The following is a 461373-nucleotide window of genomic DNA, read 5'->3' as shown; positions in this document are numbered from 1 at the left end:
TAATTAAGCACATCAATGGTTACATTAGAAGTTGGCACGACCGCAAAGTTAACGTTATACCACATAGGGTTTGCCACTAAGTTTTGAGCAGGTGATGTTTGCGGCGTCCACGATAAATTATTATTTGGTGCTTGGAATTGCGGACTTGTAAACGATGAATACGTATTGACGATATTGCCATTTGGGTCTTCTACATAACCATACATATGACTTGTATCTAAAGTACCAGCTGGAAATCGTAAAGTATAATTACCGTTTGCATCTGTTTCACCATAAACCGTTGCAGAAATATATTCTGGATGTGCTTCCAATAAAGATTTCGCCGCAGCTGAACGTTGGTCTTGCGGTAAGCTGTTGACTTTAGCATCATAATCTTTTGCACCATCTTTAGTTAATGAAGACATCACAACTCTGTAACCTGCAGCCACTTTATCTCCTAAAGCAAGGTTTTTATTAGGTCCAGTGCCTGAGTTAGCTTGGTCACCAGCGCCAGTTTCTAACCATACATTACCGCTTACAGAATTTTTAGCAGCTAAGTTAACACTCGGAGCATTTATTGGTCCAAGTGTATCATGAATTTGCTCTGCATCCGGTTTTGTCATATAGCCTGAAGTAGGTTTTACTGCCATATAAATGCCAGTACGCTGCATATTCGTTCCAGCTAATGGGAATTGTCCTAAGTTTGAACTTGTTGCAGAGCCAACGTACGAACCTGGGAAGAATCCGCCAGCTTGACGCAGCATTGTTGCTGTATTTCCGTTTTCTGTTTGATAATCATTAATCCATAAACGATAATCTTGGCTTCCTATAGCTGAATAGGTATGTGTTTTACCGTTTAAGTCAGTCCATCCTTGACGTAAATCGAATGCATATGCACCAGGGCCGACTTGACTGCCATCACTACTGCCCAATTTATTTGTAGTTTTCGCAGTATAAACTGGTGATACTGCGCCATCAGTGTCTATCCATTGCATGTAAACATTCGTACCTTCTGGAACAGGAGTTAATCCATTGGACATTGTAGCTGGAGTACCATGATCAACTACCCATGCACGTCCAGAAAGTGTATGTGCAGCGTTAGTCGCATCTGTAGTAGATTTGATATAACCGTCTGCTAAAGCATCCGCTACAATCGGAGTTGTATTAGCTTGTGCTGGAGATGAAAATGTTTGAACTTGCGCTGCTGCATTTCCTGTTGGTTGCGATGATGTTGAATTTGTATTTGTATTCGATGTCGTTGATTCTGGTGTAACCATAGCACGCATCATTCTGCGTGTAGTTGCACCTTGTGGAGCAGTCGCTTGAATTGTATTTGCATCTTTATTATTAGAAGATTGCTGTAACATTTTAGCCATAGCAACTTCAGGAGAATCTGTAGCTTGAACGCCTGCTTCATCAGCCAATTTTTGAACTTGTTGGTTATTAGCTAAACCGCCAGCGTCGGCATTTGTCGAAGCAGTACCATCTGTTGAAACCGAATCAGGATTCACAGTATTAGATGAAGTGTTATCAACAGCTTCTAATGTCTGAGTCTGCGGTGTATTACTATTTTCTATATTTGACTCAGGTTGAGGTAAACTTGTTTGATCAGATTTTGATTGTGGTTCTGTATTTTGCAGTGTTTGACCTGTCGGTTGTTCAGTTGGTTTTGTTATATTACTTTCAGCAGCCGCTTCTTTTGTATTTGTAGTTGTTTGTTTTGTTTGAAGATTAACTTGTTGTGATTCTGCTGTTTGAGTATCAGTTGCTTTAGATTGATCAGTTTGCGGCACTGATTGTGGTTGATCCACTTGTTTAGCAGTTTCTTGTTGTGGTGTATTTTGAGTCTCTTGTTTAACTTGGTTTGTTCCTGAATCTGGTGTTGATGCATCTTCTTTATTTACAGTACTGTCTTCTTTCTGATTAGTTTCAGATGTTGAATTACTATCTTTCACCGTTTCTTTATCAGCTGATGTAGTGGATTCTGGTGTTTGAGTTTCATTGCTAGCACTATCTGCAGATTGTTGTGGTGGTTGAGTATTTTCTGACGTTGATGTATCTTCTTTATTCTGTGATGGTGCAGTTGCGCTTTGTTCTGGTTATTGTTCTGCAGTTGCACTATCACTTTGATCAGATTGTTGTGCTAGTGTATTTGTTTGTTGCCCATCATTTGTTGTTGATGTAGTTGTGTTGTCGGGAGCTTGTTGACTTGCTTCTCCAGTTTGATTACCGTCTTCTGATTGACCATTATTTGAAGAGCCATTCTGGGACGAATTATTAACTTCTGCTGCTCGTGCCTCTCCTCCAATACCAAATACTAAAGTTGCACCTACAATGATAGATGCAGTTCCTAATGTGAATTTTCTTATGGAATATCTGTTACTACGTCTTGCGTCTGCCATAAATGCACTACGTTTCTTTTTCATGTATTGCATTTCCCCTTTCTTTTTCAGGTACATTAATAAATAAGATGTATGTTTTTTATAACATAGTAATCTATAATTTTTAATTAAACGCTATATAATAGCTAGACTTACGATATTTATTTTTTTAAATAATGCACCTTAGTGTTATTATGTCCTTTCTAAAATATATGAAACACGTGGCGTAACATTATTTGAAAACGAATACATTTTATAAATGCACAGAAAAAGAGACGCGCCCTATAAGGACGCGCCTCTCGATAACTTATTCAATATTTATTATTTTTAAAAATTAGTTATCTTTTTTCTCTTGACGACGTTTTCTGAACAATAGGATTGAACCTAATGCTGCAAATAATCCGCCGAATAATGTTGCGCTGCCAGTGTTATTTGTACCAGTTTCTGGTAATTCTTTATCACCTTTAGCTTGTTCAGCAGGTGCTTCAGAGTTGTTCGCAGCTTCTGCTGGAACACCATTTTCTGTTACAACTTGGCCATTGTCAGATGCTTCCATTCCTGGAACAGCTACTTGACCATTATTAGCGTTGTCGTCAGTTCCTACAGCTGTATTTGGTAATTCAGATGCATTATCAGTAGCAGTATTATTATCTGTACCTTGGTTGCTTGGAGCAGGTGCTTCAGAGTTGTCACCTGTGCTTCCAGTATTTCCTTGGTTACCGTTGTTGTCTACTGATCCGTTTGTACCTGGTTCAGAAGTTTCACCATTATCTCCTGGAGTAGTGTTGTTACCTGGAGTTGTATTATCTCCATTGTTTCCAGTGTCACCTTTATCTCCATCAGTACCTTGATTTGGTTCTTCTCCAGTTACTGTTACAGTTGCTTCTTCAGAAACATTGCCTGCTTCGTCAGTAATTGTTGCAGTGATTTTATCACCTTTTTTAACTGTAGTACCTTCTGGTACGTTTACAGTCCAATTGCCATCTTCATCAACTTTACCTGTACTTGTCGACCCGTCTGGGAATGTTACTGTTACTGTGCCGTTCGGTTCGCCAGTACCTGAAACTGTTTTGTCTCCTTCGTCAACTGGATTGATGACTGGTTTATCAGGAGCTACAGTATCTTTTCCTGTGACTGTTACAGTTGCTTCTTCAGAAACATTGCCTGCTTCGTCAGTAATTGTTGCAGTGATTTTATCACCTTTTTTAACTGTAGTACCTTCTGGTACGTTTACAGTCCAATTGCCATCTTCATCAACTTTACCTGTACTTGTCGACCCGTCTGGGAATGTTACTGTTACTGTGCCGTTCGGTTCGCCAGTACCTGAAACTGTTTTGTCTCCTTCGTCAACTGGATTGATGACTGGTTTATCAGGAGCTACAGTATCTTTTCCTGTGACTGTTACAGTTGCTTCTTCAGAAACATTGCCTGCTTCGTCTGTAATTGTTGCAGTGATTTTATCACCTTTTTTAACTGTAGTACCTTCTGGTACGTTTACAGTCCAATTGCCATCTTCATCAACTTTACCTGTACTTGTCGACCCGTCTGGGAATGTTACTGTTACTGTGCCGTTCGGTTCGCCAGTACCTGAAACTGTTTTGTCTCCTTCGTCAACTGGATTGATGACTGGTTTATCAGGAGCTACAGTATCTTTTTCAGTTACTGTTACAGTTGCTTCTTCAGAAACATTGCCTGCTTCGTCTGTTACTGTTGCTGTAACTTTATCGCCCGGTTTCAACTCAGTGCCTTCTGGTACGTTTACAGTCCAGTTACCATCTTCATCAACTTTACCTGTACTTGTTGATCCGTCTGGGAATGTTACTGTTACTGTACCATTTGGTTCGCCAGTACCTGAAACCGTTTTGTCTCCTTCATTAACTGGGTTGATAACCGGAGCATCTGGTGCAGTTTTATCTTCAACTGTGATTGTGAAGTGCTCCTCAGTTTTGTTACCAGCTTCATCTGTTACTGTTACTGTTACTGGATATTCACCTGGTGTCGTCGGTGTTCCTTCGATTTGACCTGTTTCTGGATTGTAAGTGACACCTTCCGGCAAGCCTGTTACATCTACAGTTGCAGTTTTATCATCCGTTACAACTGGAATCGGTATAATTGGTTGATCTTCTGGCACTTTCACATCATCGATTGGATTTACTACTGGAGGCGTTGTATCTTTAACTGTGATTGTGAAGTCTTCAGAAGTTTGGTTACCAGCTTCATCTGTTACTGTTACTGTCACTGGGTATGTTCCTGGTGTTGTCGGCGTTCCTTCGATTTGGCCTGTTTCTGGATTGTAAGTGACACCTTCCGGCAAGCCTTCTACATCTACAGTCGCAGTTTCATCATCAGTTACAACTGGAATTGGTATGATTGCTTGATCTTCTGGTACTGTCACATCATCGATTGGATTTACAACTGGTGGCGTTGTATCTTCAACTGTGATTGTGAATTTCACTTCTTGTGAATTACCTTTTTCATCTTTTACAGTCACTGTGATTGGATATTCACCAGGTGTTGCAGGTGTTCCTTCGATTTGACCTGTTGTTGGATTATACGATAATCCTTCTGGAAGACCTTCAACTAATACTTCTGATTTACTATCATCAGTATACTTAACTGGGATAGGTGTAATTTCTTGATCTTCCGGTACTGTTACATCATCAATTGGTTCTACAATTGGTGGTGTTGTATCTACCACTGTGTATGTGAACGTTTCTTCAGATGAGTTGCCCGCTTTATCAGTAGCAGTTACTGTCACTTCATAAGTGCCAGGGACTGTTGCCGTGCCTTCGATTTGTTTTGTATCAGGGTTATAAACTAAACCTTCTGGCAATCCTGTTACGTCTACAGTAGCCTCTGGGTCATCTACTACTACTGGAATCGGATCGATTTCAGCACCTTGTAGCGAAGAATTATCTGCAATCGGTTCAATAACTGGCGCTGTTGCGTCTGTTACTGTGATTGTGAAGTCTTCAGAAGTTTGGTTACCAGCTTCATCTGTTACTGTTACTGTTACTTGATATTCACCTGGTGTAGACGGTGTTCCTTCGATTTGACCAGTTTCCGGGTTGTAAATGACATCGTCAGGTAAATCTTTTACATCTACAGTTGCATTTTCATCATCAGTTACTACTGGAATCGGTGTGATTGCTTGATCTTCTGGTACTGTCACATCATCGATTGGTTGAATAGTTGGTGGAGTCGTATCTGGTGTCGATACTGTTACGTGTACATCAACTGTATCTGTTGAACCATCCGGATATGTTACTTTCACTGGTACTGTGATGACATCTCCAGGTGTCGCACCTTCTGGTACTACTACGCTCAATGATCCGTTCGGATTTACTGTTACACCTTCCGGTGCGTTGTCGCCTGCTTCGAATTTTGTATTTTCTGGTACTTCAACTGATTCGCCTGTTGTCGGATTTGTGAATGTCGGTGCACCAATTTCTACTGTGCTGCCCGGCAATCCTGCACCGTCTTTATATTCTGGCTCATTCAAATCTGTTTGCGGTGTTGATACTGTTACGTGTACATCAACTGTATCTGTTGAACCATCCGGATATGTTACTTTCACTGGTACTGTGATGACATCTCCTGGTGCTGCACCTTCTGGTACTACTACGCTCAATGATCCGTTCGGATTTACTGTTACATCTTCCGGTGCGTTGTCGCCTGCTTCGAATTTTGTATTTTCTGGTACTTCAACTGATTCGCCTGTTGTCGGATTTGTGAATGTCGGTGCACCAATTTCTACTGTGCTGCCCGGCAATCCTGCGCCGTCTTTATATTCAGGCTCATTTAAATCTGCAATTACAAAAGGTTCAGCTGAGATTGAGTCAAGCGCTAATGCTGTACCTGTAGAAGTAGTACTTACTCCTTGTGAGAATACTCCCGAAGTATAAATTGCTTTGGTATTTAAATCTGTTGGTACTGTCAATGGCACTGATTTTACTGTTCCATCTGCTGCTGCAGTTACTGTCACTGGAGAACCTACTGCAACGCCATCTTTAAACCACTGAATTTGATACTCTGTTCCTGGGAATAAACCATCAGTTTTTGAAACTAATACATCTCCTGGTTTAGCTACTTCAGCATCTGAACCTTCAACTGAAATATCATGCATTGGATTAGTAGTTACAAAAGCGAAGTCTTGACTTGATCCATTATACGATGAAAGCATCTTAGCATCATTAATATCTCTTGAAACATCTGCTGTAGTAAACATATTGTTATAATAGTTGTTACTAAAAGTAGGCGTATTTTCAATGATTGGCACAATATACATATAATCAGAGTTGATATGACGATGTTTTTGACCAATAGTTCCGTTCCATGCCATTAAATTACTGTGACTTATATCTGCATCTTTAACTAATGTTCCAAATTCTGCATCAGAAATTGTTTTTGAAATAGGCGCTCCACTATATTGTTGATACGGACTGATACCATATAAACCTCTAAACGGAATATAGTAATCTCCGTTTTTATCAACTGTACCGACAACGCTTTCAGCAATATGTGAACCTACTCCATTAGTTGCTTGGTAATCATTTACAATTTGTTGTTGCGCACTTCTGAAATCTTCAATAGTAGCATTTGGATTAGCTTTTTTCCAATTATCAAATAAAATTGCAACTTGATCATTTACATATGATGCTACTACTTTTACTCCCGTAGCATTTACATCAGAAGTATCTTTCATTATCCAACGTGCATCTGAGCCATATGGAGCAGTTAAATCATACCAGACAGAACCTGATACTTTACCATAATCACCTGTGTTAGCCCAAATACCATCTGAAGTTCCAGATGTTTCCCATTGTGCTTCTGGTTTAATAAGCCAATCATTTTGCAATGGTTTTTCTTCTAAGATTACTTGGCTAGTAACAACTCTATTTATACCAGCTGTGAAATCCCAAGATTCATTTACACGTTGAAGCCTATTATGGAAACCTCGTATAGAATCTCCTTCTTTTACTACATTTAATGTAGGGTCTGGACTTTCTGCCCATGTTCTAAGCGCAATTTGCGGATCTGCTGCTAAATTGAAAGTATGTTGTTTTCCTGAAGCATCTGTTTGAGCTTTTGATAAGTCAAAAACATATCTTCCATCTTCTCCAGAAATAGTATAGTATACTGGCGAAACATATCCTGTTTTGTCTGTCCATTGTAAATAAACTTTCACTCCAGCGATAGGTTCTTGATTAGAAGTATTATTATATTTACTACCTTCTCGCATAACAACTGCATTACCTTGGTACCCATATGTTTGCATCCAAGTTCCCGGTGAATAGATTGCACTTGCTTCCAACTCTTCTTTCACTGATGGAGGTGCAGCTGCAAATGCTTTAGCAAGAGCCAAAGTATTTGTCTGTGGTGCTGAAACGTTATTTTGTGCTACTTGTTTCGTTGAACTTGGAGCTACTGCAAAACTATTGAAAGTCAATTGGCGTGTAGCAGGTGCTGATTCAGCAGTCGCTTGAATAGTACTAGCATCTTTTTGTTGAGATGATTCTTGGATAGCTTTGTATACTGCTGGGTCAGAAACATCAACTTTTGCTGAATCAATTTGACCATCGTTTGCTAAAGCTTGACCATTTACTGGAGCTGCAGCTACTTTACCTGTCGCAGCGGGTTGATCTACTGCAGTTAGCTTTTGATTTTGAGCTCCGCTAGTAGTATCATTAGTAGTAACTGAATCATTATTTAATTGCTGTTTTAAAGGTGTCGCTGTACCACTTTCAGCAGTAGTAGTTTGTGGCTTCTGATCTGCAGAAAGTGAAGTTGATCCTTTTTCAGTTGGAACTTGTTGATTGTCAGTCGCTTGAGTTCCTTTATTTGGTGTTTCAGTAGTACCTTTTTCTTCAACAACTGTGCTGTTGTCAGCAGCTGGTTTAGCCGAAGAATCTTGTACTGAACTTGTTGGTGCGTCAGCTTGAACTGGTTTGCTATTGTCAGTAGCAGTATCAGCTTGAGCTGGCGTTTTTTGTTGTTCTGTTTGAACTGGTGCTTGTGTTGCTTCCCCTTTTGGTGCTTGAACTTGTTCTGCTTGTGGCGCTTCAACGTTTTGAGACTTTTCAATTACTGGTGCGTCTTGAACTTTCGGTGCCTCAACATTTTGTGGTTGTTCAATTACTGGTGCATCTTGAACTTTCGGTGCTTCAGGTTTAACTTCTGTTGCTGCAGGCGGTTGTTCAGCATTTGTTTCCTGTGCTTTAACAGGTTGTTCTGCTTTAACATCCGGTGCCGGCGTTTCTGCTGGCGCTGCAACGGCAACATCTTCAGTTCCACTCGCAGTTTTATCAATCGTTTGGTCAGCTGCTGGTGCTTCTAAACTACCTTCTCCAGCTGCTGGCGTTTCTCCCGACTGGCCAGTAGTGTTACCTGTTTCTTGTGTCGAAGGTGCTTCTGATTCAGCAGCTTTTGCTTCATTACCTAATCCGAAAAGTAATGTTGCTCCTACAATAATAGAAGCCGTCCCTACTGTGAATCTACGAATGGAATACTTGTTTTGACGTCTCGCGTCAAAACCACGAGAATGTGAGTTATTTCTCATAAAGATGTAATCCCCTTTCAAAATATAAAATTGTAATTTTTACCGTGTGCTTGCTTAAATTGTCAAAAAATTATTACATCTCTATCTTACCATCAATTGTGTGCTTTTCGCATATAAAATTATCTATTTATTTTAAAATTTAGTTGAACTAAATTTATTGGTTAGCCTCTCTAATCTTAAATCATTTTTTAATTATTACAATTTTATTTTAATCAATAATTTTGTTAACGATAAATGTCTAACTATCCTCTTTGTATCAACTTATTACCAGTAGGTAGATAAACGAAAGGATTTTATTATTTATTTTGTTTATAGCCATATAATCACTTAAATTTTAATTTTACAGACAAACATAAATTTTGATTTTTCCTTTTTTTGATATTTTTCACCTCAAAACAACTATATAGTTAACATTAAATTTACAAAAGACACACTTTAGACACATTTATATCTCATATATCAAACTAAAAAATTAAAAAACGACTCCCCAAAAATGAAGAGTCGTCTCAGTACTATATTTATCTAAATAGCCAAAATTTATTCTTTTTCGGCATGCTCGGTACATTTTTTACAACATTTTGATCAGCAATTAATTTTTCTGCATTAAAAATGCATTGATTCATTTCGTCTTCAACACGATTTAATTTCTTATTATTAAAAAGCGATTGCATTATAAAGGGTCTTTCTTCAGTATTATGTGCATCAGAAGAAATAAAATGTGTTAAATTATTTTCCAGCAACTGTATAGAAAAGCTTTGTAATTTTTTCCCTAACACACCTGTCAATGATGTAGATGTGATCTGGCTTAATGCACCTGCATTAATTAAATCATAAAGTATTTCCACATCTTGAATAATCGCTTTATTACGTTCAGGATGTGCAATAACCGGAATAAAACCTTTACTTTGGATCTCAAAAAATAATTGCTTTGTATAATGAGGAACTTCATTAGAAGGGAATTCGATGAGCAGATATTTAGAGTGGTTCAACCCCTTAATCGTCCCCACTTCAATCCCCGTGATAATCTGGTCTGTTATTCTTATTTCTTGTCCTGGATAAATATTAACATCTAGCGCTTTTATCTCTTCATGTTGATTAAGTTCCTCAATACTTTTGATGACTTCATCAAAATCATTTGAATATCTTGTATGCAAATGATGCGGTGTTGCAATAATACCTGTCACACCTTCTTTTTTAGCTTGTTTAAGCAGCATAATTGTTTCTATATCGATTTTAGGTCCATCATCAACACCAGGAATTATATGATTATGAATATCAATCACTTATCTTCACTTCCATAATAAGCATAATAACTAGATGACTTATCTTTTGGAGTCCTATTTAAAACAACACCCAATATTTTTGAATCTACTCTATCTAAAAGAGATTTAGCTTTAGTAATTTCAGTTCTGTTGTTCTTTTCAGCATCTATTACTAAAATTGAATGCGTAATATATTTTGAGTATATCTGTGCATCCGTTACTGTATTAACTGGCGGTGTATCTAAAACAATAAAATTATAACGGTCCTTTAGTGTCGAGATAATTTCATTGAAATTAGATGAACCAATTAATTCCGATGGGTTAGGCGGAATTGGTCCAGACGTCAAAATATCTAAGTTTTCTATCTCTGTTTCTTCTATTGAATCCTCTAACTTTATATTATTAATAATAGTTGATGATAACCCATGATTGTTCATTTTATTAAATATATAATGTAATGTAGGTTTTCTCATATCTCCATCAATAATCAAAGTTTTATATCCAGCTTGAGCATAAGTGATAGCTAAATTAGATGCGATTGTAGATTTCCCAGCTGACGGTTTTTCTGCTGTAACAACTATTCCTTTTATCGTTTCATCAGCTGAAGAAAATAAAAGATTCGATCTGATGCCTCGAAATTTTTCACTTATAACAGATTTAGGTTCATGCAAAGTGATAAGTTGATGCTTTTGATTGTCTTTTTGTTTCATCATTTTTCCCCTTTTAGAATTTATTAATTGCTCCTAATACTGGTAAGTCAAGAACTCTTTCAACGTCCTCTTCATTTTTAATTCGTTTATCAAACAATTCTCTTAATACAGCAATGAAAATTGCTATTACTAATCCGATAAGTGCACCAAGTAATGTGTTTGTAACGGGCTTCGGATATATTTTCACTCCGTTTTCTGCTTTCGACAATACAGATACATTATCAACTTTCATAATGTTATCGATTTCTTTTTTAAAGGTATCTGCTACTTCATTCGCAATAATTTTTGAATCCTTCTCATTATGAGTAACTACCTTTATTTTCAATATTTGAGATTGTGCTGTACTTTCAACATTAGTCATACTTGAAAGCTGACTTCCTGAATATTTATTCTTTAAACCTTCTGATACTTCATCCATAATTCTCGGACTCTTAATAATTTCCGAATATGTATTCACCAGTTGTAAGTCAGATTGAAGTTGTTGAGCCATCATTTGGTCATCTTTTTCTTTTTGATTAACTATAATTTGCGTTGAAGATTCATACTTAGGTTTAATCAAAAAATGAGTAGCTGCAAAAACTAATATTGCTGCTATTAAGGGTAAAGCGATTAATAACCATAAATTCTTTTTGATGGTAGCTAATACTTGTTTATAATCAAGCCGTGTTTCCATTTCTTACTATCTCCCTTGCTAATAATCAATTTATTTAAATTATTTAGAATCAATATTGTATTAAAACTCATTTCTTCAATAAAACAAAATTCTCAACAATTTATATTTTATTATAGTTAATATCCCCCGATAAGTTAACACGTATAACCAATTGTTAATGATAATTTTACATTATCTTTACGTTTCTTAAAGTTTCTTTTTACAATTGTTTTATAACTCCTTGCGTAATCCCCTTAATAAATGTAAACTTTTTATTGTTATTAGTTAACATACTTTGTGAGTAAAGGGGATTTAAAAAATGGATATAGCACACAAAATTATTAACGGCTACGCATTAACAAAAGAAGAAGCTTTTGATTTGTACACAGATGAAACGATTGATACTTTCACGTTATTAGATGAAGCATACGCTGTACGTAAACATTATTATGGAAAGAAAGTAAAATTAAATATGATTTTGAATGCGAAAAGCGGGATTTGTCCAGAGGATTGTGGGTACTGTGGTCAATCTAGAGATATGAAGCGCAAAGATCGTTACGCTTTAATTCCAGAAAATGATATTATCGCAGGTGCAGATGCTGCGGCTGATAATCAAATCGGTACATACTGTATTGTGATGAGCGGAAGAGGACCAAGCGATAAAGAAGTCGATCATATTACGGAGTCAGTTCGTCAAATTAAAGAAAACCATCCTCAATTAAAAATTTGTGCATGTTTAGGTTTAGCTAATGAAGACCAAGCTTCTCGTTTAAAAGAAGCAGGTGTAGATCGATATAACCATAACTTGAATACAAGTGAAAATTATCATGACACTGTCGTAACAACACATACATATGAAGACCGTGTCAAAACAGTAGAAATCATGAAAGAAAATAACATTTCACCATGTTCAGGTGTCATTTGCGGTATGGGTGAAACTGCACATGATAGAATCGATATGGCATTTGCATTAAAAGAATTAGATGCAGATAGTATTCCAATTAACTTCTTACATCCTATTCAAGGTACTAAATTTGGTGATATGGATGAATTAACACCAATGAAATGTTTGCGCATTATTGCCATTTTCCGTTTAGTTAACCCAACAAAAGAAATTCGTATCGCAGGCGGACGTGAAGTCAATTTACAATCACTTCAACCATTTGCATTATTAGCTGCAAATTCAATCTTTGTCGGAGATTATTTAATCACAGGCGGCCAACCTAATACAATGGATTATCGTATGATACAAGATTTAGGATTTGAAATTGATTGCAGCAATTTACCTGAAGATACTGCAGAAAAAATCACTGAGACTTTAGAAGCCTAAAACTTCAAAAACCGCTTAGCACCTATATCGGCTAAGCGGTTTTTCTTATGCTACTCTTTCAGCAACAAAAATTGTTCTTTTTTCCCATACATTTGTTTGAGGATTATAATCATCACAAGTAATCAAAGTCAGTTGATCTTTTTTATTTTTATGTTCATCTAAAACACTGACCTCATCTGGATTCACATCTTTAATAGAAGTCATTTTATACTTACGCGTTTCATCTCCAACTTTAAATGTGACTTTAGCACCCTTTTTCACTTTATGAAGGTTTGTAAATTGATAATCGCCAGATGTATTTGTATGACCCGCTATTGATATGTTTTGCTGGTCTAATGATTCATCGTCTTCTGCTAAACTTACTCCGCGATTAAGTTGTTCTGGTGTTGCAGCTCCCGGGTAAACCGGTTCTTTAATATGCACACTAGGAATGTCTATGTACCCTACTAACTGTGATTTGTCTTTTGGAACTTGCGGCGCTTTTTTATGTTTTTCTTTATTATCTGCTTGCTTTTTATCATATTGTTCTATTTTCTCTTCATTTTGTTTACCTGTAATAAAATGATCTATTTGAGGTTTAAATACGAAATAGATACCTACTAAGATAAGTAAAACTCCTATAATCGTAAATAAACGAGATCGCCATTTCTTCATACTACGCCTCCTAATTTAATTCATGGTGTTAGTTGCTAAAATTATATCACGCTTTCCCTATTACATATAGCCTTTATCACATTCTGGTAATCTGAATAAAAATATTATATAATAATTTTTAAGACCTACTTTATTCCAAGGAGAAAGATAATGTGGAAATTAATTAAAGGACTATTGGTAGCATTAGCACTTGTGGGTGTTTATAAGCTGTGGCAAGATGACCGATTGTTCAGTGTCATTCCGCAAATGTATCATCAACTTGTTGATGGACAATTCGCAGATCAAGTAAATCAATGGACAAACGAATATCCATTTTTACAAAAGCTTGAAAGCTTTACAGAACATCTTCCTTCTTTATATGACTTAAGACATATCGAAATTTCAAATTTCATTCAACATAATGAGGCAAAGCAGTAATTCAATCAAACTCTTTCAGACAAAGATTGAATTACTGCTTTGCTTTTTTATTTATCATGTTTTAATTTTAAAGATTCTTTATAAGCTGCTTCTGCAGTTTGAAAATGTTTACTACGTGGTAACACATGGTTTTCCACTGCATTTTCATACGCAGCTAACTTTGCGCCTTCTTTTTTCTTCGGATCATTAAATACAGCTTTTAATTGTGCTTCAGTAGTAATACCTTTCATTTTCAACTTTTGTGCAGCAACCGCACTGGCATCACGACGTATTTCTGATTTAATCATAAAATAACCAGAACCCATAATAAGCATTATAAGCATGACACCGATTAATAAATTCTTCATGCCAATATACACCTCAATTTAATAAATTCAACTGTATTATACGCTCATATTGTCAATGTCATAGTGATTTGTGATATTGTTCACGAAATTTCCTCATTTTTGTTTTTCCGCTTAAATTTAAAAAAGTGTAAAATAGACACTTTGCATATAATTTATGTACCAAGTATAATAAATATATCTAATAAACAGAGATGAAAGAAGGATATATAATGTCACAAGTTATTTATATTACTGCACACCCACTTGACGAAATGGTTTCTAATTCAATGGCAGTCGGCAAAGCATTTATAGAAAGTTATCAAGAATCTCACCCGGATGACGAAGTGATTCATATTGATTTATTCAAAGATGAAGTACCTGAAATTGATGCCGATGTATTCTCTGGATGGGGCAAGTTGCAAAATGGTGAAACTTTAACTGAAGTTGAACAACATAAAGTAAGTCGTTTAACAGAAATCGTTGATCAATTTGTAGCTGCTGATAAATATGTTATTGCTACACCAATGTGGAACTTATCATTCCCGCCTGCAGTGAAACGTTATTTCGATGCTGTTTCAGTTGCTGGTAAATCATTCAAATACACTTCTGAAGGACCACAAGGTTTGCTTACTGATAAAACTGCATTGCATATTCAATCACGCGGCGGTTTTTATAGCGAAGGTCCTACGGCTGAAATGGAAATGGGAGACCGTTATATCCGTACTATCCTCAATTTCTTGGGTGTTCCTAAATATAAATTAATCGCAGTTGAAGGTCATAATAAAGTACCTGAAAAAGCTGAAGAAATTAAATTAAATGCGATTCAACAAGCTGAATCTTTTGCTAAAGAATTTTAATGATTAACCGAAAAAAGTCCGAAGTGCTGTTAATAGCACATCGGACTTTTTTATTGCTCAAATTGTTCAAAATAAATTTCATCTAAATGATTTAAATCTAAATGTTCTATTTGCAGTGTTGTATGATGGAGACCATACTTGCTTTTTAACAAATGCTCAAGTTGATTGATGATTTGGTAAGCATCTTGACTGCTCTTGCTATCTAAAACAACATGCGCAGATAAAGAATATTGGTCAGAAGTTACACTCCAAAGATGGAATTCATGAACATCGATTACTTGGTCAGCTTGTTTCATATCAGCAATAATTTGATCGACATCAAGCTCTTCAGGTACAGAAGCCATTAGAATCAGCCAAGCATTTTTTAAAATTTTATAACCGCCATTCAATAAAATTGCTGAAATCACAATACTTAATATCGGGTCAATCAGTTGGATTCCTGTAAGTTTAATCAAAACAACTGCTACGATAACTCCGACTGAGTTTAATAAGTCTCCGAAAAAATGCCATAATGCACTTTGAATATTGATATTGTCTTCTGATTTCAATGAATTATAAAGCAGCCATGTTAATACAATATTGACAATTAAACCAATAACCGCAACAACAAGCATAATACCGTCTTCAATTGGTTTCGGGTAAATTATACGCATAATTGCTTCATAAAAAATCCACAATGAAATAACAACTAAAGCAAGTCCATTTAAAAATGCGGCGATGACTTCTAAACGAAGATAACCGTATGTAAAGCGATTGGTAGGAGCTTTACTAGCAAAATAAATGGCTAACATCGATAATCCTAGTGCTAAGACATCACTCAACATATGGAATGAGTCAGACAGTAATGCTAAAGAATTCGAAACTAGACCGCCGACGAATTCTACAATGGTAAATATCAATGTAATAATTAAAGATGCCCACAATGTCCGCTTCGAACTCTGCTGAACTTTACGGTGTTCAACATGATGAAAATAATAATTCCGTGAATAATTTCTTACCATCTTTCTCTCTCCCTTTCGCATCTCTCCATAAAACTGAAGGGTGTACGCGCCTCTTCCAATGCACGTAGACACTTTTTAAACACACTTAATCGTGATTAACACCCCACAGGGCAGTTTCACATGTTTTAATAATTCGCTTCAACACCGCAATTCGTGCTGATTTCTTGTGATCAGCCGGTACGATATACCAAGGCGCATGAGACGTATTTGTTTTTTGTATCATATCAGCACTCGCTTCTAAATATAAATCCCATTTATCGCGGTTACGCCAATCCTCATCTGTAATCTTCCATTGCTTATCTGGATTATCTTCTCTAGCTTTAAAACGTTCAAGTTGAATATCTTTATCCAAGCTTAAGAAGAATTTTATAATAATGGCACCTTCATCTGTCCACATTTTTTCGAAATCATTGATTTCACCATATGCACGCTGCCATTCATCTATTGTTGCAAAACCTTCAACACGTTCAACTAAAACTCGGCCATACCAACTGCGGTCAAACATTTCAATATGACCCGTTCTCGGCATATCACGCGCAAACCGCCATAAATATTGATGCGCTAACTCCACATCTGTAGGTGCACTGATTGCATTTACTTCATAACCCGTCGGATCTAATTTTTCACGAATACGTTTGATGTTACCGCCTTTACCCGCAGCATCCATACCTTCAAAGACAAGAATTAACGGGATTTTTCTTTCATATAATGCAAATTGAATTTCTAACATACGCTGCTGTAATTTTTCAATTTGGTCATTATATTCACTTTTTTTCACTTTAGTTAAATGGTTCTCAAATAAATCTGTTTGGTAATTCTTAGAAAATAAACCATCACGCTTATCTGTACGTTCATGATGTGCTTTAATCGCTTTATTTAAGCGTTTAATAATATGTTCATACATATGAATTGTTGCTTGTTCACGTTCTGTGTAGTCAATGACTTTCCAATCTTTCTGCTTCGGATCATTTAATATTTTATGCATTTCTTCTAAATAGATGTCATCAGGTATTACATTTTCATACTCTTGCGCTTTCCAACGTGTTAGTGGATTTTCTTTCGTTTGACGAATATGATCTTGGCGTTTCTTTTCATCAATTTCAATATAGAATTTAATGATTTCATAATGATCATTTTCAAGCATACTTTCAAAACCATCAATTTGATCACGCAAGACATGATAATCCTTATACTGCAAGTGTTTAATACCATTGACTTTGTAATCGATATAATGTGCATACCAGCTGCGGAAGTAAATATTGATACCGCCTTTTGCAGGTAATGTATTCCAATACTTTTGCAAGAACTGATAACGCAGGTTCTCTTGTGTTGGTGACGCTGTAGCAATAAAGCTAGAATACTTTGCATCTAACGTTAATAAGAGTTCATTAGACAATCGTGTCTTGCCAGCAGCAGGCACGCCTTCGAATACTATCATAACTGGAATCCCTAATTTATGTGTTTCTCTTGTTAATCGTGATGCTTCTAACTCTAAGTCTTTTATCTTAGTTGACATATTCTCACCCCATTTTTTAACTTATATCTAAATTAACACTTTTTTATGAAAAAATGCGTGAATGAGTAAAATTCTACTTTAGATATATTTTCAAGACTAATTCATCCCACAAAAAAACTTCCGTCGCAACGGAAGTTTTACCTTAATGAGCCTATAATTATTTTTGTTTTGCATCTGCTAATATTTTATCCATTGAAGTTTCAACACTACTTTCATACATTGAACCAAACTTCACTAAATGTACCAGCAACAAATACAATTTATAGAATTCAATACGACGTTCTGCCCCATCTGCTAATGGATATGCTTTATCATATGCTTCATAAAATTCTGGAGAAAAACCTCCGAAGACACGTGTTGCACCTAAATCAAATTCACGGTCTCCATATAACGGCATTGGGTCAAACAACGCAGGGTCTCCATTTTTTAAGAACATATAGTTGCCGCCCCATAAATCACCATGCAAGAGCGATGGTTTACTTTTATGATTATCCAATGCTTCAACAATTACTTCACGCACATCGTCGAATTTATTCAATTGGTCTACATCCCATAAATTCTTTTCTACGATTTTTTCACGTAAGTGATCTAAACGGCGATGCACAAAGATTTCTTTCCAAGAATCTGTCCAACTATTATCAAAAGCAATGTCTGGCCCATTATCCGAATAATCAAAGCCGAATTTTTTATCTGGATTATGAAAATCATGCAATTTGGCCACTAACTTGCCGAGTGCTTCCTGACTGCCCGTTGTGCCTTCATCAAGCCAAGTTAGAATCATATAAGCATCGCCTGAAATTTCTCCTTTAGATACAACACGCGGTGCAGTGACATCTGCATATTCGAAATCATTCAAGCCTTCTGCTTCGGCTGAATAAAAATCATACGAGCTGTTAGGTTGTACTAATAGGAAATATTGATCATCTTCTGTATCTATACGATACGCATCATTTACATCCCCGCCTGAAATCGGAACAATATCTTTAATACCGGAGATAGGTAGATTTTGTTGCCATAATTTATCCATGTCTTTGTCCCCCGTTCATTATTTTCTTTACTCTATTCATATACCACTTTCAAAGCATCTCTAACTTACAAGCAAGAAAGTCTTCAGAAGAGATACAACACAAAGCATCTTCTATTTTCAAGATTTTCCTTTTCAAATAAACAGCTATTCAAAAAATTTAAGTAATTTAAGAATCGTTCTATGCTATACTTATGGCAAATAACTGGAGGTCTTAACTAATTCATTATGAAAAAATTATTACATCGTTGGTTTATTCAAGGTTTAAGTTATATGACATTAGGGCTCTTCGGCTCTTTAATTATCGGTTTAATTATGCAGACAATCGGTAAACAAACACTGATTCCTGCTTTAAATTTACATTTCTTAGCTGAAATCGGCACTGTCGCCATGGGTTTGACAGGTGCTGCTATCGGTGGTGCAATCGCCTATGGATTAGGTGCACAACCATTAGTTGTATTTTCTTGTATTATCGTCGGTTCGCTTGGATATGATAAGTTCGGCGGCGGTGCAGTCGGTGCATTCGTTGCAACTTTAATCGCAACAGAACTCAGTCGTTTCTATGCAGCAAAGACAAAAATAGATATTATTATTTCTCCTTTGCTGACTTTAATAATCGGTGGTGCGGTTGCGAAATTTATCGGACCATTCTTAAATGATTTTATGGTGTCATTAGGTAAAATGATTATGTTAGCAACAGATCAACGTCCATTGATTATGGGGATTTTAGTTGCTGTTATTTTCGGTTTAGCTTTAACTGCACCCATTTCAAGTGCAGCCTTAGCATTAATGCTTGATTTATCCGGCCTAGCTGCCGGCGCAGCAACAATCGGCTGTTGTGCACAAATGGTCGGTTTTGCGGTGACAAGTTATAAAGATAATGGTGTCGGCGGTTTGATTTCTGTAGGTATCGGTACAAGTATGCTGCAAGTACCTAATATTTTAATGAATCCTGCTATCTTAATTCCGCCTACTGTTGCCAGTGCAATTATTGCACCGATTATGACCACATTATTCCCGATGACTAATAATGCAGCAGGTGCTGGAATGGGAACAAGCGGTTTTATCGGACAAATTATGACGATTAATACAATGGGAGCATCAGCTAAAACTTGGATACTCATCGCAGTCTTCCAAATTATCTTGCCGGCAGTAGTCAGCTATCTGCTTTATCGAGTATGTAAAAATGCAGGTTGGATAAAAGACGGCGATCAAAAAATCAATATCGGCAATAAAAAAGTTGCTGATTAAATGACACATGAAACAGGCCATGTTGGTCTGTTTCTTTAAATATAAAAACACCTGAGCTTTCCTAACCCAGGTGTTTTTAACTTTCAAGTATCTCTCCTACTTGATATTTTATTTTTCAACATTCATTTCTGATAAGAAGCTGCGGCCATATTCTGGTAATGGCACATCAAAATTATCAGCAATTGTTGCGCCGATTGAACTGAATGTTGTATCACCGCTCAATTCATGCGCTTTATTTTTAAGTTTAGGACTATACAGCAAGACTGGAATATACTCACGCGTATGGTCAGTTCCAGGTGCAATCGGATCGTTACCGTGATCAGCAGTAATAATCACTAAGTCGTCTTCTTGCAAGTTGTCAATCAACTCAGGTAAACGTTCATCAAAGTCTTTGATAGCTTGTGCATAACCTTCTTTATCGCGACGGTGACCATATAAAGCATCAAAGTCGACTAAGTTCAAGAAGCTGATACCTGTGAAGTCATGTTTAACGACATCAATTAATTTATCCATACCATCCATATTATTTTTCGTACGAATGGCTTCAGTCACGCCTTCACCATCATAAATATCATTAATTTTACCGATAGCGATAACATCATAATCATTGTCTTTTAATTCATTCATCACTGTGCGGCCGAATGGTTTTAAAGCATAGTCATGACGATTAGATGTACGAGTGAAATTACCAGGCTCTCCGACATATGGGCGTGCAATAATACGACCGATCAAGTATTTAGGATCTTTTGTCAGTTCACGGACTTTTTCACAGATATCATATAATTCTTCTAATGGAATCACATCTTCGTGAGCAGCAATTTGTAAAACAGGGTCTGCTGATGTATAGACAATCAAATCACCTGTTTTCATTTGATGTTCGCCCCACTCATCGATGATTTGTGTACCTGAAGCAGGACGGTTTGCAACAACTTTGCGTCCTGTCATATCTTCAATTTCTTTAACCAACTCATCAGGGAAACCATCAGGATAAACTTTGAACGGCTGCATAATATTCAAGCCCATAATTTCCCAGTGCCCTGTCATTGTATCTTTACCTACAGAAGCTTCACTCAATTTAGTATAGAAAGCCTCAGGTTGTTCTACTTCATCTACTACAGGTAATGGCGCAATATTTCCTAGGCCAAGTCGTTCTAAGTTTGGAAGTTCTTGTTCAAAACCTTCCAAAGTATGTTTTAAAGTATGGCTGCCTTCATCATTAAATGCTGCAGCATCCGGTCCCTCACCGATACCTACTGAATCCATTACAATTAAATGTATACGTTTAAAGGGAGTTGCCATAATCATTCTCTCCTATCTCTTTCTAATTTAAAAATTATTTATTCTGTAATCACAGTGTGAATCAAAGTCGGTGCTTCGCCTGATGCTGAAATCGTGATGTTGTCATAAATTTTTGCTTTAACATCTTCGATATCTTCAGTATTGCTGTAAATCGTCATCAAGCTTTCGCCTTCTTCAATTTTATCTCCGACTTTCTTATGCAATACTAAACCGACACTCAAATCAATATCATCTTCTTTAGTTTGACGCCCTGCACCAAGCATCATTGAAGCGATACCCATTTCATTAGCTACAATTTCAGTCACAACACCGCTTTCTTTAGCAGGCAATTCAACTTGATATTGTGCTTGCGGTAATAATTCAGGATGATCCACTACTTCTGGATTACCCCCTTGATTGCTTAAGAATGTGCGGAATTTATCTAAAGCTGCACCGCTGTCAATCGCTTCTTGCAATAAATTGCGCGCTTCATCTAAGCTTTCTGCTTTTCCGCCAAGTACAACCATTTGGGAACCTAATGTCATTACAAGTTCTGTTAAATCTTCAGGGCCCTCTCCGCGCAATGTATCCATCGCTTCTTTTAATTCCAATGCATTCCCGATAGCATATCCTAATGGCTGGCTCATATCTGAAATGATTGCCATTGTTTGACGGCCGACATTATTGCCGATTTTAACCATCGCATGCGCTAATGCTTCAGCATCTGCTAATGTTTTCATAAATGCTCCGTTGCCTGTTTTTACATCTAAAACAATCGCATCTGCACCTGCTGCGATTTTCTTACTCATAATAGAAGATGCAATTAATGGAATAGAATTTACTGTACCTGTAACATCACGCAAAGCATATAATTTTTTATCAGCTGGCGTTAAGTTACCTGATTGTCCAATAACTGCTAATTTATCCTCATTAACTAAGCGGATAAAGTCATCTTCAGAAATTTCCACATGGAAGCCATCTACTGATTCTAATTTATCAATCGTACCGCCGGTATGTCCTAAACCGCGGCCGCTCATCTTCGCAACCGGTACGCCGACTGCTGCCACTAATGGCGCTAATACTAAAGTGGTTGTATCACCGACACCGCCTGTTGAATGTTTATCTACTTTAGTCCCTTCAATCGCAGATAAATCAATTTCATCACCCGAATGTACCATAGCCATTGTTAACTCAGCACGTTCATCATTATTCATGTCTTGGAAATAAATTGCCATTGCCATACTCGACATTTGATAGTCTGGAATATTCCCGTTTGTATATTCTGCTATCATCCATTTGATTTCTTCTGCTGATAGTGATTCACCATCACGTTTTTTATCAATCAAATCCACCATTCTCATGCCAATCACTCCTTAATGTATTCTCTATAGACTGTCCAATGTGACTGTAGTTCACTATTATTTTACCATGCGAACACTAGTTTACCGCAACCTTTAACACTTCTTATATGTCAAAAATTAAAACGTTTTACATGTTGTAGTTAAAGTATTTTGTTTTCCGAACATTTCTTGTAATGCACGCAAAATTAGAGGATTAATTTATAAATGTTGTGGGAATGTAAGTATATAATTATAGAAATGAATATTAGGAAGTGTTGCAATGGAAGCTGTTAGAATTCATAAATATGGAAAAAAGATTCAACCTCGTTTAGAAGAAGTATCAATTCCAGAAATTGATGAGAATGAAGTATTAGTTAAAATACATGCAGCTAGTGTTAATCCTATTGATTTCAAAGCTGCACAAGGCGGAATTATGCGCCTCTTTTTTAATGAAAAAACACCCTATACTATGGGCCATGATTTTGCGGGTGAAGTTGTTAAAATCGGCAAATGTGTAACAGCGTTTCGTGTAGGTGATGCAGTATATGGTATGAAACTCGGAGCATTTTCAGAATATATCGCAGTAACCGAAAATCAAATGGCAACGATGCCGAAGCACTTGAGCTATGAAGAAGCTGCCGCATTACCTATGGTTGGGTTAACCTCTTATCAAGCACTGCATGACTATATGCATTTAAGCCAAGGTCAAAAAGTATTGATTCAAGCAGGATCAGGCGGAGTAGGGTCATTCGCGATTCAATTGGCTAAGGTATACGGAGCCTATGTTGCTACCACTACCAGCAATAAAAATCGTGAGTTCGTTGAGAAATTAGGAGCTGATAAAGTGATTGACTATCATCAAACGCACTTTGATGAGGTCCTGCATGATTATGATGGCGTCTTTGATACTCTAGGCGGAGAAGAATTAATGAAAGCCTTTAAAATAGTAAAACCGCATGGTACTGTCGTTTCAATCAACGGTATCCCAGACCAGCGTACTGCTTCAGAACTCGGTGTTCCTTTATGGAAAAAATATTTGATGACATTTGCGGCTCGTAAAATTAATAAAGCAGCAGAAGAACATCGTGTTTACTATCGTTTTATTTTCACACGTGATAGTCGCCAAGAATTAAACAAAATTCGCAAAATGGTCGAAGCAAATAAAATCCATCCTGAAATTGACAAAATATTTGATTTAGCCGATACAAAAGAAGCTTTAGATTATATACACAAAGGGCATGCACGAGGCAAAGTGGTTATTAAAGTCACTGAACCTGAGTTTTAAAAACCATAAAAAAACACCGTATATTCCTATCCACAGCGCTTCACCCCAACTTGCGCGGTGCTTATAGGTACATGCGGTGTTTTTTATTAAATTTCAATTATTGAATACGGATTTCTTCTTCATCTTCTGAATCTTTACCGTCTCCAATAGTAATATGTGTGCGTAACACTAAAGCGTTAGTTGTTTTATCTAAATCGAAATTAGCTAAACGGAACTCGAATGGTTTTTCCACTGATTGTGCTTTTTCAACCACTTGTTCACTTTTAATCTCATACATTTGCAATACTTTATCAGATTCGCCGAAATCTGTATTTTCGCTAGAACCTTCTTTAGGTTCAAGCAATGTTAATCTGATTCTAGAAACTTCCTCATCTTCATTGCCGCCTTTTAAGATGACTTTCCCAGAAACTGTTTCGTCTGCTTTAAAATCTGCTTTTTCTAAGCGTGTATCTACTGTTAGCTCCCCAACTTTTATAGATGTCAAAATTTTATCTAACATAATATGCCCTCCTTAAATTCTCAATCGCTCGAATGTATCATGAATCAAATATAATTTTAAATCCATTTTAATACCACAAATAGTTTAATGAAAATTTCACATAAATGTCAAATATAGTTGGTTATGGTTTTGTTGCATGTGCTAAAAAGAGTGATGCATCTTGGTTCATAAATAATTTTTCGCCTTGATAAAACGTGTGTATCGAAGGCTTATTAAATCCTGCTTTTTCCATCTTTTCTTTCACTGTTTCATGTGTAAAACCTGAATGAATTAACGGATGGCTGACTTTGTCATTTTGATTGAAATCCGCAATTAAGATTTGTCCTCCTGGTTGGAGCAATTTAAATAACTGATTGAGCAATGCTTGTGTATCTGAAACATGCAGCATCACAAGCGACATAATAATAGTATCTACTTGGATATCCGGTAATGAATCTTCCACCACATTGAGCTGCATCGTTTCAGCATTTTTCAAATCCAAAGATGTTATTTTTTGCTGTACAATTTTTAACATTTCATTTTCTGCATCTGCCAAAATAAGTTGATCAACATCATCAGCAAATTGTAATCCTACTAACCCTGTTCCACATCCGTAATCCAATAAACGATGTGCAGGCGTCATAAATGCACGTATCTCTTCTGCAATTTTTTCAGTAAGTTGAATTTGTGCGTCGCTGTCATATTGATGTGCGATACGATGAAATATCCGTTCTTCCATTGTTCCACCAACCTCTCTTTTTGTTAATTCAATCTTAACAAAACAGACGCCTGAATGTAGATTCAAGCGTCTGCTGGGAAATGGATGATTTTATTGAATGGTAAGTGGTGTTGCACCTTGGAAGTTGACGAGCTCATATGCGCGTGCCACATCATCTTCACTTGGTTCTTGCACGCCTTCTAAAGGATATGTTTGACCGAGTGCTTCATACTTGTGCACTCCTAATTGATGATATGGCAAGATTTCAAAACGTTCGACATTATCTAAAGTTGAGATAAATTGTCCGAGCCGGATCAAATCCGCTTCATCATCTGTATAACCTGGCACTAAGACATGTCGAATCCAAACTGGCTGCTTGCGTTCTGATAACATTTGCGCAAAGCGTAGAATATGATTGTTAGGTTTCCCTGTAAGTGCTAAGTGTTTTTCGTTATCTATATGTTTGATATCAAGCAGCATTAAATCAGTATATTGAAGCAGATTATCTAAGTGTTTTAGAAATGTCGGTGTTTCATTAACACAACCTGCAGAAGTGTCAATACAAGTATGAATATCTTCAGCTTTCAACTGTTTGAAAAGCTGCTCTAAAAAAGGCATTTGCAGCAGCGGTTCTCCACCGCTAACAGTAACACCTCCGCCAGAAGCACTGAAATAAGGACGGTACGGCACAATCTCTTCAACAAGTTCTTCTGCAGTCGCTTTTCTTGGCGCATCAGTCAAACTCCAAGTATCTGGATTATGACAATAAAGGCATCTTAATAAACAACCTTGTGTAAATATAATATAGCGTAAACCTGGACCATCAACTGTCCCTAAACTTTCTACAGAGTGAATTCGTCCTTCCATTGTTCGGTACCTCCTATAAGACATACTTCGTCATTTTCATGTCTTTCTCTTTACTGAATAAAGCTTACATTCTTTCGTGGAATGTTCTAGAGATAACATCTAATTGTTGTTCACGAGTCAATTTAATAAAGTTAACTGCATAACCTGATACACGAATTGTTAATTGCGGATATTCTTCTGGATGTTCCATTGCATCAATTAATGTCTCACGGTTAAAGACGTTGATATTTAAATGATGACCTTGCTGCATTGCATAACCATCTAACACAGATACTAAGTTATGATTTTGTTCCATATCCGTTTTACCAAGTGATTTCGGTACAATACTGAACGTGTTAGAAATACCGTCTTTGCAATATTCATAAGGAATTTTTGCTACAGATGATAATGAAGCTAACGCACCATGTTCATCACGGCCATGCATTGGGTTTGCACCAGGCGCAAATGGCTCGCCAGCTTTACGTCCATCTGGTGTATTACCTGTTTTCTTACCATAAACTACATTAGACGTAATAGTTAATACGCTCATTGTATGTTCAGAATCGCGATATGTTTTATGTTTGCGCAATTTTTTCATGAATGATTTTACTAACTCAATCGCAATGTCATCTACACGTGAATCATTATTGCCGTATTTAGGGAAGTCGCCTGTTGTATCAAAATCAACAACTAATCCTTCTTCATTACGGATTGTTTTCACTTGCCCATATTTAATCGCAGATAAAGAATCCGCAGCTACAGATAAACCAGCGATACCTGTTGCCATTGTGCGGTGCACATCTGTATCATGCAATGCCATTTCAATACGTTCATAGCTGTATTTATCATGCATATAGTGAATGATATTCAATGAGTTGATATAAACGCCAGCCAACCATTCCATCATTTGATCAAATTTTGCATAAACTTCATCATAATCAAGAATTTCAGAATCAATCGGTACGAATTCAGGACCTACTTGCATGCCGGATTTTTCATCTTTACCGCCATTAATCGCATATAATAATGTTTTTGCTAAGTTTGCACGTGCACCGAAGAATTGCATTTGTTTACCAATGCGCATTGCTGATACACAACAAGCAATACCATAATCATCGCCATAACTTTCACGCATTAAATCGTCATTTTCATATTGGATAGAGCTTGATTTAATACTCATTTCAGCACAATATGCTTTAAAGTTTTCTGGTAAACGCTGTGACCATAATACAGTTAAGTTTGGTTCAGGAGCAGGTCCTAAGTTATCTAAAGTGTGTAAGAAGCGGAAAGAGTTCTTAGTAACCATTGCACGACCATCTAAACCTACACCTCCGATAGATTCAGTTACCCAAGTCGGGTCTCCTGAGAACAACTCATTATAATCAGGTGTACGTGCGAATTTAACCAAACGTAATTTCATAATGAAGTGATCCACAATTTCTTGTACTTCACGTTCTGTTAAGATACCTTCTTGCAAATCACGTTCTGCATAAATATCTAAGAATGTAGACGTACGTCCTAAACTCATCGCTGCACCATTTTGTTCTTTAATTGCAGCAAGGTAAGCTAGATACAACCATTGAACCGCTTCTTTAAAGTTTTCAGCTGGACGGCTGAGATCAAATCCATAACGTTCACCTAAAACTTTTAATTCTTTTAACGCACGGTATTGTTCAGAAAGTTCCTCACGCAAACGAATTGTACCTTCATCCATCACAGTCGACATATTGTTATAGTCGTTCAATTTTTCTTCCATTAAGAAATCAATACCGTATAATGCAACACGACGGTAATCTCCGATAATACGTCCACGTCCATATGCATCCGGCAATCCTGTGATAATACCCGCTTTACGGCATGCCAGCATTTCTTTTGAATAGGCATCGAACACACCTTGGTTATGTGTTTTACGTAAATCAGTGAAAATACGTTCTGTTTCCTTATCTAATTCATAACCATATGCTTCACAAGCAGCTTTTGCCATACGAATACCGCCGAAAGGCTGCATAGAACGTTTAAATGGTTTTTCTGTTTGAACACCTACAATTTGTTCTAATTCTTCATTCAAATAACCTGCATCATGCGATAGGATTGTGGAAGCAACTTTTGTATCCATATCCCACATACCGCCGCGTTCACGTTCTTCACGTGTTAACTCCATCACTTGGTCCCATAAATCACTTGTAGCTCGTGTAGGTGATTCAAGGAACGATGAATCTCCGTTATACAACGTATAATTCAACTGAATAAAGTTTCTGACATCCACTTCTGAAGACCATTTACCTTTTTTAAAGCTTGCCCATGGTGATTTTCTTTCTTTGATCGTTTCAACCATAATAATCCCTCCGTTGGATTTAATGTGATGTTTTTATAAAGCATGTTACCGTTTTCACAATGAGTATACTTAATCTTGTGAAAAAAATCACTTAATTTCCGAAGGATTTTATATAGTTGTGTCTACCTTGTGAAACTGTATTATATATTTGTACTATATGATACATAGTGTATTAGAACAGTTATTATTCTATTACATAAAAAATAAGTTAGATGACAGTATAGACATCTAACTTCTAAAATTTGTTAATTGATAATGATAGCTATTTTATTATTTATAACCTTGTTCTTTTAAATATTCTTTCAACACAACTGCTTGGTTATGTTCTTCATCTTTAGCAGAATATAATAAGATAACATCTTTACGTGCATCATCAATAATACCTTCTAATACTTTCAACTCGTCATGCTGTTCTTTATTATTTTTCAACTCATCAATATATTTCTTTTTAAAATCATCGAACTTGTCTGGATCATGACCAAACCATTTACGTAATTCTGTACTTGGACCGATATTTTTCATCCATTCATCTAAATTCGCATTTTCTTTTGAAATACCACGAGGCCACACACGATCAACAAGCACGCGTACACCATCATTTTTTGCTTTATCTTCATAAATTCGTTCTACTTTAATAACCATAGCTCTTCCTCACTTTCTTTTTTTAAAGTTTAATGCTCTTTAATATTCAAATACCCTTGCTTTATCGGCACAAACAAAACTACTTCAATGTTCAATATACGCCTCTCGCTAAGTGTTGAGCAGCATCACTGTGGTAGAACAGAAAATTTCAATTGTTACAGCCAATTAAACAGGTTCACAATAATGTCACAGGTGCAAAAAATTTTAGTTCATATTTAGTGATTTTCCTCACATTCTTTGTTAGAGTTATATGTGAAATAGATAACAAAGTTGTTGTAAGCGGATTTGCTGTTCAAGAGAGCGTAGAGATATGAACAGATGATAGATATGCGCTTTTAGCAACGCTATCTATTCAGTTATTACATCCAGCGAAGATTAGAGATTCAATGAGTTTTCTAATCTAAACGCTAATCAGTGAACGAGTTCATCTTAGATTCTGCACCTTAGAAATCATCAAGAAACAGAAATACTGTGGTAGGAATTTCTGTTTCGCAGTACTTCATCTAACACTACGTTACCCCGCGTATTGATGAGTCTGCAGCAAGTATATTTCAGGAGGTGACTTTCGTTTTCCAGGTGATATTGACGATAGGTTAATCCCCCGTTAATACATCGTTATCTGACAATTTTATAAACAAGCAATGAATCAAATGTGAGTTTCCCCAAGCTCCAAGCATTCAGCCTTATATTATACATTCATTCATTGAAACCGGCTCCCCAACCGATTTCAACCAACTCCCAATAATCCCTAGAATGTAAATATTATCGGCAATAAAGTCTTGTGATAAATTGTTAATATCTGCTGATATCGAAACATTTGTATATGTTAAATTATTAATGCTTAATTCAAATGAAGACAGTTCGAATGATAGAGGATTCGACATCGGATTCACTGAATTAAGACATGATTACCCCTTATAATTGTAGGCAAAGCAAGTAATCAAAACATTAAAAACAATCTTATTAAATGTAGCTCCTATTAAATATACAAAAAGAATCGAAGTAATGAATACCTCCCCTTTAGGTTTCATTACTGTAACTCCTTAAAAATTGATATTGTTAAAATGTGAGAGAAGGTTCCCCCAAACCTTCTCTCTTTTTTGTTATTTATTGGTTTAATTTTTTATTGATCATATCTACTAAAGCTTTGTTTTTAAAATAATTCACTATCCATATAATGGCATATACAAAGATAAAAATACCTGTAAAGAATAAGATGTCAGCTAAAGTTAACGGGAACCATCCTGCCAAAATTGCTAGGGGCAGAAATCCTATATAGCAAATGACAATATGCAGCACTGTCTTTTTTAATAAACTCCAATCCGAAGCGTCGTAAATCATACTACCTAAACCAAATAGCACACCAATTATTCCCCATATAACAGCAGCAATCAACATAATCAGAGGTTCAGACAAATGTGCTTCGTAAATGCGTCCCATCAATGAGACAGGTGATACTGGCGAGTATTGCCCTTGTCCAAAAATGCTGGAAAATATAACCGATATTACTGTGCCAATAACAACACCTGTACAAAAATCATTCATGAGCGGCTTCATTATTCTTTTCATAATTTTAACCTCGCCTTCAATTTTTTTAAATAACGTCTTGAGGAATACGTCGCTTCACCATGTTTTAACGTAATATGAATCATCCCATTCGCACCTACGCTCAAATATTTAATATTACGGATATTCAATATTTCTGATTTTGAAATTCTGATGAAATAATGCGGGAGTATTTCTTCTAATTCATATAAAGGATTTGAAATAATTAAGCATTGCGTATAAGTCCATGCATATACTTTCTTATTTTCTGCTTTAATCTGTAATACTTCTTCAATCGGCACTTGAAAAATGCGTTGATATTGGTTTTTACCAGTTAAAGTTGTGAGTGTCTCATCTTGTTTAACACATGCGATAATTTCTTTAATTTTTTGCGTAGCATCCTGTGCATAAATTTCTACACGTTCATCTTCTTCATCTTGATTGAAATAACATTTTACTTTCATGAGCCATCCTCCTTCCTTAACTTTATTAAATCAAAAAGCCTTTCTAATAAAAATATTTTTAAGATAAGCGGTCAGAGGTATAAGACAAACGGTTCAATTAAATCATGTTTTTTCGTTATGTTCAGTAAAAAAGCAGCACGCCTTTTACTGACGTACTGCTTTTACTTCATCTGTTATTTTGTTTCTACTGTATCTAAAAATTCTTTGGCTGCTTTATTCACTTCTTTAAAGTCAATCCCTTGTGCTTGTGCTGCAAATACACAGCCGCAATAACATTGACGATAAATATTATAGTCTTTGCACATCTCTAATGAACGTTCGTACCCTTTATTTTTCTTAAAGTCGCTTGGCAGGTAATTAACATCATAAAGTTTTTGAACTTCAGCGCCGAGTTCATTAATCATTTGTGCATTCTTTTTAGGTGAAAGCGTTAATGCACTGCCGAAATAATCATAGCCGTATTCAACAGCCGCTTCAGCGACCATATCTAAGCGCATTTCAAAACATGCACGACATCTCAATCCGCCTTCAGGTTCATCTGTTAAACCACGCTCTTTAGCCATCTTCATGAACTCGTGCGGCTTATAAGGCGCTTCGATATAACGTACGTTTGTGCCGTTTTCTTGATTAAATTTTTCTATAAAATCTTTTTGAACCCATGCTCTTCGTTCATATTCTTTTTTTGGATGAATATTAGGATTCGCAAAATAAATAGCTAAGTCTGCATATTCAGAGAGAAACTCTAAGACATACGTACTGCATGGTGCACAACAACTATGCAGCATTATTTTCGGACGTTCTTCTGAACGTTCCCATTGTTGAATCATTTTCTTTAATACGCGATCATAATTGATTTTCTGATTTTTCATTTTGGCAACGATGCCATCCATTTCTATCATTGCTGTCGCCCTTTCTGTCATTGGAATCTAAGTTGTCTAATCTGCACGATTAAATATAGTATATATGATTTAACAATTGTATGCTATTCATCTTTGTCAGTGTGCATATTCGGCGGCATATGCATCGGTACAGTACAATGATCGACTTTCGGCCAATCTAAATGTTGCGCAAAGATATCAAAGCCGCTTTCAAATACAGCATTAATAGTATCTAATTCTCTTACATCTCCACGTTGCAGTTCATACACAAATTCAGTCAATGTCGGGTCAAATCTTGCGCCCTCAGGAAGTGATTTATCAAATGTAAAGTTTTTGTCTACAAAAGGATAAGGTAAGACGAAGTATGTCGGACCTTCAAAATCTCCACCGCCGAACCAGAAACCAAACTCAATCATCTCTTCATCAAATGCACCGTATTCAATGACTTGGTCAGGTTTAAATTCTTGATAAAACTTACTGTAAACGACAATCGCAGAAACATCGAATGTTCCCCAGAAGAATGCAGGCCCTGCTGTTCTTGCGCGTAACGGACCAATAAAACGTTTTAGCGAACGTTCTGCATATTGCATTAATTCTAACGCTTTGACTGCAATATCATGGTCATAGTGATGATGTGTTGTATCTTCGTCTAAAGGAATTTTGTTTTCCATTTCTTGAGGGTTAGTATTGAGTTTGACAGTAATGCCATAATTATTCAGTGTGTCTTCTATTTGTTTGTAGTAGTCTTGTATCGTTTTGCCGTTTTCTAAAGTGAATGCGGTCTTTTCATTATTGACACGTACTTCGATTAGGTCATCTAATATATTGACATCTATTGAAAAATGGTTGTCATCTACATATAACAGTCCTGTTGTAAAACCTTCGCTTGTGATGTCTAATGTGACATGTTCCCATTGTGGTTCTTGATAAGCACATTCTACTTTGTATTTACCTAAAATTTGTGCAATGAGGTGTAATGTGAGCTGTTCGTCTTTCCAATCGTCAAACTTTAAAATTTCCATAATCTATTCCTCCTCTTTGCCTGTTATTTACCCATTTTTCATCTATAAATGACAAGTATATTATTTCTTTAAAAATAAAAAAACCGCCGAAGCGGTTTTGATCATATCTATTTAACAATAAGCACAGGCGTATGCGCACGTTTAGCCACTTTATGAGTGACATGTCCTAAAACGTGTTTTAATTCTACACGAGAACGTTTATTACTCATGACTACAATATCGTAATCATTTGCTTCTAATTCAGATAAAATTTCTATTGTCGCAGAACCCACTGTGAATACAATTTCATATTGAAGATTAAGATCTTCAAGTTTCTTAATAAAGGGCTGCATATCTTCTTCTTTTTCTTTAGTTACTTCTTCAAAATGTTTATTTTGATAACGTACATAGTTCGCTAAATCTGTTTCAGAAATTACGTTGAACACAGTAATTTGAGCATCTTCTGAACCACCTGTAAGTTTTTGCAATTGTTCAGGCACATTATTAAAAGCATTACCAAAATCGAATGGTACTAAGATATTTTTATACATATACATCACTCTTTCTTGAAAAAGTTGTTTAATAATTTATTCATTATTAATATACCCTAAACTATTAATTAATAACGAACTTCAAGAAATTTTCACAATCATAAAAAAGAAGATGCTCTCCGACAAGACAACACCTTCTGATTAAAAGCTATAGATTTAAGTTTTTAATATACGCTTCAATTTCATCTTTCATTTCATCATCTTTTAATGCATAAGCAATTGTTGTTTTAACAAAGCCGGTTTTTTCACCTACATCATAACGATGGCCCTCAAAATCATAAGCATATACTTGATCATCTTGATTTAAACGTTCAATGGCATCCGTTAATTGAATTTCACCGCCGCTGCCTTTATCTTGTGTAGATAAATAATCAAAGATTTCAGGTTTCAAAACATAACGTCCCATAATCGCTAAATTAGATGGAGCAGTCCCTGGCGCTGGTTTTTCTACGAATTTTTCAACTTCATATAAACGTCCATCTTGTTTTTCAGGTTTAACAATACCATAGCGATGTGTTTCACTTTCCGGAACAGTTTGTACACCAATCACAGATTTATCTGTTTCATCATAAACATCCATTAATTGTTTAATAGCTGGATTATCTGATTCAACAATGTCATCGCCCAATAACACTGCAAATGGTTCATTACCGATAAATTGACGTGCTGTCCAAATCGCATGTCCTAATCCTTTTTGTTCACGTTGACGTACGTAGAAAATATTTGCGAGTTGAGTAGAATGTTGAACTTTTTCAAGCAATTCATCTTTTCCTTTTTCACGCAAATTATTTTCAAGTTCCATTTGATTATCAAAATGGTCTTCAATGGCACGTTTATGTTTACCTGTCACAATAATGATATCTTCGATACCTGCACGTGCAGCCTCTTCAACAATGTATTGAATTGTCGGCTTGTCTAGAATCGGCAACATTTCCTTAGGCATTGCTTTGGTTGCAGGTAAAAAACGTGTACCTAAACCTGCTGCTGGTATAACTGCTTTTTTGATTTTCGACATTTAAATTCTCCTTTGTAAAAAGGTGGCAGAAGCAGCTGCTAAGCCCTTCTCACATTGAAATCGCTCTTAAATCCACGCGTACTTTTCGTCTCTATGTAAAGAACTTGCTGCTTAAGCCCCGTAGAATGTGGTCAGATTGCCCACTCTCTAAACATTTCCATTATAATCAATACTATGTTTTTCCTACTCATTAGTCAATCAAGAACCACAAGAAAGACAACACGATTCAATTAATATTATAAACTTCATACATACGTTACATCTCTATTCATGATCGATGAAACCTTCATTTGAAAGTAAAAAAGCACCTGCGTTAACAGGTGCTTAAGATTAATTAATTAATTAATTACACGAAAGGGCGGTATGTCATCGTTTCCCTCATCTTTACTATCAATTTTTCCATTTTTATCTTCATAGCGATGGTTGGCTAAATCAATTAATTTTTGTTTATAATCTTTGCTATGAATAATTTCATCAAGAATACGTAATACATCATCATTTTTCATCGTTTCTACTTTACCACGATAGATTTTTTCATATACTTGTTCTGGGTGAATTTCATCTTCATCCAATAACTCTTCATACAGCTTTTCGCCAGGTCGTAAGCCAGTGAATTTAATCTCAATATCACCATCTTTATAACCGCTTAAGCGAATTAAGTTTTTGGCTAAATCTACTATTTTAACTGGTTCACCCATATCTAATACGAAGATTTCTCCGCCTTCAGCAATCGCACCTGCTTGCAGTACCAAACGTGCTGCTTCAGGAATCGTCATAAAGTAACGTGTGATGTCAGGGTGTGTAACGGTAATAGGTCCGCCTGCTTCAATTTGTTTTTTGAACAATGGAATAACAGAACCGCGTGAACCAAGTACATTACCAAAACGTACAGCTACAAAGTCTGTTTTACAATCTTCTTCATTCATACTTTGCACAATCATTTCAGCAGCACGTTTAGAAGCCCCCATCACATTCGGAGGATTCACGGCTTTGTCTGTTGAAATCATAACAAATTTGCTGACTCTAGCGTGACGTGCAGCCTCTGCTGTATTTTTAGTACCCATCACATTGTTCTTAATCGCTTCACTTGGGTTATATTCCATCATCGGTACATGTTTATGTGCAGCTGCATGGTAAACAACATACGGTTGATAATGATCTAAAATTTTAAACATCCGTGAGCGGTCTTGAATATCTGCGATTACAGGAACAATATCAATTTGATCGCCATATTGTTTTTGTAGTTCTTGGTGAATTAAGTAGATACTATTCTCACCGTGTCCGAGTAAGATAATTCTAGCAGGTGCAAAACGGCAAACTTGACGACAGATTTCTGAACCGATAGAACCGCCTGCACCAGTAACCATAATCGTTTGATGTGTTAATTCTTTAGAAATCAACTGCATATCTAACTCTACTGGGTCGCGTCCAAGCAAATCTTCCACTTCAACTTTTTTCAGTTGGTTAACTTCAAGCTCACCAGACATGACTTCTTCAATATTCGGCATTTTCAATACAGTGACGCCTAAATTTTCACAAACTTCATTAATTTCACGTAATCGTTTTTGGGATAATGTTGGAATTGCAATAATAATCTTTTTAATACGATATTTACGTACTAAGTCAGGTACGTCTTCAATTTTACCTTGAACTTTGACACCTTCTGTAATCGTCAATTTTTGTTTATTAGGATCATCATCTACAGCAAGTACAGGTTCCATACCCATTCCAGGTCGTTTCAACATTTGTTGAACCAGCATTGAACCACCTGCACCTGCACCGATAACTAAAGTGTTTTTTGATTTTCTTCCTCGACGATTAACCGTTCTATTGAAGATTCTCCAAGATAATCTTGAACCGCCGATTAACAGAATATGCATCATCCATGTAATAAAATACAATCTTAAAAATGGACCTTCATGTGTGAAGAACGGTACGACAAGCACAGTCAAAGCCATTGAACAGGTTACAGCTTTAACAATAACAAACATCTCATTAATACTGGCATATTCCCATGCACGATGGTATAAATTGAAAACACTCGCAAAAATATGATGCGAACATAGTAAAACTAATGAAGATAATATTAGTAGTGTTAATGAATAGCCACGAAAATATGGTTCTAAAATTGAATAACTTAAGAAGACAGAGAATGCGACGATAAGCGAATCTATAATTAGAAAGAATATCAGACGCTGCTGTCTAACAGGTATTTTGGACACTTTCTTTCACCCCAATTTAAAATGCTCTCTTTGTCTTTAATGCAAGTGATATGTACGTTAAAAAAAGTAAGAGGTTGGAATCCTAATCAAATCCCAACCTTCTTGTTATAGGAGAAGTTTATTGACGCTGATGATTGATGTCATCAACTTCGCCACTCTCAGCATGTTTTTCTAAGTGCTCTTGAGTTAAACCTTCTCTTTTTGTTCTTCTACGATGATGTTGTTGAGTCTCTTGCGTCTCATGATGAGTCGCTTTGTTTTTCTTCGAATTTCTGATCAATTCTAAAATACAAATTAAAATGACAGCTAAAATAAGTCCTGCGATAAATCCGACTGCAGCATTTTTGCCCATGCTTACCGGAGTAGACTTCACATTATCAGCAGATTTAGATAACACGTCGATTTCACCTTTATCTGCAAGTTGGCTAATTTCTTTTTTAAAAATTTCAGCTGATTGATCTGCCATTTCTTCAGCTTGTTTTTTATCTTGATCTGTCGCAGTAAAGTTCAGAACTTGTGAATTCGGCTCGTTGCTGATTTCTACTTTTTCTGAAATTGAATTAGCCGTTTCCCCTTTACCGACTTTATCTGCTACTTTACCTAGCACACGAGGGCTCTTTGCGATATCAGTGTATGTAGCGACGATTTGCGAATCTGCTTGGAATTTCTCAGCCATTGTCAAATCACCTTTATCGCTTTTATTGATGATAACTTGTGAGGTTGCTTGGTATTTAGGATGTACTGCAACAGCTGTAACCAGCACACTCAGTAATAGACATACAATCGGCAGAATTATCAACCACTTCAAATTGCGTTTGATAATCTCCCATAACTTTGAAAAATCATAACCTTTGTTCTCTTCCATATTGCTTCGTTACCTCCGTAATGCGGAAAATTGAATGCTACATGTCAGAAGCGTTGATGGTGCTTAGCTTTCACGACTAATCCGACCGCTTGTGATTCATTATAAGGGAAAAAAACTCAGTTTTTTTGATATTAATTGAATCCTTGCATACTTTTTACATCTAATTTACAAACTTTATCCTGTTTTAAAATGAACTTGTTTAAAGACTTATATAACCTTAAAAATCCCTTTGTATCTGCTCAATATTGCTTACATATTTAACTTTTATGAATTTTTAAGAAGAAAGTATTTATTTTTATATTTCAAATATTTTCTACATAAAATGTTTGTGACTTTTTTTCGACATTTATCACTGAGGTGTAATATCCTAAAATCCCTATTAACACTGAGTTCCTATTCTCTAGCAATCATTTTAGAAATATTACACTTCTATTACTTTTTTAGTTTTAGCTAATATTATTCAAAAAAAGATTGTAGCCCTTTCAATATGGGTGTAAAATATCAATGATAATAATAATCAATTACAATTATTTTTTTGAGAGGTGGCACTCGGAATGGTTCACGCAGCTAACGCCGAAAAAGGCTTAACATATAAAATTACAGGTATTAACTTTGAAAACACAATGCTTGCACACCGACTTAGCGCACTTGGTTTTACAATCGGAAGCAAAATTAAAGTTCGTCAAAAATTTTTTATGAAAGGTCCATGTACTTTAGAGATGGATGGACAATGTATTGGTATTCGTCATTGCGATGCTTGCAAAATAATGTTGGAGCAAGCTGATGCATAACACATATTGTATTGTCGGCAATCCGAATGTCGGCAAGACGACGCTTTTCAACGCACTGACTGGTTCTTACGAATATGTAGGTAACTGGAGCGGTGTCACTGTTGAGAAGAAAGTGGGTATGTTAAAAGATAAGCAAGGCGAATTGGTCGACTTGCCGGGTATTTATGATTTACTGCCGATTTCTAAAGATGAAACGGTAGTTACTGATTATTTGCTGCATGACAATTTTTCAAAAGTCATTAACATCGTAGATGCAGTACAGTTAAAACGTAACTTGTTATTAACGACACAGTTAATGGAATTCGGTTCACCTATTTTACTTTGTTTAAATATGGGAGATGTCGCTTCTAAACGCGGTATTGAGATTAACCGTAATTTATTGATGCGATGATTGAAGATGCCGATATTGCCGATTGTGGCGAGAAGCGGCCAAGGTGTCGACAGTATTTTAGATTTATTGAAAGATGATGACCTATCTACTGCACAACCTTTGAAAATTCCATATAATCATCACGTTGAATCTGCACTATCAGAGTTGCAGCATTACTTCAAAGCACAACTAGAACTGCCAAGTAAACGTCATCGTTTTATTGCAGTTCAATATTTATTAGGTAATCCTGCGATTGAACAGTTTATCGGTGCGCATCATCATCCTGAATTAAGAACAATCCGAGAAAACTTAGCCAAGCAATTAGACGTATCAATAGTCGACAGTATGCGCCGTTCTCGAACTGAATATATTGATGAACTCTTAGAAGATGTTATTACTTATCCTAATAAGAAAAAACAATATCTTACTGATCGTGTGGATAAAATACTTACTAATAAATTTGTAGGTATTCCTATTTTCTTAGTAATAATGTGGTTGATTTTCCAAGCTACCTTCTCGTGGATTGGTACCCCGCTATCAGATAAGTTAGATGAGTTTATAGGCGGCCCTTTTACTGATTGGGTTAATCAAGGAATGGATGCAATCGGTTTATTCCCATTCTTAAAAGATTTGATTACAGATGGCATCATTGCTGGTGTGGGTGCAGTTATAGTATTCGTACCGCAAATTATGATTTTGTTCTTCTTTATTTCTTTGCTTGAAGACTCAGGATATATGGCGCGTATTGCGCTTATTATGGACAAGGTAATGGAAGGTTTAGGATTGAATGGTAAATCTTTTATTCCTATGATTATTGGTTTTGGATGTAACGTTCCTGGTGTCATGGCAACAAGAAGTATTGAACAAGAAAAAGAACGATTAACAACAATTTTAATCACACCATTTATGTCTTGTTCAGCCCGACTCCCTGTTTATGCATTATTTGCAGGTGTCTTCTTTAAAGAAAATCAAGCTTTAGTCGTTTTAAGTTTGTATGTCATCGGTATCGTAGTTGCACTTGTTGTCAGTTTTGTTATGACTAAAACAATTTTGAAAAAGAAAACTCTGTATTTGTTATCGAATTACCGCCATATCGTATGCCATCAGCTAAAACTTTATGGCGCAGTACGTGGGAAAAAGCAAAAGGTTTTGTTAAAAAAGCAGGAACATTTATCTTTGGTGGTTCAGTAGTTATCTGGATGTTGAATTATGCAGGACCAACTGGTTTCGGAGTAAATGTCGATCACAGTTTCTTGCAAATTATCGGAGCATGTATTGCCCCATTGCTTATACCGCTTGGGTTTGGAACATGGCAAGCAGGCGCAACTTTAATTCCAGGCTTCTTGGCTAAAGAAGTAGTGGTAAGCGCTATGGCTATTATTTATGCAACTGACAGTCACGGATTAACAAGAATGATTTCAACACACTTCACACCAGCATCTGCTTATGCATTCATGTTATTCATCTTGTTATATATCCCATGCTTATCTACAGTCGCAGCAATACGTAAAGAAACAGTTTCTTGGAAATGGACAATCATTGCAACACTTTATCCTGTTGTAATCGCCTATGTTTTAACATTCATTGTTTATCAAGGAAGCCAACTTTTTGGTTAAGGAGGAATCTGAATGACTATTTTAATTAACGCTGTCATTATATTACTGATTTTCGGATATGCCGCATATACTTTAATCCGCTTCTTCAAAAAGTCCAAACAAGGGAAATGCGCCGCATGCGATATCAACCAAGGTTGCGGACACGCAATGCCTAAAGAAATGAAAAAACATCAAAAACATGTATCATAATATAAATTTTAAGCTCACTTCTTTTCATTAGGAAGTGAGCTTATTTTTTATCTCCACTCTATTAAAATATGGTTTAAAGCTACTAACATTATAAAGATATGTCCCACTATCTTTTATCGTAAGATAGTTGACAAACCTTTTCTAATCAACTAACTTATATTATAAGATAGTTAGTTCACCGCTATCTTAACGAGGTGAAAAGATGACAGTTTCCAATCAATTAATGAAAGGTCTACTCGATGGCGCTATCCTAGGTTTAATTGCGCACGGAGAGACCTATGGATATGAAATATTAGAAAAACTAAAAGCACAACAATTCCCTGAAATCAGCGATGGCAGTATATATCCTGTATTGCTCCGACTAAGTAAAAAAGGGTATATTCAAAGTGAAATGCGCAAATCAGACAACGGTGGTCCAAAGCGAAAATATTACACAATCACAGAATCAGGCCGTATAGAATTGCAAACTTTTACTGAAAAATGGCAAGCACTAAATCACGGCATGAATAATATATTAAGGAGAGACAAAGATGCTTAGTAAAAAATCAGAAGAATTTCTCTGGCTTTTACGTACTACCTTGATGGAGCGCGGTAAGGAAGACTCGACTATCAATGAAATTGAAGATGAATTACGAGATCATTTGATGGAAGCTGAAAAACGAGGCGATAATATTGATAATATTACTGGTGGATCAGTAAAATCCTATATCAACAAAATATCTGATGAAATGCCGTTAGATTCTACTTATCATAAATTCATATTAGGTATCATAGGCTTTTTATTCATTATCTTGTTGTTGCCAGATTTTTTCCAAGGACCTTTCACTTTTACCATTGGAAAATTAATTCAATTCATAATCGTCATTTTAACAGGCATTCTTTTTTGGAAAGTTATAAAATACATCGTCATTCATTATGGCAGTCAAATCGATCGTGAAAATAAAATACCGCTTAAAGTTTATACAATATGTTTAATTTTAGGAATAATCGCCATGGCTGCATTTATCGGTGGTGCTTACATTGCTAAAAAATGGCCTATTTATACTTTATTCACTTTATCTTCTATATCAAGTATGATAATTGGATTTATAATAGCTATATTGATGTTAGCTATTACATCCTGGTTTAAATATTGGCCACTTTTTGCTGCAATCATCATCCTTATCTTACCTGAACTAATCACGCTTATCATATTCCAAGGCAATGTACAAAGCCTACAGGCTGAAATTACAAGTTCTTTCATTTTACTAGGATTAGTTGGTATTAGTATTATAGCTAGTTTCATTTACATGAGAAAAAATACAGACTAAAAAAACAGAGACCCTGAAGCTGCTAATTACAATCTTTAGGGTCTCTTATTTTATCCAAAACTATATTCATATACTTTTTTCGCATGTTCAACTTCAATTGCACATACGTGCTGGTGGGTTAGATCTACAAGCGATAAATGCTTGCCATGACCTGCACCTGTATCAACATCAATAGTACGTCCTTTGATATGAATTTTATTCTTTTTAGCACCGTATCGGCGTGTCGGCACATGTCCATGTACTAGCCACTTACCTTTAATTTCACGCGCCAATTCAACATTTGATTCAAAGCCTGATACTTCGGATAATTTTTGTTCACCTAATGATTTTGAAGGATTGACGCCTGCATGTACAAACAAATAATTATCAATTTTAGCCATACTATCAAAACCTTGCAGGACAGCACGCCATTTGCGCTTCCGCTTTTCTTTTGATTTCATCCAACGTACATCATGATTGCCTAATAATACAATTGCACCTTCACTATGTAATTTCTTAACCATTTTCAAAGTTCCTGTTGAATCTGGTCCGTTATTGACATAATCCCCTAACAGTACTAATTGATCTTTTTTAGGATTATAATCCACATATTTTAAGAGTTTGGCCAAGGCTGCCCCATGACCATGAATATCTGACGAAACTAGAATTCTCCCTTTCATGATGTCGAACTTAACCTCCTGACTTTCTTACTACCTTTTCGAAAATTACTTAATTATAGTATACATAATTTTCAGTCTTATGTTTTTAAATATTTTGTAAAAAATTAAATCATATATTCAACGGCGGCAAATTATTCAAAGTTTTAGCATAAACTAAATGATCTGCCCACTCCTCATTTTCAAAAATAAATTTTTCACGCGTACATTCATATTTGAAACCTGCTTTCTCCAACAACTTCGATGAAGGTTGGTTGCCAACATTTACATGTGCTTCAATGCGATGATATTTTAAACGTTTATCTGCAATTTTCAGCATTGCTGTTAAAGCTTCAAAAGCATATCCATTACGCCAGAACTGGTTATGAATTGTATAGCCGCACTCTGCCCATTGAAAATGGCTGCGTGATAATGTCACAATATCTAAATTACCCACATGTACACCATCTGTTTTACGAAAAATACCGAATATATAAATTTCGTCCTTTTTTATAAATTGGTGATGCTTCTCTACTAATTGTTCATACCATCCTTGTGTACAAATCGACATATCTAATCGGCCTTCATCATATGGAGATTGAGATTCAAGCCGTCCGCAAAAACCAATAAGCCATTGTTGATAATCAGAATGTTGCAAGGGGCGTATTATTAAACGATCTGTTTCTTCAGTGAGATATTCAAATTCCATATACGTTAACTTCCTCTCTTTATTGGCTTCAGTATAGCAATATCATACCAATTTTTTGACATCCATGATATATTATAGATGAATACTAATAAGAAATAATAAATTGCTAGGAGGGAATATTATGTCATTTAAAGAATATGTTGGAGACATGGTTGAAACGATTAAGCACATGCGTTTCGGCTCTAAAAATGGTCTTATCATGATTGCTTCTATTGTGGTACTAAGTGCAATCACTACACCTATCATCGGCGTTCCAGCAGGTGCGTGGATTGGTTACTATTTAGAGAAAAACGGTAAATAATCTGTAATTTGAAATAACCCCCTGACTTACCAAGTGAGAGGGTTTATTTTTTTAATCTTTTTGAAGTTCCAGTAAGTCTTTTGTCATACGTCTTGTAGCATTATAGGCTTGTTGATAAATTCGGAAATAACTTTCATATGTTTTATGTCGCTTCAAATCTGGTTTGAATGTTTCTGTAAAATGAATAAATTGTTCTGCACACTCAGAGAGACTTGGATACCATCCTAATCCGTAAGCTGCAAGCATTGCTGCACCCATACTTGGTCCTTCTTCATGTTTCAATTTATAAATTTCAGCATTAAAAACATCTGCTTGTAACTGCAGCCAAAAATCACTTTTTGCGCCCCCGCCAGTCGATACTATTTTAGTTACATTTTTACCGACACTGCGTAAATAAATTAAAGAGTCGTATAAAGAATATGTAATACCTTCCACAACTGCACGCGCAAAATCACCACGTATATTTGAACCGCTTATTCCAATAAAACTGCCGCGAATCGAAGCATCTCCATGTGGCGTACGTTCGCCTGCTAAGTAAGGTGTAAAAATCAAACCATGACCACCGATGCCAGCTTCTGCTGCTTCTTCCAGTAATTTTTCAAAGTTATCATCAGGGTAAAATTCTCGTTTAAACCAACTTAAACTATAACCAGCGCTTAAGGTAACGCCCATTAAATAATTAACATCTGTCACTGCATGGTTCATCAGATGTATTTTATGACCGTAACCATCAGCGCCTCCTATAGGCTCACAAATTAATAACACACCAGATGTACCAATACTGCAAATTGCATCATTAGGACGAATTACCCCAGATCCTAAAGCGCCGCAAGCATTATCAGCACCGCCTGCAAATACTGGAATATTAGTATCTAATCCTAACTCAGCTGCTAATGCAGCATTAAAAATACCTGCCTCATCGTGTGATTGAATGATATCTGGATAAATATCAGGAATACCGAATTCTTCACCTAATATTTTATCCCATGCTTTTGTTTGTGGATTCAACAACATAGTCGCTGCTGCATCTGAGTATTCTGTGTAGATTTCTCCTGTTAAACAATAGCGAAGGTAATCTTTAGGTAATAAAAATGTTTCTGCCTTTTTCCATAATTCAGGTTCATTTTCTTTCACCCACAACAACTTAGTTAAAGTAAATCCTTCCACCACTGGGTTGCCGAGTACTTGTTCACCTTTTTTATCTTTAATAGCCTCACATTGCGGTGTAGTACGTGTATCATTCCATAAAACAGCATTCCTTAGTGGTCTTCCTGCCTTATCCAATAAAACTAATCCATGCATTTGACCAGAAAATGACACACCCTTAATTTCTACTTCTTTCAATTGCGGTTGCATCAATAAATTTTTCAAACCTTGTTGCATGGCTGCATTCCACTCATCCGGATTTTGTTCAGAGTATCCTGGATAATCTTGATAAAGTTTGAGCGGTTCACTTTGAGTGCTGAGTACATTACCTTCGCGATCGACCGCAATTAGTTTAATCGCACTTGTACCTAGGTCAATACCGATTACTGCTTCTTTTACCATTCATTTCACCCTTCTCTCTTAAGCAGTCTTTATTTATGCGCTTACATTACTGTTATTATAACGTTTATCTGACAGAATATACATCCTGCGTTCAATTATCTTAGATTTATAAAATTATTGAGAATATGTACAAAAAAGCACGAGCAATATTGCCCGTGCCTTTGATTTTAATTTACTTATGAACTCCAAAGTTCTGCAAGACCTTGGAATGAGAAGATACCTGTAATAATGGTAACAACAACTGCGATGATACCAAATACTAACATCCAAGTTGGATGTTTATAATCTCCGACAATCGATTTTTTCTTACTAGCGACAAGAATCGTACCTAATGTAATTGGTAAGATTAAGCCGTTCAAAGCACCAGCAATAATCAATAATTTGATTGGTTTACCGATGAATAAGAAGATTAAAGTAGAAACAACGATGAATGTGATAACGATTAAGTTACTGCGTTTCATCAATGATTTACTCAATGTTTTTAAGAATGTTGCACTTGTATAAGCAGAGCCAATTACTGAAGATAATGCAGCTGCAAATAATACAACACCAAAAATATTTTTACCAATAGGTCCTAAAGCATGTTGGAATACAGATGCAGGTGGGTTTTCAGGGTCTAATGTAACCCCTGTTACAACTACACCTAATACTGCTAAGAATAAAAGACCACGCATTACACCAGTAGTTAAGATACCAGAAATAGCTGATTGGTTAACAAATGGTAAATATTCTTTACCTTTAATACCAGAGTCTAAAATTCTGTGTGCACCTGCGAAAGTAATGTAACCACCTACTGTACCGCCGACCAGTGTAATAATCGGTAATACTAATGCTGCAGGATTTTCTGGTAATACCATTCTATGTGCTGCTTCTAAATATGGAGGATTTGAAACCACCATTACATACGCAACAATTAAAATCATGAGTACCCCTAAAACCATTGTTACGACGTCCATAACTTTTTGACCGCTTTTACTTACGAATACACCGATTGCTAAAACGGCCGTAATCGCTGCGCCCCATTTTACATCAATACCAAAGATTGCATTTAAACCGAGCCCAGCACCGGCAATATTACCAATGTTAAATGCTAAACCACCGATTGCTATCAGAATGGAGATAAAAGTCCCTAGTCCTTTTACCATCTCATTCGCGATTTCTTGTCCGCGTAGACCTGTTACTACTAACACACGCCAAATATTGATTTGTGCACCAATATCAATAATAATTGATAGCAAAATCGCAAATGCGAAGCTTGCTGCAAATTGTGCTGTAAATACAGCAGTTTGTGTTAAGAATGCTGGTCCGATTGCTGATGTTGCCATCAAGAAAACTGACCCGAGTAACAGGCGTTTATGCTCCTTTGTGAACTCGAAATCCGTCTTTGTTTGGTTCTTTTCTCCCATATATTAACCCCCTAGTTTCGTAATCGAAATACCTTCTTTCGTTAATCTTTCTCTGATTTTTGATACAAATTCTAATGCATGTGCACCATCGCCATGCACACAAATTGTATCTGCTTGAATATCTATTTCAGTTCCATCTTTTGCTGTAACTTTGTTGTCTTTAACCATCTTAACCACTTGATCAATTGCTGCTTCTGTATCTGTGATGACAGCGTCACTTTCTTTACGGCTGACTAATTGGCCGTTTGATTCATAACGTCTATCTGCAAATACCTCAGATGCTGTTTTTAAGCCGACAGCTTCAGCTTCTGAAATAAGCAATGTATTAGATAATCCGACTAAGATGAGTGATGGGTCCACGTCATATACCGCTTGTGCGATTGCGTGTGCAATATCTTTGTCACGCGCACCCATGTTATATAAAGCACCGTGTGGTTTCACATGATTAATTTTCACATCATGAATTCGGCTGAATGCAGATAATGCACCTAATTGATATGCTACTAATGTATAAATTTCATCAAGAGCCATATCAATATTACGACGGCCAAATCCTTGTAAATCATGGAACCCAGGATGTGCTCCAATACCTACTCTGTGTTCTTTAGCTAATTTAACTGTTTCGTTCATAACATTTTCATCACCTGCATGAAAACCACATGCAATATTCGCTGAAGTAATCAATGGAATAATTTGGTGATCTCCGCCAAATGAATAATTACCGAATGCTTCGCCTAAATCACAATTTAAATCTACTTGCATTTTAAGAAGCCCCCTTAATAATATGATGACGGTCTAAGAATTTAATATCTACATCGCTAGCATCGCCATTTGCATATGCAGGATATGACAATACAGCATATAGGAAATCAGCAGTTGTAGAGAAACCGTCAATAACCATTTCATCTAATGTCGCTTTCAATTTATCAATCGCATGTGTACGGTCGCTGCCTTTAACAATCACTTTAGCAACAAGTGAGTCATAGTAAGGCGATACAACGTAATTAGGATATAATAATGAATCTACACGTACATTAAATCCTTGCGGTAAATGCAATGCTTTTACTTTACCTGGTGATGGTTGGAATTTACGTTCTGGATTTTCAGCATTAATACGTGCTTCAATTACATGACCTGTAAAGTGAATATCTTCTTGCGTAAATGGCAACTCATCATGTTTCATTAAGTATAATTGCGCTTGCAATAAATCACGGTCAGCGCGCATTTCAGTTACAGTATGTTCAACTTGAATACGTGCGTTCATTTCAATGAAATAATAAGCATCTTCAGTTACTAAGAATTCAATAGTACCTGCACTGCGGTAGTTAGAAGCTTTCGCTACTTTAACAGCGTCTTCGCAAATAGCGCGACGTCTTTCATCTGTAAGTGCGGCACAAGGTGATTCTTCAATTAGTTTTTGGTTTTTACGTTGTACAGAACAATCACGTTCACCTAAATGAACATAATTTTCTTTACCGTCTCCGATTACTTGAACCTCAACGTGTTTAGCTACTGGAATAAAGGCTTCAACATAAATACGATCATCATTAAAGTATTTTTTACCTTCACTTTGTGCTTCTTTAAATGATTTTGCTAAATCTTCCGGTTCTTTAACGATACGGATACCTTTACCGCCACCGCCGCTTGCAGCTTTAAGTACGACTGGATAACCGATTTCTTTTGCAATTTCTTTAATCTCTTCTACTGAATGTACTGCACCTGTTGAACCTGGGATAATTGGAACTCCAGCACTGTCAACGGTTTGTCGTGCAGTGATTTTATCACCCATCATTTCCATCGTACGTCTTGTTGGTCCGATGAAGTAGATATCATTCTCTTCTACTTTTTGTGCGAAAGTTGGGCTCTCTGATAGGAAACCATATCCTGGATGAATGGCATTTGCGCCTGTTATTTCTGCTGCTGCAATAATACGTTCAATATTTAAATAGCTATCTAAAGGATTGGCTTCTCCGATACAGATGGCTTCGTCTGCCAAACTAACATGCAGACTTTTTTCATCTCCCTTCGCATATACAGCAACCGTCTTAACGCCTGATTCGCGACAAGCACGGATAATACGTACAGCGATTTCTCCTCTGTTTGCAATTAAACAACGATCCATGAATTTGACACCCCTTTATTTAACTTCAATCAATGCTTGATCATATTCGACATTTGTTCCGTGGTCGACTAAAATCGCTGCTACTTCTCCATCCTCATCACTCGTTACTTCGTTCATCACTTTCATTGCTTCGATATAGCCGATAACGTCACCTTTGCTGACTTTGTCGCCAACTTTAACAAGTGGTTCTGTTAATTCTTTTGTATCTTGCAAGAAGAAAGTACCTACCATCGGTGCATTTATTGTTTTACCTGCTGGTGCTTCATCAGCTGCTGAAGCATTGTTGCTTTCAGGCGTTGCATTTGAAGTCGCTTGTGTTTGAATTTGAGCTGCAGGTTGTGATTGTTGCGGTGTTGAAAAATCTAATTCAATTTCACGTTCTTCATCTTTATATTTAAATTTGTTTACTTCATTTTCTTTTACTAAGTTTATTAAATCTTTAATTTCTTCTAATTTCATTATTGTTCCCCCTCTAGTAATTCGCAAATACGATTAGACGTAATTCTTAATTCCCGTAAATCAAATAATGGTTCAGTTTCTACATCTTTCAATATATCTTCGAAACCATTGTTATATTCTTCTAAATCTTTAATCGCATCTTCAATTGAAACCCATTCAAAATTGATTTTTTCTCCAGGTTTCTTTTGTGCTAACACACTTAAGTCTAATTGTGTTACAGTTGCTATTTTTGTATAACCGCCGACAGTTTGCTTATCATTCATTAGAATAATAGGATTACCGTCATTCGGTACTTGAATGCTGCCTAAAGCAACAGGTTCTGAAATTATATCTGCACTTTCTTTTGGTGGAACAGATGGGCCTTTCAAACGGAATCCCATACGGTCTGATTGTTCAGAAATCTCAAATGGTTCCGATACTAAACCTTCATGGCTTTCATCTGAAAAACTATCGTATTGAGGTCCTTCTACAATACGAATTGTATCTGTTGTTTCATGGATTAAATCCAATTCACTCGTAAAGCCTACATGCTTACGATATTGTTCATTCAATTTTTGATGAATAAAGTCATCTTTTTTAAGCGGTCTTCCTTCATGTCCGCCCATTTTTGTACGTGTATGCGTTGAAAAACTTCCAGCTACTTCAGGCACATCTATTGGATGACCGAAGAATAAATAACCGCGTGCACCTTTAATTGCCGCATTCATTGCAAGTTCATCGCCTTTATAGACTTGAACAACAGTTTGATGCGGCACCGGTTCTCCATTTAATTCAGCTTTAAATTCTGCACCTGTAACTACTATCGTATCATCTTCTAAAAAAGTTAGTGTCGGTCCGATGATTGTAGCTTCGATAGCTGGTCCATCATTGCCAATCAATGTTTGACCTAAACAGTAACTATAAATATCTAAGGCACCTGCACCAGAAAATCCGTCTTTTTGATAGCCGATGCGCCCTTCATCTTGAATTGTAGAAAAAAGTCCTGGCTTTTGTATTCTAATACTCATCTTGAATGTTCACCCATCTTTCCATATCAAAATCCGGTTGATGCTTTGTTTCTAAAATCTCATCAAAATCAGCTTCGCTGATTTCATAAAATTGAATATTGTCACCTGCGGCATAAAGTGTCATCGGTTCACGATTTAAGTCAAAAACATCTAATGGTGTGCGTCCGATAATTTGCCAGCCGCCTGGTGAATCTTGCGGATATAAACCTGTTTGATTATTCGCAATGCCCACAGAACCAGCATCAATACGAACTCTTGGTTCATCTCTTCTTGGGGTATACAGACGCTCATCTAACCCTCCGAGATAAGGGAACCCAGGCATAAATCCTAGCATATAAATTAAATAAGTTGGTTCTGTATGTAATTTTATCACTTCATCAGTTGATAACTGATTGTGTTCGGCTACTGTTTCAAGATCCGGTCCGTATTCTCCCCCATATACGACTGGAATGCGTACTACCTTAGAACTTTCAGATGTTTCAATATTATCTAAATCTAAATGATCTAGATTCAATGTATCTATAAGTTCCTTTGCATTAATTTTTGTTTGATCAAAATGAATCATCACCGCTCTGTATGAAGGAACAATTTCAGTAATTGCTTCAACATTTTGTTGTCCTAAATACTTAACAATCTGCTGAACCTTTTTAAAAGTTTCAGGATCAATTTGCGGTTCAAATTTAATCATAATCGATTGCTCATTTATGATTTGATAATCCATCTTATAGCCCCCTTTGTTTAAAATTGCTGCGATTCGGTTAGATGTTAAAAACTAAAAAATACTATCCCGAAATCACGCTATTTTTTATCCATTGTGTTTAGATTTTTATTTATACAGAAAAATCCAACAATATCCATTATAACATTTTTAAATACTCTGTTTCGATCAAGAAGAATATTATTTCTTTGTAAACTAAATTATTACTTAGTTTTAATTTTTTTAATTCTTATTAATCAACACTCAGCCCATATTCGTGTAATTATTCTGATAACTTTACATGTAAGCCTTTACATTCGTATTGTTATACTATAATACATCTTTTACCGAAGTAAAAGACTTTTTTTGTACAAATTTTACACCCTTTCTTCCTATTTAATAGTTCCAGCTAAATACATAACTATCTCAAATTAGTTTTGCGCCTTTATTTTAATACTTAAACTTAATTTTTATCATCCATAAATAAAGAACAGACAACAGATAACTCGATAAGTTTTTTTAATACATTCATACTTTCTCTGCATACTTTGAAACGTATCAAGATTATCTGTCTGTTCTTTATTTTCAATCTATCCTAAGAAATTATAGATGTCTTTTTTATAGATTTTAAGTACACGCATGTATATGAATTGTGTAACAAATGCAACGATAAATGGTACAACAAAGAAAGCAATAGCAACAAGTATGATTTTCATCATAAAGTTGTCACCCTCTAAGAATCTAAATGCATTGATAGGACCAACTAAACCAATGATACCGAACCCTGCAGATTCTTTTGTTCCGCCTATCCCAATAAAACTTGCCACAAACCCTGAAATTGCAGCTGTTGTTGTAATCGGTAATAACATAATCGGATAACGTACCATATTCGGTAACATCATTTTTACACCACCTAAAAAGATAGTAAGCGGCACACCGAGACGATTGACTCCCCATGTTCCAAATACTAATACTGCTTCAGCAGACGTAATACCTATAGAAGCTGAACCTGCTGCGAGACCGCTGATACCGATAGCCATTGAGGTAGCAACCGTTGAGATTGGTGAAATAATGATAATACTATAAACGAGTGAGATTAATACACACATTAAAATAGGTTGCATTTCTGTAAAAGTATTAATCATTTGGCCAATACCTGTTGTCACGAGTTTAACGTAAGGCAAAGTATGTAAAGTAACAAAACCTGTAAACACCGCTACAAATGTCGGTAAAATAATTAAATTCAAACTACCGAAACGTTCTCCGATAAGCAAAATAAGTAACGAAGCCAGTGCTGCTGCAAGCATTGTATTAATCAAATCACCGATACCTGTAACTACCCATGTTCCATTTTTGAACACGGCTGCCCCACTTCCTATAAAAGAAGATCCTGCTACGACCGAAATTCCTAAAGGAGAGAAATTAAATCGATGTGCAACAAGCGCACCTACTAATAACGGCACTCCAAATTGAATTGATGTTGTAATCAATAACAATTCTCCGAAAATAGGATGATGTGGTTTTAAAGCTTTCAAAATTTCACCTAAAATTGCATTCGGAATCAATCCAGCAATAATCGCAATAGCCACTCCATTCAATACGTTGAATAAAAATGTCTTTGGTGTAACTTTAGTTCCTGGTTTAGTAAGTGTGTTTGACATAATAATTTCGCCTCCTAAGTTGTATTATAAATTTTGTACGAATTTATTTTTGTAATATTCTGATAATAGATTGAATTGATTATAAAGTCAATATCAAATTCGAGTTAAATAGTAGGAAATGTGCAATTTTAGTATTTTTATGAAAAAGAAGGCTAGATTTTTCTTCGCATTCCTAGAATTACTATTTTTAAAAGTCAAAACACATAAAATATAACGACCACTTAATATCAATTCCAAATTGTCACACTACCGACATAAAATTTTCAAAATATGACGATTAATTGTCCTTTTATTTATTTGTAAATCTGTAATAATAAAATGTAGCATTTACACAAATCGTAATGGTTCCTATATAAATAGATAAGAGGTAACAATACATGAAAAATATATTTAATCCGCTTCAAAGACTACACTTCTATGCGGCCATCTTCATAACGCCGCTTCTCATCACTCTCACATTATCCGGAATCGCATATCTCTTCTTTCCAGAAGTTGAGAATCATCTTTATAAACACGAATTCTACGGACAAAGTGAGCACAAACAACAACAATCATTAAATGATGCAATCAAGCAAATAGAAAAAGATCACCCTGGATATATGATTAACAAAGTCAGTATGATGGAAGCACCTTACAATAACCGAATTACAATCGGCGATATGGATGGTAATTCGTACTATATCTTCTTAGATAATCATAATCAGATTGTTGCACAACAAAACGCTAAATATACTTACTCAAATATGACAAGAAGTATACATAGCTCTTTATCTACAGAAAACACAGTTATCAATTACCTTGATGAACTGACTGCCTGTTGGACAGTATTTATGATACTTTCAGGTATTTATATGATGTTCCGCAAACGTTTGTTAACACAAAACAGTCGTAACTTGCGTTTCCAGAAATGGCATTCAATCGTAGGTATTATCATTGCTGTTCCAATGTTGGTTCTTGTTTTTACAGGACTGCCTTGGTCAGGATTTATGGGGGATAAAATCAATAAAATCGCAACTGCTTATCCTGCTTTAGGACAAACACAAATTGCTGCTAATCCTCCTAAATCAGAAGAAAATGAAATCCCTTGGGCAATGAAAAAGAAACAAGCCCCTGATTCAAGCGGCGGCGGACATCACGGCGGTATGGCAATGCCGATGACCCACTCACCTGGACAATTGTCATTAGATAAAGTAGTAGCTGATGCGCAAAAAGAAGGTTTAAAACGACCTTACGCTATCGTTTATCCAACAAGCGCAGATGGCTCATTCACATTATCACGCGCAAGCAACAGCGGTGTTACTGGCTTTGATGTATCACCTTATAAAGAAACAACAATGTATATGGATCAATATACAGGCAAAAAGTTAGGACAAGTCAATTACCAAGATTACGGCATTTTAGCTAAGTGGTTGACTTGGGGGATACCGCTTCACGAAGGACATCTATTCGGTATCGCAAACAAAATCATTAATCTATTAGTATGTATTGCCTTCTTAGGCGGTATTATCTTTGGATTTATATCTTGGTTCAAACGTTTAGGACGTATGAAAACACCTCAACCTTTACCAAGACGTATTAAAAGACCGATGTCTATCGGCTTGATCATCACACTTGTCATTTTAGGTATTTTAATGCCGCTATTCGGCTTCTCCCTTATTATTGTCTTTATCATAGAAGCATTGCTTTATTGGAAAGATAGACGAAAAGCAAAACTGAATTAAATTTTAAGGCTGATACAGTTTGCATTTAACATGCACTGTACCAGCCTTTTTTCATTTATAATTTCTCCAAAACGTTGTAGTTTCAGCTTTATCTTTTAAATTATATTCAATGATATCTTTCAATAATTCATAATCTACTTCGTCAGACCATTTAATTCTGAATAAATTTTCCGTATACGTATAACCGTCTTCTTCAAAACGATCAACAAATGGTTTCATCCCAGCCGCTTCAGGATTCACTGACATATGTGCTTTAGCTTTACTAAAACCGATAATATAAGTTCCATGGTGCGTATACATTGGTTGATTCCATTTGATAACTTTTTCTAACTCTGGAAATGTTATGTCTATCCAATCAAAGATATGTTCCATCTTCTGCCTATGTTCTGGTTGTTCAATTGTATTTAAGTACTCATTAAAATAACCCATTATTTTCACCCCTTCAGTTTCTTACTTTAAGTATATCCGAAGTATTAAAAGTGAAGCTATTATTTTTATATGCATTTCAATCAAGAAATAAAGATGCAACATTTCTAATCATTAGTTCTCAATCATTTTAAAATGTACTAAGCTAAATCATCTTCTACTTCACCATGTGATGAAGCTAAACCAAAGATATAAAATAAAATTCCCATTACTATAAGTGCTATAATGCCTGAAACCCATCCTCCTGTTACGTCATGCAACACTCCGACAAAGAAAGGTCCAATTGCTGCCACAAAATAGCCTACAGACTGCCCAAAGCCTGATAATGCAATACTTCCATCACTTGTTCTTGCACGAATAGAAAAGAATGTCATACATAAACTAAAACCAGAACCCATACCGAATCCTGCTAAAATCATTCCGATGATTAATAATGTGAATGACTGTGTAAAGAATAATGCGAATCCAATAATGAAAAGCGCAGAGACAATCGTAATTAATAATTTTTGATTCTTCATTTTAGAAGCAAGAATCGGGAATAAGAAAGTCATCGGTACTTGAGCAAATTGATTCAGCATCAATAAATAACCGGCATTTGACTGGTCAACCCCTCTGTCTACCAAAATCGAAGGCACCCAAGCTACAAATGTATAGAAAATCATAGACTGAAATCCCATCATCAAAGCAATCGACCAAGCTAGTTTCGAACGTGAAACATGATATTTCTTACGTTCTTTCTGCTCTATATCTTCAAGCATTTCTTTTTCAGCTTTAAAACCGCTTTTCATCTGCGGCAGCCAAAGTATTAAGGCAACCATTCCAAAAATCACCCAAAAAGCAAGCGATAAGCGAAAACCGCCTATTTCAGATAGAGGGAAACTCATACCTCCTCCTAAGCCGGCTGTAAAATTCATTGTTCCGCTATATAGTCCTGTCATAACTCCGACTTGCAATGGAAATTTCCATTTCACATAACTCGGCAATACTACATTGTTAAGCGCAATACCAATACCTAATAAAATAGTGCCGGCTATAAAAACGTTGAAGCCTCCTAAAATTCGAACAATCAATGCGATTAAAATAATAATAATTGCCATAAAAACAGTACGTGACATTGTTAATTTAGCAGTAATCTTCGAAACTATCGGCGATATGATACCGAAAATAATCAACGGAATCGTAGTTAGAATACCTGCTACACTATTCGAAATATGAAGCGCTTCTTTAATTTGATCAATAACTGGCCCTACTGCTGTCAATGGTGCACGCAAAGTGGATGCAACTAAAACAATTGCAATAACTAGAACCCAGCTATCTTTTATGCGTCTAGGTTGAAACGGTGTATTCGATGACATTTAAATGCTTCCTTTCCACATCATTTTGTTTTCAAAAAAGTTGAGAGGCATGCAAACCGGATATATCAGTCTGCAGCCTCTACTTAACATTAATTCAATTTTAAGGGGGCAATCATATTATTTCAAGATAGTTCTCTGTCAATTTCATTAATTTTCAGTATTTTTGAAGAACTAAACATTTTTTGTATGGTAAAATAGATGTAAACGATAACATAATAAATACTAGTCGATTCTCTAAAAAATGGAAAGTGTGCGTACATTTTCCATATTATTTTTTAAACAAGGGGGATATTATGAATATAAATACAGTCATGCATCACTTAGATATTTTCAACAATTACGGTTATGATGAAGAAACTGGAGGGATTAACCGTATAGCATTCCGCCACGCAGAAAGACTTGCTGCATTAAAATTTTCAATGTTGTGCCAAGAAGCAGGTCTAGAAGTACACTTTGATTACTTCGGCAACGTGATTGCACGTCGTAAAGGAAAGGACAACTCACTCCCGCCTGTAATGTTAGGTTCTCATATCGACACTGTTAAAGATGGCGGACGCTACGATGGGTTATTAGGTGTAGTTGCAGCTCTTCAAGTCGTACAACATTTAAACGAACATCAAATTGAAACAGACCACCCTATTGAAATCGTCGCATTTACATGTGAAGAATCATCACGTTTTAATAAATCAACACTCGGCAGTAAGTATTTAATCGGTGATCTTACTAAAGATGATATGAAAAAATTAACAGATGATAGAGGTAAAACACTTTTTCATTTAGTAGATACTTTAAAACAAAGTATGCCGTCAGATTCCGACATTTATCATAAAGGTGATTTAAAAGCATACCTTGAACTGCATATTGAACAAGGTCCGATACTGCAAAACAAGCATAAAGATATCGGTATCGTAACGCACATTGCTGCTCCTCACCGTTATAAATTAAAATTAATCGGTGAAACAAGTCATTCTGGTTCTACACCTATGCCGATGAGAAAAGACGCTTTAACTGCAGCATCAGAAATCGCATTGAAAGTCGAAAGCATTGCACAAGCACATCATCAAGAAGGTATTGTCGCAACTGTAGGTTATATCCAACCCTTCCCTAACATGATGAATGCCATTCCAGGTGAAGTAAAAATGTTGATTGATGTACGCGGAAAAGAATCTGACTCAAGAGAAAAAGTCGCTTCTGAAATTGAAAAAGCGATTGAAACAATTACAGAACGTCGAGATATCAAAGTTGAATTAGAAGACTTAGGTTCAGACACACCTGTGAACCTCAATCCAGAAATCGCTGATATTACAGAAGATGTTTGCGAAGGACTTGGATATTCATATCGGTTTATGTTCAGCGGCGCAGGTCATGATGCGATGAATATGGCACTCATTTGTCCTACAAGTATGATCTTCATTCCTTGTAAAGACGGTATCAGCCACTCGCCGAAAGAATCTGTCGAGGTTTCTGAAATAGAAAAAGGTGTCAATACTTTAATCGGAACTACTATAGAACTTGCTAAAAAAGATACAGCTTTATAATTAAAAGGTCTGCCTCAATTATCAAGGCAGACCTTTTGCTATTGGCTATAATTGTTCAAGTTCATTCAAATTTTCATTGTCTAAAACCTCTACACAATAATGCGTTTCACCACAATTCGGGCACTTAAATTTACGTGTTTTAAATGTATGGTTTGCTAACATCACTTGAGTGAAAGTTGGTTTAAAAGTATGTTGGCAATTTGGACATACATAGCTGACATTTTTATAATATATCCAACTTACCCCTGCTGCATAAGCCAATAAAAACGGAGCAGTAATACCAATCGGTTTAAAGTCATGTTTGATGATTGAAGCTGCAATACTGCCATATTGTACGATACCTACGAAGCCTGCTGAAATCATAATATTACGTCTGAAGTGTCTCATTTCAATCATTCCTTCTGAAATATCATTGAATTTGAGGACGTTAGAAAGCGGTTCTTCACTTTTTTGACCGATTACATGATTCAAGTTTTGAATCTGTTTGAGCTTTTCCTGTTGCTTTGCCAATTGTATCTCCAAGGATTCTTCTTTTTGTTTAAGCAAAAACTTCAACGTTTTTATGGAATCCGCTTCTTCCAAAAGAACTTTAATCTCTTTTAAAGAACAATCCATTTCTTTCAACACGTTAATGATTTCTAACCTTATCTTAGCCTTGTCACTAAAATATCGTCGGTTATTTTCAACGCTGTCTGGTTTCAACAAACCCTTTTGATCATAATATTGAACTGTCCTCACAGAAACATTGCACATTTTAGCTAACTCACCTGTTGTATATACCATATTTTCAACCCACCTCAATTCTCTTTAAATTTGCTTATTATCATTGAATCACTTTCTTCCTCAATTTCACATTACAATATGACCCCGCGTCACAAGCAAACAGTATTTAAATCTTTTTTTACTTTTAAGACCCCGCGCAGTCTGAGCCTTTTAACTATTCTACTTACTTCTTAATATTATCTTAATAATCTTATCAAAATAATAACTTTTATAAACCTAGCTATAATGCTAAACTTTATTCAAATACATATTTTTCAGATAATAATTCATAAAGGATGGTTACTTATATGAAAGTATTGATTACAGGGGGTTCCGGTTTTATAGGCTCTCATATTGCCGAAAAGTGTCATAATGAAGGGCACGAAGTGTTTATTATAGACAACTTATCTACCGGAAAAAGAGAGAATATTCCTTTCATAGATGAAACTCATTTTTATCATGAGAATGTTAAAAACTTCGAATTGATAACAGAATTAGTTAAAACACATCAATTTGATTACGTGTTCCATATGGCTGCGATGGTCAGTGTCGTTGAAACGGTTGAAAAACCTGTAGAATCAAATGCGGATAACATTGATTCTACAATCCACTTATTAGAAGCCAACCGTCAATATAATGATCATTTAAAAAAATTCTTCTTTGCTTCATCAGCTGCAATTTATGGAGATTTGCCAGATTTGCCGAAGTCAGTGGAAGGTTCAAATGTCAATCCTTTATCACCTTATGCAGTCCAAAAATTTGCAGGTGAACAATATTCAAAAATTTATCATTCCTTATACGGACTTCCGACTGTCGCACTACGTTTCTTTAATGTATATGGTCCGCGTCAAAACCCAGAATCAGATTACTCTGGCGTATTATCTATAATAAATCAAAAATTCTTAAATAAAGCACCTTTTACCTTCTTCGGAGATGGAAAACAAACACGCGATTTTATTTATATCAAAGATTTATTACAAGCCATCTGGATTGTGATTCAAGATGAAGAGACAAATGGAAAAGTCTATAATGCCGGAACAGGTAATCAAACTGACCTAATTACTGTTTTCAATGCATTCGCAGATTACTTCGGATACGAAGTACCATATAGTTTCAAAGAAGCACGTGCAGGAGATATAAAACATTCTTATTCAGATGTTACGCCACTAAAAGACTTAGGCTTCACTCCTGAATATGATGTGATGAAAGGTATTGCGGAATATCTGAAATACAATCAAGACTGAAGACACAGAAAAACCCAGGCTTAGAACCTGGGTTTTCGCATTTTAATTTTACTTCTTTTGACTTCCATACTGCTTCACTAGATGTTGCATTGTTTCATCCGCTGATTCATCTTCACTTAAGCTGAAAGCATGATCTGGTTTCAAATTAGGATCTTTATCATTGTGGTCTTTAGGCGCAAAACCTGACGATAAAGTTACTTTTTCATCCGGTTTAAAAGTATACTCATAAACATTACCGTCATCTGCAAATAAATATTTCGTAACAGGTTGATTCAAATCTGCTACATTTTGATAACTTTCAATATTCGTTAAGTCCTTAGCTTTAGAATCAAATCCAGTTGTGCCATCTTTTGATTTATACATCACAACACCCACTAAATTATGACGGTCAAATGCTTTAGGTCCAGGTGATCCTTGATTACTGACTTGCATCTCACCTTTTGGTGTCATCGCATACCAATCTCCGTTAGAAATCTCTCCCGCTCCGAAATAGCGGTTTGAAACTGCTAATCCTTTTTGTTTTGCACGCTTATCTGCCCAATCTAATACTTCTTTTTTCATATTTTCACGTTCTTGATCAGATAATTTTTCTTTATTGATTTTAATGTCTTTTGAAGTTGAGGCTTCTTTTGAATGTTGCTGTTCTGTCTGTGCATGTGCATCGCTTGTTTTCTTACCTTCATTACTGCTGCATCCTGTTAAAAGCAAACTCAAACTTGCGACTGCTGCTGAATATGTTAAGAATCGTTTCACGCTATTGCCTCCTATGTATAAAGAATCAGAACTCGTCACTTTCAATCGACGAGTTCCTTTTCTTTGTTAAACCTGCTTATTTTTTATTTCCATCTTTTTTATTGTCATCTTTTGTAATACCGAATTGGTCAATCAATTTAACAGATCTTGGTTCACCTTTGCTGATATCTCCGCGTAGTTGATAAATCTTCACAATCAATTTGTTGCCTTTAACTTCGTATACTGAGAAGTTTTGATCTGAAGAATCACGATTGTTTTCATGACTGTCGTTAAACGCTGCTGTTTTTTGAGGTTGTTCACCTATTGCAAATAAATTGTTGTATTCTTTACGTTGTTCTTCAGTTAACCATTTTAAATCTGGTTGAATTTTCTTAATGTGATCTAATGAACGGCTGTAAATATCATCATATGCTTTTGTACCGCCTGTGTTCGGTAATACGTATACTGAACCTTTAGGGTTGTCATAATATTTAACGCCATCTTTACCTGTCACTTGTTTCGCATCTTCAATCTTCGCATTTACAAAGCTGTTCTTAGTAGAAGTATGTTGTAATACTTTAGTACGTGCTAATACGTGGTCATGACCTTGTAATACTAAATCAACATCTAAATCATCAATTTCTTTTGTTAATTCTTTACGCACTTTTTTAATATCTTCATCAGTCAATGCATGGTAAGACTTAGAGTACATTGGTTTATGCAAGTTTAAAATAATCCATTTAGAACCATTTTTACGTGCTTTTTTAATGTCCTCTTTAATCCATTTCATTTGTTCTTTACCGATTGCTTTTTCATCTGGGTTATCTTTACTTTTCTTATTGTCGTTTGTATTAGCAACTACCATATGTGCATTATTGTAATCAAATGAATAGTATGAACCGCCATTGACTGCATTGTTTGCTTTAGGCACATTAACGTGGCGGTTGAATCGATCTAATAGCTTTTTGTCATCTTCATTGAATGGATACTCATCGTGGTTACCTGCTGCAGCTGCAATAGGTAAAGACATAAATGATGGACGAGATTTATCGTAAATATCATTCCATTCATCTTCCGTTTGTGAATTCTCTACAAAGTCCCCTGTATGCAATGCAAAGTCTGGATTACCTGCTGTTTTAATTGCTTCTGCAATTGTATTTGCACCAAATTGTGCTTCATTTCTCACGTGTTCGTTCCAGTAAGCATTTTGTGTATCCGTATATTGTACGAATTTAAATGGATCTTTTTCGCTGCCGCCTGTTTTAAATTGTCCCACTTGGCTTTGTTCACCATTTTTGCTTCCTACTTTATAGTAGTATTGTGTATTAGGTTTTAAGTCTTTAGCTTGTGCTTTGTAAACATATTCTTTTTCATTTTTCAAAGAAGCTTTACCGTGCTGATCTCCACTTGTCCATTCAGGACCACTTACATTTTCATCCGTATAATAACCATTGATTTTTTCTTTACCATTCTTATCTTTAACAGGTTCACCTTCATCATTTTTCTCTACATCTGCAAAAATAAAGTGTCCTGTTTTGTCTCTTTCTATGTATTGAGAGTCCACTTGTTTTGCTTTGGCTTCAAAAGTCTTAGCATCTTTCATATCTTTAGAAGTTGAAACCCATACTTGAGGTTTTTCTGCTTTATCAGTCGTATACCAGTTGAATCCCATTTCTTTTTGAGGATTACCGTTGAAGTTTGTAATGATTCTATTAGGTGTGTTCTTTTTAGGAATCGGTGCAACTTCAGGTTTTTCTTTCATCAATTTGATACCATCTTTATTTGTTGCTTGTTGTGATTGATCATTTTGCTGTGTTTGTTGGGATGCAGCTTGATTATTTGTATCCGCTTCTGCATTTTGCGGTGTCCCTGCTGCTAATAACAACATTAAACTTGCCATACTGCCCGCTACAATTTTAGTCATCTTGATATTCTTCAATGCCCTACCTCCAAAATAGATATGATTTAATAAGGGAAGCATTCAACCTTAAAAATAGAAACCTTAAAACAGTTAATTATGGTCGTTGACTCCCTTTCACCTAAATTGTAGCAACCAAGTTTTAAGAAATTATTAATTTAATGTTAGGACTGTAAGAATTATTCATGAGAATCATATAAACCAACAATAATTATATTGTTTTGTTTAATCAACGTAATAAAATACTATACATAGTATTTTAAGGATTACATGAACCCAAAATAAAAACTCCCGTATTTTAACAATACGAGAGCTATTGGCACTTCATTTATTCAAATGCATGAATCGTGCCATTTTTAATTGTTGTTGAGACATTAATATTATCATCGACAATAACTAAATCAGCATCTTTACCAACTTGAATACTGCCTTTTTTATTATCAATATCTAAAGCAATCGCTTGATTTAAACTTGTCGCACGCCATACTTCTTCTAAAGATGACTCTGTGAATGCTATTAAATTACGCACGCCATCGTTCATTTTTAAAATACTGCCTGCAAGTGCGCCAGAAGCTAAACGTGCTTCTGATCCTTTAACAGTAACATTTTGTCCGCCTAAATCATACTCTCCATCTGGCATTCCTTTAGCACGCATTGCATCTGTAATCAAGTAGAAATGCTGATTGCCTTTCATTCTGAACGCTGTCTTAATTGCAGCAGGATGTGAATGTATACCATCTACAATTGCTTCTGCATTAATCTCATCATTCGTCCATACTGCACCAAAAACGCCCGGCGCACGATGTTCAAACGGTGTTCCTGCATTATATAAATGTGTTGCATGTTTAGCACCATGTGCGACAGCTTCATTCACTTCATCATATGTCGCAACAGTATGCCCGATTGAAAAAATAATATTATCACTGAGTGCTTCTAAAGCTTCTTTTGCACCTTCTACTTCTGGCGCAAAAGTCATGACTTTAATATTACCTTGTGCAACTGCTTGGAAATGTTGAATCGCATCGATAGTAGGTCTTTGTACATATTTTGGATTTTGTGCACCTACTTTATGTTCTGAAATAAAAGGCCCTTCTAAATGAACCCCCGCTACCTCAGCAGCATTTTCTTTGTCTTGAAACTTCATATATTCCACAACATTTTCCAAAGCACGGTCAATGTTTTCCACAGATTGTGTCATTGTGGTCGCTAAATATGTTGTTGTCCCTTCAGATAATAATGACTCAGATAAATGTTTCATCCCGTCAAAAGATGCATCCATCGCATCTTCTCCATAACCGCCATGAATATGAATATCAATAAAACCAGGCAAAATATTTTTACCCTCAGCATCAATAACTTGTAAGTCACCGTTATAATCCCCTGAACCTACTTCAGCAATTTTTCCATTCGCAACTCTGATGTACCCTTGATCTATTACTCCATCTTCTGTATAAATATGGCCATTAGCCACTACAAATTCTGTCATTGTTTTCCCTCTTTTGCGTAATGTATAGTCATCCGTATTTTACCATATATTTTATAAAGATTTTTTAAAAGACAACTTATGTAATGATAATAATGAAAAAACAGAAGCATTTTCAGCCCCTGCTCATCTCATTTGTTATTTTAATCTTTAACCAATATACCTTTTTATTTTCTGCTCAGCTACCAACAATGCTTATTTAATCAATAAATATTGCACTATACCTATCACTGTCGAAAAAATTCCAGTAAAACCTACTGCTATAGAGAGCATCAAAGTTAAGTCTCTTCTCAAATCCTTGAAGCTGTCTTTTACGTCATTGACACTTTCTTTTACATCATTAACACTTTCTTTTACATCATCTATACATTTGAATATCATTTGATGTTCTTTGCTGTTTAATGCTTTAAACTCATCGATACGCTCGTGTATCATTTGATGTTCCTTAGAGTTTGTTTCCTTGAATTCATCTATTGTTTTATATATTTGCTGATGCTCTTTGCTGTTAGCTTCCTTGAATTCATCTATCGTTTTATATATCTGTTGATGCTCTTTGCTGTTTGTTTCTTTGAATCCATCAATACTTTGATTTAACATACAAACATTGTTTTCTCTAGCCTCTTTAAAATTTTGAAAATCTGTTTCCAATCGATCTAATCTTTTAATAATGATTGAATGTTGCGTGTTACTTTGTTGATTGTTTGGGTGTGTGTTCATGTTGTTTCCTTCTTTCTTAATGTCATTGTGAACGTTAAGCATTTTACCTACAGTTGAGTATGCGATTTTGCCTTTACATTAAGATAAGAAATGTTGGACTACGTTAATGAGAGCTATAGTAGCTGTCACGATAGTAGCACCTAAACCTAATTCCCACTTCAAGTCTTTCTTAAATTCATCAAATTTATTGTTTATTTTCGATTCAAGATTATCTATTTTTTTGTTCATTTTCGATTCTAGATTATCAATCTTTGAATCTAGACTTTCTATTTTATTGTCTATCTTTGCATCTAATTTCTCTATTTTTTCGTCAATAGCATCTATTTTTTCATGCAGACGTTTGTGTTCTTTTTCATTTTCTTTTTCAAAACTGTTAATTTTTGTACTCAAAAGACGATAATTCGTATCCTTATTTTCTTCCAAATGTGTCATTCTTAATTCTAAATGATCTAATCTTGTGATGATTGCTGAATTTTGCGCGCTGCTTTGATGACTATTTTGTTGTGCACTCATGTTGTTTCCTTCTTTCTTAAGGTGTTTTATACTTTGTGAAGTGCCTGCAAAATTAGGATGGTTAAAATACTAAGAAGGTATCACGCAATTCATATTCAATTTTAAAATCAACTTACGTTCTACCTTACTCATCGTTTTTCAACCACCTTTCATCATCTTTCACTTACCACAATCTTTTTATCTTTTACAATAAAATTAAAATAATAATATTATACAAAATTCACAGAGAAATTGCGAGCAAAATCTCACCTTATTTCTGATTTATTTTTCCATTCTCAGACGCTGCTAAAATGCTGTAGATGGTTTCTAAATAAGGTGTATAAAGATCCAAAGATTGTCCTGTCCGATATATAAATCCTTGAATTGCATCCACCTCTAAAGGCGCACCATTGATAATGTCATAATACATACTCGTTCCCATATCATCTGGATACCCTGCATATATTTTCATAATATCTTCTACAATTGTTTCTGGTAACACAATACCTACTGCTTCTGCTATTCTTTGTCCTTCTTCTAATAAATTACGACATAAATTGCGGATTTCTGGCACTTTTAAAACCGAAGCAGTTTGTCTTCCCGCTGCAGTTACTGAATTAATACCAAGGTTGACGAGCAGCTTATACCAAATATACGTTTCGATATATGATTGAAGTTGAAACTCCAAACGCGTATCTGCTAATTGCTCAACGAGTTCAGCAGTATATTCATCTTCTTGCAGCTGCAAAATGCGATCTCTGAAATGTACAACACCCTCATCTGTTTTTTGCCCGCTGATATAAACAACCGCTTGATATACATGAGGATGGTCAATTTTTTCAATTTGACCATGACCGTTTTGTGCCAAAATAATCACGGTATCATCATCAATCACATGTTCCATTTGTTCAATTACACGATCCAATTGATGTGTTTTAACCGCTATAAAGAGTACGTCTAATGTGTCATTGAATCGTGCTAATGTTTCAGTCTCAATAACTGCTTCTTCTTTTGTATCACGTTGTTGATAAAGGACTTCCCCCTCTTTTCTCCCAAACAGATGTACTTGATTTGAATTGAAATTACGCAAAAGTTCATAAGCAATTGTAGTACCGACTGCGCCTGGTCCAATAATTCCATATTGTAGATCCACTTAAATCACCTCGAAATTTCCTTATTTGTGTTATTATATCGTTATATTAAATAAAGGATATGATGAAATGAAACAATTAAGCAATTTATTTGATATGAAGAAGAATAACGAAAAAATAACAATGGTGACAGCATACGATTATCCAAGTGCTAAACAAGCAGAAGCTGCTGAAATTGATACTATTTTAGTAGGCGACTCTTTAGGTATGACCGTACTTGGTTATGATAGTACTGTACAAGTCACTTTAAACGATATGATTCATCATGGAAAAGCAGTACGTCGCGGTGCTCCAAATACCTTCGTAGTCGTCGATTTACCGATTGGTACTGTGGGTATCAGCGATGAAAAAGACTTAGAAAATGCGCTGCGTTTATATCAAGAAACAAAAGCTAATGCAGTTAAAGCTGAAGGTGCACATTTAATCAGTTTTATTACGAAAGCAGCAGCAATGGGTATTCCTGTTGTGTCTCATTTAGGCTTAACACCTCAAAGTGTCGGCATTATGGGATATAAGATGCAAGGTTCTACAAAAGAAGCAGCAAAACAGTTGATTTCAGATGCTGAAGCAGTCCAAGAAGCGGGTGCTGTGATGTTGGTATTAGAAGCGGTACCGAGTGATTTAGCTGCGTTAATTTCTGAACGCTTAGATATTCCTGTTATCGGAATCGGTGCAGGCAAAGATACAGACGGACAAGTATTGGTCTATCATGATATGTTGAATTACGGTCAAGAACATCGTGCGAAGTTTGTGAAGCAATATGGTGATTTTTCAAATGGTGTTGAGGCTTTACATCAATATCATAAAGAAGTACGTGAAGGTATCTTCCCTTCAGAAGCTTATACGTATAAGAAACAAATCTTGGAGGAATTAGATTAATGACTGAGGTAATTACAAGTATTCAAGATATGCAGCGTCTTGCTCGTGATTTTAAATATGACGGCAAATCTATCGGGTTTGTTCCTACTATGGGTGCATTGCATGATGGCCACTTAACAATGATGCGTCGTTCGGTTAAAGAGAATGATGTGACTGTGGCGAGTGTATTTGTAAACCCGCTTCAATTCGCACCTGGCGAAGATTATGATGCTTATCCGCGTGATATTGAAAAAGATACAAAAGCCGCTGAATCTGCTGGTGTCGATTATGTCTTTCATCCAAGCGTAGAAGCGATGTACCCTGATGAAATCGGAGTAGCATTAAAAGTCGGCAGATTGGCTGAAGTTTTAGAAGGAGCGCAACGCCCTATTCATTTCAATGGTGTTGTCACTGTTGTAAATAAGCTTTTTAATATCGTACAGCCTGACCGTGCTTACTTTGGTAAAAAAGATGCCCAGCAACTTGCGATTGTCGAAAAAATGGTTCAAGATTTCAATCATCCTATTGCGATTGTGGGTCAAGATATTGTACGTGAAGACGATGGTTTAGCTAAAAGTTCGCGCAATGTGTATTTGACAGAGCAAGAACGCCAAGAAGCACCTGCTTTGCAAAAAAGTTTGAAACTGGCTGAAAAACTCTATCGTGAAGGCGAAAGAGAGAGTAAAATAATTGTGGAAGCGGTCACTGCTTATTTAGAATCGCATACAAGCGGTCATGTTGATGAAGTTGCCGTTTACAGTTATCCTGAATTAGTCGAGCAGCATCACATCAAAGGTCGTATTTTCATCTCGCTCGCAGTTAAATTTTCTAAAGCACGCTTGATAGATAATCTTATAATCGGAGATGAAGAAATTGATTAGAACAATGATGAATGCTAAGATTCACCGCGCACGTGTGACTGAATCAAACTTGAATTACGTGGGCAGTATTACAATAGATGCAGATATTTTGGATGCGGTAGATATTTTACCGAATGAAAAAGTAGCGATTGTTAATAACAATAATGGTGCACGTTTTGAGACGTATGTGATTAAAGGAGAACGCGGAAGCGGTAAAATTTGTTTGAATGGTGCTGCTTCACGCCTTGTTGAAGTGGATGATGTTGTCATCATTATGACATATGCACAATTAAATGAAACTGAAATTGCAAATCATGCACCTAAAGTAGCTGTAATGAATGAGAAGAATGAAATCGTTGAAATGATTCACGAAAAGGAAAATACAGTTGTGTTGTAATTAAGGATGACCATTTTATATTATCTATAGTTATATTTATGTACTTGTGCATTGAAGAAGGTAAGTAAAATATAATAAATACAACAACATTATGGCATACCAAACCCCTTACTATTGGCGTAGTAAGGGGTTCTTTTTGGTATTATTGGTGGTTATCGTCGTCTTTGCTGCGATGGTTCAACCAATATGCAAACCGCACAACGATGCAGCTTCTATCGTCGAAACGATAAAAGTATATATCGTTTCTAACAAAAAGCCTTTGCTATAGATTTTCAGCAAAGGCTTTTTTGAATTCTATTATTTAATATGTGTACGAACGAAGTTGCCTGTGGCACCATTCATTGCTTCGCCGCCAGCCATTTCTGCTTTGGCGTAATTTGTTGTTGAATTTGCCCATATGTTGTAGCCATACGTACGTAAACCGAAGATTTGATAATTGCCGTTGACCATTGGTGAACCTGACGCACCTGCACGGAATTTATCTTTCGTTTGTAATTCAGTACCGTTTGAAGATTTTTGGATGAAGCGGTAACTGCTCCAATGCGTCTTTGTATTGTCGCCATTTTGCCAAGGATAACCTACAGAATATAACTTCGTGTTATATTTCAGACCATTAATCTGTGAATTTGAAGCTAATTTTAATGGTGTTGCATATTTAGACATTTTTTCTTTCGTATACACCAAAGCGACATCTGCATTTGGTACTTTCACGACTTTTGTAGCATGAAAAGTATAAGGACGTTTAGATCCATCTCTTGCCATATCGAATGAAATATATTTTGGATTAGCTGCAGAACCTTTCGCATTATCAATTACATGTGCATTAGTAACGAAAGTATAGTTGCCGATGACTGTGCCCGTTCCCATACTGTCTTTTCCTAAACCTTTCCAACCATCTTTATTACTTACTCTTCCAACTGCTTTATATTTCGTATTCATTGTATTTGAAATATGATGAATGTCTAAGACACTATTTGAGATTTTTTTAGCTTTCGGATAAGCTGTTGCCTCATTATTACTTGCCATTCCATTATAGTAATAGTCCCCAGCCGCATGTGCTTCTTCTCCGCTCATACCTGAAAAAGAAAAGCCTACAATAGCACAAACTGCTGCCATTCCTACTTTAAAACTTTTAACTTTCATCTTTAATTTGCCCCTTATTATTAATTTAATAATGAATTGTGTTGCATTGAATGCTAAATACATTTTACTTTTAAAAGAAAGATAATACAATCTATTTCTGAATTTAAATTATACTGATAAACTCTCTTTACTTTACCTGTTGCTTTTTCGCCCTACTTCCTTTATGATGATTTTGTAAAGTAATGGTGATGCGGTTTAAGATTATGAAAATATTGCATTAATACCTCGCTACACGATTTGTTAGTGCACTTTCTCGCATTGCTTAACAAAGAAAAATAACAATAAGTCCACTGGAAGTGCCTGTTCATACAGGCTGAGATTCTCATAGGGATGAGAAAATTCTTGGAACCTGATCCAGTTTATACTGGCGTAGGAAAGTGGCGTATTGCACTTTTTGATGCGCTGTTTTCCTATATGGAAGCAGCGCTTTTTTTGTGGCTAAATCGAAGAAGGTATTTAATATGTATGTTGCGATAACGCCATATCGCGTATTAACCCAACAAGATTTAATACACTATATAGAAATTGAATCAGTGATTGATACATTAATTTTCAGAACACCTATGGAACCAAAAGAATTAATAAATCTCATAAAAAATTTAATGCAAGCAGGTTTTCCTAAAGACAAAATTACAATCCATACTGATACCGACACTCTACAAAAACTAGATTTGAATGCCATTCATTTTCGTGAAGGAGATGAACGTGCGTACAACTTTAAAACAGCAAACCCTGATATTTGCGTCAGTATGTCGACACATAACAGCCAAAGTGCGCAAGCAGCTGAGGCGCACAACTTGGACTATATCTTGTTCGGTCACCTTTTCCAAACAAAATCTAAACCAGGAAAAACACCAAGGACAAACTCTGAAATCGAGTCAGTATTAAATGTCAATATTCCAGTTGTTGCATTAGGTGGCATAAATGCAGACACATTAAGTCTTGTGCCAAAAGGATTTTCAGGCATTGCTGCGATTTCGTATTTCAGAGAACAGGATTTAGAGACCATTCGTTCAGCAAAGGAGGCTGAGTAAAAATGTTTGATTTAATTATAGTTGGTGCAGGCGTAATTGGAATGTCGATAGCTCGTCATTTAAAAGATAGCGGTATGCAAATTGCATTAATCGATCGTGATATTGAAGGACAGCATGCTTCTTATAAAGCAGGAGGTATGTTGGGTGCACAGAATGAATTTAAAGAAGACAGTCCTTTATTCCGACTTGCTCTAAAATCACGAGAAAAATTCAACGCTTTAAGTATAACTTTAAAAAAAGAAACTGGTATCGATATCCAGTACCAACAAAATGGACTTATCAAGATTGCGACAAATGAGAGAGACGTAGACGATTTGCATCAACAATACGAATTTTTGCATCAACATGATAACGATGTTCAATGTTTAAATAATACAGACTTAGGCGAATTGACACATTACCTGGTTAAAAGTTCTGAAGCAATGATGTATGTGCCTCATGATCATCAAATTAATGCGAATCATTATACAAAAGCCTTGCACACTTCACTGACATCAGATGATTCAGTAACGCGCTTTAATCATACAAATGTAGAAAATATAGAACGAGAAAATCATCATTATATTGTATCAATTAAAAATAAAAACAAAACGACTGAATTAAAAGCAGAAAAAGTAGTTGTAGCTGCAGGAGCTTGGGCAGGATTTTTAGCGCATGATTCTGAAATACAAGAAAGAGTCAGTGGTGTCAAAGGCGAAGTCTTATTAGTAGAAAATGACGATTTAGATTTAAAACAAACACTGTTTATGACTAACGGGTGCTATATCGTACCAAAACCGCCAAACCGTTTTTTAATCGGTGCTACTAGTTACTTTGATGATTATTCTGTTGGTGTCAGTGTTGAAGGCAAAGAGTGGTTATTGCGAGAAGCGATTGAACGTGTTCCAGAACTTGCGAGCAGCCGCGAATTAAAATATTGGTCAGGCGTACGCCCCTGGACACAAGGCGAACAACCAATTATGGATGAAACAAAACCTGGTCTTTGGGTAATCACGGGTCATTATCGTAATGGCATTTTACTGTCACCGATTATCGGAGAACTGATGGCAGAATGGTTGAAAACAGGTGAGCGACCAGAAGAATTAGCACCTTTTAAATTGGGGAGGGAATCTTATGAAGTGCATCATTAATGGCGATCCATTTACGTTTGATGAAGAACTCAGTATCCAAAACATTTTGGAATCATTAGAGTTAGATCCAAAACGTGTCATAGCAGAACATAATCAAAATTTAATTCAACGTGACGATTTCAAAGACCAAATCGTACGCGAAGATGATCGACTAGAACTATTAGAATTTGTTGGAGGCGGATAAGATGTTAAAAATAGGACCATATGAAATGGAATCAAGATTATTATTAGGAACTGGTAAATTTGATAATGAAGAAATTCAAACAAAAGCGATTGAAGCTTCTGGTACAGATGTCTTAACTTTCGCAGTACGACGCATGAATTTATATGATAAAAATTTACCGAACCCATTAGCAAACGTGAATTTAAAAGATTTTGTAACATTCCCTAACACTGCTGGTGCAAAAACAGTAGATGAAGCAATCCGTATTGCTGAAATTGCAAAGCATGCAGGTGTATGCGATATGATTAAAGTTGAAATTATTGGCGATGATGAAACGTTACTACCTGATCCAATCGCAACATACGAAGCTTGTGAAATCTTATTAGAACGTGGCTATATCGTTTGTCCATATATTGCTGAAGATGTTGTTTTAGCAAAACGTTTAGAAGAATTAGGTGTACATGCTGTGATGCCTTTAGCTTCTCCGATTGGAACTGGACGCGGTATTAATAACCCATTGAACCTTAGTTATATTGTCAAAAACGCAAATGTCCCAATCATAGTAGATGCGGGAATCGGTTCTGCAAAAGATGCTGCTGAAGCAATGGAACTCGGTGCAGACGCGGTATTATTAAATTCTGCAGTATCACGTGCAAAAGATCCGGTTAAAATGGCTGAAGCGATGAAATTAGGTATCGAAGCTGGAAGATTAAGTTATGAAGCTGGTCGTATACCAGTGAAATATACTGCACAAGCTTCTAGCCCTAGTGAAGGACTTGGCTTCCTATGATAGATAACACGCATCATTCTGAGAAAGATTCCAATCATAACATACACTCAGATGAGCGCTTCAGTCGCCAAACTCGTTATACTCCTTTCGGCAACGAGGGACAAAAAGCTCTAGAAAATGCACATATCATGGTGATGGGTGCTGGTGCGTTAGGCAGTCATTTAGCAGAACAATTAGTGCGCATGGGTGTTGGAAAATTAACCATTGTAGATATGGATATCGTAGAAATATCTAATCTACATCGTCAAGCACTCTATGATGAAAATGACGCAATGGAAATGCATCCGAAAGTTTATGCACTTGCAGAAAAACTAACGCAGATTAATTCAAGTGTTGAAATCCATCCTCTTTATCAAGAAATCACACCTACGAATATTGAAGATATGATAAAAGAAGCTTCACCCGATATCCTTCTAGATGGAATGGATTACTTTGCAATACGCTTCTTATTTAACGAAGTGTGTCATAAACTCAATTTGCCATGGGTCTACGGTGCTGCTGTCGGAGGCAAAGGCTCAATTTATGCAATAGATTTCACAGGCCCTTGTTTACGTTGTTTAATGCAGGAAACACCTGAAACTGCAGAAAGTTGCGCAATTAATGGTGTCATACCTCCTGTTATCATGCAAGTTGTGAGTTATCAAATTGCTGAAGTCATGCGGTATTTATCAGGCAAAGGATTTTCAGGGAAATTGATAACGGTTGAGCCTTTTAATATAAAACAACAAAGTATCAATGTCAGTCATCTACGAAACGCTAATTGTCCCGTATGCGGTAACGGGGAATATGAACGTCTTGGCATTGCGCAACCTAAATGGGTAGAAGGCAGTTGCGGTGATACTTATGTGTTTCGTTTCAAACCTCAATATTTTGAAAATGCAGCTCTTTTCCCTGGGAACATTTTAAAATCCAATGCCTTTGTAAAATTGATGAATATTGAGGGACATTCAGCGACGTTGTTTAAAGACGGGCGTATGAATATACATGGAATAGAGAGTGACACTTATGCAGAAAACTTATATCAACAATTATCAAAATCCATGAAATAGGAATTAATAAGATTGATGATAACAAAAATTTCCTTTTTTCTTTTATTTAAATATACCAAATTAATCTAAAACCATTTGAACAAAGCTCCCTATAAAGCAATCACTTTCTCAATGTCTGCTTTATAGGGAGCTTATCTTCTGACTTGTACCATTTTATATGAATATATTAAAAATTGTCGTAATTAGAATATCCTTCTTTAAATCCAGCTATTACTGCATCAATATTTTGAATAAACGATATGCCAATTGTAATCAATACAACAATTGCCCCTATTGTAGCCATACGTTTAAACCATTGCGTCTTTGTCGTTTTTCCATGTTTCGTCATGCGTTCTTCTAAAATAAGCGCAATAATTGTAACGATCATAATTTCCATGAATATAATCATCTTGATGCACCCCCTATGATGTATTTAATTATATTATTCATATCATTCTATCATAATTATTGCGTTTTATATATATTAACTTTATTTTTAAGTGGTTTAGCAATATCTAATAATACATGCCGCTTACACATATATACAATACAAATAAAAAGTGTATTTATCCTAAGTGGGAGCTGCAGTTTAACAACTCCTTTTACTCTATAGCATTTTTATCCAAAGTATTAAAATTTCAAAAATATGGATACTTACGATTGAGTTCAGTCAACTTATAGAATACAATAATAATGTATAATTATAAATTTAAGGGATGACGGTATGGAGAAAGAAAAGCGTCTTGAATTAATTAAATTATTGCTAAAAAATAATAAAATTTCGACTGTTCGTGAGTTATCAGAAATTTTGGAGGCACAATATAATTTGATTTTCAGTATGACAACTGTAGCAAAAGACTTACAGTATCTTAATGTCACGAAAGTCCCAAATGGTGCGGATCAATCATATTATGTATTGCCAGAAAAAAATTCTGCGAAAAGCTATCGCGAAGCGTTCAAAAAATATCGCCAGGACAGTGTTAATTCAATTATTGTCAAAGATAGTTATATCTTAATTAAAACAGAACCTGGCTTTGCACGTACAATCAACTATTGTATCGATCAAATGCAATTACCGCATGTATTAGGTACAGTAAGCGGTAATGATGTCATAATGGTGTTATTAAAATCACCAGAAGAAGCTGAATATGTAAAATATCTTTTATTAGAAAATTGATGAAAAAGAGCAGCTGCCCAGAAGATAAGGCAGCTGCTCTTTTTTATAGTGATTTGCTGATAGTCCAAGTCTGATAATTTTTTAACACGAGGTTTTTATTGCTTAAATCTTTGATAACATGACTGGCTTTTTCTCTGGATACACCTGCCAAACTACTCAATAATGTCACTGTCATCACTTTATCTATTTCATAATATGCACCTTGATCCGTGCCAATTGTATCGCAAAGTGTGCGTAAAGTATTAATAACTTTTTGTTCAGCATTACGTCCCATCAATGCCATATTGCGATTCATACATACTTGTTCTTCGCTTCTCAATAATTTGAATATCTTAACAAAAGTGTCTTCGTTATTCTTACTCAAATATTCAATTAGATTTTTGGGTATGCGTACAATCAATGCGTCGGTCAGCGCTATGCAAGTTTCCTCATAATGATTTTGTTCGAAAAGATGGTTGATCGGAAAGAGTGTACTGTCACGATTCAACATTAAGTAATTATCACCATTTTCATTTAACTGTTCACGAGAAATATATCCTTCAATTAATAAATAAATACTATCTGCTTCAGAACCTTGATAATAAATGACTTGGCCCTTCTCATAATTCCGAACATAAATTTCAGAAAGATGAGGAACGAGCAGTCCTGATGGTACTTCTAAAATTTTAGATAATGTTTGAATAGAAGACTGGTAAGTCTCTGTTACCTTGCTCATACACATTCACCTCATCTCTCTGTCTTTTTGTAAATGGATGTGTGTTCCTGCAACTTAAATTCGTTTTTTTAATTCAACAATCCCATTGTATCATAATCAGTAGTTAACTTAGGAATTGTATCACTACAGACTACTTACATCCCTTTCAAAAAGTTCTTTATATAAGAATATGATTGCTTCAAAACATTATTTCCATTTTGAAATCAATGCCTTTCCACAATCATATTAAATAATTTATATTCTAGAATTAATCATATAAACCAAGTTAAGTACTAAAATACACTAACTGCACCTGTTGCCAATCGGATAATACCTATAATTGCGAAAAGTACAATGAAGCCCATTAATACATAATCACGTGTAATTAATTTTTGACCTTTATTTTTCTGAACAGTGTAGTATACGAAAAGACCTGGTATATAAAGCAGCATTGTAAGCAATAAGTAATCTACACCTGCTGCGTAAATGAGCCATATTGCATAAATTGATGAAATGATACCAATAATTAATTGAACGTGACTCTTACGATCTTCTTGAATTGTATATTTAAATTGGTAGAAAGCACTGAATGCATATGGAATTAATATGGCACTTGATGCGAGTGAAAACGCGAATTGATAAGCACTTTCTGTAAATAACATACTGATTAAGAAGAGTTGCACTAATATATTTGTGATTAATAATGAGTTTACTGGTGCGCCGTTACTATTTTGTTTTGCAAACCATTTAGGGAACATTTTATCTTTTGCTACTACGAATGGTAGCTCTCCAGCTAGGAGTGTCCAACCTAACCATGCTCCGAGCACTGAGATAATCAATCCGATATTAACAACTGTTGAACCCCATGGTCCCACGATGTGTGCAAGTAATGAAGCCATCGATGGTTGATCTAGTTGTGAAATGTGTCCTTGTTCAATTACACCTTGTGCAAGTACTGTTAACAAGAAGTAAATAATTAATACAAGTAAAAGTCCGATAACTGTTGCTGTACCCACATCTTTTTTAGTTTTGGCACGACCTGAGAATACAACAGCTCCTTCAATACCTGTGAATACCCATACAGTGATCAACATAGTACTTTTTACTTGTTCCATGATATTTGAAAAGTTAAGCGGTAACGTAATATTGCCTTTCATTCCTGCAAAACCTGCCATAAAAGTGTCAAAATGGAATGCTACCAACATACATACGATAGCTAGGAATATTGGGATTAATTTCGCAACTGTTACTATACTATTAATTAATGCTGCTGTTTCAACACCGCGTAATATTAAGAAATGCACACCCCAAAGTAAGATAGAGGCCACAATAATACTTGGTAGTGTATTTCCACCTTTAAATATCGGGAAGAAGTTGCCGACTGCTGACATCAGCAATGTCGCGTAAGCAACGTTTCCTAAGAATGCCGCAAACCAGTATCCCCATGCACTAGAGAAACCAACGAAGTCGCCGAAACCTGCACGTGCATAGCTGTATATTCCACCGTCTAAATCCGGCCGTTTATTTGTTAAGTTTTGGAAGACAAATGCAAGTGAAATCATACCGATTGCAGTAATAATCCAGCCAATAATAATCGCTAATCCGCCGGCATTGCTGCCCATATCTGAGATGATGTTGAAGGCACCGCCGCCAATCATCGAACCAATGACCAAACCGATTAAAGCTGTTTTACTGAGTTTATTCTGTTCTAATTGTTCGCTCATTTTCAAAACTCCTTTAACACTTGCAGCTATACAAAAGCAAAAATCAAACTTTCTTTGCTGCTAAGTATGTGTTGTCAATTTATTAAGTTTTTGACGCATACTGCTTTAACAGTTTTTCGTGCGGTCTTCATAAGTACGCGGGCTATTTGTCGACTGCCGCCGTTTTAGATTTGTTTTCAAAGCAGTATTATTAATTGGAAGCAAGGCTTTAAACAAAGACTTCGAATCACTTCTATTGATGCAATCCATTTCATTTAAAGCCAAGCTATCACTTTGAAATTAGATATCTTCACGGTATAGCGGTTGACTCATGCAACGAGGGCCCCCTCTACCGCGAACCAATTCACTACCAGTAATTTCAATTACTTTGATTCCGTTATCACGTAATAATTGGTTAGAAACATAGTTACGGTCATATGTGACTACAACACCTGGACGAATTGTTAATGTATTAGAACCGTCATTCCATTGTTCACGCGGACCAACAATAGGATCTCCATCTCCAGTTGGGATAAATGTAATTTCATCTAAACCTAAAGCATCTTTTAATGTTTCTTTTAAGTTAGATGATTTTGTGATTTTAATATCTTTGCCATCATCGCTTGGTTCGATAGTGAAAATATTCATATCGTCACCTTTTTTCTCGATAGCAGAATGAATTGTGAATTTATCGTAATCAATCATTGTAAACACTGTGTCGAGGTGCATGAAAGCTCTTGTATTCGCAATTTCAATTGCAACGATTTTTTTGATTTTAGATTCAGGGTTAGCGAAAATATGTCTTGCTAATCTTTCAATTGCTTGTGCTGATGTTCTTTCTGAGATACCCACTGCTACAACTTCTTCAGATAATACTAATTCATCTCCGCCTTCAATATTGTATGGTGAATTACGGTCTAACCATACTGGCACATCTGCATCTTTGAAACGTGGATGATATTTTAAAATATAAGTGAAGAAAATAGATTCTCTTCGACGAGCTGGCCAATACATACGGTTGATTGTCATACCATTTCCGATAGATGCTTGCGGGTCACGAGTGAAGTATAAGTTTGGCATCGGATTCATATAAAATGGATAAGAATCATCTAAGTATTCTACAAGGTGTTCTTTTTCTAAAGGAATTTCTTCTTTACGTACACCTGCCATTACTTTTTCCACTAATTCTTTATTGTCTAAGTCTTCGAACAATGCTCTAATCGCATCTTCGTGCCCTAATAAAGTTTCTTCAGATTCTGCTAAAACATCTTCAACAAACTGTTTGCGCACTTCTGGATCTTCAATCGCTTCTGCTGCCAAGTCTTCAAGATAAACAACTTCTATGCCTTCATCACGAAGCGTTTGTGCGAATTTATCGTGTTCTTCTTGAGCTACTTTCAAGTACGGGATATCATCAAATAATAATTCACCAAGATACTCAGGTACTAAATTTTCTAATTCTTTTCCTGGACGTTTAAGCAATACCGTTTTCAATTTTCCGATCTCACTATTTACTTTAATTGGATGTTCATTCATTTGTGAAACCTCCTTGTTCTATTTGTCTACATTGTAAGCCCTTGCAAACACTGTATATGTGATTTAAATCACATAATGGATGTTGTATTTTTCACACTCTTAAATTTATTCATTGCATAAATTTGTATAAATACTACATTATCCCGTCTTTTTTATGCATATTCCATTGTTTCTGCAGCACTTTTCTAGTTTGAATTTCTTTAAAAAGTATTTTATTCATTATTTAGAGAATATATTCATAATATGTGAATACACATTGAAATGTGACCGTGTTAACACGTGTTTTGACATTTATAAAGTGAATATTAATTTATTTTGCATATAACTCATTATGCTTTATTGATAATAAATTATAGACTTCATTAAATTAACGATTATTTTGTTCTTAAACACAAAAACTGCCACCTTGTTTTAGGTGACAGTAATTTTTTAAATATCTTCTCTATATATGGGTTGGCTCATACAACGTGGACCTCCACGTCCACGAACTAATTCGCTTCCTTTAATTTCAAGTACTTTGATTCCCTTATCACGTAGTAACTGGTTAGACACAAAATTACGATCATAAGTTACTACTACACCTGGTCTGATAGTCAGTGTGTTGGAACCATCATTCCATTGTTCACGCGGTCCAATAATTGGATCGCCGTCTCCTGTGGGAATCAGTTCAACTTCTTGAACATGCAATGCATCTTCGAGTGTTTTTTTTAATGAATCTGATTTCTCGATTTTAATGTCATCTCCATCTGGCTCGATAATAAAGATGCTGAATTGATCACTCATCTCTTGAATTGCAGAATGAATAGTAAATTTATCATAATCAATCATTGTAAACACTGTATCGAGATGCATGAATGCACGCGTATTTGGAATTTCAATTGCGATAACTTTTTTAAATGTCGAATCGGGTTGTGCGAAAATCTTGCGTGCAATCTCTTCAACAGCAGGTGCAGAAGTACGTTCTGAAATACCGATTGCTAATACTTCTTTTGAAAGTACTAATTGATCGCCGCCTTCCATTTGATACGGCATATGACGGTCATACCAAATAGGAATATCTGCATCAGCAAATCTTGGATGATGTTTCAAGATATAATCAATAAATAGCGTTTCACGACGTCTCGCTGGCCAATGCATTTGATTCACAGATACACCATTACCTATAAAAGCTTGTGGGTCTCTTGTGAAATAAAGATTTGGTAAAGGATCCATATAAAAAGGATATGGATGACGCATATATTCTGTTAAATGCGGTGTTTTAAGTTGTATGTCTTCTCTTCGTACGCCAGCCATTACTTTTTCTACAAGTGCTTGGTCTGTGAGTGCGTTAAATAAGTCGCGAATTTCCTCTTCATGACCTTGGATTGTCTTTTTTGATTCTTTAAGTACATCTTCTATGAATTGTGCTCTTACCATCGGATCTGCAATACTTTCAGCAGTTAAATCTTCAAGGTAAAGCACTTCTACCCCTTCATCTCTTAACAATTGCGCAAATTGGTCATGTTCTGCTTGAGCTTCTTTTAAAAATGGAATATCATCAAACAACAAACGTTGTAAATAATTCGGTACTAGATTCTCTAATTCTTTTCCTGGACGTTTCAGTAAAACCGTCTTTAACCTGCCGATTTCACTATTTACATTAATTGGTTGCTTTGTCATATGTAAAACCTCCCCTTTGAACTTATACCCCAATATTGCATATTTATTTTTACAATACTTAAAGTTCAAGTGTAATGTGTGAAGCTAACTTTCTATATACTTAACATCTAAAATATATCTCTACTACACACATGTAATTACCATGCATTTTTCCCCATATTGATTAAAAACACTCATGGTCAAAACATCTTCTGCAATGTTGGATTCACAATATATTTGGTCTTCTCGATACATTGGATGGATAAACTTCAATTCGATAGATTGATAATCATGGATAATCTCGTTTGCTTTTATCTCATTACGTCTATTTACGTTGCTCCAATGTTGAATAATCTGCATCGCAACATAGTCTCCTGGGATAACACCTGACTGCGAATGTACAGGATTATCATCTTCCACTTTTGCTAAGTATTTTAAGACATTTGTCCAGTCTACAGTAAATGTTAACTTCTTATCTTTACTCAATTTTTCTTTTGAAATTTCACTTAAATTCGGATGCGATTTTACTTCACGCACTTTTGTTAGATTAAATTTTTCAACATTATTAGTTATCACTACAAAATCACTTAATATTTCTATTGCTATTCCTTGTTCATCCGTTACCGTTAATTGGTATCGGTAATATATCATACTACGTACTTCGCGTTTACTTTTGCATTCTAATGCAGCTTGATATGATTGCCCTTTATGCAATGTACGGTTTTTTAAGATTTTCTTTTTTCTCAGAAGTATATTCAGATTATCAAATTGTTTAAATTCTGGAAATTGATTCCAAATCTTAGTTAAGAAAAAAGGAGCAAACAACTCATTGCTTTCATTCCATTTAAATATCAAAGTTTCCATTTAGGTCACACTTCCAAACAAGCTGGCTATCCCCATACCGCCTCCGATACCGATTGCAGCCATTAATTTATTTCCTGGGTGATATTTTTGAATTGTAACTAAGCGTGCAATAAGATTTGCTCCGCTTGCACCATACGGATGTCCTTCTGCTAATGCGCCTCCATAAGGATTCACTTTTGCTTCTTGCAAACTCAATAAGTCGATAGATGCGAGTACTTGAGAGCTAAAGGCTTCGTTGAATGCAGTCCAGTCTAAATCTGATACCGACCAACCCTGTCGCTCTAAAGCATGTTCAGCAGCCGGAACAGGTCCGATACCTAATACTTTAGGATTCACTCCAGCTACTTCACTATCTACAAAACGTAATGTTGGTACTAATCCTAATTCTTTTGCTTTTGTTTTTGACATTACTAAAGCAAGTGCCGCACCGTCACTCTTAGGACATGCATTACCTACAGTTACAGTACCATTGGGGAATATAGTTTTAAGCCGTCCTAAACGTTCTGCAGTTATGTTTTGTTTTGGCGATTCATCTGTTTCTTACATCTCTCCATGTACTTTTAACGGTGTAATTTCACGACCTATCTCAGTCTGGTGTTGATGATATAAGTGCTGACTGCGTGCAGCCCAATTATCTTGTCTTTCACGAGAGATTTGATACATCTGAGCTACATTTTCTGCTGCCTCTAACATACTTGGATCACCATATTCCGCAGGTGTAAATGGAGCACGTTCATATATTTCTGGTGGTTGTTTTTCGTATAGGGACTGTGGTTTTTGTACTTTCCAAGGTGCACGACTTACAGATTCTACGCCTCCAGCAAGATAAATATTTCCAGCTCCGCTTTGAATTAAACGACATGCTATGTTAATAGCTTCTAATCCAGAACCGCATTGACGATCCACTGTCATCCCTGGAATCTGTTGTGGCAAACCAGCATGCAATAAAGACTTTCGTGCAATATTACCGCCGTTACCAACTGTATTGCCGATAATGACATCATCTATATGTAATGGGATATCCGCATGTAAATCGATTAATTCTTGAATCAAAGGTTTCAATAAATCTTCAGGCTCAAGATGTTTTAAAACCCCTCCGTATCTTCCAATCGGTGTTCGCTTGGCTTCAATAATCACAGCTTCATACATAACGGCTCATCCTTTCCTTACATTTCTTCGTCCGAATTCTTCTTTCATTGCTCGACGCGCTATTTTTCCACTTGACGTCCATATCATATGAGGCACTTTAATCCATCGCATAGGTATTTTGTATCGTTCAAGATGTTTTCTCAATTCCTTTTTTACATCAGGTATTGCAAGTGTTTCTTTACTTTCATAATAAGCAATCAATACTTCTCCTAATTCATAATGAGGCATTGCATCTACCATGACATGGTTAACTGGAATATGCTGCATAATGACACGCTCTACTTCTTCAGGATAGACATTCATCCCTCCGATAATACATTTATTATTTACGCGTCCTTCTAATATCAAGTCACCATTTTCTGTCATTCGTGCATAATCTCTTGTAGCAATGTCATCTTGTGCAGAAATATGCATGCCATCTACATAACCAGAAAACACCATATCACTTTGCACATGAAGCTGCCCTGTAGATGTAAGTTTCGGCAGTTCTTGACCAAAATCGTCACTTAATTTTATTGTCACACCCTTAAATAGCTGACCTACATTATGCGGCTGATAGTCATGAACACGATGATAGGAAATGAAGCTTGCTTCACTCGTTCCAAAAAATTCAATCACTTCAGAGTGAGGTAACTTTTCTTGAAATCTTGCAATAGTATGCGGTTCTAATTTAGCACCAGAAGTTAAAAAAGTGACTTTAATATCGGAAAGTTTTTCGGTCTCAAATTGCAATAATTGCTCCAGTATCGACGGCACTAAAAATACAGCTGCTCCTGAATGGTCCTGTAATTGTTGTAACAATTGTTTCGGGTGATAATGTGTTTGCATGTAACATGGCACACTATGATGGTGAGCATACATCAATGCATAAAGTGTTAATGAGTGTGCTAATGGGCCTGGTGCAATGATAGAGGAAGGAACCCCATTTAAAATAGCATCATTAGCATCATAACTTACCAACCATGAAAAGCGATTACGATAATATGCTTTTGGCATTCCTGTTGTTCCAGAGGTAAAACCAATATGCAACATGTCCTCAGGCGACTTCTGAATTTTTGATAACTTTACTTCATTATTTTGATATTCCTCAAAAGATTCTAAAGTTAATTGTTGTATATGATCGATATCTTTCTTTTTATCAGTAATCAAATATGTGATTTCATAATGCTTTAAAATTTCTTTAAATTGTTCACTTGTCCATTTAGGATCTAATACTACCGGTAATTTCCCAGCTATTTGTACTGCACGGTACACAGTGAGAAAATGAGCTGGATCTGCAATACTGATACCAATTCTCTGATTCGAATATTGCGGCTGTGTATTCGACCACTCTTCTATGTATGCTGCCTTTTTTTCTAAGTTTCTTTCAAAAATATTGCGCATTAATACCGAATTTTCAGTTTGTACCATCACTTTTGATTTGTTTTTCATATGCTCACCTACTTTATAAAATCGCTATTTATTCACTTTATTTTATCACATTTGAATTTTCGAACTAAATTTTGCTATTTTGTATTGTGTTATATCTTTTAACGATGGTTTGTAATATAATATTCATTAAATGCATAACATTATGTTCTAGATTCATTTAATAGCTGCTATAAACATTAATACCTATAATCATCTTGATTTCATCATCTTTAGAGTTAGGAGACGGTTTATACATTATGGAACAATCTCATCGTATACTTAGTATTTATACACGTTTAATTCAACAAAAAGTTGTAAATAAAGAAAAACTTTCTCAAGAGTGGAACGTATCTCCTCGTACTATCCAAAGAGATATTGATAATATTCGTAATTTCTTATATGATACCGACGAGTGGCACGGTTATAGAAATGAAATCATTTATAATCACCGTTCTGCTTCATACATTATGAATAATACTAACGAAGATAACGCTACTTCTATCTACTTTCTCATTACATTGTTACAAACAGTAACACCAGTCGTTGATCAACAAGTTTACAATTATCTCAATTTATTAATCAAAACTTTTCATAGTAAACATGAAAATGAATTGCTGCTTCAATTAGAAAAATTAAAGGTTGGTAATCGATATCAAGCATTACATAATTTAACCGTAGCCAACCGCGCTATTAATCAACAACAAAAATTATATTTGCGTGATGGTCAAGAAATCACTCCTTTATACATCAGATATCAAGGGTTTACTTTCAACTTGGTTTATCATTATAATCAAAAAGCAAAGATAACAAATTTAAGAAAAACTGACATCACATTTAGCCCAGAACATTTCGCACCTCATCATTCCCAAAAGCATTACCAACAGATTACTTTTGAAATGCAGACTTCATTATATGAATCGATGCAGTATTTCTATGAGAACAGAATCGTTAAAACCTCTAAAGACAGTTACTGTATCGCACAATTTAAAATGTGTGCTGAAGACGCTGTAAATCTCTGCTTTTCTTGTCGGAAGCAAATTAGAATTTTAAAACCAGACAATGTTCGACGCGAAGTCTTACATCAACTATTAAAACTGCAAGAAACATATATGATTAATCATGAACCATCCGATTATTAATCACATAAAATCCTAGACAACTTTTTTCATTTCATAAGAGGTTGTCTTTTTTAATGCCTTCATTGATGTGATACGATAAAAGCAAGTAATCATGTGAGGTGAAATACTATGTATAAAGTAATTGTATTTGATGCTTATGGAACATTATTTGATACATCATCTGTAAAAGAAAAATTAGATGAGTATGCAGGAAATAAGAGTGAAGCTGTATCTAAATTGTGGCGAAATACTCAGCTTAAACATACTTTCTTACGCCAAGTAATGGGACGTTATATCACATTTGACGACATCACTAAACAAGCTTTAGAATATGCGCTCGAACAAAACAAAGTACCTTACAACCACCAAGATATTAATACAATTTTTGATGAATATTTGAAGCTGGATTTATTTAAAGAAGTTCCTAATGCACTTAAATCCTTATTGGACTTACAGAAAAAACTATCTGTTTTTTCAAATGGCAGTATGGATATGCTAGACCCTGTGATTGAAAATGCTGGCATTTCAGATAAATTAGATTCTATCATTAGTGCAAACGATATTAAACAATATAAGCCAAGCCAAGCTAGCTATGCACTTGTTTTAAAATATTATCCTGTAAAACGTGACGAAGTCCTTTTCGTTTCGTCTAACACTTGGGATATTTCTGGTGCAGCAAATTTTGGATTCGATACTGCTTGGGTGAATCGCAATCAAAACATTTTTGATAAAAATGGACCATTGCCAAAAATTACAGTTCAAGATTTAGATGAATTAGTTCATTGGTTGAAACTCAATTAAAAATGCATGCATTGCACATTTCTTCCTATTAAATATAACAATTTAGAGAACGAGCAACTTTTCATTAATTATTTTTAGAAGAAAAAAGGCTAAAGTGTGTAATAAATCACAGTTTCTGCAAGTAATGACACATTATGACATTACTTGTGGATAACTATGATTTTTTATTGCGAAAATTTTCTGATAATTTTTAAAAAGTGCAAAAATGTGTCTATCCCTATTGTGTAAAATAGAGACATAACTTAAATATACTCACTAGCAGTATATATTTATGTCTATCACATTATTATAAACAGCCACATTAGGAGGATTTCACATCATGAAGAAAAAACAACTTTTCTCTTTAAGAAAATTATCAGTAGGTATCGCCTCAGTATCATTAGGAACATTAGTATTTTTAGGTGGAGCTCAAGCTGCAAATGCTGAAACTACACAAGCTGAAAAAGACGCTCAAGCAGTTAATGCTCAAGTTGAACTTGCTAAAAAAGCTGGTGCTGAACTAGAAGCTAAAGAAAATACTCAAAAACAAGTCGAAACTGCTCAAAACGTTTCAAAAGAACAAGTAGAAAAAGGTCAAGCTGAAGTAAATGCTTTAAATGGTATTTCTAAAGAAACTAAAGATATTTACAACAAAAAAATCGCTGATGCTGCTACAGCTGACATCCCTGGTATCTTACAAGACGCTAAAGCTGTAAACGCTCAAGTAGAATTGGCTCAAAAAGCTGCGAAAGAACAAGAGGCTAAAGCGAAAGCTGCGAAAGAGTTAAACACGATTACTCAAGTTGCTTATAATACAGTTAACAACTTACACAACTTAACTGACCAACAAAAAGATGCGTTTATTAACCAAATCTTACATGATAGCGGAAATAACAATGGTCAAAACATTAATGCTATTGTTGAAAATGCTAAACAATTAGATACTAACAACGGCAATGAAAAACACGCAAGAGAAGCTGGCGCTAATACTGTTGAAAAGAAAGAAGCTAAAGAATTAGAAACTTTAACTACAGTTGCAATTGACCAAGTAAACGGTCTTCACAACTTAACTGATCAACAAAAAGAAGCTTTTGTTAAACAAATCAAAAATGACAGTGCTAACAACAAAGGCCAAAACTTGAAAGGTATCGTTACTAACGCTAGACAATTAGATACTAACAACGGCAATGAAAAACATGCAAGAGAAGCTGGCGCTAATACTGGTCTTTCTCAAGATGTAGCTGAAAAAGTTAAAAAAGCACATAATGAAGTAGACGCTTTGAAAAACTTAACACCTGAACAAAAAGCTGCTGCACACAGCAAACTTAATGACGATGCACATAATAACGTGAAAAACATTGATAAAGTTGTGAAAGATGCTAAAGCTTTAGATGCTACACAAGCACCTAAAAAAGATAAAGATCCTAAAGAACCAAACGTAAAACCTGAAAAAAGACAAAAAGCTGAACAAACACCTAAGAAAGATAATAAATCTGATAAAGACGATAAAAAAGTTAAATCAGATAAAGGTACTAAACAAGGTTCAGCAGTAACTACTGGTAGTGATAAAGTAGCTCAACCTGGTAAAGATCAAACTGCTAAAGTTACAACTGAACAAAAAACAGATCAAAACTTAGCACAAGCAAAAGTTACTAAAAACGAAGCTAAAGCACAACAAAAAGCTGAAGCTGCTAAAAAACAATTACCAGAAACTGGTGAACAAGATCAAGTATTATTCGGAATGCTTGCAGGTACATTGTTCGCAAGTGCTGGAACATTATTCTTAGTACAAGCACGTCGTAAAGAAAACGAATAATAAAAATTTATTCTAACCAAATGTAATCACCTATACAAAATCCCGGCAAGATAGAGAAAATTCCTTCTCTTGCCGGGATTCTTTATTATTCAAACAAACTGTAAAATTGGTTTAAAGCATTTGCATTGTATGACTCAATATTATATTTTTCATATGAAGGATTGTCACCTTCTAAGAAAGATTTCATTCCTTCTGCAAGTGATTTAGCATCGTTATTTTTTAACATTCCATATCTGCCATTATCTAAAATTTCTCTAGTAACCTCTAAATCTGCCGATAATATATTTTTATTTAACGCTAAGCATTCTAATAATACTAATCCTTGACCTTCGTAATGCGAAGATAAAACAAATAAATCAGATTTATTAATTAAACTGAAAGGATTTGATTGATGCCCTAATAAATACACTCTTTCGCTTAAACCTAAATTATGAATTAAAGTTTCTAAGATTGTACGTTCTTTACCTTCTCCAAGAATATATAGCATCGCGTTTGGATATTCATTTGCAATTTCAGAAAAGCCTTCAATCAGATTGTCAAATCCCTTTTCTGGAGATAATCTACCACAAGCGAATATATTAAACTTAGATTCATCGAAATTGATTATTTCTACTCCAGTTGGAGAATTAGCAATTATCATCGATTTGTTTTCTTCATTTGTTTTTATTATATTTTCCTGTTTTTTAGCACTTTCAAATAAGCCCTTTAAATCTAAAGAATTACTGACTGTTACAAACTTATTTCCAGGTTTAAAGCGTTTTAATTTTTTCTCATTTATTTTATGAATATTTTCAGATACATTTACCAACTTATCAAATTTAGGATACAAAGTCATAAGACCCTTTAAGTTAATAATATGTGGTCGTTTATTCCCTACTACTTTAACTAAATCTTCATTCATATCACTATGTAGATATACAAATTTCTTTTTTGAATCAGTTGCTAATAATAGATTGGACCAAAACATAGAGTAACCACTAAAATCTATTACATAATCAAATTTACTATTACCAAACAACCTTCTAAACTCTCTCTTATAAGCTTTTTTAGGATAAACTCTTTCTTCGATTTTAGAAACCATTCCTCTTTTACGAACAAAATTATTTCTGTAATTTTCATTAAAAGTAGCAAAAAAACCTCCACTTCTCAAAATAATTTTAACATTTTTATTGATGCTATTAAGATTGTCAAGAACAATTTTATTTGTTTTTCTTTGCATAAAAATAATAACTTCAAAACGATTATAATCAATATTTTCAAGCAAATTAAGAAGAGAGCTTGTTATTCCATTATTCATTAATCCACCGGCATATATTAAAACTCTTTCTTTATTACTTTTTTTAATTTTATTAGGGGTTAACTTAAAGATTCTATTTACTAATCTTTCAGTTACTTTTCCATCATCATAAGGAGTGAATCTTTCTTTAAACTCATTATATTTTGATTTATATTTTTGTTGATTGAAACTTTCATTTTTTATAGAAAAAATCAATTCTTCAACAGAAGTTACAGTTGGTCCTGGAAGTTGATCAACATCTATATATAATCCTCTCTCATTTTTATATTTTTCATAATCTGAAGTATAAAATATAATAGGCTTATCTGTAACTAAAAAATCGAAAAAAATACTTGAATAATCAGTTATCAATAAATCAGCTATGCTCAAAATTTCATTAGGATCATAAGTATCCTTTATTAAAAATTTCTTCAATCGGTCATCTTCTACAACATTATCATATAAGAACGGGTGAACTTTTAATAAAATATTATAGTCTGTATTACGTTCTAATTGATTTATTACCTCAACTAATTGTTCTATATCGTCCGAAGGTTCCATAAAATGACCACGATATGTAGGTGCAAACAGTAAATTCTTTTTTCGGGTAAATTTCACACCATCTTTTTTCAAAATCATTTCTAATTTTTTTCTGGAAGTGTTTAAAGTCAGGTCTGTTCTCGGATATCCATCTTCAATAAATTCACCGTCATATAAACCATCCAATTGATACGCTCTTTTAAATATGTCAGTTGTATGCCTATTTTGTGTAACCATATAGCTGGTATTAAAAAAATTTCTCATTAAATTTTGAATGGCTAATAAGCTATTTTCTAAATCAAGACCCATATATTTAAGGGGGGTGCCATGCCAAGTATTTATATAAACTTGCTCAGGTTTTGCTGTGAAATAAATTGAGAATGATGAATTATTTATCAGATATTTACAAATTGATAGTTCTTTTAAGTATTCTTTTCCATGAATAACCACAAATTCAACATTTTTTAAATGTTTATATCTTTTTTTATAATATTTTCTGACTTCATTTGATTCACAAGCCCAAATATGGATATAATCATTAAACTCACTAGATTCCATTAAATACTTAAAAATTGCATATGGTGAATCCGACATACTTTTACCATCCCTTGATTGATAAAGTATTCTATTTTTTTGCACCTCTAATTTTTCAAAGCATTTAGCATAATCCATTATTAAACTAATATTATTCATACCATAATATGATTTTATAGGTCCCATTAAAAAATTAATCTTTCTATCTGCTTGAACAACTAATTTGCCTTTTAAATTCAGTTCTTCGTAACTTATTGACATATGTTTATAACCCTTTCTAACAACCATTTCCTATAAAGTGTAACATTGTTCTTTAAATAATATTTATATCAAATTCATACGTAGTTTCAACCAAAAATAAGAATTGCAGTAAAAACTTTTATTACAACTCGTCCTCTTATATATTGATAACTAGCGAATTTAACCACACATTCTTTACAAATAATTAACAAAAATAATTATAACACAATCCAGACTAGTTATAATAAACTTTTTTATTTAATATTATGACGTATTTCATTTTCCACCATGTGTATTTATATTTAAAAATAAGGAATTCTGTATAAGAAAATGTCCCTTATATTTTAAGTTTGATAACCTTTTCCTACGGCTCCCCCTATTTTTTCTATATATAAGCGAAATTAATTCTTTCTTTTGCTAAAATTTGTTTTTTGTAGGTTGTAATTATATTAATTAGCTAACATTTCATCTTAAGATAACAATAACTTTTAAAATAAAAAGACAAGACTTCTGATTTTACAGAAGCCTTGTCTTTTAGATAAGTATTTTTGTTAAGATATTATCTTGTCAGTTGTAAATCTTTCTATTTCAGTTAGATTATTAAGTTATGTAACCACCTCAAAATATAAATACACTACCATTTACAAATAAAGATGTATCAATTAGGTAATATTTAATTCTTCATGCAACCTCGGATAATTCATTAGAGTATGTCATAACGATAGCTTTGTCATATAATCCCAAATAGATTGAATAATATAATGAGCTGATATTCAAACTGTCTTGCTCCAAGTTTTATTGTTATTTAATCCAAATAGACTCCGGCACTTCGTTCTATCGATAAACCTGTTTCAAATTTCTTAATATACTTACGAAAAGTTTCTACATCTTCTTTTTTCGGTTCGATGACTAAAGCGTCAGAATTCCCAAAAGCTTTTTCTTGTAAGTAGTCTGCGAGCGTTTTACCTTCTTTTGCATCTATCAAGTAACGCGCTAAAACTGCAATCCCCCATGCACCTCCTTCACTGGCTGTCTGCATTACACTTACAGGACTCTCTAAAGCTGCTGCTAAGAAACTTTGTGCGACACGTTCTGTTTTAAAGATACCGCCATGACCTACCATACTATCAATTTCCATCGCTTCATTTTGTTTTAATAAATCAATGCCAATTTTTAACGTACTGAAAGCACTGAAAATATGTGTTTTCATCAGATTTGCTAATGTAAACTTACTATCAACATCTCTAATCAACATTGGGAATCCTTTGGGTACATCAGTTATAAATTCACCTGAAACATATCCATAAGATAATAAGCGACCTAGGTCAGTATCACCATCCAATGCTGATTCAAACATTCGAGTGAATAATTCATCTTTAGAATAATCCACTCCCATTGCGTCTAACACTTCTGCAAAGACATCCATCCAAGCATTAATATCAGATGTACAATTATTAGCATGAATCATAGCTACCTCATGACCTGCTGGTGTTGCGACTAAGTCAACTTCTGGATAAACACGCTTTAATGGATGATCTAATACAATCATCGAGAAAATACTTGTGCCAGCTGAAATATTACCAGTGCGCGGTGCAACACTATTTGTAGCAACCATTCCAGTTGCTGCATCACCTTCAGGTGCACACAATGGCACTCCTGCTTCTAATTCTCTCTCAGAATCAATTAATCGTGCGCCTTCTGCAGTTAAATAACCTGCATTCTCTCCCGCACTCAATACGCGCGGTAATAATTCACGTACATCTTGTTTGAATCCTTTTTTATGAAAAAGCATATTAAACTGTTCTAATAGATCTTCTCGAAACATGCCTGTTTTCTGATCAATTGGAAACATCCCTGATGCGTCTCCAACACCTAGCACACGTTCCCCGGTTAAATACCAGTGAACAAATCCTGATAATGTTGTCATATAACTTACCTTTGAAGTATGTGCTGCACCTTCCAAAGCTGATTGATATAATTGTGCAATACTCCAACGTTCAGGAATATTTACTCCAAATATTTTACTTAAAATTCCTGCTGCTTCATTTGCATTATTATTCCGCCACGTTCTGAAAGGAACTAGCAAATCATCTTTATCGTCAAAAGCAAGATATCCATGCATCATGCCACTGATACCTATAGATTTCACACGTTGAATTGCAACCCCGAATTCACGTCTTACATAGTCCGCCATTTCACGATAACTCTTTTGCAGTCCGATCCACACATCATTAATTGAATATGTCCAATAACCATTTAAAAATTGGTTCTCCCATTCAAACGATCCCGTTGCAACGGTCGTACAATTTTCATCCACAGCTACTGTCTTAATACGCGTTGAACCAAATTCAATACCAATTGACAAGCCGCCATCTTCAATCATCTGTTTTATTGTTTCAATATTATTCGACATAGTATTTCCTTCCATTTCAAATTTACGAATTTCTTAATTTTTCATTTTATATGTATGTTTGTATGATGCTAAGTAATTGTTTATAAAAACATTAGAATATAACGAAAGCGCTGTCAATGAATCGAATACAATTTGATGAGTAAATCGTTATTCTTATATTCTGTTTGCTTTAAATTCTAAAAACATCCCTATACTCAGTAAATTTTTATAATAGAATAACTGTTAATAATATAAATATCTTTCAACATTTAAAACAGTACTTAGAATCCTATAAAAAAAGCGGACCGAAGTCCGCTTTCAATCCTAAATCTAAACTTTTCGATAGCGTTTCAACCCTACAATATTCAAAATTGTAAACACTATAATGAACAATAATAAAATACAAACATCCAACCAGAAATATCCAATTCCTTCTGCCTTTACCATTACCTTCGTCAAAGCATCTCCTGCATAACGCAACGGGAATAAATAACCGATACTTGCTATCCAGCGGTTCACATTATCCAATGGAATAATACCTGAGAATAAAACCTGAGGAACGACAACAACCGGAATAAATTGCAACATCTGGAACTCTGAATTAGCAAAAGTTGAAATAAATAATCCCATTGCTAATGCAGCAAAAGCAACTAAAATATTAATCAACAATACCCAACCAAGATTACCTGCCATTTCTACTTTCAATAAATAGATTGAAAATAAAACGATTATCATTGTTTGTATAACTGCAAAGATACCGTAACCTACTAAGTATCCAAAAACAATTTCACTTCGTTTAATAGATGTTGCTAAAACACGTTCTAACGTTCCTGATGTCCGCTCTCGCAACAATGCAATTCCAGAAATCAAAAATACAAATAAGAACACGAAGAATCCCATTAAAATCGGGAACATTTTATCGAAATAAGTACTATCTGAATCTCCATATAAATAATGAGATTTCATTGATAAACTATTATCTAATTTTCCTGTTTCGGCATTTTTGTCATTTCCAGGCATTTTATTCATTTGAGCTTTCATCGTATTCACTTGTTTCATAACGCCCTGCATTTTATTCTTCTGTATTGCACCACCGAGCATCTGCTTTACAGCATTCGTTTTACTTGGATCTTCATTTGTGTATGTGACCTCTAATTTATCACCTTTTTTCTTCACAAATGCATCAAGGTTATGTTTCTCAATCAGCGATTTTACAGAATCCACATTTTTATATGTAGAGGTGTCTGTTTTATCATTAGGTAAAGCTTTCACAAAACTATTAGGTACGTCGTTTGAAAATCCTACTTTCAAATGTTCATCCGTATCACTATTAAATAAAAAATACATAATTGTTAAAATCAGCAAAGGAACAATAAACATTAATGCTAGTGTACGTTTATCCCTGAATAAATCAGTAATAACACGTACTAAAATCGCTTTAAACCTCATTATTCTTCACCTCCTCTGCTTTTAAGAAAACTTCTTCAATGCTATCGGCATCGAACCTTTCCTTCAACTCATCAGGTGTTCCTAAAGCAAAAATATGACCATCGACTAATAAACCCACCTTATCACAACGTTCTGCCTCATCCATAACGTGTGTGGTCATCAAAATTGTTTGACCTTCTTCAGATAAATGTCGCAACTCTCGCCATATTGATTGTCTTAAACTCGGATCAATCCCAACTGTAGGTTCATCCAAGATTAATAAGTCCGGATGTGCTAATAAAGTAATTGCCAAAGATAAACGACGTTTCATCCCACCAGAAAATGTATTTACAATATCTTTCAATTTTCCTTCTAAATTTACTAATTTCATATAACGTTCAATTTCTGAATTCAACTTGTTACCAGATAACCCTTTTAAATTGCCGAAAAATGTTAAATTTTCTTTTGCGCTTAGGTTTTCATATAGTGCTAAAGTTTGACCCATGTACCCAATTCGATTTAACACCTTGCGATTTGGCATCTTTTCATCATAAATCAATGCCTTGCCTCCATCTAACTTTTCCATTCCAAGCAGACACTTAATCGCAGTCGTTTTACCAGAACCGCTAGGTCCAATCAATCCAAGAATTTGGCCTTTCTCTAGCTCAATAGTAATGTCTTCTAAAACTACTTGCTTGCCGAATACTTTACGGGCCTGTTCTAACTCTGCTACTATCTCAGCCATCTAACCCCTCACCTTCATTCTTTGCTTAGCTTTATTATGCGTCTTACCGTATAACATTGCAATTTAGTATAAAAGAACTTGATATATTGAGCATATAGACATATAAAAAAGCGCGAAGATAGTCAATCTATCTACGCGCCTAATCAGCCTTATAATTCTATTCCTCTATTTTAACTTTATCTAAATCTTCATAGTTCGTGTCAAAGTTATTTTTCTTATACCATTCAACAATAGCTGGAAAATCGATTTCTTTTTCATTATGCGCTTCGATTTCAAAACGCAATTCTTCAATAGTAGTCTTTGATAAGGCATTTTTCAATTCATCGATTGCCTCCTGCAAATGAATCGTTAGTAATTCTCGGATAGATCCACCAACAGGACATACACCAGATAAAGTCTCTGGGAATTTAAAGATTTCATCTATTTGATCAGTTTCAACAGCTTTGTATATATCCCATAATGTAATTTCACTAGCAGAACGCGTTAACTTGGTTGTACCAACGCCACGTTGGATAATCAATAAATCTGCGTCTTTCAACTTTTTATATACATTTCTTATAATCACAGGATTTTTACCAACACTCTCTGCAACCATATCACTCGTGACACGTATTTTAGGAAAATAGGCAATCATGAGTAATGCATGAACAGCAATGGGAAATTGAGTACTTACACGCATATTACTCACTCCTCTCTCTTTAAATTGTAGCAACAAATATTACAAACTACAATTTGTGAAGACCATTAAAAGAAAGATTCCTATGATTTTAGAATTGTATATTTAAGACTTCTTTATATGATTTTCAATGAAATAAAATCAATGTACTGAATCTACTTTTATTATGCTCTCCAAGCTTTAGTTGTGCGATCGATTAATTGTTCAGCGACAACTTCTACACTTACAGGAGGCATTTCATCATAGTCTCCTGCTTTAACACCTTTACCTATTTCATCATTACGATTTTCACTCCAAATGACAGTTGCATCATAATTTGCAACACGTACTGAACCTTCTTGCAATGTTTTCAGCTCATCTTTTTTCATGCTTACAAAATCAGCCATTTCTGGGATACCAAAATCTTGAATACCAACATTTCCAATAGCTTTCAAGTTGTGTTTTTCTGCAAAATCACGAACTGTTTTTACAGCATCTTGACTTCCATAAGTTAAAGTGATGATGTAATCTACTTCATCACCATGTAAAGCATTCTCAAAGTTTTGTGCATCATTTACATCAACTTGCACATGATGTAAGTGTGCACCTTGAATTTCTTTTCTATCGCCACGGCTTGTAATATAAATTTCAGCTTCTGGAAATCTGTTTGCCCATTGCATTGTTATTTCTCTACCTACGAATCCATTTCCGCCTACAATAATTACGTTATTACTCATATCTAATTCCTCCAATTTCAATTTGTAATAATTAATGTTACAAATAAAGTATATTCTCTATCGTCTGTAATTTCAAATATTCAAACTCTATATGAATTTAATTTTGACAATTCTATCAACATTTTTAGTATTCCCCTCTCAACTGAATAAAACCTATTTTTCGTGGTAAATAAATGGATGTAAAGAGACATTTAAAAAGTTTCTATTTCAAAAACTTTTCAAAATATATAAAGATGAGAAGTATTATCCTCATCCTAAGGAGGAAATAAATCATTATGAAATATGTAGTAGTCGGAACATCACATGCAGGTTATGCTGCAATTCAAACATTATTAATTTCAGACCCAGAAGCGCAAATTGAAGTCTTCGAAAGTGCATCATCACCATCATTCTTATCTTGCGGTATTCAAAGTTATTTAGAAGATGTTGCACCTTCGTTACATTCATTGCATTATGCAGATGCTGAGTCGCTTAAAAGCCAAGGTGTGAACTTGCATCTAGAAACAACTGTTACAGATTTAGATACCAAAAATAAAACAGTGACTGTGGAAAAAGATGGCAGTCAATCCGAAGTTTCTTATGACAAGTTATTCTTAAGCCCAGGCGGCGTGCCAAATGAACCTCCAATCGACGGCATAAATGATTATAATAACGTTTTATTTATGCGCGGTGAAGAGTGGGCCGGCAAAATTAAAGAACGTATGCAAAATGCGAAGAAAGCCATTGTAGTTGGCGGCGGTTATATCGGCATTGAAGCTGCTGAAGCATTTACTAAAGCTGGTATTTATACAACTATCATGGATGACGGCGACCGCCTTATCAAAACTTATCTAGATAAAGAATTCACTGATATCTTAGAAAAAAATTCAGCTGAACACGGATTAAAATTCAAAGGTAATGAAAACGTAAAAGCGTTAAAAGCAGATAATAATAATAACGTTACTGCAGTAGTGACTGATAATGGTGAATACGAAGCCGATACAGTGCTATTCGCGGTTGGTGTTAATCCTGCTACAGATTGGTTAGAAGGCAAAGTGGATTTAGGCAAGAAAGGTATTATCAAAATTAATGAACGTTTAGAAACATCAGAAAAAGATGTTTACGCAAGCGGAGATGCTACTTTAATTCCTTATGCACCAATCCATGAAGAACGTTATATTGCGCTTGCAACTAACTCTCGTCGTCAAGGTTATGTAGCAGCACGCAATATGGCTGGTAAGGATATGAAAATGCCACGTGTCTCAGGTACATCTGGCCTAGCATTATTCGACTATAAATTTGGACAAACTGGTGTACATGAAACAGAAGCAGACAGTTATGACGGCAATTTAGGTGCCAAATATATCGAAGTGCCAGTTCGTCCTAAATTCAGACAAGATGATACAAAAGTGCACCTTAAAATTATTTACGATGAAGACTCTCATCGTATTTTAGGCGGACAAATTATGAGTACTGAAGACTTAGTGGAATCTATCAATACGATTTCAGTGGCAGTCAATGCTGGATGGACATTAGAAGATCTTGCATTAGTTGATTTCTTCTTCCAACCTGATTTTGATCGTCCTTGGAATTATCTGAACGTACTTGCTCAAAGCGCATTAGGCAACGATGTTTTCCCTGAAGACAAACAATTATTCTAATAATAATTATTAATTCAACTCATTATCTAAAAGGTTAATATAACGAATAAAGAGGCGATACGCATCATGCGTATCGCCTTCTTCTATCTATAAATTCATTTCTTTTATTCGACGTGCTTGATTAGCCTTTTCTTCTTTTTCTAATTCTTCTCGGTCGTTACGATTTGCATGGTAAGAAACCTGTTCATCAGGTTTAGATATCGCATGATGCAACGGCTCTACCTTACGGTTATCTCTATAGTCTCGATTTGAGGATTTAATACTTGCTACTTTTCTACTGTCGCTATCTTCTTCATTTAAATTCGTTTCTTGCTTAAGATATTTAGGTCTGTTTTTCACTTCATAGTAAATACGGCCAATATATTCTCCGATAACACCTATCGAAATCAGTTGAATACTTCCTAAGAAAAGCACCGCAAAAATTGTTGAAAAGTAACCCGGCGAGTCGATACCGTTTACAAGAATCATAATAAAGTTCACAAGAAGGTAGACAATACTAATTCCAAAAATACCCATGCCAAAATACATAATTGTACGAAGTGGCTTATTATTAAATGAAATTACACCATCAACACCATAATCTAATAATTTAAAGAAAGACCATTTTGAATCTCCTGCCACACGTTCTTGATTCGTATATTCAATTGTTTCTGTAGGATAACCTACCCATGAAAAAAGTCCTTTAGAAAAACGTTGTGCTTCATCCAATTCAGCTAACGAGCGTACAACACGCTGGCTTAACAATCTGAAGTCTCCGACCCCGTCTTCGATTGGAACATCGACAAAACGGTTAATCAATTTATAATAGCATTTGGTCATAAATTTACGTGATGCTTTTTCTCCTTCACGATTACGTTTTGCGATAACTTGGTCTGTACCATCTTCTAAATATTTCTCAATCATTTGCGGAATCAATTCAGGCGGATGTTGTAAATCGCCATCTAAAATAATAACTGCATCCACATCCTGACTATTTTCTAAACCTGCAAACATGGCTGCCTCTTTGCCAAAATTACGACTAAAAGATATATATTTTACCTTCTCATCTTGTTCACTATAATCTTTTATCATATCTATTGTTCGATCCTTGCTGCCATCATCAATAAACAGCAAGTCGTAGTCATAATGATGGAGTTCAGAGTCTTTTGCTAATACTTTTGTCAATTCTTTATACGTGTAATTAATTACATCTTCTTCATTGAAACATGGGATTATCATTCTTACTTTACTCATTCTATTACTCCATCCTTTTTAAAAGTTAAGAATTCCATTAATATATACAAGGTCTCGTATTTTGTATACCCGATTTTACATTAGTAAATTATTTTTACTTTTCTATTTTTTCTTTTAGGATACTTGGCCACTATTATAAGAAAAATTTTTGTGCGATTCGAATAATTATATGCTTCTTTACAGAAACTAAATATTTTTGAAATATAGTAAGATTATCAAATTTGTTATTACTGTCATTATCACTAAAAACTATAAACCTAATGTTAATTTTATGTATATTTTCATTCTTTTTTCCTCTATCAACTCAGAATTGTATTATACTACGCTTAAAAATATTGATATGAGGAAACTACATGAAAATTTCAACTTTACTTTCTTCGAAATCTATTTTAAAAAATTTCGGACTTTATACTATTATTTTATTTTTTGCCATACTAAGTGCTATTATCCCACTTTCATTAGATGACTATGCATGGAAATCAAAAGTAGGTATTAATCGAATGCATCATTGGTTCCATGATTATAATGGTCGTTATCTCAGCAACTTATTAGAACTTGCTGCTGTTCGATCTTCTATTGCCCAAATTTTGATAATGACAATTTTTTCTAGCTTATTAATCATAATGTTACGTCAATTGACTTTCAGAAATACGAAAAGTATCTCTTACATATTGATTTTATTAATCGTTATGATGTTGCCTATACCTTTGTTTGCTGAAACTTTTGGCTGGGTTGCTGGTTATGTAAACTACGTTACATCCGCTTCACTTCTGTTATATATACTTAAAGTTTATTTCGAACAATATAACAGAAATGGGTTTCATCCACTACAACAAGCATGGTATTTTGTTATAGGTATCACCACAACTTTATTAGTGGAACATGTAACACTGTATTTAATCATACTTGCATTATGTGCGAATATTTTTTATTTCTACAAAAGAAGGAAAATAAAGTTAGTTTATTTCAATTTCTTAATCGCACATTGTATTGGGGCAAGTATTATGTTTTCAAATTCGGCATACCGACAAGTCACTGCTGGAAAAGATCCTTACCGAAGTGTAGAAAAGCATACAAGTATATTAGACAGTATTAATCACCTATATCTTTATAACATCACGCCTTATTTTTTTACTACAAATACATTATTACTTGCTCTTCTATTAGTTGTTGTGAGCATCATTATGTATGTTCATAAAGGAAAAGCGCTCTATATTAATTTAATTTTTGTCAGTGTCGTGTTCGTAAGTTTATTATTTACAATGATTAACCGCACTAATTTAAACCGTGTTATTTTTAATGAAGCATTAATAATGATTTCAGGCACCTTGTTCTTTGTATTAATTACTACCTTTCCTATTTTTATATGGCAGAATTTAGAATGGTCACGCCTTAGTCAACGTATATTTTTATATTATGGAAGTGCAATTTTTTTAACTTTACCGTTCTTAGTAATTACACCTTTTAGCGCTCGTTGTACATTCGCGAGCCATATTTTTATCATTTTAATTCTCCTAGAATTGATTAAATATATAATGAAGAATGTCCGTTTTAGATGGAATCCTAGATGGAATAATTACTTGGCCACAGTAGTGATGTCTACGCTCATACTAAGTTATATTGCGCCGATATCTGTAAATAAATATATCGATTATAGCCGTTCAGAAAAGTTATTGAATATGAAGCATTTCCCAAAAAGCGTGACTTTGCAGAAAGTTCCATTTGAAGAATTTCATAAAATCATCAACTTCCAAGAAAATGATTGGATGGTCCCTGCTTATAAAGAAGTGCACAAAGTGCCAAAAGAAACAGAGGTTAAAATTAAACCACAACAATAAAAACGACCCGCTCTTTCACGAATCAATCTGAGAAAAAGCGGGTCTTAATTTATACTTCTTTATATCTGATTATCAGCAATCAAAAGATTATTTTGTATCATATAATCCTTTTGTTTGGTTGCTAGTATCAATAAAGATATTTTTAACTTGTTGATAGTTTCTTAAAGCGCCTTTATAAGTTTCTCTGCCGATACCTGATTTTTTATAACCGCCGAATGGTGCACCTTCTGGTACTTGGTCATAAGTGTTGACCCACATACGTCCAGTTCTCACTGCACGAGCAATAGTTAATGCACGGTTGATATTTTCTGTGAATACACCACCAGCTAAACCATAATCAGAGTTGTTAGCAACTTTAATAGCTTCATCATCATCTTTGACTTTAATGATTGTTAATACAGGGCCGAAAATTTCTTCTTGTGCCAATTTGTCATCACTACTATCAACAGCAATAAGTGTAGGTTCAAAGAAATGACCTTTACCTAAATCGCCTTCAGTAAGACGATGGCCACCTGTTAAAATTTCAGCGCCTGATTCTTTAGCATAATCTACATAACTTTGAATTTTATCAATTTGTGCTTGTCCTGTTTGAGAACCCATTTGGGTATTTTCATCTGTAGGATCTCCAACTTTAACACTTTCAAATGCATTTTTCAGACGTGAAATCAGTTCATCATAAATATCTTCTTGAACAACTAATCTTGATCCTGCACTGCAGACTTCACCTTGGTTGAATAAGATACCCATTTGAATACCTTCTACAGCTAGATCTAAGTTAGCATCGTCTAAAATAATATTCGCTGATTTACCACCAAGTTCTAAAGTAGCAGGTACAATGCGTTTGGCTGCAGCTTCTGCAACTTTGTAACCTACATCAGTAGAACCAGTGAATGATAATTTATCTACACCTTCATGATTGAAAATAGCATTACCTGATTCAGAACCTTTACCTGTAACAACGTTTACCACGCCATCTCGTAATACTTCTTGGAAAATTTTAGCCATTTCAATCATACTTAATGGTGTTGATGATGATGGTTGAAGTACAACTGTATCACCAGCAGCTAAAGCCGGTGCAACTTTCCAAGTAGCTAATAACATTGGGAAGTTCCAAGCAACTACTGCACCTACAACCCCTACTGCTTCGTGACGGATGATACTCATGATATCCTCACTCATATCATTCACAGTACCTTCATCTGTATCAATTACGCTTGCAAAGTATTGATAATGACGTGCTGCAAGCGGAATATCAGTTGTTGAAGTTTCACGAATTGGCTTACCATTGTCTAATGTTTCTACCATTGCAAAATGATCTTTACGTTCTAATAATTTATCGCCAATTTCACGCAACATACGTACGCGTTCTTCTTTCGGTGTTTTACTCCAACTTTCAAAAGCTGTCTGTACTGCTTCAACTGCTTTATCTACATCTTTTTCAGTTGCTCTTGCTATTTTTGTTAATACCTCTCCGTTTGATGGATTTGTTACTTCTAATGTTTCTCCTGATTCACTCGGTACAAACTCACCATTAATAAATAAATCATAACTATCTTGGATATAATCTCTTGCATTTACACTCATGCTTCAATTTCCTCCTTTAAGTTTTTGATTTATATATAGAAAGATAGCTGTCGAATACACTAATCAATTTTTAAATATGCTGTCGAGACTGAAATTCTCCTTCTACAAAATCAATTTGTATATACACGATAGTAGTTTTTCTATAACGTGTTCAAAAGTACTATATACCAAAGAGAATTGTCTAAAACATTACAAATCACATTTTTTATATTTAATTAATTTAAAGTTTACACACAATATAATTTTACATAAAACTTATAAAAAAACCCGCTTTAACTCAAATCTAACTTGAGAGAGCGGATTTTCATTTATTCAAAAATTAAAATTTATGATCATCATGATCTAGAACATCACTTTGTCCTGATTCATATAATCCTTTTGGTTTATTGCTAGTATCAATAAAGATATTTTTAACTTGTTGATAGTTTCTTAAAGCACCTTTATAAGTTTCTCTGCCGATACCTGATTTTTTATAACCGCCGAACGGTGCACCTTCTGGCACTTGGTTATAAGTGTTGATCCAAACTCGTCCAGTTCTGATTGCACGTGCAATATTTAAAGCGCGGTTAATATTTTGAGAGAATACACCACCAGCTAAACCGTATTCAGAATCATTAGCAATACGGATTGCTTCATCATCGTCTCTGACTTTGATAACTGTTAATACAGGTCCGAAAATTTCTTCTTGAGCTAGTTTATTATCGTTGTTATCTACAGCAATAATTGTAGGTTGGAAGAAGTATCCTTTGCTTAATTCGCCATCTGTAATGCGATGTCCTCCAGTTAGAATTTCAGCACCTGAATCTTTAGCAAAGTCTAAATAGCCTTGGATTTTTTCCATTTGTGCTTCGCCTGTTTGAGAACCCATTTGAACATTTTCATCTGTTGGGTCTCCAACTTTAAGATGACTAAATACATCTTTCAAACGTTTCATTAATTCATCATAGATATCCTCTTGTACTAATAATCTTGAACCTGCACTGCAGACTTCACCTTGATTGAATAAGATACCTAATTGAATACCTTCAACAGCCACATCTAAGTTAGCGTCGTCTAAAATAATATTGGCTGATTTACCGCCAAGTTCTAAAGTAGCAGGTACAATGCGTTTAGCTGCAGCTTCTGCAACTTGATAACCTACATCAGTAGATCCTGTGAATGATAATTTATCTACACCATCATGATTGAAAATAGCATTACCTGATTCAGAACCTTTACCAGTTAGGATATTCACAACACCATCTGGCAATACTTCTTGGAAAATTTTAGCTAATTCAATTAATGATAACGGCGTAGAAGATGAAGGTTGGATGACGATTGTATTACCAGCAGCTAAAGCAGGTGCTAATTTCCAAGCTGCTAATAATAGTGGGAAGTTCCAAGCAACTACTGCTCCTACAACACCGATAGGCTCATGACGAATGATACTCATAACATCTTCGCTCATATCATTGACTGTACCTTCATCTGTATCAATTACACTTGCAAAGTATTGGAAATGACGTGCAGCAAGCGGAACATCAATAGTTGAAGTTTCGCGAATAGGTTTACCATTATTCAATGTTTCAATCATTGCAATACGATCTTTTTGTTCTAATATTTTGTCGCCGATTTCACGAAGTAACTTCACACGTTCTTCTTTCGGCGTTTTACCCCAGCTGTTAAATGCAGTTTGTGCAGCTTTAACTGCTTTATCTACATCTTTTTCTCCTGCTTTAGCAACTTTTGTTAATACCTCACCATTTGCAGGGTTTGTAACTTCAAGTGTTTCACCAGATTCACTTGGTACAAACTCACCATTAATAAATAAATCATAATTATCTTGGATATAATCTCTTGCATTTACACTCATGCTTCAATTTCCTCCTTTAAGCTTTTGATTTATATTAGAGAGGCTCATCAAACTGTTGTAGCCTCTCAACTACTAATTTCTTTTTTAAAGCTGTCAAAAGTAAAACGTTTACATTTCTGATTATTATTATCACACATCATTATAATTACGTCATTTAATGTGCTTGTGAATTATTTATCTAAAAAGCTCCGATTTAAACGGAGCTTAACCATCTATCATATTATTCTTGTACAAATTTTAATTCCAAATGATGGACTAAATGTTTTAGCATTGTGTTATTTGGCGTAGGTATTTTTAACGCCTTGCCATAAGCTTCGATTTGACCATTTAAATAATCCACTTCAGTTAAACGACCAGAATATAAATCTTGATGCATTGAAGGATGATGTAAACCTTGTGCTTCTATCGGATACGTATTTTCAATCTTATTCACAATTGTATCGAAATTCAAATCCACACCTCTTGCTGTGCCGACATCTACAATTTCTTCTATTATCGGAACAATCATTTCATGCGCTTGATCATATTCAGCAAATTCTGCAATTGTTTTATCTAAAATTGTACATAAAGGATTGATAACACTGTTCAATGCTGCTTTATTCCACACAGAAACCATTACATTATCGCTGATTGTGGCATTTAATCCAGCTTCTTCAAACACCTTTTGAATCTCATAAGTTCTTTCTGTAACTTTGCCGTCTACACGTTGAAATTCAATTGCACCTGTTCCCTCTAACAACAATTGTCCTGGGCCTCTGAGTCCTGCTGTCCATACTGTAACTGCTAAATATACTTGTTCCTCTGGAATAATTTTAACAAAACGTTCATCATGACCTAATCCATTCATCAACGTTAAAACAGAAGTGTTTTCATTGATAGCGCCATACTGCTTCAAATCACGAAGCATTTCTTCTGAACGCATTGCTTTTGTTAAAATGATGACTAAATCATACGGCTCTGTTACATCACTTGGGTAAATCATTGTCGCAGTGACATTATAAGTTTCTGTTTCGGTTTGAATTTCAAATCCCTTTTCTTTTACAGCTTGAACATGTTCTTTCCAGTAATCAATAAATGTTACGTCATATCCTGCTTGTTGTATTTGTGTACCGACACGGCCACCCATGGCTCCAGCACCTGCTACTGCTATTTTCATATGTATCTGGCTCCTTATAAAGAAATTTCGGTTTGTATCATACCAGTATATATTTATTATTGTACGCTAGAAACTTGTTTGAGGTCTAGAATGAATTTAGAATTTTTAGATAATTGTACTTTTGAAAAAGAGTCGGATGTTTTCCGACTCTATAAGATTTATTTTACACCTTCACGTTCTTCTTGTTTCTTTTTGTAATAATAAATTGGAATACCTAATAACGTAATAATGATACCTATCACTGCAAGTAATGTTTGCGTAAACAGTGTATTAATTAATACGAAAACACCTGCAATCAAAGCAATAAGTGGAATAATCGGATATAAAGGTACTTTATAAGGACGTTCCATATCCGGTTCTCTTTTACGTAAAATCATGACGGCTAAGAATGACATTGAGTAGAATGTCCAAATCACAAATACTAACATATTTGTTATTGTATCGAACGCACCTAATGACATCATAACGTAAGCAATAATTTGTTGTACCAAACCAGCTGCCCATGGCGCTTGTCCTGGTGTTAGTTTTAAGAAGAATTTACGGAATGGCAAACGGTTACGTTCCGCCATTGCATATGGTACACGCATACCTGTCATTAAATAACCATTTAATGCACCATATACTGATACCATGATGCCGATTGTAACAATTTTACCTCCGCCATCTCCGAAGATTCTAACTGAAGCTTCACTTGCTGCATTTAAATTACCGCTGATTTCTGAAATTGGTAATGTCATTAAGAATGCAGCGTTGATTAGTAAATAAACAACCATGACAGCACCTAAACCAATTGTAATTGCTCCTGGTAAGTCTCGTTTAGGATTTTTTAATTCTCCTGCGATTGTACCAACATGCATCCAACCATCATATGCGAACATTGTCGCAAGCAATCCTGCACCTAATGCAGTAAAGAAACCATGATTTTCCCCTGCTTGAAGTGGAAGCAATGAGAAATCCACATTACTGTCTTGGAATAAACCGACAACTACAATCAAAATAATGGGAATCAGTTTGATAACCAATGTGATTGATTGCAACATACCGCCTGCTTTAGATCCTAAGCAGTTAATAAAATAAATAGAGAGTGCTGTTAATATTGCAATTGGAACAATCCATCCTGCTTTCAGATGGAACAAATTAATTAACTGCGTAGCAAATACAATTGCTAAAGCAGCAATATTGGCTGGGAAGTAAATAAATGCTTGTGCCCAACCTGAAAGGTAACCCCAAAAGCTACCATAAGTATATTCAATATATGTGATTAAACCACCTGTTTCAGGGATTGCTGCTGCAAGTTCAGCTGCAGTCAATCCAGCACAGATAGTAACAAGTCCGCCTAATAACCAAACAAACATCGCCATACTTGTAGAGCCGGTAACTTCAACTACACTGGATACTTTGAAGAAAACACCTGCTCCAATGACCGTTCCCATTACAATGGAAATGGCTGAGAAGAATCCGAGATTACGTTTCAACTCATTTTGATTACTCATTCTATCTATCCTCCATTCACTTATACAAGATAAGCAACTAGAGAGATCTGACAGTATTATTCAGTTTTCAGCAAAATAAAAAGACTGAGACTGCAATTCATAAAATTTCGATATACGTTTGTATCGATTTTATAAATTGCGGATCCACAGTCGCTTTTCATTAAACTAACCCCAATAAATTCACTGCAATACTGAAAAATAACATTCTTTTTCTCTCAGTTACTTTTACCCCTAAAATTCTCTGAATCTTAGCATTCTTATACAGTTTAACGCACAGCAGTGTAATGAGCAACAAAGATTGTGTAAAGCTTCTAAAGAAAAAGTACACTCATATTAAAACAACTGAGTGTACTTAAATAGTTTTTATTTTTCATTACCATATAATTCTTTTTTAATTTGAGTAGTAGAGATGCCTTCTGTACGTTTAAGATAGATGACTTCACATTGATCTTTAAGAAAATCAAATTCACCTTCCCAATCATGTCCCATAACAAAAGTATCTACTTCATATCTATCGACATCTTTTGTTTTTTGTCCCCAATCATTTTCGGGGATAACTAAATCAACGTAGCGAATAGATTCTAACATCATTTTACGTTGTTCATAACTATAATAAGATTTCTTGTTTTTAATTTTATTAAATTCGTCACTGGACAAAGCAACTATCAAATAATCTCCCATTTCTCTTGCTCTGCGAAGGAGTTCAATATGTCCATAATGTAGTAAATCATAAGTTCCGTAAGTAATAACTCTTTTCATTATTGCAATCTCACTTTCATTTCATTAATTTTTTTTACTTTCAACATCTTGATGAATCAATTCTCCTATATATTCAGAAGCTTTACCGTTTTCAATAGAGCAAAAACGGTCGTAAAACTCATTAATATTAGATTTGTATTCATTGCTGACTTGATCAATTTGTTTTAATCCACCTGCTAATTCAAAGGGATCCGTATAAATCGGACCAGGCAAATCATTTTTGTAATTCATATAAAATCCACGCAAGCCTTTGTCATACTTATCAATATCATAAGCAAAGAAGAATTGCGGACGTTTTAAAATACCGAAATCAAACATCACAGAAGAATAATCTGTAATTAATGTATCGGATATTAAGTAAAGCTCGGAAATGTCATCATAATTTGATACATCTATCGCAAAATCTTCATATCCTTCAAGGTTAAGTGCATTAGCAATTAAATAATGCATACGTAATAAAATAACATATTCATCACCTAATTCTTTCTGCATGTTTTCTAAATTGATACGCAAATCAAATAGGTATTGCCCTTTTTTGATAAATTCATCATCTCTCCAAGTAGGTGCGTACAGGATAACTTTTTTATCATTTGGAATATTAAGCATTTCTCGAATATGATTTTTAAATTCATTATCATCAGCTCGGTTAACTAAAATATCATTCCTTGGATAGCCAACTTCTAAAATACGTTCTCTATCCATCCAAAATGCCGATTCAAATATTTCTGTAGAATAACGGTTTGGAGAAATCAGATAACCCCATCTTGATGTCTCTTCATGAAAGTTACGTTTATAAGTTGGAGTAGTAGTACCAGGCATTCTAACAACTTTCATATCATTAGCTAATCTTTTTAGAGGTGTACCATGCCATGTTTGAATATATGTTTGATTATCCTTTTTACTCAAATATAAAGGCGTTCGTGCATTGGTAACCCAATAGTGCGCATCTGAATATGCTTCATAGTATGCTTTAGAACCTTTTTCAACCTTTTTTGCATTTCCAGGAATTATATTTTCATCAGGATTTTTAAAAACCCAAATATAATTATATTCTGGATATCTTTTGATCATATATTCATAAATATATTTAGGACTGTCACTATAATTCTTACCTCCGAATGTTTCAAAAAGGATTGTAGTATTTGAAACATTCTCAGGTTTATCCTTAAGTTTATACATAGATCTATTTTTATTTTTTGAATTAGTCACGATATTTTTTGCGTGCCTCAAAGCTGCGCGTCCTTTATTCAATGAGAAAGCTGCTTTTGGCTTATCTAACATTAAAAGACCCATCTCTGCTTTAAATAATCCGTATCCTTCTTTTAATAATGGTCTTTTCAAATGATGTGCTAGTTTTCTTAATGTTTGTTCATGTCTGCTGTATCTTTGTTTGATATCACGGCGTTCCGGGTCGAAATCTCTTTTGATTTTAGCTAACATTTTATGATCTAAAAAATCCCGAATTTTTTTATTATCAGTTTGTGCTACTTGCTTCAAATAGCTTTCAACATATTCCTCAAACAAAACATCAAAGTCTTGTTCTGATAATGTTTCAGTTTCAAACGGATGATATACTTCTCCTCTGTAATAAAACGGGAAGTTGAAAATACGCACAAATCGATTAACGTAACGAACGTAATCTATTAAAAATGAACGATCGATGTATGTTTTCAATGTTTCATCGAATTTAATGTGATGCGCATTTACTATACTTGTTTTGAAAATTATATTACATGCTGTGTTTTTTCTTAAAAATGAATTAGGGTTACTTTTTCCATTGAGATATTCAACTCTCACTTTGTTTCGATCTACATATTGGGGTTGTTTCAGCGTGAATTTATAAATAGGACCTATCAACCCATCTAATCCATTAAGTTTCTTTAAATAAAAATTAACAGCATAAGAAGCAAGTTGGTCATCTGAATCTAAAAACATAAAATAAGGCGTTTCTACATGTTGAATTCCTATATTCCTTGCATATGCATGACCATAATTTTTATCTAGATTAACGATATCTATTTCTTTATCGTAATTTTTTAGCGCTTCATATAGCAGCTCTTCTGAATCATCTTTAGATCCATCATTAACAATAACTACATTAAAATTTTGATTTCTTTGTTTTTTAAGACTATTGATACATTCTGTAATATATTCTTCTGAGTTGTAATATGTGATTACAATAGTTAAGTCGTTCATAAACATATCTCCTCTGAAATTATCTCGTTTATGTCATTCATGAAGAATTCAGTTCAACCTAAGCTAAACCTTATTAATTTTTGTATCATTTTTAAGTGATAATCATTTAATTTGAAGTATCTATATCTTTAAATAATTGTTTAAAGTTTTTTACAGCTTCTTTTTCTGTTAATGTTTTTTTAGTTTTAACATGCTTAAGAGGATGCTCAATAATATTAACCATAGCGTCAGCAATACCTTGTATGTCATTCTCTTTCACAATATAACCATTTTTACCATCTTCAATAATTTCTCTAGGACCATATCTTACATCATAAGCAATGGCTGGGCATCCTTCATTAATACTTTCCATTACAGTGAGCCCAAATCCTTCAATTCTGCTTGTTAACAGAGAAGCTTTTGATTCTCTAAATTCCTTCAATGGATTTTCAGTAAATGCTTCTATCGTCACATCGCTTTCAAGATGGTATTCTTCAATCATCTTCTCAATAGCTTGACGTTCTTCTCCAATACCCGCTCCAAATAAAACCAACTTTGTATTATAGCCTTTATCTTTGAAAATTTTATAAGCTTCTATAATGTGTGGAATTTGTTTTTCAGGTGCAAAACGTCCCATATAAATAAAGCGATCTTTTTTCTCACTTTTCGCTTTTGATTTTTCTATAAAATGCGGAATGACTGCAAACTTATCATCAGGAATATCTAGTTTTCTTTGAATATCCTCTTTTTGATGATTTGTAAGTACCATATATTTGAATACTTTATCTGAATTAAGCAAGGCTGTGCGATATGATCCTTTTAGTTCATCTCCATTGAAATGGGTGCTGTGAAAAACCATTATTGGTTTTATCTTTTTATTACAATTTAATAATGCTTTATCTAGTAATCTTGCATCATCAAAAACAGTATCCCCATCTTTGAAAATATGGTTAAAGAAGTAAGTAAATAAATCTTTTTCATTACTGAAACCTTTTTCCACACGTCCTTGTTTATAAATCAAAATCGAATTAATCCGATTGTTTTCATCTGCATTAAAAAATCTTCGACAATATAAATTACCATCTAAATCATAAAATTGGTCTTCTATTTTTTTATTCATTTTACGAGAAAAGTTGCTGATTCTATGCAAATAACCGTACATATTAAATTCATGACGTTCAATTTTATGTCTCACACCATCTACAAAATAGTCCTCAAATTTAATAATGTTAGACTCTGGAAAGAATTGTCGATACATAAGATATTTACCAGTATCTTTGTCATAATATCTAATGGCGTTACGTTTCTTATCTTCTTTTTCAACATAATTAGAAATTCTAATTGGCTGAGGCTTATATATCTTTTGCTTTTTAAATTTTGTTTTATGAATGTTATAAACATTAAAGTCAGATAACCACTCGTAAATATTTATGATTGGAATACTACTTTTCAATATCTTTCTTTCTTCAAACGATTGATAAACATTTCTATAATTGGGATCATAGTTTGTCGTTAAAATCGTTTGTTTTATTTTCAATTTATCTTGTATAAAATCTATACGCTTTAAAAGCGATTTCGTTCTTCCCCCATGAACCTTCGGTAATGTAGAAGTAATAGTATATATCATATTTAATCCCCTTCTAATAATTACAAATCTTAGTTTTTTATTCTATATCTATGTAATTATTTAACGTAAACATACACAACAAAACTATATTTGTGTAATTTATGTCTATCACGTTTACAAAATTATAACATTTCGTTGAGAACATTTATATTATTAAGGGAACTGTACTTGCGTTAAAGCATAAAAAGCTGAAGTAACTTTACATTACTCCAGCTATATTTATGTTGATTAAATGAATAATTTACACTGTTTTTCGGTTTAGTTTAATTCATCTAATAATTCTAACCATAATTTATTTATTTTCTTTTCATGCTGGCGTTTTGTAATTTCTAATGCATTTTTTTGCATCTTTTCATACTCATGCTCTGGCATCTGTAATATTCGGATTACTTTTTCAGCGGTTTTTTTTATTCTATCTTTGCTCAACTTATCAATTACAAAGCCATCTTGACCATCTCTTACAATTTCGCCTGGGCCGTATTTCGTATTATAAGTTACAGCTGGTACACCACAAGCTAAAGATTCAGTTAGAGATAAGCCAAAACCTTCATAATTGGAAGTAGATAAATACAATTTAGCTTTTTTAAGTTTAGCAACTGTATCTGTTATATGTCCTCTTAGAAAAATATTTTTTTCTAACCCGTATTCATTAATCTGGTTTTGAAGTTTTTCTTTATCAGGGCCATAACCATATATTTCATATTTTACATTAGGAACTTTTTTTACAACTTCTTTTACAATTTCAATAGCTTCAGGTAAATTTTTAGCATTATGGTATCTTGCTAAAGAAATAATTAACGGACTTTTTTTCTTTGGCAATTTTTCCATAAACTTCAATAACTTAGGTTGATGATGAGAAATAACTTTTATTCTGTCCTCAATGTGTTTTATCTGATTAATATCATTTTGTTGTTCTTTAGTCAAAACAACTAATTTATCTATTTTATTTTTTTCTATACTTTCAAATAAATCGTCAACAGATGAAGAAAACTTTTGAATATCTGTAAATGGTGCATCTAAATGATTATTATGAAGTATATAAATCTTTTTTATATTAGTCCCTTTTATCCTATTAAACGGCTTCACATGATCCCTTTTATCAATAAATAATACTGGATTAGGTACATTTTTGATAAATTCTTTTAAGATGTCTACTCCCATAGTCGCTTCATCGGAATATTGGCGCTCATTTAAATGACAGAAGTAATTTACAGGTTTAAAATTGTCTTTATTCAATGAGGAGGATACTATCGGTTTTCCTTCATTTGAATTCAATACTATAAATGAAGGTTTATTTCTGTCATCCATATATATTGCTTTTCTTACTTCACCATTGCTACCATATATTTCTTTTAAATACCGTTTCCAAGGTGTAGTAAAAATATCCTTAAAATTAACCGTTCCATCTTCATGCAACCTTAAATAATAATTATATCTACCTTTTTCATCAAATACTCTATATGTGTTTTTTTGCTTACTATCAGCAAAATAAGTAAAAGAAGAGTTTTTCTCATATTTCTTCATAGTTGAAGCAATATTATTATTTTCATATAGATTGTATATTTCAACATTCCTCGCTATATTCCCAACTTCTTTATGATACTCACATAGTTCTTGAAATTCAGGATCAAAACCATAAGTAAATATAATAGCTCGTTTATATTTCTTAGCTAGTGTGTTTATACGATGATACGCAGCTCTATGCAATCCTCCGTTGACTTTCTTGATGTTGTGTAAAAAAACTATAGGTACTAACTTTTTCATGAAATACTTCCCCTAAAAATTTATTTAAAAATAATTAATTACTGATTTTACTGTAAAACATTTGAATTGCTGCTTTGTTATAATCATTTATATTAAACTCGTGATTATCTTTGACAAGGTTTTGTGCATATTTTTCTAATCCTTCCACTAATCCACTGGTTGAGTTTTCCACAAGCAATCCATTTGTACCGTCTAATACACTTCTGTTACCCGTAATATCTGTAGCAATAATAGGCTTCCCAATAGAAAGTGCTTCTAATAAAACCATAGGCTGCCCTTCATGATTTGAAGATAGAACAAAACAATCACATCGTTCTAAATATTGATAAGGATTGTTTACTTGTCCTAGTAAATAAACACTGTTTTGCAAACCTAAATCTACAATAAGTTCTTGCAGCTCAGAATATAATACTCCAGAACCTAAAACTTCAAGTTGGATACTTATCCCTGGATTTTTATCTTTAAATTTTTTTACAGCACGAAATAATTTTTCATGATCTTTTTCCGGTGATAATCGGCCAATTGTTACCAATTTAATTCCTTCATATTGTTTATTTTCAATTTCTACAATTGATACATCTTTCATTTGCTTTAAAAGATAAATATCTTCTTCAGAATTAGATATAATAAGTTCCCTATCCTTATTACTTAATTTTGACAATATATCATTAAAATTAATGATATTGTTAACAAAATCAAATTGATTATAATTTGCATATTTCTTCAAATTTTTTGCATTAAGTTCTTTAAGAGGTTCGGAAACTGAAAGGACTTTATCATAAAATTTATACAACGAAAAAACTCTAGGCAGAATATACTTATGTTTATATTGTCCTTGTATCTTCTTTTGTGTTTCAGCTAATAAATCATTATGTTGGTACACAACTTTTTTATTTATGTCGGCAAAAGCAAATATAGATGTCCAAAATGGTACATACCCACTAAAATCAACTGCAACATCTAAATTTATATTACCTAACAACCTTTTAAGCTCCCTATTCGAAAAATTTTTAAAATCTCTTTTTCCTAGAAATTCTCTATAACCCCTTCTTTGTGTAATAAACTGATTTTTACGGTATTCGTTAAACGTTGTATTACTTTGTCCAATTCTGAAAACTAGGTTAGCCTTAGTATTAATTCTTTCCATATTATATTTCATCACATCATTTATTTGACCTTTTTCAACGATTATCAAATTATATTTATCATAATTTATAGAATGTGATAAATTTATTGCAGATGAAGTAATCCCATTGGGCAAGAATCCACCACAGTACATAATAATATTAATTTTCCCATTACTTACCTTAAAAAAATTTTCTTCTTTTTTATTTATAATGTTAAAAATTATATCGAAGTTCGGTTGGAATAAACGTTTATCTGTTTGCATAAAATATAGCTCATTTTCTTCATCTATATGATAATAGATATTTTCTTTTCCTATAAAATCTGTTTCTTTATCGGACATTATAATAGATTCATCAAAGTTTAAAGTTTCATTTGGATTATCTTGTGATACTAAAAGATACTTCAATTCCTCTATTTCAGAATAATATTCATACACCTCAGGATGAGCTACAATATAATAATCTGACAAAGCCTCGTCAGCCTTACTTAGTATCTTACTAATTTGAGAATTTGAATAAATATTATTAAGCAAAATAAAACTTTGATATATTTTGCTATTTTTTTGTTTAATGTAAAAATTAGCATCACTATATACATGACCTTCAAATATACCTTTAAGATTGAATAGTGGGAGATATTTATCAACTTCATTCTCTGTTTTGAATAATAAATGCGATGCTTGGAATAATGAATGCTGAATACGAATTTTTTCCCTGTCGAATTGGTATTCTTGATCAAATTCTTTAGTAATACAATCAGAGGTCTGTATCAAAATTTGTCTATCATCTCTAATATAAAAGGTTGGCAATATTGTATTTGAAATAATATATTTACTCGTCGCTAATAAATTCAGAAAAGCACTGTCACTAAATTTCACAATATTTAATTCTTTAAATCCATCACCTATTTCAACGTCATCTTTTATTGCAATGTAAACCTTCTTATTTGAATATTTTTGTTGCAATTCTCTTATAAGAACCAACTCTTGGTTATTCGGCAAAGAATTGATGGCTACAACAATTTGATTTTTCTTTAGTGATTTATTATTAAAAAGAGTAGCAAAATCAACTGCATTTTTAAAGTTTTCTTCTTGTTTGTATTTAACTATAGGCTTTTCTAGTTCTTGTTTTTGTTTAAGTAAAATTTTCTTCAATGTGTTTAGCTTAGACATCCAGTTTCCCCACTCTTTCATTCAATCCTTTTATGATGTTTCTAGAACTTGGTAACTCGTATTTATTGAAAAATGGTAAAAAAACTTCCCAGTTAGGTATATATTCAATGCCTAGCTTTGTTTTCTCATTGATAAAACTTTCATCGCACACTTTTACATTGATACCATTTTCAGTCAAATAGGCTATTTTGCTGTATGCGTTTTTTAAATCATCTAAAACAAAATAATATTCTGCTTTTTGAATAAGTTGATAAAAATCCGCTTTTTCTTTTAATTTAGGAAAAACCAAATCTTTTTCTTTCATTTCTTGGTTAAGCATTTCCAAATGAATATAGTCTACATTAACTATAATTATTCTTTCTTCCCTAGAAAGAATCCCTTGCGTTAATGCATCGTAAAAATTCATAATATCTTTAAATGATTTGTTTTCTGCATCTACTAATATAAATCTTTCATCCAAAATCTTTTGATAAATCATTATAAATTGGTCATTGATTGCATTTGTTAAAATAGGGATGAAGTACCGATTATCTCTTGATTTTATTGTGTTTTTAGATGTCCATTCTTTATCTTGATAATATATAAATTGTATATCTTTATTCTCATTACTGATAGTTAATGCACTAGCTTCAAATGAAATAAAATGATTAAAATTTTTATTTTCAATCTTGTTAAAGAAAAAATCATCTTCTTTGATTAATTCAATATCATCCTTATTTAAATATTGATGCTTCAGTTCTTTAAATATCGGGAAATTACCAAGAATATTTTTCCAAAATTTATCGCTACTCAAATTATATATCTTATTTATATCAATATATCCAAGCAATCTATTGATTTCGTTTAATGAAACTTGTTCTAAATTTTTTTCAGATAAATGTGGATTTTCTTGTTTCATCGAAAGCATGTAATCAATCCATAATTTTTTATTCACATTTAACTTTCCGAATCTAAAAAACAATTTTATATTTTTAAGTTTTTTCAGTGCTTCTTCTTCTTCATATTTCAAATTGCTTTTCGTCAAAACAATAATATTGCTATCCTTTTTAGACATACTATTAACAAATGCTATTTTATTTTCTATATCTTTATCATTAAATTCATCTATAAAAACAAGTATATTTTCTTTTTTATTATCAATTTTTTTAGCATAATTAACATTTGTCTTACCATTAAATAAGACATCAATAACTTTTTCTGTTGAAGAACCATCTTGCCATTCAATGAACTTTTTAATAGAGCATCCTTCTAAAGCGTCCGGATCTCCAATCAATTGATTTAATTCTTTTTGATTATTGGCTATATGACAGCCTAGTTCATTAAAGTCTAAATATGTGCCGCGCTCTCTCAAATAATCTTCTTTATCATACGTATATAAAATAATAGGTTTATTTTTAACATAAAAATCAAAGAAAACACTTGAATAATCTGTAATTAATAAGTCAACGATTGATAAAATTTCACACATATCTATAAAGTCTGGTATGAAAATATCTCCTAATTCACTATCATTTTTAAAAAATTTATATAGTAACGGGTGTACTTTCAAAACTAATTGATAGCTTTCATCTAAGCTATCTTTCATATTTTTGATAATATCTTTAATTTCTTTTTTTATATCTTTTTCTTCACCTACATTTCCTCTCCATGTAGGGGCATATAATGCAATTTTTTTATTTTTATCTAATTTAATATAATTTTCTAATTTAGTTAAAATCTCTTTTTCTTTAGTTTCAGTTATCAAATCTATTCTAGGATATCCCGTTTCTAAAACTTCACCATTATAAATACCAACTAGATTATGAGAACTCGTTAATTTTTCAGTTGTAAACTTATTAGGAGATAAAATATAATCTGCTTGGATAAAATTTCTTTGAAGATTTTTTAGTTGTTCAAGAGGTCCTTTCATGTCTTTACCTAAAGTTTTTAATGGTGTCCCATGCCATGTATTCAAATACACTTGTTCCTTCCTTTTCAAAAAGTATGGAGGAAAAGACGTGTTATTTATTAGATATTTGGAAGTTGCTAAACAATATAAATATTCATTTGAATTCACACTTACAAATTTAACATTTTTGATTTTCTTATATTCCTCATATGGTTCATCATCATTAATTACCCAAATATGTTGATAATCACTAAATTTTTTATTTATGATTAAGTTTTTAAATATAGCATAAGGGTTATCCGTTAAGCTCTTACCGTGAAAAGTTTCATATAAAATTGTTTTTGGTTTTATTGCTTCGGCTTTATAATTATTGTAAATTTCTATCCTTTTTTGTCCTATATTGTTTTCTAAAATATGTTCATATTTATTTTCATAGTGGTGAAAAAGATCAAATTGTGCTTCATTTAGTATATTCTCTTGAGGCAATTATATTCACTTCTTTCCCTTTTCGAAAAATCGAATTTTTATTTATCTATAATTTCTTTAATGTATTCTTTGATTTCATCTTTCATTTCTTCGTTATTTAATGCAAAATCAATTGTTGTTTTAATAAAACCTACTTTTTCTCCAACATCATATCGCAGGCCGTCGAACTCATAAGCATATACATTGTCGACACTATTCATACGTTCTATTGCATCTGTTAATTGAATTTCTCCTCCGGCTCCACTTTCTTGATTTTCCAAATATTTAAAAATATTTGGAGATAGCACGTAACGGCCCATTATTGCTAAATTTGATGGTGCTTTTCCAAAAGCAGGTTTTTCAACAAATTGTTTCACTTCATACAATCTATCGTTTTTCGACATTGGATTCACGATTCCATACCTATGAGTTTGATTGTCAGGCACTGATTGTACACCAACTACTGATTTTCCAGTTTTTTCATATTGCTCCATCAACTGTTTTATAGCCGGTTTGTCAGATTGAACAATATCATCACCTAATAAAACTGCAAAAGGTTCATCACCTATAAACTGTTTTGCACAGAGAATTGCATCTCCCAGCCCTTTTTGCTCTTTTTGTCGAACATAAAATAAATTAACTAATTTTGTCGGGTATTGCGTCTTGCTTAATTCTTCAATTTTCCCTTTCATTTCAAGATTCATTTCTAATTCTTTTTGATTATCAAAATGATCTTCTATAGCTCTTTTATGTTTCCCTGTTATGATTATCACATCTTCTATACCTGCTTTTGATGTTTCTTCTACTATATATTGAATTGTAGGTTTGTCTAATATTGGTAACATTTCTTTTGGCATAGCTTTAGTTGCCGGTAAAAATCTAGTTCCTAAACCTGCAGCAGGAATAATTGCTTTTTTTATCATGTAGTTCCCTCCAAGTTATGGTAATTCTGTTGTTTTTAGATTTATTTGTAGCACCTCTAGTTATTTCTTAATTATCATCTTTTTGGAAAGACATTAAGTTTTGTTTTCTAGATGGTCAAAACCTTATAATTAATATACTACATTAACTTTTTAAATTAAAGATTTACTTTCTTACTCGAGGTAAATCGATTACATAGAAAAATTTATAATATTTTATATTAAAAATCCGAAACCTATTTGATTGCTGATTGCAAATAATATTAAATGATTGTAATTAAAAAACGCACTCACTAAAAAGTAAGTACGTTTCTCTTAATATATTATTCTTATCTATATTCACTTTCGACCGCTTCAACCACTTCCCCATAGTCTTTCCCAGTCGATATATTAACACTCGCTAAAAAGCTGCCTTCCACAATCGGTGCTTCTATCTTTTCCACTCTATAATCACCATCATACATTTCAATGGCCATATCTAAATTCATCTCTGCTGAACCTAAATCATAAAAGCATATAGCGTCATCTTTCAAACCTTCAATCGCTTGTTGAATCGGTTCAAATGAAGTACCGATAGTGCCATCACTGCCGCCAACCGCAATAACTTCTACACCTTCAGTCATTTGAGCAATCAACTTTTGTATACCATATGCAATTTCTTCACTATGACTGACTACGATAATCGACGTCATCTTTAATCATCTCCTATCAAAGCATTCAAAATATAAACACTACTTTGTGCGCCTGGATCAGTATGACCGCGAGACTCTTCTTTATAGTAAGCAGCACGTCCTTTAGTTGCGACCATATGATACGTTTCATCAGCAAGTTGCTGCAAATATGAAATATCAACACTTTCACCCGCTTCGACAGCAGCTCTCGCAGGTTCGATGACATCATACATCGTCTTTTCATTCAACTCCACTTTACCGCGTTGTGCCACTGCATCTGAAAAAGCTTGGAGCAGCTTCGGCAAATTTTCATCCGTAATTTCATCTTCAGCAACTTGTGCCATCTTCACAAAACCGAAACCATACAATGGCCCTGAAGCACCGCCTACTTTAGACATCAATGTCATACCTGTTGTTTTTAATACATCCGGTACTGTTTCAACATTTTCCAATGCTGCTTTCAGCGCTTTAAAACCGCGTACCATATTCACACCGTGATCACCATCACCAATATCTCGGTCTAATTCTGTTAATGTATCTTCTCTTTCCTCAAATGTTTCCTGTAAATTTAACAAACGTTTTTTCAATGTTGCGCCATCCATCAAAATATCCCCCTTGTGTCTATCCAAAATACTTACTTGCTGTTGGTGCTTCAAGTGCCTTTAGAACTTCTTCATGATTTGGCACAAGTGTTAATGAAAATCCTTGCATATCTAAGGAAGTCATATAGTCACCGACAAACCAGCGTACTACAGCAATATCATGATCAGCTAATGTTTTATTGATATATTTTGCTGCAATATTCAACTCAGAAAGCGGCGTGCCTCCCATACCATTCACCATAACAATCACTTCAGATGATGATACTTCTTTTTGCAAAGTCTGTACCAATTCTTCTGCGATTTTAGCTACAGGTTTAATCACTTCACGTTTCAAACCACGTTCACCATGTATACCAATACCGACTTCAATTTCATCGCCTGCTAAATCAAAGCCCAACTGTCCTGTAGAAGGAACAAGCGGCGGAGTTAAAGCCATACCGATTGTACGCATTCCTTCTAGTAATTGTTCAACCTTTTCTACAATCGTATCCAGGTCATCCCCTTGCTCTGCTAAATACCCTGCATATTTATGGACAAAGACAGTACCTGCAACCCCGCGTCGCATATCTTCATCTTCTACAGCAATATCATCACGCACAATTACTTTAGCAACTTTTATATCTTCCATTTCTGCCATCTCTTGCGCCATTTCAAAATTCATGACATCTCCAGCATAATTTTTAATAATTAAGAGCACGCCGTCTCCTGTATCTACTGCTTTAATGGCTTCAAGAATTTTATCAGGTGTAGGAGATGTGAAAATTTCACCGCAGACTGCCGCATCAAGCATACCTTGTGCTACATAACCTGCATGTGCTGGTTCATGTCCGCTTCCACCGCCTGAAACAAGTGATACACCTTTTTCTTTTTTCTCTTTTCGCACGACTACTGAATCTGCTATCACTTCATTTTCTGGATTCGATAACACAAAACCATCTAACATATCTGATAATATCGTCGTCTTTTCTTGTATCAATTTCTTCATTATTCTCACCCTTTATATGGAGTTATTTTGAATACTGCTGAAATATTACTTGGTTATTCTTTACAATATTATTATATCTTTTATGTTCGCTTAATTCATGTGATATCCAAGAAAACACTGTATTTCCTTTTTGATAAATTATATTCATAGTTATAAGAGCAATAAGATTCATAATTATTTAACAATTTTATATGATATACTTACGGTAAGATATAAACTCTTTGAATGCGGAGGTGTTTAAATGATGAATCGACAATTAAAACATCCACGTCTTAAATTATTGTGCGATATTATCGGAATCTTATGTGTTATCAGTGTTCTAACTATCTTAGCATTGAACTTTTATACAAACTTCCAAAGTGCTGGTAAATTTGAACTCGTTTTTCATATTGAAAATACACCTCAAGTCATCACAATCACAGTATTGATTGTGACTTGTATCCTTGCAGATATTACAAGTTATTTTTTGAAAAAACAAAAGAAATCTATGATATAAAAATAACCTCTCACGCCAACAAGTGAGAGGTTTAAGTTTACTTTATTTTCTTGACATAAATAGATTTCAAACCGATTTGTCCAAAACCTGGAATCTTACAATCAATATCATGTCCATCTTCTGGATCAACTAAGCGAATACCTTTAACTTTCGTACCTTGCTTAATCACTGATGATGCACCTTTTACTTTCAAGTCTTTAATTACAGTTACTGTATCGCCATTTACTAATTCTTGACCATTTGCATCACGTACTTTTAATGCTTCTTCTGCTTCTTCTACTGAATCTTGTGTCCATTCATGTGCACACATCGGGCATACAAATAATGCACCATCCAAATAAGTATATTCCGAACCGCAGCTCGGACAATTAGGTAAAGTTTGTTCCATTGTCTCCTCCTGATGCTTAATAACCTACTTAATTTACCATGCTTTGATTGAAAAAGAAAGCTCAAAAAAATTTAAAATTGTGTCAGTGATTTTACTTTTTTAAAGCTTCATCTACTTATTTAAACTCTCCCCTGTATGTGTTTGAAGATGAAACTAAACCTTACAATATAGTCTACTTAGAATCATTAAATGTCTCTCCGTCTGAAACCAATTATTCCAACAACCATACATATTATAAATATGAGCAGCATCCATAATAATGGAGGCCAGTTCATATCGGCTACAGGGAGTCTTGGAACATGACCAAACGGCGTCATTTCTTTCAACCATTTTTTTACATCCAGCAATTGGCCAAGATAGACGACCAAGAAACAATATGCCAAATAGAGATAAACGAGAATACTCATTTTTTCAAGCCATCCCACTACCATAACAGCAAGACCTGCAAATACTAAGATAGCAGGAATATAAACCGCACCTGCAATGATGATTTTTTCAAATGCAATCGGATTTTTCATACTGCTTGCTTCGCCTGCATACATACCTAACGCAGCAAATATTATCATCATTACGCTATTCAGCAAACCAATCCATACAAAGCTCATTAAATAACGTATACGGCTAACAGGATGTGAAAGTATTAATTCTTCACGGTGAAAAGACATCTCTTTACGTATTTTGAATATAGCCATGAGTACCGGAATTGTCGCAACCATCCCCATGATTGCCATGAGTATAGGTACAAATTGCTCTGCATAATTTGTACCATCACCTGTCAACATACGCTTCAACATCGGGTTATTTTTAAAGAATGCATCTAAATCTCCAAATACAGAACCATAAGATAAACCAAGTACAAACATACCGATTCCCCAAGCGATAAGCCCTGTACGTTGCAATCTGAATTGCATCCCTAAGGTCGATTTCAATAACCATCCTGCCTCAGCATGCCCTGAAAACGTCGGTAATAATCCTGCTTCTGCATCACGTCTGCTATTTAAGATAAAGGCGATGATGAGTAAGACTGCAGATGAGGCTATAAGTGTAATGATCGGCCACCAATGATTGTTACTATAAACTTCAGTATGCGGTATCCATCCGAGCGGCATCCAATTTGATAAGCCTTCTGCAGAAACATCACCTATCGCACGTAATAAGTACATAATAAGCAATAAGCTGATACTGATACCTACTGTCTGACTTCTTGTAGCAGATAATTGAGCGACCACCAGCGTCAGCATTCCAAACAGCAAACCTGAAGCAGCTAAGCTCGCCCCATACAAAAAGCTGCCTTCAACTGTAAAATGCGGAATATTAATGAGAGATAAACCGATTCCTATAGCAAGTACCAACACGCTATTGACAATCACTTGTTGAATAACTGCACTTGTGAGTACTGCATCACGTCCAATTGGTAAGGCGCTCATCATTTCTAGACGCCCGTCTTCTTCTTCGCCGCGTGTATCTTTGGCTACAAATAAAATATTCATAATGGCTACAAGAATGATTGTAAATAGTTGCATTTCATAAGCGAACATTGTCGCAAGATTTGCTTGAGATAAATGTGCTTTTCCAAGCATCGCTTCCATTGCCGGACTTTTGAACATTTCAAAAACTGGAATTAATTCTTTATTATCAGGATAAATATTTTTAAATGCAGGCGGTATAATAAGCGTGAGTAATACCAGACCTGCTAACCAAAAGAACATTTTCCATTTATTTCGTTTTAGGTAAAATAACGTTATTTTGGAAGTGTGATATAAATTTTGTTTCATTTTAATCACCTTCTTTAATTTTTTCGCCATAATGACGTAAAAACAGGTCTTCTAAAGTTGGAGGTTGGCTTTCTAATTTTTTCACGTTGAAACGACTTAAGTATTGAATCACTTCGCCAACTTGATCAGTATCTACTTGGAAACGATAAACACCAATTTGTTCTGTTAAATCATGAATTCCCGGTTGTTTGTCTACATCTGTCAGCGGTGTGGATGTTTCCACTGTAAAGCGCATGCGTGTCAAATGCCGCATTTCATCTAATGTACCTACCTCTACCATCTTACCTTTTCGGATAATACCTACACGATCACATAGCTGTTCTACCTCAGATAATATATGACTTGAAAGCAGAACAGTTTTGCCGCGTGCTTTACAATCTCGTACGTAATCTTGAAATACTTTTTCCATCAATGGATCTAATCCTGAAGTGGGCTCATCAAAGATATAAAATTCTGCATCCATGCTTAACGCTGTGACTAGAGCGACTTTTTGACGATTTCCTTTTGAATAAGCTCCGCATTTTTTACGAATATCCAATTCAAAACGTTTAATTAATTCTTGCTTCCGCTTATGATTTACATTTTTTTGCAGGCTTAATAAGAAATCAATGACCTCACCGCCCGTTAAATTCGGCCATAGATTTACATCACCTGGAACATAAGCGATATGTTGATGAATGCTGACTGGATGCTTAAAAGCATCTTGACCGAATAATTTAACGCTACCATTAGTTGGTTTCAACAACCCTAGTATTGTTTTTATTGTGGTTGATTTTCCTGCACCATTCGGACCGATGTATCCAAATATTTCTCCTTCTTCAACTGTTAAATTCAAATGAGATAAAGCCTCGAATTTTCCGAATCGTTTGGTTAAATCATGAACTTCTAACACGTTTGTCATAGCAACCACCTGCTTTACTTTTATTATAGAAAACGCTTTCTTTAACTTGATTTCATTATACACCTATCCTCTTAGATAATATAAAAAAACAGCAATCCTTATGAAAAGCATTGCTGTCCTTTGTCAATTCAGTTGTTGATTGTCTTTATTTTTTAAAAGCACGTGTTTGAATGTCTTTTTCTTTGAGCCAATCTTCAATCACTTTTTGTTGTTTACCATTTACCGCATCATTTTTTATATCTAAATCCTCTAATTCTTTCAACGTAAGCTTTCCTTTTCCAGCACGATCCATTGCAGTATCGATTTTTTCTTCTAAATCTTTTAAATATTGATTTGATGTCATGATATATCGGCTGATTTTGTGAGCGTATTTGTCATAACCTTTCGGTAATTTATTTTGATTGATATAGTTAGAAAAGTTATTATCATTTTCATCTGTCAGCTTACTTGCATGTTTAATTTGTGAGGCTTCTTTTTTAGTTAACTTTTCATCTGAATACATTTTGTCTTCGTAGTTTTCAGTGATTCTTGTCAAATCATGATCTGCATTTAAATATTGTTGGATGTCACGTTTCATTTCTGCTTCACTGATTGTTTTATTCTTATCTTGTTTTTTAAAAATCTCAGGATTCAAATTAATTTTAGCAGTATCTTTTTCAGTAGGTTGTTTTTGCGTTGCTTTTTTCTGCGGTTCTTTTTCTTTATCTGTTTCTTCATTGGATCCTGAACATGCAGATAATATTAATGTACATGCCATTAACGTTGCCAGTTTTTGTTTCACGATAGATTCGCCATCCTTTTCTTTCTGTTCTGAATGGTGTATTTATTTCATTTCATACCCTTAAAGTTTATCACAAATAATCATTTTGAATATTTTTCAAAAATCCTCCAAATATTGTCTTGTTTATATATAAAACGCTTTCATTTTCTTAGAATTTTGAAAATTTAAAAATTTGACTTTCTTTTCAATATTTTTAGTGTATAATATTTCCATACATAAACTCTATTCCGTGCAATACAAAAAAATTGGATGAGATGCAGCGATGATTTCGCAGTGTGCACACCATTCTTTTTTCACAAACTTCAAAGAGGTGCAACTTTATGGAAAACAACGATTTAAAACGTAGTATGAGTAATAGGCATATTCAATTGATTGCTATCGGGGGTGCAATCGGGACTGGTCTCTTCTTAGGCGCAGGTAAAAGTATTGCGTTAGCCGGCCCTTCCATTTTACTTGCCTACATCATTATTGGTTTCTTCTTATTCATTATGATGCGCGCACTAGGTGAATTATTGCTTTCTAACAGCAACTACAATTCATTTATTGATATCGCTGATGATTATCTTGGCCACATGGCCGGCTTCTTTACAGGATGGACTTATTGGTTCTGTTGGGTAGCAACTGGTATCGCAGATATTACCGCTGTAACAAAGTATATTAATTTCTGGTGGCCGAACTTCCCGCCTTATCTGACAGCTATTATCACAGTGTTTGTGCTATTAGCTCTGAATTTAATGACTGTAAAAGCTTATGGTGAAATCGAATTTTGGTTTGCGATTATTAAAGTAATTGCTATTTTATTCTTGATTGCCATTGGATTATGGATGATTTTTACTGGTTTCACATCTGCGAATCATATTAAAAGCGGATTCAGCAACCTTTATTCTCATGGCGGTTTCTTCCCTAATGGGGTTATGGGCTTCTTACTGGCCTTTCAAATGGCAGTCTTCAGTTTTGTCGGGATTGAACTTGTCGGTGTTACTGCACGTGAAACAAAAAATCCTGAGAAAAACTTACCGAAAGCTATCAATAGTGTCGGTATCCGTATCATTATTTTCTATGTGTTAAGTTTGATGGTTATTATGAGTATTACGCCTTGGAATCGACTTGATCCAAAAGAAAGCCCATTTGTTAACTTATTTGTACTTGCTGGTATTCCAGCGGCTGCCGGTATTGTTAACTTTGTCGTATTGACTTCAGCTGCAAGTGCTGCAAACAGCGGTTTATTCAGTAACAGCAGAATGGTTTACGGTTTATCTGTTTCTGAAAGTGCACCGAAATCTTTAGGTAAAGCCAATCGTCATGGTGTGCCATACAATGCCTTGATTTTCTCAGGTGTCGTTTTATTCTTAGCCGCACTTTTGAATTACATCATTCCAGATACAGTCTTTACTGTCGTAACAACAGTCGCGACAATATTCTTTATTTTCATTTGGACAATCATTTTAGTTTGTTATATCAAGTATCGTAAACTGCACCCAGAACTGCATGCACAATCAAAATTCAAAAACTTCTTCGGTGTAGTTGGTTCATATAGTACACTCGTGTTCTTTGCAGTTGTGATTGTGATACTTTTCTTGGCTGAAGATACACGTGTTGCACTTTACTTCTCACCTTTCTGGTTATTGTTGCTTTTTGCAGCATACAAACTGGGTGGTTTTAAAAATCGTCTTTCAAAAAATAAATAGTTGAATATCACAAACAGCGATCACCTTATTAAAGATGACCGCTGTTTTTTTAATGTAAAACATCTTAAATTAAAAAACCGGAACAACAAGGCTGTTCCGGCATCTATTATATATAACTTCGACTCAACAAATTTAGTTCAAACGTGTCGGTGTATCACCAGTATTAATCACGTTCAATGCAGCATTTAAGCCGCCTTCAACTAAGTTACGTACCGCTTCATCTGAGAAGAATGCGATATGCGGTGTCAATTGAATTCTTTCATTTTCGATTAAACGTTTGAAAGTATCATCTTCTAATTCTTTGCCTGACCAATCAAATGTGAAGTAAGGCATTTCGAATTCATACGTATCTACTGCAGCGCCTAATAATTTACCGCTGTCTACAGCGTCAATCATTGCTTCTGTATCTACCATTGCTCCACGCGCTGCGTTGACTAATACAGCACCATCTTTGAATTTATCAAACATTTCCTTATTGAATGCATGATGATTTTCTTTAGTAGCCGGCATGTGTAATGATACGATATCTGCGTCTTTAACTGCTTCTTCAATAGAATCTTTATATTCTAAGAAATCTAATGAATCATTAGGATATAAGTCGTAACCTACAACTTTAGCACCGAAACCTGCAAATAATTCACCAGTTAATGCACCGATACGTCCTGTACCGATAATCGCAACTGTCATGTTTTTCACTGGTTTAGCCATAATTGGTGCTTCCCATGTGAAGTTATAATCTTGAACGCGTTTTTCAATTTGTGGGAAATGACGCACAAGGTTCAACGCAGCTGCTACTGAGTATTCAGCAATTGTTTCTGGAGAGTAGCTAGGAACGTTTGACACGATAATGCCATGTTTTTTAGCTAATTCTAAGTCGTACATGTCAAATCCTGCAGTACGTTGTGCGATTTGTTTAATACCCATTTCTTCCAATTTAGGGTAAGCTTCAGGCTCAAGTTTACCAAATTGCATTGTCGTTACACCATCAAATCCTTCAAGTTGATCTAATGTGTCATAACTTAAAAAGTCTTCAGAAAATGAAACTTCAACGTCATTTTCTTTAGCCCAGTTTAAAGCCATATCTTTTTCATAATCGCGTGTACCAAAAAATTTAATTCTTGTCATAATTACTCCCTCGATTCTAAAAAATTAATGTAATTGAATAATTCTTATCTCACTTATTATTTTATGTGAATATATTCACATAGTCAAGAGACTAAGCATTATTCTGAATTATCTGTTATTTCATTATACCTTTTTCATATGTGTTTTACTATAAAATTATCTTGTATTTTTATATTCTCTCCATATCTCGTTAATAAAATAGTATAAAATTAATCAGTACAATACGGTATTTCTTCCTCATTAATGAAATGCCGAAAAGAAAAACACATCTGAATTCATAGGATTACAATGCACTTTGCTCATAAAAAAACTCTTTTGAAACAATGCTTCTTCAGCATCAATTTCAAAAGAGTCTTTGATGATTTTTTTATTGCAAGAACCAATAGTCTTCCTTCTCACCTTTAAGATAAGTATATGGTTCAGGTTCTTTACCGTGACTACGGATATTATAATTCATCTCATCTCGAACATCCCAGACGAGATGAATAAAGTTTTGTAATTAACTGCCGAACCTTGGTGCTTTCATTTCTAAAACATGATTAATATCTTCAACTGAAACATCTAAAGCATCTGCTAAGTCCGTTTTACTCAAAGATGATTTTTCAAAATGTGCTTGTAATTCATCGCGTGTAATAGCGCGTTGTTCTTTATTTAATGACACTGAACTTCATCCCTTTTCTCCTTGTATTTTACTGTAATATAAAAGAATGATTTCTTTTATTTTTTCTTGTGATACGGTTTATAACTGATTGTCGGCTCTCTTTCACCTTTTCTGAAAGCTTCTGTAATTTCTTTTCTTCTGGCTGCACGCAACTTACGGTTCTTAAGTGCCTCTTTACGATTATAGGAAATGTTCAAAGAGGTACCTTTTCTTTGCGAATCTTTCATATACATGTAAGATCCAATGTTATAAGCTGTACGTACAATCATCTGGCCTGCTACAGGTGAAGTCAGGTATAAAAACAAAATCGTTAATAATGTTCTCACACTGAAATAGTCTCGCATCATTAAGAAGTATATAAAAACACCGATTAAAGATAGTAATACGGATAAAGTTGAACTCTTAGTCGCCGCATGTGCACGCAAGAAGACATCTTTGAATTTAACAATACCAATTGCACTGATCAAAGCTACGATAGAACCTAATAATATCAAGACAGCTGCAAATAAACTAACGATTTCGTTTAGATTCAAAGATACGCCCTCCTTCCACAAAGCGTGAAATTCCGATAGTACTTAAAAATGCTAAGATTGCAATAATCAAACTAGCATCTAAGAAGCTTAGCGTATCAAGTACGATGCTGAGTATGCCCACGATTGAAATTACCATTGCACCTATCGAGTCAAATGCAACTACACGATTAGGCGTGGTTGGTCCTTTAACGATACGATATAAAGAGATGATGACCGCAATACCGTAAATTACAAGTGCAGTATGAATAATCCACATTATTATTGTCTCAATCATTTAAGCACCTCCCAAATTAAGCGTTCATATTTTTTAATTTGCTTAGTTAATATCGCTTTATCCTTTTCAGATACATCAATCGCATGAATAAAGAACCGACTGCCATCAGGCGATATTCTCAATACTAACGAGCCTGGTGTCAACATAATCAACAAAGTCAATAAAGTAATCGCCCAATCTCTTTTAAGCGACGTTTCATAAATTAACAATCCTGGATTCATATCATGTGATTTGAAAAGGATGTAATTGATAGTTGAAAAACTAGAAATAAATAACTGAACATTATACACGATGATAAATTTAAAAATGACCCACACTTTCTTCAAATAGAACACACGTTTAAAGAAGAAGCGATGAATTAAATACACAATCGCGATACCTATTAAATAACCTGTAATGAAAGTGGACAAATGAAATTTATCTTCATCTTGGAACAAAGTCCATAAAAATGCGATTAAAATATTTAACGTTAATTGCGCTAACATTAGTCCACCTCCACTTTCACATCAGGAATAACTGATTTAATATACTCACTCGGGTGCAAATTAAATTCAGCTGCTTGGCGTGCAAAATCTAAGAACCATTCTCCGCAGACACCCATGAAAATAGTTGCAGCAGTTAAAAACATCATTGCGACAATTTTATGCATGGCTAAAGGTGTATTTTTCACTTGAGGTACATTTTCTTGTCCAAAGTACATCACAAAGAAGATACGCAGCAAACTGTACATCGCAATAATACTTGTAATCACTAAAACAATAACACCTGTCACATAACCTTTTTCCATTGCGCCTTGAATAATAAGAACTTTACCCGGGAAGCCGCTGAATGGCGGTACGCCTCCAATTGACAATGTCAGTATAAAAAAGATGATACCTAAACTTGGATGTACATGAATCAAACCGCCCATGTTTTTATAACTTCGAGATCCGCATTGAACAACGAAGACACCTAAAACTAAAAATAGTAACGTTTTGATAATCATGTCATGCCCAGCATAAAAGATAGCGCCCGTTACACCTGTTTCATTCAAAGCACTTAATCCTAATACTGAAAATCCTATAGATAAGATGACTTGATAAGCAGCAATTTTCTTCACGTCTTCGTAGCCTAATACACCAACCGCTCCAATAATCATAGTGATGACAGCCATATAATACATGAGCTGATGTGTAATATCTGGTTGCTGGTCAAAAAGCAATGTCATCACTCGAATCAAAGCATAAATACCTACTTTAGTCATTAAACCTGCGAACAATGCTGCTAGTTCAGTATTCAAAGCAGCATAAGCTTTAGGCAACCACATAAACATGACTAAGGCTGCTTTGCCTCCAAAGACAAAAATCATTATAATTGCGACCATTGTCATTGCAGGTGTTTGATTGCTTTCAGCAATACGCATTGCTAAATGTCCGAAATTCAACGTGCCGAGTGTTCCATATAAATAAGCAATTCCGATTAAGAAAAACCAAGAACTGACCACATTCATCACAACATAAATGACACTAGCACGCAGCTGTTCAACAGTTTGTCCGAGTGTAAGCAGAACAAAAGATGAGATTAGCATAATTTCAAACATGACATATAAGTTGAAAATATCTGCTGTTAAGAAACTGCCATTCACACCTGTTAACATAAATAGAATGAAAGAAGGTAAGAAATAACGATTGGCAAGATGTTCTTTTTTACCGAAACCGAAATAGATAATAACAGTCACGACAAAGTTTGCGATAGTTGTAAAAATGAGTCCTAGCGTATCGCCTACAAATTGAATACCGAACGGCGGCTGCCAGTTACCAAAGTTAATTACTAATGTTTGATGATTAAATACATGAACCAACAAATACACAGAAACTGCAGTTGTAATCACCAACATTGTAATTGCGATACGACGTGTGACCATTAAACGTTCTTTAAAGAAGAAAAGTACCAGACCAGTGACAAGTGGGACGAGTAATGGTATTAATAATAAATTATTCATCTACATCATCATCCTCACCGCGCAAGGCCTCTATTCTATTTACACGCGTCACTTTATAGGTTCTATAAACTAACACAAGCAAGAAAGCAGTCACAGCAAAACCGATTACAATCGCAGTTAAAATTAATGCTTGCGGTAACGGATCTACGTAATTCTTTCCTTCTCCATTTATAATCGGCACATTTTTCCCGTTAAAACCGCTCATTGCTAAAATTACTAAATTCGCAACATGTGTGTAAATTGCAGTACCAAGGACAATACGAATCAGGTTTTTAGATAAAATCATATACGTTCCTGCAAAAGTTAAAATTCCTATAATTATAATGAGTATCGTATTCAACTTTTATCACCACTTATCGCGAGCATTATTGTTGTGACTGCGCCTACTACTGTTAATAAAATACCAAATTCAAAAATAGTGACACTTGATAGATGTATTTTTTCTAATAAAGGTACTGTCACATAAACATCTTCATGAGAAAGTAATGGGTGCCCAAAAAATATCGGTGTCACTGCAGTTGCAATAGAAAGCAAACAACCTGATATCGTCACAGCACGAAAGTCAATCGGAAGCGACTTTACTACTTTTTGTACATCAAAGGCTAAAAACATCAGTATGAATGCAGAACTGAAAACAAGTCCGCCGATAAAGCCGCCGCCTGGATTATCATGACCTGCTAAAAATATATAAGCACCGAATGTCAAAATGATAAACACAGCTACTTTCGATATGGTTTCCAGAACAATATCATTTTCTTTCATTGGACTCATCCTTTCTGATTTTGAATTTAACTAAAGCAAAGATACCAAGACCGACAATCATAATCACAATACCTTCTAGCATCGTATCGAGTGCACGGAAATCTCCTAAAATGGCATTAACAATATTTTTTGAACCGGCTAAATCGTAACTATCTTCATAAAATCTTGAAATTTTCTGGAATGGAGGATCTTGCAATGCAATCACTACAAAAGTCATTACGAAAAGCGCCATTAAGAATGCAATAATGAGTTTAACCGCTTCTCTCCCCCAAAGAACTTTATCTCTTTGGACATTTGGTAAATGATGGAACACCAGTAAAAATAAAATTGTCGTAATTGTTTCTATCACCAATTGTGTCATGGCTAAATCAGGTGCTTTCATCAAGATAAAGACAATCGCAATAGAATAACCGATGACACCATTTAAAATAACCATCGCCATTCGTTCTCGAATATAAAGTAAAGCTGCTGAAAGAATAATGATGTTTACCAATACTAGAATTTCAAACCACGTAAATGGCGTTATTTCAAATCCTTTTATCGGAATCCAACCTACTTTAATAAATCCATATGCCAGCATTCCAAAAAACATCAGATAAATAACATGTAAATATTGATTTAGTTTATTATTCATCATTGTTTGCATATTACGTCGGCTGAAACCTTCACTCCACTTCAACATTGCATTATAAAGTGAATTAATTGAAAGAATTGAAGGAATTCGGTTATATACTTTCATCCAGCGCGAACGCCATAATAACAAAATGCCTATCGTATAAATAATGAGTGTTATACCTAGTTCAGCCGTAAATCCATGCCATGCTGCTACATGAGGGACATATTTCTCTACAACTGCAGTATGGTTGATATCTCGCAGAGCTGGAGTAATAAGATATTTACCCAAAACATTCGGTATGATGAAAAATAACGGTAAGCCGCACACGATAATAACCGGTGCAATATACATACTGATAGGCTCATGGCCAGGTATATGCGGCAACTTTTCTTTATTTAATGGTCCGAAGAAGGTATCTTTTATCATGCGCAAGCTATAAACAAACGTCAGTACACTTGCACCGATTGCAACAACTAACATAATACTCATAAATATTTGGTCATCAATCGGTAATTTTCGTCCATTCACTAAAGTTGTAAAGAACATTTCTTTGGATAAAAAACCATTGAAGAAAGGCAATCCTGCCATAGCCATTGCACTGATTGTCATAATTGTTGCAGTAACAGGCAATAACTTGCGTAATCCGCCTAGCTTTGCCAAGTTGCGTGTACCAGTCTCATGATCAATAATCCCGACTCCCATAAATAATACACTCTTAAATAAAGCATGGTTGATAAGATGGAAAAGTCCTGCAAAGAGACTGATTACGAAAAATTCTACAAATGAATGATGAAGACTATAAGTCAACATTCCAAACCCAACCATAGACATAATCATACCAAGCTGACTAATCGTTGAATAAGCTAATAATGCTTTTAAATCTCGTTGACCAACAGCAACAAATGAGCCCACTGCCAGCGTTATAATCCCTACTGTAATCACGATATAACCAACCCAAGGGGCGTAACTTAAGATAGGAGTAAATCGAAATAAAAGATATAATCCTGCTTTCACCATTGTGGCTGAATGCAGATAAGCACTGACTGGTGTAGGGGCTTCCATCGCATCAGGAAGCCAAATATGAAACGGAAATTGAGCTGATTTTGTAAATGCGCCGATCAATATACAAACTACAGCAAATGGAAACCATGGTGAGGCACTTAAAGTATCTGTCTGTGTTACTAACTCAGAAATTGTATTTGTTTTAGCGATACTATAAATAATAATGAAACCAATTAGCATGAACATGCCGCCGAATACAGTAATCAAGAAAGACTTCAGCGCACCATTTTGACTAGCTTTTCGGTTATACCAATAAGAAATAAGCAAGAATGAGGCGATACTTGTCAATTCCCAAAATACGTACAGCAATATTGTATTATCTGCTAACACAACACCGAGCATGGCGAACATAAATAAAATTAAATAAAAATAGAATCTTGGTAAGTCGTCATGTTCCTTTGATAAATAAGCATTGGCATATAATACAACACCTGTACCTATTAAAGTGATTAACAGTGCAAATATCATCGATAAACCGTCAAGTCGGAATGCGAAATCTAAATCAATAACTGGCATCCATGGTAATGAAATCGAGGTGATTTTACTTTCAGCGGTTTGATTAATCTTAAAGACAAAATATATTGCGCTGACAACAGGGGCAATGAGAGCAATCCAACCTGAGAAACGGGCAAAAGGTTTGATAGATTTTTGTGTAGAAGTTTCTACTGTATTCTCAGATTGAACATCAGTCTGTAAGGTGCTGAATTTTTTTGTTTTTATATTCGTTGCCAAAATCACTGACATGATGGCGACAACAAAAATGAGCAGCCATATAAGACTCATAATGAAGTTAACTCCTTTCTATATATTGACTTGTAATGCTAAAAGTGAAAAATGCAATAACGATAACGCTGCGAGGTTGCTATTAAAAAATGAGATTAAATATCTAAGTGGATTTCAATGGTTTTAGCCACACTTGGTATATCGATAAACCTAATCGTTTCAGCTAACGACTGATGACCAAGATACTTTTGAATCACTGTAATCGGTGTTCCTGCTTTATAGGCATGATAAGCAAATGTTTTACGTAAAGACTGCAAACCGATATGTGAAAGTTCAATTTCTTCCGCTGCTTGATGAATGATTCGATATGCTTGTTGTCGTGATAACTGTTTCTTTGTTCTGCTCGATTGAAAAAGAAAATCTTGAACCATGTATTCATTATCCAAGATATAATCAGTCAAAGCTTTGCGTAAAGCATCAGAAAGCGGTACGACAATTTCAGGAAATTGTGAGTTCGTCCAAGACTTAATAATCATCTTCGGTGTTATGTTTTGAAATGTTTGATTTTTGTTTTCTTTATACTCCGAATTCAAAATGTCAACTACGCGGAGGTTAAGCAATGTACTTAATTTAACACCCGTATGTATCGCGAAATTCAATAATAAATAGTCACGCTGGCTATGTTGTTTTAAAACACGATACATTGCTTCAATATGCATTTTGTCTTTTATCGGCAATACACATTCCATATTTCTTCATTCCTTTTTCTCATCTTTTAACGTACCCTTTGTGAGCAAAATTAAATTATGTTACATATTAATGATAATATATATTTGAGTAACATAAAAGTGGTTTGTTCAAATTTTTCAAATTATTTTAAGTCTAAATAATCTCAAAAGAAATTTTTCATTAAAAAGAAACAAACAACAGTCATAATAAAATAACACTTTTTGTTGTTTAACAAAAAAAGAAATGAACCTCTGTCCATTTCTTTCCATCTATTATTCATCTATACGTTTTGGCTTTAAAAACTCATTATTACCTAGAGTGATTTTATTCATTACTTGATTAATCTCTGCTTGGTTAGTAATATTTTGTTTTAAATCTTGAACTCTGAATTGTTGGGAAGTCCCGCTGTTGAGCGCCTCCTCGTAATTGTTAATAGCACTTTGCGTAGCTATGATACATACATATTCTCTACTCACGCCTACTATCGTTGCAAAAGATCCGCTTGGAGGACTGGCCTCAAAATAACGCATTCCTTCTGGTCCACCATAAATTGGCGGCATCGATCTCCCATCAGACAATCTGTATTCATTCGCTTCAAGAATCACTTCATACGGTTTGCCTTGTTCTACTCCCCAAGTTCCAGGATATTGTCCTTCCAATAATTGTCGTCCATTAATGAATTGCTTTTTCAATTGCGGACTTAGCAACATCATCGCAACTTCTTTTTTAATTTCTTCATCAGACAGAGGTGTATTCTTTTGTGTTTCTTGTTTTTGATCTTCAGTACTATCTTGATTATCTTGCTTTTGATTTTCTTTTTGTTTGGAAGCTTCTGAAGATTGTTTTTCTGAATCTGTTTCCTTATTTGTTTTTGTTTTTTGATGCACTTCTGTTTCTTTTTTTGAATGATTTTCTTTCTCTTGGTCATCTGTTTTTCCACAACTTGCTAATATTACTATAAATCCTAATACCAGTGATATGAATTGATGTTTTTTCATGATGAAATCCCCTTACTTTGTTGGCACTCATTGTATTTATTTAATATTTTACACAACTTATATTTTACACTCAACCTCATTTTCTACGAGGTTTTTAAATAACTAACATGGGGAATTTAAATGCATATGATATTTGACTTGTATTCAAATTAAATTTAAATTATAAGTCGTGAATTTTCCATTAATATAGAAAGGAGGTTGCGAAATGGCGTCTTTTAAAGTAGGTATTATAGCCGCACCTGGATTTCCAGAACGCTTATCAAATAAAGTTGTTGAATCATTACCGACCATTTTGAATCAAGAATTAGATACCGATGCTGAATGGCATTTTCATGTCACTACCGATCCTTTGATTGGTTCAGCTGAAGATGTTAATAAAAGTTTAGATGCGGCGCAAAATGTAAAACAAGAACACAACTGGGATTACGGAATTGTAGTTACTGATCTTCCAATCGTCTCAAATCGTCGTATTATCGTCGGTAATTTGGATGAAACACATTCAACTGCGATAATATCTTTGCCTGCTTTAGGTTGGATGAACTTACGTAAAAAGTTAAAGCAATGCTTACTTTATTTTTCAGAAAGTATTTATCGTTCGCAACATCAAGACGAAGGGCAGCAACAACACAAATTGAATTTATCTTGGATTACACGTATCAAACCTGAAGCAGCACCTTTAGATCAAAAACAAGATAACGATATGGAAACCTCTTCGGAGCAAAAAGATGGCGATGAAACCTCAGAATCCAATACAACTACACGTTTTATACTTAAACCGTTAATTATCAGTTGGATATTTTTACTTTTTGGTATGACGCGTGCTAATGAACCATGGAAAGAGATACCGAATTTCAAAAAAATCATTTCTCTGTCTTTTGCGACAGCTACGTACCTCACAATCTTTTCTACTCCATGGCAAATGAGTATCGAATTCTCTAATTTACGCTTTATACTGATGACAATTTTAGCAGTTGGCGGTATGTCGCTTTGGATAATGTATGCGCATGGACTATGGGAAACTTCTACTTCACTTACTACACGCACATATCGCACTGTTTATAACATTACAACTGTACTGACTTTGCTTATAATCATCGCAATTAGTTACATGATTTTGTTTGCGCTCTTGATGATAAGTGTCGCACTTTTTGTACCGAATGATTTATATAATATGATGACTTCTAATCAAGGTATAAGAAGTTGGAGTCAGTTCTTATATCTCACTTGGTTCCTTACTTCTCTCGGCTTCTTAGCTGGAGCCTTAGGTGCTTCCGTAGAGAATGAAGATAAAATAAGAGATATGACTTATTCTTATCGTCAACGTGTCCGTTATGAAGAAGCTAAAGAATGGGAGTCAACGAAATACTACTCTTCTGATTCAGAACAAAATAAAAATACACAGAAAGGAGGCTAAAATTTGGAACAATTAGTGGTTGGAATTGTAGCAGCTCCTGGCATAGCCAATAAATTATCACATAAAATGGTCTATGACTTGCCGGATTTATTATCAAAATATATTTCATCTCAATATAAATGGAAAATTGAAGTTGTGGTAGATGCTTTGACTGGGTCAGCAGAAGATGCTGAAAAAGCTTATCAAAAAACAGAAGATTATTTAGATCGTTATAATTGGAATTATATTATCAGTTTAACTGATTTACCGTTATTTCATGATAATGAATCTGTCATCGCGGTTGATATCAACGAAGAGAATGGTGCAAGTATGATATCTATTCCTGCTTATGGTTGGCGTCCTTTAACTAAACGTTTAGAGAAAACAATCGTGACAGTCATTCATGAAATTAATGTGCAATTTAGTGATCATGCTCAGAACGGAACTGCTGAAAAAGACGATGAAGAACGCCAAAAAGAATATCGAGATATCTTCCCATTTTCCAACTTAAGAAAAATTCGTACTTTTGCTGATGAAACGCATACGATGCATATACGTTATATCGTTGCTTCAAAAATAAGCGGGAATTTACGTTTACTAAGCGGCATGACTTTTGCAAATAACCCGCTACGCCTAATGCAAAGTATGAACAGCGTCATCGCAATTGCTTTCACCACAGGAGCATCTGGAATGATTTTCTCGACCATGTGGCAACTCGGCAACACCTTTTCAGCAGGAAGACTAACTATGTTATCCTTATTTGCGATTATCGGCATGATTGCTTGGATTATCTTAGCGCATAACTTATGGGAATCTACTAAACATAGTGCCAACCATAAAATTACACGTTTATATAACATGACCACATTAACTACGTTAGGTACTTCTGTACTGATATATTACATTGTTTTAGTTTTACTTTACATTATTGCCGCATTGATACTTCTACCGTCAGGATTCTTAGGTCGACAATTAGAGTTGAAACATGCTGCACCATTTTCTCTATATATCTTTATCGCATGGTTCGCAGCTTCTATTTCAACAATAGCCGGTGCAATCGGCGCAGGTATGCGCAACGAAAAATTGGTACGAGAAAGTACGTATGGTTCACGTCAGCAAATGCGTAAAGCATTAAGCAAAGAACGTAGTGAACATGAATAATAAATCAATAAAAGTCTTCGCTAGAAATGTGTGAGCGAAGACTTTTATTATTTCTTATACTTCCAAATACGATAACCAGCTGGAATGATGATTAAAATGGAAAATAAAAATCCCAACCAGAGATAGGGTCTATCAAATAATAAGTAAATGATGAATAAGACAAGTCCTAAGATTATTGCAAAAAGGTTAAACCATAATTTTTGTCCTATTTCTTGAAAATACTGTTTCATCTTTGCGACGCCCTTTCCGGATTTTCGCAGTACCTTTTAATAACTTTTGTATAAAATCTGCATTGTTTTCACACATTTTCATGCTATCACATGTGTCTTATATAACCCAATCATCCCACAGGTGAGACTGAGGGTTGTCTGAAGTTAGACATCTGTCAGTCTCGATTATCGTTTCATTGTAATATAAAAAGGCAGACTTCTTTAATCTGTCTTGCCTCCTATTGCATATCAACTTTATTTTCTACTTCTTTTAATTTAAGATTATCTTTTTCAGACTTAATAACATCTTTTGTATTATAAACTTTTGCCATTCCATCCATTCCATTTAATAATTCATTGTAACTTGGTATCGGACTTTGAGTTCCATAAATAATCATATTCTGTTCATTCATAGCTACAGTTACTGAATACTGTGAAGGGAAAGGTTAAATTAAATAGAATTTAGTACCTTCAGGTTTATTTTGCATATTAGGGTTTTCTGGCAAAGAAGTCACTTTTAATTCAGGAAGTTGTTTCGTTTTCAAGCCGTCACCGAAGTTTGATTTATATTCACCTTTTAACACGTCATCTGCTGTGATAAATTTCCCTTCCAATCCTGGTTGAAATAACAACATCGCAATTTTTTGCTTATCTGTATACTCAATCACTTGCTTGTAAGAACTTTTATCATTTTGATCTTTATTTTCACTCTTCCCTTTTTCTTTTATCCCTTTAAATCCTTCTCCGTTTTCATTTTGAGATGTTTCTTTCTTTTGACTTGTCTTTTCAGAAGTTTCTTTTTTGCTTTCATCTTTTGAATCATTTTGACTGCATGCTGTAAGAATAATCGTTAAAAATACAGCAACTAATGTCAGTCCCCATTTTCTCATGCGGTACTGCCTCCTCTTGATTTAAATTTCCATAAATATTTTTTACAATTAGATTTTTGATTTCATAAGTAGGTTACCATATTGAAACATAACTTTCTATATGACGTAGTTGCTTATAAAAGTCTATTTTCTCGACCAAAAAATAACTTATCTCTTATATATAATCATAAAATTTTTCAGCGTAATTCAAAGATTAAAATCTAATATTTCACTTTATAAAAACCAATAGCGTCAATATTTCAAACCATATTATTATCATTATTTTATTTTTCATAAAGATGACAAATTTGTCTAAAAAATAAATAACTTGTTACGAAAGTTTGACAAATAAAACGATGCGTATTAGTATTGAGATATCAAGTAGTTGAGAAACATTCTCAACACTTTCTCGATAGTTTAAAAAAATTGGTACAGTGTACTAATTGTGCATCTGGCTAATCAAAAAACTATTGAGCAATTATAGTAATTAAGGCAAAAGCGAACTGACTGTTGCCTTCATATATATTCTTTTCAACGGATTGGTCTTAAGTACTGAATGTGCTGAATACTACTCCCGTCATACTCATATGCTAAAAGCATATCGATGTGATGGGAGTTTTTTGCGCTATTAAGTACTTTTATCAACAGCAGAAAAGAAGACAGCAGCCAACTATCATTTAAAAGGAGAATGATTTTTAATGAAAATTGTAGCATTATTCCCAGAAGCATCAAAATCTACTCAATTATTGTCTAAACAAGAAGCTTTAGGTTTACCAGAATTCTTAAAAGGTACTGATAACGAGTTAATCTTGGTTTCTAGTAATGAGGAAATTGATAACTATGTTGAGGATATGGATGTTGTAATTTCTTCTCCATTCTTACCTGCTTATATCACTAAAGAAAGAATCGAAAAAGCTAAAAACCTTAAATATGCAATTACAGCTGGTATCGGTTCTGACCATGTAGATATTGAAGCAGCTGCAGAACACGGCATTATTGTTGCTGAAGTAACAGGCAGCAACAACGAAAGTGTTGCTGAACAAAATGTTCTAGAAACACTATTACTGCTTAGAAACTATGAAGAAGGCCATAGACAAGCATTAGAAGGCGAATGGGACTTGCCATTAGTAGGTTCTGGCGCATTTGAATTACAAGAGAAAAAAGTCGGCATCTTCGGATTTGGTCGTATTGGTCAATTAACTGCACAACGCTTAAAACCTTTTAATGTTAATATCCGTTATAACGATCCATTCAGAAAAGAAGACGTTGAAAAAGAATTAGGCGTTGAATATGTTGAATTTGATGAATTAGTAGAAACATCTGATGTTATCATTATTCAATCACCGCTTACTCCTGATACAAAAGGTAAATTTGATGCAAGCGTCATCGATAAAATGCAAAAAGGTACAGCTGTAGTTAACTGTGCACGCGGTTCAATTGTTGATACAGATGCAATTGCTAAAGCTGTTGAAGATGGACACATCAGATATGGCGGCGACGTTTGGTTCCCTCAACCAGCACCAAAAGATCACCCTTGGCGTTCACTTAAAAATTCAGGCATGACTGTACACTATTCAGGTATGACTGTTGAAGCTCAAAAACGTATTCAAAAAGGTGTAGAAGAAATGCTTAATAACGCTATGGAAAATACACCTATCCGTTCTGAATATGTTATTGTTGATAACAACAAAGTAGCAAGTCAAAGCTACCAAACTAAAAAAGATAAATAAGTTCGAATATCGAACGTTGTCATAAATTAAAACCCCCTTTGATTTCAGAAACTTAATGTAATGGAATAAATTATCTCAAGGTCGCTTTCTATTCATAAAACTAGGAAGCGACCTTTTTATATATGTAAGTTGCAATAACAATAAAAAAGACTTCCGATTTAACGAAAGTCTTCATTATTTACTATTATTTATTTAAAATGCTGCTTAAATCTTTCGCGAATGCTTCTGGTTCTTGTACATAACCAAAATGTCCACCAGCTACTTCTGCAGCTTTTCCACCTATATCTCGCGCAAATAAATCTGCAGCTTGATAAGCTAATGATCCTTTAGAAGCGCTACCTTTTAACCAAGCAATCTTATGATTTGTCTTACGTAATTGTTCTAAATCTACTTTATAATCCATATATTGTCGCAATTCGTATTGCATCCAGATTTTTGTAGATTCAGCACTATTAGAATCCATTGTGTCTGGTGCGCAAACTGCACACGGTGCGATTGTATCTTCTACTAAGACTTTCATATCTAGTTGTGACGGTTTCATAGTATGTTCAAAGATACGCATTGCTGCAGGTATTCCTTCAATTTCTGCTGCTTGAGAGATTTTTTGAGCTTCTTTTTCTAGTTCGGTTCTATTGGGGAAAACAGTTGCGTTCAGAGGTTCATGTACAGCTGCGCCTACAATTAATTCTGGAAATTTTTCCAACAAGCGCATAGCAACAACCGCCCCAGTATCTGTCCCCATGATATATACTGGATTATCACTTAAATTTTCAGCCAATGCTTGTATATCTTCTGTATCTTTTTCAAGTTTGAAAGTGTCGTGAGTTTGGTTAATTGATGCTGGCATAGGTTGTGTCAGTTCGCTGTATCCATATCCTCTTCTGTCAGGCAAAACAACAGTGAAATGCGATTTCAATTTTTCAGCTGTATCCATATAACTGTCGTTTACACCGCTGGCACCAGGTATCATAATCAGCAAAGGGCCTTGTCCCATTTGTTCGTAACGAATGATTGCGCCGTTTGTTTCTAGTGATTGCACGCCGTTTTCCCCTTTCTGTCGATTTTCTTTATTATCCTCAATAAATCTGTACGATGCAAATTATTGTGATGAATCAATATACATTTCTACTGCTTTTTTAGTTTCACTTAAATGGGCAACGTGCGTTTGATAATCTTTAGATAAGTAAGTATAAAAAAGAATATCAACCGTCATCAATTGAGCAATAAGGGAACTTGTAGCCGCTAGTCGCAAACTTTGTTCAGAACTGGCATCATGCAATAACACGATATTCGCTTCTCTTGCTAGTTTCGAATCGTTTTTACTTGTAATTGCTGCTACCGTTGCACCATAATAACGTGCAATTTGTGCCAAACGCAATGTCTCTTTGTTATGACCTGAATTAGAAATACCTATAAATAAGACATTACCTTTTTTATGGTCGCCAGCCAATACAGTCGCTAATACATGCGCATCAGCACTTTGAATTACTTCTACTCCTGCACGAGTAAATTTTTGATAGATATCTTCAGCAACAATATGACTTGCACCGACACCAAAAACCACAATTTTTTGTACATCATATAATTTATCAACCAATGCTTCTAATGCCTGATCTTCTAATAATGATTCAGTTGTTTCTAACGTATAAGCCGCCCTTGATAGCAACTTCCGTTTGATTTCTCTCGGCGGTTCATCTTGAGTAATTTCTTTATAATTGTTTGTTTCATGTTGCGGTAAATTCCGAGATAATGATAGTTTTAAATCGACAAATCCTTTGAATCCGAGTTTATGTGCACAACGGATTACTGTAGCTGAACTTGTTTTAGTGACATCTCCTAGTATTTGTGCACTCATTTCCAGCACTTTTTCTGGATGCTCTAATATGAATTGTGCAATGTGCTGTTCATTCTTAGTAAGATGTTTCATTTGCTCTCGAATATGAATGATAAGATGATCTGTTTCCATTATTTACACATCCGCTTCATCAACTTCTTGCGGCGCTGTCATATCTTTTGTTGTACCAAAGAAATATGTAGCGACAAATCCACCCGCATAAGCTGCAAGTAATCCTGCAATATAACCGAGATACATATTATCGTAAATCAACGGAATCAACGAAACACCGCTAGGTCCTATCGCTACAGCACCAATATGACCAATACCGCCAATCACAGCACCTCCGATACCACCGCCGATACAGGCAGTAATAAATGGACGACCTAATGGTAATGTCACCCCATAAATCAATGGTTCACCAATACCTAAAATACCTGCTGGTAAAGCACCTTTTAAGAGACGAATAATCTTTTTGTTCTTACGACATTTCACCCATAATGCAAATGCTGCACCAACTTGTCCAGCACCCGCCATAGCTAACACGGGCAGTAAAAACGTAGCATGATTTTGGTTGATCATTTCAATATGAATTGGTGTTAACACTTGATGCAAACCAAACATGACGAGTGGTAAGAATGTCGCACCTAACACAAATCCGCTGAATGGACCGCCGATATCGAGTACCCACTTGATAGCTGCTAAAATACCTTCTGAGACAACGCCTGCAATCGGCATAATTAAGAAGATAGTAGCAAGTCCCATAATTAATAAAGTAATCGTTGGAGTTACGATAATATCAATAGAATTCGGAATAACTTTGTGCAATCGTTTTTCTATCATAGCTAAAATCCATACTGCAAAAATGACACCGATCACACCACCTTGACCTGCAGCAAGTGCATCGCCATTAAAAATATTATGCAGCGGTTTATCAGGTGTCATACCTGTCAGTAATGTAGTACCGCCAATGACACCACCAAGACCAGGTGTTGCACCGAACTCTTTAGCTGAATTAATCCCTACATAAATTGCCAGATATGCAAAAATACCATTTTTAATAATATCGAAAACCATGACCATTTCTTGCCAAAATGCGCCATCGATTCTACCTGCAACTAACAAATTCGAAAGAACTGCACTAATACCGCCGATTAATCCTGCACCAACAAATGCTGGAATTAAAGGTACGAATATATTCGCAATAGTACGTAAAACTTTACGCCATTTCGACGGTTTCTTTTTTTGATTCATTTGACTTTTAAAGAGTTGTGCTTCTTCTTCAACACGTTCTTTATCTGATTTAGGTGAACTTGTATTACTTGAATCATGATGATGTGAAATACGTTCTCCTAATGGTACGCCAATCATTTCACTCATCGCATTCGCAACTTTATTAACTGTGCCGGGCCCAACAATCACTTGTAACGACTCATCTTCTACAACACCCATAACACCATCAATTTCTTTAAGTCCTTCGATATTAACTTTAGAATAATTAATAATATCCATTCGTACTCTGGTCATGCAATGAATAACACGTTCTAAATTTTCTTTTCCGCCCACGTTTTTTAATATTTCCTGGGCAATTCTTTCTTCTTTTGACATCATGTCTCACGCTCCTTAGGTGTTTCGAATAAAACCATCTGCCTTCTTCAATCTTTTTGTTGCTTCTGAATATGAAATATCATGTAAACCCATAACAATCGCCGTTTTTACATTGCCGCGTGCTTCACGAAAAAGCTGTTCACTTTTTTCTATCGGCACTTCTACTATTTCTGAAATGATATTTAAAGCACGCTGTCTCAACTTGTTGTTTGTCGGTTTGACATCAACCATCAGATTTTCATAAACTTTTCCAATACCTACCATTGCTCCTGTAGAAATCATATTTAATACTAACTTTTGCGCAGTTCCAGATTTAAGGCGAGTCGAGCCTGTTAGAATTTCTGGCCCTACTTCAATCTCAATTGCAGTATCTGCAATGTCACCAATTTCTGAATCCTTAACACAAGCTATAGCAGCTGTTTTTGCACCCACTGATTTTGCATATTTCAAACCGCCGATAACATAGGGAGTACGGCCGCTGGCTGCTAAGCCTATCACAACGTCTTTTTCAGTCAGAATATGCTCTTTAAGATCGACTTCAGCAATTTTAAAGTTATCTTCTGCACCTTCAATTGCTTCAGTCATTGCTTTTGATCCGCCTGCTATCAGCCCGATGACTTCATCGCGAGATACTCCAAAAGTCGGCACACATTCTGCAGCATCCAATACACCTAAACGTCCGCTTGTACCTGCGCCGATGTAAAAAAGACGGCCGCCATTTTTAAATGCTTCAATAACTGTATCAATTACGCTTGCGATTACTTTCTTTTCATGAGCAATTGCTTCTGGGACTAATTTATCTTCATCATTCATCACTGTCACAAAATCTTCTGTACTTAATTCATCTAGGTTCATCGTCCTTTCATTACGGTGCTCTGTCATCAGTTTTTTAATGTCCATTCTCGTCATCTCCTTTTGCATTAAAAAGTTTAAAAGGTGTACCTGATTGAATGAGTTTAATACAGTCTAAATCTGCATCTTCAACATGTCCTAACACATTTACTGCCGCATCTGCCGGTAAATCACGTCTTGTGATTTCTAGTTCATTCATATAACGGCCATATAAATTGTTATCTAATGTAATTGCGCCCCGCGGACGTTCCACAGCATTGCTAGCTTCTACTTCATTTTTAAATTCTTTACGTGATTCTTGTGCACGTACCACATCACGTGCAACATCCGGTCTATTTGTATAGCTACGTAAATAAGGACTTTCGGTATCTAAGTCTGTTCGCATCCATACTGTATTTTCAGTTGCATAATGGAAAAATTGTTTCATCATAAAATCATTAATACCGGAGTCGCCCACACAAACAACATCTGTTAACATTAGTTCCAGCTCATACGCTGAAGCTAATGGATGCTGATAGCGATGTGCTTCTAACGTTGGTAAACCTCGATGAATTGGACCGCGGAGTTTTGTTCCTGGTACAAATGCCATGATTTGTAATTCTGGATAAGCCCCTTTCAATCGTTCATTAATATGTTGGAAAAAGGCGGTATCCAAACCTGTATTTGGTCTTGGATAATAATTATGTGCAACATAAATATTTTCTTGAGAAATACCTCGATCATTTAATTCACGTAAAATAGAAAATGCATCTGTACTCGCGTTAAGCATGATTGGATGACCGTCTTCGACATAATCTGCAATTTGATTGATATCTATTGCTTCATCTAATCGAATAATATCTATCCCTGCGTTCTTAATACTAGAAGGATTTTCTAATGATAATCCAAGTTGTTCAAAAGTTTCTCCATTCACATCAGCAATTACTTTTGCACGTGATTGATTTAAAATTGCGAGCTGTCTTAAACGTTCTAAATATTGAGATTGATCATCTTCTGGAATTTGCAAAGACGTAAAAATATAGCGGAATCCTTTATTCAACATTGCTTCAATATATGTTTCATCAAAATCTTCTCCTAAATAAACTGAAAAGCCTAATTGCATGTATGCCACCCCTGATTTAAAGAATAATTTCTACGCTACACTCTACCCATAAAATATTGCCTTTTATTATTGTAATCGCTTTCATTATTGCATAATTGAAATTTTATTACAATATAATTTTAGTTAATGACATATTACGAAATATAATTTCACATACTACTCTAAATAAGCAATCACTTTTTCTATGAATAGTAGCTTCGTTTTATTAAATAAAAGCCTGATTCTGTATATTAGAGAATCAGGCTTTCAATATCATTTATAATTTTTTAACTAACGACATTAAAACAAATTGAAGTGGTAATCTTGCGTAAAGCCCCCACTTCGGAACTTCTTGATCACCTAATGGTAATTTTTTACGTGCCATGTAGATATTGGCTGGAAAAACAGCTAATAAGAATGCATTGATAGCACACTTAGTCCACTTGCATGGACGTTTCCAGAATAAGAGTATGCCGAAAATAATTTCGAATATACCTGTGACATAAACTGCTGTTTTACGCAGAGGTAAATATTTCGGTACGATTCGTGTAAAGCCTTCTGGTCTTAGAAAATGAAGTACACCAGCTGCGCCGAATAGTCCACCTATTAAAAATCTTAGAAATGTTTTCATCATTCATCTCTCCTTTCTCCTATTATTACCACTATACTTTATTTGTTATTTGCATATCATTTACAAAGATTTAAAATATTTACACAAATTTCTGAATATTTGGTTTAATATGTTACTTTTCGAGGAATAAAACTTCTAGTACGGCAGAAATTTTTCAGTCATACAGATATTTCGACAAGGGGGTAGGCAAATGCCTAAGAAATTATTTAGTGTAGATTTGAATAAAAAAATGGATCAACAAGCACATCCTGGACACAATCGATGGCATCCGGATATTCCAGCCGTATTTTCGGTAGATCCGGGTGAATCTTTTCGTATGGAATGCTTGGATTGGACTGACGGACAAGTTGGAAACAATGATGATCCAAGCGACATCAAATATGTAAATTTAAATCGTGTACATGTTTTAAGCGGTCCGGTTCATGTTAACGGCGTTGAACCTGGAGACTTATTAGTGGTAGATATCTTAGATATCGGCGCTTTCCCTGAACACGAATGGGGATTCAATGGTATTTTTGATAAAACAAACGGCGGAAGTTTCTTAGTCGATCATTATCCAAATGCTCAAAAATCAATTTGGGATTTCAATGGCATCTATGCGACGAGCCGTCATGTACCTGGTGTTGAATTTGTCGGATTGATCCACCCTGGATTAATCGGTGTCGCGCCTTCGCAAGAAATGCTTGATGAATGGAATCGCCGCGAAAAAGCACTAGTTGCTACTGATCCGAATCGTGAACCGGTTTTAGCTAACTTGCCTGAAGAAGATGCAGTAGTACTCGGTTCATTAAAAGGTAAAGATTTCGATCGCGTGGCTAAGGAAGGTGCAAGAACAGTTCCTCCTAGAGAAAACGGCGGTAATTGCGATATTAAAAATCTTTCAAAAGGTTCACGTATTTATTTCCCTGTTTTTGTGGAAGGCGCTAAGTTGTCTGTCGGAGATTTACATTTTTCACAAGGTGATGGCGAAATTACATTTTGTGGAGGCATTGAAATGCCTGGATGGATTGATTTACGTGTCAACGTGATAAAAAACGGCATGGAAAAATATCAAATCAAACAAAACCCTACTTTCAAACCTGGTCCTGTGATGCCGAATTATACAGACTATATTGTATTTGAAGGTATTTCAGTAGATGAATTCAGTGGTGAGCAGCAATATTTAGATGCGAACACTGCGTATCGAAACGCTTGTTTAAATGCTATTGAATTTTTAAAAACACGTGGCTTTACCGGAGAACAAGCTTATATGTTATTAGGTACCGCTCCTGTTCAAGGTACCGTTGCCGGTATTGTAGATGTTCCTAACGCATGTTGTACAATCGCAATTCCACGTGAAATTTTCAACGATGATATCGTTCCAAGTTTGGAGCCTGATGAGTAATGCCAAATTACACATACGCATGTCCCAGTCATGGAGAATTTACGTTGAATCAATCAATGAATGAAAATCATGACTCAGCAGTTTGCCCGAACTGCAAAGCAACTTCTAATCGTGTTTTTGTCCCTTTCCAAACCTACAAACTCGATTCTAAGTTAAAGAAGAAAATTGAGTCAGGTAAAGAACCTAAAGTTGTAAAGAGAGAAAAGCTCCCTTTACAACAAAAAAACAATCAAAACCCTAGGCCATGGATGGTGTAAACAAAGTATAACCAATTTAATGATTTATATCATTCATGTCATAACTTAAACCCATGTGTAACTAAAAGTTTTATGCAGATAAAAACTGCCCTAGATATCTGCATTACAACTTTAATAGAGCCGAATCTCCTATACTATATTCTGTGCTCTGTAAAAACAAAATTCTCTTTGTTACTTGATTCTTATCAGCCCTATAGAACAAGTAAAACTTATAGAAGTAGTTAAAAGACTTGATACTTCTAAAAATGCTTGAATGAGATTTACCCTCCTCATTTTGGCAATTAGATGTTCAACCTATTTTCATAACTGATTAAATATAATATAAAACCCACTTCATATTGAAGATGTGAAAGCAAACACACTAAATAACAGGTGTTCAGTTCACCCCTTTGTTAAATATTAGTAGCTGCACTCATGTGAAGATTATCTGTAAATTTCCTACCCCTTCTTTACAGAAAATCTCATGAGTGTGTTACTAGAACTCTCTGAAAAAGGAAACGACTCACGCGCAAGCGTGAGTCTTTCTTATTGTTTACTCAGCAATATTAGGACCATATAACCGTTTTGTATGATCAACGATTTCTCCATCTATTAATTTTCCAATCTCTTCCTTCCATGAAATCGGAGTATAATCACTTTCCAGCAATTCATGGAGTTTTTCCTTATTATTACTATGATGATAGAGTACATCATTCATTTCTGCAATAGACCATTCTGGACACGGACGTTCTATTAAGCGAAAAACATCATATCGTTGAATAGCACCTTCCTTTAATACACGGAAATACCATCCTGTTCTCCCAGTTTCTTGAATACGTCTTCCCCATTCAATCCAACGTACACGTCTTCCTGGTTTCCAACATGGCCTGCGCGGTTGCGAAACTTGTACAGTCGCTTCTCCAATTTGATAGATGTCTCCGATATATACAGAGGTTTCATCCATATCAATTACAGAAACATTTTCCCCATTTAATCCTGGTTTAAATTGAACTTCAGGATATTCAGCTGTCCATTTTTCATAGTGCGATTTACTATAAGCGAATAATGCTTTATCTGGTCCTCCATGATGCTTTTTATCTCCGACATCATCACTGACTAATCCTGTTTTCGTTAAAAAGACTGCTTGCTCTGTCGGTTTTTTAAATGCAGCTGTCGACCATTCTTGTTCTAATCGATTTTCAGCATTCGGATTACCTAACTTTTGAACACCGCCTCTGAATAATTGCTCGATTTGACTCACTTATTTCACCCTCTCTCAAAGCTATTATAACGACTTTTCGACAAAATCTTAAAGGTAAGCGTTTTCTTTGTTTTTTTCAAGTAAAGTATTTGCGAAATTGATTATTTTTTTCCATACTAGACATTGAAAGAGAAAAGCAAAATGCGGAAAGAGGAGTGTCAATAAATGAACCAAGAACAATTTGACAAAATTAAAAATGGTAAAGGATTTATCGCAGCATTGGACCAAAGCGGTGGTAGTACTCCGAAAGCGCTAAAAGATTACGGCGTTGATGAAAGTGAATACTCTAACGATGAAGAAATGTTCAACCTAGTACACGATATGCGTACTCGTATCATTACTTCACCTGCATTTAACGGAGAAAAAATCTTAGGTGCGATTCTATTCGAACAAACTATGGACCGTGAAGTTGAGGGCAAATACACAGGCTCATATTTAGCAGATAAAGGTATCGTTCCATTCTTGAAAGTCGACAAAGGTTTAGCTGAAGAAACTGACGGCGTTCAATTAATGAAACCTATTCCAGACTTAGATAAATTATTAGATCGTGCGAACGAACGCGGTATCTTCGGTACTAAAATGCGTTCTAACATCTTAGAAAATAATAAAGAAGCTATTGAAAAAGTTGTTAAACAACAATTCGAAGTTGCTAAAGAAATCATTGCAGCTGGTTTAGTACCAATTATTGAACCTGAAGTTAACATCAATGCTAAAGATAAAGAAGCTATCGAAGCTAACTTGGCTGAAGCAATCAAAGCTGAATTAGATGACTTGAAAAAAGATCAATATGTAATGTTGAAATTGACTATTCCAACTAAAGTGAATGCTTACAGCGAATTAATTGAACATCCACAAGTAATCCGTGTGGTTGCATTATCTGGCGGTTACAGCCGTGACGAAGCAAACAAAATCTTGAAACAAAACGATGGATTAATCGCAAGCTTCTCACGTGCATTAGTATCTGACTTAAATGCACAACAATCAGATGCAGAATTTAATGAAAAATTACAAGAAGCTATCGATACAATCTTCGATGCTTCAGTAAACAAAGCTTAATCAATGCTTTAATTTAAACGGACTCCTTCTATGAGGGAGTTCGTTTTTTGTTTGTATAAATCTATAAATTTTCTCCGCAAATTTCCTCCTATGTAACATTTCCTTATAAAAATTCTTTTCTTTCGATGTCATACATAATAAAATACAAGAGACTTTTAGAAATACAGAAAAAAGTTGCCAAATTAATTACAGGAGCTGAACATAAATGACGTCTAACCCTATTCCGCGTTATTTACAAGAAAAGCGTGCAAATTTTCATGAACTTTTTTACGATTTGATATTTGTCTACGCGTTACAAAAAATTGCTCACGTGCTCTTACATACAGATAAAAACGGCACACTTTCACTAAATACTTTCGTTGTCTATATTCTAATGAGCTTGTTCTTATGGCTTTTATGGACACATCAAACTGTATTCACAAACCGCTTCGGAGAACTTTCACCAAAAGATGTCGCGTTCACAATAGTAAACATCTTTCTCTTAGTATTCTTATCTAATAGTTTTTACCCAGATTTCAATAAAACCTTTGTGCCGTTCATGACTTACATGTCATTACTATACTTAAGTATCAGCCTTCAGTATTTGTTATACATTCCTCATACACAATCCAAAAGCGATAAAATGACATGTATAACTTCAGGTCTTGTCGCATTAATAGTTGCGGTGTTTTCAATTATCGGGTTAGTTACGCCCCCACCTTATCGGTTTGTACCCGGAAACATCGGACTTTTTATCGCAGCGGTCGGATGGGTTCCTTTTAGAAAGTACCTTGTAGAATCACCTGTCAATATGATGCATCTGGTTGAACGTTATTCCTTATTAACTATTATCGTATTCGGGGAATTGCTTGTAGGAATTGCGGGTATCTTCAATATTAATAAATTCGATTATCTTTATATCTTCCAATTTATGATTTTAATCGGATTATTCTTAACCTATTGGGCTGTCACAGAATTTTACATTAACCATCATCATCGTACTGTCGGCTTCAAATTATCGTACTCTCATCTCATTATCAACATTGCTTTAGGCGGTGTTAATGCGGCAATTGTCTTCAGCTGCAGCGATAAAATCAACCGTTTATTTGAAGTCAACCTTATGTATGGAAGTATTTTATTATTCTTTATAGGTTTATGGTTAAACATTTCATACTTCCATGATTATTATAAAAACATGCGTCTCATAATCGCGCCTTTCCTACTCATCATTACTGGTTACATCTTGAGTCTGCTTTTTGTTAGCTATGATGATGTCTTGGTAATTACATCCGCCATTGTCAATTCAACAATTGCCTTAATATATTACACAAACAAACGCAAATTGAAACGTGCAGATATTGCATCTCATCACCATTAATCTCTTCAAACCTATATTGTTAATTAGCACCACTATTCCAAAAAGATAACTGGACTAGTGGTTTATTTTATAAATTAGCAAACCTATCTATTTCCGATAAACTGAATGATATATTATACACTTCATATATCCAACAAAAAAACCTGACTCCATCTCGAGTCAGGCAATAAAATAATTATTTTTCAACTAAATAGCGATATACATCATCACGTACAGGCGTTTCCATAGCAAGATGCATCGTTACTACATTTTTGCCCTCTGGCATTTTCGTATCTTGTGCGCTATCTTTCATATAATGTGCATTTCCTAGGTAATAAAAGTTCTTACCATCTGCATCTTCTTTTTTCACAAACATATATATCGGTGTATTCAATGCTTGATGATTGATTACATTTTGAACTTCCGGTGATTTTAGGGAACGATTAGAACGCGTAAACCACTTCAACTCATCTTGATTTAAGAATTCATCTTCATAAGCAGTCGTTTCACTAATATCTTCCTTTTTATGATACGTAATAAAGATAGGCAGTGTTTGATATTTTTGTTTATAGCCGTATACAGTTGAAGATTCATCTTTTTCCCAATTCATTATTCTTAAAAAATCTTTACGTGAATACTTATTATATAATACCAAGCGATTACTGTTATGAAAATCATTCAAATGCTTATAATGCGATAGTTGCATTAAATCATCAAAATGTGCGCGAAAGACATCATCCTTCAAGTTGTTTTTGAAATGCTCACTTAAGCCTATATGTTTTCCATTATGACGAATATTAATAACTGGAGGACCATATTGTTTGTCCGAGCCTGCTTTGAAAAATGATTGATCTAGGACTCTTAAGCTTGTCAGTACATCCGCTTCGCTTATCCCGCTATCTTTTTCCTGCAGCTTTTGAACTAAACTGTCAAAACTCTCATCTTGTTCAACCAACACTTCAATTGTCATGTAATCAGAACTCTTCAAACCTTGTACCAGCTCTTTCGAAATAAATGTTAAATTTTTAGAAGCATTTTCAGAAATTCGTTTTTGCTTATGCACTTTCTTCTCTAAAAATTCCTCATAATTCGCAAACTTTGATAATAAGACTGACGGATCAATAGAATTTTGTTCAATAAAATCCATCAATGTTGGGGTACTGCCAATTCTATTTTTAACATTCTCGTAAGCTTCTACAATCATTTTCATTTCATTCAATGTTGCACTTTGTATAGATTCAAATACTTTCTTCTTCGCGACTTCTTCAAAATTAATTGTCGACACACCCTTTAAAGGTGCATTATCTGTTAAAAATTTACGATAATTATCTTTATTATGTGAATGGTCGCCTGACAACGCTATTGGAATCAAATAGTTGTTTTTATAATTACCTATAAAATCGATAACAGTTACATAATCTTTATTAGCGCTTTTACGCAAACCGCGTCCAAGCTGCTGTACAAAAATAATGCTAGACTGCGTACCTCTTAACATCACCACTTGATTGATTTCAGGAATATCAATCCCTTCATTAAATAGATCCACCGTAATAATATAATTGATATCCCCATCTTTAAGTTGTTGAATCACTTCATTACGACGTTGTTGTGAGTCTGAACCAGTCAAAGCTACTGTCGCTACACCATGATGCGTAAGTTTTTCAGCAAGTTCTACCGCTTCATTTTTTCGACTTACAAATATGAGCCCTTTCAATGCGTCGCCTGAATAACCATAATAGTCAGTTCTATCCAGAATATACTTCACACGTTCTTCAGAAGTCAGATAGCGTAATTGACTATTATCATCTACGGCTACACCATCTTGGATATAATCAGAAACACCGAAGTAATGAAACGGGCATAAAATTTCGCTTTCCAATGCTTTTTGCAGGCGTATTTCATACGCAACATTGTAATCAAATTGTTCAAAGATATTTAAATCGTCCGTACGTTCTGGTGTTGCAGTCATACCCAACATAAATGTAGGCTGGAAGTAACGAAAAATGCGTTGATACGTAACAGCAGCTGAACGATGTGCTTCATCAAAAACAATATAATCAAACGTTTCAGGGTCAAATTGATGATAAATCGCTTCTTTAGATAGTGTCTGAACTGTTGCAAATAAATACTTGGCATTGATGTCTTTATGTGTACCTGAAAGTTTGCCAAAAGCAGAAGCAGGTTCTGTTGCCAGTACTTTTTGATAGGCTTTCATTGCTTCATTTAAAATCGTTTCACTATGCACTACAAAAAGAAAGCGTTTAGGTTCTGCTTGTCGAACGTCTAATGCAGACATAATTGTCTTTCCTGTCCCTGTAGCTGAAATAATCAGTGCCTTATCCTCGCCTTGTGCTCGAACTTCTTTTAGAGATTTCAATGCTTCTACTTGCATTAAATTCGGCTGAATTTGAACCGCATCATCCACACGATTAATCAAATCCGTTTGTAAACGGCTTTCTTTAAAAATATCTTTTACAGTTTGAGGTGCATAAACTTTACGATATTCAGTAATCCATTCAGGAGTTAAAGGTGTACTCTGTTCCCACAGTTCATTAAATTGATGTTTTACACGGTGCACTAAGTCTCCATTTTGATGTGTAGAAAAAAGAATGTTATGTTCATAATTTACTTTGAGTGCGTTAGAAGTTAAATTCGAACTGCCTACAATCAATGATGAAAATTGGTCATGTTCAAAGATATAACCTTTAGCATGGAAACCCGGCACTTCAGTCAAACGTACTTCAACATTTTCTAATTTCAGAAGCTCATCATACATTTTAGGTGTATTGAATCCCAAGTAATTAGAAGTCAGAATTTTACCTTTAACTCCCTTTTGGGCTAAATCATATAAATGTGCTTTTAAACTCGCTAGCCCGCTTTCTGTAATAAACGCAACGGAAATCATGAAGGAGTGACATTTTTGCAATTCATCAATAACAGTCGATAATACATTTTCTTGATCATTATTAATTAACAGTTTTGGAACATGGTTTCCTTGATGAACAAGAGAACGATCGATAAATCCTTTATGTAACGAAAGTTTTAAATCATCGATTAAATTTTCCATAGACATTACCCTTCTTCAACAATCTTATCGACTGTCGGAATATCTGCGGGTGCCCATTCTAATTGATGTAAATCTTCTGCATTCAGCCATTGAATTTGTTGATGTTCTGTTAAAGTCGGCATTTGTTTTTGTAATCGGCATTTGTATGTAGTAAGTTGAATCACTGCAAAATCATATTCATAAGTCGTTGTTGTAACCTTGTCTAAAACTTCTAAATCACATTTCATTTCTTCTCTGATTTCACGTTTTAGAGCATCAACATCAGATTCACCTTGTTCAATTTTACCTCCAGGAAATTCCCATAATAAAGGTAAACTCATTTGTTCACTGCGTTGTGCACATAATATTTTATTGTTGTCATAAATCACTGCGCCTACCACTTCAATTAGTTTCTTCATCTCATATCCCTCGCTCATTTAAAAATTCATTGCTTATAAGCAGGATCTCATTTTTAGGTTGAAAATACCATATAATTGCAGCGATTTTGTGAATTTTTTACAAAAAAATGAGACAGATAGATAACCTGTCTCACTAATAATTTATAATATGCTGTATTTACATTTGTGCTTAAGTTGATATATACTTCACTCTACATTTTTAGGATAGACAACTTCACCGTCATCTTCTAAAATCGGCATCGCACCCCATTGTCCTAATTGATGCTCTTGTGTAATGATGTCACCTTTATTATTTTGCATAATATGCAATACTTTCCAACCCTGTGCTACTAAATAATTACTTACAATAAGACGATGGCAGCGTGCTGGGTGATGTTCTGAACACATATAAGCTGTACGTTTTTCTTCAGCTATCTTTTCTAAAATCTTGATGCCATCTTTAAATTCATCTGTTAAAGTATAATCGGCATAATTGTGGAAAGATTCGTTTTGCCAACCTGAATTTAATGTACGTCCGACAGTTTGGCTTGGACGTCGTCTTCCTCCCAGTTCGTGGTCTTGACGATATTCGATTCCCGCTTCTCCTAACCACTCTTTCATATTCTCATCATTGAACTGCGGGTATTTGCGGCTTTTCGTAAAAGCGCGTATATCTTCTAATACTTCAACATCAAATTCCTGCAGCATTTTTAAAAATGTCTCTTTATCATGATTAGAATGGCCAATTGTATAAATTGTCTTTTCTTGTTTCATGTCTGTCACCTCATAGTTAATATAACCTTTATCACAGTTAAGCAAGCCTAAGAAAGCAAAAAAACAGAATCCGCTTAATGGATTCTGTTTAAAATATTACTTGTTTTTTTCAATATTTTCATGAATCATATCACCGATATATTGAGACGCTTTACCATTATCAACACTGCAAAAACGATCATAAAACGCATCTATTTTATCTTGATATTCATTTTGTACTTTCGGTATATCTTTCAAGCTTTCTGCAAGTTGCTGCGGATCTGTAAAAATAGGACCAGGTAAATCTTTTTTATAGTCCATATAAAAACCGCGCAATCCTTTATCGTACTTTTCAATATCATAAGCAAAGAAGAATTGCGGACGTTTTAAGATACCGTAATCAAACATTACAGATGAATAATCTGTAATTAAGGCATCTGAAATCAAGAAGATTTCTGAAACATCATCATAATTAGAAACATCAACCGCAAAATCTTCATATCCGCTTAAATCTAAAGCGTTAGCGATAAGATAATGCATACGTAATAAAATTACATATTCATCGCCAATTTGTTGATATAAATTCTCCAAATCAATTTGCAGATTAAATAAGTACTGTCCTTTTTTGATAAACTCATCATCGCGCCATGTCGGTGCGTACGTAATAACTTTTTTATCCTGTGGAATGTTTAAGTTTTCTCTGATTTCATTAATGTAATCTTGATCGTTTTGACGATTTACAAGAACATCATTACGAGGATAACCAATTTCTAAAATACGATCCGGGTCCATCCAGAATGCTGATTCAAAAATTTCAGTAGAATAGCGATTCGGTGAAATTAAATAATCCCAACGTTCTGTTTCCTCTTTAAAATTTCGTTTATATACAGGTGTTGTAGTACCTGGCATACGCACGACTTTCATATCATTAGCTAAGCGTTTTAATGGTGTACCATGCCATGTTTGAATATAAGTTTGGTTTGCTTTCTTATTTAAATAAAGCGGTGTACGCGCGTTAGAAATCCAGTAATGTGCATCAGAATAAGCTTTGAAATAGTCTTTCGAACCTTTTTGTACCTTTTTTGCATTGCCTGGTACCACATGAGCGCCCGGCTTTTTGAGTGACCATACATAGTTATAATATGGATATTTTTTCTGCATATATTCATAAATATATTTTGGACTGTCACTGTAATTTTTACCGCCGAATGTTTCGAAAACAATCGTAGCATTCTGCACATTTTCTGGACTATCTGTTAATTCATAAATCGAACGATTTTTCGATTTTTTATTCAAAACAATGTTTTTAGCAAGGCGAATAAATTCTCGTAATTTATTAACTGAATATGCTCCTTTAGGTTGTTTCAACATTAAGAGCAGCATCTCTAATTTAAACAACGTTCCGCCTTGTTCTAACAGTGGTCGTTTAATTTTTCGAGCAAGGTTAATTAATGTTTGCTCGTGTTGAGAATAATGAAAGGCGACATCTTTTTGAGCAGGATCAAAAACATTACGGATTTTCTTCGCCATTTTATTAGTTAAGAAGCGTTTAACTTTCTTATTTTTCGTTTTTTGTATGGTATGCAAATAACTATCTGCATAATCTTCAAACAAATCATCTCTATCTTGTTCAGTCAGTTTTTCGGTTTCAAACGGATCATAAACTTCTCCTCTGTAATAAAATGGGAAGCCGAAAATACGTACAAAACGATTCACATAAGGAATGTACTCGACAACAAAAGAGTTATCGACATAAGTTTTCAAATGCTCATCAAATTGTAAATCATGCGCTTGTACAATCGCTGTTTTAAACATGATATTGCAAGCTGTATTCTTACGTAAAAAAGAATTGGGATTTGTTTTGGTTGTCATGTATTCTAATCTGATTTTATTCGAATCAATATATTGCGGACGTTTCAAGCTGAAATTATTAATTGGTGCAATTAATGCATCTAGTCCATTGATATTCTTCAGATAAAAATGAATTGCATAACTTGCTAACTCGTCATCTGCATCTAAAAACATGAAGTAAGGTGTTTTAACTTCCTTCATTGCTACGTTTCTAGCGTGTGCGTGACCTTGATTAGTTTGTAAATTGATATGTTGAATGGATTTATCATAATCTTTGAGTGTTTCTTTTAAAATTGCCTCTGAGTTATCGGTAGAACCATCATTCACGACGATAACATCAAAGTCTTGATTTCGTTGTTGCTTCAAGCTTTCAATACATTCGCGAATATATTCTTCTGAATTATAATAAGTAACGATAACTGTTAAGTCATTCATTGTTTGTTTCTCCTCATCTGTATATAGATATATCACTATCATGCTGTTTCGAATCTGAAACAGATTACAATCTAGCATTATATTTTATTTTCCATAAAATTGAAAACATAAAACCTTTCAAAGAATATTCTTTTTGCACGAAAACTATGAATAAACCTTGCTATATCGCGGTTGGGAATTATATTTAAACTTTATTAATAATTAGGATATTTTTTAAAATCATTGACTATGATTACCATCTTTATTTCACATATAAAGGGCTCAGCCTAAATGACTGAGCCCTAGCTTATTATCTTTAGAATTCTACAATCGCTAAGAAATTTCTATTGGTTGTTTTTATTTATCAAATGTTTAATAATTTCATTCATTTCACTGATGTTTTTGCTTTGCTGACTTAACAAATTATATAAATCTTCTCGTTGTTGTGCGTTCGGTGTGTTATATCTCAATGTTTCATTACCATGAATCACACTTGGAGCATCTGTAGTTTGAGGATGCTGTTCGTCATGGCCTACTTCGTTGTAGCCGCTGCCGTCATGTTGTTTTAAACCATATTGAGTGGCATCTTGAGAATGAGTCTTCTCACTAGCTCCCTCTTTTTCAGTATGTTCACGGTAAATATCAGGTGCATGATCTTTCGCATAAAGCAGCAATGCATTATAAATAAGTCGGTTCGGTTGATCTGTTGTATTACGTAATTCTTTATAAAGATTGCGTGTTTCTGATGTTTCTTCATTTACTACACTGTATTTACGTCGCTCAGCTGCACGTTCTTCTTGTTCTGTAATATAGTCTTCACGAGGCATCATATCTTCTAAGGCATGTCCTTCAATATCAATTTTCGGTAAGATACGGTTCAACCATGCAGGCAAGTACCATGAAGCTTTGCCGAATAAAGCTGTCAGTGCGGGTATCATCAATAATCTCACAATGAATGCATCAAAGAATACACCAAATGCGAGTGCAATACCCATGGTTTTAATCATTACATCATCTTGAATGGCAAAGGCCATGAACACACTAATCATAATAAGTGCTGCTGCAATAATAACTGGACCACTTTCTCTTATACCTACTTTAATTGAATGTTTGTTGTCATGCGTACGACTATATTCTTCATGTATACGTGACATTAAGAACACTTCATAGTCCATCGCAAGACCAAACAAGATACCAATAACAATAACTGGTAAGAAAGCCAGTACAGGTGCTGTTTCATGAACTCCAAAGAGTTGTTTCATAAATCCTTCCTGCATTACGAGTGTGGTAAATCCAAGTGTTGCTGTTAAGGATAGCAAGAATCCGCCTACTGCTTTTAACGGAATAATGATGGAACGGAATACAAGCATTAATAATAAGAATGCAAGTGTCACGATAATACCCGCAAAGACAGGAATAGCATCATTTAATTTCTTAGACATATCTAAGTTGATAACACTTTGACCAGAAATTTCAGTTAAGAAGCTGTATTTATCTTTGGCATCATCATGATAGTCTCTCAAGTCTTTTACTAAATCATCTGTGCTTTTGGCTTGAGGTCCTTTATCTGGAATTACTGTAATCAAAACATAATCATTATCTTTACTCATTTGCGGCGGTGAAACCATATCGACATTATCCATATCGTTGATGTCTTTACTTAAATCTTTTAAGTCTTTTTGCATTTCTTGAGGGTTGTCTTTTTTGTCTTTGACATTAACAAGCATTGGAATTTTACCATTAAAGCCTTCTCCGAATTTATCACTCATAATGTCATAAGCTTTCTTTTGAGTCGTATGATCGGGTTTAACACCGTCATCAGGAATACCTAAGCGCATTTGCGAAATCGGCATTGCAGCTAAACCTAGAATAATCACACCGACTAAAACAGCCGCTAATGGACTGCCTACTACAAAGCGAGACCAACGTGTATCTGCTGTTTTGCGTGATTTACGTTCAACTTTTGGTCTGATTGCTTTATGGAAAATACTAATTAACGCTGGAACGAGTGTCAGTGCACTGATAACAGCAAATAACACACTGATTGCTGACATGTAACCCATGACACCTAAGAACTTGATACCAATGAGGCCGAGTCCACATACTGCAATAATCACTGTAATACCAGCGAAAATAACTGCGCCGCCTGCTGTACCTATTGCTAGACCTACAGCTTTAGGTACGTCGCGTTCCTCCTTAATAATTTGTCGGTATCTGAATAAAATAAAGAGCGCATAATCAATACCGACTGCAAGACCAATCATGACTGCGAGTGTCAGCGTCACATTTGGGACATCCACAATTTTCGTCATTAAACCGATAATGCTGACACTTGTTGCTAATCCGATAACAGCTGAGATAATCGGCAAGCCAGCAGCAACAAATGAACCGAATGTAATTAATAAAACGATAAATGCGACTGCGATACCGATAATTTCAGAAGCACCGCCAGTTTCAACACTGCCGCTCATTCCATTTCCTGTTAATTCAGTTTGCAGATTATGTTTGTCTTTTAAATCATCTAAGTTGTCTTTTACCTTGTCCTTGCTTTTATCACTCAATGATGTTGCTTGAACGTCGTATTGAATGTCTGCAAAAGCAGTGGTCTTATCTTTACTGATTTGTTTATTTTTGTATGGATCAGTAATCTTATCTACACGTTTATCATCTTTTTTAATATCGTCTAATGTTTTTTGAACATCTTTCATGACATCTTTCTTCACAATCCCATCTTTAGAATGAGATTTCATGACCACCGTTATCGTGGCCTTTTCACTATCGACATTAAAATGCTTTTCTATTTTTTTATTCGTGTCTATCGATTTTAATCCAGTCATTTTGATATCATTATCAAATTTGGGCTTATCGATAGTAATCGGCGTTAAGACTGCTGCTAATAAAACGACCCACGCAACAATAGCCCACCATTTATGTTTTGCAATAAATGAACCGAGTTTATAAAGAAATTTTGCCAAAGTATTGCCTCCTCTATAGATATACAGTATAGTTTATTCTACATAGTAGATTAATTACGTATCACATATGCTACATGGTTCATTATTACCTGTACAGATATATTTCAACCTATTTATAGGGCTAAACTACACTAAGGAGGAATTGTAGATTTGAATCCGACAGATTTAAGAGTGATTAAAACCAAACGTGCTTTATCTGAATCTTTATTTACACTATTAGAAAGCACAATGTTTTCTTCAATAACAGTTAATATGATTTGTGACGAAGCTTTAGTACACCGTACAACTTTCTATAAACATTTTTATGATAAATATGACTTGCTGTCTTATTTACTCCAAAATATTACAAAAGACTATTTCGAAAAAGATTTACGCGATCGTATTCATCAACCGTTTCAATCTATCGCAACTTTTATTGATTTTCCTATCACTAAGATCAGCGAGAAACAAAAGCATGACCCTAAATTCTTTGAAACAGGAGCTTCTATTTTCATCGAAAAATTGCGTCAAGATATAAAAGATAATCAAGATAAAATTGAAGTTGACAGTGATATCCCTATCGATTTAGTGGCACGTGTTTTTGAAGCTACGATTCAGGCAATGGGAGAATGGAATAATATAAATGAATGTTATCCAGTGGATTCTAAGACAGGTTCAAAAGTTTCATTAGAAAAATTAGACGAGATGTTCAATAAACTCGTTAATATCAGAATTAAAGATGTTTAGTGAATAGTGCAGCTTAAACGAGCTGTACTATTTTTTTGCTTTCTTTTCAATATTCTTAATGACAAGTTTATATTTCAATAGTAAAATTATATATTATCAACTATCTATTATGAGAATGACATTAGAATCACCAACATCTATATAAGGAGCAGAAAAAACTATCATGATTCAATACGCTATTTATCTCGCTATCGGTATTATTTTCACCGTACTTGATTGCTTATTTATTCGACGTAAGGTTTCCATTTTTAAATGGGTAACTTCCTTCTTTTTCTATACTATTTTTATTAATTTCAGCACTATCGGTATTTTAATTTTTTATTTACATAAGCCAAATAGCTTAGTATCGAGACTTTATCAGACATCATTTGCATTAAAATATATTCTTTTGGCATGTGCGATCGGTATCATTTTATTAGTGATTCAAGCTGTCTTAAACCGTCGTCTGCAATTTGAATATCAAGCACCAAAACGCGTTTGGACAGATTCAATCATTAACATTATTATTGTCTTATTTACTGTTATCGGTTTGCTCGCTGTCTTTTTCGCAGACTGGTTCATTGATTTCTTCGGTAATATCACGCCCGAACAGTTTTTATTCAATTTAAATTCACCTATTAAAGGTACAAGTGATGATATGACAGGTGCGATGATTAAAGGACCGATTTTAAAAGCAGTGTTTTATTCTCTGCCGCTGCTCTTTTTAATCGCCTTTAACCGATTCAACTTCCAATGGGAAACTGCTAAGAATATAAAAACATTTATTAAACGCTCAACTATTCGCTTTTGTTTATTAATTGTAGCAACTGCAGTTTTAGTATCTGGTCTTTTCTATGGTTCAAATAAATTGAAATTACCGGAAGTTTATCAAGCATATAACCAAGACTCGAAATACATTGAAAATAATTATGTTACAGATGAAAAAGCACAACTGAAATTTCCTGAGAAAAAACGTAATTTAATTCATATTTACTTAGAATCAATGGAAAATTCTTATGCCTCAAAAGAACTTGGCGGCTATATGGATGAAAATTTAATTCCTAATCTGACAAAATTATCAGATGAAGGCGTACATTTTTCTAATACAGATAAATCTCTAGGAGGCCCGCAACAAATATATGGTTCTGGTTGGTCTGTTGCTGGTATGGTCAACATGGGAATGGGAATTCCGCTCAAAATACCAATGAATGGTAACAGCTATGGTAAATCAGGTTACTTCTTGCCTGGCGCAGTCGGTATCGGAGATATCTTGCATAAAGAAGGTTACAACCAAACAATTATGTTTGGTGCAGATGCTGATTTCGGTGGTTTAACAACCTACTTTACAACACATGGGCATTACAAAATTTTCGATGTAAAATATGCGCGTAATCAAAAATTAATCCCGAAAGATTATAATGTATGGTGGGGATTCGAAGATGATAAGCTTTATAAATTTGCTAAAGATGAAATCACACGCCTCTCTAAAGAAGGCAAACCTTTCAACTTCACAATGGAAACAGCAGACACACATTTCCCTGACGGCTATCTTTCAAAAAACGCACCGACACCGCATAAGAATCAATATGCTAACGTTATCTCATATTCGGATAAAGAAGCTGTGAACTTTATTAAGTGGATTCAAGCCCAACCTTTCTATGAGGATACAACGGTTGTGATTACAGGTGATCACCGCAGTATGGATAAAAAATTCTTTAAAAACTTTGATCCGAAATATAATCGTACTGTGTTCAATCTGATTTTGAATCCTGCTGTGAAGCCTAATAAAACTATAGACCGTCAATATGCGCCACTTGATTTCTACCCAACTACGCTTTCAGCAATGGGTGTTGAAATAAAAGGACATCGACTTGGCTTAGGTACAGATTTCTTCTCGAAAAAACCTACTCTTATTGAGCGTGATGGTTTCAAAAAATTCGATAAAGAATTAAGCATTCGCAGTAATTATTATGATAAAGAGTTTGTATCAGAGAAAAAGGCAAAATAATTAAACATATATTAAAAACTCCCTATACTGTGTTCACTCTATTGAGCGAGTACTTATAGGGAGTTTATTATATTCACCTGATAATTTTAATGTGCATTGCTATTTCTTTTTGGATTAAAGCGATTGAAGACATGATATGCTATTTTCTTCTCACTATCACTCATAATAAATGTCCATAATACTACAGAGTATAACAATGAATATACAATAATATTAATGCCCAAAATGACTAACCCTTTACCAAAACTATTTGCAATCCATTGATAAACAAAATAATACGCAGCTGTGATGATAATCATCGGCAACCATATTTTGCCCATTTCCAGCCAGAATTTATACATATCCAAACCGATTTTTCTATGGTAATAAACGTTCATTACTAATGTATAACCCAAGAAACTGAAGATACCAATAGATAATGAAACACCATAACCACTATATTGAGGAGCAGTTATCACTGCACCTGCAATCGCAATAATCAATGTTATTGCCAAAACAATAAATCGGAAAGTTTGACGGTTATGGGCTTGAATAATACTGACTGCTGGCAATTGTGAAAGTTGGAAAGTAATTGTGAACATCAATACCACAGTCATAATATAAGCAGGTCTGAAATCTTGTCCTGCCCATATCACAATGAAGTTCTCTCCGAATATCACAAATCCTGATAGGATGAATGTCAAAACAATCAATTGGATTCGACTGATACGTGTCATTTCTTTTAATAACACATGATTATTTGCACCTTCAACAACCAACATCGAAAACCGCGGGAAAGTTACATTATTAATAGATGTCGCAAATTGCTGGAAGATTTTTACGAATTGAACTGCAATTACAAATATCGCAACTGCTACTGTCCCATTGATTGCCCCTAATATCATTTGGCCAAAATTTAATGTCAATTGCTCAATCGCTATTGAAACGAGTACTAAACCGAGATATACATTCAGTTCTTTTTGCTGCACTAAGCTCGTGATATTTACAGAGCCACGCCAATCAAATCTAATTTTCACACGAGATCGGCATAAAATCATTCCAATGACTAAACATGCAAAGTTAACACTTAATGTAATCACGATAATTGTAACAGCACCATATCCCATCAATAAAAATGGTGTTGCAATAATAGAGGGTGCAACCACACGGATTAATAACATCGTTTTAGCAATCGCAAAATACTCATATGCTTGCAAGATACCATTGAATATCCCTGGATAGAACGAAATCATAATGTTGATAATAATAAAAATCAACATCAGCTTTAACTCAGACAATTGCTTCGGTGCAAGAGACTGACCGAAAATTGCATCTGCGTTAAAATACAAAATCACGCCCATGAGTCCGACAATGAGCGAGCACAGAAAATAGATATTTAAAATATTACCAAGGATACGAGACTCTTGTTCTTTAGAACCGTTCACTCGGTTTTGTGATAAATATTTAGCAATCGTATTTCCAAAAGAAAGGTCCATGATATTCAAATATACTAAGAATGAAAGGACTAAGTTGTATAACCCATATTCGGAAGTACCAAGCGTACGGATAAAGAACGGTGTATATAACACCGCCACTAATATATTTCCGAATATGGATATGTAGGATATGATTGCTCCAGCTCTTCTTTGATTCATAATATTAGCTCCCGATTATGATTTTTTCCTTTTGCGATTGAGATAAGGTCTTAACACACGTTCTCCGGCAAAAATCACGATAGCTGTGAAGATGTTCGCTGGCGAGAATGTATCAATAATAAACGCAATCGTACTGGCACGAGGAATAAACAAAATCATTCTAGCCATAATCAAAGCGATTGCAATAACGATAATATGCTTAGCCGTCAACATTTTAGTGAAATATCCAATCAACAATCCAATAATCATGCTGCCAATAATGATGCCGACATACCCGAAATCGTGATACAGCTCTGCTACAAAACTCGAACCATATCCGACACCTTTCAGATATAAGTCTTTCATTATGACATATGAAATTGTATGAGAGTATTGATAGCCTTCCAAAGCACGATCTACTGATTGGCCTGACCAACCGCCTTGCCCGCCAGTTAGGTTACCCCAGATATTGAATTTCACATATTCTGTCAAAGGACCGATTGTATAAATTTTATCTGGAATATCTTTAGCCTTTTCAATTGTATAACCAATAACATTAACACTAATACCTTGTGAGAAAAAGAATGACATTAATGAATCTAAAACCGAGCTGCTGCTCGTAGATGTGCTGCCGCGATTATTTCCCACAAAATTCATTAAAGCTAACAATACTGGTGCCGCGATGATTCCTGTCACTAATGTTTTTTTACCAAACCATTTTTTAGTATGTGTACGTTTAGCAATTTGATTTCGATAACAGAAATAGATAAACAAAATCAATACATCTAACATAAAATCAGAGCGTGAGCCTGTTAAAACAGATAACCCATCTACGAACAGATACGCCAAAATAGGTATCCATGCGCGTTTAATAGCGGGCAGTGTAGCTAAATAAACAAAGAATGCTATAGGAAACATTCTGCTGATCAGCACCATTGGTCCAGGCAAGCTAGATTTAAATGTTGAGAAATATGCATAATATCCTAACGATTGTGAAGCTTGAATTGCGCCTGCTAAGTAAATCAATTTAAATACAATTGCAATCGCAAAAACAATTAAACTGACCAAACGTATATTTTTGATATAATCTGTCTCTGTCGGAACAAAATTTTCGAAACTGCGATGAATGTTTCGATCTAATAAGGCATATCCTAAAAACAGACAAAATAGACTCAAACTCAGCATAATTAAAATACTAATAATTGTGGATTGATCTGTGAAATATGTTCCCAGCAATTTGAATTGGTCTTCTTTATAGTGGAAGAGTTGACTGACAACCATTCTCCCCATTAAGAAAACAAAGAAGGTCACATTAAACATAAAGAAAATGACCCGCTGGTTGAACGATTCAAATCCATATATAATATTGTTCAGAAAAAATAACAGGAGCGCGCTAAATAGCAAATTGATATTTGAGAATATAATTCCCAATGCGAGCACTATCACTGCTGCACTAAGCACACTCCATCTTAATAATCTGGCCAAACTCCCACCTACTCACTGATTCATTACTTTTTGTTTTTCTTTATAATTCGAGTGTTACATTTTTACTGCTAATTTTATAGTTCTATCATAGGTGATGTTGTTAGTATTAGATTAATGTTTTATCTCAATAAGACAACCGCTTCTCGCATAAGCATTCATACTAATCCATACATCAAAAATGTTCTCTACATTTTTCCACCATCATCCCATCCTGCCTCTCCAATGCCGTATAGCCGCACTTCGCTATAAAAAACAGCTTTACTTCATACCTTTTTCTGCTAATTCTTGAGCAAACACTGTATACAGAGTTTCGGAATCACTTAAATCTTTCCATGTCTGATAAGCGCCTTCAGCATAACGCAAATAGTCTTCATTAGACATTTGAATGAAATCTTCAATAGCTGCAGCAGTTTCATCAACACTCAACTCAGATCCAATCAGCAGACCATTTTGTTTAGGTTTTACGATTTCAGCAGTTCCGCCTACATCTGAAGCTACTACTGGAATCGCATTTGCCATAGCTTCCATAACAGAAACAGGGACACCTTCTGATTCTGATGTATTTACAAATAAAGAAGGGTTATGATCATGATACCATTGTCTTACTTCTTTATTCGGCAAGCGTCCGATAAACTCATATTCATCTGCGTTCAACTTTTCTTTAGCACGTGCTTCAATTTTTTCTGCATCTGGACCATCACCGATATGCACCCATTTAAATACATAACCTGATTGATTCAATTGAGCCAAAGCATCAACAATAATGTCCAAACGTTTTAACTGACGAATGGTTGAACAACTTACAATCAACATAGGATCACGTTCAGAAACTTGGAAATCACCCTTTCCTACACCTAAACGTCTTGTTTCAATTTTATCGCTATAAGCAGGAAATTTTTTCTGTAAATATTGACTGCTCATATCAGATACAGGATAAAGTGCGTCTACACGTGACAACATACCTTTACGCATCGGTAAGAAACTAAATGGTTTAATATAATCATTCACATCATAACCATGACCTCGAGAAATTAAAGGGATTGAAGTATCGCCATAATAATCATACTTTAATTTTGTACCTAAATTCGCTGTAATATAGAACCAATAACTATATAAATAAATCTGTGTATCAGGATTGTTTTCAGGCAAAAGTCCTGAATGAATCAAATCATGGTATATAGCATCTGTACGTGATTCAAAATATAAATTATATAACCACTTGTAAGGATTTAATGAACCTGCATTCTTGCCAATCTCTTGTAAACGTCTTCTATTCAACATAATATGCGGCGCTGTCTTTAAAAAGTTAACAGCTTTATTTTTTAAGCCTTGCGGAAAAGGAAGATCTAAAACAGTCGCAGTATCCGGTAAATCACGTGTTAATTTCATTGACGGGCTTACCATAGTCGGTATGACAGTGATATGGTCAAATTCGTCTGCAAGATAATCAATTTCTTCTTCTAAATATTCCTCGCCTTTATAATAGGGGAAATAGTTCGTCAACAGAATCAGTTCTTTTTGCATTGGATTTTCCTTACCCTTCTATTTCTGATTAATATTTTTCTGCAATAAAACAGTCGCTATCGTTTTGTAAATAATAAATGCATCCATTTTGAAACCAACATTTTGAGCGTAAAATGCGTCTAAACGCATACGTTCTTCCATAGAAGCACTATTTCTGAGCAAAGCTTGTGTCAAACCTGTAATTCCAGGTTTCACATGAAACTTCTCTTTATAATAATCAGGATAGCGTGCTTCATTTCCAAGCGGACTTGGACGCGGTCCCACAAAACTCATGTCACCTTTTAAAACATTTAATAATTGAGGCAATTCATCCACGCTTGATTTACGTAAAAAACGTCCAATATTAGTTACGCGTGGGTCATTATCACTATTAAATGTACTGCCGTCCTCATTACGGATATCAGCTGCATTTTCTTTCATTGTTCTGAATTTATGCATCTTGAATGGAAGCATACCTTCACCTAAACGTTTACCGTTATATAAAATACTGCCACGATCTTCTGATTTGATTGCAAAGCTCACTGGCAAAGCAACTAAAATAAGTATCGGCAGCAAAGCGATAAACAATATAATATCTAGCATTCTTTTAATATTTTTCTGGTAATTCATCATCAAGCAGCTCCATTTCCCGATAAATTTCTTGCAAAGCTTCTGAAAATTGATAATAAGGTGAATAAGCAATTTCTTCTTCAGCTCGCGTACCATCCATATAAGATGGCGTAAAGAAATCTGAAACATCTTTATCTTTACGGTTTATAGGTGTGCGGTTATTGAATGCTGTATTAATTGATTCAGCAACTTCTAAATTTGTCAGAGATTCACTACCCTTTACATTTAAAACCAATGATTTTGTATCATGTTGGCTTGCTTGCCAGATAGCTTGCGCTGCATCTTTAGCATATAAAAATTCACGTTGTACATCGCTTGCACCCATAACAGTTAAAGGTTTACCTAAATACGCTAAACGCATAAAGTAATTAATCATGTAATTGTTTTTCTCATTTGCACCGAACAAATGTGAAAAACGTAAACAAACAACATCTAATCCAAAGCGCGTTGCATAATATTCTGCTAAAGCTTCAATATATTTCTTATTCAGCCCATATAATGATTTAGGCACATCATCTGCTGCGGAGTTTTCATGCCATGGTAATGTATCAGGATCTGCATATACAGAAATCGATGAAGCTACAATTACTTTTTTACACTGCTTAGCTTGAGCTGCTTCAAATATATTCTGAGCCAATTGCAATTCTTCAGTATAAGCACTGATATCTTGCTGTGGCCCTCTGCCTCCTGCTAAATGAACGATGACATCATTTCCTTGAAATATGGTTTCTAAAGACGCTTTGGAATAATCCGTCTGTATACGATGCGGATCTACACCTTGTGTTTCTGGTTTACGCGAAAGTACCGTATAGTCACTGCCATGTTCTTGAAGTACTTTTGTAAAATAACGGCCTAACAGACCTGTTCCGCCCGTAATACGAAAAGCCATCTAGATTTCCTCCTTTTTCAAAGGATAGATATAAAATCCGACTTTGTCATAAACACCATTCACGGGGCGAATCATATCACCTTGATTATAATAACGGTAAGACTCCACTGTACCTTCAGGTGTTTTGAATTGATTATAGTCAATTGTTTGATTCGGAGTTTCACACATGAACTCTAAAACAACGGGCTGAACTTCTCCTTCTTTTGAAAAAGAAGGTTTTTGGTTTTCTAAAAGATGTTTAAACGTTTTATCCAGTAAATCATCTTCGTTATAATATTGAATCAATTTGTGCATATGACACCCATCAAATCGTGGTGTAATTTCAATGATAAACGCTTCATCATTCATCACTTTAACTTGTGCATAAACAGGTCCATTATCTATTTGAAGCGTTTCTAAATGTGCTTGAATTGCTGCTTCAATAGAGTACATTGGAAACTTTACTTCAGGATCAATCACGTGTTTATGAATAAGACCTGGATGTTGCGGCCAAGTCTCACGCATAGAAACTAGAGTGAACTGTAATTTTCCATCAACTACATATCCGTTTACACTGATTTCATATCCATCAATATAACGTTCAATAATCGCTGAACCTTCACGCGAATTTTCAATTGCTTTTCTAATTGCATTTGGTAACGCTTCTTTTGTTTCAACTAATGAAATACCTCGTTGTCCCTGTCCATCTGTCGGTTTAACAAAAACAGGATAATCAATTTCAGTTTGATAATCTGCATTTTGTGTGATTTCAAAAGGAACTGATCCTGTAATCCCATTTGTACGTTGGCGCATCTCATCTTTATGGTTACATGCGTAAGCAGTCTCATAACTGACAAAATGCGGTAAGTTTAATGCTTCAGAAAGTTTATTAGCTACTGGCATCGCTAAATCTGAACCTACAGAATATACTGCATCGATTTGATTATCTTTAATATATTGGCTTACTGCCTGTTCATCGATAATATTAATTTCTTCAAAATGCTGCGCTGCATCTGCACCCGGTCCGTCTTTCTTCATCGCAATCGCATAAGTTTCATATCCCATATCATTTAATTTTTCTATGGCTTCAGCTTGGACAGGTGCTACACCTAGAATTAATATTTTCTTCATATTAAAACCTCACTTACTGCTTGGTTCACGTGTTTGACGACATATTCGATCTCTTCGTTTGTCAGTTGTGGGTAAATTGGTAAAGACAATTCATTTTGGTAATGTGCATAAGCATTTGGAAAATCTTTAATATCAAACCCATAATTTTTATAAGCTGTAAATAATGGCAACGGCTTATAGTGCACATTAGTTGCAATACCTGCTTCAGCTAATTGAGTAATGATTTCATTACGCTTTTCTTCTGAGGCACCTTTTATCCATGTTAAATATAAGTGGCAACTTGATTCTTTATCATTATCAAAATGTTTCAGTGTCGTTAATAATTCAGGGTTTAAATGGGCTTCATAAAACTTTACGATTTCTTTACGGCGCTTTAAGTTCTCTTCGTACTTTTCTAATTGATCTAAGCCGATTGCCGCATTAATATCTGTCATATTAAATTTGTATCCTAACTGTTCGATATCATATTCCCAATTTCCCTTTTGCATTTTGGAAAAAGCATCTTTACTTTGACCATGCAAGATAGAAGTTTTAAATCTTTTAGCGATATCAATGCCATACTTCGTATAATCTTCAGTCCAAGTCACAGCACCGCCTTCAGCAGTTGTTAAGTTTTTAACTGCATGGAATGAAAATGTAGTAAAGTCTGCAAAGCGACCACTTCGAATATCACCTTTTTTGGCTCCGAATGAATGTGCACCATCATCAATAACGGCAATTCGATTTAATTTTTGGTGTACCTCATTATCTGTAGAGAATAATGCCTGTTTACGTTCAGCAATATCAAAGATTTTTTCATAATCACATAACTGTCCTGCAATATCTACAGGGATAATAGCTTTCGTATTTTCTGTGACTTTATCTTCTAATTGTTGATAATCCATTTCTAATGATTCTTTTTGAGTATCAACTAACACAATTTTGGCACCTACATGATCAATAACTGAGGCAGAAGCTGTATATGTATATGCAGATGTAATGACTTCATCACCAGGTCCTATTCCTAACAAACGCAATGTCATCTCTAATGCTGCAGTAGCAGAATTCATACAAACTGTACCTTGTGTACCCATATATTTTGTTAAAGCATCCTCAAATTCCTTTGTTTTCGGTCCTGTAGTGATCCAACCACTTCTTAATGTTTCAACTACACTGTTAATAGCATCTTCAGAGATTTGCGGCGGACTAAATGGTATATGCATTGCTATCTTCTCCTTTGAATTCTCTCTTTAAAAAGTTTATTGTTCATATTCATGTGTTGATTCAAAGATGTTTTAACTAAAGGTACGGAAGTTATAATTCAATTCAAAACATGGTGCAGGTAAATAAAAACACTGATTCTTTCCGTACTAAATATATGTTTAATTTAGTAACAGTATAGTCTATTTAATAAAAAGTATTCAATCATTATTGATAATCAAAATTATTATTTAACAAATCTAAATGTAAACTAATAAAATTTTAATCATTCACTTAAATAGTCAAACTTCTGTTAACAATATTTACACTTTATTTACAATACTGCTGCCGCCGAAGTTTTCAAATATTACTTCGAAATATTCATAACTCAAATAAAATATTGTTTACATTTCATTAGTTTTCATATTTTTAGTTAGAATCTCTGAACTATTATAAAAAAACGCCCCTCATATGAGGGGCGCTAAAATTCAATTTTATACTTTCAGAAAATGATTATAACTCACTTTGACAATTTGAATTATTTTCTGTCTTCCTTACGACGTTTTCTTCCAAGCAAGAAGAGTGCGCCTAATCCTGCAATTAATGATCCGAATAATGTTCCATTTGCCTCATTAGAACCTGTTTCAGGTAAAGCTTCTTCTTTATTACCTTTTTCGTTATCAGAACTATTCAAGGCTTTTTCTCCACCATTCATATTATGTGAAGTTAGATGATCAGTGCTTCCTTGAACTGGAGCTGAAACAGTAACAAATGAGTTAGAATAACCAGATGTTAAATGATTTGGCTGGTCAGGTGTACCTGGATTACTTGGTTCATTTGGATTATTTGGTTGACCAGGTTTTTCTGGGTTGTTCGGTTCATCCGGATTGTTTGGATTTTCTGGATTACTTGGTTCATCCGGGTTGTTAGGGTTTTCTGGATTATTCGGTTCATCCGGGTTGTTAGGGTTTTCTGGATTATTCGGTTCATCCGGGTTGTTTGGATTTTCTGGATTGCTTGGTTCATCCGGGTTGTTAGGGTTTTCTGGATTGCTTGGTTCATCCGGATTGTTAGGGTTTTCTGGATTACTTGGTTCATCCGGGTTGTTTGGATTTTCTGGATTGCTTGGTTCATCCGGGTTGTTTGGATTTTCCGGATTGCTTGGTTCATCCGGGTTGTTTGGATTTTCTGGCGGAGTAGTTTCCTCTGGTACCTTATGGAAACCACTATCTATTGTTGGATTATCCGCATTGTTGATTGTTACTTTTACTGTTGTTCCATCAGAATCCTGACGATCGTCTCCATTATTCGGAACCGTCGGCTCATAGCCTTCCGGTGTTTCGAATGTCACTGTATAATCGCCGTTCGGTAAATCTTTAAATTCATAATGGCCGTCTTTATATGTTGTCGTTGTTTCTGTTGTACCGTCAGGTTTCGTCAACGTCACTTTCACGCCTTCGATGCCCGGTTCATTCGAATTCTGGATGCCGTCATGGTTTGTATCTTCCCATACTTTATCGCCCAAAGTATATGTTGCTGGCGTTTGTTCCGGTTCTGTTACCGGCTTAAAGAAACCGCTGTCGATTGTCGGATTATCTGCATTGTTGATTGTTACTTTTACTGTTGTTCCATCAGAATCCTGACGATCGTCTCCATTATTCGGAACCGTCGGTTCATAGCCTTCCGGTGTTTCGAATGTCACTGTATAATCGCCGTTCGGTAAATCTTTAAATTCATAATGGCCCTTCTCATCTGTTGTTGTTGTTTCTGTTGTACCGTCAGGTTTCGTCAACGTCACTGTTACACCTGCGATACCAGGTTCATTTGAATTCTGGATGCCGTCATGGTTTGTATCTTCCCATACTTTATCGCCTAAAGTGTATGTCGCCGGTTTTTGTTCCGGTTCTGTTACCGGCTTAAAGAAACCGCTGTCGATTGTCGGATTATCCGCATTGTTGATTGTTACTGTAACCGTGCTGCCGTCTGAATCCAATGCATCGTCTCCATTATTCGTAACCGTCGGTTCATAACCTTCCGGTGTTTCGAATGTCACTGTATAATCGCCGTTCGGTAAATCTGTGAATTCGTAGTGGCCGTCTTTATCTGTTGTCGTTGTTTCTGTTGTACCGTCAGGTTTCGTCAATGTCACTTTCACGCCTTCGATACCCGGCTCATTCGAGTTCTGGATACCGTCATGGTTTGTATCTTCCCACACTTTATCGCCTAATGTATATGTTGCCGGCGTTTGTTCCGGTTCTGTTACCGGTTTGTAGAAGCCGCTGTCGATCGTCGGATTATCTGCATTGTTGATTGTTACTGTAACCGTGCTGCCGTCTGAATCCAATGCATCGTCTCCATTATTTGTAACCGTCGGTTCATAACCTTCCGGTGTTTCGAATGTCACTGTGTAATCGCCATTCGGTAAATTTGTGAATTCGTAGTGGCCGTCTTTATCTGTTGTCGTTGTTTCTGTTGTACCGTCAGGTTTCGTCAATGTCACTTTCACGCCTTCGATACCCGGCTCATTCGAGTTCTGGATACCGTCATGGTTTGTATCTTCCCACACTTTATCGCCTAATGTATATGTTGCCGGCGTTTGTTCCGGTTCTGTTACCGGTTTGAAGAAACCGCTGTCGATTGTCGGATTATCCGCATTGTTGATTGTTGCGGTTACTGTAGTACCGTCGGAATCCAATGCATCGTCTCCGTTATTTGAAACTGTTGGTTCATAACCTTCCGGTGTTTCAAATATCACCGTATAGTCGCCGTTTTCCAAACCTATAAATTCATAATGGCCTTCCGCATCTGTTGTTGTCGTTTCTGTTGTGCCATCCGGTTTTGTCAATGTGGCTTTTACACCTTCGATGCCCAGTTCATTCGAATTCTGGATGCCGTCTTTGTTTGTATCTTCCCACACTTTATCGCCCAAAGTATATGTTGCCGGCTCTTTTGGCGGTTCTGTTACCGGTTTGTAGAAGCCGCTGTCGATTGTCGGATTATCCGCATTGTTGATTGTTGCCGTTACTGTCGTGCCGTCGGAATCCAAAGTGTCGTCTCCGTTATTCACTTTCGTCGGTTCATAACCTGCCGGCGTCTCAAATTTCACTGTGTAGTCGCCGTTTTCCAAGCCTGTGAATTCATAACGACCTGTCGCATCTGTTTTTGTCGTTTCTGTTGTGCCATCCGGTTTCGTCAATGTCACTGTCACACCTTCGATACCTGATTCACCGTTATTTTGGATACCGTCTTTATTTGTATCTTCCCAAACATAATCACCTAAAGTATATGTTTTAGGTATCATTACAAGACCAAGATCATAAGTAAAGTTGTCAGCTCCATTTATAGTTGCTGTTACTTTCAAACCGTCAGAATCTTTATCATCATTTGCATTATTATTCACATTAGAAATAGTTGCTGTGTAACCATTCGGCGGTACAAATTCAACAGTGTATGTTCCATTTTGCAAACCATCAAATTGATAGTGTCCATTACTATCTGTAGTTGTTGTTTGTCTAATATTGTTAGAGTCATATAAATAAACAGTGACATTACTTGCTGGTATTTCACCTGAATCTTGTAAGCCATTATTGTTAGAATCAAACCAAACATAGTCACCTAAAGAATATAAATTACCACTAGCCTCTGTTTTTTCTGCATATGCGCTAAGTACCACGTTATTAGGATCACTTTGATTAAGATTATTTGCTGTGTATGTTAAAGTATTGTCGACTCTTCTTGTATTACTTGCACTATTATCTTTAACAGCATCATATAAGATAATATATTTTTGCGTTGAACTAATATTACCTAAATCAATAGACATTGTAGTCTTATCAGCATTATAAGTAATGTTTTTAGTTACAGGCGTTAAACCACTTACATCAGGCACGAAACTATCTACCATACGACTCTCATCATTAACCAAATAAATCTTTACGTCATTAATGCCCGTCATACCAGTTAAGTTCACATTATATTTCGCGCCATTAAGTGGTAAATCTGATTGATTAATATAAGCCGTCATTTTATATTCTTGACTTTGTGTATCATATGCAGTAACTGCAGTTACATTTTGCTTAGAAGGTTCTTTTGCACCAGTTTGCGTTTTGCTCTCACCATTTTTATTACCATAATCAACAACAATATTTTTATTATATGTTTCTCCTGCCATAGTCACATTGAATGGGTAAGGTGTTTTATCAGTTGTCGCTGTATATCTATTTGGAGACGCTGAAAAATTAAAACTACCTGTAATATTAGATAATTGATCTACATAGTTTGTAAACGTATATTTAATCGTATTTGTAGCTTGATCATATACACCAGTCGCAACTAATTTCCCAGAGTTATCAACTAAATTAGTTACAGCAGGAGGTGTTTCAATACTACCTGGTCTAAAATAATCACCATAACTTAAAGTAATGTAATCACCTTCATTTACTTCATCAGCGATTGCAAAATCACCAGTGAATTTAATAACATCTCCGCTTGTCGCAAACAACTCTTCTTGCGTTGTATTCGTGTCTTGATATGGTACTGTACGTACAGTACCATCATTTTTAATTGGTACTGCATTCATATTAGTTACTGTTACTAAATTCGCAACGTTGTTACCGCCTGTAGCTGCTTGAGTAGTTACACTATTAGGCATTGCCACAAAACTCACAGTACGCAATGTAGATGCAGTTTCAGCAGTTGTCGTAACTGTATTCGCATCTTTATTATCAGAAGATTGTTTTAATGCATTAAATAATTTAAGTTGTTTTGATCGAGTATTTGTAATACTGCTTTGGCTATTCAAGCCTGATGATGTATTAAGGTTGCTTTGGCTGTCATTTGCATTTGTACCATTTGTACCTGCTGTACCTGAATCTGCTGCTGTAATTTTATTTTCAATTTGACCTGTCGGATTATTTTTATTTAATTGATCGTTTGCTCCTGCAGTTGAATTAATCGTTTCAACTCCTGATTTAGAATTATCAGTGTTCGAAACTGTACTATCCTTAACATTTGTAGTTACTGGTTTAGTTGCATCAGTTTCTATTTTTGTATCATTTGAAGATGTATCGTTAGAATCTCCAGTGTTAACTTGAGTATTATCAACTTTTTTGTCAGTTGCTGCTTGTTGCGAATTTGTTTTTGAAGTTCCATCTGTTATTGGCGCAATGGCCGGTGCTGGTGTTTTGCTTTCAGAAGTAGCTTGTTTTGATGTAGAATTCTCAGGAGAAGGTGGTGCTGGTTTTGTTAAATCATTCGTAGAATTTTCATTACTTTCTTTTGTAGTTGGGTTTGTTGTATTACTTCCACCATTTGTTGGTGCAGTATCTAAAGTTATTTCTTCAACTTGACTTGAGTTCACATTTGAAGTATCTTCAATTTTTGGTTGCGGATCTGTTGAAACGTCATTGCTTTCAGCATTTGTTTCTTGCTTTAATCCGTTGTTCTCATCCGTCGAACTTTCAGTTGGTTGATTTAGCTGAGTAGTTTTTGTTGAATCCAATACTTCACCACTAGCATCAGAACCAACTCCATTTCCTTGTTCTGATGAACTATCGTTGCTCTCCGCAGTATTTGATGTTGTTGTTTCAGCTGCTTTAGCCTCATCTTGAATACCTAATAACATCATTGTCCCTAATAAGATAGAAGCAGTTCCTACCGTAAATTTACGAATAGAGTATTTGTTCTGTCTATTAGGAAGAAAATCTAATTTTTTCATATAAAAATTTCCCCCTGTAATTCCCATTTTTTGTTACTCATCACATTTTCAATAAACCCTAGTTTCAAATAACAGTTGTGTTAAATATAATTTAACGAAAACTTTACTGAAGCACACTTATTAAATTTTAAATTTAGTAACTTCAAGATAATTACACTTAAAAGTTCACAATTGTCTAGTGGTAATTTATATATTATTTTTATCCATTTGTAATTTTTGTATTTTTAACCAGTAATTCGATTAAAAATTCACTATCAGCTATAAATTTTTTTAATTATACTTAACTCAAAGTAAGCTTTATCCCTTTATCTATGCGACTTGCATCTTTTTTTATTATTTTTTGAATATTTTGTGATTTTTTAGTTACAACTTTTTTAAAAGTTTAATATGTTTTGCACTTTTCAAACACCATAATAAAAACCCTTGAAGTTGATTTGTTAAATTCAACCTCAAGGGTATAAAAAGAATCTTTACTTATTATTCTATTTCACTGTACCTGCATCTTTATCATGTACACCGTGTTGATAATAATCTTTATATTCTGGTTCCATTGGATCATTACCTAAGATAATATCTGCTGCTTTTTCTGCAATCATTAAAACAGGCGCATGAATATTACCATTTGTTGTTGTAGGCATTACTGACGCATCTACAACACGTAAGTTTTCCATACCGTGTACTTTCATTGTTAATGGATCTACAACTGCCATTGGGTCAGATGCTGGTCCCATTTTCGCACTGCATGATGGGTGTAATGCTGTTTCAGCATCACGACGTACCCAATCTAAAATTTCTTCATCTGTTTGTACTTCAGGTCCTGGTGAAATTTCACCTGCATTATATGGATCCATTGCTGGTTGAGATAAAATGTTACGTGCGACACGTACTGCTTCAACCCATTCGCGTTTATCTTCATCTGTTGATAAATAATTGAATGTGAAATCTGGATGTTCAAACGGATCTTTTGATTTGATTTTCAAATGACCGCGTGAGTTTGAATACATTGGACCAACATGAACTTGGTAACCGTGTTCAGTATCTGCTTTTTGTCCATCATAACGCACTGCAATCGGCAAGAAGTGGAACATTAAGTTAGGATATTTTACATCCTCATTAGAACGTACGAAGCCTCCGCCTTCAAAGTGGTTTGACGCTGCAGGTCCTTTGCGGCTGAAGATCCATTGTAAACCAATCCAAGGCCATCTTAATAAATTCAGGCTTGGTTGTTCAGAAACAGGTTGTTTAGAAGCGTGTTGAATATATACTTCTAAATGATCTTCAAAGTTTTCTCCGACACCTGGCAAGTTGATACGTGGTTCAATGCCTAATGATTTCAAGTGTTCTGGATCACCTATACCAGATAATTGTAGTAATTGAGGTGTATTGAATGCACCACCAGATAAAATAACTTCTTTAGCTGTAACTGTATGCTCTTTACCATTACGTTTAAATGTAACACCAGTTACTTTATTACCATCAAAATTCAATTTAGTAACGAATGAACGTGTTTTAACATGCAAGTTTTGTCGTTTCATTGCAGGTCTTAAATAAGCACGTGATGCAGAAACACGACGTCCATTATGCACTTGGCTATCAAATGGTCCGAAACCTTCTTGACGGAAGCCATTCACATCAGGTGTTTTATTGTAACCAGCTTGAACTCCTGCTTCAAAGAATGCTTGGAACAATGGGTTTTTAGCAGGTCCGCGTTTAAGTTTGATTGGACCATGATGTCCACGATATTCATCATCTTTTGTTGCTCCGAATGTTTTTTCTAAACGTTTAAAATATGGTAAGCAGTGTGCGAAATCCCAAGTACTCATACCTTCAGGAGCACCCCATTTTTCATAGTCCATTGGATTGCCGCGTTGGTAAATCATACCGTTGATAGAGCTTGAACCGCCTAATACTTTACCACGAGCATGTGCGACTTGACGTCCACCCATATGTGGTTCGTTATTTGTGCTGTAAATCCAATCATAGAAACGATTTCCTGAAGGGAACATTAATGCAGCAGGCATTTGAATAAATAAATCCCAGAAATAGTCACTGCGTCCTGCTTCTAATACCAATACTTCATTGTTCGGGTTAACGCTTAAACGGTTGCCGAGTACTGATCCAGCACTTCCGCCGCCGATAATAATGTAATCATAATCATAAGATGTTGCCATTTTAAATATCCTCCTATTATTATGGTTTGTTTTATTTTGCTTTACACTGAACATATCTGTAGCGATTTCAGCTTTGCTCAACCTTTTCTCAAAAAATAAAGCGGGAAAGCAAGAAGCGCTGAAGCGACTTAATCTTGCTTTGCTCGCTTTTTAATATCTTTAAATTTAGCCTTGGAACCAATTTACAGGTTCTGGTTGATAGTTCGTTAAAATGTGTTTTGATACAAGATATTCTTCTAATCCTTCTTTTCCTAATTCGCGGCCAATACCAGATTGTTTATATCCGCCCCATGGTGCTTGTGCAAAATAAGGATGGAAATCATTAATCCATACTGTACCCATACGGAGACGGCTTGCGACACGTTGTGCTTTGCCGATATCTTTAGAGAAGACTGCACCAGCAAGACCATAAATTGAGTCATTTGCTAAACGAACAGCGTCTGCTTCATCTTCAAAACCTTCAACAGTTACAACAGGTCCGAATACTTCTTCTTGTACAATACGCATTGACGTATCACAGTCTGTAATAACAGTCGGTTCAAAGAAGAAACCATCTTTTAAATCTTCGCGTTCAGAACGTTTGCCGCCTGTTGCTATTGTTGCGCCTTCTTCTTTAGCCACATCCATATAACCTTCAATTTTAGCTAAATGTTCTGCTGAAATAACAGGTCCCATTTCAGTAGATTCATCAAATCCATTACCAATGCGGATTTTTTCGACGCGATCAATCAATGCTTTTTCGAATTTATCTTTAATGCTGTTTTGAACGATGATACGTGATCCTGCTGAACATACTTGACCAGCATGGAAATAACCACCGTTTAAGGCTTGGTCTACTGCTAAATCTAAATCTGCATCTTCAAAAATAACATTAGGGTTTTTACCGCCAAGTTCCAATGCAACATTTGTTACATGGTCAGCTGCTTGTTTCATAATGTGTTTACCTGTTTTAATACCGCCTGTGAATGATACAAGGTCGACATCTGGGTGGCCAGACAATACATCGCCGACCTCTGAACCAGCACCTAAAACTAAGTTAATAACACCTTTAGGGAATCCTACTTCTTCCATCAATTCGAATACGCGAATTGTAGTAAGCGGTGTGATTTCACTTGGTTTCATTACAAGTGAACAACCTGTAGCAAGTGCAGGTGCAATTTTCCAAGAGGCTTGCAATAATGGATAATTCCAAGGAGTGATTTGTGTTACAACTCCCACTGGTTCTTTCACAATTTTACTTTCTGTACCTGGAATCGGTGAATTAATCACTTCACCGCCATCTTTATCAGCAAGACCTGCAAAATACATAAATACATTATGGATATCATCCATATCTGCTAATGATTCTTCATACGTTTTACCTGTATCTAATGTTTCAAGTTTTGCTAATTCTTCGCGATTTTCTTTAATTTTATCAGCGACAGCTCTTACTTTTTGCCCTTTGACTTCACTTGTTTCGTTGGCATATTCGCCTTCATCAAATGCGCGTCTTGCAGCTTCGATGGCACGTTTTGCATCTTCAGGTGCTGCTTCAGCGACTTCAAAAATAACTTCTTGGTTATAAGGGTTAATAATTTTACGTGTAGCTTTATTCGCACTATCTACCCATTCGCCGTCAATAAATTGTTGGCGAGATAAATGGTTTACAAGTTCCATCATTTCGACCTCCGTTAACTTTGTTAAATTTTTATTTAACGAATTTTACAAAATTTATGTTAGCATGGAAATAAGAACAATGTCAAACTAGCAAGTTTGGAAAACAAATTCAACATAGATACTCAAATACAATATTCTATATTTTGTTTTCCCACCAACATTGGACTAATTCATTAATTCACTCTAAAATATATGTAAATGCAGTGGACGGAGGTTTAATTATGGCAAGTTCAAATAACTATGAACAAGAAATTGATGAGGCCAAAGATTTAGTAATCAGTGCCATCGGTGAAACGATGGATTTATACGGCATCAACCGCAGTGTCGGCAACTTATACGGCACTATGGTATTCGAGGACAATATGACACTCGATCAAATGCGCGAAGAACTTCAAATGAGCAAACCGAGTATGAGTACAGGAGTCAAAAAACTACAAGAATACGACTTGGTTAAACAACAATTTACACGCGGCAGCCGCAAACAACATTTTGTAGCTGAAAAAGACTTCTTCACATTCTTTCGTAATTTCTTCAACATTAAATTCAATCGTGAAATTACAGTCAACATGGAATCGCTGAATGAATCAGAAAAAATCATCCGTGAAATACTTGAAGCAGATGATGTATCGCCTGAAACTCGAGAACATGCTGAAAAAATATATGCACAACTTGAACATTCAATCATATACTACAAATGGCTGACACAAATCAGTGATGCTATCCAAAGCGGTGAAATCTTTAAATACTTCCCTATTCCTGAAGAATAAGAAAGACCATCTAACCTAACATACTTATATCTTGATATAAACAAAGCACCAACGTCCTTAAATTAAGGATGCTGGTGCTTTGTTTTTTATTCGATTGCTTATTTCATCGGTGTATCATTATTTCTATTTTCTGCGATTTCATGCATGCTTAAAACCCGCTGTTCTGCTTTTTTCAATCGTTCAGCTCTTAATTCAAGCTTAATCCGATCACGCGATAAGGTGATAATAAAGGATATCATCATGAAGACGAATATCACAATTAACGGCACGGACGCCAAAATAGAAGCTGTCTTCAATACTTCTAATGCCCGTTGTCCACCTACAAGCATAAGTGAGAATGGTAATAAACATAACGCAAATGCCCAGAATAGTCGGTTAGCACGTAATGGTTCACCCACAACTTTCTTTTGTGAAGCTGCTGCTAAGATATATGAACCTGAGTCGAACGTTGTCGCCAAGAATAAGAATGCTGAGATCAAGAATAATACAACGACGATATTACCAAACGGCAATTGATGCATTACTTCAATGATTGCTGATTCAGTACCGTGCGTATTCAAGAATTCAACCACATTAAATTGATGTGTGATTTGTAAGTAAACAGCATAGTTTCCGAAGATACCAAAGAACAATACACACCCTAATGTACCGTAAACAATCGTACCTAAAATAACTTCTTTCAACGTACGTCCTTTAGAGATACGTGCGATAAACAAACCGATAAATGGCGCATACACAATCCACCATGACCAATAGAAAATTGTCCATTGTTGAGGGAAATGTGTAATCTTGCGGCCGTCAATACCGCCGAACGGTTCAAGCCATGTGGCCATTTCAAAAAAATTCTTCAACATGTTACCAAAACTTGTTACTGTCGTATTCATAATAAAGACAGTCGGTCCGACTACAAATACGAAACCTAAAAGCAAGAATGATAACCAGACATTGACGTCACTCAAACGTTGAATCCCTTTTTTCAATCCTGTATATGAGCTGACCGCAAATACGACAGTGATTGTAAATAAGATGACAGTACGCAACAACATATTGCTGCCGTCTAGTCCTGTTAATTTTTCAATACCTGCAGAAATCATCGGCACCCCTAATGCTAATGAAGTTGCAGCACCGCCAAGTAAACCGAAGATAAAGAGAATATCCACGATTTTACCAGGCAATTTATCCGTTTGCCCTTTCAAAATCGGACGGCAAGCTTGGCTGATTTTATAAACTGGTTTTTTCTTCACGAAAACTAAATAACCAATTGGTAATGCTGGCAATACATAAATAGCCCATGCAATAGGTCCCCAGTGGAACATACCGTACATTGTCGCGTATTCCAATGCATGATCTGTCATACCTTTTGCTCCGTGAGGCGGTACTTGATAATAGTACGCCCACTCAATAACACCCCAATAAAGAATATCAGAGCCGATACCCGCACAAAACAACATAGAGGCCCAACTAAAGTTGCCGAATTCCGGGCGGTCACTCGCTTTACCCAAAGTTACATTTCCGTATTTACCGAATGCAATGTAAAGCACGAAGCCTAAAATAACAAGGCCCAATGTCAGATAGACAGCACCAATTGAGTTAGAAATCGATTCGTTAATATCTGTGATAACTTTCTGACTCGCTTTTGGAAAAGCCATCATCGGCACAACTGCAATGAGCAGTACGATAACGGTTCCATAAAAGGTCGTCCAGTCCATAATTTGGGACTTTTTCGCTTTGCTTTCTTTTTTAGCTTTTTGCAATGTTTTTGCACTCCCTATTTATTTTTTGTGTTAAGAAAAATATGCATTTAATTCCCCGACGAACATAAAAATCTCAACAACTTATTTAATAGCTACATAAAGACATTAACGAATTATTTATAATAATGCAAATTCATGCAGATTAAAATAATCTTCCCAATGAATAATTATATATTTTTTGGAAGCGTTTCAACTGAATTAACCGCCGACATCGTAGTGTTAAGTTAAAATTTAACGAATTGAACGAACTTAATATACGGTATTTTTGTATAATTATTCTTTTTCTACAAATAAATATTTTTTTGAAGCTGTCGCTCAAAAGATGCTTAAAACAAAAAATCTTTCGTATTTCATTCTTAACTCACAAACTCAATCTGATTTCATTTTATATCTTTTAACCAATTATCTTTTACCCATTAAAACAATTTGCAAATAACTTTTTAAGCACACAAAAATACCACGGTTGAATGGTAACCGTGGTATCACATCAAATAGTTAACTATTTTGTTTTGCGAAAGCTTTTCCGATAGCATCTAATTTATGCGGTGCATCGTGCATAGCCATTTTCACTTCTACAAAGTGCATCATATCTGGATAAGCTTTGATTGCTTCAAAAGCTTGATCAAGTTCTTCACTCGTAGATACATCATGGATTTTAACAACATCTTCGCCGCCGAAAACAGCAGGCAATGCTTTATAATCCCACATAAAGATATCGTTATATGATGCATTTTCACCATGAATTTTACGTTCAACTGTGTAGCCGTCATTATTGATAACAAACATTACTGGTTTCAATCCTTGGCGAATCATTGTAGAAATACCTTGTACTGTAAGTTGCAGTGAACCATCACCAATTAACAATAAGTTGCGGCGGTTCGGTTCAGCAATTTGTGTACCGATTGTTGCAGGCAATGTGTAACCAATAGAACCCCATAATGGTTGGCCTACAAATTTATTGCCTTTATAAAGTGCTAAATCATAAGCGCCAAAGAAAGACGTACCTTGTTCAGCTAAAATAACATCAGATGGTGCTAAGAAATCTTGCATCATTTTGAAGTACGTTTCTTGAGTCAACACATCGCCATTTAATTCATATTGGCCTGGTTCAGGGCGTTTGAATTTCGGATAATCCGCTTCATTCACGTAATCCATTTCCATTAAACCATCCATCAAGTCTGGCAATGTCACATCTTCTGCTACAGTTTCATTCATTTTGAAATTGTGTTGGTTCAACATCACAACATCATCAATATCAAATTCGAATGAAAAACCAGCTGTCGCAGAGTCTGTTAATTTCGCACCGATATTTAAAATCGCATCGCTGTTATCAACATAATCACGAATATTTTCTTCAGCAATAGAACCATCATAAACACCCATATAATAAGGGTTTTCTTCATTGAAAGCACCTTTACCAAGTGACAATTGTGCTACTGGAATATGTGTTTTATTTACAAAGACTTCAAGTTGTTCATGCAATTTGAAGCTGTTAATTTCATGACCTGCAATAATCACAGGTTGAGAAGCACTTTCTAATTTATCTTTGACCATTGCAATATATTTTGATACATCTTTAACTTTACGTTCTGGAACTTCATATGTGTTTTCTACATCGATTTCTGTCATTGCGACATCAATCGGTAAGTGTAAATGCACAGGGCGTTTTTCAGCTAACGCTGCGTTTAATAAACGTGGAATCTCAGTTTGTGCATTTTCAGGAGTAATATAACCTTGTGTTGTCGTAATTTCTTTGAACATTTTACGGTAATTATCAAATGTACCTTCACCTAAAGAATGATGTACATATTTGCCAGCTTCTTCAACTGCACGTGTTGGCGCACCTGTAATTGCTACAACGGGCACACGTTCAGCGTAAGAACCTGCAACTCCGTTAACTGCTGATAATTCCCCTACACCAAATGTTGTAACCATTGCGCTGATGCCTTTCATACGTGCATAGCCGTCTGCTGCATAACTTGCATTCAATTCATTTGTATTACCGACCCACTCTATATCATCTCTGCTGATAATATCGTCTAAGAATGCCAAGTTGAAATCACCCGGCACACCAAATACTTTGTCAACGCCAGTGTTACTTAAACAGTCCATTAAATATTCTCCGACACGTTTTTTCATAATTCATTCCACCTTTGTCTCTTTTTCTAATACACCTATAGGATAACGCTTTCCTATAAATTAGGTCAATTTTATTGACTTATATGAGTGTTCCTGTCGGAAAAGACGCCTTTAAAATATAATGTTTATCTTATTAAAAATCCCTATCTTGTTTTCGCTTTTTCAACGTCTGCAGGATAGGGATAATATCTGGTGTTTTCTTATTTTTCACTTTTTAAATATTTCACTTCTTGGAAACCTGGTCGATAACTAGCCATCTCTTCCATCATGGCATTCCAGTCATTACCGACTTTTGATTTAATATTCTGCAATAAATCATTTTGTGCTTTATTAATTTCCGTTACGAGTTCATGACCTTTATCGGTCGCAAACAATTCTTTCACTCGGCCATCTTCTTGAGATTTCTTCTCCACTACAAGTCCTTCTTCTTTCAACTTGCGTAATGTTTGATGGCTTCCTTGTTTTGAAATTTCCATGCTCTTCAATAGATCACGGATTGTAATACCCGGAACTTTATCGATAAAGAATAAGAAGCGGTGATGTTGGCGACTCATACCTTTCTTCTCAATAATCTCGTCTGCCGTATTGATGAACGTCTTATATGCAAAATAGAACAAAAGATGTTCATAGTCATTATTATACTCGGTCATTCTATACATTCCTTTACTTCAAATTCTTTCTGAAAATTTCAGATAATTAGTCTTAGTTTATCATAGAAGCAGATTAGTTACTCCCAAAACAATATCCAAGATAATCAAGATAACTTTTCCTAGTGTTTTAATCTCTCTAAACATCAAGAAATAAAGTATTACGAGAATCAAACCACTTAAAAGGCTGGTAAACCCCTTTGGCAATGCAACGATATTAAATAATTGATAATATGCTTAAAATTAAAGTTATTACCAAAATAACGATGCCTACATAACTGACCCATAATTTACTAGGTTTCAAAACCCACACCACCTATTCATCAAATTATTTATATTCAATTATATTATATCGTATTAATATATAAGAAAGAATAGTTGCTTAAACGAATAATCGAATAATACTTACCACTCCAGTAAAACATGCTGAAATAATTATAAAGTATGCAGTTTTTTTGTAACCACTGTGATAAGTACTTAAAGCACAAACTAAAAGAGTGAGCGAAAGCATCAAGCTGCTAAACGCATTTGAAATATGTATAACTTCAAAAACAAATAATGTATTTAAGATTAACAAAACAATTAATACACCTGCTAAAAGATAATCCAATGCACTTCTTTTTCTCATCATGTCACCTCACTATTATGAACTCAATATATGCATCAAACCTATTATCATATCTAGTGCTCCAATAATATAAAAGATAACAGCTATTTTCTTTTTATTAAATCGATGCAATAAAATACCTATAATGATTAAATAACCACCCCATATCAGTGTTTGTATGTCTTGATTTATCCCGATCAATCCAAAAATAGACAGTATATTTACAATGAGCAATAAAACAAGCAGAATTATCATTATCCATTCAATCGGTGTAAAAATCTTTTGCTGCTTCAAGCTTCTCACCTCATATCATTATATTTAACATATGCAGTTCATTTTATTTATTAACTCAATACTTGTACAATCACTATAACAATTCTTAAAGAAGATATTGAAGGTCTCTTTCTTAAAGTTCTTCCTCACTAAGAATATTATCTAAGAATACTAAGAAATAACCAACTAAATAGATAAAAATGTAAACAAATATTCAAAATATAAATTTATTATACGAGGAGATGGGTTACATGGTTAAATTTAAAACCGTGCAAATTTCAGGTTTAACAGATGAAGATTTAGAAGCAATGGGTCAACAAGGACAATTGATAGATGTAAGAGAACCAGAAGAATATGAAGCGGGTCATATAGACGGAGCACAGTCTTATCCGTTATCATCACTCAACACCAAATTCCCGCTTGATCAAAGTAAAACTTATTATCTTTATTGCCAAGCTGGCAAACGCAGCCAACAAGCAAGCCAAATGTTGAGCGATAGCGGCTTTACAGTCGTTAACTTAAACGGTGGTTATCAGGCTATTCAAGATAAAGAAGCAGCTCAAACTGCACCTAACAAAACGGAAACCGAAAAAACAGCAAAAACAGAATCACCAAAAACAGAAACAGCACAAAAAGCTGCCACAACACCTACTCTTAAATCAAACCGTAAGAAAGTGAACTACAGCGGTATGCAGTGTCCTGGTCCGCTCATGAATGTGAATCAAGAACTCAAACAATTAGAGCCTGGTGAACAACTTGAGGTAGTTGTGACAGACCCAGGCTTTGCGAGTGACATCAAAAGCTGGGCTTCTCAAACCGGGAATACGTTAGTAGACTTGAAACAAAATGATAAAGAAGTCACTGCAGTGATTGAAAAAGCCGACCAGCAACCTAAAGACCTCTCTGTACAACACACAGAAAAAGGTACCACAATTGTCTTATTCAGTGGCGAATTAGACAAAGCCCTAGCAGCATTTATTATTGCAAACGGCGCTCGTGCTGCTGGTCGCGAGGTTTCAATTTTCTGTACGTTCTGGGGCTTAAACGCATTAAAACGCCCTAATCCCGGCAAAGTGAAAAAGACAGGAATTGAACGTTTATTCGGCATGATGCTGCCAAGCGGCCCAGAAAACATGCCGCTTTCTAAAATGAACATGTTCGGTTTAGGACGATTGATGATGAAAATGATTATGAAACAAAAAAATGTAGACTCTCTTCCAACATTGATTGATAAAGCGATTGATAATGATATTAAACTCATCGCATGTACAATGAGCATGGATGTCATGGGTATTAAAAAAGAAGAACTACGCCCAGAAGTTGAATTTGCAGGTGTCGGTACTTATATCGGCGATACAGAACATGCGAACCACAACTTGTTTATCTAAAAAATAAGCGAATCCCCTTGTTGCATGAATAGACGCAACAAGGGGGTTCGTTATTTTTATGAAACTATTGATTTAGCAACGACGCTTTTATTTATAAATACTTTTTGTAGAAAGGGACTAACCCTTTTAAAGCTTCATCTACTGCTTTAGGTTGGTCATATAAATCATAGTGAGAAACACCTTTGACAATATTCAATGTCTTTTTATCACTCAATGCTTTGTCGAACAATTCATAAGCACAGCGATAAGAACCAAACGCACCTGGTTTATCACCTGCTACAATATATAAAGGTTGGTCCAACAATTTATCAGCTAAATGATAGGCATCAAAACCAATAACATCAGCTTGATCGATAACACGATATCGGTTTGTTACATTTTTATGATATCCGCGATCAGTTCTATAATAGTCGACCGCTTCTTTGATATCGATATCATCAAGCCCTAATTCTTTACGCTGTTCTTCACTATCAGGTGCATAAGGCATCAACGCTTGTTCGCCGCCTTTAGCTTCTGATTCACGCTGCTCTGCAACTTGATACAATGTTTTCAATGCAGAATCAGGCGTAAAATCTCCTTCTCGCGCTATCATTCCGAAGTTGACACCTGCCACAGAGCTGACTGCTTTAATACGTTTATCAGTTAAGCTTGCATTGACCGCATAACCGCCGCCTCCGCAAATACCTAAAATACCAATACGTTTGTCATCTACAATATCAAGTGTATTTAAATAGTCGATGGCTGCTTTGGCATCATCTACACGATAATAAGGCACTTCAATATTTTTCGGTTCTGCAGCAATTTCACCTTGATGTGCTGCATCAAAAGCTAAAGTTGCGAAGCCTTCTTCAGTTAAACGTTTCGCATAAATGCTTGCAGTCTGTTCTTTTACACTGCTAATCGGATGCATAACCACAATAGTTGGCAATGCTTTGTCTCCCGCATTATCTGGTGTTCTCAAAATACCTGCAGTTTCAACATCTCTTGTTTTAAAGGTTACATGTTGTTCTTTCAAAATAATCACCCTTTTATCTTTATTAATTCTCTCTAGTGTTTTATAACTCTTGTGTGTATAATCTAAATATATCAAGAAATTGCGTATATACAAGTTATACCCTTGAACAGTTGTGTATTAATACACATATTAATAGAACCGGGTTTTAAATAAGGAGATGTTTTATTATGGATAAACGTGTGGTTAAAACACGACGCAATATCACTGAAACTTTTTTGGATTTATTTTATAAAAAAGATTTTGAGAAAATCACGATTAAAGAAATTGCAGATGCTGCAGAGATAGAGCGCAAAACTTTTTATCTTCACTATTTAGATAAATATGACTTGCTTGATGCAATTGTTCAAAAACACTTTGAGCATTTAGATGAGATTTGTGAGGCGAAGAAAGATTTGGGGCTAGAAGAAGGTACTAAAATTTGGCTTAACTTTTTCGAAGCACATCAAATCTTTTTCAAACGGCTTTTCAATATTAAAAATGCTGATGAATACAAACAGAAATTACAAAAATTTATTATACGCCAGTTAGACGGAAGATTAAGTACAGCATTCATGCGCACGCACCATTTAAGCGAACAACTTTTCCCAGAATTTTTTGCTGCAGGCATTGTTCAAATGGTAATGGTCTATATTCAAGATGAAAGTTCAAATAAATCAGCTATTGAAAACCAAGTAGTACAGTTGTTGAAAATAACAGACGATGCTGGAAATAACATCTAATTTAAATACGCCAATGCTGATCAAGTGTTCGTTGACGTATTGATCATTGTCTTTTACAAGAAATAAGAACATATTCTAATCACATATGCATCATGCATCTTACTTTGAGTTATGCTATAATTTAAATCGAACATTTGTTCGTATTTTCTTTGAAAACAGATGTTCAAAGTGCTAAACTAAATTTATGAGTAACAGGCTCAACGACGCATGTGAGTACCTCTTTTCTTTATTCGGCAAGGAAGTGAGGTGATATGGATGCACATTATAATCCATGAACTCACGATTAATTTTTCTTCTATCGTACAAGTGACTTTACTCGCTACAGCTATCAAGTTTTTAATCAGCAAGGACAGCAATAAAAAAGACTAGCTATGCTGCCACATAACTAGTCCATCTACTTTATTCAGCGAGGTATTCACAATATAAATCATGAATCCTGTACTCAGGCCCTTACGTCCTTACACGACTAAGGGCTATTTTAATACAATTAAATCTTATCAAATTTACTTGAGGGTTTCAATCAAATCGAGATAAGGTTGAAATTTAATTGTGTTCTATTGATTAGATTGTCGATTTTGTGCTTCTAACATTTTTTGTCCTTCAATAAAGAAGTTTGCCATCACTTCAGGTGCGTCTTCTCTAAAGAAAGTTTCTAAGTTTTCTTGAGATTCTTTTGCGCGTTCTTTTGAACTTTCATACATATTTGCTTCATACTCAGCAAGTGCTTTATCAAAGTCGATTGAGTCTGCTTGATCTGCGATTGCGTGGGCTAACATGTATGCATCATAGAGTGCCATATTAACACCCTCACCTGCAAAAGGACTCATTAAATGTGCTGCATCACCGATTAATGTTACATTCGGTTGATGCTGCCATTCAAACCCGATTGGCAGACGGTAGATGCGTCTGAACATGATATTATCGTCTGAGTACTTAATATATTTTAGTAAATCTTCATCCCAATCTTGAAATTCTTCTAGTATACGCGCTTTCAAAGCATCATTATCTAGTGCTTTGTATTCATCTAATTGTTCTCTATCTAACTCATAAGCAACATAGACAACAATGCGCCCGTCACCGTTCAATTGTCCTAATATTAACTGGTCTCCGCCAAGTCCCATCATTTTACCATTCTTATTATATTCGGCTAAATCAGGGTATTTTGTATTGACATCAGGTACGCTGAGTTCAATAAATGAGACACCTGTATAAATCAACTCTGTATCAGCAAGAAACGGACGTACTTTTGAAAATGCACCATCTGATCCTATTACTAAATCGAAAACTTCTGTTTCTTGTTGTTCAATATGATTGAAGTCATCGCTATGATTGAAGTTGACTTTAACGCGTCCGCCTTCTAATGTTTCCATGCTTTCAAATTTATAACCATAATGAATACGGCTTGGTTCAATTTTGTTTTGAATTAAATCACATAATTCACCGCGATCAATTTCTGGTCGTCCGCCTTCTCCTTCAGCATCTTCTTCGAAATAGATATGCCCATGTTTATCTACAATTTTAGTGTCTTCGCCTTCAAAGCGTGCAAGTGCTTTAAACTCATCAAGTAAACCTGCTTCGGCCAATGGGAGTTGTCCTGTATCATGATGGATGTCTAATGAGCCGCCGCGTGAACGATTGACGTTGCGGTCTGCTTTTTCATAGATATGGACGTCTAAACCTTGATTTTGAAGGAGTAAGCCTAGCATTAAACCGCCTGGACCGCCGCCTATGATCCCAATTTTTTTATTTGTCATTTCGATCATCTTCTTTGTATAAGTTTTGAGCTTGTTCTTTAATTTGAGTGAGGAAGCGGTCGAATTGTTTACGTTTTTCTTCATCTGTCATTGCTTCTTTGCTCGTTGTTAATATTGCATTTACTGTTTCTTTGATATCTGCACCTAGCGTTTTCATATCTTCTCTATTAAAGTTTTGGAATTGTTTCATACGTTTTGCAAACTCATCTTGGTCTGCGTTTTCTTTTAAGAAGTTTTCACCTTCTTCAGTAATGGTATATATTTTTTTATTGCCTTCTTTTGTGACCGATACAAATTCTCTGTCTTCCAACATTTGTAAAATCGGATAAACAGAGCCTGGGCTTGGTGAGTAAAAACCTTTAAATTGTTCTTCTAAATCTTTAATGATTTGATAACCATGTTTCGGCTCTTCTTTTAAAGAATTTAGAATCATAAACTGTAAGTTGCCTTTTTTAAACATACGTTCTTGTCCTCGGCCACCAAACATTTTCTCAAAACCGCCGAACCCTCTTCCAAAGTCAAACCCTTCACTGTCTCTCATATTTCTGAATTGATCAAATCCACGTCTAAACATATTTAATTCCTTCTTTCGTTTTCTTTATTTCGATATATCGAAAGTATAAACGATATGTCGAAATAGATCAACGATATATCGTTATCTTTTTTTACGATATACATAAAAAAGCTGTCAAACCCTTTTTATAATAAGGTTTGACAGCTTGAATTTATTTTTATTCATTTGCTTCTGAATGATTTACTAGTTTTTCAACGTCCTCTAGATATGGCAAACTTTCTATTGCGCCATACGCTGTAGTTGTAACGCCACCTACTGCATTTGCGAATCTTAAATAATGATTACCATTTTCTATTAAATGCTTTCTATCTTGTTTTAATAGCTGGAATATAATTGCTCCTATAAATGCATCTCCTGCTCCTGTGGTATCTTTTACGGTAACTTCAAATCCATTTTCATGTGCTATCTTTCCGTCTTTTGTATAAATAGAAGCTCCATTTTTACCTTCTGTATAGATTATGATTTCCACATTACCCACAAACAATGATTCAATAGCTTCATTCTTATCTTTAATTTTCGTAATAAATTCTAATTCTTCATCAGATATTTTGAGAATATGCGCTTTAGGAATAAACTCTAAGACAGTTTTCCGTAAATCTTCAAGCGAATCCCATAGTGGAAAACGAAGGTTTGGATCAAAAATGACAGTTCCATCTGCATTCAACATTTTATCTATAACTCCTATATGTGTCTGTTTCATTGGAGATTCTACTAAATCTACAGAACAAAAATGAAGGATGTCAGTTGAATCAAACTGTAATTCAGGTAAATTCTCTGTTTTTAAAAGCATATCTGCTGAAGGTTTACGATAAAATGCAAAATCACGTTCTCCTTCTTTTGTTAAACTTACAAAGGCAAGTGCAGTATTCGCTTTGTCGGTTTTCATCAAATAATTAGTGTCTACATCAATATTATTTAATGTATCTTCTATTTTTTCGCCGAATGCATCTTCTCCTACTTGTGTAATGATTGAAGCATTTCCCCCTAATTTAGCAACACAACTTGCTACATTTGTTGGTGCCCCGCCAACTTGCGGTTGAAATTGCGAAACCTCTTTCAGTTTTGAATCTCGTTCATTTGGTATAAAATCAATCAAAGCTTCGCCAATTGCAAAAAGCTTATTCATAATTATCCTCTTTTCGTTTTTAGATTAACTTCAACTCTTATTATTTATCCCTTGTTAACTTTTGCGCTCACTATTCCCATACTTCTCCATTATGTGAACCTGCGACTAAACGCAATGGCCCATTAAATACAATACGTGAAATATATTTTATCAAAGTATCTACTTCCATGCGATTTTCGTCTTGTACCCAGTATTTGATGACTGAAATCATTGAACCTGTTACATAGCTATGAAAATATTCTACAGGGATTCCTGCTATCTTATTATTTTCATCAGACTGATCTAATAAATTTTCTTTTATAATATCCATTATCTTTTCCTCTATTTTACTTCGACGGTCTAATGTTAAAATAACGCGATAAAAATCCATATTGTTTGACACATGTGTAATCACTTTTTTCATTATATGTTCTGAAAATTCTCTATTAAACTGTTCAGCATTTTCCACATTCTTAAATACATCTCTAAAACGTGTTAAATCATATAGTTGTTTTGCATACTCATCTTCCATTGATTCTAATAAAATATATTTATCTTCATAATGCAGATAAAAAGTCCCTCTATTAATATCTGCTGCGTCTGTAATATCACTTACTGTAATGTGATCTAAATCTTTTTCTTCTAATAAGTGGATAAATGCATTTTTTATTGCTGCTTGTGTTTTACGCACTCGTCTGTCTACTGCCATTTTATTCCCTCCGATAAAAGTTAATGAACACTTTAAATTATTTTGTTCATTAAAGTACAATTAGTCCTAAATTGAGCATTGCATCTATTTATATTCCTATTATAATAGTCAAAGTAATGATAAATCAACACAGTGTTTAATAATTATTTATTGGGAGGTTAAAAAATGAACATTTTTAAAAATAAATTACTTTGGATAGCACCAATCGGATTATTGGTAGTTATCATGTTATTAGCAGTGGCATTCTATCCTGCTTACAATCCAAAACCTAAAAACATACCACTTGCAGTTGTGAACTTAGATAAAGGTACAGATATGCAAGGCAAACACGTTAATATCGGTAAAGACTTAACAGACAACTTATTGAAAAATAAATCAGAAGCAATAGAATGGAAAGAAGTATCTAGTGAGAAAAAAGCGCGTGAAGGCATGGACGATGAAAAATACTTTGGTACTGTTGTACTAGAAAAAGACTTTTCAAAATACGCACTCAGCAAAACACAAGCTTCAGTCATGAAAGCTAAAAAGCAAGAGATGGAAGATAAAGTAAAATCAGGGGAAATTCCACCAGAAGCTGCACAACAAATGGCTGAGAAAATGAAACAATCAGGTTCACAAGATGTTAAACCTGAATCAGCACAACTTAAAACAATCATCAGTCAAGGTGTTAACTTACAAGGCTCTCAAATCGCAACTAAAGTATTAGATGGACTTGGTCAAAAAGTTAATGCACAAATTACAAAACAAAGTTTAGATATTTTAGATAAACAAAACGTATCTATTCCAGCTAAAGATATCGAAGGCTTAACTCAACCTGTAAATGTAGATAATATTACAGTGCATAAAGTAAAAGATCATCAAGCAAATGGTAATGCTTCATTCTTAATGTTTATGCCAGTGTGGATGGGATCATTAATCATATCAGTTATCTTGTTCTTCGCATTCCGTACAAGCAACTTAGTAAGCCGTAAAAATCGTTTAATTGCAGCACTTAGCCAAATTGGAATGACTGCTGTGAGTGCTTTAATCGGCAGCTTTGGATATATCTATTTTATGAAAGATGTATTAGGCTTCCACTTCGATCATCCAAACCGTGTTGCACTTTATATCATGATTGCATTCATGGGATTCATCGGACTTGTACTTGGCTGTATGACTTGGGCAGGCATGAAGATCGTACCCGTCTTCTTCCTATTATTGTTCTTCAGTATGCAACTGTTAATGTTGCCAGAACAAATGCTTCCAGAGTTCTACCGTAAATATATTGTAGGTTGGAACCCATTCAGTCACTATGCACACACACTTAGAGATATCATCTATATGAATCAACATATTGAAATGAACGAAACAATTTGGATGTTTATCGGATTCATGATCTTCGGTATCATTTCAGTTATTGCAGCTGCATTCGTTCGTAAACACTCAGACAAACGTGCAGAAATTCCAGCATAATTTAATAAAATGAGGAAATAAAACCACCATCAAGTTGGGGAACTTGATGGTGGTTTTTCTACATTTATTATTACTGATTTTTATATGATGTAATTCACTCAGCTCTCTTTGATTTCTTGCTTTAAACTATAATTATTTAATACCATCGGATATAGTGTATTTCTTCCAACAATAATTCTAATGTAAGGAATAAACGAAAGCATAATAGCTAATCCTATACAAAATCCTATTGTAAAAACAACTGAAATTAAAATATAAATAATGGGATGTGTAACAAATGATGATAAAGCTAACGAAATATATTTAATAATTATTTGATGAGCTAAATAAATAAAAAAAGAAATTTCACTTATAAGGTAGAGCATGGTTATATGAAAATGACTTAAAAACTTGGCTCCATAAATAACTAATAAAAATGAAAGACAAGAATAAATTAGTAAATCAAACCTTAACGATTCATTTAAAAATATTTTTAAATGAAAGAAATTAAACGCTAAAAAAGACAATGCGAAAAACCATACTGAGATTAACATCCAAATGTGTCGCTTGATGAATTCAAAAACCAAATCATAATATTTTCCTACATAAAAACCAACAACAAAGTAAAATAACCAATAAAGAATAATTGTTCTTGGATAAAGTGGGTAATAAGCTTCCCACCATTTATGATAGTCTTGATTAAAATACATTAAGTATGAATGGAGAGAGCTTACAATAAGAGAGCCTGCTAACAAGAAAAATGGATTAGCTTTATTTAATACTTTATGGAATATTTTATGTAGAATAAAAAATTGGAAGATAACAATAATAAACCAACCAAAAAAGTTTCCTTCCAGTACTATAAATTTGAACAAACTCCAAAATGATTCTTTATTTTCGTTATTCATAAACCTATCGCAGGTCACATAAACACCAAATATAAAGTAAGGAACTAGAATATACTTTACTCTTTTAATTAAGAAATTCTTGGGAATAAACGTTGAATATTTCAATCCTAGCAAAGTTTCAGATAACATTATGAAACATGGTGTAGCACATAGTAATGAAATTTGAAAAAAACCTACTAATCTTTTTTCAATTGTTTGTGTAGTTGAAATTAGTGGATCTATTAAATATCCGGTCACTGCATGGACAAAAACAACCATTATACAAAATATACCTCGTGCATATGTAAGTTCTATTTTTCTTTCCATTTTTATACCTCTTATGTTTAACAACTTAAATTAAATTTAAACTTACAAATGATTATATTTAACTTCTTACATATACACAATAATATTTACAATAACTAAACATTATGATAATGATAAGATGCACTATGATATTATATCTACTTATGAAATTTAAAATAAAAACACTTCCGATATTTCTTTTGAAAGAAATATCGGAAGTGTTTTAGAATGTAATTCGTTTGTTCAACTATCATTAATTTTATATAAATTTAGTTTAAAAATCAATATAATCTTATTTATTAACACCAATAAGAAGCGATACTACAATTTTTCGTGCTTTTTTAATGTAAACAAAACAATCTTATTTAATAAACTTTTTAATACGTTTCCCTATCTTAACAAGTTTATTGTTTTTAATTTTATTTTTGATTTTTTGTTTTCTTCCTTTAATGTATTTATTGTAATATTTATAAGCTCTTTGAACACCCTTTGGCGAACGCTTAAGAGACATTCTTTTATTTTTAGTTTTCAAAGGAACCTTTTTGCCTAGTAGTTTTTGAGTGGCCATTTTATAACTAATAGCTGGAGCATACTCTACTTCAGGTTCATATAAAATAACTGAGTCTTTTAATGGCGCAAAGAATTGTACAATGAAACTATCTTCCGGTTTATTTCTAAAGTAATCAACACCGAAATCATAGAAATTTCTTTCTAATTCATCTTCATCGATATAATTTTTACTATAGAATTCTTGAATAAAGATTGGCAACATTTCATCCATTGAATTGTACAATTTCTTATTATAATTTTTGAAATTAATTATAGGCTCAACTTTATTATCTTTCCATCTATATCCTGGTACACTTTGATAAGGAATATTTGCAAAAATAGACTCAATAAAAATTAAAGAAGTCATTTTGCTTGTGTAATTATATCTGATTGAAGTTCCTACCGATGGATATATACTTCTAGCATAGAAAAAGATTGTATCTATTGTTTTATCAGAAAGATTATTTAATAACCTGTCTAAACAATCTTGTGTATAGCCTCTTCCCCAGTATTCAACAAATGCAAATTTTTCATTAAAATCAATTTCTTGTAATAGATAATCATTTACTATTTCCCTTTCTTCTTTTGCCTTTTGCAATAATAAATTGATATATCTTTTGTTATTTTTAGCAGATAATCTTATTAACTCTTTTGTATTTTTATCAAAATCAACAATCTCCTTGATATATGATAATTGTGGGAATAGTTCATTGAATTCACTCTCATTAATATGAAGTGCATTTAATGCACTTTTAAAATTAGTCAAACCAGTAAAATTACCGAAAGGTGAAAAGAATTCTTCATCAACTTCATCTACAAACGAAGGTATTCTCCATGCTTTTCTTGAACCATAAATATATTTAGTTTTAATGTTATAACCTCGAACAGCAATAATTTCATCAGCAATTTTTTTCAACAATTCTCCGTCTCTAGAAATAAAGTATAGAGTTTCAATATTTTCTTTAATTGCTTTTTTAATTGACCAACTAACATAAGGAACAAAATAACTACTGATATATGAAAAAGCGTAGTAATTCAATTTACTATTATCTCTTTCACGTAATCTTGCTAATTGGTTTGTAAGTAAAAATGTATCATAGTTTTTATTTCTATTAAGCAAATGATTTTCATATCCATTAAATTTTGTGAGTTTATGATGCTTAGTTTTTATATTAAGTTTTTTTGGAATATTAAAATCTGCATGACGGTTATCACCATAATGTATCCACTCTGAATAATCATAATCTAGATCTTCAAATATATCTAAATACATAAGGCTTGTCGATTTTTGATTTCCACTTTCACTTGATAAATATATAGGTAGTTCTGTTAATTTAGGGTCAACTCTCTCAAGCATCTGTACAATAACTTCTTTAGGAAGATACATATCGCTTATTAAAATAACATCTTGATATTTATCTAATAAGTCGTATAAGATTTCGAGTTTATCTGCTTTACCTTCAACATTTTTTAACTCAGCTTCAATTTCTAAATCATATAAGATTTTAGCTTGTTCATCTGTCAAATCATGTATTTTTTTAATTCTACCAATTATGTCAGTAAAACGTATTTCAAATCTTTCTTCATCTCTAATAAACTCAGATTTTTTGTAATAATCTCGTACATAATTTTCTGCTTGAATTCTTACACGCGGATAATTTTGGATTAGATAAAATGGAATACCTGTGTTCATTCTTAACAACTTATCTTTAACATAAAAGAATATGCCGTCCGGTCTGAGTGTTTTCCTTTGAATAATAGTATCAAAAATATCAAAGCTATAAAGCTTAGGTAATACATTATGCTTTATATTAAAGTTTAAGGCTGCATCAATAATTTTTTCAAAGCCATTTTCATCTTCTTTATCATATTCCCAAAAAGTGTTTAAGATTTCTTCATTCTTATTTGCATTTGTTTCTACAGAATCGATATCGGATAAAGCTTCTAATAGCTCATTAAAATTATTAGCAACTTTACCTGAAGTCATTTCTTTATAATCGTACACTAAAGTTCTACTATTAACGTAATTTTCATAATCATAAATATAACGGATAAAATTATTTACACCTGAAGCTAACAAGTCATAGTAAATAGAAGAATAGTCAACAATTGCAATATCTATCCGGTTAAATATCTCATAGATATCTTTACTGCTATCCCAGAATAAAATATTTGGGTGATTTCCATATACTTGTTCAGCTGCTAAATAGTTCACATCATTTTTAACTAAATAATGCATCTTTATTATTAATAATATATTTTTCTCTTCCAATGTTTTTAATAATTCTTCCATATCAGGAATTGCTTCTCCAAAGAAGTTATTCATATCATAATCCCTAAATGTTGGGGCATATAAAGCAACTTTTGTTGTTTCATCCAAACCTTTAGATTTTTTAATATCATGATTATAGGAACTAAATTTAGTTTTATCGTACATATTAGCAGGATATCCTGCTCGTACAATTTGACTTTGATCTAAATTTAACATTTTCTTAAAATGTTCCTCCATTAATGGAGAAGTAGCTAAGAACAGTTGGTTATTGTGATATAACTGATTGTATCTAATATATTTTTGATAAGTTCTATATCTAATTCCTGGAGAATCAACATATCGTTCTATTGGTTTAATTCCTACTCCATGCCATAAATTTAAAATAACAACTTCATCTTTAAATTTAACTGGAAAATGTTCCTTAGCCTGATGTACAACAAACACTCCAGCAACGGATTTTAACTTCTCGGCAGTATCAGAACTATATAATTCTGCGTTAAATCCTAAAGATCTGATATGTTCAACAGTTTCTAAATCGTCACACATCCAATAAGCTTTAATATCTTTTCTAAAATTATTTACGTAAATAAATAACCACTTAGGGTTCCCAATAAAATCATTTGTTGCATTAAAAATCCATATTTTTTGATCTCTCATTTTTACACCTTTCCAATCATTTCTTTTGATTCAGTCGTTTTTGTCGTTTTGTATATATTTCAAACCCTTTAGTAAGTCGTAATACTTTTTCTTCAAAGCTAATATTTGTAATCGTATCAATTGGTTTTTCAAAGTTTATTTTTTCCATCAAATTATCTAAAGGAGCTTTTTCAACATTCTTTTTTTCTCTATAAATATGACCTAAATTGTTTTTTTCTAAAAAGTTTAAAAAATGATCGAAACGTTTAGGATGTATACTCTCTACACTTTTAAAATCAATATCATTAATCAAATCAATTAAACTATCATAATTTTGAATATCTTCTGCTGAAATTGAAGGAAGTGCATGAAATTCTGCTAATTCTCTCATACGTGCATCATGAACAATAGTAATACTTGGGGTACCATTAATTGTTGCTACTATATTTCCATGTAGTCTTGTACCGATACTAAGATCAATAGTTTTTATATAATCAAACCATGTTTTAGCATTCAAAAAGTATTTAACCTTTCCTTCTTTATAAAATTTTGATCCAATATTTTTAGGGAAGTTATAAGGAACATCATTAACCCTACCAAATCCAAAATAATTAATTAAGAATTCATCATAAGATTGTGGAACGAAAAAATAATTACTATATTTAATAGCAATCTCATTCAAAAAATCCATTACTTTTTCAGTAGCAATATTACTAGCATTCAAAGAAACTCTACTATCTCTATTTAAGTTCACTTCTTTTATTTTCAAGTTTCTTCCAAATGTATACATTGATGGACAACCAATAACAGTGAAATCTTTTTCGGGAATAAATCCTAAACTTTCTAAGTAATTCGCTGTTAATTTCCCTCTTAAACCAATGATTTCTGATTTATTTAATACAGCTTTCACAAATTCTTTTACTTCATTATCAAACTCAAATCCTTTTTTGACATCATAACTGTATGGTGCTTTTAACCCAACACCAATCACAATAACAGGAATTTCTAATTTATTAATGAGTTGTGTGTATCTTTTAAGAGTAGGTATAAACTCTTTTCTAAATGCATCAGCAAGAGGGATAACATAACAATCAAAATTGTTATTTATATATTTAGCATTGTTCGGATTCGAAGAATAGTTATCACTTAAAATCTCTACACTTTCTGTCATCAAAGTTCTTACAATACTATTTTGGTACACTAAATTTCCATTATTAGATCCGAATCTATCTCTACTAAGTAAATCATATTCGCTATACGTGTTAGTGGGTAACATGCCACTTCTAATCAAAATTCTTTTCAAAATATCCTCCTTTTAAAATAAATTATTTAACTTTTTAAAAACAAATCTTTTACTATCCTCTTACTCGAATAACCATCAAAATAATTATAATGATTATTTAAAAATTTATTTACTTTCTCAAATTCATAATCATGCTCATATAATGAATTCATAAGTTGATTAAATGTTTTCACTATTTTACCAGGGACAAAAGTTTCATAAGGCTGATAAAAATCTCTATTTAAAATGTATTCTTCTAAATCAAATGCATAGAATATCATTGGGCGTTTTAAAATCGCAAATTCATATATTAACGAAGAATAATCAGTTATCAGTAAATCTGTTGCAAATAAAACATCATTCACTTCTCTGAAGTTCGATATATCTACTAGTAAATTACTATATTCTGGTGGGATTTTAATGTACTCCTTGATAAAAGGATGCATTTTAAATAAAACTATTGAGTTGCTTTGCTGGCAATATTCAGCCAACTGTTCAAAATCAATTTTGTCCATTGGGTAAAAAGCAGTTAAATGACCGCTTCCTCTAAAGGTAGGAGCAAATAATATTACATTCTTTTCTTTAATTAATGGTATTTTTTCAGTTATTTTATTTTTAGCTATTTTTTCATTAATTTTGTGAAAGAAAACATCAGTTCTTGGAACACCTGTGGCAACGATATTTTCTTCTTTCACTCCAAAAGCTTCAGCGTATATTGGTATATCTGAACTTGATGAAACATAAACTTTAGTATATTTTCGATGACCCTTTGAATCGAAGTAAGGTCCATCTCGTTTCCCTATCCTACTATAGCCCACAGTTTTAAAAGCGCCGACAGCATGCCATAATTGAATGATTTCTTGATTCGATCTGAATTTCACTTTACTTAACGTAGGATGAAAATCATCTACAAAAATATAATCAGCTTTACCTAACAAGTATGGTAATTTGAGCTTATCGATAAATTTATATCTTTCGCTTACATGACCTTTGAAAATTTGATAAATTCTATATTCAGAATCTAATTTTTGTTCAAACATTTCACGAGCTATATAATGAAAATTACCAGACATCTCAGTTCTAGACTCAGAAGTAAATAACACAGTACTGTTTTTCTTCCAATGCAGTACTTTTGATGTATTGAATATTAGTTTAAATATACTATCTCGTAAACTCGCATTTATATTTTTCAGGTCAGTCAAAATTTTTTTGAAGTAGTCTTTTCTTTCATATATTTTTTTCGCCTTTTCTTCGTACGTAATACGTATAATTAAATCATACGTTCCTTCATCGAATTTCAATACGGGGCTTACAGTATAATTTTTATGCTTATATTTCGTTTCTTGTTTAAATTCTTTAGAAAAATCATTTAAACAGTATCCTCTTCTCTTATTTTTCTCATTATCTTTCAATATCTCTACATTCACAGCAGTTTTACAACAGTTTCCCTTTTCCATATATACAAGAGCATAATCTCCTATATTCAAATGCATACCATTATTTACTGTAGCAATATTAAAACGGCAAATAAATTCATTCTCTGCAAATTGAACATTATGTAATTCTAAATATTTTTCATTAACAGTGTCATACAGAAAAAAATATCCTTGAGCTATTTGTGATTGCTGTATATAACCTTTTAAATAAATTTGAATTCTTTCCCAAAAAATTTCGTTTACAATTACCTTTGGTTTATTCAATTAGCATTCCCCTAACTACATAACCCATTTAAGAACAGTTTTTCCCCATGATGTTGATAAATCCGATTCAAATGCCATTGTTAAATCCTTTAGAGTTCGAATTTCAAATTCATTGCCTTTTAATAAAGCTAATTTTTCAACAATATCCGGATATTGTTTATACAAGTCAACTACATCCTGGAAATCTTGCGTGCCACTTCTACTACTTCCAATCATTGTTAAACCTTTTTCTAATACTAACCTTGTATTGACCTCTATTGGATATTCACTAACACCTAGTAATGCAATACTACCTTCAGGTGAAATATATTCTATAATCTGGTCAATTGCTGATTGACTACCTTTTCCGCCTACACATTCAAATCCATGATCAAATTCCATGTCCTCAGGTATTTCGTTTATATGATATGTCTTATCCACAAATGAAAAGTGACTTAATTTGTAGTCAGTTTTTCCGAACACATATATAGTAGCTTCTGGATAAAGTTTTTTTAATAAAATCGCTGTAATATATCCAAGGTTTCCATCGCCCCATATTCCAAATCTTTCTTTAATGGAAATAGATTTATTTTCAAATCTTTTTATAGCGTGTAAACTAACTGAAACCAGTTCAGTATAAGAAACTATGCTTTCATCGATATCATTCGGTAAAGCAACCACTCGATCATGGCCAAGAAAAACATAATCTTGCAAGAATCCATCATATCCACTAGATCTGAATTTTGATGATGGAAGATAATTCTCGGCAATCACGTCGTTTTTTTCTACTGGAGTATTCGGAACCATTACTACTTTAGTTCCTTTTTCATATACACCCTTACTGTCAAAAACTACTTCGCCAATACCTTCATGAATTAAAGACATAGGCAATTTTTTCTCTAAAACAAATTCTTCGCGATTACCTGTGTAATAACGTTGATCCGCAGCACAAATAGACAAGTATAACGGTCTTACAATTACATTGTCACTATAAATATTCACATTATTGTATGTAACTTCAAATTGGCGAGGTGAAACTAATTGATAAACTTGGTTAATCAACTGTTATCCCACCTTTTATAATCGCATTTGCTACTTTAAGATCATAAGGCGTAGTAACCTTAATATTGTATAATTCACCTTGAACCATCTTAACTGGTCGTCCTGATTCGATCATAATCTTACATGCATCTGTTAAAATTTCTTTTCTTTCATCAGTCAAATCATAATAGCATTTTTTTAATTCATTAATATTAAATGATTGAGGTGTTTGTCCTTGATACATTTCGCTTCTGACAGGAATTGACTCTATATTATTTTGATCTTTTGAAGTAACAATTGTGTCTGTAGCTGAAATAACTGTATCAACTGCTCTATTCGTTTTTGCGTATTCAATATTTTCTTTAATAATTCTATATGTAAGAAAAGGTCTTACTGCATCATGTGTGACGATAATATCATCATCCGTCAATCCGATGTTCTCTTCTATAAATTGGATAATGCTCATAATAGTGGCATTACGGTCGTCTCCACCTTTTACTACTTCAACGCGAGAATCATTAATTTGATATTTTTCTAAAATATTATTAGTATGTGAAATCCACTTTTCTGGGGTTGCAATAATTATCTTGTCGAATTCTTTCATTAAAATAAATTTTTCAACAGTATGAATGATAATCGGTTTTCCATCCAATTCTAAAAATTGCTTTGGCAAAGGTACGTTTCCCATACGTGACCCTATTCCTCCTGCTAATATCCCTGCATAGTTCACTCGCAACATCCTCCTACTTGTAAATTAGTCCCTATCATTCGTTGCATTAATTTTATTGATACATAAAAATACTCCTAATAATTTTCTTATCAGAAGCTAATTAATTGGTGTAATTTTTAAAACACTAACAATCTATTATTGTTAAATCAATGTAAATTTCTTGTAAATGACAACAACTTTTTAAAATATCTATGTTTTTTTACTCTAAAAAAGAATGTTTATGTATATTAAATCTAGATTATTTCATTGAACTATAAAGGGGCTGGGACATTAATGTTCTAGAATCCCGAAAAAAGGACGATTTTCACAATTGAAAATGAAATCGTCCTTTTTTTATATAATTTAAAGAAAAAATCAGCTCGTAGAGCTGTTAATTTCTTTAAGTTTGTTGCCATACAAGCAATACTAACTTCGGTTTCAACTTTTTCAATGCCCCTTACAGACATTCGAGTGAAACCCAAATTAGCCTTCAAATTACCGAAAAATGTTTCAACATCAATTTTTCTTTTGCTGTAAATTGATGATGTTTTCGGATCTGAAAGCTTTTCTCTAGTGAACTGCTTATAAAATTCCCAAACCATATTTCGACGAATTGTTTTTAATGTATCCGGTTTGGCTTTTGGATTCATACATTCTTGTCTAAGCGGACAATCTATGCAGTCATAACATTTATATTCTTTGAATTGTCTCTGATATCCATATTTATCAGTACTGTATCTGTATCCAGAGAAGAATAGAATTTTATTGTTCGGGCATATATACTTGTCATCTTTTTCGTCGTAATTCCAATTTAATGAATTGAATGGGTTATTTTTATATTTTCTTTTTTGTTCTTTTAAAAACATGCCGTACGGCATTACAGGAGTTCTGTTAAATATATCTATAACTATTCCATAATTGCTTTCGCTGCCATACCCTGCATCACATACTATATACTCAGGAATGTCACTATTAACTTCTTGAATCCTGTTTAAAAAATTTTCTAAAGTTCTTGTATCCGTCGGATTTTGATATACACCTACTGCCAAAGCAAATTGATTATTTGTGCCTACTTGAATATTGTATGCCGGTTTTAATTGACCGTTTCTCATATGATCATCTTTCATTCGCATAAAGGTGGCATCATTATCAGTTTTGGAATAACTATTTCTTGTACCTAAAATCTTCTTTTGTTCCTCGTACTTTTCTTTTTCTCTTTACATTCTGTAATTACTTTCTTATGCTTTTTTAATTCAGTGCGTTCTGATCTCAATATTTTTCTTTGTTCAGTATCATTGCTGGATTCAATATCATCAGTCAGTTCTTCAACCTTCTTATTCAAACAATCTTCGATTGCTTCTAATTCATGAGATTGTATTTCCTTTGAAGACTCTTCTTTTATATTCGGTATGATTTCCTTTTGTAATAATTCTTCATACGCAGCTTCCGACTTTTCCAAGTTGGCATTGCTATAGCGTTCAGTATTCGCTCTCCAAACAAACGTATACTTATTGGCATCAGCTTCGATTTTAGTACCATCTATATAAATAGCTTCTTCATCAATATATTGATTTTCGACTAAAAAAGTTCTGAAAACTACAAAACAATCTTTTATTAACTTATTTGTTCTGGAGTCAGAACGAAAACGGTTGATTGTTCGATAAGAAGGTTGCTGTTCTTGTGCCAACCACATAAACCTAATACTGTCTTTTAATGCAAATTCTATTTTCCGTCCGGAAAATATCGAATTACTATAAGCATACAATATTATTTTAAGCATCATGCGTGGATTGTGAGAAGGGGCGCCTCTGTGATTTTTATAGCTGTCGAAAGCTGTTTCAGGGATTTTTTCGACAATTTCATTAACTATGCTGGCAGTATCACTTTCGGAAAACGTAAATTCTGTTGTCAGTGGCAGAGAGATTTGAGACATGTTATAATTTTTATACATAAAGGTCCTCCTATGATTTGGGTTTGTGGTTATTCTCTAATTATAAGCGAGGCCTTTATTTTTTTGAAATAATATGTATATTTTATATAAAAAAGCCGGTGAAAACTTTTAAAGTTTTCACCGGCTTTTATTTGAGACTGGAATTATGTCCCAGCCCCCAAATATCTCGTTATTATTAGATTTGTTTTTTTAATTTTTATTTTTCTTTTTAGAGTCTTTTTTCTTATTACCTTTTTTACTTCCAGATTTATCAGACTTGCTCTTTTTCTTTTTTGATTTCTTATCAGCCTTTTTAGTTTCTTTCTTTTCATCTGATTTAGATTTTTTTGACTTAGAATCCTTCACAATTTCATCCACTTCAATCGTTGCTTCTACTTCATCAGGTTCAAAATCAACTGTTTCAATTACATCTTCATCAATTTCCACATCTTCAGGCTCAGGACCTTGTCCTACTTCATAAGTTTGTAAATAAACTTGGACTTTGAAATCTTTATATTTACCCTTATATAATTCTTCAATGTCACCTTTTTTAATATAGATATCAGAGTTATTATCTAAAATCGGATTAAAGACAGCTGATTGCAATCTAGGTTCAATAATTTCTTCAATAGAGTAATCACGAGCTTCACGGTGACGGAAAATACTTTTATATACAAGATCTCCTTCTTTTAATTCTGGATAAAGTTTTAAGAATTCAGTTTTTGTTTCAGGCAGCTCAAATTTCTTCTTAGCTTGTACATCGACATAAATCGCAGCAAAATGTAATTTCGCATCTTCTGCAACAGTGTACGTCCATGATTTAGGCGGGTTTACAATTTTGTTCAAGTTATCCTCAATATCTCGTTTAATCGCTTTTACTGCATTTGATTCTTCGACAGTAGGATTCTGTTCGAAATCTTGAACATATACCGACTTCAACTTGATAATATTATTTAATTCATTATTGTTTAAAATAGCTAAATCCAAACGTGCAATCTCTCTTGCTACTGTTTCGCTATCAGAATTTCTTAATAATTGAATGCCTAACAAATCTTTTAAAGTGCCATCATTGCGACTTGTCAAAGTAAGATAAGCTAAATCATCGCCGAAATGTTTAAAATTCTTATTAAGTTTATTTAATCTCTTTTTTAAAAGGTCAGTTACTTTTACATTCATGATTCTTCATTCCCCCATAAAATAGCATTATTTTTTCTTGGTTTAATAACTTATACCCTAATTAGAGTATTATAATATTAAGATTTTATCGTATTTAACCTTATTGATATCCAAGGGAATGTTATTCTTAAAATTTCACTTAAGCTATTTCTAATTGAAACCCTTGAAAAACCATTTTTAAAGAAACAGTTAGATAAATAAGCTTGATAATATTAAAGTTCAAAATGTGCAATAGTTGATTAGATACTGCTATTACAAATAATAAAAAGCAAACAACTATTTGTGCAGTCTCCAGATTTACATTCAGAGACATCATAATGTAACGTCAATTGACACACTAAGACATCTCATTAACTGATGATTTATCATATTGTAAATACTTCATCACTTCTGTATAAACTGATTCAGTAATCGCATGCTGAGGATTTCGGTAATATTGAGTGCTTAAAATAAATTCTCTAGGCGTCATATGGTAGGTCTCTTTGAACCTCTTTAAAAAGGCACGCTGACTTGGAAAACCGAACTCCTCCCAAATGCCATTATCCTCTCCTCTTACTATTAGGTATTCAGCTAAATTGCATAATCTTACATTTGTAAGGTACTCTGTAAAAGTCACATTCATCTCTTCCTTGAATTTTCTAGAAATAAAGCTTTCATTATAGAAGAGTTCTCTAGCGACCACGCACAATTTAAGAGGTTCTTTATAATTATCGTTGATATATTCAATAATTTCATTGATTGTTTTGCTTAAAGTAGGACGGAACAAATAGTTATCGAAGATTTCTAAATAGACACGCAGATAGTTCAACATCTTAATAAAACAAATATCCGCTTCCAAATAATTTTTTTCATACATATTTCTAATTATATTCATAAATGAGTCTTTAATATGATGATGAATCTCAAAATTATTTTCAGTATTCAAGGTGTTCTTCATGTAATATTTTTCAAAGTAATTTTTATGAATTGCTAAATAGATAATACAGCCCTTATTAACCTCTATTTCCAAAGGTATCTTATCTGGTTTTTGAATAAAAAATTCTCCAGTTTTATAGATAAGTGTCTTTCCTTTTCTCAGCATCTTTACATTACCTGAAAGCACGAAATACACATGTACATAATCTTCATCCTTGGTTAAATCTAACTTGCAAATTGATGATTTAATAATACTGTAGCTATAATTCATTGAGGTCCCCCCTGATATCATTTTATAAATATTTAGGTAAAAAATTAGAAAGAAAATATAAAGTGGTCAAACGAAGAATGGTTGTGGCAAAATGAGAATTCAAAGTATTCAAAAAATGGATTGGTTTTATATCTAATCACATGATTCATTCGAAAAACTAATCCCGAATCTCTCACTTTTCATTATTATAATATACTATTTTCTCAAAAAATAAAATACTTTTTAACAAATGGGAGACTCTAACTGTTTTTAATGCATACAGTATACAATAAAAAATTCTGTAGCATTATATAAAAAGCAAAAAAATCGCACTCTTATTTGAGTGCGACCTAATAAAATAGTAATGCTTTAATTCTCTTCGTCTTTATGATCAATCCATTCAAGCATTAAATCGATATGACGGCCTTTAGGTTCAAGACATTGCATATGCCCTAGATGCGCGAACGCATATAAATCAATTGTGTTTTCTTCATTTTGAGACACATATGCTAAGGTAGACTCTACTTTCACACCGCTATCATTAAAACCTTGAATGATTAAAGTTTTTGTTTTTAATGGTAAACGTGACATTGGAGATGCTGCTTCAAGTGCTGCTCCTGTGATATCACCAAAATATTCCTCTACTGCATTTCTTCCTAGTCCTTGTTCTTTTGTGTACGGCACATCAGTTACAGGTGCCATCGCAATAACGCGATCAGCTTCATCTGCATTATTCAAGACTAATTGGCCGCCTACAGAGTGACCGATTAAAATAATTTCTTGATTATCAACAAATCTAGATGATTTGAAAGCTTGAAGTGCTTTTTTAGTATCCTCTTCAGGTATCGGCCAAGCATGTTCTCCCCGTCGATATTCAACGTTCGCAACATTATATCCTTCTTTTGTCAGCATTTCTATTAACTTATCATTTAATGAGCGGTCATATTGTTGTCTCCAGTAACCGCCATGAATTAATACGAGCCATTTATCATCATGTTCAGCTAGTGTATCTGGTGCTGGATAAATATCAATTAATTGTTCTTCATGGTCTCCATAATATAATTCTTCCATCATAGTAGCACTCCTAAATTGGTAGTTTTGACATAACATTAAATAATTACCCGATTTATAAAGCTGGCAACCGTAACCCATTTTTTGTCTTGTATTAACTTTTTGAAATACATTCAAAGTTTTTGATTTTTTTATTAAAAACTTGTTGACGGGTAGGTCATCTTCTTATATAATAAATCTTGTGTTAAATATTGCATGGAGAAATACCCAAGTCCGGCTGAAGGGATCGGTCTTGAAAACCGACAGGGGCTTAACGGCTCGCGGGGGTTCGAATCCCTCTTTCTCCGCTACTAAAAAGCTTCGATTCAGAATACTGAGTCGAAGCTTTTTTATGTTTTAAACTATTTCACTAAGCTCTTAAATCTTCAAAACTTGTGCTTGCTATATTAAAAAACGGTCATCCCTATCTCTAGGAATGGCCGTTTAAACTTTTACTTTATTTTAAGCTGTCTGTAATTTCTTTAATTTCTTTTTGTGACAAGTCAACGATTTTTTCACCGTCTTTAGTGTCTTCTTTCAATGCTTTTCTTGCTTCTTTAGAATGATACAACTCAGCAACTTTTTTATATGTTTTGTTATCTTTGTCTTTATCATTTACAGCAATAAGGTTGATGTAAGGTTTAGAAGTATTTGTATCATCTTTTTCCAAGAAGATTGGGTCTTTTTTAGGATCTAATCCTGATTTTGACGCAACACCGTTATTAATAACTGCGATATCTACGTCATCTAAAGAACGTGCTGTTTGTTGTGCATCAACTGCTTTAATATCTAAATCTTTTTTGTTTTCAACGATATCTTTTTTGCTGCCTTTCAAACCGAAGTCTTTAGAAAGTTTGATATAACCTGCATTTTCCAATAATTTCAATGCGCGTGCTTGGTTGGAAACATCATTAGGAATAACAACTTTAGCCCCTTTTTTCAAGTCTTTAATATCTTTGACTTTCTTAGAATAAATACCTAATGGTGCAAAAACAGTTGTACGGATTGGTGTGATATGTGTGCCTTTGTTTGCTTTTTCATACTCATGTAAGAATGCGAAGTGTTGGAATGCGTTCATGTCGATATCCCCATCGTTTAGCGCCTTGTTCGGTACGTTGTAATCAGAGAATTTCTTGATTTCAACGTTGATTCCATCTTTTTTCGCAAGTTCTTTTACTTTATCCCATACTTTTGTGTCATCTGATGCTACCCCTACTGTTACTGTTTTATCATCTTTCTTATTGCCACCGCATGCAGCAAGTACAACAACTAACGCCATTAACAATACTAATATTTTTTTCATATCCTAAATACCCCTTTGTTTGATTAGTTTCTGCGAATTTTCTTAGCCAATACATTCCCGAGAGATTGAATCAGCTGAACCATAATAACTAAGATAACCACTGTGATAATGATGACGATTGTATCAAAACGTTGGTAACCATAAGCTAAAGCCAAGTCACCGATACCGCCACCGCCAACTGCACCAGCCATAGCTGTTGAACCGATTAAACCAATAATTGCAGTTGTAATCGCTAAAATTAATGAACCTAAAGCTTCCGGCATTAAAAAGTAACGAATGATTTGGAAAGGTGAAGCACCCATGGCGTGTGCTGCCTCAATTACACCTGAATCCACTTCTAACAGTGAGTTTTCAACTAAACGTGCAATGTAAGGTGCCACATATACAGTTAAAGGTACAATCGCTGCTGCTGTCCCGATGGATGTTCCAACAATTAATTTTGTGAATGGCACAATCGCAATTAACAAAATAATGAATGGAATTGAACGGAAAATATTAATAATCGGATTCAAAATATGGTAAACTGCGACATTTTCCCATATTCCGTTTTTCTTAGTTACAACAAGCAGTATGCCTAGCGGAATTCCGATTAATGCACCAATTACTAATGATATCGAAACCATCAATAATGTTTGATAGAGTGCTTCCCATAATTGCGATGAATCTAATGATGAACCTAGCATATTATCCAACCTCCTCATATTCGATATGATGTTGTTTCAAATAATCATATGCGCGTTGTTTTTCTTCATCAGAACCTTTAATACGCAATGTTAGATAACCAACTGAAGTATCTTGAATATCAGACATAGAAGCGTAAATCACATTAACATCTAGATTGAATGTTTTAATCAATGTCTGGATAACTGACAAACCTAATTGCGAGCCTTCCATGTACACTTTCACATCTTGATAATTTTCATCTGTCGGCAACTGATGTATCATTTTTTCACTGATATCAGTACTGATAACAGTTGAAACAAAGTTCTTAGCTGTTTTAGTTTTCGGATGACTGAATACATCTAACACTGTTCCTTTTTCAATCACACGCCCTTGTTCCATCACAGCAACCTTGTCACAAATTTTTTGAATAACACTCATTTCATGCGTTATTAATAAAATTGTGACTTCGAATGTTTCATTGACGCGTTTTAAAAGTTGTAAGATAGAATCAGTTGTTGCCGGGTCTAAGGCACTTGTTGCTTCATCACATAATAAAATTTTAGGATCTGTCACGAGTGCACGTGCAATTGCCACCCTTTGTTTTTGACCACCTGAAAGTTCGTTCGGATATTGTGAACCTTTATCTCCAAGACCCACGAAATCAAGCATTTCCTCTACTTTCTCTTTTATGTATTTTTTGTCCTTGCCTTCAAGAATAAGCGGCATTGCCACGTTGCTGAATACCGTTTTTGAATTTAACAAGTTGAAGTGTTGGAATATCATGCCAATATTCTTTTTGACTTTGCGTAGTGCTTTCTTGCTATATTGATCTATTCGATGTCCATCGACGATAACTTCTCCAGACGTTACATCTTCAAGCTTATTCACCATTCTGATCAATGTACTTTTACCTGCGCCGCTATAGCCGATTACACCATAGATTTCTTGGCGTTCTACGGTAAAACTGACATCTTTCAAAGCTTGAATTTCTGTTGAGCGCTTATGGAATGTTTTTATGACATCCTTGAACTCAATCATTGATTAGCCCCCTCTGATAATTTGAAATAAATGAATTTTGCCTCTATTTAGATTTTTATTTTGAAAAATAAAAATTCCGGGGACAATGAAACAAGTCCTCGGAATAATATATCGGCTCGTCTCATCTTCACAGCTCCGCTGTAGGAATTGGCACAGTAATCATTTTTATCGCTGATCCTGCTGCCGAGGTTTCGTAGGGCCTGTCCCTCCACCTCTCTGGATAAGAGTTTATGTATTCAATTCATTTATTTATATTCCATATATTACATTACTGAGTGAAAAAGTCAACATTAATTTTTAGAAAATTGTTAATTTCAACTTAATTCTAAACACTAGAGCGGTAAGCGTTTGCAAGTTTTCAACACAATGATAAATCTACTCAAAATCAGTTCATTTACTATTTTTATTCTTTTCCATTTTTTCAAAAATAAAATTGATTAATAATGTTAAAACAAAAGCAACTATTACGCTGATAACAAGTTCGAAAAGAAAACTCACCCAACTATTTGTTGTAAAGAAATTCTGTATTATAAACCCTACTCCAAATACTAATATCAAAGTAATTGTAAATCTGACTTCTGCTGACACTTTCATCCATTCTCGCTCCTTTGCCTATTCTACGTTCACCTTATCACCTTAGAATACAATTTAAAAATCGTTTCAATAAAGAGAAATGAATGGAGATAAAAAAATTTAAAAGCTTAATTTGAAATTCAAGTTGCGTTAATAGCCTTCTCTGTCATAGTACTTATAATCACGTATTATTGCTTTTTCGTTTGATATTATTAGTAAATCCATTGTTTAAAATCACTTATTTAATTAATCTTAATTTCAAAAATCCTCATAAATTTTATTTTAAATTAATATTCACATTACAGAAATTTTGTGATAGGATGATTTTAATAGTTAAACAGATGACTATTCACTTTCTTTTCAAAGGAGATGATGGTGCTATACAAATTCCACAAAGACACCCTATTTTCTATCCCCAGTCCATTAAACATCTTTTTATCGAAACAAAAACATTTTCATTTCACACACTAAACTTCTTCTGGAGACCATCTTCATCTTAAAATGCACTTTCTAATTTCAAAGCGTAACTTATAGCTCCAACCTCACATATTTACTCATCGTAACAAAAGACATTCTACAACTTATACTTCGTATCATGTCACTTTCAAATTATTTAAATTAACACAAAACAGAATACTAGGAGAACAACAAATGAGAAAAAGAAAAAACCACTTTGATTTTCTACCAAACATCCGTAACAAATATTCAATCAGAAAATTTTCTGTAGGGACAGCCTCCATTATTGTGAGCAGCTTATTCTTTTTAGGCTATTCTCATGAGGCAAGTGCAAGCACTGAAAATATAAATCCTGATACAACTGTGTTATCCTCGGATCACCAAACTTCAGATTCTGCACCTCAAAATGCGCAACCTGCACAAGGTTCTATTGAAGAAACACCAAAAACAGCAACCGCAGATGAAAAAAATCCAAACCTTACATCCGCTAACTTAAATGCTACTGGAACAACAACTAATCCCACTCAGAATTCAAATACCATCCAAGAAGACAAAACAGATACTTCAAATAAAGTTGAAAACTCATCAGACAACCCAGATAACGCTTTAAAAACAATTGATTCAACAAAACCTGCTGTACCTGCTCAAGATAATACTCAACCAAAACCTCAAAAAGAAGTAACTGCAGACACAAACAACACTGAATCATCAACAATACAAGAACAAGATACGCATCAAAACGTTGAAGCAGATAACAATCAATCCCAATCATCTAATGAAGCTGCTATAAACAATCCCGCTCCAAAACCTGATGTCACTGTTTCAACTCCCCAACCTCAAACACCTGACTTAACTTCTCAATCATCAAAACTTTCAACTTCCAGCACAAATGCAACAGATGAAATGATTGGACCAGATCCAACAATACAAACTAATGTCAACAAAGCTTCTGATCTTCCTGCTTTATCAAAAGAACAAGTCAATAATATCAATCATCAAATTACATGGTTAGATTTTTCAGATACAAATGCTATTTCAAATTACGGACAAAGCGATACGGGACAAATGGCACTGCAAGTCGGTACAAAATACGAAAAAGAAATTATGCCAGGTCTTGTGGTAACAGCTACAGTTAAATCTTTACAACCTTTTGAATCAACACCGATTTATGAACGTCGTGCTGAAGGAGATGCTGATTCTGGTTATAACCCGAAAGCTACTAATATTGTCAGAAAAGATGCGCATGATGATGAAATCGATAAACCTGCCTATGTAGTGGTCACAAAACAAGATCCAAATTGGTCTCATTTGAAAAAAGCAGGAGTAGATACGGGTGAAGGACTGACAAATTTCGGTTCTAATAGAAACTATGGTAATGTCGGTGCAACTTTTGAAGTTAAAACTACTTACAATGGCCGAGAAGTACCTGCTAATATTGTCATGTCCGATGGAGAAGAAGCTAAAAATATCGAAGCGCTGATTTATACTACGAACGGATCAGGTTGGGAATTGTTTGCGAATGTCAAAAATGAAGGCAATCCAGAAAATTATCATCCCATTACTGCTGATGATGGTTATTTTATAGATTCAATTGACAAAGGTGAACATGGTAAAGGTAAATATTATGTTTCCCCTGATAAAAACTTCGGCGGTTTAGGTACTCAAATTTTTGGTCCCAACCAAACAAGACAAGACCATAACAGTGTACCAATAGTTGTCACTACAGGCGCAACTGAAGTTTCCTTCTTTGTAAACTCAACTGGAATACAAACCGTTCAAATGGGCTTTGTTATTTTAGATAAAGGTGATGCCCCTGCTTCTTATGGTGAAGCAATTCACGCTATAACTGAAAATACAAATGTCAGCCAACCATTTTTAGGTACACAAAAAGCAGATATTGATTTTGATGAACTGAATAAACAAGCAATCGCCTGGCAAACAGATGACATCAACACTCCAACAAGCGCCAAAGCAGCTGATGAAGGTGAACAACAATTAGTTGGCGCAAATCAAAATTATGTCGTTTATAATGCTGCCAATCAAACTTACGCATTAGATATCATCGCAAACACAGGTGATAACGACACTTCATATGTGCGTGGATGGGGTGATTATAATCATAATGGCGTATTCGATTCAAACGAAGCATCAGAACTTGTGTCACTTAGCAGAACTGGAGATGAAGGTAAAAAAATCACTTTATTATTCCACAACGCACCTCAAGTTACAGATACCTCTCTTAACTATTTAGGCGTAAGAGTCCGCACTTCTCTTGCTGAAGATTCAGTCAATCTTCCAAATGGTGTTGCATATTCGGGAGAAGTTGAAGATTTTGAAATTAAAGTCATTCACCCGCCAAGAGGCGAAAAGTCTGAAACTACAGGACTTCAAGGTCAAACACAAACTTCTAAAGCAATATTTAATGCTTTTGGACGTGTAGATAAAGAGTGGCCAAAAAAAAAATACAATAGACACTGTTAAAGCAATACAAATCGTAGATACCGATGGAAAATTAGTTTCATCATTAACTGTACCAAATGAAGGTCAATATGATGTGACACCAGATGGCACAATTACATTTACGCCTGATCCTCAATTCAAAGGTACCGCAAAAGGTATTGTTTTACGCGCTACTGATTTAAACGGAAATACATCCGGTTGGACAAGTAACACAGATGAGAATAATTTAGAAAATATCAATCAAGGCATCAATGGTAAAACAACAATGGATGCTGTTTATATTCCAACTGTTACACCTGTGACACCAACAGCCGAGCCTGCTGAAACTACAGGTCTTCAAGGGCAACCGCAAATCGGAACACCTGTATTCAAAGGAGGTAACCCCTTAGTTCCGATTAATGAAACAATCGCACCTCAATTAATCGATCCAAACACAGGAAGCAAAGTTTCTAAGTTAGCTATCCCTGATGAAGGCACTTATATCGCAAATAATGATGGCACAATTACCTTCACACCTGAACCTCAATTTACAGGAAAAGCATCTCCAATCACTGTCGAACGCGTCGATACTAACGGAACAGCTGTTCAAACCACTTACACACCGAATGTCACACCGGTTACTCCAGTAGGTACACCAGTTACATCTGAAGGTCCTCAAGGTCAACCTCAAGAGGGTACACCTACTTTCGAAGGCGGCAATCCTTTAGTTCCGATTGATGAAAATACTGCACCGAAATTGATTGATCCGAATACAGGTAATGAAGTTGATAAAGTAATCGTTCCTGATGAAGGTACTTACACAATTGAGCCAAATGGTAAAGTCACATTCACTCCAGAACCTCACTTTATCGGTGAAGGAACAACTATCAAAGTAAAGCGCGTCGATAAAAACGGTATCCCAGTTACTGCAACATATACACCTAACGTTTCTTCAGTTATTCCAGCAGCTGAACCTTCTGAATCAACAGGGCTTCAAGGACAAAAACAAACAGGCACACCTACTTTTAAAGAAGGACATCCTTTAGTTCCGATTGACAAAAATAGTGCACCGAAGTTGATTGATCCAAATACTGGGGACAAAGTTTCTAAGTTAATCATCCCTAACGAAGGCACTTATATCGCCAATAACGATGGCACAATTACTTTTACACCTGAACCACAATTTACTGGAAAAGCGATTCCAATCACTGTTGAACGTGTCGATACTAACGGTACAACTGTTCAAACCACTTACACACCGAATGTTACACCAGTTACCCCTGTTGGTACACCAGTTACATCTGAAGGGCCTCAAGGTCAGCCTCAAGAAGGCACACCTACTTTCGAAGGTGGAGATCCTTTAATCCCGATTGATGAAACTGTCCCTCCTAAATTAATCGACCCGAATACAGGCGAAGAAGTTGATAAAGTAATCGTTCCTGATGAAGGTACTTATACAATTGAGCCAGATGGAAAAGTGACCTTCACACCGGTTCCTTATTTCACAGGTGATGGTTCAAGTGTTGAAGTAAAACGTGTGGACAAAAACGGCACGTCTGTTACTGCGATATATACACCGAAAGTGACTGCTGTAACACCTATCGGTACACCGGCTACTTCTGAAGGACCTCAAGGTGAACCTCAAGAAGGCACACCTACTTTTATAGAAGGACACCCTCTAATTCCGATTGATGAAACTGTTCCTCCTAAATTAATCGACCCGAATACAGGGGATGAAGTTGATAAAGTAGTTATTCCAGACGAAGGTACTTATACAATGGATCCAGATGGTAAAATCACATTCACACCGGTTCCTCATTTCACAGGTGATGGTTCAAGTGTTGAAGTAAAACGTGTGGACAAAAATGGCACGTCTGTTACAGCAAAATATACACCGCATGTGACTCCAGTAACTGCTGAAGAACAACCGCCATCAACTACCGATAACCAAAACCATCCTCAAGAAAAACCAGTCATCAAAGAAAAAGAACCACTAAAACCAACTGTTCAAAATATTGATCCTGAACCAAGTACTCCTATTACTCATGAAATAGTGAAAAAAGTGATTGTTCCTAATGAAAATACTTCCAACATTCCGACACCTAACAAAGATAAGTCACTTCAAAAAAATAATCTTATCAAAAAAGAAAATCATACTTCCATACCACACACTCATCCTAATGATAAAGTTATAACAGCAACAGATGTACCGACTGCACAACTTTCTAAAAACTCTATTACATCTGAAGAATCATATATATCTGAAAAAATCACACTAGAAAAAACAAACTTAGAATCACCTACTATCAGCATACAACCATCAGAAAAAATGCAATCACAAACAACTCACAAAACTGCAGCGAAACAAAATGCAACTCGAAACAACACTGAAAATAAGACAAATTCATTACCTCAAACAGGAGTTGAAAATAACAATACACGCACACTTCTGTTTGGCGCAACGCTTGTATTGTTTGGATTAGCTGCATTCAGCAGAAGAAAAAAAGAAGATAGCTTATAAATACCATTGTAATTATTTTAGTCTTAAAAGCTGTTAAATCAGCTTTTAAGGCTTTTTTGTGCAAAAAAGAACCAGGCATTAAAGCCTGATTCTCAAATTTAAAGCATATATTTAGTTTTCATTTTTACGACGTTTCATACCAAACATCATTGCTGTTCCTAAACCTGCAAAGATAGTACCATACAACATCGGTGCTGTATTAGCGTTACCTGTATTCGGCAATGCTTTCACTTTTTGTTCAGGTTGAGTTGAATTTGTTTTATTTGCTTTTTCAACTTTCGCATCAGAAGTCGCAACTTTAATATCTGTATTTGTTTTTTGCGTTGTGAAATCTTGATTTGTATCTTTTACATGTTTACCTTTGTTGTTATCTTCTTCTACTGAAGGTACTTTTGTATCAGTATTCGGTTGTTCTGGAACAAATTGATTGCCTGAATCATTAGGAATAATTGGCGTGTCTCCTGGTTGAGTCGGTACTGTCGGTGTTTGTTGACCAGGTACGTTTGATATTTCAATTTGACCATCCGGGTTTGTTGGAACACTTGGTTGCGCTGGAACACTTGGTTGCGCTGGGACAGTTGGTTGTGCTGGTACGCTAGGTTGTACCGGAACATTAGGTTGTGCTGGCACCAATGGAATCATTGGAATAGATACTGATGGTTGAATTGGTTTTTGACACGGAACAATCACACGTGAATTATCTCCGCATTGTAAAACAATATTTCCAACTGTATCGTAGTAATAACCAACGATAATAACTGGTTGACCATTCGGAGAACATGGAATTTCAATTTTACGTCCATCACTCAAACAAACAACGTGCGTATTATAACCATCGATATAGTTATTAACAATAATAACTGGTGTATAAGGTTGTGCATCTCTTCCGTTAAGGCCATCACGACCATCTGTACCTTTCAATACTGTGATTGTTTTTCCGTCGCTGAATTCAACTACTGTGTTGCCGTCTTTATCTTGATGCGAATTCTTCACAGTAACTGATGTACCATCCTTACCTTTTGGAATTGTAATTTCACGTCCATCATTGAATACAACAATAGTATTGCCATTCGAATCAACTTTTTGGCCTGTTACCGTAATAGATTTGCCCTCAACACCATCTTTGCCATTTTGACCTTTTAAGACAGTGATAACATTTCCATCAGTAAATTCAACTACAGTGTTGCCATCTGCATCTTGATGAGAACCTTTCACTGAAACAGATCTGCCATCTTGGCCTTTTGGTACTGTAATTGTTTTGCCATCACTGAACGTTACAATAGTATTTCCGTTCGGGTCGATAGATTGGCCAGTTATAGTGATAGATTTACCGTCTTTGCCGTCTACGCCATCACGACCATCTGCACCTTTCAATACTGTGATTGCTTTTCCGTCGCTGAATTCCACAACTGTGTTACCGTCTTCATCTTGATGCGAATCTTTTACAGTGACTGATGTACCGTCTTGACCTTTTGGTACCGTGATTGTTTTTCCGTCACTGAATGTGACTTTTGTATTACCGTCAGGATCAATAGTTTGTCCAGTTACTGTAATTGATTGACCATCTTGACCGTCACGTCCATTATTACCATTTAAACCTTGATCTCCTTTTTCTCCTTTGTCGCCTTTAGCAATTGTAACTGAAGTACCATCATTAAATTCTACAACTGTGTTACCATTTTTATCTTTAGTTGTTGAAACGATAGAAATTGATTTTCCATCTTGGCCTTTTGGCACTACAATTTCATGTCCATCGCTGAATACTACTTTCGTATTACCATCTGGTTGAACGACTGAAGAAGTAATTGAGATAGATTGGCCATCCGTACCTTTATCTCCTTTTGGTACTACGATTTCATGTCCATCACTGAAAATGACTTTAACATTGCCATCAGGTAAGTTTTCAGTGTTAGCGATAGTAATTGATTTTCCATCTTGTCCTTTTGGTACAGTCACTTTAGAACCATCACTGAAGTCAATTACTGTATTACCATCTGCATCTGGTTCAGCTTTAGTGATTGTAACAGATTTACCATCTTTGCCTTTAGGGATGCTGATTTCACGACCATCTGAGAATGTGACTTTTGTAGAACCATCTGGTTGTACTTCAGTTCCTGTGATAGTTACAGATTCTCCAGCTTCTCCTTTGTCGCCTTTTTCCCCTTTAGGAATTGTAACGCTACTTCCATCACTGAATGAAACCACTGCGTTGCCATCTGGATCCTTAGTTGTTTGAACAATCGTAACAGAGTCTCCAGCATCTCCTTTTGGAACGATGATTTCGTGACCATCACTGAATGTAACCTTTACATCTCCACTTGGTAATATTTCATTGCCAGTAATAGTAATTGATTGGCCATCAACACCATCTCTAGCTTTCGGAATTGTAACTTTAGAACCATCTGAGAATGTGACTTCTGTATTGCCATTTGCATCAGGTGCTGCATTTTGAACAGTAATTGATTGACCATCTGCTCCTTTATCTCCTTTAGAGATAACTGCAGTACCGCCATCGCTGAAGTGAATGATTGTATTGCCGTCAGCATCTTTTTCAGTACTTGTGACAGTTAAAGGTTTAGCATCTGCTCCGTTTTGACCTGCTTCACCTTGAGCTCCAGGATCTCCTTTGTCGCCTTTTGCTCCGGCGTCGCCCGGATCGCCTTTTTCACCTTTAGGAATTGTAATTGCGCTACCATCTGAGAATGTCACTACTGTGTTGCCATCTGCATCTGCTTCTGTTTTATCAACTGTAATCGATCTACCGTCTTGAGCTTTCGGAATCGTTACTTTTGTACCATCACTAAATGTCACTTCTGTATCACCATCTGGTGTTTGCGTAGAAGCTGTGACAGTTAAAGGTTTGGCATCTGCTCCGTTTTGACCTGCTTCACCTTGGGCCCCAGGATCTCCTTTGTCGCCTTTTGGTCCAGCTTCGCCCGGATCGCCTTTTTCACCTTTAGCTCCTGCTTCGCCTTTTGAAATAGTAACCGTTGTTCCATCGCTGAATTCCACAACTGTGTTACCGTCGGCATCTTTTGTTTCTCCTGTTACTGTTAAAGGTTGGGCATCTGCTCCGTTTTGACCTGCTTCACCTTGTGCTCCAGGATCTCCTTTGTCGCCTTTTGGTCCAGCTTCGCCCGGATCGCCTTTTTCACCCTTTGGAATCGTCAATTTTTTACCGTCTGAGAACGTTACTTCTGTATCCCCATTCGGCAATTGATTAATGGCGTCTACAGTCACTGAAGTACCAGCATCACCTTTAGGCCCTTGTTCGCCAGCATCTCCTTTGGCACCTTGTGCTCCTGTTTCACCTTTTGGAATAGTAACTTCTTTTCCATCACTAAATGTAACTTTTGTATCTCCATTCGGTTGCGGTTCAACTTTAGCGACCGTAACTGATTCGCCCGGTTCACCTTTTTCGCCCTTTTCACCTTTAGCAATCGTAATTTCATGACCATCTGAGAATGTTACAACCGTATCGCCATTTGCATTAGTTGCTGTACCTGTTATAGTGATTGATTCTCCATCTTGGCCATTGATACCATCTTTAGCTTTAGGAATTGTTACTTTAGAACCATCTGAGAATGTTACAACGGTATTACCATCTGCATCTGGAGCGGTGTTATCAACTGTGATAGATTTTCCATTATCTCCTTGAAGTCCTTGTTCACCTTTCGCACCTCTAGGAATAGTTACTTCTTTTCCATCACTGAATGTAACTTTTGTACTGCCATCTGGTTGTTCTTCAGAAGATTTTACTGTAATAGATGAACCATCTTGGCCGTTTTGGCCTGCTGCTCCTTGAGCTCCAGGGTCACCTTTTTCGCCCTTTTCTCCTTTTGGAATGAGAATTTCATGACCATCACTAAACGTTACTTTCGTTGAACCATCAGGTTGAACTTCGCTGCCAGTGATTGTAACTGATGTGCCATCTTGACCATTAACACCGTCTTTAGCTTTAGGTATTACTACTTTAGTACCATCACTGAATGTCACCTCAGTATTACCATCTGCATCTGGTTGAACACTTTTCACTGTAATTGACTTGCCGTCCGTACCATTTTGACCAGCTTCACCTTGAGCGCCTGTATCGCCTTTTGCGATCGTAACTGATGTACCATCTGAGAATGTTACTTTTGTATCACCGTCCGGTGTTGTTTCAGTACTTTGAACAGTGATTGATTGCCCTGATGCACCAGTTGCGCCAGTATCACCTTTTTCTCCTTTTTCTCCTTTTTCTCCTTTTTCTCCTTTAGGGATGACTACTTTAGTACCATCTGAGAACGTCACTTCAGTATTGCCATCCGGTGTTTGTGTTGAGCCTGTTACTGTTAATGGTTTCGCATCTGCGCCATTTCGGCCTGCTTCACCTTGAGCCCCAGTATCTCCTTTATCGCCTTTTGCACCTTTAGGAATTGTGACTGATGAGCCGTCTGAGAATGTAACAACTATGTTTCCAACTGCATCCGGTTCTGTTTTATCAACTGTAATTGATCGACCATCTTGAGCTTTTGGAATTGTAACCTCGTGACCGTCTGAAAAGACTACTTTTGTACTGCCATCTGGTTGTACTTCGGAAGATTGAACAGTAATTGATGTGCCATCAGCACCATTTGTACCTGTATCTCCCTTATCACCTTTCTCTCCTTTAGGTATAGTCACTTCTTTTCCATCTGAGAATGTCACTTTTGTATCACCATTCGGCTGCGGCTCTATTTTTGCGACAGTGATAGATTGTCCGTCTTGACCATTTTGGCCTGCTGCACCAGTCGCACCAGTATCGCCTTTTTCTCCCTTAGGAATGACGATTTCATGACCATCACTAAACGTTACTTTCGTTGAACCATCTGGTTGTACTTCACTGCCAGTAACTGTGACTGATTGACTGTCTTGGCCGTTCACGCCATCTTTAGCTTTCGGAATTACTACTTTTGAGCCATCTGAGAACGTTACTTCAGTATTGCCATCTGTATCCGGTTGTACACTTTGCACTGTAATTGACTTACCATCCGTACCATTTTGGCCTGCTGCACCAGTCGCGCCAGTATCACCTTTTGCGATTGTAACTGATGTACCATCTGAGAACGTTACTTTTGTATCGCCTTCTGGTGTTGTTTCAGTACTTTGAACTGTAATAGAGCGACCAGCTTCACCTTGGGCTCCGACATCACCTTTTTCTCCTTTTGGAATTGTAACCTTTGTTCCGTCGCTGAATGTGATAACAGTGTTGCCATCTGCATCTGGAGCAGAGCTTTGAACTGTAACAGAAGTACCATCTGCACCATTTTGACCTGCTATACCTTGTACTCCAGCATCCCCTTTATCGCCTTTTTCACCTTTTGGTAAAACAATTTCATGACCATCACTGAATGTGACTTTCGTTGAACCATCAGGTTGAACTTCACTGCCAGTAATTGTAACTGATGTGCCATCTTGACCATTAACTCCGTCTTGGGCCTTTGGAATCACTACTTTAGATCCGTCTGAGAAGGTTACTTCAGTGTTGCCATTTGCATCTGGTTGAACACTTTGAACTGTAATCGACTTACCGTCTGCACCATTTTGACCTGCTGCTCCTTGAGCTCCAGTGTCACCTTTGTCGCCTTTTGGTCCACCTTCACCCGGATCTCCTTTATCGCCTTTCGGTCCTGCTGCTCCCGCTTGACCTGGGTCGCCTTTATCGCCTTTAGCTCCTGCTTCGCCTTTTGACACAGTTATAGTTGATCCGTCACTGAACTCAACTACTGTATTGCCGTCGGCATCTTTCGTTTCTCCTGTTACTGTTAACGGTGTTGCTGCTTCGCCTTTTTCCCCTTTCTCTCCTTTTGGAATAATCACTTCTTTTCCATCCGAGAAGGTTACTTTCGTATCCCCGTTAGGCTGTACCTCTACTTGCGCAACTGTTATTGATTTGCCATCTTGGCCATTTTGACCTGCTGCACCTTGGGCACCAGTATCCCCTTTGTCGCCTTTTGGTCCAACTTCACCCGGATCTCCTTTATCGCCTTTTGGACCTGCTGCTCCCGCTTGGCCTGGGTCGCCTTTAGCCCCTGCTTCGCCTTTTGATACAGTTATAGTTGATCCGTCGCTGAATTCAACTACTGTGTTGCCGTCGGCATCTTTTGTTTCTCTTGTTACTGTTAACGGTGTTGCTGCTTCGCCTTTTTCCCCTTTCTCTCCTTTTGGAATAGTCACTTCTTTTCCATCTGAGAAGGTTACTTTCGTATCCCCGTTAGGCTGTACCTCTACTTGCGCAACTGTTATTGATTTGCCATCTTGACCATTTTGACCTGCTGCACCTTGAGCTCCAGTATCTCCTTTATCGCCTTTTGGTCCAGCTTCACCTGTATCACCTTTGTCGCCTTTCGGTCCTGCTGCTCCCGCTTGGCCCGGGTCGCCTTTATCGCCTTTAGCTCCTGCTTCGCCTTTTGACACAGTTATAGTTGATCCGTCACTGAACTCAACTACTGTATTGCCGTCGGCATCTTTCGTTTCTCCTGTTACTGTTAACGGTGTTGCTGCTTCGCCTTTTTCCCCTTTCTCTCCTTTTGGAATAGTCACTTCTTTTCCGTCTGAGAAAGTTACTTTCGTATCCCCGTTAGGCTGTGCCTCTACTTGCGCAACTGTTATTGATTTGCCATCTTGACCATTTTGACCTGCTGCACCTTGAGCTCCAGTATCTCCTTTATCGCCTTTAGCACCTGTTTCGCCTTTTGACACAGTTATAGTTGATCCGTCGCTGAATTCAACTACTGTGTTGCCGTCGGCATCTTTTGTTTCTCCTGTTACTGTTAACGGTGTTGCTGCTTCGCCTTTCTCTCCTTTAGGAATAATCACTTCTTTTCCATCTGAGAAGGTTACTTTCGTATCCCCGTTAGGCTGTACCTCTACTTGCGCAACTGTTATTGATTTACCATCTTGGCCATTTTGACCTGCTGCACCTTGAGCTCCAGTATCTCCTTTATCGCCTTTTGGTCCAGCTTCACCCGGATCTCCTTTATCGCCTTTCGGTCCTGTTGCTCCCACTTGGCCTGGGTCGCCTTTGTCTCCTTTTTCGCCTTTAGGAATAATCACTTTTTTACCATCACTGAAGACTACCTCAGAATCACCATTCGGTAATTTATTAATTTGGTCCACTGTTACAGAAGTACCATCTGTTCCTTTTTCACCAACATCGCCCTTGTCGCCTCTTGGTATTTCGAGTGTTTTACCATCAGAGAATGTTACTTCTTTGTTTCCATTAGGAAGGGTTTTTGTTTCAGTAATTGTGACTGAAGTACCATCTTGTCCAGAATCTCCCTTTTCACCTTTTGCACCTTGTGCGCCTGTTGCACCAGTATCACCTTTATCACCTTTATCTCCTTTTGGAATAAGAATCGATTTACCAGTACTAAAGGTAACTTTTATACTTCCATCACTTTGTGTTTTAGTAGAAGTAATCGTGACTGAATCTCCATCTCTTCCAGCCTGACCATCTCGTCCATCTCTTCCATCTTCACCATCTTTTCCTTTTGGAATTATCATAAAACTTCCATCTGAGAAGGTAACTTTTGGACCGTTTGGAGTAGGATTAGTCGATATTATTTTAATCGAATCCCCTTGATCACCTTTCGCTCCTTTTGGAATAGTAATCGATGTATTATCACTAAATAGAACGTATTTATCACCGTTCGGTAGATCTTGTGTATTTAAGATAGTAATTGAATGACCCGGTTGACCATTTTCTCCTTTATCGCCTTTATCGCCTTTGGCAATAGTAAAGGAATTGCCATCAGTAAATGTAATTTGTGTACTTCCATCTGGCTGTTTCGTCATTGACTGAACCCCAACAGATTTACCATCCGGAATAAAGGTTTCACCCAGTTTTTCACCAGTTTCTTTATTGGTAACGGTTACTAAAGTACCATTTACGCCACCTTGTGTTGTTTTTGTACTTTTAAAAGCAAGCGTCGGAGCTTTAACATCTCTAGGTACAATTGTTTTACCAGGTAAGCTCGTTTTACCATCTTTTTCTACAGTTGCCGAGATAATTTCTTCTTCTTTTAAAGGTGTTGCTAAATCTTGGCTGAACTTTCCTGTAGCATCTGAAGTAGTTGTGTAGTTAGTTAATCCGACTGTAATATTAACTTTTGCATTAGGAATAGTTTCTCCAGTCACTGTATTCATACCAGACAGTTTAGGATCTAATACTGGCGGCATAACATTTTCAACAGGAGTAATATTACCAACACCTAATTCAATTACTCTATTAATTGGTTGTTCTGTAATAACACCATTTTCAAGTGTTCTGCCGATAACTTTATCTTTATAACGCACTTCTTTTTGCTGATAAGTTTTTATTCCAGTTTGGCCTTCAGATTTAATGCGTTGTTGTCCTACTGGTAAGTCACTAGTTGTTACATATTCTGTTTCAAATGGAGCAACTTCGTCTTTTTCTTTAGTTGATTGCGTAATATTTATATCAGGGTTAGCATCTAAAACTACTTCACTTTTATCATAGAAATAGTTATCAGTTGAAAAAGGATTAGGCGACTTTTCGTATGGTCCTGTTTGAGAAAACATCATTGGAAACGCATCAATACTTAAATCGCCATTCCAGTTATTAACAGGCACATTAAATTCTAAAAGACCATAACCGCCATTGGTAATCATTGCATTTGTAACAGCCGGTCTATTATCCATAGCATAACCTTCTGGATAACCAGGTTTGGCAACCCCTTCTTTTAATGAGCCGTGAATTGTACTTGGTGCACCTGGTCTAGTAACCGTACCTACTTGTGTATAGACATATGGGATTGTAGGGCGATAACCATAATCTTTTCCTAATTTCAGGCCGCCTAAATCAATGTAATGGTCGCCTGTTCCTGCACTTGCGTTATATTTCACAGTAAATTTCATAACATTATTTTCGTGGTCAGGAATTGCAGTAAAGGTATAGTTTGATGGTTTTTGTCCAACATAAGTTGTCCCGTTTCCTTTTACAGAAATACCTGTTGCCGGGATAGTAATCGCTGTTTTTAATGCTCCTACAACTTCTGAAGCAGTTCCACCTTCCGGATTTACATTAGAATGTGTTCTATCATCTCCATATGGATACGTTGTTGCACTAGAACTATCTTCAGGAATAGCCCGTACTGCATAAACAGTATATTTAGATGTTTGCTCATTCGCATATTCTAATCCAGCTCTTAATATTTCTTGAGCTAAATTCTCTGGAGAAATCGAATTATAATCCACATTTAATTTCCCTAAAATACCTTCAACATCATTTGGTTCATAATTTTCTGATAATAATTCTTTTACGAGTTTCTCTCGGTCTGTTGACTGCTCGTATTTTTGAATAAATTCTTGAGGAATCTCATATGATCCATAAGGCACATCCTCATTACTTGCATTATCTGTAAGTGCTCTAGTCGCAATTTCAGGTTTTTCTATATCTTTATCATGATTTTGAACATTATTGGAAGCATCAGTTTTTAATTCTGCTTCTTGTCTCTCTGTACTTTCACTGTTGTTTTTCTCTTGATCGGCTGCTTGAGGTTGCGCTTCAACATGATTTTCATTTTGTTGAAGTTCTACTTTCGTATTTTGTTCTTGGCTTGTTGCTTCCTCACTTGAAGGTATAATTTCTTGTTTCTCTGTTGGCTGTTGTGCTTGCAAGTCTGAATTTAAATCAACTGTTTGAGGTTCACTTGATGTAGTTTGTGCAGTGTCTTGCAAGTTATTCTCTTCAGCTGCTTGTACTTCATGGCTTGCTCCGAAAATTAAAGTTGTTCCCAATAAAATGGATGCCGTACCCACTGTAAACTTACGAATAGAATACTTATTTTGAGTATTCGGCAAGAAGTCTAATCTTTTGCTGTTTTTTGATTTCATGTTGTCCTCCTGATTACTTCTTAAAACATATTGACTCTCTCTCTCAACACAATTATATATCACTTTAAATAGATTGTGTATATGATATGTGTAATAAATTAAACTTTATACTGACTCCTTTTATGATTATTCTTATAATTTAATATCTTATTATTTTTATACAAATTAAATTTATGTGTATTAAACTATTTTTTGTTACTCAAAATCCCTTTAAAATAACGTTTATCTTTTCTGTATTTTCTTCATCACCAATATATAAATATAAGTTATATTATTTTTATATTTCTCGTTTTTTAGATAAGAAATTTTATAGATAAAAGTTCCAATCTAATTAACGCTATGATATTATAAATTTGGTAGTTTAGCGTAGAGCTACTGAATTTTTATTTTTACAGGAGGATTTACATGAACAAAAGAGAGAAGCAACAGGTGGATATTCTAACGAAGAAAAACAAGTATTCGATCAGAAAATTCTCTGTTGGCACAGCCTCTATTATTGTTGGGTCACTTTTATTTTTAGGAGTAGGCAACCAAGCAGAAGCTGCAGAAGATGCAGCAGCAGTTGCGCCTGAAAAAACTGCAGCTGATCAAACACAGCCTGCAGCAGAAGCTCAACCTAATGGAGCAGACACAACGAACCAAGACAACCCGCAACCCGCTACTTCTCCGGACAAAGCAACTTTACCTGAGAATACAGCCACAAGAGATACTAAAACGACAGATAAGATTGATACAAATGATATCTGTTACGTTGGTGAAAACCCAACTGCTAAAGGAGCAGGTGTTAACCCAGCAGATGGTGTTTTTGTTGACTGGGAAAAATCATTCGATAATGGTGATTTTACAGGAGCACAATCTAAATCCAAAACAATGGAACACGTTTATAGCGTGGGCGGTGTAACACCAGAAGAAGTAGAACAAAAGTATCCTGGTGGTCCAGCAGATGCTGGTACTGTTAAATATTCTTGGGAAGAAAAACAATTCACTGGAAATGAACAGTATGAGGGATGGCGCCTTGCTGCTGATTCTGCAGGTAAATCATTTACAATCGTACAACCAGAAATGGCTATACAAACTCAACCTGGAGTTACAGAATTTAAAGGTGAAAAAACTAAAGTTTATAACAATCCTTTAGGTAAAAATGAAGTAGCTTCATCTGGTGAAGACGTTCCTACATTAGTAGGTACTGCTAACTGGAAAAAAAACTCAGGAAACGCTTACCGTACAGATACAAAACGCTATATTGAATTAGGGACTCAAGGGACAAAAGTTGAATCTAAAGAGATTCCTGTTAACCCAGACGCTCTTGTGCGTTTCCACTTCTCATACAGAGGTGTTTATGGTACAGGCGAGCATGCATATATTGATTCAGAACAAGGTGTAGCTTACTTAGTTGATGCTGCAACAGGTCAAAAGTTAACAAACTTAGACAAAGCCGATGAAATTTCTACAACATCTGGTTATTTCGGTTGGACATATGCAGCTACAATTTACAAAATTCCTGATAATGTTAATGCAGTTAAAATTGTTTTAGAAGCAGGAGACAAACCAAAAAATTATGTTGCAGCATATCCAGATGCTGATAATCCAGGTTATCTATTTGATAACGTCGGTCTAGAATTAGGACCTGCATTAGAATCTCAACAAGTACTAACACGTATCGCACCAGACGGCACAGCTGAACCGAATTATTACGGTAAAACAAAAATTTATAAACGTGGAGATGTATTGAAATATACTCTAGAAACTTCTAATAATGGCGGCATTTACTCAGATGAAAACTCTACAATTATCAAAGTGCCTGACGGTTTATCAATTAAAGGTGATCTTCCTGATGGATACACTTACGATGCAACAAACCGTACTATTACTGTAGGTAATAGATCGTTTGATAAAACTGTAAGTACTATCAATTTAGAATTCCAAGTAGACAACGATATTACTGAAAATGGTATTTATTTCGAATCATATATCAATTTTAAATTCGGTTCTTTCTACTATGGAAATGCAATTTCTGATGGTTCAAACATCCCTCATCAAACATGTTTCGTGGGTATAGATCAAAAAATCTACTTAGATACAGTCGCTCCTGAAGCGCCTACAGTAGATGACATTGATACAGTAGCTAAAAATGTTCCTGTAACACCGCCAGCTGCTACAGATACAAACAAAATTGAAGTTACTTTCCCTGGTGCAAACCAACCAGTAACACTCACAAAAGATGATAATGGTACATGGTTGCTTGACAATACACCAGTTGCAGTAGACAACGGTAAGTTGTTAGTACCAGTTCCAGCAAATCTTGATTTAAAACCTGACACTAAAATTACAGCAGTTGCATACGATGTTGCTGGTAATGAATCTAACCCTGGTGAAGGTAATGTAACAGATGAGCCACCAGTTATTGAAGCTTCAGACGTTACTATTGTTAGAGGTGAAAAACATTTTGATACACCTCAAGACAAAACTTCTTATCTTAAATCACTTGCTACAGTGACTGATAAAGAAGATGACGCTTCTACTACAGATAATAAAAACACTAAATTCGAAGTAGTGGATGATAGCAACTTTAATCCTGATGTAGCAGGAACTTATGCAATTACAGTAAAAGCTACTGATGGTGATGGTAAAGAAACAACTAAAACATTTAACGTAACTGTTGCACCTAATGCTGCAGATACACACAATCCTGCTTACGGTAAAGCTGAAACTAAACCAGGTGCTCCAATTGAAGTACCTCAAACGGGAGATAATGATTTACCAAAAGGAACTACTTTCTCTGTAGATCCTAACGATGTTCCTGAAGGTTGGACAGTTACTGTTGATCCTGATACCGGTAACGTAACAGCTACTCCAGACAAAGACGTTAAGCCTGGTACTTCAGTAGATATTCCAGTCAAAGTTACTTATCCGGATGGTTCTGAAGATCAAACAACTGCTAAAGTTACAGTAGTTCCTACTGATGCAGATGAAAATACACCTGCTTATGGCGAAGCTTCTACTAAACCTGATAAAGAAGTTGTTGTTCCTCAAAACGGAGATAATGATTTACCGCAAGGTACTAAATTCTCTGTAGATCCTAATGACGTTCCTGAAGGCTGGACGGTTACTGTTGACCCTGATACTGGTGATGTAACGGCTACTCCGGGCAAAGATGTTAAACCTAACACTTCTGTAGATATTCCGGTTAAAGTTACTTATCCGGACGGTTCTGAAGATCAAACAACTGCTAAAGTTACAGTAGTTCCTACTGATGCAGATGAAAATACACCTGCTTACGGTGAAGCTTCTACTAAACCTGGTAAAGAAGTTGTTGTTCCTCAAAACGGAGATAATGATTTACCGCAAGGTACTAAATTCTCTGTAGATCCTAAAGATATTCCTGAAGGCTGGACGGTTACTGTTGATCCTGATACTGGTGATGTAACGGCTACTCCTGGTAAAGACGTTGAACCTGGTACTTCTGTAGATATTCCGGTTAAAGTCACTTATCCGGATGGTTCTGAAGAACAAACTCCTGCTAAAGTTACAGTAGTCCCTACTGATGCAGATGATAATACTCCTGCATACGGCGATGCGACTACTAAACCTGGCAAAGAAGTTGTTGTTCCTCAAAACGGAGATAAAGATTTACCGGAAGGTACTAAATTCTCTGTAGACCCTAAAGACATTCCTGAAGGCTGGGCGGTTACTGTTGACCCTGATACTGGTGATGTAACTGCTACTCCTGGTAAAGACGTTAAACCTGGTACTTCTGTAGATATTCCAGTTAAAGTCACTTATCCGGATGGTTCTGAAGATCAAGCAACTGCTAAAGTTGGTGTAGTTTCTGATGATGCAGCAGATCATACTCCTGCATATGAAGATGCAAATACTAAACCTGGACAACCAGTTACTGTAAAACAAACTGGAGACAAAGATATTCCTGACGGTACTACTTTCTCTGTAGACCCTAAAGACGTTCCTGAAGGCTGGACGGTTACTGTTGATCCTAAGACTGGTGATGTAACTATTACTCCTGGTAAAGACGTTGAACCTGGTACTTCTGTAGATATTCCGGTTAAAGTCACTTATCCAGATGGCACTTCTGAAACAGCACCAATCAAAGTTTCAGTAACACCTACTGATGCTGATAATCACGACCCTAAATACGGCGATGCATCTACTAAACCTGGTGCTCCAGTTATAGTTGAACAAAAAGGTGATAAAAACTTACCTGACGGTACTACTTTCTCTGTAGATCCTGAAGATGTTCCTGAAGGTTGGGAAGTTAAAGTCGATCCTAAGACTGGCGATGTTACAGCTACTCCTGGTAAAGACGTTGAACCTGGTACTTCTGTAGATATTCCGGTTAAAGTCACTTATCCAGATGGTTCTGAAGATCAAACAACTGCTAAAGTTTCAGTAATCCCTACTGATGCTGATAATCACGACCCTAAATACGGCGATGCATCTACTAAACCTGGAGCTCCGGTTACGGTTGAACAAAATGGCGATAAAAACTTACCTGACGGTACTACTTTCTCTGTAGACCCTAGCGATGTTCCTGAAGGTTGGGAAGTTAAAGTTGATCCTAAGACTGGCGATGTTACAGCTACTCCTGGTAAAGATGTTAAACCTGGTACTTCTGTTGAAATTCCGGTTAAAGTCACTTATCCAGATGGTTCTGAAGATCAAACAACTGCTAAAGTTTCAGTAATTCCTACTGATGCTGATAATCACGACCCTAAATACGGCGATGCATCTACTAAACCTGGTGCTCCGGTTACGGTTGAACAAAATGGCGACAGAAACTTACCTGATGGTACTACTTTCTCTGTAGATCCTAATGCTGTTCCAGATGGTTGGACTGTTACTGTTGATCCTAAGACTGGTGATGTTACAGCTACTCCTGGTAAAGACGTACAACCTGGTACTTCTGTTGAAATTCCGGTTAAAGTCACTTACCCAGATGGCTCTACTGAAGAAGTTGGCGCTAAAATCAAAGTGGTAGCTACAGATGCTGATAATCACAACCCTAAATACGGCGATGCTACTACTAAACCTGGTGCTCCGGTTACAGTTGAACAAAAAGGTGATAAAAACTTACCTGACGGTACTACTTTCTCTGTAGACCCTAGCGATGTTCCTGAAGGTTGGGAAGTTAAAGTTGATCCTAAGACTGGCGATGTTACAGCTACTCCTGGCAAAGACGTTAAACCTGGTACTTCTGTTGAAATTCCGGTTAAAGTCACTTACCCAGATGGTTCTACTGAAGAAGTTGGCGCTAAAGTCAAAGTAGTAGAAACAGACGCAGATAACAACCACCCTGGCTACGATAAAACTGATATCGAACCTGGCGCAACAATCACTGTTCATCAAACTGGTGACAATACAATGCCAGACGGTTCTAAATATGAAATCGTAGACGGCACAAAATTACCTGAAGGTTGGACAATCACAATTGATTCTAATACTGGTGATATTACTGCGGTTGCTCCAAAAGATGCTAAACCTGAAACTACAATTGAAGTTCCAGTATTAGTAACTTATCCAGATGGTACTACTGAACAAATTTCTATCCAGTTAAACGTTGTTGAACCTAAAGGTGACGCATGTGATACAGACGGCAAAAACAATGGTAAAGATGGAAATAATAACGGTAATAATGGTACTGACAATAACAACGGCTCTGACAATGGCAAAGACGGTGCTGGAGATAACAGCGGTACTAATGATGCTAACAATGGCGACAATGGTTCTAGCAATAACAACGGAAACAATGGTTCTAACAATGGCGTAAATAATAACGGTGCTAAAACAAATGATTCATCAGCAGTAAATACTAAAGATAATAAAGATAAAGCTGTAACAGCTAAATCTCAACAAAAATCTTTACCAAAAACTGGTACAACTGAATCAACTATGGCTTTAGGTATTTTAGCAGCGCTTGCAGGATTTGCTCTCCTAAGACGCAGAAAAAGAGCACAAAAATAAATTTAAGTATTAACTGAGACGACTAGAGGGGCTACCCCTTCTAGTTTCTCGTTAATAAATATATGTAAATAACAAGCAGTTTTTCATTAAACAACGGGAGGAATAACAACATGAAGAAAAATAATAAACGCTTAGATTTCTTGCCAAACATTCAAAACAAATATTCCATAAGAAAATTCACGGTAGGAACAGCATCTATTTTAGTAAGCAGCTTATTATTTTTAGGCATCTCAAATAATGCTAGCGCAAGTACTGAAGATCCTGTTGCTGAAACAGCCACAGCAACTCTAGATGCTGCACAGCCAAATGATGCACCTAAAGAAACAATTACAACTACAACAGAAACACAACCAAACCCTGATGCTCCCGCACAGCAAAACGGAACGAACCAACCAGCAGATGCAACAGCAACTCAAGCACAGCCACAAGATACACCTAAAGATCAATCTGAAGCAGCAACTCAAACACAACCCGCAGCTGCCCCTGCAACACCAGTCGTTGCTACAAGAGCTGCAGCAGTTCCAGGCTCTAGTTTGAATGCCACAGATAACATGATTGGACCTGATCCAGTAGTTCAAACTGGCGTTACTAAAGCGGCAGACTTACCTGCTTTAACTAAAGAACAAGTTCAAAATGTCAACAACCAAATTACTTGGTTAGACTTCTCTGACCCTGATTCTATTTCTAATCCTGCTTTCAGCGATACTGGTCAGCTTGCACTTAAAGTTGGAACAAAATATGAAAAAGAAATTATGCCTGGTTTAGTTGTTACGGCAACTGTTAAATCTTTACAACCATTTGAAGCGACTCCAATGTATGCACGTCGCGCTGAAGGAGATGATGATTCTGGTTATAACCCGCATGCTACTAACATTGTCAGAAAAGATGCACATGCCGATGAAATCGATAAACCTGCCTATGTTGTCGTTACTAAGCAAGACCCGAATTGGTCTCATTTGAAAAAAGCAGGAGTAGATACAGGTGAAGGACTGACAAATTTCGGTTCTAATAGAAATTATGGTAACGTCGGAGCAACTTTTGAAGTTAAAACTACTTACAATGGTCAAGAAGTGCCAGCTAATATTGTCATGTCCGATGGAGAAGAAGCTAAAAATATCGAAGCGCTGATTTATACTACGAATGGATCAGGATGGGAATTGTTTACGAATGCCAAAAATGAAGGCAATCCAGAAAATTATCACCCAATTACTGCGGATGACGGTTATTTTATAGATTCGATTGACAAAGGCGAGCATGGTAAAGGTAAATATTATGTTTCTCCTGATAAAAACTTCGGCGGTTTAGGTACTCAGATCTTCGGTCCCAACCAAACAAGACAGGATGAAAACAGTGTACCAATCGTTGTAACGACTGGAGCAACTGAAGTTTCTTTCTTTGTAAACTCTACTGGAATACAAACAGTCCAAATGGGCTTTGTTATTTTAGATACAGGTGATGCCCCTTCTTCTTATGGTGAAGCTATTCATGCTATAACTGAAACTGCAAATGTCAGCCAACCCTTTTTAGGTACACAAAAAGCAGATATTGATTTGAATATACCAAACAAACAATATAAAGAATGGCAAACTGATAATCTTGATACACCAAACACTGCAAAAGCACCTGATGAAGGTGAACAGCAATTAGTTGGTGAAAACCAAAAATATATCGTTTATAATGCCGCCGATCAAACTTACTCATTAGATATCATCGCAAACACAAGCGATAACGATACTTCATTTGTTCGTGGATGGGTTGATTTCAACAATAATGGTCTCTTTGATGAAAAAGAAAAATCTGAATTAGCAACTGTATCAAGAACAGGCTCAGATGGTAAAATAATCACACTTTTATTCAAAAACTTACCTCAAATCACGGATGATTCGCTTGATTATCTCGGTGTAAGAGTCCGTACTTCACTTGCTGAAGATTCAGTCAATCTTCCAAACGGTGTCGCATATTCTGGTGAAGTAGAAGATTTTGAAATTAAAGTTGTTCACCCTCCTAGAGGTGAAAAATCAGAAACAAATGGTCTTCAGGGTCAACCTCAAACGTCTAAAGCAGTCTTTACTGCACATGGACGCGTAGAAAAAGATTGGCCAAAAGTAAATGAAATGGACACAACTGTAGCAGTCAAAATTGTTGATGACAATGGTAATTTAGTATCAACATTAACAGTTCCTGGTGAAGGTAAATATGACGTAGCACCAGATGGCACAATCACATTTACTCCAGAACCTCAATTCACTGGTACTGCAAAAGGTATTGTATTACGCGGTACTGACTTGAATGGTAATACTTCAGGCTGGACAAGCAACACAGCTGAAAATAATTTAGAAAACAATAACCTAGGTGTTAATGGTACTACTACTATGGATGCAGTTTATATCCCAACGGTTACACCTGTAACACCAACTGCAGACCCTGTTGAAACAACTGATATACAAGGACAACCTCAAACAGGTACACCAGTATTCAAAGGCGGAGATCCGGCGGTACCTATTGATGAAACAGTTGCACCTAAATTAATCGACCCTGCTACTGACGCTAAAGTTGATACTTTGACAGTCCCTGGCGAAGGTACTTATAAAGCAAACCCTGACGGTACTGTGACGTTTACTCCGGAACCTCAATTTGTCGGTACAGCAACTCCTGTTAAAGTTGAAAGAGTTGATAAAAACGGTACACCTGCCCAAACAACTTATACACCAAATGTAACAGCAGTCACTCCAACTGTTACACCAGCTGAATCTGAAGGTACACAAAGTCAGCCTCAAACTGGTACACCTACATTCGAAGGCGGAAATCCTTTAGTTCCGATTGATGAAACAGTTGCACCTAAATTAATTGATCCTAATACTGGTGATAAAGTCGATACTTTGACAGTCCCTGGCGAAGGTACGTATAAGGCAAACCCTGATGGTACTGTAACATTCACTCCGGAACCGAAATTTGTTGGTAAAGCAACTCCTGTTAAAGTTGAAAGAGTCGATACTAATGGTACACCAGCTCAAACAACTTATACGCCAAACGTAACGCCTGTTAAACCTGTAGGTACACCAGCTGAGTCTGAAGGACCTCAAGGCCAGCCTCAATCTGGCACACCTACATTTGAAGGCGGAAACCCAGATGTACCTATCGATGAAAATGTTGCACCTAAGTTGGTTGATCCGACTACTGGTAATGAAGTCGATAAAGTAACTGTTCCTGGCGAAGGTACTTATACTGTTGATCCTAATGGCAAAGTGACATTCACTCCGGAACCTCAATTCAAAGGTGATGCTAAAGGCGTTGATGTTAAACGTGTCGATAAGAACGGTACACCGGTTACTGCGAAATACACACCTAAAGTGAACGCTGTAACACCAACTGCTAATCCAGCAGAAACAACAGGTGTACAAGGTAAAACTCAAACAGGTACACCTACATTCGAAGGCGGAGATCCTTTAGTTCCGATTGATGAAACAGTTGCACCTAAATTAATCGACCCTGCTACTGGCGCTAAAGTCGATACTTTGAAAGTTCCAAATGAAGGTACTTATGTTGCTAACCCTGATGGTACTGTAACATTTACTCCGGAACCTCAATTTGTCGGTAAAGCAACACCTGTTAAAGTTGAAAGAGTCGATACTAATGGCACACCGGTTCAAACCACTTATACACCAAAAGTAACGGCTGTAACTCCTGTTGGTACACCAGCTGAGTCTGAAGGACCTCAAGGTCAGCCTCAATCTGGTACACCTACTTTCGAAGGTGGAGACCCAGCGGTACCAATTGACGAAAATGTTGCACCTAAACTAGTTGATCCTAAAACTGGCAACGAAGTCGACAAAGTGACTGTTCCTGGCGAAGGTACTTACACTGTTGATCCTAATGGCAAAGTGACATTTACCCCGGAACCTCAATTCAAAGGTAATGCTAAAGGTGGGGATGTTAAACGTGTGGATAAAAACGGTACAACAGTTACTGCGAAATATACGCCTAAAGTGAACGCTGTAACTCCTGTCGGTACGCCAACTGAGTCTGAAGGACCTCAAGGTCAATCTCAAACAGACACACCAGTATTCAAAGGTGGAGATCCAGCGGTACCGATTGACGAAAATGTTGCACCTAAATTAATCGACCCTGCTACTGGTGCTAAAGTCGATACTTTGAAAGTTCCAAACGAAGGTACTTATACAGCAAATGCTGATGGTACTGTAACGTTTACTCCAGAACCTCAATTTGTCGGTAAAGCAACACCTGTTAAAGTTGAAAGAGTCGATACTAATGGTACACCAGCTCAAACAACTTATACACCTAACGTAACAGCAGTTACTCCTGTCGGCACACCGGCTACATCTGAAGGGCCTCAAGGTCAACCTCAAAAAGGTACGCCTACTTTCAAAGGTGGAGATCCTTTAGTGCCAATCGATGACAAAGTTGCACCTAAGTTGCTTGACCCTAAAACTGGCAACGAAGTTGACAAAGTGACTGTTCCTGGCGAAGGTACTTATACTGTTGATCCTAACGGTAAAGTTACATTTACTCCGGAACCTCAATTCAAAGGTGACGCTAAAGGCGTTGAAGTCAAACGTGTGGATAAAAACGGTACAACAGTTACTGCGAAATATTCACCTAAAGTGAATGCGGTAACTCCTGTCGGCACACCAGTAACATCTGAAGGACCTCAAGGTCAGCCTCAAAAAGGTACGCCTACTTTCAAAGGCGGAGATCCTTTAGTGACAATCGATGACAAAGTTGCACCTAAACTAGTTGATCCTAAAACTGGCAACGAAGTCGACAAAGTGACTGTTCCTGGCGAAGGTACTTACACTGTTGACCCTAACGGTAAAGTAACATTCACTCCGGATCCTAAATTCACTGGAGAAGGCAAAGGCGTTGAAGTCAAACGTGTGGATAAAAACGGTACGCCGGTTACTGCTAAATACACACCTAGCGTAACTCCAGTTACTCCAGTTGGTACACCGGTTACTTCTACAGGTGTTCAAGGTCAACCTCAAGAAGGTACGCCTACTTTCAAAGGCGGAGATCCTTTAGTTCCGATTGACAGTACAATCGCACCTAAGTTGGTTGATCCGAATACTGGCGAAGAAGTCAACAAAGTAGTAATTCCTGGTGAAGGTACTTACACTATCGATCCTAACGGCGAAGTAACATTCACTCCGGATCCTAAATTCACTGGAGAAGGCAAAGGTATCTTAGTCAAACGTGTGGATAAAAATGGTACAACGGTGACTGCTAAATTTATTCCTAATGTGACAGCAGTAACACCTAAAGGTACACCTGCCACATCTGAAGGCCCTCAAGGCGAAGTACAAAATGGTACGCCTACATTCGAAAGCGGTGATCCTTTAGTTCCGATTGACAACACAATCGCACCTAAGTTGGTTGATCCGAATACGGGTGAAGAAGTAGACAAAGTAGTAGTTCCTGGTGAAGGCACATATACTATCGATCCTAACGGTGAAGTAACATTTACTCCGGATCCTAAATTCACTGGAGAAGGCAAAGGCGTTTTAGTCAAACGAGTTGATAAAAATGGTACAGCAGCAACAGCTAAGTACACACCAACTGTTATCGCTAAAAAAGAAACACCTGAACCAGCAAAACCAACACCAAAAGATCCTGTTGAACCTAAACACGGAAAAACTGAACCTACTGACAATGTTAAAACTTCTGATGAAGTAAAAGAAACTACAGTTGCAAATGAACAACAATCTAAGAAAACTCAACCAGCAGCTGATAAAGTTGAACCAAAACAACACAAAGACGTTTCTGATAATAAATCTAAAGCAAAAGCTTTACCAAATACCGGTACTGAAGAAAACAATACAAACACAACATTGTTCGGCTCATTATTAGCACTCTTTGGATTAGCAGCTTTCAGCAGAAGAAAAAAAGAAGATAAAGAATAGTTAATCTTTACCTAGAGACTTCCACAGTCTCTAGGTTTTTTTGCTTTTTTATGGAATCATTTAAAATCAGATCCTAATCACAATATGTGTATTCGCAAAAATATAATAAAAAGCACGCTGACCTCTATATCAGCGTGCTTGATTTGACGGAGAAGAAGGGATTTGAACCCTTGCGAGCTACTAAGCCCCTGTCGGTTTTCGAGACCGATCCCTTCAGCCGTACTTGGGTACTTCTCCATTCTCTTGTGACAGTGTTTCTTTTCGCAAATTGATGATGATTAAACACTGACAGCTTCCACAATAAAATTTCTAATATATGATTTCAAGTACTTTGCTTAAATCGGGTATGGAATAATGAGGAGTGAAACAATGCAATTCACACAACGATTTATTCATACATTCAAAGAAAACTTATATAAAGACACATGGTTTACCAACTCCGTTGATGACAGTTGGTACGATCAATCAATAGAATTTAATTTATATTATCAACCACCTTATATTTGGACAGCAATGATAGATTATTTAAGCAAACGAGCTATTCCGGGCGTTGAAATAGTACAAGATAATTACTATGCACGTACCGTCTTGCTTAAAGATTCTACTACAAAAAGAGCCGTAAAAGGCTGGCTTAAGATAAAAAATAATATAAAAATCAATGCACTCTTAGTAGAAATGAGTGTAAGCTTAATACCTGAATGGCATAAAGTTGTTCAAAAACTGCAACATTTATTTGATTTAGAAGTCAATCCTGAAATCATCAACAAAACCCTTAACGAACAATGGATAACGTTAGGATTACGTGTACCAGGTGCATTTAACGGATTTGAATTAGGCGTACGTGCAATATTAGGACAACAGATCACTGTCAAAGCAGCTACAACGATATCCGGCAGACTTGTTCATGCATTAGGTACATCCTTTAAAACTAAAATAACCGGTTTAGATACATTGTTCCCCATCCCTGAAAAATTTGTGCGTTTAGCACATGGTGACATACCTATTTCAGATATATTAGGACCTTTAGGCGTTACAGGTCGTCGTTCCAATACAATCGCTGCTTTAGCTGAAGCACTTGTAAATAATGAAGTGCAATTAAATCCTATAGTACAGGGTGCTGAATCTCCCCTTCCTTTTTCGCGCCACACCGTCCAAATGGAAACTGCTGAAGCTGAAATGAAACAGTTACTAGCAATCAAAGGAATCGGTAAATGGACAGCACAATACATCGGTATGAGAGCACTCGGCTATACTGATAGTTTCTTAGAAACAGACATCGGTATCAAAAACGCAATGCCAAACCATACAACATCAAAATCTCGTCTAGTCGCTGCAGAAAAATGGCATCCGGTTCGCAGCTACGCAGTCGACAATTTATGGAACACACTCAATTAAAGCTTTAAAAATGCTCGAATCCTCACCACCACAAAGATTCGAGCGTTTTTGCTTTATTCAAATAATCGACGAAACGTTTTAACCTCCACAGCATTCGCTTGTTGTTTTTGACGTTTCAATAAACCGCGCCATTTTTCATGATTATCTACAGTCTGATGCAATTTATGCATCAACCCCCGGTAATCAGCAGTTTTAAAGACATTGCCTTCTTCTCCATCAAGTACATATTTCAAATTATGTACCGTTTCCGCATATGCAAAAATCAACATATCTGATAAGAAGGCACGCCGAACCGCATCTAAAATTTCATTACCTGAATTAATATCTAAATAAATATCACAGTCATCATATAGTTTCTTCACGGTTTCGCGTTCAATCGATGGATAAAGCTTCACATTCTCATAGCGCTCCATCGCCATCAATTTAGAAGACATTTCAGTTAAAGCACCAATATGAAATTTCAAATGAGGACTTAATTTCACCAATTCCTCCAAATTCTCGATTTGATCTGAATTCGTCATCGTTAATATACTTTGCGTAAATTGATTGCGACGTGTAAATGGATAGATATAACCGCCTAACTCCACTTTCTGTTTTACCTCTTTATCCACTTTTTCAACAATTTGGTCATACTCATGACGATCAGGCACCACCAATGTAAAATCACGCAATGAACGATTAAGATTCCCTTCATTCAATACCAAACTCATATTACCCGGCAATGCTGCATCGATATCAATATGTTCTTGCCAAATAACATAATCATGACCTTCAATTCCTAAATTATAAACAACAGATAAAGGTGTGCCTAAATGATTAATCACAAAACTATCTAAATCAATGCCCATAACTTCTAAATAAAACACAATAAAATCCGCTTCAGTTTCAAAGAAATAATCTTTTCCATGCCATGTCAGCACATAATTCGACGTCGTATAATTCACATAAATAATCGGTTCTCCTTCACGCGTAAAATATTCCTTCAAAATAGCTACACCGCGTAAATCATATGTGGTTTGAGCAAAACGTATGCCGAATTGATCATAATGGTCACGGTAGCGGACAAACCCTTGTGGATCCAACCACTCTACACTGCTGACAATACGTTGTTTATAATTCGGTTGATAATGAATCTTCCCGCGCACTTGCCCCATATCTTTAATCACCGCTTGATTGTTATCTCCTTCGATATCCCAAAAACGTGGTACTTCTATTTCATTGAAATACAAAGCATGGTCGCTGTCTTTAATTTCATTTTCTGCAAAAAAACGATAAGGCGAAGTCACTGCTTCCGGTAAAAACCCATCATCATTTAATACAACAGTCAGATGGTCTAATCCTGCTTCCATCATTGAATGATACAATGTTTCAGTCGGTTGATTAAAACGTTCAAATAGATTAATCATTGAGCACCTCTCCTATCAAGTCACGCCATTTTTCTTGAATATGCGACGTTTTAAATGCTTCTGCAATCTCATAAGATTTATGATGAAAATCTTCAGTATTTCCTTGGAAATAATCCACAATACGTGCAGCAATTCTATCTGTAATCTCATCTAAGCGGTCTTGTTTTAAATCAAGCGGGATTAAATAACCATTTCCCCCGTGTTCAATAAATGTCGGGTTGCCGTATTTCACATCAAAACCAATCATGCCTAAACCTGCACCAACCGCTTCCATTAACGTTAAACCGAAACCTTCGCTTGTTGACCCTGATACAAATAAATCATACTGCGGATAGATTTTTGCTAAGTTGACATGTCCATGTAATTGAATGTAATCTTCAGCACCTAATTCACGAATTAAATCTTGCAGTGCATTGCGTTCGCCGCCTTCACCATAAACATCAAAGGTGATTTCAGGTATCATTGCTTTCGCTTTAACAACACCGCGAATCAGCCAATCGACATGTTTTTCAGAAGCTAAGCGAGATGCACTGATAATTGAATAAGGCCGGCGTGTCTTCCCTTTTTCTGGATAGCTCAACGCATGCAGACTGCCGACAGGTATTGTATGAACATTAGGCGTATGATTTTGATATTGTTGCATCTGCTTGGTTAAAATTTCATTCTGCAAATCTGTCGCTGTAATAAAGAAATCGAATTCAGGTGCATTACGAAACTGATACTCATAATAGTTATTCCATAAAATCGTTTCTTCATTGGTACTGCCTTCACTAAAGTGTTCTGCATGTACCACTACACCCAGTTTACTGTCACCTTTATGTTGCAAGACAGCTTGACCGATATGAAGTTCATGAGAAGCACGATCAAGAATCACCACATCATCTGAAGATAATGCTAATTGTTTCATAAAATAAGCGACAAATGCTTCTTTACTGTAAAACTTAGCATCTTTAAAACTATACATATGACGTTCTCCATCAATAAACTCTTGATAGGCAATCGAACCATCTTGATTATAAAACTGGCGCAAATAAATTTTAGCGCGTTGTTCAAAGGGTGCGTAAAACTCAGAATAAACTCGTGTATAGGAATAGAAATCTTTACGAATCAAATTACCATTTACCACAAATTCAGCGCGATTGATAATCTCACTATTCTCATCTTTCAAATAGCATGTAATAAAGTTTTGATCACCCGGCATAAATAAGCGACGTACTTTTCCAGCTTGTTCTGTACGTACAACCTTATTTTCAACTGTATCCAATAAATCTTGAACTGTGTAAGTCGTTGGTGCAATTGGAATATCTGAAAAATACTGATATAACCAAATAACTTCATCGTCTTGAAAACCCATATTTTCGGTATACGTTTGAATATTTTCATTTTGAATCAAATCAATAAATACAAATTTCAATGGATGCTTAAAATTTCTTAAGAGCTTGGCACGATAAGCTTGTGCATATTCTACACCGCTGCTTGCCCAGCCAATACCGAAATTAATATTATAAATTGTCACTTTGCTTCCCCCTAATTATGGAAAATGGATAATCATTGCATCTTTTTGGCCGAATGTCACCATACTTAAACTGATATTACGGATTATGTTTTGTTTAATTTCTTCACCCATCGTTTCATATGATTCTAGTGCTGCACGATGGTATTCAAAAATAGCATTGCGTTGTCCATTCTGACGATTATTCACACTGGCTTTTAATTGCTGCAGATGGTCTACTTGTCGAATCCAACCTTGGTCAATAGCCTTTAATACACACTTCTGTAAAAACTCATGATACATTTCAGCATCATTTATAGTTTCAGCCGTTTTTCGTTTTTGTGATTGAAACAAACGGACTAAAAATTCAATGGCAGTCTCTTGGTTTTCTAATGTTTTTTCTTCAATATCACCTTTAAAATCAAAGCTGACATTTTTGTAAATATAAGCACGTAAACGATTGGCATCAAGTTGATCCCAATGCTCTTTAACAAACTGGCGGTACACATCTTCTGCCATATGTTCTATGTCAAATTGACTGAAATCATTCAGTGCTAATATTTTATTACGCTCTTTGTATATCAATTTACGTTGGATGCTGATACTTTTTTCATATTCATTGGCCATCTCACGTGCTGCGATACCTTGTTCTTCAGAAATCTGCTGTGCTTTATGTACAATCTTGCTGACTTTGTGCCGAAAGAGCGGGCTTTGTTCTAGCTCTGATGCATCTTGTTGTCTTAATTTTTCATTGTCTAATAAATGCGTATTGCCCCAACGTTTTACAACATAATCTTCTAGCGAAATATAAATTTGCGATGAACCTGGGTCACCTTGCCGACCAGAACGGCCGCGCAATTGACGATCAACACGGCTGTTATCCATATGCTCATGAATTAAAACTGCCAATCCGCCAAGTTCAGCAACACCTTGTTCTAATTTTATATCTGTACCGCGTCCGGCCATACTCGTTGCCACAGTCACTGCACCAAGTTGTCCTGCTTCAGCAATCATCTGTGCTTCTTTTGCTGCGTTTTGTGCAATCAGCAGATTGTTCGGAATGTTGTTTTGAAAAAGGAACATCGAAAATTGTTCAGCCGCTTCAGCTGTACGTGTAATCAACAACACCGGTCGCTTAGAATGATAGAGCTCTAATAAGCGTTGCATCAGTGCCTTATTTTTTTCTTCAATCGTCATAAACACTCTATCTTTATAATCTTCCCTCTGAACTGGTTTATCAGTCGGGATTTGAACTACAATTTTACTATACAAATCGTTCAGTTCTTTCTCTCCTTGTTTAGCAGTACCGGTCATGCCTGAAAATTGATGGAATTGCTTGAATAAATTTTGGAAAGTGATTGTAGCCATAATACTCATGTCATTTGTGATTTCAATGTCTTCTTTAGCTTCAATGGCTTGATGCAAACCAGATTGTAATTTAGTGCCGGGCAATAAGCGCCCTGTAATACGGTCAATCAATACAATTTCACCTTTTAACACATAATAATCAATATCTGCTTCAAACAAATAACGTGCACGTAATGCTAAATTGATATTGCGCACTAAATCTAAATGACGTGCTTCATATAAATCTGGTACATTGAAATATGCTCGTGTGGCTTCGATGCCTTTTGACGTCAGCCATACTTCTTTTTTACGTTCATCAATTTTAAAATCGCGGTCTTTTTCAAGCGTCTGCACAAATTGCTTTGTAATTTCAAATAAGTTGGATTGGACGCGCGGAGCACCAGAAATCACAAGTGGTGTTTGTGCAGCATCTAAAATAATAGAATCAATTTCATCAATCAATGCATAATTCAAATCCGGCATAAATTTGCCTTCTAACGAATCTGCTAAATTATCAATTAAATAATCAAAACCAAGACGTCCGTTTGTTGTATAAATAATATCCGCTTTATAAATCGCTTGTTTCTCTCCAGGCTGGTATTCATAATCAGGATCTCCGATAAAACCTAAAGAAGTAGTTAAACCCAGCCATTCATACAAAGGACACATTTCTTCATAATCACGTTCAGCTAAGTAATCATTCGTGGTGACTAGAAAAGCACCTTGTCCGCTTAAAGCATTTAAATACAGCGGTAATGTTGCAGTCAGTGTTTTGCCTTCCCCTGTCTGCATTTCTGCAATGTTGCCTTCATGCAAAACAATGGCACCGAGAACTTGCACATCTTTCGGATACATACCAAGAACACGTTTGCTGGCTTCTCGCGCTGTCGCATAAGCTTGCGGTAAAATATCATCTAGAGATTTTCCATTCTCTAATGCTGCTTTAAAAATAGCTGTTTGTTTCTGTAATTCAGCATCTGTTTTTTCAGCCATTGTATCGCTCAATTGATTAATTTTACGTAATGTTTTTTCTAAAGACTTCAAGCGCATGCGGTTAACTGTCTGCTGCATGACATTAGCCATCATTGCCACCTCCCTTTTGACGAAGTGCTTCTAAAGTATCAGCAGGATGAGGCGTTGCTGCCACTTTTTCTTCCGGGATAATTTCTATACGTTTGAAATACAGTGATTCCATTGCAGCATTAATCATTTGTACTTGGTACTCATATGCATCTTCTGGCATCTGTATCTCTATTTCATGTTCTTTCGCGATATACGTAGCTGCTTCCGTACCGTTTCTTTTTAAAAAGATAATTTTAAAATAAACCGTATCAGCCGGTGTTGAAGTTACGTGGAATTTAAATTGATACGTGACACCTTTTTTCAAAAAAGGAAGTGCCGGAAATGCACGATCGGTATAAAAGTTTGTATGCATATACCATTCATGAATCACAGTACCTGAAGGCATTAGACGGTTGTAATATAAGACGCCGTCAGACTTAAATTGTAATCTTGCGCCATACATAAAAGTAGACTGATTGATTTGTCGCCAATAAACATTAAAATGTTGTGCATCTGCCATACTATCTATCTCCCAAACTCATTTCTGAGCATAATATTGTAGAAGTTGGTAAACCAATTTGCGATGGTCGGTGTGTCATCGTTATGTCGTCCTGGAATACCGCGACTGATGATTTTCACCTTTTGTTTACCGAAATAATTGACTAAATCATCATGGGCATGCGGATCATAATCATCATGTTCCATATATGAAATCGCAAATGTTGTATCGGATAAATCATTATTTTTCATATATTTCCAGAATTTATCATTAAGACGTTGGATTGCGATTTCTTCATTTGAATGCTCATTTTTCAATAAAATGTCAAGCATCGTCCCAAAGTCATTCGGACGTACTAAGCGCATATTCGCGGCTATCGTTCCCATATTAACCAGCGGTTTGCCGACAATAATTGCTTTAGGTTTTAATTTTCCGCTATAATACAATGCCCCGAATGACCCCATTGATAATCCTGACATGATTAAATCATGATCAGAAAAATTCAATTCAGCTAATGTAGCTTTAATTGTTTGTGTAATTGCTTTTTCATATTCTTCAGAGCCTGCATAAAAAGCACCGCCTTCAAGTCTCGGATCACCGAATAATAAGAAAGGCGCCCCCATTTTTTTCATCATAAAAAAGGCTTCAAATCCTTCTGCAGGACGATAACCGCTGAAATACACATTCAACGGCGGTTTTAAGTCTCCTGGGTTGAAATAATAAATAAATTCATTGCGGTGTGCATCTGTAAAACGGTGGCCGCCTAATATAAAGTCACCGAAATCTAATCGCGACCAGCGTTTATGCACCGGACCGATTTTAACTTTGCCTGAACCCTTCGCTTTAATAGAAACCGCAATATAACAGTTGATGGGTTGTTTTTGAATGGTAATCGGTTCAGTTAATTCATCTTGGGTAAATGTATGTGTCTCTAAAATACGATCAACCGCACTGTTATCACCGACTCTAAAAGTATATTGCAGTTCTACATCCCCTTCGATTTCAAATTCAGGCCAAATATCATTGGCTTTATTTTTGTTGGCCGTTAAAATTGTTTTCCAATGTATAAGCGGTGAAAATACTTCTCCATAATCACCTTCTAACTCTACATTGACATTGCCGTTGTATTTCATCGAACCTGAAAATGCTGGGTTGACTAAAGCATCTATTGTGCTGACTTTATCTCCGTATTGTCCTGAGAAACCGATTGTTTTGATTTTATCAATTAAATCCGCTTCAGTTTCCCCCATCACTGCTCTATAAAAATACTTTCTTTCATCACTGAACTGCTCAAATTTATCTTCCCAATAAGGACTTTCAATATAAGTATTAAAAGGTTCACTCAATATGTCTAACAAAACTGCCAATTTCTCGGAAAATGCTGTTTGTATCAAAATAAATTCAAATGCTTTTTCTGCTTGTACCTCTTTATAAATTGTTTCAAAATCATGCTCAATCTCTTCAGCGTTGATATAGTACCAATCTATTTCGCTTTGTGTTTCAAAAGCATCTTGATAGTTGCTCGGACCGATTTGGAGTGCTCTGAATTTACGTGCCATATGTTTCACCTTCTATAAATCGATTAAGTTGTTGTACCAGTTTTTCAGAAGAATAGGCTTCGACCAATTGGACTGAATAAGCAAATGCAAAATTCCAGTTTTTCAAGCCGATAAGAAATGTATCAAGAGCTTGAGGGAGTTCGTTATTATGTGTAATTAACAATCCATTGGCTTTATCCCGCATGTATTCAGTACGATAACGGTTGATTTGCGGAATGCCTGCACTGATACTGCTGATTTGTAAAAATAAATCTGGTTCCGTATTCAAATCAATCATAATACGGAGTGTGGATATAAGTTTCACAACATCTGCTTCAAATGGAATGAATTCAAAACGTACCAATTTTAATTCAGCAATCTGTGTTTCATCCATCAATAAATAGCCGGGCTGAGCTTTCGCAAACTGTTCATTCACTTCATCAATTCGTCCCTTTAATGCCTCTGCACGTTGAGATCGTGAGTGACGTGTCAACAACACCAGACGTAATTCTTCTTTTTGTTGGACATACGGAATTAAAACATCTAATTGTGCATTTACCGCTTCAAGCGATAAACCATCAATCATCAACCCGATTTCCGTTTCATGCAATTGGCTACTTAAATTCGGCAGTATCTCAGCTGGAAATGGTGTATGGTGCATCACATCAGTCGTAAGGTCTGCTTCTTCTTTGTACTGTTTCAACTTATTTTCTTGTGCTTGTGAATCTACTAGCCAATGTTGTGCGGTGCTGATTGTATTTAAATCAGAGGCACTCAGTTCAGGTTGTCTTCGGCTGAAAAGAGAAAATGTTAATTGCTTACCGTCAATGACTTCAGCCAACAATGTATTATGTCTCAAATCAGAAGCAGCAATATAAGCGTTTTGATGACTCTGGCACGCTTTGATATAGGCTGTTAAAAATTCTTTTATCACCTTATCCATCGATGTATATTCTGCCTGTTTAAAACGTGAAAGAAAATCCTCAGCAATCTTGACTTCTCCTGTTTCTAAATATTCTTCCATCACCGTTTTGCCTTCACGATTCAAGTAAGCCATTCTTTCTGGTTGCTTGTTTTCATTAAAAAACGTCACACTGGAAAGAAAACCGCGGTCATCAAACACATATCTTTTTTCAATTTGCGTATCTTGATAATCCTCAATCCAAGTCAAATATCCTTCTTGACTCATATAAATATTAGAGGATGTATGTGTGCCGGTATAAGCTTTAACAATATAAGGTGTATAAATAAATTCTGTGCCTTCTGGCCAATACAAATCACGATAATCTATCGGTTGCGGTGTAGCTTGTTCAAAGCCTTGTATCTCATCAAACACTGACCAATAAGCAGATTCAAAGAGACCATTGCGATATAAAAAATTACGCAGCTCAGAATGATAATTCAAACAAATAATCTCAAAGGGCTCTTTATGTTTTTCAAACATATTGCCGAGGCTGACCATATCATCAAATTCTGTTGTTAAATGTGTTTCATAAAATGGGACTGCTTTATCACGCCACCATTTTCCTTCGTTGTACCAAGCTGGAATTAAATATTTCACACTACCCCTCCTTTCTTACCAGTAACGATTTAAGAAACTTTTATATTGGTCGAAATACAAGTATGTTTTCACTGTCTCTACAATATTCAAGCTGATATAAACTAATACAATAATTTGTACTGCCAAATAGATTTCTTTAGAAAATTGCGGAATCAGCAATGTTGCATATAATGGAATACCGATAATAATCGTTACGATAAATGCTCCTAACCAACTGATGCGTCGTGCTTTATGAATCAAATACTGATACGTTGGTTTTCCAGGTTCTACGCCAGGGAAGAAATCGCCATTCTTTTTAAAATCTTTCGCTTTACGTTTAGGGTCAAGCAACAATCGTGAAATACCGTAACTAAGCAAAAGTTGTAATAGTAAAAATATCGTAATTCCTGTCGGTGTAGAAAAATCTAAGAAGTTAAGTGCCCCGTGATGTTTTGAATTGAAGAATTGAACGATTAAATTAACTGCACTGTTCAATACAAAGAACGCCGCAAAACTGATCATTATCGCTATACTGCCGCCTGGGTTCAATTTCCATGCGAGGTAAGTATGTTCTTTTCTTGATGAAACATCCATCACATCTAAATAAGGCAGACGGTACTCTGTGATTTCAATAAAAATTAAGAATAATAAAATGATAATCAGCACAAGGATTGCTGTAATGATTAGAACGGGTCCTAATTCTGATAGTGCGATATTTTGCCGCATGATGGAACGAATAATACTAATCATGACTATCGGCATCGGCCCTGCAATACCAAACCTCATATTTAAATCCGATAACCAGACAAGTATCATCGCGCCTGTTACCAATACTAAAATAATCAACCATCTTTCACTTTGACCGATTTTGACATGTGAAAGCAATGTAAAAACGACAAAGTATGCTTGAATTAAAGCGAGTATCAGGGTGAATATTCTTTCTTTCGCACTTTTTTCTCGACGTGTTTGTTTCATCATACGTTCTGAATCCCTATAGTAAAATAGTGTCATAAATATCATGGCAGTCAGCCATGGACCTAAACCGAGCGAGAATATATTAAGCGCATGATAATCTCCTCCGACATTTGCGGCTGTCATTTTATAAAAGTCACTGATTGAGGTATTGGTACTCATCGTTGTAACGGCTGGGATGTGTGTACCGAATATGTATATCACCAGAATCCAACATGTAAAAATAATACGTTTGTATAAAATTTTATATTCATAGTCTTTGAGATATTTTTTCATGTTAATCCTCTTTTATTTAAAAAATTAAGGCAAGGCCCCAGCACAGCACTGTGTGCTGGAAGACCTTAACCTTTATTCATCCTTATTCCTCATCTTTATTTTCTTTGTTGTCTTTTTTCTTTCTTTTTATCAATCCAAGACCTGCTAACATTGCGGCTATTGCAGGGATGAGACCTCTTCTATTATTCTCATTATTACCCGTATCCGGCAATTGATTAACTTTGTCTTGAAGTGATGCTTGTTCTGAATTCTGATTATCAGGTTGTATCATATTTGTTGAAGTTTGATCTGATGTCACAGATTGACTCGCGCTTATTTCTAAAGTTGAAATAGTTTCGCTGTTTGATGTGCGCATTTCAGGTGAAACGCTTTGTGATATTGAATTGCTTAAGAATTCTGAGTCACTGATAGATTCAGAAGTACTGATAGACATTGATGCACTTTCTGACGATGGTATATTCGTTGATTCACTCACTGATGTTGAAGTGCTATTTGATGGCATTAGACTTTCAGATACTGATGTTGATGCGCTTGCTGATGGCGGTGCGCTGATTGAGCCGCTGATTGAACCTGACACACTTGATGATTCTGAATCGCTGATAGATGTCGACGTGCTTTCTGACGGCGATAAGCTTATTGAACCGCTATTGCTATCGGATGCACTTTCTGACGGCGGTGTACTGATTGAGCCGCTGATTGAACCTGACACGCTTGTTGATTCTGAATTGCTGATAGATGTCGACGTGCTTTCTGACGGCGGTAAGCTTATTGAACCGCTATTGCTATCGGATGTACTTTCTGATGGTGGTATGCTGCTTGAATCACTGACAGATTCTGACATACTTGCCGATTCAGAGTTGCTGATGGATATACTCATTGAATGTGAACTGCTTTCTGATGCTATCGCACTTAATGATTCTGATGCTACAACAGAACTTGAGCCACTCAAGGATGCACTGATACTTACTGATTCTGAAGTACTTGTTGAACTTGATGTACTTTCTGACGTGATTGTACTTAATGATGCGGATTTACTTTCAGAACTTGAAATGCTTGTTGATGCACTTGTGCTTAATGATACGGAATTACTTGCCCAACTTGCATCACTTAGAGATGTACTTGCAGATAAGACTTGTGATTGACTGTCTGAGTTTGAAGCACTTGTTTGAACGCTATCACTCATTGATTTTGAGATGCTTTCTGAGTTCGCATTGCTTAGTGATGCACTCGCATTCATAGAATCTAACATACTCATTGAGCTTGCATCGCTTGCAGAAGTACTTGCTGCTAATGAGTCAGATTGACGTATCGAAATCGAATCTCTGTCTGATGCACTTGTACTTATTGATGCTGCAGTACTTTCAGAATTTGAAGCACTTACTGAAGCATCCGTATCTGCAGAGCCTGATCCACTTACTGATAATGACTCACGCATTGATGTGCTCGCACTGAGTGAAGCTGATTGACTCATTGAATTCAAGTCGCTGAATGATGTACTTGCTGAAACAGAATTTGAAGTGCTGATTTGATTCATATCTTTATCTGAATTACTTACAGACACTGAATTAGATGTGCTGATTGAATTAATATCGTTAAGCGACGTGCTGGCACTTAATGATTCTGAAGTACTTGTTGAATACACATTACTCATTGAATTACTTACTGATAATGAATCTGATGTACTCGCTACATTCTCACTTGTTAATGATGCACTTGTACTTATTGACGCTGAAGTACTATCTGAGTTCAGGTTACTAAGTGATGTACTATCACTTAATGAAGCAGCCTCACTGATTGAATCTCTATCATTCACTGACATACTTGAACTTGTCGATGCTGAATGGCTTAGTGAATTGATTTCACTATATACGCCACTTTCATAAATTGAGTATGATGTGCTGATTGAAACAGAGGCACTTTGATAATCATTCAGGCTTGTCGAATCTGCGTCACTTAAAGATGCGCTCGCTGAAAGACTATTTGAAAGTTCGTCGGATGTACTTGCTGAGCTAGAATCACTCATCGATAAGCTTTCGCTCATTGAAACTGAATTACTATATTTTGTCGAATAACTTTCTACGAGACTTGTCTGAACAAATTCTGCATTGCTGAGTGAAGTTTCATCGCTTAATGATAAGCTTTCCTTGATTGATGACGAATCGCTCGTTGATGCTGAGTAGCTCGCTGACAAGCTATCGCTCAACACTCCAGATACACTTGTTGAACCTGAATAGCTATTTGAAAGGCTCGTACTGATAGATAACGAATCACTCGTTGATCCTGAATAGCTTGTTGATAGACTACTGCTTGTTGAAATCGACTTGCTATCTGATGCCGCATGACTTGCTGATAAACTTTCGCTAACGATGTCAGACGTACTTGCTGATAATGAATGACTCGCTGATAAGCTTGCACTTAATGATTCAGATGCGCTTGATGATGCTGAATGACTTTCTGAAAGACTCGCACTTAAGGATGTTGAAGCACTATCTGATGCTGCATGGCTTGCAGAAAGACTTTCACTTTCTTGTTCTGAAATGCTTGTTGATGCTGCATAGCTTGCCGACAAGCTTGCACTTGATGATAGAGATTCACTGCCGCTTATAGAAGTACTATCGCTTAATGACGTTGAATCCGCTACTGATAGTGATGTACTTGCTACAATACTTGTACTTTCTGATTCTGAGTCCACAATCGATGTGGATTTACTAGCTGAAATGCTTTCACTTTCTGATGTTGATTCATTAACTGATAGCGAAGCACTAGTTGAAATACTTGTACTTGTTGAGTCAGAATTGACGACTGATAATGAACGACTATCTGATAAACTTTCGCTAACAGCATCTGATTCACTGATTGATGTAACAGTACTCAACGATGCTGAATCACTGACAGATGTTGAATCAATTATAGAAACTGAAGTACTCATCGATTCTGATTCCAATCTGTCATTAAGCGTACTTGTTGAAGTGGATAAGCTTGTTGAAATGCTTTCACTCATGGATTCAGAATCTTTGATTGAGATTGAAGTACTTTCAGCTAAACTGCTGCTCACTGATGTTGAGTTGTCAGTTGATGTTGATGTGCTTGTAGATACACTTTCACTTACTACTTCAGAATCACTTGTTGAAACTAAAGTGCTTTCAGATAATGATTGGCTCAATGAACTGCTTGTACTTTCGCTTGCTGCTGTTGAACTGCTTGTACTTTCACTTAATGATTCTGAATGACTTGTTGATTCAGAAGTGCTGACTAACATGCTGGCACTAGTCGAGTCAGAAAAGCTTGTTGAAGCTGCTTCACTTAATGACGTGCTTGCCGCTATCGAGTCTTCTAGACTTTCCGACATAGATTCACTTGCTGATGTACTTACACTCATTGAAGCAGAATCACTCGCAGTTGAATCTGACAAGCTGGATGACAATGATGTGCTAAGTGATGTACTTGCACTGTCGCTGGCTGCTGTAGAGCTGCTTAGCGATGTACTTGTATCTTCACTTAATGATGCGCTCATAGAATTACTGTCTCTGATACTTAAAGAATGTCCTGTACTTTCAGATGTACTTGCACTTTGTGATGTCGAAACATTCGCTGAAACAACATTGCTGTCTGAAGTGCTGGTACTAACCGAAGTTGATTGACTATCTGAATAAGCTGTACTTAATGATTCACTCGCTTTAATTGAATCTGATGTGCTTTCAGAATTTGCAATACTAATAGACAGACTCGCCGCTTCAGAACCCGATAAACTTGCTGAAGTTGACTCGCTCATCGATACGCTTTGTGTTAATGAATCTATAAGACTCGCTGATCTCGATTCACTTAATGAAATGCTGTCGCTCATTGAACCAGATAGACTTGCTGATGTAATTTCACTTAATGAAGTACTCGCCTCTCTTGAGTCGGATATGCTTGTGGATTCAACTTCGCTTAATGATGTACTTGCATTCAACGAATCCACTAAACTTAATGATTCTACTTCGCTATCAGAAGTACTGGCACTCATCGATTTAGAAATACTCATTGATACTTCTTCGCTTAACGATGTACTTGTACTGATAGAACTAGATAAGCTTGTTGAGAGCGACTCGCTGGCAACTGTACTTGTACTTAATGAAGCTGATAAGCTTGCAGAATTCGCTTCGCTGTCTAAAGCACTGATACTCATAGATTCTGACTGGCTAGTTGAATGTGCTTCACTCAATGAAACACTTGCTGCATCTGATTCACTTGAAGAAGCAGAGATACTGTTTGATTCAGCTATACTATCTGAGGTACTTGCACTGATTGATCCTGATAGACTTACTGAAAGAGAATCACTCGCAACTGTACTTGCACTTAATGATGTGGATAAGCTTTCTGAATTGATACTGCTTGTTGAAGTACTTGCATTCATTGAATCCGCCAAACTTGTTGAACTTGATTCACTTAATGAGGTACTTGCAACTGCTGAATCTGATGCACTTGTTGAGTTCGCTTCGCTTAATGCTATGCTGCTACTTAATGATTCAGAAATGCTCATTGATTCTGTTGTACTTTCCGCTTCACTTCCGCTTTGCGATTCAGAAAGGCTTATTGAGCGTGAATTACTTGTTTCTATACTGTCGCTCATGGACTCAGCTAAACTAGTCGACTGAGATGCGCTCTCTAAAATACTTGAGCTGTTTGATTCTGATGTACTGATCACAATAGAATCACTTTCTGAAGTACTCGTACTTTCTGATTTCGATAAACTTGTCGAACGCGACTCGCTGATAACTGTACTGTCGCTCATTGAATTAGACAAGCTTGTTGAGTTGGAATCACTCGCTTCTACACTTTCGCTTGTTGATTTCGAAAGACTGTCTGCAAGAGAAAGACTGTCTGATTCGCTGACCCTGTCTGATGTTGAATGACTTTCTGAAACCACTGTACTGTCTGATGTGCTCTTACTTGTTGAAGTTGACAGACTTGCTGATAGTGATTGGCTTGCGACTGTACTATTGCTTGTCGATATTTCCATACTTTCGGAGTTCGATGCGCTCGCTTCTATGCTTTCGCTTGTCGATTCTGAAATGCTGTTAGCTAATGATAGACTGTCTGTTTCGCTGACCCTGTCTGATGTTGAATGACTTTCTGAAACTGCTGTACTGTCTGAAGCACTCTTGCTTGTTGACGTTGACAGACTTGCTGATAACGATTCGCTGATTGCTGTACTGCTGCTTGTCGATATTGCCATACTTTCGGAATTCGATGCGCTCGCTTCTATGCTTTCGCTTGTTGATTCTGAAAGACTGATTGCGAGTGAGTTGCTATCTGATTCACTGACACGGTCTGATGTTGAATGGCTTTCTGAAACTGACGTACTTTCAGAAGCACTCTTGCTTGTTGAAGTTGACAGATTTGCTGATAATGATTCACTTGCTACCACACTGCTGCTCTTCGATTCTGAGAGACTAACAGAATTCGAAGCACTTTCTTTTATACTCTCACTTGTTGATGCCGCAATACTGTCGGCTAATGAAAGACTGCTTGATTCACTAAAACTGTCTGAAGTAGAGTGACTTTCCGAAATCACTGTACTGTCTGATGCGCTCTTGCTTGTTGATGTAGATAGACTTGCTGATAGCGATTCGCTTGCGGCTGTACTATTGCTTGTCGATGCTGCCATACTTTCTGAGTTCGATGTGCTTGCTTCTACACTTTCGCTTGTTGATTTCGAAACACTGTCGGCTAATGAAAGACTGTCTGCTTCGCTGGCACTGTCTGATGCTGAATGGCTTTCCGAAACCACTGTACTGTCTGATGTGCTCTTGCTTGTCGATGTAGATAGACTGCCTGATAGCGATTCGCTTGCGACTATGCTATTGCTTGTCGATACTTCCATACTTTCTGAGTTCGATGCGCTCGCTTCTACACTTTCGCTTGTTGATTTCGAAATGCTGTCAGCTAGTGATAGACTGTCTGCTTCGCTGGCACTGTCTGGTGCTGAATGGCTTTCCGAAACCACTGTACTGTCTGATGTGCTCTTGCTTGTAGATGTAGATAGACTGCCTGATAGCGATTCGCTGATTGCTGTACTGCTGCTTGTTGATGCTGCCATACTTTCGGAATTCGATGCACTCGCTTCTACACTTTCGCTTGTTGATTTCGAAATGCTGTCAGCTAGTGATAGACTGTCTGCTTCGCTGGCACTGTCTGATGCTGAATGGCTTTCCGAAACCACTGTACTGTCTGATGTGCTCTTGCTTGTAGATGTCGACAGGCTTGCTGATTGCGATTCACTTAATACTGTACTGTTGCTCATTGATGTCGATAAGCTTTCTGAGTTCGCATCACTCGTTGAAATACTTGAACTTGTTGAATCGGAAAGTCTAGTTGAAATAGAAGTACTTTCTTTTGTACTGTCACTCGTTGATGCTGACTGGCTGGCCGCTATTGATGCACTTTCTTCCATGCTCAAACTTTCTGAGTTTGAAGCACTTTCGGAAATAGCTGCACTTTCTGATGTGCTCTTTTCAATAGAACTAGATGTGCTTGCTGAAATTGAATTACTTAATGATGTACTTTGTTCTATTGATGTTGATGTACTTGCTGAGTTCACTTCACTTTCTGATGCACTGGCACTCGTTGAACCTGATGCACTGTTTGATGCCGACTCACTTTCAGATTCATTCAGGCTCTCAGATCCAGAATTAGCTTGGCTTATTGATAAGCTGTCACTCAGTGATTCAGATAAGCTTATTGAACCTGATGTGCTTTCAGATAAATTTGTACTAATAGATGCTGAATTATTGAGTGAATCTGATGTACTTGTTGAAAGACTGATCCGTGTTGAATCAGAAATACTTGCTGAGTCTGACATACTTGCCGAAATACTTTCACTTGTCGCAATTGATAAGCTAGTGCTTTCTGATGTGCTTGTATTGATAGACTCCGATGTACTCATTGATGTCGAATCGCTTGTTGAAAGTTGATTACTAAGTGATGTCGAATCGCTGATTGACGTTGATTCACTTTCAGAATCACGTGTTGAAATAGATGTTGACGCACTTGTTGAATCCGCTGTGCTTAATGATGTACTTGCAATAACTGAGTCAGATTTGCTTTCAGATATAGATAAACTTTCGGATTTGCTTGTGCTTGTGACAACTGAGTCACTGATGGATTCGGATGCGCTTGCTGAAACACTGCTGCTCAATGATGTCGATGCGCTTGTTGAATCTGCTGTGCTCGTTGAAGCGCTTGTTGAGACTGCTTCAGACGCACTTTCTGATGCCGAATCACTCTGCGAAGTACTTTCACTGTACGAATCAGACATGCTTTCCGATGCTGCGACACTTATTGACTTGCTTGTACTCGCTGAAATCGAGTCGTTAATCGATGTTGAGTTGCTTGCTGAAATACTGTCGCTTAATGATGTCGACTTGCTTGTCGAATTCGCTTCGCTTGTCGATATACTTTCTGAGTTTGAAGTCGATACTGCTTCTGAATCAGATAAACTTTGCGAACTGCTTGCACTGTATGAATCAGATAAACTTTCTGACGCTGCGACACTTATTGACTTGCTTGTGCTCGCTGAAATCGAGTCGTTGATTGATGTCGATGTACTTGCTGAAATACTGCCGCTTAATGATGTCGACTTGCTTGTTGATTCGGCTTCACTTGTTGAAGTGCTTGTTGAGACTGCTTCAGATGCACTCTCTGATGCCGATGCACTTTGCGAAGTACTTTCACTGTACGAATCAGATAAACTTTCTGACGCTGCGACACTTGATGACTTGCTTGTGCTTGCGACAACTGAGTCGCTGATTGATGTTGAGGTACTAGCTGATATGCTTCCGCTCAATGATGTCGATTTGCTTGTCGAATCCGCTTCGCTTGTCGATGTACTTTCTGAGTTTGAAGTCGATACTGCTTCTGAATCAGATAAACTTTGCGAACTGCTTGCACTGTATGAATCAGATAAACTTTCTGACGCTGCGACACTTGATGACTTGCTTGTGCTTGCCGAGATCGAGTCTCTGATGGATTCTGATGTACTAGCTGAAATACTGTCGCTCAATGATGTCGACTTGCTTGTTGATTCGGCTTCACTTGTTGAAGTGCTTGTTGAGACTGCCTCTGATGCACTTTCGGATGCCGATGCACTTTGCGAAGTACTTTCGCTGTACGAATCAGATAAGCTTTCTGATTCTGCCAGGCTTTCTGACTTGCTTGTGCTCACTTCAATTGAGTCGCTGGTTGATTCAGATGTGCTGACTGCAATGCTGTCACTCAATGATACTGAAGTGCTTGTTGAAGTCGCTTTACTTGTTGATGCACTTATTGAATCTGACTCAGACACACTCGCTGATTTTGAAAGGCTTTGTGAACTGCTTTCACTATACGAATCAGATAAGCTTTCTGATGCTGCTACGCTTTCTGACTTGCTTGTACTTGCTGCAATCGAGTCGCTGATTGATGTTGACGTGCTGGTTGAAATACTGTCGCTCAATGATGTCGATAAGCTTTGTGAGTTCGCATCACTCGTTGAAGTACTTGCAGCGACTGATTCTGACTCACTCATTGAATCAGATGCACTGTCGGATAATTTTGTACTTAATGAACTTGAATCACTTAATGAGGTTGATGTACTTCCTGAAATGCTGCCACTCAATGATTCTGACTTGCTCACTGATGAAGCTGTACTTTCTGATGTACTTGTACTCACTGAAGCCGCTTCACTCACTGAAACTGATGCACTGTCCGAACTGCTGGCACTAATAGACTCTGATTTACTCGTTGAAGCTACAGTGCTCAATGAAGTGCTCGTACTAGCAGACATTGAATTACTGTCTGAAACTGATGCACTTTCTGATGCCTGTTCACTTAACACATTAGAAGTACTTGTTGAAGCCGACATGCTTTCAGATGTACTGGTACTAATTGAATTCGATTCCCTCAGTGATCCAGACTTGCTCTCTGACATTGACGTACTTAATGAACCAGATTCACTTTCAGATGCTGCAAGGCTCTCTGAAGTACTCGTACTGATTGAATTTGATGCCGCAATCGAGTTGCTGCTGCTTTCTGATGTACTTGTATTGATAGATGTAGATGTACTTTCTGAAATCGAAGTACTTGTTGAAGCACTTGTTGAAAGACTTGAGCTTGTTGATTCTGAATCCCTTGTTGAAACTGAAGTGCTCGCAGCTTTACTATCACTGATTGAACTTGATTCACTGACTGATTCTGCAGTACTTAGTGAAGCACTTTGACTCACTGAATCGGATGTACTTTCTGAACCAGAAATACTTGTTGAGTTGCTTTCACTCAATGATGTTGATTCACTCATAGATTCTGAGCTGCTTGTTGAAGTACTCATACTGATTTCAGTTGATTCGCTTTCAGATGCTGCAAGACTTGAAGATGTACTTGAACTAATTGATGTTGAAGTACTTGTTGAAGCATCTGTACTTAACGACGTACTTTCCTTTACAGAATCGGATGTACTTGCAGAAAGCGAGCTGCTTTTAGAAGTACTGCTGCTGATTGAATCCGATTCACTCATTGAAGCATCTGTACTTTCAGATTTACTAGTGCTAATAGATTCTGATTCACTTTCAGAAGCTGTGAGACTAGATGATGTACTTGCGCTTAATAAGTTAGAAGCACTTGTTGAAGCTGCTGTACTCAATGAAGTACTAGTACTTGCAGAGTCCGCTATACTTTGAGAAGCTGAAGCACTGTTTGAAACGCTTGTACTTGTCGCAATAGAATCACTTAATGATGTTGAGTTGCTTGTTGATAAGCTTGAGCTCATTGATTCTGAAGCTATTTTGCTTATTGATTCTGATTCGCTTAACGAAGTACTGCTGCTTGCGCTTTTAGATGCTGAAGTGCTAACTGACGCGCTTAAACTTTCACTTAATGATTCTGATGTACTTGTTGAAGCTGCTGTTGAAAGTGAACTGCTTGATGATACAGAACCACTTAATGAACTAGAATCGCTTAATGACGTTGAAGTACTTTCTGATGTACTACGTAATGACTCAGAAAGACTTTCTGACAATGAACGCTTTCAGAAGTTGATTCAACTGTACTTAATGAACTGCTTGTTGATTGTGAAGCAGCATCGGAATCACTTGTTGATGTGCTTTCTGACGTGCTTGTCGCAATAGAATCACTTAACGATTGTGATTTAGAACTGCTTGTCGAAATACTTTCTGAAGTTGATGCTGATATTGATGTTTGTTCAGATGTACTTGTTGATTGTGATGCAGCCGTGCTTTCTGATGTACTGATTGATTGTGAAAGACTGTCCGAAATACTTCCAGAAAGACTGGTAGAAAGCGAAGTACTTAATGCTTCTGACTCTGATGTACTTGTTGAAGTACTGCTTGATAATGAAGTAGATGTCGCTTCACTTAAAGACGTACTTGCTGCACTGCTTAAGGATTGCGATGTTGAAATCGAGTTTGATTCAACAACAGAATCACTTTTAGATGTCGAAGTTGAAGCTGAAGTTACTTCACTATCTGAAGTACTTGTTGATGTACTTGCTGATAAAGATCCACTTAATGATGCTGATTTCGAACTGCTTATTGATGTGCTTTCTGATGTGGATGCTGATGTTGATGTTTGTTCAGATGTACTCAATGAACTACTTGCTGATTGCGATGCTGAAATTGAGTTTGCTTTAGAAATCGAATCACTTTCAGAAGCTGATGTGCTTGCTGATATTGAATTGCTTTTTGATGTACTCGTTGCTTCACTTGCTGATGTTGAAGTTGATAGTGATTCAGCATTTGACGCACTTGTTGAACTGCTCAATGAACCTGATGTTGATAAAGACTGGCTTGCCGCATTTGACGCACTTGTTGATGCTGACTGTGAAGTCGCCATCGATTCACTATTAGATGTACTATTTGAAGTGCTTGTTGCAATCGAAGTGCTTAACGAACCAGAGTTAGAACTGCTTAATGATGTACTTGTCGATGTCGAAGTTGCTTCTGATGCTGCTATAGATCCACTTTTTGAGTTGCTCAATGATTCGGATGCTGCTGTAGAATCAGATAATGAAGCTGATTTACTTGTCGACTGTTGTATTGAAGTACTCAACGAACCACTTGTTACTTCAGAGTCAGATTTACTGGTACTGGTTGAAGTTGCAACACTACTGCTCGTTGAAGCTGAGGTGCTTTTTGATTGAGAATCCGCTATAATACTTGAGCTTGTTGATGTTGATACTGATGCTGCGCTTGTACTTGTTGATTGCACTATAGATGTACTTATCGATTGTGATTGTACTGGATCAGTCCCTGTAATTGTAGTCGTAAAGTAATTCACTTTTCCTATACTGCTATCATTTTGCGAAGCATAAGGTATGAATGTAAAAGATAAATCACCTTTAGGGTTTGTAATCGGCACAGTGAAGGTAGAGGTGATTCCGTAACCTTTGCTTTCGTTAAAAGGTGTAATTGTCGTAGATGGCCAACCATAACCATTACCGATTTTTGTCATTGGATTAGTATTAGGCGCAGGTGTCGATGCAAATGATGTCGGCGTTTTCCAAGAAGATAGACCTGATTGTACACTTGATGGAGTACCATATCCTGAACCTAAAGTAAGCATCGGCACTGTTGCTGTTCCCCATGTATTCATAGTTACCGTATTAGAAGCTAAACCTGGCGCTTCAATAGCATCCGTATTCGGATTATCGTATGTCACAGTATATACAAATGTCAATGTATTATTACCATTGTTTGTAATGGTTACATAATAATAAATCGGCACATTATTTACTTTATCTTTACCTGTTCCGATATAAGTTGAAGTAGTCGTCGTTGCAGCAGCTGCCATCGTAGTTACTTGGGGTGCTGCAGCTAACATTCTCACGCGTAACGGTGAATTAGACATACTTGTGCTTGTACTTGTTGATTGATTGACACTGCTTGAAGTACTGTTTGATAATGTTGTACTTTGTGTGCTGGTAGAATTAGCTTTTGTTGTATTTTCAGAACTTGCTGTACTTGCTTTATCTGAAGCAGACACGCTTTCAGATACAGTACTCTTTTCATTGGATGTTTTATCAGATGAAGAAGTCTCTGACTGTTTAGCATCTGTACTTTGAGAAGTTGCCGAACTACCTTTTGTTAAGTTTTCAGAATTCTTTTGCTCTTTGTTGATACTTGATTCACTTGTGCTTTGGCTTGATTCACTTTTTGAACTATCTGCTTTTCCACTATCAGAATCACTTATCGCATCAGATTTTGCAGTACTTGCTTCTGATTGACTCGCATCTTCAGCAGTGCTTTCTTTTTCAGAAGTACTTGTCGATTGTTTGTCTATTGAAGCAGACTGTGAAGACGAACTCGTTTCAGTTGATTGGCTATCTTTAGATTGGCTGCTTTCAGAAGTGGAAGCCACACTTTCTGACTGTGCAGATTCAACATTTTCAGAGTTACTGCTATCTGTATTTGTTGCGATTTCAGATTGACTTGATGTATCAGCAGTTTCACTTTCTGAACTTTCGACACTTGTACTTGTGTTTGAGGCACTTGTAGAGGACTTTGTCAGAGTTGCAGAATTTTGATTTGCTACTGTTTCACTAAAAGATGATAATTCAGAAGTAACCGGCGTTTCAGATGCTGCAAAAGCTTGGTGCCCATCAATTAAATTCATTGTTGCAAATGCGCCGCCGACCATTGCAGACTTTTTGATGAAATCTTTCTTCAAATCATCAGTTGTATCTACATCCATTTCTATTTTTTGTTCTTTTTCAATTGTTTTACGGCCAAAAGGCATTCCCATAATACGTAATAATTCAATATCCTTTAATCCAGCTTTTATCCAATGTTTGCCTGCTTTATAGAGTTTGAACCTTACTTTTTCTTCTCTTAAGCTTTGCTCCAATTTTTTATTTCTTTTAGACATTCATCACAATCCCCAATCTCTACTTAAAATCCATAGACACTCTTTGTTTCAAACCTTGTCCTTTTTTAATGCATTTATAAAAGATATAACGATTCCATGTATTTTACAACTATTTTCTTACGAAATTACAATTATTTTTTAAATTTACATGACTGCCATTCTGTTTCTCGTTTGAAAAATTTAACTTAATACATACTCATACATTATTAAATATTACACATTTGTTAAAACTTAAACATTTCCAAAAACGAAAAAATACAGATGAAACCACTTATTCTGAAGTGTTCCCATCTGTATTTAACTTTACTTAAATCCCTAGTAAAGATTTGATTGTAAATCCAATTATAATCGACACTGTGATAACGAAGAAACCTGGCACAATAAAACTTGTGGCTCGTGTTTGCTTTGTTTCATCAAGATCAACTGCAAATAATAATGTAGGTTGTGCAGGTATAACGAAATTGACATTCAAAGTCTGCACCATTGCTAAAAAGAAAGTCGGAGGAATACCGATGCTCATTAAAATCGGCAACATAATAGATGCTGTTGCTGATTGTGAAATAACTATAATGGTTACAAGTGATACCAAAATAATAACAAGCCAAGGCACATGTTCAATAATGCCTCCTATTTCTCGTGTCATAATTCGTTTATTTTGCGGCGCACTAAATATTGTGGCCCCGAGCCATCCTGGTCCAAGCACTGCAAATAACGCACCAATTGCAGATTGTGTAATATGTGAAGACAAAATATCACTCGTATTCAGTTTAACAAGTATCAAATTAACTGCTGCACTCGCATACATAAAGAGCTGCACAATATCTGTTGTTTGTAATTTAACTGTTTTTCCATCTACGTTAAAAGTCGGCACGAGATCTGAGAAAATACCAAAGACTAAGATACATGCTACACCTGTTAAAAATGCAGCAACGCCCAATTTTACGCGGCGAGAAAAATAAGGTTTGATATTTTCTTCTTCTAAATCACTTAATATATTTTCAGCAAACACACTGGGTTGAACATTTCGTTTACGTCCAACAAATGTGCAGTAAATACTAAGCGCTAACATACTAAGTAAAGCTGTCGGCATTACAATAGATAAATATTTCCCCATCGTAAGACCTGTAACAGCAAGTGTTGCAATAATATAAGCTGTAGCCGAAGCTGCCGGGCTGCATAATAACGCTAAGTTTGCAGTTAATACTGATGCGATAAGCGGGCGCTTCGGTTGAATTCCTGCTTTAGTTGCAGTTTTTGCAATAATCGGCTCTAATGATAATGCGATATTAGCTGTTCCGATACCAAATACAAATAAAAAGACAATCATCGGTGCAATAAAAATAATCGATTTAGGAAAGCGTTCAATTATTTTTGAAGCTAAATATACAAGATAATCGATACCGCCAGTTGCTTGCAAAGTTCCACCAGCAATACCAATAGATAAAATAATCAGCACAGCTGTAACTGGTGCAGATCCTGGCGGCAGACCAAAAATAAATATCATAATCAACTGGGCAACAATAGCAAAAATTCCGCAACCAAGCGCACCAGCAGTTCTAAGCCCCATAATAATGGCGAGTATCATAATCGTAATTTCCGTTATAAATAGGAACATGTTGACTCCTCACTTTTCCCTTCTGAACTTTGTGAAAAAATTCCCATACCCTAGTTTATCACGATGTCTGAAATTTCGGGATGCTATTTTTATTGCTAAATTCGACTATTTCATAACAATTTTTGTTTTACCCATCTCAATTTTTATAGCCATGTTCAAATAGAATTTAATTTAAATATTTAAAACATTAGTTGTAAATATAAGATACTTAATCAAACTATACTTCACACTTCGGTATGTTTTTACTTATATAAAGTTAGGGTAGCTAGTAAATAAGTGATTTAATCATATTAATGAAATTGAAAATTAATCATAGGGAAGGAACAGACAAATGAACGAAATTACTACTATTAAAAATGCGATTGAAAAATTATTTAAAGCAGAAAGCGGTTATAAAATTTCTAAAGCCGCAAAATTGCCTTATCAAACTGTACAAGATTTGCGAAATGGCACTACTAACCTAGAGGATGCTAAATTCAAAACAATTGTTAAACTTTATGAATACGCATCGACTAAAGATAAAGATTAAAATACCAGCATTCCTGAATCCAAACTTTCTATTTTTGTTCTTAAAAAAACTTTTCCCAAATAGCACACAGTAAAAACGGCCAGAGGTTCTTCCCTCGGCCGTTTGCTATTTAAAGTTTCAATTTTTGTAAAACACTTTGAGATATTCTTCTCAAAAATATTTAATACTGCTTATTTTCTATCCCAGTAACGCACTTTATCAAATGCTTTTACGATTGTATCTGGATTATCCGATACGAATACGCCAGGTGCATCAAGTTTAATTTTTTGATCTTGCAACTCATCTGCTGCTGCTTTATTAAAGATAATTGGTTTCTTATGTTTGAAGGCAAGTGCAGCAAATTCTTCAGCATCTGGCACTAAGCCATTGCCGTCAGACAATACTACTAGACTGTCAAATAAAGTTGAATGTGCAGTGTCGTACGTTTCATTCACTGTAATATCATCTGAAAGTTGTTTTTGTTGTTTACCGACAAATGCATAGTTTAAACCTTGAGATGCATATTCTTTTGCATATTGTTTCAATGTTTCTGGATCTATATCTCCATTAATCAATACTGCAACTGAGTGACCTGGTAATGGACGATTGTATTTTTCCATAGTCAATTGACTATCTTTTTTATCTGATTTTACTTCTTCATTTTCTTCTGGAACTGTAACGCCTACATTTTCAGCTACACGTTCAGCCAGTTCACGGTCAACTTTATTCAATTGATTCACTGCACGTTGGCGTACATCCATGCTCTTACATTTACCAATTTCAAATGAGAAACCATCTACAGTATGATCGTACTCTGGTTTCGTTAAGCTATTAAGATATAATTTTGCTTGTGAATAATAATCTTTAAAGCTTTCACTGCGTGTACGTACTTTGTGACCTTCAACACGTTCTGGATAATGTACGTAACCGCCTTGTGCTTTAGAACTTGTGAATGGACAATTACCTTCTAAACCATTGTTGTGATATGAAGTTTTATCTGTATGAATGTCCATTTGGTACATCGCGTCACGTTGATTATTGTGTACTTTATTCACTGGACGGTTAATAGGAATTTGATTGAAGTTAGGGCCGCCGAGACGTGAAATTTGTGTGTCTGTATAAGAGAAGAGACGTCCTTGTAAAAGTGGATCATCTGAGAAATCAATACCTGGAACTACATGTCCGGGGTGGAAAGCAATTTGTTCTATTTCATCGAAAACATTATCTACATTTCGATTCAATGTCATTTTACCTACAACTTTTACTGGGATTTCATCTTCTGGCCATAATTTAGTAGGGTCTAAGATATCAAAGTCAAAGTCGAATTCTTGATCTTCACGGATAATTTGAAGGCCTAATTCCCAAGCAGGATAGTCACCTTTTTCGATAGATTCATGTAAGTCTTTACGGTGGAAATCGATATCTTTACCTTGTAATGTCTGTGCTTCATCCCAAACTAATGATTCTAATCCATGTACTGGACGCCAATGGAATTTCACAAAGAAAGATTTTCCTTCAGCATTTACTAAACGGTACGTATGTACTCCGAATCCTTCAATTTGGCGGATGTTTTTCGGTATACCTCTGTCACTCATTACCCACATTGTGGTATGAGATGTTTCTGGGTTTTCTGCGAAGAAGTCCCAAAATGTATCGTGTGCCGAACCGCCTTGTGGAGTTTCAGTATCAGGTTCAGGTTTCACTGCATGAATCACATCCGGGAACTTAATTGCATCTTGTACAAAGAATACAGGGATATCATTACCTACTAAATCAAAGATACCTTCATCTGTATAAAATTTTGTCGCAAACCCGCGCACGTCACGCACAGTATCAGGTGAACCTTTCGAACCTTGTACTGTAGAAATACGTGTAAATACCGGTGTTTTCTTGCCTGGATGTGTTAAGAAATCGGCTAATGTATATTCTGATAAATCTTCATAAGCTTCGAATTTCCCATGCGCACCAAAGCCACGTGCATGCACAACACGTTCTGGAATACGTTCATGGTCAAAATGCATGATTTTTTCTCTGAAATGGAAGTCTTCTAATAAACTTGGTCCACGTTCTCCTGCTGTTAAAGTGAGTTCATCTTCGCTGACTTTTGTACCGTTATTCGTAGTCATCGGTTGGTCTTTACCATTTTTCTTAAATTGTTCTAACTGTTCAAGCTTTTTATTGTTATTTTCCTCTTTATTACTCAATGTAAATCCCCCTCACAATTTAATAAAAGTAGAACTGCCTTAATCTCTTCCCCATTTATATTTATATAAAACGAAATTTACATTTAAAACCATTTTCTATAATAAAAATATACAAAATTCAGAATGTGTGTAATATTTAAAAAGAACACTAAAAAACCCAGTTAGACTGGGTCAACATTCTAAATAAATATTTAATGCATGTATACTTCTGTTTTTTATTTTGTCTTTAATCGCTTAGTTCACTATCTTTTACATCCGTAATAAACATATGGCCTGGCGCATGAGTGATAATCAATTCTGGTTTAGCATCGAGCGCTACAGATTGCGGTGTTACTCCACATCCCCAAAATACCGGAACTTCATTTTCTTTAATTTTTACCGGTTCCCCGAAATTCGGTTTTTCTAGATCTTTAATACCGATGTCTGCTGGGTTGCCGATATGAATCGGAGTACCGTGAACATTTTTAAAGTGTGTCGTGATTTCTGTAGCACGAATCGCATCTTTCATTGTCATAGGACGCATGCTTACTGTAATATTACCGTCAAAGCGCCCAGCTGGTTCAGCAGGTATATTAGTAATATACATAGGTACATTGTGTCCTTCTTCAAGATGTCGTAATGGAATTCCTGCTTCTAACAATGCGTGTTCAAATGTAAAACTGCATCCAATTAAAAAGCTGACCATTTGATCATTAAATAAATGTTTAACATCCGTAGGTGTTTCAATAAGTTCCCCATTTTCATATACTCGATAGGCTCCTACATCTGTTGTAATATCTGCATCTTTACCATATTTTGAAAAATTGACTTCTCCTACTTCTGAAATATCAAGAAGTGGACAAGTTTTAGGATTTTTAAAACAGAACTTAAGAAAATCATAAGCGTAATCTAATGGTAGAATCACTACGTTAGCTTGTATATATCCCTTTGCCATACCGCTTGTATGTCCGGTCACTTTCTTATCTCTAATTAATTTACGTAGTGCGTGCGGTTCAATATTTTGTAAATCTGTCATATGCAAATATCCCCTTTATTTATCATTTGTACCATTTTATCAGATTCTAGAGGTATATAGTTAAAAAGTTGTAAGCGTTTTCTTAACATTCGACATATTGGTGTAACTTTTGCCTACTAATTAGTTGTTTAACTTTAATTTGCTATGGTATAATGTATTTGTAATAAAAAAGAGGATACTAGCTGTCACTAGCATCCTCTTAGTAAAGGCTCACAATTGATGGTTGTGAATACCAAACGAACCTTTTTGGTTTAGCTGATTAAGTTCTCCGAAAAACTTAATCAGCTTATTTTTTTGTCATGCGGCTTATAGCGGACATTATCAGTATAATCGCTAACACAATCGTTAGTAATGTATCTGCATTGATATTTATTTCTACCAATGTATGCATCACTATCACCCCTCTCTGTTGTCCAATTTAAGGGCCAGAGAGATACTCACAAAAAAGTGCAAGGTTCTTTACTCATGCAAATATTTTACCACCGCCGACCACAAATAGCCAACTTGTTGTTAGGCTAATTTGTAATATTTTTGCACTTTATTTGTTGCGGTAATGGTGTTTTCATGCTATGATTTATTTGTAATAAAAAAAGAGGATACTAGCTATCACTAGCATCCTCTGAGTAAAGGCTCACAACTCGTGCTTGTGAATACCAAACGAACCTTTTGGTTGGCTGATTAAGTTCTGCGAAAACTTAATCAGCTTATTTTTTTGTCATGCGGTTTATAGCGGACATTATCAGTATAATCGCTAACACAATCGTTAGTAATGTATCTGCATTGATATTTATTTCTACCAATGTATGCATCACTATCACCCCTCTCTGTTGTCCAATTTAAGACCCAGAGAGATACTCACAAAAAAGTGCAAGGTTCTTTACTCATGCAAATATTTTACCACCGCCGACCACAAATAGCCAACTTGTTGTTAGGCTAATTTGTAAGTTTTACACACTTTATACGTTGTGATAGTTGATCAGACAAATCGGGAAAACTCATCAAGTTCTTTAGTACTTGGTGGGTTTTCTTTCTTCTCCTTTTTCTTTGTTGAAAGCTAATCAACTACTTCTAATTCAAACTATCTTTCTGAAGTTCCATTATTTTACTTTCTATTAAAATTATTTTTTCAATTGATATTGATAATCTTTATCATTAAGTATAAAGTAAAGATAATTAATGATTAAGAGAGGTACATCCTATGTTTACAAATATGTTTGTTCTTGGTATCACTGGCCCCACGAGTTTAGTTGTAATTGCGATTATCGCACTAATTATTTTTGGACCTACAAAACTTCCTCAGTTCGGAAGAGCAATTGGATCAACTTTAAAAGAATTCAAATCTGCAGCTGAACACATTGACGATGATTCTCACGAGACACCCAGTAAACCCTCAGAATCTCAACGAAAAGAATCAACTAAATAATAGATATACAGATTCGGCATCAGAATCCTATCAGACAAATACAAACAGTTATACTTCAAGTTTGCTCGATCATTTTGGTGAATTACGCAGTCGCTTACTCAAAGCAGGAATTGCTTTTATTATTGCAGTTTTAATAATGTATATTTCATCACATTGGTGGATGCATCCGTTTATTCAAGAGATTAAACGCGGCAACATGGCATTACATGCATTTTCTTTTACTGAAATGATTCAAATCTATGTCATGATTATTTTCTTTGCAGCATTGCTGTTAGTATCACCTATTATTTTTTATCAATTATGGGCATTTATAGCGCCAGGTTTGCATGCAAATGAAAAAGGTTTTATCCGACGTTATAGCGCATTTTGTGCATTCTTTTTCTTACTAGGAATCTCATTTGCTTATTTTATCGGCTTTCCGTTGATTATTCATTTCTCAATGAATTTATCTGGCATTATGGATATTTCCCCTGTTATCGGTTTTAAGGAATATTTGTCAGAACTATTACGTTGGCTCCTCATCTTCGGATTATTATTCCAACTGCCAGTGCTTTTATTTGGATTAGCCAAATTTGGTTTAATCGATACGCATCAGTTATCCAAGTCGCGTAAATATGTTTACTTCGCATGCTTTGTCGGAGCCAGCATCGTTGCACCGCCAGATCTGATGCTGAATATTTTACTTACGATACCCCTGATATTATTATTCGAAGTCAGTATGATTATCGTAAAAATAACACAGTTACGTAATTCTGAAGCATTTCCTGAACATTAAAACAAACACCCGTCTTACACATTTAATTCGTGTAAAACGGGTGTTTGCTGTTTATAATTGTTTTCTTTTATTCGAATAATACGTATAGATTACGATAAGTGCTATAAAAATAAGTTGCGGTACTATTGTTTCCCATGTCGGATAGAATCCAATCCAACTCAATGTCGGCAAGTGTTCAATACCGTGACGCGGCACTGTATCAAGCAACTGCATTTTTTGAATGCTGACACCAAGCATTTTAAAGGCCATCACAAATATTAAGATAGATAGCACACGGAAAATATAACGAATCGGAATAAGACGGACAATATATCGGAATAATGCTGCAAATATTACGAGAATCACTAAAGCAATTCCAATACCTAAAATGAAGTCCTTAGCTGATACTTCTCCAATCATACCCATATAGAAAAGTATGACTTCTACACCTTCGCGCATAACTGAGATTAATCCTATTAGTCCTAACAAAGCCAAGCTGCGATTATTGGCTGCTTTATCATACATAGACTGCATCATCTGATTCCAACGTTGCGCATTTGATTTATTATGCATCCAAATACCTACTGCAAACATCAAGACAACAGCAACGATACCTAATACCGCTTCCATACCTTCTCTTAAAATCCCGCTATTTCCAAGTGTTTGGATAAACACAAACGCTAGTGCCAAACTCAAAACTAAACCAAATAAAGCACCGCCAATAACACTCGTTGTACCTTTCTTATCACCAGATTGACGCGTCATTGTGACTAATGCCATCACAATCAACAAAACTTCCAACCCTTCACGTAAGAAAATTACCATCACATCAAAAGCATTGTAACCTGACTTTCCGACAGTATCTTTAATATCTGAATTGATATCTGACAAACCATCTTTTACACGTTCTTTATTCGAGTCATCTAATATACTTTGATAATAAGGGATTTTATCTTCGATTGTCGTATATAAACTTGAATTTTTAGTTTGGATCTTACCTTCAACATAAGGCCAAATTTGAATAAACTTACCTAATGCTGCATCTGCTTTGTCCAAGTCATTATCATCAATTGCTTGAATCGCTTTATCCAGTTCATCATTCAATTGTGTTGCTTTATATTGTCCTTTTTCATCTGAAGATTGTTTTTTATTTACATTATCAATCCCTGATTTAAAAGTCTGCCAAGCTGTTTCAACTTTTTGCGTTTTTAAAGGTTCTTTTTCTACAGCAACACGCAATTGCATTAACGCAACTTCAATTTGACCATATTTATCTGCATCATAATTTCTGATAACCGTTTCATTACTTGTCCAAATTTGATTCAATTGCGCATTCAAAGCTTTCAATTGTGTTTGATCTTTTGCTTTGATGGCATCTTTCATTTCTTTATCTTTACCATCTACCGCATCTTGCAATTTTTTAATTTCTGCACCTGAGTTGCTGCTCTCTTGTGCATTTTCATAAGCAATCAAGGCTTTAGTCAAATCAGACATGTCAGCTGCTTTTTTCTTGTCAGAAGGTGTTTGATCTAATGCTTTTACTTCATCTTTAACCTTTTTTCCTGATTTGCTGTTATCAATTTTCAGTTTATCAATTTCAGTTTTCACCTTATCGACTGCTGCTTTTTTATCCGCTTCTGATTTATCTTTATCATTCAGCGTCTCTTTCGCATCAGAAATCGCAATATAAGCATCACTCATACTTGTTTCTGCCGCTTCACTTACCGATAACCCTTTCAGTGGCAACAAAAGTCCAAGTAGAGCGATACACATTGCTATTTTAACTAAATAATGTCTCACCCAGATATCCTCCCTTTTTCACCCCGGGAAGAATAAGGAAAAGTCCCGAACCTCGATGGGTGATATATTCATTCAACTTGTCTTTATGTCCTAAATGATTCTGGATGTCGATAAATTGCTGCGGTGATTTTTGGAAACATAAAAAGAGTAATCCTGTATTAAGTGCCCCTGTATCTTCATTCGTGCCGTCCATATAATTATAAGCACGGCGTAAAATAGATGTCTTTGCTTCTTTAGCTAAACGCGCATGAGCATCAGCTGGAATAACTGGCTGTCCTGCACTATCTTTAGCTTTTAAATCCATCTCGTCAAATTCTTTTTTCTTGCCGAGCGGTGCACCGCTATGACGATAACGTCCAAACGTTGCTTCTTGTTCATCTAATGATGTCCTATCCCATGTCTCAATATGAATTTGGATTTTACGTGCGATACAATAAGTCGCATTTTTAGCCCATCCTTCATTTTTAAAGACATAATCTTTAAATTCATCATTACTGCGCGGATTGACAGTGCCATCTTTAAAGGCCATTAGATTTCTAGGTGTTTCTTTCGGTTTTCCTGAAACAAAACCTGTTTGAGACCATTTTACTTGGATTAAATCACGGAACGGACGAATCAAATTGTGTATAGCATGAAAAGCAACTTGCTGATCATTTGCACATGCTTGAATCATAATATCTCCGCCTGTTAAATCCTTATCCAGCTGATCATTCGGGAAATGAGGCAAGTCTTTAAAATCAGATGGAATCTTACTAGACAATCCGATCTTTTTCATAAATGATTTGCTGACACCAAAAGTCAATGTCAGTTTGCTCGCACCCAATCCGACTGCTTCGCCTGTATCTTCAGGCGGCAGCAAACTATTTTTTGTAGATTTTCCGATTAACGAACCACCCATCATTTTGACGCTCATTTTTGTCCACTCTTTAAACATTTCTTGAATAGCAGCTTTATCTTTGCTTTTTAAATCAATCACTGCAAAATTAATATTTTTCTGTGAAGGCGTTGTAATACCTGGTTGCACTTTCCCATAAAATTCATATGCATCGTTATCTTTATCTTCAGGTGTATCAAACATCGACTTGAAAGAGAAAATACCGCCGACACCACTTGCGCCGATTACCGCTCCTGCACCGCCGATGCCTAACATTTTCAGAAAGGAACGACGTGAAACTTCATTACCTTCATGCTTGTCTTGTGTCATTCTGTAACCACAGCCATCTTACTTAACGGTTCACCTAATGCATTCACAGCATCTGATAAAGCTTTACGGTCTTCTTTTGTTACTTTTTCATATGAAGCATAACCATCGCCTTCTTTATATTTATCAAGCAATTGATTAACTTTATCAAAATCCTTTTGAATCGTTTCGCTTAATTCTTTATCTTTTTTATTCAAAATCGGTTTGAAGAGTTCATAAATTTTTTGTGCCCCTTCAATATTTGCTTTGAAGTCATATAAGTCCGTATGAGAATAGATTTCTTCTTCTCCTGTGATTTTCGAAGTTGAAACTTCATTTAATAAATCGACAGATCCTTGTAACATCAATTTCGGTGTAATATCTAAAGTATCTGCTTTTGCATCTAATTCCTTCGCATCTTTTAATAATTGGTCTGCATCTTTATCTGTTTGTGCGTTCAATTGATTATCTTCATATAATGCTTTTTCAATTTTATGATAACCTGTCCATTCGTTTTCTTTATTTTCCTCTTTCATATCAGCTAGACGTGCATCAATTTTCGGATCTAAGTCCCCGAAAGATTCAGCAACAGGTTCAGAACGTTCATAATACATACGTACTTTCGGATAAAGCTCTTTTGCTTTTTCTGTATCTTTATCTTTCACAGCTTTTGTAAATTCTTCTGTCCCTTTTAAGAATTCATCCAATTGGTTATCTGTGTATTTTTTGTATTCTGTTGTCGCAGTTTTAAGTTCTTTTTTATTTTCTGAAGATGATTTAGAATCTGTTTTTTTATCGTTAGAATCACTGTTTCCATTTCCGCACCCTGCTAATAAAATCGATGTTGCTAATAAAACTGATGTTACTTTTTTCATATCGTCACCTCTTATTTTTTCAACTTCCCAATTTAATTTATGTAACTGAAATTGATAATCGTTATCAATTTAATTATAAATTGAGCAATAGAGGGTGTCAATATAATTTAAAAACATATTCAATCTATTATTTTTTTAAATTCTATCAGAAAAAGAAACCCTTTGAGAACCGACTATGAATGGAAGTTGTATTGACATGAAATAAATATATTAGAAGATAATTAAAGCGTTGATATTTAAAAAGTAAAAGGTAATAAATAAACACCCAAAAAATCGGATTGTTAGTTCCAACTTTTTGGATGTTTATCATTTTAGAAGTTTCCTTCATTTTATATGAGTTTTTTATTGTTTGATTAGCGGGTTCGCTTTATAACCCTAGTTTCTTTTTATATAGGTTAAGCATTATTTTCAACATAAGTGGATTCTTTTGCTTTCTTTTTACTTTTCAGTAAGAAGACACTGAAGAATGCGATGATTGCAATAATGACAGTGAACCAAAAAGCTGCATGGTAACCATTCAACATTGCGTCTTTAGCAATGGCTGCTTTAATTTCTTTAGGTGCCATACCTTTGTAATCTGCCATGTCTGGTTTAAATGCTTTTGCATAATGACTCATAATTGTAAATAGAATCGCTGTACCGATTGAAGCAGAAATTTGCTGTACAGTATTCGTCATTGAAGAACCATGTGCATTCATTTGATGAGGCAGCTGATTCATAGTATGTGTCATCAATGGCATTAATCCGAGCGCAATACCGATCATACGAATAGCATAAACTGTCGATAACATCACTGTTGAAGTGTGTTCATCCATAAATACAAAATAAGATGTCGTGATTACAACAATCCCCATACCGATAAACGCTAAAATTTTTGCACCGAACTTTTCAAATAGCAATCCAGAAAAGACAGACATAAAGCCCATCACAATAGCACCTGGCAAAAGCGTTAATCCAGATTCTAAAGCAGGTTTACCCATAATATTCTGCACAAAAATCGGCAAGACCGTTTCAGAACCAATCATAGCAATCATCGTCAATGCCATAATTAAAATCCCTACTGCGAACTGACCTTCTTTAAATACACGGAAATCAAGCAATGGCGTTTTAAGACGTGTTTGACGGAAGATAAAGAGTACGACCATCACGAGACCGCCTAAAATAGTTGTAAGGACAATCGGGTCATCCCATCCGTCTCTAGAAATCGAACTTGTTCCATATAAAAGTCCCCCGAATCCGAGCACTGAAAGTACAATAGAAATCAGATCAATGGGTACTTTGCGAGTTGTTCCTACATTTTTAACAAACTTCAAGCTCAGTAAGAAAGTCAACGCTGCGATTGGTGTAACAACATGGAATAAAGAACGCCAATCATAATATTCTACAAGATAACCTGATAAAGTGGGTCCGATTGCTGGAGCTAATCCGATAACTAAACCAAATATCCCCATATATTTACCACGTTCATGCGGTTCGAAGATATCAAGAATGGTTGTCATCATTAAAGGCATCATAATACCTGAACCTAAGGCTTGTACAATACGTGCAACTAGTAAAACTGTAAAGTTCGGGCTGAAACCTGCCACAACTGTACCGATTAAGAATATAAGAATTGCAGTTAAAAAGACCTGACGCGTACTATAACGTTGAATAATCATAGCAGATAATGGGATTACAACACCATTTGTAAGTAAGAAGGCCGTTGTCAGCCATTGTACTTGAGTATATTCGATATTGAAATCTTTCATAATACTCGGTAATGCAGTTGCTAATAAGGTTTCATTCAACAAACCGAAGAATCCGCCTAAAAGCATGGTTACAATCATGATTAATTTTGATTTTAAAGACATATTTCATCTCCCTTTATTTATTACTTTACTTTCGTTTCTCTTTTTTAGCATGCCCTTAATCATAACACAATTAAAATTGAGTAGTCTTTAAGTTTGTTTGTGAATTTTATCAAGTGACATACATAACAGGATTACTTTTTTATAAAAGCATAAAAAAGACAGACGCCCTCACGTCTGTCTTAATCATATTTACTTATGAAGCTGATTCTCTTTGGCGTTCTGCTTCTCTTCCTGTTTCAATCAGTTTCAACTTATAATCACCGATTGTACGCAAACCGCCGCCTTCTTTAATAATGATATGGTCTTGCGTAATTTCAGTCGGACTTTCAACGCCAACCGCCGCTGCTAAATTAAACAAGCCTTCATGCATGCTCGTAATATAATTCGTAACACGGTAGTTTTTCTCGCTCACTATCAAACCTTTTTCTAATTTAGGGTTTGTTGTTGCTACACCAACTGGGCAGGTATTCATATGACATTGTTGACTCATAATACAGCCGACACTGATCATCATGCCTCGTGCTACATTGACTAAATCTGCACCTAAACCAAGCGCGATCGCAACTTTATCCGGTGTGACTAACTTACCAGAAGCGAAGATTTTAACATGATTGCGTATACCGTATTTTTCCAGCATGCCAGACACAATTGGCAATGCAGTAAATAATGGTAAGCCAACACCATCTTGTAATTCCTGGAATGTTGCTCCAGTACCGCCTTCACCACCATCAACTGTGATAAAGTTTGGATATTCTTTACGTTTTGCCATTGTTTTAACAAGTTCTTCGATTTCTGTTACTTTACTAACTACAATTTTGAAACCTACTGGTTTTTGACCCATTTCTTGAAGCTCTGTCACAAAATCCAACAAATCATCATTATTATGAATGAAGTCGAAACGGTTCGGTGAATTAATTGTTTTACCAGGTTCTACATGGCGGATTTTCGCAATTTCTTCTGTGACTTTCTCACCTTCCATGTGGCCTCCACGTGTTTTAGCGCCTTGTGCTAATTTGATTTCAAACGCCTTGACTTGGTCTCTTTTAGCTAAAGTCTTGAATGCTTTAGGATCAAATTTCGCATCAGGTGTACGCACACCAAATAATCCAGGCCCAATTTGGAAAATGATGTCGCCGCCACCTTTTAAATGGTGATTGGATAAGCCGCCCTCACCGGTATTCATCCAAGTACCTGCACGTCCTAAGCCGATTGACAATGCAGTAATCGCATTTTCACCTAATGCACCATAACTCATCCCAGATTGACCCACAAGACGTTTCACTTTGTATGGATGTTCTAGGTTTTCGCCGAGTACAACTGCATCTTCATCAGATAAGTAAAATGGATCTACCTTATCTTCAACGCGATGTTCCTCGCGGTCAAACAAACGTTCATTATCAATTTTGTAAATAAAAGTTGAAATCATACCTGTTTGGTCAATACGCAACTCTGAAGCTTGTTTTGGAAACATTGTATTTTGAACATAAAACCCATCTTCATAATCGTACTCTGTTCCGAAACTTGCCATGCGAGATTTATACTTTCCTGCTTTCACAATGCTTGTATACTGACTACGAGAAAACGGTTTGCCTTTCGTATCATCAGAAAACAAATATTGACGCAATTCCGGTCCGATTTTTTCAAAAAAGTAACGAACTCGAGCTAATACTGGATAATTTCTTAATACACTATGTTGTTGTTGTCTTTTATCTTTAAACAATAAAACTAGTGCTGTGATAATAACAGCTAAAAGTGCACCTACTAAAATCGTGTTGATAATAAATTGAAGCACTGTAAGCACAATCATATTAGACTCCCCTTTCTCTCTATATCTTGCCCGTTTCAATCAGCGACCCTCACCGCTTTACGCGTTCACAATCTAATTGTATCCCAATTGTACGATAAAAATGAAAGCGTTTCATCCTTAATCACCAATTTCTTGCCTTCAATATCATTGTAAAATGTTATCAGAATGGGACTCACAGCTTTTCTGCGAAAACCATATAAACTTACTTCAATATGTTGTGTTTCTTCTATAATAAATACTTATTCATTTTTGAATGTTAATATCTAATGATTTGTTGAACAATACATTTCACCACTTTGCCATATAGCACCAGGAAACGAATCTTATCTCTTGCTTAGTCCTATATCAGAAAAGGTATTATGATATTGTAGAGATAATTCATTAAAATGAAAGGCGGAGTATAAATGACTGAAATCTATAAAAAAGTAGCCATCATTACAGGCGCCAGCAGCGGCATTGGTAAAGCAATCGCACTGAAACTAGCAAATGAAGGTGCAACAGTAGTATTAGTGGCACGCAGTGAAGATAAACTTGAAGCAGTATCTGCAGAATTACGTAAATCAGGTGCTAAGCATTTTGATATTATGGCTGCTGATGTTACCAACCGTGATGAAGTCAATAATGTCGTGAAACAAACAATTGAACAGTTCGGACATGTCGATATTTTAGTTAACAGTGCCGGCCAAATGAAGTCTTCTAAAATTACAGATGGTCAAGTTGAAGCATGGGATGACATGATTGATGTAAATGTGAAAGGGTTATTATATGCTATTAATGCTGTAATGCCGCATTTCCAGCAGCAATCTAGCGGCCACATTTTTAATATTGCTTCTATTTCAGGATTTGAAGTGACTAAATACAGCACTATCTACAGTGCTACAAAAACAGCAGTTCATGCAATTACACAAGGTTTAGAAAAAGAGCTTGCTAGAACAGGTATTCGTGCAACAAGCATCTCTCCTGGTGCAGTCGACACAGAAACGAGAAGTCATGATCAACCGCAAGATCGTAAAAAACTAGAACCTAAAGATATCGCAAACGCTGTTGTGTATGCTTTATCTCAACCAGACTATGTTAATGTAAACGAAATTACAGTTCGACCTGTATAAACATTAAAATTAAAAATAGAATTTATTTTAATGTATAACCATAAAAAACCGGAAGCACTTCGGAAGCTGAGAAATAAACATCTCAGTTTCGTCTGTACTTCCGGCTTTCTTTTCCAAAAGACTTATCGTATTTTTAAGTTAAGAATAATAAATAATATATACCAAATAAAACAAGATAGATACCTATAAAAATACCGACACGAGTAAGCAGGAATAAACCTGTACTGTCTTTGTATTTAATAAATCGATTGGAAATCATATTAGTTAATAAAAAGCTTACTAATATAATTAATGCAAAAACGATAGTTGTCATATCCATTGTTTGTTCTCCTTGTTTGCAGGATTTCTATCTATCAATTTACCATATTTCCCAATAAAATAGTGTAATTATTAGGTCATACGTCTACATTACGTTAAAATGTAGTGTAAAGTAAATCTACTATTCATGAGGTGACCTATTTTGGAACGATTCCCTTTAAGCGTTAAAGGCAATAAACTTCAACTTCTCGCTGCGATTGAAGCTTTCAATAAAGATAAAGACTTTACTAAAAGCCATTCTGGAAATGTACCGGAAGAACAAATTTATCGTGAGTTTGCTAAACATATTTCCAACACAGAAAAACAATTGATTGAAGGTTTAATTATATCAGAAACAGATACACCTGCATTACCAAGCACACAAGCACACGAAATGGAATATTTAATGACAACAAACTATCTAATGTCTCTAGAAAAAGACAGCTATTATATTGATGTGGATTTTTTAAATAAATATAATCGATACGTCTTAGGCGGTAAGTATCGTCCATTAACACCATTAGATGATGAAGAAATGGAAATGTTGATAGATATGCATTTCACCGAAGAAGCACGCTATGAGTATGAACATTTATATTTACGAAATTATTTATATAATTTCTATGTCAAAGATTTAAAAGAGATCTGCCGTATTTTCAAAATCAAAGGTTTCTCTAAAGGCAATGAGGACTACATTGTCAACTTAATCGAAGATAAATTTATGGAAGATCCATTTGAATTATTTGATCGTTTAAGTCCTGATGCTCTTGGTCTTATCGCTTACTTTATAATTGAAAATCGCAATACCATTCCTTATGACGAAATGGGAGAATTAGATTTAGAAGTCTTTATTATCGGTAAAGATGAATTATCTCATATTTTATACATGCCTGTAGATGTATTCGAATTCTTACAAGAATACTTCACCTTCAAAGGTATCGACCCGTTAGATTTAGTTTCACCTGAAGAAAGAGAAATGTATGAAGAATTGGCTCAAATGAAAAAGCTGCAAGCCATGACAGACAAAACACCTGACAATGTGGAAGATGCGATTGCAGCATTTGCTGAAGCTGGCCAAGATGAAGGTATGCGCGACATGATTGCTGAATTAATCGGACTTGATGAAGATGATGAAGATGAAGTTGCTCAAGTCATTACACAAATAATGGATGGAAAAATTAAGTCTGAAGAAGATTTAGCAAAGTTGTTCGAACAACTAGAAACAGAAAAAGAGGATTCAAATCATACCGAACCTCCGCAATCTAACAATAATAATAACGTTATTGATTTCAATCAATATCGAAAATAATAAAAGCACCCATCCTTCTCACCACTTGAAGGATAGGTGCTTCTTTATGTCTGACTATTATTTTACTGTAGAAGCATATGCAGAAATAGTTGCTTCATCACCGTTATAAGGTGTAACTACTTTTGGATTATCGATAATTTTTTGAGTCTCTGTTTTGTTATAATCTGCTCTTGCCCAATCTGGACCAGAGAAGTGCATCGGTGAATCATAAACACTAATTGTTCCATCACCATTTTCTTTATAAACAACGTGACCATCAATACTTGCACTACCATATAATGCTTTTGTACCTTGCGGATATTTTGCAGACGCATCAGGCATATTCGGATTGACTGCTTGGCCAGATACATCTTTCACATTAATTTCAAAACCATTTGGTACGTTTTTATTTTGATAATCCGGTAATCCCGCTAACCAAACTTTGGCTATTTCTTTTTGGTAAGCAGTAGTAGTTACTGCACCAGCTTCTACTACGTTACCTTGCGTTACTGCTTGCAATAGATTTCCGTTATCACTCGTCTTCTCGCCTTTTTCATCTTGTCCGGATGCTGTTACAACTAATGTTGAGGCTAATACCCCAGCCGCTACATATTTGAACATCATACTGACCTCCTGTTTTATCTCGTTTTGGAAAAAGTTTCGAAAACATGTTGCTTATTAGTACTATACACGCTCAGATACAAAATATGTGTAAAATAACAAAATATTTTGAAAAAGTTCCCTTAATTCAGAAATAAAACACGATTGAGTACGGTCGCTAAGGCATTTGTGTTACTTTATTAATTTAATATTAAACTTCATTTCCATCTGCATCATATTCAGTGACATTACCATCGGGATCTACAATATATGAACCTGCTAAGTTGCCCTCTTTATCATCAAATGAGAAGCCCCAGCTGCCATCGCTTTTTTGTTCAGGTTCTTTATATGTGTAAGTACTCGTATCTAGGTTATGACCTTCATATTCTTCAACTTTATCAATCACATTTTCACGAGTGACTTCTTCAGAAGAACTGCTGTCATCTGAAGATGAATCATCTTCACTAGAACTGTCGGAGTCTTCCGAACTACTCAAACTGTCGCTTCCATTATAATTTACAATATCTTCTTTAAGATGTCCGCCTTCTTCTATCTTAGAAGCAATCTCATCTAAAGCAGATTGATTGTCATCATATAATTTTACAACTTTTGGATTATCCATAATTCGTTCTGATTCACTTTGACTGAACTCTGGATCCTCTAACCATTCATGATCATGAAAGTGTGTTGGTACGCTGTATACATTAATCGTACCGTCTCCATTATTGCTATAAGTTACACTACCTGCTGCAGTCGGCGAACCAGAGAGTGTTTGTGTGCCTTCAGGAAACTTCACTGTATTATTTGCGTTATATGGATTAAGCACGTTACCCGACACATCATAATGTGTAATCGTTATATCATCAAATTGTCCTCTGCCTGTATCTCTATATGCAGGCAATGCCGCTGCCCAAACTTTAGCTAAATACTGAGGACTGTTGGTATCTTCATTTTCAGAACTATCACTATTCGAACTATCATCGTTTGAATTAGAATTGTCTTTTGAATCAGAATGTGATGATGAATGTTCAGAGCTTGAATTACTATCATCTTTCTTACTTGAATTGCTGAACCCTGATCCGTCATTTTTGTTTCCTGAATCAGACTTGCTTTCTGATTTTGTATCTTCGTTTTTTTCCCCTTGTCCACACGCCGTCAATAATAAAGTTGATGCTAGTAAACCAGCAGTCAGATATCTCAATTTCATTCCATAACCTCCGTTATCTATTTGTGGATTGTTATACTTTATCTGTAGTATACACAATGGCATACAACTTTTATATCATTTATATGCTTTTAGCAATAAAATTTGTAAAGTTTTAAGTATGTTCAAAAAACAAACCTCTTATAACTCTATTTTATGGTCATAAGAGGTGTTTTTTAATCAAACTTTTGTTTCATGCATCACATGGTTTAAAGCTCGTTTAAAAATATCTGTCATTTTTTTAATTTCTGTTTCGCTCATATTCAATACAGGTACAAACGTAATTACATTTTCTAAATTACGAATCATCAAACCATTTTCTTTGCATGTTTGAATAATTTTTTCAACTGTCGGTATGGATAGCGGCTTTTCTGTATTTTCCGGATCTACCAGTTCCACTCCATACATTAATCCGTAACCTCGAATATTACCTACATAATCTAAGTCACTTAATGCTTCTAGTTCACTTTTCAATAATGCTGATGTTTTCTCAATGTGTGCAATCAAATTAGTTTCTTCGAATAAATTCAAGTTTTCAATAGCAGCAGAACATGTCACTTGGTTGCCAGTATACGTATGACCGTGGAAGAAAGTCTTCTCTGCATGACTGCCGCTTAAGAAAGCATCGTATACTTCTTGCGAAGTCAGTGTAGCCGCAAGTGGTAAATAGCCGCCTGTAATCCCTTTAGCCAAACACATAATATCTGGATTTACATCTGCACGTTCACATGCAAACATAGTACCCGTGCGGCCAAATCCTGTTGCCACTTCATCTACAATTAATAAAATACCGAATTCTCGGCACAATTTTTCGACTTCCTTTAAAAATTGTACAGGTTGTGTGTATAATCCAGTTGCTCCTTGTACTAAAGGTTCAACAACAAAGCCACATATTTCTTCACTTTGTTTTTCTAATATTTCTCGTATTTCAGCGGTTATACCGTCAATTAACTCTGCTTCTGTTTCATAATCTGATTTAAATACAGAAGGACAGCCAACTTGTATGTTTTCAAAAATTAAATCTTTGAAAATCGCATGAAAAGCATCAATGCCCCCGACACTTACTGCACCTATAGTATCTCCATGATAGCCGCTTTTAAGTGTTAGGAATTTCTTTTTTGAGGCATACTTTTCAGGATCTTTATTTTTCCAATATTGGTAAGCCATTTTAATCGCAATTTCTACAGAAGCACTTCCCGTATCCGAGTAGAACACTTTCCGTAAATTGCTTGGTGTAATTTCTATTAAACGCTTTGCAAGTTCGATTGACGGTACATTTGAAGATCCGAGCAGAGTAGAATGTGCTATTTTACCAAGCTGCTCATTAATCGCAGCATTCAACCGCGCATTATTATGGCCGTGAACGTTCACCCATAAAGAAGCATAACCATCGAGATACGCTTTGCCGTTTACATCGTAAAGGTAACTGCCTTCCCCACGTTCAATAATAATTGGATCTGCTTCTGAATAGACACCCATTTGTGTAAAAGGATGCCATACATAATCATGGTCATCTTGTATTAATTCTGTTTTATTCATTTATGCCACCCCTTATTAAACTATGTAATAATTCATCAGGGACTTCTGAGACATTTGCCCCTTCTGTCAAAGTGAAAATTGAGCGGTTTAAATAACGCTCTAACGTTTCGTGATTGTCTTGTGCAATCATAGAGTCATCGAAACGATTCATAACCAAAATATTTCCTGGTAAATGATGCTGGTTTAAAAAATACTGATGCATAATAATATCGCTGATAGCACCAAGTTTAGAAGGAACTACACTTAAAACCTTGTCTGCCGTATCTTTGATTAAATCCTCAGTCATATAAAAGCCGTTATCATCCTCATAAATAGGAACGCCTAAGCCACCGGCGCCTTCAATTAATAGAATGTCATATTTTTGATTAAGCGCCTCAGCTTTTTCAATCACGCTTTCTTTATTCAATTGTTGTTCAGGTTCAAGTTTGAAACCTAAATGAGGCGATACAGGCTCATGAAACGTATATAATGACGTTTCATCATAAGTGAGACCGCTCGCTTTTTTATATTCTTCTAAATCTGGATATACCCCTGGTTCTTGTTCTTCTGTTTGAAATGGTTTATAGATGCCAACGTTATATCCTGCTTTGCTTAAAGCTTGATAAATTAGCAAAGTAACATATGTTTTTCCAACATCTGTTCCAGTGCTAGTGACGAAGACCTTCATACATCCCGCTCCCCTTCATGATTTTTTCTAAGCGTAAAATTAATATTGCTGTAACACCGCCTAAGATAATATCTCCAGGTGCACTTAATAAGACAATACTAGTGAATGTCTGATTAACTGTAATCGGTGTGTTTGCCACAAAATTCATAATGAAATAAAAATAAACACAGCCGAATATGTAAATAATGACTGTACCGACCATATTGATAGCAAACGTATTGATAAAATTACTGTTTGTTAAACGTTGCTTCAATAAAGACATCACTAGTGCTGCGACAACAAAGCCAATTAAGAAACCGAATGTAGGCTTTATTACATAAAAAAGACCACCTCCGCTCGCAAAGACAGGCAAGCCGATCAGTCCCATAATGACATAAAGCGCTTGGCTCCAAAACGCTACTCTTACACTAAATAAATGAGCAACGATAAATACCACTACAATTTGCAGAGAAAAAGGTATCGGCCCTAGTGTAAAATGCAGCATACTCGAAATAATGGTTAAAGCTGTAAATAAACTAATGAGAACAAGTTCTCGTGTTTTCATGATGTTCACCCCCAAACTTATATTATTATTTCAAACGCCAAATGTAAACTTTTAATTTTAAAAAGTTTACATTTAAAAAGGTGAATAATTTGCTATGAGTTATAACTTTACTAAAGAGGATTAATTTAGAAGCTTTTTCTCTTTCTTTAAAATCTTTCAGGTTTCTTTGTGTTTTATCCTTTCAAATTACGTGAATAGATACATATATAATTAGTTGATAGTATCAATCAATTTAATGACGAAAGGAAGTTGAGATTATGGCAGGACAAATCGTTGATGTACATCATCATATTATTCCAAAGCCTTATAAAGATGAGCTTAAAAAAGCCGGTGTTTCTACAGCTGGCGGATTTCCTATAAAAGACTGGGTACCAGAAGACAGCATTAAAATGATGGATGAATTAAATATTGATGTAGGGGTTACATCTATTTCAGAACCAGGCACAATGCCTTTAAAAAAACGACATGCCGCAAAAGTGGCACGTAAAGTAAATGAATACCAAGCACAGCTTAAGAAAGATTATCCAGGTCGTTTTAAAAGTTTCGCATTACTTCCTATGCCTCATGTTAAAGAGAGCTTAAAAGAAATTGAATACGCTTTAGACGTCTTGAAATTAGATGGGGTTGGTCTTTATTCCAACTATGGCGAAGAATTTTTAGGAAATGATAAGTTTGAAAAAGTTATGAAGTTATTGCACGAAAAAAATGCGGTAGTTTTCATTCACCCTAGTGCGAGCGAAAAAGAATTTGTACCGCCAGAGTATATTCCAACAGATTTTATCGAAGAATTCACATTCAACACAACACGTGCTGCCAATAACTTGATACTAAGTGGAACTTTAGAACGTTATCCAAATATTGATTTTATTTTGGCACATGCCGGCGGTGTTTTACCTTATTTAGAATGGCGCATCGATGAAACATTGAAAACAGAACAATATATTCTTGAAGATCCTTTAAACCGTGTGGATATGATTATGAGAAAAGGAAAAGGCGGCTTTGTAAAAGAGTTCTTAAAACACCCTCTTCGTTACACTAAAATGTTTAAAAATTACGCGCACATCGTTAGACGCTGGTCGTCATTATCACAACCAGCCGCATACTATATTAGAAAATTCCATTACGATACAGCTCTTTCAACTGGTGATTCAACATTCGCGAGTATTAAAGAAGTGACAGATATTTCCCATTTCCATTTTGGTTCAGATGCACACTTTGCGCCGGATAGATGGATTGCTGAAATGGAGAAAAATATTAGAGAGACAGACTACTTCACAGATAAAGAAAAACAACATATCTTCAGTACCAATGCAGTTGAGTTGCTGAATAAGCATAATAGATAATTGTTATTCTTAATTTAAACATTTAAAAAGACGTCATAACCATTTGGAATGGTTATGGCGCCTTTTTTATATCAATGGTAATGAGTCTTTTAAATAACATTAGTAACTTACATTAAACTAATCTAAAAAACTCTACTAACAAAACTGTTAGTAGAGCAAACTCCCTGTTATTTTACTTCACTGGTACATCCCATGTTTCAAGATTTTCAGCCATGTCCCAGAATTTATATTCATAGTAGCTGGTTTTAACTACAATATCTTCTAAACGTTTTAAATCTTTTTCAGAACGTCCTTCTGTTACTTCATTCATTAAATCAACACAGTCTTCTTTAAACTGTGTAAATTCATCTGAAGAATACATCTCAATCCATTCTCTATAACCCGCATGATTTTTTGCGCCTTCTTTTTCTGCAAGTTTCAAGCCGATATAATTATAACTCCAAGTACATGTTAAAATCGCAGCAATCACATTTTCAACACCGCCGATTTGAGCCATATTCAACATATAACTTGTATAAGCTGTCGTTACTTCAGCAGGTTCTGTCTGTTCTAGTTCCGCTTCATTAATTCCAAACTTACGTGCATAATCACGATGCAAATTCATTTCCGTATTCAATGTCCCATCCATTAAAGAAGCATATGTCGACATCATATTTAAGTCTGTTGCTTTTGCTGCACCAATTGCAAAAAGACGTGCATATTCTATTAAATAAATATAGTCCTGCTTCAACCAATGCTTGAATTTTTCTTCATCCAAACTGCCATCTTCTAACCCCTTGATGAATGGATGTTCCATATAAGAAGCCCAAATAGGTTCTACACGTTCGTACAATCGATCTGTAAATTTTGCCAAATTCTTATCCTCCTTATGATGTTTAAATATTAGTGCCAGAATGCATAAATTGCATCTACATCTTGTTGTCCTTGTTTTCTGGCTGCTTCTGCAACTTCTTTGCGCATTGCACCATTCATTGTATTATTATCATACTTTGCAAGAATTTGCATGACCTCTTTGCTAGGCTTAACCAGATGCACACTTTGACCGCGTTCTTCCATTTTTTCAATCAGTTCAGATAGTGAAAATGGAGTTAATACCGGTAAATCAGCAGTAAGCACTACCACTTTGTCAGCATCACTGATATCAGGGTTTTCCATTGAATATGAGCCGCCGTCATAATAATGATTACCATCAATTTGAATTGTCGGATAAGCACCTTGAAAGGCACTGCTTGCAGCGATTGCTTTTACAAGTGGTACATCTGTATCTTTATCAAAGACACGTCTTTGGTTTGTTTCAACTTCTGTAACTACAATTTTCAAACCCTTTGTCCATCCAGAAACAGCATTGCCTAGACTATTTCGAATCATATTCAAGCGTTCCGTCTCAGGTAGGTCTACTTTCGGATGCATGGCCAACTCACTTACATTATTAATCCATTCTTCAATCGTACGTGCTTCACGCGCAATCGAATCGAACTTTTGAAATAAATCTGCTAAATCCTCATCTGTTAACGGGTTGGCTTCTTCTCGCTCATAATTCAATTGCTCTTCCCAAATCGTATCCCAATCCGCATCAGATGAAATGACTGTTCCTACTTGCGCTCCTGCAGACGTACCTACAAATTCATTAGCGTCTCTTAAACTTACGCCTTTGTCTGCAAGTCCTCTTAAATAACCAATTTCCCAGGCCATACCAAATTGACCGCCTGCGCCTAAAATTACTGATCTTGTCGTCATCAAATCTACTCCCTTTAGTTATGATTATTATTCTTCTTTATTTAAAAGCCAACTTCCTGTTGCAAGATAACTCGCAAACGCACACCACATTGCATAAGGAATCATAATTAGTCCGCTGAATTTATTAGCTTTATAAAATTGAACAGCAGTTATAATTACAGCTGAAAAAAGTGCATAGCTTTCAATAAGCGCTGCCCCTCTCAACTTATATCTGAAATATAAAATAGACCATAAAAAATTCAAACCTAACTGTGTATAGTGTAAAATCGGAATTGATTTATCTTTACTCGCATCGCGAGCGACCGTATACGCAATACCCATCGCAATATATAAGCCTGACCATACAATTGGAAAAGTGATACCTGGTGGTGACAGCGGAGGATTTTGTTCTTTTTGATAATCTTGACGTGCATTTTGTGTCGCATAACGCCCAATCAGTGTACCGCCTACTATCGGCGTAGCGAGATGCACAATATTTCTAAAAACCTTTAATGGCTTATTCATTATAATTAACCTCCCGTTTCTTTTCATTATTTCACATATACCCCTATATTACTTTTCTTAAAGCGGACTCATAAATTAACCATCTTATCCTTTTTCTCTGAAGAACAAAAAAGCAGTCCGCAATTGCAGACTGCCCATCTTAATTAATGATTATTTGATATCTTGTTTGCCGCCAGATACGAAGTTTGCTAAAAGTTGTTTGATTAATACAATGATTTGATCAAGCATGTTTTCACCTCCAGTATCTTGTGATTTTATTTTAAAATAACTTTTTGATTTAAAGGAAAAGGATGCCTAACTCGTTCATTAACGTGCAAACTATGAGTTTTCAAACTAGCTTCAAAACGTATCGGCATTCTTAAATGTTGAACGTTTGTGATAAGCTAAAATTATATATTACTTTATAGTATAAGAGAGGTTAGAGAATTGAATTTAGATGGTTTAATCTCAGGGTTATCCGTACTGATTGGAGTGTTTATTAGCAGCTTTATTACACAAAAATTCACTAAAACAACGACATCTAAAATAGTTTTCAGTATTATTTCTGGTGCAGGTCTTTCCATCATCATATTCATCAGTTTAATGTTAATTTTTCATCGGTTCTAATAGCTTTCAGCTGCATAGTGCTGCAGGTTCTCGGGAATAAGTATTGAAGCAGCAATACGAATCAGAGGTGAATTGATGTGGCTGAATCTAAAGCTTATCGTTCAAAAATGATGTCAAAAATACGTGCTACTGGCGGAAAAGCAGAAACTCAGCTTGCGAAAGCTTTATGGCATGAAGGCGTACGTTATTTCAAAAATTATAAAAAACTTCCTGGCTCCCCGGATATTGCGATTACTAAATATAAGGTACTCGTATTTGTCGATGGTGAATTTTGGCATGGCTATGATTGGGAAAACGTTAAAAAGAAACATATCCATACAAATAGAGACTATTGGATTCCAAAACTAGAGCGCAATATGGAACGTGATCAGGAAGTGAATCAAAAACTTAAAGACATGGGTTATACTGTCATTCGTTTCTGGGAAAAGCATGAAGTTTTCAAAGATATGGACGGTTGTGTCAACCAGGTTTTAGAAGCGATTGAACAAAATAAAAAACAAATGGAAAAAGAGAAACAAAAATAATACCGAATGTGTTGCTGTAAACGATTATATACAGAATTTTAAGTTTGCACGATTATTTGAAGTGATGTTGATTTGAATAATAACAAGAAAGCTCTTAATAAGCCTGATAAACTTATTAAGAGCCACAATACAACTTATTTCCATTATTTAGAAAGGTGTGTTTATGAAAATAATATATTTATTTATAATATATTATATAATAGGTCTAATTATATTTAATGGGATTATTTTTATTTTTGGAGGGGACTTTGAGCTTGATAAATCTTTATTATTACCTTTAATAGCAGTGATAGTAGGAATTGTTCTTAGTAAAAACAATAAAGAGAAAAAAGGGAAATAATATTTTTGTTTGAGGTATGTTGTTAGACATTTAGAAAATTATACTGTGACAGGTAATCGCATTTATGCCGAGAAAATCTATTTGGCGATGAGAGCCCTTAATTAGACTAAAAGCGGCAGCGATCGGATAGTGTCAAGCTATCAAATCAACCGATTGTTTAGCTTTCGGATTATTAAAGATCGCAGCATCATCGGCAAATAGAGAAAATGAAATAAAGCAACAAGGAGTTTATTATGCTGATTAAGAATAAAATTTATTCTGCTATTATCATCCTGCTTTTTTTAGTGGACTTGATAATAATAACAAATGAAAATCTAATATCGAATTTTGTTATCGAGAAAATATTTTACTTACTAATGTTTTTGATTTGCACCTTGATATTTATTGGTGTATCAGTAACAAGAAAGCATTGACCATGTGTTAAAAAGAAAGCTTGCCTTAAAAGAAATAGTTTAACCAAAAGTTCAACTTTTTTGGGGTTCACTACAATCTGGGATTTTCGCCGTGCCAAGAAATTAGCCACATATTGGTCAATTAAGAGAACACTGGCATGATAAAATGGTGATTAGCTATATTTTTTCTGACGTTGCAACAGGAGCGTATCAAGACAAGAATAAACTCATTTCAAAAAATGTGGAAAGTCCCGTTTATGAACGGGGCTTTCCACATTAAATCCTTAATGCTTTCTTCTATCAGATTTCTTATCAGAACTAAATATAAATAAAACAAAGAAAACAAAAGGAATAATACCAAATGATCTAGTTTTGATATCATAGTTACCTGTTATTTGAGGCAAAATAAAAAAGGCAAGAGCTGTAATTATAAGCAAAAATAAATATATCTTTCTTTTCTTATTCATAATTACAGAACCACACCAATAAATACTCTTGCTATAACACCTGCTATTTGACGATTAAATCCATTTTGTACTAAGTATTCAGTTATACCATCGGATAATTTCCCTTCAAATCCAGTCAAATAATCACAAAATTTATTTATAGATTGATAATGAAGGACAACTAATTGGGTACCTGTTCTCTTTTCTACTTGCTTAATTATGTTATCCCAAGCTTTTTGTCCAACTTTATTAACTACAGCTTTAATAGATTTAGCTCCAGCTTTAGCAGCTATCGTTGCTCTTCCTCTTTCTGCAACTCCATCTCTATATTGCTTAGCCTTAGTTTTTAAAATCTCAGCTTCATTAGGATCTTTAAAAGAACTTTTATTTTCTTCAATACTTTCTATCAAAGCATTTCCAATTTCTTCTCTTTGTTTCATTTCTTCATCAACTGCTTTAACAGTTTCAGCATTAGCTTTACCTGATTCTATCGTAAAATATACTGGTCCCATTAAAAGAGAAGCCGCAATAGTAGCAGTAGCAATTTTTCTTATGTTTTTATACATTGTAAAAACTCCTTATGCAGAATTTAAACAATCTCTTAATAAAAATTCCGATATATAATATATCATATTGTTGCTTTATTGGTCTAAATGCTTCTGCCTGTTATAATTAAAGTGTAGTGAAAAAGGCACTATGCCTTCTCTTACAGAGTTAGTTAACTTATATTCTGTAATTAGTTGAATGATAGCTCTTAATAAGTTCATGGGGCTTATTAGGAGCTTCTTTGTTGTTATTAGTACGCTTTATAATCAAAAACAAATGTGCAATTTTATTTTGGATTTTAAAAGGTTATTTAATCAATTTGCGTCGTTCTAAAAACCAAAATACTATAAATAAAAATCATGCATATATAGTATAAAATCACTCTATAATTTGCCGTATTCTATTGCAACAGGATAAAGGAGAACAATGACACTATATGTCACTTAGCATAGCTAAGGTTCTAATTCCAGTTCTGTTGTAAAATTGATTTTAAGGACTTCATAACTGTAGCCGTTGGCTACTATCTAAGATACGCGCTTAGTTATCGTGATATATCTGAAATATTAAAGGAACATGGCGTAAACTTTCATCATTCAACAGTTTATCGTTGGGTTCAAGAATATACTCCAATTTTGTATCAAATTTGGAAGAAAAAGCATAAAAAACCTTATTATAAATTACGTGTTGATGAGACATATATCAAAATAAAAGGAAATGGAGCTATTTATATCGTGCCATTGATGCAGCGGGTCATACATTAGATATTTGGTTACGTAAGAAACGAGATAATCATTCTGCCTTTCATTTTAACGGGTACGTCTTTTTCCATAATCATTTCTTGGTTACCATATTGGATGCTATCTACAACAATATTGTTTTTACCTACTTTAATATCTTCAATCGGAGTTACATTTAGTTTTGGATTTCCTAACATTTGTTTATGCATATTATGTTGATAAACTAGATTTATTAGATCAAATGGAAAATGATTCTATCAATCAAATCCAAGATTTTATATCACAACAGTATCAAACGGAAGATAGAAAACCAGCAGATATGATTCATACACTGATATCCTATCTAGTCCACCATGTCGGTGACAATATGTCTTTTTATCATGCGATGTTCCAAATAGGCAGTGCTTCCATGATGCAAGAGAAGTTATACCAACTACTCTACAATCATTTATCTAATTACATTGACCGAGACGGTACAATTGGTGATTTTCCTTTCTCTTATTTCATGAGTTATGTGGCAGGTGCAGGTATCTCACTAATTCGTCATTGGATATTAGATGATGATCGCATCTCAGAAGATGTACTTATCCACCACTTTTTATTGATTATTACAGAAGGTCCCGCAAGTTACTTAGAAAAATAATTACAGTTATTGTTGTCTAAAAAAATAATCAGCTGTGCCTGTGCACAACTGATTATTTCAACATTTTATTTACTTACCAAGGCATTTCGCCATCAATACCGATAAATTTGCCTGTCGGACCATCTTTATCAATTGTTGCTAATTTTACAATAGGGACAACGCCTTGCGAAGCTGGTTTAGAATTATTACTGAAGTCACCTACTAAGTCTGTGTTAGTCGGACCTGGGTCTGCAGCGTTCACTTGCATATTCGGCAAACCTTTCGCATATTGAACTGTCAACATTGTGACTGCTGATTTAGAAGAGCAATATGCTAAAGAATTCACTTTAGATTCTTGTGTATCTGGGTCTGTCACCATTCCAAATGAACCTAAACCACTGCTGACATTTACAATTACTGGTTGTTCAGACTGTTCCAACAGAGGTACAAACATATGGATTGTACGTACTACACCGAAAACATTTGTATCATATACACGTTCTACATCTGCACCAGTTACTTCATCAACCTTTTTAACATCTCCTGAAATACCAGCATTGTTAATCAAAATATCTAAACGACCTTCTGCTTCACGAATTTCATGAGCTGCATTGCGCAACGTTTCAACGTCAGTTACATCAATTTGTACACTATTTACGCCTAATTCATTTGCAGCTTTTTTACCACGGTCTTCACTGCGTGACCCAATATAAACTTTGTAGCCTTTATCTTTCAATTCTTTAGCCGTTTCATAACCTAATCCTTTATTTCCACCTGTGATTAATACTACTCTCATTTCTTATTCCTCCTATTTAAACATACGTAATAGGTATTCTTTCAGTTGCATATCAGTTAACCCGCGTTCTTCTAACTGAAATTGATACATATTAGTAGTTAAACTATTTAAGAACATATCTGTTTTAAAAGTATTCCAAGTTAAATCATCATCACTATTCAATACTTCATAAAAAATATTGAATAGTTCTGTATAAGCAGGTTGTTGTTTAAATGATACGCGTTTTTTATTACCCTCGACACAACGTAATAAATCTTTATGCGCATTTTTGAAAGTTAAGAATTGCTCTAAAAGCACTTCTAACTTTTCTTCTTTATTTCGTTTATTATCTTCTAAAACAGCATGCATATTTTTGAACAGCTCAGAAAAATCATTTTGAATGAGTTGATAGCACAATGCCTGTTTATCTTCAAAATTACGATAAAGTGTGGCCATACCGATTCCGAGTGTCTTAGATATTTGATTCATGCTGACATTTTCTACGCCTTCTTTTGTAAAAAGCTGACGTGCACAATCTTCGATACGTTTTCTATTTTCCACTGCATCTCTCCGCATTATTTATGCACCTCTCAGATGTTAAAAATTTTGCTGGCGAATCCAATCTCTCAATTTAAGACGATGTGGATTAATGTCATCCATTTGATCGAAATCTACGACATAACCATAATCTTCTAACCATGAACGTTCTGCTGTTCCGCTCACAAAGTCGCCTTCTATTGTTGCAGGTTTGCCTGTCGCTTCCACAAATTCTGCTACTACTTCGTTCAACATCAATTCATCTGAAGCAATCTCTATTTCTTCATGATTATATTTTTTAGGATGAGCAAAGATTTCTGCTGCAATACGTGCAATATCAATCGATGAAATCATCGCGAATCTTATTGTTGGATCAATAAATTCCGGAATAATTAGTCTTCCGCCTTGTTCTTTTACAATACGTAAAAAGTTATCCATAAAGAATGAAGGTTTGATAATCGCATAATTTAATCGTGATGCTTTTAATGTATCTTCTATCTACGCTAGTGCTTCAAAATGAGGTCCAGTTCGATCACGATTAACACCGCCTGCTGTACTATAGACAACAAAATGAATTCCTGCATCTTCAGCTTCTTCAATAATCATTTGTCCTTGATGCAATTCTTCTTCCACATTGTCTCGAATAATCGGCTGCACACTATATACACCGTATTGATTTTCCATTGCTCTTGCAATAGATTCAGGGTCACCTAAATTACCTTCAAATATTTCTAATTTATCATTTTGAATACTTGTCAATTTCTCATTATCTTTATCTCTCGTAAATGCACGTACGTTCCAGCCATCTTCTAAGAGTTGTTTAACTACCGGCAGTCCTTGTTTGCCAGTTGCGCCAATCACTAAAATTGATTTACTCATTTCCTGACCTCCTCAAATTCAAACTTCCCTTTTGAATTACTTCCCAATCATAAACGGATAATTATCCGTTTGTCAATTAAAAAGAAAGCTTTGGAAAGTGCAATAGACTGTAAAATTCCTCTATGACGCTTTTGTAAGGCAACCTTATAAAAATTATCTTTCGAGTATGCTTAATAAGTAAGTTATTATAATTAAAAGGATTACAGTATAAATTTTAAAAAATGTTTTTACGTTTACATTCAACACAATTCATTGTATTTCCTAACTAAGCGCATTTTTCAAGTTGAATTATAGTTAATCTATGATAGCATGTAGAACGTCTTTGCTTTTTATAATCTACTATTCAGTTCTTAAAAAAGAAAGGATGATGAAATTTTGAAAGCGCCAAAAACCACTAAGACGTTTTCTCCTGTTTTTACATATGCTTCTATTATAGTAGGAATTTTAGTATTAATCGGAGCTGTCTTTCCAAATCAATTCGGTAAAATTTCTGGAACGTTAGGAGCTTGGATTACTGAAACTTTCGGATGGTATTATATGCTGGTTTTTACATTAGTATTAGCTTTTTGTATCTTTTTAGTGTTCAGTCCTATAGGTAAATTAAAACTCGGCAAACCAACCGACAAACCTGAATTCCATACTGTCTCTTGGCTAACAATGCTCTTTAGTGCTGGAATGGGGATAGGTTTAGTATTCTATGGAGCTTCAGAACCGATTTCACATTATATGACACCGCCGACAGCTAAACCGGAAACGCGACAAGCCCTTGCTGATTCCTTGCGTGCCAGCTTTCTGCATTATGGTTTCCATCCATGGGCTGTATATGGAATCGTTGCTCTTTCACTCGCCTATTTCCAATTCAGAAAGGGTGAAGATGGATTAATTTCTAAAACATTACGACCAATATTAGGTAATCGTGTCGATCGTTGGCCAGGTACAGTAGTTGATGTTTTAGCTGTTTTTGCGACGATTATCGGTGTAGCTGTGTCTCTTGGTGTAGGAGCAATGCAAATTAATGGCGGTTTACATTATCTGTTCCATGTTCCTAACAATAAATTAGTACAAGGAATCATTATTGCAGTTGTAACAGTACTCTTTTTATACAGTGCATGGAGCGGGCTTAGTAAAGGCATCCAATATTTAAGCAACTTAAATATGGTGCTTGCAGCACTACTCTTTTTAATTTTGCTTATTGTCGGTCCGACTTTACTCATTATGAATTTAATGACTTCAGCAACAGGTGATTATCTCAACACACTTATTTTCAATAGTTTAGATACTGCCCCTCTTAATCAACAAAAACACGATTGGATGCAGAAATGGACTGTTTATTATTGGGGATGGTGGATGAGTTGGAGTCCCTTCGTCGGTGTATTTATTGCACGTATTTCTAAAGGGCGCTCAATTCGCGAATTTGTCATTGCTGTTTTAATGGTACCAACTATCATCAGCATTTTCTGGTTCAGTGTATTTGGACTTACAGGTATCAGTATTGGAAAAAAACATCCTGAAGTATTAAAAATGCCTCCTGAAACACAACTTTTCGGTATCTTTAATGAATTGCCAATGGGTATTGTACTTTCGATTATTGCACTTGCACTAATCGGTTCGTTCTTTATTACATCTGCCGATTCAGCAACATTTGTACTAGGTATGCAAACCTCTTATGGAACACTGCAGCCTGCTGGATTTGTTAAAATTGTTTGGGGGCTTGCGTTATCAGCCATTGCTTATGTATTACTTTTAGCAGGTGGCCCAACAGGACTCGATGCCTTACAATCTGCAGCCATTATTTCTGCTTTACCGTTCAGTATTGTTGTCATACTCATGACCATCTCATTTTACAAAGATGCAAACCGTGAACGTAAAGCATTAGGACTGACCCTCAAACCAAGTAAAGAGCATTCTGAAATCCTTCATTCAACAGCTTCTTATTCTAGAAGCAAATAAACTATATACACATAAATAAACCCTCCCGAATATTATTCCACTACAGTTCGGGAGGGTTTATTTATATAATATTATCTACGAGTTTTGCCAAATAACTTTTTCATCACTCTTATTATTATTTGTGAAAATCGAACAACATTTTTAGCATATAACTGCCACAACGTTGCCACCTCTAGTCATTACTTTTTATTTTGGCTATTCACAATTTTTCTTACTAGCTTAATGACTAAACGTGCAATTCTATTCGCTTGTCTTGAATTCATTTGTGCCATAGTCATCCCTCCAATTAACATATAAATACCCGCTATATATTCACTCAAAAGTGTTTCGAATGATTCAGCGGGTATTTTTTAAACTATTCATTTATAATGGGTTTGATTCAAGTTTTTCAGATTCATATGAACTCCATGAGTAAAAATGGTAAATTTAAATAAATTAATGTACTTCTATGTGCCAAATTATCTTTTCAACAAATTAACAATTGATTCTTTATCTGACCAATTCAAAATTTTTATATCTTCATAATTTGCAGCTTGTCTCACTCGTTCTGTAATAGGGTTGTCTATATCATTTGCTATCACATTCATTTTTGGAAATTGATTATTTCTACTTAGTCTACTATTTTTAACATCTCTGAAAGCAAAAGAATCAGAAGTGATTTTATTAAAATCTAGGTTGTTCGCAAAATCAATCAACACTTCCGGCTTAGTTTTTGTTGGAGGTACAATAAAATCAATTGTGTACTTTATCCCTGATTCTCCAGAAATTGACACGCTATTTGTTCCAACGATTTCTTCTTCAAATAAAAAAGAATAAACTTCTTCATAAAACAAATTAGAAACATTAGGTTTTGCTGTTAAAGTCAAATCATAAATTTTTAATATGCCTTGTATCATATTATGTTTTGCTTGTGCAAATTCTTTATTATTTATATCAGCTATAATTTCTTCATCTTCAACACGTAATGCGAATTGATTTAAAATTGATTCGATTAATTTCCTTCTTGTCTTGGTATTAATATCTATTCCAAACAATTCTAATTCATTAAAGGTCAGACCATCATCAGAAAGGCGAATTTTCTTATTTGGTAAAAAATCTAGGTAAATGCGTATTGCATCATTTAAATGATTCACAAAAGGAGTGGTAATCTCAGTAGAATTATCTAGTTGCTTATATTTATAATTTTGTTTCAGCCATTTAAAATATTCATCCATTTTTTCTTCGATAATCTTCATTGTTTCCACTCCCTCCTTAACTGAATAGATTTGGTTCTATTATAACATCATCCATATTAATGTTAGAAAAACCCACAAAAAATTCCAGAGCTTCTGAAATATCTTTAATTATCTGAGTATCTACCAATTCACTCAATGGAATTGCAATTCCTCCATTTTTATATTTTTCAGTAAATATATGCAAATGGGGTGTTGGGATCCTTTCTTTATTGGGTGGATTAATATGATCCGAACCGTTAACATCAAAACGAACCATCGTTGCGTGAACTGATTTGCTATTTAATATTATAGTTAAGTTATCTTTATTTCTATGGCCTTTTTTGTTAATAATAAGTATAAACTTTTCATTTTCATCTATAAGGTGTATTAATCCATATTTTGTTTGCTGCCCTACCATTGGTAACTGGAGTACTTTTTTCTCAAAAACTTTGACTTTATTTAATAAACTTTGATAAAGCTCGTCTTCCATGTGTCATTCTCCATTCATCTTTAATAACTTTCTTAGAAATTTCACATACAACCCTATTCTTTAAGTACCTTAAGAAATCCAAGTCACATTTCATTCGTTATTTTATTATAAACTTTTCGTATAAATAATGCATGTAATTCAAACGTTTTCATGCCTCATATTTTTAAAATTGTTTGAATTACTAAAAATCGTATTATCGAGCCCACAAAACTATTTCTTTTCAAAGTAATGATGCTTTTTCAAAAATTTCTCAGCAACTACAGCAGGTTCTTTTTGTTTACCGTCAGCTTGGTAATTCAACTCTTGCATTTGCTTAGTAGAAACTTTGCCCTGCAATTTTTCAAGCGACTTTTTAATTTCAGGATTTTTCTTTAAAAAATCATTCTTCGCAAGCGGACTTGCATCATATGGAGGGAAAAAGTGTCGATCATCTTTCAGTACTTTCAGTTTATAAGCAGCAATACGCCCATCTGTCGTGTATCCTAACGCTACATCTAACTTTTTATTTTTCAACGCATCATAAACCAATCCAATCTGCATTGGACGTACAGTTTTAAATTTAAAACCATATGCTTTAGTAAAAGCAGGGTAACCATCACCCGCGCGTTTAACCCAAGTAGAATCGGTACCTAAACGTAAATCATCTTTATGCTTCTCTAAATCCGATACTTTTTCTAAATGATACTTTCGTGCTACATCTTGTGTCACCATGAATGCGAAAGTATTTTCGAAACCGTATGTATCAAAGAAAGTTTGATCAAATTTATTTTTGAAACCTTTCTGCACCACATCCATAGCCTTATGTGTATCAGTAATAGGGTCATGATTCAACGCACCGACCAAATCCGTTCCTGTATAACGTGTTGCTGAAATCTGCGCATCTCCACGTTTTAAAGTATTATGTTCAATAGTAGCTGAGCCTAAATTATTAATAATAGACGGCTTTACTTTGCCATGTGTATCATGCTCAATCTGCAAACGAATCATATGTGCCATGATTTGAGATTCACTCGTAGCCAAAGCTGTAATCTTCACATTCTTACTCGGCCCTCCACCCAGACCAGGCAAATCACATCCGGATAATACAACTGTACTTAACAGGATAATAATTACTATATTTCTAATTCTATTCATCATTTCCTCCTGAATTATTTTTATTTTAAAAAATAATTTAATGCAGTATCAAACACAATTAATTATAACATAGTATTTAACTACGATTTCAACATAAAAAAGAAGCAGATACCCTCTCGTATCTACTACTCTTTCATCTCTACTCTTTGGTAATATTGTTTTGCATTCGTCAAATCAAGCAGCGTTAAATAATCACCATGACCGGCACCTGTATCAATATTAACAGATTGGTCTGTCACTTTTATCTCCCCTAGACTGCACCCTTCTCTAAATGTCGGCACATGTCCGTGCACCATATATTTTCCAGGATAGTTATACTGCAAGTCTTTCATTTTATCAAAGCCTGTAACTTCTGCTGCCGTTTGTTCTTTTAAAGGAACATCTGCTATAAAACCAGCATGAATAAATAAAAAATCATCCGTCATGTAATATCTATCAAAAGACTCTAACAGCGAACGCCATTTTAACTTTCCCCAATCCTTTTTAATACGTTGATACGTCACTTTCATCTTATGATGCATAATAAATTCCGTTTCAGCAATCTCTTCTAACCAACGTAATTCATGATTTCCTAACAAGACAACAGCACCATCCTTCTGCAACTTTTGAACTAACTCTAAAGTTCCTTCAGAATCCGGTCCATTGTTCACATAATCTCCGCATAGCACCAATTGATCATTTCCTGGGGAATACTCAGCTGTCTTTAATAACTGCTGCAATGTTTCGCCATGTCCATGTATATCTGAGGCTGCTAATAATCTTCCTTCCATTCTTCTAACGCCCCTTTCTGTTCTGCCACACCTGCATCGCAATCAATATCAAAGAAGTAATACCCACTGACAAAAGAGCCATTGCCATACCTTGTGCAGATTCTCCTTGTTCAAATTGACGATAAATATAGGTTGCAGAAGTGTCTGTATTCGGTGGCCGTAACATCAATGATCCGACAAGCTCACGCATCGAAATACAAAAGATAAGAATCCATCCTGAAATAATACCAGGTGTAAGTAACGGTAATTTAATTGTGCGGAATCGAGTCCAACCTGTACTGCCGCTCATTTCAGCAGCTTCCATTAAATTCTTGCTGATTGTTTGATTTACGTTTTTGATATTTTGTACAGCATAAGGAATATACAATACTGTATAAGTGATAACTAAAATACTTATCGTATTGTATGCAGGAATCGGATTCACCTTATTATTCCAAAATAAAATCAAACCAATAACTACAATAATCCCAGGAACCGTATTAGGTAATAAGCTGAAGAAGTCGATTAAACGCCCCATCCAACCGCTTCGTTGTTTTCCTCTCGATTCTGAAGCAAGCACAAACCATAATCCAAGCACACTTGCTATAGTTGCTGCAGCTAATGCCAGTATCAAACTATTAGCCAATGCAATACCGCCATTACCTGACAATACCTGAATAAAATTATCTAATGTGATATTTTGTAATTTCAAACCTTGCGAGAGTTGTTTTACAAAAGCATTAACAATAATACTCGCATACGGCATCACAATCATAAGCAATAATGCAACAGTAACAATGATATAAAGTAGAATATCCCATTTATTGCGGGCTTTCTGCATTGTTTTTCGTCCTTTACCACTGTCACCAGCAACTGCTGTACGTGTTTGGAACCATGTCTGAAATGCCCAAACGCCCATGCTGATTCCTAGCAGTAAAGTTGAAAGCAACGCAGCATGCTGAAAGTCAATCGGCCAAATAGATGCACTATGATGAATTTCAGATGTCAGCACACGAAAACCAATACGATTTCCCATTGTAATCGGCGTGCCAAACTCACCGATTGTTTTCACAAATACAAGCAGTGCACCCATACTGTATCCTGAAACAAACATCGGCAGAATCACACGACGAAAGCGATACATAAACGAACCGCCGTATACTAAAGCCGCTTCTTCTTGAGATTGCTGTACATTCAATAGTGCTTTTTTCAATACAACATATAAAAATGGTGCCAAGTGACAACTCATAATCAAAGCCATACCAAAAAATGAGAAGAATAACGGTGTCACTTTAGCAACTCCAGGAATCAACTGTTCTAACAAACCATTATGCTGCATCGTCAACATCCATCCCATTGCACCGATATAAGGCGGTGTCATAAATGGAATCATAATTAAAATATCGAGCCATTGGTGTCTGGCCAATGCAGTTTTAACCATAATATAACTCAAAGGCAAAGCAATCAATGTCGAAATCACAACAACTGCAATTCCGAGCAGAATCGAATTCCACAGTATTTTAATATTGTCTGCCTGTGCTAATTGTCCGATATTACTTAATACCCCTGAATCTGTTGTAGGGGCAAAACCTTTCCATAATATTAAGCACAAAGGTAATACAATCAGTATCATTAAAACAATAAGCGCTAAGATACGATTGATACGCTGCCACATTAATGTATGATTTGTTTTGTTCAATTCTGTTGCTGTCGCACTCTGCAGATCTTTCACTATTTTCAACTCCAATCTCAAAATAAATGAGATGACGACGCTTCATTTAAAATGAGTCACCGCCACCTCAGATACTATATTTTTGTTTCATTTATCTTGTATTTTCATATAGAGATTTATTTTTATAGATGTTCAAAAAACATCTCATCGCCTATCCATTTTTTATGATTTCATCATGTCCATGAATTTTTTCAATACTTTTTCGCTTTCGCTTGATAACGACGGCCAATCATATTTCAATTCTTTAATGTCTTCACGTGCTTTTGTCATTTTATTTTTATGTTCATCTTTATTAGCTGGAATTAAATAATGTGCATCGACTTGTTTTTGACCTTTATCACTTGTTACATAGTTCATATAATCTTTTGCTGCATCTTTATGTTTCGCAGATTTTAAAATGAAAGCGGGTCTCGGAGAGATCGATGTACCTGATTTCGGATAAGAAATATCAACAGGTTCTCCTTTTTTCTTCGCTTTATATACCATATAATCCACGCCACCATAAACTGCTTTATTTTCACCTTTAATAACAGTTTCTAATGCTGGTTTATTCGCCCCTGCTAACTTCATACCGTTATCTTTTAATGCTTTATATTCATCCCAAGCTGCTTGTCCTTGGTTATGTACTTTAATAGCTAATAAGTCTAATGCTGTGCCTGATTCTGAAGGGTTTGGAATTGCTAGTGCATCTTTATAGTCTTTTTTCAATAAGTCCTTCACATCTGTCGGTGCTTCTTTGACTTTGTCTGTATTATAAGAAATACCTAACGCACTGCCGCTGAAACCGTACCAATAACCGTCTTTATCTTGCCAATCTCTATACAATTTATCAGCACTTTTGACTTTATAAGGTTCAATCAATCCTTTTTTCTTATAGTCTAATGCTGCAGGTAAAGAAGCTAATTGCACGACATCGGCTTTCGGATTGTCTTTCTCAGCTTCTAAACGTCCTAAAATTTCACCTGTTGTCCCTTGGTAAACTTCTACTTTTTTACCAGACTCTTTTTCGTATTCTTTTACCATATCTTTAACTAAATCATCTGGACCTGCTGTATATAACACTAATTTATCTTTGCTGTTGCTGGACGAACTGCTATCAGAAGATGACTTCTTATCCTCTCCTTCCGGCTTATTTTGACAACCTGCCAACACCATTACTAATGCCATTAAGATTACACCGAACTGTATTAATCGCTTCATTTAAACATCCTCCATTTTGATTAAATATTCTTGCTTCACTTCAAATTCCAAATTGACTTGGTCACCTTCAGCATAAAATTTTCTGTCATAAAACATGACAATCATGTCGTTTATGTATGCTGTGTATTCGTAACGTTCACCTGTAAAACTGACTGTCGACACAACTGCATGTTGTCCTTTATGACTTGTATATACGTTTTCCGGACGTAACAGCAATCCGTAATATCCATCGTTAATATCTCCTTCAACATCTAAGAAAAGTGTATTTGCAGCTTCATTATCTTTTTCTTTTAAGTTCGTATCTGAAGTTGCTTTGAAATCAGATGGATTATCTTTTGTATCTCTATCTTTCTTAGAATCTCCTGCTAAATCTACAGCAGAGACAGCTGATAAGCGTTCTGGTGTTCCTTCTTCTGCCTCATCTATTACATTTTCTTTTTGGATGATAAATCGGTTTTCTTTCAATGTTCCTTTTACAAATGCACCCTTGCCGATAAAACGTGCGACTGCTTCACTTTGTGGTTTAGCGTATAAGTTTTCTGGAGTGTCGCATTGTTCAATACGGCCTTCTTGCATTACTGCGATTCGATCTGACATCGTCATGGCTTCATATTGATCATGTGTGACAAAAATGGCTGTCATGCCGTATTGTTTAACAAGTCGTTGAATCAATAAACGCATATCTTCTCGTAATCCGGCATCCAGTGCTGATAATGGTTCGTCCATTAAAACCAGGTCGCATCGCGAAATAATTGCACGTGCGAGTGAGACACGTTGTTGCTGTCCACCAGAGAGTTCATGTATTTTTCGTTTCTCATATCCTTCTAGACGTACTTCTTGCAATACCTCGCGTACTCTTTGCTTCAAGTTTTTGGTATCTTTTTTAACACGAAGCGGATAAGCTATATTTTCAAACACTGACATATGCGGCCATAAGGCAAAATCTTGGAATACCATACCTATATTACGCTTCGAGGGTGCAAGCATCTGAGTCGTGCCTTCATTTGAATAATACAGTTGTTCATCATTTTCAATCGTTCCGCTATCGGGTTGTTCTAATCCGGCAATCAAACGCAGCAATGTGGTTTTACCACTGCCGGATGCACCGAGTAATGAAATAAACTCCCCAGAGCCTACTTCCAGATTCACATTTCTGATCACATTTTGATTACCGAATGACTTTTTTAAATTGTGTATTTCAAGCGCCACTTCATTCACCTCATTTCATCCTCAACTATAAGCAACGGATATTAATGCATATTAAATACAGCGTTAACAAACCATCAATATTTTCAATGTATTATGTATATCGACATAGAATTTCTCTATTTTTACAAACTAGATTTTTCTTAAAGGAGTTTTATTGCTATGAATCTTAAACAGCTGATGATTTTCAAACAATTCGTTGAAGATCAAAATGTGAATGTAGTTGCTGAAAAACTCAATATTACCCAGCCGACTGTCACTTTTCATTTGAAAAACTTAAGCGAAACACATCAAGTTCCGCTTTATCATAAAAAGGGAAAATTGATTACTTTAACCAAAGCAGGACAGATTTTATATCAAAATAGTTCTAAAATCCTAACTTTAATAGAAGAAACAGAAAGTATATTAGGAGATTATAAAACATCTAAAAGAGGCAGTTTAAGAATCGGATCCAGTCATGCACCTATTTACGGTATGTTGCCGAAAGCCCTTAAAAGTTTTATGACTGAATACCAAGATATTGATGTTTCGTTAGAAGTAGATACAGCACCGCATACTGTAGAAAAGGTGAAGAATCGAGAAGTAGAGATTGGTGTCATTTCAGAGAACGGAATTCGAGAAAGAGAAGTTGAGGTAAAACGACTATTTGATGATCCGCTCATGTTAGCAATGGACAAGTCTCATCCGCTTGCACATTGTGATGATATTACAATAAAAGACATACAGAATTATCCGCTTATCATTCACAGCAGCGGTTCTACAAAAGACAGTATCGATGAATGGCAACATACAAATCTGATACAAATTAATCCTGTCATGCAATCTAATAGTATGAGTAGTTTAATTGAAACTATTCGTGACTCTCACTTCATCAGTTTGCTCAGTTCAAGTGCAGTCAATCATCCAGACATTATCGCAAAACCGATCCCTCATTCACCTGCTGAAAGACATATTTCAATTGTTTATAAATCTGATCGAGAGATTAATCCTATTATACAGAACTTTATCTCAACCCTTTATCAACTGCGGTAGCAAGGCTTTTTAACCCTCCCGACAGTCTAACTTCAGAGAAACGGAAGACTAACCTGTATAAAAGAAGCGAGGAAAAACATCTAATTATTAAACAGAAATTATTCTTTCTGCAAATAAAATTAAACAGGGCATGGACAGAAATCATTTTAATTCAATATCATTTCTATTCACGCCCTGCTTTTACTTTCTAATAATTGTTAAAAATCATATCTGTTTTTAGTTGGTCTTTAGTTTCATGAATACCCATAGAATCTAATTTTTTAATAATTGCTTGCTGTACTGTTTTTGCTTCAGCTTCACTTGAAACTTTTGCAGAAACCTCTACTACATTCTGATTACCGATATCCCAGTTTTCAATTTTTACTTTATTTCCATCAATATTACCTTTGTGTCGTTCAAAGTGAACAGGTCCAATCTTTTGAGGACTGCTTATTTTGTTTAATAATGCATCAAATGGTGCTTTAGCACTGCTTTTTAAAGCACTTAAACTTTGTTCAGCATTCGGTAAAGATGAACCGTTATTTGTTTCACTTTCATTTGATGCACTTAATGTTTGTCCGTTTTCTCCATATTCAACTTCATAATCATCTGTATTAAATCCATCTTTCTTAGCTTGTGCTATAGCTGCATCTGCATCTCCATTTGTAATAGGGTAACGCTTTTTATATTGTAATTCTGTTGAATCTTCATCTTCTGATTTGCGCACACGAAATGTTTCTTTATTGTTGTAATTTGTACGATTACTATCGTCTATGTACTGAACATTAAAATCCTCATCTTTGTCTTCAGAACCCAGTTGGTCTAATATCCCGTGATCAACATGTCGATTATCCTTAACAATCTTGTCTGCATTTGCATAAACCTTAACTTCATACTTATCGGCTGCTGCTTCACTTTGTGCATGAGGCATCAGCAGCAATAATGTACCAATTGCGATACTCCCTTTAATCATTATATTTTTCATTCTTTCTTCACCTCCACCTCATAGAGTAAAGAAAAAACATGAATTTCTATGCTGATATCTATGAAACCCATTTAAAATAAATAATACTTTTTCGATATAAACATTCAATCATTTTATATTTAATACCAATTTGATTTTTTAGGAAATATTTGACTATACTTAAAATAAGAAAAATAAAGAGAGGTAAATTCCGTATGCAAAATTTTCAAAACGGCATCGATTTCTTTAAGCAATTGATTCAGGGTAATGTTTCTTATTTATTAATAAGTATAATCGTGATTACTATACTTTTAGCTTCGCTAACCAGTGTGGCAGTTAAAAGTGCAGGAAATTCAGAAGAAAACCTAGTTGCTTTCTTTTTAAATCGTTAGGCGGAGAATTGATAGGTGTTATTATTTTCATTTACTTCTTTACTGCACTTGTCCCTTCAATCGCTAAAATCCCATTTCTAGATTTATTTTCTGCAAACCCGCTTATCTTAGGACAAGAAGCTATGATTTTTGTGATTACACTGGAAATATTAATTATTCCTAATCTAGTTTTAGCAATTGCTGATTCAGTCTTTAAAACTATATCCATAAGCATTATAAATTTCATATTGGCTTCACTTATTTTTTATGTGTTGATTACGCTAGCACCATTTAAGAATGTATTAAACATACCTTTTTTAATACTTATCTTAATCTTCATTACTGGATTTGCCAGTTACACAAGTTTTGTTTTAATTGATGAAATAAAAAAAGACAAAAAGAAAACTAAGAACGAATAAATGACGAGGAGGATTCTTACCAATTATGAATAATTGGCATAACGGTATTACTTTTATCTCTAAAATATTTACCGGACACGTTTCGATGACTTTATTAGGAGTTACATTATTGATGATGTTGCTATATACAATAATGGAATCTTATATATTGACCTATTATAAGGAGACATCACCTTCTTTTATCAACTCTTTCTTCACTACATTAGGCGAAGAATTTATTTTTGCTTTTGTATTTTTATGTGTAGCATTTGCATTATTCAGGAGTATTGAAAACCTTTCAATCTTCTCGTTACATACACATAATGTTGTTACCCTAGGCAATGCATTGCTGGTACTCTTAATTGTTATAGAAATCATTTTAATTCCTGGACTCATAGTCGCAATTAGTGGTTCAAGTATAAAACTTTATATCACTGCATTGATTCAATTCGGAATAGCATATGCTTTATTTACACCACTTATATCAGCCTTCAATATTAATAACCCATTCAATAATGCACTTACCGTTACAGCTTTAATTATCTGTACCTGGATTGCATCATTCTTCAGTTTCAATATGAAGAACGAACTCTATGAAGAAAATGAAGATGAACAGATACCTGAATAAAAGGAGGGCGCCCCTCCTTTTTGCTATCATCAAAATTAAGTTTATGCTATTCTATCGTAATGGCATATTGGAGAAACGGCCATAGTTGTTTGTGGCAAGTAAACAACGCTATAGTGTCTACGGAAGGTCGGCACTTGTACTAACTGGCATAGGCCTGTCTGTCGTTTGGCGTCTGGGCGCAAACGTAAAAAATCAAATGCTCAGTTAATCCTGTTAGTAGGACAATATGCCATGAATAAGTGTTGATCTATTTCAGATCAGCTCTTATTTTTTGTATTATTAAATAATTCATTATAAATAAACTTTTGATATACCAACTAATTTGACATGTCAACAATTTATGATAGTATCTAAAGGCGGAAGTAATTTTTCCACACTGTTGTATTATTCACATAGCAACCATTTCGTGGTTGCTTTTTTAAGTTCCCACTGATGATATAAATAATTATTCATATAAATAAAGAAAGGCAGAGTTAACCATGAAAATTAAATACATACTGTTGCTTGTTATGACTACAGTACTTTTAGCGGGTTGTGATTACTCAAAACCTGGAAACAGAACTGGTTTCTTCTATAACACATTCGCTAAACCAATGGATAATCTTTTACACTGGTTAGGTAATAATCTTAATCATGATTATGGACTAGCTATTATTATTATCGTATTGGCTATCCGTTTAATCATGTTGCCATTTATGTTGGGCCAAACTAAGAATGGTCAAATGATGCGTAAAGTAATGGATATTGCGAAACCTGAAATGAAAGAAGTTCAAGAAAAAGTTAAACGTGCGCGTACACAAGAAGAAAAAATGGCCGCTAACCAAGAAATGATGGAAGTTTATAAGAAATATGAATTGAATCCGATGAAGAGCATGTTAGGTTGCTTGCCTATTTTAATTCAAATGCCTGTCTTGTTCGGTTTATATGTTTCTCTTAAATGGCCTTCACATGGCGGTATTACAGCACATCCCGATTTCTTGTGGTTCGATTTAACAAAACCTGACATCTTAATTACAATTATTGCCGGTGTGCTTTACTTCTTACAATCACTTGTAAGTTTAGAGAATATGCCTAAAGAACAAAGACAAATGGGTTATATGATGATGATTATTTCTCCAATTTTCATTATCTATATCTCTTATACTTCTGCTTCAGCACTTGGTCTTTATTGGTCAGTATCAGCCATCTTCATGATTATTCAAACATTCGCAGCTAATAGATACTATGCAAAATACGCTGATCAAGAAGTAGCAAGATTGAAAGCAAAAATGAACAAAGATTCAGGCGAAGATAAAAAGCCTAAGAATACACAAGTTGTATCTAAAAAGAACAAGAAAAAGAAAAAATAATTCAATATAAAACAGCCTGGCAGCGCTATTACGTTGCCAGGCTGTTTTTATATTATTTTCGAATTAAAGCAATTATACCTGCGACTAAAATTAAAATACCAGATAAAATACCGAAGCCGCCCATCAAAATAAAGTTCAATAGTCCGCCAATAATCAAAATGATACCCATTGCGATACGATTTTTATTAATGATACAACTAATCACTATCGTTACAATACAAACAAAAATAACACCGATTGCTTGGCCAAATATCGAACCGCCATCTGCCTCTCCCAGGCTAGAACTGATACCGCCAAGCAGCAAACCAAATATGCCGGCGATAATACCGAATACACTACCCATAATACCAAGTACCATTTCGGCAACCCTATTTGTTGGTCTTGCCGCTCTCGCATCATACCTTTCATTTTCTCGATAATCATATCTCGGATGATGGTTGTCATGGTAGTGTCTATCTTCACGATTCACATATCTTGGATCACGTCTGTCTGTATATCTGTCATCTTGATAATTTTCATTTCTAGATTCACGTCGGTCATCGTGTCTTGTATGCTCTTGAGGGTTATCTCTTGAACCATAGCTTTCATTATTTCTTTCATCATGATTGTTATATCTTGATTCGCGTCTATCTACATAGTTGCCATCTTCAGAATTTCTATAGCTAGGTTCTTGTTTGGCATCACTTCTTGTATGCTCTTGACGGTTGTCTCTTGAACCATAGCTTTCATTGTTTCTTTCATCATGATTGCTATATCTTGGTTCGCGTCTATCTACATAGTTGCCATCTTCAGAATTTCTATAGTCAGATTCTTGTCTGGCATCACGTTCGGTTTCTTCACGATTTTCGTTTTTTGGTATCTGCCTGTCATCAATTGTTCCATTGTCATATTCATTATTTCTATTATTTTGATTTCTGTTATTTCGCTGTTCGTCCATAGTATCCCTCTTTCATTTTAATTTTAACTTTAGGCAAGTTGCTTAAAATTTCTATTCAGATACCCTGAACGCACAAATTTAATCCATTATTCTTCAGACATTACTGCTTCTTGTTTTTGTAATTCAGCTTCTTGTCTTGCCCATTCCTCTTCTTGCTTTTGAGCCGCCGCTGCTTCACGCGCTTCTTGTTCTTCTATGCGCTTTTGCTCAGCTTCATATGCTCTTTGATCGGCTGCTTCTTGTTTTTGGCGTTGTGCTTCTTCGCGTGCATATGCTTCATCTTGACGTTTCATCTCAGCATCGAATTCTTTATCTAAACGGTCTTGTTCTTTTTGCCATTCAGCTTCTTCTTTCTCTAATTGTTTTTGGTATTCTTCCTCATACTCTGCTCCGAGTTGTTCATATAACTTATCAACACGTGCCGCTAAATCATTATATTCTTTATTCGTTACACCACGTGTGACATGATTCATCTTTTCTCCATCCGTCAATGCATTGTATTCATCTACTAGCGCATTATATTCATCTGCTGTATATGGATAATCTTTACTCTCACTGCCATCATTTTTAGAACTGCTTGTCGTACTTACTTCAGTTTCATCACTGCTGCCATTGCCTTTTTTAATCATTGCTTTAGAGATATTCCACTTGGCTTTCACATTTTTCAAATTGAAATTAGCATCCATTTCTAATGTGTAAAAATTAGACTCCGGTACGTCATAAACTAAAGTTCCTGTTGCTGTGTTGCCTTGATTTAATTGATGAGAAAACATACCTTCTGTTCCATCTCCGCCATACCATTCAGGATAATTTTCACCACGTACCTTCATAGAAAATGCACTGTTATCAACTAATACTTGATCTTTATTATTGTTTTTGAATTTTAAATAAACCTTCAATACTTTGTCGTTTTCCGGTGCACTGTATTCATCATAATTCTCTACATATTCTGCTCTCATGACTTTAATATCTACACCATCAGCAGATACCGTTTAACCCACACGGAACAATTTCATTTTATTCGTTGCTTCGCCTCTTTCTTCGTCAGCTTCCGCTTTCTCTTCAGATTTATTGCCGCCACAAGCAGTTAATAAAAATAAAACACTTACCATTAAAAATAATAATCTCTTCACTTGTTTTTCTCCACCCTATTTGTATTTGTAAAGCTAACAAATAAATTATGACTTATGCCGCTAAATTATTTATATATGCTTATCTTATAATGTTTTTAACGAAAATCAAGACTTTTTCAATTTTTTGTGAAGATATAGTTAAATAACTCTAAACACTGATCTGATGCATTATAATTCAATGTGCAAGCATTCATATTTCAAACAATAATGAGTCATCACAAAGTTTTCATAATTTTCGTGATTATTCTTTTTTAAAAAGGAAATAATTATAACGGTGCATTTTAAAAGATAAAAATTTCCCCATAAACTAAATATTTTCATTTGTAAACAACCGAATAAACTTTGTAACTATATCGTCAATTTTATTGAAAAAAGCAAATAAATTATTATAAAAGTTGTTGACGAAACCAATAGAAAGCGTTTACAATAAATGTGAAATCAATCACAAAGAGGAGTTGTATGTATAATGCAAAACTTAAGAAACAGAAATTTCCTAACATTATTAGATTTTTCACAGAAAGAAGTTGAATTTTTACTTAATCTTTCAGAAGATTTGAAAAGAGCGAAATACGCAGGTATTGAGCAGCAGACGATGAAAGGAAAAAACATTGCATTAATTTTTGAAAAAGACTCAACTCGTACTCGTTGCGCATTTGAAGTTGCAGCTTACGACCAAGGCGCTCACGTTACTTACCTTGGACCTACAGGCAGCCAAATGGGTAAAAAAGAAACAGCAGCAGATACAGCACGCGTTTTAGGCGGCATGTATGACGGTATCGAATACCGCGGATTCTCTCAACGTACTGTTGAAACATTGGCTAAAGAATCAGGCGTTCCGGTATGGAACGGTTTAACAGACGAAGATCACCCGACTCAAGTATTGGCTGACTTCTTGACTGCTAAAGAAACATTGAAAAAACCTTATCACGAAATCAACTTCACATATGTCGGAGACGGACGCAACAACGTTGCGAACGCATTGATGGCAGGTGCTGCAATTATGGGTATGCGCTTCCACTTAGTATGTCCGAAAGAATTGAACCCGACTGATGAATTATTGAACCGCTGTAAAGAATTAGCTAAAGAAAACGGCGGCGAAATCTTGGTAACTGATGATATCGACAAAGGTGTTAAAGGATCTGACGTACTTTACACAGACGTTTGGGTATCTATGGGCGAACCTGACGAAGTTTGGGAAGAACGTATCAAATTATTGAAACCTTACCAAGTCAACCAAGAAATGATTGAAAAAACAGGCAATCCACGTGTTATCTTCGAACACTGCTTGCCATCATTCCACAACACTGACACTAAAATCGGCAAAGAAATTTATGACAAATACGGCTTGAAAGAAATGGAAGTTACAGACGAAGTCTTCGAAGGCAAACATTCTGTTGTATTCCAAGAAGCTGAAAACCGTATGCACACTATCAAAGCAGTAATGGTCGCTACTTTAGGCGATATTGGATAAGGGAGGACAAATAGAATGGCTAAAATCGTAGTAGCATTAGGCGGCAACGCATTAGGTAATTCCCCAGAAGAACAATTGAAACTTGTTGAAAATACAGCAAAATCATTAATCGCATTAGTTCAAAAAGGAAACGAAGTAGTCATCAGTCACGGTAACGGTCCGCAAGTCGGCAGTATCAACTTAGGATTGAACTACGCTGCTGAACACGAACAAGGCCCGCCATTCCCATTCCCAGAATGTGGCGCAATGAGCCAAGCTTATATCGGTTATCAACTACAACAAAGTTTGCAAAACGAATTGCATAACCTTGGTATTGAAAAACCAGTTGTAACATTAGTTACACAAACAGTTGTAGACAGAGATGACGAAGCATTCTCTAATCCAACAAAACCAATTGGTATGTTCTATGACAAAGAATTAGCAGATACAATCGCTAAAGAACGTCATTATACTTTCGTAGAAGATTCAGGACGCGGTTATCGTCGTGTTGTACCTTCTCCACAACCAATTGAAATCGTTGAATTACCAAGTATCGAAACTTTAATCAATTCTGGAAACTTAGTTATTTCAGCTGGTGGCGGCGGTATCCCTGTCGTTAAAGATGATAAAGGTGATCTGCATGGTGTAGACGCTGTTATCGACAAAGACAAATCAAGTGCCCTACTTGGTGCTGAATTGAAATCAGAACAATTGATTATCTTGACTGCAGTAGATTATATCTACATCAACTTCGGTAAAGATAATCAAGAACAATTAAAAGAAGTCACAGTCGATGAAATGAAGAAATACATTGATGAAGGCCAATTTGCTAAAGGCAGCATGTTGCCTAAAGTAGAAGCTTCAATCCAATTCATCGAAAACAACCCTAAAGGCGAAGTCATCATCACTTCATTAGATAAGTTAGATGACGCATTAGAAGGAAAAATAGGTACTGTGATTAAAAAATAAAACATAGGGAATTGACATGGAAAGCTTAAAAGTGTGACTCGTTTAAACATTATTACGCATAATGCCAGAAATCAGATGATTGAGAACACTTTAAACATCATAAATGTCTTGAACCTGCCTCATCTTAGAATCCGCACATCACAACTTCATTTTAATTAACAAGTGCCTGAACATGATTGAACAAATACATCCTTGTTACATCCTGTTCAGGCCTTTTTATAAATAAGGCCGTGCTCTAGTACTTAGGTTTTGGTATGAAACGTAGTGCTTTACCTCGAGAGTTGCACGTTGATTATTCTTAAGTGCTGCACGGTCTTCATTTTTAATAATTTGCATTCAAGCTCTATAACAAATCTGGTGACAGAATCCAGCTGTGATTTAAACACACTGCATTCTGAAAAAAATTTTGCGTCGAACACGAGAGTAACTTTACATCTTGTCATCTCATAGTCTTGTCGAGACACACAATTCCATGTATTTGATAGCATTTGAATTCAAGTTAACTGCAGCGCTATTTCCGAAATACAAATTACATATCGGCAATAAATTGCGCTCTGCCAAAAAGGAGATGACCATTATGGATAACACTGATCAAAGCAAACAAGCAACAAATGCACATGACAGCTCAGAACGGCCTAAGAAAAAAAAGAAATTCAAGCTTAGAATGCCTGGTGCCTTCGTAATCCTCTTTATTTTAACTGTAGCTGCTGTAATTGCTACATGGATTATTCCAGCAGGTGCCTATTCAAAACTGTCTTATGAACCAGGTGCTCAGCAATTAAAAATTGAGAACCCGCATAAAGAAATCAAGAAAGTGCCCGCCACTCAAAAAGAACTTGATAAGATGGGCGTTAAAATACAAATCGAACAATTCAAATCCGGTGCCATCAACAAACCGGTTTCAATTCCAGATACGTATGAACGATTAGATCAAAATCCAGCAGGACCTGGAGAAATCACTAATGCAATGGTAGAAGGAACAATTGAAGCAGTAGACATCATGGTCTTCATCTTTGTACTCGGAGGATTGATTGGAGTTGTAAGTGCCAGTGGTTCCTTCGAATCAGGATTGCTCGCTTTAACTAAGAAAACTAAAGGACATGAGTTCATGCTCATCTTCATGGTTTCTATCTTAATGGTATTAGGTGGTACCCTCTGCGGTATCGAGGAAGAAGCCGTGGCCTTCTATCCGATACTGGTGCCGATATTCATTGCCATGGGCTATGATTCCATTGTCTGTGTGGGTGCCATATTCTTAGCCAGCTCTGTAGGGACAACCTTCTCTACAATCAATCCATTCTCAGTAGTAATTGCCTCTAACGCAGCAGGTATTACATTTACTGAAGGTTTATACTGGCGTGTAGCAGGTTGTATCGTCGGTGCAATCTTTGTTATCGGTTACTTATACTGGTACTCTCAAAGAATCAAAAAAGATCCGAAACTATCTTATTCTTACGAAGATCGCAAGTCATTTGAAAAGCAATGGTCTGTTATGGGTAAAGACGCACATGCTGATAACTTCTCTTGGCGTAAGAAAATTATCTTGATTTTATTCGTTATCCCATTCCCATTAATGGTATGGGGCGTAATGACTCAAGGCTGGTGGTTCCCAGTCATGGCTTCAATGTTCTTAGCAGTTACAATTATCATCATGTTTATTGCAGGAACAGGTAAAAACGGTTTAGGTGAAAAAGGAACTGTAGATGCCTTTGTAAATGGTGCATCAAGCTTAGTTGGTGTATCACTCATCATCGGTTTAGCACGCGGTATCAACTTAGTTATGAACGAAGGTTTGATTTCAGATACTATCTTGCACTTCTCATCTACATTAGTACAAAACGTGAGCGGTCCGATATTTATCATTATTATCCTATTTATCTTCTTCTTCTTAGGATTTATCGTACCATCATCATCTGGTTTGGCTGTACTTGCAATGCCGATCTTCGCACCACTTGCGGATACAGTAGGTATTCCAAGATTCGTTATGGTTACAGCTTACCAATTCGGACAATACGCAATGTTGTTCTTAGCACCAACAGGTCTGGTAATGGCAACACTGCAAATGCTCGACATGAAGTACTCTCACTGGTTCCGTTTCGTATGGCCGGTTGTAGTCTTCGTACTCGTATTCGGTGGCGCAATGCTTGTCACACAAGTACTCGTTTACTCATAATTTAATAAAAACAAACCGATTATTACAGTTGAATGCAAACTGCGATAATCGGTTTTTCTTTCACTAAATAAGAGGGCTTTCGCCCTCTTATTCTGTCGTCTATTCTATTTTTTTCGACAAAAGTAATGAATGTGCTATCACACACTATCGTTAGTACTAATGGATTTTTAATAATAGATACCATATCAGTTATCCCACCTTGTTTAAATATGAATTCTTATACTTTAATACTCCTCTCTTCACTTGCGTAATAAGCGATGAACAACAAAGCTTATAAAACAGCAGTTTTTTTATATAAATGTTTTCTCTATTTATTTCTTTGTTAGTAATAGATTTCCTTATTTAAATTAAACTAATCATCAATTATAAAAAAAGAGAGACTAATTTTAATTTAGTCTCTCATTGTAGTTCAAATTTTTAATTATTATAAAAAGTCATATGCTTTTCATCATTTTGATAATAGCTCAATCTATCATCTAAAGTTCCTGTATGATGGTCTAATTTATGGTCATCTGGATCTTTGAAGTATATTTATTTTTTATCTCTAGGAGAGTCCTTCATAATTTTAACCCCGTAAGATTTCAAAATGCTTGTCTATTCAGATAAAAACTTCCTAATGCGTACAACAAGAAAAAGTAATTGCGATATACCGAATTAATTAATATAATTATATTAATTTAACGATTGTTAAATTTGTAGGTGAATCGATTAAAATTACCATTCAATTCGACCACTCATTTTTAGTATTTAGAAATTTAATTTTCAAATCACACCTAAGAGAGGAATAGCAACTATGAAAGTGACGTATGTAGCAGTGTTTTATAAGTATAATCCTGATTTGGAGGGACAATATTTCTTTGTGGACTTTGATTTTCGTGAATTTAGGGAATTGCTTCCACCAGTAGAGATGTTAGAAGTTGAAGATTGTTTAGGGTTCATTTTAGCGAAGTACAAAGAATTAAATCATCCGCTTCCCCCTTCTACTCCTATCAACCAAATCTTCATGGAAGATTCGGTACTATATGAAAAAAGAGAAATCACGATTGAATTAAATGACTATACGGGCACTAAAAAACGCCCACCTAAAAAATTCATTCCTAAAGAACTCTATCGTTTTGAGATGAGTGAACAAGAAAAATTCCGTCGGCAACGCGAACGAGATTGGCAAAAGAAAGCTTTCGAAGAACTGAAAAATGTAGAAGGTGAACATGTCGGTTTTATGTCTGGCCGCCCTTGGTTACCAAGAGGTGATGAAACGATTTACGTAGAAGATGAAAATTCTATTTAAAATTAGGGACAATCACTTAATAATATCTTCTTTCTATATCTAAAATGAAACGCTGCAATCCTTATCCAGATTGCAGCGCTTTATTTATACAGTGTTATATTTTTAAACGATATATCAAAAATCTATCTATTATCCCCAAATTTCAAGCAATACTTTCGCAAAGCCCTCTGGTTTTTGAACATAACCTAAATGACCACCTGGAATTTCGATAATGTTAATACCAAGTTCTGAAGCAAGGTAGTCATTCACTTCTTGAGGGAAAGAATTATGTGAATCGGTACCATTTAACAATGTGATACGATCTGCATAGGGTTTTAAATCTTTTATCGCAATATCTGATGATGTATACTGACGAATTTCATACATAAACCAATTCTGCATTTCTTGCACTCGTTGTGCTGAAATTTCTTCATTATCATTATTAGATGAGCTGCTCATCATTTCACGATCAATAGGTGCCACATTTAATGCATCAAAGAACACTTTCATTGCTGCCGGCATGCCGTCTTCTTCTTCTATATCTACAATTTCAGCATTTTTATCTTGCCAGAATTTTGCATCAGGTAAGAATGTATTAATCGGCGGCTCATGAAAGGCAATTTTTTTCACAACTTCAGGATGTTCTTTTAAGACATGCATGGCTACGATAGAACCTGAACTTGAACCTAATACATAAACAGGTGTATCGCCGCTTTCATGTTCGGCAATTTCAGCAATATCTTGCGCATCGCGCTTCACGCGGTATTGACTGTCAGGACTTGAAACTTCTGCAGGCAACGGCGCTGTTAATGTACTTTTTCCAAATCCACGACGATCCACAGCAATTACTGTAAAATGGTCTGCAAGTTGCTTTGCAAGCGGCATATAAATATCACCTGTACCATTTGCACCTGGAATTAAAATTAATACCGGTCCTTTGCCGACTTTATGATAACGGACGTCTGCCCCTGTTAATTGTAATGTTTCCATGATTTTTTGTTCCTCGCTTTACTTGTTGTTAGTTTTTCTAATGTCACAATTGTAATGCTTATTCAATTTGTTATGTGGGGTATTATCTCACTTTAACTAGTGTATTGCTTGTTTATTGCTCATATATGAGATTATCTTAAGATTGTTCTGTATCAATATTGAAAAGTTTTTCAGCGTTCTTATACGCAATCTTTTCTTTTTCTTCTTCAGTTAGGCCTAATGTATCTAAAAATGTAGAAACATCGTCTGGTTTAATGTAGGGATAATCTACTGCATATAAAATTTTATCAATACCAAAATAATGACGTACCATGTCAAACTGCGGTTTAGTAAACATTCCGCTTGGTGTAATATAGAAATGTTTTTCAAAGTAAGTACTGATTGGATGTTCTAACTTACTGTCTAATAAAGCTTGATCCATACGTTCTAAGAAGAACGGAACAAACTCGCCCCAGTGACCAATAATCATTTCTAAATTCGGATAACGGTCAAACAATCCTGAAAGTACAAGTCTAACTGCATGCACGCCTACATCTGTATGCCATCCATAACCGAAACATGCAAAAGTTGAGGAAGTCACTTCATCATAAGATGGACTCTTATAATAAGATTGATAAATTTCTGGCGTTACTGGTGCTGGATGTAAATAAATCGGTGCATTCAATTCAGATGCTGCTTTAAAAATCGGCTCGTATTGTGGATGGTCTAAGAAAGTACCATCATGCCCTCGTCCAGCAATCAAAGCCCCTTTCATACCTAATTCATTTATACATCTACGGAATTCTTCAGCAGCTGCTTCAGGCTCGTTAATTGGTAATACCGCAAATCCTTGAAAACGTGTCGGACGTAATTCTACATATTCATGAAGCACGTCATTATAAAGTTGGCATAACTCGATTGCTTTCTCTCCTGTTAAATTAGAAGGCGGATTATTGCCGTATGACAAGATTTGCATACGGATGTCATTATCATTCATGAATTTGATGCGTTTTTTATGTTCATCCAAATCATCTTCATGCGCAAATCCTGTTTTTTCTTCTAATGCAGCAAGCATTGTCTTTAAAGGTACGCCGTCTGGATCTGGTTTATTTAATTCCATTATTGCTTCTTGTACATCTGTTAGTATAAAATGTTCTTCAGTTGTAATACTTTGCATGTTAAAATCATCCTCTCTCATATACTTATCAATATTACTTTCCCATTATAAAAAGATAATATTCGAAGCAATCAAATACATAATCAATATCGCTTGTTTAAGATATAGATACCAAAGTATGTTGAAGCTATTTAAAAATTTTTATTGCAATCTCGAAAAAAATCTTATATCTTTAATGTAAGCGTTTACAATATAACGAACACATCTCTATATATTAGAGTAAGAGATATAGATTATTTTTATAAAGATTTTTAATACAACCTGGAGGTAAACGGATGAAGACACACAGCAGAAGTGCCCACGAACCCGCTTATTTAAGGATTGCATATATTTTAATCTGGGTCAGTGCAGGCTTACTTGTTATTTTGACAGTATTAAATCGTATAGACTATGTTCTAGCAGCCCAACATATTGTGTTATTTAAAGGTGTACGCCTATTATTAATCGGCAGTATAGTCGTCACAATTTGGAAGCGTCATAAAATGTTATCTGCCATCGGGATTTTAATGATGATTGTGGTAACAATTCAATAAAGCTTGTTTCACGTAGAACAATGAAACAAGACAATATATTGAAAAGATATTTGCTTACTAGTATTGGCTAGTAGGGTTTTTTAGAATGTAGAGTAAGAAACCGCAATTTTAAATACAACGGACAACATGATTAAATATAAACTCATTTAAGTTAACGGGTGTATATCATTTAGTGTTCGAATGTGCTAAAGTAGCATAGATATTTAAAAGGAGGACTCTTATTATGATTAATGCGAAAGAATACTTTTTTCCATCAATGGTCATGAAGCGACGATCGATGAAGTAAATGATTGGGAATTTAAACGCTTAAAGAAAAACTTTAAGTTTTTCCAAAAACATTCAGATGCAGAAATTCATCCTAAAGTGTCTCAATGGATTACAAATAAAGATATTCAAGCTTTAAATGACGAACTAGTCAAAGTCAAAATGGATTTGGGATTTGACCGTTTAAGACGCGTATTAGAACGTAGATGCCAAATTGGCGATAAGGTTTCTGGATTTGCGGCTAAATTTGCACGTGGTAAAAGAAAATTCAGTATCACGGAAATTTACGTTCCTCACAGTAAATTGACTCCTGAAGAAGTCATGGACCGTATTACTGAAGTCATGATGGAACAAAGCGATGCTCATGATAAAATAAATATCGGTGCGAATCCGGACCATTATGTCTTGCTTGGATTAACACCTACTATTCAAGAGGTATTAGAAACAACTGGCGGCTCTCCACTTCCAACACATTTCTACGCACACTATGGTGATACAACAGGATTACAATCTCGCAAATCTACAGATTACCCTGTTGAATTAGCAGGTGCTGCGAAAGATAAAAACGGCAACATCATCGGTGGTATGCGCCACCAAGTTAAAAAAGAAAATGACGGATTCCGTTTCAAAGCCTTAGTTGAATTTCCGAGTATGGTACCAGATTCTATGGTGAAAGCTCACCAATGGCATTTAGCATGTGAATTTGGCCACTGGATTAGTGCTATTTTAGACGAAGCATAACAAATACAATATGTAAGACCCCGCTCCAATGTGTCAGCGGGGTCTTTTCTAATTTAATAATACATTCAAGAACGAGTCCTATTCATTCTCTAATTGTTGGATATATTTATCCAACTCTTCTTTTTCCTCTTTTGTAAACTCTGGAAACTGTGGATTAATTTTTTCTAACGTTTCAATCATCACTTTTGTAATTACCGCACGTGCATACCAAGGGTTATCAGCTGGCAATACATACCAAGGTGCCCATGATGTTGAAGTTTCATTAATCATATCCGCAAAGATATCTTGATAATCATCCCAATATTGACGTTCTTTCACATCATTAAATGAAAATTCCCAGTTTTTCTTCGGATCTTTCATACGTTCAAGCAATCTGTCACGTTGTTCTTCTTTAAACATATTAAAGAAAAATTTGATAACGTGGAATCCATTTTCTTCTAAATAACGTTCATGATCATTAATTTGGCGATAACGTAATTTCCATAAATCTGCATCATTTTGAATTTGATCTTTATGTTCTTTTCCTAATAAGTCATGTACACGTGTCACAATAACATCTTCATAATAAGAACGATTTAATAATGATATTTCTCCACGTTGCGGTTTACCTCGATGCAGACGCCATAAGTAATCATGTTTTTCTTCTTCTTCACTCGGTTGTCCAAACGAAGTGGTTTTGAGTCCTTGCGCATTTAAATTTGAAAAAATATAGCTGATTGCTTCATCTTTCCCAGCTGCATCCATTGCTTGCAGCACTACCATAATTCCGTCCTTCTCTTCTGCAAACAATCGTAAATGCAAATCTTGAAGCAAGTCTACTAATTCTGGAATAACATCATTACGAATCTCTTCTTCATTTTCTTGTGTCTCTACACGATGAGGATAATCTTTAAATTTAAATTCTTTTTGTACTGGTACTTTATAATCATTTATGTTTATATCCACGTTGAATCTTCCTCTCTTAAATTGAGATTGTTATTTGATGAATACCTTCCACTTGGTAAACAATTTAAACATGCATATTTAACTTCGTTAAACTGTTAAACCCTTTTGCAACTTATCCTGATAACACACTAAAGTGAAATTGTGTGCAATCTCGCTCATATTTTACTCTGCTTAAAAATTTTTAAAATTTTTTTCGAAGGTGAAAAAGGTGTCAAAATAGATTTAAATTTAATTTTTCAGAATAATCAAAAGACTTGATATAACGGCGTTTGTAGCCTTTTCAGAAATGACATTGTTCTTTCAGAAAACACAAACCCGAGTAGTACGGTGCGAAAAATCCGATAAGGAAAGTGTTGAAAGCGGTTTCTTATTTATGTATGATTACACTAAACAAACATAAGGGGTGTGGTTTATGTTATGCAAAGTAAGAAAGAGAAGAATGCAAATGTAGAAAATGAGGAAACTGTTGAAAAGGAACGAAAGCCATTAGGGGTAGGCGCATCGATATTAACACTCGGTATTATGATTGCAGCAATGTTATTTACGGTGGCGGTATTGAAAAAAGAACCGCATATTCCGTTAATGATCGGTACAGCTGTAGCAATCGGAGTTACGATGCTGCATGGTTACAAGTTCGATGAAGTTGAAGAGATGATGTATAAAGGGATTAGACACGCTTTACCGGCAATTGTCATTATCATCTTAGTTGGTTTGATTATCGGTTCTTGGATTGGCAGCGGTGTCGTTGCGACAATGATTTATTATGGACTGCAATTAATTGATCCTGGCTATTTCTTAGCTGTGGTCGTTATATTATGTAGTATCGTTGCGTTAGCAATCGGTAGTTCTTGGTCCACTATGGCAACTGTGGGGGTTGCTTCAATGGGTATTGGTATCAGTATGGGTATCTCTCCTGGTATGGTTGCAGGTGCTGTTATCTGCGGATCTTACTTCGGTGATAAAATGAGTCCTTTATCTGATACTACAAACTTAGCTTCTGGTTTAACTAATGTCGATTTATTCGATCACATTAAACATATGATGTATACAACGATTCCAGCACTCGTTATTACATTAATTACTTTCTTCTTCTTAGGGCAGCGCTTCGGTAATAAACATTTTGACGCTAAGAATATTGAGAAAATTTTGAATACAATGCAAGACAACTTTGTAATTTCACCTTGGTTACTTTTAATTCCGCTTGCAGTCATTGTATTAGTTGTCTTTAAAGTACCTGCTATTCCAGCAATTTGTGTTGGAATTGTTTTAGGTTTCTTTGCGCAAATCTTCGTACAAGGCGGCTCATTAACTGAAGCACTCACTGCATTGCAAACAGGTTATACAATGGATTCTGGTAATAAAATGGTAGATGAATTATTTAACCGCGGTGGTTTGGAATCTATGTTCTATACGATATCTTTAACACTTGTCGCAATGACATTCGGTGGTGTACTTGAATATTCAGGTATGTTATCAGCATTAATCAATGTAATCTTGAAATTCGCAAAAAATACAGGTTCATTGATTGCTTCTGTTATCGTATCTTGTATCGGTACAAACTTTACTTGTTCAGAACAATACATCTCTATCATCGTACCAGGCCGTATGTATGCACAAGCTTTCAAAGATAAAGGTTTACATGCTAAAAACTTGTCTCGTGCATTAGAAGACGGCGGTACACTGACTTCTGTCTTCGTTCCATGGAATACTTGCGGTGTGTTTATCGCATCAACATTAGGAGTGACTGTCTTTGAATATGCGCCGTTTGCGATATTGAACTTCTTAGTACCAATCATTTCAATCATCTTCGCATATACAGGCTTCAAAATTATTAAGCTGCCGAAAGAAGACACTGAAGGTGCTGATGTTAGAAAAAAGGCGCCGTTACCTAAGGATGCAGACTTAGCTTAAACTGCTCGATGAATACATTATTTTATATGCGTTAGTAACGTTTTGAAGATCAGTTTATGATTTTTAGCTATCTAGAGCTCTTTGCACTCATTGAAAGTGTGAAGGCTCTTCTTTATTTAGAAGGAAATCCAATTCATTTATAGGTGTGTTAGCTATTCAACACAAAGTTTCAATACGAATAACTAATACTTTATTGAATGATAAGAATTTCTGTTACAATCCTGTTCCCCTACTTTTTAATGGCAAAATGTATAAGAAAACGTTTTCCATAGATGCACAGAGGGTCTTTGCTTATAATCTTGTTTTAACATTGATAGAATGAAGAAGTATACTTTTCTGTTAAATAGAAATTTGCGTTTTAGATAGGAGGATTTGTAAGATGAACAAACCAGATTTAGTCGCACCTCGTAATTTCAATATTGTATCTGAAATTGAAAAATATGCAAAAGATGAATCTAAGGTTGCAATCATATTTGAAGATGATGCGGGTGACGAAACAAAAGTAACGTATGCAGACTTAATCCGCAAATCAAACCGTATGGGGAATTTATTCAAAAAGCACGGTTTGAAAAAAGGGGACACGCTACTTATCAAAATGGAACGCAGTATTGAAACATATGAAGTCTATATTGCGGCATTGAAGTTAGGTGTATCGTTGATTCCAGCTTCTGAAATGCTGCGTACAAAAGACTTGCAATATCGAATCACGCATGGTGAAGTTGATGCTGTATTATCTATCGCTTCTGGTGCAGATGAATTCGAAGGTGTAAACGAATATGATGACTTAACAAAATTTATTATCGGCGGCAAAAAAGATGGCTGGGTAGATGTCGATACAGATGTACAAAATCAAAGTGATGAACTTGAGATTATTGACACTGATCGTGATGATGTGGCGTTCTTACCTTATACATCTGGAACAACAGGTAACCCTAAAGCAGTAGTACATACGCATGGCTGGGGATACGCACATATGCAAATGGCGCCGAAACATTGGTTGAATATTCATGAAGATGACATTGTATGGGCTACAGCTGCGCCTGGTTGGCAAAAATGGGTTTGGAGTCCTTTCTTGTCTACTATGACTTCTGGTGCCACTGCATTCGTTTATAACGGCCGTTTTGATGGTACAAAATATCTTGAGTTGCTTCAAGACTATCAAATTAATGTTTTATGCTGTACGCCTACTGAATATCGTATCATGGCAAAATTACAGAATTTAGATCAATTTGATTTATCTCATTTACATGATGCTGTATCTGCTGGTGAACCGCTTAACCAAGAAGTAGTAGAAAAATTCCAAGATACATTCGATATCACAGTACGTGATGGATATGGACAAACTGAAAGCACATTGTTAATCGGCTTATTAAAAGATGTACCTGGACGTCCTGGTTCAATGGGTAAAGCCATTCCTGGAAGCGATGTCTTAATTGTGGACGATGAAGGTCAACCTGTGGAGCCGGGTGTTGTAGGCAATATTGCGGTACCTGTTGATTTACCTGCATTATTCAAAGGTTATTTCAAAGACCCAGAACGCACACAAGAGCGTGTCGCAGGTGATTATTTCTTAACAGGCGACCGTGCAAAAGTTGATGAAGACGGCTATTTCTGGTTTGAAGGTCGTGCAGACGATATTATTATCAGCTCTGGTTACACAATTGGACCATTTGAAGTCGAAGACTCTTTAACAAAACACCCTGCTGTAAAAGAAACGGCAGTTGTCGCTAGTCCTCACGAACTACGCGGTAACATCGTTAAAGCTTTTGTTATATTACAAGACAATTATGAAGAAAGCGATGAACTAGTTCGTGAACTTCAAAACTTTGTAAAATACGATGTTGCACCTTATAAATATCCACGTGCAATTGAATTTGTTGAAGAATTGCCTAAAACAAATTCAGGAAAAATCCGTCGTGTAGAATTGCGTGAAGCAGAGATTGAAAAATATAATCGTAAAAAAGAATAACAACTAATCATTAAATACATCACTTTATATCGTAAAAGGGAAGACCTGCCGCATTATGTCAGGACTTCCCTTTTATTTTATTTCCCTATAGAGTTATAAACCAAATAGTTTTAATAACAGACACAAAAATACCCAGTTCATGAATGTCGAGTTTTTCATCATCATGAACTGGGTTATTTATTATGAATGCATTTCTGTATTAATTGTTTCTTTTACTTTTTCCATATCTTTATCAACATCAATATCTGGTTTTTTAGTCATTTTACTTACAACAATTGTCACAATCACACTTGCGATAATACCTGGGATAATTTCATATAAATTAAAGAAATCATTAGTTTCACCAAGTGGTTTCGCAAATACAATCCATAAGATGACAACTACTGCGCCAGCAAGCATACCACTGATAGCCCCTGTACGACTTAAACCTTTCCAGTAAAGTGACAATACAACAAGCGGACCGAATGCAGCACCAAATCCTGCCCATGCATTACCTACTAAATTTAAGATTGTATCGTTTGGTGTCCATGCAATAGCGATTGAAATACACGCTACAACTAATACTGATAAACGTCCTACTAGCAAGAACTCTTTCTCGCGTTTCTTCGCAGCATCTTCACCACGAATCAATTTATAAAAGTCTTCTGTTAAAGAACTTGATGTCACAAGCAATTGAGAAGAAATCGTACTCATAATCGCTGCTAAAATAGCTGCAAGCAAGAATCCACCGACAAGCGGGTGGAATAGTATTTGACCCATTAAAATAAATAATGTTTCTGGGTCTTTCAGTTCTACACCTTTGTCTTGTACAAATGCGATACCGATTAATCCTACAAACACTGCTCCGATTAAACTGATAGCCATCCAGCCGATACCAAAGCGTCTTGCAGTTCTTAATTGTTTCACTGATTTAATACTCATAAAACGCACGATAATATGCGGTTGACCGAAATATCCTAATCCCCACGCGAAGAATGAGATAATACCGATAATTGTAGTTCCTTTAAATAAATCAAGGTTTGTTGGTTTCAAGTCTGTCACTTGATCAAATGTATCTAAACCGTTCAATTTCAAAAGTGCCACAATAGGTACCATTACCATGGCAATCAGCATAATAACACCTTGGAAAAAGTCAGTAAGCGATACTGCAAGATAACCGCCGAAGAAAGTATATGCAATAACGATTACTGAAATCAAAATCAGACCCCAGTGATAGTCCAAACCAAACGCACTATTGAAAAGTTTACCGCCAGATACCATACCAGCGTGTGTATATAGTGTAAAGAATACAACGATTATTCCCCCGGAAATAATCTTAATCAAATTTGAATGATCTGCTAAACGGTTTCTGAAAAAATCTGGAAGTGTAATCGCATCTCCAGCTTGCTCAGTGTATACACGTAATCTTGGTGCGACAACGATATAGTTGATATATGCACCGAGTGTTAAACCGATTGCGAGCCAAGCAGCTGAAAGTCCAGTTGTATACACTTCCCCTGGTAATCCCATAATCATCCAACCACTCATGTCGGATGCTCCAGCTGATAGTGCTGTAACATATGGTCCGATACTACGGCCGCCTAACATATACTCACTAACATTTCCTGTAGCTTTTTTATAGCCGTACCAGCCGATGACAAGCAAAATCAAGAAATAAGCGCCAATCATAATGTAAGTTCTCCAGTCAGGATTTACCTGCTGAGATAAAGTTGCTCCTAAAGTAAACATGTCTAAAATAACATCCTCTCAAATTATTGTTATAAAATGTACGGATCGTTCTTAGGCATTGCAAGGAGCTGAAGGTGCGCGCCGAAAGATGATAACTGTTTCAAAAATCCCCTATTTATTCTTTCATTATCACAAATGTGATGGCACGAATTATATAAACTGTCCCCACGGTTCATAAAATTCTACGCTATGATATTTTGTTTTTTCACTTATGCATTCAACGCTAATATTGCAAAATCTTTCTACCCCTAGTTGAATGTTTGAATCGATATAAATTATGTAATACAGCATTTATCATGTGAAAAATTCAAACCCTTTGTTTATGTAACATTCAGTTCTATCTTTTGCTGTGATTCTACATATTCAATCAATGGTTATGAGTATCATTAATTACGATTCAGAATTTTATGATTAATCAAAATATTATTTTTAAATCCTTCATTTCCTGCAACAAATAATTATTAACTTTTTAGCAAAGACGTTATTTAGCTTAACATAACCAATTTTTTTATCAAATTGCACATGATGAAATTACACCGATTTGCCCCATTTTTCTGAAAAATTTAAGTGCGTTCGTGACTAAAGCATCAGTGGTTACAGCGTTTTAGAAAAATTTTTCAAAAAAATTTTCCATTGATACCGATTTCAAGGGGGAATTTCAGTAAAAAGCAGTCAATTTTGAACTTCAATAAAAAAGACCATCACTCCATAGATGGTCAATTTAATAATTTACCGATATTTTGTGTAATCAGTTGTGTATCGGCTTCTATCAGGTTTAAATGTTGTAAATTCAAGGCAATTTGATTATCTTTAGTACCTACAAAATATGCTTTTACTGCATGATTTAATAATTGAATATCATTTACATCGTTACCAAATGCGATATACTCTTCATTTTGAAGATATTTAATCAAAGTTGTATATTTATTTATATTTTCAGCTGTAATATCTATGTTCCGCTCATTATCATGAAAGTTTATAGAGAGCTGATCAGACAGCTTTTCAATATGTTTTTTCAACGATGGATAATTATTTGAAGGTATGTCTACCAATATTATTTTAATCGGCGTACTAATATCTTCTAATTCAATATTTTTTGCAAGATGATCTGGATCCAATTGCTTATATATTTTATAATCACTCGACAAATTAGAAGCATAATTAAAATCATCATCAACGATATACTTTAAATGATATCGATGAACCAAATCTTTTATAATTTCAAAACTTGCTGCATCAATTGATTGAACAACTTCAATTTCATCGTCGTTTTGCACAATAGAACCATTACCCCCAATAAGCAGCTGACTGTTAAAATTTTTAACAACAGGAATCAAATCTCGAATAGGTCTGGCAGAAGCAAAAATAATATTATGCTTCTGTTGTAATGCTGTTATTTGATTAGATAACTCGTCTTCTATGTATTGACCGTTAAAACAAATCGTTCCATCCACATCAAACACAATATTCATATATAGATCTCCCTCTCTACTAAAATCTTATTATAAGTCTATCATATTGATTATTTTAGACATCCGATTGTCTGCCTTCAGACAAACCGCAGTGTGAATCGCCCCTTTGCTTATGCGTTGATAACTTACTTTCCCTATTTTTATGATATCAATAACATACATTCAACTGCTATTCTCAAAATATTTACTATTGATTATATATTGAGGATTATCGCCTAAAAACTTAAAAAGAAGACTGGGTAACAATCCAATCTTCTTCAGTAACCTTCTTAAATATTTTAATAACCCTGTCTTTCTTTTTCTTTCAATACATCGTACTTACCTTGTAAAATTTTATAGACAAACTCATTCACGCTTTTATGAATGTGAGGTACTTGTGAGTCGTCATCTAATTCCTTATTCACTTTATCAGCTAAATCATTATACTTTTTGGCTGAAACTGTTTTTGTATCATCATTATTTTTATACTTTGCATACTTAGTCATGTCATATTTCGGTACATCCTTCTTATCAAGATCTTGTCCATGACCTTGCATCATAATATATGAACCAATAACTTGTGGTAAGTCTTGATATCCTTTTAACACTGTATCTTCAAAATGACTATATACATCTTTGTTTAAAGATTTTTCTGCTTTTGCATCTTGTAAATTGTCGATTTGGTTAGCTTGAGCAAAATAAGTGATATAGAAGTCATTCAAAGCATGCTTTGAAAATTTTATTGTATCTACATCTTTAGCTTTAGAAATTTTATTTAAATTATCGTATAAGTTTATATACAGTTCTGTGATATTACTAACCCCTGTATAAATTTTCTTATTTTTCTTATTATCTAAAGCATCTTTATCAAAGGAATCTTTATAATCCTTAAAATCTTTTTTGATTTTCTTATTTGCTTTATCTGTCTTAGCAACCGTCTTTTTATAATCCGACAATTCTTCCTCACTGGTATTATCTGTTTTATCTATCTCTTTTGTTAATTTTTCGAGATAAATGTTTGTCTGCTTTCTAAACTCTTTTTCCTTATCCTCTTGGCTTTGACATCCCGCTAAAAGTAAAACGGCAATCATGCTTACAAACATTAATAGTTTTGTTACTTTCATAGCTGTTTCCCCCAAATATTTTATTTTTCAACGGTAAAATATAACCATTGTAAGCAAAGTCATTAGATTTAACGAAAAGATAATATAAAATCCTCAACAATTGTTTATTGAGGACCATTTTCTTTATTAGATAATCATTAAAGTTATAACTCTATATTAACACAATATTCTAACAATTTATATGTAACTTGTTAGAATATTGCTTTGTTTTGTTATTGGTTTGATTAATACTGTCACAATACTGATTGTCAATATAAATAGCAGCTTTTAAGAAACACATCAAACGAGAGTGAACTTATCACTGAGCTCACTCTCGTTTATTTGTTGGCTACTTATTTATAATGCTTCGCTACTTCTGTAAACATATCAAAAGCCATTTCAAATGCTTCTTCATTCAAAGCAAACCTCGGGTGATGATGGGGCCTGTCGTATTCCCCTTCAGCTTGTCCTGCGCCAATAAACGCATATGCACTTGGTACAATGTTTGAAAAAGCACTAAAATCTTCTCCGCCCATCATCGGATCTCTTGTGACTACTTTTCCTGGGAAATAGGTTTCAGCTAATTGTTTTACCCAGCGTGTTTGTTCTGGGTCATTATAGACACTGTCATAACCAACAAGGTAATCCAGCTCATACGCAGCACCTACACTATCACAAGTCGTTTTCAATAAACGCTCCATTTGATCCATGACTAACTTTCTATTTTCTTCAGTTGTAGTACGGACAGACCCGCCTAATTCTACCTTATCTGCAATTACATTTTCTGCTCCAAATGTTCCAGCTTGAAAAATTGTATTCGAAACAACAACTGGATCAAATGGGTATACTTGGCGAGATACAATTGTTTGCAGTGCATTTACAAATTGTGCTCCTAACACAAGAGAATCAATTGCTTTTTCCGGCATACTAGAATGTCCGCCTCTCCCTTTTATTGTAATATGATATATATCAGAGTTAGCACTTGCCGGTCCTTCTTTAATATCTATTAATCCAAGTTCCAACTGTGTCCATAAATGATGCCCATAGATGAAATCAAAATCATCAAAATAGCCAGTTGCTACCATTTCACGTGCACCGCCTGGAATCAGCTCTTCAGCATGTTGAAAAATACAGTGTACTTCATTAGGAATTGTTTCTATATAATCATTAAAGTAGTGTGCAGCACCTAGTAATACCGCAGTATGCCCATCATGGCCACAAGCATGCATGACTCCTTCATTCTGAGAAATAAATTCGAATTCATCTCGTTGCTCTGTTACTGGCAAAGCATCAATATCAGCACGTAAACCGATTTTCTTACCTTGTCCTTCATTGAATACAGCAACTGTGCTCGTTTCTGTCAGTTCAACTATTTCGCAATTTTTCATTTCTCTTAATTTTGAACGAATAAATTCTGCTGTTTCATATTCTTTAAAAGATACTTCAGGATGTTCGTGCAAGTGTCTACGATAAGCGATAATAGTATCTTTATACTGTTCATAATTCATAATGTCGTCCCCCTTATGATGAAAATTCAATACCTCTTATCTTGTTTTAATATTAAATGTTCTTGTTAGTATTAATTTCTCCTCAATAAACCTTTAAGGTAAATGAATCGGACCTCCTGGACCAACTGGAATACCTAGCAAGTACCATACGATCAGAAGTAATGTCCAAAAGATTCCGAACGCAACAGAGTATGGCATAAGCGCAGCGATAAGTGTTCCAAGACCGATATCCTTCTGATAACGTTGTGCAAAGGATAAAAGTAACGGAAGATACGGCATCATAGGTGTAATAGGATTTGTGATAGAATCACCAACACGATAAATTACCTGTGTAAAAGCTGGATGGTAACCTAACAACATAAGCATTGGCACCAGTATCGGCGCAAGTATTGCCCATTTAGCCGAAGCACTTCCCATCAGCATATTAATGCCTGCAGAAAGAATGAGAACGCCTAGTATTAAGACGACTCCATTTGCACCTTTAAGCGCTTCTGCCCCTTTGATTGCCATAATTGTTCCAAGGTTGCTCCAAGTGAAATATGCAAGCATCTGAGCAGCGAAGAATACAATAACAATGAATGGTCCCATCGTGCTCATTGCATCCCCTAACATTTCGGCAAATTGACGTGTAGTACGCATTGTTTTAGCCACAAAACCATAAATCAATCCAGGTACCAAGAACAATATTGTAATAAGAGGTACAATACCATTCATGAGTGGCGAGTCATCAATTAAACTTCCTGTCTTTGCATTACGTAAAATTCCATTTTCTGGAATAGCTAAAGCTGCAATCACAATTAAAACAATAAGCATGCCGATATTTGCAAACAACATAGCACGACGTTCTTGTTTAGTAATGTCATCTTCCTCTTCTTCAACAGCATTTTCATAATGCCCAAAACGTGGAATGACGATTTTCACCGTTACAAACCAAGCAACAATTAATAAGAGTAAAGTAGATGCACATAAAAAATAATAGTTCATAGCAGCATTAACGTGTACAGAGTCACTCACAAGTTTTGCGGCTGGTTCTGTAAATGAAACGACGAGTGCATCTGTCATCCCAATAACCAGACTGGCTGAAAACCCGCCAAGTGCAGAAGCATACGCCATTACAAGACCTGCAATCGGATGGTATCCTAATTTAATAAAAATCATTGCAGCAATCGGCGGTAAGACAATCGGCGCAGCGTCCCCAGCTGCATTACCTAAAATGCCGACTAAAATAATAACAGGTACAATAATTTTCTTTGGTGCTTTTTCAATAGTATATTTCATAACCGTCTCAAAATAACCTGTCTTTTCAGCAATACCTACCCCAAGCATAACGACAAGTACAAGTCCTAACGGCGGAAATTCCGCAAAGTTATTAACCGCTTCAGAAATCATCTTCGCAATACCACTAGGCGTCAATAAATTAACAGCCTCAACTACTTTTCCATCTGCCGGATTCTTTGCTTTCACACCTAATGAACCTGTGATAAATGATGCAATTAAAATAATGACACAGAGTGAAATGAAAATAGCTACAGGATCCGGCAATTTATTTCCTGACTTTTCGATAATATCAAGCGACCTGTCAACAAACCCTTTTTTCTTTTTGATTCAGACATACGCATCTCCCCCTAAAAGATGTGAGTTGAAACCAGTATATCGATAATTTATTGTATTGTGCAAATAATTCTGAAAATTGTGATTATAAAGATTAAAAGCAGAATTCAAGGGAATAGGAAAAGGTAAGTCCATAAGGTTGACCTATTGAAACACTCGGATTTTCTAGCATTAAATCAATTAACTTCAGAGCTTCAAGCGATTAACTTAAACATTTTATTAGCCATTATAAAATTCATTTCAAATGTAAAAAAAGGCAGAAATCTTCATTGGATTTCTGCCTTCATAACTTCTATTTATTTTTCATTTAGTTCTAAAGCTTTTGCTGAATCTTCACGTACTTTATTTAATAAAGCTGTATCTTCAATTAATGATTGACCATATGATGGCACCATTTCTTGAATTTTTGGAGTCCAAGCTTCAACGTAATCAGGGAAGTTTTGTTCTATAATATCAAGTGCTACGGATACAGATGTTGATGCTCCCGGTGATTCACCTAACATTGCTACAACTGTATGGTCTTTAGAATGCACCACTTCTGTACCGAATTGAATAAATCCTTTACCGAATTCTGGAGTATCTTTAATAACTTGAACACGTTTACCAGCAATGTGTAATTCCCAATCCTCATCTTTAGCACTAGGAACAAAGCGACGCAATTCTTTCATACGATCTTCTTTTTTCATCATTAATTGTTGGATAGAATATTTCACTAATGATAAGTTCTTCATACCTGCTGAAGTCATTGTTAAAATATTGTCTTTGTTTAATGAACGGAACAAGTCTAAGTTAGAACCATGTTTCAAGAACTTAGGACCGATTGCTGCGAATGGTCCGAATAACAAACTTTTTTCACCACGAACATAACGACGGTCTAAGTGTGGTACTGTCATCGGTGGTGTATTTGGCGGCTCTTTGCCATACGCTTTCGCATCATGTTCTTTTACGACTTCTGGATTTTTACATACTAAGAAAGCACCGCTGATTGGGAAACCGCCCAAGTTTTTGCTTTCTTCGATTTTTGTTTTTTGAAGTAATGGAATTGCTGCACCGCCGGCACCGATGAAAATATAATCTGCAACATGTGTAGAGACTGTATTATCATTTAAGTTGCGTACTTCGACTTCCCATTTTTTATCTCCAAGTTGTTGGAAACCGATAACTTCATGATTGTAATTCAATTCAGCATTATCATGTGATTCCAAGTTTTTCGCAAGTTTACGAGTTAACTCACCAAAGTTAACATCTGTACCCTCATCAATTTTACTTGCTGCAATCGCAATATTTTCTTTGCGGTCTTTCATCATTAACGGCATCCATTCCGCTAATTTTTCACGGTCTTGTGTAAATTCAATCCCTTTGAACATTGGTAAATCTTTTAATGCATTATAACGTTTTTGCAAGAATTGAACATTACGGATACCTTGTACGAAACTAATATGGGGAAGTGGTGTGATAAACTCACGTGGATTTGATATCGCATTTGTTTTTACTAAGTGCGCCCAAAACTGTTTTGAGATTTCAAATTCTTCGTTTATTTCTTTAGCTTTTTCTACATCAACTGAACCATCTGGTTGTTCAACTGTGTAGTTCAACTCACATAATGCAGCATGCCCAGTACCTGCATTACTTGTATCATATGAACTTTCTAACGCTGGTCCATCTAAACGTTCAAATAGTTTGATATTCCAGTCTGGTTGAATTTCTTTTAAAAATGAACCGAATGTTGTGCTTAAAACCCCAGCACCGATTAAAATGACGTTTTTTGATTCTGACTGACTCATTTTAAAACCACCTTCCTTAAATTTATAATTGAACTTGTTGTAAGCAACTCCACTTCTCTTTTCAACCCCATTGTAGAGCATATCTAACCCCATTAAAAATAAAGCGTTTGTATGCATGTGACATTCAAAAAATAAGAGCGCAACCTTGTACATTTACTATAATAAAACTTAAATAATAACACTGTCAATCACTTAGTCATCAGATGTTTAAAATTTCGTTATTTCATATTGAGTTAATATTCTTATGTTAAAATATGCATAATTCAATTATCTTAAGGAGGTTCAATTATGTCAGAACGAACAAATCATCCGCTTCATGACTCAAACACCCTAGATTCAGAATATACCTCTCAACCACCAAGACGCCGTTATCAACTCATCCGCCGCCCGCATCAAGCACAACCAGGCGCATCTCGAAATTTATCACCTAAAGGGAATATCGTTGTTAACATACTGATATTTCTCGGCTTTATGATAGCTACACAAATCCCTACTGCTATTGCAGGTAGCGTTGCGGGTTATGTTTCTTTTTTCAACGGTGATAGTCCGATAGTTTTTAGTATTCTTATATTACTTTACATCGTTGCTTCAAGTCTTATGGCTTGGTTAATTACTTGGTATTATCGCAAACGGGGCTATGAACGTATGAAAGCAATTCATCTTAAAGATGTCGGAATCGATGTACTTTTCTTTATCGGCATACGTGTATGGACAACATTATGCATGATTGCTGCAACTGGTATCTTTAAAGAAGATTCCACAGCTAATGATCGAACGCTAATGAGACAAATCAACAAGTTAACGGACTTCAGTGATCCGATGGTTGTTATCGCTCTTGCAATTTTCTTGATACATATCTCGTTTATTGCACCTTATTTTGAAGAATTGACTTTCCGCGGCATCTTCAAAGAAACGATTTTCAGAAAGTTATCTTTCTGGTGGCCGATGTTGATTTCTTCAGCTATCTTCTCGCTTAATCATATGCCTAATAATATAATTATCTTTTTCTTATATGGAGGCATGGGAGTTGGCTTTTATATGGCTTATAACCGCAAACGCAATATTTGGGACAGCTATATCGTTCATATGCTGAACAATGCTTCAGCAAGTATTGCGATCATCTTCTTATTAATGTTTGTGTAAAAGAAAATGGTAGAGTGGAAGCACAGAACACTTAATTTTTTAGATTTCTGCTGCACTTCACTCTACCATTTATTTTATTCATTTATATTTCTTTTTGTGCTTTCTTCTCAGCAATATCTTGGTTGCTGTTACCTTGTAATTTCAATACACCCATCCATAATGCATCAAATGCTTTATCAGGAAGTGCCCATTTTAAGAAAATAAGCGGTTTAGCTCCCATACCGCCAGCATAACGTGTTTTAGGATGTTTTGCTTCAATGGCACGTTCAGTCAGCTTAGCAATCACTTCCGGCTTAGATGCAGGTGCACCGCCATCTAATATGTTTGCCATTTGATGTGCCATTTTGCTGTAAGCTGTATCCCCTGAAGTTTTAAGCAAACTTTTTGCGCTAATACCTTCCCACTCAGTTTGAATCAAACCAGGTTCAATAATAATCACATCAATACCAAAGGGCTTTAATTCTAATCTCATGCTATCACTTAAGCCTTCTACTGCAAATTTAGCTGAGTGGTACCAAGAGCCAAGCGGTTCATTGATTTTACCGCCCATAGATGAAACATTTACAATTTTACCGGAATGTTGCGCACGCATATATGGCAAGACCAATTGTGTCATACGTCCCATACCAAATAAGTTTACTTCAAATTGACGTTTTGCATCAGCAAGCGGTACGTCTTCAACGGCACCGAATGAACCATAGCCTGCATTATTAATGAGTACATCAATATGCCCTTCTTCTGCAATGACATCTTCTACTAATTTCACCATAGACTCATCTTTTGTTAAGTCTACATATCTTGTTTGAATTCCTTGCGCCTGCATATCAGCCATGCGATCTGTGCGACGTGCTGCAGCATACACTTTATAACCATGTTTATTCAATCGTTCCGCTGTTGCTTGGCCCATACCTGATGATGCACCTGTTATTAAAACAACTTCATTCATTATTTTTACCTACTTTCTTTAAAAAGACATTAGACTGCTCGCAGTCTTAATCTTCAACTTTTACTACAACTTTACCTTTAACATGTCCTTTTTCTGAGTACTCTAAAGCTTGTTGTGTTTCGTGGAATGGAAATACTTTATCAATTACTGGTTTTATCTTATGTTCTTCTATCAAGTTCCCAATTACACGTAATTGTTCTTCGCTTGGATGCATTAAGAAAAATTCATAATATACATCGTATTTTTTCATTAACTTACGAACATTGCGAGACATATACCAAACGCCTAAACGTTTAATTGGATTTAAATGCACTTCATCTGCAAATTGATTTGTCGGTGGTCCTACTAATGAAGCAATAGTACCGCCACGTTTTAAAATCGTAAAAGCTTCATCTAAATCTTTACCTGGAATCAGATTAAACACACCATCATAGCCAGATAAAATATCCCAGAAGTTTTGTTTTTTATAATTAATAATTTCATCTGCACCTAAGTCTTTAACAAGTGCTTCGCCTTTATCACTTACTGTCGTTGCCACGTACAACTCCATCACTTTGGCAAGTTGAATTGCAAACGTGCCGACACCGCCTGAACCAGCTTGTACTAATAATTTGTCACCTTTTTTCAAATCCATCACTTCATGTAATGCTTGATAAGACGTCAATCCGACTAAAGGAATACTGGCTGCTTCCACAAAGTTCAAATTGGTAGGCATAGGCGCAATTTCATGCTGATCAATCGCAAAATATTGTGCGAACGTCCCCATTTCCCCTTTAGACGGACGGCCGTATACTTTATCGCCTTCCTTATAATCAGTGACGTCTTTACCGACTTTTTCAATAACGCCTGCAAAGTCATTGCCTAAAACAAGCGGAAATTTATGTTTAACTAATACTTTCATATCTCCATTTCGCGTTTTGAAATCAATTGGATTCACACTAGCAGCTTTCACGCGTACTAGAACATCTTCAGGTCCGATTTCAGGAACTGGGATATCTTCCATATGAACCGGATTATTACCGTATTTATCAACAGCCATTGCTTTCATCATTTCAGCCATTTCTATCACTCCGCTTCCTGATTATTTTTATTGTAAGGTCGTTTTCAAAAAGTTACAATATACATGATTATTCATTTGCAAAAATTTAGACACTTATCTAAAATTGTATAAATTAAGCGAGGTGCGTTTCTTGAAAATCAGTTCAGACAAATTACATAAACGTCATGTACAAAGAACATTGCATGATTTTGCGAATGCTACGCTGACTTTGCTTCAAACTCAATCACTTGAAGACATGACGACTAAAGATATATGCGATAGTAGTAATTACCCGCGAGCAACATTTTATAATTATTTTTATGATAAATATGATTTGGTTCACTACTGCTTCGATTTAATATCACAAAAAATCGAACTCGATCCGAATTCCAAACACACTTCTCCTGAATTAGTTTCACTGACTTTCACACAATTATATGATTTATTGGAAACGCATCGTTCAGAAGTAGAAGACATTTTAAAATACAACACAAAAACACAGCAGCTAATCAGAGAATTTATGAGTTACTTGAAAAACACTATCAGTATTAAAATTGAAAATTGTATCCATAATACAAATGGCGGATTACCCCCTGAGTTGCTCGCTCAGCATTTCAGTAATACGACCATTCTTGTAATAGATTGGACACTGTATCATCCTGAAATCTCTTTTGAACAAGCCCACCAATATTTAAATTATTTATTAGGTATCAAATAAAAAAGCAGCTGAAACGCTCTCTCCCATAAGCGCTTCAGCTGCTTTATTTCTAATACCTATCATAATCAATCGTGTATATATCTTTTTCTGCTTTTTAAAGCCTTTTCGATATCCTCTAATTTGCTGACGAAGTCATTAATTTCTTCTATTGAAAATAAACCATTTAAACTTTCTTCAACAACACTCGATAACTTTCGTTTTACTTCATCTAAAAATCTTGTGCCTTCTTCTGTCAAATGCATCAATTTAATACGTTTATTTTCACTCTCTACACGTTTTACCAATCCTAGTTTTTCTAATTTATTAATGCGTTTAGAAGCAGCAGTCTTAAAAATGCCTTGCTTCTCAGCTAATTCATTCACTGTAACTTGACGGCAAGTGCGTATAATAATGAGTGCTTCCATTTGTTCGCGCGAAATTGTGTATTCCAAACCCGTTTCTTGCAGCAATTCTGAAATCGTCTTGTTTATACTCATCAAAATGAGGTCGAAACGCGTCAGCGCTTCTTGCATATCATATGTCATGACTATGCCTCCATTCAATTTATCACTAATCCTAGTATAACAGTTTATCGTGTCCTACTTTAGTTACATCCAGATATATTGCTTGCTTTTAATTGAAACTCATTTGGATTAGCGGTTTGCCGCGTTTGTTAAACCAAATCAATGTTAAATATTGCAATAACATTGAAACGACTGCAATACTGCCAAGTGCAATCATTACAAATCCGAAACTGAAGTGTCCTGCATTTGTGAAGATTGCTTCACGGAAACCTTGAATGGCATATGACATTGGTGAGAATGGATGGATAAAGCGGAAGAATGCCGCTGACATCTCAATCGGGAACATACCTTCACTTGAACTCAATTGCAATACAAGTACAAGCATTGCTAAGAAGAGTCCGACACGGTCTAAGAACAACACTAAGAGTGAAGTAAGAGACAATGCCGCAATACTCCAGAAAATACCCACTAATAAGAAGTGACCCATATTTTCAATATCTAAGCCGAGTCCGAAGATAACCCATAAACTCATTAAGATTGCTGCAAAAGTACCTTGTATTACGTAAAGTAATATTTTACCTAGTATTTGTTTCCAAGGTCTTGTTTCAGGGTTCATTGTTTTAGTAAGCGGATAAATCGCTGCGAATGATACCGCACCTACGAATAAACCTACAGAAGCCATATAAGGCAATACTGTTTCACCGTAATGGTCTGCTTTTGTAATATTATTTTGATCAACATCTTCAATATCATTTAATGCTTTTTTATTTGCTTTTTCGAAATGCATATCTGTTTGTTTTTGAACTGCATCATCAATTTTTGATTTCAATTGATTATTATTTTGCTGTAATTCTTGTAAGCCGCTTGTTACTTTCTCATTACCTTGCAGTAACTGTTGCCCTTGTGCGCCAGCCATCGGTGCCATTTGTTTCAATCCATCAGTTACTTGGTTATTACCATCAATTAATTGTCCTTCTGCATCAGACATTTGACCTAATGCATTTGAAGTATCAGTATAACCTTGTTTAGATTGTTTATTTGCTTTGAATAATTCACCTAAATATTCTTCACGCACATTATTTTGCATTGTTTTTGTTACAGTATCAATTGCTTTTTGTGCTGCTTGACTTCCTGTAAAACTAGAACCAGGGTTGACTTGTGTTTCTAAATGAATTTTTTTGGGGTGTTCATCTAATAATGTTGTTGCATTTTTTGACGTATTCTCAGGAATAATGATAGTTCCTAATGATTTACCATTTTTCAATTGCTTTCTTGCTGTTTCTTTAGAGACTTCTTGGAATGTGAATTTTTTATTATCTTTTAATTTATCAACCAAGTCATCTCCGATGGTTAATTTTTTGTCTTGGAACGTTGCTGATTTATCTTGGTTTACAATCGAGATTTTCAAATTATCTGTTTTATCATATGGATCCCAAATTGATCCCACAAATAACGCTACATAAATAAGCGGCAATAATCCGATTGCAATTAATGCCACAATCAACATTTTATTGTTTTTCATTAATTTAAACTCATTAAACATTTTCTACTCTCTCCTTACTTTCCTAAAAGTACACCCATTGTACAACCAGACATTATGATACGCGTTTGCGTGTAATCGTAACTTCTTTATACGTCGTGTGATGCTTTATTAAAGTCGTTTTTTTAATAGTACACCCTGTGTACGATTTACAATAATAAACCGTTAAAAAGCATTCGTCAACAGAAAAATTTCATTTTTTTAGAAGTTTTTTGATGAAGGAAGTAACGTTAAAATGATAAAACACTTATATAACAAAGAGTGAAACGGTTACATTTATAGCCTTTTAAAAGATTATTTTTTTGTAAAGATGACTTTCTGGTAAATGTATTTCTTGTTATCAATTTCTTCTGTAAAGTTATTGAGGGTGCATATGCAGATGAGTTCTTTTTCAAAAATTGTTTATCTTAGTTTATTGAAATCTACTTTATGAAACAAAAAGGCAGATTTTCATTTATCATTAAGAAAATCTGCCTTTTACTTCTGAAAATTATTTCTCTATCGAATCTCATTACAATTTATAATGATTTATCTTGAAGCCATTCACCAATTTCTCTGCCCTTTTCCACCATATGACTAAATCCGTTTTCTATTGCATCTGAAATTTCTTTTTTAGAAGGTTTATCTGCCTGCTTATTTTTATCGTCTCTGCCTACGAGTGAAAAAACATAAGAAATACCATAATCATGTACGATTTCATAATCTTCGCCCACTACGCCGCAGACTGCTACAACAGGCACGCCACGACGTTTAGCTGCTTCTGCCACACCAATCGGCGTTTTACCATAAATCGTCTGCGTGTCTATCTTACCTTCTCCAGTAATACATAAATCTGCGTTTTTTAATCTTTCTTCTAATTTTGTTTCTTTAAGTACAACATCAATACCACGTGTAAGTGCTGCTGAAAAGAAAGCGAGTAATGCTATTCCTGTGCCGCCTGCTGCTCCTGCACCGGGTACTTCAGAATAATCATGATTAAAGGTTTGCTCTAATACATCACGGTATTGCGTAAGCGCTGCTTCTAGCGTTTCCAAATCTGTTTCAGAAGCGCCTTTTTGTACACCATATGTTTTAGTAGCGCCGCGTTCACCTAATAACGGATTATCTACATCACAAACAATTTCAAATTCCACATCTTTAATACGTGGGTCCATTTCACTTGTATCAATTCGATTTAAACGTTTTAAAGATGCACCGCCGCCAGGTAATGCTTCTTCATTTTCATCGAAAAATCTCACACCTAATGCACGCAGCATACCTGTGCCGCCATCATTCGTCGCACTGCCTCCAATACCTAAAATGATTTTTTCAGCACCCTTATCTAATGCATCTTGAATGATCTGTCCTGTTCCGAAAGTAGAAGTTAATAAAGGATTTCGGTCCTTTTCAAAGATTCGTTCTAGTCCTGAAGCTTCAGCCAATTCGATGATTGCTGTATTTTGATTGAACACATAAGAATATTGAGCACTTATCTCTTCACCCAGGGCATTATCCACTTTGATCTTTTGATAATCGCCACCAAGTGCAGAGTGCAGTGACTGCATCGTACCTTCACCGCCATCTGCCATTGGTACAATATCATAATCGACTGATTCAGGAAGCACTGCACTTAAACCCATTTGCAATGCTCGTCCTGCTTCTGCTGCTGACAAACTTTCCTTAAATGAATCTGGAGCAATTACTATTTTTTTAACTCTCATGCACTCACCCTCATTTACGTTTTCTTAACTCCATTATATTTGTTTTACATTTTACATCAAAACAAAATACTAATTTTCTATAATTCTCTTTAATATAATTTGAAACGGGTAAATATTTAAAGAGAGGTGAGGTTAAATGGATAGAGAAGTAGTATTGAAAAAAATCAAAGAAATTATGAAAGCATCTCGTATTGGTGTATTATCCACTTCACAAGACAATGTTCCTGATAGTCGATATATGATTTTCTACGATCAAGAATTTGACCTTTATACTAAAACAAGCAGAGACTCTTTGAAGATAGAAGAAATTGAAAAGAACCCAATTGCGCATATCTTACTTGGTTATGATGATACTAAGAATCATAGTTTCCTAGAAATTTATGCTAACTTAGAGGTGACTGAAGACCCTGATGTTATTGATTGGATTTGGGAAGAACAAGACAAATCATTCTTTCAATCAAAATCAGATCCTAAATTATGTGTCATCAGAGCTGTTCCAACTTCAATCAAATTAATGAACAGTGATTCTGAAGATGGACCGCAATTAGTAGAATTCGATTAATATTTAAAGGATCATTTCCTGGGAAATGGTCTTTTAACACAAAAACTTCTGCTCGATTTTTGAGCAGAAGTTGTTTTTTTATTTATAGTTTTTCATAACACGTCGATAAATACGCCCTTTTTTCAATCGATTTACATAAGCTCGCTTATGCAACGAATATTTTTGTTTACGTACTACAGGCAAAATCTCACGATACGCTTCAGCTGCCAGTTCAATAATCGGACGTGCTTTTGGATAAAAGTAATGCAGATTATTAAGTGCATGTTCATACATATCATCAGCATCTCGTGCGTAACTTTCCCATAAATCTATATAATTCTGAGTGACACCTTTATGAAAAACTTCTTTTAAATCTACTTGATATTTCTCAAGACGTTCAGCACTTAAATACACACGATTATTTTTATAATCTTCACCCACATCTCTTAAAATATTAGTAATCTGTAAAGCTTTACCTAATTCAATACCGACTGTATCTGCAGTTTCGCGATATTGTGGTTCTGCTAACACAGGTGTTAAAAGTTCTCCTATTGTTCCGGCAACACCATAACAATATGCATACAATGCTTGATCTGTAGGCAGTGTTGTCATGGTTAAATCCTGTTCTACATAATCCATTAAGGTTACAAATGCATGTTGCGGAACAGAATAAAATTGTAACGTATCACCAAATGCTCTCATCACATGCGCATCACTTTTAAATTGTTTGATTTCAGATTGTCCTGTATATATAGCGTCTAGATCTTCACGGATAGCTTTTAAACGTTCAGGATCCTCATATTCATCTATACTGTCATCTATCATACGGCAAACTGCATAGATTGCCCATATCGCTTTACGTTCACTTTCGGGAAGATTATTGAATGCATAGAAGAATGTTTTAGAATACTCTTCCATAATACGTCTGCAATAGTCATAATCCTCATTTACTGTTTGTTCCACAAAAATCACACCTTGTTGTCATTATTCGAACTTAAAAGAAACTTGTGTTACATATTAAGCGAAAAAGAGACAAATGTCATTTAATAACATGCCTCTTTTTCGAAAACTTAAAATAGAATTTACATTCTGTCATTCTTTATTCAAATTTGTTTTTTTCAATAAAAATTTGTTTTAATAATTCGTTCAAAATGTAAGCATAAACAACATTATTTGTGATGTGTAGCTTTTGTTTAATAACCTGCAAGTAATGCGATAGACATGGCTATTGCACAAATAATTGCCCATACAGCAATGAGTTTCCAAGCGAATTTCAACCACTGAACGTAAGAAATTTTAGCTACTGCAAGTGCCCCCATTAAGATAGCAGACGTCGGGAAGAGCACATTACTAATAGAATCACCATATTGGAAGGCAAGTACAGTTAATTGTCTATTAATATGCAGTAAATCCGAAATGGGTACCATTAATGGCATTGTAGTTAATGCCTGTCCTGAACCTGACGGTATAAAGAAGTTCAGGAAAAACTGGAAGACAAACATCACGATAATCACAATAGATGAAGGCACATCATTTAATAATGTAGTCATGCCATGGATAATACTATCGATAATCTTTCCTTGTTCTAAAATAACTACGATACCTTTAGCGAACCCTACAATCATTGCCCCAAAAAGTATGTCTTTCATACCATCGATGAACGCATCAAATGTACCATTTAAACCGAGCCCGCTAATTAATCCTGCAAGTAAACCTGCCAACACAAAGTTTGCGCTCATTTGATTGAATGTCCATTCATAACGAAAGATTCCATAGACATTAAAAATAATAGCTAAGACAATCATACTGAGTGCCAATGCTTGTCGTTTAGTGAATCTTTCGTAGTTTATTTCTTTATGGCTGTTCCCTTCTTCTTTTTCAAGCTGATAGACAATACTTTTCTTCGGATTACGTTTTACTTTTCGAGCATAGATTAAAACTGTACTAATCGCCGCCGCTAAAATAAACAGATAAATAATAGTTCTCAGTCCCCAACCTGAAAACATCGGTAATTCGGCAACGGTTTGTGCAACCCCAACAGTAAATGGGTTAAGCATTCCGCCAATAAATCCGCTGGCAGCACCGAGTATTACCATAGCTGCACCAGTCATCGCATCATATCCCAACGTGCGTGCAATGATGACACCAATAGGCACAAAAATAATAGTTTCTTCTGCTAACCCTATCGAAAAACCTAATATCGAGAAAACTGTCATTGTAAGTGGAATCATTAAAATTTTAGATGATCCTAATGACTTGATGGCTTGATTGATTCCATTTTCAAAAGCGCCTGTTCTATGTACAATGCCAAAAGCTCCCCCAACCAAAAAGATATAAAATACAATTTCTCCACCAGTTAATAGCCCTTCTGGTACTGCACGAAATAAATCTAAAAATGATACGCCATGTTGTGCAATTTCATGATAAGAACCAGGTACTACAAGCGTTTGCCCTCCTTTTTCTTCACGCTTATATTCACCGGCAGGAATGATATACGTTAAAATACAGGCTACAGCGATAATCATCATTAATAAGGCATAGGTATGCGGTGTTTTAAACTGAAATTTCTTTTGTTTCGATGATTTTGTCTTCCTCTTTGTTTCTGTTGTCTCTCCCATAAACAAAACCCCTTTTATTTTAGATGTCTGAATTTTCTTATTTTTATAATTATAACCTAATCTTAAAGATTTAGTCGGTAAATATTAAAGAAACAATTTTGTGCATTCATAATAAAAAACAAGCTGTTGATTCACAGCTTGTTTTCATCTCTATTGTTCTTAATATGTACACTTTTCTTGTTGTTATTATAAATAATCGAAGCAATACCTAAACCAATTAAAAATAACATGATCAAGTAAATAGAAGGACTAGCACCAATATAAAAATGAAATAGTAAAAACAAAAGTAAAGCTGCAATAAAGTAAATTGGTATAAATCCTTTTCTCCAAAAAACAGATTGACGCATTTCATTTTCATGTTCCAGTTTTGATTTAGCCATATAATCCCCCTCCTTACATTACTCATCTCACATTGTTAGCTTATCATATTGAATATTCCTTTAAAAAATGAATATAATATTGTATTGCTTTTCTTTTTATCTTATATTTAGAATAAATATAAGAGAGGAATTCATCATGTTATTATTCGGCATCACATTATTAATTCTAATCGTCAATTATTTAATCTTTCGCCTCATCGACAAGGATGTTATAAATCAACGTAATTTACTTATCGGTTATCGTACACCATCATCGTTGAAATCATCAGAAGCATGGACTGTTGCTCAAAAATATTTTCAACAAAATTTCAAACGAATCCACATTATATTCTTAATAATAAGTTTTATATGGATTTGGTTTGATTTAATAACCTCATATAAACAAATATCATTTTGGATACAAGTTCTAGTTTATTTAATAGGCACTGGATTAATTATTGCCCTTACCGAAATCAAACTTTACAACTTCAATCACAAACAAAAAGGCTAGCAACACAGCTAGCCTTTTGTCATATATTCAATTAATGCTTAACTTCTTTCTCGGCATTCGAATGATGATTTGTAGATTCATCTGACGTTCCGCTATTTTCATGCGCTTTTTCTGCTTCCCATTTTGCTTCTTTTTCTTTTTGCTTTGCTTTACGTTTCTTTTCTTCACGTACAGCCATCACAATGAAACCTACTGCCAAGATTGGGAATGACATTCCTAACCAGAACATTCAAATCCCTCCATTCATCTAAAATTATCTGCTAGAATTCCTTTCTATCATAACACTTTCACCATCTTGTTTTCACGCTTAAAATGTTAATAGTGCCCTTTCTTGACACGTCTACAAAATCAAGCTACATTGAAAGTAACAAAATAATACGCACTAGGGGTGTTTTTTAAACTGAGATGAGGATTTCCTCAGACCCTTTGAACCTGATCTAGCTGAAACTAGCGTAGGAAAGTGTGAGATAACCGCAGTATGCACTGGTTTGCTTTTATACAGACCGCAGACTGCTCTCTGCCTACGCTGATTCTAGTAATCATGCGTATTTTTTTATGTTCATTTATAGAAAAAGGGAGCGGATGAATATGGCAAAAACAGTACTCGTAACAGGCGGTGCACGTGGGTTAGGTGAAGTAATCAGCAAAACACTTGCTGAGCAAGGTTTCAATATCATCATTGATTATAACCAAAGTAAAGAAGCTGCTGAACAACTTGCAAAAGAAATTGGAAATGAACAGGCTATTGCATTGCAAGCAGATGTAACTGACCGTAAAGAAGTAGACCAGCTGGTAAAAGAAGGAACTGAGAAGTTCGGCCGTATTGATGCAGTTGTGAACAATGCACTTGTTGGTTTTAAATTTGATCCAACAGCACAAAAAGCCTTTCCTGATATGAGTTGGGAAGACTATCAACAACAAATTGACGGCACATTAAAAGCAGCATTTAATGTGGTTCAAAGTGTTGTTCCTCAATTTATTGAACATCAAAGCGGAAGTATTGTAAGTATTGGTACTAATCTTTATCAGAATCCTGTAGTTCCTTATCATGAATATACAACTGCAAAAGCTGCCTTAATCGGCTTCACGCGCAATATCGCATCTGAATTAGGACAATATGGTATTACAGCAAATGTTGTTTCAGGAGGACTTTTAAAAACAACAGATGCAAGTGCTGTAACTACACCAGAAGTCTTTGACTTAATTGCACAAACTACACCGTTGAAAAAAGTGACAACACCTCAAGATGTTGCCAACATGGTTGCTTATCTAGTATCTGAATCAGCTAAAGGCATTACTGGGCAAAACATTACAGTAGATGGCGGTCTTACAATGAATTAAAAACGTACATTTAAAATTGCATTTTATTCTAAGTAATAAAGCAGTTTTTCAATAGGAAATAAATGATTAGGGAGAGCGTGTTCTCCCTCTTTCTCATTCTTTTAAAATAATTAATCTGAGGTGAATAGTAATGTCCGAGCAAAAAAATAAACAACTGCATATCGGTATTCTAATTTTTGGTTCTGGCCATCACCAAGCAGCATGGCTCATGCCTGATTCAAGCGTAGAACGCATTGGAGATATTACTTACTATCAAGAGTTAGCACAAACTGCAGAACGCGGTTTATTTGATGCTGTCTTTTTTGCTGATAATCAGTCTTTTCCTGCTAAAGACGATACAACAATGCCTGCTTTTTGGTTTGATCCAATTGTCAATTTGACAGCTATTTCACAGGTAACAGAACATGTAGGTTTAGTTTCAACAATCTCAAGTACATTTTCTAATCCCTATACAGCTGCAAGACAATTATTAAGCCTCGACCATATTTCTGGTGGACGTGTTGGTTGGAATTTGGTTACTTCTATGACCGATTTTGAAGCCAAAAATCATGGTATGGCAGAGTTGCCGAATCACGATGAAAGATACGCAATTGCTGATGAATTTGCTGAGGTAATGAATGCTGCATTTGAATCCTGGCATCCAAAAGATTTTAAACATAATCGTGAATCAAATAAGTTGGTCGACTCTGAAAAAATCCAGCCTTTTAACCATAAAGGTGTCAATTTTGCAGTTAAGGGCCCACTTTCAACACCAAGCAGCCCGCAAGGCAAACCTGTCGCAATGCAAGCGGGAGCTTCAAAACAAGGCGTAGCTTTAGCAGTAAAATATGCAGATGCTGTTTATTCTGTTTCATGGAATATTAAGCAAGCAAGAAATTTCAGAAAGCGCATGGATACTGAGATTGCTAAGAAAGGCAACACTGACCGGAGTCTTAAAATTTTTCCGGGTTTAGTAACCTATGTAGGACATACGCACGAAGAAGCTTTAGAAAAGAAAGCAGCTTTGGATGAAAAATTACCAATTGAAACTGCTTTAAAGCAATTAAGTTTCTTCGTTCAACAAGACTGCACTGAGTGGGAACTAGATGAAAAAGTACCAGGTTTACCTCCAGTTGAAGATTTCACTGGACCCGTAGGACGTTATGAAACAGTATTAGAAATTATTAAGGATACGGATCCTACAGTACGTGAATTATTAGGTTACTTGAATGCAGGCGGTGGTCATTTAACATTGATTGGTACACCAGAAGAAATTGTGGATGAAATGGAGCATTGGTTCAATGAAGGCGTAGCAGATGGTTTTAATTTAATGCCACCAACACTTCCTGGTAGTCTTGAAGATTTTGTTGATTTAATTGTGCCGGAGATGCAGAAACGCGGTTTATATCGTAAGGAATATAAAGGTTCTACTTTCAGAGAACATTTAGAAGTATAAAGTGTGCGGAATCCGAGAGGTTCCGCTTTTTTCAATTCAAAACCAAATACTGTAGAAAAAATAGCTTGTCTTAAGACTCGCATAGTGAAAATGCGAATGCCTCGAGACAAGCCATCACTGCAATCACAAATAATAAATCTTACTTTTTTAAGTTCATCTTCTAAATTTGCGAAACATTTTAAACTAACAAGTATTAAATCATTCTCCTACTCACTCTCTTTTTTAAATACATGCTGATACTGAACGTAACCTGAAACATAGTGCTCAATATCATCTATCCTTACACGATAGCCATGATGTTTAATAAAGAATGAACCTAAGATTCTTTTAGGATTTTTAAAATACATCGCAAGTTCCGGGTAGAAATAACCTGTACGCTGATAATCTGCACGTGTATGGATAGTATCGATAAGTTCGTCAACATTAATCAACTTGTCGACTACATCTCCAAATCCTTTTTCGCGTGCCTTTGCGATAATATGATAAGTTGCCATTAACATTTCCATGAAAGTAGGGAATGTTGTGATTCTGTTTTTAATATAATCAAGATAACTTGATACGTTTCGAATACCGAACTCAATATATTTTTGTTCAGGAGCAATTTGAATTAATTCATTCGTACAATAACCGAGCCAATGATCGTGATACTGCCAATATTTGAGATGAATAAATCGTTCAAACATGGCTTTGACTGTTTCAAGCCATTTAGGATTTTTATCGATTTGATACAAACGTAATAAGGCCAAAGCAGCTTCTCCATCATAATAAATCACCCGGAATTTTTCTTTAACCTCTAACGTTGGATAATGCAGCACATGCACAGTTTGAGCAGTTTCTGAATCAATCATCGTCAAGATACCTTCTGCTACTTTCTGTGCAGCTTCTAGATATTTAGGATGCTCCGGTTTAATTTGCAGATATTCACAAACCGCAAAGATGAATGCCGCATTTTGTCCCAACTTAATTTCATTGATATTTTTAGTATCATCAAAAATATGACCTGTACCGTTTTGTTCAAATAGATAGTTATTAATGAGATAATCAATGGCTTTCTCTGCAACTGTTACATCTTCTCCTAGATAATGAAGGCCTTCTATCATGGCATAAGTCGATGATGAATGTCGCAAATTATTGTAAAAACTAATTTTTTTATCAAAATGTGGGAAATAGCCGTAATTAAATTTGCCATCAGCCTGCAGTTCATTTTGCAAATGCTTCGTAGATGTTTCAATCATTTTATCGATTTCTCGGGAAAGATTTGTTACGTTTCTTAAGCCTTTTTCTCGTCCTTCTGCGTCCAATTCAAAGACTCCATTAACTTCAATAAAATAACCTTTAGTGTAGAACTTTGTAATGTTTTTGCCTTCATAATCTTTACGTCTGAATGCATTCATTTGTTTTGTATATTTTTTCAGGTAGTTATTGATATTATCTTCAGACAGGAAAAAAGATTTTTTATCTTTAGCTGGACGTACAAAAGCATTGACATTTATTTCTTCAGCCATAAAAGTAAGATTCCAATTTTTATCCAATGCGATTCCGAAATCCACGTAATTGCGTCTGGTATTTTCCAGTTCTTTTCTAACTTCATCAAAAGATGCTTCTTCAGTACGGTAAACAAAATCTATTTTAACCCATTCAGGAAACCTTCCTGCTTTTTTCTTAAATTGTTCATATTGCTTTATGATATCTCTTTTAATATTCGAAGGGTGTTTCAAAAGTTTGATTGTTGCTTTCATATTAGGATTCCCTAAACTAACAAAAATATAATCTCTGCCTAATAAATTCTTCTCTGCTTTTTGTAAAATTTGTTCAACTTCGTTGGTTATATTCATGAGTTCAATTCCCTTCTTCTATATGTATAAAAAGGGCCGGAACAAAGTCCAGCCCCCTATTTAAAGGATTTTATTCCATTTTATCTTTCTTACGGCGTCCGAATAATAATGCAGAACCTAGTGCTGCAAACAAACCACCGAATAATCCAGCTTGTTTATTATCATTACCCGTATCTGGCAATCCTTTATCACCTGAACCATGATGGCCATTATCTCCATCTGAATCATGGTGAGGTTCTCCTGGATGATCTCCGTCAGCATCCGCATCGACATCTGCGTCGGCATCCGCATCGGCGTCGGCATCAGAGTCAGCGTCGGCGTCAGCATCCGCATCAGAGTCAGCGTCGGCGTCAGCATCCGCATCGACATCTGCGTCGGCATCCGCATCCGCATCGGCGTCGGCATCAGAGTCAGCATCCGCATCAGAGTCAGCGTCAGCATCAGCGTCGGCATCCGCATCTGAATCGGCATCCGCATCTGAATCGGCGTCAGCATCGGCATCGGCATCTGCGTCTGCGTCGGCGTCGGCATCGGCATCCGCGTCGGCATCAGCGTCAGCATCTGCGTCTGCGTCGGCATCCGCGTCTGCGTCGGCATCGGCGTCGGCATCCGCATCAGAGTCAGCATCTGCATCGGCATCGGCATCCGCGTCGGCATCAGCGTCAGCATCTGCGTCTGCGTCGGCATCCGCGTCTGCGTCGGCATCGGCGTCGGCATCCGCATCAGAGTCAGCATCTGCATCGGCGTCGGCATCAGAGTCAGCGTCAGCATCGGCGTCGGCATCAGAGTCAGCGTCAGCATCAGCGTCGGCATCCGCATCTGAATCGGCATCTGCATCCGCATCGGCGTCAGCATCGGCATCGGCATCAGCGTCTGAGTCAGCATCGGCATCTGAGTCAGCATCCGCATCGGCGTCAGCGTCGGCATCTGTATCCTCATCTCCGTCTGCCTCACCTGATCCTTGTTGATAAATATTTTCATTATCCCAACTGAAGTAATAATGACCTTGCCCATCTTCTGTAGCATCTGAAGTCATTTCTGCTCTTGTCTTAATAGTTTCGCGGTTTCCATCTTCAGCTTGGCTGTTTAAAATAATAACATAACGACTTCCATTAGAGGTTAAATCTTTAAAATCTAATGTCAGAACTTCTCCACCATTTTCATCCTTATGATACTGCGGATTGAAGTTATAATTTTCATTGACCCAATCAGTTACATCGACTAAATTCGGATTGTTTTCGTCCACATAAAAACTTGTGTTTAAACGCTCTCCGTTTCTAACTTCATAGATTTTAAAGTTGGTTACATTAGGGTTTAATTGAGCAGAGCTATCAGATGGAGTGTTTTCATTTGGCCAATAGTTGTATAAATCAACTTTAGTATTATAAGCTCGTTTTCCTTCAGGGTTTACATATATTGTTTGTGTATAGTCCCCAGTTGCTTGGTCAGTATACGTGATAAATGAATCAATATTCGATTGCGCAGGTGATTGCGCTACACGGTAATTGATATTAACATTATCAGAAAATGATTCTCCAGCAACAGTTGTTGTGACAGGATAATCACCAGAATTTCTAGCATTTGCTCTATCTGCCCATAAAGGTAAATTAAATTTACCTGTAACATTATCATGAGTATTCACATAATCTGTAAATGTATACGTTAATGAATTATCCTTAGAATTAAAGCTACCTGTCGCGACCTTTTGATCACCATTCATCAAATCAGGAATATAGACGCTTTCAGGCGTACTATTACCAAAATAATTTAAGTATTGAGGGAATTGAACAGTGAAATAATCTCCAGCTTTTACGCTATTATCAACTTTCAAGTCAACAGACATATCTGTTCCTTGACTATCGTTGGCTTGAATTGTTTTATTTGATAATTGGTAATTTGAAGCTGTCACTTTGTCATTTACATTAACACCTGTTGGTTCAGCCTGTGCAGTTGCACCACTATCCGTGTCTGTCGATTCAGCTTGTGCCGTTGCACCACTTTCTGCGTTTGTCGGTTCTGCTTGTGCAGTTGCATCGCTATCTGCACCTGTTGCAGCAAAGGTTTGTGCATCTGTATTACTAGAAGTAGAAGACGGTTGATTTAAGCTGTAAAGTCGCATAAATTGTCTTGGCGATGTTGCTAAAGGTTGTGTACTCTCTTTTTGATTTGAATAATTTCTAGCATCATCAGATACATCTTTTAAGTTGTCTGAACCAGTTCCTACATTACGTAAAGTAGGATTGTTAGCATCCGTTACTGTTGAACCATTAGGGTCAAAAGATGTATCGTCAGCCGGCACATCTGCTTCAGTACCTTGCTCTACAGGGTTTTGATTACCATTTTGTTCAACTGGATTTTGAGCTGGTGCTGTTGTATCGTCAACTGGTGCACTGAATAGTTCAGGATTATTCAAACCTGCCGCTTCTGCGCCTTTTGTTTGAGGAGCTTCAAGTTGTTCCTCAGCTGGCTTTGTTTCATCCACGTTAGATGTATTATTTTCTGGTTTTTGTTGAGAGTTTGCAGGTATCTGCTCTGTATGTTGTGCTTCTGTGTTTCCTTGTGTATTATCATCAGTTATTGGTTTTTGTTCTGCTTGTTTATTTTGGTTTATTGAACTTTCAATAGATTGTGATTGTCTACTCTCTACTTGATTTCGTTGTTTTGCCGCTGCTTCTGATTGTTCTTGTTCATCTTGAGTGGTATCATTTTGTGGTTCTGATTGCTGGTTATTTTCAACTTGTTTTTGTCGTCCATTCAACTGGTCGTTAGTCTTTATATGTTCAGAATCATGTTCCGAAGTTGCGTCCTCAGAGTTTACTGATTGTTCAGTATTTTGAGAATCTGGTTTCTCGCTGCCTTGTGCATCTTCTAATTGCGGTTGATTTGTCACTTGTTCATTTGCTACTTTTGGTTGATCTTCTTGTCGTTGAACTTCATGCCCACTTACATTATTGATATTTTCCTTTTGCTGGTTTGAAACTGATCCATTTTGATTTTCTGCTTCTTCAAGTGTGGTAGAACCTTGATTCATTTCTTGCTGACCAGCTTCATTAGGATTTGATTGTACATCTTGCTTACCTACTGTTTGTTCAGAATCACCTGTGGTAAATTCAGTCGTTTGTGCTTTAGTGTCCCCATCATTGACTTGTTCTGCAGCTTGCGCATCATTTGCACTAGCAAATAATGTAATACCTACAATAATTGAGGCTGCGCCTGCAGTAACTTTACGAATTGAATAACGATTGCGTCTCTTTTTTGAAAATTCTTGATTATTCAAATAATCCCTCCTATAAAGTTATAAACTTACACTTAAACAATAACACAATCGCACAATTTAATAAATTGTTTTTATTTGTTTTCACCAATTGTTTAAAATTAAATCTTTGTAAATTGGTAAGTTTAATATATATAATCTCTTTAATAAGAATTTAAAAAATAGAGCTAAATTATAACGTACACTATAACTTGAATTATAATATTTTCATAACTATCTCTTATCTAATACGATATATACAGCTTCTAAATAGCATATAAATGCCGAGTTGTATTATTTACTTATAAATACTCATTAAATATCAACACTTTCTTTATTATATAAACCAATTTTATACAATATAAACTTCTGCAATCTCATTACTTTTGATTTATTTTTCCATTTCTGCCATTATAATTTACAAATAGTTCATATAATTTTTGGGAATTACCTTTTCTTTGTTGTATAAATATATAATTAACGAAGGATGATAAAGATGACTAATAAAAACGAAAAAAAAAGTCTTGATGAAATCAATCAAGAAATTGAAGAAGAATTAAGAAATTATAATCCAGAAGAAGATGAAGATAATAAGAAAAAAAGAAATACACTTTTTACAATTCCAGGCATTCTACTTTTCCTTATTATATTAGGGTTAGCTTGCTATAGAATTTTCCATTTCTTTTTCTAATTTTAAAGAAAGTAAAAAGGAGTCCAGATAGTGTATCTGAACTTCTTTAGATTATGCATTATATTTTTGTAATAACTTTTTAGGAACATGACAATAGTCATCAGGATATTTATCTAGTCTATCTTGATGTTCTTCAGCACTTGGCACAAAATTTGTTAACGGCAAGACTTCTACGACCACTCTTATTCTATCAGGACGGTCTTGAATATATTCTTTCGCTTCTTCTAAATGACTTGCTTGTTCACTATATACACCCGTTCGATATTTAGGGCCAATATCTTCGCCTTGTTGATTTCTGCTATAGGGATCAATGATTTCAAAAAGATGGCCTGTTAAATCTTTAGCACTTACTTTATTTGAATCGAATGTCGTTTTTACACACTCTACATATCCGTCATATTGGCCGTCTAAATCATTTGTTGAACCATTTGCGCGCCCTGCTTCAGTTTCTATAACACCAGGCAATGTCTTTACAAAGGCTTGTACGCCCCACAAACATCCTCCTGCTAAGTAAATCACTTCATTCATATCGCATACTCCTTTCATGCTTATCCAACTTAATAATAGTATGCACTATGTAATTTCTATACCTTATTTTTCCAGTTTTCAAGATTTTAATAACCTTTTTAGTATTCTGTTAGATATTATCTGTCTATTAATATTAATCCTGTTATTATCTTTATTGTAAGGGCACTATTTCCCGATTAATACTACAAAACACCATTTAAAAAAGGCTCCTCTTTCATTTAGAGGAGCCTTTTTTTAAAGTAATTTCTTTTTCGTAAATTTATTCATAATCCAACGTATCAATAATGAAGTTGTAATAAATAATCCGATATAACCAAACACTTTAAAGACGAAATTCACTAAATCTACAAATCCTACGAAGCTTAAGATATATGCAAGTATAAGAGTTACAGCAAGCATTATAATATATTTTTTTGATGTCGGATCGGTAAATCGTGTAAGGAATGGATAAATCATCCCGATACAACTATTAAAAATAACACCGAACATGACAGCTGACATTAAATAAGATAAGAATGGATGGATATCGTTCGCTAACAGTAATGTAGGAATATCCACAGTATTCGCTTTTTGTAAATTTGCTAATAGGCCGCCAATCATAATCAATAATAGAATACTGAATGTTAATCCTCCAAAATAAGCGCCGCGACGTGCTACCTTATGATTTAGCGCATCATTACCTACTATAGTTAAGAAACTGAAGCTGTTTCCGATAATCAAACCGCCATATACAATAGCATCCCACCACCAAAAGTGACTAGAGGTTTTAGAAGGTTTCGTGTACTGATCCACATCTGAAAAATGTATCGCGGGATGTATGATATTAGTACCTGCAATAATCAAAACTGCAATTACTAAAAATGGTGTAACTGCTCCTAAAACAGTTAATATTTTATCAAATTTCAATTGCAATACCACAAAAAGTAACACTACTATAATTAATGAACCTATCCAATCTGGTATATTAAACCCTTGTTGCAGTGCTGAACCCCCTCCAGCAACCATTACAACGGTCAGACCAAATAAGAAAAAAATAATTAAGTAATCAATAATTCTACCTAATACATTCCCAAATAAATTATTCAATGAAATATCGTAGCTATCTGCATCTAAACGATACCCCATTTTTGCAATTTGACGTGTTCCGAATGTCACAATAATTCCTGTCAAAATTGCACCTAGATAAGCATAGTTGCCATGGTTAACAAAAAACTGCAAGAGTTCTTGTCCGGTAGTAAATCCTGCTCCAACTATAAAACTCAAATATGCTAGAGCTATTCCTATCGATGCCTTATTAACTTTGCTTAACATGAAATCCCTTTCTCCCTTCAAAATTTAAGTTAACAATACTTTAATAGTATAGCATAATTTCATTTTGTGTTTTTTTATAAATATAAAATAACTATTTTCAATCTAAAGATAAAACGGAATTTATTACATTTAAATATTTTGATAAAAATCTATATAGCTTCTAAAATGAAAAATAACTTCTAATCTAAAGGAGAGATACTAATGAACGGTAAAACAGCAATTGTCACAGGCTCAAGTCACGATATCGGTGCTGCCACAGCAAAGCTATTAGGTGAACGCGGCGCAAATGTTGTCGTTAATTACTACTCTAGTCCGGATGCCGCTGAAAAAGTAGTTGAATATATTGAAAATAACGGAGGACGCGCCATTGCTGTCAAAGCAGACGCACGTGATAAAGAAGATTTAGCTCAACTTGCACAAAAAGCAAAAGAAACTTTCGGAAGTATTGACATATTTGTGCATAATGCCGGTATGAAATTTCCAATGAAATCATTTGAAGATATGGAGTGGGATGAATTTATTCATAAAACAGATGACGAGTTGCAAGCTGCTTTCTTTGGAACTAAAGCAGTTATCCCATATATGAAAGAACAGAAATACGGTAAACTCGTTTATATTTCCAGCGGCTTAAGCAAACGCGCTGCTCCTAACTTCTTAGCCCACGGGGTGTCTAAAAGCAGTCTCAATGCATTCGTAAAATATGTTGCGGATGAATTTTCAGATCAAGGTATTACCGCTAATACAGTCGCACCAGGCATGGTTGAAACAAACGCAACTTCTGGTATGCCTCAAGAATATAAAGATCAGCAAGCTTCCTTTGTGCCAATGAAGCGAATTGCACAACCTGAAGATGTAGCGAAAGCTGTCGCATTTTTCGCAAGTAACGATAGCGACTATATTACGGGAAGCTATATGCCTGTCAGCGGCGGAAGCGAAATGATATAAATACGAATTTTAAACACAAAAAATCGCCTAATTTACTGTTAGGCGATTTCTCTATGGTTTTAATATTTATAAGGATCCTCTTCTGTACGTTCTTTCGCAACTTCATTGGCCTTATCGTAATTATAATAACCATCTTCAGTCAGAGTATCTCTTTTAGGTTTTTTCACTAATAGCAAGATACCTGCCACAATCCATAAAATTGCAGAAATCCAGTTTCCTAGTAACGTAATAACCCCAGCGATTAATAGCAAAATACCTGCTATTTTCGCTTTCTTACTAATAAATATACCACCAATAATTGCTAGTATTAATGTTACGAGACCTAATACTAAACCAACTGTAGCGAATGTTTGGAAAATTGAAGCTGAAGTTGCTGCATCTTCATACGTAAGATTTCCGTCACCTTCTTGCATACCCTGGATAAAAGCATCTCCGCTCATAAATGGCAACATTAAACCAATCAACAATAACCCAAGCGCTGCAACTCCTACACCGATCCAAGTTAAGACATGTTCTGCTGTTCTTTTAATCATTTTAGTTCCTCCTCTCTTTATTAAACAAAAATTTAGAATAATATAATGATTAATATTAGTATATCTAACTATCTACTTACAAGTCCATCCTTAAATTATAATTTTTTATATTATTTACTTTTTGAATATATAACCCATAATGTAAACCATTAGATATTAATATGTCCCATTCGTCACTTTCTTAACGAATGGGACGCTTGTCATTTTATTGAATTAAATTGTCTTTTCGATCCATCAATTCTTGATAGTCTCTCATATACTCTTTTTCTGCTTCAGAAGCTCTTGCCGATGAATTCATAGCACGGTGCCATAAAGGATAAATAGGCTCTGGAATCGTTAATTCATTAATTGCATTTACCTCATCAGCAGTCAATTGTAAATTATAAGACCCAATATTTTCTTTTAACTGTTCTTTGTTTCGTGCGGCAATAACAATCGAATCTACATTAGGTCTATCACGCAGCCAAGCTAATACAACTTGAGGTATTGTAGCATTATGTTTATGCGCAATTTCTGTTACCAAATCAATCAATTTATAAAATAGTTCATGATTTTTAATATAAGGTTCTGGCCAACCATCACCTTGTCGGGTGTGAGGTTCACCTTTTTGATCGCGTGTTATCTTGCCAGTGAGTAATCCTTCTCCTAGAGGTGACCAAATACTGTTTCCGACACCCAACTCACTACCTGCTGGTAATAACTCATACTCGGCTTCTCGTGATTCCGGAGTATAGTATATTTGTTGTGCAATAGGCGGAGCCATATTATTTTGTGTCGCATACGTATAAGTTTGTGCTAAATTCCAACCACTATAGTTAGATACACCCCAATAGCGGATTTTACCTTTTTGAATCAAATCATTCATTGTTTGAATTGTCTCTTCTACCGGAACTTGACCATCCCAAGTATGCACATAATATAAATCCACATAATCCGTACCTAATCGTTTTAAAGAATGATCAATTGAACGCTCAATATTGAGTCTAGATGCTCCAACATTATTAGGATTGTCATTATATGGGAAACCTGTTTTCGTACTGATGACCATTTCATCTCGATGATTGCGAATCCCTTTTCCTAAAGCAATTTCCGAATCACCTTTAGAATACAGATTAGCCGTATCAAACTGGTTGATACCTTGTTCTAAAGCATAATCAATGAAGTATTCAACTTCTTTTTCCGTCATACCGCCTGCATTTTCAAAACCATTGCTGCCTGCAAAAGGAATCGTACCCAATGCATATCTTGAAACGTTTAAACCGGAGTTACCTAATCTTGTATAATCCACACTAACGCCTCCTCATTGTTTCTATATAATTTTAAAATTCCCTTTTCACTTCTTTCACAATCATTTATTTATATTCAAACTCAAACAAATTTTAAAAATCCTATGCACAAAAATAGCATTTCATTTAAAGTCTATATTTACGAAAAGTTAACAAATAGTTAATTACTTTATTGTTATAATTAAAACAAAATTCATACATATTCGGAGGAGCATTAATGAAAAAGAAATTTTTAAAACCTGTTTTTTCAGCAGTCGCGACAGCTACTGTTATACTTACCCCTCAAGCAGTACATGCAGAAGCAACATCCACACCTGATACCAAAACTGTAAGCATCCATGACATACAAGGTACAGGTCATTATTCACCGCTCAATAATAAAAAAGTACAAAATGTTGAAGGTATCGTTACATACCAATATGAAATTCGCGGTCAACATTACTTCCATATGCAGACACCTGACAGCAAAATAGATAATAACCCTAACACTTCTGAAGGCATCATTGTTTATTCCGGCAATAAAAAAGCAGATGTTAAAGTCGGTGACGCTGTCAAAGTCACAGGTACTGTTAACGAATATGCGATTGACGGCTATGATGACAAAGCTAATACAGATTTACCTGTTACAGAAATCAATGCACGTGATGACCGCGGAGGTAAAATTTCAATAGAGTCCAACAACCAGCCGCTTCCAAAACCTTACGTCATCAAACATATACCTGAAGCTATTTCAGCTAATGATAATTTCAAAAGTTTCGATCGTAATCAATACGCGATAGATTACTGGGAATCATTAGAAGGCATGCGTGTGCAAACAGGTAATGTCCGCAGTGTAGGACCTCAAGAGCATGGCGACTTATTTACAGTGCCTGAAGACCACCCTGCAGAAACGAAAAACGGCGGATTATTATTAAAACAAAATGATGCCAATGGAGAACGTATCCCTTTTAAAATGTATGACAATAATAAAGCGCGTGATTTTAATGTGGTAACTGGCGATCATTTTAAAGGACCAATTATCGGTTATGTAAATTACGGTTTCCAAAACTATAAAATCAATGTAGATTTAGATGACATGAAAAAGGCTTACCAAAAAGGACAAACACAACCTCAGCCTACTTCTATCAATCCTGAAAAACAAAAATTAACAATGGCTTCTTATAATTTAGAAAACTTCTCAAATGATATAAAATCATCAAGTGATGATAAAGCACAAAAACTGGCAAATGGTATTGTCAAAAACATGAAACAACCTGATATTATCGGCGTGACAGAAGTTCAAGATAACGACGGTCCAGGCAATGGAGGACCGCAAGGAGACCAATCATACCAACGCCTTATTAAAGCTATTAAGACTGCCGGGGGGCCAGAATATAAATATATTAATATCGACCCTGAAATGAATAAAGACGGTGGTCAACCGGGTGCTAATATCCGTGTTGGTTTCTTATATAATCCTAACCGTGTTCAATTTGATAGTAAGATTAAACCAGGTGATGCTAATACTGCTGTCTCTTATCAAAAAGGCAACTTAACACGTAACCCTGGAAGAATTGATCCAAATAATCCAGCATTTATAGATTCCCGCAAACCTTTAGCAGCTCAATTCAAATTCCGAGGCAAACAAGTCATTGCGATTGCGAATCATTGGAATTCTAAAAATGGCGACGATGCCTTATTCGGTAAAAACCAACCTGTCAATTTAGGTAGTGAAACACAACGCGTTGAAATTGCGAAAGCCGTCTCACGTTTTGTGACACAAGTTAAACAAGACAATCCAAAGGCTAACATTGTAGCATTAGGTGATTTTAATGATTTCCAATGGTCACAACCTCTTAAAACATTAGAAGGTAATCAAATGACAGATTTAGTGAACAACGTACCTCAAAACGAGCGTTATTCATACGTTTATCAAGGCAACTCACAAGCTTTAGACCATGTTGTTGTATCTAATAATCTTGCACCGCATTCTAAATTAGATATGGTACATGTCAATTCAGACTTCACAGACATGTCAGGACGTGCAAGTGATCATGACCCGCTGCTGGTTCAACTTGATTTACTGCATTTGAATAAAAAGAACTAAAAACAAAAATGAAATATGTATAAAAACATCAACTTTTTTTAATCCGATACTTAATTGTAGCGTATCAACTATATTTTTTTGAAAATAAATTTAGCTCTATAGACCTAGTGGTTGAGCCATTTTTCAATTTACTTCAAAATTTATTGAAATTATTGTGTTTCAGTACCTCATCACGGGGTAACCCATAACTGTACTTAAATTTGAAGGAGGAATAAATTATGAACTTTGACGATATTAAGAAAAAAGGCGAAGAACATTTAAACGAACACAAAGATGAGTACATTGATAAAGGTAAAGAGTACGCTAAAGATAAATTAGGCGGCGACAAAAAAGATAAAAAAGATGACAAATAAACATATTCGTTAAAATATGATAAAAATATTATTTAAGATGAGATTAGGTGCTTTATGTACCTAGTCTCATCTTTTATTTTCAATTACTTAATTATTTCCTTACCTCTTGATACATTCTTTTTATTACGAAAAAATCTGCTTTTAAAATTCTCTTTAATACTTAAACCCATATAACACAAAGGTGACAAAACTGTAAGTAGGCAGCGCTTCAAATCCTTGCTACGATAGTGATTGTTGAAAGGAGAAGTTATGAAAAAATCATTTATTATTATTTTACCTTTAATATTTTTTGCCTCGGCTTTAATTTATATATTTTCAAATGATAAACATCAAGAAGGAGAATATTTTGCTATACTTCATCAATTTAATCCTCTAGTTAAAAAAGAAGAAAGCTATCTCAAAACAAAGCGTCCTGACAAACAATTGGAGTATAACAGAGTAAGCTATACACAGCCTGTTTATAACGAAAAAGGAAAAAGCCGAAAGATAACATTTGAAGCCATTCAGAAATTAAAAACAGATCATTATCTCAAAATTAAACATAAAGGTGCCCATGTTGAAACATTCGAAGAAGTAAGTAAAAACGATGTACCTCAGCAAGCATTAAAAGCAATTGAAAAAGAGTAGTTCAGAAGGAGTTATTTATGCAAGTGCAGACAAAAAGAATTTCAGAATTAGATTTTATGAGAGGTTTTGCATTATTAGGTATTATCTTGACTAATATTATATCAATGATGCAGCCTTCTGACTTAATTAATCAAAACCAAGTTAATTACTTAGCTCTTATCGATTATTTTGTAGAAAATAAATTTTTTGCGATTTTCTCATTTTTATTCGGAGTAGGTTTTTATATTTTTATTAATAACGCTAAACAGAAAGGTTTAAATGCCAACAAATTATTTTTAAGACGTCTTTTCTTCTTAGGAATATTCGGGATTATACATCAATTCTTGCAGCCAGGAGAGGCTTTATTCATATATGCTATTTTCGGCTTATTTTTAATCCCCTTCTTTTATTTGAATAAATATATTAATTTAGTAATAGGTCTCGTTATATTAATCGCTTTTATATATTTAAACAGCAAAATCATTCTGCCTTTACCCTACTTTATTTTAGGTTTAGCTGCAGGTCAATTTGAATTATTCACTCATATTAAAACAAAGATTTTAACACTTGTAACTGCTGTTTCAGGTATTTTATCTTTAGCAAGCTGGACTGTATTATTTAAAGCGCATCAATTAATTAATAACCCAATGCTCGTCCCTCATTTAAGCAAAAAAGAAGCTGATATATTCATTCAAAATCGAGAAATATATGATCACTTACTGATCATCACTAGCCCATTTATTGCGGTGTTTTATGTATCATTACTTTTATTACTCGTCAGAGTTGATATTATCGGTAAATTGTTATCGCCATTACGTCTGTATGGCAGAATGGCACTTACAAACTATATCGGGCAAACATTATTGATTTATGTTGCTATATTAATATTTGGCAAACACCACGTTGATTTTATGAATACATTTTGGATTTGCCTCGTAATTTATATCATTCAATTTACTTTCTCTAGTATTTGGTTGAAAAACTTTAAATATGGGCCACTTGAATATATTTGGAGACTTGGGACTTATTGGAAAATATTCGGTATCAAAAAATCAACGAGTTAATAATTGAGGGATAAGATACCATCTAAAAAGTTTATTCTCTGCGTAAAAAACAACGATAAGTTTAACTTATCTTAATATTCATAAAACTTCATTATTATTAATAGATTAATAAGCGTATAATAGAGGCCATATCACAAAAGGAGGCGATTCTATGAATCATCATGCTCATAGACAGCTTTTATTGGGAATGGCTTCTTTATTTATTGTTATGGCAATCGGGCGTTTTGCCTATACGCCGATTTTACCGTTCATGCAACATGCTGAGCATATGAGTGATCAAGCCGCAGGATTACTTGCGACCATTAATTATCTTGGTTATTTACTCGGTGCGATTATTCCCATGTTTTTCATTTTCAAAAGCAAAGTTGTAGATGTCAAAATCTATCTAATACTTAATATTCTCTCCATTATCTTAATGGGATTCACGACAAATTACATATTATGGTCAATACTGCGTCTCATTGCTGGTATCACAAGCGGGACTGTCTTTGTACTTGCTTCAAATGTAGTTTTAGAAGCATTGCGCCAGGCTCACAAGGAAGGTATTTCCGGGTTGTTATATAGTGCGGTAGGTCTAGGGTTATTCTCAAGCAGTATTTATGTATTCTTCTTTACGGATGAATCCACTTGGCAGATGACTTGGATTATCCTAGGTGTATTCTCTTTAATACTCGGATTACTGGTCATCTTCTTTATGAAAGAAAATCCTCCAGTAGAGACACATGCTCAGGATAACAAAGGAAGTAAGACTACCCACCGTCTAAATCCCAAGTTTATGCGCTGGTTCTCGATCGCCTACTTTTGCGAAGGTGCGGGTTATATCATTACAGGAACTTTCTTAGTTGCGATTATCAAATCTATTCCTGCATTTTCTGAATATGCAGCTTTAAGTTGGATGTTTGTAGGATTAGGCGCAATTCCTTCTACTGTTGTTTGGTCGATGATTGCGGAAAAATTAGATTATAGTAAAGCAACTTACATGGCCTTCGGATTACAAATTATCAGTGTTTGTTTACCTGTGATTTCTCATGATATTGCCAGCTTGATTATCAGTTCACTATTATTCGGCAGTACTTTCTTAGGTCTCACAACACTATTTATGTCCAAAGGACAAATGCTAATGTTCCAAACAGGCAGTAAGTCTAACTTCATTGCGACATTAACTGTTATCTACAGTATTGGACAAATGATTGCACCTTTTGTTTCAGGTTACCTTATCGGAAAATCCGGCAATTATAACTCTGCATTGTTATTTGCGACTGCCATCTTAATCATTGGTTTAATCAGCAGTTGGATAAGTTATCGTGCATTACAACAAGAAGAAAGAACGGTTTAAAGTTTGTTTTTATGATAAGAGGGAATGGATTTAGCAACAAAGGAGGAATCCATTATGCCTTTTGTAGAAGACAGAATGATGAAAGATTTAGAAGAAAAGCCTTCACGTGTAGAAGAAGGTAACTTTAACACTGATCAAGAGATGCAGCAGAATGCATTTGAACGTTTAGGTAAAGACGTTGTCATCATAGAGATTCTTTCAATCATGAATATCGTATTTGCTGTAACAACGTTCACGTTACTCGGACTATTCATTAGAGCAACTAAAAACAAGTAATCAACAAACCCCAAACAGTTTATCTGTTTGGGGCATTATTTTTACTGTATGCTTAAACTTGAATACATTCCTTCACATCTGTATTAAGTAAGATATCTGTACTATTATCTCATATCTTCACTGTTCTTTCATAAATAGCTTCTCTGCTTGAATCGTATCAAGCACTTTAACGCTTTTATCTAAAATAATTTCCGTTTGTTGCTCAACAAGTAAATAAAAAGTGATGCCTAGTTTTCGACAAATATATAAGACCGCCTGTTTATTTTCCTTGCTGTTTTGAAGTAAAAAGTCTTTTAAATCCTGCAATTCATCCATCGATATAATACTCTTTGTTAATACATCATTTAAAATTGTTCCAACATAAACAGCTTTTTGCTTAGGATATTCATTCAACAATGTTTCCCCTACTTCATTCATAAAATAACGTGACCATTGATTCATCAATGTTTCATCACTGATTACATTATTCTCTGCTGCTTCTCCTTCTTCAGCAAACATCTTCGCCAATTCATCTAAGGAATATTCATTTTTATATTTTTGTATATCTTTGATACGCTTCAATACCTTATCTTTCGGCAGAAAGGATTCCTGACCTGTATAAGTTGATTTACGAATAAACCATTCATCAGGGATTAGATTCTTGCGTTTCCAACGATAAAGCTGACCATAAGTAATGTCACACTTCAATAAAAGTTCTTTCTTACTAATAAGTTGTTCTGGCATAGAGCGATACCTCCTACCAACAGTGTAACATAACATTGTTACATGTACGAATTTGAATTGCCTTCTTTTAAAATAACAATAAAAATAAGCTCGCACGTCTTTTACAACGTACAAGCTTGAGAGTTCATTCTTTATAACCTTGTTTGTAACCTTTTATGACTTCAGATACTAATACTCCAGCGGCAACTACAGTAAATATACTTATTACTGTCATCAAGAATAAATGAGGGTTAGCATAACTATTCATTGCTACCTCTAATGCGATAAGCAAAAACACAATTACGGACAACACTGTGATTTTCATCGAATCCATTCAGGGTTAACCACCTTATCAAATTATTTGATCTTTATAGAAGTGCTACTTATTTCTTTTTCCTCTTAACAACTTCCATTACGATAAGTACCACCAAAATCAAAAGAATAACGCTAATTACAATAACTATATATTTCGGTAATCCTACTGTCGCAACTAATATCATTTCTACAATGACTATAAAGCACATAAGTGCCACATACATTAACATTCTTGGTACATTCATTTTGTTATCATCCAATCGTCTGTTTATCTTTTAGTTGATTATACCCGTCATTTATTGTCATCATCATGTTTTTTCTTCTTCTTGTTCTTTGGATTACCTATTTCTGTAAAGATCACAAGCGCTAATGCTAAACCTAAACAATAAAGGTAATCTACCTTATCAAATACAACGTATTCAAAGAAGAACATGATATCAAAATAGAACATAAATTTAAGGATTATTATTGGTAATCTTTTCATGTATATTTCTCTCCTTATACCCGTTATATCATAGATTCCAATAATTCTTAAAGAAACAGATTTAAAGATAAGCTTATAGCTTTACCTTCCTTCTAAATAGTTATATGATTTAAGTATACTTTTTATACTTAATATAGACTGGAAAAGAGGGATAGTATGCCAATCACAGGACATCATCACATTTCTATGTACACAAAAGACGCGCGTCAAAACAAATATTTTTATACTGAAATTTTAGGGCTTCGTTTAGTTGAAAAAACCGTGAACCAAGATAATCCTACGATGTACCATTTATTTTATGGAGATCAAACAGGAACACCTGGAACTTTATTAACATTTTTTGAGATGCCTAATTTAGGAAAACATCATCCAGGCACAAACAGTATTGCACGTATTGCTTTGCTTGTACCTGATAAACACGCTTTAGATTTCTTTGAAGAACGTTTGAATCATTACGAAATACAGACTAATGCTACAACGTATTTGGGACAACAAGCACTTACGTTTCAAGATCCAGATGGATTAGAACTCATTTTAATAGATAATCACAATCATAAAACCCCTGAAGTTTGGCAACACAATCCTTATTCAGATATACCAGAAAATGTACAGATACTAGGCATGGGACCAGTAGAATTGCGATTGCGAGATACAAGACCTACCGCAGACTTCCTAGTTGATATACTAGGCTATCAACCGTTAGCTGAAGATGTTTATACACTAGATTCAGAAGGCATTTATTCTAACTTTGTTTTAGTCGAAGATAGCGGAGAACGTGTAAAACCTGGCAGAGGCTATGTCCATCATATTGCGGTCAGTGTTCCTACCGATGAAGATTTAGAAGACATACGTCAAAGAATCAATCAACTTCCAGACAGCAATACTGGCATTATTGATCGCTATTTCTTTAAATCACTTTACTATCGCCATAATAAAATTATGTATGAGTTTGCGACTGAAGCACCTGGTTTCACAGTAGATACAAAAGTCGAAAACTTAGGAAAGTCACTTTCTTTGCCTGACTTCCTTGAAGACCGCCGCACAGAAATCGAAAATAATTTAGAAGAGATATAATATATAAAAAGGCTGTCCCAGCACTAATAAATGCGCTGGGACAGCCATCTGTCTTTAGACTCCCTCTAGACTTCCTTTATGCTAAAACGTCTTGGAATTCAGGCGTTTCTTCAATTACTTTTTTCGCAAATGGACAAGACGGGATAATTTTTAAATTATTTTCTTTCGCATATTCTACAACTCTTTTAACTAATTGAGTACCGATACCTTGTCCTTCTAAACTTCCGCTGACACCAGTATGGTTTACATCAATTTTATCTTCGCCAGCTGATACGTACGTAATCTCTGCTTCCGGCTGCTCTTCAGAATCTCCAACGTAAAACTTATTGTTACCTTGTTTAATTTCTGCCATGTTTATCAACCTCGCTTTTAGATTTGTTGGCTATAAATTTTATACCACTTTAATTTTAGATTAAACATTTACACTTTAATTATGATTCATCCCGAAATCTTTCGTTTTAAATACATTCTTCCAATAATTTTCACGCTCCAATATCGTTTCCACTTTTGTTTTAGTATCAAAAATCTCAATAATGGAATACTGAAAGTTATCAGTAATATACTTAGATCCTTTATCTTCTAATATTTTTAAAAACGCTTTATTTCCTCCAGTTAAATTGTTTGGGTGTGCATATCCTGCCCATCTTTGCCAAATCCCATCAGTATTGCCTGAAGCTGAACCGATATAAAGTTGTCCATTATGCATATCTGTAATCACATATACACCTTTTACATAACTGAGTGCTTCTTGCCAGCTCGGTTCATTACGTTCCACAATTTGTTTTAATTCTTTATGCGTCATACAAATATTTTGATAACCAGGAAAATGTCCCAATTTTACATTAGGCACAATTTCATACACTTCAGGATTCAATTGTGCTTGAACATTGCTGTACAAGCGATTATAGACATCCCTTCCTATAGGGCGGTCTATTTTAATGATTAACCGTTTGATATATTCTTGATATTCATTCATTAGAGTCAGTTTATAACCTGGTTTATCAAAAACTTCCGGAATTATTTTTTCAACCTTGTATAAGCCGCCAAATACGAAATACTCAGGCCCGTACGGATAATACTGCGCTAGAGCAATCAAGTAGTCTGCATGATTCAGATTATTATTCGTCTGTTTAGTTTTCCACGCATTAAGTTCTATCCATCCTGGATGGTCTTCTAAAAGAAAGTCCCAAGCGCGTTTTGTTATATCGCTGGCATTCATATTAAATTTAATTTTAGTGCGCTTTATATTGGGTGTTGTTATAAAATCTGTAAGTTTAATCATAGATGTACCTCATTTTTTCTTTTATCATACAATATCTCCACTTAAAATGACGACAATATTTCATAACGCTTGTATGTTTCAACGATCTTTTCAAAAAATTACTTTAAATCAGTGGAAATGTTTATCTCTATTCTATAAAATGATTATGTATATTGAAGACAGCACCACGATTAAACATGATATAAGGAGTCGCTACGCATGGGACAAGCATTTAAAAGAATAGCAGCGGTTGTTGTTACAGCCTTGTTAATTACAGGTATCGCCGTAAGCGGTGTGATTGCGTATCAAAAATATATGAAGAGTGATCAAGCAAGTGCTCTGAAATATTATGAAAAGAAAGACGCTAAAGACAACAAAGCCGACAAAGATAAATCAGATAAAAAGAAAAAAGTTGAAACAAAACGAGTTGACGAACCAACTCAAGAAGACACGACACAATATCAGCAAGATACGAGTCAAAGCCAACAAACACAGCAACGTTCTTATTATGTTGCACCTAAACAAGAACAGACTCAACGTACTGAAACAACGCGTCAAACACCTAAAGAAGCTGAAAAACCAAAAGCAGCACCAACACAACCTGCACCATCTCAAGCACAACCTAAGCAGCCTCAACAACCTGCACAACCACAACAAAATCAAACACAAAATCAAAATAATACACCCGTACAAAAAACACAGCCTGCACCTCAAAAACAAGCTGAACCTAATCAATCTAACGGACATTAAACAAATGAGAAGAATCACTTTGAATAACAAGGTGATTCTTTTTATTTTGCTCAAGTCTTCTATATGAGACGTTATTCATATAAACTTACACTAGAGAGATAAATTTAAAGAGGTTATAAAGTATGCTATTACATATATTACGCAAAGTACCTGTGGCCATAAATGGATTAGCGCTCGGCGTCATGACGTTAAGTACGTTGTTCTATCATTTAAATATGATTATTGCCGGGTTAGTTTCCTTTATCATCAGTTGTTTATGTGTCGCATTATTTATATTAAAGAGTTGTATTTACCCAAAAGACATTGTGAATGAATTGAAAAACACAAACATCTTTGCAATTTTCCCAGCCTTGCCGATGATGTTGATAACTATGCTTGCTGTTATTAAGCAGTCTTTTGGCATCACTTCTTCATTTTTAACAATTTTATGGTTTGGCGCGATTATGATGCACGTCATTATGATGGCAATTTTTTGTATTTACCATATCCCGCGTGATCGATTCACACCGCCTAATACCAGTTGGTTTGTTATGTTTGTAGGGGTAGGTGTTATTGCTGAATCAGCACCGAACTTTTATAAGATAATAGGAGATATTGCTATTGTTATGGGCTCAATGTCATTTTTAACACTCATTACGATTATAGTGCTTGAACAATCATGGAAATATTATGGACGACTGCAATTGCCGATGGTTGTGATTATAAGTGCACCTGCTGCTTTATGTTTGAATGGTTATTTAATGAATGAAACAGATTATTCTTATCTTTATATAGATTTATTCTTTATAATGTCTCAACTGTTGTTCATATTTTCATTATGCTTTATTCCTAAGATTCTAACTAACCGTTTTACACCAGCCTATGCAGCACTCACATTCCCTTGGGTAACAACAGCATCTGCTACGTACAGTGTTGCTCAAAATGTATCATTGCCTTTTATTCCCCCGGAAATAATTTGGTCTTTAGCAGTGATTGAAATTATTTTTGCGACGGTTGTTGTTATATTCGTTATCCTCCACTACACTTGGTATTTATTAGATATTCGCAAGTTTGATTAAGCGTTGAATCTGAGCACCCCGCATTGCATCTTTTGTGTTTTTTGTTAAGATATGATAGGAGAAAAATTTGCGAATTACATGGAAAATTGCTTGAATAACGCATTAAATGGATGCATTTAGGTTTAAAATCAGTCTTCTGCATCATTAACGTCTGCCCTTTTTCCTTTATAATAAATAATGATAGAGAATATGAGGAGTAATAATTATGGATTATAGAGTATTGTTATATTATAAATATGTCACAATCGATGACCCCGAAACTTTTGCTGCAGAGCATTTAGAATTTTGTAAAGAGAACAACTTAAAAGGCCGTATTTTAGTATCCACTGAAGGTATCAACGGTACTTTATCCGGCACAAAAGAAGATACAGATAAATATATTGCACATATGCGTGCTGATGAACGTTTTAAAGATATCACTTTCAAAATCGATGAAGCGGAAGAACATGCTTTCAAAAAGATGCATGTGCGTCCTAGAAAAGAAATCGTTGCGCTTGATTTAGACAACGACATCGACCCACGTGAAACAACAGGTAAATATTTGTCACCTTCTGAATTCCGTGAAGCTTTAGAAGATGATGAAACTATCGTTATCGATGCACGTAACGACTATGAATTTGATTTAGGTCATTTCCGAGGCGCTGTACGCCCTAACATTACACGTTTCAGAGATTTACCTGATTGGATTAAAGAAAACAAAGAAATGTTCATGGATAAAAAAATTGTCACTTATTGTACTGGCGGTATCCGTTGTGAAAAATTCTCAGGCTTCCTTTTAAAAGAAGGTTTTGAAGATGTAGCGCAACTTGAAGGCGGAATCGCAACTTATGGTAAAGATCCTGAAACAAAAGGTGAACTTTGGGATGGTAAAATGTATGTCTTTGATGAACGTATCAGTGTAGATGTTAACCAAGTTGAAAAAACAGTCATCGGTAAAGAATGGTTCGATGGTACACCTTGCGAACGTTATATCAATTGCAGCAACCCGGAATGCAATAAACAAATCTTAGTTTCTGAAGAAAATGAACACCGTTATTTAGGCGCTTGCTGTAAAGAATGTGCAGAACATGAACGCAACCGTTATGTTGCTAAACACAACATTAGCGATGAGGAAAAAGAAAGACGTTTAGAAAACTTTAAAGAGACAGTTCAACAGTAAGAGGAGAAGCGGATGCATCTATGAGATGTATCCGCTTTTTGTCATTTTTAAATTAATATTACACTTTTTAATATATTAGGTTGTAATAAAATGGTTAAAAATACTATGCAGCATTTGTGAGATAATGGTTAAAATCATCTTTAATCCGTTAAAATTGTGAGATGCTTTATTTTTGTATTGTGCATTAAGAGTCTTACATTAAAAAAACGCCGTGCATCTACACGACGTTTTAAGTATTTAAATAATTAATTGCTTACTTTTTAACCACTATATACTTTGCTGTAGTCTCTATATTTTTTAGCATCTTCTTTATCGACTAGCGCGTTTAATTTAGGTTCATAAATATCATGGTTATAGCGTTCTTTTGAAAAATCTTTAATGTTGTAAATAAATCGATGCACTGCTTCGTCAAATTTTCTTTTTGAAAATGCAATTGCATTTTTATCGAAGTCTTTTTCATCAAATTGTTGTCTATAAATTTTATGTGCAACCTTAAATTTGTTATATCTGTATTCTAACGGTTGGTAACTCGATAATAATTTTTGAATATCACTATTAGATTTATCGCTATGATGACTCATCATTACGATTAAAGTTTGAAGCTGTTGATCTAGTGCTAAATAATCTCCTTCAATTTCTTGGTAAATATTAATTGTATCTTCTTTACTAAGATTTGCGTTATTAAAATCTAATTGATTGTTTCTAACTTTAGATGCTTTAAATACCATAATATCAATCATACTTACTAAATCATTATGATACTCCTTTTCACGATCTTCATCTTGCTTCTTAAATTGCATCTTAATTCCTATAATCGTACCAATCAATGCTAAAACTGCACCAACTAACGCTGCTATTAACTCACTCATACAACATAACCCCTTTGTTATCTTATTCATTTTTATTATTACATAAAATATGTTGAAAGAGTATGTTTTTTACAATTTTTATATCATCTTAATATACTAGTGAAATCAAAATAGCACTTATTCTTTTTAATATACAATACTTTCAAAGGTTTTAATGTTCTTCAAAGCTTCTTCTAAATTTTTTTGTTTTACTAAAGAAACGTAGATAGCACACGCTTCAGCCTGACAATTAAAAGAGCGCTTTGGATTGAATTCTATATCTGTAAACGCCTCGTACTTTAAAATTTCTTTTGCTACTTCTTCATTTTGATTTAAAGCATTGATATATATCCAATTATAAAAGAGCGTTTTAGGCTCTAACGGGAAGTCATGATGAAAACTACTATATTTAATCATATAATCATCTTTATCAATTTCTCTTAACTTTCGTTTCATTTCTTTAGAATTATATCCCTCTTCTAAAAGATAATTTTGGTTCCCCGCTTTTTTATAAACTTTACTAGATTGGAATATCTGTTCAACGCTAATATTATGCCCTTTAATTGTACTTATTTTTAAATTAAAAGCACTCGCTTTAACTCCTATACTTTTTTCCGATTTACTCGATACTTCAAGAAGTTTATCTGTAATATTTAGATTTAAAAATTGCTGATGTAATTCTTTTATACTTTTCTGTTTTTGCTCTTTTGAAAAGCCAGGAAACCACTTAAAAGAAACATCTGCTTTTTTAAAATTAAAATGGTCTGTTGGATCAACATAATAAACGAATCGATTAGCCATATTGTTTATATTTCAACACCTTTTCTTCAGGTATTTTTCCTGATTGTAATAATCGTACTATTTCTTTCTTTTCAAACAAGTCACTTGATACTATTATGTCATATTGGGAAACATTAACTCCACAAAGTTCCAATCTTAAACATTCTTTTTCAGCAATTGCTTCTGTGGGGAAAATAAGGCTTGTAATATTTTCTTTAGGTATTTTGTTATAAATCAATACCTCCGCTTGCACGTTAGTAGGAACATTGTCTGGGTAGTTCTGATTCCTAATAAAAGTTCTTTTTCCTTCTACTCTTTCACTAAAAACTTCTTCAAAAGCTTCAGCACCATTTCCAATCATTCTTCCACCCTTAGTAGCTGCATTTACAGCACAGAATTTTGTAGAATCATCAATAATTTTAGGACTGATTCCCAGTATCGTCCATTCATTAAATATTTCAGTTTGATTCTTTTTAACTACAGTAGAAAAATAATAGCAATTAGGATATTGAATCGATGTACAAATAAAATCTTCGTGATTATCAAATCTATTCTCATCAGTTTTATTCAAAAATGAAGTATCAGAAATAAAATTATTCGCTAAAATACCATTATCACTATCTATCCCTTCACCTAAAATAAAAGGCAGGTTTTTGGATTTAGTAAAATGGCACAATCTAGTAATATGACGGTTTTTCACAACTGCTTGAACCATTAATTTTCACTCCCTTTTTTATATTTCTCAAAAGATGAGTTGTCTAATAATGGCGTTATTTGTCCTGAGTATAAAATAATAAGTTTATTTCTTGCTCTTGTAACACCAACATAATACTGCGCAATGTATTTCTCTAGTATTTCTGTGCCTATATTAGTAAGATCAAAATCTTCTTTATCCGTATCAAGCTCATTATTGTCAATCGTTAAACTTTCCAAAAAAGTCTTTTTACTTAAAAAAGGCATAATAACCGTATCAAATTCCAACCCTTTAATTTGTCTATAAGATCCAATGACAATATTACTTTCGTGATTAGTTAAACTATATTCTTTAAAATTATTACCATGCTTTTCAATAAAACCTTTAAAGTCTTTAAACTTATGCGTTGGAAGTATGACACATACACTTTCGTCTTTATAGTTTGTCTCCACAGCTTTAATATATTGATAAACTTTGGACATCTCTTCTTCTTCATTTTTGTATTGGATAATTTTTGGGTCTTGTCCTTTTCTGATTCCTAATTCAGCTTCTGCATAAAATTCATTACTCTTGTCAAAATATGGTGAATTAGATATCTCTTCAGCTAACTCACTGATTGGACGGCTATTTCTATAATTTTGAATCAATTTATACTTCTTATAACTATTCATATTAATACCTAGCGATTTGAAAGAAATACGCTTTCCGAATACACCCTGATTGATATCTCCTAACAACACTAATGCGCCATTTTTATCACTTAAAGCATTTACAGTCATTAACATATCTGATGTGAAATCTTGAAATTCATCGATAAGAATATATTTAAAAGACATCAACTTTTCTCTTTTATCTTGATCTTCAATTTTTTCTAATAAAGTTCGTATTAAACTCCCGATATCCTCAAAGTCATAATATCTATCGTCTTCTTCTCTATTTTCTAAATACTTTTCATAAACTTCATAAAAATATTTTCTTTTACTTCTATCTATTCTAGTGCTTCTTCTTCCTATTCTCTCCATCTTTTCATAGTCTTCTAGAGTACTAACTGCCATTTGTTGCAGCCACGATATTTCGTCAGAAAAGGTTTGATAAGGTCTTTTAAACGAAGATTCATCTGGATACTTTTTACTAATCTCGTCTACAGCTTGTTCAACCTGTCTAACTTTCTTCTTATAATGATTATAATTTTTAACTCCCTTTCCTTCTTTATATTTATTAAGTAATAACTCTTCTTCCTGAAAATTATCACAAATTTTATTTAAAATTTCTTTCATGAATAAATTATATGTATTAACAATCAAATTATTAGGTACTGTTTCATTTCGTTGTGCAGCAATAAGCTCTATTTTGGAAATCATATCTTGATTTACCGCTTTATTAAATGTAAGCAAAACAATTCTATCATTAGGGTACACCTTAGAGAGCCAATATATTCTGTAGATAGCTAATAATGATTTCCCACATCCTGCACTACCAGTGATAACCATGTTTTGATTATCAGCTACATATAAAATCTCAGTTTGATGACCCACAAGAGTTGGTATTGACATATCATATTTCTCCCCTTCATAATAAATATTAACTATTTATAATTTTGAAAATAATTGTATGCAATACCTAGTATAACATTAAATTCAGACTTTATTTTTACATATATATTCATAAATAATTATTAAACTTAATAAGGAGAATTTCATGGAAAATTTTAATGCTGAAAAGTTAAACAACAAAATTAAGTATTTACAAGATTTAGTGCAGTCTTCGTTAAATGTGGGAGAACAAATCACCAGCAATCATTTGCAAGAAATCTTTTTAGAGTTTAAAAAAAGCAAAGTTGTCGATCACTATGCAATTTATAACAACGTGTTAATTGAAGATGAAAATCAAATCAGACAAATTGATCATTTTGTAATTTGTACAAACGGCCTCTTTATCATTGAAACAAAACACTGGAAAGGTGATATTTATTTCAATTTTAGTAAAGATAACTTGGAAAAATTTAATTTAGATGGTTTAAAAAAGTATTTATTTCCAGAACATAGCGATGATTACATCACCTTTATTCTCAGCAATGAAAATAAACAATTTGCTTTTAAAAAATATGGGCATCCTTTCGCTCAAATTCAAAAGACACGTGAATTTGCAAATCAAATATTTGATGCAAGGTTCATCGAGATGGTTATTTACTTCAACCATAAAGGTGATGGCAATCTTTATGTAGGTAATCCGAATAAATATATTGCTACACCTTCTTCTAAATCAGAATTCAAACAAACTTTATATCATAAAATTACTCAAAATAAGACGCGGACTTGTATGGATGCTACTACTATTATGACTTATTGTGATGCGTTGAATAAGTTTGCTAACAATGATGCAAGTATTATTAATATTAATTAGCAATCATACATGGTAATGATTTCATTTTCGGTTATTTTTATATACTTTTACTTTTTCATTTTTAATTTATACTTGTCATTTGCATATAAAAATAAGGAAAGCCAAGCAACTAGTGCTTGACTTGTCATAATTTTAAACTGCCGGTTCTTGCCCAGATATTTGATAATCTAATTCAAATTCTGTTTTAGCAGTCATTTTTCTATATTGATATACAAAATAACCGATCCATAATAGCGTTAATCCGAAAGCTAAATAATAGCTGACTGTAAGATTTATACCAAAGCCAATTTTCTGACTCAAAATATAAACAAAGATATTCCACGTCATAAAAGTTGCAGGTACAGCTGCCACCCAATAATTCTTCTTAGCCAATAGAAGATACATAGTTCCAACCCATAGAGCTACTACTGCAGTGGTTTGATTGGCCCATGAGAAATAGCGCCACAAGACTGTAAAATCAATTTGAGTTAATGCAAAGCTAATGATAAAGAGTGGTGCTGCTACAAAAATACGCTTTGCTAACTTACGTTGATCGATGTGCAGATAATCTGCAATAATCATACGCGCACTTCTAAATGAAGTATCTCCGCTGGTAATTGGTAAGACAATCACACCGAGTACAGCAATTGTTCCTAAAACAGAACCAAGCAGTAAGTGCGCTGCTTTGCTCACTACTAAAGCAGCCTCTCCTTCAGCCAACACACCTTGTAAGCCTTCGTATCCATGGAACAAACTCATTCCAGCTGCTGCCCAAATCATAGCGATAATTCCTTCAGCAATCATCATTCCATAAAAAATAAACCGACCATTTTTTTCATTATTTGTTGTTCTAGAAATGATTGGTGTTTGTGTCGCATGAAACCCTGATAATGCTCCACATGTGATAGTGAAGAAAAGTAAAGGGAAAATCGGTGCGCCATCGGGATGCATATTTTGTAAACTGATTTCTGGTATGTGTGCACCTGTTTGAATAAGACGGAATCCCATACCTACTGCACTCACAAATAAAAGTGCACCAAAAATCGGGTAAATGCGACCAATGATTTTATCGATCGGCAAAATAGTAGATAAAATATAATACACAAAAATCGCAAAAATAATTATTCCTAATGCTACGCGCCCATCCATTAAATTATGTAATAGTAGCGCTGGACTTGTTACAAATACAGTGCCAGTTAAAAGTAATAAGAGAATTGAGAAGATATTAACGAAATGCTTCATCACCTTGCCTAAAAACTTACTTGCAAGTTCAGGTAAATGAGCCCCTTTATTTCGTATAGAAATCATCCCTGTAAGATAATCATGGACAGCTCCGGCAAAAATACATCCAACTACTATCCAAATAAAAGCAACTGGACCATATAAAGCTCCCATAATCGGTCCGAAGATAGGTCCAACTCCTGCGATATTCAAAAGCTGGATTAATGAATTTGATGATGTTTTCATCGGCAGGTAATCAACATTATCGCGTTGGTTATAAGCAGGTGTCGGTCGTGCTTGTTTTGGACCGAACATCTTGTCGATATACCTCCCGTATGTAAAGTAACCTACAATCAGCAAAATGATAGAAACTATAAATGTAATCATTTTACTCCCCCTTTATTTATTTTTATATGAAGAACTCTAAGTTGATAAATGTAAACGCTTACTTTATTTAATCATAAACTTTTAATTGTCACAAGATTGTGAAAATAATAACTGGTCAAACTCTTTCTAATGAAAAGCAACTATATTATAGTCCTAATAGATACATAATTTCTTTTCTCATAATGAACTCAATAACGCTATAAGTCTGTCCTTTAAAATAGAATTTTCTCTATGTATTTTCAATTTATCTTGTGCGATAATAAAAGCGTAAAGAAAAGCGTCGTGCTCCAACACGACACTTTCAGAGACCGTTTAAAAGACGGTGACATGCTAAGATTGTTTAAATAATCCATCTCAGTCACATCAAAGTTGTGAGATGGTTTATTTTTTGTTTTCTGAACTCAGCGTCAATTTTCTTCTAAAAGGCTTCTCTTTATGTATTTGTGTGTACTTTTACTTTCTCTTATGCGATAATAAAGGCGTAAAGAAAGGCACCGTGCTCCAACACGACGCTTTCAGAGACCGTTTAAAAGACGGTGACATGATTTTGATGATTTAAACCATCTCAACTACGTCAAAGTTGTGAGATGGTTTATTTTTTATCTTTTTTTAACAATTTCAATAATTATAGTGATAAGGCTCAGTGTAAATTCACCAAACGCTATCATGACTATAATTACTTCAAATGTTGTCATTTAGCCTATCCTTTCTAAATTCAGTGACGCCATAGGCACCACCTCCTTCAAAATAGATTTGCCACCATCTATTCAACTTTCTCTTAGAAATATTATATTATTTTCTCAGTTATTTTTCATCATGACATAATAAAATAAATATTTTCATTTTCATATAGTCGACTCTTTACATGCAAATGGCGACTATATTTTTAATTTATACTTGTTGTTTGCATACAATTTACGGTAACAGCTGACTTTTCAACTTCTATCTCTTATTTATTATGCTGCAGTATTTTTAAATCAATTTAAAAAGTCTAGACGGTTTTCACATCTAGACTTATCTTTTTAGTTTTCATTATTCTCTTGCTCTCTTTTTTCTAAAGGTATTGAATAGTCAGTATCATCTTCAATATAAGTCATTTGGAAATGCTCAGTGGGTTCTCGATGCAGTGCACGCATAATAGAAAAGATCATGAGTACCAAAATAATAGAGAATGGCAGACCTGTAACAAGTGAAGCTGTTTGCAGGCTGGTTAGACCTCCCGCAATGGTCATAGTTACAGAAATCGCACCAATTAATAATCCCCAAATTACTTTATGTTGCACTTTGGGATTATCCACACCGCCTGTAGCCATACTTGCTACGATATGTGTTGTAGAGTCCGCACTTGTCACAATAAATATAAAGATCAATGCGATAGCTAAGACGCTTGTGATATCAGAAATCGGGAATTGCTGCAGCAACTCAAAGAGTGCTACGGAGTAATCTTTATCGACTATTTTTTCGATTCCTGTATTTTGTGTTAATGCAACTTTCAATGCTGTACCGCCGAAGCCTGCTATCCATGTAAATGAAATAAGCGGTGGGATGATTAAGACCCCTATCACGAATTCACGGATAGTACGACCACGTGAAACTCGTGCCACAAAACCACCGATAAATGGTGACCATGCTATCACCCATGCCCAATAGAAGACTGTCCATTTTTGAATCCAGCTGTTATCTCCGGTATATGGATTCACACGCAGACTGTATTCGATGAAGTTGCGCAAGTAATCACCAATTGCAAGCGTGTAGGATTCTAGAACGAATTTTAAGTCGCCGAATATTAAGATAAAAATAAGTAAGACGGCTCCGAGACCGACGTTGATGTTGCTCAGCCATTTCACACCGCGGTTCAAACCTGTGAGTGCTGAACCGAGGAAGATACAGACCATAATTACAGTGATGGCTACCTTAGTTACATTCGTATTCGGCAGATTGAATACATGATGGAGACCGCCGCCAATTTGCATGATGCCGAGTCCGATAGATGTTGCGATACCCATGACTGTGGCGATGATAGCTAAGATATCGATGAGGTTGCGAAGCGGACGATTATACGCCTCTCCAAATACAGGTTCCATGGCTGTTGAAATTAATCCGTTACGTTGCTTACGGAATTGGAAGTAGGCTACTGTCAGTCCAGAAATCGCAAAGATGGACCATTGTGAAATCCCCCAGTGAAAGAATGTATATCCCATAGCGACACGTGCAGATTCAGCCGATTGATCGGGTACTTTTCCTGGGAATGGAGAATGCAGATAATGTGTGAGCGGTTCTGCAACACCCCAGAAGACAATTCCTACTCCTAGTCCTGCAGAAAATAACATGCCGACCCAAGAGATGAATGAGAACTCTGGTGCTTCATTATCAGAACCTAGTTTGAAGCGGCCATAACGTGAGATTGCTAGGGCGATTAAGAACACGTCCAATACAAAGATAATTACTAAGAATAACCAACCGAATGAACCTGCTATCATATCATATGTACTTTGCGCATATTTTCCGAATAGTTTTGGAAAGATACCTGCGATTAATGTCACAATTAAAATAATTGCGACGGATGTATAATAAACAATATTTCTATGCTTTTTCCTTTTACTCTTCATAACTGTAAAACATCATCCTATCTATAGTTTAGTGTTTTTATGCATATGTCTTAGATGTAAAAAGATCTAGGTACGTTAGGTTGAGCTTATGAGATTATCTAGATGTGAATGAGATATGATTAAAAAGGTTGGTTATCATTGATATATTATTTGGAAGCGTTTTCTTAATTTAAACATAGATAGGGAAATGGTGCAATTTGGGGCGGAGAAGTGAAAAAAGAAAAAACATCGAATCCTCGGGGGAGTCGATGTTTAGATATATTAATTTAAGAAAAAATCATCTATTTCTTGTGTGTTTTTTACTATTTCACTTTCATCCACTTTAAAAGCCACAGCATATTCCACTGTGTTATTAAAACGTTGTGTGGAAGAAATAGTTCTATCAAAAGCTTTTTGCGTTATTTCTAACAAGTGTTTATATTCTCTATAAATACGTCTAATAATAAACTGGTATTCTTCATCCATTTTTATTACTAATTCTTTATATTTTTGATTCAATTCCTCTTGAGATATTTCATCTTTTTTGAAAATACCTTTTAATGATTTAATAAAACCAGAAAAATCATCAATCATATAAAGAGCAGATACAGTTACAATTCCTGTTAAAATACCTCCAATGATACTTCCTACAGGAATTGCAAATAGACCAAAAGGAGTAGTTCTCAAATATAAAATCAAACTTTCAGTCATTATACCTCCAAGAGAGCCTATTATTACTCCAGTAAAAGCTTTTATCGCGGCTTTATATTTTTGATTAGAATCCTCAAAATCATTAGAAAATAAAGTCTTAACGGCAGAAACGAGCCCTGAGAAAGATTCAGAAATTATCTTCACCATTCTCTTATAAGTAGTTAGGAATGAATTAATTATGAATGTTATTATATTACTAATAAAACCACTGATAAACCCTTCTGGGAAACCTTTAAGAATCTTCCATTTCTTCTCTAATAGATTATCCTTAATAATTTCACAACTTTTTTTAAACTCTTCAGTTTTTTCTTTAAAATTTTTCATACTTTTAAGGTTGCCTAAATAATTCTTCATTTCTTTTGAAAATTCATTACCTAGCTCGTATAAAAAAATTCCTAATGCTTGTTTGAGTGCAAAGTTACTCCCCTGTTTTAATCCTGCATTAACTACACCTTTTTTTATATGTTTATATTTCTTTTTTTTATATTCCTTTTCTATGAATTCTGTTGAAGTTTTATACCTTTCAGATACTTTTTCATTATCTAATTCATATAATTCACCGTTAGTTTTTTCGGGGTCCCTTTTACTTTTACTTTCGTTCCACTCTAATAAATTATTTTTGCCTTTAGATTGATTTGCTGAACCATCTGTTGGAGTAATATTATTTGGATCTAATGCTATTTTCGCTGCTTCTTCTTTAGAAGTATAAAGTTTAAATTTTTCATGTATTTCTTTAGCTGAAGTAACGTGGTCCATATGAAAATTTGAATGGTTCTCTGCTGTCCTATTAGTATTATACCCATCAGTTAAATAGCCTTCTTTATTCAAATTATTTTTTTTAAATTTATCAATTTTTTTTCTAGCATTATTAGAAGCTTTAACCATTCTCTTGCTTTTTTCCCCTACTCCAGGATTTGTATTTTTTAATCTAATATATTCTGGAGTATTTTTTACTGGGGTTATTTTATTTCTTATATCTTCTCTCACTTTTGTCGCCTGATAATTTAGTGTTGATAATCCCGGAGTCTCTAAAATTCTTTGACCACTTTTATCAATCGAAAATATATCATTACTATAATCACTATGCTTATATTCTCTTGTATATCTTGCTTTCGTTTCTTCATCTGCGAATATACCTTTTTTCGCATTATACTCTGTAGAAACGTTTCCACCGTCTTTATAGCCGCCAATTAGTTGTCCAATTCCAAATTGATTAATAATTTGAGTTAAAACTATTTCCTTATATTCATCTAACAATTTGTTAGACACTTCTTTTATTTTTTCTTCTTCACTTTTAAAAATCTCAGTGCCTTTAAGATAGTTTAAATCAACAAATCTATCAAAACTTACGGTATTTTCCATAAGTTATGCCTCCTGACCTATTGCTCTATTTAATAATTCCGTTGCTCCTTTTGCTTGATTGATTAGGCTGCCTAAGTCATTAACTAATTCATTATCATTAGCTTGTTTAATTAAGTTATAATCCATTTTGTATTTTGATGCTCGATCAAACACACTTGTGAAATAAGGTTCTATTAAGTCATTAGTATTTTGAGTTAAAGATGTTGTTTCTTTAATTTCTTCTCTAGTACCTTTTAATATTACTGCTTGTTTTTTTATCTCTAATGCTTTTTCGCGTGCTTCATTAGCCATTTTCTTATTTTTAGAATTAGTAAATATACCAGCCCCAACAAGTGAAATTCCGCCAATCGTCCATCCTATAGGGCCACTAAGCGCTAAAAGGGTTGTTCCTGCAGCTGTTCCGCCTCCACCTGCAACTAGCGCTCCGCCTCCAAGCCAAGCTAATGCTGCATTAGTCGCGGCTGCTCCACTTAATGCTGAAATTGCTGTTCCTGTAGAAGCTGTTCCAAAGGTTGTTGCGATTGCCATTGCTGCAGCAGGTCCAAAAGCAGCTACTCCAGCTCCAGCAGCAATTCCAGTTCCTATGCTCCCTGCTGATTTCTTTAAAGTGGATTCTACTTCAGCATTAACTTCTTTTACAAAGTTCTCAAATTTTGCAAATTCAATTCTTAATTTTTCTACCTTCACTTGTACTTCTTCAGGTTTATTTCTCATATTATTTAAAAATTCCCAAATCTTTTTTACATGTTCTTTCAAAATTAATCTAGTTGCATATAATTCTTCTGAATCAGTTACTAATAAGCCTCTTTCTTTTTCATATTCTTCGGCATTTATTTCATAATTTCTTAATGCTTGTTTTCTATTCTCTTTATTAAACATTTCCCTAACCTCGCATATATTTTATATAATTTGTTTATTGTTTTTAAAATAAAACTACTTAATGTGCATGTTTTTAAATCAATTTCTTACATGTATTTTACTATATATCTTACTGAATTTAAGATAGTCATTATTTGTCTATCCTAATAATTTAAAAATTTATTTTTTGAGCCTTGCCACACCTTAATGAAGATATAAATATATTAACTTCCAAGATACAGAAGCTAATATAACTACATTTTAAACCCAAAAAAATCGCTTTATTTTTTCGAAAATTTCACGTAGTTCACTTTCTAATTCACGATAGAACTCTTCTTCATCTTGATTTTCGTCATATTCTATTACAAATATCATGTCGATTAGTTTTCTCTTTTGTCTGTCGGTTAACTTGAACATGCATATCATCCTTTCATCTTGGATTACTTGTATCATACATATGCCCCCAGACAAATTTTGTCTACCTCAATATTGATTTATCATCTTTTTCAACTCTTCTAAATATAATTCTTTTACTGATTGTGGAGACAATACCTTCACTTTACTTCCTTGAGAAAGCAGCCACATTATAATGCCGTTACCTATAACTTCAATTTCAACTTCAAAGCGATTATTTTCATAGTCTTTTTTAAGTAATTTTGCAGTTGGAAAGCGATCCATGACTGATTCTATAATTCCATTATTGAATTCAAATCTTACGCGCTGCCATTCCCCTCCATACATGAAATAAATACGTTGTTTCAGCTCTCCTTCTTTAAAGTAAGGTGAATCTGGAGTGGCAATTCTTTTTTTAATACCTTCATATTCAAGAATCCGATCTAAACGATAAATAATAACTTGTTCTTTCTCATTCACACCTACAACGTAAAAATAAAGTTCTGAAAACGTAATATACATTGGCTTGATTACATGATGCTTAACTTTATTCATCGCATTCGAATATTCAAATGATAGTGATTGACCATTTTGAATAATGAGATTGATATCCCATATTTTGTCTAAAAGCGGTTCCTCATGAATCATGGGGTGATAGTGTGTCATTTCAGAAAGGATTGCTTGCTCAATAATATTACGGTCCTCTGGTTTGAGACGTTCTGTTAAATGTGCAACTGTTTTATCTATTTCTTCTTTAGTAAGCCCTCTTGCTGCCATCAACATTTTGATAATGGCTAGTACTTGTTTTTGATTAATGTTTTGATTGCCATTATTAAACATCTTAAAGGCATTAATTTTATAATCATATTTGATATATAAATGTTCAGTTGCCTCATAGCTACTAATAAATTTATTGAGCTCAGAAATATACCTTTGGATTGTTCTATCTGACTTATTATCAAAATATTGACTTATTGTAGATTTTGTAAGTTTTTCGCCGTCTAAAAAACGTAAATATAATTCAAGTAATTGTATAGATTTCGCCATTTTGACACCACCATTCCCTCTATTTCAACAAATTATATCATTAAATTTAATGATTTTATTTTTAAGTTTTTGTAAATACAAATAAACTACACAATATAGACAAAAATTGACTATCTATACATATACAATAAATGTATGAGAGTATTGCATTAAGTATTTTGTAGTGTACTTATACTTATTTTTGCTAAAAGCAAAAAATACAATAAAGAAGGGATGAGGGAAATGAATTTTCAAAACGGTTCTGAAAATCCTCAAAGATTTCAAGAAGTACCAAAAGATGATCGCACAATGGCAATGGTAATGTGGATTTTAAGTTTATTCACAAGTTTTATAGGTCCTTTAATTATTTGGTTAATGAAAAAAGATGAATCTCCTTTTATCAACCAACAAGGTAAAAACTATTTAAATTATGCTATTAGTTATGCAATTTACGGAGTAGTTTCATACATTTTAACGCTTATTATTATAGGTATCATTCCATTAATTGCTATCTCGATTGCAAGTATTGTTTATACAATCATGGCTATTATTGCCGTTAACAAAGGCGAAGATTATGTAGTACCATTCTCACTTTCAATCATTAAATAGCAGAACCTAAACAAAGCAAGCCTTGGGATGGTTTGCTTTGTTTGGTGTATATTCTATTTACTTCAAATTATTTCTCATTTTTTTAAATAGAGCATTCATATCATCATCTATCTTCTTAAAGAATGCATCATTTTCTAATTCTTCTTTCGTTTTCAATAAATTTTCTTTTATTAGCAAAGCATAATGACGACTTATTGTCTTATATGCTTCGGCAATTTCTTTTTTTAATTTGTCGTCCCCGAATATCACCTGTTCCAACTGCTTCTTAATTGCTATCATAGGATTCTCATCATTATGTATGCTCATTAAAAATAGATGTTCAGTAGTTTTAAGGTCAAAATTCATTATCATAGCATCAATAATTTCTCCCTCTTCTTCAGGATGGATAAGATCCATTTTATTTACTGCAAATAATGTTTTGTTTATATATTGTTCTTTATCTTGAATAAAATTTACTTCTGCTGTACATCCACCTTGGTCTGCACTACATAAAAAAATATGAGCAGAAGCTTCTTTAATTTGAGTATCAATATTATCTTCTTGTACCTTACTGAGTGTCGTAATACTAGGTGTATCTATAATTGCGACACCTTCTTTCAAAAAATTTGAATCCAGAAAAACTTCCAAGTATTCTATTTCGCTTATATCACTTTCACTTAATTCGACTAGTTTTTCATTATCTATGGTAATGATTTCACCATTTTTCAGATGAATCTTCGTACCTTCAATACTATGTGTATAATCAGAGTGCTTGATGTAAGTTATTACTTTTGTTGGACTTGTTGGCAGTACATTTTTATTTACTAGTTTATTAATAAAGGTAGATTTCCCAACTTTGCTGTCCCCCGTTATCACAATTTCAAATTTTTTTCTTAAAAAGCTTTCTCGTATTCTTTCAATTTCAGAGATGTTTTTTAGCAGTTTAAAGTTTGTTTCATTTTGTTTAACATACTCTAATAAAATCTCAGTAACATCCATTATTTTACTTCTATCTTCAACATACTTTTCTCTATAATAGTCCATAATTTTCCCCTCCGAATGAAAGCGTGTAATTTGCTATTTTCAACATATCATTTTGCCTAGTCAAAATATGTCTATGGTTATATATATGATATTCATATAAGAGAGTTGATGTTTATAAGTTAACTTAACACGATCCTCAATCTCACATAACATTAGATAAAATTATTACTGAGACAATATATATGACAACAAATAATGAATAGACCTTTATGTATTCTTAAGAAGTCGAATTTTAAAATGAACTATTTCCACATATTTTTCATGTGTAAAAAATCCTAATACTATCTAAGGAGATGATCAGTATGCTCGGAATCGATAAATTTGAAATCATTTTTAAAGGAAAACATTATGATAATCGTTTAGCTCAAAGTATTGCTAAGAATTTATACTATTACGGAGTTAAACATAATCCTAAAATCTTTGATATTAAAGATTTGAAAATCAACAGAATTATTTATTAAGGCTTTAAAGAAAGCACTTCCTCAACAATCATGAGAGTGCTTTTCAAATTCAAAAATCCAACTTATTTATTATCAAATAAACTCATCAAAACTAAAGGAGAAAGACAGTTATATATTGAGCAGCGGGCATTATATAGCTTGTAAATAATTAATATAGCGAAAAAGCACAAACTCATTCCTGAGATTGTGCTTCTTAATTACGAACTTATTCATTCTAATGTTTTTGAAAACGAAGTAACTTTTCTTTTTCCTTCTATATGTTTATTGACTAACATGATTTTGCAATATTTATTTTTCTCTCTTTTACTAGGTAGCAAGGTAACTACAAAGATATATATACCTAAGGCAATAGTAATAGGGATAAAAGAAATGTGAAAAACTAAAAATAAAAATGATAAAAAAGTAATATCACCTGCTCCGAATTGATTAAATGTAAGGTCAGGCAGATATGGTATTGTCATTAACATCACTGTGAATAGTATCGGTAATAACATAGACTTACCGCTATCGTGAAACCTTCTAATAATCAATGTTAATACAGGAATAAGTAAGACAAATGAAGCAAGAAAATAAAACATCGTAATAAATAAAAATAATGCCCCTCCAAATATAAGAGATATACCTGTTAAAAAAGTAATTAAACCAAACAAACCAATTAACATAACTGGAATTGTTATGATAGCTAGCCATGCTATAGTAAACCAGTATTCTCTCCTCGTCGCACATCCTTTAAAATTAAAATAATTTTTCCAAAACAAACCAAAACACTGAGCAAAATTTGCTTGTTCTTTCATGCTGCACCTTCTTCTTTTCATTTAACTTTTAATTGTATAAGTTAATTATACTGAAAGATCATAAATAACATCAGTACTTTTTGCATATATAATTAACTCTTTGAAAGAAATAAGTTTCATTTACTTAGATATTATACATAATTAACATCATTATTTTTTATACTTCCACAACTTACTAATATTAACTTGCAATATGCATGATAAAATATAATTTACTGATATAGAAATAGTCTCACTCTGTTCTCCATTAATTAATACAATCACTTTCCATAAACTCCACACAAAGGTGTATTAATTGTGAAAGCGCTTTAATTTAAGATGGAATTAAAGAAATTAATTGGAGGTCAGTCATATGTCAAATTGGCTAGAAATTGGAAATAAAGTGATTATCGTAACTGGCGGAAGTTCAGGAATTGGGAACGTTATTGTAAAAGAACTATTAGATAACGGAGCCATAGTTTATAACGCAGATATTAAAGGTAACGACTTAACTCATAAAAATTATCATTTTATCCAAACAGATGTAACTAACAAAGAAAATGTTTCAGAAACTGTTAGAGAAGTTATTCAAAGTGAGAAAAAAATCGATGTTCTAGTAAATAATGCAGGTATCAACTTACCTCGTCTGCTAACTGATTCTATAAAGGAAAAACCCGAGTACGAAATAAATGAAAAAGATTTAGATTTAATGTTTGCTGTGAACTTAAAAGGACCGATTTGGTTTAGTCAATCAGTTGCTGAACATTTTATCGAAAATAACTCCGGCACTATTATCAATGTTTCAAGTGAAGCCGGACAAGAAGGGTCAGAAGGACAAAGTCTATATTCAGGAACAAAAGCAGCACTTATTGGATTAACAAGAAGCTGGGCAAAAGAATTAGGGAAGTTCAATATCAATGTTGTCGCAATTGCCCCTGGAATAATTGAAGAAACAGGTTTAAGAACTCCTGAATATGAAAATGCTTTAGCTTATTGCAGAAATACCACGGTAGAAAAATTAAATGGGGATTATTCTAAATCTATTCCTTTAAGAAGAGTAGGAAAATTAACCGACATTGCTGATTTAGTTTGCTACTTAAGTTCAAACAAATCGAGTTATATCACTGGAACAACTATTAACATTTCAGGCGGTAAATCAAGAGGTTAATCCCCAATAAATAGAGGGGGTATAATATGCCGCTAAATCAAAAACACTTTAAGTTGGTCCAAATTTTATTAAAGTCAAATTTACCAATAGATAAAGCAGCTATTGAATTAGATATCTCAGAAAAAACGATTATAAATTATATCAAACAAATCAATCGAGAATTCACAGACATCTTTTCTATTAGAAAAAGAGATTCTCTTTTAGTTTTAACTATTATGGATGATCAAAAATTTTGGGATGAATTAAATAAGGATAGCATCTTAAATAATGGTTCTGAAAGTATTTTAACAAACCGCTTAGGAAAATTGTTTTATGAATTAATTATAAACGATATTTCTCTTATTGATGACTTGAGCGAAAAATTATATTTAAGCAGAACTGCGCTTAATACATTAGTAACAGAACTTAGAGAAAAAATAAAAGAATACAATTTACAAATCATAGGAAAACCTAATGTTGGAATTTCCTTAAAAGGCAAAGAAATTTATATTAGAAAATTTACAATAGAAAAGTTGCCGAAAATTCTCAATGAGGAAGAATTGCCTCAACCTTTAAACGAAAAATTAGATAAGCTTAAAAACACTATGAATCTAGATACCCAAACCTTTTTCAACCTACAAAATTCAATCAAAATTACATTACTTAGACTAAGTAAACACAAATTCATTGAAAAAGATAGTTTTAAAAATACAGATGCAGCTATTTTTAAATCCAATGAATTTAACACCTTGAATTTTCTAAATGAATATATATCTCAAACGTATGCAAGTAGTAATTCAAATTACGAACTTCTTCTTATTGCTATACAACTTTTAGGAAGAAGAGCTTCACTAATGGAAGAAATAATTAATGAATCAGATGAAAAACTCATTATGAAAATAATTAACAATACCATTAGAGATGTAAAAAGGTATTTCGATATCCAAATAGATGAAGATTTATTTAACAAAGATATTAAACTTCACATCAAACACCTTATTAATAGATTGATTTTTAATATTAAGCTAGAAAATAATGTTTCTGCTGAAATGGATATTCAATTTCCATTTGCCTTTGAACTTTCAAAAATTTTAGGTGATAACATCACTAAATATACAGGTTTATCTATTTCAAAACCTGAATTAGGATTTTTAACAATATACTTCAGTGTATATTTGGAACAGTTAGAGCAAAGATTTTCAGATATGAAAAACATAGGTATTTATACAGATGGCGGCCTAAGTACTATCAAATTGCTTTCTAGTTATCTTTATAAAATATTTGGAAAAGATATTTCTATTGAAGCTATTGAAAAAACTGATTTGAGTATCGTGGAATCTGAATATGATTTCATTATTTCTACTCAACCGCTAAATCGTTTATTCAATAAAATTATATATATTGAAAATGTCTTTAATGAAAAACACTTCAAGCTTCGCATTGAACAATTTTTGATTTATAAAGATATTAGCAATAAAGAAGTCTTTAATAGAAGTGTAATATTAGATTTTATTAATGAACGAGATTTTTATCATTTATCAGATGCCGATGACTATTATTCAGTTATTCATTTTTTAGCATCAGAAATGATTGATGAACAACGCGTAGATAGTAAATTTGATCAAACGATTATAGAGCGCGAAAAATTAAAATCCACAATAAATAAAGCTGTGGGTTTTCCTCACGCTACTCATTCAATGGAAGGTATCCAAATCAAAGTAGCCATATTAGATAATACAATCAAAAGTTATCCTGACTTGAAAATTGTTATATTAATTGCTACGCCAAAAACTATAAGTAATGAAGCTATATTAATCAGAATTTATGAAGAAGTATTAAGCATCACTAAGAATACGTATTTAACAAAAAAAATTACAAGTCAGACTGATTTTGAGGATTTTGTATATTTATTAAACGAAGAGATGAGGGATTAATCATGTTTATTATACTGTTAATTATTTTAGCTGCTGCGGGTTTTGTAATTCAGTATGGCTTAGGATTTTTACAAATCAAACATTTTACCAAACATTACACTGAATTACGTTCTAAAGGTAGAGTAGCTATCGGAAGACGTCCCTCTATCTTTAAAGCCGGCACGCTTGTTTTATTGCAACTTAATAATAAAAACGAAATAGAAGATGCACGGTATATGCAAGGTGTTACTGTATTTTCCAAAATCAAAAAGCTCAAAGGCTTAGAAGGTAAAAAAATCAAAAAGCTCAAAGATACAGATTTAACTAATTACAATAAGCTACTAATTAAAGCTATATTAGATGCTCAACATACATTTAATGTTATTCAAAACGGTGGCACAATCGAAAAAATACCTTCTCCTGTTATGAAGGTAGTAAACAAAGTAAATCGTTTATTTAAAAACGAAAGGGGATTAAAAAATGGATTACATCGTTAAATTCGCTGAAGGTTTTATCAAATTATTCCAAACAGGAGCAGATACGTTTATTGACTGGATGGGTTCTATTGTACCTTTAGTGTTAATGTTATTAATTGCTATGAATACGTTAATCCAATTAATTGGTGAAGATCGTATTAATACTATTGCCACAAAGTCATCTAAGAACCCACTAATGAGATATTTAGTTTTACCATTTTTAGGTTCATTTATGTTAGCTAATCCAATGGTTCACTCATTAGGAAGATTTATGCCTGAAAAGTACAAACCAAGTTATTTTGCTTCTGCTGCGCAATTCGCACATACAAGTAATGGTATTTTTCCACATATTAACCCGGCTGAATTGTTTATTTTCTTAGGAATCGCTCATGGTATTGAAAAGCTAGGATTACCAACAGCAGATTTAGCTGTACGATACCTCCTTGTTGGTTTAGTTATGAACTTCATTGGCGGTTGGATTACAGACTTTACAACAAGTTATGTAGAAAAACAACAAAACGTTAAATTAAGTACTGAAGTTAAAATGGAAGGATAAGGTGAGCTGCTATGAATGAAAAGGCTAAAATTGTAAAAGGTTCTGGTGGTTTTGGAGGTCCATTAATTATTGGTGTAACAGGCGAAAAAAATAAACTTGTTTATATCACAGGCGGCCATCGCCCTGAAATTGTAGATAAAATTGCTGATATTACAGGAGCTGAACCAGTCAATGGATTCGAAACTTCTGTTCCTGAAGAAGAAATTATGGCAGTAATTATTGATTGTGGCGGTACGTTAAGATGTGGTATTTATCCAAAAAAAGGAATTCCAACAATCAATATTATGGCAACAGGAAAAAGTGGTCCTTTAAGACAATATATTACTGAAAACATTTATGTTTCTAACGTAGGAGTTGAACAAGTTTCTCCGTTTTCTGAAGAATCTACAGAGAACAATAATACAATTGCTGCTACTAAAGAGCAAGGTGAAAAAGAAAGTGAAAGCACGCCTAAATATTCTAAAGATAAAAAAATCATGGAAACACGTGCCGAACAAGAAAATAAAAGTTTATTAACAAAAATCGGTTTAGCTGCAGGTAAGGTTATTAATACGTTCTACCAAGCCGCTAGAGATGCAGTAGAAACTATGCTCTTTACTGTTATACCATTCATGGGGTTTGTAGCATTATTAATCGGGATTATTCAAGGATCTGGTATAGGAGATTTGTTCGCTAAAATTATGTCTCCATTAGCAGGAAATATTTGGGGATTAATGGCAATCGGTTTCATTTGTTCCTTACCTTTCTTAAGTCCATTATTAGGACCTGGCGGTGTAATCGGACAAGTACTAGGAACACTAATTGGCGTTGAAATTGGAAAAGGAAATATCCCTCCTAATTTGGCATTACCTGCTTTATTTGCAATCAATACACAAAACGCTGCTGACTTCATTCCTGTTGGTTTAGGGCTGGCAGAAGCAGAAACAAAAACAATTGAAGTGGGTGTACCTTCCGTTCTCTATTCAAGATTTTTAAATGGTGTGCCTAGGGTATTCGTTGCTTGGTTAGCAAGTTTCGGATTATATAAATAACTATTTGCTCAAAATAAATAAAAAGATATAAAGGAGTCATATTTATGTACCAAACTGAAGTTATTAATTTAGGACAGGACGCAAATGCATTTGCTGAAGAAAAAATGGTGATTCTATTCGGCAGTAATGCGCCGGCAGAGTTAGAAGATTATTGCTATATTATCAATGTAAATCCTGTTGAAGAAGATATTACAGAAACAAATAAATTAATTATTGATGATCAAACTTTTGAGATTACTAAAGTTGGTAATGCAGTGAATAAAAATTTAAATAACTTGGGTCATATTACATTGAAATTTGATGGTAGTACAGAAGCGGAACAATCCGGAACATTATATTTAGAAGATACAGAAGTTCCTTTTATAGGTGTTGGAAGTAAGATAACAATAAAATAGCATACAAAAGACAACTCGTCTTGAGAGATGAGTTGTCTTTTAACATTTATAGCACACATTAATTAGTAATATTTCACTTTCACTTAATATAAAAGCTTAAAACCGCCAAAAATTTTGAGATGATTTTTTTATACTAGTACTACAATTATCAACTTACTTATTATAATGCTCTGAGCCCAAATTATTATTAATATAGTATAATGTTTCAATTGCTTCGTTTAATTGTTCTTCAGTAAATGTTTGATTGTTTTGATTTTCAGGATGATGTATCAGATTTCTTATATATGTTGGGATAGTATAATTGTAATCTTTTATTTTATCTTTAAAATTCCTTCTATATACAACAGTTTTATTAACACCTTTTCTTTTTAAATAATAATCGAAGCTCGTAATTTTGTCTTCTCCGGATATATGTTGCAAATAACCATATAATTCATTAAAAAATTCGACATTCACTATATCAAAAGCTAAGTAATTTATTTCTCCCCATGTAGGGCTAAATGGAAACGAATTAATATTTTGACTACAAATTACTTTTCTATCGCTTTCACTTTTGAATATTTTAATATCGTCTATATCATTATCAAACTGTTTCAATAAATATGGAGAGTGAGTAGTTATAAATACCTGGGTTTCACGGGAAATTTTTCTAAAGGCATTGATTATTCTAGCTTGTGCTTTCGGATGCAAAAAAGTTTCGGGTTCATCTATAAAAAATAAAAGTTGCTTAGCATTCTCTTTGTTTACTATATTAGAATATACTTGTATTAAGCTCATAGCTAAAGCTCTTTGCATTCCTGTTCCTTTTTCACTAACTTCCGTAGTGATGTTATTTTCAGTTAAATTTATTGTGCCATGTTTTAAAAAATTATTCATATCTGGTAATTCGAATTTAAATTCAACTTCTGCTTCACCGTATTGCTCACTTATTATTTTTTGCAACTCTTTTTCTGTATCATGCAGCGAGTTTTTCAAACCTTCATCGCCAAAAGCTTTTTCATGAGCTTTAATTAAATCTTTATAAACTTTTGAATGCTGAAAATCTTTAGTTATACTATTAATTAATTTTCCTATTACTTTTGTTTTTCCAAAATCTCGGTACTCTTCATTTTTTATATCCGAGTACACAAACTGAGCATCAAACAGGGCATTTATCGTTTTATCGATACCAGTGGGATTTTCAAATTGATTCTCTATATTATTCCAAGTCCGAATATTTTTAATATCTAAATCCTTTTTTCTACCGTTTTGGACTACAGAATCATTTTTCGAACTTCTCTTAATTGTAATATTGAGAGTTTCGTTTTTTTCATATATATAATTTTGATATTTTTTCAATTCATTATTATTTACGATATCTTCTATATCATCTCCGCTTAATGTGATTTCCACAGCTATCTCTTCTTTTTCTTTTCCAATAGTAATAAATTCCCATTTATCTTTTCCATTTTGAATGAATTCTACAGCTTTAAAAACTGTAGTCTTTCCACAGTTATTATTTCCTACAAAAAAGTTTAATCCATCATTAAATTGTAATTCATTAATTCCGTTGAAGCTACGAAAATTAGTTAATTTCATATTTGAAATATACATTATAAGCCTCCTAAAAAATATAATATTATATCAGTTTCATCAACCTTTTATATCTGATCTATATTCTCTATCGCTTGTACTTCACTGCCATCTGTATAGACTTTAATCGTATAACCATTATCTTTGTTTTTATCATAATACCAAGTATCTCCCCGTCTTTCATTAGGAGTATTATGGAAGTCTGTAAACTCACTTGTACTCATATCATGTGGTGTCACAAAGACATGGTCGACTTGGTTATTGTTATCATAACTTACCGCTATGTTGCCATATTGATATGCTTCATTTCCGTTAATATCCATTGTACCTTCTGCTTTGCCGTAGCTATGTTCAATACTATCTTTCGTATTACCGATATAAAAACCATCATAGCCGCTACTATTATCTGCATTCATATAATTCTCACTGAAACTATCTGTATTTACATTAATACTGACAGGTTTCGTTTCCGGCAATTCATCTTCTTTATTCGTAGTACTTTGATTTTGATCAGACGTCGTTGAATGATGCTCCTGACCTTTATCAGCATTTTTATTACTGTAAGCATTATAAGCGGCATAACCTATTCCAGAAATCAATAAAGCAATCACAAATCCAATCACAACAAACAACCAAGCAGGCTTCTTATGATTAGACGATGGCCTTTGTTGTTGATTAACCGCGCCCCCTCTGTTCATATTTGAACGTGACGGTTTCTCTCTTTGACTCTCTGGTACTTTTGTTCCGCATTTTGAACAAAATTTCTCATCCGGCTCTAAAGGTTTCCCACAGTGCGTACAAAACTTCACATTTAAATCCCCTTTCAAAAATGGTTGCATTACAGTTATTATAAGAAAAATACTAGGAAGATACTAGGTTAAAAAATTCTTTTAATCATATCTTTAAGATTAAATTAAAAAGTGAGTTTTACATCAATTTAAACAAAAATTTACAACTGAAAAAGACACTTTTAGAATTTAAATAATTAATTTTATTGTGATATAGATATCTATATATGAGTATGCTACTATGAAATTAATCGCAATACAATATTGTGTACTAAACAAACAAAAATTTAAAAGTAAACAAGGGGGAACTACCATGTATTGTCCGAATTGTGGTGCGCCTGTAAGTGCAGATGACCGCTTCTGCGGCGAATGCGGAACTGACCTAACAAAGTCAAAACCAGTAGCTGCTTCACAAAAGCAAGACCAACCTGACACTTCCCGCGCAAACGCCACATCAACATCACACGCTGAAACACAATCTGAAACACAACCTAACAGTCAAACACTCAAACATCCCAACATCGAAACACACTACAACCAAACACAACAAGAACAACATACAAACTACAACCATCAAGGACAACACACAACTTCAAACCAACAACCTACATTCAACTCAGAAAAATTCAACCAACACGCAAATGACATCAAACATGAAGGTTCTAGCTTCTTCAGCAAACTCTTTAAAACACACGACAGTGTCGTAGCAGAAGATAAACCTTTCAGTCTTAAATTTATTGGTATATTATCAGCTGTTTTCTTAATCATTTCGTTACTTGTAATTATGCTTTTAGTACCTAAAGAAATATCTTACTTCGGTGTCTCTAAAGGCAGTATCGTATCTAATTTCTTCTTCAGTCTTGTACTCTTTATCGCACTCGGTTATGGCATTTTGGCACTTACAGCACGCTTGACGATTAAAGATCCAATCAGTTTTGTAAAATTATTATCTGATTTCGTCTTTGTTAATACATTCTCATTCATCTTATTTATTTTAGGTGTGCTATTACTGAGAATGGAAATTATCTCTATCGGTTCATTCTTAACATTATTAGGTATTATCAGTTTCTATTCAGCAGCTATTTATATCATTACAAAATACTCAAGCTTCCATGCCATTCGTATTCCAGTATTTTTCGGTATTTTGCTTTACATAGCATTGCAGCTGATTGTTTTAATGATTTATGGTGAAATGGTACGTAATTCCTTAATGGACAGCTTCAAAGATCTAATGGATGATTTCTCACCGTTTGGCGGTGGTTACTAATGCGTTACTGTAAAAATTGTGGACATGAAATTAAAGAGGGCCAAAAGGTCTGTACACAATGCGGAACGCCGGTCGATCAATCTCAACAACCTAGACGTACTTCACAATACAGCAATCAATCACCGCGTAAACCAATGTCTCCTTTGGCTTGGGTGATTATAGCATTACTTATCGCTGTCGCAATCATTGCGGTAATCTTGTTCTTTGTTGGAAAAACACAAATGAATGTCACTAAAAAAGCTGATTCAGTCGCTTCTGCGATTAGAAATGATAATGTTGACCAACTGAAAAATAATGTTACCTCTGACGGCAAACCTTTAACTAAAGAAGAAGCTAGAGCCTTTTTAGATTTAATGAATGAATCTGACTTAAACAACAAAATGGCAGATCAAGTAAAAGACAAAGCTAAAAGCATGCAAGATCAACATCGTGACAGCAACTTAGTTGAATATAACGGTGAGAAAGTCATGGATATTAAACAAGAAGGACGCAAATGGATTTTCTTTAAAGATTATAAATTTGATATTCCAAGATACGACATCTATATGGACAGTATGTCAGATATCGATGAATTGAAATTTACACGTGAAGGCAAAACTCATACTGTTGGAGATAATGGTAAAGTCGGAGACTTCCCGCTTGGCTATTATGAACTGAAAGCAACGAAAACTGAGAATGGAAAAGACTATAAAGGACAACTTCAAGTCTTCTCTTCTCAACATATGAAACAAGCTAATCCAAACTTCAAGCAGATTAAATTCTACGTGAACATCGACAACTCAAACATTTATGACTCAGATACAACGTTATATATCAATAATGAGAAACATGAAATGGATTCGAGTGAGGAATATGGACCTTATCCTCCAGATGAAAAAGTTGAAGTTTACGCAGTAGCAGATGTAGAAGGTAAAAACTTTACTTCTGATAAAGAAATCGTAAAAATCTCAGGAGATGGAGATTCTACTGAAAATGTAGACCTATCATTTGATGATAATGCTATTTCAAAACACATCGAAGATAAAGAAAGCAGCGAAGATGATGACGATGACGACAGCAGTTCAAGTGATGACGAAGTGACTCGCGAAAATGTTATCGACAAAGTTGAATCATTTGAAGGCCACCTGCTAGATACAGATGAATATACTTTCAAAGAACCAGAAAAAACAGGCGGTGGATGGGGCTTCTCATACACTGATAAAGACGGCAACTTAGCCGGATCTTATAAAATCGATAGCGATGGATACGTCAGAAAATATGACGAGCATGGTGATGAAATCGATTCTGGTTACGGAGATTAATAGAAACTGCTCAGACTTTAAAGTCTGGGCTTTTTTATTTTGTACTACTTTCTTTTCTACTGCTATTGAAGCTTTTCCTGTCCATACGATTTAAACATTTATTATCTTATTCAAATTTTAAACATCTACGTTTGCTTTCTCAATGTGTACAAAGGGTGTAATCGTGTTATAGTTCAATTGTTCAATGGTTTAATTCTTTGAACGAACGGAGGAGTTTAATGAAAAATCCTGAGGAATTACAAAAACTAACAAATGAGTTTCAAGAATGTCAGGATGTATTAATTGCGATTAGTGATGCAACACGCCAAGCAATTATGCTGGCATTAATAGAAATCGGCTGTAATGAAGGAATGCGTGTTGGAGAAATTACAGAGAAGACACATTTATCTCGTCCAGCTGTTTCTTATCACTTACGCGTATTAAAAGAAGCTAATGTTGTAACAGTAGAAAAAGTCGGCACAATGAATTTTTATTCCATTAACCCTGAAAATACGAGTATCAAATCTTTACAAAAACTAATTAATCACATGAATGATTATATTGAAGAATATTATGAACCACGTGAAGAAGGAGCGTTTTAATATGACAAATTTATTGGGTACAAAATTAGAACAACCAAATTTCACAACTAAAAATCGTTTTTATAAAGCATCTATGAGCGAAACATTAGGAGATAGTCATAACAGTCCTACAGTGAGTATTGTAAATTTATATCGTCGCTGGTCTCGTGGAGGTGCTGGTTTATTGATGACAGGCAATGTCATGATTGACCGTAATGCATTAGGCGAACCTGGCAACATCGTTATTGAAGACGAGCGTGATTTACCAATGTTGAAACGTTGGGCACAAGCTGGAACACAAGTAAATACAGAACTATGGATGCAGATTAATCATCCAGGCAAACAATCTCCAAAAAGTCTATCTGAACAACCAGTAGCACCAAGCGCTATTCCATTATCAGGCGGAATTGAAGGAGCATTCAACCCGCCACGTGCATTAACTGAAGAAGAAATTTTAGATTTAATTAAACGTTTCGGCAATACTGCACGAATTGCGAAAAAAGCAGGATTCACAGGCGTACAAATTCACGCTGCACACGGTTATTTAATCAATCAATTCTTGTCTCCCCATCATAATCAACGTGAAGATCAATGGGGCGGTAATGCAGAAAATCGTATGCGCTTCTTGATGGAAGTGTATCGTGAAATGCGTCGCCAAGTTGGAGAGGATTTCCCTATTGCGATTAAATTAAATTCTGCAGACTTCCAACGTGGCGGATTTACTGAAGAAGAATCAATGCAAGTGTTAGAAGCTATCGATAAAGCAGGTATTGACTTAATAGAAATTTCAGGTGGAAACTACGAAAACCCTGTTATGTTTGAAGGTAGCAACGTACGCGAAAGTTCTAAAAAACGTGAAGCATATTTCTTAGATTATGCTGATAAAGCACGTAAATTAGTCAAAGCGTCTATTGTTGTTACTGGCGGTTTCCGCTCTGCTGAAGGTATGGAAGATGCTCTTGAAGGCGGTTCTATTGATATGGTCGGCATTGCAAAACCTTTCGCAGTAGATCCTGACCTGCCAAATCAAATATTAAATGGTACTTATGAAAAGATTGAATTACCTAAGATTACTACTGGAATAAAAGCACTAGATAAAAAATTGTCTTCTGTACTTGAATTAAGCTGGTATGAAAAACAATTTGATTTAATGGCACATGGCAAACAACCTGATATGCATTTGAGTATATGGAAAGGTTTATGGAATAGTATTAAGAAAAATGGCACAACTGCTTTCACGCAAAGAAGAGGATAACAAAGACACCAAGACAAAACCACATCAAAAAGCGAGGAAATTAATGATGGCTTATACAAATCAAAAAGCATGGAAAGCAATCGAAGCACATTTACCTGAGAAATTTCACTTTAACGAAAACTATAAACCTAAAGAAGAATGGTGGAACTGGAAAGGACACCGTGTACATTTAGATACGTTCCGAAATGAAAATGCGGATGCTAAAATCATTTTATTACATGGCGTTGGTACAAATGGACGACAACTCTCTTTAATCGCTGGTGGACCACTGGCTAAATTAGATTATGAAACGATTGCGATTGATATGCCGACTTACGGTATGACCCAAGTTAAAAAAGGAACAGTAGTTACGTACGATGACTGGGTCGATTTAGCATCAGATTACATTGATGAAGAAAGTCAAAAAGATAATCGTCCTATCTTCTTATATGGATTGAGTGCAGGTGGTATGGAAACGTATCATGTTGCTGCTAAAAACAAAAAGGTAAAAGGCATTGTCGGTATGACGTTCTTAGATCAAAGAAAACAAATGGTACGAGATGAAACAGCACATGATATCTTTATGAGTCGTGTCGGTATTCCAGCTGCTGGGATGCTGAGTAAAATCGGATTAGGTGGCATTAAAATCCCGATGAAAGTTGCCTCTAAGATGTCTACACTAGTAAACAATGATGATGTTTTACAAGTCATGCTTCATGATAAAACGTCAGCTGGTAATTTAGCTACAATGACTTTCTTAGATTCATACGGCAATTATCAACCAGCTATGGAACCAGAAGAATTTGATACTTGCCCTGTATTACTGACTCAACCAAGTTTAGATCGTTGGACTCCTAAATTTTTAAGTATCCCTGTACTTTCAGGTTTAAAAAAAGTGGACCATGAAATTGTAGATTTAGAGAATGGCGGGCATTATCCTGTAGAACAGCCTGCGCTTGATCAATTGGTTGAAGCCATTGATCAATTTGTTAAAAAGTATAAATAGAGGTAAGACTGACGTTTGTCTGAAGTTAGAGTACCGGGCGTGTTAAAAAGCATGCGTTTCCTATGTTAGAGGTTACGCATGCTTTTTGTATTACTTTAAATATGAGTTTCTCCCCTACTCCATTTCTCTAGCAAAAGTTGTATCATCATCAGAAAATCTTTGTGCGAAATCAACCAGTATATCTTTATACGTATCTACTGATTGAATATCAGCATACTCGTCATCACCGTGCCAATTCGCACCTGATGGACCAAATTCAATTGCAGGTACACCATGTTTCATGAAATAACCTGTATCTGCATATCCATGTTGGCCAAATACTTTAGGGGACGGTTCGCCCGTTGTTTGTTCAATGCTGCTTAACAACAATTGGATATGAGGATCATTAATATCATTATCTACTGGAATTGAGGCATGATGTATCTCTATCTCTGCATCAGTCACACTTTGAATTTCTTTTAGAATAGATTCTTTAGATTGTTTTGGGAGATAGCGAATATCAATAGACATTTCGCATGAATCAGGAACAACATTGTAAGCTTCTCCACCTTTGATTTGTGCGAGATTGATAGATGGACCGCCATATAGATCATCTGACTCTTTAGCAAACGGCAAACCTAAAATGGCCTCGTATGCTTTATATGCTTTCACAATCGCATTTTCACCTTCCCAAGGCCGGCTGCCATGTGCAGATTTTCCTGTGAAATGCATATCTACTTGCAAGATTCCTTTTGCTTTATACCCAATTCCAAGTTGTGTAGGCTCCCCACAAATAACAAAGTCGCCGAGGTAACCATTGTCTGTAAGATAAGATGAACAATAGATACCGCCAATTTCTTCATCTGTTACAAGTTGAAGCTGTACTGAGGTCTCACCTAAATCCTTGTTCTGCAATTCTGAAACAGCATTCATCATTGCACTGACGCCTGCTTTCATATCTATTGACCCACGTCCGTATATTTTGTCACCTTTAATTTTAGGTTCGAATTGTTCTGGCTGACCGCTTACCACGTCAACATGTCCATTAAAAATAAGTCTGTTCTCTCCATTGCCGACTGTACACACCAACATTTTGTACCCTTGGTTTGTAATTATTTCTGGATGCAAACCATTACTTTCCAACCATTCTTTACAAAAATCAATCGTGTCGTTTGCGTTTCCTAAGTTCGAACCTTCGAATTGTATCAATGTTTCAAGTAGCTCTAATGTTTGTCCCATATTTTCCCCTCCTAAATTATCTATCATCACCACTGTCTCTCTAATCTATGTATAGTTATATTACCTTTTTATATAGAGAACATGTGAATAAGAATTAAAAAAACTGACAACTCAGCAGTTGTCAGTCATATCATATATATATTTATTCATCATTTTGGTCAGATACTGTGATAGTTATCTCATTTTCATTATCCACATCAATAAAAATTGTGCCGCCTTCTTCGAGTTCACCACTTAATATCTTGTCTGTGAGGTTGTCTTCAATCAATTTTGTAATGCCTCGTTTAATCGGTCTTGCTCCATTCTTCAGATCATAACAAGCGTTTGCGATAAATTTTGTTGCCTTATCACTGATAACCACTTTATACCCTTGTTCTCCAATCAACTCGATTTCTTCAGCCAATAAAAGCTGTGTAACCTTTAAGATTTGAGCTTGTTCAAATGGTCTGAAAGTAATTAATTCATCGATACGATTTAAAAATTCAGGTCGAAAATAACTGAAAAGTGCTTCTTTTACAGTAGTTTCCACATTATCATAATCAAGTTCTGAATTAACCGTTTCACCAAAACCGACAACTTTTCTCGAGCGAATATCACTTGCGCCGATATTAGACGTTAAGATAATAATCGTATCACTGAAATCAACTGTCATTCCCATCGCATCAGTCAATCTGCCATCATCAAAAACTTGAAGTAATGTATCAAAAATTTTAACATGGGCTTTTTCAATTTCATCAAATAAAATAACGGATTGTGGATTTTCTTTAACTGCATTTGTCAGTAACCCTGCTTTATCGTAACCAACGTAACCCGGGGGCGCGCCAATCAATTTAGAGACTTCATGTTCTTGTTGATATTCAGACATATCAAAACGAATCATATGTTTTGTATCTTTGTAAAGTTCCTCAGTCAGCACCTTTGCTGTCTCTGTCTTACCAACACCTGTTGTTCCTAAGAACATAAACACACCAATTGGACGATTAGGTTTCTTAAATCCAAGCTTTGAGCGTAATACTGCATTAGATACTGTTTCAACAGCCTCATCTTGTCCAATGATTTTACGTTGCATGTTCTCTTTTAAGCGGCGTAATCTTTCGTGTTGCATATTTTTATCCAATAAGTCATCATCTCCAAGCGTTTCACCCAATTTTTGTTCAATCGCAGCTTTTATATCTGCTTTTGTAACACGCTTATTGTAATCTTTTTGTCTTGAATGTGCTCTTTGCTGATTATAAGTCGTTTGAAGTGTTTCCATTTCTTCTCTGATTTGATTGATAGATGCTTCATTGAATTCAATTTGCTTTGCTTCTTCCAGCTTTGTTTTCAGGGCTTGAAGAAGCTGATTATATTGTTCATTCAATTCAACCATATTACCTTCTTCAATACGACAAATAGCTCCTGCATTATCCAAAATAGTAAATGCCAAATCTGGAAGTTGCTCTTTTGGAAAATATTGTTTTCCTTTACGTACCGCAAATTCGATTGCTTCTGTATCATAATTCACTTGATGAAAGCTTTCATAAGGTAAAATAGCTTGATTTAAGATTTCGATTGCACTTTCAATTGAAGGTTCTTCCACAGTCACTTTTTCGAATCGGCGGACCAAAGCTGGGTCATTCCCCATATAATAGAGCCACTCTCTTGGAGTTGTAGCACCAATCATTCTAAAATCTCCCCGTGCCATTGCTGGTTTTAAAGTATCTGTAAGTGATTTCGAACGTCCCAACATATGAATTTCATCAATAAATAGTAATACGTTCTTTTCTTTTTTCATTTCAAACATAAAACGTTGAATCGCACGTCCGGAATCTCCCGAAATGACTGAGATCAAATCATTCATGTTAAATTGCAGAATCTTCTTTCCTTCTAAAGAAGGAATTTCATGGTTCACAATCTTAAGTGCCAGTCCTTCCACAATTGCAGATTTACCCACGCCTCCTTCGCCAAGCAACACAACATTATTCTTATCACGTCGTGTTAAGGCAATCTCCATGTGTCTGATTTCATCATCTCGATTAATGACAGTCATGAATTCTTTATGACGTGCTTTCTCGGTTATGTCTGTCGCAATATCATTTAAAATAGAGTAATCTGGATTATTTAATTTATTACTTAAGCGGCTTTCTTTGATTTGTTTATCTCTTTCCTCTTCCTCAGCTCTTCCATCATAATAATTCGAAAATTTATGAGATCCGAATTCAAAACTATTAGTTAAACCGTCTCCGTCATACATATGTGCATATTTAAGCATCAGCTTTTCAACAATTTTATGAGCATTACTTTGTTCTTCTTGAGCTATACCCATTAAAATCCAATACGTATCGATACCGCCGTTCGGTTTGACCTGTTCTCTCATTTCATCAGCAAACTGTAAGATTTTAAGCAAATCTTCAGAAACTGGATAATCACTCATATAGTCAATAAGGTGATGTGAATTTTGTTCTTGAATCAACTGAACAGGATGTGATTTTATATGTTTATTTCTCATTTTCTTTACTTGGTATTCAGAAACCTCATGCAATTTGTCATTTTTTTGAGCTTCGAATTTATCACGTGTTTCAACCATTTCTGCAGAAGCAATTTCATCTTTAACTTTAGATTTTGTCAAAGAATAGCGACCTAAAGCATAGGCCGCTCCTGTATCATTAGTGGACACCGCTGCAAGTAGTAAATCTTGTGTTTCAATTACTTTGTATCTCTTCTCTTTCACAATTAGTAGAACTGCCTCAAAAGTTTCTTTACATTGTCTCGTAAGATTATAATGCTTCACTTCAGTTTGAAGAGTATCCAAATGACATTGCCCCTTTAATGTGAATTAGGTACCTTTAACTCAATTTACGCGTAGCACCATTATATAACAGGTTGCGAAAATCAAGTTAATAGTCAATGTAATCATTTGGAGTATAAACATACTAAAAAGAGACTTATTACATTTAATTATTTTTAATGATTTCGTCTAATTTATTACTGAAATCTTCCATTTTTAGTTCCTTTAAAAGTAAATCAATGGCTTCATTAACTTTTTCTTGAGGATTTTCAACAGAGCTATCGTATAATTCAACATTATTTTTGGAAAGTGATGCGCTTTGCTTCCCACCAAACCAAAATATTGGCATTTTAATAATATCTTTAAAATCAACACCTTTTTGTTGAGCACTTTGCTCTAAAAATCCTTTCCAAAATTTCTTTTTACCCTCTTTCAATTCAAAACTTCTAAACACTGTTACAGTGTTTTTATCTTTTAATAATTTATCCACTATAACATCTGCTGCTAGGCGACCACTTGGCAACTTCCAATCTGTTGCTATTACTTGATCACTATTACTTGAGCGATATGGTAGCATTTCAACATTACAAATTGCAATATTTTCTGCAGCTTTTTCAAACTCTTTTTCTACATCATAATCAATATTATTTTGAACTACTATTTCTTTAACCAGCTTCATTTTTTCAAACAAATTATAGTAATATCCAATTGCATCTTTTACTGCATTGCTTTTTTTGTTATCTACACTTATTTTCTGAAAAGCTTTCGAATAATATGCATGTAAATAATAAGCGACTTTCTCAATTAACTTACTATTATAATCTTTAAATTTTCCTTTGTCGTTTTTTATTAAGAACAAATTCTTATCCTCTTTAAAAATTTTATATAGCTTTTTCAATTCTTGAGACATCACATTTTCATTTGAAATAACATGTTCTAAATAAAAGTTAGAGTCACCACTATATTCTTTAGATTCAAAATCAAAATGTTCACCATTAACAGTTTGTTCTGCTTCTTTTTCTTTATTAACATAATCTTCAACATTTGTTGTTTTATTAGCTTCATTATTTTTCATCTGTGTTCCTGGATTATATAAACCAAAAATAAACTTCGCTTTCTCAATATCTCCTAAAATTTGATTAGGAATTCCCCATTGGGCTGCTTTACAGTTGTCTGTATTAATATATGGTGCATCTTCTGGATGAACCCAAGTAAAATGATCACTGTTTGCACCTGTTTTATATAATTCAATATATTCTTCCGCTTTTTCTTTGATATCATACTGATTACTATTACTCCAAAATGCTTTTAATTCCTCAATTGATTTTTTTAAATTATCGCTGTTTGTCATATAATTTTCTCCCTCTCTGCCTGAAATACTTGGTTATATAAAAATTGAATTTCAATTCCAATTAATCTTATTAAGGCAGATTAGAGGGTCATTATTTGTCCCCTCAATTAAGTTTTTTATACTTCGCAGCAATTTTAGTTTATATGCATCTACCAAACGCCTTGTTTTATTATTAAATATATAAAACATTGTTCGATACATAAATAAAAGGTATAATAAAAGAGAAGAAAGACATTTCATCCAAGTATTATTAAGGGTTACAAATTGCAAGTGTGTTTTACCAAGCATTAAGATCTAAAACAACAGTCCTAACCGAATGTTTACGGTTGGTACAAACAAAGAGGGAGCGATTATTTTATGAAAGCAGCAGTTTGGTATGGTCAAAAGGATGTACGTGTTGAGGAACGTGAAAGTAAGCCGTTAAAAGATAATGAAGTCCGTGTGAAAGTCTCTTGGACAGGAATTTGCGGAACAGATCTACATGAATATTTAGAAGGGCCTGTTTTTATTGCGACAGATGAACCCGATCCGCTTCTAGGACAAAAAGCTCCAGTTACACTAGGTCATGAATTCTCAGGTGTTGTAGACGAAGTAGGAAGTGCTGTAACAGCTTACAAAAAAGGTGACCGTGTAGTAGTGAACCCTACAGTTTCTAAACAAGAAAAAGAAGAAAACATTGACCTTTATGATGGATATTCATTTATCGGATTAGGTGCAGATGGTGGCTTTGCGCACTATACAAATGCACCAGAAGGAAATGTATACCATTTACCTGATAACGTATCCGCAAAAGAAGGCGCATTAGTTGAGCCAACTGCAGTAGCAGTTCAAGCAATCAAAGAAGGCGAAGTACTGTTTGGAGATACAGTTGCTGTAATCGGTGCTGGTCCAATCGGATTGTTAAATATTATTGCCGCAAAAGCAGCAGGGGCAAGTAAAATCTTTGCGTTTGATTTATCAGATGAACGTTTAGAAAAAGCAAAAGAAGTAGGAGCTACGTATGTAGTGAATTCAGGAGAGGTAAACCCTGTTGATTTCATTAATGAGCACACTGAAAATGGTGTAGATGTGACATTTGAAGTTGCAGGTGTGGCTGCGACTTTAGCACAATCTATTGATATTACACGTCCTCGCGGTACTGTAGTAATTGTTTCTATTTTCAGTCACCCTGTTCAATTCGATCCAATGCAATTAACAAATACAGGTGTGAAACTGACTTCTACAATTGCATATACACCAACAACATTCCAACAAACAATTGATTTAATCAGTGAAGGCAATTTAAATGTTAAACCTGTAATAACAGATGAAATCGTATTAGAAGATATCGTTGAAGCTGGATTCGAAAAATTAGTTAGCGATAAATCTCAAGCGAAAATCTTAGTTGAATTAAACGGTGATCAAGTCTAATTAAATTCATATTAAGTGAGATGATTGAATGAAGACGGAAAGCAAATGCTTTCCGTCTTTTTTCATGAAGTCATTTTTGAAATGATTTGTTTAGTTATTTAAAAGATGTTTTACAAATCAGCAATTAATAATTTTCGAAATATTAAGTACATTTAATTATGTTCCGTTAAATGGATATGGTAGTATTTAATTATAATTATTCTAAATAAGGGAAGTGTTCGATATGAGTAAAAAAGATGAATCAAAGTTAACAGGGCTTTTTGGTCGTCCAGTCGGTGATCGTGAGAATTCTATGACTGCAGGACCACGTGGTCCTCTTTTAATGCAAGATGTATATTTGATGGAACAATTAGCGCATTTTGACCGTGAAGTGATTCCAGAACGTCGTATGCATGCAAAAGGTTCAGGTGCATTCGGTACATTCACAGTAACAAACGATATTACTGAGTACTCTGTTGCAAGCATTTTCTCAGAAGTCGGTAAACAAACACCAATGTTTGCGCGTTTCTCTACAGTTGCAGGTGAACGTGGTGCTGCAGATGCTGAACGTGATATTCGCGGATTTGCATTAAAATTCTATACAGATCAAGGTAACTGGGATTTAGTCGGCAATAATACGCCAGTCTTCTTCTTCCGTGATCCTAAATTATTTGCAAGTTTAAACCACGCCGTTAAACGTGACCCACGTACAAATATGCGTAGTGCACAAAACAACTGGGATTTCTGGACTTCATTACCTGAAGCATTGCATCAAGTTACAATTTTGATGACTGATCGCGGCATTCCTAAAGGTTTCAGACATATGCACGGGTTCGGTTCTCATACTTATTCTTTAGTAAATGATCAAAACGAACGTGTATGGGTAAAATTCCATTTCCGTACACAACAAGGTATTGAAAACTATAGTGCTGAAGAAGCTGAACAAGTCATTGCTAAAGACCGCGAATCATCTCAACGCGATTTATTTAATGCGATTGAAGAAGGCAATTTCCCGAAATGGAAAATGTACATTCAAGTTATGACAGAAGAACAAGCACGCAATCACAAAGATAACCCGTTCGATTTAACTAAAGTATGGTTCAAAGATGAATATCCACTCATTGAAGTCGGAGAATTTGAATTGAATCGTAATCCTGATAACTACTTTATGGACGTTGAACAAGCTGCATTCGCACCGACAAACATTGTACCAGGTATTGATTTCTCACCTGATAAAATGTTGCAAGGTCGTTTATTCTCTTATGGCGATGCTCAACGTTATCGTTTAGGTGTGAACCACTGGCAAATCCCAGTCAACCAACCTCAAGGAGTGGGTGTTGAAAACATTTGTCCATTCAGTCGTGATGGTCAAGGACGTTTCTTAGATGGCAACCAAGGCGGTAAAACACACTACTACCCTAACAGTACTGGCGCTATGGAAAGCCAACCTGAATATAAACGTGCACCAATGGATGTTGTTGATGGTCAAGCATATGAATATAACTTCCGTGAAGATGATGATAACTACTTTGAACAACCAGGAAAATTATTCCGTTTGCAATCTCCAGAACAACAAGAGCGTATGTTCACAAACACTGCTAATGAAATGGAAGGTACAACAGACGAAGTGAAATATCGTCATATCCGTCATTGCTATAAAGCAGACCCAGATTATGGTAAAGGTGTCGCAAAAGCTTTAGGTATTGATATTAATGATGTGGACTTAGAAGCAGCAGATTAATTTTGTCTGCTTCCCCGCATGCCTTTCTTTTTCGAAAAAGAATAATTTGAACAAGGTGTGGTCAGTGATGATTTTAGATAAAATTAACCCAAATGACTTGTTCCCGACAGAACAAGTAGAAAGTTCAGTACTCGGAAAAATGTCATATCCGATGAACGGTGAGATCAAAGTATTTGAAGCTGCATATGTTGCCACAAATGAACGTTTAATTTTAAACGTTGATATGGCAGGTGAATTTTATTACCGTAATATCGGTTATAATGAAATTCAAAATGTGAAGTTAACTGAAAAAGCTTTAGATATTACTTTCGAAATCGGAACATTCACTCTGAAAGATTTCAAATATGAAGAAGCTGAACAATTCGTGGATAATATTCAAAACAAATAATTAGAAAAGCTGGACACTCCTGTTAGCGAGTTGTCCAGCTTCTTTTAGTTCATTTTACTTTTTAGTAATAAGTCCTTTTTTCTGGCATAGTTTCCATAGTACTATGCATAAGATAATCCCAAAAATTGTGACGATAATACCGCCTTCAAGACCAAAAGCACCACCATTGATGAATGCCTTATTATTAAAGACATTCGTTTTGAAAATAGAAGTGATATCTCTTTGTCCACTCACAGGAATGCCCAAGACAGAACCCATTGTAAAGTTCCAAAAACTATGTGCTGCACCTGTCAGCCAAATATTATTACTCCAATAGAAAAGCAGTCCGAATACAAGACCAAAAATAAAAATATTAATGATTGCAAGAAATTGTGTTCCAGGATTGCCTATGTGCATTATCGCAAAGAAAACAGAACTCATAAGAATACCGAATACTACGCCTTTTTGACTGCTGAAAATATTCATAATAAAACCGCGGAAGAAGACCTCTTCTGTCATGCCTTGAATCATATATCCAATCAACACTGCTATCAATATCCATATATTAAAGTTAGGATTAATATTAATGGATAACGCTTGAAAAATAAGATTACATAAATAAACAATGACAATTGCTGAAACACCTAATCCTGCACCAATTACATATTTTTTCTTCCATTCTGTTTTATAAAAACCGAGCGACTCATATGTTTTATGGTAATGCTTTTTATTTATCAATAAAATAAGGAATAGCAATATCGGGAATGCAAGCATAGAAGCAATAAACATCGTATCATTTGAAAAGAATAACTCACCATTAAATTTGTGTGTGATAATAACAAATGGTAATACAAATAAAGCTATCAAAAGTCCCAAAACAATAGGAGCACCTATAAATAATCCGATGCAAATAAATGTCGGGCCCCATAAGGATGGCTTTTTACGATATGACTCTTTCTGCGTTTGTTTCATACTTTCATTCAATTCATAGTTCAAGATTATTCCCCTTTCTTATTCGACGTTTCAACCAATCTTTTTAAATAAAAATTTTATTTAACATGATAGTATCATAGTTGCAGCGCCATGTAATAATTTATCGTAAAATTTGCATTAAAATACAATGGAATTTAAAACGTTAATCATTAACTGCTACGTTTCGATTATTGTTCAGTCAAGCAATATATTATCTAAAAAAACTTCTTAACATGACTAAAATGATAGGATTTATAGGCGATATGATACATTTGACGGTAGTTATTCCCCTACTTTACTATAAATTTATAGGGATAAATACTGGAGGATTCAGTTATGATTATTAACAATAAATTGTTATTTTTTACAATGGACGTGTGCGAAAAATGACAATAATACATATATTATTAATGCTTTCAATCGGTGTAGGTGGTGGATTTATTGCTGGATTAGTTGGTATCGGAGGTTCTATCATCATTTATCCAGCGATTTTATTATTACCGCCCTTATTCGGGACACCTGAATATAGTGCTTATATTGCTTCTGGATTAACGTCCAGCCAAGTATTCTTCAGTACATTAAGTGGTTCTATCAGAGCTGTTAAAGAACCCGATTTCAATCCCCCATTGGTTTTATATATGGGAGGAGGTATGCTGGGCGGCAGTGTAGCAGGCGCTATGGTTGCCAACCTTGTGACTACACCAGTTATTAATGCAGTATATATTGGAGTTGCAATTCTAGCTTTAATTTTGATGTTTATTAAGGTAAAACCTCATGATGATGCCACTCATTCATACAATCACTGGCTCTTAATCGCAGTGGGTGCTGTGATTGGTTTAGTTGCAGGTATAATCGGTGCAGGCGGTGCTTTTATTGTTATTCCAGTACTACTTGCTATTTTTAAACTACCAATGAATACAGTCGTAACAAATAGTATTGTAATCGCTTGTATGTCTGCCATCGGATCATTTACGATTAAATTAATGCAAGGCTATGTACCACTTGGCAATGCAATATTTTTAATCATCGGCAGTGTGATATTTGCGCCTATTGGTTTAAAAGTTGGCCGCCTTTTACCTAACATCATACAAAAAGCAATTATCAGTATTCTTATTGTAATTGCGATAACAGAATTAATTTTTTAACGACCAAACCCATTTTTTACAAGTGCTTGGTCTTTTATTTTGGTAAAATTAAGTTGTGTAAATGGATTGAAGAAATGAGGTCTATATTATTGATTGAACAAATTACATCCTATATCGAAAACCTTTTTAAAGGAGCATTTGACGGGCAAAATTTATCACATAAAATTGTTTTTACGATTGTTATTTTACTTGTAACCTTTTGGCTTCATTACATTGTTACAAAATACTTAGTGAAACACGCCACAAATGCCAAACGCTTCACAGTTATATTAAAGAGTATTCGCCAGTTTATTTGGTTTATTGCAGTTGTATGTATTTTGGGCATTTGGATCAATGCGGCCAATTCGGTCATTGTGGTCGCTTTATTAATTGTCGCTTTAGTGGCTTTTTCATTGAAAAACCTAGCAATGGAGGTTGTCGGCTATTTCTTATTAATGAATCGTCGTCTCTTTAAAATGTATGACCGTATCGAAATTAGCGGACATCTTGGTGATGTCGTCAAAATTTCTCCTTTGCATTTTAAAATTGCAGAACGCGGGAATTATCTTTCGACTGAAGGTGCAACAGGTAAGATCATTACCATCCCTAATCATGTATTGTTAGAAGAACCCATCATTAATTACAGTGCTGCTTCTCATATCAACTGGTATGAAGTCGATTACAACCTAGCAATCGACAGTGATTGGCAAACAGCCGTTTCAATTTGTGAAAAAGCATTAGATGACTATATGAAAGATTTTCTATCCCATTATTCTGAAGAACAGTTACAACGTATTAAAGCAAAAATCTCATTATTCGATGGAAAATTAGATTATAAAGTCCATCTGTTGATTGATAAAGATATGGCTGTACTCAGTTGCTATTTCCCTTCTGATTATCCAAAAGCCAGTGATGTAAAATCAGAATTGAACAAACGTATTTTACCCTTGCTAAATGCAGAAGACAGCATTGAACTTATAGGTGAGCGTATACACGTTGAAATGGATAATTGAATATAACTTTTCACTAAGCTGATACTTCAAGGTATCGGCTTTTTTAGTTGGATAAATACCGATTATTTCTCGGGAAATATTTGTATTTATACAAACTATTCAACACTCAATATTTTGATAAAAAGTTCTTTAATTAGCCTTAATTAAGACGTATCTGAACTGCCTTATATCTTTATAATATAAGTGACTAAGTAAGGAGGTTTTTAGAATGAAAGCAATCGTAGTAGGTAAAGATCATCAACCCCAAGTTACTGAGAAAACGTTACGTCCATTGAAATATGGTGAAGCATTACTAGATATGGAATGTTGCGGTGTGTGCCACACTGATTTGCATGTAGCACATGCAGATTTCGGTGATGTTACAGGTACAGTTTTAGGACATGAAGGCATTGGTATTGTCAAAGAAGTGGCTGAAGGTGTAACAAGCTTAAAAGTAGGAGATCGTGCAAGTGTCGCATGGTTCTTTGAAGGCTGTGGCCATTGCGAATATTGTACAACTGGGCGTGAAACTTTATGTCGTGAAGTGAAAAACGCAGGTTATACAGTAGATGGCGGTATGGCAGAAGAGTGTATTGTGACAGCTGATTATGCAGTAAAAGTTCCTGACGGCTTATCTTCAGAAGCTGCCAGCAGTATTACTTGTGCAGGTGTAACGACTTATAAAGCTATTAAAGAATCTGGTATAAAAGCAGGAGAATGGCTAGTCTTATTCGGTTTAGGAGGACTAGGCAATTTAGCGTTGCAATATGCGAAAAAAGTATTTAACGCAAAAGTAATTGCAGTTGATATTAATGATAGTCAACTTGAATTTGCGAAAAATTATGATGCAGATATCACACTTAATCCAAAAGAAGTTGATGTTGCAGAATATATTCAAGAACATGTCGGTGGTGCACATGCTGCTGTTGTTACTGCAGTCGCAAAACAAGCATTTAATGCTGCAGTAGAATCTGTTCGTGCTGGTGGCACAGTAGTAGCAGTTGGTTTACCGACAGAATCTATGGACTTATCGATTCCACGTTTAGTATTAGATGGAATTCGTGTTGTAGGCTCTTTAGTAGGTACACGTGAAGATTTAAAAGAAGCATTCCAATTCGGCGCAGAAGGTTTAGTAGTGCCAAAAACACAAACACGTCCTATGGAAGATATTCAAGATATATTTAAAGAGATGGAAGAAGGTAAAATCAATGGCCGTATGGTGATTGATTTAAATCATTAATTTCAAAATTGCATAGAAAAGCCGAGGCTGTAATAAAGTCTCGGCTTTCTTGCTATTAATATCTCTCTGCACTCAGAGCGTCTAAATCCTAAATGTTATTACGTATTCATTCTCCCGTTTTCAATCTTACATTACATTTCTCTACAAATTTCACTAAATCACTCAATTTCAAGCCGAACATCACGAGCATACGTATAGGCGCTGGTTCCGCAAGTACACGCAAGTTAGGTTCACTCGTCATCTTATGAATCATTTGGTCAAAACCAAATTCATCAATTTCATGAGATAACGTATCTTGAAGATCAATAATATCTTTCAATGATGAATCTAATGACAATTGGATTGGTGATTCATCAATACTTGTAATTTCAAAATCATGATGTGAATGGATATCATTAACTGAGCTGCCAATATGCACAGTATAATTACCATTATCAATTTGCCACAAGCTCGTTTGAGGATTAAACCATTTCAAACGTTCAAATGGAATCACAAGTTTAACAGTTTTGCTTTTATCCGCTTCTAATTCCACTCTTTCAAATGCCTTCAATTCTTTTGCAGACATTTCAATGTTGCTCGCACGATTTTGCAAATAGACTTGAACTACTTCAGCGCCTTGTACTTCCCCTGTATTTTTGACAGTCACGTCGATTTCGATTTGATCTTTGTCATTATCAACTTTTACATTGCTGTCACTATATTCAAAATCTGTATAACTCAAACCATGGCCGAATGGGAAAGCAACTGGCATATCTTTTGTTGCATAATAACGGTAACCGACAAAGATACCTTCCATATAATTTTCCTCTTCAGTACTGCGATTGAACGTCAGATAAGAAGGTGTATCTTGAATACATTCCGGGAAAGTTTCAGCTAGTTTGCCTGAAGGATTTACTTTACCTGAAAGTACATCTAACTTGCCGCTTCTCACTGCCTCAACAACTTGAGGGATAGAATAATCGGGTTGACCTGGCATTTCTAAATCCAGACCAGCGCGTAATGACTTCACGCGATCCTTCACTGCGCCCCAATCAGATACGACTAGACCATCATAATTCCATTGACTTCTCAATAAATCCGTCAATAAATATTGATTTTCGGCAACTAATACATGATTCACTTTATTATATGAGTTCATAATCGTAGCAGGTTGTGCTTCCTCTACAACGCGTTTGAAAGCACTGAGGTAGATTTCATGTAAAGGACGCGATTGGATATTAGAAGAAGATGTAAAACGTTCATTCTCTCTATTATTTGCTGCGAAGTGTTTTGGGCTTGTACCGATACCTTGAGATTCAACCCCTTTAATATATTGAATCGCAAGTTCAGCTGTTAAAAATGGATCTTCTGAAAAGTATTCAAAATTACGACCTGCCAATGGACTGCGTTTAATGTTCATACCTGGACCAAGCAATACATTTACTTTTTCTGATTTTGCAATTTGTCCTAAATATTCCCCATATTTACGTAACAAATCTTTATCAAACGTACTTGCAATCAATGCTAAGCATGGAAACGCAATCGTCTCCACACTACCCGTTAATCCCAGCGCATCTCCGCCTTCTGTTTGTTTACGAATACCTGATGGTCCGTCTGACAGTAATATCTCATTCACGCCTGGAACTTTTGCTGTATTCCAGAAATTTGCTCCTGTTAATAATGTTGCTTTTTCTTCTAAAGATAATTGTTCCAATTGTGCTCTGCAATCTGCTTCTTGTTTCATTGTCATCTCCACCTTGTTTATAATTAAGTCATAAGGCATTATTTCTCTTTACACTTCGAAGTATATGAGAAATAAAATAGAGATTCAATTTAAAGACGGCGAAACTTGACCAGAATCAACAAAATGGGGTGATTTGTTGCACAGTAAAAGAGTAAAATTAGAAAAGAGCGGTACACAAGAATGGGTCTTCCAATCCTTAATGCTCTTACTAGAAAAAGAAAAATTCGATAAAATTACTATCACAAAGATTTGCGATAAAGCCGGCATCAACCGTTCTACTTTTTACCGCAATTATGAAAATAAAGAGGATATTGTCATCAAACAATTAGAAACAGATTTAGGATGTATTACTCAATTGATTGAAAACGGCAGCAGTGAAAATGAGGTATACCATTATGTATTTACCAATTGTACCTATGTATTAGAAGTGATGGAACTGGGTCTCTATCATGTAGTGCTGAAATATCTTACGCAATTACAATTTCGTATACTCAATATGGATGGCATTTATATTAACAATCCAAAAGATAGATTAATTACTACTTATCATTTAGCTGGCATCATCAATATCTTTCTAAACTGGTTACATCCTGAAAATCACATTCCTGCCGAACAGTTTATTGAAGTTTTAAAAAAACAAGTTGGCCATATTAATAAAGAAGATATTCTTAAGGTTCTGCATCTGCTAGCTGAAGAAAAACACCCTGGAAATTAGCCAGCAGACTAAAGTTCAGGGTGTTTAATTTAGCTTATCTGATGAGTTCTTTCGGTATCAAATCATAATCAAACAGAACTTCTGAATGATTATTTAAAATTAATTCTTTTTTCAATACTTCAGAATTCTCTCGACTTTGTGTTTCTTTATAAATTTTAGAAATACGATAATACTTTTCGCCCTCTTTAGCGAAGTGATGGTTTTCTTCAACGAGTTGATATGTCCAAGGAAATACTTTTTCACTGCGCAATTCACCTAGAAGCTGTTTGTCTTCACACCAAACTCGAAGTTGAATATTTTGGTCAGTTTCATTTTTGAAACGATAATCAACATAGTTATATGAAATTGAAGTTCCAGTAGCAAAAGGTTTTCTTTCTCCTGGATCAGGTGCTAATGCATCAGAATGATTATGGAATTCTGTAATCGTAAGCGGACTATGCAATACTAATAAATGAATAGTATTGGCTAAGTTGCATAAGCCGCCGCCCGTCCCGGCTTGAATTTTATTATTCACAATCACACGACCATCTCTATAACCATTTTTTCGGTTAATTTTCCCTACTAAATTCCAAAATGAAAATTCCTCACCTGGTTTAATAATTAACTTATCAATTTTAGAAGATGCTAGTTCTATATTGTAAGCTTTATTTTCTTGTAGAACAGGGTCAATGCCTTTTCCTGTTTTGATTAGATTAGATGAATTTTGAGATACGATATTAGGTAATAAATCGTTCGATCTTACTTGTGAAAACTTTTTACGTTGTCTTAAATCATCAAAATTTCTTTTTATAATTCCTTTTTTAGTAGCAAGTGTATAAAATACCGGATGCATTTCACTTAATAACTTTCTTTTTTTAGCCATCTCAATCACCCCATTTTTGTAATATTAGGAGATCTTTGTTTGTAAAATTTCAAAAGAAATTTTTCTACTTTACGTTTCTTGCCAATTGCTAATTCATACTCATGTTCATGTAGCAGGTATTTAACCAAAATGCTTTTAATACCACACAAATTTGCGCCAAGTATATCAGTAAATAATTGATCCCCCACCAAGACAACTTCATCATTACTCACTTCCAACATTTCAATCGCTTTTAAATAATTTGGTTTATACGGTTTATTTGCCATAGGTATGTATAAACTGTTGATATTTTGATTAAATGTTTGAATACGTTCCTCACTATTATTAGATAATAGTAGTGTTTTTAAACCTAACTTATGAATTTGACCAAATAATTCATCAATTTCTGCTGTAGCGTCTCCACCATGCGGCACTAAGGTACTATCGATATCAAAAATGATTGCTTTATAGCCCATGTCACAAAGTTTTTCATAATCAATATCAAAAACACTGTCTAAATAGGCATAAGGATAAATCAATTTAAACAAGACGAGCCCTCCTGAATTTTAACCTAGGTAATTTTTTATTAATATACGTTGCAAAATAATATATATAAGCGTAAACTTCATTTACACAACTGTCAATAAAGATTTAATTAATTGATTATTTATCTAATCGACGCAATTTGTATATCAAAAAATTAATAAAATCACTAAAAATTAATAAAATCACTAAAAATTATCATTTGCCATAACATTATTTTATAAAGAAAGGGTTTGGGATGAAAATGGGCAAGAGTGAGTTGATTGTAATGCTGACACACAATGATTATACCGTTCATAACGCACGTGAAATATTTGAAGAATGTAAAGATTCAAAAGCAAAGTATTGGGGATTTAAGGATAAAGGGATTTCTATTGAGCAAATGAAAGAGCTTTTTGCTTACATGAAAGCACATGGAAAAACCACTTTTTTAGAAATAGTTGAATATACTGAGAAAGAAAGTCTTGCAGGTGCAAAGTTAGCGCTTGAGTGTGGATGCGATATTCTAATGGGCACAAAATTTTTCCATTCAGTTAACAAATTTTGCATCGATAATAATTTGAAATACATGCCATTTGCTGGAGAAATTGTAGACAGACCATCCATATTAAAGGGAAATATTGAAGATATTGTTAATGAAGCAAAGGAATATTCTGCTCAAGGTGTTTTTGGTTTTGACTTGTTAGGCTATCGTTATGTCGGCGATCCTGTACATTTAATTAATGAATTTGTGACTCAGTTAGAATTACCTGTATGTGTTGCCGGAAGTTTAGATTCTTATGAAAAACTAGATGTTATTAAACGTATTTCTCCATGGGCTATCACAGTCGGCAGTGCATTTTTTGATAATAAATTCGAAGGAACCTTTTCTGAACAAATAGATAAAGTATATGACTATATCAATTAACTTACATACTTTAGTATATGAATACTGCTCTATCACCTAAAAGACCGTCCTGAACTTTAAATTTCAGGGCGGTCTTTAGAAATGTTGCTATTCATTTGGCGAAACAATAAGTTTAAATCACTACATTTGCGGTACATTTTCTATCGCTTTGATATATTGTTGGCTTGTAAAAACTTTAATAGTGAAACCATTATAGTAATTTGCATTGTAGTACCAAATATCCCCTTTAATTTCATCTGGTTCATCATAAAGTTTTGTGAATTCTTTTTTAGTCATTTGACGCGGCGCAACATATACATGATCTACTTTATCTTCTAAATTATAACTTATAGCAATATCTCCATATTGTTGAGCATCGTTGCCATTTATTTCTCTAATACCTTCAGATTTACCGAATTTCTTTTCAATATTTGATTTTGAAGTTCCAATTTTAAAATCTTTATATCCTTCTGGGTTAGGTGATTGCATAAATTTTTGATTAAATTCAGTTGAATTTACGTTGATTTTAACTTTATGTGTTTGAGGCAGGTGTTGTTGTGTTTTATTTTTATTCTCATCATTATTTTTATGCTCACTATTACTTCCTTCACCGAAAATCTGGAGCGCAAAATATATAATACCTATAATCAATGCTATACCTATTAATCCAATAGTAATCCAAAATATCGTTTTCTTTAGTGAACCTGATGGTTTATGATTTGAAGTTGCAGGATGTGAATGTGTCTTAGGAACTTCCGTTTTTTTATTATTTTTCATAAGCTGTTTTCCTCTCGAAGATGTATTATCTCTATTATAATTAAATTAGTTTACGTCCGCTATATTTCTTCAAATTTAATTTAATATTTTACTTAGTATCATTTATTATGTCATTCTTAGGTAAATCCGTTTTTTACCATGCCTTCAGTCTCACTTCAGACAAACCTCACACTTACTCCAAAGAAAAAAATGCGCAACTCCCCTACTTATTGAGTCACGCATTTATATTAATCGTTATTCTTTTACTTTTATATTTACCATCTTATGAAATACATCGTCTGCTTCTTCTGCCGTGATTTTTGTGTTGCTGTTTTCAATCCACTTAGAAAATCCTTTAATAGCACCACCATACAAATAGAAAACTAAATCATCTGGTACAGATGGGTCCTTTTCTATAAGATCAATATTATCTTTCACATCTTGTTGTATAAGTTTAATGAAATGCGAAAAGATTAAATCATTAAATTCTTTGTCTTCTTTTTGCTTAATCAATATACGATGAAAATCTTTAGAACCTTCAAATGCATTCTCTTTAACTCTAAATGGATGATTAATTCGCTCTTTAAAATCATATGAAAAAAACTCTTCGCTCAAATTATTCAACAACACTTCAAGCAGTTCGTATTTATCATGAAAGTGTTTATAAAAGGTTGTTCTGTGAACCATAGAACGATCGCAAATTTGGTCGATAGTAAGTTTAGAAAACTCTTTCTCTTCCAGCAATTCATATAAACCGCCTAATAATAATTTTCTTGTACGCACGACACGTAAATCTAATTTATTCATCTTAACTCACTCTTTCCATTATGTCCCTTCTAGAACAGACGTTTCCTATACAATAAAATCGAATTATAGTGTTATTAAAACACTTTTAATCTACGATGTACAGTTAATTATATAGTATAGATAAAGAGAAAACGTTTCACGCGAAACATTTTTCATATACATTAATGATTAATATCTTCTTAAAGCTTCCTGTCCTTTTATGCGAGGGTTTCTACCTACAATAACAGCTGCACACATTACAGTGATAATTCCAAAAATTTGCCACGTATTTAATATATCGCCTAAAAAAATAACGCCGGATAAAATTGCCACAATGGGTTCTAATGTTGCGAGAATTGAAGCTTTGCTGGCTTCTAAGTGTTTAAGACCTGCTGTATAAAGAACATAAGCCATTACTGTTGAAACAAAAGCTAGGCCGATAGAAGCACCGATAATATCTGGATGTGCAAATTTTTGAATTTTAGAAGGTGTTTTACTGAAGATCAACATAAAGATGCTAGTGTATAGAAAGTTATAAGTCGTAATCGTTAAAGCAGAATACCGCTTTGTCACAGGCTTTGTAAAAATTGTATAAAGTGAATAACATACCCCTGAAAGAATACCTGTCATAATAACTTTAGCACTTACTTCAACTTTGAATGAAGGCAATAATCCAACAACGAAACCACAACCTGCTATGGCTAAAACCAACGCCATAATTTTATTAGAATTCAAGGGCTCTTTGAAGAAAAGTCGGCTAAGTATGGTTACAAAAATAGGACCTGTATAAAGCAAAGTTACCGCAAGTGATAAAGAGGACTGTGAAAATGTTTCAAAGTATAAATAATTGAAGAATACCATACTTATAATTCCTGCACCTGCAAAATAAAAGTGATCTTGCCATCTTGTTTTCAATGACTTCGGATTTGATATCAGCATAAATATAATTAAAAAAATAAACGTCAATACACCCCGAATAGTAACCACGTCCCAAGCATTAAACCCTCTGTTATATAGCGGTTGAATAAACAATCCAATTATCCCCCAACAGGCTGCACCTATTATTGTTAAAATATAAGGTCTCCATTTTAATAGTTGCTGCATACTATAACCCCCCTCATTTTTTGTAATTAAAAGTACGTTATCATTTTTCAGATTTATTTGACAAATAAAAAGATGGTAACCTTTTAAATGTCGTTACCACCTTTTGTATTTTTATTAATTTAAAATGCAATAATTCCAATCAAACCAGCCACTAAAATCATAAATAATGAAGACCCTATTGCCCATTTCATGACAATTTTTTGGTTAGTACCATAATCAATACCAAGCATACCTACCAACAAATAACCTGCTGCATATAATGGGCTCAGTACATGTAAAGGTTGTCCTAAAATAGATGCTCTTGCCATCATGGCTTTAGAAATTCCGAATTGATGTGCAGATTCAGCAAGTATCGGAAGGATGCCATAATAGAATGGATCATTAGCCATGAAGTAAGTAAATGGCATACTCAAAACTGCTGTAATTAACGCAAAGTGATTTCCCATCGCATCTGGTATTATGTTTACGAGAGAACTCGCCATTGCATCTACCATTTTTGTTCCGCTCATAACACCAGTGAAAACTCCTGATGCAAACACTAAACTTACAACAGCTAAAACATTTCCTGCATGACGTTTAATAATTTCAGATTGTGTGTTCAAATTTGGATAGTTAATAATAAGTGCTACTGCGAACCCAAGCATAAAGAGTACAGGAATTGGCAAGAAGTTTGTGATTAATGCAGTTAATAACGCAACCGTTAAAACTGCATTGATAATCGTTAACTTCGGTCGTAACAATTCTCTATCATCTTCATCTGTTCCATTTGCATTATTCATTTCTTCTAATGTAAGAGATAGATGATTTTGAATACCGATTCTTTTTCTTTCACGAACACCTAAAACATATGCTGCAAAGAAAGCGAATAGAATACCTGCAACCATAACCGGGATAATAGGTGTGAAGACTTCTTCAGTTGTCAGCTGCAAAGAAGAAATTGCACGTGCTGTCGGACCTCCCCAAGGCGTCATATTCATTACGCCGATGGATAATAAAGCTAATGTAGATAATATGTATAGGTTCATCCCCATTTTCTTATATAGCGGCATCATTGCTGTGACTGTGATAATAAAAGTAGTTGTTCCATCGCCATCTAGTGCAACGATAGAAGCTAATGCTACTGTTCCAATAGTGATTTTAACCGGATCACCCTTAACACCTTTCATAATGATACTGATGATAGGATTGAATAATCCTGCATCAATCATGACTCCAAAATAGAGTATTGCAAAGATTAGCATAATTCCAGTCGGTGCTACGGTAGTCAAACCTTCTAAAATGTCTTTTCCTAAGCTTGAATAAAATCCCCCAATCAAACCAAAGACTACCGGAACTACGATGAGCGCAACTAACGCAGACATTTTTCTACTCATGATTAAAATCATAAAGACCACAATCATGATAAAGCCTAAAATTGCTAAATTCATAAAATCTCCCCTTGTCTATATTCTGTTGTAACCCCTTTTAAGTAGATATAGAATATCATATGGTTTTAATATTGTGAATATTCAATATATAAATCTACTTATTATGTTGAAGTGTTGAATATATAAAAATTAAAAGTATGAATACTCTTATTTCTAGAGATTCATACTTTCCTAAATAATTAATTTGAAAAAGATTCTGCAAATCTCACTAATATGTCTTTATAGATTTCTATAGAGTCAACTTCGGCAAATTCACCATCGCCATGCCAAGCTGCACCTGATGGACCAAATTCAATGGCTGGCGTTCCAAATCTAGCAAAATATCTTGTATCTGCAAACCCATGTTGTCCGAATAATTTCACAGATTCAGGTGATTGATGTGTTTCTTGTGAAATTTCTGTAACTAGTTTTTGTATGAACGGATTGTCTGTTTCATTCATTACAGAAGCACCAGACAAATGAATTGAAATTTCACCATCAATTTCATTTTTAATTTGCTTTAAAATTTCTTTTTCGCTTTGACCCGGCAAAAATCGTATGTCATACGAAATAACCGCTTCATCTGGCACTTTGTTATAAACGGTTCCTCCTCTTATTTTGGCTAAATTAATAGATGGACCTTCAAACAATTTTGTAGATTCTTTAGCAAAAGGCAAATCCAATATTTTTTGATACGTTTTCAGTGCCTCTTCAATTGCATTTTCTCCTTCCCATGGTCGACTGCCATGAGCAGATTTACCTTTCAAATGAATATCCACTTGTAATATACCTTTAGCTTGATAGCCGATTCCTAATTGTGTCGGTTCACCACAAATGACAAAATCTCCTAAATAACCTTGGTCTGTTAAGAAATTAGCGCCATGTTTTCCGCCGATTTCTTCATCCGTTACAAGTTGCAACTGAACAGATGTATTACCTAAATCTTTATGCTGTAATTCGCTCAGAGCACTCATCATAGCACTTACACCCGCTTTCATGTCTGCCGATCCGCGACCATAAATCTTATTTCCTTCAATCCTAGGTTCAAATTGATTAAGATTACCGCTTACCACATCTACATGACCATTCAAAATTAATCTTTTTTCTCCTGCTCCAACATTACAAATAAGAGAATCAAATCCTTCATTGGACAATCGTACGGGTTCTAGTCCTTCTTGTTCCAACCAAGTTTTACAAAATTGGAGTGTTTTATTCGCTTCATCTTTGGTTGAACTGTCAAATTCAATTAACGATTTCAATAAGTCTAATGTCTTTGTCATAGAAATCCCTTCTCTCTTTTAAGTTAGGTCACAGTATAATCTAGAGATTGAATATTGACAAGGTTCAGAATATTTAGTAACATTGTTTTTAAGTCGCTAGACTTTCTGAAATATACAAGTGAATTTAATTGAGCAAAGAGGCTTATACAGTATTCTTAAAGGATAACTGTGTAGGCCTCTTTTTGTGTTAAGGAGGAGATTTATATGGGAGATAATTTGAACCATAACTGGATTAATGGCAAGAAAGTTCAAACTGATAATGTCTTGAAAGTCACTAATCCAGCAACAAACGAAGTGATCGGAGAAGTGCCTAGCGTAACTGAAGCTTTAATCAATGATGCAATTGATGCTTCATACCAAGCATTCTCTTCTTGGTCAAAATTAACAGCTGCTGAACGTGCTGAATATTTACATGTATGGGCTGATAACTTACTTCATAAAAAAGAAAAACTCGCTTCTATCATGACCGAAGAACAAGGTAAGCCTTATAGCGAATCTTTAGGAGAGATTGAAGGGTGTGCTCAATTCATTAAATGGAATGCTGAAGAAGGAAAACGGATATATGGCGAGATTATTCCACCCTCTTCACCTAACCAACGAATTTCAGTCATTAAACAACCTGTAGGGGTTTGCGCACTTATCACACCATGGAATTTCCCAGGTGCTATGGTAGCTAGAAAAGTTTCACCCGCACTTGCAGCAGGATGTACGGTTATCGTTAAACCATCTAGTGAAACACCGCGCATAGCAATTGCTATTATGGATGAATTAATGGCAACTGGAATCGATAATGGTGTAGCAAATTTGATAACAGGCAAGTCATCACTTATTTCTGAAACGCTTTTAAGTGATCGACGTGTCAACAAAATTTCTTTCACTGGCTCTACAGAAATTGGAAAGTTATTGATGAAAAAAGCTGCTGATCAAGTGAAACGCATTTCTTTAGAACTTGGTGGAAATGCACCGGTTATCGTGTTAAATGATGCAGATTTAGATAAAGCAGCAGATGCTATTGTAGAAAATAAATTCGAAAATACGGGCCAGATGTGCAACGGCATTAATACCGTGCTTGCACAAAGCGAAGTTAAGAATGAACTTACAACTAAAGTTATTGAACGTGTAACTCAGTTAAGAGTAGGTCCTGGTAATCAAAAAGATGTTCAAGTCGGTCCGTTAATTAATTCAGGAGCTATCGAAAAAGTTGAAAAACTTGTAAGTGAAGCTGAAAAAGCAGGTGCAAATATTGCTGCAGGCGGTAAAAAAGTTGAGAATTCACCTTCTGACTTGTTTTATCAACCTACAGTCGTCACAAATGTTAAACCAGAGATGTCTATTGCTAAAGAAGAAATATTCGGACCAGTAGCACCCATTATTTCTTTCGATACAATTGCTGAAGCTATTAAAATTGCTAATGCTTCTCCTTACGGTTTAGCAGCCTACTTCTTCTCAAACAATGTAAATAATGTCTATCAAGTCAGCGAACAATTAGATTTCGGAATGATTGGTGTAAATGGCACTCAATTAAGTGTCCCACAAGCACCATTCGGCGGTATCAAAGAAAGTGGAATGGGACGCGAAGGCGGACATTATGGATTAGATGGCTTCTTAGAATTGAAATATATTTCACTTTCATTAGATGCATAAATATCAAGGGGGCGTTTCAAATGTTTAGAGAAATTAATGATTTTAACAAACATCGTCGTAACAAAAAGAAAACGGGAAACATCACAAAAGATGAAATGATGGAAATGATTGAAAAAGGCGAAATCGATACTTTGGTTCTTGGTTTTTGCGATATGCAAGGGCGTTTGATGGGGAAACGTATCACAGGTGATTTCATTTTAGAAAATGACATTTCAGAGGGCACACATTTTTGTAACTATCTCTTAGGTACAAACTTCGAAATGGATACGGATGATGGCTATGACTTCATGAATTGGGACAAAGGATATGGTGATTATTTAGCATTACCAGATTGGAACACCTTAAAAGTAATTCCTTGGATGTCACGTACAGCTATGGTTTTCGCAGATGTATACACTGTAGACGGCAGTGAACCGATCAGCGTTGCACCACGCAACATCTTACAACACCAAATCAAAAAAGCTGAAGCTTATGGTCTATCACCTCATATGGCCAGTGAATTAGAATTTTATTTATTTAATGATTCATTCAAAGATATTAATGCACAAGGTTATGATGAACTAGAACCAGCAGGTCATTTAAACGAAGACTACAATTTATTGCAAGGTTCAAAAAACGAACCACTTTACCAAGAAATTCGTCGACAAATGAGTTTGATGGACATTATCGTTGAATCTTCTAAAGGCGAAGCTTACAAAGGACAACATGAAATAAACTTAAAATATTCAGATGCAATCAATGCAGCAGATCAACATTTAATGTTCAAACACGGAATGAAAGAAATCTGTATTCAAAATGATAAATCTGTCACTTTCATGGCTAAACCTTTTGAAGAATGGACAGGTTCAAGTGGTCATATTCATTTAAGCATGATGGATACAAAAACTGGCAAAAATGCTTTTTATGCAGGCGATGATGCATCAAATCCAATGTCAGAAACAATGCAGCATTTCTTAGCAGGTGTTATCAAATATACTAAGGATTTTGCATTAATGTTTGCTCCGAATATCAATTCTTATAAACGCTTTGCTCCTAATAGTTGGGCGCCGGTGAGTATAGCATGGAGTAAAGATAACCGTTCTGCTGGTTATCGTGTTGTAGGTGACGGAAATGCTTTACGTTTTGAATCTCGTATTTGCGGAGCAGACATGAATCCATATCTTGCTTATGCCGCTTTAATCGGTGCTGGTTTATATGGTATTGAACATAAAGAAACTTTAGCTGATGAGTTAAAAGGAAATGCGTATGAACAAAACGAAGTGGATCGTATTCCATCATCTCTTCACCAAGCTATTTTAGAATGGAAAAACAGTGACGTTGTAAAAGAAGTTCTTGGCGAAGAAGTAGCAAAACACTATTTACATGCAGCACAAACAGAACAAGATGAATACGATTCATTTGTAACCACTTGGGAACGTGCGCGTTACTTTGAGCAAGGTTAAGTTTTTTCTATATAAATTTCAACATTGATTATTAAGGAGGCTATTCATATGAGATTAAAAGATAAAGTATGTATTATAACAGGTGCCGGCGGTGGCATGGGTAAGGTCGCAGCAGAGATGTTTTCTAAAGAAGGTGCGAAAGTTGCTGTATTTGAAAGAGATCAAAAAGCAGGAAAACAAGTTGTGAATCAAATCAAGCAAGATGGTGGTGAAGCCTCTTTCTATGAGGTCGATATTATTGATGAAGATGCTGTAAAAAACGCAGTAGACAACGTTGTTGAAGAATATGGCCGTATTGATGTGTTATACAATAATGCAGGCGTAATGCCTGAGGCTGACAACTCTGTTATCAATACTGATCAAACAGTTTGGGACTTAGTGATGAATATCAATGTTAAAGGTATTTTCTTGATGACAAAATATGTTATTCCAGTTATGGAAAAACAAGAATCCGGATCTATTATTAATATTGCTTCTTTTGTAGCTCAAATGGGTTGTTCGGTTCCTCAGGATGCCTATACTGCATCTAAAGGGGCGGTAGTCGCATTAACAAAATCATTAGCTATTCAATTCCGACCTAAAGGTATCAGAACCAATGCTATCAGCCCAGGCCCTATAGAAACACCTTTATTAATGGAATGGCTTGTATCTGATGAAGAAGCCAAAGCAGTCCGTCTAGGCCGCCAACCTGCAGGACGTTTCGGCAAACCTGAAGATATTGTCAATTGTGCCATCTATCTTGCTTCAGATGAATCAAATTGGACAAATGGGGCAAATATTAATGTAGATGGTGGTATAACTGCTAATTATTTCTAAGAATAACCTGAAATTACTCCTAAAACCTTCCTAAATAAAATAAACAAACCTAAATTAAAACAGAGCTGATCAACTCCCTTCAGCTCTGTTTTAATTTGTTTTATAGTTTATAGCCTTGTTATCTCTATTAAAACTGCCTAACAAAATTAAATAAATGATGCTTAAGCAGTTTTGATAGATTGAATTTATATTTTAGATTCTGTTTCTGGAACTGCTTCACCGCGTTCAATTGCTTCTTCTTCTAAATATTCATCAGGTTTAATAATACCTGCACGTCGATCAATTTCTTCCAATTTTCTTGCTTTAGGCAAACATAAGAGATAAGCAAACCCGATAGCAATGAGTCCTGCACTGAATTTACCAATCATGACTGCTGGGATTAAATTTGGTTGGAAATTAGCGGTGTAAGAGAGATGGTCTCCAAGCAAGAAAGCTGAACATACACCAAAAGAAATATTAATAACTTTATCTTTTGGGGGCATATCTTTAACCAATTTAAACATTGCTAAAATATTAGCCATTGTAGCAATAATCCCAGCACTTCCCACTTCACTCAATCCTACTTTTTGTCCAAATCGTGTTAAAGCATTTGAAAAGTATTTTCTAATTAAGTAAACCATCGGAAATGCTCCTGAAAGCATAATTGCGATATTCCCAGCATTTTCCAAAGCTCTGAATTTATCTTTATCATCTGCCATGATGGGATCAAATCCCCATACACCAAATACATTTGTGAAAAATCCAGTAAAAATCTGTACCACTGAGAATACAAAGACGAGTTTAATACAGACATCTAAAATTTTACCGAAAATGATAAATCCTTTAATCATAATATCTGAGAAGAAATATAAACCTGCTGCTGTGACGACAACAAAAATGAGTAGTGGCAATAAATTCAACAACACTGTTGAAAAACTAATTGAAAATACATGTGTAGCTGCACCTACTGTTTCTATAGTTGTTCTTATTTTTACATGACTCATAATCATAATAAATGTAGAAATAAATACACCAAAAGGAATTGCTAGCAATCCAGATAATATCCCTAATGCCATATATTTATGATCTCTTTTTTCTAACATTGGCAACCCTAAAGGAATAGAAAATACAATTGTAGCTCCTGCCATGAAACCTACAATCATTGCCATAATCCATCCTTCATAACTTTCTTTTAAGACATTTGCTAACTGGTATCCACCCATATCCGTGGCTAAGATTGAAGTTGCAGCAATGGCTGGATCAGCCCCTATTTTATGAAATAATGGCCCGAATACCTGCTCAATAAAACGTGAAATAAATGGAATAGAAGCCATAATCCCTGCTGAATTAGCAAAGATAGGACCAATTGTAAATATCCCTTCCATAAATTCTTTACCGATTCCGACCTCAGGATTCCTGATTGCCCCAAAAGCACCTAATACTGCACAAATCATGATGATATATATGATTACTGTACCAATATGTTCCATAAAGCATTCCCCCATTAAATCGATGAGTTTATTAAAAATAATATTGTTTCAATTCTCGGATACACTTTTTTAAAACCACCTCCTAAAATGCAAAAAGATGCCTACAAACCTCCCGGTTAATGTAAGCATCTTTGCTTCAAATATTATTCACTTTTATAATTTATATCATTTGGTCAACTGCTTAATAACTTTTGCTGCTACTTTCTCCATCGAAATATGATGATTCATACTCAGTTTGCGTAATTTTTGGTAAGCAGCTTCTTCATTTAATTTCATTTCAGACATCAACAATCCTTTTGCTTTCTCTATGAGCTTGCGATTTTCAACTTCTTCTTTCGCTGAATTCGACTCTTGTCTAAGTGCAGACATTTTCACAGATTGTGCTAAAGCAATTTCAACCGCAGTTAATAACTGAGATTCTGAAATAGGTTTGATGATATATCCTACAATATTAGCATCTTTAGCTTGTTCAATATATTCACTTTGGCTGAATGCAGATACGATTAAGATAGGTACATTATGGCGCTGACTGATAATCTTACTTGCTTTTAAGCCATTTAGTTTCGGCATCTTAATATCCATAATAATTAAATCCGGTTTTTCTTTTTCATTCAGCTCAATTGCTTTTTCTCCATTTCCCACAGCCGAAGTAACATCATAGCCTGCGTCTTTCAGCATTTCAACAATATCTAAACGTACAATCGAATCATCTTCAGCAACAATAATTTTTTTCAATTTAGTGACTCCCCCAATCATCAAATACCACCTTTCCCAAAGTGCCGAGATGATTGCGGTCAATCGTAAATTTTCCTTCTAAATCATTCTCAGTAATTGTATTTATGATATTTAGTCCAAACGATTGCTTATACTCTCCTTGTTCTTTCTGACCATCATCTTGCACCATCAATACTAATTTCCCAGTTTTATTATTTTTTCCAAAAACAACATCAATATGACCTTCTTCTTGGTGATTAAAAGCATGCGTGACACAATTTGTAATTAACTCATTAGCAACCAAAGCGACTGATACTGCAATGTTAGATGGAAGATAAAAAGATTCTTGGATGTCATAATGAATATGTAAGCGTTGCGTGTTTCCCGTGCTTACAAGCATATCCCCGATTTTAATAATCAATTTGCCAATATCAACCTGATCGGCATATGCACCATCTAATATCACTTCATATACTGATGCAATACTAAGGATTCTATTTAAACTTTCTTCAAAATAATGTTTGCTTTCATCAGGTATGCCCCGGCGCATTTGTAGCCTTAATAAGCTCGCAACTGTTTGAAGATTGTTTTTTACGCGGTGATGCACTTCACGAAGTGCAACAGATTTAGAAACAAGCTCTTTCTCCTTTTCCTTTAAGTCAGTGATGTCATGTAACATGATGATGTGCCCTGATACATTACCTAAATCATCAAATAATCGAATACACTTTACTTGAAAGTAGTGACCTTGCAGTTTTCGTTCTTTAATTGTGATTACTTGTCCATCTGTTAACATTTCTTCTATGTTAGGAAACAACTCGACGAAGGAAAGCCCCATCTTACAATCAATACCTACAATATCTTTCACTAACTTTTCTGCTGTTAAATTAAAATAACGGATAATCAAATCTTGATCGATATCAAACAAGCTTTCATCAATCATATCTGAGAAAAATAGCTGTTTTTCACTAGGATGTGATACGATTTGACTCAACGTATAAGTCGCTTCAGTCAATGCTTTCATTTTATTTTCCTCAAGCAATTGGTTACTGATGTCTTTTTCCATAATTAATGCAGCAATCACTCTATTATTGTAAATAATAGGCGTGACATTTTGTTCAATCACTTTGCCTTCTTGAGACATACCTCTATGATGATATACGCTTTTCTTAGTTTTAAAAACTTCGAATACACCCGGTTCAAATCTTTCATAAGCATTTTGTTTAATGACAGAATTATGATATAACACATCATTTCGATCTGGCATGGCTTCTGCTACTACAATAATATGATTGTTGCTTTTAGTAGGACAATCGATAAAAATACTTGACTTATTAAGATTTGCCATAATTGGTAAGTGTTTCGATAATTCTTCAATTTCTTTAATTTCATCTTCAGTTAAATCTGTGTGTTGTTTACATATTTCTCGAACATTTTCTATATCGCATCATTCCTAAAAGTGCAAAGATTAGAATATTTTGATTATTCATAATTATATACTATTATCTATTTCACTTTAGTGATTGTCAAATTTGTGAAGAAATGCATTTGTGTGCAGATATATAAAATAAACCTATCCATGCCTTTTCTATAAAAAAAGAACCTGCACTGAAAAAGTACAGGTTCACTATTTAAGTTGCTTCATTTTTTATTTCAAGTAATCATAAATTGGACTTGGTTGTCCTAATGTTAAATCAGCAAGAATGTGATGAGCATCTACAATTTTTCTTACAGGGAAATCTGCAAGTGGCGCCATCACATGTTCAAATAATTGTAAACGAGCTGGTCCACTATATGCTTCTTTCAATTTAATATCTGTAATTTGACTTCTAGTTAACTCACAACGTAATAAACTGCCATCATAATCTCTAACAGACTTCAACATGAATTGAGGTGCAGTAACATCTGCTAATGCTTCTTCATCTGTCATTTTATAATATTTATAAGCCATTGTAGCTTGTGCAACACGTAAAGAGTTATAATCAAGCGTTCCAACAAGTGTATCGTTATCTACAAACAAATCCGGATTGCCGGCTTTTTTAGGGAAGGCTGCAACCTCTCTACCACTTGCAATTGCTGCTTGATTACTAACATACATGGACAGATAAAATTCACCTTTTTCACCGTTATATTCAACGGGTATCACATGCCCCGCTTCTTTATAACTTCCTAATCCAGTACTGTCCGGCATATTGATAACTTCAAATTTAATACGATTGCTTGTCACCTTTAACGGTTCAGGTACAACCTCTTCTAGGGCTTCTCGATCTGTTTCATAAATAATATTGAGATATTCTCTATTTTTGAACTTAATTTCTGTCATCGGGAAGACAGGTGCATTAATCGGTGTTGCTGATATATTTTTAACTTGTTCTTTATCCATCATGCTTCACTCCTTAATTATTTGTTTTCATCAAATAATGTTTTGAATTGATTCATGCTTTCATTAAAGTCAGGTACTGTTTTGTTATTTTGAGCATTAGATACAATCTCTACGATTAAATCATTTACTGGAGTTGATACATCGTTTAATTTACCTATTTTAGTTACAGCACCATTAATATAATTAATTTCAGTAGCTCTGCCTTTTCTTAAATCTTGCAGCATACTTGCTTCGATTAATCTTGAAGCTTTCAATGTTTCTTTCATTATTTCAATTTGTGCTTTTTCATCAGTAATTTCCGCAAATGCTTCTGGGTCTAATATACTTAGTTTTTCAAACTCTATACCATTACTTTTACCGACTTTTACTACTTCATTCATTGCATATAGTGCAGCTTTAGCACCAATTGGATCATCCATAACGTCTCCATATGTGCTGTTTGTTGCAGCAGACATACCGCTTAATGCACTATTAATAATTAATTTAGCCCATTTTGTACCTGGCAAATTATCTGACACTGAAATACCGCCGATAGGTTCTAATGCTTTTTGAATTGCTCTAGTTCTTTCTGTAACTGCTCCATCTAATTCCCCGATTTGAATTGCGTTGTTTTTAAATGTATCGAATTCAGTTGTTAAACGTGAAACACCAGGACCTTCGAAAGTTGCTCCGAACTCTACAGATCCCGCTACAATATTAGCTGGTGGCAATACTTCTTGAATCAACTCTTCAGGAATACCATTTTGTAATGATACAACTGTACCATTAAATTTCAAAATATCTCTGACTTTCGGAATGACTTGTTGATTAAACACTTGTTTTGTTAAAAGCAAGATTATATCGTATCGTTTATTGACTTCATCAGGTGTAATAGCATGTACCGCATGACGATAATCTGTTGCCCCCACAACATGAGCGCCTTCTTCATTTAGTTTATCCACATGTGCTTGGTTTACATCTATTAAATCTACATCAGCATCAGATTCAGAAAGGAATGCTCCCATAATTGTTCCTAATGAACCTGCCCCATAAATTGCTATATTCATTTTCCTTCACCTCTTAATGCTATTATAACGCCCCTAACTTATATATAATAATATATAAAATTGATAGAACTATAACCCACAGCTTATAGGAGAATTGATATGGAACTATTATATTTAAAGTATTTTAAAAGTGTCGCAGAAACCTTAAACTACACGCAAGCTGCAGAGGATTTATATATCAGCCAACCAGCACTTAGTATGACGATTAAGAAATTAGAAAAAGAACTTAACACGGAATTGTTTATTAAAAAAGGCAGAAATATAGTACTTACTGAAAATGGAAAATTACTGCTTAAGTCAGTTAATCGAATATTTAATGAAATAGATCGTGTAAGTGAAATAATACAAAACAATACAGCAATCAGAGAAAAAACTGTTCATTTTGCTTCTTCACACACACGTTTAATGTCAGGTATCTTCCCTGAATACGTGAAAAATTATCCTGAAAACAAATATAATATGGAAATCACTGTAAATAGAGAGATTATACAAAAATTACTCTCTCACCATATAAGCTTTGCTTTGAATTCAATAGAATTAACACATCCTAAAATCGAATGTAAAAAAATAATTGATGAAGATATTGTATTAACTTATCCTCATAAATTCGATGGATTGTTGACATCTGATGATCTATATAACAATTCCATTTATAAATCATTCTTATTTTCATCACATAATAAAGAATATAACGAAATGTTAAAAGCTTTCTTAGAAACTAAAAATATCAAAATAAATAATTCCAACTATGTAGATGATTATTTTCTACGTACTTTATTAAGAGAACGTACAAACTTCTGTTTCTTGCCAGCTTCTATGTGTAAAGAATTAGAATTACCCTATATGCAGGATAAAAATTTAATCATTTCAAGCAATATCTATCTTTCTACATTGAAAGATACACCGCTAAATGAAGCTGACTTAAACCTTTATCAATTTATAAAAGATTACTATAAAAAACATCAAGCACATTATATTGTTAAATAATCAAAAACAGACTGCTTTTCAAATCATTTGCAGTCTGTTTTATTTCAATAAATTATGATAAAAATTCATAATTTTAGGTGTTTCCATTTCAACTTCCAAACAATACTTTATCTAACACCTCCACCGTTTCATTCATTTTTTCTCCTTCTACATTTGCAAAACCTATAATTATAGTCTGAGCGAATTGTTGAGAGATATCTTCTTGCATAAATCGGTCGAGAGTGTATAATTCTAATTCATAATTGTTGGCTCTTGTCTCTATTTGTTCATATGTGTAAGGTGAATCTACGTATATCACAAAATGTAAGCCTGCTTTTACGTTTTTAATAGTGACATTCTTACTTAACCTAGTTTTCAGTATGTGTACAAGTTTTTTCCTTTTATACTCATATAAATGACTCATTTTCCGTATATATCTTTCATAGTAACCATTATCAATAAACTTGGATAATGTTAAAGCATTTAACGTACTAATTTCTGATACTGAATCTTTAAATGCCGCCTCAAAATCTGTTACTAATTCCTCTGGTAAAATCATATAACTAATTCTGAGTCCTGGTAAAAGTGTTTTTGAAAAGGTGCCTAAATAAATGACTCTATTATTCTTATCTAAACTAAATAAAGAAGGTATATTATCTGTTCCATATTTATATTCACTATCATAGTCATCTTCAATGATAAAATGCTCTAAACTGGTTGCCCAGTTAAGTAATTCAATTCTTCTAGAAATAGGCATGATAGTTCCTATAGGAAACTGATGAGAAGGTGTTGTTAACATGAGATGAGGATTATTCTTTTTAATCGCTTGTATTGAAGCTCCTTTATTGTCCAAAGGAATATGAGATATTTCAAAGTTCTGCTGCTGAATAAGGTATCGCATACGAGTGTAACCAGGATTTTCAATACCGATTACCGAGGATTGATCGAATAACTTCAATAAATACAAAACTAATGCATTAGTTCCTGATCCTACAATGATTTGTTCTGTATCACAAGTTATGCCGCGTTTGAATGAAACCAATTTAGCAATAGACTGTCTGAGTTGCAGAGGTCCTTTAATATAAGGCACTTCTGATAAAAGCGCTTGGGATTCTTTGAATACTTGCTTTTGTAATTTTGTCCATGTCTCAATGGGAAACTCTGATAAATTTGTGGACATATGTGACAAAGTATATTTTAAATAAGGCTTATCTTCTACTTTTTCTTTAAATCTGTTTCCATCAGATTGATGATGAGGTTCTACAATCAATTCATTTAATGATTCAATGTAATAACCTTGTCTTTCTTTTGTATAAATATAACCTTCCGCGATTAACTGTTCATAAGCTGTTTTTACGCTATTAATACTGACATTCAATTCTTTTGCTAACGCTCTTTTAGACAATAGTTTTTCATGACTTTTATATTTATGATCTAAAATATCTCTTTTCAATTGATTGTAAATTTTTCTGTATATATAATTTTGCTCATCTGTCATCTTTTACCTCCTCTGGTACCATTATTTTTCCAGTTCTGGTTCTTTTCATTGTACCAATTTATAACGTATGATACTCCTAATAAACAAATGGAGGGGATTCTATGACTATGCAAGGTAATCAAACAAGTGAAGAAATGAATAACCAAGCTTATGGTGATTTAAGAAATCGATATGTAGCACGAGGGGTCGGAAATGGGAATTTAAATGTAGCTAAACATGCTGAAGGTGCTACAGTTACTGATATTGAAGGCAATGAATATATTGATTTTGCTGCAGCAATCGGTACTTTGAATGTAGGTCACAGTCATCCTAAAATTGTAAAGCACATTAAAGAAAAGGTTGAAGATTTTATTCACCCAGGATTTAATGTCATTATGTATGAAAGTTACTTGAAGCTAGCTGAAAAACTGGCACATTTGACACCGGGTGATTTTGATAAGAAAGTAATTTTACTTAACTCTGGTGCTGAAGCTGTGGAGAATGCGGTCAAAATTGCCAGAAAGTATACAGGGAGAACAGGAGTTGTATCTTTTGTCCGCGGGTTCCATGGCCGTACTAACTTAACAATGTCTATGACAAGTAAAGTCCGCCCTTACAAATTAGGCTTTGGACCTTTTGCATCAGATGTATACCAAGCACCTTATCCTAATTTTTCAGAAAAGCCCGAAAAATTAAGTGATGAAGAATATGTAGACTACACTATTCAACAACTGCGTGATTTCTTCATTTCGACTGTAGATCCTGAAACAGTTGCATGTATTGTAATGGAACCTGTTCAAGGTGAAGGTGGATTTATTATTCCTGACCAAAAATTTGTAGAAGCTATCAAAGAAATTTGTAATGAATACGGAATTGTATTTGTTGCTGATGAAATTCAGTCAGGTTTCGCACGTACTGGTAAAACATTTGCAATGGAACACTTTGGTGTCGTACCAGATTTAGTTACTGTTTCTAAATCACTTGCAGCCGGTTTCCCACTCAGTGGTGTGGTCGGACGTGCTGAAATTATGGATAGTGCGAACTCTGGGGAATTAGGCGGCACTTATTGTGGTAATCCTATTGCTTGTGAAGCAGCCTTAAAAGTCATTGAAATTATTGAAGAAGAAAACCTTAATGAAAAAGCAGAGCATATTGGTGCAGCTATTCAAGATAGATTAGAAGCGTTATCACAAAAAGTCGACTTTATAGGAGATATTAGACGTCTTGGTGCAATGGCTGCTATGGAAATAGTTGATCCTAAAACTGGAAAACCTGATAAAGCAAAAACTACAGAAATTGTAAAACAAGCAAACGATAATGGACTTTTGCTGCTCTCAGCCGGTCTCAAAGGAAATGTTATACGTTTCTTAACGCCACTTGTTATTACAGATGAGGAACTGAATAAAGGATTGGATATTTTAGAAAATGTAAGCACAAACGTTTAAAAAATAGATAAACAAATGGGGTATGTGTTATGAAATCACATTTCAATAAATCCATGAGCATTATGGATGTTTTGTTTCTTGCTATCGGAGCCATGCTCGGTTGGGGATGGGTTGTATTATCAGGAGAATGGGTTTCAACAGCAGGATTTTTAGGGAGTATCATTGCATTTTTAATTGGTGGATTATTCGTTATCTTTATTGGTTTAACATACGCTGAATTAGCTTCAGCATTTCCAGAAACTGGCGGTGGCTTTGTCTTTGTTAAAAAAGCTTTTAAACCCGGCCTTGCTTTTATTTCTGGATGGTCTGTTTTATTCGGTTATGTCTCAGTAATTACTTTTGAAGCTGTGGCTCTCCCTACAGTAATTGATTACGTACTTCCTTTCAAACACTCAGGATTTCTATGGAATATCCAGGGATGGGATGTTTATTTAACTTGGGTGCTGATCGGATCAATCGGCAGTGTCATTTTAACATCACTTAACTATTTTGGTATTAAACCTGCAGCTATTATGCAGACAATCTTTACAGTTTTTATTGTCGCAGTCGGACTTCTACTGGTTGGAGGCGCTGGTGTGAATGGAAACTTTCATAATTTAAAACCACTATTTGTTGATGGTTTCGGTGGTACAATGTCCATTCTTATTATGATTCCGTTCCTGTTCGTCGGTTTCGATGTTATTCCACAAATTGCCGAAGAGGTAAAAGCACCTTCTAAGAAAATTGGGAAAATATTAATTATTTCTATCATTGCCTCTGTCTTTTTCTACTTATTAATCGTCTTCGGTGTGGCTACAGGGCTAACACCTAAAGAATTAAAAACAAGCAACTTAGCGACTGCAGATGCAATGGTTAACCTATTTGGAAGTGGCGGTTTTGGTGTATTGCTTGTTCTTGGAGGAGTAGCTGGTATTATCACAAGCTGGAACGCTTTTATTATAGGTGGAAGCAGAATTTTATATGCTATGGCAAAGAATGGCATGATTCCTAAATGGTTCGCTTATATTCATCCAAAATATAAAACACCTACTCATGGTATTATTTTCTTAGGCGTTCTTGCTTTTGTAGCACCATTATTAGGGCGCCCTGCTTTAGTATGGATTGTAGACGCAGGGGGTATAGGTGTAGTAATTGGATATTTCCTAGTTGCTTTATCATTCTTAAAATTAAGAAAAACCGCACCAGATTTAGAACGTCCGTATAAAATTAAAAACGGAAAAATTGTAGGAATTATCGCAATTATTTTAAGTTTATCATTCATAGCAATTTACTTGCCTGGCATGCCTTCATCATTGTTATGGCCATCTGAATGGCTGATTGTATTTGTATGGTATGGCATTGCAGCAGTATTATACTATGTTCAAAAAAGGAAAAACGAGGTGGTAAAGAATGGCAAAATTAGAAGTTTTGAACCCGGCAACGAATGATGTCATTGAAACTTTAGAGTACACAGATGAAGCAGCAATTAATAAGCAAATCGAAAACGCACAAAATGCATTTGAATCTTGGAAAGAGGTAGATGCACACACGCGTTCACAAAAATTATGGGCTTGGTCTAAGTTAATTGATGAACATAAAGAAGAATTAGCAGAATTGATTACAAAAGAAGGGGGCAAACCGTTAAAAGAAGCTTTAGGCGAAGTAGATTATGCACGTTCTTATGTTGATTGGTATGCAGAAGAAGCAAAGCGTCTTTATGGACGTACGATTCCAGCCAATACAACTTCTAAGAAAATTATCGTTCAATCTTTTCCAGTAGGTGTTGTAGGCGCAATTACACCTTGGAACTTCCCTGCTGCAATGATTACACGTAAAATGGCTCCTGCTTTAGCTGCAGGTTGTACAATCGTTTGCAAACCAGCAGTACAAACACCTTTAACAACGATACGTTTAGTAGAATTAGCACACGAAGCAGGTATTCCTGAAGATGCAATTCAATATGTGATTGCTTCTGGTAAAGATGCAGGTCGTATTTTTACAGAGAGTCCAATTATACAAAAAATCACATTTACTGGGTCTACACCTGTTGGTAAGAAACTAATCGAAGGCGCTTCAGATTCCGTTAAAAATGTCACAATGGAACTTGGTGGCCTTGCACCATTAATTGTACACAAAGATGCAGATATTGATTTTGCTGTGGATCAAACTATCGCTACAAAATTCAGAAATGCAGGTCAAACTTGTATTTGCGCTAACCGTATTTATGTACATGAAGACATCGTTTCGACTTACGTTGAAAAGTTAACTCAAAAAGTAAATGAACTGAAAGTCGGCAACGGTTTAGATAAAGATGTTGATATAGGACCTTTAATCAACCAACAAGGTGTAGAGAAAGTCGTTAATCAAATTAAAGATGCTGTTTCTAAAGGTGGTAAACTTTCTCGTTCACTCGAAGACATTGAATCACTAGGCGGAAACTTCTTAAAACCTGTGGTAATTTCAAACGTCAACCAAGATATGATTATCATGCATGAAGAAACATTCGGTCCTGTAGCACCAGTCATGAGTTATTCAAAATTAGATGATGCGATTAAATATGCTAATGATACAGAATTCGGATTAGCTGCTTACTTCTTTACTAAAGATTATACAACTGGATTCTACCTATATGATAACTTAGACTATGGTGTTATTGGTTGGAATGATGGCGGTCCTTCAGCTGCACATGCACCTTTCGGCGGTATGAAAGAAAGCGGTTATGGTCGAGAAGGTGGTATTGAAGGTATTCAGCCTTATTTAGAAACAAAATATTTATCAATCGGCAATATGTAGTTCATACATTAAGCACAAAATCTATTACTCAGGTTTTGTGCTTTTTTGATTTGTTTTACAGCTTAGGATTGCTATGCTTAATATATTATTAAGCGTAGTAGTAACACTGATATGCCTTGCTTCAGTGTTTTTTCAAGGAGTGAATGATATGTATATCTGGGATAAAAAATTTGATTCAACCGATTACCTTTATGGCAAAACGCCAAATGCCTATATAAAAGAAGTATTTGATCAAGAGGCAAACGACAACGAAAAAGTTCTGATTTTAGCGGAAGGTGAAGGTCGTAATGCAGTTTATCTAGCAAAACTTGGTTATGATGTAACTACCTATGATTTATCAAAAGTGGGTATCGAAAAACAATTAAAACTCGCAAACGAAATGGATGTAAAAATTGATGCTCGCTATGGTGATGTAACAAAGCAAGATTTAATACCTGCTGATCAGTTTGATTACACTGTAAATGTATTCGGCCATGTTCTCACTGAAGATAAACCAGGCATGTTTAATAATCTGATTCATCCTTTAGTTAATCACGGACATAGTTATTTTGAATTCTACTCTAAAGATCAAGTCGATTTTGGTACAGGTGGCCCTAAAGACGTAAATATGTTATATGATACTGATGAAATTAAAACAATCTTATCTCATTTGCCAGTAAAAATTCATCGTTTAGAAAAAATTGAAATCGAACGGCATGAAGGTAATAAACATAATGGATTAGGTAGCGTTATTCAAGGTCATATAGAAAAAATAGAAAATTAAAAAAGACATTGTTTCAACATTACAGTGTGTTGAACAATGTCTTTTTATTATTCTCTATATTAATTACTGCTTACTGTTAATGTAGCTATCTGGATTTACACTATATTCATTACCTACGCCACCTTGCATACGTTGGAAGTGCAAGTGTGGTGCAGTTGAATTACCAGTACTGCCTGATTGACCGATTTGGTCACCTGCATTAACGTTTTGTCCTTGTTGAACATTCAATTTATTCATATGCATATACCATTGATAGTTATCGCTGTTTTCTTCTTGGATTGTAACTTGGTTACCGCCACCGTAGTTACTCCAACCTGCTTGTGTCACTTTACCATCTGTTAATGAATAAACTGGTGTGTTTTCTGGCATACCATAGTCAACACCATAATGAGCACCACCGCCATGATATTGTCCATACTCTTGTAATTTAGGATGCTTAGTTAACCAGCTTGCATCTTGTGCATGAGCACCGTCACCATTGTCATTTGTATCAGGCGCTTCTGTTGTATTACCTTCACTTGAACCTCCTGCATTATCTTGTGTGTTGTTTACCTCTGGAGCTTGTGCAGTTTGTGGTTGTTGTGTATTTGAAGTAGCACTTTGTGATTGCATATTTGATTCTTGGCCACTTGATTGATTATATGTTGAAGCATTTTGTGCTTGTGTACTTTGATTATTTTGTGTACCTACTGAAGCACTGTCTTGTGCTTGTGTATTTTGATTGTTATTTTGAACATTTTGAGCAGTGTAATTATCTGCTGCTTGAGCAGCGTTAGGATTTTTTGCTTTATCTTCTGCTGAAGGCGTTGCATTTACGTCATAACCTTCTCTTTGTACTTCTTCACTAGAAGCACTTGGAGAATAGTTATTGTCATCTTGCTGATAGTTTTGGCTTAATGCACTTTGTGGGAAGTAGAAATAGTGTGTTGCACCTTCTGAGTCTGTTAAAGTGAATTGATATTCATGATTATCAAACATCGATTGATTCCAATTACCATCTAATGTGTGATGGTAATTACCTTGTGCGTCCTTAGTAAAATATGAACCGTAAGAATAACCTTTAGCTTCTTGTGTCTGTTGTTGCTGTTGTTCAACTTGTGGTGTGTTTTGTGTATTCTCCGCTGCATCAGCACTGTGACTAATAAATCCTACTGATGATACTCCCAAACCTACGATTGTCGCCGTCAATAACTTATTCATATTAATTAGCTACCATCCTTTTTGTAAAATCGAATTTTGTTTACAAGTTACAAATTATCACGGACTGATAGCAAAAGAAAGATGCACAATCGTTTTGTAAGAAAATGTATTTTGCATGTAATATAATTACGCGCCTTTTAAAATAGCTAAAAGCCTGTGTACACAGCGTGTAGAATATAAAATACGTGTAAACAAAAGATGGATTATTTCAAGTTATATTACAAACAATTCAGTTTAGCAAAAAAGATTATAGCTCCAAATTGAATCAAAAGCGGTTTTAGTTTCAATCGATTTCAATGATATTTAATGCATGTGACATTTCATGGTAGATGTTTTTTGTACGCCATTCTCTAAAGTACCCTAAAGATACACAAGCAAATTCTATACCGTTCTTTTCAATCTCCCCTCTGAAATGTACATGTCCCATTAAACTATATTTAATATTATATTTTTGATATAGCGGTTGGAAATCTGAAGTGCCTATAAAGGCATTGAAATAATTGAAGATACGATGTGGCATCGGTACGCTAAAACTAGAGTCTGTCACAACATGAGTGACGAGAATAATCTTTTTATCTTCTACTTTTTGAAGATCTTTTTCTGACATTACAGCCGCTTCACGTGACACTTCGATATCACTCATTCCCCAATCAACATGGACTTTATCTTGCCAAGTTGCACCTTTGAAACGTCGTCGTTCCAAACGTTCAGTCGTATACTCTGAACTTGCAAATGTATAATCATACCAGCCGCTATTTCCAACAATTGCCCATTCCTCATTAATAACATAAGGGTGTCCCATCAAGCACTCTGGTTGTTTCATGAAAAATTCATGAATTTCATGCGTCGACTTTTCATCTACATTCCAATAGTCATGATTACCTGGAATAAAAAACACTTCTTTATTGGTACGTCTCTTCATTTCTTGTACGAACTGATAAGATTTACGATAATCGTTTGAGATATCTCCAGCAACGATAAGAATATCCAGATGTTGGTCTTCAGCTAATGACGCTAACGTTTCAGCATATTCAGTTTCAGTATAATTAGATGGACGATCAATATGTAAATCTGAAATTGTTCCGATTTTCACATCTTGCACCTCCTTAGTTATTTCTTCTTTAAGTCATATTTTAGCTTAATGCAAAAAGAGAACAAGCATAAACTGCTCATTGATATGAATTAATATTATCTTTCAAAATCATTTTATAAACATAGTAGCTTTGCGACTTATAATACAATAACTATCCACTGCCACAACTTAAATCTTTTAATAAATTTTAAATAAAAAGTCATTCCTAAATTAAATATAATAAAATCGGGTATCGGTAAATTGGAGAGATTGTGCAAGCAGGCCTCTTCCACTAAGCCCTATCAAACATACTTACAACTATAAAGAAAGGGTGATACAGTGGAACAGTTTGAAACTTCTGATAGTACAGTAGATCTTAAGAATATTAAATTCGCTTGGGATCAACTTATTACTGACGAAGACGAATTGGTGGAGGCTGGCTATCCTAAAGATCTACTTGAAGAGTGGATAAAGGATGGTATTATCCAACCCTTCTCTCCCAGAGGCAATAAACGTCATTTTTATTCAAAAGATGTTTTCATTGCAACTGTTCATCATGTCTTACGAACATAGCATGATAAGAAGCACAGGATCGACCAGAGGTTGATCCGCTTCTTTTTTATAGAAGAAAAAATATAACAAAAAAGCTGCCAGTGTATCTACTGACAACTTCATTTCTATTCCAATTATTATTATATTTTATTGATACTCTACAAATTTTTCAGTAGGCATTCTAAATGAATCGCGCGGTTCTTTCGCTTTTTTACCGATAGCCACAATCATTACAGGAACATAACGGTCTAATGGATAGCCTAAAGCATCACCAATTTTATCCGCTTCAAATCCGCCAATCGGATTCGTATCATAACCATATTGTTTCGCTACCAACATCAACTGCATTGCCATTAAACTGCTGTCGATTTTTACAATATCGCTCATTTGTTCACGTGACAGACTTTTATATCCATCTTTTGCCAAAGGTAAAATTTGATTTTTAACTTCTTCAGGCATCATGCCTTGTTCAACAACACTTTCATAAATGAAGTCTGCATTTTCATAACATTGCAAATCACCGAAAATAACAAGCATCGCCGAAGATGTATCATTTTGATTTGTATTAAATTGGATAAGTGGTCTTAACGTATCTTTTGCTTCATCACTTTCAACTACCGCAATTCTCCATGGCTGCATGTTCACGGAAGAAGGCGCTTGAGCTGCTTTCGCTAAGATTTCATCCATTTCTTCTTTTGGAATTTTGTAATCAGGGTCAAACCCTTTTACAGATTTTCTACTGTTCAAAATATCAGTAAAGTTTTCCATTCTTTCACCTCATAAGCATTTTCTATATAATAGAATATAGGTTAAACCAAAGTTTAAGGGAAGTGATATGTTTGGAAAAATATACAATTCAAGAAGTATCTGATATGAAAGACATCTCAAAAAGTAAATTGCGCTATTATGAAAAACACGGTTTATTAATGAATATAGAGAGAAATGTACATAATCAACGTGTCTATTCCCATAAAGATATAGAGATGATCGGTTTAATACAATGTTTTAGTTTATTAAATATGTCTTTGAAACAAATCAAACAAAATGTTGATAAGCTCTCTGAAGACGAAACTCAGATTTCAGATATTCTAGAAGCACATCTTACAGTGCTGAAAGCTGAAAGAGAGATCGTTGATTTACGTATATCTGCGATTGAAGAAAAATTATCTCACACTAAAAAAACAACTTAATTTTTTATGTTCGAAAGCATTCTTCAAAATAGTCTATCTAAAATTAAAAATCCCCTCACTATATTATTAGTAAGGGGATTTGGTTTACAATTCATATTTTCCATTGCATTTATGTAGCCAAATTGTACATAGGTATTGAAACATTACCCCTGCATCAATTGTACTTCAGTCTCTGCTTCTCTTCTTACTCTTGTTCTATCTTGTTCAACCCAACCTGGAATTAAAAATGCATCAACAATCACCCAAATAATTGTTGGGATGCCAAATGTGAACCAAGCAGTTAACAATGTTAAAGCCATCAACCCAAAGGCTGACCCTGTTTTACCGAAATAAAAACGGTGTCCTCCTAATCCTCCTAAGAAGAACCATAATACATAAGCGATTGTAGGTTGCTTCGCTTTGTTTGCCACTTGTGATTCAATAAAGCTCTTCGCTTGAATATCCATCAATTTTCCACCTTTCTGTATATTTCAATCAATTCTAATAAAAAATTAACATATCTTATTATACATATATAAGTGGTCAACTATTGTCCACAAACGAAAACTTTTTAACTTTTCAAAATTATCATTTTTAAATTCTTTTATTTAATGGTTATTCTTGTTTACAGTTTACTTATCTATTTTTTAATTTACTCATAGCAACTTTTAATTTGATTAATACGTTCAATAAAACTATCTATATACTTTTGAGGTCCTAAAATACGAGCTAATGGTGCCATTTGATATGCGATGTAGTAAGCATCTAATTCTGTACAAGCAACTTTTACTATAATTTTTCCGTCATTTGTATTTTCTAATATTTCCACTATTGTATATTGTTGACGGAATAACTCCCATTTAGACTTATCAATTTCAACTGTAACAAGTTCTTTACTTTTTACTTCATCAAAGGTATGATTTGAAACTTTAAAATTTTCAATATGTCTTACACGTTCTGTATAAACTGTTTTTTCATATTCATATGTAAACCAATAATCATAATGCATATACATCGTTGATAATGGTTTTACTTCAATATTACGTCCTTTGATTTTCATCCAGACCAAACTTTTTTGACTAATTGCTTTTTCAATCAGCATTAATATTTCACCTGGAAATGATTCATCACGCTTTTTAAAGTGGTTTAACATTTCACTTAAAACTTTTCTATCTTCGATGCGCAAATTCTGTATTTCTCTTCTGAATAAGTTATATACATCTACATGCAAAATAGGTGTTAAACTTTTAATTTTAACCATAAGCCCTAGCAAAGCTAGCCCACTTAAACTGTTAAAACTTGTGATTAATTCATAACCATTCTTTTTATATACGATTTCAGTATTTCTATTATTCCAATGTTCACTTTCATAGAAAAAATCATTAATTGTTCTAACATCTCTTTGAATAGACTTCGTACTCACATTTCCAAAATCAGAAAGATCTGATTTTCTAACAGTTTCTCCATTTAGCAAACGTGTGAAGATATTCAAAACTCTTGTTGATTTATCCATGTTTACCATCTCCTACAGTTCAATATACAGTTAAGAGTGGACAATTAATGTCCATTACGCAATATTCTATTAAATCTATCAAATAAATAGGTTTATTATTATAAATAATTACCTATCTTACCCTATAGATAAACAAAAATGAGCAAAACTGTTTATATTTATCTCAAAATATAATTAAAAGATTGGAAAATGATTAATAAGACATTCAACCTCAAAAAACGCTATGAAAGCATTACAACTCTCATAGCGTTTCTTATTAATTAAACTGTCCCCAGATACCAAAGGCTGTATCACGAATAAATGCTGTGTTAGTTGTATCTGCTTCTACTTGCAACTCTTTTTTAAATGCATCTAGTGAAAAATCGTTGCTTAACACTTGATGTGATTGCATTCTCGGCAACATCACTTCTACAAGCCATGCAAGATCGTTATCTTTAGACGTCTGCATCACTACTTCTGCCATCACATGCGGGTTTTCATTACCAAGTTGGATATACATATCGTAGAGTTTTTCCCCGATATGAATGTCTCCGCCTTCTAACCCAACTGTCTGCCAAATCCACTGGATTGCTTGTTGATGCCTAGGCAAACTATCTCCGCCTGTACCACCATTAATTGCATCGCTTTCTTGAAAAATAAGCATCCCGTCCGTCTTAAGAAATGGTTTCAGATTTTCCAAAGCCTGCATTGGTTCTGGCAAATACATAAGTACACGGCGCCCTACTATAGCATCGAACGTTCCTAAATCTTCAGGCAAGTCATAAATATCCGCTTCTCTGTATTCAATATTCTCTCCATTATGATTTTGTTTTGCAAGATTCAACAGTTGTGTATTTGTATCGATACCAGTAACTTTTCCAGAATCACCGACGAGCGCTGCTATTAATCCAGTAACCTCACCCGGTCCGCAGCCTACATCTAATACGTGCATGCCTGGATGAATATTCGCATCTTCTAATAGTCTTAGTGTGAAATCATTACGGTTATTCGTCATCATAAACTCCCTTTGCATTGTGACTTTCATATCCTAGTATATCAAAGCTCAGTATTTAATTTATTTCTGTCTCTCTTTTCTTATTTACCCAGAATAACACCGCTGGTAATATAGCGTACCCAATTACCATAGCTGTAATAGCATAATAATTCAACATAGTACCATGATCCGTTTTAATAGAGAACTGACCTTTCCAATCAAACATGACTAATAACAATACTGTTAAAAGCAATGAAATCGCTGGTAAAATAACATCTGTCACAACATTTTTATGCACATTTTCTAATACATGACCTCTTTCTTTTCCAAAATAAAACATCAATACGCCTATCGGTACAACTAAAAACTGAATAAACCTAGAAATAGAACTTAAAATGATGATACTTGTCATATCATATTGGAACGCCATCGGTAAAACTGCAGCTACGATAAAAGTAGTAAGAAATGCAATGAATGGAAAACCTTGTTTCGTACGCTGTTTAAACCAATGCGGCACCTGATTTTCATTCGCGATCGCCTCTAAAATCCTTGGCGTCCCAAATGAAGCCGCCACATTAATACCGAACATTGAAACTAAAGCACCATACAAAATAATGTTATAAATAATTGGTGAATCAAACACTGCTACTAATGATACAACTTCTTTTGTTTTAATAAGTGCTCCCGGATTTACCATCATCGTTACTACTATAATCCCTATATACACAACCCCAATGACTAAGATAGCTAACGGAATCGCTCTTGGTAAATTCCTTTCAGGTTTTTTCATGTCTTCTGAGGCATTCGCAACACTTTCAAAGCCAGTAAAAGCATAGAAAGCAGCGATGACAGCCATAACCAAAGTAGAACCATTAATATTTGAAGTATCTACAATACTATTAATCTCATTAAAGCGATTTTCACCTGTCATAATAACCACAATAGCTCCAGCTACAATCGTTGTCACTAACGCCAACAATTTCCCAATTGTAGAAAGGTTATTGATAATTGTAAAAATTTTGTTGCCGGACATATTAATGATGAGCAATATAAGCATTAATAACAATAATCCTAATGTAATCATCCAAAATTCAGTGTTATCTCCGCCAAAAATAGTAATCACCGTTTTAACTACTGCAGTAGCCATAACACCCCAAGCAATGCTCGCCGCTACAAACCTCGTAATACCGATATAGAAACCGATATTTTTTCCAAATGCCGCTGTAGCGTATGCATAAGCAGCACCACTTTTAGTTACATATTTAGCAGCCGCAGCAAAAGTTATCGCTAAAACAGCTGCTAATAATGCTGCTGCTACATAGACAATCGGTGTATACTTCCCTGCTATTTTAATTACTGCAGCAGGAGATAAAAATATCCCAGAACCAATGATTGAATTAATCGCAAATAAAACTATGGACCAAAACCCTAACTTTTTCATAACATCACATACTTTCTCCAAGTTTGTCACTGCTTATTTCAAAGTAAATTGGTACTAAAACTTACATTCGGTTATATTTATTAAAAGTATTGCGATAAATTTTAGAATATTCAAAATTTTAAAGGTGAAAATATTTCAGTAGCAATACAGCACTCAAATAATCAGTGCTCTTTTGCTACTTTTTTCTTTGCATCTCTACGATGATTAATCCAGAACAATACCGCAGGTAATACGATATAACCAATCACCATCGCAATGATTGCTGAATAATTCAAAACTAGTTCTCCATGATGTTTCACGGAAAACTCGCTTTTCCAATCAAATCTAAAAAGCATAAAGACTGTTAAGAATAATGCAAAGCTTGGCATAAACATGTCTGTAAAAATATTCTTTTTCGCTGAATCCAATACATCATCATGCGCTCTTCCCATGTAAAACGTAATTAATGCTGCAGGAACAATAAGAAACTGAACAAATCTAGAAATCGCACTGAGTACAATGATGCTATCCATATCGAAACGAAATGACATCGGTAATAGCACAGCAACTACTGCAGTAGCTAAAAATGCATTCAGTGGAAAACCATACTTATTACGATATTTAAACCATGTCGGCAGTTGTCCTTTTTCAGCCACAGATTCCAACATACGCGGAATAGAGAATGATGTCGCAATATTGATACCGAACATTGAAATTAATGCTCCATATAAAATAATGTTATAGAGAATCGGTGATTTAAATATCGCAACAAGCGATACAACTTGTTTTGTTCTCAACAATGCTTCAGGGTTAATCATCATAATAATCGTAATCAAACCTATAAAAGTAGTACCGATAATCAAGATTGCTAACGGAATTGCTTTAGGCAGATTCTTTTCAGGCGATTGCATATCTTGTGAACCATTCGCCACATTCTCAAAACCAGTGAAAGCATAAAACGCTGCAATAATGGCCATCACAAAACCTGAAGAATCTAAATGAGATGTATTAACAAGGTGATCAATTTCATAATAATGTGATTTACCTGTTGAGATAATTATAATCAAACCAGCTATAATCACTGTTCCCAATGAAATTAACTTACCTGCTGTTGAAAGGTTATTCACGATTTCAAATAATTTTGTGCCAAAGATATTAATGCAAAATACAATTATCATTAAAATCAAAATGCCGACAGTAACCCACACAGGGTCATTACTAGGTCCACCTGAAATCACTAAAATTGTTTTCACAACAGCAGTTGCCATAACGCCCCAAGCAATACTGCCTGCGATGAATTGTGCAATACCTACATAAAAACCTATGTTTTCTCCAAAAGCAGCAGTAGAATAGGCATATGCTGCGCCACCCTTATTTACATATTTCGCAGAAGCTGCAAAAGAGAGTGCAAGTACGCCTGCAAATGATGCAGCAATCAAATAGACAAGCGGTGTATATTTACCTGCCATGCCTACTACCGTACCAGGCGATAAGAAAATACCTGACCCCACTATTAAGTTAATCGTCAATAATACAATTGACCAAAATCCAAGTTTATTCACCTTATCACCACCTTTTCCGCCAATTTAACAAAAAAGATATACCATTGTGTATTAATTACCCTTAAATTGTAAATATAAGGCTCACTCACATACAAAAACCCGCATTTATGCCTATTCAACATAAATGCGGGTTTTCAAATTGTTTATTTTCTTGTTGCTACTTTAGAAACATACGATGATGGTTTATCTTTATCATAAATTGTAAGACCTGTAATATCTTTGGCATTTTTTGAAGGCACAAATAAGCTGACTACATACCCGAAGATAAAAGCGATAAAGAATGAAATAATTGATACATAGAATGGTGAGTTTGCGCCGCCTACACCTTTCATCAGATATGCAACAACTACACCAGTAAGTAATCCGACGATAACGCCAAATGTGTTAGCGCGTTTCGTAAAGATACCAACTGCAAAGATACCCGCTAAAGGTACACCGAATAATCCAGTTACAAGTAAGAATAAATCCCATAAGTTGTTAGAATCAGCAGCAATTAAGTAAATTGCGATACAATAACTTAATAATCCTGCAATCACAATTGTAATTCTCGCAAAGCGTACTTCGCTCTTCGCATCTTTTCCTTTTCCGAAGAAACGATCTTTAATATCTTCAGATATACAAGCTGAAATCGAGTTCAGACTTGAAGAAATTGTAGATTGTGCTGCTGCAAAGATTGCTGCGATTAACAATCCGCCTACAAACGGAGGCATTTCTGTCAAAATGAAATAAGGTACAACTGAAGAAGTATTAAATCCTTCAGGAAGTGATTCTGAATGTTTGTAGAATGAATACATCATTGTACCCATACCGTAGAAAATTGGTGCTGAGATTAAAGCTAACAAACCATTAATCCATAGTGATTTCTTAGTTTCATCAATAGAGTCTGATGCTTGGTAACGTTGTACTACATCTTGACTGGCTGTATATTGATGTAAGTTATTAAAAATATTTCCCAGGAAAATAATTGGAAGTGCTGCAGCTGCAGAATTCAACTTCCAGTTATCTGCACTCAGTAATTTTTTATTCGCAATCGCATCATGTGTGATTGTCCCAAAACCACCTTTGATTTCCATAGCTCCGATGATGATAATCATCAAAGCGCCTCCTAATAAAATAACACCTTGTATAAAGTCACTCCATACTACGCCTTCAAATCCGCCTAAGAAAGTATAAAGGATACATAAGATACCCACTAAACTCGCTACTAAATATGGATTGATATCAGACACCGCTGTAATCGCTAATGTCGGTAAATAGATAACAATGGCAATACGGCCTAAGTGGAAAATAACAAATAATAATGATCCGATTACACGTACACTTGGCCCAAAACGTGCTTCTAAGTATTCATATGCTGATGTCACCTTTAATTTTTTAAAGAATGGCACGTAAAATGCGATAAGTAATGGAATAATCGCCACAATCGCGATGTTTCCGGCAATATAAGACCAATCTGTCAAAAATGCTTTCTCTGGTGTCGACATAAACGTAATCGCACTTAATGTCGTAGCATAAATTGAGAAACCAATTGCCCATGAAGGAAGGCGTCCGCTTGCTGTGAAGAAACTATCTGTGCTTTGACTCGCACGTTTGGTAAAATAAGCACCGACTAAAAGCATCACTACAAGATACAAAATAACCGCTACCCAGTTCCATGCGCCAAAACCAACCTGTTGCATAAACAACACCCCTTAAACAATATTCTATTTTACAAATTGTATTTATTTACTAATTCATCTAAAGCTGCTCTGTTCTCTTCGTTGAATGGCGCGAATGGGCGTTTCGGTAATCCACTATCGATGCCACGGTATTTTAAGATTTCTTTTAATGTTGGATAAAGTCCTAATTCTAAAACTTTAGTAATAATATCATTTGTTTCATGCTGAACTTGATATGCTTCATCAACTTTGCCTTGTTGTGCAAGTTCAAAAATTTGGCGTGCACGTTTCCCATTGACGTTATAAGTAGAACCAATAGCTCCGTCTACACCTGAAATGACTGCTTGAATCAACATTTCATCAAAACCTGAGAAAATCAGCTTATCTGGATATGCTTTACGCAGACGTTCTAATAAGAAGAAATTAGGTGCAGTATATTTCACACCGATAATCTTTTCGTGATTGAAGAGTTCTCCAAATTGATCAACATCGATATTTACACCTGTCAAATCAGGAATTGAATAAATAATCATTTTGTTTTGTGTTGCTTCAATCAAATCGAAATAGTATTGTTTAATTTCCTCGAATGACAATGGATAATAAAACGGTGTCACAGCTGAAAGTGCATCATAGCCTAATTCAGTTGCATATTTACCCAACTCAATTGCTTCATTTAAATCGAGCGATCCGATTTGAGCAATCATTTTCACATCGTCTCCGACTGCATCTTTAGCAATTTTAAAAATTTGTTTTTTCTGTTCTGTATTAATTAAAAAGTTCTCTCCAGAACTACCATTAACATATAAACCATCTAATTCTTCGTTTTCGATGGCATTCTTTGCAATTGCTTTTAATCCCTCTTCTTTGACCTGTCCATTTTCATCAAATGGTACAAGTAATGCAGCATATAATCCTTTCAAATTTTCTTCCATTTTGCATTCCTCCAAAATAAGTTATCTATATTTTTCTGTCCTAAATGATAAATTTCGCTTGTCCTACTTTTATTTCGTATTTACAAACCTAATTGTAAACGCTATCATTTTGCTGAACAACTGAAATTGAAAAATTTTAACACAATTGTTCTAATTTAATGAAAATAATTTTCAAAAAGAGTTATAGCCTTTCTGAAATCTATCGTTATGAATATAATGGTTATAAATATAGGAGAAATTTAGTATGTATAGCATTGCAGTAGACATCGGCGGAACGAACATCAAAGCTGCCGTATTAGACAACGATTTAAATATCATCGAATATGTGAAGATTCCAACACCTGACAATATAGAAGTACTTATAGTAGATGAAGTTCGTCGATTAATTATTGATTACATAGAGCAACACGAACTTTCATCGCCGTTTATCGGTATTTCCAGTGCTGGCGTGGTTGATTCAGAGCGCGGAGAAATTGTTTATACTGGTCCAACCATTCAAAATTTTGATGGCACTAACTTTTATCGTGCTTTAAGTGATTTATCAAACAATATTAAAATATATAATGATGTGGATTCTGCACTGTTAGGTGAACTTGCTTTTCAACATTATGAAGAGGAAAATATCTTTTGTTTAACACTAGGTACTGGTATCGGTGGTGCGTTTTATAATCGTGATATCGGTCTATATCCTGGAGAACGTCATCGTGCGAATGAAATTGGTTACTTACTCTATCGCGCCGAAGATGATAAGACATTTGAAAAACGCGCTTCTACTTCTGCTTTAAAAAATTTGATGCTAGAGAACGGTTTTGAATTTGAAACAGCAGTTCCTAAATTATTTGAATTAGCAGAAGAAGGACATACACAAGCGAGAGCAATATTAAATCAATGGTCTGCTTATGTTGCTGAAGGAATTGCTCAAATTCAAATTATGTATGATCCTGGCTTGATTTTAATTGGAGGTGGAATTTCTGCACAAGGTGAAACATTACTAAAATATATCGAACCTAAAATACATGATTTCTTACCTCCTGATTATGGCATCGCACGCTTACAAACAACTCAAACTGAAAACAATGCTGCACTTTTTGGTGCAGTTTCAGTAAAATAAAAAAACCGTTCCACTCAATGTCGAATTACTTTAAAACATTGATTTGGAGCGGTTTTTAACTCCCCTTCAGTCTTACTTCAGACAAACGTCAGACTAACCCAACGAATCTTTCTTCCCTAAAATAGTTTGGCGTGTATGCTGATAACTTTTATGCATATAAGCATTGTTCAACAATAAGTAACACACAATATCCATTAAAAATGTAGTCGCTATTTGAGTGTTGATAAAGCGTGTATCATGAATGCGTGATTGATCACTGGTAATCAAAACAAGATCAGCATGTTCTGTAATCGTGCTTCCTTCATAATTTGTAATGACTGCGACATACGCCCCTTGCTTATGTGCAATTTGAGCAGCTTCTGCTAGTTCAGTTGTTTCACCGCTATTAGAGATAGCGACAAACATATCTTTTGATGAAAGCAGTGACGCTGATATTTTCATTTGATGTGTATCTGTTGAAACCATTCCTTTAACACCCATACGTAATGTTCGATAATAAAATTCACTCGCAGTTAATCCCGAGCTTCCTAATCCTGCATAACTCACTTGGCGGCTTGTTTTCAAATAATGGGCAAAACGCTTAATTTTTTCTTCTGATATGAATTCTCCAGTTTGTTGAATAATACTTTGATGATAACGATGAATTTGTTGAACAAGCGGTGCATTTTCTACAACTTTTTCAGATTTTTCATGTTGTAGATTAAACTTCATATCTTGGAAATTCGCATAGTCCAACTTATTGCTAAAACGTGTAATTGTAGCTGGTGAAGTACCAATTGCATGTGCGAGTGAATTGATAGTCGAAAAACTATCATCTAATTCATGCGTTTGCACAAATTCTACGATTTTCTTATCCATTTTGGTTAGTAAATGACGATTTTGCTGAACACGATTTTCAAATTTCACAGTTTCATCCCCCTCGTTTCTTAGTTTAACTTTAGTATAAATGAAAATCTTTTTCAAATCGTTATTTATAATTGATTAAAATTTTCTTGGTGCTATGATAAAGATGATAAAGGAAACTAGCCTACTTAATTTACAAATACACTAGAGAGATGGAGAGTGTCGTTATTATGTTGCCACAAGGATTAATAGTTTCATGCCAAGCATTGCCTGATGAACCATTGCATTCATCATTTATAATGTCAAAATTAGCACTTGCTGCTTATGAGGGTGGCGCAGTTGGTATTCGTGCTAATACAAAAGAAGATATCGAAGCAATTAAAACAGAAGTCCCTCTGCCTATCATCGGTATCGTCAAACGAGATTACGAAGGTTCGGATGTATTCATTACTGCTACTTCTAAAGAAGTTGATGAATTAATTGAAAGTGGTTGTGAAGTCATCGCTTTAGACGCTACAAAACAAAAACGTCCGAAAGAGTCGTTGGAAGAATTAGTAACCTACATTCGTAAACATGCACCTAATGTAGAAATTATGGCAGATATTTCTACAGTTGAAGAAGCCATCAATGCTGACAAACTAGGTTTTGATTATGTTGGTACAACGCTTCGCGGTTATACTTCTTATACTAAAGGCCATATTCTTTTTGAAAATGATTTTGCATTTTTAAAAGAGGTTTTAGAGAAAGTAAATGCAAAAGTTATTGCT

The 461373-nt window shown here is 35.0% G+C and carries 374 protein-coding genes, 2 tRNA genes, 10 pseudogenes and 3 riboswitches (2 of these 389 only partly in view); of the genes and pseudogenes, 128 read left to right on the top strand and 258 right to left on the bottom strand.

Annotated features, from left to right (window positions below; translation table 11 throughout):
* From A4G25_RS10145 to A4G25_RS10120, 6 genes are all read right to left on the bottom strand, one after another.
* On the bottom strand, nt 1-1934 hold the 5' portion of the coding sequence (locus A4G25_RS10145) for an Ig-like domain-containing protein (protein WP_052766741.1). 5551 nt of this gene lie to the left of the window's left edge; only the first 1934 of its 7485 coding nucleotides appear in the window; the start codon lies at nt 1932-1934; its stop codon lies beyond the left edge, outside the window.
* A 144-nt stretch (nt 1935-2078) separates the two neighbouring features.
* A complete protein-coding gene (locus A4G25_RS13325; protein WP_047131629.1) occupies nt 2079-2405 on the bottom strand; it encodes a YSIRK-type signal peptide-containing protein in 327 nt (108 codons plus the stop codon).
* 289 nt (nt 2406-2694) lie between these two features.
* Nucleotides 2695-8919, bottom strand: a complete 6225-nt coding sequence (locus A4G25_RS10135; protein WP_063164639.1) for an Ig-like domain-containing protein — start codon at nt 8917-8919, stop codon at nt 2695-2697.
* 518 nt (nt 8920-9437) lie between these two features.
* Nucleotides 9438-10202, bottom strand: coding sequence for a tyrosine-protein phosphatase (locus A4G25_RS10130; RefSeq protein ID WP_047132468.1), 765 nt, complete (start codon nt 10200-10202; stop codon nt 9438-9440).
* Nucleotides 10199-10891 carry a polysaccharide biosynthesis tyrosine autokinase gene (locus A4G25_RS10125; RefSeq protein WP_047132469.1) on the bottom strand — a complete coding sequence of 231 codons (693 nt, stop codon included), beginning with the start codon at nt 10889-10891 and terminating at the stop codon, nt 10199-10201. The genes A4G25_RS10130 and A4G25_RS10125 overlap by 4 nt, the downstream gene beginning before the upstream one ends.
* Nucleotides 10892-10904: 13 nt before the next feature.
* Nucleotides 10905-11564, bottom strand: a complete 660-nt coding sequence (locus tag A4G25_RS10120; protein WP_047132470.1) for a Wzz/FepE/Etk N-terminal domain-containing protein — start codon at nt 11562-11564, stop codon at nt 10905-10907.
* Nucleotides 11565-11862: 298 nt separating this feature from the next.
* Between A4G25_RS10120 and bioB the strand changes: the two genes are divergently transcribed.
* On the top strand, nt 11863-12873 hold the full coding sequence (bioB, locus tag A4G25_RS10115) for a biotin synthase BioB (RefSeq protein ID WP_047132471.1): 1011 nt from the start codon (nt 11863-11865) through the stop codon (nt 12871-12873).
* A 45-nt stretch (nt 12874-12918) separates the two neighbouring features.
* Here the strand turns inward: bioB and srtA are convergent, their stop codons facing one another.
* A complete protein-coding gene (srtA, locus tag A4G25_RS10110; protein ID WP_047132472.1) occupies nt 12919-13527 on the bottom strand; it encodes a class A sortase SrtA in 609 nt (202 codons plus the stop codon).
* Between the two features lie 150 nt (nt 13528-13677).
* Here srtA and A4G25_RS10105 point away from each other — a divergent pair, with 150 nt between their 5' ends.
* Nucleotides 13678-13944 carry a hypothetical protein gene (locus A4G25_RS10105; RefSeq protein ID WP_015901245.1) on the top strand — a complete coding sequence of 89 codons (267 nt, stop codon included), beginning with the start codon at nt 13678-13680 and terminating at the stop codon, nt 13942-13944.
* Between the two features lie 47 nt (nt 13945-13991).
* Here the strand turns inward: A4G25_RS10105 and A4G25_RS10100 are convergent, their stop codons facing one another.
* Complete coding sequence (locus A4G25_RS10100; protein WP_047132473.1) at nt 13992-14291, bottom strand: hypothetical protein; 300 nt, start codon at nt 14289-14291, stop codon at nt 13992-13994.
* A gap of 209 nt (nt 14292-14500) precedes the next feature.
* On the opposite strand from A4G25_RS10100, the gene A4G25_RS10095 reads away from it, so the two are divergent.
* A complete protein-coding gene (locus tag A4G25_RS10095; protein ID WP_047132474.1) occupies nt 14501-15127 on the top strand; it encodes an FMN-dependent NADH-azoreductase in 627 nt (208 codons plus the stop codon).
* 50 nt (nt 15128-15177) lie between these two features.
* On the opposite strand, the gene A4G25_RS10090 is transcribed toward A4G25_RS10095, so the two are convergent.
* From A4G25_RS10090 to A4G25_RS10080, 3 genes are all read right to left on the bottom strand, one after another.
* Nucleotides 15178-16128, bottom strand: a complete 951-nt coding sequence (locus tag A4G25_RS10090) for a cation diffusion facilitator family transporter (protein WP_047132475.1) — start codon at nt 16126-16128, stop codon at nt 15178-15180.
* Between the two features lie 85 nt (nt 16129-16213).
* Entirely contained in the window at nt 16214-17644 is a 1431-nt protein-coding gene (locus tag A4G25_RS10085; RefSeq protein WP_047132476.1) for a phosphate--AMP phosphotransferase, read from the bottom strand.
* A 157-nt stretch (nt 17645-17801) separates the two neighbouring features.
* A complete protein-coding gene (locus A4G25_RS10080; protein WP_047132477.1) occupies nt 17802-18671 on the bottom strand; it encodes a fructosamine kinase family protein in 870 nt (289 codons plus the stop codon).
* Nucleotides 18672-18896: 225 nt separating this feature from the next.
* On the opposite strand from A4G25_RS10080, the gene A4G25_RS10075 reads away from it, so the two are divergent.
* The gene (locus A4G25_RS10075; protein ID WP_047132478.1) at nt 18897-19919 is read left to right on the top strand and encodes a PTS sugar transporter subunit IIC; all 1023 of its coding nucleotides are present in this window, start codon (nt 18897-18899) and stop codon (nt 19917-19919) included.
* A 108-nt stretch (nt 19920-20027) separates the two neighbouring features.
* Here the strand turns inward: A4G25_RS10075 and deoB are convergent, their stop codons facing one another.
* Both deoB and A4G25_RS10065 read right to left on the bottom strand, forming a co-directional pair.
* Nucleotides 20028-21218, bottom strand: coding sequence for a phosphopentomutase (deoB, locus tag A4G25_RS10070; RefSeq protein WP_047132479.1), 1191 nt, complete (start codon nt 21216-21218; stop codon nt 20028-20030).
* A gap of 38 nt (nt 21219-21256) precedes the next feature.
* Complete coding sequence (locus A4G25_RS10065; protein WP_047132480.1) at nt 21257-22558, bottom strand: pyrimidine-nucleoside phosphorylase; 1302 nt, start codon at nt 22556-22558, stop codon at nt 21257-21259.
* Between the two features lie 259 nt (nt 22559-22817).
* Here A4G25_RS10065 and A4G25_RS10060 point away from each other — a divergent pair, with 259 nt between their 5' ends.
* Complete coding sequence (locus A4G25_RS10060) at nt 22818-23822, top strand: NADP-dependent oxidoreductase (protein ID WP_047132481.1); 1005 nt, start codon at nt 22818-22820, stop codon at nt 23820-23822.
* A gap of 97 nt (nt 23823-23919) precedes the next feature.
* On the opposite strand, the gene A4G25_RS10055 is transcribed toward A4G25_RS10060, so the two are convergent.
* The 13 genes from A4G25_RS10055 to A4G25_RS09995 form a co-directional block, all read right to left on the bottom strand.
* Nucleotides 23920-24321, bottom strand: a complete 402-nt coding sequence (locus tag A4G25_RS10055) for a sporulation protein (RefSeq protein WP_047132482.1) — start codon at nt 24319-24321, stop codon at nt 23920-23922.
* A 121-nt stretch (nt 24322-24442) separates the two neighbouring features.
* Nucleotides 24443-25039, bottom strand: coding sequence for a class I SAM-dependent methyltransferase (locus A4G25_RS10050; protein ID WP_047132483.1), 597 nt, complete (start codon nt 25037-25039; stop codon nt 24443-24445).
* Between the two features lie 90 nt (nt 25040-25129).
* Complete coding sequence (gene pflA / locus A4G25_RS10045; protein WP_047132484.1) at nt 25130-25885, bottom strand: pyruvate formate-lyase-activating protein; 756 nt, start codon at nt 25883-25885, stop codon at nt 25130-25132.
* Between the two features lie 64 nt (nt 25886-25949).
* Nucleotides 25950-28199 carry a formate C-acetyltransferase gene (gene pflB / locus A4G25_RS10040; RefSeq protein ID WP_047132485.1) on the bottom strand — a complete coding sequence of 750 codons (2250 nt, stop codon included), beginning with the start codon at nt 28197-28199 and terminating at the stop codon, nt 25950-25952.
* A 270-nt stretch (nt 28200-28469) separates the two neighbouring features.
* A complete protein-coding gene (locus A4G25_RS10035) occupies nt 28470-28841 on the bottom strand; it encodes a DUF488 domain-containing protein (RefSeq protein ID WP_047132486.1) in 372 nt (123 codons plus the stop codon).
* A gap of 1107 nt (nt 28842-29948) precedes the next feature.
* Nucleotides 29949-30410 (bottom strand): DUF3021 domain-containing protein, encoded by a 462-nt coding sequence (locus A4G25_RS10030; protein ID WP_232011947.1) that lies wholly within the window; start codon nt 30408-30410, stop codon nt 29949-29951.
* On the bottom strand, nt 30407-30850 hold the full coding sequence (locus A4G25_RS10025) for a LytTR family DNA-binding domain-containing protein (protein WP_047132487.1): 444 nt from the start codon (nt 30848-30850) through the stop codon (nt 30407-30409). Before A4G25_RS10025 ends, A4G25_RS10030 begins: the two co-directional genes overlap by 4 nt.
* Before the next feature lie 173 nt (nt 30851-31023).
* The gene (locus A4G25_RS10020) at nt 31024-31749 is read right to left on the bottom strand and encodes an epoxyqueuosine reductase QueH (RefSeq protein WP_047132488.1); all 726 of its coding nucleotides are present in this window, start codon (nt 31747-31749) and stop codon (nt 31024-31026) included.
* An 83-nt stretch (nt 31750-31832) separates the two neighbouring features.
* On the bottom strand, nt 31833-32750 hold the full coding sequence (locus A4G25_RS10015) for a DUF5996 family protein (RefSeq protein ID WP_082107872.1): 918 nt from the start codon (nt 32748-32750) through the stop codon (nt 31833-31835).
* A gap of 107 nt (nt 32751-32857) precedes the next feature.
* A complete protein-coding gene (locus A4G25_RS10010) occupies nt 32858-33280 on the bottom strand; it encodes a universal stress protein (RefSeq protein WP_047132489.1) in 423 nt (140 codons plus the stop codon).
* Nucleotides 33281-33428: 148 nt separating this feature from the next.
* Nucleotides 33429-34295, bottom strand: coding sequence for a UTP--glucose-1-phosphate uridylyltransferase GalU (gene galU, locus A4G25_RS10005; protein ID WP_047132490.1), 867 nt, complete (start codon nt 34293-34295; stop codon nt 33429-33431).
* A gap of 338 nt (nt 34296-34633) precedes the next feature.
* A complete protein-coding gene (locus A4G25_RS10000; protein ID WP_047132491.1) occupies nt 34634-36517 on the bottom strand; it encodes a polysaccharide biosynthesis protein in 1884 nt (627 codons plus the stop codon).
* A 118-nt stretch (nt 36518-36635) separates the two neighbouring features.
* Nucleotides 36636-37382: a YveK family protein gene (locus A4G25_RS09995; RefSeq protein ID WP_047132492.1), complete on the bottom strand. Its 747-nt coding sequence runs from the start codon at nt 37380-37382 to the stop codon at nt 36636-36638.
* Nucleotides 37383-37936: 554 nt separating this feature from the next.
* On the opposite strand from A4G25_RS09995, the gene A4G25_RS09990 reads away from it, so the two are divergent.
* From A4G25_RS09990 to A4G25_RS09975, 5 genes and pseudogenes are all read left to right on the top strand, one after another.
* Nucleotides 37937-38173, top strand: coding sequence for a FeoA family protein (locus A4G25_RS09990; protein WP_047132493.1), 237 nt, complete (start codon nt 37937-37939; stop codon nt 38171-38173).
* Nucleotides 38166-40159 (top strand): annotated as a pseudogene (gene feoB / locus A4G25_RS09985) (ferrous iron transport protein B). Before A4G25_RS09990 ends, feoB begins: the two are co-directional and overlap by 8 nt.
* 12 nt (nt 40160-40171) lie before the next feature.
* Nucleotides 40172-40348, top strand: coding sequence for a FeoB-associated Cys-rich membrane protein (locus A4G25_RS12890; protein WP_075140895.1), 177 nt, complete (start codon nt 40172-40174; stop codon nt 40346-40348).
* Nucleotides 40349-40550: 202 nt separating this feature from the next.
* Nucleotides 40551-40886, top strand: coding sequence for a PadR family transcriptional regulator (locus tag A4G25_RS09980; protein WP_047132494.1), 336 nt, complete (start codon nt 40551-40553; stop codon nt 40884-40886).
* The gene (locus A4G25_RS09975) at nt 40879-41658 is read left to right on the top strand and encodes a hypothetical protein (RefSeq protein ID WP_047132495.1); all 780 of its coding nucleotides are present in this window, start codon (nt 40879-40881) and stop codon (nt 41656-41658) included. The genes A4G25_RS09980 and A4G25_RS09975 overlap by 8 nt, the downstream gene beginning before the upstream one ends.
* Before the next feature lie 50 nt (nt 41659-41708).
* Here A4G25_RS09975 and A4G25_RS09970 read toward each other — a convergent pair whose 3' ends face one another.
* Both A4G25_RS09970 and A4G25_RS09965 read right to left on the bottom strand, forming a co-directional pair.
* The gene (locus tag A4G25_RS09970) at nt 41709-42317 is read right to left on the bottom strand and encodes a metallophosphoesterase (protein ID WP_047132496.1); all 609 of its coding nucleotides are present in this window, start codon (nt 42315-42317) and stop codon (nt 41709-41711) included.
* Nucleotides 42318-42426: 109 nt separating this feature from the next.
* A complete protein-coding gene (locus A4G25_RS09965) occupies nt 42427-43002 on the bottom strand; it encodes a GNAT family N-acetyltransferase (protein WP_047132497.1) in 576 nt (191 codons plus the stop codon).
* A gap of 121 nt (nt 43003-43123) precedes the next feature.
* Between A4G25_RS09965 and A4G25_RS09960 the strand changes: the two genes are divergently transcribed.
* Complete coding sequence (locus A4G25_RS09960; RefSeq protein WP_052766766.1) at nt 43124-43303, top strand: VraH family peptide resistance protein; 180 nt, start codon at nt 43124-43126, stop codon at nt 43301-43303.
* Nucleotides 43304-43354: 51 nt separating this feature from the next.
* On the opposite strand, the gene xylB is transcribed toward A4G25_RS09960, so the two are convergent.
* From xylB to A4G25_RS09920, 8 genes are all read right to left on the bottom strand, one after another.
* The gene (gene xylB, locus A4G25_RS09955) at nt 43355-44851 is read right to left on the bottom strand and encodes a xylulokinase (protein ID WP_047132498.1); all 1497 of its coding nucleotides are present in this window, start codon (nt 44849-44851) and stop codon (nt 43355-43357) included.
* 176 nt (nt 44852-45027) lie between these two features.
* Entirely contained in the window at nt 45028-46257 is a 1230-nt protein-coding gene (locus A4G25_RS09950; protein ID WP_047132499.1) for an NRAMP family divalent metal transporter, read from the bottom strand.
* A 3-nt stretch (nt 46258-46260) separates the two neighbouring features.
* Nucleotides 46261-47019, bottom strand: coding sequence for a 5-oxoprolinase subunit PxpA (gene pxpA / locus A4G25_RS09945; RefSeq protein WP_047132500.1), 759 nt, complete (start codon nt 47017-47019; stop codon nt 46261-46263).
* Nucleotide 47020: 1 nt separating this feature from the next.
* Nucleotides 47021-48379: an acetyl-CoA carboxylase biotin carboxylase subunit gene (locus A4G25_RS09940; RefSeq protein ID WP_047132501.1), complete on the bottom strand. Its 1359-nt coding sequence runs from the start codon at nt 48377-48379 to the stop codon at nt 47021-47023.
* A gap of 15 nt (nt 48380-48394) precedes the next feature.
* Nucleotides 48395-48838, bottom strand: coding sequence for an acetyl-CoA carboxylase biotin carboxyl carrier protein (gene accB / locus A4G25_RS09935; protein ID WP_047132502.1), 444 nt, complete (start codon nt 48836-48838; stop codon nt 48395-48397).
* A complete protein-coding gene (locus A4G25_RS09930; RefSeq protein WP_047132503.1) occupies nt 48838-49845 on the bottom strand; it encodes a 5-oxoprolinase subunit C family protein in 1008 nt (335 codons plus the stop codon). Before A4G25_RS09930 ends, accB begins: the two co-directional genes overlap by 1 nt.
* Entirely contained in the window at nt 49835-50566 is a 732-nt protein-coding gene (pxpB, locus tag A4G25_RS09925) for a 5-oxoprolinase subunit PxpB (protein ID WP_047132504.1), read from the bottom strand. Before pxpB ends, A4G25_RS09930 begins: the two co-directional genes overlap by 11 nt.
* Nucleotides 50567-51132: 566 nt before the next feature.
* Nucleotides 51133-52203, bottom strand: coding sequence for a PTS sugar transporter subunit IIC (locus A4G25_RS09920; protein WP_047132505.1), 1071 nt, complete (start codon nt 52201-52203; stop codon nt 51133-51135).
* 377 nt (nt 52204-52580) lie between these two features.
* On the opposite strand from A4G25_RS09920, the gene A4G25_RS09915 reads away from it, so the two are divergent.
* Nucleotides 52581-53924, top strand: coding sequence for a PepSY-associated TM helix domain-containing protein (locus A4G25_RS09915; RefSeq protein ID WP_047132506.1), 1344 nt, complete (start codon nt 52581-52583; stop codon nt 53922-53924).
* A 51-nt stretch (nt 53925-53975) separates the two neighbouring features.
* On the opposite strand, the gene A4G25_RS09910 is transcribed toward A4G25_RS09915, so the two are convergent.
* Nucleotides 53976-54353: an iron chaperone gene (locus tag A4G25_RS09910; protein ID WP_047132507.1), complete on the bottom strand. Its 378-nt coding sequence runs from the start codon at nt 54351-54353 to the stop codon at nt 53976-53978.
* Nucleotides 54354-54490: 137 nt separating this feature from the next.
* A complete protein-coding gene (locus A4G25_RS09905) occupies nt 54491-55705 on the bottom strand; it encodes a CynX/NimT family MFS transporter (RefSeq protein WP_047132508.1) in 1215 nt (404 codons plus the stop codon).
* 293 nt (nt 55706-55998) lie between these two features.
* Between A4G25_RS09905 and A4G25_RS09900 the strand changes: the two genes are divergently transcribed.
* Nucleotides 55999-57243: a Zn-dependent hydrolase gene (locus tag A4G25_RS09900; RefSeq protein WP_047132509.1), complete on the top strand. Its 1245-nt coding sequence runs from the start codon at nt 55999-56001 to the stop codon at nt 57241-57243.
* A 45-nt stretch (nt 57244-57288) separates the two neighbouring features.
* On the opposite strand, the gene A4G25_RS09895 is transcribed toward A4G25_RS09900, so the two are convergent.
* Nucleotides 57289-58026, bottom strand: a complete 738-nt coding sequence (locus tag A4G25_RS09895; RefSeq protein ID WP_047132510.1) for a MerR family transcriptional regulator — start codon at nt 58024-58026, stop codon at nt 57289-57291.
* Between the two features lie 287 nt (nt 58027-58313).
* On the opposite strand from A4G25_RS09895, the gene A4G25_RS09890 reads away from it, so the two are divergent.
* Complete coding sequence (locus A4G25_RS09890) at nt 58314-59249, top strand: NAD-dependent epimerase/dehydratase family protein (RefSeq protein ID WP_047132511.1); 936 nt, start codon at nt 58314-58316, stop codon at nt 59247-59249.
* Between the two features lie 48 nt (nt 59250-59297).
* On the opposite strand, the gene A4G25_RS09885 is transcribed toward A4G25_RS09890, so the two are convergent.
* From A4G25_RS09885 to A4G25_RS09860, 6 genes are all read right to left on the bottom strand, one after another.
* Nucleotides 59298-60002 carry a hypothetical protein gene (locus tag A4G25_RS09885; protein WP_047132512.1) on the bottom strand — a complete coding sequence of 235 codons (705 nt, stop codon included), beginning with the start codon at nt 60000-60002 and terminating at the stop codon, nt 59298-59300.
* Nucleotides 60003-60078: 76 nt separating this feature from the next.
* A complete protein-coding gene (locus A4G25_RS09880) occupies nt 60079-61920 on the bottom strand; it encodes a purple acid phosphatase family protein (RefSeq protein WP_371093617.1) in 1842 nt (613 codons plus the stop codon).
* 307 nt (nt 61921-62227) lie between these two features.
* Nucleotides 62228-63385 carry an N-acetylglucosamine-6-phosphate deacetylase gene (gene nagA / locus A4G25_RS09875; protein WP_047132514.1) on the bottom strand — a complete coding sequence of 386 codons (1158 nt, stop codon included), beginning with the start codon at nt 63383-63385 and terminating at the stop codon, nt 62228-62230.
* 192 nt (nt 63386-63577) lie between these two features.
* Nucleotides 63578-64099, bottom strand: coding sequence for a DUF3106 domain-containing protein (locus tag A4G25_RS09870; RefSeq protein ID WP_047132515.1), 522 nt, complete (start codon nt 64097-64099; stop codon nt 63578-63580).
* Between the two features lie 78 nt (nt 64100-64177).
* Complete coding sequence (locus tag A4G25_RS09865; protein WP_047132516.1) at nt 64178-64612, bottom strand: hypothetical protein; 435 nt, start codon at nt 64610-64612, stop codon at nt 64178-64180.
* 250 nt (nt 64613-64862) lie between these two features.
* Nucleotides 64863-65744: an oxidoreductase gene (locus A4G25_RS09860; RefSeq protein WP_047132517.1), complete on the bottom strand. Its 882-nt coding sequence runs from the start codon at nt 65742-65744 to the stop codon at nt 64863-64865.
* Nucleotides 65745-65811: 67 nt separating this feature from the next.
* Between A4G25_RS09860 and panB the strand changes: the two genes are divergently transcribed.
* From panB to panD, 3 genes are read left to right on the top strand one after another with little or no spacing between them, the layout of a single operon-like run.
* Nucleotides 65812-66621: a 3-methyl-2-oxobutanoate hydroxymethyltransferase gene (panB, locus tag A4G25_RS09855; RefSeq protein ID WP_047132518.1), complete on the top strand. Its 810-nt coding sequence runs from the start codon at nt 65812-65814 to the stop codon at nt 66619-66621.
* Nucleotides 66621-67481: a pantoate--beta-alanine ligase gene (gene panC, locus A4G25_RS09850; RefSeq protein WP_047132519.1), complete on the top strand. Its 861-nt coding sequence runs from the start codon at nt 66621-66623 to the stop codon at nt 67479-67481. Before panB ends, panC begins: the two co-directional genes overlap by 1 nt.
* Complete coding sequence (gene panD, locus A4G25_RS09845; RefSeq protein WP_047132520.1) at nt 67474-67857, top strand: aspartate 1-decarboxylase; 384 nt, start codon at nt 67474-67476, stop codon at nt 67855-67857. Before panC ends, panD begins: the two co-directional genes overlap by 8 nt.
* Before the next feature lie 297 nt (nt 67858-68154).
* On the opposite strand, the gene A4G25_RS09840 is transcribed toward panD, so the two are convergent.
* Nucleotides 68155-69000, bottom strand: a complete 846-nt coding sequence (locus A4G25_RS09840) for a trypsin-like serine peptidase (RefSeq protein ID WP_052766767.1) — start codon at nt 68998-69000, stop codon at nt 68155-68157.
* A gap of 282 nt (nt 69001-69282) precedes the next feature.
* Nucleotides 69283-69393, top strand: a riboswitch (TPP riboswitch).
* Nucleotides 69394-69461: 68 nt separating this feature from the next.
* Here A4G25_RS09840 and A4G25_RS09835 point away from each other — a divergent pair.
* The 5 genes from A4G25_RS09835 to A4G25_RS09815 are packed head-to-tail and all read left to right on the top strand — an operon-like array spanning nt 69462 to nt 73166.
* Complete coding sequence (locus tag A4G25_RS09835) at nt 69462-70034, top strand: thiamine phosphate synthase (protein WP_047132521.1); 573 nt, start codon at nt 69462-69464, stop codon at nt 70032-70034.
* Between the two features lie 2 nt (nt 70035-70036).
* Nucleotides 70037-71164, top strand: a complete 1128-nt coding sequence (gene thiO, locus A4G25_RS09830; RefSeq protein WP_047132522.1) for a glycine oxidase ThiO — start codon at nt 70037-70039, stop codon at nt 71162-71164.
* Complete coding sequence (thiS, locus tag A4G25_RS09825; protein WP_047132523.1) at nt 71148-71348, top strand: sulfur carrier protein ThiS; 201 nt, start codon at nt 71148-71150, stop codon at nt 71346-71348. Before thiO ends, thiS begins: the two co-directional genes overlap by 17 nt.
* A 1-nt stretch (nt 71349) precedes the next feature.
* Complete coding sequence (locus A4G25_RS09820; RefSeq protein WP_015901320.1) at nt 71350-72117, top strand: thiazole synthase; 768 nt, start codon at nt 71350-71352, stop codon at nt 72115-72117.
* A complete protein-coding gene (locus A4G25_RS09815; RefSeq protein ID WP_047132524.1) occupies nt 72114-73166 on the top strand; it encodes a ThiF family adenylyltransferase in 1053 nt (350 codons plus the stop codon). Before A4G25_RS09820 ends, A4G25_RS09815 begins: the two co-directional genes overlap by 4 nt.
* 166 nt (nt 73167-73332) lie before the next feature.
* Here A4G25_RS09815 and A4G25_RS09810 read toward each other — a convergent pair whose 3' ends face one another.
* Entirely contained in the window at nt 73333-73554 is a 222-nt protein-coding gene (locus A4G25_RS09810) for a hypothetical protein (RefSeq protein ID WP_047132525.1), read from the bottom strand.
* 315 nt (nt 73555-73869) lie between these two features.
* On the opposite strand from A4G25_RS09810, the gene A4G25_RS09805 reads away from it, so the two are divergent.
* Complete coding sequence (locus tag A4G25_RS09805) at nt 73870-74322, top strand: arginine repressor (RefSeq protein ID WP_047132526.1); 453 nt, start codon at nt 73870-73872, stop codon at nt 74320-74322.
* Nucleotides 74323-74365: 43 nt separating this feature from the next.
* On the opposite strand, the gene A4G25_RS09800 is transcribed toward A4G25_RS09805, so the two are convergent.
* The 7 genes and pseudogenes from A4G25_RS09800 to A4G25_RS09770 all read right to left on the bottom strand — a co-directional run bounded on the left by A4G25_RS09800 (nt 74366) and on the right by A4G25_RS09770 (nt 83337).
* A complete protein-coding gene (locus A4G25_RS09800) occupies nt 74366-75037 on the bottom strand; it encodes a Crp/Fnr family transcriptional regulator (protein WP_047132527.1) in 672 nt (223 codons plus the stop codon).
* 272 nt (nt 75038-75309) lie between these two features.
* Entirely contained in the window at nt 75310-76740 is a 1431-nt protein-coding gene (gene arcD, locus A4G25_RS09795; protein WP_047132528.1) for an arginine-ornithine antiporter, read from the bottom strand.
* Between the two features lie 279 nt (nt 76741-77019).
* Nucleotides 77020-78255 carry an arginine deiminase gene (gene arcA, locus A4G25_RS09790; protein ID WP_047132529.1) on the bottom strand — a complete coding sequence of 412 codons (1236 nt, stop codon included), beginning with the start codon at nt 78253-78255 and terminating at the stop codon, nt 77020-77022.
* 429 nt (nt 78256-78684) lie between these two features.
* The gene (arcA, locus tag A4G25_RS09785; protein WP_047132530.1) at nt 78685-79914 is read right to left on the bottom strand and encodes an arginine deiminase; all 1230 of its coding nucleotides are present in this window, start codon (nt 79912-79914) and stop codon (nt 78685-78687) included.
* Nucleotides 79915-80037: 123 nt separating this feature from the next.
* Complete coding sequence (locus tag A4G25_RS09780; protein ID WP_047132531.1) at nt 80038-80757, bottom strand: hypothetical protein; 720 nt, start codon at nt 80755-80757, stop codon at nt 80038-80040.
* Nucleotides 80758-81906, bottom strand: a pseudogene (locus A4G25_RS09775) (thiolase family protein).
* A gap of 6 nt (nt 81907-81912) precedes the next feature.
* Complete coding sequence (locus tag A4G25_RS09770; protein WP_047132532.1) at nt 81913-83337, bottom strand: AMP-binding protein; 1425 nt, start codon at nt 83335-83337, stop codon at nt 81913-81915.
* 236 nt (nt 83338-83573) lie between these two features.
* Here A4G25_RS09770 and A4G25_RS09765 point away from each other — a divergent pair, with 236 nt between their 5' ends.
* The 3 genes from A4G25_RS09765 (at nt 83574) to A4G25_RS09755 (ending at nt 87030) form a co-directional block, all read left to right on the top strand.
* On the top strand, nt 83574-84455 hold the full coding sequence (locus tag A4G25_RS09765) for a helix-turn-helix transcriptional regulator (RefSeq protein ID WP_047132533.1): 882 nt from the start codon (nt 83574-83576) through the stop codon (nt 84453-84455).
* 108 nt (nt 84456-84563) lie between these two features.
* Nucleotides 84564-85235 (top strand): haloacid dehalogenase type II, encoded by a 672-nt coding sequence (locus tag A4G25_RS09760; protein WP_047132534.1) that lies wholly within the window; start codon nt 84564-84566, stop codon nt 85233-85235.
* A 319-nt stretch (nt 85236-85554) separates the two neighbouring features.
* The gene (locus tag A4G25_RS09755; RefSeq protein WP_047132535.1) at nt 85555-87030 is read left to right on the top strand and encodes a YSIRK-type signal peptide-containing protein; all 1476 of its coding nucleotides are present in this window, start codon (nt 85555-85557) and stop codon (nt 87028-87030) included.
* An 85-nt stretch (nt 87031-87115) separates the two neighbouring features.
* Here A4G25_RS09755 and A4G25_RS09750 read toward each other — a convergent pair whose 3' ends face one another.
* From A4G25_RS09750 to A4G25_RS09725, 6 genes are all read right to left on the bottom strand, one after another.
* On the bottom strand, nt 87116-89641 hold the full coding sequence (locus A4G25_RS09750) for a glycosyltransferase (protein ID WP_052766768.1): 2526 nt from the start codon (nt 89639-89641) through the stop codon (nt 87116-87118).
* A 784-nt stretch (nt 89642-90425) separates the two neighbouring features.
* Complete coding sequence (locus A4G25_RS09745; RefSeq protein WP_047132536.1) at nt 90426-92033, bottom strand: xylulokinase; 1608 nt, start codon at nt 92031-92033, stop codon at nt 90426-90428.
* A 309-nt stretch (nt 92034-92342) separates the two neighbouring features.
* Nucleotides 92343-93461 (bottom strand): ABC transporter permease, encoded by a 1119-nt coding sequence (locus tag A4G25_RS09740; protein WP_047132537.1) that lies wholly within the window; start codon nt 93459-93461, stop codon nt 92343-92345.
* Nucleotides 93451-94185: an ABC transporter ATP-binding protein gene (locus tag A4G25_RS09735; RefSeq protein ID WP_047132538.1), complete on the bottom strand. Its 735-nt coding sequence runs from the start codon at nt 94183-94185 to the stop codon at nt 93451-93453. The genes A4G25_RS09740 and A4G25_RS09735 overlap by 11 nt, the downstream gene beginning before the upstream one ends.
* A gap of 157 nt (nt 94186-94342) precedes the next feature.
* The gene (locus A4G25_RS09730) at nt 94343-94864 is read right to left on the bottom strand and encodes an Rrf2 family transcriptional regulator (protein WP_047132539.1); all 522 of its coding nucleotides are present in this window, start codon (nt 94862-94864) and stop codon (nt 94343-94345) included.
* A 161-nt stretch (nt 94865-95025) separates the two neighbouring features.
* Complete coding sequence (locus A4G25_RS09725; RefSeq protein ID WP_047132540.1) at nt 95026-95577, bottom strand: NAD-dependent epimerase/dehydratase family protein; 552 nt, start codon at nt 95575-95577, stop codon at nt 95026-95028.
* Between the two features lie 275 nt (nt 95578-95852).
* On the opposite strand from A4G25_RS09725, the gene A4G25_RS09720 reads away from it, so the two are divergent.
* A complete protein-coding gene (locus A4G25_RS09720; protein WP_047132541.1) occupies nt 95853-97217 on the top strand; it encodes an FAD-dependent oxidoreductase in 1365 nt (454 codons plus the stop codon).
* A gap of 87 nt (nt 97218-97304) precedes the next feature.
* On the opposite strand, the gene A4G25_RS09715 is transcribed toward A4G25_RS09720, so the two are convergent.
* Nucleotides 97305-98450 carry a glycosyltransferase gene (locus A4G25_RS09715; protein WP_047132542.1) on the bottom strand — a complete coding sequence of 382 codons (1146 nt, stop codon included), beginning with the start codon at nt 98448-98450 and terminating at the stop codon, nt 97305-97307.
* Nucleotides 98451-98803: 353 nt separating this feature from the next.
* Here A4G25_RS09715 and A4G25_RS09710 point away from each other — a divergent pair, with 353 nt between their 5' ends.
* On the top strand, nt 98804-100288 hold the full coding sequence (locus A4G25_RS09710; protein WP_047132543.1) for a DUF6056 family protein: 1485 nt from the start codon (nt 98804-98806) through the stop codon (nt 100286-100288).
* Nucleotides 100289-100375: 87 nt separating this feature from the next.
* Here the strand turns inward: A4G25_RS09710 and A4G25_RS09705 are convergent, their stop codons facing one another.
* From A4G25_RS09705 to dhaK, 14 genes are all read right to left on the bottom strand, one after another.
* Nucleotides 100376-101872: an aldehyde dehydrogenase family protein gene (locus A4G25_RS09705; protein ID WP_047132544.1), complete on the bottom strand. Its 1497-nt coding sequence runs from the start codon at nt 101870-101872 to the stop codon at nt 100376-100378.
* Nucleotides 101873-102191: 319 nt separating this feature from the next.
* Nucleotides 102192-103724: an aldehyde dehydrogenase family protein gene (locus A4G25_RS09700; protein ID WP_047132545.1), complete on the bottom strand. Its 1533-nt coding sequence runs from the start codon at nt 103722-103724 to the stop codon at nt 102192-102194.
* A gap of 220 nt (nt 103725-103944) precedes the next feature.
* Nucleotides 103945-104880 carry a ketopantoate reductase family protein gene (locus tag A4G25_RS09695; RefSeq protein WP_047132546.1) on the bottom strand — a complete coding sequence of 312 codons (936 nt, stop codon included), beginning with the start codon at nt 104878-104880 and terminating at the stop codon, nt 103945-103947.
* Nucleotides 104881-105038: 158 nt separating this feature from the next.
* Complete coding sequence (locus tag A4G25_RS09690) at nt 105039-106373, bottom strand: APC family permease (RefSeq protein ID WP_047132547.1); 1335 nt, start codon at nt 106371-106373, stop codon at nt 105039-105041.
* 363 nt (nt 106374-106736) lie between these two features.
* On the bottom strand, nt 106737-107132 hold the full coding sequence (gene tagD, locus A4G25_RS09685) for a glycerol-3-phosphate cytidylyltransferase (protein WP_047132548.1): 396 nt from the start codon (nt 107130-107132) through the stop codon (nt 106737-106739).
* Between the two features lie 24 nt (nt 107133-107156).
* Entirely contained in the window at nt 107157-109328 is a 2172-nt protein-coding gene (locus A4G25_RS12885) for a bifunctional glycosyltransferase/CDP-glycerol:glycerophosphate glycerophosphotransferase (RefSeq protein ID WP_075140892.1), read from the bottom strand.
* A 106-nt stretch (nt 109329-109434) separates the two neighbouring features.
* The gene (locus tag A4G25_RS09675) at nt 109435-110934 is read right to left on the bottom strand and encodes a glycosyltransferase (RefSeq protein ID WP_047132549.1); all 1500 of its coding nucleotides are present in this window, start codon (nt 110932-110934) and stop codon (nt 109435-109437) included.
* A gap of 258 nt (nt 110935-111192) precedes the next feature.
* Nucleotides 111193-112698, bottom strand: a complete 1506-nt coding sequence (locus A4G25_RS09670; RefSeq protein ID WP_047132550.1) for a glycosyltransferase — start codon at nt 112696-112698, stop codon at nt 111193-111195.
* 34 nt (nt 112699-112732) lie between these two features.
* Complete coding sequence (locus A4G25_RS09665) at nt 112733-114997, bottom strand: glycosyltransferase (protein WP_052766769.1); 2265 nt, start codon at nt 114995-114997, stop codon at nt 112733-112735.
* Complete coding sequence (locus tag A4G25_RS09660; RefSeq protein ID WP_052766770.1) at nt 114990-117371, bottom strand: CDP-glycerol glycerophosphotransferase family protein; 2382 nt, start codon at nt 117369-117371, stop codon at nt 114990-114992. Before A4G25_RS09660 ends, A4G25_RS09665 begins: the two co-directional genes overlap by 8 nt.
* A gap of 38 nt (nt 117372-117409) precedes the next feature.
* The gene (gene galU / locus A4G25_RS09655) at nt 117410-118273 is read right to left on the bottom strand and encodes a UTP--glucose-1-phosphate uridylyltransferase GalU (RefSeq protein WP_047132551.1); all 864 of its coding nucleotides are present in this window, start codon (nt 118271-118273) and stop codon (nt 117410-117412) included.
* 326 nt (nt 118274-118599) lie between these two features.
* Nucleotides 118600-118962, bottom strand: a complete 363-nt coding sequence (gene dhaM, locus A4G25_RS09650; protein WP_047132552.1) for a dihydroxyacetone kinase phosphoryl donor subunit DhaM — start codon at nt 118960-118962, stop codon at nt 118600-118602.
* Between the two features lie 2 nt (nt 118963-118964).
* On the bottom strand, nt 118965-119543 hold the full coding sequence (dhaL, locus tag A4G25_RS09645; protein ID WP_047132553.1) for a dihydroxyacetone kinase subunit DhaL: 579 nt from the start codon (nt 119541-119543) through the stop codon (nt 118965-118967).
* 19 nt (nt 119544-119562) lie between these two features.
* Nucleotides 119563-120528 carry a dihydroxyacetone kinase subunit DhaK gene (gene dhaK / locus A4G25_RS09640; protein WP_047132554.1) on the bottom strand — a complete coding sequence of 322 codons (966 nt, stop codon included), beginning with the start codon at nt 120526-120528 and terminating at the stop codon, nt 119563-119565.
* Nucleotides 120529-120769: 241 nt separating this feature from the next.
* On the opposite strand from dhaK, the gene A4G25_RS09635 reads away from it, so the two are divergent.
* Nucleotides 120770-121024, top strand: a complete 255-nt coding sequence (locus A4G25_RS09635; protein ID WP_047132555.1) for a hypothetical protein — start codon at nt 120770-120772, stop codon at nt 121022-121024.
* A gap of 37 nt (nt 121025-121061) precedes the next feature.
* Here A4G25_RS09635 and A4G25_RS09630 read toward each other — a convergent pair whose 3' ends face one another.
* The 4 genes from A4G25_RS09630 to A4G25_RS09615 all read right to left on the bottom strand — a co-directional run bounded on the left by A4G25_RS09630 (nt 121062) and on the right by A4G25_RS09615 (nt 124869).
* Nucleotides 121062-121412 carry a zinc ribbon domain-containing protein YjdM gene (locus tag A4G25_RS09630; protein WP_047132556.1) on the bottom strand — a complete coding sequence of 117 codons (351 nt, stop codon included), beginning with the start codon at nt 121410-121412 and terminating at the stop codon, nt 121062-121064.
* Nucleotides 121413-121597: 185 nt separating this feature from the next.
* Nucleotides 121598-123187, bottom strand: a complete 1590-nt coding sequence (locus tag A4G25_RS09625) for an ABC transporter permease (RefSeq protein WP_047132557.1) — start codon at nt 123185-123187, stop codon at nt 121598-121600.
* 1 nt (nt 123188) lies between these two features.
* On the bottom strand, nt 123189-124088 hold the full coding sequence (locus A4G25_RS09620; RefSeq protein ID WP_047132558.1) for an ABC transporter ATP-binding protein: 900 nt from the start codon (nt 124086-124088) through the stop codon (nt 123189-123191).
* 145 nt (nt 124089-124233) lie between these two features.
* Nucleotides 124234-124869 (bottom strand): NDxxF motif lipoprotein, encoded by a 636-nt coding sequence (locus A4G25_RS09615; RefSeq protein ID WP_052766771.1) that lies wholly within the window; start codon nt 124867-124869, stop codon nt 124234-124236.
* Between the two features lie 320 nt (nt 124870-125189).
* Here A4G25_RS09615 and A4G25_RS09610 point away from each other — a divergent pair, with 320 nt between their 5' ends.
* Nucleotides 125190-126557 (top strand): amino acid permease, encoded by a 1368-nt coding sequence (locus A4G25_RS09610; RefSeq protein ID WP_047132559.1) that lies wholly within the window; start codon nt 125190-125192, stop codon nt 126555-126557.
* 132 nt (nt 126558-126689) lie between these two features.
* On the opposite strand, the gene A4G25_RS09605 is transcribed toward A4G25_RS09610, so the two are convergent.
* The 11 genes and pseudogenes from A4G25_RS09605 to A4G25_RS09555 all read right to left on the bottom strand — a co-directional run bounded on the left by A4G25_RS09605 (nt 126690) and on the right by A4G25_RS09555 (nt 136021).
* Nucleotides 126690-127682: a D-lactate dehydrogenase gene (locus A4G25_RS09605; protein ID WP_047132560.1), complete on the bottom strand. Its 993-nt coding sequence runs from the start codon at nt 127680-127682 to the stop codon at nt 126690-126692.
* 367 nt (nt 127683-128049) lie between these two features.
* Nucleotides 128050-128343 (bottom strand): annotated as a pseudogene (locus A4G25_RS09600) (DUF2316 family protein).
* Nucleotides 128344-128399: 56 nt separating this feature from the next.
* Nucleotides 128400-128876, bottom strand: coding sequence for a Na+/H+ antiporter subunit G (locus A4G25_RS09595; protein WP_047132561.1), 477 nt, complete (start codon nt 128874-128876; stop codon nt 128400-128402).
* Nucleotides 128854-129150: a monovalent cation/H+ antiporter complex subunit F gene (locus A4G25_RS09590; protein WP_047132562.1), complete on the bottom strand. Its 297-nt coding sequence runs from the start codon at nt 129148-129150 to the stop codon at nt 128854-128856. Before A4G25_RS09590 ends, A4G25_RS09595 begins: the two co-directional genes overlap by 23 nt.
* On the bottom strand, nt 129147-129635 hold the full coding sequence (locus A4G25_RS09585; RefSeq protein ID WP_047132563.1) for a Na+/H+ antiporter subunit E: 489 nt from the start codon (nt 129633-129635) through the stop codon (nt 129147-129149). The genes A4G25_RS09590 and A4G25_RS09585 overlap by 4 nt, the downstream gene beginning before the upstream one ends.
* On the bottom strand, nt 129635-131131 hold the full coding sequence (locus A4G25_RS09580; RefSeq protein WP_047132564.1) for a Na+/H+ antiporter subunit D: 1497 nt from the start codon (nt 131129-131131) through the stop codon (nt 129635-129637). Before A4G25_RS09580 ends, A4G25_RS09585 begins: the two co-directional genes overlap by 1 nt.
* The gene (locus A4G25_RS09575; RefSeq protein ID WP_047132565.1) at nt 131124-131471 is read right to left on the bottom strand and encodes a Na(+)/H(+) antiporter subunit C; all 348 of its coding nucleotides are present in this window, start codon (nt 131469-131471) and stop codon (nt 131124-131126) included. Before A4G25_RS09575 ends, A4G25_RS09580 begins: the two co-directional genes overlap by 8 nt.
* A complete protein-coding gene (locus tag A4G25_RS09570) occupies nt 131468-131893 on the bottom strand; it encodes a monovalent cation/H+ antiporter subunit B (RefSeq protein ID WP_047132566.1) in 426 nt (141 codons plus the stop codon). Before A4G25_RS09570 ends, A4G25_RS09575 begins: the two co-directional genes overlap by 4 nt.
* On the bottom strand, nt 131880-134354 hold the full coding sequence (locus A4G25_RS09565) for a DUF4040 family protein (protein ID WP_047132567.1): 2475 nt from the start codon (nt 134352-134354) through the stop codon (nt 131880-131882). The genes A4G25_RS09570 and A4G25_RS09565 overlap by 14 nt, the downstream gene beginning before the upstream one ends.
* 95 nt (nt 134355-134449) lie before the next feature.
* Entirely contained in the window at nt 134450-135043 is a 594-nt protein-coding gene (locus A4G25_RS09560) for a tyrosine-type recombinase/integrase (RefSeq protein WP_047132568.1), read from the bottom strand.
* A 252-nt stretch (nt 135044-135295) separates the two neighbouring features.
* Nucleotides 135296-136021, bottom strand: coding sequence for a hypothetical protein (locus A4G25_RS09555; protein WP_047132569.1), 726 nt, complete (start codon nt 136019-136021; stop codon nt 135296-135298).
* 205 nt (nt 136022-136226) lie between these two features.
* Between A4G25_RS09555 and A4G25_RS09550 the strand changes: the two genes are divergently transcribed.
* On the top strand, nt 136227-137435 hold the full coding sequence (locus tag A4G25_RS09550; protein WP_047132570.1) for a hypothetical protein: 1209 nt from the start codon (nt 136227-136229) through the stop codon (nt 137433-137435).
* A 3-nt stretch (nt 137436-137438) separates the two neighbouring features.
* Nucleotides 137439-138575, top strand: a complete 1137-nt coding sequence (locus A4G25_RS09545) for a 5,10-methylene-tetrahydrofolate dehydrogenase (RefSeq protein WP_047132571.1) — start codon at nt 137439-137441, stop codon at nt 138573-138575.
* A gap of 448 nt (nt 138576-139023) precedes the next feature.
* Here A4G25_RS09545 and A4G25_RS13005 read toward each other — a convergent pair whose 3' ends face one another.
* Together A4G25_RS13005 and A4G25_RS09540 are read right to left on the bottom strand one after the other, a co-directional pair.
* Nucleotides 139024-139197: a hypothetical protein gene (locus A4G25_RS13005; protein ID WP_156483163.1), complete on the bottom strand. Its 174-nt coding sequence runs from the start codon at nt 139195-139197 to the stop codon at nt 139024-139026.
* A 33-nt stretch (nt 139198-139230) separates the two neighbouring features.
* Nucleotides 139231-139674, bottom strand: a complete 444-nt coding sequence (locus tag A4G25_RS09540) for a hypothetical protein (protein ID WP_047132573.1) — start codon at nt 139672-139674, stop codon at nt 139231-139233.
* 677 nt (nt 139675-140351) lie between these two features.
* Between A4G25_RS09540 and A4G25_RS09535 the strand changes: the two genes are divergently transcribed.
* Nucleotides 140352-141383 carry an NAD-dependent formate dehydrogenase gene (locus A4G25_RS09535; protein ID WP_047132574.1) on the top strand — a complete coding sequence of 344 codons (1032 nt, stop codon included), beginning with the start codon at nt 140352-140354 and terminating at the stop codon, nt 141381-141383.
* 184 nt (nt 141384-141567) lie between these two features.
* On the opposite strand, the gene A4G25_RS09530 is transcribed toward A4G25_RS09535, so the two are convergent.
* From A4G25_RS09530 to A4G25_RS09505, 6 genes are all read right to left on the bottom strand, one after another.
* Nucleotides 141568-142422, bottom strand: a complete 855-nt coding sequence (locus A4G25_RS09530; RefSeq protein ID WP_232011946.1) for an alpha/beta fold hydrolase — start codon at nt 142420-142422, stop codon at nt 141568-141570.
* Nucleotides 142423-142482: 60 nt separating this feature from the next.
* Nucleotides 142483-143349, bottom strand: coding sequence for a MurR/RpiR family transcriptional regulator (locus tag A4G25_RS09525; protein ID WP_047132575.1), 867 nt, complete (start codon nt 143347-143349; stop codon nt 142483-142485).
* Nucleotides 143350-143352: 3 nt separating this feature from the next.
* A complete protein-coding gene (locus tag A4G25_RS09520) occupies nt 143353-144825 on the bottom strand; it encodes a PTS transporter subunit EIIC (RefSeq protein WP_047132626.1) in 1473 nt (490 codons plus the stop codon).
* Nucleotides 144826-144840: 15 nt separating this feature from the next.
* Nucleotides 144841-145725 (bottom strand): N-acetylmuramic acid 6-phosphate etherase, encoded by an 885-nt coding sequence (gene murQ / locus A4G25_RS09515; protein ID WP_047132576.1) that lies wholly within the window; start codon nt 145723-145725, stop codon nt 144841-144843.
* On the bottom strand, nt 145715-146779 hold the full coding sequence (locus A4G25_RS09510) for a MupG family TIM beta-alpha barrel fold protein (protein WP_047132577.1): 1065 nt from the start codon (nt 146777-146779) through the stop codon (nt 145715-145717). The genes murQ and A4G25_RS09510 overlap by 11 nt, the downstream gene beginning before the upstream one ends.
* 256 nt (nt 146780-147035) lie before the next feature.
* Nucleotides 147036-147389 (bottom strand): DoxX family protein, encoded by a 354-nt coding sequence (locus A4G25_RS09505; RefSeq protein WP_047132578.1) that lies wholly within the window; start codon nt 147387-147389, stop codon nt 147036-147038.
* Nucleotides 147390-147579: 190 nt separating this feature from the next.
* Here A4G25_RS09505 and fmdA point away from each other — a divergent pair, with 190 nt between their 5' ends.
* Both fmdA and A4G25_RS09495 read left to right on the top strand, forming a co-directional pair.
* On the top strand, nt 147580-148773 hold the full coding sequence (gene fmdA / locus A4G25_RS09500) for a formamidase (RefSeq protein WP_047132579.1): 1194 nt from the start codon (nt 147580-147582) through the stop codon (nt 148771-148773).
* A gap of 44 nt (nt 148774-148817) precedes the next feature.
* Nucleotides 148818-149030 carry a zinc ribbon domain-containing protein gene (locus A4G25_RS09495; RefSeq protein ID WP_330910995.1) on the top strand — a complete coding sequence of 71 codons (213 nt, stop codon included), beginning with the start codon at nt 148818-148820 and terminating at the stop codon, nt 149028-149030.
* Between the two features lie 532 nt (nt 149031-149562).
* On the opposite strand, the gene A4G25_RS09490 is transcribed toward A4G25_RS09495, so the two are convergent.
* Entirely contained in the window at nt 149563-150270 is a 708-nt protein-coding gene (locus A4G25_RS09490; RefSeq protein ID WP_047132581.1) for an MOSC domain-containing protein, read from the bottom strand.
* Between the two features lie 165 nt (nt 150271-150435).
* On the opposite strand from A4G25_RS09490, the gene A4G25_RS09485 reads away from it, so the two are divergent.
* Together A4G25_RS09485 and A4G25_RS09480 are read left to right on the top strand one after the other, a co-directional pair.
* Nucleotides 150436-151326, top strand: coding sequence for a fructose bisphosphate aldolase (locus tag A4G25_RS09485; protein WP_047132582.1), 891 nt, complete (start codon nt 150436-150438; stop codon nt 151324-151326).
* 205 nt (nt 151327-151531) lie between these two features.
* Nucleotides 151532-152683, top strand: coding sequence for a low temperature requirement protein A (locus A4G25_RS09480; RefSeq protein WP_047132583.1), 1152 nt, complete (start codon nt 151532-151534; stop codon nt 152681-152683).
* A gap of 175 nt (nt 152684-152858) precedes the next feature.
* Here A4G25_RS09480 and A4G25_RS09475 read toward each other — a convergent pair whose 3' ends face one another.
* From A4G25_RS09475 to A4G25_RS09455, 5 genes are all read right to left on the bottom strand, one after another.
* Nucleotides 152859-155729 carry a DEAD/DEAH box helicase gene (locus A4G25_RS09475; RefSeq protein ID WP_047132584.1) on the bottom strand — a complete coding sequence of 957 codons (2871 nt, stop codon included), beginning with the start codon at nt 155727-155729 and terminating at the stop codon, nt 152859-152861.
* Nucleotides 155730-155734: 5 nt separating this feature from the next.
* A complete protein-coding gene (locus A4G25_RS09470) occupies nt 155735-156127 on the bottom strand; it encodes a (deoxy)nucleoside triphosphate pyrophosphohydrolase (RefSeq protein WP_047132585.1) in 393 nt (130 codons plus the stop codon).
* 186 nt (nt 156128-156313) lie between these two features.
* Complete coding sequence (locus A4G25_RS09465) at nt 156314-156880, bottom strand: DUF488 domain-containing protein (RefSeq protein ID WP_047132586.1); 567 nt, start codon at nt 156878-156880, stop codon at nt 156314-156316.
* A 96-nt stretch (nt 156881-156976) separates the two neighbouring features.
* Nucleotides 156977-159145, bottom strand: a complete 2169-nt coding sequence (locus A4G25_RS12880; protein ID WP_075140889.1) for a bifunctional glycosyltransferase/CDP-glycerol:glycerophosphate glycerophosphotransferase — start codon at nt 159143-159145, stop codon at nt 156977-156979.
* Between the two features lie 323 nt (nt 159146-159468).
* A complete protein-coding gene (locus A4G25_RS09455; protein ID WP_047132587.1) occupies nt 159469-162099 on the bottom strand; it encodes an MMPL family transporter in 2631 nt (876 codons plus the stop codon).
* A gap of 150 nt (nt 162100-162249) precedes the next feature.
* Between A4G25_RS09455 and A4G25_RS09450 the strand changes: the two genes are divergently transcribed.
* Nucleotides 162250-162825, top strand: coding sequence for a TetR/AcrR family transcriptional regulator (locus A4G25_RS09450; protein ID WP_047132588.1), 576 nt, complete (start codon nt 162250-162252; stop codon nt 162823-162825).
* Nucleotides 162826-162988: 163 nt separating this feature from the next.
* Nucleotides 162989-164812, top strand: a complete 1824-nt coding sequence (locus A4G25_RS09445; RefSeq protein ID WP_047132589.1) for an LTA synthase family protein — start codon at nt 162989-162991, stop codon at nt 164810-164812.
* 86 nt (nt 164813-164898) lie between these two features.
* On the opposite strand, the gene A4G25_RS09440 is transcribed toward A4G25_RS09445, so the two are convergent.
* From A4G25_RS09440 to betB, 10 genes are all read right to left on the bottom strand, one after another.
* The gene (locus A4G25_RS09440; protein ID WP_047132590.1) at nt 164899-166446 is read right to left on the bottom strand and encodes an oligosaccharide flippase family protein; all 1548 of its coding nucleotides are present in this window, start codon (nt 166444-166446) and stop codon (nt 164899-164901) included.
* 15 nt (nt 166447-166461) lie between these two features.
* Nucleotides 166462-167865, bottom strand: a complete 1404-nt coding sequence (locus A4G25_RS09435) for an O-antigen polysaccharide polymerase Wzy family protein (RefSeq protein ID WP_232011959.1) — start codon at nt 167863-167865, stop codon at nt 166462-166464.
* A gap of 303 nt (nt 167866-168168) precedes the next feature.
* On the bottom strand, nt 168169-169434 hold the full coding sequence (locus A4G25_RS09430) for a glycosyltransferase (protein ID WP_047132592.1): 1266 nt from the start codon (nt 169432-169434) through the stop codon (nt 168169-168171).
* 18 nt (nt 169435-169452) lie between these two features.
* Nucleotides 169453-170043 carry a sugar transferase gene (locus A4G25_RS09425; RefSeq protein ID WP_047132628.1) on the bottom strand — a complete coding sequence of 197 codons (591 nt, stop codon included), beginning with the start codon at nt 170041-170043 and terminating at the stop codon, nt 169453-169455.
* Nucleotides 170021-170932 carry an NAD-dependent epimerase/dehydratase family protein gene (locus tag A4G25_RS09420; RefSeq protein WP_047132593.1) on the bottom strand — a complete coding sequence of 304 codons (912 nt, stop codon included), beginning with the start codon at nt 170930-170932 and terminating at the stop codon, nt 170021-170023. Before A4G25_RS09420 ends, A4G25_RS09425 begins: the two co-directional genes overlap by 23 nt.
* Nucleotides 170933-172042, bottom strand: a complete 1110-nt coding sequence (locus A4G25_RS09415; RefSeq protein ID WP_047132594.1) for an ATP-grasp domain-containing protein — start codon at nt 172040-172042, stop codon at nt 170933-170935.
* Nucleotides 172039-173244, bottom strand: coding sequence for a DegT/DnrJ/EryC1/StrS family aminotransferase (locus A4G25_RS09410; RefSeq protein ID WP_047132595.1), 1206 nt, complete (start codon nt 173242-173244; stop codon nt 172039-172041). The genes A4G25_RS09415 and A4G25_RS09410 overlap by 4 nt, the downstream gene beginning before the upstream one ends.
* A 515-nt stretch (nt 173245-173759) precedes the next feature.
* Nucleotides 173760-178937 (bottom strand): SdrD B-like domain-containing protein, encoded by a 5178-nt coding sequence (locus A4G25_RS13140; RefSeq protein WP_052766773.1) that lies wholly within the window; start codon nt 178935-178937, stop codon nt 173760-173762.
* Nucleotides 178938-179419: 482 nt separating this feature from the next.
* Entirely contained in the window at nt 179420-181108 is a 1689-nt protein-coding gene (gene betA / locus A4G25_RS09400; protein ID WP_047132596.1) for a choline dehydrogenase, read from the bottom strand.
* Nucleotides 181109-181273: 165 nt separating this feature from the next.
* A complete protein-coding gene (betB, locus tag A4G25_RS09395) occupies nt 181274-182764 on the bottom strand; it encodes a betaine-aldehyde dehydrogenase (RefSeq protein ID WP_047132597.1) in 1491 nt (496 codons plus the stop codon).
* Nucleotides 182765-182985: 221 nt separating this feature from the next.
* Between betB and cudC the strand changes: the two genes are divergently transcribed.
* A complete protein-coding gene (cudC, locus tag A4G25_RS09390) occupies nt 182986-183531 on the top strand; it encodes a choline uptake/conversion transcriptional regulator CudC (protein ID WP_047132598.1) in 546 nt (181 codons plus the stop codon).
* A 98-nt stretch (nt 183532-183629) separates the two neighbouring features.
* Here the strand turns inward: cudC and A4G25_RS09385 are convergent, their stop codons facing one another.
* The 5 genes from A4G25_RS09385 to A4G25_RS09365 all read right to left on the bottom strand — a co-directional run bounded on the left by A4G25_RS09385 (nt 183630) and on the right by A4G25_RS09365 (nt 188972).
* A complete protein-coding gene (locus tag A4G25_RS09385) occupies nt 183630-185240 on the bottom strand; it encodes a BCCT family transporter (protein ID WP_047132630.1) in 1611 nt (536 codons plus the stop codon).
* A 540-nt stretch (nt 185241-185780) separates the two neighbouring features.
* On the bottom strand, nt 185781-187424 hold the full coding sequence (locus tag A4G25_RS09380) for an alpha-keto acid decarboxylase family protein (protein WP_047132599.1): 1644 nt from the start codon (nt 187422-187424) through the stop codon (nt 185781-185783).
* A gap of 200 nt (nt 187425-187624) precedes the next feature.
* Nucleotides 187625-188074, bottom strand: coding sequence for a MarR family winged helix-turn-helix transcriptional regulator (locus A4G25_RS09375; protein ID WP_047132600.1), 450 nt, complete (start codon nt 188072-188074; stop codon nt 187625-187627).
* Nucleotides 188075-188453: 379 nt separating this feature from the next.
* Nucleotides 188454-188699: a hypothetical protein gene (locus tag A4G25_RS09370; RefSeq protein WP_047132601.1), complete on the bottom strand. Its 246-nt coding sequence runs from the start codon at nt 188697-188699 to the stop codon at nt 188454-188456.
* Between the two features lie 15 nt (nt 188700-188714).
* The gene (locus tag A4G25_RS09365; RefSeq protein WP_047132602.1) at nt 188715-188972 is read right to left on the bottom strand and encodes a hypothetical protein; all 258 of its coding nucleotides are present in this window, start codon (nt 188970-188972) and stop codon (nt 188715-188717) included.
* Between the two features lie 230 nt (nt 188973-189202).
* Here A4G25_RS09365 and A4G25_RS09360 point away from each other — a divergent pair, with 230 nt between their 5' ends.
* Nucleotides 189203-190339 carry a DsrE/DsrF/DrsH-like family protein gene (locus A4G25_RS09360; protein WP_047132603.1) on the top strand — a complete coding sequence of 379 codons (1137 nt, stop codon included), beginning with the start codon at nt 189203-189205 and terminating at the stop codon, nt 190337-190339.
* Nucleotides 190340-190430: 91 nt separating this feature from the next.
* Here A4G25_RS09360 and A4G25_RS09355 read toward each other — a convergent pair whose 3' ends face one another.
* Nucleotides 190431-191354, bottom strand: coding sequence for an alpha/beta hydrolase (locus A4G25_RS09355; RefSeq protein ID WP_047132604.1), 924 nt, complete (start codon nt 191352-191354; stop codon nt 190431-190433).
* 167 nt (nt 191355-191521) lie between these two features.
* On the opposite strand from A4G25_RS09355, the gene A4G25_RS09350 reads away from it, so the two are divergent.
* Complete coding sequence (locus A4G25_RS09350; RefSeq protein ID WP_047132605.1) at nt 191522-192073, top strand: TetR/AcrR family transcriptional regulator; 552 nt, start codon at nt 191522-191524, stop codon at nt 192071-192073.
* Nucleotides 192074-192627: 554 nt separating this feature from the next.
* Here the strand turns inward: A4G25_RS09350 and A4G25_RS09345 are convergent.
* From A4G25_RS09345 to A4G25_RS09330, 4 genes are all read right to left on the bottom strand, one after another.
* Nucleotides 192628-193827, bottom strand: a complete 1200-nt coding sequence (locus tag A4G25_RS09345) for an FAD-dependent oxidoreductase (RefSeq protein ID WP_167542108.1) — start codon at nt 193825-193827, stop codon at nt 192628-192630.
* Complete coding sequence (locus A4G25_RS09340) at nt 193817-194401, bottom strand: PadR family transcriptional regulator (protein WP_047132607.1); 585 nt, start codon at nt 194399-194401, stop codon at nt 193817-193819. The genes A4G25_RS09345 and A4G25_RS09340 overlap by 11 nt, the downstream gene beginning before the upstream one ends.
* A gap of 157 nt (nt 194402-194558) precedes the next feature.
* Nucleotides 194559-195527 carry a carbohydrate kinase family protein gene (locus A4G25_RS09335; protein WP_047132608.1) on the bottom strand — a complete coding sequence of 323 codons (969 nt, stop codon included), beginning with the start codon at nt 195525-195527 and terminating at the stop codon, nt 194559-194561.
* A 70-nt stretch (nt 195528-195597) separates the two neighbouring features.
* Nucleotides 195598-196215, bottom strand: coding sequence for a TetR/AcrR family transcriptional regulator (locus A4G25_RS09330; protein WP_047132609.1), 618 nt, complete (start codon nt 196213-196215; stop codon nt 195598-195600).
* 165 nt (nt 196216-196380) lie between these two features.
* Here A4G25_RS09330 and A4G25_RS09325 point away from each other — a divergent pair, with 165 nt between their 5' ends.
* A complete protein-coding gene (locus tag A4G25_RS09325; RefSeq protein WP_047132610.1) occupies nt 196381-197667 on the top strand; it encodes a YhgE/Pip domain-containing protein in 1287 nt (428 codons plus the stop codon).
* 98 nt (nt 197668-197765) lie between these two features.
* Here A4G25_RS09325 and A4G25_RS09320 read toward each other — a convergent pair whose 3' ends face one another.
* The 10 genes and pseudogenes from A4G25_RS09320 to A4G25_RS09270 form a co-directional block, all read right to left on the bottom strand.
* On the bottom strand, nt 197766-198860 hold the full coding sequence (locus A4G25_RS09320; RefSeq protein WP_047132611.1) for an acyltransferase family protein: 1095 nt from the start codon (nt 198858-198860) through the stop codon (nt 197766-197768).
* Between the two features lie 340 nt (nt 198861-199200).
* The gene (locus A4G25_RS09315; protein ID WP_047132612.1) at nt 199201-202317 is read right to left on the bottom strand and encodes a CDP-glycerol glycerophosphotransferase family protein; all 3117 of its coding nucleotides are present in this window, start codon (nt 202315-202317) and stop codon (nt 199201-199203) included.
* Between the two features lie 16 nt (nt 202318-202333).
* Entirely contained in the window at nt 202334-203599 is a 1266-nt protein-coding gene (locus A4G25_RS09310; protein ID WP_052766775.1) for a polysaccharide pyruvyl transferase family protein, read from the bottom strand.
* A 26-nt stretch (nt 203600-203625) separates the two neighbouring features.
* Nucleotides 203626-205278 (bottom strand): CDP-glycerol glycerophosphotransferase family protein, encoded by a 1653-nt coding sequence (locus tag A4G25_RS09305; RefSeq protein ID WP_047132613.1) that lies wholly within the window; start codon nt 205276-205278, stop codon nt 203626-203628.
* Nucleotides 205279-205293: 15 nt separating this feature from the next.
* Nucleotides 205294-206319, bottom strand: a complete 1026-nt coding sequence (locus A4G25_RS09300) for a ribitol-5-phosphate dehydrogenase (RefSeq protein ID WP_047132614.1) — start codon at nt 206317-206319, stop codon at nt 205294-205296.
* Nucleotides 206312-207028 (bottom strand): D-ribitol-5-phosphate cytidylyltransferase, encoded by a 717-nt coding sequence (locus tag A4G25_RS09295; RefSeq protein WP_047132615.1) that lies wholly within the window; start codon nt 207026-207028, stop codon nt 206312-206314. The genes A4G25_RS09300 and A4G25_RS09295 overlap by 8 nt, the downstream gene beginning before the upstream one ends.
* A gap of 278 nt (nt 207029-207306) precedes the next feature.
* Nucleotides 207307-208958 (bottom strand): annotated as a pseudogene (locus A4G25_RS12875) (IS1182 family transposase).
* Nucleotides 208959-209147: 189 nt separating this feature from the next.
* Complete coding sequence (locus A4G25_RS09280; RefSeq protein ID WP_047130900.1) at nt 209148-210113, bottom strand: hypothetical protein; 966 nt, start codon at nt 210111-210113, stop codon at nt 209148-209150.
* 337 nt (nt 210114-210450) lie between these two features.
* Complete coding sequence (locus A4G25_RS09275; protein ID WP_047130901.1) at nt 210451-211299, bottom strand: helix-turn-helix transcriptional regulator; 849 nt, start codon at nt 211297-211299, stop codon at nt 210451-210453.
* Between the two features lie 348 nt (nt 211300-211647).
* Nucleotides 211648-212352, bottom strand: a complete 705-nt coding sequence (locus A4G25_RS09270) for an alpha/beta hydrolase family protein (protein WP_232011945.1) — start codon at nt 212350-212352, stop codon at nt 211648-211650.
* Between the two features lie 194 nt (nt 212353-212546).
* Here A4G25_RS09270 and A4G25_RS09265 point away from each other — a divergent pair.
* A tRNA-Ser gene (locus tag A4G25_RS09265) sits at nt 212547-212636 on the top strand.
* A gap of 149 nt (nt 212637-212785) precedes the next feature.
* Here the strand turns inward: A4G25_RS09265 and gmpC are convergent.
* The 4 genes from gmpC to A4G25_RS09245 form a co-directional block, all read right to left on the bottom strand.
* A complete protein-coding gene (gene gmpC, locus A4G25_RS09260) occupies nt 212786-213631 on the bottom strand; it encodes a dipeptide ABC transporter glycylmethionine-binding lipoprotein (RefSeq protein WP_047130903.1) in 846 nt (281 codons plus the stop codon).
* Between the two features lie 23 nt (nt 213632-213654).
* Nucleotides 213655-214314, bottom strand: a complete 660-nt coding sequence (locus tag A4G25_RS09255) for a methionine ABC transporter permease (protein ID WP_047130904.1) — start codon at nt 214312-214314, stop codon at nt 213655-213657.
* 1 nt (nt 214315) lies between these two features.
* Nucleotides 214316-215332, bottom strand: coding sequence for a methionine ABC transporter ATP-binding protein (locus A4G25_RS09250; protein WP_047130905.1), 1017 nt, complete (start codon nt 215330-215332; stop codon nt 214316-214318).
* A 118-nt stretch (nt 215333-215450) separates the two neighbouring features.
* Nucleotides 215451-215559: riboswitch (SAM riboswitch) on the bottom strand.
* A 163-nt stretch (nt 215560-215722) separates the two neighbouring features.
* Complete coding sequence (locus A4G25_RS09245) at nt 215723-215926, bottom strand: hypothetical protein (RefSeq protein WP_047130906.1); 204 nt, start codon at nt 215924-215926, stop codon at nt 215723-215725.
* Nucleotides 215927-216556: 630 nt separating this feature from the next.
* Here A4G25_RS09245 and A4G25_RS09240 point away from each other — a divergent pair.
* Both A4G25_RS09240 and A4G25_RS09235 read left to right on the top strand, forming a co-directional pair.
* On the top strand, nt 216557-218842 hold the full coding sequence (locus tag A4G25_RS09240; RefSeq protein WP_047130907.1) for a YSIRK-type signal peptide-containing protein: 2286 nt from the start codon (nt 216557-216559) through the stop codon (nt 218840-218842).
* Nucleotides 218802-221321 (top strand): cadherin-like domain-containing protein, encoded by a 2520-nt coding sequence (locus A4G25_RS09235; protein ID WP_331852450.1) that lies wholly within the window; start codon nt 218802-218804, stop codon nt 221319-221321. The genes A4G25_RS09240 and A4G25_RS09235 overlap by 41 nt, the downstream gene beginning before the upstream one ends.
* Nucleotides 221322-221432: 111 nt before the next feature.
* Here the strand turns inward: A4G25_RS09235 and A4G25_RS09230 are convergent, their stop codons facing one another.
* Both A4G25_RS09230 and A4G25_RS13400 read right to left on the bottom strand, forming a co-directional pair.
* The gene (locus A4G25_RS09230) at nt 221433-230699 is read right to left on the bottom strand and encodes a G5 domain-containing protein (RefSeq protein WP_408641256.1); all 9267 of its coding nucleotides are present in this window, start codon (nt 230697-230699) and stop codon (nt 221433-221435) included.
* A 351-nt stretch (nt 230700-231050) separates the two neighbouring features.
* A pseudogene (locus A4G25_RS13400) lies at nt 231051-231197 on the bottom strand (YSIRK-type signal peptide-containing protein); the annotation flags it as partial.
* 405 nt (nt 231198-231602) lie between these two features.
* Between A4G25_RS13400 and A4G25_RS09225 the strand changes: the two are divergent.
* A complete protein-coding gene (locus A4G25_RS09225; RefSeq protein ID WP_047130909.1) occupies nt 231603-237173 on the top strand; it encodes a YPDG domain-containing protein in 5571 nt (1856 codons plus the stop codon).
* A gap of 110 nt (nt 237174-237283) precedes the next feature.
* Nucleotides 237284-243031 (top strand): annotated as a pseudogene (locus tag A4G25_RS13160) (YSIRK-type signal peptide-containing protein); the annotation flags it as partial.
* A 207-nt stretch (nt 243032-243238) separates the two neighbouring features.
* On the opposite strand, the gene A4G25_RS09215 reads toward A4G25_RS13160, so the two are convergent.
* Nucleotides 243239-243328 (bottom strand) — tRNA-Ser (locus A4G25_RS09215).
* 132 nt (nt 243329-243460) lie between these two features.
* On the opposite strand from A4G25_RS09215, the gene A4G25_RS09210 reads away from it, so the two are divergent.
* Entirely contained in the window at nt 243461-244486 is a 1026-nt protein-coding gene (locus A4G25_RS09210) for a DNA-3-methyladenine glycosylase 2 (protein WP_052766716.1), read from the top strand.
* Between the two features lie 53 nt (nt 244487-244539).
* Here the strand turns inward: A4G25_RS09210 and gtfB are convergent, their stop codons facing one another.
* The 8 genes from gtfB to A4G25_RS09170 all read right to left on the bottom strand — a co-directional run bounded on the left by gtfB (nt 244540) and on the right by A4G25_RS09170 (nt 261054).
* On the bottom strand, nt 244540-245892 hold the full coding sequence (gtfB, locus tag A4G25_RS09205) for an accessory Sec system glycosylation chaperone GtfB (RefSeq protein ID WP_047130910.1): 1353 nt from the start codon (nt 245890-245892) through the stop codon (nt 244540-244542).
* Nucleotides 245885-247408, bottom strand: a complete 1524-nt coding sequence (gene gtfA, locus A4G25_RS09200; protein ID WP_047130911.1) for an accessory Sec system glycosyltransferase GtfA — start codon at nt 247406-247408, stop codon at nt 245885-245887. Before gtfA ends, gtfB begins: the two co-directional genes overlap by 8 nt.
* A gap of 15 nt (nt 247409-247423) precedes the next feature.
* The gene (gene secA2, locus A4G25_RS09195) at nt 247424-249814 is read right to left on the bottom strand and encodes an accessory Sec system translocase SecA2 (RefSeq protein WP_047130912.1); all 2391 of its coding nucleotides are present in this window, start codon (nt 249812-249814) and stop codon (nt 247424-247426) included.
* Nucleotides 249807-250313: an accessory Sec system protein Asp3 gene (gene asp3, locus A4G25_RS09190; RefSeq protein ID WP_047130913.1), complete on the bottom strand. Its 507-nt coding sequence runs from the start codon at nt 250311-250313 to the stop codon at nt 249807-249809. The genes secA2 and asp3 overlap by 8 nt, the downstream gene beginning before the upstream one ends.
* Before the next feature lie 5 nt (nt 250314-250318).
* Nucleotides 250319-251851 (bottom strand): accessory Sec system protein Asp2, encoded by a 1533-nt coding sequence (gene asp2 / locus A4G25_RS09185; RefSeq protein WP_047130914.1) that lies wholly within the window; start codon nt 251849-251851, stop codon nt 250319-250321.
* Nucleotides 251841-253391, bottom strand: coding sequence for an accessory Sec system protein Asp1 (gene asp1 / locus A4G25_RS09180; protein ID WP_047130915.1), 1551 nt, complete (start codon nt 253389-253391; stop codon nt 251841-251843). Before asp1 ends, asp2 begins: the two co-directional genes overlap by 11 nt.
* A gap of 15 nt (nt 253392-253406) precedes the next feature.
* Complete coding sequence (gene secY2 / locus A4G25_RS09175) at nt 253407-254618, bottom strand: accessory Sec system protein translocase subunit SecY2 (protein WP_047130916.1); 1212 nt, start codon at nt 254616-254618, stop codon at nt 253407-253409.
* A gap of 82 nt (nt 254619-254700) precedes the next feature.
* Nucleotides 254701-261054 carry an accessory Sec-dependent LPXTG-anchored adhesin gene (locus A4G25_RS09170; protein WP_160298049.1) on the bottom strand — a complete coding sequence of 2118 codons (6354 nt, stop codon included), beginning with the start codon at nt 261052-261054 and terminating at the stop codon, nt 254701-254703.
* On the opposite strand from A4G25_RS09170, the gene A4G25_RS13070 reads away from it, so the two are divergent.
* From A4G25_RS13070 to A4G25_RS09155, 3 genes are all read left to right on the top strand, one after another.
* A complete protein-coding gene (locus A4G25_RS13070) occupies nt 261053-261574 on the top strand; it encodes a hypothetical protein (protein WP_141755882.1) in 522 nt (173 codons plus the stop codon). The genes A4G25_RS09170 and A4G25_RS13070 overlap by 2 nt on opposite strands.
* A gap of 90 nt (nt 261575-261664) precedes the next feature.
* Nucleotides 261665-263857, top strand: coding sequence for a hypothetical protein (locus A4G25_RS13065; RefSeq protein ID WP_052766719.1), 2193 nt, complete (start codon nt 261665-261667; stop codon nt 263855-263857).
* Between the two features lie 45 nt (nt 263858-263902).
* On the top strand, nt 263903-264313 hold the full coding sequence (locus A4G25_RS09155; RefSeq protein WP_052766720.1) for a hypothetical protein: 411 nt from the start codon (nt 263903-263905) through the stop codon (nt 264311-264313).
* A 277-nt stretch (nt 264314-264590) separates the two neighbouring features.
* Here the strand turns inward: A4G25_RS09155 and A4G25_RS09150 are convergent, their stop codons facing one another.
* The gene (locus tag A4G25_RS09150) at nt 264591-267515 is read right to left on the bottom strand and encodes a KxYKxGKxW signal peptide domain-containing protein (protein WP_052766721.1); all 2925 of its coding nucleotides are present in this window, start codon (nt 267513-267515) and stop codon (nt 264591-264593) included.
* 307 nt (nt 267516-267822) lie between these two features.
* A complete protein-coding gene (locus A4G25_RS09145; RefSeq protein WP_047130917.1) occupies nt 267823-269130 on the bottom strand; it encodes an anaerobic C4-dicarboxylate transporter family protein in 1308 nt (435 codons plus the stop codon).
* A 331-nt stretch (nt 269131-269461) separates the two neighbouring features.
* Here A4G25_RS09145 and A4G25_RS09140 point away from each other — a divergent pair, with 331 nt between their 5' ends.
* On the top strand, nt 269462-269659 hold the full coding sequence (locus A4G25_RS09140) for a hypothetical protein (protein WP_047130918.1): 198 nt from the start codon (nt 269462-269464) through the stop codon (nt 269657-269659).
* A gap of 170 nt (nt 269660-269829) precedes the next feature.
* Here the strand turns inward: A4G25_RS09140 and A4G25_RS09135 are convergent, their stop codons facing one another.
* Both A4G25_RS09135 and A4G25_RS09130 read right to left on the bottom strand, forming a co-directional pair.
* A complete protein-coding gene (locus A4G25_RS09135) occupies nt 269830-271764 on the bottom strand; it encodes a catalase (protein WP_047130958.1) in 1935 nt (644 codons plus the stop codon).
* A 304-nt stretch (nt 271765-272068) separates the two neighbouring features.
* A complete protein-coding gene (locus tag A4G25_RS09130) occupies nt 272069-272857 on the bottom strand; it encodes a putative hydro-lyase (protein ID WP_047130919.1) in 789 nt (262 codons plus the stop codon).
* Between the two features lie 1198 nt (nt 272858-274055).
* On the opposite strand from A4G25_RS09130, the gene tatA reads away from it, so the two are divergent.
* Together tatA and tatC are read left to right on the top strand one after the other, a co-directional pair.
* Nucleotides 274056-274280, top strand: coding sequence for a twin-arginine translocase TatA/TatE family subunit (tatA, locus tag A4G25_RS09125; RefSeq protein WP_047130920.1), 225 nt, complete (start codon nt 274056-274058; stop codon nt 274278-274280).
* A 61-nt stretch (nt 274281-274341) separates the two neighbouring features.
* Nucleotides 274342-275055 (top strand): twin-arginine translocase subunit TatC, encoded by a 714-nt coding sequence (tatC, locus tag A4G25_RS09120; protein ID WP_047130921.1) that lies wholly within the window; start codon nt 274342-274344, stop codon nt 275053-275055.
* A gap of 51 nt (nt 275056-275106) precedes the next feature.
* Here tatC and A4G25_RS09115 read toward each other — a convergent pair whose 3' ends face one another.
* From A4G25_RS09115 to A4G25_RS09095, 5 genes are all read right to left on the bottom strand, one after another.
* A complete protein-coding gene (locus A4G25_RS09115) occupies nt 275107-276834 on the bottom strand; it encodes an FTR1 family protein (RefSeq protein ID WP_047130922.1) in 1728 nt (575 codons plus the stop codon).
* Complete coding sequence (gene efeB / locus A4G25_RS09110; RefSeq protein WP_047130923.1) at nt 276815-278038, bottom strand: iron uptake transporter deferrochelatase/peroxidase subunit; 1224 nt, start codon at nt 278036-278038, stop codon at nt 276815-276817. The genes A4G25_RS09115 and efeB overlap by 20 nt, the downstream gene beginning before the upstream one ends.
* Complete coding sequence (gene efeO / locus A4G25_RS09105) at nt 278035-278889, bottom strand: iron uptake system protein EfeO (protein WP_047130924.1); 855 nt, start codon at nt 278887-278889, stop codon at nt 278035-278037. Before efeO ends, efeB begins: the two co-directional genes overlap by 4 nt.
* 395 nt (nt 278890-279284) lie before the next feature.
* Complete coding sequence (locus A4G25_RS09100; protein WP_047130925.1) at nt 279285-280739, bottom strand: MDR family MFS transporter; 1455 nt, start codon at nt 280737-280739, stop codon at nt 279285-279287.
* Between the two features lie 193 nt (nt 280740-280932).
* Complete coding sequence (locus A4G25_RS09095) at nt 280933-282546, bottom strand: FMN-binding glutamate synthase family protein (protein WP_047130926.1); 1614 nt, start codon at nt 282544-282546, stop codon at nt 280933-280935.
* Between the two features lie 404 nt (nt 282547-282950).
* Here A4G25_RS09095 and A4G25_RS09090 point away from each other — a divergent pair, with 404 nt between their 5' ends.
* The gene (locus A4G25_RS09090) at nt 282951-283655 is read left to right on the top strand and encodes an SDR family oxidoreductase (RefSeq protein WP_047130927.1); all 705 of its coding nucleotides are present in this window, start codon (nt 282951-282953) and stop codon (nt 283653-283655) included.
* 133 nt (nt 283656-283788) lie between these two features.
* On the opposite strand, the gene A4G25_RS09085 is transcribed toward A4G25_RS09090, so the two are convergent.
* Complete coding sequence (locus A4G25_RS09085) at nt 283789-283974, bottom strand: hypothetical protein (RefSeq protein ID WP_047130928.1); 186 nt, start codon at nt 283972-283974, stop codon at nt 283789-283791.
* A 141-nt stretch (nt 283975-284115) separates the two neighbouring features.
* Here A4G25_RS09085 and A4G25_RS09080 point away from each other — a divergent pair, with 141 nt between their 5' ends.
* Nucleotides 284116-285261 (top strand): hypothetical protein, encoded by a 1146-nt coding sequence (locus tag A4G25_RS09080; RefSeq protein WP_047130929.1) that lies wholly within the window; start codon nt 284116-284118, stop codon nt 285259-285261.
* Between the two features lie 57 nt (nt 285262-285318).
* Here A4G25_RS09080 and A4G25_RS09075 read toward each other — a convergent pair whose 3' ends face one another.
* The 5 genes from A4G25_RS09075 to A4G25_RS09055 form a co-directional block, all read right to left on the bottom strand.
* Nucleotides 285319-285864, bottom strand: coding sequence for a hypothetical protein (locus A4G25_RS09075; RefSeq protein WP_141755887.1), 546 nt, complete (start codon nt 285862-285864; stop codon nt 285319-285321).
* A gap of 187 nt (nt 285865-286051) precedes the next feature.
* Nucleotides 286052-287047, bottom strand: a complete 996-nt coding sequence (locus A4G25_RS09070) for a hypothetical protein (RefSeq protein WP_052766723.1) — start codon at nt 287045-287047, stop codon at nt 286052-286054.
* A gap of 177 nt (nt 287048-287224) precedes the next feature.
* Entirely contained in the window at nt 287225-288583 is a 1359-nt protein-coding gene (gene bioA / locus A4G25_RS09065; protein WP_047130930.1) for an adenosylmethionine--8-amino-7-oxononanoate transaminase, read from the bottom strand.
* Nucleotides 288576-289250 (bottom strand): dethiobiotin synthase, encoded by a 675-nt coding sequence (bioD, locus tag A4G25_RS09060; protein ID WP_047130931.1) that lies wholly within the window; start codon nt 289248-289250, stop codon nt 288576-288578. Before bioD ends, bioA begins: the two co-directional genes overlap by 8 nt.
* Entirely contained in the window at nt 289231-289794 is a 564-nt protein-coding gene (locus A4G25_RS09055) for a biotin transporter BioY (protein WP_047130932.1), read from the bottom strand. Before A4G25_RS09055 ends, bioD begins: the two co-directional genes overlap by 20 nt.
* 257 nt (nt 289795-290051) lie before the next feature.
* Here A4G25_RS09055 and A4G25_RS09050 point away from each other — a divergent pair, with 257 nt between their 5' ends.
* Nucleotides 290052-291137: an amidohydrolase family protein gene (locus A4G25_RS09050; protein WP_047130933.1), complete on the top strand. Its 1086-nt coding sequence runs from the start codon at nt 290052-290054 to the stop codon at nt 291135-291137.
* Nucleotides 291138-291309: 172 nt separating this feature from the next.
* Here the strand turns inward: A4G25_RS09050 and tenA are convergent, their stop codons facing one another.
* The 3 genes from tenA to A4G25_RS09035 all read right to left on the bottom strand — a co-directional run bounded on the left by tenA (nt 291310) and on the right by A4G25_RS09035 (nt 293378).
* A complete protein-coding gene (tenA, locus tag A4G25_RS09045) occupies nt 291310-291933 on the bottom strand; it encodes a thiaminase II (protein ID WP_047130961.1) in 624 nt (207 codons plus the stop codon).
* An 86-nt stretch (nt 291934-292019) separates the two neighbouring features.
* Nucleotides 292020-292874: a patatin-like phospholipase family protein gene (locus A4G25_RS09040; protein ID WP_047130934.1), complete on the bottom strand. Its 855-nt coding sequence runs from the start codon at nt 292872-292874 to the stop codon at nt 292020-292022.
* Nucleotides 292875-292901: 27 nt separating this feature from the next.
* Complete coding sequence (locus A4G25_RS09035) at nt 292902-293378, bottom strand: TspO/MBR family protein (protein WP_047130935.1); 477 nt, start codon at nt 293376-293378, stop codon at nt 292902-292904.
* 683 nt (nt 293379-294061) lie between these two features.
* On the opposite strand from A4G25_RS09035, the gene A4G25_RS09030 reads away from it, so the two are divergent.
* Together A4G25_RS09030 and A4G25_RS13155 are read left to right on the top strand one after the other, a co-directional pair.
* On the top strand, nt 294062-294508 hold the full coding sequence (locus A4G25_RS09030) for a very short patch repair endonuclease (RefSeq protein WP_047130936.1): 447 nt from the start codon (nt 294062-294064) through the stop codon (nt 294506-294508).
* A 163-nt stretch (nt 294509-294671) separates the two neighbouring features.
* Nucleotides 294672-294848: a hypothetical protein gene (locus A4G25_RS13155; protein WP_186304744.1), complete on the top strand. Its 177-nt coding sequence runs from the start codon at nt 294672-294674 to the stop codon at nt 294846-294848.
* Between the two features lie 861 nt (nt 294849-295709).
* On the opposite strand, the gene A4G25_RS09015 is transcribed toward A4G25_RS13155, so the two are convergent.
* Nucleotides 295710-296252 carry a hypothetical protein gene (locus A4G25_RS09015; RefSeq protein WP_047130939.1) on the bottom strand — a complete coding sequence of 181 codons (543 nt, stop codon included), beginning with the start codon at nt 296250-296252 and terminating at the stop codon, nt 295710-295712.
* A 462-nt stretch (nt 296253-296714) separates the two neighbouring features.
* Here A4G25_RS09015 and A4G25_RS12870 point away from each other — a divergent pair.
* Nucleotides 296715-297040: pseudogene (locus tag A4G25_RS12870) on the top strand (IS6 family transposase); the annotation flags it as partial.
* Here A4G25_RS12870 and A4G25_RS12865 read toward each other — a convergent pair.
* A pseudogene (locus A4G25_RS12865) lies at nt 297032-297178 on the bottom strand (hypothetical protein); the annotation flags it as partial. The pseudogenes A4G25_RS12870 and A4G25_RS12865 sit on opposite strands and share 9 nt — an antisense overlap.
* Between A4G25_RS12865 and A4G25_RS09010 the strand changes: the two are divergent.
* Complete coding sequence (locus A4G25_RS09010; RefSeq protein ID WP_232011944.1) at nt 297151-297612, top strand: TetR-like C-terminal domain-containing protein; 462 nt, start codon at nt 297151-297153, stop codon at nt 297610-297612. The pseudogene A4G25_RS12865 and the gene A4G25_RS09010 sit on opposite strands and share 28 nt — an antisense overlap.
* Nucleotides 297613-297685: 73 nt before the next feature.
* On the opposite strand, the gene A4G25_RS09005 is transcribed toward A4G25_RS09010, so the two are convergent.
* The 3 genes and pseudogenes from A4G25_RS09005 to A4G25_RS08995 all read right to left on the bottom strand — a co-directional run bounded on the left by A4G25_RS09005 (nt 297686) and on the right by A4G25_RS08995 (nt 299782).
* The gene (locus A4G25_RS09005) at nt 297686-298387 is read right to left on the bottom strand and encodes an SDR family NAD(P)-dependent oxidoreductase (protein WP_047130941.1); all 702 of its coding nucleotides are present in this window, start codon (nt 298385-298387) and stop codon (nt 297686-297688) included.
* A gap of 12 nt (nt 298388-298399) precedes the next feature.
* Nucleotides 298400-298942 (bottom strand): TetR/AcrR family transcriptional regulator, encoded by a 543-nt coding sequence (locus tag A4G25_RS09000; protein WP_047130942.1) that lies wholly within the window; start codon nt 298940-298942, stop codon nt 298400-298402.
* A 21-nt stretch (nt 298943-298963) separates the two neighbouring features.
* Nucleotides 298964-299782 (bottom strand): annotated as a pseudogene (locus A4G25_RS08995) (NmrA/HSCARG family protein).
* 375 nt (nt 299783-300157) lie between these two features.
* Between A4G25_RS08995 and A4G25_RS08990 the strand changes: the two are divergent.
* Nucleotides 300158-301732, top strand: a complete 1575-nt coding sequence (locus A4G25_RS08990; protein WP_047130943.1) for a BCCT family transporter — start codon at nt 300158-300160, stop codon at nt 301730-301732.
* A 458-nt stretch (nt 301733-302190) separates the two neighbouring features.
* Here A4G25_RS08990 and A4G25_RS08985 read toward each other — a convergent pair whose 3' ends face one another.
* The 7 genes from A4G25_RS08985 to A4G25_RS08955 form a co-directional block, all read right to left on the bottom strand.
* Nucleotides 302191-302967, bottom strand: a complete 777-nt coding sequence (locus A4G25_RS08985; protein ID WP_047130944.1) for a DUF1828 domain-containing protein — start codon at nt 302965-302967, stop codon at nt 302191-302193.
* A gap of 16 nt (nt 302968-302983) precedes the next feature.
* On the bottom strand, nt 302984-303436 hold the full coding sequence (locus tag A4G25_RS13395; RefSeq protein WP_232011943.1) for a DUF6978 family protein: 453 nt from the start codon (nt 303434-303436) through the stop codon (nt 302984-302986).
* A 210-nt stretch (nt 303437-303646) separates the two neighbouring features.
* Complete coding sequence (locus tag A4G25_RS08975) at nt 303647-304570, bottom strand: osmoprotectant ABC transporter substrate-binding protein (RefSeq protein ID WP_047130945.1); 924 nt, start codon at nt 304568-304570, stop codon at nt 303647-303649.
* Nucleotides 304571-304695: 125 nt separating this feature from the next.
* On the bottom strand, nt 304696-305340 hold the full coding sequence (locus tag A4G25_RS08970; RefSeq protein WP_047130946.1) for a metallophosphoesterase: 645 nt from the start codon (nt 305338-305340) through the stop codon (nt 304696-304698).
* Between the two features lie 4 nt (nt 305341-305344).
* On the bottom strand, nt 305345-306994 hold the full coding sequence (locus A4G25_RS08965; protein WP_047130963.1) for an ABC transporter permease: 1650 nt from the start codon (nt 306992-306994) through the stop codon (nt 305345-305347).
* A 219-nt stretch (nt 306995-307213) separates the two neighbouring features.
* Entirely contained in the window at nt 307214-308251 is a 1038-nt protein-coding gene (locus A4G25_RS08960) for an ABC transporter substrate-binding protein (RefSeq protein WP_047130947.1), read from the bottom strand.
* Nucleotides 308252-309469 carry an ABC transporter ATP-binding protein gene (locus tag A4G25_RS08955; RefSeq protein WP_064773670.1) on the bottom strand — a complete coding sequence of 406 codons (1218 nt, stop codon included), beginning with the start codon at nt 309467-309469 and terminating at the stop codon, nt 308252-308254.
* Between the two features lie 150 nt (nt 309470-309619).
* Between A4G25_RS08955 and A4G25_RS08950 the strand changes: the two genes are divergently transcribed.
* Nucleotides 309620-310489 (top strand): LysR family transcriptional regulator, encoded by an 870-nt coding sequence (locus tag A4G25_RS08950; RefSeq protein WP_047130948.1) that lies wholly within the window; start codon nt 309620-309622, stop codon nt 310487-310489.
* A gap of 187 nt (nt 310490-310676) precedes the next feature.
* On the opposite strand, the gene A4G25_RS08945 is transcribed toward A4G25_RS08950, so the two are convergent.
* Nucleotides 310677-311453, bottom strand: coding sequence for a CYTH domain-containing protein (locus A4G25_RS08945; protein ID WP_047130949.1), 777 nt, complete (start codon nt 311451-311453; stop codon nt 310677-310679).
* 194 nt (nt 311454-311647) lie between these two features.
* Between A4G25_RS08945 and A4G25_RS13060 the strand changes: the two genes are divergently transcribed.
* The 4 genes from A4G25_RS13060 to yidC all read left to right on the top strand — a co-directional run bounded on the left by A4G25_RS13060 (nt 311648) and on the right by yidC (nt 314178).
* A complete protein-coding gene (locus A4G25_RS13060; protein WP_167542107.1) occupies nt 311648-311824 on the top strand; it encodes a hypothetical protein in 177 nt (58 codons plus the stop codon).
* Between the two features lie 8 nt (nt 311825-311832).
* Entirely contained in the window at nt 311833-312222 is a 390-nt protein-coding gene (locus A4G25_RS08940; RefSeq protein WP_063164636.1) for a hypothetical protein, read from the top strand.
* Nucleotides 312223-312247: 25 nt separating this feature from the next.
* Entirely contained in the window at nt 312248-312829 is a 582-nt protein-coding gene (locus A4G25_RS08935) for a hypothetical protein (RefSeq protein ID WP_047130951.1), read from the top strand.
* 479 nt (nt 312830-313308) lie between these two features.
* On the top strand, nt 313309-314178 hold the full coding sequence (yidC, locus tag A4G25_RS08930; protein ID WP_047130952.1) for a membrane protein insertase YidC: 870 nt from the start codon (nt 313309-313311) through the stop codon (nt 314176-314178).
* 52 nt (nt 314179-314230) lie between these two features.
* On the opposite strand, the gene A4G25_RS13340 is transcribed toward yidC, so the two are convergent.
* From A4G25_RS13340 to A4G25_RS13265, 3 genes are all read right to left on the bottom strand, one after another.
* Complete coding sequence (locus A4G25_RS13340) at nt 314231-315115, bottom strand: DUF4064 domain-containing protein (protein WP_313955114.1); 885 nt, start codon at nt 315113-315115, stop codon at nt 314231-314233.
* An 86-nt stretch (nt 315116-315201) separates the two neighbouring features.
* Nucleotides 315202-316074 carry a DUF4352 domain-containing protein gene (locus A4G25_RS08920; RefSeq protein WP_047130953.1) on the bottom strand — a complete coding sequence of 291 codons (873 nt, stop codon included), beginning with the start codon at nt 316072-316074 and terminating at the stop codon, nt 315202-315204.
* 33 nt (nt 316075-316107) lie between these two features.
* Nucleotides 316108-316248 (bottom strand): hypothetical protein, encoded by a 141-nt coding sequence (locus A4G25_RS13265; protein ID WP_232011942.1) that lies wholly within the window; start codon nt 316246-316248, stop codon nt 316108-316110.
* A 466-nt stretch (nt 316249-316714) separates the two neighbouring features.
* Here A4G25_RS13265 and argF point away from each other — a divergent pair, with 466 nt between their 5' ends.
* From argF to A4G25_RS08905, 3 genes are all read left to right on the top strand, one after another.
* A complete protein-coding gene (argF, locus tag A4G25_RS08915; RefSeq protein ID WP_063164635.1) occupies nt 316715-317719 on the top strand; it encodes an ornithine carbamoyltransferase in 1005 nt (334 codons plus the stop codon).
* Nucleotides 317720-317734: 15 nt separating this feature from the next.
* Nucleotides 317735-318667, top strand: coding sequence for a carbamate kinase (gene arcC, locus A4G25_RS08910; RefSeq protein ID WP_047133083.1), 933 nt, complete (start codon nt 317735-317737; stop codon nt 318665-318667).
* A 577-nt stretch (nt 318668-319244) separates the two neighbouring features.
* Entirely contained in the window at nt 319245-320840 is a 1596-nt protein-coding gene (locus A4G25_RS08905) for a YfcC family protein (protein WP_047133082.1), read from the top strand.
* Between the two features lie 417 nt (nt 320841-321257).
* Here the strand turns inward: A4G25_RS08905 and A4G25_RS13260 are convergent.
* Nucleotides 321258-321371: pseudogene (locus tag A4G25_RS13260) on the bottom strand (metallothiol transferase FosB); the annotation flags it as partial.
* A 262-nt stretch (nt 321372-321633) separates the two neighbouring features.
* On the opposite strand from A4G25_RS13260, the gene A4G25_RS08900 reads away from it, so the two are divergent.
* Complete coding sequence (locus A4G25_RS08900; RefSeq protein WP_047133081.1) at nt 321634-322128, top strand: hypothetical protein; 495 nt, start codon at nt 321634-321636, stop codon at nt 322126-322128.
* Nucleotides 322129-322257: 129 nt separating this feature from the next.
* On the opposite strand, the gene A4G25_RS08895 is transcribed toward A4G25_RS08900, so the two are convergent.
* On the bottom strand, nt 322258-323097 hold the full coding sequence (locus tag A4G25_RS08895) for an alpha/beta fold hydrolase (RefSeq protein WP_047133080.1): 840 nt from the start codon (nt 323095-323097) through the stop codon (nt 322258-322260).
* Between the two features lie 136 nt (nt 323098-323233).
* A complete protein-coding gene (locus tag A4G25_RS08890) occupies nt 323234-324253 on the bottom strand; it encodes an amidohydrolase family protein (protein ID WP_047133079.1) in 1020 nt (339 codons plus the stop codon).
* 275 nt (nt 324254-324528) lie between these two features.
* Between A4G25_RS08890 and A4G25_RS08885 the strand changes: the two genes are divergently transcribed.
* Both A4G25_RS08885 and A4G25_RS08880 read left to right on the top strand, forming a co-directional pair.
* The gene (locus A4G25_RS08885) at nt 324529-324786 is read left to right on the top strand and encodes a hypothetical protein (protein WP_047133078.1); all 258 of its coding nucleotides are present in this window, start codon (nt 324529-324531) and stop codon (nt 324784-324786) included.
* Nucleotides 324787-325149: 363 nt separating this feature from the next.
* The gene (locus tag A4G25_RS08880) at nt 325150-325791 is read left to right on the top strand and encodes a hypothetical protein (RefSeq protein WP_052766790.1); all 642 of its coding nucleotides are present in this window, start codon (nt 325150-325152) and stop codon (nt 325789-325791) included.
* A 78-nt stretch (nt 325792-325869) separates the two neighbouring features.
* On the opposite strand, the gene A4G25_RS08875 is transcribed toward A4G25_RS08880, so the two are convergent.
* Nucleotides 325870-326736 carry a PPK2 family polyphosphate kinase gene (locus tag A4G25_RS08875; protein WP_232011941.1) on the bottom strand — a complete coding sequence of 289 codons (867 nt, stop codon included), beginning with the start codon at nt 326734-326736 and terminating at the stop codon, nt 325870-325872.
* Between the two features lie 417 nt (nt 326737-327153).
* Between A4G25_RS08875 and nhaC the strand changes: the two genes are divergently transcribed.
* Both nhaC and mbcS read left to right on the top strand, forming a co-directional pair.
* The gene (gene nhaC / locus A4G25_RS08870) at nt 327154-328647 is read left to right on the top strand and encodes a Na+/H+ antiporter NhaC (RefSeq protein WP_047133077.1); all 1494 of its coding nucleotides are present in this window, start codon (nt 327154-327156) and stop codon (nt 328645-328647) included.
* Between the two features lie 379 nt (nt 328648-329026).
* Complete coding sequence (mbcS, locus tag A4G25_RS08865; RefSeq protein WP_047133076.1) at nt 329027-330616, top strand: acyl-CoA synthetase MbcS; 1590 nt, start codon at nt 329027-329029, stop codon at nt 330614-330616.
* 180 nt (nt 330617-330796) lie between these two features.
* Here the strand turns inward: mbcS and putP are convergent, their stop codons facing one another.
* The 6 genes from putP to mqo all read right to left on the bottom strand — a co-directional run bounded on the left by putP (nt 330797) and on the right by mqo (nt 339801).
* Entirely contained in the window at nt 330797-332344 is a 1548-nt protein-coding gene (gene putP, locus A4G25_RS08860) for a sodium/proline symporter PutP (RefSeq protein WP_047133075.1), read from the bottom strand.
* A gap of 716 nt (nt 332345-333060) precedes the next feature.
* On the bottom strand, nt 333061-333816 hold the full coding sequence (locus A4G25_RS08855; protein WP_047133074.1) for an HAD-IIB family hydrolase: 756 nt from the start codon (nt 333814-333816) through the stop codon (nt 333061-333063).
* Between the two features lie 278 nt (nt 333817-334094).
* A complete protein-coding gene (locus A4G25_RS08850) occupies nt 334095-334919 on the bottom strand; it encodes a hypothetical protein (RefSeq protein ID WP_047133073.1) in 825 nt (274 codons plus the stop codon).
* Between the two features lie 332 nt (nt 334920-335251).
* Nucleotides 335252-336406 carry a M20 metallopeptidase family protein gene (locus tag A4G25_RS08845; RefSeq protein ID WP_047133072.1) on the bottom strand — a complete coding sequence of 385 codons (1155 nt, stop codon included), beginning with the start codon at nt 336404-336406 and terminating at the stop codon, nt 335252-335254.
* A 93-nt stretch (nt 336407-336499) separates the two neighbouring features.
* Entirely contained in the window at nt 336500-337948 is a 1449-nt protein-coding gene (locus A4G25_RS08840) for an AbgT family transporter (protein WP_237340484.1), read from the bottom strand.
* Between the two features lie 365 nt (nt 337949-338313).
* Nucleotides 338314-339801, bottom strand: coding sequence for a malate dehydrogenase (quinone) (mqo, locus tag A4G25_RS08835; protein WP_047133070.1), 1488 nt, complete (start codon nt 339799-339801; stop codon nt 338314-338316).
* A 288-nt stretch (nt 339802-340089) separates the two neighbouring features.
* Here mqo and A4G25_RS08830 point away from each other — a divergent pair, with 288 nt between their 5' ends.
* Entirely contained in the window at nt 340090-340944 is an 855-nt protein-coding gene (locus A4G25_RS08830) for a CPBP family intramembrane glutamic endopeptidase (protein ID WP_052766789.1), read from the top strand.
* An 82-nt stretch (nt 340945-341026) separates the two neighbouring features.
* Here the strand turns inward: A4G25_RS08830 and A4G25_RS08825 are convergent, their stop codons facing one another.
* Nucleotides 341027-341890, bottom strand: coding sequence for an oxidoreductase (locus tag A4G25_RS08825; protein WP_047133069.1), 864 nt, complete (start codon nt 341888-341890; stop codon nt 341027-341029).
* A 46-nt stretch (nt 341891-341936) separates the two neighbouring features.
* Nucleotides 341937-342938, bottom strand: a complete 1002-nt coding sequence (locus tag A4G25_RS08820; RefSeq protein ID WP_047133087.1) for an NADP-dependent oxidoreductase — start codon at nt 342936-342938, stop codon at nt 341937-341939.
* A 142-nt stretch (nt 342939-343080) separates the two neighbouring features.
* Here A4G25_RS08820 and A4G25_RS08815 point away from each other — a divergent pair, with 142 nt between their 5' ends.
* Nucleotides 343081-343647, top strand: a complete 567-nt coding sequence (locus tag A4G25_RS08815) for a TetR/AcrR family transcriptional regulator (protein WP_047133068.1) — start codon at nt 343081-343083, stop codon at nt 343645-343647.
* A 65-nt stretch (nt 343648-343712) separates the two neighbouring features.
* On the opposite strand, the gene A4G25_RS08810 is transcribed toward A4G25_RS08815, so the two are convergent.
* The 3 genes from A4G25_RS08810 to A4G25_RS08800 form a co-directional block, all read right to left on the bottom strand.
* The gene (locus A4G25_RS08810; RefSeq protein WP_047133067.1) at nt 343713-344171 is read right to left on the bottom strand and encodes a MarR family winged helix-turn-helix transcriptional regulator; all 459 of its coding nucleotides are present in this window, start codon (nt 344169-344171) and stop codon (nt 343713-343715) included.
* Between the two features lie 88 nt (nt 344172-344259).
* Nucleotides 344260-345693, bottom strand: coding sequence for a YhgE/Pip family protein (locus A4G25_RS08805; RefSeq protein ID WP_047133066.1), 1434 nt, complete (start codon nt 345691-345693; stop codon nt 344260-344262).
* Between the two features lie 515 nt (nt 345694-346208).
* A complete protein-coding gene (locus tag A4G25_RS08800) occupies nt 346209-347390 on the bottom strand; it encodes a glycerate kinase (RefSeq protein ID WP_047133065.1) in 1182 nt (393 codons plus the stop codon).
* 136 nt (nt 347391-347526) lie between these two features.
* On the opposite strand from A4G25_RS08800, the gene A4G25_RS08795 reads away from it, so the two are divergent.
* Nucleotides 347527-347952 (top strand): pyridoxamine 5'-phosphate oxidase family protein, encoded by a 426-nt coding sequence (locus A4G25_RS08795; protein WP_047133064.1) that lies wholly within the window; start codon nt 347527-347529, stop codon nt 347950-347952.
* Between the two features lie 78 nt (nt 347953-348030).
* On the opposite strand, the gene A4G25_RS08790 is transcribed toward A4G25_RS08795, so the two are convergent.
* The 3 genes from A4G25_RS08790 to A4G25_RS08780 form a co-directional block, all read right to left on the bottom strand.
* The gene (locus tag A4G25_RS08790; RefSeq protein ID WP_232011940.1) at nt 348031-348894 is read right to left on the bottom strand and encodes a phytoene/squalene synthase family protein; all 864 of its coding nucleotides are present in this window, start codon (nt 348892-348894) and stop codon (nt 348031-348033) included.
* Between the two features lie 230 nt (nt 348895-349124).
* On the bottom strand, nt 349125-350549 hold the full coding sequence (locus tag A4G25_RS08785) for a YfcC family protein (protein ID WP_047133063.1): 1425 nt from the start codon (nt 350547-350549) through the stop codon (nt 349125-349127).
* 131 nt (nt 350550-350680) lie between these two features.
* Entirely contained in the window at nt 350681-350896 is a 216-nt protein-coding gene (locus A4G25_RS08780; protein ID WP_047133085.1) for a hypothetical protein, read from the bottom strand.
* Between the two features lie 100 nt (nt 350897-350996).
* Between A4G25_RS08780 and A4G25_RS13390 the strand changes: the two genes are divergently transcribed.
* Nucleotides 350997-351419 (top strand): SdpI family protein, encoded by a 423-nt coding sequence (locus A4G25_RS13390; RefSeq protein WP_082107890.1) that lies wholly within the window; start codon nt 350997-350999, stop codon nt 351417-351419.
* A gap of 31 nt (nt 351420-351450) precedes the next feature.
* On the opposite strand, the gene A4G25_RS08770 is transcribed toward A4G25_RS13390, so the two are convergent.
* Nucleotides 351451-351648, bottom strand: a complete 198-nt coding sequence (locus A4G25_RS08770; protein ID WP_047133061.1) for a hypothetical protein — start codon at nt 351646-351648, stop codon at nt 351451-351453.
* A 145-nt stretch (nt 351649-351793) separates the two neighbouring features.
* A riboswitch (TPP riboswitch) is annotated at nt 351794-351895 on the top strand.
* A 112-nt stretch (nt 351896-352007) separates the two neighbouring features.
* On the opposite strand from A4G25_RS08770, the gene A4G25_RS08765 reads away from it, so the two are divergent.
* On the top strand, nt 352008-352760 hold the full coding sequence (locus A4G25_RS08765; RefSeq protein WP_047133060.1) for a 3-oxoacyl-ACP reductase: 753 nt from the start codon (nt 352008-352010) through the stop codon (nt 352758-352760).
* A gap of 130 nt (nt 352761-352890) precedes the next feature.
* Nucleotides 352891-354195: an LLM class flavin-dependent oxidoreductase gene (locus A4G25_RS08760; RefSeq protein ID WP_047133059.1), complete on the top strand. Its 1305-nt coding sequence runs from the start codon at nt 352891-352893 to the stop codon at nt 354193-354195.
* Nucleotides 354196-354401: 206 nt separating this feature from the next.
* Here the strand turns inward: A4G25_RS08760 and A4G25_RS08755 are convergent, their stop codons facing one another.
* The gene (locus A4G25_RS08755; RefSeq protein WP_047133058.1) at nt 354402-356030 is read right to left on the bottom strand and encodes a hypothetical protein; all 1629 of its coding nucleotides are present in this window, start codon (nt 356028-356030) and stop codon (nt 354402-354404) included.
* Between the two features lie 70 nt (nt 356031-356100).
* On the bottom strand, nt 356101-359307 hold the full coding sequence (locus A4G25_RS08750; protein WP_063164633.1) for a fibrinogen-binding adhesin SdrG C-terminal domain-containing protein: 3207 nt from the start codon (nt 359305-359307) through the stop codon (nt 356101-356103).
* A gap of 472 nt (nt 359308-359779) precedes the next feature.
* Between A4G25_RS08750 and A4G25_RS08745 the strand changes: the two genes are divergently transcribed.
* Nucleotides 359780-359974: a hypothetical protein gene (locus A4G25_RS08745; RefSeq protein ID WP_047132148.1), complete on the top strand. Its 195-nt coding sequence runs from the start codon at nt 359780-359782 to the stop codon at nt 359972-359974.
* A 51-nt stretch (nt 359975-360025) separates the two neighbouring features.
* On the opposite strand, the gene A4G25_RS08740 is transcribed toward A4G25_RS08745, so the two are convergent.
* Both A4G25_RS08740 and A4G25_RS08735 read right to left on the bottom strand, forming a co-directional pair.
* Nucleotides 360026-360502 carry a peptide-methionine (S)-S-oxide reductase gene (locus A4G25_RS08740; RefSeq protein ID WP_047132147.1) on the bottom strand — a complete coding sequence of 159 codons (477 nt, stop codon included), beginning with the start codon at nt 360500-360502 and terminating at the stop codon, nt 360026-360028.
* A gap of 234 nt (nt 360503-360736) precedes the next feature.
* On the bottom strand, nt 360737-361813 hold the full coding sequence (locus tag A4G25_RS08735) for a YkvI family membrane protein (RefSeq protein WP_047132146.1): 1077 nt from the start codon (nt 361811-361813) through the stop codon (nt 360737-360739).
* 201 nt (nt 361814-362014) lie between these two features.
* Here A4G25_RS08735 and A4G25_RS08730 point away from each other — a divergent pair, with 201 nt between their 5' ends.
* Nucleotides 362015-362758 (top strand): SDR family NAD(P)-dependent oxidoreductase, encoded by a 744-nt coding sequence (locus A4G25_RS08730; RefSeq protein ID WP_047132145.1) that lies wholly within the window; start codon nt 362015-362017, stop codon nt 362756-362758.
* Between the two features lie 59 nt (nt 362759-362817).
* Here A4G25_RS08730 and A4G25_RS08725 read toward each other — a convergent pair whose 3' ends face one another.
* Nucleotides 362818-363291: a DUF4064 domain-containing protein gene (locus A4G25_RS08725; RefSeq protein WP_047132144.1), complete on the bottom strand. Its 474-nt coding sequence runs from the start codon at nt 363289-363291 to the stop codon at nt 362818-362820.
* A 205-nt stretch (nt 363292-363496) separates the two neighbouring features.
* Nucleotides 363497-364579, bottom strand: a complete 1083-nt coding sequence (locus A4G25_RS08720; protein ID WP_047132143.1) for an aldo/keto reductase — start codon at nt 364577-364579, stop codon at nt 363497-363499.
* 215 nt (nt 364580-364794) lie between these two features.
* Here A4G25_RS08720 and A4G25_RS08715 point away from each other — a divergent pair, with 215 nt between their 5' ends.
* From A4G25_RS08715 to A4G25_RS08695, 6 genes are all read left to right on the top strand, one after another.
* Nucleotides 364795-366663: an endonuclease/exonuclease/phosphatase family protein gene (locus A4G25_RS08715; RefSeq protein WP_047132142.1), complete on the top strand. Its 1869-nt coding sequence runs from the start codon at nt 364795-364797 to the stop codon at nt 366661-366663.
* Nucleotides 366664-366881: 218 nt separating this feature from the next.
* A complete protein-coding gene (locus A4G25_RS13310) occupies nt 366882-367016 on the top strand; it encodes a hypothetical protein (protein WP_256278001.1) in 135 nt (44 codons plus the stop codon).
* 249 nt (nt 367017-367265) lie between these two features.
* Entirely contained in the window at nt 367266-367643 is a 378-nt protein-coding gene (locus tag A4G25_RS08710) for a YxeA family protein (protein ID WP_047132141.1), read from the top strand.
* Between the two features lie 17 nt (nt 367644-367660).
* Nucleotides 367661-368686 (top strand): DUF418 domain-containing protein, encoded by a 1026-nt coding sequence (locus A4G25_RS08705; protein WP_047132140.1) that lies wholly within the window; start codon nt 367661-367663, stop codon nt 368684-368686.
* A gap of 151 nt (nt 368687-368837) precedes the next feature.
* Nucleotides 368838-370022 (top strand): YbfB/YjiJ family MFS transporter, encoded by a 1185-nt coding sequence (locus A4G25_RS08700; RefSeq protein ID WP_047132139.1) that lies wholly within the window; start codon nt 368838-368840, stop codon nt 370020-370022.
* Nucleotides 370023-370076: 54 nt separating this feature from the next.
* The gene (locus tag A4G25_RS08695) at nt 370077-370298 is read left to right on the top strand and encodes a hypothetical protein (protein ID WP_015901532.1); all 222 of its coding nucleotides are present in this window, start codon (nt 370077-370079) and stop codon (nt 370296-370298) included.
* Nucleotides 370299-370415: 117 nt separating this feature from the next.
* Here A4G25_RS08695 and A4G25_RS08690 read toward each other — a convergent pair whose 3' ends face one another.
* The 4 genes from A4G25_RS08690 to A4G25_RS08680 all read right to left on the bottom strand — a co-directional run bounded on the left by A4G25_RS08690 (nt 370416) and on the right by A4G25_RS08680 (nt 371799).
* On the bottom strand, nt 370416-371021 hold the full coding sequence (locus tag A4G25_RS08690) for a DUF4004 family protein (RefSeq protein WP_047132138.1): 606 nt from the start codon (nt 371019-371021) through the stop codon (nt 370416-370418).
* 124 nt (nt 371022-371145) lie between these two features.
* Nucleotides 371146-371334 carry a hypothetical protein gene (locus A4G25_RS08685; protein WP_047132137.1) on the bottom strand — a complete coding sequence of 63 codons (189 nt, stop codon included), beginning with the start codon at nt 371332-371334 and terminating at the stop codon, nt 371146-371148.
* A gap of 49 nt (nt 371335-371383) precedes the next feature.
* Entirely contained in the window at nt 371384-371560 is a 177-nt protein-coding gene (locus A4G25_RS13000; RefSeq protein ID WP_156483162.1) for a hypothetical protein, read from the bottom strand.
* 47 nt (nt 371561-371607) lie between these two features.
* The gene (locus tag A4G25_RS08680; protein ID WP_047132136.1) at nt 371608-371799 is read right to left on the bottom strand and encodes a hypothetical protein; all 192 of its coding nucleotides are present in this window, start codon (nt 371797-371799) and stop codon (nt 371608-371610) included.
* A 156-nt stretch (nt 371800-371955) separates the two neighbouring features.
* On the opposite strand from A4G25_RS08680, the gene A4G25_RS08675 reads away from it, so the two are divergent.
* A complete protein-coding gene (locus tag A4G25_RS08675; RefSeq protein ID WP_047132135.1) occupies nt 371956-372873 on the top strand; it encodes a VOC family protein in 918 nt (305 codons plus the stop codon).
* A gap of 76 nt (nt 372874-372949) precedes the next feature.
* Here the strand turns inward: A4G25_RS08675 and A4G25_RS08670 are convergent, their stop codons facing one another.
* A complete protein-coding gene (locus A4G25_RS08670) occupies nt 372950-373225 on the bottom strand; it encodes a GNAT family N-acetyltransferase (protein ID WP_047132134.1) in 276 nt (91 codons plus the stop codon).
* A 75-nt stretch (nt 373226-373300) separates the two neighbouring features.
* The gene (locus A4G25_RS08665; RefSeq protein WP_047132133.1) at nt 373301-374155 is read right to left on the bottom strand and encodes a GIY-YIG nuclease family protein; all 855 of its coding nucleotides are present in this window, start codon (nt 374153-374155) and stop codon (nt 373301-373303) included.
* Nucleotides 374156-374353: 198 nt separating this feature from the next.
* On the opposite strand from A4G25_RS08665, the gene A4G25_RS08660 reads away from it, so the two are divergent.
* The 3 genes from A4G25_RS08660 to trhO all read left to right on the top strand — a co-directional run bounded on the left by A4G25_RS08660 (nt 374354) and on the right by trhO (nt 377101).
* Entirely contained in the window at nt 374354-374884 is a 531-nt protein-coding gene (locus A4G25_RS08660) for a hypothetical protein (protein ID WP_047132132.1), read from the top strand.
* Between the two features lie 122 nt (nt 374885-375006).
* Nucleotides 375007-375942, top strand: coding sequence for a TDT family transporter (locus A4G25_RS08655; protein ID WP_047132131.1), 936 nt, complete (start codon nt 375007-375009; stop codon nt 375940-375942).
* A gap of 205 nt (nt 375943-376147) precedes the next feature.
* Complete coding sequence (gene trhO, locus A4G25_RS08650; RefSeq protein ID WP_047132130.1) at nt 376148-377101, top strand: oxygen-dependent tRNA uridine(34) hydroxylase TrhO; 954 nt, start codon at nt 376148-376150, stop codon at nt 377099-377101.
* A gap of 260 nt (nt 377102-377361) precedes the next feature.
* Here the strand turns inward: trhO and A4G25_RS08645 are convergent, their stop codons facing one another.
* From A4G25_RS08645 to A4G25_RS08630, 4 genes are all read right to left on the bottom strand, one after another.
* Nucleotides 377362-377970, bottom strand: a complete 609-nt coding sequence (locus A4G25_RS08645; protein ID WP_047132129.1) for a hypothetical protein — start codon at nt 377968-377970, stop codon at nt 377362-377364.
* A 126-nt stretch (nt 377971-378096) separates the two neighbouring features.
* Nucleotides 378097-378750: a DarT1-associated NADAR antitoxin family protein gene (locus tag A4G25_RS08640; protein WP_047132128.1), complete on the bottom strand. Its 654-nt coding sequence runs from the start codon at nt 378748-378750 to the stop codon at nt 378097-378099.
* Nucleotides 378743-379444 (bottom strand): DarT ssDNA thymidine ADP-ribosyltransferase family protein, encoded by a 702-nt coding sequence (locus tag A4G25_RS08635; RefSeq protein ID WP_047132127.1) that lies wholly within the window; start codon nt 379442-379444, stop codon nt 378743-378745. The genes A4G25_RS08640 and A4G25_RS08635 overlap by 8 nt, the downstream gene beginning before the upstream one ends.
* Entirely contained in the window at nt 379444-380976 is a 1533-nt protein-coding gene (locus tag A4G25_RS08630; RefSeq protein WP_047132126.1) for a UvrD-helicase domain-containing protein, read from the bottom strand. Before A4G25_RS08630 ends, A4G25_RS08635 begins: the two co-directional genes overlap by 1 nt.
* Before the next feature lie 145 nt (nt 380977-381121).
* Between A4G25_RS08630 and A4G25_RS08625 the strand changes: the two genes are divergently transcribed.
* Entirely contained in the window at nt 381122-381826 is a 705-nt protein-coding gene (locus A4G25_RS08625; RefSeq protein ID WP_047132125.1) for a nuclease-related domain-containing protein, read from the top strand.
* 132 nt (nt 381827-381958) lie between these two features.
* Here the strand turns inward: A4G25_RS08625 and A4G25_RS08620 are convergent, their stop codons facing one another.
* The 7 genes from A4G25_RS08620 to A4G25_RS08595 form a co-directional block, all read right to left on the bottom strand.
* Nucleotides 381959-383413, bottom strand: coding sequence for a carbon starvation CstA family protein (locus tag A4G25_RS08620; protein WP_047132124.1), 1455 nt, complete (start codon nt 383411-383413; stop codon nt 381959-381961).
* Nucleotides 383414-384012: 599 nt separating this feature from the next.
* Complete coding sequence (locus A4G25_RS13385) at nt 384013-384081, bottom strand: putative holin-like toxin (RefSeq protein WP_418080437.1); 69 nt, start codon at nt 384079-384081, stop codon at nt 384013-384015.
* Between the two features lie 354 nt (nt 384082-384435).
* A complete protein-coding gene (locus A4G25_RS08615; protein WP_047132123.1) occupies nt 384436-386022 on the bottom strand; it encodes a BCCT family transporter in 1587 nt (528 codons plus the stop codon).
* 261 nt (nt 386023-386283) lie between these two features.
* Nucleotides 386284-388074 (bottom strand): phage tail family protein, encoded by a 1791-nt coding sequence (locus A4G25_RS08610; RefSeq protein ID WP_047132122.1) that lies wholly within the window; start codon nt 388072-388074, stop codon nt 386284-386286.
* 3 nt (nt 388075-388077) lie between these two features.
* Nucleotides 388078-388953 carry a hypothetical protein gene (locus tag A4G25_RS08605; RefSeq protein WP_047132121.1) on the bottom strand — a complete coding sequence of 292 codons (876 nt, stop codon included), beginning with the start codon at nt 388951-388953 and terminating at the stop codon, nt 388078-388080.
* Between the two features lie 240 nt (nt 388954-389193).
* On the bottom strand, nt 389194-389349 hold the full coding sequence (locus A4G25_RS08600; RefSeq protein WP_156483161.1) for a hypothetical protein: 156 nt from the start codon (nt 389347-389349) through the stop codon (nt 389194-389196).
* A 66-nt stretch (nt 389350-389415) separates the two neighbouring features.
* Nucleotides 389416-390372 carry a helix-turn-helix transcriptional regulator gene (locus A4G25_RS08595; protein WP_047132119.1) on the bottom strand — a complete coding sequence of 319 codons (957 nt, stop codon included), beginning with the start codon at nt 390370-390372 and terminating at the stop codon, nt 389416-389418.
* A 222-nt stretch (nt 390373-390594) separates the two neighbouring features.
* Here A4G25_RS08595 and A4G25_RS08590 point away from each other — a divergent pair, with 222 nt between their 5' ends.
* The gene (locus A4G25_RS08590; RefSeq protein ID WP_047132118.1) at nt 390595-390960 is read left to right on the top strand and encodes a DUF4870 domain-containing protein; all 366 of its coding nucleotides are present in this window, start codon (nt 390595-390597) and stop codon (nt 390958-390960) included.
* Between the two features lie 57 nt (nt 390961-391017).
* Here A4G25_RS08590 and A4G25_RS08585 read toward each other — a convergent pair whose 3' ends face one another.
* The gene (locus tag A4G25_RS08585) at nt 391018-391983 is read right to left on the bottom strand and encodes a dynamin family protein (RefSeq protein WP_047132117.1); all 966 of its coding nucleotides are present in this window, start codon (nt 391981-391983) and stop codon (nt 391018-391020) included.
* 302 nt (nt 391984-392285) lie between these two features.
* Between A4G25_RS08585 and A4G25_RS12990 the strand changes: the two genes are divergently transcribed.
* The gene (locus tag A4G25_RS12990) at nt 392286-392444 is read left to right on the top strand and encodes a hypothetical protein (protein ID WP_156483160.1); all 159 of its coding nucleotides are present in this window, start codon (nt 392286-392288) and stop codon (nt 392442-392444) included.
* 209 nt (nt 392445-392653) lie between these two features.
* Here A4G25_RS12990 and A4G25_RS08580 read toward each other — a convergent pair whose 3' ends face one another.
* Nucleotides 392654-393238, bottom strand: a complete 585-nt coding sequence (locus A4G25_RS08580) for a DUF805 domain-containing protein (protein WP_047132116.1) — start codon at nt 393236-393238, stop codon at nt 392654-392656.
* A gap of 352 nt (nt 393239-393590) precedes the next feature.
* Here A4G25_RS08580 and A4G25_RS08575 point away from each other — a divergent pair, with 352 nt between their 5' ends.
* From A4G25_RS08575 to A4G25_RS08550, 6 genes are read left to right on the top strand one after another with little or no spacing between them, the layout of a single operon-like run.
* Nucleotides 393591-394385: an SDR family oxidoreductase gene (locus tag A4G25_RS08575; RefSeq protein WP_047132115.1), complete on the top strand. Its 795-nt coding sequence runs from the start codon at nt 393591-393593 to the stop codon at nt 394383-394385.
* 26 nt (nt 394386-394411) lie between these two features.
* Nucleotides 394412-396298 (top strand): BglG family transcription antiterminator, encoded by a 1887-nt coding sequence (locus tag A4G25_RS08570; protein WP_047132114.1) that lies wholly within the window; start codon nt 394412-394414, stop codon nt 396296-396298.
* 2 nt (nt 396299-396300) lie between these two features.
* A complete protein-coding gene (locus A4G25_RS08565; RefSeq protein ID WP_047132113.1) occupies nt 396301-396774 on the top strand; it encodes a transcriptional regulator GutM in 474 nt (157 codons plus the stop codon).
* On the top strand, nt 396758-397309 hold the full coding sequence (gene srlA / locus A4G25_RS08560) for a PTS glucitol/sorbitol transporter subunit IIC (RefSeq protein WP_015901558.1): 552 nt from the start codon (nt 396758-396760) through the stop codon (nt 397307-397309). The genes A4G25_RS08565 and srlA overlap by 17 nt, the downstream gene beginning before the upstream one ends.
* An 11-nt stretch (nt 397310-397320) precedes the next feature.
* Nucleotides 397321-398340: a PTS glucitol/sorbitol transporter subunit IIB gene (gene srlE, locus A4G25_RS08555; RefSeq protein WP_015901559.1), complete on the top strand. Its 1020-nt coding sequence runs from the start codon at nt 397321-397323 to the stop codon at nt 398338-398340.
* A gap of 44 nt (nt 398341-398384) precedes the next feature.
* A complete protein-coding gene (locus A4G25_RS08550; RefSeq protein WP_047132112.1) occupies nt 398385-398735 on the top strand; it encodes a PTS glucitol/sorbitol transporter subunit IIA in 351 nt (116 codons plus the stop codon).
* A 153-nt stretch (nt 398736-398888) separates the two neighbouring features.
* Here the strand turns inward: A4G25_RS08550 and A4G25_RS08545 are convergent, their stop codons facing one another.
* Nucleotides 398889-400328, bottom strand: coding sequence for an ATP-dependent nuclease (locus A4G25_RS08545; RefSeq protein ID WP_047132111.1), 1440 nt, complete (start codon nt 400326-400328; stop codon nt 398889-398891).
* A gap of 47 nt (nt 400329-400375) precedes the next feature.
* A complete protein-coding gene (locus tag A4G25_RS08540; RefSeq protein WP_052766755.1) occupies nt 400376-401116 on the bottom strand; it encodes a zinc-ribbon domain-containing protein in 741 nt (246 codons plus the stop codon).
* Between the two features lie 292 nt (nt 401117-401408).
* Between A4G25_RS08540 and A4G25_RS08535 the strand changes: the two genes are divergently transcribed.
* The 5 genes from A4G25_RS08535 to A4G25_RS08515 all read left to right on the top strand — a co-directional run bounded on the left by A4G25_RS08535 (nt 401409) and on the right by A4G25_RS08515 (nt 406463).
* Nucleotides 401409-402362: a zinc ribbon domain-containing protein gene (locus tag A4G25_RS08535; RefSeq protein WP_047132110.1), complete on the top strand. Its 954-nt coding sequence runs from the start codon at nt 401409-401411 to the stop codon at nt 402360-402362.
* Nucleotides 402362-403663, top strand: a complete 1302-nt coding sequence (locus A4G25_RS08530) for a TcaA second domain-containing protein (protein WP_047132109.1) — start codon at nt 402362-402364, stop codon at nt 403661-403663. Before A4G25_RS08535 ends, A4G25_RS08530 begins: the two co-directional genes overlap by 1 nt.
* Nucleotides 403664-403881: 218 nt before the next feature.
* Entirely contained in the window at nt 403882-404244 is a 363-nt protein-coding gene (locus A4G25_RS08525) for an ArsR/SmtB family transcription factor (protein ID WP_047132108.1), read from the top strand.
* Nucleotide 404245: 1 nt separating this feature from the next.
* Entirely contained in the window at nt 404246-405478 is a 1233-nt protein-coding gene (locus A4G25_RS08520; RefSeq protein ID WP_047132107.1) for an NADH:flavin oxidoreductase/NADH oxidase family protein, read from the top strand.
* Nucleotides 405444-406463 (top strand): alpha/beta hydrolase, encoded by a 1020-nt coding sequence (locus A4G25_RS08515; RefSeq protein ID WP_232011939.1) that lies wholly within the window; start codon nt 405444-405446, stop codon nt 406461-406463. Before A4G25_RS08520 ends, A4G25_RS08515 begins: the two co-directional genes overlap by 35 nt.
* A gap of 114 nt (nt 406464-406577) precedes the next feature.
* Here A4G25_RS08515 and A4G25_RS08510 read toward each other — a convergent pair whose 3' ends face one another.
* From A4G25_RS08510 to A4G25_RS08500, 3 genes are all read right to left on the bottom strand, one after another.
* The gene (locus A4G25_RS08510) at nt 406578-407681 is read right to left on the bottom strand and encodes a M20 family metallopeptidase (RefSeq protein WP_047132105.1); all 1104 of its coding nucleotides are present in this window, start codon (nt 407679-407681) and stop codon (nt 406578-406580) included.
* A gap of 142 nt (nt 407682-407823) precedes the next feature.
* A complete protein-coding gene (locus tag A4G25_RS08505; RefSeq protein WP_047132104.1) occupies nt 407824-410472 on the bottom strand; it encodes an AAA family ATPase in 2649 nt (882 codons plus the stop codon).
* 142 nt (nt 410473-410614) lie between these two features.
* Nucleotides 410615-411799: a hypothetical protein gene (locus A4G25_RS08500; RefSeq protein WP_047132103.1), complete on the bottom strand. Its 1185-nt coding sequence runs from the start codon at nt 411797-411799 to the stop codon at nt 410615-410617.
* 357 nt (nt 411800-412156) lie between these two features.
* On the opposite strand from A4G25_RS08500, the gene A4G25_RS08495 reads away from it, so the two are divergent.
* The 3 genes from A4G25_RS08495 (at nt 412157) to A4G25_RS08485 (ending at nt 415317) form a co-directional block, all read left to right on the top strand.
* Nucleotides 412157-413209 carry a 2,3-butanediol dehydrogenase gene (locus A4G25_RS08495; protein WP_047132102.1) on the top strand — a complete coding sequence of 351 codons (1053 nt, stop codon included), beginning with the start codon at nt 412157-412159 and terminating at the stop codon, nt 413207-413209.
* Nucleotides 413210-413432: 223 nt separating this feature from the next.
* Nucleotides 413433-414929, top strand: a complete 1497-nt coding sequence (locus A4G25_RS08490) for a catalase (RefSeq protein ID WP_047132101.1) — start codon at nt 413433-413435, stop codon at nt 414927-414929.
* 67 nt (nt 414930-414996) lie between these two features.
* Nucleotides 414997-415317: a PH domain-containing protein gene (locus A4G25_RS08485; RefSeq protein ID WP_047132100.1), complete on the top strand. Its 321-nt coding sequence runs from the start codon at nt 414997-414999 to the stop codon at nt 415315-415317.
* Between the two features lie 54 nt (nt 415318-415371).
* Here A4G25_RS08485 and A4G25_RS08480 read toward each other — a convergent pair whose 3' ends face one another.
* Nucleotides 415372-416292: a CPBP family intramembrane glutamic endopeptidase gene (locus A4G25_RS08480; protein ID WP_052766754.1), complete on the bottom strand. Its 921-nt coding sequence runs from the start codon at nt 416290-416292 to the stop codon at nt 415372-415374.
* A gap of 362 nt (nt 416293-416654) precedes the next feature.
* Between A4G25_RS08480 and A4G25_RS08475 the strand changes: the two genes are divergently transcribed.
* The 3 genes from A4G25_RS08475 to adhP all read left to right on the top strand — a co-directional run bounded on the left by A4G25_RS08475 (nt 416655) and on the right by adhP (nt 419624).
* Nucleotides 416655-417413 (top strand): sulfite exporter TauE/SafE family protein, encoded by a 759-nt coding sequence (locus A4G25_RS08475; protein WP_047132099.1) that lies wholly within the window; start codon nt 416655-416657, stop codon nt 417411-417413.
* Between the two features lie 89 nt (nt 417414-417502).
* A complete protein-coding gene (locus A4G25_RS08470; protein ID WP_047132098.1) occupies nt 417503-418405 on the top strand; it encodes a mechanosensitive ion channel family protein in 903 nt (300 codons plus the stop codon).
* 208 nt (nt 418406-418613) lie between these two features.
* Nucleotides 418614-419624 (top strand): alcohol dehydrogenase AdhP, encoded by a 1011-nt coding sequence (adhP, locus tag A4G25_RS08465; RefSeq protein WP_047132097.1) that lies wholly within the window; start codon nt 418614-418616, stop codon nt 419622-419624.
* 106 nt (nt 419625-419730) lie between these two features.
* On the opposite strand, the gene A4G25_RS08460 is transcribed toward adhP, so the two are convergent.
* Nucleotides 419731-421347 carry a beta-glucosidase gene (locus A4G25_RS08460; RefSeq protein WP_047132096.1) on the bottom strand — a complete coding sequence of 539 codons (1617 nt, stop codon included), beginning with the start codon at nt 421345-421347 and terminating at the stop codon, nt 419731-419733.
* A 136-nt stretch (nt 421348-421483) separates the two neighbouring features.
* On the opposite strand from A4G25_RS08460, the gene A4G25_RS08455 reads away from it, so the two are divergent.
* On the top strand, nt 421484-422062 hold the full coding sequence (locus A4G25_RS08455) for a TetR/AcrR family transcriptional regulator (RefSeq protein ID WP_047132095.1): 579 nt from the start codon (nt 421484-421486) through the stop codon (nt 422060-422062).
* A 34-nt stretch (nt 422063-422096) separates the two neighbouring features.
* On the opposite strand, the gene A4G25_RS13255 is transcribed toward A4G25_RS08455, so the two are convergent.
* Entirely contained in the window at nt 422097-422924 is an 828-nt protein-coding gene (locus A4G25_RS13255) for a VanW family protein (protein ID WP_047132094.1), read from the bottom strand.
* Between the two features lie 5 nt (nt 422925-422929).
* Nucleotides 422930-423451, bottom strand: coding sequence for a YqeG family HAD IIIA-type phosphatase (locus tag A4G25_RS13250; protein WP_047132093.1), 522 nt, complete (start codon nt 423449-423451; stop codon nt 422930-422932).
* A gap of 239 nt (nt 423452-423690) precedes the next feature.
* Between A4G25_RS13250 and A4G25_RS08440 the strand changes: the two genes are divergently transcribed.
* Nucleotides 423691-424353, top strand: coding sequence for a hypothetical protein (locus tag A4G25_RS08440; protein ID WP_047132161.1), 663 nt, complete (start codon nt 423691-423693; stop codon nt 424351-424353).
* A 120-nt stretch (nt 424354-424473) separates the two neighbouring features.
* On the opposite strand, the gene A4G25_RS08435 is transcribed toward A4G25_RS08440, so the two are convergent.
* The 5 genes from A4G25_RS08435 to A4G25_RS08415 all read right to left on the bottom strand — a co-directional run bounded on the left by A4G25_RS08435 (nt 424474) and on the right by A4G25_RS08415 (nt 429664).
* On the bottom strand, nt 424474-425109 hold the full coding sequence (locus A4G25_RS08435) for a hypothetical protein (protein WP_052766753.1): 636 nt from the start codon (nt 425107-425109) through the stop codon (nt 424474-424476).
* A 234-nt stretch (nt 425110-425343) separates the two neighbouring features.
* Nucleotides 425344-425895, bottom strand: coding sequence for a TetR family transcriptional regulator (locus A4G25_RS08430; protein ID WP_047132092.1), 552 nt, complete (start codon nt 425893-425895; stop codon nt 425344-425346).
* Nucleotides 425896-426063: 168 nt separating this feature from the next.
* On the bottom strand, nt 426064-426978 hold the full coding sequence (locus tag A4G25_RS08425) for a DMT family transporter (RefSeq protein ID WP_047132091.1): 915 nt from the start codon (nt 426976-426978) through the stop codon (nt 426064-426066).
* A gap of 119 nt (nt 426979-427097) precedes the next feature.
* Nucleotides 427098-428405: a CitMHS family transporter gene (locus A4G25_RS08420; protein WP_047132090.1), complete on the bottom strand. Its 1308-nt coding sequence runs from the start codon at nt 428403-428405 to the stop codon at nt 427098-427100.
* Between the two features lie 179 nt (nt 428406-428584).
* A complete protein-coding gene (locus A4G25_RS08415; RefSeq protein WP_047132089.1) occupies nt 428585-429664 on the bottom strand; it encodes a M20 family metallopeptidase in 1080 nt (359 codons plus the stop codon).
* A gap of 204 nt (nt 429665-429868) precedes the next feature.
* Here A4G25_RS08415 and A4G25_RS08410 point away from each other — a divergent pair, with 204 nt between their 5' ends.
* Genes A4G25_RS08410 through A4G25_RS08400 form a run of 3 tightly spaced genes read left to right on the top strand, consistent with a single transcriptional unit; the run spans nt 429869 to nt 433566 of the window.
* Complete coding sequence (locus A4G25_RS08410) at nt 429869-431308, top strand: NAD-dependent succinate-semialdehyde dehydrogenase (RefSeq protein ID WP_047132088.1); 1440 nt, start codon at nt 429869-429871, stop codon at nt 431306-431308.
* A gap of 20 nt (nt 431309-431328) precedes the next feature.
* Complete coding sequence (locus A4G25_RS08405) at nt 431329-432750, top strand: glutamine synthetase family protein (protein ID WP_047132087.1); 1422 nt, start codon at nt 431329-431331, stop codon at nt 432748-432750.
* A 48-nt stretch (nt 432751-432798) separates the two neighbouring features.
* The gene (locus A4G25_RS08400; protein WP_047132086.1) at nt 432799-433566 is read left to right on the top strand and encodes an SDR family NAD(P)-dependent oxidoreductase; all 768 of its coding nucleotides are present in this window, start codon (nt 432799-432801) and stop codon (nt 433564-433566) included.
* A gap of 185 nt (nt 433567-433751) precedes the next feature.
* On the opposite strand, the gene eutH is transcribed toward A4G25_RS08400, so the two are convergent.
* The 5 genes from eutH to A4G25_RS08375 form a co-directional block, all read right to left on the bottom strand.
* On the bottom strand, nt 433752-435035 hold the full coding sequence (gene eutH, locus A4G25_RS08395; protein WP_047132085.1) for an ethanolamine utilization protein EutH: 1284 nt from the start codon (nt 435033-435035) through the stop codon (nt 433752-433754).
* A 165-nt stretch (nt 435036-435200) separates the two neighbouring features.
* Nucleotides 435201-435791, bottom strand: a complete 591-nt coding sequence (locus tag A4G25_RS08390; protein ID WP_047132084.1) for an ANTAR domain-containing response regulator — start codon at nt 435789-435791, stop codon at nt 435201-435203.
* Entirely contained in the window at nt 435772-437127 is a 1356-nt protein-coding gene (locus A4G25_RS08385) for a histidine kinase N-terminal domain-containing protein (RefSeq protein ID WP_232011972.1), read from the bottom strand. The genes A4G25_RS08390 and A4G25_RS08385 overlap by 20 nt, the downstream gene beginning before the upstream one ends.
* Before the next feature lie 270 nt (nt 437128-437397).
* On the bottom strand, nt 437398-438132 hold the full coding sequence (locus tag A4G25_RS08380) for an acetoacetate decarboxylase (RefSeq protein WP_047132082.1): 735 nt from the start codon (nt 438130-438132) through the stop codon (nt 437398-437400).
* 17 nt (nt 438133-438149) lie between these two features.
* Complete coding sequence (locus A4G25_RS08375) at nt 438150-439178, bottom strand: ketopantoate reductase family protein (RefSeq protein WP_047132081.1); 1029 nt, start codon at nt 439176-439178, stop codon at nt 438150-438152.
* 99 nt (nt 439179-439277) lie between these two features.
* Here A4G25_RS08375 and A4G25_RS08370 point away from each other — a divergent pair, with 99 nt between their 5' ends.
* Nucleotides 439278-440165, top strand: coding sequence for a LysR family transcriptional regulator (locus tag A4G25_RS08370; protein WP_047132080.1), 888 nt, complete (start codon nt 439278-439280; stop codon nt 440163-440165).
* An 88-nt stretch (nt 440166-440253) separates the two neighbouring features.
* Here the strand turns inward: A4G25_RS08370 and gabR are convergent, their stop codons facing one another.
* The gene (gabR, locus tag A4G25_RS08365) at nt 440254-441642 is read right to left on the bottom strand and encodes a MocR-like transcriptional regulator GabR (RefSeq protein WP_047132079.1); all 1389 of its coding nucleotides are present in this window, start codon (nt 441640-441642) and stop codon (nt 440254-440256) included.
* A 101-nt stretch (nt 441643-441743) separates the two neighbouring features.
* Here gabR and gabT point away from each other — a divergent pair, with 101 nt between their 5' ends.
* The 4 genes from gabT to A4G25_RS08345 all read left to right on the top strand — a co-directional run bounded on the left by gabT (nt 441744) and on the right by A4G25_RS08345 (nt 446601).
* On the top strand, nt 441744-443066 hold the full coding sequence (gene gabT, locus A4G25_RS08360) for a 4-aminobutyrate--2-oxoglutarate transaminase (protein ID WP_082107861.1): 1323 nt from the start codon (nt 441744-441746) through the stop codon (nt 443064-443066).
* 29 nt (nt 443067-443095) lie between these two features.
* Entirely contained in the window at nt 443096-444493 is a 1398-nt protein-coding gene (locus A4G25_RS08355; protein ID WP_047132078.1) for an APC family permease, read from the top strand.
* Nucleotides 444456-445838: an NAD-dependent succinate-semialdehyde dehydrogenase gene (locus tag A4G25_RS08350; protein WP_047132077.1), complete on the top strand. Its 1383-nt coding sequence runs from the start codon at nt 444456-444458 to the stop codon at nt 445836-445838. The genes A4G25_RS08355 and A4G25_RS08350 overlap by 38 nt, the downstream gene beginning before the upstream one ends.
* A 148-nt stretch (nt 445839-445986) precedes the next feature.
* Nucleotides 445987-446601, top strand: coding sequence for a class I SAM-dependent methyltransferase (locus A4G25_RS08345; protein WP_047132076.1), 615 nt, complete (start codon nt 445987-445989; stop codon nt 446599-446601).
* Nucleotides 446602-446664: 63 nt separating this feature from the next.
* Here A4G25_RS08345 and A4G25_RS08340 read toward each other — a convergent pair whose 3' ends face one another.
* Nucleotides 446665-447801, bottom strand: coding sequence for a M23 family metallopeptidase (locus tag A4G25_RS08340; protein WP_047132075.1), 1137 nt, complete (start codon nt 447799-447801; stop codon nt 446665-446667).
* A 283-nt stretch (nt 447802-448084) separates the two neighbouring features.
* Nucleotides 448085-448894: a metallophosphoesterase gene (locus A4G25_RS08335; protein ID WP_047132074.1), complete on the bottom strand. Its 810-nt coding sequence runs from the start codon at nt 448892-448894 to the stop codon at nt 448085-448087.
* A gap of 318 nt (nt 448895-449212) precedes the next feature.
* Here A4G25_RS08335 and A4G25_RS08330 point away from each other — a divergent pair, with 318 nt between their 5' ends.
* Nucleotides 449213-449446: a hypothetical protein gene (locus A4G25_RS08330; protein ID WP_047132073.1), complete on the top strand. Its 234-nt coding sequence runs from the start codon at nt 449213-449215 to the stop codon at nt 449444-449446.
* A gap of 126 nt (nt 449447-449572) precedes the next feature.
* On the opposite strand, the gene A4G25_RS08325 is transcribed toward A4G25_RS08330, so the two are convergent.
* The gene (locus A4G25_RS08325) at nt 449573-450193 is read right to left on the bottom strand and encodes a nitroreductase family protein (RefSeq protein ID WP_047132072.1); all 621 of its coding nucleotides are present in this window, start codon (nt 450191-450193) and stop codon (nt 449573-449575) included.
* Nucleotides 450194-450264: 71 nt separating this feature from the next.
* On the opposite strand from A4G25_RS08325, the gene A4G25_RS08320 reads away from it, so the two are divergent.
* The gene (locus A4G25_RS08320; protein WP_047132071.1) at nt 450265-450615 is read left to right on the top strand and encodes a MerR family transcriptional regulator; all 351 of its coding nucleotides are present in this window, start codon (nt 450265-450267) and stop codon (nt 450613-450615) included.
* 143 nt (nt 450616-450758) lie between these two features.
* On the opposite strand, the gene A4G25_RS08315 is transcribed toward A4G25_RS08320, so the two are convergent.
* The 7 genes from A4G25_RS08315 to A4G25_RS08285 form a co-directional block, all read right to left on the bottom strand.
* Nucleotides 450759-451061 (bottom strand): TM2 domain-containing protein, encoded by a 303-nt coding sequence (locus A4G25_RS08315; protein ID WP_047132070.1) that lies wholly within the window; start codon nt 451059-451061, stop codon nt 450759-450761.
* 185 nt (nt 451062-451246) lie between these two features.
* On the bottom strand, nt 451247-452107 hold the full coding sequence (locus A4G25_RS08310) for a WYL domain-containing transcriptional regulator (RefSeq protein ID WP_047132069.1): 861 nt from the start codon (nt 452105-452107) through the stop codon (nt 451247-451249).
* 256 nt (nt 452108-452363) lie between these two features.
* Entirely contained in the window at nt 452364-453101 is a 738-nt protein-coding gene (locus tag A4G25_RS08305; RefSeq protein WP_082107860.1) for a class I SAM-dependent methyltransferase, read from the bottom strand.
* A 55-nt stretch (nt 453102-453156) separates the two neighbouring features.
* Nucleotides 453157-454542, bottom strand: a complete 1386-nt coding sequence (locus tag A4G25_RS08300; protein WP_232011938.1) for an APC family permease — start codon at nt 454540-454542, stop codon at nt 453157-453159.
* A 140-nt stretch (nt 454543-454682) separates the two neighbouring features.
* Nucleotides 454683-456062, bottom strand: a complete 1380-nt coding sequence (locus A4G25_RS08295; RefSeq protein WP_047132067.1) for an APC family permease — start codon at nt 456060-456062, stop codon at nt 454683-454685.
* Nucleotides 456063-456205: 143 nt separating this feature from the next.
* The gene (locus A4G25_RS08290) at nt 456206-457741 is read right to left on the bottom strand and encodes a sodium:solute symporter family protein (RefSeq protein ID WP_047132066.1); all 1536 of its coding nucleotides are present in this window, start codon (nt 457739-457741) and stop codon (nt 456206-456208) included.
* Nucleotides 457742-457770: 29 nt separating this feature from the next.
* Entirely contained in the window at nt 457771-458652 is an 882-nt protein-coding gene (locus A4G25_RS08285; RefSeq protein ID WP_047132065.1) for an N-acetylneuraminate lyase, read from the bottom strand.
* A gap of 244 nt (nt 458653-458896) precedes the next feature.
* Between A4G25_RS08285 and A4G25_RS08280 the strand changes: the two genes are divergently transcribed.
* A complete protein-coding gene (locus A4G25_RS08280) occupies nt 458897-459763 on the top strand; it encodes an ROK family protein (RefSeq protein WP_047132064.1) in 867 nt (288 codons plus the stop codon).
* 93 nt (nt 459764-459856) lie between these two features.
* Here A4G25_RS08280 and A4G25_RS08275 read toward each other — a convergent pair whose 3' ends face one another.
* Complete coding sequence (locus A4G25_RS08275; protein WP_047132063.1) at nt 459857-460669, bottom strand: MurR/RpiR family transcriptional regulator; 813 nt, start codon at nt 460667-460669, stop codon at nt 459857-459859.
* 167 nt (nt 460670-460836) lie between these two features.
* Between A4G25_RS08275 and A4G25_RS08270 the strand changes: the two genes are divergently transcribed.
* Nucleotides 460837-461373, top strand: the 5' portion of a protein-coding gene (locus A4G25_RS08270; RefSeq protein ID WP_047132062.1) for an N-acetylmannosamine-6-phosphate 2-epimerase. Its footprint extends 138 nt past the window's final position; only the first 537 of its 675 coding nucleotides appear in the window; the start codon lies at nt 460837-460839; its stop codon lies beyond the right edge, outside the window.

The sequence above is a fragment of the Staphylococcus condimenti genome (assembly GCF_001618885.1).
Classification (GTDB): domain Bacteria; phylum Bacillota; class Bacilli; order Staphylococcales; family Staphylococcaceae; genus Staphylococcus; species Staphylococcus condimenti.
The sequence above is the reverse complement of the archived record's forward strand: the minus strand, read 5'-3'. Positions and strand labels throughout refer to the sequence as shown.

Bases quoted from the DNA above. Each gene is read 5' to 3' on its own strand.
- A4G25_RS08585 (WP_047132117.1), bottom strand. From the start codon at position 391,983: ATGGACTATTATAGAGAAAAGTATGTTGAAGATAGAAGTAAAATAATG.
- A4G25_RS09865 (WP_047132516.1), bottom strand. From the start codon at position 64,612: ATGAGTGCACAACAAAATAGTCATCAAAGCAGCGCGCAAAATTCAGCA.
- A4G25_RS08565 (WP_047132113.1), top strand. From the start codon at position 396,301: ATGTTTATTATACTGTTAATTATTTTAGCTGCTGCGGGTTTTGTAATT.
- bioA (WP_047130930.1), bottom strand. From the start codon at position 288,583: ATGAATAAAACAGAATTAATACAAGATGACCATGATTATGTATGGCAT.
- A4G25_RS13310 (WP_256278001.1), top strand. From the start codon at position 366,882: ATGAACTTTGACGATATTAAGAAAAAAGGCGAAGAACATTTAAACGAA.
- A4G25_RS09340 (WP_047132607.1), bottom strand. From the start codon at position 194,401: ATGTTTAGACGTGGATTTGATCAATTCAGAAATATGAGAGACAGTGAA.
- A4G25_RS08740 (WP_047132147.1), bottom strand. From the start codon at position 360,502: ATGAATGAAGTGATTTACTTAGCAGGAGGATGTTTGTGGGGCGTACAA.
- A4G25_RS09740 (WP_047132537.1), bottom strand. From the start codon at position 93,461: ATGAGGTTTAAAGCGATTTTAGTACGTGTTATTACTGATTTATTCAGG.
- A4G25_RS10060 (WP_047132481.1), top strand. From the start codon at position 22,818: ATGGAAGCTGTTAGAATTCATAAATATGGAAAAAAGATTCAACCTCGT.
- A4G25_RS08595 (WP_047132119.1), bottom strand. From the start codon at position 390,372: ATGGCGAAATCTATACAATTACTTGAATTATATTTACGTTTTTTAGAC.
- A4G25_RS08745 (WP_047132148.1), top strand. From the start codon at position 359,780: ATGACTAATAAAAACGAAAAAAAAAGTCTTGATGAAATCAATCAAGAA.
- A4G25_RS09930 (WP_047132503.1), bottom strand. From the start codon at position 49,845: ATGAGTATTAGAATACAAAAGCCAGGACTTTTTTCTACAATTCAAGAT.
- tenA (WP_047130961.1), bottom strand. From the start codon at position 291,933: ATGGAACATCCATTCATCAAGGGGTTAGAAGATGGCAGTTTGGATGAA.
- A4G25_RS13060 (WP_167542107.1), top strand. From the start codon at position 311,648: ATGCAAAATTTTCAAAACGGCATCGATTTCTTTAAGCAATTGATTCAG.
- A4G25_RS09770 (WP_047132532.1), bottom strand. From the start codon at position 83,337: ATGAAAAACAAATCAAAAGTGATGGTACAAACTGAAAATTCGGTATTA.
- A4G25_RS09610 (WP_047132559.1), top strand. From the start codon at position 125,190: ATGGAAAACAACGATTTAAAACGTAGTATGAGTAATAGGCATATTCAA.
- A4G25_RS08635 (WP_047132127.1), bottom strand. From the start codon at position 379,444: ATGGTTCAAGCAGTTGTGAAAAACCGTCATATTACTAGATTGTGCCAT.
- A4G25_RS09315 (WP_047132612.1), bottom strand. From the start codon at position 202,317: ATGAGAGATCAAAAAATATGGATTTTTAATGCAACAAATGATTTTATT.
- A4G25_RS09635 (WP_047132555.1), top strand. From the start codon at position 120,770: ATGATGAATCGACAATTAAAACATCCACGTCTTAAATTATTGTGCGAT.
- A4G25_RS09580 (WP_047132564.1), bottom strand. From the start codon at position 131,131: ATGAATAATTTATTATTAATACCATTACTCGTCCCACTTGTCACTGGT.
- A4G25_RS08340 (WP_047132075.1), bottom strand. From the start codon at position 447,801: ATGAATAAGTTATTGACGGCGACAATCGTAGGTTTGGGAGTATCATCA.
- dhaK (WP_047132554.1), bottom strand. From the start codon at position 120,528: ATGAAGAAATTGATACAAGAAAAGACGACGATATTATCAGATATGTTA.
- A4G25_RS09690 (WP_047132547.1), bottom strand. From the start codon at position 106,373: ATGAGTAATCAAAATGAGTTGAAACGTAATCTCGGATTCTTCTCAGCC.
- A4G25_RS08460 (WP_047132096.1), bottom strand. From the start codon at position 421,347: ATGAAACAAGAAGCAGATTGCAGAGCACAATTGGAACAATTATCTTTA.
- panB (WP_047132518.1), top strand. From the start codon at position 65,812: ATGAAACAATTAAGCAATTTATTTGATATGAAGAAGAATAACGAAAAA.
- A4G25_RS08805 (WP_047133066.1), bottom strand. From the start codon at position 345,693: ATGTTTAATGAGTTTAAATTAATGAAAAACAATAAAATGTTGATTGTG.
- A4G25_RS08760 (WP_047133059.1), top strand. From the start codon at position 352,891: ATGTCCGAGCAAAAAAATAAACAACTGCATATCGGTATTCTAATTTTT.
- A4G25_RS08985 (WP_047130944.1), bottom strand. From the start codon at position 302,967: ATGAAGATTATCGAAGAAAAAATGGATGAATATTTTAAATGGCTGAAA.
- A4G25_RS09385 (WP_047132630.1), bottom strand. From the start codon at position 185,240: ATGGACTGGACGACCTTTTATGGAACCGTTATCGTACTGCTCATTGCA.
- A4G25_RS08400 (WP_047132086.1), top strand. From the start codon at position 432,799: ATGAGATTAAAAGATAAAGTATGTATTATAACAGGTGCCGGCGGTGGC.
- A4G25_RS09350 (WP_047132605.1), top strand. From the start codon at position 191,522: ATGGATAAACGTGTGGTTAAAACACGACGCAATATCACTGAAACTTTT.
- A4G25_RS09565 (WP_047132567.1), bottom strand. From the start codon at position 134,354: ATGAGTCTTATATGGCTGCTCATTTTTGTTGTCGCCATCATGTCAGTG.
- A4G25_RS09335 (WP_047132608.1), bottom strand. From the start codon at position 195,527: ATGAATAAGCTTTTTGCAATTGGCGAAGCTTTGATTGATTTTATACCA.
- A4G25_RS08800 (WP_047133065.1), bottom strand. From the start codon at position 347,390: ATGAGAGTTAAAAAAATAGTAATTGCTCCAGATTCATTTAAGGAAAGT.
- A4G25_RS08290 (WP_047132066.1), bottom strand. From the start codon at position 457,741: ATGCAACAGGTTGGTTTTGGCGCATGGAACTGGGTAGCGGTTATTTTG.
- A4G25_RS10095 (WP_047132474.1), top strand. From the start codon at position 14,501: ATGTCACAAGTTATTTATATTACTGCACACCCACTTGACGAAATGGTT.
- A4G25_RS12990 (WP_156483160.1), top strand. From the start codon at position 392,286: ATGCTCGGAATCGATAAATTTGAAATCATTTTTAAAGGAAAACATTAT.
- A4G25_RS08770 (WP_047133061.1), bottom strand. From the start codon at position 351,648: ATGTTCTGGTTAGGAATGTCATTCCCAATCTTGGCAGTAGGTTTCATT.
- A4G25_RS08625 (WP_047132125.1), top strand. From the start codon at position 381,122: ATGGAAAATTTTAATGCTGAAAAGTTAAACAACAAAATTAAGTATTTA.
- A4G25_RS08665 (WP_047132133.1), bottom strand. From the start codon at position 374,155: ATGATTAAACTTACAGATTTTATAACAACACCCAATATAAAGCGCACT.
- A4G25_RS08375 (WP_047132081.1), bottom strand. From the start codon at position 439,178: ATGAATATAGCAATTTATGGGGCAGGTTCATTAGGAACAATTATGGGA.
- A4G25_RS09370 (WP_047132601.1), bottom strand. From the start codon at position 188,699: ATGAGAAAAAGAAGTGCATTGGATTATCTTTTAGCAGGTGTATTAATT.
- A4G25_RS08520 (WP_047132107.1), top strand. From the start codon at position 404,246: ATGACAAATTTATTGGGTACAAAATTAGAACAACCAAATTTCACAACT.
- A4G25_RS09410 (WP_047132595.1), bottom strand. From the start codon at position 173,244: ATGCATATACCATTTAGTCCGCCGCAAATCTCTGAAGATGCTATTAAC.
- A4G25_RS08705 (WP_047132140.1), top strand. From the start codon at position 367,661: ATGCAAGTGCAGACAAAAAGAATTTCAGAATTAGATTTTATGAGAGGT.
- A4G25_RS08795 (WP_047133064.1), top strand. From the start codon at position 347,527: ATGGATAGAGAAGTAGTATTGAAAAAAATCAAAGAAATTATGAAAGCA.
- A4G25_RS08380 (WP_047132082.1), bottom strand. From the start codon at position 438,132: ATGGATAAAGAACAAGTTAAAAATATATCAGCAACACCGATTAATGCA.
- A4G25_RS09700 (WP_047132545.1), bottom strand. From the start codon at position 103,724: ATGAGTGTAAATGCAAGAGATTATATCCAAGATAATTATGATTTATTT.
- A4G25_RS09480 (WP_047132583.1), top strand. From the start codon at position 151,532: ATGACGTCTAACCCTATTCCGCGTTATTTACAAGAAAAGCGTGCAAAT.
- A4G25_RS10035 (WP_047132486.1), bottom strand. From the start codon at position 28,841: ATGGTTATTAAAGTAGAACGAATTTATGAAGATAAAGCAAAAAATGAT.
- A4G25_RS08850 (WP_047133073.1), bottom strand. From the start codon at position 334,919: ATGAAAGTAACAAAACTATTAATGTTTGTAAGCATGATTGCCGTTTTA.
- A4G25_RS08310 (WP_047132069.1), bottom strand. From the start codon at position 452,107: ATGGATAAATCAACAAGAGTTTTGAATATCTTCACACGTTTGCTAAAT.
- yidC (WP_047130952.1), top strand. From the start codon at position 313,309: ATGAAAATTAAATACATACTGTTGCTTGTTATGACTACAGTACTTTTA.
- A4G25_RS09745 (WP_047132536.1), bottom strand. From the start codon at position 92,033: ATGTCGAATAATATTGAAACAATAAAACAGATGATTGAAGATGGCGGC.
- A4G25_RS09735 (WP_047132538.1), bottom strand. From the start codon at position 94,185: ATGGCTGAGATAGTAGCAGAGTTAGAACAGGCCCGTAAAGTATTCGGC.
- A4G25_RS09805 (WP_047132526.1), top strand. From the start codon at position 73,870: ATGGAGAAAGAAAAGCGTCTTGAATTAATTAAATTATTGCTAAAAAAT.
- thiO (WP_047132522.1), top strand. From the start codon at position 70,037: ATGTTTGATTTAATTATAGTTGGTGCAGGCGTAATTGGAATGTCGATA.
- A4G25_RS08960 (WP_047130947.1), bottom strand. From the start codon at position 308,251: ATGAAGCGATTAATACAGTTCGGTGTAATCTTAATGGCATTAGTAATG.
- pxpB (WP_047132504.1), bottom strand. From the start codon at position 50,566: ATGGATTATCAAATCATAAATGAGCAATCGATTATGATTAAATTTGAA.
- A4G25_RS13070 (WP_141755882.1), top strand. From the start codon at position 261,053: ATGCTCAAACTTTCTGAGTTTGAAGCACTTTCGGAAATAGCTGCACTT.
- A4G25_RS09760 (WP_047132534.1), top strand. From the start codon at position 84,564: ATGTATAAAGTAATTGTATTTGATGCTTATGGAACATTATTTGATACA.
- thiS (WP_047132523.1), top strand. From the start codon at position 71,148: ATGAAGTGCATCATTAATGGCGATCCATTTACGTTTGATGAAGAACTC.
- A4G25_RS09780 (WP_047132531.1), bottom strand. From the start codon at position 80,757: ATGGAAACTTTGATATTTAAATGGAATGAAAGCAATGAGTTGTTTGCT.
- A4G25_RS08570 (WP_047132114.1), top strand. From the start codon at position 394,412: ATGCCGCTAAATCAAAAACACTTTAAGTTGGTCCAAATTTTATTAAAG.
- accB (WP_047132502.1), bottom strand. From the start codon at position 48,838: ATGAAATTAGAAGAAATTAAAGATTTAATAAACTTAGTAAAAGAAAAT.
- A4G25_RS08285 (WP_047132065.1), bottom strand. From the start codon at position 458,652: ATGGAAGAAAATTTGAAAGGATTATATGCTGCATTACTTGTACCATTT.
- dhaM (WP_047132552.1), bottom strand. From the start codon at position 118,962: ATGACGTCGATTATCGTAGTCAGTCATAGTGAAGAAATTGCATATGGT.
- A4G25_RS10100 (WP_047132473.1), bottom strand. From the start codon at position 14,291: ATGAAGAATTTATTAATCGGTGTCATGCTTATAATGCTTATTATGGGT.
- A4G25_RS09835 (WP_047132521.1), top strand. From the start codon at position 69,462: ATGTATGTTGCGATAACGCCATATCGCGTATTAACCCAACAAGATTTA.
- A4G25_RS08700 (WP_047132139.1), top strand. From the start codon at position 368,838: ATGAATCATCATGCTCATAGACAGCTTTTATTGGGAATGGCTTCTTTA.
- A4G25_RS08280 (WP_047132064.1), top strand. From the start codon at position 458,897: ATGTATAGCATTGCAGTAGACATCGGCGGAACGAACATCAAAGCTGCC.
- gabR (WP_047132079.1), bottom strand. From the start codon at position 441,642: ATGACAGATGAGCAAAATTATATATACAGAAAAATTTACAATCAATTG.
- A4G25_RS09960 (WP_052766766.1), top strand. From the start codon at position 43,124: ATGTCATTTAAAGAATATGTTGGAGACATGGTTGAAACGATTAAGCAC.
- A4G25_RS08390 (WP_047132084.1), bottom strand. From the start codon at position 435,791: ATGATTGGGGGAGTCACTAAATTGAAAAAAATTATTGTTGCTGAAGAT.
- xylB (WP_047132498.1), bottom strand. From the start codon at position 44,851: ATGGTAAAAGAAGCAGTAATCGGTATTGACCTAGGTACAAGTGCGATT.
- A4G25_RS09905 (WP_047132508.1), bottom strand. From the start codon at position 55,705: ATGTCATCGAATACACCGTTTCAACCTAGACGCATAAAAGATAGCTGG.
- A4G25_RS08535 (WP_047132110.1), top strand. From the start codon at position 401,409: ATGTATTGTCCGAATTGTGGTGCGCCTGTAAGTGCAGATGACCGCTTC.
- A4G25_RS09520 (WP_047132626.1), bottom strand. From the start codon at position 144,825: ATGTCAAAAGAAGAAAGAATTGCCCAGGAAATATTAAAAAACGTGGGC.
- mqo (WP_047133070.1), bottom strand. From the start codon at position 339,801: ATGAGTCAGTCAGAATCAAAAAACGTCATTTTAATCGGTGCTGGGGTT.
- A4G25_RS09210 (WP_052766716.1), top strand. From the start codon at position 243,461: ATGCAATTCACACAACGATTTATTCATACATTCAAAGAAAACTTATAT.
- A4G25_RS09275 (WP_047130901.1), bottom strand. From the start codon at position 211,299: ATGAATTATAGCTACAGTATTATTAAATCATCAATTTGCAAGTTAGAT.
- asp2 (WP_047130914.1), bottom strand. From the start codon at position 251,851: ATGGCACGTAAATTCAGAGCACTCCAAATCGGTCCGAGCAACTATCAA.
- A4G25_RS09225 (WP_047130909.1), top strand. From the start codon at position 231,603: ATGAACAAAAGAGAGAAGCAACAGGTGGATATTCTAACGAAGAAAAAC.
- A4G25_RS09890 (WP_047132511.1), top strand. From the start codon at position 58,314: ATGAAAGTATTGATTACAGGGGGTTCCGGTTTTATAGGCTCTCATATT.
- adhP (WP_047132097.1), top strand. From the start codon at position 418,614: ATGAAAGCAATCGTAGTAGGTAAAGATCATCAACCCCAAGTTACTGAG.
- A4G25_RS08525 (WP_047132108.1), top strand. From the start codon at position 403,882: ATGAAAAATCCTGAGGAATTACAAAAACTAACAAATGAGTTTCAAGAA.
- A4G25_RS10015 (WP_082107872.1), bottom strand. From the start codon at position 32,750: ATGGAAATTTTAAAGTTTGACGATTGGAAAGACGAACAGCTCACATTA.
- A4G25_RS09345 (WP_167542108.1), bottom strand. From the start codon at position 193,827: ATGACAAATAAAAAAATTGGGATCATAGGCGGCGGTCCAGGCGGTTTA.
- A4G25_RS09015 (WP_047130939.1), bottom strand. From the start codon at position 296,252: ATGTATAAAAACATAAGAAAAATTGCTACTGCTACTATTGCGGCTTCT.
- A4G25_RS10020 (WP_047132488.1), bottom strand. From the start codon at position 31,749: ATGATAGAAATGGATGGCATCGTTGCCAAAATGAAAAATCAGAAAATC.
- A4G25_RS08370 (WP_047132080.1), top strand. From the start codon at position 439,278: ATGGAACTATTATATTTAAAGTATTTTAAAAGTGTCGCAGAAACCTTA.
- A4G25_RS09995 (WP_047132492.1), bottom strand. From the start codon at position 37,382: ATGGAAGAGAACAAAGGTTATGATTTTTCAAAGTTATGGGAGATTATC.
- A4G25_RS08765 (WP_047133060.1), top strand. From the start codon at position 352,008: ATGGCAAAAACAGTACTCGTAACAGGCGGTGCACGTGGGTTAGGTGAA.
- A4G25_RS09725 (WP_047132540.1), bottom strand. From the start codon at position 95,577: ATGAGTAATAACGTAATTATTGTAGGCGGAAATGGATTCGTAGGTAGA.
- A4G25_RS08405 (WP_047132087.1), top strand. From the start codon at position 431,329: ATGTTTAGAGAAATTAATGATTTTAACAAACATCGTCGTAACAAAAAG.
- betA (WP_047132596.1), bottom strand. From the start codon at position 181,108: ATGGCAACATCTTATGATTATGATTACATTATTATCGGCGGCGGAAGT.
- srtA (WP_047132472.1), bottom strand. From the start codon at position 13,527: ATGAAGAAATGGCGATCTCGTTTATTTACGATTATAGGAGTTTTACTT.
- efeO (WP_047130924.1), bottom strand. From the start codon at position 278,889: ATGAAAAAAGTAACATCAGTTTTATTAGCAACATCGATTTTATTAGCA.
- A4G25_RS08885 (WP_047133078.1), top strand. From the start codon at position 324,529: ATGAAGACACACAGCAGAAGTGCCCACGAACCCGCTTATTTAAGGATT.
- nagA (WP_047132514.1), bottom strand. From the start codon at position 63,385: ATGACAGAATTTGTAGTGGCTAATGGCCATATTTATACAGAAGATGGA.
- dhaL (WP_047132553.1), bottom strand. From the start codon at position 119,543: ATGGATGGCGCAACATTGAAAAAACGTTTGTTAAATTTACAGGAAACA.
- A4G25_RS08620 (WP_047132124.1), bottom strand. From the start codon at position 383,413: ATGATTACATTTATAGTTTCTATCATTTTGCTGATTGTAGGTTACTTT.
- A4G25_RS08490 (WP_047132101.1), top strand. From the start codon at position 413,433: ATGAGTAAAAAAGATGAATCAAAGTTAACAGGGCTTTTTGGTCGTCCA.
- A4G25_RS10050 (WP_047132483.1), bottom strand. From the start codon at position 25,039: ATGGAAGAACGGATATTTCATCGTATCGCACATCAATATGACAGCGAC.
- A4G25_RS08895 (WP_047133080.1), bottom strand. From the start codon at position 323,097: ATGGAAACATTACAATTAACAGGGGCAGACGTCCGTTATCATAAAGTC.
- A4G25_RS09950 (WP_047132499.1), bottom strand. From the start codon at position 46,257: ATGGGAGAAAAGAACCAAACAAAGACGGATTTCGAGTTCACAAAGGAG.
- A4G25_RS13390 (WP_082107890.1), top strand. From the start codon at position 350,997: ATGAATATAATATTGTATTGCTTTTCTTTTTATCTTATATTTAGAATA.
- A4G25_RS09475 (WP_047132584.1), bottom strand. From the start codon at position 155,729: ATGGAAAATTTAATCGATGATTTAAAACTTTCGTTACATAAAGGATTT.
- A4G25_RS09430 (WP_047132592.1), bottom strand. From the start codon at position 169,434: ATGCAAAAAGAACTGATTCTGTTGACGAACTATTTCCCCTATTATAAA.
- mbcS (WP_047133076.1), top strand. From the start codon at position 329,027: ATGAACAAACCAGATTTAGTCGCACCTCGTAATTTCAATATTGTATCT.
- A4G25_RS13325 (WP_047131629.1), bottom strand. From the start codon at position 2,405: ATGAAAAAGAAACGTAGTGCATTTATGGCAGACGCAAGACGTAGTAAC.
- A4G25_RS09570 (WP_047132566.1), bottom strand. From the start codon at position 131,893: ATGAAAGAAAATGATATTGTTCTGGAAACCATATCGAAAGTAGCTGTG.
- A4G25_RS08510 (WP_047132105.1), bottom strand. From the start codon at position 407,681: ATGGGACAAACATTAGAGCTACTTGAAACATTGATACAATTCGAAGGT.
- A4G25_RS09085 (WP_047130928.1), bottom strand. From the start codon at position 283,974: ATGGATATGACAACTATCGTTTTTGCATTAATTATATTAGTAAGCTTT.
- putP (WP_047133075.1), bottom strand. From the start codon at position 332,344: ATGTTTACTTTAGGAGCAACTTTATCTCAGCAGGTAAATCCTGACTGG.
- A4G25_RS09605 (WP_047132560.1), bottom strand. From the start codon at position 127,682: ATGACAAGAATTAAATTTTTTGGTACACGCGATTATGAAAAAGATATG.
- A4G25_RS09270 (WP_232011945.1), bottom strand. From the start codon at position 212,352: ATGATGGAAGAATTATATTATGGAGACCATGAAGAACAATTAATTGAT.
- A4G25_RS08655 (WP_047132131.1), top strand. From the start codon at position 375,007: ATGCTATTACATATATTACGCAAAGTACCTGTGGCCATAAATGGATTA.
- betB (WP_047132597.1), bottom strand. From the start codon at position 182,764: ATGGAACTTGTAAACCATTTATCTCGCCAACAATTTATTGACGGCGAA.
- A4G25_RS09895 (WP_047132510.1), bottom strand. From the start codon at position 58,026: ATGGTATATACAACAGGTGAGTTAGCTAAAATGTGCAATGTTTCTGTG.
- A4G25_RS09360 (WP_047132603.1), top strand. From the start codon at position 189,203: ATGGTTAAATTTAAAACCGTGCAAATTTCAGGTTTAACAGATGAAGAT.
- A4G25_RS12885 (WP_075140892.1), bottom strand. From the start codon at position 109,328: ATGAACGACTTAACTATTGTAATCACATATTACAACTCAGAAGAATAT.
- A4G25_RS08785 (WP_047133063.1), bottom strand. From the start codon at position 350,549: ATGGGAGAGACAACAGAAACAAAGAGGAAGACAAAATCATCGAAACAA.
- A4G25_RS10075 (WP_047132478.1), top strand. From the start codon at position 18,897: ATGAAAAAATTATTACATCGTTGGTTTATTCAAGGTTTAAGTTATATG.
- A4G25_RS08545 (WP_047132111.1), bottom strand. From the start codon at position 400,328: ATGTATATTTCAAATATGAAATTAACTAATTTTCGTAGCTTCAACGGA.
- A4G25_RS13005 (WP_156483163.1), bottom strand. From the start codon at position 139,197: ATGAATGAACAGAATATGATTATTTATGGAACTCAAAGTCCGATACCA.
- A4G25_RS08965 (WP_047130963.1), bottom strand. From the start codon at position 306,994: ATGTGGCAGCGTATCAATCGTATCTTAGCGCTTATTGTTTTAATGATA.
- A4G25_RS08410 (WP_047132088.1), top strand. From the start codon at position 429,869: ATGGGAGATAATTTGAACCATAACTGGATTAATGGCAAGAAAGTTCAA.
- A4G25_RS08820 (WP_047133087.1), bottom strand. From the start codon at position 342,938: ATGAAAGCAATGGCTGTTGATAAATACGGTAATAATCCGGTTCATATG.
- A4G25_RS09280 (WP_047130900.1), bottom strand. From the start codon at position 210,113: ATGAATGTAAAAGTAACTGACCTTTTAAAAAAGAGATTAAATAAACTT.
- A4G25_RS08425 (WP_047132091.1), bottom strand. From the start codon at position 426,978: ATGCAGCAACTATTAAAATGGAGACCTTATATTTTAACAATAATAGGT.
- pflA (WP_047132484.1), bottom strand. From the start codon at position 25,885: ATGGAAGGACGAATTCACTCTGTAGAAAGTTTAGGGACAGTTGATGGT.
- A4G25_RS09240 (WP_047130907.1), top strand. From the start codon at position 216,557: ATGAGAAAAAGAAAAAACCACTTTGATTTTCTACCAAACATCCGTAAC.
- A4G25_RS08855 (WP_047133074.1), bottom strand. From the start codon at position 333,816: ATGAATATTGTGTTTGATGTGGATGGAACGATTTGTTTTAACGGTCAA.
- A4G25_RS09670 (WP_047132550.1), bottom strand. From the start codon at position 112,698: ATGAAAAAGTTAGTACCTATAGTTTTTTTACACAACATCAAGAAAGTC.
- arcA (WP_047132529.1), bottom strand. From the start codon at position 78,255: ATGAATGAACATCCAATTAAAGTAAATAGTGAGATCGGAAAATTGAAA.
- A4G25_RS08755 (WP_047133058.1), bottom strand. From the start codon at position 356,030: ATGAATATAACCAACGAAGTTGAACAAATTTTACAAAAAGCAGAGAAG.
- A4G25_RS09100 (WP_047130925.1), bottom strand. From the start codon at position 280,739: ATGTCTTTAAAATCAAAATTAATCATGATTGTAACCATGCTTTTAGGC.
- A4G25_RS08810 (WP_047133067.1), bottom strand. From the start codon at position 344,171: ATGACATATGATATGCAAGAAGCGCTGACGCGTTTCGACCTCATTTTG.
- srlE (WP_015901559.1), top strand. From the start codon at position 397,321: ATGAATGAAAAGGCTAAAATTGTAAAAGGTTCTGGTGGTTTTGGAGGT.
- A4G25_RS08630 (WP_047132126.1), bottom strand. From the start codon at position 380,976: ATGTCAATACCAACTCTTGTGGGTCATCAAACTGAGATTTTATATGTA.
- A4G25_RS08355 (WP_047132078.1), top strand. From the start codon at position 443,096: ATGAAATCACATTTCAATAAATCCATGAGCATTATGGATGTTTTGTTT.
- A4G25_RS13140 (WP_052766773.1), bottom strand. From the start codon at position 178,937: ATGAAAAAATTAGATTTTCTTCCTAATAGACAGAACAAATACTCTATT.
- A4G25_RS09145 (WP_047130917.1), bottom strand. From the start codon at position 269,130: ATGTTCCTATTTATAACGGAAATTACGATTATGATACTCGCCATTATT.
- A4G25_RS08660 (WP_047132132.1), top strand. From the start codon at position 374,354: ATGGGACAAGCATTTAAAAGAATAGCAGCGGTTGTTGTTACAGCCTTG.
- A4G25_RS13395 (WP_232011943.1), bottom strand. From the start codon at position 303,436: ATGGAAGACGAGCTTTATCAAAGTTTATTAAATAAAGTCAAAGTTTTT.
- A4G25_RS09075 (WP_141755887.1), bottom strand. From the start codon at position 285,864: ATGATGTTCAAATATGTAGCGGCTGGGGTATTAGCCTCAACATTAGTT.
- panC (WP_047132519.1), top strand. From the start codon at position 66,621: ATGACTGAGGTAATTACAAGTATTCAAGATATGCAGCGTCTTGCTCGT.
- gtfB (WP_047130910.1), bottom strand. From the start codon at position 245,892: ATGATTAATCTATTTGAACGTTTTAATCAACCGACTGAAACATTGTAT.
- A4G25_RS08500 (WP_047132103.1), bottom strand. From the start codon at position 411,799: ATGACAAACAGCGATAATTTAAAAAAATCAATTGAGGAATTAAAAGCA.
- murQ (WP_047132576.1), bottom strand. From the start codon at position 145,725: ATGGACATTAAAAAACTGATGACAGAGCACCGTAATGAAAGGACGATG.
- A4G25_RS08735 (WP_047132146.1), bottom strand. From the start codon at position 361,813: ATGTTAAGCAAAGTTAATAAGGCATCGATAGGAATAGCTCTAGCATAT.
- fmdA (WP_047132579.1), top strand. From the start codon at position 147,580: ATGCCTAAGAAATTATTTAGTGTAGATTTGAATAAAAAAATGGATCAA.
- A4G25_RS09255 (WP_047130904.1), bottom strand. From the start codon at position 214,314: ATGCTAGGTTCATCATTAGATTCATCGCAATTATGGGAAGCACTCTAT.
- A4G25_RS08710 (WP_047132141.1), top strand. From the start codon at position 367,266: ATGAAAAAATCATTTATTATTATTTTACCTTTAATATTTTTTGCCTCG.
- A4G25_RS10080 (WP_047132477.1), bottom strand. From the start codon at position 18,671: ATGGATAAATTATGGCAACAAAATCTACCTATCTCCGGTATTAAAGAT.
- A4G25_RS09900 (WP_047132509.1), top strand. From the start codon at position 55,999: ATGAATATAAATACAGTCATGCATCACTTAGATATTTTCAACAATTAC.
- A4G25_RS08725 (WP_047132144.1), bottom strand. From the start codon at position 363,291: ATGATTAAAAGAACAGCAGAACATGTCTTAACTTGGATCGGTGTAGGA.
- A4G25_RS09510 (WP_047132577.1), bottom strand. From the start codon at position 146,779: ATGCAATTAGGCTTTTCAGTTTATTTAGGAGAAGATTTTGATGAAACA.
- tatA (WP_047130920.1), top strand. From the start codon at position 274,056: ATGTTTACAAATATGTTTGTTCTTGGTATCACTGGCCCCACGAGTTTA.
- A4G25_RS13000 (WP_156483162.1), bottom strand. From the start codon at position 371,560: ATGAATGTACCAAGAATGTTAATGTATGTGGCACTTATGTGCTTTATA.
- A4G25_RS08435 (WP_052766753.1), bottom strand. From the start codon at position 425,109: ATGAAAAATAATAAAAAAACGGAAGTTCCTAAGACACATTCACATCCT.
- A4G25_RS09910 (WP_047132507.1), bottom strand. From the start codon at position 54,353: ATGGGTTATTTTAATGAGTACTTAAATACAATTGAACAACCAGAACAT.
- A4G25_RS08780 (WP_047133085.1), bottom strand. From the start codon at position 350,896: ATGCGTCAATCTGTTTTTTGGAGAAAAGGATTTATACCAATTTACTTT.
- A4G25_RS09665 (WP_052766769.1), bottom strand. From the start codon at position 114,997: ATGTCTAAGCTAAACACATTGAAGAAAATTTTACTTAAACAAAAACAA.
- A4G25_RS10120 (WP_047132470.1), bottom strand. From the start codon at position 11,564: ATGGAAACACGGCTTGATTATAAACAAGTATTAGCTACCATCAAAAAG.
- A4G25_RS08575 (WP_047132115.1), top strand. From the start codon at position 393,591: ATGTCAAATTGGCTAGAAATTGGAAATAAAGTGATTATCGTAACTGGC.
- A4G25_RS08695 (WP_015901532.1), top strand. From the start codon at position 370,077: ATGCCTTTTGTAGAAGACAGAATGATGAAAGATTTAGAAGAAAAGCCT.
- A4G25_RS10125 (WP_047132469.1), bottom strand. From the start codon at position 10,891: ATGAAACAAAAAGACAATCAAAAGCATCAACTTATCACTTTGCATGAA.
- A4G25_RS08325 (WP_047132072.1), bottom strand. From the start codon at position 450,193: ATGGAAAACTTTACTGATATTTTGAACAGTAGAAAATCTGTAAAAGGG.
- A4G25_RS09535 (WP_047132574.1), top strand. From the start codon at position 140,352: ATGAAAATTGTAGCATTATTCCCAGAAGCATCAAAATCTACTCAATTA.
- A4G25_RS09035 (WP_047130935.1), bottom strand. From the start codon at position 293,378: ATGAATAAGCCATTAAAGGTTTTTAGAAATATTGTGCATCTCGCTACG.
- A4G25_RS08610 (WP_047132122.1), bottom strand. From the start codon at position 388,074: ATGGAAAATACCGTAAGTTTTGATAGATTTGTTGATTTAAACTATCTT.
- A4G25_RS08830 (WP_052766789.1), top strand. From the start codon at position 340,090: ATGTCAGAACGAACAAATCATCCGCTTCATGACTCAAACACCCTAGAT.
- A4G25_RS08890 (WP_047133079.1), bottom strand. From the start codon at position 324,253: ATGCAAAGTATTACAACTGAAGAACATTTTATACTAACAGATGTACAA.
- A4G25_RS08900 (WP_047133081.1), top strand. From the start codon at position 321,634: ATGAAAGTGACGTATGTAGCAGTGTTTTATAAGTATAATCCTGATTTG.
- pflB (WP_047132485.1), bottom strand. From the start codon at position 28,199: ATGGTTGAAACGATCAAAGAAAGAAAATCACCATGGGCAAGCTTTAAA.
- A4G25_RS09870 (WP_047132515.1), bottom strand. From the start codon at position 64,099: ATGAACACACACCCAAACAATCAACAAAGTAACACGCAACATTCAATC.
- A4G25_RS10085 (WP_047132476.1), bottom strand. From the start codon at position 17,644: ATGTCAACTAAGATAAAAGACTTAGAGTTAGAAGCATCACGATTAACA.
- A4G25_RS08945 (WP_047130949.1), bottom strand. From the start codon at position 311,453: ATGAAAAATATAATGATTAAAGGGAGTATCGCAATTGGTACATTATTG.
- A4G25_RS08350 (WP_047132077.1), top strand. From the start codon at position 444,456: ATGGCAAAATTAGAAGTTTTGAACCCGGCAACGAATGATGTCATTGAA.
- A4G25_RS09320 (WP_047132611.1), bottom strand. From the start codon at position 198,860: ATGGAAAGAAAAATAGAACTTACATATGCACGAGGTATATTTTGTATA.
- A4G25_RS09730 (WP_047132539.1), bottom strand. From the start codon at position 94,864: ATGCGTGTAAGTACTCAATTTCCCATTGCTGTTCATGCATTACTCATG.
- A4G25_RS09420 (WP_047132593.1), bottom strand. From the start codon at position 170,932: ATGGCTTTTCGTATTACGGGCGGAACAGGTCTGTTAGGCCGTTATTTT.
- A4G25_RS10025 (WP_047132487.1), bottom strand. From the start codon at position 30,850: ATGAAAGTAAAATGTTATTTCAATCAAGATGAAGAAGATGAACGTGTA.
- A4G25_RS09755 (WP_047132535.1), top strand. From the start codon at position 85,555: ATGAAGAAAAAACAACTTTTCTCTTTAAGAAAATTATCAGTAGGTATC.
- A4G25_RS10010 (WP_047132489.1), bottom strand. From the start codon at position 33,280: ATGTATAAAAATATCTTAGTACCATTCGATTTTGGTAATGCTTTTAAT.
- A4G25_RS09140 (WP_047130918.1), top strand. From the start codon at position 269,462: ATGAACGAAATTACTACTATTAAAAATGCGATTGAAAAATTATTTAAA.
- A4G25_RS08615 (WP_047132123.1), bottom strand. From the start codon at position 386,022: ATGAAGAGTAAAAGGAAAAAGCATAGAAATATTGTTTATTATACATCC.
- A4G25_RS09715 (WP_047132542.1), bottom strand. From the start codon at position 98,450: ATGAGTAAAGTAAGAATGATAATCCCATGTTTCAATGAAGAAGATGTA.
- A4G25_RS08305 (WP_082107860.1), bottom strand. From the start codon at position 453,101: ATGACGAATAACCGTAATGATTTCACACTAAGACTATTAGAAGATGCG.
- A4G25_RS09555 (WP_047132569.1), bottom strand. From the start codon at position 136,021: ATGAAAAAACATCAATTCATATCACTGGTATTAGGATTTATAGTAATA.
- A4G25_RS10055 (WP_047132482.1), bottom strand. From the start codon at position 24,321: ATGTTAGATAAAATTTTGACATCTATAAAAGTTGGGGAGCTAACAGTA.
- trhO (WP_047132130.1), top strand. From the start codon at position 376,148: ATGGATTATAGAGTATTGTTATATTATAAATATGTCACAATCGATGAC.
- A4G25_RS08440 (WP_047132161.1), top strand. From the start codon at position 423,691: ATGGGCAAGAGTGAGTTGATTGTAATGCTGACACACAATGATTATACC.
- A4G25_RS08315 (WP_047132070.1), bottom strand. From the start codon at position 451,061: ATGGATATTCAAGCGAAGAGCTTTATTGAATCACAAGTGGCAAACAAA.
- A4G25_RS08530 (WP_047132109.1), top strand. From the start codon at position 402,362: ATGCGTTACTGTAAAAATTGTGGACATGAAATTAAAGAGGGCCAAAAG.
- A4G25_RS08690 (WP_047132138.1), bottom strand. From the start codon at position 371,021: ATGCCAGAACAACTTATTAGTAAGAAAGAACTTTTATTGAAGTGTGAC.
- A4G25_RS08975 (WP_047130945.1), bottom strand. From the start codon at position 304,570: ATGAATAGAATTAGAAATATAGTAATTATTATCCTGTTAAGTACAGTT.
- A4G25_RS09800 (WP_047132527.1), bottom strand. From the start codon at position 75,037: ATGAGCAAGGTAACAGAGACTTACCAGTCTTCTATTCAAACATTATCT.
- A4G25_RS09150 (WP_052766721.1), bottom strand. From the start codon at position 267,515: ATGTCTAAAAGAAATAAAAAATTGGAGCAAAGCTTAAGAGAAGAAAAA.
- A4G25_RS08825 (WP_047133069.1), bottom strand. From the start codon at position 341,890: ATGAATGAAGTTGTTTTAATAACAGGTGCATCATCAGGTATGGGCCAA.
- A4G25_RS08515 (WP_232011939.1), top strand. From the start codon at position 405,444: ATGGCACAACTGCTTTCACGCAAAGAAGAGGATAACAAAGACACCAAG.
- A4G25_RS10090 (WP_047132475.1), bottom strand. From the start codon at position 16,128: ATGGTAAGAAATTATTCACGGAATTATTATTTTCATCATGTTGAACAC.
- arcD (WP_047132528.1), bottom strand. From the start codon at position 76,740: ATGAGCGAACAATTAGAACAGAATAAACTCAGTAAAACAGCTTTAATC.
- A4G25_RS12880 (WP_075140889.1), bottom strand. From the start codon at position 159,145: ATGAATGACTTAACAGTTATCGTTACTTATTATAATTCAGAAGAATAT.
- A4G25_RS09445 (WP_047132589.1), top strand. From the start codon at position 162,989: ATGATTCAATACGCTATTTATCTCGCTATCGGTATTATTTTCACCGTA.
- gmpC (WP_047130903.1), bottom strand. From the start codon at position 213,631: ATGAAAAAAATATTAGTATTGTTAATGGCGTTAGTTGTTGTACTTGCT.
- secA2 (WP_047130912.1), bottom strand. From the start codon at position 249,814: ATGGCTAATGTCATGCAGCAGACAGTTAACCGCATGCGCTTGAAGTCT.
- tagD (WP_047132548.1), bottom strand. From the start codon at position 107,132: ATGAAAAGAGTTATTACTTACGGAACTTATGATTTACTACATTATGGA.
- A4G25_RS08580 (WP_047132116.1), bottom strand. From the start codon at position 393,238: ATGAAAGAACAAGCAAATTTTGCTCAGTGTTTTGGTTTGTTTTGGAAA.
- A4G25_RS10030 (WP_232011947.1), bottom strand. From the start codon at position 30,410: ATGAAAAGAATAATGAAGCCGCTCATGAATGATTTTTGTACAGGTGTT.
- A4G25_RS09135 (WP_047130958.1), bottom strand. From the start codon at position 271,764: ATGACTACGAATAACGGTACAAAAGTCAGCGAAGATGAACTCACTTTA.
- A4G25_RS09765 (WP_047132533.1), top strand. From the start codon at position 83,574: ATGGAACAATCTCATCGTATACTTAGTATTTATACACGTTTAATTCAA.
- A4G25_RS09425 (WP_047132628.1), bottom strand. From the start codon at position 170,043: ATGAATTACCAGAAAAATATTAAAAGAATGCTAGATATTATATTGTTT.
- A4G25_RS09620 (WP_047132558.1), bottom strand. From the start codon at position 124,088: ATGACAAACGTGTTAGAAGTTCATGATTTAACCAAACGATTCGGAAAA.
- efeB (WP_047130923.1), bottom strand. From the start codon at position 278,038: ATGACACAAGACAAGCATGAAGGTAATGAAGTTTCACGTCGTTCCTTT.
- srlA (WP_015901558.1), top strand. From the start codon at position 396,758: ATGGATTACATCGTTAAATTCGCTGAAGGTTTTATCAAATTATTCCAA.
- A4G25_RS09990 (WP_047132493.1), top strand. From the start codon at position 37,937: ATGGTTCACGCAGCTAACGCCGAAAAAGGCTTAACATATAAAATTACA.
- A4G25_RS09705 (WP_047132544.1), bottom strand. From the start codon at position 101,872: ATGAGTGTAAATGCAAGAGATTATATCCAAGATAGTTATGATTTATTT.
- A4G25_RS09070 (WP_052766723.1), bottom strand. From the start codon at position 287,047: ATGAAATTGAGATATCTGACTGCTGGTTTACTAGCATCAACTTTATTA.
- A4G25_RS09000 (WP_047130942.1), bottom strand. From the start codon at position 298,942: ATGCGGAGAGATGCAGTGGAAAATAGAAAACGTATCGAAGATTGTGCA.
- A4G25_RS08605 (WP_047132121.1), bottom strand. From the start codon at position 388,953: ATGTTTAATAAAGAGAATAGAAAACAAGCATTAAGAAATTATGAAATA.
- A4G25_RS08935 (WP_047130951.1), top strand. From the start codon at position 312,248: ATGAATAATTGGCATAACGGTATTACTTTTATCTCTAAAATATTTACC.
- arcA (WP_047132530.1), bottom strand. From the start codon at position 79,914: ATGACAAAGCAACCAATTAATGTAAATAGTGAAATCGGCAGGTTAAAG.
- eutH (WP_047132085.1), bottom strand. From the start codon at position 435,035: ATGGAACATATTGGTACAGTAATCATATATATCATCATGATTTGTGCA.
- A4G25_RS08680 (WP_047132136.1), bottom strand. From the start codon at position 371,799: ATGAAAAGATTACCAATAATAATCCTTAAATTTATGTTCTATTTTGAT.
- A4G25_RS09040 (WP_047130934.1), bottom strand. From the start codon at position 292,874: ATGACGACAAGATCAGTAATTTTAGGCGCAGGCGGTCAATTTGGTATG.
- A4G25_RS08430 (WP_047132092.1), bottom strand. From the start codon at position 425,895: ATGAATAAATTAGATTTACGTGTCGTGCGTACAAGAAAATTATTATTA.
- A4G25_RS08415 (WP_047132089.1), bottom strand. From the start codon at position 429,664: ATGACAAAGACATTAGACTTATTGAAATCGTTAATTGAATTTGACAGT.
- gabT (WP_082107861.1), top strand. From the start codon at position 441,744: ATGACTATGCAAGGTAATCAAACAAGTGAAGAAATGAATAACCAAGCT.
- A4G25_RS09550 (WP_047132570.1), top strand. From the start codon at position 136,227: ATGGCGTCTTTTAAAGTAGGTATTATAGCCGCACCTGGATTTCCAGAA.
- A4G25_RS09505 (WP_047132578.1), bottom strand. From the start codon at position 147,389: ATGAAAACATTTCTAAGATTTTTAATAGGTGGACTATTCGGCGCAGCT.
- A4G25_RS09675 (WP_047132549.1), bottom strand. From the start codon at position 110,934: ATGATATATACTATTACTTCTACATTACCGAAGGTTCATGGGGGAAGA.
- A4G25_RS08670 (WP_047132134.1), bottom strand. From the start codon at position 373,225: ATGGCAGAAATTAAACAAGGTAACAATAAGTTTTACGTTGGAGATTCT.
- A4G25_RS09810 (WP_047132525.1), bottom strand. From the start codon at position 73,554: ATGATTATATTCATGGAAATTATGATCGTTACAATTATTGCGCTTATT.
- A4G25_RS09470 (WP_047132585.1), bottom strand. From the start codon at position 156,127: ATGAAGAAACTAATTGAAGTGGTAGGCGCAGTGATTTATGACAACAAT.
- A4G25_RS13255 (WP_047132094.1), bottom strand. From the start codon at position 422,924: ATGGCTAAAAAAAGAAAGTTATTAAGTGAAATGCATCCGGTATTTTAT.
- A4G25_RS08485 (WP_047132100.1), top strand. From the start codon at position 414,997: ATGATTTTAGATAAAATTAACCCAAATGACTTGTTCCCGACAGAACAA.
- A4G25_RS09695 (WP_047132546.1), bottom strand. From the start codon at position 104,880: ATGAAAATAGCAGTAGCAGGTGCTGGAGCCATGGGTGGCCGTGTCGGT.
- A4G25_RS09090 (WP_047130927.1), top strand. From the start codon at position 282,951: ATGACTGAAATCTATAAAAAAGTAGCCATCATTACAGGCGCCAGCAGC.
- A4G25_RS09965 (WP_047132497.1), bottom strand. From the start codon at position 43,002: ATGGAATTTGAATATCTCACTGAAGAAACAGATCGTTTAATAATACGC.
- A4G25_RS09590 (WP_047132562.1), bottom strand. From the start codon at position 129,150: ATGATTGAGACAATAATAATGTGGATTATTCATACTGCACTTGTAATT.
- A4G25_RS08845 (WP_047133072.1), bottom strand. From the start codon at position 336,406: ATGAATTATGAACAGTATAAAGATACTATTATCGCTTATCGTAGACAC.
- pxpA (WP_047132500.1), bottom strand. From the start codon at position 47,019: ATGCAAGTAGATTTAAATTGTGATTTAGGCGAAGCATTCGGTAATTAT.
- asp3 (WP_047130913.1), bottom strand. From the start codon at position 250,313: ATGGCAGATGCACAACATTTTAATGTTTATTGGCGACAAATCAATCAG.
- A4G25_RS09440 (WP_047132590.1), bottom strand. From the start codon at position 166,446: ATGAATCAAAGAAGAGCTGGAGCAATCATATCCTACATATCCATATTC.
- A4G25_RS09250 (WP_047130905.1), bottom strand. From the start codon at position 215,332: ATGATTGAGTTCAAGGATGTCATAAAAACATTCCATAAGCGCTCAACA.
- A4G25_RS09820 (WP_015901320.1), top strand. From the start codon at position 71,350: ATGTTAAAAATAGGACCATATGAAATGGAATCAAGATTATTATTAGGA.
- A4G25_RS09720 (WP_047132541.1), top strand. From the start codon at position 95,853: ATGAAATATGTAGTAGTCGGAACATCACATGCAGGTTATGCTGCAATT.
- A4G25_RS09940 (WP_047132501.1), bottom strand. From the start codon at position 48,379: ATGGATCGTTGTTTAATTGCAAACAGAGGAGAAATCGCTGTACGTATT.
- A4G25_RS08550 (WP_047132112.1), top strand. From the start codon at position 398,385: ATGTACCAAACTGAAGTTATTAATTTAGGACAGGACGCAAATGCATTT.
- A4G25_RS09465 (WP_047132586.1), bottom strand. From the start codon at position 156,880: ATGAAACAAGAAAAGACAATTTATACAATTGGCCATTCTAATCATGAT.
- A4G25_RS09415 (WP_047132594.1), bottom strand. From the start codon at position 172,042: ATGAAGAAAATATTAATTCTAGGTGTAGCACCTGTCCAAGCTGAAGCC.
- A4G25_RS08590 (WP_047132118.1), top strand. From the start codon at position 390,595: ATGAATTTTCAAAACGGTTCTGAAAATCCTCAAAGATTTCAAGAAGTA.
- A4G25_RS09375 (WP_047132600.1), bottom strand. From the start codon at position 188,074: ATGACCGAGTATAATAATGACTATGAACATCTTTTGTTCTATTTTGCA.
- A4G25_RS09980 (WP_047132494.1), top strand. From the start codon at position 40,551: ATGACAGTTTCCAATCAATTAATGAAAGGTCTACTCGATGGCGCTATC.
- A4G25_RS08600 (WP_156483161.1), bottom strand. From the start codon at position 389,349: ATGTTCAAGTTAACCGACAGACAAAAGAGAAAACTAATCGACATGATA.
- arcC (WP_047133083.1), top strand. From the start codon at position 317,735: ATGGCTAAAATCGTAGTAGCATTAGGCGGCAACGCATTAGGTAATTCC.
- A4G25_RS13155 (WP_186304744.1), top strand. From the start codon at position 294,672: ATGAAAATAATATATTTATTTATAATATATTATATAATAGGTCTAATT.
- A4G25_RS09630 (WP_047132556.1), bottom strand. From the start codon at position 121,412: ATGGAACAAACTTTACCTAATTGTCCGAGCTGCGGTTCGGAATATACT.
- A4G25_RS08970 (WP_047130946.1), bottom strand. From the start codon at position 305,340: ATGGAAGGAAGATTATTAGCAGCCTCAGATATACATGGACATGGCGAA.
- A4G25_RS08920 (WP_047130953.1), bottom strand. From the start codon at position 316,074: ATGAGAGCAGAATATGTAGAGAATTATGATGAATACAGTGCACCGGAA.
- A4G25_RS08475 (WP_047132099.1), top strand. From the start codon at position 416,655: ATGACAATAATACATATATTATTAATGCTTTCAATCGGTGTAGGTGGT.
- A4G25_RS08675 (WP_047132135.1), top strand. From the start codon at position 371,956: ATGCCAATCACAGGACATCATCACATTTCTATGTACACAAAAGACGCG.
- deoB (WP_047132479.1), bottom strand. From the start codon at position 21,218: ATGGCAACTCCCTTTAAACGTATACATTTAATTGTAATGGATTCAGTA.
- nhaC (WP_047133077.1), top strand. From the start codon at position 327,154: ATGCAAAGTAAGAAAGAGAAGAATGCAAATGTAGAAAATGAGGAAACT.
- A4G25_RS09975 (WP_047132495.1), top strand. From the start codon at position 40,879: ATGCTTAGTAAAAAATCAGAAGAATTTCTCTGGCTTTTACGTACTACC.
- A4G25_RS09560 (WP_047132568.1), bottom strand. From the start codon at position 135,043: ATGGAATGTGTATTGCCGATAAAAGACAAAATGCATATTGAAGCAATG.
- A4G25_RS09170 (WP_160298049.1), bottom strand. From the start codon at position 261,054: ATGGAAGAAAGTGCATCAATAGCGGCCAGCCAGTCAGCATCAACGAGT.
- A4G25_RS09130 (WP_047130919.1), bottom strand. From the start codon at position 272,857: ATGACAGATTTACAAAATATTGAACCGCACGCACTACGTAAATTAATT.
- A4G25_RS08730 (WP_047132145.1), top strand. From the start codon at position 362,015: ATGAACGGTAAAACAGCAATTGTCACAGGCTCAAGTCACGATATCGGT.
- A4G25_RS10135 (WP_063164639.1), bottom strand. From the start codon at position 8,919: ATGAGAAATAACTCACATTCTCGTGGTTTTGACGCGAGACGTCAAAAC.
- A4G25_RS08905 (WP_047133082.1), top strand. From the start codon at position 319,245: ATGGATAACACTGATCAAAGCAAACAAGCAACAAATGCACATGACAGC.
- A4G25_RS09485 (WP_047132582.1), top strand. From the start codon at position 150,436: ATGAACCAAGAACAATTTGACAAAATTAAAAATGGTAAAGGATTTATC.
- bioD (WP_047130931.1), bottom strand. From the start codon at position 289,250: ATGAAGGTCTTCGTCACTAGCACTGGAACAGATGTTGGAAAAACATAT.
- A4G25_RS09330 (WP_047132609.1), bottom strand. From the start codon at position 196,215: ATGGCAGTAGACAGACGAGTGCGTAAAACACAAGCAGCAATAAAAAAT.
- A4G25_RS09710 (WP_047132543.1), top strand. From the start codon at position 98,804: ATGAAAATTTCAACTTTACTTTCTTCGAAATCTATTTTAAAAAATTTC.
- galU (WP_047132490.1), bottom strand. From the start codon at position 34,295: ATGTCGAAAATCAAAAAAGCAGTTATACCAGCAGCAGGTTTAGGTACA.
- A4G25_RS12890 (WP_075140895.1), top strand. From the start codon at position 40,172: ATGACTATTTTAATTAACGCTGTCATTATATTACTGATTTTCGGATAT.
- A4G25_RS09525 (WP_047132575.1), bottom strand. From the start codon at position 143,349: ATGGAAACAGATCATCTTATCATTCATATTCGAGAGCAAATGAAACAT.
- argF (WP_063164635.1), top strand. From the start codon at position 316,715: ATGCAAAACTTAAGAAACAGAAATTTCCTAACATTATTAGATTTTTCA.
- cudC (WP_047132598.1), top strand. From the start codon at position 182,986: ATGGCAAGTTCAAATAACTATGAACAAGAAATTGATGAGGCCAAAGAT.
- A4G25_RS10065 (WP_047132480.1), bottom strand. From the start codon at position 22,558: ATGAGAATGGTGGATTTGATTGATAAAAAACGTGATGGTGAATCACTA.
- A4G25_RS08685 (WP_047132137.1), bottom strand. From the start codon at position 371,334: ATGGATTCGATGAAAATCACAGTGTTGTCCGTAATTGTGTTTTTGCTT.
- A4G25_RS09625 (WP_047132557.1), bottom strand. From the start codon at position 123,187: ATGAAACAAAATTTATATCACACTTCCAAAATAACGTTATTTTACCTA.
- A4G25_RS09840 (WP_052766767.1), bottom strand. From the start codon at position 69,000: ATGAAAGTTAAAAGTTTTAAAGTAGGAATGGCAGCAGTTTGTGCTATT.
- A4G25_RS09920 (WP_047132505.1), bottom strand. From the start codon at position 52,203: ATGTCAAACACACTTACTAAACCAGGAACTAAAGTTACACCAAAGACA.
- A4G25_RS09245 (WP_047130906.1), bottom strand. From the start codon at position 215,926: ATGAAAGTGTCAGCAGAAGTCAGATTTACAATTACTTTGATATTAGTA.
- A4G25_RS09005 (WP_047130941.1), bottom strand. From the start codon at position 298,387: ATGAGAGTAGTATTAATCACAGGTGGAAATAAAGGATTAGGTTATGAA.
- A4G25_RS13340 (WP_313955114.1), bottom strand. From the start codon at position 315,115: ATGGACGAACAGCGAAATAACAGAAATCAAAATAATAGAAATAATGAA.
- A4G25_RS08640 (WP_047132128.1), bottom strand. From the start codon at position 378,750: ATGGCTAATCGATTCGTTTATTATGTTGATCCAACAGACCATTTTAAT.
- A4G25_RS09325 (WP_047132610.1), top strand. From the start codon at position 196,381: ATGAACATTTTTAAAAATAAATTACTTTGGATAGCACCAATCGGATTA.
- A4G25_RS08420 (WP_047132090.1), bottom strand. From the start codon at position 428,405: ATGAATTTAGCAATTTTAGGCTTTATCATGATTGTGGTCTTTATGATT.
- A4G25_RS09540 (WP_047132573.1), bottom strand. From the start codon at position 139,674: ATGAGAAAATGGGGACTGACATTAGTTGCTGTATTTTTAACGATTATT.
- A4G25_RS10105 (WP_015901245.1), top strand. From the start codon at position 13,678: ATGTGGAAATTAATTAAAGGACTATTGGTAGCATTAGCACTTGTGGGT.
- A4G25_RS09050 (WP_047130933.1), top strand. From the start codon at position 290,052: ATGGCAGGACAAATCGTTGATGTACATCATCATATTATTCCAAAGCCT.
- A4G25_RS08715 (WP_047132142.1), top strand. From the start codon at position 364,795: ATGAAAAAGAAATTTTTAAAACCTGTTTTTTCAGCAGTCGCGACAGCT.
- A4G25_RS09970 (WP_047132496.1), bottom strand. From the start codon at position 42,317: ATGAAAGGGAGAATTCTAGTTTCGTCAGATATTCATGGTCATGGGGCA.
- A4G25_RS08645 (WP_047132129.1), bottom strand. From the start codon at position 377,970: ATGAGTGAGTTAATAGCAGCGTTAGTTGGTGCAGTTTTAGCATTGATT.
- A4G25_RS08345 (WP_047132076.1), top strand. From the start codon at position 445,987: ATGTATATCTGGGATAAAAAATTTGATTCAACCGATTACCTTTATGGC.
- bioB (WP_047132471.1), top strand. From the start codon at position 11,863: ATGGATATAGCACACAAAATTATTAACGGCTACGCATTAACAAAAGAA.
- A4G25_RS08950 (WP_047130948.1), top strand. From the start codon at position 309,620: ATGAATCTTAAACAGCTGATGATTTTCAAACAATTCGTTGAAGATCAA.
- secY2 (WP_047130916.1), bottom strand. From the start codon at position 254,618: ATGAAAAAATATCTCAAAGACTATGAATATAAAATTTTATACAAACGT.
- A4G25_RS09915 (WP_047132506.1), top strand. From the start codon at position 52,581: ATGAAAAATATATTTAATCCGCTTCAAAGACTACACTTCTATGCGGCC.
- A4G25_RS09095 (WP_047130926.1), bottom strand. From the start codon at position 282,546: ATGATTGTGCTTACAGTGCTTCAATTTATTATCAACACGATTTTAGTA.
- A4G25_RS09055 (WP_047130932.1), bottom strand. From the start codon at position 289,794: ATGAAAACACGAGAACTTGTTCTCATTAGTTTATTTACAGCTTTAACC.
- galU (WP_047132551.1), bottom strand. From the start codon at position 118,273: ATGATAAAAAAAGCAATTATTCCTGCTGCAGGTTTAGGAACTAGATTT.
- A4G25_RS08495 (WP_047132102.1), top strand. From the start codon at position 412,157: ATGAAAGCAGCAGTTTGGTATGGTCAAAAGGATGTACGTGTTGAGGAA.
- A4G25_RS09380 (WP_047132599.1), bottom strand. From the start codon at position 187,424: ATGAAAAAACGTGTCGGAGAATATTTAATGGACTGTTTAAGTAACACT.
- A4G25_RS09815 (WP_047132524.1), top strand. From the start codon at position 72,114: ATGATAGATAACACGCATCATTCTGAGAAAGATTCCAATCATAACATA.
- A4G25_RS09750 (WP_052766768.1), bottom strand. From the start codon at position 89,641: ATGTCAATAAGTTACGAAGAACTGAATTTAAAAGGCAAATTAGTTGTT.
- A4G25_RS09585 (WP_047132563.1), bottom strand. From the start codon at position 129,635: ATGTTAGCGCAATTAACGTTAAATATTTTAATCGCATTTTTATGGACT.